This window comes from Geodermatophilus sp. URMC 62 (assembly GCF_052931475.1).
This window is the reverse complement of sequence record NZ_JBRFHY010000001.1, coordinates 57,672-519,044: the sequence shown is the minus strand read 5'-3', so window position 1 is coordinate 519,044 and position 461,373 is coordinate 57,672. Positions and strand designations below refer to the sequence as shown.

At 74.7% G+C, this 461,373-nt stretch carries 426 protein-coding genes, 1 tRNA gene, 3 rRNA genes and 15 pseudogenes (2 of these 445 running past the window's edge); 265 read left to right on the top strand and 180 right to left on the bottom strand.

Features of this window, described 5'->3' with window-relative positions:
• Both ACU616_RS02470 and ACU616_RS02465 read left to right on the top strand, forming a co-directional pair.
• Positions 1-1,042, top strand: the 3' portion of a protein-coding gene (locus ACU616_RS02470) for a sodium:solute symporter family protein (RefSeq protein WP_446756907.1). Its footprint begins 641 nt before the window's first position; only the last 1,042 of its 1,683 coding nucleotides appear in the window; its start codon lies beyond the left edge, outside the window; it ends in the stop codon at positions 1,040-1,042.
• Positions 1,043-1,058: 16 nt separating this feature from the next.
• Positions 1,059-1,373 carry a hypothetical protein gene (locus ACU616_RS02465; RefSeq protein ID WP_446756906.1) on the top strand — a complete coding sequence of 105 codons (315 nt, stop codon included), beginning with the start codon at positions 1,059-1,061 and terminating at the stop codon, positions 1,371-1,373.
• A 24-nt stretch (positions 1,374-1,397) separates the two neighbouring features.
• On the opposite strand, the gene ACU616_RS02460 is transcribed toward ACU616_RS02465, so the two are convergent.
• Together ACU616_RS02460 and ACU616_RS02455 are read right to left on the bottom strand one after the other, a co-directional pair.
• Entirely contained in the window at positions 1,398-2,504 is a 1,107-nt protein-coding gene (locus ACU616_RS02460) for a sulfite oxidase (RefSeq protein ID WP_446756905.1), read from the bottom strand.
• Between the two features lie 157 nt (positions 2,505-2,661).
• Positions 2,662-3,339, bottom strand: coding sequence for an IclR family transcriptional regulator (locus ACU616_RS02455; RefSeq protein WP_446756904.1), 678 nt, complete (start codon positions 3,337-3,339; stop codon positions 2,662-2,664).
• A gap of 83 nt (positions 3,340-3,422) precedes the next feature.
• On the opposite strand from ACU616_RS02455, the gene leuC reads away from it, so the two are divergent.
• A complete protein-coding gene (leuC, locus tag ACU616_RS02450) occupies positions 3,423-4,844 on the top strand; it encodes a 3-isopropylmalate dehydratase large subunit (RefSeq protein WP_446756903.1) in 1,422 nt (473 codons plus the stop codon).
• A gap of 5 nt (positions 4,845-4,849) precedes the next feature.
• The gene (gene leuD, locus ACU616_RS02445) at positions 4,850-5,449 is read left to right on the top strand and encodes a 3-isopropylmalate dehydratase small subunit (RefSeq protein WP_446756902.1); all 600 of its coding nucleotides are present in this window, start codon (positions 4,850-4,852) and stop codon (positions 5,447-5,449) included.
• A 121-nt stretch (positions 5,450-5,570) separates the two neighbouring features.
• Here the strand turns inward: leuD and ACU616_RS02440 are convergent, their stop codons facing one another.
• The 3 genes from ACU616_RS02440 to cofC are packed head-to-tail and all read right to left on the bottom strand — an operon-like array spanning position 5,571 to position 9,302.
• Positions 5,571-6,497: an NUDIX hydrolase gene (locus ACU616_RS02440; protein WP_446756901.1), complete on the bottom strand. Its 927-nt coding sequence runs from the start codon at positions 6,495-6,497 to the stop codon at positions 5,571-5,573.
• Positions 6,487-8,610 carry an RNA degradosome polyphosphate kinase gene (locus ACU616_RS02435; protein WP_446756900.1) on the bottom strand — a complete coding sequence of 708 codons (2,124 nt, stop codon included), beginning with the start codon at positions 8,608-8,610 and terminating at the stop codon, positions 6,487-6,489. Before ACU616_RS02435 ends, ACU616_RS02440 begins: the two co-directional genes overlap by 11 nt.
• A 53-nt stretch (positions 8,611-8,663) precedes the next feature.
• Entirely contained in the window at positions 8,664-9,302 is a 639-nt protein-coding gene (gene cofC / locus ACU616_RS02430) for a 2-phospho-L-lactate guanylyltransferase (RefSeq protein ID WP_446756899.1), read from the bottom strand.
• A gap of 87 nt (positions 9,303-9,389) precedes the next feature.
• On the opposite strand from cofC, the gene ACU616_RS02425 reads away from it, so the two are divergent.
• The 3 genes from ACU616_RS02425 to ACU616_RS02415 are packed head-to-tail and all read left to right on the top strand — an operon-like array spanning position 9,390 to position 12,360.
• Positions 9,390-10,187, top strand: a complete 798-nt coding sequence (locus ACU616_RS02425) for a lysophospholipid acyltransferase family protein (protein ID WP_446756898.1) — start codon at positions 9,390-9,392, stop codon at positions 10,185-10,187.
• Positions 10,184-11,206 (top strand): NAD(P)H-dependent glycerol-3-phosphate dehydrogenase, encoded by a 1,023-nt coding sequence (locus ACU616_RS02420; protein WP_446756897.1) that lies wholly within the window; start codon positions 10,184-10,186, stop codon positions 11,204-11,206. Before ACU616_RS02425 ends, ACU616_RS02420 begins: the two co-directional genes overlap by 4 nt.
• Positions 11,206-12,360, top strand: coding sequence for a cystathionine gamma-lyase (locus ACU616_RS02415; protein ID WP_446756896.1), 1,155 nt, complete (start codon positions 11,206-11,208; stop codon positions 12,358-12,360). Before ACU616_RS02420 ends, ACU616_RS02415 begins: the two co-directional genes overlap by 1 nt.
• A gap of 22 nt (positions 12,361-12,382) precedes the next feature.
• On the opposite strand, the gene ACU616_RS02410 is transcribed toward ACU616_RS02415, so the two are convergent.
• Positions 12,383-13,108 carry a CDP-alcohol phosphatidyltransferase family protein gene (locus ACU616_RS02410; protein ID WP_446756895.1) on the bottom strand — a complete coding sequence of 242 codons (726 nt, stop codon included), beginning with the start codon at positions 13,106-13,108 and terminating at the stop codon, positions 12,383-12,385.
• Positions 13,109-13,302: 194 nt separating this feature from the next.
• Here ACU616_RS02410 and ACU616_RS02405 point away from each other — a divergent pair, with 194 nt between their 5' ends.
• Both ACU616_RS02405 and ACU616_RS02400 read left to right on the top strand, forming a co-directional pair.
• A complete protein-coding gene (locus tag ACU616_RS02405) occupies positions 13,303-14,433 on the top strand; it encodes a D-alanine--D-alanine ligase family protein (protein ID WP_446756894.1) in 1,131 nt (376 codons plus the stop codon).
• The gene (locus tag ACU616_RS02400) at positions 14,430-15,080 is read left to right on the top strand and encodes a DUF7373 family lipoprotein (RefSeq protein WP_446756893.1); all 651 of its coding nucleotides are present in this window, start codon (positions 14,430-14,432) and stop codon (positions 15,078-15,080) included. The genes ACU616_RS02405 and ACU616_RS02400 overlap by 4 nt, the downstream gene beginning before the upstream one ends.
• A 35-nt stretch (positions 15,081-15,115) precedes the next feature.
• On the opposite strand, the gene ACU616_RS02395 is transcribed toward ACU616_RS02400, so the two are convergent.
• Positions 15,116-15,607: a DUF3515 domain-containing protein gene (locus tag ACU616_RS02395; RefSeq protein ID WP_446756892.1), complete on the bottom strand. Its 492-nt coding sequence runs from the start codon at positions 15,605-15,607 to the stop codon at positions 15,116-15,118.
• 103 nt (positions 15,608-15,710) lie between these two features.
• A complete protein-coding gene (locus tag ACU616_RS02390; RefSeq protein WP_446756891.1) occupies positions 15,711-15,944 on the bottom strand; it encodes an Lrp/AsnC ligand binding domain-containing protein in 234 nt (77 codons plus the stop codon).
• Positions 15,945-16,036: 92 nt separating this feature from the next.
• On the opposite strand from ACU616_RS02390, the gene ACU616_RS02385 reads away from it, so the two are divergent.
• The 3 genes from ACU616_RS02385 to ACU616_RS02375 are packed head-to-tail and all read left to right on the top strand — an operon-like array spanning position 16,037 to position 18,226.
• Complete coding sequence (locus ACU616_RS02385) at positions 16,037-17,071, top strand: thiamine-phosphate kinase (RefSeq protein WP_446756890.1); 1,035 nt, start codon at positions 16,037-16,039, stop codon at positions 17,069-17,071.
• Positions 17,055-17,612 carry a GNAT family N-acetyltransferase gene (locus ACU616_RS02380; protein ID WP_446756889.1) on the top strand — a complete coding sequence of 186 codons (558 nt, stop codon included), beginning with the start codon at positions 17,055-17,057 and terminating at the stop codon, positions 17,610-17,612. Before ACU616_RS02385 ends, ACU616_RS02380 begins: the two co-directional genes overlap by 17 nt.
• Positions 17,609-18,226, top strand: a complete 618-nt coding sequence (locus ACU616_RS02375) for a cytidylate kinase-like family protein (protein ID WP_446756888.1) — start codon at positions 17,609-17,611, stop codon at positions 18,224-18,226. Before ACU616_RS02380 ends, ACU616_RS02375 begins: the two co-directional genes overlap by 4 nt.
• An 18-nt stretch (positions 18,227-18,244) precedes the next feature.
• Here the strand turns inward: ACU616_RS02375 and ACU616_RS02370 are convergent, their stop codons facing one another.
• The 3 genes from ACU616_RS02370 to rpmB form a co-directional block, all read right to left on the bottom strand.
• Entirely contained in the window at positions 18,245-19,159 is a 915-nt protein-coding gene (locus ACU616_RS02370; protein WP_446756887.1) for an IS982 family transposase, read from the bottom strand.
• A gap of 99 nt (positions 19,160-19,258) precedes the next feature.
• Positions 19,259-19,732 carry an MOSC domain-containing protein gene (locus tag ACU616_RS02365; protein WP_446756886.1) on the bottom strand — a complete coding sequence of 158 codons (474 nt, stop codon included), beginning with the start codon at positions 19,730-19,732 and terminating at the stop codon, positions 19,259-19,261.
• A 160-nt stretch (positions 19,733-19,892) separates the two neighbouring features.
• On the bottom strand, positions 19,893-20,075 hold the full coding sequence (gene rpmB / locus ACU616_RS02360) for a 50S ribosomal protein L28 (RefSeq protein ID WP_425283681.1): 183 nt from the start codon (positions 20,073-20,075) through the stop codon (positions 19,893-19,895).
• Between the two features lie 182 nt (positions 20,076-20,257).
• Between rpmB and ACU616_RS02355 the strand changes: the two genes are divergently transcribed.
• The 12 genes from ACU616_RS02355 to smc all read left to right on the top strand — a co-directional run bounded on the left by ACU616_RS02355 (position 20,258) and on the right by smc (position 32,894).
• On the top strand, positions 20,258-21,889 hold the full coding sequence (locus tag ACU616_RS02355) for a DAK2 domain-containing protein (RefSeq protein WP_446756885.1): 1,632 nt from the start codon (positions 20,258-20,260) through the stop codon (positions 21,887-21,889).
• A 1-nt stretch (position 21,890) separates the two neighbouring features.
• On the top strand, positions 21,891-24,077 hold the full coding sequence (recG, locus tag ACU616_RS02350) for an ATP-dependent DNA helicase RecG (RefSeq protein WP_446756884.1): 2,187 nt from the start codon (positions 21,891-21,893) through the stop codon (positions 24,075-24,077).
• 9 nt (positions 24,078-24,086) lie between these two features.
• Entirely contained in the window at positions 24,087-24,641 is a 555-nt protein-coding gene (gene rsmD, locus ACU616_RS02345) for a 16S rRNA (guanine(966)-N(2))-methyltransferase RsmD (RefSeq protein WP_446756883.1), read from the top strand.
• The gene (gene coaD / locus ACU616_RS02340) at positions 24,638-25,123 is read left to right on the top strand and encodes a pantetheine-phosphate adenylyltransferase (protein ID WP_446756882.1); all 486 of its coding nucleotides are present in this window, start codon (positions 24,638-24,640) and stop codon (positions 25,121-25,123) included. The genes rsmD and coaD overlap by 4 nt, the downstream gene beginning before the upstream one ends.
• On the top strand, positions 25,120-25,809 hold the full coding sequence (locus tag ACU616_RS02335; protein ID WP_446756881.1) for a hypothetical protein: 690 nt from the start codon (positions 25,120-25,122) through the stop codon (positions 25,807-25,809). Before coaD ends, ACU616_RS02335 begins: the two co-directional genes overlap by 4 nt.
• A gap of 219 nt (positions 25,810-26,028) precedes the next feature.
• On the top strand, positions 26,029-26,649 hold the full coding sequence (locus ACU616_RS02330) for a YceD family protein (protein WP_446756880.1): 621 nt from the start codon (positions 26,029-26,031) through the stop codon (positions 26,647-26,649).
• Between the two features lie 2 nt (positions 26,650-26,651).
• Positions 26,652-26,831 carry a 50S ribosomal protein L32 gene (rpmF, locus tag ACU616_RS02325; RefSeq protein WP_075014296.1) on the top strand — a complete coding sequence of 60 codons (180 nt, stop codon included), beginning with the start codon at positions 26,652-26,654 and terminating at the stop codon, positions 26,829-26,831.
• A gap of 11 nt (positions 26,832-26,842) precedes the next feature.
• Complete coding sequence (gene rnc, locus ACU616_RS02320; RefSeq protein WP_446756879.1) at positions 26,843-27,703, top strand: ribonuclease III; 861 nt, start codon at positions 26,843-26,845, stop codon at positions 27,701-27,703.
• A 2-nt stretch (positions 27,704-27,705) separates the two neighbouring features.
• Complete coding sequence (mutM, locus tag ACU616_RS02315; RefSeq protein WP_446756878.1) at positions 27,706-28,584, top strand: bifunctional DNA-formamidopyrimidine glycosylase/DNA-(apurinic or apyrimidinic site) lyase; 879 nt, start codon at positions 27,706-27,708, stop codon at positions 28,582-28,584.
• On the top strand, positions 28,581-28,853 hold the full coding sequence (locus ACU616_RS02310) for an acylphosphatase (protein ID WP_446756877.1): 273 nt from the start codon (positions 28,581-28,583) through the stop codon (positions 28,851-28,853). The genes mutM and ACU616_RS02310 overlap by 4 nt, the downstream gene beginning before the upstream one ends.
• A 203-nt stretch (positions 28,854-29,056) precedes the next feature.
• A complete protein-coding gene (locus tag ACU616_RS02305; protein WP_446756876.1) occupies positions 29,057-29,248 on the top strand; it encodes a hypothetical protein in 192 nt (63 codons plus the stop codon).
• Positions 29,249-29,321: 73 nt separating this feature from the next.
• Positions 29,322-32,894: a chromosome segregation protein SMC gene (gene smc, locus ACU616_RS02300; RefSeq protein WP_446756875.1), complete on the top strand. Its 3,573-nt coding sequence runs from the start codon at positions 29,322-29,324 to the stop codon at positions 32,892-32,894.
• 57 nt (positions 32,895-32,951) lie between these two features.
• Here the strand turns inward: smc and ACU616_RS02295 are convergent, their stop codons facing one another.
• Positions 32,952-33,767: an endonuclease/exonuclease/phosphatase family protein gene (locus ACU616_RS02295; RefSeq protein WP_446756874.1), complete on the bottom strand. Its 816-nt coding sequence runs from the start codon at positions 33,765-33,767 to the stop codon at positions 32,952-32,954.
• A 13-nt stretch (positions 33,768-33,780) separates the two neighbouring features.
• A complete protein-coding gene (locus tag ACU616_RS02290; RefSeq protein WP_446756873.1) occupies positions 33,781-35,484 on the bottom strand; it encodes an alkaline phosphatase D family protein in 1,704 nt (567 codons plus the stop codon).
• 72 nt (positions 35,485-35,556) lie between these two features.
• Here ACU616_RS02290 and ftsY point away from each other — a divergent pair, with 72 nt between their 5' ends.
• Positions 35,557-36,792, top strand: a complete 1,236-nt coding sequence (ftsY, locus tag ACU616_RS02285) for a signal recognition particle-docking protein FtsY (protein WP_446756872.1) — start codon at positions 35,557-35,559, stop codon at positions 36,790-36,792.
• A gap of 64 nt (positions 36,793-36,856) precedes the next feature.
• Here the strand turns inward: ftsY and ACU616_RS02280 are convergent, their stop codons facing one another.
• Positions 36,857-37,978 (bottom strand): HoxN/HupN/NixA family nickel/cobalt transporter, encoded by a 1,122-nt coding sequence (locus tag ACU616_RS02280; protein WP_446756871.1) that lies wholly within the window; start codon positions 37,976-37,978, stop codon positions 36,857-36,859.
• Positions 37,979-38,327: 349 nt separating this feature from the next.
• Here ACU616_RS02280 and ACU616_RS02275 point away from each other — a divergent pair, with 349 nt between their 5' ends.
• The 7 genes from ACU616_RS02275 to ACU616_RS02245 all read left to right on the top strand — a co-directional run bounded on the left by ACU616_RS02275 (position 38,328) and on the right by ACU616_RS02245 (position 47,542).
• Positions 38,328-39,698: an ammonium transporter gene (locus ACU616_RS02275; RefSeq protein ID WP_446756870.1), complete on the top strand. Its 1,371-nt coding sequence runs from the start codon at positions 38,328-38,330 to the stop codon at positions 39,696-39,698.
• Positions 39,695-40,033 carry a P-II family nitrogen regulator gene (locus tag ACU616_RS02270; protein WP_446756869.1) on the top strand — a complete coding sequence of 113 codons (339 nt, stop codon included), beginning with the start codon at positions 39,695-39,697 and terminating at the stop codon, positions 40,031-40,033. Before ACU616_RS02275 ends, ACU616_RS02270 begins: the two co-directional genes overlap by 4 nt.
• A 143-nt stretch (positions 40,034-40,176) precedes the next feature.
• Positions 40,177-42,570, top strand: a complete 2,394-nt coding sequence (locus ACU616_RS02265) for a [protein-PII] uridylyltransferase (RefSeq protein WP_446756868.1) — start codon at positions 40,177-40,179, stop codon at positions 42,568-42,570.
• Positions 42,571-42,658: 88 nt separating this feature from the next.
• Positions 42,659-42,862 (top strand): hypothetical protein, encoded by a 204-nt coding sequence (locus tag ACU616_RS02260; RefSeq protein WP_446756867.1) that lies wholly within the window; start codon positions 42,659-42,661, stop codon positions 42,860-42,862.
• Positions 42,863-42,966: 104 nt separating this feature from the next.
• Complete coding sequence (gene ffh / locus ACU616_RS02255; protein ID WP_446756866.1) at positions 42,967-44,553, top strand: signal recognition particle protein; 1,587 nt, start codon at positions 42,967-42,969, stop codon at positions 44,551-44,553.
• Positions 44,550-45,641 (top strand): amidohydrolase family protein, encoded by a 1,092-nt coding sequence (locus ACU616_RS02250; RefSeq protein ID WP_446756865.1) that lies wholly within the window; start codon positions 44,550-44,552, stop codon positions 45,639-45,641. The genes ffh and ACU616_RS02250 overlap by 4 nt, the downstream gene beginning before the upstream one ends.
• Positions 45,642-45,787: 146 nt before the next feature.
• Positions 45,788-47,542, top strand: coding sequence for a proline--tRNA ligase (locus tag ACU616_RS02245; protein ID WP_446756864.1), 1,755 nt, complete (start codon positions 45,788-45,790; stop codon positions 47,540-47,542).
• On the opposite strand, the gene ACU616_RS02240 is transcribed toward ACU616_RS02245, so the two are convergent.
• Positions 47,509-47,910: a VOC family protein gene (locus ACU616_RS02240; RefSeq protein ID WP_446756863.1), complete on the bottom strand. Its 402-nt coding sequence runs from the start codon at positions 47,908-47,910 to the stop codon at positions 47,509-47,511. The two genes, ACU616_RS02245 and ACU616_RS02240, sit on opposite strands and share 34 nt — an antisense overlap.
• Positions 47,911-48,068: 158 nt before the next feature.
• Here ACU616_RS02240 and rpsP point away from each other — a divergent pair, with 158 nt between their 5' ends.
• The 24 genes from rpsP to ACU616_RS02120 all read left to right on the top strand — a co-directional run bounded on the left by rpsP (position 48,069) and on the right by ACU616_RS02120 (position 63,584).
• Positions 48,069-48,506: a 30S ribosomal protein S16 gene (gene rpsP / locus ACU616_RS02235; RefSeq protein ID WP_446756862.1), complete on the top strand. Its 438-nt coding sequence runs from the start codon at positions 48,069-48,071 to the stop codon at positions 48,504-48,506.
• 3 nt (positions 48,507-48,509) lie between these two features.
• Positions 48,510-48,746, top strand: coding sequence for an RNA-binding protein (locus tag ACU616_RS02230; RefSeq protein ID WP_446756861.1), 237 nt, complete (start codon positions 48,510-48,512; stop codon positions 48,744-48,746).
• Positions 48,747-48,786: 40 nt separating this feature from the next.
• Positions 48,787-49,287 (top strand): ribosome maturation factor RimM, encoded by a 501-nt coding sequence (rimM, locus tag ACU616_RS02225; RefSeq protein WP_446761445.1) that lies wholly within the window; start codon positions 48,787-48,789, stop codon positions 49,285-49,287.
• Positions 49,284-50,027, top strand: a complete 744-nt coding sequence (gene trmD / locus ACU616_RS02220) for a tRNA (guanosine(37)-N1)-methyltransferase TrmD (RefSeq protein WP_446756860.1) — start codon at positions 49,284-49,286, stop codon at positions 50,025-50,027. The genes rimM and trmD overlap by 4 nt, the downstream gene beginning before the upstream one ends.
• The gene (locus tag ACU616_RS02215; protein WP_446756859.1) at positions 50,020-50,520 is read left to right on the top strand and encodes an NUDIX hydrolase; all 501 of its coding nucleotides are present in this window, start codon (positions 50,020-50,022) and stop codon (positions 50,518-50,520) included. The genes trmD and ACU616_RS02215 overlap by 8 nt, the downstream gene beginning before the upstream one ends.
• A gap of 183 nt (positions 50,521-50,703) precedes the next feature.
• Positions 50,704-51,060, top strand: coding sequence for a 50S ribosomal protein L19 (gene rplS, locus ACU616_RS02210; RefSeq protein WP_446756858.1), 357 nt, complete (start codon positions 50,704-50,706; stop codon positions 51,058-51,060).
• A gap of 67 nt (positions 51,061-51,127) precedes the next feature.
• Complete coding sequence (lepB, locus tag ACU616_RS02205) at positions 51,128-52,039, top strand: signal peptidase I (RefSeq protein ID WP_446756857.1); 912 nt, start codon at positions 51,128-51,130, stop codon at positions 52,037-52,039.
• Between the two features lie 275 nt (positions 52,040-52,314).
• On the top strand, positions 52,315-53,037 hold the full coding sequence (locus ACU616_RS02200) for a LuxR C-terminal-related transcriptional regulator (RefSeq protein ID WP_446756856.1): 723 nt from the start codon (positions 52,315-52,317) through the stop codon (positions 53,035-53,037).
• A gap of 306 nt (positions 53,038-53,343) precedes the next feature.
• Positions 53,344-54,072: a ribonuclease HII gene (locus tag ACU616_RS02195; protein ID WP_446756855.1), complete on the top strand. Its 729-nt coding sequence runs from the start codon at positions 53,344-53,346 to the stop codon at positions 54,070-54,072.
• Positions 54,069-54,389, top strand: coding sequence for a DUF2469 domain-containing protein (locus tag ACU616_RS02190; protein WP_446756854.1), 321 nt, complete (start codon positions 54,069-54,071; stop codon positions 54,387-54,389). The genes ACU616_RS02195 and ACU616_RS02190 overlap by 4 nt, the downstream gene beginning before the upstream one ends.
• Positions 54,390-54,520: 131 nt before the next feature.
• Complete coding sequence (locus tag ACU616_RS02185) at positions 54,521-54,880, top strand: YraN family protein (RefSeq protein WP_446756853.1); 360 nt, start codon at positions 54,521-54,523, stop codon at positions 54,878-54,880.
• Positions 54,877-56,319 (top strand): YifB family Mg chelatase-like AAA ATPase, encoded by a 1,443-nt coding sequence (locus tag ACU616_RS02180; protein WP_446756852.1) that lies wholly within the window; start codon positions 54,877-54,879, stop codon positions 56,317-56,319. Before ACU616_RS02185 ends, ACU616_RS02180 begins: the two co-directional genes overlap by 4 nt.
• Positions 56,320-56,335: 16 nt before the next feature.
• Entirely contained in the window at positions 56,336-57,757 is a 1,422-nt protein-coding gene (locus ACU616_RS02175) for a recombinase family protein (protein WP_446756851.1), read from the top strand.
• Positions 57,754-58,134 (top strand): hypothetical protein, encoded by a 381-nt coding sequence (locus tag ACU616_RS02170; RefSeq protein WP_446756850.1) that lies wholly within the window; start codon positions 57,754-57,756, stop codon positions 58,132-58,134. Before ACU616_RS02175 ends, ACU616_RS02170 begins: the two co-directional genes overlap by 4 nt.
• Positions 58,135-58,236: 102 nt before the next feature.
• Positions 58,237-58,515, top strand: coding sequence for a hypothetical protein (locus tag ACU616_RS02165; RefSeq protein ID WP_446756849.1), 279 nt, complete (start codon positions 58,237-58,239; stop codon positions 58,513-58,515).
• Complete coding sequence (locus tag ACU616_RS02160) at positions 58,512-58,706, top strand: hypothetical protein (RefSeq protein ID WP_446756848.1); 195 nt, start codon at positions 58,512-58,514, stop codon at positions 58,704-58,706. The genes ACU616_RS02165 and ACU616_RS02160 overlap by 4 nt, the downstream gene beginning before the upstream one ends.
• Entirely contained in the window at positions 58,703-59,332 is a 630-nt protein-coding gene (locus ACU616_RS02155) for a hypothetical protein (protein WP_446756847.1), read from the top strand. The genes ACU616_RS02160 and ACU616_RS02155 overlap by 4 nt, the downstream gene beginning before the upstream one ends.
• Before the next feature lie 918 nt (positions 59,333-60,250).
• Positions 60,251-60,598 (top strand): hypothetical protein, encoded by a 348-nt coding sequence (locus ACU616_RS02150; protein WP_446756846.1) that lies wholly within the window; start codon positions 60,251-60,253, stop codon positions 60,596-60,598.
• Positions 60,599-60,912: 314 nt separating this feature from the next.
• Positions 60,913-61,221 (top strand): hypothetical protein, encoded by a 309-nt coding sequence (locus ACU616_RS02145; RefSeq protein WP_446756845.1) that lies wholly within the window; start codon positions 60,913-60,915, stop codon positions 61,219-61,221.
• Positions 61,218-61,490 carry a hypothetical protein gene (locus ACU616_RS02140; protein ID WP_446756844.1) on the top strand — a complete coding sequence of 91 codons (273 nt, stop codon included), beginning with the start codon at positions 61,218-61,220 and terminating at the stop codon, positions 61,488-61,490. Before ACU616_RS02145 ends, ACU616_RS02140 begins: the two co-directional genes overlap by 4 nt.
• 106 nt (positions 61,491-61,596) lie before the next feature.
• Positions 61,597-61,899 (top strand): hypothetical protein, encoded by a 303-nt coding sequence (locus ACU616_RS02135; protein WP_446756843.1) that lies wholly within the window; start codon positions 61,597-61,599, stop codon positions 61,897-61,899.
• 47 nt (positions 61,900-61,946) lie between these two features.
• A complete protein-coding gene (locus ACU616_RS02130) occupies positions 61,947-62,348 on the top strand; it encodes a helix-turn-helix domain-containing protein (RefSeq protein ID WP_446756842.1) in 402 nt (133 codons plus the stop codon).
• Complete coding sequence (locus tag ACU616_RS02125; RefSeq protein ID WP_446756841.1) at positions 62,320-63,000, top strand: HK97 family phage prohead protease; 681 nt, start codon at positions 62,320-62,322, stop codon at positions 62,998-63,000. The genes ACU616_RS02130 and ACU616_RS02125 overlap by 29 nt, the downstream gene beginning before the upstream one ends.
• Positions 62,997-63,584 carry a hypothetical protein gene (locus ACU616_RS02120; protein ID WP_446756840.1) on the top strand — a complete coding sequence of 196 codons (588 nt, stop codon included), beginning with the start codon at positions 62,997-62,999 and terminating at the stop codon, positions 63,582-63,584. Before ACU616_RS02125 ends, ACU616_RS02120 begins: the two co-directional genes overlap by 4 nt.
• A 524-nt stretch (positions 63,585-64,108) precedes the next feature.
• Here ACU616_RS02120 and ACU616_RS02115 read toward each other — a convergent pair.
• The 4 genes from ACU616_RS02115 to ACU616_RS02100 all read right to left on the bottom strand — a co-directional run bounded on the left by ACU616_RS02115 (position 64,109) and on the right by ACU616_RS02100 (position 69,607).
• Positions 64,109-64,297 carry a hypothetical protein gene (locus ACU616_RS02115; protein ID WP_446756839.1) on the bottom strand — a complete coding sequence of 63 codons (189 nt, stop codon included), beginning with the start codon at positions 64,295-64,297 and terminating at the stop codon, positions 64,109-64,111.
• Positions 64,298-64,301: 4 nt separating this feature from the next.
• Positions 64,302-65,000 carry a hypothetical protein gene (locus ACU616_RS02110; RefSeq protein WP_446756838.1) on the bottom strand — a complete coding sequence of 233 codons (699 nt, stop codon included), beginning with the start codon at positions 64,998-65,000 and terminating at the stop codon, positions 64,302-64,304.
• Between the two features lie 1,824 nt (positions 65,001-66,824).
• Positions 66,825-68,444, bottom strand: coding sequence for a pentapeptide repeat-containing protein (locus ACU616_RS02105; RefSeq protein WP_446756837.1), 1,620 nt, complete (start codon positions 68,442-68,444; stop codon positions 66,825-66,827).
• A 995-nt stretch (positions 68,445-69,439) separates the two neighbouring features.
• Positions 69,440-69,607 carry a hypothetical protein gene (locus ACU616_RS02100; RefSeq protein ID WP_446756836.1) on the bottom strand — a complete coding sequence of 56 codons (168 nt, stop codon included), beginning with the start codon at positions 69,605-69,607 and terminating at the stop codon, positions 69,440-69,442.
• A gap of 335 nt (positions 69,608-69,942) precedes the next feature.
• Here ACU616_RS02100 and ACU616_RS02095 point away from each other — a divergent pair, with 335 nt between their 5' ends.
• Positions 69,943-70,191, top strand: coding sequence for a hypothetical protein (locus ACU616_RS02095; protein ID WP_446756835.1), 249 nt, complete (start codon positions 69,943-69,945; stop codon positions 70,189-70,191).
• Between the two features lie 18 nt (positions 70,192-70,209).
• On the opposite strand, the gene ACU616_RS02090 is transcribed toward ACU616_RS02095, so the two are convergent.
• Complete coding sequence (locus ACU616_RS02090; RefSeq protein ID WP_446756834.1) at positions 70,210-70,509, bottom strand: hypothetical protein; 300 nt, start codon at positions 70,507-70,509, stop codon at positions 70,210-70,212.
• Positions 70,510-70,719: 210 nt separating this feature from the next.
• Between ACU616_RS02090 and ACU616_RS02085 the strand changes: the two genes are divergently transcribed.
• The 5 genes from ACU616_RS02085 (at position 70,720) to whiG (ending at position 75,117) form a co-directional block, all read left to right on the top strand.
• The gene (locus ACU616_RS02085) at positions 70,720-71,277 is read left to right on the top strand and encodes a hypothetical protein (protein ID WP_446756833.1); all 558 of its coding nucleotides are present in this window, start codon (positions 70,720-70,722) and stop codon (positions 71,275-71,277) included.
• A 416-nt stretch (positions 71,278-71,693) separates the two neighbouring features.
• Complete coding sequence (locus ACU616_RS02080) at positions 71,694-71,792, top strand: hypothetical protein (RefSeq protein WP_446756832.1); 99 nt, start codon at positions 71,694-71,696, stop codon at positions 71,790-71,792.
• Complete coding sequence (dprA, locus tag ACU616_RS02075) at positions 71,789-73,057, top strand: DNA-processing protein DprA (protein ID WP_446756831.1); 1,269 nt, start codon at positions 71,789-71,791, stop codon at positions 73,055-73,057. Before ACU616_RS02080 ends, dprA begins: the two co-directional genes overlap by 4 nt.
• Positions 73,058-73,240: 183 nt before the next feature.
• Positions 73,241-74,176: a tyrosine-type recombinase/integrase gene (locus ACU616_RS02070; RefSeq protein WP_446756830.1), complete on the top strand. Its 936-nt coding sequence runs from the start codon at positions 73,241-73,243 to the stop codon at positions 74,174-74,176.
• Between the two features lie 140 nt (positions 74,177-74,316).
• Entirely contained in the window at positions 74,317-75,117 is an 801-nt protein-coding gene (gene whiG / locus ACU616_RS02065; RefSeq protein WP_446756829.1) for an RNA polymerase sigma factor WhiG, read from the top strand.
• 277 nt (positions 75,118-75,394) lie between these two features.
• Here the strand turns inward: whiG and ACU616_RS02060 are convergent, their stop codons facing one another.
• A complete protein-coding gene (locus tag ACU616_RS02060; protein WP_446756828.1) occupies positions 75,395-76,015 on the bottom strand; it encodes a TMEM175 family protein in 621 nt (206 codons plus the stop codon).
• A 48-nt stretch (positions 76,016-76,063) separates the two neighbouring features.
• The gene (locus ACU616_RS02055) at positions 76,064-76,567 is read right to left on the bottom strand and encodes a M23 family metallopeptidase (protein WP_446756827.1); all 504 of its coding nucleotides are present in this window, start codon (positions 76,565-76,567) and stop codon (positions 76,064-76,066) included.
• A 298-nt stretch (positions 76,568-76,865) separates the two neighbouring features.
• Between ACU616_RS02055 and rpsB the strand changes: the two genes are divergently transcribed.
• The 5 genes from rpsB to ACU616_RS02030 all read left to right on the top strand — a co-directional run bounded on the left by rpsB (position 76,866) and on the right by ACU616_RS02030 (position 81,520).
• On the top strand, positions 76,866-77,825 hold the full coding sequence (rpsB, locus tag ACU616_RS02050; RefSeq protein ID WP_446756826.1) for a 30S ribosomal protein S2: 960 nt from the start codon (positions 76,866-76,868) through the stop codon (positions 77,823-77,825).
• A gap of 94 nt (positions 77,826-77,919) precedes the next feature.
• Entirely contained in the window at positions 77,920-78,735 is an 816-nt protein-coding gene (gene tsf / locus ACU616_RS02045; RefSeq protein WP_446756825.1) for a translation elongation factor Ts, read from the top strand.
• Between the two features lie 200 nt (positions 78,736-78,935).
• Complete coding sequence (pyrH, locus tag ACU616_RS02040; RefSeq protein ID WP_446756824.1) at positions 78,936-79,721, top strand: UMP kinase; 786 nt, start codon at positions 78,936-78,938, stop codon at positions 79,719-79,721.
• Between the two features lie 69 nt (positions 79,722-79,790).
• Positions 79,791-80,348 carry a ribosome recycling factor gene (gene frr / locus ACU616_RS02035; protein ID WP_446756823.1) on the top strand — a complete coding sequence of 186 codons (558 nt, stop codon included), beginning with the start codon at positions 79,791-79,793 and terminating at the stop codon, positions 80,346-80,348.
• Between the two features lie 17 nt (positions 80,349-80,365).
• Entirely contained in the window at positions 80,366-81,520 is a 1,155-nt protein-coding gene (locus ACU616_RS02030; protein ID WP_446756822.1) for a phosphatidate cytidylyltransferase, read from the top strand.
• Here the strand turns inward: ACU616_RS02030 and ACU616_RS02025 are convergent.
• The 5 genes from ACU616_RS02025 to ACU616_RS02005 form a co-directional block, all read right to left on the bottom strand.
• The gene (locus ACU616_RS02025; protein WP_446756821.1) at positions 81,484-82,596 is read right to left on the bottom strand and encodes a GNAT family N-acetyltransferase; all 1,113 of its coding nucleotides are present in this window, start codon (positions 82,594-82,596) and stop codon (positions 81,484-81,486) included. The two genes, ACU616_RS02030 and ACU616_RS02025, sit on opposite strands and share 37 nt — an antisense overlap.
• Complete coding sequence (locus tag ACU616_RS02020; protein ID WP_446756820.1) at positions 82,593-83,357, bottom strand: polyphosphate kinase 2 family protein; 765 nt, start codon at positions 83,355-83,357, stop codon at positions 82,593-82,595. Before ACU616_RS02020 ends, ACU616_RS02025 begins: the two co-directional genes overlap by 4 nt.
• A 32-nt stretch (positions 83,358-83,389) precedes the next feature.
• Complete coding sequence (locus ACU616_RS02015; protein WP_446756819.1) at positions 83,390-84,019, bottom strand: dihydrofolate reductase family protein; 630 nt, start codon at positions 84,017-84,019, stop codon at positions 83,390-83,392.
• Between the two features lie 241 nt (positions 84,020-84,260).
• Positions 84,261-85,082, bottom strand: coding sequence for an RNA polymerase subunit sigma-70 (locus tag ACU616_RS02010; RefSeq protein WP_446756818.1), 822 nt, complete (start codon positions 85,080-85,082; stop codon positions 84,261-84,263).
• Complete coding sequence (locus tag ACU616_RS02005) at positions 85,079-85,714, bottom strand: TrmH family RNA methyltransferase (RefSeq protein WP_446756817.1); 636 nt, start codon at positions 85,712-85,714, stop codon at positions 85,079-85,081. The genes ACU616_RS02010 and ACU616_RS02005 overlap by 4 nt, the downstream gene beginning before the upstream one ends.
• 197 nt (positions 85,715-85,911) lie before the next feature.
• Here ACU616_RS02005 and ACU616_RS02000 point away from each other — a divergent pair, with 197 nt between their 5' ends.
• From ACU616_RS02000 to ACU616_RS01990, 3 genes are all read left to right on the top strand, one after another.
• Positions 85,912-87,321 (top strand): hypothetical protein, encoded by a 1,410-nt coding sequence (locus ACU616_RS02000; protein ID WP_446756816.1) that lies wholly within the window; start codon positions 85,912-85,914, stop codon positions 87,319-87,321.
• 63 nt (positions 87,322-87,384) lie between these two features.
• Complete coding sequence (rlmN, locus tag ACU616_RS01995; protein ID WP_446756815.1) at positions 87,385-88,575, top strand: 23S rRNA (adenine(2503)-C(2))-methyltransferase RlmN; 1,191 nt, start codon at positions 87,385-87,387, stop codon at positions 88,573-88,575.
• Complete coding sequence (locus ACU616_RS01990) at positions 88,572-89,315, top strand: VIT1/CCC1 transporter family protein (protein ID WP_446756814.1); 744 nt, start codon at positions 88,572-88,574, stop codon at positions 89,313-89,315. The genes rlmN and ACU616_RS01990 overlap by 4 nt, the downstream gene beginning before the upstream one ends.
• 61 nt (positions 89,316-89,376) lie before the next feature.
• On the opposite strand, the gene ACU616_RS01985 is transcribed toward ACU616_RS01990, so the two are convergent.
• Genes ACU616_RS01985 through ACU616_RS01975 form a run of 3 tightly spaced genes read right to left on the bottom strand, consistent with a single transcriptional unit; the run spans position 89,377 to position 91,693 of the window.
• The gene (locus ACU616_RS01985; protein WP_446756813.1) at positions 89,377-89,697 is read right to left on the bottom strand and encodes a DUF2631 domain-containing protein; all 321 of its coding nucleotides are present in this window, start codon (positions 89,695-89,697) and stop codon (positions 89,377-89,379) included.
• Between the two features lie 56 nt (positions 89,698-89,753).
• The gene (locus tag ACU616_RS01980) at positions 89,754-90,722 is read right to left on the bottom strand and encodes an LCP family protein (protein WP_446756812.1); all 969 of its coding nucleotides are present in this window, start codon (positions 90,720-90,722) and stop codon (positions 89,754-89,756) included.
• 2 nt (positions 90,723-90,724) lie between these two features.
• Positions 90,725-91,693 (bottom strand): hypothetical protein, encoded by a 969-nt coding sequence (locus ACU616_RS01975; RefSeq protein WP_446756811.1) that lies wholly within the window; start codon positions 91,691-91,693, stop codon positions 90,725-90,727.
• Between the two features lie 170 nt (positions 91,694-91,863).
• On the opposite strand from ACU616_RS01975, the gene dxr reads away from it, so the two are divergent.
• The 5 genes from dxr (at position 91,864) to ACU616_RS01950 (ending at position 98,524) form a co-directional block, all read left to right on the top strand.
• The gene (gene dxr, locus ACU616_RS01970; protein ID WP_446756810.1) at positions 91,864-93,066 is read left to right on the top strand and encodes a 1-deoxy-D-xylulose-5-phosphate reductoisomerase; all 1,203 of its coding nucleotides are present in this window, start codon (positions 91,864-91,866) and stop codon (positions 93,064-93,066) included.
• Complete coding sequence (locus tag ACU616_RS01965) at positions 93,018-94,451, top strand: M50 family metallopeptidase (RefSeq protein WP_446761444.1); 1,434 nt, start codon at positions 93,018-93,020, stop codon at positions 94,449-94,451. The genes dxr and ACU616_RS01965 overlap by 49 nt, the downstream gene beginning before the upstream one ends.
• A gap of 41 nt (positions 94,452-94,492) precedes the next feature.
• The gene (gene ispG, locus ACU616_RS01960; RefSeq protein ID WP_446756809.1) at positions 94,493-95,653 is read left to right on the top strand and encodes a flavodoxin-dependent (E)-4-hydroxy-3-methylbut-2-enyl-diphosphate synthase; all 1,161 of its coding nucleotides are present in this window, start codon (positions 94,493-94,495) and stop codon (positions 95,651-95,653) included.
• 14 nt (positions 95,654-95,667) lie between these two features.
• Positions 95,668-96,519: a GNAT family N-acetyltransferase gene (locus tag ACU616_RS01955; RefSeq protein ID WP_446756808.1), complete on the top strand. Its 852-nt coding sequence runs from the start codon at positions 95,668-95,670 to the stop codon at positions 96,517-96,519.
• Positions 96,520-96,628: 109 nt separating this feature from the next.
• Positions 96,629-98,524 (top strand): penicillin-binding transpeptidase domain-containing protein, encoded by a 1,896-nt coding sequence (locus tag ACU616_RS01950; protein WP_446756807.1) that lies wholly within the window; start codon positions 96,629-96,631, stop codon positions 98,522-98,524.
• 62 nt (positions 98,525-98,586) lie between these two features.
• Here ACU616_RS01950 and ACU616_RS01945 read toward each other — a convergent pair whose 3' ends face one another.
• Positions 98,587-99,042, bottom strand: coding sequence for a ferritin-like domain-containing protein (locus ACU616_RS01945; protein ID WP_446756806.1), 456 nt, complete (start codon positions 99,040-99,042; stop codon positions 98,587-98,589).
• 12 nt (positions 99,043-99,054) lie between these two features.
• Positions 99,055-99,558 carry a hypothetical protein gene (locus ACU616_RS01940; RefSeq protein WP_446756805.1) on the bottom strand — a complete coding sequence of 168 codons (504 nt, stop codon included), beginning with the start codon at positions 99,556-99,558 and terminating at the stop codon, positions 99,055-99,057.
• 243 nt (positions 99,559-99,801) lie between these two features.
• Between ACU616_RS01940 and rimP the strand changes: the two genes are divergently transcribed.
• From rimP to ACU616_RS01875, 13 genes and pseudogenes are all read left to right on the top strand, one after another.
• Positions 99,802-100,503 carry a ribosome maturation factor RimP gene (gene rimP, locus ACU616_RS01935; RefSeq protein ID WP_446756804.1) on the top strand — a complete coding sequence of 234 codons (702 nt, stop codon included), beginning with the start codon at positions 99,802-99,804 and terminating at the stop codon, positions 100,501-100,503.
• Positions 100,500-101,633, top strand: a complete 1,134-nt coding sequence (nusA, locus tag ACU616_RS01930; RefSeq protein ID WP_446756803.1) for a transcription termination factor NusA — start codon at positions 100,500-100,502, stop codon at positions 101,631-101,633. Before rimP ends, nusA begins: the two co-directional genes overlap by 4 nt.
• Before the next feature lie 8 nt (positions 101,634-101,641).
• Entirely contained in the window at positions 101,642-102,031 is a 390-nt protein-coding gene (locus tag ACU616_RS01925) for a YlxR family protein (RefSeq protein ID WP_446756802.1), read from the top strand.
• Between the two features lie 94 nt (positions 102,032-102,125).
• Positions 102,126-102,269 (top strand): annotated as a pseudogene (locus tag ACU616_RS01920) (translation initiation factor IF-2 N-terminal domain-containing protein); the annotation flags it as partial.
• 1,137 nt (positions 102,270-103,406) lie between these two features.
• Positions 103,407-105,239 (top strand): translation initiation factor IF-2, encoded by a 1,833-nt coding sequence (infB, locus tag ACU616_RS01915; protein WP_446761443.1) that lies wholly within the window; start codon positions 103,407-103,409, stop codon positions 105,237-105,239.
• A gap of 26 nt (positions 105,240-105,265) precedes the next feature.
• The gene (locus ACU616_RS01910) at positions 105,266-105,565 is read left to right on the top strand and encodes a DUF503 domain-containing protein (RefSeq protein WP_446756801.1); all 300 of its coding nucleotides are present in this window, start codon (positions 105,266-105,268) and stop codon (positions 105,563-105,565) included.
• A gap of 109 nt (positions 105,566-105,674) precedes the next feature.
• Positions 105,675-106,184, top strand: a complete 510-nt coding sequence (gene rbfA, locus ACU616_RS01905) for a 30S ribosome-binding factor RbfA (RefSeq protein ID WP_446756800.1) — start codon at positions 105,675-105,677, stop codon at positions 106,182-106,184.
• A 73-nt stretch (positions 106,185-106,257) separates the two neighbouring features.
• Positions 106,258-106,503 (top strand): hypothetical protein, encoded by a 246-nt coding sequence (locus ACU616_RS01900; RefSeq protein WP_446756799.1) that lies wholly within the window; start codon positions 106,258-106,260, stop codon positions 106,501-106,503.
• Between the two features lie 5 nt (positions 106,504-106,508).
• Positions 106,509-107,525, top strand: a complete 1,017-nt coding sequence (locus ACU616_RS01895) for a DHH family phosphoesterase (RefSeq protein WP_446756798.1) — start codon at positions 106,509-106,511, stop codon at positions 107,523-107,525.
• A 119-nt stretch (positions 107,526-107,644) separates the two neighbouring features.
• The gene (locus ACU616_RS01890) at positions 107,645-108,913 is read left to right on the top strand and encodes an MATE family efflux transporter (protein WP_446756797.1); all 1,269 of its coding nucleotides are present in this window, start codon (positions 107,645-107,647) and stop codon (positions 108,911-108,913) included.
• 55 nt (positions 108,914-108,968) lie between these two features.
• Positions 108,969-109,886 carry a tRNA pseudouridine(55) synthase TruB gene (truB, locus tag ACU616_RS01885; RefSeq protein WP_446756796.1) on the top strand — a complete coding sequence of 306 codons (918 nt, stop codon included), beginning with the start codon at positions 108,969-108,971 and terminating at the stop codon, positions 109,884-109,886.
• 176 nt (positions 109,887-110,062) lie between these two features.
• Positions 110,063-110,977, top strand: coding sequence for an IS982 family transposase (locus ACU616_RS01880; protein ID WP_446756795.1), 915 nt, complete (start codon positions 110,063-110,065; stop codon positions 110,975-110,977).
• A 67-nt stretch (positions 110,978-111,044) separates the two neighbouring features.
• Positions 111,045-111,916, top strand: a pseudogene (locus tag ACU616_RS01875) (IS5 family transposase).
• Positions 111,917-111,931: 15 nt separating this feature from the next.
• On the opposite strand, the gene ACU616_RS01870 reads toward ACU616_RS01875, so the two are convergent.
• The gene (locus ACU616_RS01870; protein ID WP_446756794.1) at positions 111,932-112,612 is read right to left on the bottom strand and encodes an HAD family hydrolase; all 681 of its coding nucleotides are present in this window, start codon (positions 112,610-112,612) and stop codon (positions 111,932-111,934) included.
• A 71-nt stretch (positions 112,613-112,683) separates the two neighbouring features.
• Here ACU616_RS01870 and ACU616_RS01865 point away from each other — a divergent pair, with 71 nt between their 5' ends.
• From ACU616_RS01865 to rrf, 11 genes are all read left to right on the top strand, one after another.
• Positions 112,684-113,007: an antibiotic biosynthesis monooxygenase family protein gene (locus ACU616_RS01865; RefSeq protein ID WP_446756793.1), complete on the top strand. Its 324-nt coding sequence runs from the start codon at positions 112,684-112,686 to the stop codon at positions 113,005-113,007.
• Positions 113,008-113,121: 114 nt separating this feature from the next.
• Entirely contained in the window at positions 113,122-114,261 is a 1,140-nt protein-coding gene (locus tag ACU616_RS01860; RefSeq protein ID WP_446756792.1) for a branched-chain amino acid aminotransferase, read from the top strand.
• Positions 114,262-114,293: 32 nt separating this feature from the next.
• Positions 114,294-115,262: a bifunctional riboflavin kinase/FAD synthetase gene (locus tag ACU616_RS01855; protein WP_446756791.1), complete on the top strand. Its 969-nt coding sequence runs from the start codon at positions 114,294-114,296 to the stop codon at positions 115,260-115,262.
• A gap of 128 nt (positions 115,263-115,390) precedes the next feature.
• The gene (rpsO, locus tag ACU616_RS01850; RefSeq protein WP_091382653.1) at positions 115,391-115,660 is read left to right on the top strand and encodes a 30S ribosomal protein S15; all 270 of its coding nucleotides are present in this window, start codon (positions 115,391-115,393) and stop codon (positions 115,658-115,660) included.
• A gap of 270 nt (positions 115,661-115,930) precedes the next feature.
• Positions 115,931-118,210, top strand: a complete 2,280-nt coding sequence (locus tag ACU616_RS01845) for a polyribonucleotide nucleotidyltransferase (protein WP_446756790.1) — start codon at positions 115,931-115,933, stop codon at positions 118,208-118,210.
• An 82-nt stretch (positions 118,211-118,292) separates the two neighbouring features.
• The gene (locus tag ACU616_RS01840) at positions 118,293-119,591 is read left to right on the top strand and encodes a M16 family metallopeptidase (RefSeq protein ID WP_446756789.1); all 1,299 of its coding nucleotides are present in this window, start codon (positions 118,293-118,295) and stop codon (positions 119,589-119,591) included.
• Between the two features lie 28 nt (positions 119,592-119,619).
• Positions 119,620-119,997 carry a VanZ family protein gene (locus tag ACU616_RS01835; protein ID WP_446756788.1) on the top strand — a complete coding sequence of 126 codons (378 nt, stop codon included), beginning with the start codon at positions 119,620-119,622 and terminating at the stop codon, positions 119,995-119,997.
• 56 nt (positions 119,998-120,053) lie between these two features.
• Positions 120,054-120,860, top strand: coding sequence for a 4-hydroxy-tetrahydrodipicolinate reductase (gene dapB, locus ACU616_RS01830; RefSeq protein WP_446756787.1), 807 nt, complete (start codon positions 120,054-120,056; stop codon positions 120,858-120,860).
• Positions 120,861-121,189: 329 nt separating this feature from the next.
• Positions 121,190-122,713: ribosomal RNA gene (locus ACU616_RS01825) — 16S ribosomal RNA — on the top strand.
• A 530-nt stretch (positions 122,714-123,243) separates the two neighbouring features.
• A 23S ribosomal RNA gene (locus ACU616_RS01820) occupies positions 123,244-126,385 on the top strand.
• A 125-nt stretch (positions 126,386-126,510) separates the two neighbouring features.
• A 5S ribosomal RNA gene (gene rrf / locus ACU616_RS01815) occupies positions 126,511-126,627 on the top strand.
• Together the 16S, 23S and 5S rRNA genes form the textbook arrangement of a ribosomal RNA operon.
• A 100-nt stretch (positions 126,628-126,727) precedes the next feature.
• Here the strand turns inward: rrf and ACU616_RS01810 are convergent.
• Both ACU616_RS01810 and ACU616_RS01805 read right to left on the bottom strand, forming a co-directional pair.
• Positions 126,728-127,390, bottom strand: a complete 663-nt coding sequence (locus ACU616_RS01810; protein ID WP_446756786.1) for a DUF2461 domain-containing protein — start codon at positions 127,388-127,390, stop codon at positions 126,728-126,730.
• Entirely contained in the window at positions 127,387-127,968 is a 582-nt protein-coding gene (locus ACU616_RS01805) for an N-acetyltransferase family protein (RefSeq protein WP_446756785.1), read from the bottom strand. The genes ACU616_RS01810 and ACU616_RS01805 overlap by 4 nt, the downstream gene beginning before the upstream one ends.
• 66 nt (positions 127,969-128,034) lie before the next feature.
• On the opposite strand from ACU616_RS01805, the gene ACU616_RS01800 reads away from it, so the two are divergent.
• The 5 genes from ACU616_RS01800 to ACU616_RS01780 are packed head-to-tail and all read left to right on the top strand — an operon-like array spanning position 128,035 to position 133,228.
• Positions 128,035-129,267, top strand: coding sequence for a winged helix-turn-helix domain-containing protein (locus tag ACU616_RS01800; protein ID WP_446756784.1), 1,233 nt, complete (start codon positions 128,035-128,037; stop codon positions 129,265-129,267).
• Between the two features lie 11 nt (positions 129,268-129,278).
• Positions 129,279-130,091, top strand: coding sequence for a thymidylate synthase (locus ACU616_RS01795; protein WP_446756783.1), 813 nt, complete (start codon positions 129,279-129,281; stop codon positions 130,089-130,091).
• The gene (locus ACU616_RS01790; protein WP_446756782.1) at positions 130,088-130,612 is read left to right on the top strand and encodes a dihydrofolate reductase; all 525 of its coding nucleotides are present in this window, start codon (positions 130,088-130,090) and stop codon (positions 130,610-130,612) included. The genes ACU616_RS01795 and ACU616_RS01790 overlap by 4 nt, the downstream gene beginning before the upstream one ends.
• Before the next feature lie 10 nt (positions 130,613-130,622).
• Entirely contained in the window at positions 130,623-131,519 is an 897-nt protein-coding gene (gene dapA / locus ACU616_RS01785) for a 4-hydroxy-tetrahydrodipicolinate synthase (RefSeq protein ID WP_446756781.1), read from the top strand.
• A complete protein-coding gene (locus ACU616_RS01780; RefSeq protein WP_446756780.1) occupies positions 131,516-133,228 on the top strand; it encodes a ribonuclease J in 1,713 nt (570 codons plus the stop codon). The genes dapA and ACU616_RS01780 overlap by 4 nt, the downstream gene beginning before the upstream one ends.
• A gap of 351 nt (positions 133,229-133,579) precedes the next feature.
• On the opposite strand, the pseudogene ACU616_RS01775 reads toward ACU616_RS01780, so the two are convergent.
• A pseudogene (locus ACU616_RS01775) lies at positions 133,580-133,903 on the bottom strand (prolyl oligopeptidase family serine peptidase); the annotation flags it as partial.
• 1,082 nt (positions 133,904-134,985) lie between these two features.
• On the opposite strand from ACU616_RS01775, the gene ACU616_RS01770 reads away from it, so the two are divergent.
• The 10 genes from ACU616_RS01770 (at position 134,986) to ACU616_RS01725 (ending at position 148,133) form a co-directional block, all read left to right on the top strand.
• Positions 134,986-137,541, top strand: a complete 2,556-nt coding sequence (locus ACU616_RS01770) for a DNA translocase FtsK 4TM domain-containing protein (protein ID WP_446756779.1) — start codon at positions 134,986-134,988, stop codon at positions 137,539-137,541.
• Between the two features lie 70 nt (positions 137,542-137,611).
• Positions 137,612-139,039, top strand: a complete 1,428-nt coding sequence (locus ACU616_RS01765) for a MiaB/RimO family radical SAM methylthiotransferase (RefSeq protein ID WP_446756778.1) — start codon at positions 137,612-137,614, stop codon at positions 139,037-139,039.
• 7 nt (positions 139,040-139,046) lie between these two features.
• The gene (gene pgsA / locus ACU616_RS01760) at positions 139,047-139,709 is read left to right on the top strand and encodes a CDP-diacylglycerol--glycerol-3-phosphate 3-phosphatidyltransferase (RefSeq protein ID WP_446756777.1); all 663 of its coding nucleotides are present in this window, start codon (positions 139,047-139,049) and stop codon (positions 139,707-139,709) included.
• A 178-nt stretch (positions 139,710-139,887) separates the two neighbouring features.
• Positions 139,888-140,313, top strand: a complete 426-nt coding sequence (locus ACU616_RS01755) for a helix-turn-helix domain-containing protein (protein WP_446756776.1) — start codon at positions 139,888-139,890, stop codon at positions 140,311-140,313.
• A 136-nt stretch (positions 140,314-140,449) separates the two neighbouring features.
• Entirely contained in the window at positions 140,450-141,679 is a 1,230-nt protein-coding gene (locus ACU616_RS01750) for a DUF4032 domain-containing protein (RefSeq protein WP_446756775.1), read from the top strand.
• 320 nt (positions 141,680-141,999) lie between these two features.
• A complete protein-coding gene (locus tag ACU616_RS01745) occupies positions 142,000-143,250 on the top strand; it encodes an extracellular solute-binding protein (RefSeq protein WP_446756774.1) in 1,251 nt (416 codons plus the stop codon).
• Positions 143,247-144,209: a carbohydrate ABC transporter permease gene (locus tag ACU616_RS01740; protein ID WP_446756773.1), complete on the top strand. Its 963-nt coding sequence runs from the start codon at positions 143,247-143,249 to the stop codon at positions 144,207-144,209. Before ACU616_RS01745 ends, ACU616_RS01740 begins: the two co-directional genes overlap by 4 nt.
• Positions 144,209-145,042, top strand: a complete 834-nt coding sequence (locus ACU616_RS01735; RefSeq protein WP_446756772.1) for a carbohydrate ABC transporter permease — start codon at positions 144,209-144,211, stop codon at positions 145,040-145,042. The genes ACU616_RS01740 and ACU616_RS01735 overlap by 1 nt, the downstream gene beginning before the upstream one ends.
• 48 nt (positions 145,043-145,090) lie before the next feature.
• Positions 145,091-146,380: an ABC transporter ATP-binding protein gene (locus ACU616_RS01730; protein ID WP_446756771.1), complete on the top strand. Its 1,290-nt coding sequence runs from the start codon at positions 145,091-145,093 to the stop codon at positions 146,378-146,380.
• A 67-nt stretch (positions 146,381-146,447) separates the two neighbouring features.
• Positions 146,448-148,133 (top strand): glycoside hydrolase family 13 protein, encoded by a 1,686-nt coding sequence (locus tag ACU616_RS01725; protein WP_446756770.1) that lies wholly within the window; start codon positions 146,448-146,450, stop codon positions 148,131-148,133.
• Here ACU616_RS01725 and ACU616_RS01720 read toward each other — a convergent pair.
• A complete protein-coding gene (locus ACU616_RS01720; RefSeq protein WP_446756769.1) occupies positions 148,130-149,164 on the bottom strand; it encodes a carbohydrate kinase family protein in 1,035 nt (344 codons plus the stop codon). The genes ACU616_RS01725 and ACU616_RS01720 overlap by 4 nt on opposite strands.
• A 191-nt stretch (positions 149,165-149,355) precedes the next feature.
• Here ACU616_RS01720 and ACU616_RS01715 point away from each other — a divergent pair, with 191 nt between their 5' ends.
• On the top strand, positions 149,356-150,216 hold the full coding sequence (locus ACU616_RS01715) for a PspA/IM30 family protein (protein ID WP_446756768.1): 861 nt from the start codon (positions 149,356-149,358) through the stop codon (positions 150,214-150,216).
• Positions 150,217-150,269: 53 nt separating this feature from the next.
• Here ACU616_RS01715 and ACU616_RS01710 read toward each other — a convergent pair whose 3' ends face one another.
• Positions 150,270-151,274 (bottom strand): hypothetical protein, encoded by a 1,005-nt coding sequence (locus ACU616_RS01710; protein ID WP_446756767.1) that lies wholly within the window; start codon positions 151,272-151,274, stop codon positions 150,270-150,272.
• Positions 151,275-151,383: 109 nt separating this feature from the next.
• On the opposite strand from ACU616_RS01710, the gene ACU616_RS01705 reads away from it, so the two are divergent.
• Positions 151,384-151,980, top strand: a complete 597-nt coding sequence (locus ACU616_RS01705) for a TetR/AcrR family transcriptional regulator (protein WP_446756766.1) — start codon at positions 151,384-151,386, stop codon at positions 151,978-151,980.
• A gap of 7 nt (positions 151,981-151,987) precedes the next feature.
• Here the strand turns inward: ACU616_RS01705 and ACU616_RS01700 are convergent, their stop codons facing one another.
• The gene (locus ACU616_RS01700; RefSeq protein ID WP_446756765.1) at positions 151,988-152,842 is read right to left on the bottom strand and encodes a DNA-formamidopyrimidine glycosylase family protein; all 855 of its coding nucleotides are present in this window, start codon (positions 152,840-152,842) and stop codon (positions 151,988-151,990) included.
• A gap of 74 nt (positions 152,843-152,916) precedes the next feature.
• Between ACU616_RS01700 and ACU616_RS01695 the strand changes: the two genes are divergently transcribed.
• Both ACU616_RS01695 and ACU616_RS01690 read left to right on the top strand, forming a co-directional pair.
• Positions 152,917-153,543 (top strand): antibiotic biosynthesis monooxygenase, encoded by a 627-nt coding sequence (locus tag ACU616_RS01695; RefSeq protein WP_446756764.1) that lies wholly within the window; start codon positions 152,917-152,919, stop codon positions 153,541-153,543.
• A 127-nt stretch (positions 153,544-153,670) separates the two neighbouring features.
• The gene (locus tag ACU616_RS01690) at positions 153,671-154,492 is read left to right on the top strand and encodes a DNA-3-methyladenine glycosylase family protein (protein ID WP_446756763.1); all 822 of its coding nucleotides are present in this window, start codon (positions 153,671-153,673) and stop codon (positions 154,490-154,492) included.
• On the opposite strand, the gene ACU616_RS01685 is transcribed toward ACU616_RS01690, so the two are convergent.
• A complete protein-coding gene (locus ACU616_RS01685) occupies positions 154,434-155,303 on the bottom strand; it encodes a cold shock domain-containing protein (RefSeq protein ID WP_446756762.1) in 870 nt (289 codons plus the stop codon). The genes ACU616_RS01690 and ACU616_RS01685 overlap by 59 nt on opposite strands.
• Positions 155,304-155,367: 64 nt before the next feature.
• Complete coding sequence (locus ACU616_RS01680; RefSeq protein ID WP_446756761.1) at positions 155,368-159,984, bottom strand: ATP-dependent helicase; 4,617 nt, start codon at positions 159,982-159,984, stop codon at positions 155,368-155,370.
• A 102-nt stretch (positions 159,985-160,086) separates the two neighbouring features.
• Here ACU616_RS01680 and ACU616_RS01675 point away from each other — a divergent pair, with 102 nt between their 5' ends.
• From ACU616_RS01675 to ACU616_RS01655, 5 genes are all read left to right on the top strand, one after another.
• Positions 160,087-161,232 (top strand): acyl-CoA dehydrogenase family protein, encoded by a 1,146-nt coding sequence (locus ACU616_RS01675; protein WP_446756760.1) that lies wholly within the window; start codon positions 160,087-160,089, stop codon positions 161,230-161,232.
• 7 nt (positions 161,233-161,239) lie between these two features.
• Positions 161,240-162,496 (top strand): MFS transporter, encoded by a 1,257-nt coding sequence (locus ACU616_RS01670; protein ID WP_446756759.1) that lies wholly within the window; start codon positions 161,240-161,242, stop codon positions 162,494-162,496.
• 268 nt (positions 162,497-162,764) lie between these two features.
• The gene (locus ACU616_RS01665; RefSeq protein WP_446756758.1) at positions 162,765-162,959 is read left to right on the top strand and encodes a DUF3046 domain-containing protein; all 195 of its coding nucleotides are present in this window, start codon (positions 162,765-162,767) and stop codon (positions 162,957-162,959) included.
• Between the two features lie 199 nt (positions 162,960-163,158).
• Positions 163,159-164,190: a recombinase RecA gene (gene recA / locus ACU616_RS01660; protein WP_446756757.1), complete on the top strand. Its 1,032-nt coding sequence runs from the start codon at positions 163,159-163,161 to the stop codon at positions 164,188-164,190.
• A gap of 155 nt (positions 164,191-164,345) precedes the next feature.
• Positions 164,346-164,933, top strand: coding sequence for a regulatory protein RecX (locus ACU616_RS01655; protein WP_446756756.1), 588 nt, complete (start codon positions 164,346-164,348; stop codon positions 164,931-164,933).
• A gap of 82 nt (positions 164,934-165,015) precedes the next feature.
• Here the strand turns inward: ACU616_RS01655 and ACU616_RS01650 are convergent, their stop codons facing one another.
• The 5 genes from ACU616_RS01650 to ACU616_RS01630 form a co-directional block, all read right to left on the bottom strand.
• Complete coding sequence (locus tag ACU616_RS01650) at positions 165,016-165,453, bottom strand: hypothetical protein (protein WP_446756755.1); 438 nt, start codon at positions 165,451-165,453, stop codon at positions 165,016-165,018.
• A 108-nt stretch (positions 165,454-165,561) separates the two neighbouring features.
• Positions 165,562-166,452: an amino acid ABC transporter permease gene (locus ACU616_RS01645; RefSeq protein WP_446756754.1), complete on the bottom strand. Its 891-nt coding sequence runs from the start codon at positions 166,450-166,452 to the stop codon at positions 165,562-165,564.
• Entirely contained in the window at positions 166,449-167,099 is a 651-nt protein-coding gene (locus ACU616_RS01640) for an amino acid ABC transporter permease (protein WP_446756753.1), read from the bottom strand. Before ACU616_RS01640 ends, ACU616_RS01645 begins: the two co-directional genes overlap by 4 nt.
• 85 nt (positions 167,100-167,184) lie before the next feature.
• The gene (locus ACU616_RS01635) at positions 167,185-168,078 is read right to left on the bottom strand and encodes a glutamate ABC transporter substrate-binding protein (protein ID WP_446756752.1); all 894 of its coding nucleotides are present in this window, start codon (positions 168,076-168,078) and stop codon (positions 167,185-167,187) included.
• Between the two features lie 36 nt (positions 168,079-168,114).
• Positions 168,115-168,870 (bottom strand): amino acid ABC transporter ATP-binding protein, encoded by a 756-nt coding sequence (locus ACU616_RS01630; protein WP_446756751.1) that lies wholly within the window; start codon positions 168,868-168,870, stop codon positions 168,115-168,117.
• Positions 168,871-168,962: 92 nt separating this feature from the next.
• On the opposite strand from ACU616_RS01630, the gene miaB reads away from it, so the two are divergent.
• Positions 168,963-170,414 (top strand): tRNA (N6-isopentenyl adenosine(37)-C2)-methylthiotransferase MiaB, encoded by a 1,452-nt coding sequence (gene miaB, locus ACU616_RS01625; RefSeq protein WP_446756750.1) that lies wholly within the window; start codon positions 168,963-168,965, stop codon positions 170,412-170,414.
• Between the two features lie 3 nt (positions 170,415-170,417).
• On the opposite strand, the gene ACU616_RS01620 is transcribed toward miaB, so the two are convergent.
• Complete coding sequence (locus ACU616_RS01620; protein ID WP_446756749.1) at positions 170,418-171,923, bottom strand: DUF349 domain-containing protein; 1,506 nt, start codon at positions 171,921-171,923, stop codon at positions 170,418-170,420.
• A 40-nt stretch (positions 171,924-171,963) separates the two neighbouring features.
• Here ACU616_RS01620 and ACU616_RS01615 point away from each other — a divergent pair, with 40 nt between their 5' ends.
• From ACU616_RS01615 to dapF, 3 genes are read left to right on the top strand one after another with little or no spacing between them, the layout of a single operon-like run.
• Complete coding sequence (locus ACU616_RS01615; protein WP_446756748.1) at positions 171,964-172,671, top strand: hypothetical protein; 708 nt, start codon at positions 171,964-171,966, stop codon at positions 172,669-172,671.
• A complete protein-coding gene (gene miaA / locus ACU616_RS01610) occupies positions 172,656-173,591 on the top strand; it encodes a tRNA (adenosine(37)-N6)-dimethylallyltransferase MiaA (protein ID WP_446756747.1) in 936 nt (311 codons plus the stop codon). The genes ACU616_RS01615 and miaA overlap by 16 nt, the downstream gene beginning before the upstream one ends.
• Positions 173,588-174,475 (top strand): diaminopimelate epimerase, encoded by an 888-nt coding sequence (gene dapF / locus ACU616_RS01605; RefSeq protein WP_446756746.1) that lies wholly within the window; start codon positions 173,588-173,590, stop codon positions 174,473-174,475. Before miaA ends, dapF begins: the two co-directional genes overlap by 4 nt.
• Here dapF and ACU616_RS01600 read toward each other — a convergent pair.
• Positions 174,472-174,675: a hypothetical protein gene (locus ACU616_RS01600; RefSeq protein ID WP_446756745.1), complete on the bottom strand. Its 204-nt coding sequence runs from the start codon at positions 174,673-174,675 to the stop codon at positions 174,472-174,474. The two genes, dapF and ACU616_RS01600, sit on opposite strands and share 4 nt — an antisense overlap.
• Positions 174,676-174,827: 152 nt before the next feature.
• Between ACU616_RS01600 and hflX the strand changes: the two genes are divergently transcribed.
• The 3 genes from hflX to ACU616_RS01585 all read left to right on the top strand — a co-directional run bounded on the left by hflX (position 174,828) and on the right by ACU616_RS01585 (position 178,289).
• Entirely contained in the window at positions 174,828-176,303 is a 1,476-nt protein-coding gene (hflX, locus tag ACU616_RS01595) for a GTPase HflX (protein ID WP_446756744.1), read from the top strand.
• Positions 176,304-176,440: 137 nt separating this feature from the next.
• Entirely contained in the window at positions 176,441-177,199 is a 759-nt protein-coding gene (locus ACU616_RS01590) for a phosphatase PAP2 family protein (protein WP_446756743.1), read from the top strand.
• Positions 177,165-178,289: a hypothetical protein gene (locus ACU616_RS01585; protein ID WP_446756742.1), complete on the top strand. Its 1,125-nt coding sequence runs from the start codon at positions 177,165-177,167 to the stop codon at positions 178,287-178,289. The genes ACU616_RS01590 and ACU616_RS01585 overlap by 35 nt, the downstream gene beginning before the upstream one ends.
• A gap of 49 nt (positions 178,290-178,338) precedes the next feature.
• Here ACU616_RS01585 and lexA read toward each other — a convergent pair whose 3' ends face one another.
• On the bottom strand, positions 178,339-179,118 hold the full coding sequence (lexA, locus tag ACU616_RS01580) for a transcriptional repressor LexA (RefSeq protein WP_446756741.1): 780 nt from the start codon (positions 179,116-179,118) through the stop codon (positions 178,339-178,341).
• A gap of 288 nt (positions 179,119-179,406) precedes the next feature.
• On the opposite strand from lexA, the gene ACU616_RS01575 reads away from it, so the two are divergent.
• The 5 genes from ACU616_RS01575 to ACU616_RS01555 all read left to right on the top strand — a co-directional run bounded on the left by ACU616_RS01575 (position 179,407) and on the right by ACU616_RS01555 (position 185,254).
• Complete coding sequence (locus ACU616_RS01575) at positions 179,407-180,072, top strand: LysM peptidoglycan-binding domain-containing protein (protein ID WP_446756740.1); 666 nt, start codon at positions 179,407-179,409, stop codon at positions 180,070-180,072.
• Between the two features lie 134 nt (positions 180,073-180,206).
• Positions 180,207-180,860 (top strand): hypothetical protein, encoded by a 654-nt coding sequence (locus ACU616_RS01570; RefSeq protein WP_446756739.1) that lies wholly within the window; start codon positions 180,207-180,209, stop codon positions 180,858-180,860.
• A gap of 490 nt (positions 180,861-181,350) precedes the next feature.
• A complete protein-coding gene (nrdR, locus tag ACU616_RS01565; RefSeq protein ID WP_446756738.1) occupies positions 181,351-181,899 on the top strand; it encodes a transcriptional regulator NrdR in 549 nt (182 codons plus the stop codon).
• A 125-nt stretch (positions 181,900-182,024) separates the two neighbouring features.
• On the top strand, positions 182,025-184,892 hold the full coding sequence (locus ACU616_RS01560; protein WP_446756737.1) for a vitamin B12-dependent ribonucleotide reductase: 2,868 nt from the start codon (positions 182,025-182,027) through the stop codon (positions 184,890-184,892).
• A gap of 200 nt (positions 184,893-185,092) precedes the next feature.
• Positions 185,093-185,254: a hypothetical protein gene (locus ACU616_RS01555; RefSeq protein ID WP_446756736.1), complete on the top strand. Its 162-nt coding sequence runs from the start codon at positions 185,093-185,095 to the stop codon at positions 185,252-185,254.
• A 143-nt stretch (positions 185,255-185,397) separates the two neighbouring features.
• Here ACU616_RS01555 and ACU616_RS01550 read toward each other — a convergent pair whose 3' ends face one another.
• Entirely contained in the window at positions 185,398-185,787 is a 390-nt protein-coding gene (locus ACU616_RS01550; RefSeq protein ID WP_446756735.1) for an ATP-binding protein, read from the bottom strand.
• Positions 185,788-186,197: 410 nt separating this feature from the next.
• Positions 186,198-186,545, bottom strand: coding sequence for a hypothetical protein (locus tag ACU616_RS01545; protein WP_446756734.1), 348 nt, complete (start codon positions 186,543-186,545; stop codon positions 186,198-186,200).
• Positions 186,546-186,976: 431 nt separating this feature from the next.
• Here ACU616_RS01545 and ACU616_RS01540 point away from each other — a divergent pair, with 431 nt between their 5' ends.
• Together ACU616_RS01540 and ACU616_RS01535 are read left to right on the top strand one after the other, a co-directional pair.
• Entirely contained in the window at positions 186,977-187,708 is a 732-nt protein-coding gene (locus ACU616_RS01540) for a GAF and ANTAR domain-containing protein (protein ID WP_446756733.1), read from the top strand.
• A 641-nt stretch (positions 187,709-188,349) separates the two neighbouring features.
• On the top strand, positions 188,350-188,775 hold the full coding sequence (locus ACU616_RS01535) for a hypothetical protein (RefSeq protein WP_446756732.1): 426 nt from the start codon (positions 188,350-188,352) through the stop codon (positions 188,773-188,775).
• A gap of 47 nt (positions 188,776-188,822) precedes the next feature.
• Here the strand turns inward: ACU616_RS01535 and ACU616_RS01530 are convergent, their stop codons facing one another.
• Together ACU616_RS01530 and ACU616_RS01525 are read right to left on the bottom strand one after the other, a co-directional pair.
• The gene (locus ACU616_RS01530) at positions 188,823-189,485 is read right to left on the bottom strand and encodes a hypothetical protein (protein ID WP_446756731.1); all 663 of its coding nucleotides are present in this window, start codon (positions 189,483-189,485) and stop codon (positions 188,823-188,825) included.
• Between the two features lie 470 nt (positions 189,486-189,955).
• Positions 189,956-190,849 carry a helix-turn-helix transcriptional regulator gene (locus ACU616_RS01525; RefSeq protein ID WP_446756730.1) on the bottom strand — a complete coding sequence of 298 codons (894 nt, stop codon included), beginning with the start codon at positions 190,847-190,849 and terminating at the stop codon, positions 189,956-189,958.
• 138 nt (positions 190,850-190,987) lie between these two features.
• Here ACU616_RS01525 and ACU616_RS01520 point away from each other — a divergent pair, with 138 nt between their 5' ends.
• From ACU616_RS01520 to ACU616_RS01510, 3 genes are read left to right on the top strand one after another with little or no spacing between them, the layout of a single operon-like run.
• The gene (locus ACU616_RS01520; protein WP_446756729.1) at positions 190,988-191,398 is read left to right on the top strand and encodes a (R)-mandelonitrile lyase; all 411 of its coding nucleotides are present in this window, start codon (positions 190,988-190,990) and stop codon (positions 191,396-191,398) included.
• Positions 191,399-191,430: 32 nt separating this feature from the next.
• On the top strand, positions 191,431-192,471 hold the full coding sequence (locus tag ACU616_RS01515) for an NAD(P)-dependent alcohol dehydrogenase (protein ID WP_446756728.1): 1,041 nt from the start codon (positions 191,431-191,433) through the stop codon (positions 192,469-192,471).
• On the top strand, positions 192,468-193,760 hold the full coding sequence (locus ACU616_RS01510; protein WP_446756727.1) for an MFS transporter: 1,293 nt from the start codon (positions 192,468-192,470) through the stop codon (positions 193,758-193,760). Before ACU616_RS01515 ends, ACU616_RS01510 begins: the two co-directional genes overlap by 4 nt.
• 15 nt (positions 193,761-193,775) lie before the next feature.
• Here ACU616_RS01510 and ACU616_RS01505 read toward each other — a convergent pair whose 3' ends face one another.
• Positions 193,776-194,111, bottom strand: a complete 336-nt coding sequence (locus ACU616_RS01505) for a MarR family transcriptional regulator (protein WP_446756726.1) — start codon at positions 194,109-194,111, stop codon at positions 193,776-193,778.
• Between ACU616_RS01505 and ACU616_RS01500 the strand changes: the two are divergent.
• Positions 194,087-194,305 (top strand): annotated as a pseudogene (locus ACU616_RS01500) (helix-turn-helix domain-containing protein); the annotation flags it as partial. The gene ACU616_RS01505 and the pseudogene ACU616_RS01500 sit on opposite strands and share 25 nt — an antisense overlap.
• A 61-nt stretch (positions 194,306-194,366) precedes the next feature.
• On the opposite strand, the gene ACU616_RS01495 reads toward ACU616_RS01500, so the two are convergent.
• Positions 194,367-194,672: a hypothetical protein gene (locus tag ACU616_RS01495; RefSeq protein ID WP_446756725.1), complete on the bottom strand. Its 306-nt coding sequence runs from the start codon at positions 194,670-194,672 to the stop codon at positions 194,367-194,369.
• A gap of 153 nt (positions 194,673-194,825) precedes the next feature.
• Here ACU616_RS01495 and ACU616_RS01490 point away from each other — a divergent pair, with 153 nt between their 5' ends.
• Together ACU616_RS01490 and ACU616_RS01485 are read left to right on the top strand one after the other, a co-directional pair.
• Entirely contained in the window at positions 194,826-196,052 is a 1,227-nt protein-coding gene (locus ACU616_RS01490; RefSeq protein WP_446756724.1) for an acyltransferase family protein, read from the top strand.
• Between the two features lie 56 nt (positions 196,053-196,108).
• Positions 196,109-197,146: a hypothetical protein gene (locus ACU616_RS01485; RefSeq protein ID WP_446756723.1), complete on the top strand. Its 1,038-nt coding sequence runs from the start codon at positions 196,109-196,111 to the stop codon at positions 197,144-197,146.
• A 216-nt stretch (positions 197,147-197,362) separates the two neighbouring features.
• Here the strand turns inward: ACU616_RS01485 and ACU616_RS01480 are convergent, their stop codons facing one another.
• Positions 197,363-198,484 carry a DNA glycosylase AlkZ-like family protein gene (locus ACU616_RS01480; protein ID WP_446756722.1) on the bottom strand — a complete coding sequence of 374 codons (1,122 nt, stop codon included), beginning with the start codon at positions 198,482-198,484 and terminating at the stop codon, positions 197,363-197,365.
• Positions 198,485-198,564: 80 nt separating this feature from the next.
• Positions 198,565-198,942 carry a VOC family protein gene (locus ACU616_RS01475; RefSeq protein WP_446761442.1) on the bottom strand — a complete coding sequence of 126 codons (378 nt, stop codon included), beginning with the start codon at positions 198,940-198,942 and terminating at the stop codon, positions 198,565-198,567.
• 219 nt (positions 198,943-199,161) lie between these two features.
• Between ACU616_RS01475 and ACU616_RS01470 the strand changes: the two genes are divergently transcribed.
• Complete coding sequence (locus ACU616_RS01470; protein WP_446756721.1) at positions 199,162-200,139, top strand: NAD-dependent epimerase/dehydratase family protein; 978 nt, start codon at positions 199,162-199,164, stop codon at positions 200,137-200,139.
• 67 nt (positions 200,140-200,206) lie between these two features.
• Positions 200,207-200,899, top strand: coding sequence for an MBL fold metallo-hydrolase (locus ACU616_RS01465; protein WP_446756720.1), 693 nt, complete (start codon positions 200,207-200,209; stop codon positions 200,897-200,899).
• Positions 200,900-200,948: 49 nt separating this feature from the next.
• On the opposite strand, the gene ACU616_RS01460 is transcribed toward ACU616_RS01465, so the two are convergent.
• Complete coding sequence (locus tag ACU616_RS01460) at positions 200,949-201,260, bottom strand: type II toxin-antitoxin system PemK/MazF family toxin (protein WP_446756719.1); 312 nt, start codon at positions 201,258-201,260, stop codon at positions 200,949-200,951.
• Positions 201,250-201,504 carry a hypothetical protein gene (locus ACU616_RS01455; protein ID WP_446756718.1) on the bottom strand — a complete coding sequence of 85 codons (255 nt, stop codon included), beginning with the start codon at positions 201,502-201,504 and terminating at the stop codon, positions 201,250-201,252. Before ACU616_RS01455 ends, ACU616_RS01460 begins: the two co-directional genes overlap by 11 nt.
• Before the next feature lie 136 nt (positions 201,505-201,640).
• On the opposite strand from ACU616_RS01455, the gene ACU616_RS01450 reads away from it, so the two are divergent.
• Entirely contained in the window at positions 201,641-202,858 is a 1,218-nt protein-coding gene (locus ACU616_RS01450) for an MFS transporter (protein WP_446756717.1), read from the top strand.
• Here the strand turns inward: ACU616_RS01450 and ACU616_RS01445 are convergent.
• Positions 202,825-203,745 carry a ketopantoate reductase family protein gene (locus ACU616_RS01445; RefSeq protein ID WP_446756716.1) on the bottom strand — a complete coding sequence of 307 codons (921 nt, stop codon included), beginning with the start codon at positions 203,743-203,745 and terminating at the stop codon, positions 202,825-202,827. The genes ACU616_RS01450 and ACU616_RS01445 overlap by 34 nt on opposite strands.
• 138 nt (positions 203,746-203,883) lie before the next feature.
• Positions 203,884-205,743, bottom strand: coding sequence for an anthranilate synthase family protein (locus tag ACU616_RS01440; RefSeq protein WP_446756715.1), 1,860 nt, complete (start codon positions 205,741-205,743; stop codon positions 203,884-203,886).
• A gap of 317 nt (positions 205,744-206,060) precedes the next feature.
• Between ACU616_RS01440 and ACU616_RS01435 the strand changes: the two genes are divergently transcribed.
• Complete coding sequence (locus ACU616_RS01435; RefSeq protein WP_446756714.1) at positions 206,061-206,360, top strand: hypothetical protein; 300 nt, start codon at positions 206,061-206,063, stop codon at positions 206,358-206,360.
• Here the strand turns inward: ACU616_RS01435 and ACU616_RS01430 are convergent.
• Complete coding sequence (locus ACU616_RS01430) at positions 206,353-206,550, bottom strand: hypothetical protein (protein WP_446756713.1); 198 nt, start codon at positions 206,548-206,550, stop codon at positions 206,353-206,355. The genes ACU616_RS01435 and ACU616_RS01430 overlap by 8 nt on opposite strands.
• 80 nt (positions 206,551-206,630) lie before the next feature.
• Between ACU616_RS01430 and ACU616_RS01425 the strand changes: the two genes are divergently transcribed.
• Together ACU616_RS01425 and mgrA are read left to right on the top strand one after the other, a co-directional pair.
• On the top strand, positions 206,631-206,891 hold the full coding sequence (locus ACU616_RS01425; protein ID WP_446756712.1) for a hypothetical protein: 261 nt from the start codon (positions 206,631-206,633) through the stop codon (positions 206,889-206,891).
• A gap of 119 nt (positions 206,892-207,010) precedes the next feature.
• Positions 207,011-208,045, top strand: coding sequence for an L-glyceraldehyde 3-phosphate reductase (gene mgrA / locus ACU616_RS01420; protein WP_446756711.1), 1,035 nt, complete (start codon positions 207,011-207,013; stop codon positions 208,043-208,045).
• 40 nt (positions 208,046-208,085) lie between these two features.
• Here mgrA and ACU616_RS01415 read toward each other — a convergent pair whose 3' ends face one another.
• Together ACU616_RS01415 and ACU616_RS01410 are read right to left on the bottom strand one after the other, a co-directional pair.
• The gene (locus ACU616_RS01415) at positions 208,086-208,511 is read right to left on the bottom strand and encodes a hypothetical protein (RefSeq protein ID WP_446756710.1); all 426 of its coding nucleotides are present in this window, start codon (positions 208,509-208,511) and stop codon (positions 208,086-208,088) included.
• Positions 208,508-208,765 carry a hypothetical protein gene (locus ACU616_RS01410; RefSeq protein ID WP_446756709.1) on the bottom strand — a complete coding sequence of 86 codons (258 nt, stop codon included), beginning with the start codon at positions 208,763-208,765 and terminating at the stop codon, positions 208,508-208,510. Before ACU616_RS01410 ends, ACU616_RS01415 begins: the two co-directional genes overlap by 4 nt.
• Positions 208,766-209,016: 251 nt before the next feature.
• Here ACU616_RS01410 and ACU616_RS01405 point away from each other — a divergent pair, with 251 nt between their 5' ends.
• Entirely contained in the window at positions 209,017-209,802 is a 786-nt protein-coding gene (locus ACU616_RS01405; RefSeq protein ID WP_446756708.1) for an SDR family oxidoreductase, read from the top strand.
• Here ACU616_RS01405 and ACU616_RS01400 read toward each other — a convergent pair.
• Complete coding sequence (locus ACU616_RS01400) at positions 209,799-210,302, bottom strand: MarR family winged helix-turn-helix transcriptional regulator (protein ID WP_446756707.1); 504 nt, start codon at positions 210,300-210,302, stop codon at positions 209,799-209,801. The two genes, ACU616_RS01405 and ACU616_RS01400, sit on opposite strands and share 4 nt — an antisense overlap.
• An 88-nt stretch (positions 210,303-210,390) precedes the next feature.
• Between ACU616_RS01400 and ACU616_RS01395 the strand changes: the two genes are divergently transcribed.
• The gene (locus ACU616_RS01395) at positions 210,391-211,068 is read left to right on the top strand and encodes a GTP cyclohydrolase II (RefSeq protein ID WP_446756706.1); all 678 of its coding nucleotides are present in this window, start codon (positions 210,391-210,393) and stop codon (positions 211,066-211,068) included.
• Positions 211,069-211,308: 240 nt separating this feature from the next.
• Positions 211,309-212,121 (top strand): TSUP family transporter, encoded by an 813-nt coding sequence (locus tag ACU616_RS01390; protein ID WP_446756705.1) that lies wholly within the window; start codon positions 211,309-211,311, stop codon positions 212,119-212,121.
• Between the two features lie 13 nt (positions 212,122-212,134).
• On the opposite strand, the gene ACU616_RS01385 is transcribed toward ACU616_RS01390, so the two are convergent.
• The 6 genes from ACU616_RS01385 to ACU616_RS01360 form a co-directional block, all read right to left on the bottom strand.
• Positions 212,135-213,784: an AMP-binding protein gene (locus tag ACU616_RS01385; protein ID WP_446756704.1), complete on the bottom strand. Its 1,650-nt coding sequence runs from the start codon at positions 213,782-213,784 to the stop codon at positions 212,135-212,137.
• A 155-nt stretch (positions 213,785-213,939) separates the two neighbouring features.
• Positions 213,940-214,356, bottom strand: a complete 417-nt coding sequence (locus ACU616_RS01380; RefSeq protein WP_446756703.1) for a PaaI family thioesterase — start codon at positions 214,354-214,356, stop codon at positions 213,940-213,942.
• Positions 214,357-214,462: 106 nt separating this feature from the next.
• Positions 214,463-214,669: a hypothetical protein gene (locus tag ACU616_RS01375; protein WP_446756702.1), complete on the bottom strand. Its 207-nt coding sequence runs from the start codon at positions 214,667-214,669 to the stop codon at positions 214,463-214,465.
• 63 nt (positions 214,670-214,732) lie between these two features.
• On the bottom strand, positions 214,733-215,176 hold the full coding sequence (locus ACU616_RS01370; protein ID WP_446756701.1) for an arsenate reductase/protein-tyrosine-phosphatase family protein: 444 nt from the start codon (positions 215,174-215,176) through the stop codon (positions 214,733-214,735).
• Positions 215,177-215,297: 121 nt separating this feature from the next.
• A complete protein-coding gene (locus tag ACU616_RS01365) occupies positions 215,298-216,869 on the bottom strand; it encodes a Na+/H+ antiporter (RefSeq protein ID WP_446756700.1) in 1,572 nt (523 codons plus the stop codon).
• 13 nt (positions 216,870-216,882) lie between these two features.
• Positions 216,883-217,140, bottom strand: a complete 258-nt coding sequence (locus ACU616_RS01360) for a ubiquitin carboxyl-terminal hydrolase 14 (protein ID WP_446756699.1) — start codon at positions 217,138-217,140, stop codon at positions 216,883-216,885.
• 137 nt (positions 217,141-217,277) lie between these two features.
• Between ACU616_RS01360 and ACU616_RS01355 the strand changes: the two genes are divergently transcribed.
• Positions 217,278-218,225 carry a hypothetical protein gene (locus ACU616_RS01355; RefSeq protein WP_446756698.1) on the top strand — a complete coding sequence of 316 codons (948 nt, stop codon included), beginning with the start codon at positions 217,278-217,280 and terminating at the stop codon, positions 218,223-218,225.
• Positions 218,226-218,232: 7 nt separating this feature from the next.
• Here ACU616_RS01355 and ACU616_RS01350 read toward each other — a convergent pair whose 3' ends face one another.
• Positions 218,233-218,742, bottom strand: a complete 510-nt coding sequence (locus ACU616_RS01350) for a DinB family protein (RefSeq protein WP_446756697.1) — start codon at positions 218,740-218,742, stop codon at positions 218,233-218,235.
• A gap of 90 nt (positions 218,743-218,832) precedes the next feature.
• On the opposite strand from ACU616_RS01350, the gene ACU616_RS01345 reads away from it, so the two are divergent.
• Positions 218,833-219,795, top strand: coding sequence for a helix-turn-helix transcriptional regulator (locus ACU616_RS01345; protein WP_446756696.1), 963 nt, complete (start codon positions 218,833-218,835; stop codon positions 219,793-219,795).
• Between the two features lie 16 nt (positions 219,796-219,811).
• Here ACU616_RS01345 and ACU616_RS01340 read toward each other — a convergent pair whose 3' ends face one another.
• Positions 219,812-222,136: a DUF6777 domain-containing protein gene (locus tag ACU616_RS01340; RefSeq protein ID WP_446756695.1), complete on the bottom strand. Its 2,325-nt coding sequence runs from the start codon at positions 222,134-222,136 to the stop codon at positions 219,812-219,814.
• A gap of 178 nt (positions 222,137-222,314) precedes the next feature.
• On the opposite strand from ACU616_RS01340, the gene ACU616_RS01335 reads away from it, so the two are divergent.
• Entirely contained in the window at positions 222,315-223,121 is an 807-nt protein-coding gene (locus ACU616_RS01335; protein ID WP_446756694.1) for an SDR family oxidoreductase, read from the top strand.
• Positions 223,122-223,124: 3 nt separating this feature from the next.
• Here the strand turns inward: ACU616_RS01335 and ACU616_RS01330 are convergent, their stop codons facing one another.
• Positions 223,125-224,066: a S1C family serine protease gene (locus tag ACU616_RS01330; RefSeq protein WP_446756693.1), complete on the bottom strand. Its 942-nt coding sequence runs from the start codon at positions 224,064-224,066 to the stop codon at positions 223,125-223,127.
• A 300-nt stretch (positions 224,067-224,366) separates the two neighbouring features.
• Between ACU616_RS01330 and ACU616_RS01325 the strand changes: the two genes are divergently transcribed.
• The 3 genes from ACU616_RS01325 to ACU616_RS01315 are packed head-to-tail and all read left to right on the top strand — an operon-like array spanning position 224,367 to position 227,478.
• Positions 224,367-225,515: a carboxylate-amine ligase gene (locus ACU616_RS01325; RefSeq protein WP_446756692.1), complete on the top strand. Its 1,149-nt coding sequence runs from the start codon at positions 224,367-224,369 to the stop codon at positions 225,513-225,515.
• The gene (locus ACU616_RS01320; RefSeq protein ID WP_446756691.1) at positions 225,515-226,813 is read left to right on the top strand and encodes an erythromycin esterase family protein; all 1,299 of its coding nucleotides are present in this window, start codon (positions 225,515-225,517) and stop codon (positions 226,811-226,813) included. Before ACU616_RS01325 ends, ACU616_RS01320 begins: the two co-directional genes overlap by 1 nt.
• On the top strand, positions 226,810-227,478 hold the full coding sequence (locus ACU616_RS01315) for an alpha/beta hydrolase (RefSeq protein WP_446756690.1): 669 nt from the start codon (positions 226,810-226,812) through the stop codon (positions 227,476-227,478). Before ACU616_RS01320 ends, ACU616_RS01315 begins: the two co-directional genes overlap by 4 nt.
• Positions 227,479-227,502: 24 nt before the next feature.
• Here the strand turns inward: ACU616_RS01315 and ACU616_RS01310 are convergent, their stop codons facing one another.
• Entirely contained in the window at positions 227,503-228,954 is a 1,452-nt protein-coding gene (locus ACU616_RS01310) for an NAD(P)/FAD-dependent oxidoreductase (protein WP_446756689.1), read from the bottom strand.
• 127 nt (positions 228,955-229,081) lie between these two features.
• Between ACU616_RS01310 and ACU616_RS01305 the strand changes: the two genes are divergently transcribed.
• The 7 genes from ACU616_RS01305 (at position 229,082) to ACU616_RS01275 (ending at position 237,294) form a co-directional block, all read left to right on the top strand.
• Positions 229,082-229,771, top strand: a complete 690-nt coding sequence (locus ACU616_RS01305; protein ID WP_446756688.1) for an alpha/beta fold hydrolase — start codon at positions 229,082-229,084, stop codon at positions 229,769-229,771.
• A gap of 4 nt (positions 229,772-229,775) precedes the next feature.
• On the top strand, positions 229,776-230,942 hold the full coding sequence (locus ACU616_RS01300) for an ROK family protein (protein WP_446756687.1): 1,167 nt from the start codon (positions 229,776-229,778) through the stop codon (positions 230,940-230,942).
• Between the two features lie 179 nt (positions 230,943-231,121).
• Positions 231,122-232,672: a sugar ABC transporter ATP-binding protein gene (locus tag ACU616_RS01295; protein WP_446756686.1), complete on the top strand. Its 1,551-nt coding sequence runs from the start codon at positions 231,122-231,124 to the stop codon at positions 232,670-232,672.
• Complete coding sequence (locus ACU616_RS01290; RefSeq protein WP_446756685.1) at positions 232,669-233,847, top strand: ABC transporter permease; 1,179 nt, start codon at positions 232,669-232,671, stop codon at positions 233,845-233,847. The genes ACU616_RS01295 and ACU616_RS01290 overlap by 4 nt, the downstream gene beginning before the upstream one ends.
• A 134-nt stretch (positions 233,848-233,981) precedes the next feature.
• The gene (locus tag ACU616_RS01285) at positions 233,982-235,037 is read left to right on the top strand and encodes a substrate-binding domain-containing protein (protein ID WP_446756684.1); all 1,056 of its coding nucleotides are present in this window, start codon (positions 233,982-233,984) and stop codon (positions 235,035-235,037) included.
• Between the two features lie 60 nt (positions 235,038-235,097).
• Positions 235,098-236,273, top strand: coding sequence for a Gfo/Idh/MocA family protein (locus ACU616_RS01280; protein ID WP_446756683.1), 1,176 nt, complete (start codon positions 235,098-235,100; stop codon positions 236,271-236,273).
• Positions 236,274-236,286: 13 nt separating this feature from the next.
• Entirely contained in the window at positions 236,287-237,294 is a 1,008-nt protein-coding gene (locus tag ACU616_RS01275; RefSeq protein ID WP_446756682.1) for a sugar phosphate isomerase/epimerase family protein, read from the top strand.
• A 45-nt stretch (positions 237,295-237,339) separates the two neighbouring features.
• Here ACU616_RS01275 and ACU616_RS01270 read toward each other — a convergent pair whose 3' ends face one another.
• The 4 genes from ACU616_RS01270 to ACU616_RS01255 form a co-directional block, all read right to left on the bottom strand.
• Positions 237,340-237,759, bottom strand: coding sequence for a hypothetical protein (locus ACU616_RS01270; RefSeq protein WP_446756681.1), 420 nt, complete (start codon positions 237,757-237,759; stop codon positions 237,340-237,342).
• A complete protein-coding gene (locus tag ACU616_RS01265) occupies positions 237,756-238,277 on the bottom strand; it encodes a cupredoxin domain-containing protein (protein ID WP_446756680.1) in 522 nt (173 codons plus the stop codon). The genes ACU616_RS01270 and ACU616_RS01265 overlap by 4 nt, the downstream gene beginning before the upstream one ends.
• 102 nt (positions 238,278-238,379) lie before the next feature.
• Positions 238,380-239,306, bottom strand: coding sequence for an alpha/beta hydrolase family protein (locus ACU616_RS01260; RefSeq protein ID WP_446756679.1), 927 nt, complete (start codon positions 239,304-239,306; stop codon positions 238,380-238,382).
• Between the two features lie 17 nt (positions 239,307-239,323).
• Positions 239,324-239,680 (bottom strand): hypothetical protein, encoded by a 357-nt coding sequence (locus ACU616_RS01255; RefSeq protein ID WP_446756678.1) that lies wholly within the window; start codon positions 239,678-239,680, stop codon positions 239,324-239,326.
• 55 nt (positions 239,681-239,735) lie between these two features.
• On the opposite strand from ACU616_RS01255, the gene ACU616_RS01250 reads away from it, so the two are divergent.
• Positions 239,736-240,272, top strand: a complete 537-nt coding sequence (locus ACU616_RS01250) for a helix-turn-helix domain-containing protein (RefSeq protein ID WP_446756677.1) — start codon at positions 239,736-239,738, stop codon at positions 240,270-240,272.
• A 39-nt stretch (positions 240,273-240,311) separates the two neighbouring features.
• Here ACU616_RS01250 and ACU616_RS01245 read toward each other — a convergent pair whose 3' ends face one another.
• The 3 genes from ACU616_RS01245 to ACU616_RS01235 form a co-directional block, all read right to left on the bottom strand.
• Positions 240,312-240,596, bottom strand: coding sequence for a hypothetical protein (locus ACU616_RS01245; RefSeq protein ID WP_446756676.1), 285 nt, complete (start codon positions 240,594-240,596; stop codon positions 240,312-240,314).
• Positions 240,597-240,657: 61 nt separating this feature from the next.
• Positions 240,658-242,298: a DEAD/DEAH box helicase gene (locus ACU616_RS01240; protein ID WP_446756675.1), complete on the bottom strand. Its 1,641-nt coding sequence runs from the start codon at positions 242,296-242,298 to the stop codon at positions 240,658-240,660.
• Positions 242,299-242,539: 241 nt separating this feature from the next.
• Positions 242,540-242,770, bottom strand: a complete 231-nt coding sequence (locus ACU616_RS01235) for a helix-turn-helix domain-containing protein (protein WP_446756674.1) — start codon at positions 242,768-242,770, stop codon at positions 242,540-242,542.
• A 110-nt stretch (positions 242,771-242,880) separates the two neighbouring features.
• Here ACU616_RS01235 and ACU616_RS01230 point away from each other — a divergent pair, with 110 nt between their 5' ends.
• Positions 242,881-244,200, top strand: coding sequence for an MFS transporter (locus ACU616_RS01230; protein ID WP_446756673.1), 1,320 nt, complete (start codon positions 242,881-242,883; stop codon positions 244,198-244,200).
• A 6-nt stretch (positions 244,201-244,206) separates the two neighbouring features.
• On the opposite strand, the gene ACU616_RS01225 is transcribed toward ACU616_RS01230, so the two are convergent.
• The 4 genes from ACU616_RS01225 to ACU616_RS01210 all read right to left on the bottom strand — a co-directional run bounded on the left by ACU616_RS01225 (position 244,207) and on the right by ACU616_RS01210 (position 249,334).
• Positions 244,207-244,851: a response regulator transcription factor gene (locus ACU616_RS01225; RefSeq protein WP_446756672.1), complete on the bottom strand. Its 645-nt coding sequence runs from the start codon at positions 244,849-244,851 to the stop codon at positions 244,207-244,209.
• Positions 244,848-246,893, bottom strand: coding sequence for a sensor histidine kinase (locus ACU616_RS01220; RefSeq protein ID WP_446756671.1), 2,046 nt, complete (start codon positions 246,891-246,893; stop codon positions 244,848-244,850). The genes ACU616_RS01225 and ACU616_RS01220 overlap by 4 nt, the downstream gene beginning before the upstream one ends.
• Before the next feature lie 28 nt (positions 246,894-246,921).
• The gene (locus ACU616_RS01215; protein WP_446756670.1) at positions 246,922-247,518 is read right to left on the bottom strand and encodes a hypothetical protein; all 597 of its coding nucleotides are present in this window, start codon (positions 247,516-247,518) and stop codon (positions 246,922-246,924) included.
• A 277-nt stretch (positions 247,519-247,795) separates the two neighbouring features.
• Positions 247,796-249,334: an aldehyde dehydrogenase family protein gene (locus ACU616_RS01210; protein WP_446756669.1), complete on the bottom strand. Its 1,539-nt coding sequence runs from the start codon at positions 249,332-249,334 to the stop codon at positions 247,796-247,798.
• A 129-nt stretch (positions 249,335-249,463) separates the two neighbouring features.
• On the opposite strand from ACU616_RS01210, the gene ACU616_RS01205 reads away from it, so the two are divergent.
• Positions 249,464-252,535 carry a sacsin N-terminal ATP-binding-like domain-containing protein gene (locus tag ACU616_RS01205; protein ID WP_446756668.1) on the top strand — a complete coding sequence of 1,024 codons (3,072 nt, stop codon included), beginning with the start codon at positions 249,464-249,466 and terminating at the stop codon, positions 252,533-252,535.
• 21 nt (positions 252,536-252,556) lie between these two features.
• On the opposite strand, the gene ACU616_RS01200 is transcribed toward ACU616_RS01205, so the two are convergent.
• Positions 252,557-252,877 carry a hypothetical protein gene (locus ACU616_RS01200; protein ID WP_446756667.1) on the bottom strand — a complete coding sequence of 107 codons (321 nt, stop codon included), beginning with the start codon at positions 252,875-252,877 and terminating at the stop codon, positions 252,557-252,559.
• A 309-nt stretch (positions 252,878-253,186) separates the two neighbouring features.
• Between ACU616_RS01200 and ACU616_RS01195 the strand changes: the two genes are divergently transcribed.
• From ACU616_RS01195 to ACU616_RS01185, 3 genes are all read left to right on the top strand, one after another.
• A complete protein-coding gene (locus ACU616_RS01195) occupies positions 253,187-253,552 on the top strand; it encodes an STAS domain-containing protein (protein ID WP_446756666.1) in 366 nt (121 codons plus the stop codon).
• A 159-nt stretch (positions 253,553-253,711) separates the two neighbouring features.
• Positions 253,712-254,923, top strand: a complete 1,212-nt coding sequence (locus ACU616_RS01190; RefSeq protein WP_446756665.1) for an acetyl-CoA C-acetyltransferase — start codon at positions 253,712-253,714, stop codon at positions 254,921-254,923.
• Positions 254,924-254,997: 74 nt separating this feature from the next.
• Complete coding sequence (locus tag ACU616_RS01185) at positions 254,998-255,759, top strand: SDR family oxidoreductase (RefSeq protein WP_446756664.1); 762 nt, start codon at positions 254,998-255,000, stop codon at positions 255,757-255,759.
• Positions 255,760-255,824: 65 nt separating this feature from the next.
• On the opposite strand, the gene ACU616_RS01180 is transcribed toward ACU616_RS01185, so the two are convergent.
• The 3 genes from ACU616_RS01180 to ACU616_RS01170 form a co-directional block, all read right to left on the bottom strand.
• Complete coding sequence (locus ACU616_RS01180; protein ID WP_446756663.1) at positions 255,825-256,691, bottom strand: DUF1206 domain-containing protein; 867 nt, start codon at positions 256,689-256,691, stop codon at positions 255,825-255,827.
• 23 nt (positions 256,692-256,714) lie between these two features.
• The gene (locus tag ACU616_RS01175) at positions 256,715-257,554 is read right to left on the bottom strand and encodes a DUF1206 domain-containing protein (RefSeq protein ID WP_446756662.1); all 840 of its coding nucleotides are present in this window, start codon (positions 257,552-257,554) and stop codon (positions 256,715-256,717) included.
• An 80-nt stretch (positions 257,555-257,634) separates the two neighbouring features.
• Positions 257,635-258,477, bottom strand: coding sequence for a DUF1206 domain-containing protein (locus tag ACU616_RS01170; RefSeq protein ID WP_446756661.1), 843 nt, complete (start codon positions 258,475-258,477; stop codon positions 257,635-257,637).
• 138 nt (positions 258,478-258,615) lie between these two features.
• Between ACU616_RS01170 and ACU616_RS01165 the strand changes: the two genes are divergently transcribed.
• From ACU616_RS01165 to ACU616_RS01155, 3 genes are read left to right on the top strand one after another with little or no spacing between them, the layout of a single operon-like run.
• Entirely contained in the window at positions 258,616-259,263 is a 648-nt protein-coding gene (locus ACU616_RS01165; RefSeq protein WP_446756660.1) for a hypothetical protein, read from the top strand.
• Between the two features lie 41 nt (positions 259,264-259,304).
• On the top strand, positions 259,305-260,927 hold the full coding sequence (locus ACU616_RS01160; RefSeq protein ID WP_446756659.1) for an SIR2 family NAD-dependent protein deacylase: 1,623 nt from the start codon (positions 259,305-259,307) through the stop codon (positions 260,925-260,927).
• Between the two features lie 36 nt (positions 260,928-260,963).
• On the top strand, positions 260,964-262,196 hold the full coding sequence (locus tag ACU616_RS01155; protein WP_446756658.1) for a cytochrome P450: 1,233 nt from the start codon (positions 260,964-260,966) through the stop codon (positions 262,194-262,196).
• Between the two features lie 139 nt (positions 262,197-262,335).
• Here the strand turns inward: ACU616_RS01155 and ACU616_RS01150 are convergent, their stop codons facing one another.
• From ACU616_RS01150 to larA, 4 genes are all read right to left on the bottom strand, one after another.
• Positions 262,336-264,645 (bottom strand): HelD family protein, encoded by a 2,310-nt coding sequence (locus ACU616_RS01150; RefSeq protein ID WP_446756657.1) that lies wholly within the window; start codon positions 264,643-264,645, stop codon positions 262,336-262,338.
• Positions 264,646-264,752: 107 nt separating this feature from the next.
• Positions 264,753-265,463 carry an alpha/beta fold hydrolase gene (locus ACU616_RS01145; protein WP_446756656.1) on the bottom strand — a complete coding sequence of 237 codons (711 nt, stop codon included), beginning with the start codon at positions 265,461-265,463 and terminating at the stop codon, positions 264,753-264,755.
• A gap of 45 nt (positions 265,464-265,508) precedes the next feature.
• On the bottom strand, positions 265,509-266,201 hold the full coding sequence (locus ACU616_RS01140) for a hypothetical protein (protein WP_446756655.1): 693 nt from the start codon (positions 266,199-266,201) through the stop codon (positions 265,509-265,511).
• A 138-nt stretch (positions 266,202-266,339) separates the two neighbouring features.
• Positions 266,340-267,623: a nickel-dependent lactate racemase gene (larA, locus tag ACU616_RS01135; RefSeq protein ID WP_446756654.1), complete on the bottom strand. Its 1,284-nt coding sequence runs from the start codon at positions 267,621-267,623 to the stop codon at positions 266,340-266,342.
• Between the two features lie 171 nt (positions 267,624-267,794).
• On the opposite strand from larA, the gene ACU616_RS01130 reads away from it, so the two are divergent.
• From ACU616_RS01130 to larC, 3 genes are read left to right on the top strand one after another with little or no spacing between them, the layout of a single operon-like run.
• Positions 267,795-268,604, top strand: coding sequence for an ATPase (locus ACU616_RS01130; RefSeq protein WP_446756653.1), 810 nt, complete (start codon positions 267,795-267,797; stop codon positions 268,602-268,604).
• Entirely contained in the window at positions 268,601-269,299 is a 699-nt protein-coding gene (larB, locus tag ACU616_RS01125; RefSeq protein WP_446756652.1) for a nickel pincer cofactor biosynthesis protein LarB, read from the top strand. Before ACU616_RS01130 ends, larB begins: the two co-directional genes overlap by 4 nt.
• Complete coding sequence (gene larC, locus ACU616_RS01120; protein ID WP_446756651.1) at positions 269,296-270,543, top strand: nickel pincer cofactor biosynthesis protein LarC; 1,248 nt, start codon at positions 269,296-269,298, stop codon at positions 270,541-270,543. Before larB ends, larC begins: the two co-directional genes overlap by 4 nt.
• A gap of 61 nt (positions 270,544-270,604) precedes the next feature.
• On the opposite strand, the gene ACU616_RS01115 is transcribed toward larC, so the two are convergent.
• Together ACU616_RS01115 and ACU616_RS01110 are read right to left on the bottom strand one after the other, a co-directional pair.
• Positions 270,605-270,775, bottom strand: a complete 171-nt coding sequence (locus ACU616_RS01115; RefSeq protein ID WP_446756650.1) for a hypothetical protein — start codon at positions 270,773-270,775, stop codon at positions 270,605-270,607.
• Between the two features lie 50 nt (positions 270,776-270,825).
• Positions 270,826-271,548 carry a hemerythrin domain-containing protein gene (locus ACU616_RS01110; RefSeq protein ID WP_446756649.1) on the bottom strand — a complete coding sequence of 241 codons (723 nt, stop codon included), beginning with the start codon at positions 271,546-271,548 and terminating at the stop codon, positions 270,826-270,828.
• 180 nt (positions 271,549-271,728) lie between these two features.
• Here ACU616_RS01110 and ACU616_RS01105 point away from each other — a divergent pair, with 180 nt between their 5' ends.
• The 4 genes from ACU616_RS01105 (at position 271,729) to ACU616_RS01090 (ending at position 277,560) form a co-directional block, all read left to right on the top strand.
• Positions 271,729-272,502, top strand: coding sequence for an alpha/beta fold hydrolase (locus tag ACU616_RS01105; protein WP_446756648.1), 774 nt, complete (start codon positions 271,729-271,731; stop codon positions 272,500-272,502).
• Positions 272,503-272,515: 13 nt separating this feature from the next.
• The gene (locus ACU616_RS01100) at positions 272,516-275,227 is read left to right on the top strand and encodes a SpoIIE family protein phosphatase (RefSeq protein ID WP_446756647.1); all 2,712 of its coding nucleotides are present in this window, start codon (positions 272,516-272,518) and stop codon (positions 275,225-275,227) included.
• Between the two features lie 87 nt (positions 275,228-275,314).
• The gene (locus ACU616_RS01095; RefSeq protein WP_446756646.1) at positions 275,315-276,484 is read left to right on the top strand and encodes an acyl-CoA dehydrogenase family protein; all 1,170 of its coding nucleotides are present in this window, start codon (positions 275,315-275,317) and stop codon (positions 276,482-276,484) included.
• A complete protein-coding gene (locus tag ACU616_RS01090) occupies positions 276,484-277,560 on the top strand; it encodes an acyl-CoA dehydrogenase family protein (RefSeq protein ID WP_446756645.1) in 1,077 nt (358 codons plus the stop codon). The genes ACU616_RS01095 and ACU616_RS01090 overlap by 1 nt, the downstream gene beginning before the upstream one ends.
• 151 nt (positions 277,561-277,711) lie before the next feature.
• Here ACU616_RS01090 and ACU616_RS01085 read toward each other — a convergent pair whose 3' ends face one another.
• Positions 277,712-278,332 carry a hypothetical protein gene (locus ACU616_RS01085; protein ID WP_446756644.1) on the bottom strand — a complete coding sequence of 207 codons (621 nt, stop codon included), beginning with the start codon at positions 278,330-278,332 and terminating at the stop codon, positions 277,712-277,714.
• A 134-nt stretch (positions 278,333-278,466) separates the two neighbouring features.
• Here ACU616_RS01085 and ACU616_RS01080 point away from each other — a divergent pair, with 134 nt between their 5' ends.
• The 3 genes from ACU616_RS01080 to ACU616_RS01070 all read left to right on the top strand — a co-directional run bounded on the left by ACU616_RS01080 (position 278,467) and on the right by ACU616_RS01070 (position 282,465).
• Complete coding sequence (locus ACU616_RS01080) at positions 278,467-279,168, top strand: type 1 glutamine amidotransferase (protein ID WP_446756643.1); 702 nt, start codon at positions 278,467-278,469, stop codon at positions 279,166-279,168.
• Between the two features lie 89 nt (positions 279,169-279,257).
• Positions 279,258-279,992 (top strand): alanyl-tRNA editing protein, encoded by a 735-nt coding sequence (locus ACU616_RS01075; RefSeq protein ID WP_446756642.1) that lies wholly within the window; start codon positions 279,258-279,260, stop codon positions 279,990-279,992.
• 1,612 nt (positions 279,993-281,604) lie between these two features.
• Positions 281,605-282,465, top strand: coding sequence for a hypothetical protein (locus tag ACU616_RS01070; RefSeq protein WP_446756641.1), 861 nt, complete (start codon positions 281,605-281,607; stop codon positions 282,463-282,465).
• Between the two features lie 550 nt (positions 282,466-283,015).
• Here ACU616_RS01070 and ACU616_RS01065 read toward each other — a convergent pair.
• The 4 genes from ACU616_RS01065 to ACU616_RS01050 form a co-directional block, all read right to left on the bottom strand.
• Positions 283,016-284,077 (bottom strand): glutathione S-transferase family protein, encoded by a 1,062-nt coding sequence (locus ACU616_RS01065; RefSeq protein ID WP_446756640.1) that lies wholly within the window; start codon positions 284,075-284,077, stop codon positions 283,016-283,018.
• 113 nt (positions 284,078-284,190) lie between these two features.
• Positions 284,191-284,604 (bottom strand): DUF1810 domain-containing protein, encoded by a 414-nt coding sequence (locus ACU616_RS01060; protein ID WP_446756639.1) that lies wholly within the window; start codon positions 284,602-284,604, stop codon positions 284,191-284,193.
• Positions 284,605-284,654: 50 nt separating this feature from the next.
• Positions 284,655-285,233, bottom strand: a complete 579-nt coding sequence (locus ACU616_RS01055) for an MBL fold metallo-hydrolase (protein ID WP_446756638.1) — start codon at positions 285,231-285,233, stop codon at positions 284,655-284,657.
• A 42-nt stretch (positions 285,234-285,275) separates the two neighbouring features.
• Positions 285,276-286,124, bottom strand: coding sequence for an SDR family oxidoreductase (locus ACU616_RS01050; protein ID WP_446756637.1), 849 nt, complete (start codon positions 286,122-286,124; stop codon positions 285,276-285,278).
• A gap of 123 nt (positions 286,125-286,247) precedes the next feature.
• Here ACU616_RS01050 and ACU616_RS01045 point away from each other — a divergent pair, with 123 nt between their 5' ends.
• Entirely contained in the window at positions 286,248-286,691 is a 444-nt protein-coding gene (locus ACU616_RS01045) for a MarR family transcriptional regulator (protein WP_446756636.1), read from the top strand.
• 6 nt (positions 286,692-286,697) lie between these two features.
• Here ACU616_RS01045 and ACU616_RS01040 read toward each other — a convergent pair whose 3' ends face one another.
• From ACU616_RS01040 to ACU616_RS01030, 3 genes are read right to left on the bottom strand one after another with little or no spacing between them, the layout of a single operon-like run.
• Positions 286,698-287,591: an alpha/beta fold hydrolase gene (locus ACU616_RS01040; RefSeq protein ID WP_446756635.1), complete on the bottom strand. Its 894-nt coding sequence runs from the start codon at positions 287,589-287,591 to the stop codon at positions 286,698-286,700.
• On the bottom strand, positions 287,588-288,997 hold the full coding sequence (locus ACU616_RS01035) for an FAD-binding oxidoreductase (RefSeq protein ID WP_446756634.1): 1,410 nt from the start codon (positions 288,995-288,997) through the stop codon (positions 287,588-287,590). The genes ACU616_RS01040 and ACU616_RS01035 overlap by 4 nt, the downstream gene beginning before the upstream one ends.
• Positions 288,998-289,038: 41 nt before the next feature.
• A complete protein-coding gene (locus ACU616_RS01030; RefSeq protein WP_446756633.1) occupies positions 289,039-290,373 on the bottom strand; it encodes an MFS transporter in 1,335 nt (444 codons plus the stop codon).
• 167 nt (positions 290,374-290,540) lie between these two features.
• On the opposite strand from ACU616_RS01030, the gene ACU616_RS01025 reads away from it, so the two are divergent.
• Together ACU616_RS01025 and ACU616_RS01020 are read left to right on the top strand one after the other, a co-directional pair.
• The gene (locus ACU616_RS01025; RefSeq protein ID WP_446756632.1) at positions 290,541-291,974 is read left to right on the top strand and encodes an aldehyde dehydrogenase family protein; all 1,434 of its coding nucleotides are present in this window, start codon (positions 290,541-290,543) and stop codon (positions 291,972-291,974) included.
• A gap of 145 nt (positions 291,975-292,119) precedes the next feature.
• Positions 292,120-292,578, top strand: coding sequence for a nuclear transport factor 2 family protein (locus ACU616_RS01020; protein ID WP_446756631.1), 459 nt, complete (start codon positions 292,120-292,122; stop codon positions 292,576-292,578).
• 54 nt (positions 292,579-292,632) lie between these two features.
• Here ACU616_RS01020 and ACU616_RS01015 read toward each other — a convergent pair whose 3' ends face one another.
• Genes ACU616_RS01015 through ACU616_RS01000 form a run of 4 tightly spaced genes read right to left on the bottom strand, consistent with a single transcriptional unit; the run spans position 292,633 to position 297,538 of the window.
• Complete coding sequence (locus ACU616_RS01015; RefSeq protein ID WP_446756630.1) at positions 292,633-294,078, bottom strand: gamma-aminobutyraldehyde dehydrogenase; 1,446 nt, start codon at positions 294,076-294,078, stop codon at positions 292,633-292,635.
• Between the two features lie 40 nt (positions 294,079-294,118).
• On the bottom strand, positions 294,119-294,484 hold the full coding sequence (locus tag ACU616_RS01010; RefSeq protein WP_446756629.1) for a hypothetical protein: 366 nt from the start codon (positions 294,482-294,484) through the stop codon (positions 294,119-294,121).
• On the bottom strand, positions 294,471-296,045 hold the full coding sequence (locus ACU616_RS01005) for an FAD-binding oxidoreductase (RefSeq protein WP_446756628.1): 1,575 nt from the start codon (positions 296,043-296,045) through the stop codon (positions 294,471-294,473). The genes ACU616_RS01010 and ACU616_RS01005 overlap by 14 nt, the downstream gene beginning before the upstream one ends.
• A 2-nt stretch (positions 296,046-296,047) precedes the next feature.
• A complete protein-coding gene (locus tag ACU616_RS01000; RefSeq protein WP_446756627.1) occupies positions 296,048-297,538 on the bottom strand; it encodes a (Fe-S)-binding protein in 1,491 nt (496 codons plus the stop codon).
• Positions 297,539-297,665: 127 nt separating this feature from the next.
• On the opposite strand from ACU616_RS01000, the gene ACU616_RS00995 reads away from it, so the two are divergent.
• The 4 genes from ACU616_RS00995 (at position 297,666) to ACU616_RS00980 (ending at position 301,903) form a co-directional block, all read left to right on the top strand.
• The gene (locus ACU616_RS00995) at positions 297,666-298,445 is read left to right on the top strand and encodes a FadR/GntR family transcriptional regulator (protein ID WP_446756626.1); all 780 of its coding nucleotides are present in this window, start codon (positions 297,666-297,668) and stop codon (positions 298,443-298,445) included.
• Positions 298,442-299,161 (top strand): cache domain-containing protein, encoded by a 720-nt coding sequence (locus ACU616_RS00990; protein WP_446756625.1) that lies wholly within the window; start codon positions 298,442-298,444, stop codon positions 299,159-299,161. Before ACU616_RS00995 ends, ACU616_RS00990 begins: the two co-directional genes overlap by 4 nt.
• Before the next feature lie 157 nt (positions 299,162-299,318).
• Entirely contained in the window at positions 299,319-300,860 is a 1,542-nt protein-coding gene (locus ACU616_RS00985; protein ID WP_446756624.1) for an APC family permease, read from the top strand.
• Positions 300,857-301,903 carry an LLM class flavin-dependent oxidoreductase gene (locus ACU616_RS00980; protein WP_446756623.1) on the top strand — a complete coding sequence of 349 codons (1,047 nt, stop codon included), beginning with the start codon at positions 300,857-300,859 and terminating at the stop codon, positions 301,901-301,903. The genes ACU616_RS00985 and ACU616_RS00980 overlap by 4 nt, the downstream gene beginning before the upstream one ends.
• Positions 301,904-301,933: 30 nt before the next feature.
• Here the strand turns inward: ACU616_RS00980 and ACU616_RS00975 are convergent, their stop codons facing one another.
• The gene (locus tag ACU616_RS00975; RefSeq protein WP_446756622.1) at positions 301,934-303,442 is read right to left on the bottom strand and encodes a PucR family transcriptional regulator ligand-binding domain-containing protein; all 1,509 of its coding nucleotides are present in this window, start codon (positions 303,440-303,442) and stop codon (positions 301,934-301,936) included.
• Positions 303,443-303,588: 146 nt separating this feature from the next.
• On the opposite strand from ACU616_RS00975, the gene gabT reads away from it, so the two are divergent.
• The 3 genes from gabT to ACU616_RS00960 all read left to right on the top strand — a co-directional run bounded on the left by gabT (position 303,589) and on the right by ACU616_RS00960 (position 308,880).
• Positions 303,589-304,944, top strand: a complete 1,356-nt coding sequence (gabT, locus tag ACU616_RS00970) for a 4-aminobutyrate--2-oxoglutarate transaminase (RefSeq protein ID WP_446756621.1) — start codon at positions 303,589-303,591, stop codon at positions 304,942-304,944.
• On the top strand, positions 304,941-308,099 hold the full coding sequence (locus ACU616_RS00965) for an NAD-glutamate dehydrogenase domain-containing protein (protein ID WP_446756620.1): 3,159 nt from the start codon (positions 304,941-304,943) through the stop codon (positions 308,097-308,099). The genes gabT and ACU616_RS00965 overlap by 4 nt, the downstream gene beginning before the upstream one ends.
• Positions 308,100-308,382: 283 nt before the next feature.
• A complete protein-coding gene (locus ACU616_RS00960; protein WP_446756619.1) occupies positions 308,383-308,880 on the top strand; it encodes an Lrp/AsnC family transcriptional regulator in 498 nt (165 codons plus the stop codon).
• A gap of 131 nt (positions 308,881-309,011) precedes the next feature.
• On the opposite strand, the gene speB is transcribed toward ACU616_RS00960, so the two are convergent.
• Positions 309,012-309,968 carry an agmatinase gene (gene speB / locus ACU616_RS00955; RefSeq protein ID WP_446756618.1) on the bottom strand — a complete coding sequence of 319 codons (957 nt, stop codon included), beginning with the start codon at positions 309,966-309,968 and terminating at the stop codon, positions 309,012-309,014.
• Positions 309,969-310,114: 146 nt separating this feature from the next.
• Here speB and ACU616_RS00950 point away from each other — a divergent pair, with 146 nt between their 5' ends.
• From ACU616_RS00950 to ACU616_RS00935, 4 genes are all read left to right on the top strand, one after another.
• Positions 310,115-310,705 (top strand): helix-turn-helix domain-containing protein, encoded by a 591-nt coding sequence (locus ACU616_RS00950; protein WP_446756617.1) that lies wholly within the window; start codon positions 310,115-310,117, stop codon positions 310,703-310,705.
• An 80-nt stretch (positions 310,706-310,785) separates the two neighbouring features.
• Positions 310,786-312,243 carry an amino acid permease gene (locus tag ACU616_RS00945; protein ID WP_446756616.1) on the top strand — a complete coding sequence of 486 codons (1,458 nt, stop codon included), beginning with the start codon at positions 310,786-310,788 and terminating at the stop codon, positions 312,241-312,243.
• A 2-nt stretch (positions 312,244-312,245) separates the two neighbouring features.
• Complete coding sequence (locus ACU616_RS00940) at positions 312,246-313,043, top strand: carbon-nitrogen hydrolase family protein (RefSeq protein ID WP_446756615.1); 798 nt, start codon at positions 312,246-312,248, stop codon at positions 313,041-313,043.
• Positions 313,040-314,740, top strand: coding sequence for a flavin monoamine oxidase family protein (locus ACU616_RS00935; RefSeq protein WP_446756614.1), 1,701 nt, complete (start codon positions 313,040-313,042; stop codon positions 314,738-314,740). Before ACU616_RS00940 ends, ACU616_RS00935 begins: the two co-directional genes overlap by 4 nt.
• A gap of 383 nt (positions 314,741-315,123) precedes the next feature.
• Here the strand turns inward: ACU616_RS00935 and ACU616_RS00930 are convergent, their stop codons facing one another.
• The 5 genes from ACU616_RS00930 to ACU616_RS00910 all read right to left on the bottom strand — a co-directional run bounded on the left by ACU616_RS00930 (position 315,124) and on the right by ACU616_RS00910 (position 320,120).
• Positions 315,124-315,432, bottom strand: coding sequence for a hypothetical protein (locus ACU616_RS00930; protein ID WP_446756613.1), 309 nt, complete (start codon positions 315,430-315,432; stop codon positions 315,124-315,126).
• Positions 315,433-315,606: 174 nt separating this feature from the next.
• Entirely contained in the window at positions 315,607-315,969 is a 363-nt protein-coding gene (locus ACU616_RS00925) for a hypothetical protein (RefSeq protein WP_446756612.1), read from the bottom strand.
• A 149-nt stretch (positions 315,970-316,118) separates the two neighbouring features.
• Positions 316,119-318,059, bottom strand: coding sequence for a primary-amine oxidase (locus tag ACU616_RS00920; protein WP_446756611.1), 1,941 nt, complete (start codon positions 318,057-318,059; stop codon positions 316,119-316,121).
• The gene (locus ACU616_RS00915; RefSeq protein WP_446756610.1) at positions 318,056-319,093 is read right to left on the bottom strand and encodes an agmatinase family protein; all 1,038 of its coding nucleotides are present in this window, start codon (positions 319,091-319,093) and stop codon (positions 318,056-318,058) included. Before ACU616_RS00915 ends, ACU616_RS00920 begins: the two co-directional genes overlap by 4 nt.
• Positions 319,094-319,214: 121 nt before the next feature.
• A complete protein-coding gene (locus ACU616_RS00910) occupies positions 319,215-320,120 on the bottom strand; it encodes an amidohydrolase family protein (RefSeq protein ID WP_446756609.1) in 906 nt (301 codons plus the stop codon).
• Here ACU616_RS00910 and ACU616_RS00905 point away from each other — a divergent pair.
• Entirely contained in the window at positions 320,119-321,651 is a 1,533-nt protein-coding gene (locus tag ACU616_RS00905) for an APC family permease (protein ID WP_446756608.1), read from the top strand. The genes ACU616_RS00910 and ACU616_RS00905 overlap by 2 nt on opposite strands.
• Positions 321,652-321,670: 19 nt before the next feature.
• On the opposite strand, the gene ACU616_RS00900 is transcribed toward ACU616_RS00905, so the two are convergent.
• From ACU616_RS00900 to ACU616_RS00880, 5 genes are all read right to left on the bottom strand, one after another.
• Positions 321,671-321,988: an antibiotic biosynthesis monooxygenase family protein gene (locus ACU616_RS00900; RefSeq protein WP_446756607.1), complete on the bottom strand. Its 318-nt coding sequence runs from the start codon at positions 321,986-321,988 to the stop codon at positions 321,671-321,673.
• A gap of 79 nt (positions 321,989-322,067) precedes the next feature.
• Positions 322,068-323,153, bottom strand: a complete 1,086-nt coding sequence (locus ACU616_RS00895) for an S-(hydroxymethyl)mycothiol dehydrogenase (RefSeq protein ID WP_446756606.1) — start codon at positions 323,151-323,153, stop codon at positions 322,068-322,070.
• Positions 323,154-323,163: 10 nt separating this feature from the next.
• On the bottom strand, positions 323,164-324,849 hold the full coding sequence (betA, locus tag ACU616_RS00890) for a choline dehydrogenase (protein ID WP_446756605.1): 1,686 nt from the start codon (positions 324,847-324,849) through the stop codon (positions 323,164-323,166).
• A 77-nt stretch (positions 324,850-324,926) separates the two neighbouring features.
• Positions 324,927-326,099 (bottom strand): NAD(P)/FAD-dependent oxidoreductase, encoded by a 1,173-nt coding sequence (locus tag ACU616_RS00885; RefSeq protein WP_446756604.1) that lies wholly within the window; start codon positions 326,097-326,099, stop codon positions 324,927-324,929.
• Positions 326,096-326,428: a bifunctional 3-phenylpropionate/cinnamic acid dioxygenase ferredoxin subunit gene (locus ACU616_RS00880; RefSeq protein ID WP_446756603.1), complete on the bottom strand. Its 333-nt coding sequence runs from the start codon at positions 326,426-326,428 to the stop codon at positions 326,096-326,098. Before ACU616_RS00880 ends, ACU616_RS00885 begins: the two co-directional genes overlap by 4 nt.
• A 117-nt stretch (positions 326,429-326,545) precedes the next feature.
• On the opposite strand from ACU616_RS00880, the gene ACU616_RS00875 reads away from it, so the two are divergent.
• The 4 genes from ACU616_RS00875 to ACU616_RS00860 all read left to right on the top strand — a co-directional run bounded on the left by ACU616_RS00875 (position 326,546) and on the right by ACU616_RS00860 (position 330,740).
• A complete protein-coding gene (locus ACU616_RS00875; RefSeq protein ID WP_446756602.1) occupies positions 326,546-327,337 on the top strand; it encodes an IclR family transcriptional regulator in 792 nt (263 codons plus the stop codon).
• Positions 327,338-327,525: 188 nt separating this feature from the next.
• Positions 327,526-328,647 (top strand): aromatic ring-hydroxylating oxygenase subunit alpha, encoded by a 1,122-nt coding sequence (locus tag ACU616_RS00870; RefSeq protein WP_446756601.1) that lies wholly within the window; start codon positions 327,526-327,528, stop codon positions 328,645-328,647.
• Positions 328,648-328,791: 144 nt separating this feature from the next.
• Positions 328,792-329,625 (top strand): HpcH/HpaI aldolase/citrate lyase family protein, encoded by an 834-nt coding sequence (locus tag ACU616_RS00865; RefSeq protein ID WP_446756600.1) that lies wholly within the window; start codon positions 328,792-328,794, stop codon positions 329,623-329,625.
• Positions 329,626-329,699: 74 nt separating this feature from the next.
• A complete protein-coding gene (locus ACU616_RS00860) occupies positions 329,700-330,740 on the top strand; it encodes a GGDEF domain-containing protein (protein WP_446756599.1) in 1,041 nt (346 codons plus the stop codon).
• Positions 330,741-330,763: 23 nt separating this feature from the next.
• Here the strand turns inward: ACU616_RS00860 and ACU616_RS00855 are convergent, their stop codons facing one another.
• Positions 330,764-331,474: a class I SAM-dependent methyltransferase gene (locus ACU616_RS00855; protein WP_446756598.1), complete on the bottom strand. Its 711-nt coding sequence runs from the start codon at positions 331,472-331,474 to the stop codon at positions 330,764-330,766.
• Positions 331,475-331,732: 258 nt separating this feature from the next.
• Between ACU616_RS00855 and ACU616_RS00850 the strand changes: the two genes are divergently transcribed.
• Positions 331,733-331,867, top strand: coding sequence for a hypothetical protein (locus ACU616_RS00850; RefSeq protein WP_446756597.1), 135 nt, complete (start codon positions 331,733-331,735; stop codon positions 331,865-331,867).
• On the opposite strand, the gene ACU616_RS00845 is transcribed toward ACU616_RS00850, so the two are convergent.
• Both ACU616_RS00845 and ACU616_RS00840 read right to left on the bottom strand, forming a co-directional pair.
• A complete protein-coding gene (locus tag ACU616_RS00845; RefSeq protein ID WP_446756596.1) occupies positions 331,857-333,365 on the bottom strand; it encodes a diguanylate cyclase domain-containing protein in 1,509 nt (502 codons plus the stop codon). The two genes, ACU616_RS00850 and ACU616_RS00845, sit on opposite strands and share 11 nt — an antisense overlap.
• 91 nt (positions 333,366-333,456) lie before the next feature.
• Positions 333,457-334,392 carry an alpha/beta hydrolase gene (locus tag ACU616_RS00840; protein ID WP_446761441.1) on the bottom strand — a complete coding sequence of 312 codons (936 nt, stop codon included), beginning with the start codon at positions 334,390-334,392 and terminating at the stop codon, positions 333,457-333,459.
• Positions 334,393-334,473: 81 nt separating this feature from the next.
• On the opposite strand from ACU616_RS00840, the gene ACU616_RS00835 reads away from it, so the two are divergent.
• Positions 334,474-335,271, top strand: coding sequence for an alpha/beta fold hydrolase (locus ACU616_RS00835; RefSeq protein WP_446756595.1), 798 nt, complete (start codon positions 334,474-334,476; stop codon positions 335,269-335,271).
• Positions 335,272-335,297: 26 nt separating this feature from the next.
• On the opposite strand, the gene ACU616_RS00830 is transcribed toward ACU616_RS00835, so the two are convergent.
• Complete coding sequence (locus ACU616_RS00830) at positions 335,298-337,271, bottom strand: alpha-amylase family protein (protein ID WP_446756594.1); 1,974 nt, start codon at positions 337,269-337,271, stop codon at positions 335,298-335,300.
• A gap of 182 nt (positions 337,272-337,453) precedes the next feature.
• On the opposite strand from ACU616_RS00830, the gene ACU616_RS00825 reads away from it, so the two are divergent.
• The gene (locus ACU616_RS00825) at positions 337,454-338,293 is read left to right on the top strand and encodes a patatin-like phospholipase family protein (protein ID WP_446756593.1); all 840 of its coding nucleotides are present in this window, start codon (positions 337,454-337,456) and stop codon (positions 338,291-338,293) included.
• Positions 338,294-338,317: 24 nt separating this feature from the next.
• Here ACU616_RS00825 and ACU616_RS00820 read toward each other — a convergent pair whose 3' ends face one another.
• The 4 genes from ACU616_RS00820 to ACU616_RS00805 form a co-directional block, all read right to left on the bottom strand.
• A complete protein-coding gene (locus ACU616_RS00820; RefSeq protein ID WP_446756592.1) occupies positions 338,318-339,661 on the bottom strand; it encodes a PP2C family protein-serine/threonine phosphatase in 1,344 nt (447 codons plus the stop codon).
• A 134-nt stretch (positions 339,662-339,795) separates the two neighbouring features.
• A complete protein-coding gene (locus ACU616_RS00815) occupies positions 339,796-340,590 on the bottom strand; it encodes a hypothetical protein (RefSeq protein ID WP_446756591.1) in 795 nt (264 codons plus the stop codon).
• A 4-nt stretch (positions 340,591-340,594) separates the two neighbouring features.
• On the bottom strand, positions 340,595-342,463 hold the full coding sequence (locus ACU616_RS00810; RefSeq protein WP_446756590.1) for a TIM barrel protein: 1,869 nt from the start codon (positions 342,461-342,463) through the stop codon (positions 340,595-340,597).
• Between the two features lie 40 nt (positions 342,464-342,503).
• On the bottom strand, positions 342,504-343,382 hold the full coding sequence (locus ACU616_RS00805; protein ID WP_446756589.1) for a shikimate dehydrogenase: 879 nt from the start codon (positions 343,380-343,382) through the stop codon (positions 342,504-342,506).
• Positions 343,383-343,624: 242 nt separating this feature from the next.
• Here ACU616_RS00805 and ACU616_RS00800 point away from each other — a divergent pair, with 242 nt between their 5' ends.
• From ACU616_RS00800 to ACU616_RS00780, 5 genes and pseudogenes are all read left to right on the top strand, one after another.
• Positions 343,625-345,016, top strand: a complete 1,392-nt coding sequence (locus ACU616_RS00800) for an MFS transporter (protein WP_446756588.1) — start codon at positions 343,625-343,627, stop codon at positions 345,014-345,016.
• A pseudogene (locus ACU616_RS00795) lies at positions 345,013-345,426 on the top strand (Gfo/Idh/MocA family oxidoreductase); the annotation flags it as partial. The gene ACU616_RS00800 and the pseudogene ACU616_RS00795, both read left to right, overlap by 4 nt.
• Positions 345,427-345,500: 74 nt before the next feature.
• A complete protein-coding gene (locus ACU616_RS00790) occupies positions 345,501-345,833 on the top strand; it encodes a Gfo/Idh/MocA family protein (protein WP_446756587.1) in 333 nt (110 codons plus the stop codon).
• A gap of 193 nt (positions 345,834-346,026) precedes the next feature.
• Complete coding sequence (locus ACU616_RS00785) at positions 346,027-346,749, top strand: TetR/AcrR family transcriptional regulator (RefSeq protein ID WP_446756586.1); 723 nt, start codon at positions 346,027-346,029, stop codon at positions 346,747-346,749.
• Between the two features lie 62 nt (positions 346,750-346,811).
• Entirely contained in the window at positions 346,812-347,177 is a 366-nt protein-coding gene (locus ACU616_RS00780; RefSeq protein ID WP_446756585.1) for a thioredoxin family protein, read from the top strand.
• Positions 347,178-347,319: 142 nt separating this feature from the next.
• Here ACU616_RS00780 and ACU616_RS00775 read toward each other — a convergent pair whose 3' ends face one another.
• Genes ACU616_RS00775 through ACU616_RS00760 form a run of 4 tightly spaced genes read right to left on the bottom strand, consistent with a single transcriptional unit; the run spans position 347,320 to position 351,312 of the window.
• Positions 347,320-347,949, bottom strand: coding sequence for a LutC/YkgG family protein (locus tag ACU616_RS00775; protein WP_446756584.1), 630 nt, complete (start codon positions 347,947-347,949; stop codon positions 347,320-347,322).
• Positions 347,946-349,490 (bottom strand): LutB/LldF family L-lactate oxidation iron-sulfur protein, encoded by a 1,545-nt coding sequence (locus tag ACU616_RS00770; protein WP_446756583.1) that lies wholly within the window; start codon positions 349,488-349,490, stop codon positions 347,946-347,948. Before ACU616_RS00770 ends, ACU616_RS00775 begins: the two co-directional genes overlap by 4 nt.
• Positions 349,487-350,275 (bottom strand): (Fe-S)-binding protein, encoded by a 789-nt coding sequence (locus ACU616_RS00765; RefSeq protein ID WP_446756582.1) that lies wholly within the window; start codon positions 350,273-350,275, stop codon positions 349,487-349,489. The genes ACU616_RS00770 and ACU616_RS00765 overlap by 4 nt, the downstream gene beginning before the upstream one ends.
• A complete protein-coding gene (locus tag ACU616_RS00760; protein ID WP_446756581.1) occupies positions 350,272-351,312 on the bottom strand; it encodes a LacI family DNA-binding transcriptional regulator in 1,041 nt (346 codons plus the stop codon). Before ACU616_RS00760 ends, ACU616_RS00765 begins: the two co-directional genes overlap by 4 nt.
• 188 nt (positions 351,313-351,500) lie before the next feature.
• Between ACU616_RS00760 and ACU616_RS00755 the strand changes: the two genes are divergently transcribed.
• From ACU616_RS00755 to ACU616_RS00710, 10 genes are all read left to right on the top strand, one after another.
• Positions 351,501-353,051: a sugar ABC transporter ATP-binding protein gene (locus tag ACU616_RS00755; protein ID WP_446756580.1), complete on the top strand. Its 1,551-nt coding sequence runs from the start codon at positions 351,501-351,503 to the stop codon at positions 353,049-353,051.
• A complete protein-coding gene (locus tag ACU616_RS00750) occupies positions 353,048-354,127 on the top strand; it encodes an ABC transporter permease (RefSeq protein ID WP_446756579.1) in 1,080 nt (359 codons plus the stop codon). The genes ACU616_RS00755 and ACU616_RS00750 overlap by 4 nt, the downstream gene beginning before the upstream one ends.
• Positions 354,117-355,136, top strand: a complete 1,020-nt coding sequence (locus ACU616_RS00745; protein ID WP_446756578.1) for an ABC transporter permease — start codon at positions 354,117-354,119, stop codon at positions 355,134-355,136. Before ACU616_RS00750 ends, ACU616_RS00745 begins: the two co-directional genes overlap by 11 nt.
• A 69-nt stretch (positions 355,137-355,205) precedes the next feature.
• Positions 355,206-356,291, top strand: coding sequence for a rhamnose ABC transporter substrate-binding protein (rhaS, locus tag ACU616_RS00740; protein WP_446756577.1), 1,086 nt, complete (start codon positions 355,206-355,208; stop codon positions 356,289-356,291).
• A 60-nt stretch (positions 356,292-356,351) separates the two neighbouring features.
• Positions 356,352-356,714 carry an L-rhamnose mutarotase gene (locus tag ACU616_RS00735; RefSeq protein ID WP_446756576.1) on the top strand — a complete coding sequence of 121 codons (363 nt, stop codon included), beginning with the start codon at positions 356,352-356,354 and terminating at the stop codon, positions 356,712-356,714.
• Complete coding sequence (gene rhaI / locus ACU616_RS00730; protein ID WP_446756575.1) at positions 356,711-357,895, top strand: L-rhamnose isomerase; 1,185 nt, start codon at positions 356,711-356,713, stop codon at positions 357,893-357,895. Before ACU616_RS00735 ends, rhaI begins: the two co-directional genes overlap by 4 nt.
• A gap of 142 nt (positions 357,896-358,037) precedes the next feature.
• Complete coding sequence (locus tag ACU616_RS00725) at positions 358,038-360,074, top strand: bifunctional aldolase/short-chain dehydrogenase (protein ID WP_446756574.1); 2,037 nt, start codon at positions 358,038-358,040, stop codon at positions 360,072-360,074.
• Positions 360,071-361,552 (top strand): rhamnulokinase, encoded by a 1,482-nt coding sequence (locus ACU616_RS00720; RefSeq protein WP_446756573.1) that lies wholly within the window; start codon positions 360,071-360,073, stop codon positions 361,550-361,552. The genes ACU616_RS00725 and ACU616_RS00720 overlap by 4 nt, the downstream gene beginning before the upstream one ends.
• 32 nt (positions 361,553-361,584) lie before the next feature.
• Entirely contained in the window at positions 361,585-363,012 is a 1,428-nt protein-coding gene (locus tag ACU616_RS00715) for a hypothetical protein (RefSeq protein ID WP_446756572.1), read from the top strand.
• Between the two features lie 119 nt (positions 363,013-363,131).
• Positions 363,132-363,893 (top strand): dihydrodipicolinate synthase family protein, encoded by a 762-nt coding sequence (locus ACU616_RS00710; protein WP_446756571.1) that lies wholly within the window; start codon positions 363,132-363,134, stop codon positions 363,891-363,893.
• Between the two features lie 6 nt (positions 363,894-363,899).
• On the opposite strand, the gene ACU616_RS00705 is transcribed toward ACU616_RS00710, so the two are convergent.
• Positions 363,900-365,618, bottom strand: a complete 1,719-nt coding sequence (locus ACU616_RS00705; RefSeq protein ID WP_446756570.1) for a dihydroxy-acid dehydratase — start codon at positions 365,616-365,618, stop codon at positions 363,900-363,902.
• 9 nt (positions 365,619-365,627) lie between these two features.
• Between ACU616_RS00705 and ACU616_RS00700 the strand changes: the two genes are divergently transcribed.
• Together ACU616_RS00700 and ACU616_RS00695 are read left to right on the top strand one after the other, a co-directional pair.
• Positions 365,628-366,659: a zinc-dependent alcohol dehydrogenase gene (locus ACU616_RS00700; protein ID WP_446756569.1), complete on the top strand. Its 1,032-nt coding sequence runs from the start codon at positions 365,628-365,630 to the stop codon at positions 366,657-366,659.
• A gap of 249 nt (positions 366,660-366,908) precedes the next feature.
• Entirely contained in the window at positions 366,909-369,173 is a 2,265-nt protein-coding gene (locus ACU616_RS00695; protein ID WP_446756568.1) for a glycoside hydrolase family 3 C-terminal domain-containing protein, read from the top strand.
• A gap of 32 nt (positions 369,174-369,205) precedes the next feature.
• Here ACU616_RS00695 and ACU616_RS00690 read toward each other — a convergent pair whose 3' ends face one another.
• Genes ACU616_RS00690 through ACU616_RS00665 form a run of 6 tightly spaced genes read right to left on the bottom strand, consistent with a single transcriptional unit; the run spans position 369,206 to position 373,050 of the window.
• On the bottom strand, positions 369,206-369,553 hold the full coding sequence (locus ACU616_RS00690) for a type II toxin-antitoxin system PemK/MazF family toxin (protein WP_446756567.1): 348 nt from the start codon (positions 369,551-369,553) through the stop codon (positions 369,206-369,208).
• Complete coding sequence (locus ACU616_RS00685; protein WP_446756566.1) at positions 369,540-369,770, bottom strand: ribbon-helix-helix domain-containing protein; 231 nt, start codon at positions 369,768-369,770, stop codon at positions 369,540-369,542. Before ACU616_RS00685 ends, ACU616_RS00690 begins: the two co-directional genes overlap by 14 nt.
• Positions 369,771-369,796: 26 nt before the next feature.
• Complete coding sequence (locus ACU616_RS00680) at positions 369,797-370,033, bottom strand: hypothetical protein (RefSeq protein WP_446756565.1); 237 nt, start codon at positions 370,031-370,033, stop codon at positions 369,797-369,799.
• Between the two features lie 49 nt (positions 370,034-370,082).
• The gene (locus ACU616_RS00675; protein ID WP_446756564.1) at positions 370,083-370,682 is read right to left on the bottom strand and encodes a hypothetical protein; all 600 of its coding nucleotides are present in this window, start codon (positions 370,680-370,682) and stop codon (positions 370,083-370,085) included.
• A gap of 31 nt (positions 370,683-370,713) precedes the next feature.
• Positions 370,714-371,547, bottom strand: a complete 834-nt coding sequence (locus ACU616_RS00670; RefSeq protein ID WP_446756563.1) for an IclR family transcriptional regulator domain-containing protein — start codon at positions 371,545-371,547, stop codon at positions 370,714-370,716.
• A gap of 9 nt (positions 371,548-371,556) precedes the next feature.
• Positions 371,557-373,050 (bottom strand): amidohydrolase family protein, encoded by a 1,494-nt coding sequence (locus ACU616_RS00665; protein WP_446756562.1) that lies wholly within the window; start codon positions 373,048-373,050, stop codon positions 371,557-371,559.
• A 198-nt stretch (positions 373,051-373,248) separates the two neighbouring features.
• Between ACU616_RS00665 and ACU616_RS00660 the strand changes: the two genes are divergently transcribed.
• The 5 genes from ACU616_RS00660 (at position 373,249) to ACU616_RS00640 (ending at position 377,028) form a co-directional block, all read left to right on the top strand.
• On the top strand, positions 373,249-374,439 hold the full coding sequence (locus tag ACU616_RS00660) for a CaiB/BaiF CoA transferase family protein (protein WP_446756561.1): 1,191 nt from the start codon (positions 373,249-373,251) through the stop codon (positions 374,437-374,439).
• The gene (locus ACU616_RS00655) at positions 374,436-375,275 is read left to right on the top strand and encodes a citryl-CoA lyase (RefSeq protein WP_446756560.1); all 840 of its coding nucleotides are present in this window, start codon (positions 374,436-374,438) and stop codon (positions 375,273-375,275) included. Before ACU616_RS00660 ends, ACU616_RS00655 begins: the two co-directional genes overlap by 4 nt.
• The gene (locus tag ACU616_RS00650; protein ID WP_446756559.1) at positions 375,268-376,146 is read left to right on the top strand and encodes a DODA-type extradiol aromatic ring-opening family dioxygenase; all 879 of its coding nucleotides are present in this window, start codon (positions 375,268-375,270) and stop codon (positions 376,144-376,146) included. The genes ACU616_RS00655 and ACU616_RS00650 overlap by 8 nt, the downstream gene beginning before the upstream one ends.
• On the top strand, positions 376,143-376,502 hold the full coding sequence (locus tag ACU616_RS00645; RefSeq protein ID WP_446756558.1) for a hypothetical protein: 360 nt from the start codon (positions 376,143-376,145) through the stop codon (positions 376,500-376,502). The genes ACU616_RS00650 and ACU616_RS00645 overlap by 4 nt, the downstream gene beginning before the upstream one ends.
• 163 nt (positions 376,503-376,665) lie before the next feature.
• The gene (locus tag ACU616_RS00640) at positions 376,666-377,028 is read left to right on the top strand and encodes a zinc-binding dehydrogenase (protein WP_446761440.1); all 363 of its coding nucleotides are present in this window, start codon (positions 376,666-376,668) and stop codon (positions 377,026-377,028) included.
• 15 nt (positions 377,029-377,043) lie between these two features.
• Here the strand turns inward: ACU616_RS00640 and ACU616_RS00635 are convergent, their stop codons facing one another.
• A complete protein-coding gene (locus ACU616_RS00635; RefSeq protein ID WP_446756557.1) occupies positions 377,044-377,640 on the bottom strand; it encodes a helix-turn-helix domain-containing protein in 597 nt (198 codons plus the stop codon).
• 68 nt (positions 377,641-377,708) lie between these two features.
• On the opposite strand from ACU616_RS00635, the gene ACU616_RS00630 reads away from it, so the two are divergent.
• Complete coding sequence (locus ACU616_RS00630) at positions 377,709-379,319, top strand: methyltransferase domain-containing protein (RefSeq protein ID WP_446756556.1); 1,611 nt, start codon at positions 377,709-377,711, stop codon at positions 379,317-379,319.
• On the opposite strand, the gene ACU616_RS00625 is transcribed toward ACU616_RS00630, so the two are convergent.
• The 4 genes from ACU616_RS00625 to ACU616_RS00610 form a co-directional block, all read right to left on the bottom strand.
• Entirely contained in the window at positions 379,286-380,074 is a 789-nt protein-coding gene (locus ACU616_RS00625; RefSeq protein WP_446756555.1) for an esterase/lipase family protein, read from the bottom strand. The two genes, ACU616_RS00630 and ACU616_RS00625, sit on opposite strands and share 34 nt — an antisense overlap.
• Before the next feature lie 143 nt (positions 380,075-380,217).
• Positions 380,218-381,240, bottom strand: a complete 1,023-nt coding sequence (locus ACU616_RS00620) for an acetamidase/formamidase family protein (protein WP_446756554.1) — start codon at positions 381,238-381,240, stop codon at positions 380,218-380,220.
• The gene (locus ACU616_RS00615) at positions 381,237-382,709 is read right to left on the bottom strand and encodes an APC family permease (RefSeq protein ID WP_446756553.1); all 1,473 of its coding nucleotides are present in this window, start codon (positions 382,707-382,709) and stop codon (positions 381,237-381,239) included. The genes ACU616_RS00620 and ACU616_RS00615 overlap by 4 nt, the downstream gene beginning before the upstream one ends.
• 80 nt (positions 382,710-382,789) lie before the next feature.
• Positions 382,790-383,818 (bottom strand): ABC transporter substrate-binding protein, encoded by a 1,029-nt coding sequence (locus ACU616_RS00610; protein WP_446756552.1) that lies wholly within the window; start codon positions 383,816-383,818, stop codon positions 382,790-382,792.
• Between the two features lie 21 nt (positions 383,819-383,839).
• Here ACU616_RS00610 and ACU616_RS00605 point away from each other — a divergent pair, with 21 nt between their 5' ends.
• Complete coding sequence (locus ACU616_RS00605; RefSeq protein WP_446756551.1) at positions 383,840-384,295, top strand: MarR family winged helix-turn-helix transcriptional regulator; 456 nt, start codon at positions 383,840-383,842, stop codon at positions 384,293-384,295.
• 95 nt (positions 384,296-384,390) lie between these two features.
• Here ACU616_RS00605 and ACU616_RS00600 read toward each other — a convergent pair whose 3' ends face one another.
• Both ACU616_RS00600 and ACU616_RS00595 read right to left on the bottom strand, forming a co-directional pair.
• Positions 384,391-384,696, bottom strand: a complete 306-nt coding sequence (locus ACU616_RS00600; RefSeq protein ID WP_446756550.1) for a hypothetical protein — start codon at positions 384,694-384,696, stop codon at positions 384,391-384,393.
• A gap of 186 nt (positions 384,697-384,882) precedes the next feature.
• A complete protein-coding gene (locus ACU616_RS00595; protein ID WP_446756549.1) occupies positions 384,883-385,461 on the bottom strand; it encodes a hemerythrin domain-containing protein in 579 nt (192 codons plus the stop codon).
• Between the two features lie 130 nt (positions 385,462-385,591).
• Between ACU616_RS00595 and ACU616_RS00590 the strand changes: the two genes are divergently transcribed.
• Positions 385,592-385,858 (top strand): hypothetical protein, encoded by a 267-nt coding sequence (locus ACU616_RS00590; protein ID WP_446756548.1) that lies wholly within the window; start codon positions 385,592-385,594, stop codon positions 385,856-385,858.
• Between the two features lie 39 nt (positions 385,859-385,897).
• Here the strand turns inward: ACU616_RS00590 and ACU616_RS00585 are convergent, their stop codons facing one another.
• Entirely contained in the window at positions 385,898-387,079 is a 1,182-nt protein-coding gene (locus ACU616_RS00585; protein WP_446756547.1) for an acyl-CoA dehydrogenase family protein, read from the bottom strand.
• 38 nt (positions 387,080-387,117) lie between these two features.
• Here ACU616_RS00585 and ACU616_RS00580 point away from each other — a divergent pair, with 38 nt between their 5' ends.
• Entirely contained in the window at positions 387,118-388,254 is a 1,137-nt protein-coding gene (locus ACU616_RS00580) for a glycerate kinase (protein ID WP_446756546.1), read from the top strand.
• On the opposite strand, the gene ACU616_RS00575 is transcribed toward ACU616_RS00580, so the two are convergent.
• Positions 388,227-388,733: a mycothiol transferase gene (locus tag ACU616_RS00575; RefSeq protein WP_446756545.1), complete on the bottom strand. Its 507-nt coding sequence runs from the start codon at positions 388,731-388,733 to the stop codon at positions 388,227-388,229. The genes ACU616_RS00580 and ACU616_RS00575 overlap by 28 nt on opposite strands.
• A gap of 96 nt (positions 388,734-388,829) precedes the next feature.
• Between ACU616_RS00575 and ACU616_RS00570 the strand changes: the two genes are divergently transcribed.
• A complete protein-coding gene (locus ACU616_RS00570; RefSeq protein ID WP_446756544.1) occupies positions 388,830-389,861 on the top strand; it encodes an ion channel in 1,032 nt (343 codons plus the stop codon).
• A 4-nt stretch (positions 389,862-389,865) separates the two neighbouring features.
• On the opposite strand, the gene ACU616_RS00565 is transcribed toward ACU616_RS00570, so the two are convergent.
• A complete protein-coding gene (locus tag ACU616_RS00565) occupies positions 389,866-391,206 on the bottom strand; it encodes a serine/threonine-protein kinase (RefSeq protein ID WP_446756543.1) in 1,341 nt (446 codons plus the stop codon).
• Between the two features lie 41 nt (positions 391,207-391,247).
• Positions 391,248-391,376, bottom strand: a complete 129-nt coding sequence (locus tag ACU616_RS00560) for a hypothetical protein (protein WP_446756542.1) — start codon at positions 391,374-391,376, stop codon at positions 391,248-391,250.
• Positions 391,377-391,429: 53 nt separating this feature from the next.
• On the opposite strand from ACU616_RS00560, the gene ACU616_RS00555 reads away from it, so the two are divergent.
• A complete protein-coding gene (locus tag ACU616_RS00555) occupies positions 391,430-394,573 on the top strand; it encodes a carboxyl transferase domain-containing protein (protein ID WP_446756541.1) in 3,144 nt (1,047 codons plus the stop codon).
• Between the two features lie 18 nt (positions 394,574-394,591).
• On the top strand, positions 394,592-394,789 hold the full coding sequence (locus ACU616_RS00550) for a hypothetical protein (RefSeq protein ID WP_446756540.1): 198 nt from the start codon (positions 394,592-394,594) through the stop codon (positions 394,787-394,789).
• Between the two features lie 6 nt (positions 394,790-394,795).
• Here the strand turns inward: ACU616_RS00550 and ACU616_RS00545 are convergent, their stop codons facing one another.
• The 3 genes from ACU616_RS00545 to ACU616_RS00535 all read right to left on the bottom strand — a co-directional run bounded on the left by ACU616_RS00545 (position 394,796) and on the right by ACU616_RS00535 (position 397,049).
• Positions 394,796-395,290 (bottom strand): DUF2505 domain-containing protein, encoded by a 495-nt coding sequence (locus ACU616_RS00545; protein ID WP_446756539.1) that lies wholly within the window; start codon positions 395,288-395,290, stop codon positions 394,796-394,798.
• 43 nt (positions 395,291-395,333) lie between these two features.
• On the bottom strand, positions 395,334-396,470 hold the full coding sequence (locus tag ACU616_RS00540; protein ID WP_446756538.1) for a hypothetical protein: 1,137 nt from the start codon (positions 396,468-396,470) through the stop codon (positions 395,334-395,336).
• Positions 396,471-396,584: 114 nt separating this feature from the next.
• The gene (locus ACU616_RS00535; RefSeq protein WP_446756537.1) at positions 396,585-397,049 is read right to left on the bottom strand and encodes a TspO/MBR family protein; all 465 of its coding nucleotides are present in this window, start codon (positions 397,047-397,049) and stop codon (positions 396,585-396,587) included.
• Positions 397,050-397,183: 134 nt separating this feature from the next.
• On the opposite strand from ACU616_RS00535, the gene ACU616_RS00530 reads away from it, so the two are divergent.
• Entirely contained in the window at positions 397,184-397,609 is a 426-nt protein-coding gene (locus ACU616_RS00530) for a DUF1761 family protein (RefSeq protein WP_446756536.1), read from the top strand.
• Positions 397,610-397,632: 23 nt separating this feature from the next.
• Here ACU616_RS00530 and ACU616_RS00525 read toward each other — a convergent pair whose 3' ends face one another.
• The gene (locus ACU616_RS00525) at positions 397,633-399,399 is read right to left on the bottom strand and encodes a SpoIIE family protein phosphatase (protein ID WP_446756535.1); all 1,767 of its coding nucleotides are present in this window, start codon (positions 399,397-399,399) and stop codon (positions 397,633-397,635) included.
• Between the two features lie 217 nt (positions 399,400-399,616).
• Between ACU616_RS00525 and ACU616_RS00520 the strand changes: the two genes are divergently transcribed.
• From ACU616_RS00520 to ACU616_RS00510, 3 genes are all read left to right on the top strand, one after another.
• Positions 399,617-400,189 (top strand): DoxX family protein, encoded by a 573-nt coding sequence (locus ACU616_RS00520; RefSeq protein ID WP_446756534.1) that lies wholly within the window; start codon positions 399,617-399,619, stop codon positions 400,187-400,189.
• A 142-nt stretch (positions 400,190-400,331) separates the two neighbouring features.
• Positions 400,332-401,786: a CHAT domain-containing protein gene (locus ACU616_RS00515; RefSeq protein ID WP_446756533.1), complete on the top strand. Its 1,455-nt coding sequence runs from the start codon at positions 400,332-400,334 to the stop codon at positions 401,784-401,786.
• 99 nt (positions 401,787-401,885) lie between these two features.
• A complete protein-coding gene (locus ACU616_RS00510; RefSeq protein ID WP_446756532.1) occupies positions 401,886-402,050 on the top strand; it encodes a hypothetical protein in 165 nt (54 codons plus the stop codon).
• 29 nt (positions 402,051-402,079) lie between these two features.
• On the opposite strand, the gene ACU616_RS00505 is transcribed toward ACU616_RS00510, so the two are convergent.
• Together ACU616_RS00505 and ACU616_RS00500 are read right to left on the bottom strand one after the other, a co-directional pair.
• Entirely contained in the window at positions 402,080-402,853 is a 774-nt protein-coding gene (locus ACU616_RS00505) for a Crp/Fnr family transcriptional regulator (protein ID WP_446756531.1), read from the bottom strand.
• Between the two features lie 23 nt (positions 402,854-402,876).
• Entirely contained in the window at positions 402,877-403,527 is a 651-nt protein-coding gene (locus ACU616_RS00500; RefSeq protein WP_446756530.1) for a chemotaxis protein CheB, read from the bottom strand.
• A gap of 182 nt (positions 403,528-403,709) precedes the next feature.
• Between ACU616_RS00500 and ACU616_RS00495 the strand changes: the two genes are divergently transcribed.
• Positions 403,710-403,997, top strand: coding sequence for a hypothetical protein (locus ACU616_RS00495; protein ID WP_446756529.1), 288 nt, complete (start codon positions 403,710-403,712; stop codon positions 403,995-403,997).
• Here ACU616_RS00495 and ACU616_RS00490 read toward each other — a convergent pair.
• Positions 403,935-404,354, bottom strand: a complete 420-nt coding sequence (locus ACU616_RS00490) for an STAS domain-containing protein (protein WP_446756528.1) — start codon at positions 404,352-404,354, stop codon at positions 403,935-403,937. The two genes, ACU616_RS00495 and ACU616_RS00490, sit on opposite strands and share 63 nt — an antisense overlap.
• A gap of 228 nt (positions 404,355-404,582) precedes the next feature.
• Here ACU616_RS00490 and ACU616_RS00485 point away from each other — a divergent pair, with 228 nt between their 5' ends.
• Positions 404,583-405,614: a chemotaxis protein CheB gene (locus tag ACU616_RS00485; RefSeq protein ID WP_446756527.1), complete on the top strand. Its 1,032-nt coding sequence runs from the start codon at positions 404,583-404,585 to the stop codon at positions 405,612-405,614.
• A 3-nt stretch (positions 405,615-405,617) separates the two neighbouring features.
• A complete protein-coding gene (locus ACU616_RS00480; RefSeq protein WP_446756526.1) occupies positions 405,618-407,573 on the top strand; it encodes a CheR family methyltransferase in 1,956 nt (651 codons plus the stop codon).
• A 52-nt stretch (positions 407,574-407,625) separates the two neighbouring features.
• Here the strand turns inward: ACU616_RS00480 and ACU616_RS00475 are convergent, their stop codons facing one another.
• From ACU616_RS00475 to ACU616_RS00455, 5 genes are all read right to left on the bottom strand, one after another.
• Positions 407,626-409,011, bottom strand: a complete 1,386-nt coding sequence (locus ACU616_RS00475; RefSeq protein WP_446756525.1) for an ANTAR domain-containing protein — start codon at positions 409,009-409,011, stop codon at positions 407,626-407,628.
• The gene (locus ACU616_RS00470) at positions 409,008-409,415 is read right to left on the bottom strand and encodes a hypothetical protein (RefSeq protein WP_446756524.1); all 408 of its coding nucleotides are present in this window, start codon (positions 409,413-409,415) and stop codon (positions 409,008-409,010) included. Before ACU616_RS00470 ends, ACU616_RS00475 begins: the two co-directional genes overlap by 4 nt.
• Before the next feature lie 1,042 nt (positions 409,416-410,457).
• Complete coding sequence (locus ACU616_RS00465; protein ID WP_446756523.1) at positions 410,458-411,021, bottom strand: dihydrofolate reductase family protein; 564 nt, start codon at positions 411,019-411,021, stop codon at positions 410,458-410,460.
• Positions 411,022-411,667: 646 nt separating this feature from the next.
• Positions 411,668-412,315, bottom strand: a complete 648-nt coding sequence (locus ACU616_RS00460; protein ID WP_446756522.1) for a response regulator — start codon at positions 412,313-412,315, stop codon at positions 411,668-411,670.
• Positions 412,312-413,457 carry a sensor histidine kinase gene (locus tag ACU616_RS00455; RefSeq protein WP_446756521.1) on the bottom strand — a complete coding sequence of 382 codons (1,146 nt, stop codon included), beginning with the start codon at positions 413,455-413,457 and terminating at the stop codon, positions 412,312-412,314. Before ACU616_RS00455 ends, ACU616_RS00460 begins: the two co-directional genes overlap by 4 nt.
• Before the next feature lie 161 nt (positions 413,458-413,618).
• Here ACU616_RS00455 and ACU616_RS00450 point away from each other — a divergent pair, with 161 nt between their 5' ends.
• The 5 genes and pseudogenes from ACU616_RS00450 to ACU616_RS00430 all read left to right on the top strand — a co-directional run bounded on the left by ACU616_RS00450 (position 413,619) and on the right by ACU616_RS00430 (position 418,073).
• Complete coding sequence (locus ACU616_RS00450) at positions 413,619-414,137, top strand: DUF6326 family protein (RefSeq protein ID WP_446756520.1); 519 nt, start codon at positions 413,619-413,621, stop codon at positions 414,135-414,137.
• Between the two features lie 164 nt (positions 414,138-414,301).
• Positions 414,302-414,550: pseudogene (locus ACU616_RS00445) on the top strand (ATP-binding cassette domain-containing protein); the annotation flags it as partial.
• Positions 414,551-414,563: 13 nt separating this feature from the next.
• Positions 414,564-415,523, top strand: coding sequence for an MMPL family transporter (locus ACU616_RS00440; RefSeq protein WP_446756519.1), 960 nt, complete (start codon positions 414,564-414,566; stop codon positions 415,521-415,523).
• Between the two features lie 184 nt (positions 415,524-415,707).
• Positions 415,708-416,259: a TetR/AcrR family transcriptional regulator gene (locus tag ACU616_RS00435; protein WP_446756518.1), complete on the top strand. Its 552-nt coding sequence runs from the start codon at positions 415,708-415,710 to the stop codon at positions 416,257-416,259.
• A gap of 119 nt (positions 416,260-416,378) precedes the next feature.
• Positions 416,379-418,073: a CocE/NonD family hydrolase gene (locus tag ACU616_RS00430; RefSeq protein WP_446756517.1), complete on the top strand. Its 1,695-nt coding sequence runs from the start codon at positions 416,379-416,381 to the stop codon at positions 418,071-418,073.
• A 104-nt stretch (positions 418,074-418,177) separates the two neighbouring features.
• On the opposite strand, the gene ACU616_RS00425 is transcribed toward ACU616_RS00430, so the two are convergent.
• Positions 418,178-419,200, bottom strand: a complete 1,023-nt coding sequence (locus ACU616_RS00425; RefSeq protein WP_446756516.1) for an LLM class flavin-dependent oxidoreductase — start codon at positions 419,198-419,200, stop codon at positions 418,178-418,180.
• A gap of 320 nt (positions 419,201-419,520) precedes the next feature.
• Between ACU616_RS00425 and ACU616_RS00420 the strand changes: the two genes are divergently transcribed.
• Positions 419,521-420,807 (top strand): wax ester/triacylglycerol synthase domain-containing protein, encoded by a 1,287-nt coding sequence (locus tag ACU616_RS00420; protein ID WP_446756515.1) that lies wholly within the window; start codon positions 419,521-419,523, stop codon positions 420,805-420,807.
• 15 nt (positions 420,808-420,822) lie between these two features.
• Positions 420,823-421,908 carry a tyrosine-type recombinase/integrase gene (locus tag ACU616_RS00415; RefSeq protein ID WP_446756514.1) on the top strand — a complete coding sequence of 362 codons (1,086 nt, stop codon included), beginning with the start codon at positions 420,823-420,825 and terminating at the stop codon, positions 421,906-421,908.
• A 267-nt stretch (positions 421,909-422,175) separates the two neighbouring features.
• Here the strand turns inward: ACU616_RS00415 and ACU616_RS00410 are convergent, their stop codons facing one another.
• From ACU616_RS00410 to ACU616_RS00390, 5 genes and pseudogenes are all read right to left on the bottom strand, one after another.
• Positions 422,176-422,571 (bottom strand): type II toxin-antitoxin system VapC family toxin, encoded by a 396-nt coding sequence (locus ACU616_RS00410; protein WP_446756513.1) that lies wholly within the window; start codon positions 422,569-422,571, stop codon positions 422,176-422,178.
• A gap of 635 nt (positions 422,572-423,206) precedes the next feature.
• Positions 423,207-423,456: pseudogene (locus ACU616_RS00405) on the bottom strand (integrase core domain-containing protein); the annotation flags it as partial.
• Between the two features lie 135 nt (positions 423,457-423,591).
• A pseudogene (locus tag ACU616_RS00400) lies at positions 423,592-423,800 on the bottom strand (helix-turn-helix transcriptional regulator).
• Between the two features lie 570 nt (positions 423,801-424,370).
• Positions 424,371-425,933 (bottom strand): IS1182 family transposase, encoded by a 1,563-nt coding sequence (locus tag ACU616_RS00395; protein WP_446761439.1) that lies wholly within the window; start codon positions 425,931-425,933, stop codon positions 424,371-424,373.
• Positions 425,934-426,008: 75 nt separating this feature from the next.
• Positions 426,009-426,880 (bottom strand): annotated as a pseudogene (locus ACU616_RS00390) (IS5 family transposase).
• A gap of 567 nt (positions 426,881-427,447) precedes the next feature.
• On the opposite strand from ACU616_RS00390, the gene ACU616_RS00385 reads away from it, so the two are divergent.
• Positions 427,448-428,227: a neutral zinc metallopeptidase gene (locus ACU616_RS00385; protein WP_446756512.1), complete on the top strand. Its 780-nt coding sequence runs from the start codon at positions 427,448-427,450 to the stop codon at positions 428,225-428,227.
• 211 nt (positions 428,228-428,438) lie between these two features.
• Here ACU616_RS00385 and ACU616_RS00380 read toward each other — a convergent pair.
• Positions 428,439-429,299 (bottom strand): annotated as a pseudogene (locus ACU616_RS00380) (IS3 family transposase); the annotation flags it as partial.
• A gap of 254 nt (positions 429,300-429,553) precedes the next feature.
• Here ACU616_RS00380 and ACU616_RS00375 point away from each other — a divergent pair.
• Positions 429,554-430,606, top strand: a complete 1,053-nt coding sequence (locus ACU616_RS00375) for an IS110 family transposase (RefSeq protein ID WP_446756511.1) — start codon at positions 429,554-429,556, stop codon at positions 430,604-430,606.
• 23 nt (positions 430,607-430,629) lie between these two features.
• Here the strand turns inward: ACU616_RS00375 and ACU616_RS00370 are convergent.
• Positions 430,630-430,932, bottom strand: a pseudogene (locus tag ACU616_RS00370) (transposase); the annotation flags it as partial.
• Positions 430,933-431,461: 529 nt separating this feature from the next.
• Here ACU616_RS00370 and ACU616_RS00365 point away from each other — a divergent pair.
• The 5 genes and pseudogenes from ACU616_RS00365 (at position 431,462) to ACU616_RS00345 (ending at position 441,611) form a co-directional block, all read left to right on the top strand.
• Positions 431,462-435,637, top strand: coding sequence for an nSTAND1 domain-containing NTPase (locus ACU616_RS00365; protein WP_446756510.1), 4,176 nt, complete (start codon positions 431,462-431,464; stop codon positions 435,635-435,637).
• Between the two features lie 752 nt (positions 435,638-436,389).
• Positions 436,390-437,686, top strand: a pseudogene (locus tag ACU616_RS00360) (IS3 family transposase).
• A gap of 1,511 nt (positions 437,687-439,197) precedes the next feature.
• Complete coding sequence (locus ACU616_RS00355) at positions 439,198-439,683, top strand: hypothetical protein (RefSeq protein ID WP_446756509.1); 486 nt, start codon at positions 439,198-439,200, stop codon at positions 439,681-439,683.
• Complete coding sequence (locus ACU616_RS00350; protein ID WP_446756508.1) at positions 439,605-440,171, top strand: hypothetical protein; 567 nt, start codon at positions 439,605-439,607, stop codon at positions 440,169-440,171. Before ACU616_RS00355 ends, ACU616_RS00350 begins: the two co-directional genes overlap by 79 nt.
• Before the next feature lie 558 nt (positions 440,172-440,729).
• A complete protein-coding gene (locus ACU616_RS00345; protein ID WP_446756507.1) occupies positions 440,730-441,611 on the top strand; it encodes a toll/interleukin-1 receptor domain-containing protein in 882 nt (293 codons plus the stop codon).
• A gap of 844 nt (positions 441,612-442,455) precedes the next feature.
• On the opposite strand, the gene ACU616_RS00340 is transcribed toward ACU616_RS00345, so the two are convergent.
• From ACU616_RS00340 to ACU616_RS00320, 5 genes and pseudogenes are all read right to left on the bottom strand, one after another.
• Complete coding sequence (locus ACU616_RS00340) at positions 442,456-442,761, bottom strand: hypothetical protein (RefSeq protein WP_446761535.1); 306 nt, start codon at positions 442,759-442,761, stop codon at positions 442,456-442,458.
• Between the two features lie 23 nt (positions 442,762-442,784).
• Positions 442,785-443,207, bottom strand: a pseudogene (locus tag ACU616_RS00335) (class I SAM-dependent methyltransferase); the annotation flags it as partial.
• Between the two features lie 243 nt (positions 443,208-443,450).
• The gene (locus ACU616_RS00330) at positions 443,451-443,816 is read right to left on the bottom strand and encodes a VOC family protein (RefSeq protein WP_446756506.1); all 366 of its coding nucleotides are present in this window, start codon (positions 443,814-443,816) and stop codon (positions 443,451-443,453) included.
• Positions 443,817-444,095: 279 nt separating this feature from the next.
• A complete protein-coding gene (locus ACU616_RS00325; protein ID WP_446756505.1) occupies positions 444,096-445,337 on the bottom strand; it encodes a M14 family metallopeptidase in 1,242 nt (413 codons plus the stop codon).
• Complete coding sequence (locus ACU616_RS00320; RefSeq protein WP_446756504.1) at positions 445,334-445,744, bottom strand: hypothetical protein; 411 nt, start codon at positions 445,742-445,744, stop codon at positions 445,334-445,336. Before ACU616_RS00320 ends, ACU616_RS00325 begins: the two co-directional genes overlap by 4 nt.
• A 923-nt stretch (positions 445,745-446,667) precedes the next feature.
• Between ACU616_RS00320 and ACU616_RS00315 the strand changes: the two genes are divergently transcribed.
• Entirely contained in the window at positions 446,668-448,662 is a 1,995-nt protein-coding gene (locus ACU616_RS00315) for a tetratricopeptide repeat protein (RefSeq protein ID WP_446756503.1), read from the top strand.
• Positions 448,663-448,803: 141 nt separating this feature from the next.
• On the opposite strand, the gene ACU616_RS00310 is transcribed toward ACU616_RS00315, so the two are convergent.
• The 3 genes and pseudogenes from ACU616_RS00310 to ACU616_RS00300 form a co-directional block, all read right to left on the bottom strand.
• The gene (locus tag ACU616_RS00310; protein ID WP_446761438.1) at positions 448,804-448,983 is read right to left on the bottom strand and encodes a hypothetical protein; all 180 of its coding nucleotides are present in this window, start codon (positions 448,981-448,983) and stop codon (positions 448,804-448,806) included.
• 122 nt (positions 448,984-449,105) lie between these two features.
• Positions 449,106-449,462 (bottom strand): annotated as a pseudogene (locus ACU616_RS00305) (hypothetical protein); the annotation flags it as partial.
• Between the two features lie 891 nt (positions 449,463-450,353).
• A complete protein-coding gene (locus ACU616_RS00300; protein ID WP_446756502.1) occupies positions 450,354-451,157 on the bottom strand; it encodes a transposase family protein in 804 nt (267 codons plus the stop codon).
• Positions 451,158-451,240: 83 nt separating this feature from the next.
• Here ACU616_RS00300 and mobF point away from each other — a divergent pair.
• The 3 genes and pseudogenes from mobF (at position 451,241) to ACU616_RS00285 (ending at position 456,403) form a co-directional block, all read left to right on the top strand.
• Positions 451,241-454,834: pseudogene (gene mobF / locus ACU616_RS00295) on the top strand (MobF family relaxase).
• Between the two features lie 173 nt (positions 454,835-455,007).
• Entirely contained in the window at positions 455,008-455,220 is a 213-nt protein-coding gene (locus tag ACU616_RS00290) for a helix-turn-helix transcriptional regulator (RefSeq protein WP_446756501.1), read from the top strand.
• Between the two features lie 85 nt (positions 455,221-455,305).
• Entirely contained in the window at positions 455,306-456,403 is a 1,098-nt protein-coding gene (locus tag ACU616_RS00285; RefSeq protein ID WP_446756500.1) for a tyrosine-type recombinase/integrase, read from the top strand.
• A gap of 80 nt (positions 456,404-456,483) precedes the next feature.
• Here the strand turns inward: ACU616_RS00285 and ACU616_RS00280 are convergent.
• A tRNA-Ile gene (locus ACU616_RS00280) sits at positions 456,484-456,557 on the bottom strand.
• A 133-nt stretch (positions 456,558-456,690) separates the two neighbouring features.
• On the opposite strand from ACU616_RS00280, the gene ACU616_RS00275 reads away from it, so the two are divergent.
• Genes ACU616_RS00275 through ACU616_RS00260 form a run of 4 tightly spaced genes read left to right on the top strand, consistent with a single transcriptional unit; the run spans position 456,691 to position 459,795 of the window.
• The gene (locus ACU616_RS00275; RefSeq protein ID WP_446756499.1) at positions 456,691-457,179 is read left to right on the top strand and encodes a hypothetical protein; all 489 of its coding nucleotides are present in this window, start codon (positions 456,691-456,693) and stop codon (positions 457,177-457,179) included.
• Entirely contained in the window at positions 457,176-458,585 is a 1,410-nt protein-coding gene (locus ACU616_RS00270; RefSeq protein WP_446756498.1) for a ferredoxin reductase family protein, read from the top strand. The genes ACU616_RS00275 and ACU616_RS00270 overlap by 4 nt, the downstream gene beginning before the upstream one ends.
• On the top strand, positions 458,582-459,040 hold the full coding sequence (locus ACU616_RS00265; RefSeq protein WP_446756497.1) for an FMN-binding protein: 459 nt from the start codon (positions 458,582-458,584) through the stop codon (positions 459,038-459,040). Before ACU616_RS00270 ends, ACU616_RS00265 begins: the two co-directional genes overlap by 4 nt.
• Complete coding sequence (locus tag ACU616_RS00260; protein ID WP_446756496.1) at positions 459,037-459,795, top strand: FAD:protein FMN transferase; 759 nt, start codon at positions 459,037-459,039, stop codon at positions 459,793-459,795. The genes ACU616_RS00265 and ACU616_RS00260 overlap by 4 nt, the downstream gene beginning before the upstream one ends.
• 7 nt (positions 459,796-459,802) lie before the next feature.
• On the opposite strand, the gene ACU616_RS00255 is transcribed toward ACU616_RS00260, so the two are convergent.
• On the bottom strand, positions 459,803-460,246 hold the full coding sequence (locus ACU616_RS00255; protein ID WP_446756495.1) for a DUF1707 SHOCT-like domain-containing protein: 444 nt from the start codon (positions 460,244-460,246) through the stop codon (positions 459,803-459,805).
• A gap of 440 nt (positions 460,247-460,686) precedes the next feature.
• On the opposite strand from ACU616_RS00255, the gene ACU616_RS00250 reads away from it, so the two are divergent.
• Positions 460,687-461,373: the 5' portion of a M23 family metallopeptidase gene (locus ACU616_RS00250; RefSeq protein WP_446756494.1), read on the top strand. Its footprint extends 543 nt past the window's final position; 687 of the gene's 1,230 nt are visible here — the first part of the coding sequence; it begins with the start codon at positions 460,687-460,689; the stop codon falls past the right edge of the window.

Genomic DNA, 461,373 nt, shown 5'->3' with positions numbered 1-461,373 from the left:
CGACCGGGTCACCGACTCCGGCCGGGGCGAGGAGCTCACCTCGTGGCCGGCCACGGAGCTGTCCGGCATCGGCAGCCCGGTCCTGTCGGTGATCGGCATCGTGTTCGGCCTCGGCTTCGTGCTCTCGTTCGGCTACTGGACGACGAACTTCGTCGAGGTCCAGCGGGCGATGGCGACCAAGTCGATGTCCGCCGCCCGGAGCACGCCGATCATCGGCGCCTTCCCCAAGATGTTCGTCCCGTTCATCGTGGTGATCCCGGGCATCATCGCCACGGTCCTGGTCCCGGAGGTCGTCGAGGCCCGGGCCAGCTCCGCCACCGACTTCGACTACAACAACTCGATCCTGCTGCTCATCCGCGACATCCTGCCCAACGGCCTGCTCGGGGTGGCGCTGGCCGGCCTGCTGGCGGCGTTCATGGCCGGCATGGCGGCCAACATCTCCGCCTTCAACACCGTCTTCAGCTACGACCTGTGGCAGCAGTACGTGAAGAAGGACCGGCCCGACGGGTACTACCTCGCCGTCGGGCGGTGGGCGACGGTCGGCGCCACCGTGGCCGCCATCGGGACGGCGATCATCGCGTCGGGCTACACGAACCTGATGGACTACCTGCAGACGCTGTTCGGCTTCTTCAACGCCCCGCTGTTCGCCACGTTCATCCTGGGCATGTTCTGGAAGCGGATGACGCCGACCGCCGGCTGGATGGGGCTGGTGTCCGGGACGCTGGCGGCGGTCCTCGTCGCCTTCCTCAGCGAGGACGCCTTCGGGACGGCGTCGCTGGGCGTGCTCCCGATCGGCGGCCAGGGTGCGAGCTTCGTCGCCGCGAGTGCCGCCTTCGTCGTCGACATCGTGGTCAGCGTGGTCGTCAGCTCGGTGACCGCGCCCAAGCCGGTCGCCCAGCTCGCCGGGCTCGTCTACTCCGAGACCCCGAAGGAGCAGCGCACCGACCCCGACGCGCACCGGCTGCCGTGGTACCAGTCGCCGACCAAGCTGGCCGGGATCGCACTGGTCATGGTCATCGTCCTCAACGTGATCTTCCGCTGACGTCAGGAGCACGGTCATGAGCAGCAGCACCTCCGGCGGCGCCGGGACCAAGCACGCGGCCGGCGCCTTCGACGTCCGCAACGTCATCGCCGCGCTGATCGGCTTCTACGGCGTCGTGCTGGTCCTCGTCGGCCTGTTCGGCAACACCCCCTCCGACCGGGAGCGCACCGGCGACATCAACGCCAACCTGTGGGCCGGGCTGGCGATGATCGTCTTCGCCGCGGCGTTCGCCCTGTGGGTGCGGCTGCGCCCCATCGTCGTCGAGGCCCCGCCGGACCGGCAGGACCCCGAGGACGACGGCAGCGGCCGGACGGCCCCCGGCCACCACTGACGGAGGACCGAGGCGCCGGGCCGGTCACCCGAGGACGGTGACCGGCACCCGCTGCACGAGGTCGTTGGCCATGCCCTGGCGGTTCCACCTCTGCTCGGTGGGCTGGGCGCCCTCGGCGTCGGTGGCGCGGACCACGAGCTCGTGGTCGCCGCGGCGGGCGTCCCAGGTGCACCGCCACGCCCGCCAGGCGTGCGGGTGGGCGGGGTCGGTCGGGGCGAGATCGGCCACGGTCCACGTGGCGCCGCCGTCGGTGCTGACCTCCACGCCGGTCACCGGGGCGCGCCCGGACCAGGCACGCCCGGTCAGCGTCACCGGCCCGGGGCGCAGGAACCGCTCACGGGTCATGGAGTCCGGCCAGCCGGGCGGGGCGAGCAGGGCCCGCGGGGCGATGCGGGTGACCGGCGCGCCGTCGTCCGCGCCGCCGGTCCGCATCCGGTAGGCGACGGTGTTCTGGAAGCCGTCGAAGAGGTGGTCGAGCACCTCGACGCGGGTCAGCCACTTGACGTGCGCCATCCCGTACCAGCCGGGCACGAGCAGTCGCAGCGGGGCGCCGTGCTGGGGTGGCAGCGGCGCGCCGTTCATGGCCCACACCAGCAGGACGTCGGGCCGCAGCGCCTCGGCCAGCGGCAGGCCGCGCGCGTAGTCCTGCTCGACGCCGCGCTCGACGCCGTGGTCGGCGCCGGTGAAGGCGACGTCGACCGCGCCGGGGGAGAGGCCGGCCTCCTCGAGCAGCGGTGCTAGCGGGGTGCCGGTCCACTCCGCGGTGCCCACGGCCTCGAGCAGCCAGGGCTGGCCGGCCGGCCGCGGCTCCAGCCGGGCGCGGCCGTTGCCGGCGCACTCGAGCAGGACCCGCGCCGTCACGGCCGGCCGGCGGCGCAGGTCGTCGAGGTCCAGCCGCAGCGGGCGCCCGACCGCGCCGCCGACCTCCAGCGACCAGTTGTCCGGGTCGACGGCGGGGATGTCGTAGTGCGTGAGCACGTAGTGCAGGCCCGGCGGCGTGACGTCGTAGCGCAGCGCCTCCAGGGGCATCCCGTGGTTGCGGGTGGCCAGGGCCAGCTCGTGGAGGCCGATGCCCTCCCCGGGCCCGGCGATCCGGGCACGGCCACGGTGCGTGCGCTCGGGAGCGGTCATGCGCGCAGTGTCCGCTCCGCGGCCGCCCCGGGTCACCCCTCCGGCCAGGTGGGACGGCCGCCGAGGAGGTGCGTCGTCCTCCGTCGGTCATCGGCATCTGGCCCCCCGACACGCGGACAGGAGCCGCCACCCGCCGATGACCACGGAGGGGGCGGCGTCAGCTCGCGGCGCGGGCGATCGCCGAGGCGGCCTCCAGGACCGCGCCGACCACCTCGGGGCTGGGGCGGCGGCCCAGCCGCTCGACCGGGCCGGAGATGGAGACGGCGCCGAGCACCCCGCCGGCCGGGTCGCGCACCGGCGCCGACAGCGAGGCGACCCCGGGCTCGCGCTCGGCGACGCTGTGCGCCCACCCGCGCCGGCGGACGTCGAGCAGCGTGCGGGCGGTGAAGCTCGCGTTCGGCAGCAGCGGGGTGACCTCCTCGGCGGGCGCGAAGGCCAGCAGCGCGTGCGCCGCCGAGCCGGCCGTCATGGGCAGCCGTGCGCCGACCGGCACGGTGTCGCGCAGGCCGTGTGCCCGCTCGGCGACCGCCACGCACACCCGCGACCCGCCCTCGCGGACGTAGAACTGGGCGCTCTCCCCGCTGGCGTCGCGCAGCAGCGCCAGGTGCCGGCCGGCCACCCGCACCAGGTCGGCGCTGCCGTGGCTGAGCTCGGCGAGTGCCGGTCCCGGCGCCCACGCGCCGCCCGGCGTGCGCCGCAGCAGCCGGTGGCCCTCGAGGGCGACGGCCAGCCGGTGCGCCGTCGCGCGCGGTAGCTCGGTGCGGGTGACCAGGTCGGCGAGCGACGCCGGCTCCTGGGCGACGGCGCGCAGGATGGCCACTGCTTTGTCCAGCACGGCAACGGGGTTAGGCTGTCCCACACAGCAATACTCTCATCTCATACAGTGAGATGACCACCGTGGCCCACCTGGAGGGACCCGTGCCGAAGACCCTGGCGGAGAAGGTCTACGACGCCCACGTCGTGCGCAGTGCCGCGGGCGAGCCGGACCTGCTCTACATCGACCTGCACCTGGTGCACGAGGTGACCAGCCCGCAGGCCTTCGACGGTCTGCGCGCCGCCGGCCGCACGGTGCGCCGCCCCGACCTGACGATGGCCACCGAGGACCACAACGTCCCGACGCTGGAGATCCTCAAGCCGATCGCCGACCCGGTCAGCCGGGCCCAGGTCGAGGCGCTGCGGCGCAACGCCGCCGAGTTCGGCATCCGGCTGGCCCCCATGGGCGACCGCGACCAGGGCATCGTGCACGTGATCGGCCCGCAGCTGGGGCTGACCCAGCCGGGCACGACCATCGTCTGCGGCGACAGCCACACCTCCACCCACGGCGCGTTCGGCGCGCTGGCCTTCGGCATCGGCACCAGCGAGGTCGAGCACGTGCTGGCCACGCAGACCCTGCCGCAGTACCGCCCCAAGCAGATGGCCGTGACCGTGGACGGCCAGCTGCCCGAGGGCGTCTCGGCGAAGGACGTCATCCTGGCCGTCATCGCGAAGATCGGCACGAACGGCGCCGCGGGCCACGTCATCGAGTACCGCGGCAGCGCCATCGAGGCGCTGTCGATGGAGGCCCGGATGACGATCTGCAACATGTCGATCGAGGCCGGGGCCCGGGCCGGGCTCATCGCGCCGGACGAGACCACCTTCGCGTTCCTGCAGGGCCGGCCGCACGCGCCGCAGGGCGCCGACTGGGACGCCGCCGTCGAGCACTGGCGCACGCTGCGCACCGACGAGGACGCGGTCTTCGACACCGAGGTCGTCCTCGACGCCAGTGAGCTGACGCCGTTCGTCACCTGGGGCACCAACCCGGGCCAGGGCCTGCCGATCGCGGAGTCGGTCCCGGACCCCGCTGCCATCGCCGACGAGGGCGAGCGCCGCGCCGCCGAGCAGGCGCTGGCCTACATGGGGCTGACCCCCGGCACGCCGCTGCGCGAGATCGAGGTGGACACCGTCTTCCTGGGCTCGTGCACCAACGGCCGGATCGAGGACCTGCGCGTGGCCGCCGAGCTGCTGCGCGGCAAGCACATCGACGCGCACACCCGGATGCTCGTCGTCCCCGGGTCGGTCGGCGTCAAGCTGCAGGCCGAGGCCGAGGGCCTGGACCAGGTGTTCACCGAGGCCGGTGCCGAGTGGCGGGGCGCCGGGTGCTCGATGTGCCTGGGCATGAACCCCGACCAGCTCCAGCCGGGCGAGCGGTCGGCCTCGACGAGCAACCGCAACTTCCAGGGCCGGCAGGGCAAGGGCGGGCGCACCCACCTGGTGTCGCCGTCCGTGGCCGCGGCGACCGCCCTCACCGGGCGCCTGACCGCCCCCGCCGACCTGGCCGACCTCGAGACCGCTGGAGTCTGAGCCCGATGGACGCCTTCACCACGCACACCGGCACCGCCGCCCCGCTGCGCCGCAGCGCCGTCGACACCGACCAGATCATCCCGGCCGAGTACCTCAAGCGGATCACCCGCACCGGGTTCGAGGACGGCCTGTTCGTCGCCTGGCGGCGCAACGAGCCGGACTTCGTGCTCAACCAGCCGCAGTACGCCGACGCGTCCATCCTGGTCGCGGGCCCGGACTTCGGCACCGGGTCCTCCCGCGAGCACGCCTGCTGGGCGCTGCTCGACGGCGGCTTCCGGGTGGTCATCAGCTCCCGGTTCGCCGACATCTTCAAGAACAACTCGACCAAGGCCGGGTTGCTCACCGTCGTCCTGCCGCAGGCCGAGGTGGAGGCGCTCTGGGCGGCGGTGGAGGCCGACCCCACCACGCAGGTGACCGTCGACCTGCAGGAGCGGCGGGTCTCCTACGGCGACCACAGCGTGCCGTTCGACGTCGACGAGTACACCCGCTGGCGGCTGCTGGAGGGCCTCGACGACGTCGGCCTCACCGAGCGGCACCTGGCCGACATCGAGGCCTACGAGGCGCGGCGCCCGTCCTGGCTGCCGGAGGCGCTCCCCGCGAGGTGACGTGCTGGAACGGCCGGCCTGCAGGCAAGAGGACCCCGTCCTCCTCACCACTCGCAAGCTCGCGGCGAGCCTCTGGACGGGGCCTGGCGCGAGCCTGCGAGTGGCGGGGCAGGGGGTCCTTCTAGGGAGCGTCGGGGTCGGGGCCGAGGTCGCGGTAGTAGTCGGCGACCAGGGCGCCGGGCCGGCCGCCGAGCGCCCAGACGCTGCCCTTGGCCGCCGGCGGGTGCAGCCGGGTGCCCTCCCAGCGGACGCCCAGGGCGAGCAACGCCGAGGGGATCGCCCCGCCCTGGCTGCAGACCACGGTCACCCCCGGTTCCTCGCGCGCCAGGAGGCGCTGGACCACCGCCATCCCGGCGTCCGGGTCGGCGGCGAACTCCTCCTCGCCGAGCTCGGGCAGCGCCCGCAGCGGCAGCCCGGTCCGCTCGGCCAGCGGCTCCAGCGTCTGCCGGCAGCGGACCCGCTCGGCGGTGAGCAGCTCGACCGGGCCGAAGACCGGCAGGACGTCGGCCAGCTGCCGCGCCTGCCGCCGGCCCTGCGCGTCGAGCGGCCGCTCGCCGTCCGGGCCGTCCCAGTCCCCGCGGCTGCCGGCCCGGGCGTGCCGCACGAGCAGCAGCGTGGGCGCCCGCGGGACGTCGGTGCGCGCGAGGTCGGCGAGCACCGTGCGGTCGTGCTCGTGGGTGACCAGGGCCGAGGCGTCGGCGACGGGCAGCCAGCGCAGCTCGTCGACCTCGTCGTCGGGCGCGAAGGGCTGGTCGCCGTCCGCGGCCCGCACCAGCCAGTAGTCGACGTGCTTGGCGCCCTCGGCGACCGCGTAGCGGGTGCGGACGCTACGCCGGCCGGCGACGACGTCGAGGCCGGTCTCCTCCCGCACCTCGCGGACGGCGGCGGCCAGGGCGTTCTCCCCGGCGTCGAGCTTGCCCTTGGGCAGCGACCAGTCGTCGTAGCGCGGGCGGTGGACGAGGACGGTCTCGATGCCGCCGCCGTCCGCCGGGCGCCAGACCGCCCCGCCGGCCGCCGCGACCACGCCGCGCGTCCGCTCAGCCGGCATGCTCGGTCACCGCCGCCATCAGCCCCGCCTGGTAGTCGCGGTCGCCGCTGCGGGTCCAGGTCCCCCCGGGCCGCAGCTCCCAGCAGTCCACGCCCGGCGCCATCGCGGCGTCGAACACCGCCTGCAGCTCCCGCTGGGCGGTCTCGTCGCACACCCGCAGCAGCACCTCGACCCGGCGGTCGAGGTTGCGGTGCATGAGGTCGGCGCTGCCGATCCACCACTCCGGCTCGCCGCCGTTGCAGAAGGCCATGACCCGCGAGTGCTCGAGGAAGCGGCCGACGATCGAGCGCACCCGGATGCCCTCCGACAGCGCCGGGACGCCGGGCCGCAGCGCGCAGATGCCGCGGACGAACAGCTCCACCGGCACCCCGGCCAGCGCCGCCTCGTACAGGGCGTCGATGACCCGCTCGTCGACCAGTGAGTTCACCTTGATGCGGATCCCCGCCGGCCGGCCCTCGGCGGCGTGGCGGGCCTCCCGGCGGATCTTGTCCACCAGCCCGCTGCGGATGCCGTTCGGTGCGACCATCAGCTGCCGGTAGGCGGTCTGCCGCGAGTAGCCGGTGAGGGTGTTGAACAGGTCGGTGAGGTCGGCACCCACCCGCGGGTCGGCCGTGAGGATGCCGAGGTCCTCGTAGAGCCGCGCCGTCTTGGGGTTGTAGTTGCCGGTGCCGATGTGCACGTAGCGGCGGATGACGCCGCTCTCCCGCCGCACCACCAGCGCCGTCTTGCAGTGGGTCTTCAGGCCCACCAGCCCGTAGACGACGTGGCAGCCGGCCCGCTCCAGCGACCGCGCCCAGGTGATGTTGGCCTCCTCGTCGAAGCGCGCCTTGATCTCCACCAGGACGACGACCTGCTTGCCGGCCTCGGCGGCCTCGATGAGCGCGGTGACGATCGGCGAGTCGCCCGACGTCCGGTACAGCGTCTGCTTGATGGCCAGCACGTGCGGGTCGGCCGCGGCCTGCTCGATGAAGCGCTGCACGCTGGTCGCGAACGAGTGGTACGGGTGGTGGACCAGCACGTCGCCCTCGCGCAGCGTGGCGAACACGCTCTTCGGCGTCTCGCCCTCGCTCAGCCGCGGGTGGGTGGCCGGCACGAACGGCTCGTCCTTGAGCTCGGGCCGGTCGAGGTCGTAGAGCGCCCACAGCGAGGCGAGGTCGAGCAGCCCGGGCACCGTCACGACGTCCTGCGGGTCGACCTCGAGCTCGGAGACCAGGACGGCGAGGATCTGCGGGTCCATCGTCTCGGTCACCTCCAGGCGCACCGCCGGGCCGAAGCGGCGACGGGCCAGCTCCCGCTCGAGGGCCTGCAGCAGGTCCTCGTCGCGGTCCTCCTCGACCTCGACGTCGGCGTTGCGGGTGACCCGGAACAGGTGGTGGTCGACGACGTCGAGCCCCGGGAACAGCGCGGTCAGGTGCGCGGCGATGAGGTCCTCGAGCGGCAGGAACGTCGCCTGCGAGGCCGTGTCCTGCGCTCCGCCCGCCCCCACCGGCACGAAGCGCGGCACGTTGTTGGGCACCTTCAGCCGGGCGAAGTGCGGCGCGCCGGTGTCGGGGTCGCGCACCTGCACGGCCAGGTTCAGCGACAGCCCGCTGATGTAGGGGAAGGGGTGCGCCGGGTCGACGGCCAGCGGCGTGAGCACGGGGAAGACCTGGTCGCGGAAGTACTCGCGCAGCCGCCGGGTCTCCGGCTCGGCGAGGTCGGACCAGTGCACGATCCGGATGCCCTGGGTCTCCAGCCGCGGGGTGACGTCCTGCTCGAAGGCCACGGCGTGCCGGTGCACCAGCTCCTGGGCGCGCGCGGTCACCCGCGACAACTGCTCGCGGATGGTGAGCCCGTCGGGGGAGCGGACGGTCAGGCCGGTGCTCTGCCGCCGCTTGAGCCCGGCGATGCGGACCATGTAGAACTCGTCGAGGTTGCCGGCGAAGATCGCCAGGAACTTCACCCGCTCCAGCAGCGGCAGCGTCTCGTCCTCGGCCAGCTCGAGCACCCGCGCGTTGAAGTCCAGCCACGACAGCTCGCGGTTGAGGTAGCGGTCGGCGGGCAGGGCCGGCGGCTCGGCGGGGGCGGCGGGGCCCCCGGTCGCGGTCACGGGGGTCGTCGTCTCGGCTGCCACGTCGCCATCGTGCCGCACGGCGGAGGACGGCGACGGCCGTGCGGCGGGTGCGCTCAGGCCGCGGGCCGCGGCAACCGGGGGAGCAGGGCCGCCGTCGCCGTCCCGACGCCCAGCGCCACCGCCGCGGCCAGGTCGCCGGGGGTGTCGACGTCGCGCCGCAGCCCCGGCCAGCCGCCGGCGAGCGCCACGGCCCCCGTCGCGGCGTGGGCGGCGGCGGAGTCCCGGCCGAACCGCGGGTCCAGCGGCACCCCGGCCGCGGTGAGCAGCGTGGTGCCCGTGCCGGCGGCGTCGGCGACGAAGCAGCGCGGCGCGGCCGTCGCCGCGGCCAGCGCCGCCGCCAGCTCGGCGGGACGCAGCGCCGGGAGGTCCGAGGACAGGGCGGCCACGGCGCCGGTGGCCGCCGCGAGCGCCCCATGGGCCAGCGCGGGGTTCAGGCCGCGGTCGGGCGCGTCGGGCACCGTCCGCGCGCCGCACGCCCGGACGGTGGCGGCGGCGCGCTCGTCGTCGGTGACGACGACGACGTCGGCGACCTCCGGGCAGGCGCGGGCCGCGGCGACGGTGTCGGCCAGCAGCGCGAGCACCAGCTCGGCGTGCACGCAGCCGCCGGAGGGGCCGGTCAGCGGTCGCAGGCGGGTCTTGGCCGCACCGAGCCGCTTCGCCGGGACGACGAGGGACCAGCGCACGGGTCCCATGTGAGCACACCCGGACCGGTTGCCGGACGCCGCCGCGGACCTCGGTGCGATCATGTGCGGGTCGTCGCGATCGAGCGGAGGGTGCCGGTGACCGAGGACCGAACCGCCGGGGCGCAGCACGGGACGCGGGTCCTGCACGAGCGGGGCCGGCTGCCGTGGTCGCTGAAGCTGGCGGTGGTCGTCATCTACCCGGTCGCCTCGCTGCTGTTCCGGCTGCGCTACCGCCACGGGGACCGGCTGCCGCGCACGGGACCGGTGCTGCTGGTGGCCAACCACGTCTCGGTGCTCGACCCGCTGGCCTGCGCCCGGCTGGTGTACGACAACGGCCGGGTCCCGCACTTCATGGCCAAGGAGGCGGTGTTCAAGGGGCTGGCCGGCGCGATCCTGCGCGACGCCGGGCAGATCCCGGTGGCGCGCGGATCGTCGGAGGCTCGGGAGGCGCTCGCCGCCGCCGCGGCCGACCTGCAGGCCGGCAACGTCGTGGTCATCTACCCCGAGGGCTCGGTCACCCGCGACGAGCACTGGTGGCCGATGCAGGCGCGCACCGGCGTGGCCCGCCTGGCGCTCACCACCGACGCCGTCGTGCTGCCCGTGGCCCAGTGGGGGCCGCAGCGGGTGCACGACTACCACACCAAGCAGCTGCACCTGCGCCCGCGCACGCCCGCCGAGTACTCCCTCGGGGAGCCGGTCGACCTCACCGCGCTGCGTGCCGAGGTGCGCGCCGGCCGGCCGCTGACACCCGAGCTGCTGCGGGAGACGACCGACCTGATCATGGGCCGGGTGCGCGACCTCCTGGCCGAGCTGCGCGACGAGCCGGCGCCCGCCGGCTTCGCCCCCCGCGCACGACGACGGCTGCCCGGCGATGCGCCGGGGAGTGCCGCGTGAGCGGCCCCGGGCGCAGTGGCCACGGCACCCGCGCCGCCGTCCTCGGCGCCGGCTCCTGGGGGACGACGTTCGCCAAGGTGCTCGCCGACGCGGGCTGCACCGTCGCCCTGCACGCCCGCCGTCCCGAGCTGTGCCAGGCCATCACCGAGTCGGGGGAGAACCCGGACTACCTGCCCGGCGTGAAGCTGCCCGGCGCGCTGACGGCGACCACCGACGCGGCGCAGGCCCTCGACGGCGCCGACGTCGTCGTCCTCGCCGTCCCCTCCCAGTCGCTGCGCGCCAACCTGCTCGCCTGGACACCACTGCTGCCCTCCGACGCGACCCTGCTGTCGCTGATGAAGGGCGTCGAGCTGGGCAGCACGAAGCGGATGAGCGAGGTCATCCGCGAGGTCACCGGCGCCGGTCCCGACCGGGTGGCCGCGCTGTCGGGGCCGAACCTGGCCCGCGAGATCGCCGAGGAGCAGCCGGCGGCCACGGTGATCGCCTGCCCCGACACCGACCGCGCCGAGGCGCTGCAGGCGGCCTGCCACACGCCGTACTTCCGGCCCTACACCAACCGCGACCTGGTCGGCTGCGAGCTCGGCGGCGCGGTGAAGAACGTCATCGCCCTGGCCTGCGGCATGGCCGAGGGGATGGGGTTCGGCGACAACACCCGCGCCTCGCTGATCACCCGGGGGCTGGCCGAGACCGCCCGGCTCGGCACCGCCCTCGGCGCGGAGCTGACCACCTTCGCCGGGCTGGCCGGCCTCGGCGACCTGGTGGCCACCTGCAGCTCGCCGCTGTCGCGCAACCGGACCTTCGGGGAGAAGCTCGGCCGCGGCATGTCGCTGGAGGAGGTGCAGGCCACCACCCGGCAGACCGCCGAGGGCGTCAAGAGCTGCCGTCCGGTGCTCGACCTGGCCCGCGCCCACGACGTCGACGTGCCGCTCACCGAGGCGGTCGTGCGGGTGTGCCACGAAGGCGTGTCCGCGGCGCAGATGCTCAAGGAGATCATGTCCCGCGAGGCCAAGCAGGAGTGATGGGCAGCACCGGGCCGCTGCCCGCCGGCTGGGGGGACGGCACGCGCGCGGTGCACGCCGGTGACGCGCCCCCGGTGCCCGGCACGCCGCTGCGGCCCTCGCCGGTGTTCGCCGCCCCCTTCCACCTCGGCGACCTCCCGCCGCGCGCGGGCGGCGCCGACGCCTACGCCCGCACCGAGCACCCCACCTACCGGGCGTTCGAGACGGCCGTCGGCGAGCTCGACGGCGGCCGCTGCCTGTCCTACGCCACCGGGATGGCCGCGGTCAGCGCCGCGGTGCTGGCGTTGGTGTCGGCGGGGGACCGGCTCGTGCTGCCCGCCGACGGCTACTACGCCACGCGCCTGCTGGCCCGCGACGAGCTCGAGCGCCTCGGCGTGCAGGTGGAGTACGTGCCCACCCTCGAGATCGCCGGGGTCGCCGCGCGCGGCGACCTCGAGGGCGCGCGCATGGTGGTCCTGGAGACGCCGAGCAACCCGCACCTCGACGTCTGCGACGTCGCCGCCGTCGCCCGCGCCACCCGGGCCGCCGGCGCGCTGCTCGCCGTCGACAACACCACCGCCACCCCGCTCGGCCAGCGGCCGCTGGACCTGGGCGCCGACCTCACCGTCGGCGCCGACACCAAGGCGCTCACCGGGCACAGTGACCTGCTGCTCGGCCACGTCAGCACCGCCTCCGACGAGCTGTACGACCGGCTCAAGGGCTGGCGTGACCATACCGGCGCGACGCCGGGCGCCTTCGACGCGTGGCTGGGCCACCGGTCGATGAGCACGCTGGACCTGCGGCTGGGCCGACAGGGCGCCACGGCCGCGGCGGTGTCGGCAGCGCTCGCCGACCACCCGGCGGTGACCGGCGTGCGCTGGCCGTGGCGGCCCGGTGACCCCTCCCACGCGCTGGCCACGCGGCAGATGCTGCGGCCGAACGGGGTGGTCTCGGCCGAGCTCGCCGACGAGTCCGCCGTGTCCCGCTTCCTCGCCGCCACCCGGCTCTGGACGGCCGCGACCAGCTTCGGCGGCGTGCACAGCACCGTCGACCGGCGGGCGCAGTGGGGCGGCGACGTCGTCCCGGCGGGGTTCCTGCGCTTCTCCTGCGGCATCGAGGACACCGCCGACGTCGTCGCCGACCTCCTCGCGGGGCTCGAGGCCGCCGCGGGCTGAGGGGCTGCGGGCTGCGAGGGGCTCAGGCCGCGCGCGCGGCGCTCCGTGCGGCGGAGCGGCGGCGGGCGGCGGCGCGGGCGGTCAGCCAGCCGCTGACGGCGACGTAGTAGCCGATGTAGCCCAGCGACAGGGCCAGGACGACCGGGTGCGGGTCGGGCAGCTGGAGGAGCAGGACGGCGTAGGTGACCAGCCAGACGGCGGTCAGCGCCAGGCTCAGGCCGCGCAGCGCCTCGGTGCGCGAGGGGTAGAGGTAGCGCACCGGCACGAACACCAGCACCGAGCAGGCGATGAGCAGCGCCGCCACCACCGGCCGCGACAGGTCGAGAACGACGACGTAGAAGGCGACCACGTTCCAGTAGCTCGGGAAGCCGAGGAAGGTGTGGTCGTCGGTCTTCGCGTCGACCCGGCAGAACTGGTAGCTGGAGGCCAGCAGCGGCAGCGCGGCCAGCAGCCAGCCGAGCGGGCCCTCCGGCAGCGCCCCGGTGGTCCACAGCAGGACGACGGGGGCGAAGGCGTAGGTCAGGTAGTCGACGATGTTGTCGAGCAGGGCGCCGTCGAACCAGGGGATCGTCTCCTTGACCCGCGCGCGGCGGGCCAGCATCCCGTCGGTGCCGTCGATCACCAGGGCGGCCAGGCCGACCCACAGCGCGGTCACCGCGTCGCCGTCGAGCGCGGCGAGCACGACGAGCAGCGCCAGCACCGACCCGAGGGCCGTGTAGACGTGCACGGCCCCGCCGGCCAACCGCAAGGGGAGCGGGTACGGGCGCGCCGGTACCTCCCCCTGGTCCGCCGTCGTCGCCGGAGGCCGGGGGTCCACCGGAGGGGCCGCGTTCTCCCGCATCGCGTCGAGGCTCCCACACCGGCGGGGTGTCGGCTCTCCGGAGGCACCGGACGCGCGGAGGACGTCGACTAGGGTCTGCCGCGATGAGCAGGACAGGCAGGGTGCGCGTCGCGGTCGTGTTCGGGGGACGCAGCGCCGAGCACGCGATCTCCTGCGTCTCCGCGGGCAGCGTCATGGCGGCGCTGGACCCCGAGCGCTACGAGGTGGTGCCGGTCGGCATCGCCCGCGACGGCCGCTGGGTGCTGCCCGACCCCGGGCAGCGGCTGGCCATCGCCGACGGGCGGCTGCCGGAGGTCGGCGGGGGGACCGCGGTGACCCTGGTCGGCGACCCGGGCGGGCGCGGGCTGGCGGTGCTGGAGCCCACCGCGGCGATCGGCCCGGCGCTGACCGAGGTCGACGTGGTCTTCCCCGTCCTGCACGGCGCCTACGGCGAGGACGGCACCATCCAGGGCCTGCTGGAGATGAGCGGGCTGCCCTACGTCGGGTCGGGGGTGTTCGCCAGCGCGGCGTCGATGGACAAGGAGCACACCAAGAAGCTCCTGGCCGCCGCGGGCCTGCCGCAGGGCGAGCACGTGGTGCTGCGCGACGCCGGCGGGGCGGTGTCGCCCGACCCCGACCTGCTGACCGCGGCCGACCGCGAGCGGCTGGGGCTGCCGGTCTTCGTCAAGCCCTCGCGGGCGGGGTCGAGCATCGGCATCAGCAAGGTCACCGACTGGGCGCGGTTCCCCGAGGCGGTGTCCACCGCGGCCGCCGTCGACCCGAAGGTGGTGGTGGAGGCCGCCGTCCCCGGGCGGGAGATCGAGTGCGGCGTGCTCGCCGGCCGCGACGGCGGGCCGCCCGAGGCGAGCCTGCCGGCGGAGATCCGGCTGCGCCCGGGCACCGACTGGTACGACTTCGACGCCAAGTACCTCGAGGACGCCGTCGAGTTCGACGTGCCGGCCGACCTCACCCCCGCGCAGACCCGGATGGTGCAGGCGGCCTCCTGCCGCGCCTACCTCGCCATGGACTGCGAGGGGCTCGCGCGGGTGGACTTCTTCCTCGGCACCGGACCGGACGGCGCCGACCGGCTGGTGGTCAACGAGGTCAACACGATGCCGGGCTTCACGCCGATCTCGATGTTCCCCCGCATGTGGGCGGCCAGCGGGGTGGCCTACCCCGAGCTGGTCGACCGGCTGGTCGCCTCGGCGCTGGCGCGGGCGGGCCGGCCGGGGGACCAGCGGACCCCCCGGTGACCCCGGGCCGGCTGGTGGCGCTGACGGCGGGTCTGCTGTCGGTGGTCCCGGCCGCGGCCGGCTGCACCCCCACCGTGGTCGGCAGCGCCACCCCCGCGCCGGCCTCCGTCACGCCGGACACCGTCGAGGACCTCGGGGCCCTGCTGCTGTCCGCCGTGCCCTCCGGCCTGCCGCGGATCCCGGACGCGGACCTGCAGCCCCCGGCGGGCGCCAAGACCGTCGACGACGTGGCCGGCTACGCCGACGACCCGGCCCGCGAGCGCGCGGTGCTGCGCGACTACGGCTACCGGCACGGCTGGGAGCGCTTCTGGGGGTCGACGACGGGGCCGCTGACCACCGTGTTCGTCGACCAGTTCGACGACGCCGGCGGTGCGGCCGCGTACGCCGAGGACCTCGCGGCCAACGACGCCGCGGTCTACGACGGCGTCCTGCGCCGCGACCCGCCCGGCCTGCCCGCCGGCTGCAGCCTGCTCACCGTCGCGCAGGCCGACCCGGCCACCCGGCTGACCGGTCCCGCGGCGTTCGCCTGGTGCGCGCACGGGGTCTTCAGCGTCGCGGTCACCGCGGTGTCGACGAGCGAGCAGTCGGCCACCGACGAGCTGCGGGCGGTCGTCCTCGCCCAGGTCGACCGGCTGCCGCCGGCCTGAGGTCCGCCGTCCGTCCCGGGCGCACCGGTGCGGGCTCAGCGGGCGGGCAGCGTGTCGGCCAGGACGTCGCTGAGCGCGGTGACGGGGGCGCTGTCGACGTCGGGCGGCAGGGTCACCGCGACGTACACCGCGCGGTCGACCGCCGTCCACACGGTGGCGTCGGGGTCGGACTGGTCGACGTACCAGGTGACCCCGTTGATGGTGAACAGCCCCTCGCCGGGGACCAGGCCCGCCGGCTGGGGGACGCCGCAGACGAGCACGACCGGCGGGTCGCCCCAGGCGGCGGCGTAGGGCGTGTCCGAGTCGACGAGCCGGGACGGCTCGCCGAGCAGGTCGAGGGGGAGCGCCTGCATGAGCGCCGGGCAGTTCGCGTCCGCCTCCGGGGTCGCCGGCGGCACCTCGACCGGGAGCACGGGCAGGTCCTCCCGCTGCGGCCCGGTCGTGCCGCCGACGTCGGCGACCGCGCCGTCCCCGGTGTCGTCGTCGTCGCCCAGGACGTTGACCAGCACGAGCAGCGCGACCAGCACGGGGACGACGACGGCGGCGGCGACCAGCGCGTACCGCCGCAGCGGGTCGGGACGCTGGGCGGGCCCGGCGCCGCCGTCGTCGGGGGTGTCCTCGCTCAGCGGCTCAGATGTTGACGACGGGGCAGGTCAGGGTCCGCGTGATGCCGTCGACGGACTGCACGCGGGCGACGACCAGGCGTCCGAGCTCGTCGACGGTGTCGGCCTCGGCACGGACGATGACGTCGTAGGGGCCGGTGACGTCCTCGGCCTTCGTCACGCCGGCGATCTCGCTGATCGTCGAGGCCACCTGGGCGGCCTTGCCGACTTCGGTCTGGATCAGGATGTAGGCGTGGACCACGGGACGACCTTCCTCGGGCAGCGCTGCCGGTGCCTCCGCGGCACCGGCGGGCGGATCGCACCGCAACCTACCGCAGCGCCCAGGGGCGTCCGGTGACACGGCCCCGGCCGCTGGTCGGCCGCGGGGACCTCGCCGACAGCGTGCGGGTCGTCGGCGAGTTCGGCGTCATCGCCCGGGTCGTCGCCCGCGCCGGGTCGGCCGAGGTCGCCGACGTCGGCCCGGGCGACGACGCGGCGGTGCTGCGCGTGCCCGACGGCCGGGTGGTGGCCACCACCGACGTGCTCGTCGAGGGCCGCCACTTCCGCCGCGACTGGTCCTCGGCCGAGGACGTGGGGCACAAGGCCGCCGCGGCCAACCTCGCCGACGTCGCCGCGATGGGCGGCGTGGCCACCGCGCTGCTCGTCGGCCTGGCCTGCCCGGCGGACACGCCCACCTCCTGGCTGGAGGGGGTGGCCGCCGGCATGGCCGCCGAGTGCGCGCCGCTGGGCGCGGCGGTCGTCGGCGGGGACACCGTCGCCTCGGCGCCCGACAGCGGCTCGGTCGTGCTGTCGGTGACCGCGCTGGGCGACCTCGGCGGCCGGGCCCCGGTGCTGCGCTCGGGCGCCCGGCCCGGCGACGTCCTCGCCGTCGCCGGCCGGCTGGGCTGGTCGGCGTGCGGGCTGGCGGTGCTGCGCCGCGGGTTCAGCAGCCCGATCGCCGCGGTGGCCGCGCACCGCCGTCCGGCTCCGCCCTACGCCGCCGGGCCCGCCGCGGCGGACGCCGGCGCGACCGCGATGTGCGACGTCAGCGACGGCCTGCTCGCCGATGTCGGCCACGTCGCCGAGAGCAGCGGCGTCGTGGTCGACGTCGACCGGGCGGCGCTCGTGCGGGCGGCGCTGGAGCCGCCGGGACCGATGCAGCAGGTGGCCGCCGCGCTCGGCGTCGACCCGCTGTCGTGGGTGCTGACCGGCGGGGAGGACCACGCCCTGCTGGCCACCTTCCCGGCCGGCGCCGCGCTGCCGGAGGGCTTCGTGGCCGTCGGCGAGGTCCGCGCGGGGGACCCGGGGGTGCTGGTGAGCGGGGAACCGGCGGCGGCCGTGGTCGCCGCCGTCGGGGCGGGGAGGGCCGGGCATGTCCACTTCGGCTGAGGCCGTGCGGCTGCGCGACGGCTCGACCGCCGCGCTGCGCGCCGTGCCCTACGACGACCCGGTGGCGCGCGGGCTCGTCGCCCGGGTGCAGCAGGAGTACGTCGACCGCTACGGCGGACCCGACGAGGCCGCCGTCGACCCGGCGGAGTTCGTGCCGCCCGCGGGACTGTTCCTCGTCGCCGAGGTGGACGGCGTCCCCGCCGGGTGCGGCGCGTGGCGGCGGCACGCCGAGGGCGGTCCCGGCCAGGCGGAGGTCAAGCGGGTGTACGTGGAGCCCGCGTTCCGGCGCCGCGGGCTGGCGCAGGTCGTGGTGGCCGCGCTCGAGGACTCGGCCCGCCGGGCCGGGTACCGCTCGGTGGTCCTCAACTCCGGCGACCGCCAGCCCGAGGCGATCGCGCTCTACGCGGGCCTGGGGTACACGCCCGTCCCTGGGTACGGCATCTACGCCGGTGGGTCAGGGGCGGTGTTCCTGGGCAAGCAGCTGGGCGGCCCCGCCCAGGAGGGCGCCGAGGAGAGCGAGGAGCGACCGTGGGCATCGTGACGATCTCCGCGTCCTACGGGGCCGGCGGCCCGGAGGTGGGACCGGCCGCGGCCGAGCGGCTGGGCCTGCCCTTCCACGACCGGGCGATCCCGGCGCAGGTGGCCGGGCGCCTGGGCGTCTCGCAGGACGACGCCGAGGCCAACGACGAGCGGGTGGTCCGGGGTCTGTGGCGGCTCGTGGCCTCGCTCGGGGCCATGCCCGACCCTGTGGGCGGCGTGGTGCCGCTGACCCCGCAGCCCGACGAGCGGGCCTACCGGGAGCAGACCGAGCGGGTGCTGCACGAGATCGCCGACGGCGCAGGCGGCGTCGTCCTCGGCCGGGCCGGGGCCCTGGTGCTGCGCGATCGGCCCGACGCCCTGCACGTCCGGCTCGACGGGCCGCCCGGGGCCCGGCTGCGCGCGGCGGTCGAGCGCTACGGGCGCCCGGAGGAGGAACTGCGGGAGGAGATGCAGGCCAACGACCGCACGCGGGAGGCCTACGTCCGCCACTTCTACCGGTGCGACCCCGCGGCGGCCCAGCACTACCACCTCGTCGTCGACGGGACCGCGCTGCCCCTGGGCACGGTCGTCGACCTCGTCGTGGCCGCGGCCCGGGCGCGGGGGATCGGGACCTAGATGACTGATTCCAAGGGGTCAGTGGTCGTAGGCGAGTAGCGATCTGCGGACGGATTGGCCGGTGTGGTCGTTGTGCCAGATGACCGCGGTCAGGGCCAGCAGGCGCTGCAGCACCCGGATCAGGACGCCGGCTGGGGTGTGGCCGCCGTGCAGTTCGAGGTCGAGCTGGCCTTTGAGGGTGTCGAAGACCGACTCGATGGTCTGGCGCAGCGGTTTGAACACCGATGCGCCGGGCCGGTCGGGTTCTCCGCGGCGGGGGCGGCGCAGCAGCCTCAGCCCGGCGTCGGCCAGCTCGGCTTCGAAGCGGCGGCCGTAGTCGTGCTTGTCGGTGATGAGGATCTGTCCGGCATGGCCGGCGAGGAGGGCGGGGTCGGCGCCGAGCAGGTCGAGCAGCACCTGGCGTTCGTCGGCTGTGGCGCCGGAGAGGGCGAAGGCGACCGGCAGTCCGTGCAGGGTGGCGATCAGGTGCAGCCGCAGCCCCCAGAAGTAGCGGGTGTGGCTGGCGCAGTAGCCGTACTCGGCCCAGCCGGCCAGCTCCGAGCGGCGGACCGCTTCCCGGGAGCGGGCGCATTCGATCGGCGTGGAGTCGATGACCCACACGTCATCGGCCCACAGGCTGGTGTCGGTCGCCAGGGCCCGGATCAGCCAGATCACGGTGCCGGCGAGGCGGCGCAGCCGCTTGTTGTAGCCGGGCTGGTGCGGCAGGTAGGGAAACAGCGGGCGCAGCTGCTGGCCGGCGAACCGCAGCCAGCGGGCCTCGCTGGTGAACCCCAGCAGCGCCTGCAACACCGCCAGGGTCACCAGCTCGGCATCGCTGAGCCGGGGAGCGATGCCCACCGCCGGGCGCCACGGGAGCCGCTGCGGCGCGGCCTTCAGCAGGTCATCGGTGCGGGCATACAGTGCCGTGGCGAGGGTGTCCAGGTCGGCGTCCACGAGGGCCTCCCGGCTCGACGTTGGGTTAGCAACGCCAAGCCTGAACACCCTCGCCCGTGATCACACCGGTTTCAGCCCGAACCCCTTGGAATCAGTCATCTAGACGGGCAGCAGCGGGGCGGGCGGCCCCGCGGGGAGCTCCACCCGGACGGCGTCGCCGGCGCGGACCTCCCCGCTGCGCAGCACCACCGCCATCACCCCGGCCCGCCGCACGACCGCCCCGCCGGCGTCTCGGCCGACGACGGCGCGCAGGACGCCGGGGCGGAACCGGTCGATCTGGGCGCAGGGGTTGCGCAGCCCGGTGACCTCGACGGCGGCGTCGTCCCCGAGTCGCAGCACGGTGCCGCGGGGGAGGGCGAGCAGGTCGACACCCGTCGTCAGCACGTTCTCATCGAGGCCACCGGGGCCGACGGCGAGGCCGAGACCGGCCAGCTCGGCGAGCAGCTCGGCGCCGATCAGGTGCACCTGCCGCAGGTTCGGCCGGGTCGGGTCGGCGGCGACCCGGGAGCGGTGCTGGACGGTCGCGCCGGCGTGCGCGTCACCGGCCACGCCCAGGCCCTCGACCAGGTGCACCGCCGGGACCACGGTCTTGCAGAACCGGTGCTCACCGTCGCGGCTGACCGCGACGACGGAGCCCCGCGCACACGGAGGACCCCGGAGGTCGTCGACCTCCGGGGTCGGCCCGGCCGTGGCCGGGACGGGTGCGGGCCCGCGACCGGGCCCTCCCGGCGCGTTATGCGCGGACGACCTTGCCCGCGCGGATGCAGGAGGTGCAGGCGTTGATGCGGCGGCGGTTGCCGGGGGCGACCAGCGCCCGCACCGACTGGATGTTCGGGTTCCACCGGCGCGGCGTGCGGCGGTGCGAGTGCGACACCGACATACCGAAACCGGGCCCCTTGCCACAGACGTCGCACACGGCAGCCACGGTGGATCACTCCCAGGAAGTTCGTTGACAGACGGCGGTGCACAGACGGCGACCGCGAGACCGTCGAGGAGTCTAACCGCTCGGCGGCGCGCGTGTCGCCGAGGGCGGGGAGGGCGCCGCCGCACCGGTGCGCGGCGCCCGGGGCCGTCGGCGGCCGCGGGTACATTCCGGCCGTGCTGCAGGCGCTCGACGACGCCGCGGTCGGCCGGTGGTGCCGGGCCGCGGTCGCGGCGCTGTCCGCCGGCCGCGACCGGCTCGACGAGCTCAACGTCTTCCCCGTGCCCGACGGCGACACCGGCACCAACCTGCTGCTCACCACCGAGGCCGCCGTGGCCGCCCTCGACGAGGCCGCCCTCGACGAGGCGGCCGGCAGCGACGGGTCCGGCAGCGAGGAGTCCGCCTGGACGGCGCTCGCCCGGGGCGCGGTCCTGGGTGCGCGCGGCAACAGCGGCACGATCCTCGCCCAGCTGCTGCGCGGCCTGGCCGACTCCCTGGCCGACGCGCCCCCCGCCGACGGCCCGGTCCTCGCCGCCGCGCTGCAGAAGGCCGCCGACACCGCCTACGCGGCCGTGGCCGACCCCGAGGAGGGCACCTTCCTCACCGTCGCCCGCGCCGGCGCGGAGTCCGCCGGGGCCGCGGTCGCCGCGGGCCGCACCGCGCTCGCCGACGTCGCCGCCGCCGCCGCCGACGGCGCCCGGGCCGCGCTGGAGGCCACCCCCGGCCAGCTCGACGTCCTCCGCGACGCCGGGGTGGTCGACGCCGGTGGCGCCGGCCTGTGCCTGGTCCTCGACGCGCTGGTCGGCACGGTCACCGGGGCGGAGCCCGCGCGCCCGCCGCTGGTGACCCGCCCGGTCCGCCGCGGCGATCCCGGGCACGCACCGCACCAGCCCCCGCCGGGTCCCGGCAGCGAGGTCCAGTACCTGCTCGCCGACTCCGGCGAGACCGCCGTCGCGCGGCTGCGGACCCGGCTGGCCGCCCTCGGCGACAGCCTGGTCGTCGTCGGTGTCGACACCCCGACCGGCCGCGAGTGGAACGTGCACGTCCACACCAGCGAGGTCGGCGCCGCCATCGAGGCCGGCATCGAGGCCGGGCGGCCGTACCGGATCGCGGTCACCCCGCTGGCCCCGGTGCGCGCCGCGGCGCCCGTGCCCGGCCGCCGCGCGGTGGTCGCGGTCGTGCCGGGGGACGGGCTGGCCCGGCTGTTCGCCGGTGAGGGCGTGCGGGTGGTCACCCGCGGGCCCGACGGCGTGACCGAGGACGCGGTGTTCCGCGAGATCGTCGCGGCCGCCGCCACCGATGTCGTCGTCCTGCCCAACGACGCCGCGCTCACCCCCGTCGCCGCCCGTGCGGCCGCCCGCGCCCGCGAGCAGGACCGCGACGTCGCCGTCGTCCCCACCCGCTCGCCGGTGCAGGGGCTGGCCGCCGTGGCCGTCGCCGACCCGGCCCGCCGCTTCGACGACGACGTCATCGCCATGGCCGAGGCCGCCGCCGCCACGCGCTGGGCCGAGGTCAGCACCGCCGAGCAGGAGGCCCTCACCAGCGCCGGTCCCTGCCGGCCCGGTGACGTCCTGGGCGCCGCCGAGGGCGACGTCGTCGTCATCGGGGTCGAGCCGGCCGCCGTCGCCTGCGACCTGCTCGACCGGCTGCTGTCGGCCGGCGGCGAGATGGCCACCCTCGTCGTCGGCCCCGACGCCGCGCTGGGCGACGCCGTCTGCGCCCACCTGGCCACCGCGCACCCGACCGTCGAGGTGGTGCGCTACGACGGCGGGGCGGCCGCCGTCCCGCTGCAGGTCGGGGTGGAGTGAGGTGGCGGTCACCCTCGACACCGACCTGTCCCGGGTCCTCGGCGCCAAGACGGCCAAGGCCATGGCCGAGTCGCTGGAGCTGCGTACCGTCCGCGACCTGCTGCGCCACTACCCGCGCCGCTACGCCCGCCGCGGGGAGATGACGCGGCTGGACGACCTGCAGGTCGGCGACCGGGTCACCGTGCTCGCCCAGGTCACGCGCGTCACCACGCGGAGGATGCGCAACCGCCCCGGCACGCTCACCGAGGTCACCGTCGGCGACGGCGCCGGGGAGATGCAGCTGGTCTTCTTCAACCGCAAGCACGGCAACCTCAGCCAGGGCGCGTGGGGGCTGTTCGCCGGGACGGTCGGGGAGTACCGCCGGGCCAAGCAGTTCGCCCACCCCGACTTCCACCTCATCTCCGGCGACGACGACGAGGACTGGGCCCGCGCGCTCATCCCGATCTACCCGGCGAGCAAGGACGTCTCCAGCTGGGTGATCCAGAAGTCGGTGAAGCTGCTGCTCGACGCGGCCGGCGGGTTCGGCTTCGTCGAGGACCCGCTGCCCGAGGACCTGCGCACCCGGCACGGGCTGCCGAGCCTCCCGGCGGCGCTGCTCGACGTCCACCGGCCCACCTCGTCCGACGACGTCGAGCACGCGCGTGAGCGCCTCAAGTGGGACGAGGCGCTCACCCTGCAGCTCGTCCTGGCCGCCCGCCGCCGCGCCGCCGCGCTCGAGCCCGGCACCGCCCGCCCCCGCCGTCCCGGCGGGCTGCTCGACGCCGTCGACGCCGCGCTGCCGTTCTCGCTCACCGAGGGCCAGCGCGCGGTGGGCGAGGAGCTGGCCGCCGAGCTCGACCGCGACCAGCCCATGCACCGGCTGCTGCAGGGCGAGGTCGGCTCCGGCAAGACCGTCGTCGCGCTGCGCGCCATGGCCCAGGTCGTCGACGCCGGCGGGCAGGCCGCGCTGCTGGCGCCCACCGAGGTCCTGGCCGCCCAGCACGCCCGCAGCATCGCCGCCATGCTCGGCCCGCTCGCCCGCGCCGGTGAGCTCGACGGCGACCCGGCGGGCACGCGGGTGGTGCTGCTCACCGGGTCGCTCAAGGCCGCCGCCCGGCGGGAGGCGCGTGCCGCGGTCGCCGACGGCAGCGCCGGCATCGTCGTCGGCACCCACGCTCTGCTGCAGGAGGGCGTCGACTTCGCCGACCTCGGCCTGGTCGTCGTCGACGAGCAGCACCGCTTCGGCGTCGAGCAGCGCGACGCCCTGCGCGCCAAGGGCAACCGGCCGCCGCACGTGCTGGTCATGACCGCGACGCCGATCCCGCGGACGGTCGCGATGACCGTCTACGGCGACCTGGAGACCTCGGTGCTGCGGCAGCTGCCCAGCGGCCGCGGCGGCGTGGCGAGCTCGGTGGTGCCGGTCAGCGACAAGCCGGCGTGGCTCGACCGCGCCTGGGAGCGGCTCCGCGAGGAGGTCGCCGCCGGCCGGCAGGCCTACGTCGTCTGCCCGCGCATCGGCGACGACGCCGGCGCCAGCGACGACGACCCGGACGAGGCCGACGCCCCCGAGGAGCCCGCCGGCGAGGACGACAAGCGGCCGCCGCTGGCCGTGCTCGACGTGGCGGAGGGGCTCGCGGAGGGGCCGCTCGCGGGGCTGCGGCTGGCGGTGCTGCACGGCCGGATGGCGCCGGAGGCCAAGGAGGCGACGATGCGGGCCTTCGCCGCCCGCGAGGTCGACGTCCTGGTCGCGACCACCGTCGTCGAGGTCGGCGTCGACGTGCCCAACGCCACGGTCATGGTGGTCATGGACGCCGACCGCTTCGGCGTCAGCCAGCTGCACCAGCTGCGCGGCCGGGTCGCCCGCGGCGCGCACCGGGGCCTGTGCCTGCTGGTCACCGAGCTGCCGCTGACCTCGGCCACCGGGCAGCGGCTGACCGCGGTGGCCTCGACCTCCGACGGCTTCGAGCTGGCACGGGTGGACCTCGAGACCCGCCGCGAGGGCGACGTCCTCGGCGCCGCGCAGTCCGGCCGCCGCTCCACGGTCAAGCTGCTGTCGCTGCTGGAGGACGAGGAGCTCATCGCGGTGGCGCGCGCCGAGGCCACCGCGCTGCTGGGGACCGAGCGCGGCCTGGCCGACCACCCCGGCCTGGCCGCCGAGGTCGCCGCCCTGGCCACCGACGAGCGCGCGACCTACCTCGAGAAGGCCTGAGGCCGGCCGGTGACCAGGCTGATCTCCGGCGTCGCCGGGGGACGGCGGCTGCGGGTGCCCCCGAGCGGCGTCCGGCCCACCGGCGACCGCGCCCGCGAGGGCCTGTTCAACAGCCTCGGCACCCTGCTCGACCTCGACGGCGCCACCGTCCTCGACCTCTACGCCGGCTCGGGCGCGCTCGGCCTGGAGGCGCTGTCCCGCGGCGCCGCGACGGTGGTGCTCGTCGAGAACGGGCCCCGGGTGCTCCCGGTGCTGCGCGCGAACGTCGCCGCGGTCGGCCTCCCCGGGGCCCGCGTGGTCGCCGGCCCCGTGCGCGCCGTCGTGTCCGGCCCCCCGCCGGCCCGCTTCGACCTGGTGCTCGCCGACCCGCCCTACGCCACGTCCGCCGCCGAGGTGCGCGACGTCCTGGCGGCGCTGGTCTCGGGGGAGTGGCTGGCGCCCGGAGCCGTGGTCGTCGTGGAGCGGCCGGCCCGCGGGGCCCCGGAGGAGTGGCCGACACCCCTCGAGGGGATCCGCGACCGCCGCTACGGGGAGGCCCTGCTCCGGTACGGTCGGCTCCCGTGAGGCGAGCGGTCTGTCCCGGGTCGTTCGACCCGGTCACCAACGGCCACGTGGACGTCATCAACCGCGCAGCCGCCCTGTACGACGAGCTGGTCGTGGCCGTGCTGGTCAACCCCGGCAAGGCCGGCCTGTTCTCCGTCGACGAGCGCATGGAGCTGCTGCGCGAGTCGGTGGCCGAGCTGCCCAACGTCGTCGTCGACAGCTTCAGCGGCCTGCTGGTCGACTACTGCCGCAGCCACGACGTCCCGGTGGTGGTCAAGGGCCTGCGCGCCGTCGGCGACTTCGAGTACGAGCTGCAGATGGCGCAGATGAACCGGGAGCTGGCCGGCGTCGAGACGCTGTTCGTGCCCACCGCGCCGCAGGTCGGCCACCTGTCCTCGAGCCTGGTCAAGCAGATCGCCACCTTCGGCGGTGACGTCTCGCGGCTGGTGCCGAAGGCGGTCCTCGACCGGCTGCTGGCCAAGTGGGACGGGGCCGGGGCGTGACGGAGGTCGTCTACCGGCTCTACGAGACCGTCGACGAGCTCAGCCGGGTCATCGAGGGCGCCCGCAGCGTGCCGATGTCGGGCTCGTGCATGGTCCCGCGCGACCACCTGCTCGACCTGCTCGACGACCTGCGGGAGAACCTCCCCGAGGAGGTGCACGCCGCCGGCGCCATCGTCGAGCAGCGCACCGAGATCCTGCAGCAGGCCCAGGCCGAGGCCGAGCAGCTCACCGGCCGCACCCGCGAGGACGCCGACCGGCTGGTGGCCGCGGCACGCCGCCAGCGCGACGAGGTCCTCGGCGTGGCCCGCCGGCAGCGCGACGAGCTGCTCGCCCAGGCGCAGGCCGAGGCCGACGAGCTGCTCACCCGGGCCGAGGCGGAGGCCGACGGGCTGCTGGCCGAGGCGCGCGCCCACCACGAGGCGCTGGTCGCCGACGCGCAGGCCCAGCAGGCCGAGATCCTCGCCGCGGCGCAGGCCGAGCACGAGCGGCTGGTCAGCGAGACCGAGGTCTACCGCGGCGCGGTCAGCCGCTCCGACGAGCTCGGCGCCCAGACGGTGGCCGAGGTCGACCGGATGCGCGCCGAGGTCGACGAGTACGTCGACACCCGGCTGGCCGACTTCGGCGCGACCCTGGAGCGGATGCTGCGCTCGGTGGAGAAGGCCCGCTCCACGCTGCGCGACTCCTGAGCGCCACGATCAGGAAACCTGATCGTGGCGCGTCCTCCCTCACGGTGTGCGGTGGGGGAGGACGCGCCGTGGTGAGGGAGGACGCGCCACGGTGGGGGAGGACGGCCCGCACCCTCCGTGCCGGACGGCGTCGTCCCGGGATCGGGTAGTCTCGGGTGCTGGTCCACCGGTGACCTCCCCGGGCCGGATCCCCTCCCACTGACGACCGCGAGTACTGACATGCCTGCCGCCCCGCACCGCCCAGGCGCCGCGTCCACGGACGCCCGGCGTCCCGCCACCAACCCCTGGGCCGTCGAACTGCGCGAGCTCGGCCGCCGCGCCGGCTCGATGCAGGAGCTCGACCGCACCCTGCCCGCGCCCGAGGGCTGGCGGCTCGAGCTCATCGGCGTCCCGGCCGGCGCGCCGGTGCACCTGAGGCTGCGGCTGGAGTCGGTGATGGAGGGCGTGCTGGTCTCCGGGGACGTCGAGGTCCCGGTGCAGGGGCAGTGCGCCCGCTGCCTGGAGCCGGTCGAGGACACCCTCGAGCTCGACATCCAGGAGCTCTACGCCTACCCGGGCAGCACGACGGAGGCCACGAGCGAGGAGGACGAGGTCCGCCTCGTCGAGGGCGAGCGCATCGACCTCGAGCCGATGGTCCGCGACGCCGTCGTCCTGGCCCTCCCGCTCGCCCCCACGTGCACCGAGGACTGTGCCGGCCTGTGCTCGAGCTGCGGCCAGCGCCTCGACGACCTGCCGGCCGACCACTCGCACGAGCTGCTCGACCCCCGCTGGGCCGGGCTCGCCGGTCTCGCCACCACCGGGACGGTCGCCGACCGCCCCGACGACCCTGAGGAGAACTGACCGTGGCCGTCCCGAAGCGGAAGATGTCCCGCGCCAACACCCGCGCCCGCCGGTCGCAGTGGAAGGCGAGCGCCCCCACGCTCACCCCCTGCCCGAACCGCGCCTGCGGTCAGCTCAAGCCGCCGCACCAGGCCTGCCCGAACTGCGGCCAGCACGCCGGCCGTCAGGTCCTCTCGGTCTGACCCGGCCGGTCGTGGCCAGCGCCGCTCCCCGCAGCACGGTGGTCCCGGACGGCGGTCCGCCGGCGGGCCAGGCGCACGCCGACCGCGCGGCCGCCTGGCTGCTCGACGCCCTCGGCGTCGAGCTGCCCGGCGGCCTGCTGGCGTTGGCGCTGACCCACCGCTCCTACGCCTACGAGCACGGCGGTCTGCCGACCAACGAGCGCCTGGAGTTCCTCGGCGACTCCGTGCTCGGCCTGGTCGTCACCGACGAGCTCTACCGCAGCCAGCCCGACCTGCCCGAGGGCCGGCTGGCGAAGCTGCGCGCCTCGGTGGTGAACATGACCTCCCTGGCCGCGGTCGCCCGGCGGCTGGGCGCCGGCGGGCTGGGCCCGCACCTGCTGCTGGGCCGCGGCGAGGAGACCACCGGCGGGCGCGAGAAGGACTCGATCCTCGCCGACGCGCTCGAGGCGCTCATCGGCGCGCTGCACCTGGGCCTGGGGCTCGACGCCACCAGCGTCCTGGTGCACCGCGTCTTCGACCCGCTGCTGGCCGAGGCCGCCACCCGCGGCGCGGGCCTGGACTGGAAGACCAGCCTGCAGGAGCTCGGCGCCGCCCGCGGCCTCGGGGCGCCCGTCTACGACGTCAGCGACGAGGGCCCGCCGCACGCCAAGACCTTCACCGCCGCGGTGTCGCTGGCCGACGTCGTCCGCGGCCGCGGCACCGGCCGCACCAAGAAGGCCGCCGAGCAGGAGGCCGCCGCGGCCGCCTACGCCGCGATCAAGGCGGACACCGCCGCGATCAAGGCGGACACCGCCGCGACGACCACCGCCGCGACGACCACCACCGGGACGACGGCGGCAGTGCGGACGGCGACCGGCGCGGACGGCGGCTGACCGTGCCCGAGCTGCCCGAGGTCGAGGTGGTGCGGCGCGGCCTGGAGCGCTGGGTCGCCGGGCGCACCGTGGCCGCCGTCGAGGTCCACCACCCGCGCGCCGTCCGCCGGCACCTCGAGGGCGTCGACGACTTCACCGCGGCGCTGACCGGCCGCACGCTCACCGCCGCCCACCGCCGCGGCAAGTACCTGTGGCTGCCGCTGGCCGAGGACGACGGCACCTCCGCCGGGCGGGCGCTGGTCGCCCACCTGGGCATGAGCGGCCAGCTGCTGGTGGAGAAGCCCTCGCAGCCGGACGAGACCCACCTGCGGGCCCGGTTCACCTTCACCGACGGCGGCCGCGAGCTGCGCTTCGTCGACCAGCGCACCTTCGGCGGCCTCGTCGTCGAGGACGCCCCGGAGGGGGACGGCATCCCGCCGCGGCTGGCGCACATCGCCATCGACCCGCTCGACCCCTCCTTCGACGAGTCCGGCTTCAGCGCGGCGCTGCGGCGGCGGCACACCGAGGTCAAGCGCGCCCTGCTCGACCAGACGCTGGTCGGCGGCGTCGGCAACATCTACGCCGACGAGTCGCTGTGGCGGGCGCGGCTGCACGGCACCCGGCCCACCGACCGGCTGACCCGGGCGCAGGTCGCCGACCTGCTCGACGGCGTGCGCAGCGTCCTGGGGGAGGCGCTGGCGCAGGGCGGCACCTCGTTCGACTCGCTCTACGTCGACGTCAACGGGCAGAGCGGCTACTTCTCCCGCTTCCTCGCCGTCTACGGCCAGGTCGACCGGCCCTGCCCGCGCTGCGGGACGGCGATCGTGCGCGAGTCGTTCATGAACCGGTCGAGCTACAGCTGCCCGACGTGCCAGCCCCGGCCGCGGGGCCGCCGGACGTGAGCACCGTCCGGGTGCACGCCCTCGTCTCCGGACTGGTGCAGGGCGTCGGGTACCGCTGGTTCGTCCGCGGCCTGGCCGACGCCGCCGGCCTGTCGGGTTCGGCGCGCAACCTGCCCGACGGGCGGGTCGAGGTCCAGCTGGAGGGACCGGAGGACGACGTCCGCGCCGTCCTCGCCGCCCTCGACGGTCCCCGCGCGCCCGGCTCGGTCACCGGCGTGACGCGGGAGGACCGTCCGGTGCAGGGCGGATCGGGCTTCACCACGGCCTGACGCCTGCCCCTCCTCGCGCGTCACCGCCGTGTCACGGCGGCATCACGGCGGCGTGACGAAGACGACACCGCCCCGACACGGGACGGGTCCGGCACTGGCGTTGACCTGCGTGTCCGGGGCTGTCACCCTGAGGACACCGAGCCCGCGCCGACCGACCTCCCGGGGCGGCGGGCACCCCTCTCGCTGTGAAAGGCCGTTCCGCCATGGCCAAGGCCCTCTTCGGTTCCGTCGTATCCGGCGCGGAGCTCCGCGCCCTCGAGGAGAACGCGGTGCTGCGAGCCCGGGTCCGGCGCCTGGAGCGGGAGCTCGAGGAGCTGCGCACCCAGCGCGAGGCCGCCATCGCCCACGAGCTGCTCAGCCTGGCCGGCGACAACGCCGAGCCCGCCCTCGCCTGAACGTGAACTCCCGGCCCCGTCCGGAGGCTCACCCTGAGCTTGCGAAGGGTGAGAGGGACGGGGTCCTTCGACCGTGCACCTCTCGAGCCTGACGCTCAAGGGCTTCAAGTCCTTCGCGTCCCCGACGACGCTCCGGCTCGAGCCCGGCATCACCGCCGTCGTCGGCCCCAACGGCTCGGGCAAGTCCAACGTCGTCGACGCCATCGCCTGGGTCCTGGGGGAACAGGGCGCCAAGAGCCTGCGCGGCGGCAAGATGGAGGACGTCATCTTCGCCGGCACCGCCGGCCGCGCCCCGCTGGGCCGGGCCGAGGTGACGCTGACCATCGACAACGCCGACGGCGCCCTCCCGATCGACTACACCGAGGTCTCGGTCACCCGCCGCATGTACCGCTCCGGTGAGAGCGAGTACGAGATCAACGGCGACAAGGTGCGCCTGCTCGACGTCCAGGAGCTGCTCAGCGACGCCGGCATCGGCCGCGAGATGCACGTCATCGTCGGCCAGGGCCAGCTCGACGCCGTCCTGTCCGGCCGCCCGGAGGACCGCCGCGCCTTCGTCGAGGAGGCCGCCGGCGTCCTCAAGCACCGCAGGCGCAAGGAGAAGGCGCTCCGCAAGCTCGACGCGATGCAGGCCAACCTCGACCGGCTGGCCGACCTCACCGCGGAGCTGCGCCGCCAGCTCAAGCCGCTGGGCCGGCAGGCCGAGGTCGCCCGCCGCGCGGCGGGCGTGCAGGCCGACCTGCGCGACGCCCGGCTGCGGCTGCTCGCCGACGACCTCGTCGGCCTGCGCGACGCCCTGGACAAGGACGTCGCCGACGAGACCGCCGCCCGCGCGCGCCGCGCCGTCGTGGAGGCCGAGCTGGCCGAGGTGTCGCGGCGCGAGAGCGCGCTGGAGGCGGCCCTGGCCGCCGACGCCCCGCGCCTGGGCGCCGCGCAGGACACCTGGTACCGGCTCTCGGCGCTCACCGAGCGGTTCCGCGGCGTCGCCCAGCTGGCCGCCGAGCGGCACCGCCACCTCTCGGCAGCCGGTCCCGCGACGACCGCCGGCCGCGATCCCGACCAGCTCGAGGCCGAGGCCGACCGGGTCGCGGCCACCGAGGCCGAGCTCGCCTCCGGGCTGGAGGCCGAGCGCGGCCGGCTGGCCGCCGCCGTCGCCACCCGGGCCGGGCTGGAGGAGGAGCTGGCCGCCGAGGAGCGCGCCTGGGTGGCCGCCACCCGCGCGCTCGCCGACCGGCGCGAGGGCCTGGCCCGCCTCTCGGGCAAGGTCGCCGCCGGCCGCTCGCGCGCCGCCGCCGGCAGCGCCGAGGCCGAGCGGCTCGCGCAGGCCGCCGCCGAGGCCGCCGAGCGGGCCGAGGCCGCGCAGGCCCGCCTCGGCGAGCGGCGCGCCACGGTCGCCGACGCCGACGACGAGGACGTCGCGCTGGTCACCGCCCACACCGACGCCGTCGCCGCGCACACCGCCGCCGCCCGCGCCGTCACCGAGCTCGCCGACGCCGAGCGGGCCGCCGAGCGCGACCGGGCCTCGTGGTCGGCCCGCCGCGACGCGCTCGCGCTCGGGCTCGCCCCCGCCGACGGCGCCGCCGCCGTCCTCTCCGCCGGTCTGCCCGGCGTGCTGGGGCCGGTGACCGAGCGGATCACCGTCGCGCCCGGCGCGGAGGTGCCGCTGGCCGCGGCGCTGGGCGGGCTGGCCGAGGCCGTCGTCGTCGCCGGGGTGGCCGAGGCCGCGGCCGCGCTGGCGCACCTGCGCGAGACCGACCGCGGCCGGGCGGGGCTGCTGGTCACCGGCGGGCTCCCCGCGCTGCCGCGGGAGGGCTGGCCGGCGCTGCCCGCGGGCCAGCGGTGGGCGCTGGACCTCCTCGAGGTCCCCGAGGAGCTGCGCCCGGCACTGGCCCGGGCGCTCGACCGGGTCGCCGTCGTCCCGACTCTCGACGACGCCGCCACGCTGGTGGCCACCCACCCCCGGGTGCGTGCGGTGACCGCCGACGGTGACCTCGTGGGCGCCGACTGGGCCACCGGTGGCTCGGCGAACACCCCGTCGGGCCTGGAGGTGCGCGCCCGCGTCGACGAGGCCGAGCGGGAGCTGGCCGCCGCCGCCGAGCGCGCCGCCGACCTCGCCGACCGGCTGGCCGCCGCCCGCGAGGCGGCCCGCGCCCGCTCCGCCGACGTCGATGCCGCGCTGGCCGCCCGGCAGGTCGCCGACCGCAGCCGGTCGAAGCTGGCCGCGGAGCTGGCCGAGCTGGGTGCCGCGGCCCGGTCGGCCGCCGCGGAGGCCGAGCGCACCACGGCCGCGCGGCGGCGGGCCGAGCGGGCGCTGGAGGAGTCGGCGGCCGGCCTGGCCGAGCTGGAGGCGCGGCTGGCCGAGGCCGAGGCGGCGCCGGTCGAGGAGGAGCCCTCGTCCGAGCAGCGCGACCGCCTGCGGCTGGAGGCCGCCGCCGCCCGGCAGGCCGAGACCGAGGCCCGGCTGGCGGTCCGCACCGCCGAGGAGCGCGCCCGGGCGCTGTCCGGCCGCGCCGACGCCCTGCGCCGCCAGGCCCGGCAGGAGCGGGCCGTCCGCGAGCGGGCCGCCGCCGCCCGGCTGGCCCGCCGCCGCGGCGCCGAGGTCGCCGCCCGCGTGCGGGCCGGGGCCGAGGAGGCGCTCACCGCACTGGCGACCTCGCTGGGCCGCGCCGCCGCCGAGCGCGACGAGCTGGCCCGCCGGCGCACCGCTCGCGAGGCCGAGCTGCTCGAGGTCCGCACCCGGGTCCGCGCGGCGACCGCCGAGCTCGAGCGGCTCACCGACGAGGTGCACCGCGACGAGGTGGCCCGGGCCGAGCAGCGGCTGCGCATCGAGGCGCTGGAGGAGCGGGCCGCCGAGGAGTTCGGTGTCGACCTGCCCACCCTGGTCGCCGAGTACGGGCCGGCCGCGCCCGTCCCGCCGACGCCGGCGCAGCTGGCCGCCGCGGAGGCCGCAGGGGAGCCCGAGCCGGCGCCGGTGCCCTACGAGCGCGCCGTCCAGGAGCGCCGGGCCGCCCAGGCCGAGCGCGACCTGACCACGCTGGGCAAGGTCAACCCGCTCGCGCTGGAGGAGTTCGCGGCGCTGGAGGAGCGGCACGGCTTCCTGGCCACCCAGCTCGAGGACCTCAAGGCCACCCGGCGCGACCTGCTCACCGTCGTCCGCGAGGTCGACGGGCGCATCCACGACGTCTTCGCCGCCGCGTTCGCCGACGTCGCCCGCGAGTTCGAGGGCGTGTTCGCCACGCTGTTCCCCGGCGGCCAGGGGCGGCTGGTGCTCACCGACCCCGAGGACATGCTCACCACCGGCGTGGAGATCGAGGCGCGCCCGCCGGGCAAGAAGGTCAAGCGGCTGTCGCTGCTGTCCGGTGGCGAGCGCTCGCTGACCGCCGTCGCCCTGCTGGTGGCGATCTTCCGCGCCCGCCCCTCGCCGTTCTACGTGCTCGACGAGGTCGAGGCCGCCCTCGACGACGTCAACCTCGGCCGGCTGCTCACCCTGGTCGAGCAGCTGCGGTCGACGTCGCAGCTGATCGTCATCACCCACCAGAAGCGGACGATGGAGATCGCCGACGCGCTCTACGGCGTGAGCATGCGCGGCGACGGCATCACCGGCGTCATCAGCCAGCGCCTCAGGGAGCCCGACCCCGCGCCCGTCTGAGCAAGGACCCCCTCCTCCCCACCCCTCGCAGGCTCGGGGCGGTGTCCTGGAGGGGGCCTATACGCCGGAGGGGACGAGCAGGTCGACCGCCAGCGGCAGGTGGTCCGACGCGCCCGCGCCGTCGAGCACCCGGGCGCCGGCCACCGCGATGCCGGAGGTCACCCACACCTGGTCGATGCGCACGTGCGGTGACCGCGCCGGGTGGGTCAGACCCGCCTCGCGCTGCCAGAACCGCCAGCGGGCCTGGTCGTCGCGCTCGCCGGCCAGCTCCCACGCGTCGGTGAACCCCTCGCGCAGCGGCGCCAGCTCGGGGGCGTCGGGGCCGGCGTTGAGGTCGCCGGCGACCACGCCGGTCGCCATCGGCTCGGTGTGCAGGTCCCGCAGCAGGGCGGCCTGCGCGGCCCGCTCGACCTCCGACCGCGTGGACAGGTGGGTGGTGGTCACCCACAGCGCGCCGCCGTCGAGCTCGACGAGGGTGCGCAGCGCGCTGCGCGGCTCGCCGCCGCCGGGCAGCGGGTGGACGTCGCTGACCAGGATCGGCAGCCGGGACAGCAGCGCGTTGCCGTACTGACGGCGGGGCGCGTCCCCGGGCCGCGGCTCGTCGATGGCCGGGCCCCAGGCCAGCTGCATGTCCAGCGCCCGCGACAGCAGCACCGCCTGGTCGACGTCCTCGCTGCGGTCGCCGAAGTGGCTGTCGACCTCCTGCAGGCAGATGACGTCGGCGTCGGCGGCGGCGAGCACCTTCGCCAGCCGGGGGAGGTCGTGCCGGCGGTCGCCGCCCACCGCGTGGTGGGTGTTGAAGGTGACCAGCCGGACCGGGATGGGCGGCTGGTCGGGGCCGGGCGCGGGCCGCGGGGCGAGGGCGTCGGTCACGCCCGCGAGCCTGTCACCCGGCCGGGGCCGTCGCAGCGGGCACCGGGTCGGTCAGCGGGTCGGCGAGCGGCAGGTCGAGCACCTCCCGCAGGCCGTCGTCGCCGTCGGGCCGGCGGTCGCTCACGTGCAGCACGAACCGCGCCGACCGGCCCTCCAGCACCAGCTCGCCCACCTGGTTGCCGAAGTACGGCCCGGCCGCCTTGGCCCAGTCGACCGAGGGCGGCCGGACCCGGGCCAGGCGCGCGATCGTCCCGGTGAACCGGCGGGCCCAGCGGCTCCAGCCGATGCGGAAGCCGACCCGGATCGGGTGCGGCGCCTGGTTGTGCAGCGGGGAGACGGTGAGCTGGTGGACCCGGGTGGCCAGGTCGCCGGGGGAGACCACCTCGGCGGCGTAGGCGTGGTGGACGTCGCCGGAGAGGACCACGGCCGTCGCCGGCGCCCGGCCGTGCTCGCCGCGGGCCACGGCCACCAGCGCGGCGGCCAGCCGGTCGAAGGAGTGCCCGAACGCGGCCCAGTGCTCGAGGTCGGCGGCCTGGCGCAGCGCCTCGGCCAGCCGGCCCAGCGGGCGGCCCTCGTGCCGGACGGCCAGCGCCTCGTCCCACCGCTCGATCGAGTCGATGGCGTGGGGGAGCAGCCAGGGCAGCGACGTCCCCACCAGCAGGTGCTCGACGCCGTCCTCGACCGCCTGGCGCATCGCCGCCTCGACCCAGGCGAACTCCTCGTCGTCGACCATCCGGCGGGCCTGCTCGTCGAGCACCCGGCCGGCCCGGCTGTCGACCACGAGCAGCCGCGCCTGCCCCCAGTGGCGGACGTAGCTCCAGCGCACCGAGCGCGGCTCCCGGTCGGCGGTGACGGCCATCCCGCGCAGCACCGGCTCGGCGTCGGCGCCCTCGGGCAGCGCCCGCACCGCCTGCCAGGTCGTGTTCGCGGCCAGCTCCTGGGGGCTCAGGTTGCCCAGGTGCTGGTAGACCCAGTAGCTGACCAGCCCGCCGGCGATCCGCTCGTCCCACCAGTCGGTGGCCGTGATCTTCCGGCGCCAGGCCGCGGAGGTGTTCCAGTCGTCGATCATCTCGTGGTCGTCGAACACCATCGACGACGGGATCGTCGACAGCAGCCACCGCACCTGCGGGTCGGTCCAGGACTCCGTGTAGAGGCGGGTGTACTCCTCGAACCCGCGCACCTGGCCGTCCTCGGGCACCGGCTCGCCCCGGCGCCGGCGCAGCCAGGAGCGGGTCACCGCGGCCAGCTCGTCGGCGTAGACCTGGTCGCCGAGCAGCACGAGCGCGTCGGGCCACTCGTCCTCGGGCAGGGCGGCCACGCGCTCGGCGTAGCCGTCGAGCGCGTCGGGCGGGATGCCCTCGGTGACGTCGACGGTGGTGGGGGCGGCGTAGCGGCAGGAGCCGAAGGCCAGCCGGAAGGGGCCGGGCCGGCCGGGCGTGCGGATCCGGCTCGGCGGGAAGGGAGAGGACTCCTCCGGCCACACCCGGGCGCCGTCGAGGCGGACCTCGTAGGGCGTCGCGCTGCCCGGTTCGAGGTCCTCGACCAGGACGAGGGCGTAGTGGTGGCCGCCGACGCGGAAGGTCCGTGCGGTCCGGCCGAGCACCTCGACCTCGCAGGGGCGGTCGGTCTCCACCCAGACGGTCGCCGACACCGGGTCGACGTGGCGCAGGAGCGGACCGATCAGGAGCGTGGGGGCATCCCCGGCGGGCGGTGGCATGGCGCCCAGCCTGTCCCACCGACCCCGGTTCCGCCCAGACCCGGCGCAGCGGGGACTGGGAGACTGGCCGGCATGGAGTTCGTGCTGATCGCGATCGCGATCGTCCTGGTGGCCCTGGTCGCGGGGGTGAGCCTCCTCGTCGGCCGCGGCCGGCGCACCACCCGGCTCGACGACGACGCCGCCGCGGGCACGACGCTGACCCGGCCGCGCCCACCGGCCGCCCCGCCGACGGCTCCTCCGACCGACCGGCCGGCCGGTGCCACCGCCTCGGGGCAGGGCCTGGCGCCCGCCGAGCCCGACGCGGTCTCGCCGGATGCGCCGCCGGAGGTCGTGCTCCCGCCGGCCGAGCCCGAGCCGGACCTCGTCTTCGAGACGCCGCCGCCCTCGACCGGCCGGCTGGTCCGGCTGCGCTCGCGGCTGGCCCGCTCGCAGTCCTCGCTGGGCCGCGGCCTGCTCACCGTCCTGGCCCGCGAGCGGCTGACCGAGGACGACTGGGAGGAGGTCGAGGAGACCCTGCTGGCCGCCGACGTCGGCGTCGCGGCCACCCAGCAGATCGTCGACCGCCTGCGCACCCAGTCGATGGTGCTGGCCACCGCCTCGCCGGCGGACCTGCGCGCGCTGCTGGTGCGCGAGCTGACCGCCGTCCTGGGCGCCGACCTCGACCGCACCCTGGGCACCGACCGCCGCGAGGGCCGGCCCGGCGTCGTGCTGGTCGTGGGCGTCAACGGCGCCGGCAAGACCACGACGGTCGGCAAGATCGCCCGCGTGCTCGTCGGCGACGGCAGGAGCGTCGTGCTCGGTGCCGCCGACACCTTCCGCGCCGCGGCCGCCGACCAGCTCGAGACGTGGGGTGAGCGGGTCGGCGTGCTCACCGTGCGCGGCCGCGAGGGCGCCGACCCGGCGTCGGTGGCCTTCGAGGCGGCCCGCACCGGCGTGGAGGCCGAGGTCGACACCGTCGTCGTCGACACCGCCGGGCGGCTGCACACCAAGTCGGGCCTGATGGACGAGCTCGGGAAGATCAAGCGCGTCGTGGAGAAGGTCAGCCCGGTCACCGAGGTGCTGCTCGTGCTCGACGCGACCACCGGCCAGAACGGCATCGTGCAGGCGCGGGTGTTCACCTCCGCCGTCGACGTCACCGGCGTCGTGCTCACCAAGCTCGACGGCACCGCCAAGGGCGGCATCGTCGTCTCCGTGCAGCGCGAGCTCGGCATCCCGGTCAAGCTGATCGGCCTCGGTGAGGGGGCCGACGACCTGGCGCCGTTCGAGCCCGAGGTCTTCGCCGAGGGACTGGTCGGCGGCGCGGACTGAAGAAGGGCCTCTCTGCCCCCCGCCACTCGCACGCTCGCGGCGGGCCCCTGCAGGGAGGCCCGCGTCAGGAGGCGTCGGCGGACCAGCGCTGCTCGATGCGGCCGAACCGCCACACCGCGACGGCCACCGCCCAGGTGAGCACGAACAGCCCGACGATCGCGAAGCCGACGTACTCGAGGTCCAGCGAGGCCAGCCACACCAGCGGCGCCGCCTGCAGCTGCAGCCGCTCCACGAGCAGCCCGACGAGCACCAGCGTGCCCACGACCAGCGCGACGGTCACCGACAGCACCGTGATCGTCAGGTTGTAGAAGACCTTGCGCACCGGCTTGAGGAACGCCCAGCCGTAGGCGCGGGTCATCAGGACGCCGTCGGCGGCGTCGAACAGGCTCATCCCGGCGGCGAAGAGCACCGGCAGGACGAGGATCGCGTACCAGGGCAGCACGAACGCCGCCGAGCCGGCCGCGAGCACGAGCAGCGCCACCTGGGTGGCGGTGTCGAAGCCCAGGCCCATGAGCAGGCCGACGGGGTAGAGGTGCCAGGGCCGGCTCACCCGGCGGGTCACCCGGCCGAGCAGCCGGGCGAGGAACCCGCGGTTGTGCAGGTGGTGCTCGAGCTCGGACTCGTCGTACTCACCCGAGCGCATCCGCCGGAAGACGCGGGCGATGCCCACCGCCGAGCTGAGGTTCATCAGCCCGATGAGCAGCAGGAAGGTGCCCGCCACCAGGGTGCCGACGAGGCCCAGGGCCTGGCCGACGGAGCTGTCGTCGGACTGCACGACGCCGGCGACCGAGCGCACCCCGGCCACGAGCAGCAGGCTCGCCGCGAACACGACCGAGGAGTGGCCCAGGGAGAACCAGAAGCCGGTGCTCACCGACGGCGTGCCCTCGGCGACCAGCTTGCGGGTGGTGTTGTCGATCGAGGCGATGTGGTCGGCGTCGAAGGCGTGCCGGACGCCGAGCATGTAGGCGGTCAGGCCGACGCCGACCCCCAGCACGCCGGTGCTGCCCAGCTGGTACTCGGCGGGCGCGACGGCGAACACCAGCACGCCCCACCCGACGACGTGCAGCAGCAGGACGAACGCGGCCATGCCGCCGATCGAGCGCCACTCGCGGGGGCTGAACGAGCCGCCCGCGCGGGCCCGGCGCGCCGGGAGACCGGGCCGGGCGGACACCGCGGGGACGCTCACGCTGCCTCCAGGGACGTCGGGACGGACGCGGCGACCTTATTGCACACGACTTGCAACTGCACTCCAGTCGCACTGGCAGGTCCGCCACCCGTCCGGTGGGGCGGTGGCTGTCGGGGGGGGGCGCGCAACACGGCCGACACACGCCACGCGACACGCGACGGGGAGTTCACCGTCCGGAAACGGGCCGATGCCGGCCCCGGAAACACCGGCCCGGCACGGTGAACGCCGCACAGCCCACCCCCGACCGGTCTGCTGCCGGAGGTGGGCGCACCCGAGACACACCCCGGGCGCGTCCTCGCGACCGGGGCCGTCCTGTGGCCCCGCCACACCACACGGTCAGGAGGTTGCCGTGGACACCGGCGACACCGCCTGGGTCCTGGTCAGCGCCGCGCTGGTGCTGTTCATGACCCCTGGTCTGGCGCTCTTCTACGGCGGCATGGTCCGCGCGAAGAGCGTCCTCAACATGATGATGATGAGCTTCGGGGCACTCGCGCTGATCAGCGTGCTCTGGGTGCTCTACGGCTACTCGACGGCCTTCGGCGACGACGTCGGCGGCGGGCTGCTGGGCAACCCGTTCGAGTTCTTCGGCCTGTCCTCGCTCATCGGAACGGCCGGCCTGGACGGGGCCTTCGCCCCCGACAACCTGGTCTTCACCATCCCCTCGCTGGCCTTCGTCGCCTTCCAGGGCGTCTTCGCCATCCTCACCGTCGCCCTGATCTCCGGCGCCATCGCCGACCGCGCCCGCTTCGGCCCGTGGATGGTCTTCGCCGGCGTCTGGGCCACCCTCGTCTACTTCCCGGTCGCCCACTGGGTGTTCGCGTTCGACGGCGCGGAGTCCGAGACCGGCGGGTGGATCGCCAACGACCTGCTGGCCATCGACTTCGCCGGCGGCACCGCGGTGCACGTCAACGCCGGTGCCGCGGGCCTGGCGCTCGCCCTGGTGCTCGGCAAGCGGCGCGGCTTCGGCCGCGACCCCATGCGGCCGCACAACCTGCCGCTGGTGATGATCGGCGCGGGCATCCTGTGGTTCGGCTGGATCGGCTTCAACGCCGGCTCCGCGCTGGCCGCCAACGGCCAGGCCGCGGAGGTCTTCGTCACCACGCTGGCCGCCACCGGGGCCGCGACCCTCGGCTGGCTGCTCACCGAGAAGCTGCGCGACGGGCACGCCACCTCACTCGGTGCGGCCTCCGGCGTCGTCGCCGGGCTGGTGGCCATCACCCCGGCCTGCTCCTCGGTGACGCCGCTCGGCGCGCTCGCCGTCGGCCTGGTCGCCGGCGTGCTGTGCGCCCTGGCCGTCGGCCTGAAGTACCGGCTGGGCTACGACGACTCCCTCGACGTCGTCGGCGTCCACCTCGTCGGCGGCCTGTGGGGCACCGTCGCCGTCGGCCTGTTCGCCTCTGCCGCCACCACCGCCGGCGTCGACGGGCTGTTCTACGGCGGCGGGGTCGACCAGCTGTGGCGGCAGGCCCTCGGCGCCCTGACCGTCCTGGTCTACTCCTTCGTCCTGACGCTGGTCATCGGCTCCGTCATCGCCAAGGTCATGCGCTTCCGCGTCTCCGAGGAGGACGAGGTCGCCGGGATCGACGGCGTCGTCCACGCCGAGACCGGGTACGACCTGGTCTCCCTCGGCGGTGGCGGCGGCTCGGCCCTGACGGCCGCCGGCCAGGCCCGCGCCGAGGCCCGCAGCACGAACCCCGCCACTGAGAGGAGCCGGGTGTGAAGCTCGTCACCGCGATCGTCAAGCCCTTCAAGCTCGACGACGTCAAGAACGCCCTCGAGCTGATCGGCATCACCGGGCTGACGGTCAGCGAGGTCCAGGGCTTCGGCCGCCAGCGCGGCCACACCGAGGTCTACCGCGGCGCGGAGTACCAGGTGGACTTCGTGCCCAAGGTCCGCATCGAGGTCGTCGTCGGCGAGGTCGACGCCGCCCGCGTGGTGGACGCCGTCGTCGAGTCGGCCTCCACCGGCCAGATCGGCGACGGGAAGGTCTGGGTCACCACGATCGACGAGATCGTGCGGGTGCGGACCGGCGAGCGCGGCGAGGACGCGCTCTAGTCGAAGGACCCCGTCCTCCCCACCGCTCGCAGGCTCGCGGCGAGCCTCTGGACGGGGCCGGTCGGGATGGGGCCGGCGGCCGGGGTGGTGGGCTCCCACCGCCCCGGCCGACGCCGTCGCACACGCCACACCGAGGGGGGACCGTGCCGGACCTGGGGTCGCTGCCCGACCTGCCCCGCGCCGAGCGGGTGCGGGTCCTCGACGCCTGGCTGGGCGGCCTGCTGGCCGACGCCGTCGCCGGGACGCCGCCACCGCGGCAGCGCCGCGGCGGGCCGCCGCCGCGCACCGGCACCGACGGCGTCGCGCTGGTCGCCGTCGGCAGCCTCGGCCGGCGCGAGCCCCCGCCGCACGGCGACCTCGACCTCGTGCTGGTGCACGACGGCCGGCCCGAGGTCGCCGCCCTCGCCGACGCCGTCTGGTACCCGATCTGGGACGCCGGCGTGCGGCTGGACCACTCGGTCCGCACGGTCGCCGAGGCGGTCGCGGTCGCCTCCACCGACGTCAAGGCCGGTCTCGGGCTGCTCGACGCCCGGCTGGTCGCCGGCGACGCCGCCCTCGCCACGGCGCTGCGCACCGCCACCCTGGCCAGCTGGCGTCAGTCGGCGGCCCGGCTGCTGCCACAGCTGCGCGACCTGCGCCGCACCCGCGCCCGGCAGGTCGGCGAGCTGGCCTTCCTCCTCGAGCCCGACCTCAAGGAGGCCTACGGCGGCCTGCGCGAGGGCCAGGTGCTGCGCGCGGTGGCCGCCGCCCAGCTCGTCGACGAGCCCTCCGCCGAGCTGGGGGAGGTCTACGCCTTCCTGCTCGACGTCCGCGACGAGCTGCGCCGCCGCACGGGCAGGGCCGGGGACGTCCTGGTCCGCCAGGAGCAGCGCCCGGTCGCCGCCGCCCTCGGCCTGGCCGACGAGGACCAGCTGCTGCGCGAGGTCAGCCTCGCCGGCCGGCGGCTGGCCTTCGTCGCCGACGACGCCTGGCGCCGGGTCGAGGCGGCGCTGGTCCGCCGCCCGCGCGCCCGCCACCGGCGGGTGCGGCGCGAGCCGCTGGCCGAGGGGGTGGTGCGCCAGGGCGACGAGGTCGTGCTCGCCCGCGACGCCCGCCCGGCCACCGACCCGGGCCTGGTGCTGCGCGGGGCCGCCGCCGCCGCGCGCGCGGACCTGCTGCTGTCGCCCTACACGCTGCGGGTGCTCGCCGTGCACTCGCCGCCGGTGCCCGAGCCGTGGCCCGCGGAGGTCCGCTGGTGGTTCCTGCGGCTGCTGGCCAGCGGCCGCGCGGCGGTGCCGGTCCTCGAGCAGCTCGACCAGGAGGGGCTGCTCGCGCGGTTCCTGCCGGAGTGGGACCGCGTCCGCTCGCTGCCGCAGCGCCACCCGTGGCACCGCTTCACCGTCGACCGGCACCTGGTGGAGGCGGCGGCCGCCGCCGCAGAGCTCACCCACGACGTCGACCGTCCCGACCTGCTCCTCGTCGCGGCGCTGCTGCACGACGTCGGCAAGGGCTGGCCCGGGGACCACAGCGTGGCCGGGGAGCCGGTGGCCGCCGCGGTGGCCGCCCGCATGGGCTTCTCCGACGCCGACGTCGCCACGGTCGGCACCCTGGTGCGCCACCACCTGCTGCTGCCCGACACCGCCACCCGCCGCGACATCGACGACCCCGCGACCATCGACCGCGTCGCCACGACCATCGGGGAGGACCCGCAGGTGCTGCAGCTGCTGCACGCGCTGGCCCAGGCCGACGGCGCCGCGACCAGCGCCTCGGCCTGGTCGCCGTGGAAGGCGCACCTGGTGGCGCACCTGGTGGCCCGCGTGCAGGCCCGGCTGGGCGCGCCGGTCACGGCCGCGGACCCCGAGCCCGACCCGGTGCTGCACCCCACCGAGCCGACCGTCTCGCAGGGCGAGGCGGCGGGGGCGGTCACCGTGGGCGTGGAGGACGTCGCCGACGGCCAGCAGGTCACCATCGGCGCGCCCGACCGGGCCGGGCTGTTCAGCGGGCTGGCCGGGGTGCTCGCGCTCAACCAGCTCGACGTGCGGGCGGCCAAGGTCAACGTGGTGGGCGGCCGGGCGACGGCGGTGTTCGCCGTCCGCCCACGGTTCGGCCGCGCGCCGCAGCCGACGATCCTGGCCGACGCCGTCCGCGCCGCGCTGGAGGGCACGCTCCCGCTGGCCGAGCGGCTGCGGCAGCGCGAGGCCGACTACCGGCAGGGCGACGGGCGCGCGGGGACGCCGCGGGTCTCCTGGCACGACTCGGAGGTCAGCGGGGAGGCGACCAGCATCGTCGAGGTGCGCGCGGCCGACCGGGCGGGGCTGCTGTACCGGCTCACCGCCGCGCTGGCCGCCGAGGGGCTCGACGTCACCAGCGCCCGGATCGAGACCCTGGGCGCCGACGCCGCCGACTACTTCTACGTGTGCAACCCGGCCGGCCGCCCCATCGACGCCGGGCAGCGGGCGCGGGTGGAGGCCGCGCTGGTCGCGGCCACCCGCGGCGCGGTGCCCGACCCGCCCGTGCCCGACCCGGTCGCCGCCGGGGCGGGGGACACTCCGGGCTGAGCTCCGCGGGACTGTCGGTGGTGCGTGCGACGGTCGCAGGCGAGCGGGGACGCGACGGTCCCGGCGCGACCGGCGAGGAGGAGACCTGGTGAGTGCCCAGCAGCACTGGCCCTGCCCGACCTGCGGTGAGGACCGGGCGTTCGAGCAGCCCCCGTGCGTCGACGGCCACACCGACGACGGCGCCGAGTGCCCCGAGTGGGTGTGCACCGACTGCGGCACCGCGTTCTTCCTCGGCGGCCTGGAGGCCGTCGTCGGCGCGGTGGCCGCCGCGCGCGACCACCGCGCGGCCTAGCAGCGCGCACGGCGGGGGCGTGCCGGCCGCGGTCGATACCCTGGGGTCAGGTGGCGCGGCCCGTCCGGGCCCGTGAACGCGCCCGTGACTGCTGAGGACTGCTCGTGTTCGAGACACTCTCCGACCGCCTCGACAAGGTCTTCACCGGCCTGCGCGGCAAGGGCCGGCTGACCGACGCCGACATCGACGCCACGGCCCGCGAGATCCGCATCGCGCTGCTCGAGGCCGACGTCGCGCTGCCGGCGGTGCGGGCCTTCATCAACGCCGTCAAGGAGCGGGCGCGCGGGGCGGAGGTCTCCCAGGCGCTCAACCCCGCGCAGCAGGTCATCAAGATCGTCAACGAGGAGCTCATCGAGATCCTCGGCGGCGAGACGCGCCGGCTGCGCTTCGCCAAGCAGTCGCCGACGGTGGTCATGCTCGCCGGCCTGCAGGGCTCCGGTAAGACCACGCTCGCCGGCAAGCTCGGCCGCTGGCTCAAGTCCCAGGGGCACACCCCGCTGCTGGTGGCCTGCGACCTGCAGCGGCCCAACGCGGTCAACCAGCTGTCGATCGTCGCGCAGCAGGCCGGCGTCGACGTCTACGCGCCCGAGCCGGGCAACGGCGTCGGCGACCCGATCCGCGTCGCCGCCGCCTCGATCGAGCACGCCCGCCGCACGCAGCACGACGTCGTCGTCGTCGACACCGCCGGCCGGCTGGGCATCGACGCCGAGCTGATGGCGCAGGCCGCGGGCATCCGCGACGCCGTCTCGCCCGACGAGACGCTGTTCGTCGTCGACGCGATGATCGGCCAGGACGCCGTCACCACCGCCGAGGCCTTCCGCGACGGCGTGGGCTTCTCCGGCGTCGTGCTCACCAAGCTCGACGGCGACGCCCGCGGTGGTGCCGCGCTCTCGGTCCGGTACGTGACCGGGCAGCCGATCATGTTCGCCTCCACCGGCGAGAAGCTCACCGACTTCGACGTCTTCCACCCCGAGCGGATGGCCTCGCGCATCCTCGGCATGGGCGACGTGCTCACCCTCATCGAGCAGGCCGAGCAGGCATTCGACGCCGACCAGGCCGAGAAGATGGCCGGCAAGCTCGCCAGCCGCGAGGGCTTCACGCTCGAGGACTTCCTCGAGCAGATGACGGCCATCCGCAAGATGGGCCCGATCGCCAACCTGCTCGGCATGCTGCCCGGCGCCGGGGCGATGAAGGAGCAGCTCAAGCAGGTCGACGACCGCGACCTGGACCGCACCGCGGCGATCATCCAGTCGATGACGCCCGGGGAGCGGGTCAACAGCAAGATCATCAACGCCTCCCGCCGCGTGCGCATCGCCAACGGCTCGGGCGTGACCGTCACCGAGGTCAACCAGCTGCTCGAGCGCTTCGCCCAGGCCCAGAAGATGATGGGCCAGATGGCCGGCAGCATGGGCATGCCCGGCATGGGCCCCATGTCGAAGAAGGCCCGCGGCCGCCAGATGCAGGCCCAGTCCAAGAAGGGCAAGGGCAAGAAGGGCGGCGTCAAGGGGAAGGGCGGGCCGGCGCGGCGCCCCGTCGGTGCGCCGGGGATGCCGCCGGGCACCGGCTTCCCCGGGGGCGGCATGCCCGGTGCCGGCATGCCGCAGCTGCCGCCGGGCCTGGCCGGACAGGGGCTGCCCGACCTCACCAAGTTGGACTTCGACAAGTTCAAGGACGAGCGGCCGGGCCGGTGAGCGACCCGCGGCTGCCCGACCTGCACCTGTCCGGCGTCGTCCTCCCCGAGGGGGAGCACCGCGATCTGTGGGTGCGCGACGGGCGGATCACCTCCGAGCCGGTGCCCGGCGCGGAGACGGTGAGCCGCGGCGGCTGGCTGCTGCCCGGTCTGGTCGACGCGCACTGCCACGTCGGCATCGGCCGCGGTGGGGTGCACGTCGAGGACCTCGCGGGCCTGCGCGAGCAGGCGCTGGCCGAGCGCGCCGCCGGGGTGCTGGCCCTGCGCGACTGCGGCTCGCCGGTGGACACCCGCGCGCTCGACGACGAGCCCGACCTGCCGCGGATCGTGCGGGCCGGCCGGCACATCGCCCGCACCCGCCGCTACCTGCCGGGCCTGGGCGTCGAGCTCGAGCCCGAGGACCTCGTCGCGGAGGTGCGCGTGCAGGCCCGCCGCGGCGACGGCTGGGTCAAGCTCGTCGGCGACTGGATCGACCGCGGCGTGGGCGACCTCGCGCCCGAGTGGCCGGCCGACGTCCTGGCCGCGGCGATGGCGGCGGCGCACGAGGAGGGTGCCCGGGTCACGGCGCACACCTTCGGCCCCGACGCGCTGCCCGACCTGATCCGCGCCGGCATCGACTGCATCGAGCACGGCACCGGGCTGACCGAGGACCTCCTCGGCGAGATGGCCGCGCGGGGCACCGCGGTGGTCCCGACGCTGGTCAACGTGGAGAACTTCCCGGACTTCGCCGCCGCGGGGGAGAAGCGGTTCCCCACCTACGCGAGCACCATGCGGCGGCTGTACGCGACCTCCGGCGCCGTCGTCCGCGCCGCGTACGAGGCCGGGGTGCCGGTGTTCGCCGGGACCGACGCGGGCGGTGGCATCGACCACGGGCGCATCGCCGACGAGGTGCGGGCGCTGTGCGAGGCCGGCATCCCGGCCGAGGCGGCGCTGGCCGCGGCGTCGTGGGCGGCGCGCGAGTGGCTGGGCCTGCCCGGCATCGAGGAGGGGGCACCGGCCGACGTCGTCGTCTACGACGCCGACCCGCGTGCCGACCTCGCCACCCTGACCCGCCCGGTGCTCACCGTCCTGCGCGGCCGCGTCGTCTGAGGCCCCGCGCCACGATCAGGTGACCTGATCGTGGCGTGTCCTCCCTCACGGTGGGCGGTGCGGGAGGACGCGCTGCGGCGAGGGAGGACGGCGGCCCGGCGAAACCGGCGGGCGCGGCCTGGGAGACTCCTCCCGTGCTCCTTCGCATGTCCACGTTGTTCCTGCGCACGCTGCGCGACGACCCGGCCGACGCCGAGGTCCCCAGCCACCGCCTGCTGGTGCGGGCCGGCTACATCCGGCGGGCGGCCCCCGGCGGCTTCACCTGGCTGCCGCTGGGCTACCGGGTGTTCCGCAACGTCGAGCGCGTCGTCCGCGAGGAGATGGACGCGATGGGCGCGCAGGAGGTGCACTTCCCGGCGCTGCTGCCGCGCGAGCCCTACGAGGCCACCGGCCGCTGGACCGAGTACGGTCCCAACCTCTTCCGGCTGCAGGACCGCCGCGGCGCCGACTACCTGCTCGGCCCCACCCACGAGGAGATGTTCACCCTCCTGGTGAAGGACCTGTACTCGTCGTACAAGGACCTCCCGCTGGCCCTGTACCAGATCCAGACCAAGTACCGGGACGAGGCGCGGCCCCGCGCCGGGCTGTTCCGGGGCCGCGAGTTCACGATGAAGGACAGCTACTCCTTCGACGTCGACGACGCCGGCCTGGACAAGAGCTACGCCGCCCACCGCGACGCCTACATCCGCATCTTCGACCGGCTGGGCCTGGACTACGTCATCGTCTCGGCCATGTCGGGCGCCATGGGCGGGTCCAGGAGCGAGGAGTTCCTGCACCCGACCGAGGTCGGCGAGGACACCTTCGTCCGCTCGGCCGGGGGCTACGCGGCCAACGTCGAAGCGGTCAGCACCGTCGTCCCCGCGTCGATCCCGCTCGACGGGCTGCCCGCGGCGCACGTCGAGGACACCCCCGACACCCCCACCATCGACACGCTCGTCGCCGTCGCACGGGAGCTGTTCCCCGACGCCGGCTACACCGCGGCGCACACGCTGAAGAACGTCGTCGTTACGCTGGTGCACCCCGACGGCTCCCGCGAGCCGCTGGTGGTCGGCGTCCCCGGCGACCGCGAGGTCGACACCAAGCGGCTGGAGGCCCAGGTCGCGCCGGCCGAGGTCGAGGCGTTCACCGACTTCGAGGGCCACCCCGCGCTGGTCAAGGGCTACATCGGCCCGGAGGTCCTCGGCACCGACAGCGCGTCGGGCATCCGCTTCCTGGTCGACCCGCGCGTGGTGCCCGGCACCCGGTGGATCACCGGAGCCAACCAGCCCGGCAAGCACGTGTTCGACCTGGTCGCGGGCCGCGACTTCGCCTGGGACGGCGTCATCGAGGCCGCCGAGGTGCTGCCCGGCGACCCCGCCCCCGACGGCTCCGGCCCGCTGGAGCTGGCCCGCGGCGTGGAGATGGGCCACATCTTCCAGCTGGGCCGCAAGTACGCCGAGGCGCTCGGTCTCCAGGTGCTCGACGAGAACGGCAAGCTCGTCACGGTGACGATGGGCTCCTACGGCATCGGCGTCTCCCGGGCCGTGGCCGCCATCGCCGAGTCCACGCACGACGAGCTGGGCCTGGTCTGGCCGCGCGAGGTCGCGCCGGCCGACGTGCACGTCGTCGCCACCGGCAAGGACGCCGCCGTCTTCGAGGCCGCCGAGCAGCTGTCCGGGGAGCTCGTCGACGCCGGCCTCACCGTGCTCTACGACGACCGGCCCAAGGTGAGCCCCGGGGTGAAGTTCAAGGACGCCGAGCTGCTCGGCATGCCGACGATCGTCACCGTCGGCCGCGGGCTGGCCCAGGGCGTCGTCGAGCTGCGCGACCGCGCGACGGGGGAGCGCGAGGAGGTGCCGGTGGCCGACGCCGCGGCCGCGGTCCTGGCTCAGGTGCGGTCGGCGACCAGCTCGACCTCGTAGCCGTCGGCGTCCTCGAGGTAGGCCGCCCGGTGCTCCGGACCGCCGGCGAAGGGGTGGCGGTCGGCGAACAGCAGCCGCCAGCCGTGCGCCGGCGCCGCGGCCACCAGCCCGTCGAGGGCGGCGGCGTCCCCGGCGTGGAACGCCAGGTGGTTGAGGCCCGGGCGCGTGCGCTCGTGGGTGCCGGCGCTGAGCGCGGGGGACTGCTCGACGACGACGTAGACCCCGCCGAGCCGCCACGACCGCCCGTGCTCCCACGACCGGTACGGCGCCGCGCCCAGGGCCGTGAGCAGCCAGCCCCACGAGCGCTCGGCGCGGGCGAGGTCGGGCACCCACAGCTCCACGTGGTGCAGCAGTCCCCGGCTGGTCACCGCACGCCTCCCCGCGTCTGGCATCATGGTCGGTCGAACACGGCGGTGCGCGGCCCTCTCACCGACGCCGGCCGTGTCCCTGGCTCCGCCCCGGCGTAACCCCACGCGTCCGTCCGGCGAGCACCGTCAGACAGCGTTCGAGGAGAATCCGAGCCACCGTGGCCACCAAGATCAAGCTCATGCGCCTGGGCAAGATGCGCGCCCCGTACTACCGCATCGTCGTCGCCGACGCCCGCACCAAGCGGGACGGTCGCTCGATCGAGACGATCGGCAAGTACCACCCGAAGGAGGACCCCTCCTTCATCGAGGTCGACAGTGAGCGCGCGCAGTACTGGCTGGGCGTCGGCGCGCAGCCGACCGAGGCCGTCGCCGCCATCCTCCGGGTCACCGGTGACTGGCAGAAGTTCAAGGGCGAGCCGGCGCCGCCGCCCATGAAGGTCGCCGCCCCCAAGCCCGACCGCAAGGCCCTCTACGAGGAGCTCGTGCGCAACAACGGCGACGAGCCCGCCGCCGGCGCCACCACGCCCAAGAAGAAGGCCGCCCCCAAGGCCGACGACGCGGCGGGCACCGACGCCGCCGAGACGCCCGCCGAGTAAGACGTGCTCGAAGAGGCGCTCGAGCACCTGGTCAAGGGCATCGTCGACCACCCCCGCGACGTCACCGTGGACCTGGTCGGTGGTCGCCGCGGCAAGACCCTCGAGGTCCGGGTGCACCCCGACGACCTCGGCAAGGTGATCGGCCGTGGCGGGCGCACCGCCAAGGCCCTGCGCACGGTGATGACCGGTGTGGGCGGCCGTGGCGTGCGGGTCGACGTCGTCGACACCGACGGGCGCTGAGCCCCGCCGTCCCTTGGACGCCTCGACCCCACCGGACACCGTGGTGGTCGGCCGCATCGGCCGGCCCCACGGTGTCCGTGGTGAGGTGACCGTCGAGGTGCGCACCGACGACCCGGACGACCGCTTCGTCCCCGGCGCCGTCCTGCTAACCGAACCCGCCGCCCGCGGTCCGCTGACCGTGGCCGGCGTGCGCTGGCACCGCGAGGTGCTGCTGCTCACCGTCGCCGGCGTGGAGAGCCGCGAGGCGGCCGAGGAGCTGCGCGACACCGAGCTGCACGTGCCGGTCGCCGACCTCCCGCCGCTGGAGGACCCCGACGCCTACTACGACCACCAGCTCGTCGGCCTGGCCGCCCGGCTGACCGACGGCGCCCCGCTGGGCACCGTCACCGCCGTGCGCCACGAGGGCGCCGACCTGCTGGTCGTCGCGCGCACCGGTGGAGGCGAGCTGCTGGTGCCCTTCGTCGCGGCGATCGTGCCCACCGTCGACCTCGCCGGTGGTGTCGTGGTCGTCGACCCGCCGGAGGGGCTGCTCGACCTGTGAGCGGCCCCTACCGCGTCGACGTCGTCACGATCTTCCCCGAGTACCTCGCCCCGCTGCGCCAGTCGCTGCTGGGCAGGGCCGCCGAGCGCGGCCTGGTCGCCACCGGCGTGCACGACCTCCGGCAGTGGACCGACGACGTCCACCGCACCGTCGACGACGCCCCCTACGGCGGCGGCCCCGGCATGGTCATGCGCCCCGAGCCGTGGGCGCGCGCCCTGGAGGCCGTCCGCCCGCCCGGCACCCGCCTGGTGGTGCCGACGCCGGCCGGGCGCCCGTTCACCCAGGCCGTCGCCGCGCAGTGGGCCGCCGAGCCCGGGCTGGTCTTCGCCTGCGGCCGCTACGAGGGCATCGACCAGCGGGTGGCCGAGTGGGCCGCGGCGGCCGGGCCGGTGTCGGAGGTCTCGATCGGCGACTACGTGCTGGCCGGCGGCGAGTCGGCGGTGCTGGTGATGGTCGAGGCGGTCACCCGGCTGCTGCCCGGCGTCGTCGGCAACCGCGAGTCGGTCGAGGACGACTCGCACGCCGACGGGCTGCTCGAGGGCCCCTCCTACACCCGGCCGGCCTCCTGGCGCGGGTTCGACGTCCCGCCGGTGCTGCTCTCGGGCGACCACGCCGCGATCGCCCGGTGGCGGCGGGCGGAGTCGCTGCGGCGGACGGCGGACCGGCGTCCGGACCTGCTGGCCGCTCTGCCCGAGGACGCCCTCTCGCCGGCCGACCGGGCGGTCCTCGACGGTGCCTGAGAAGGCGTGGGTGCGGCCGACGGCGCGGGTCGTCGTCCTCGACCCCGACGGGCGGGTGCTGCTGCTCGGCGCGCGGCTGACCGACCCCGCCATCCCGCCCGGCGACGTACTGTTCTGGTACACGCCCGGCGGGGGAGTGGAGGACGGCGAGACCGTCCGGCAGGCCGCCGTCCGGGAGCTGTCCGAGGAGATCGGCCTGGTCGTCGACCCCGCGGCGCTCGAGGGCCCGGTGTGGTTCCGGCGGCACGTGGGGCCCTTCGCCGGCGTGCAGGTCGACTCGCGCGAGACCTTCTTCGTGCTGCGCGACGTCGTGCACGAGGTGGACCCGGCCGGGCGCACGGAGCTGGAGCTGCTCGGCGAGGAGCCGCACCGCTGGTGGACGCCGGCCGAGGTCGCCGCCTCGGCCGAGGCGTTCGCGCCCCGCGAGCTGGCCGCGGTGCTGCCCGAGCTGCTCGCCGGACCGTGGCGCCGCCCTCCCCGCGTCGTCGACTGAGCCGTGCCCGCCCGGGGTCCGCTCGGCAGCCCGGCGCGGATGTGGCACAGTAGAGAGCTGCTGCAGACCGGAGGCGCCCGCCGACGGGCACTCCCTCCCGGAGTCGCAGCCATCTGGACCGGAGCGCGGGGCACCCGCTGCCGGGCCGACGACGAGCCACCGCTGAGACCGAGGAATGCTGCGATGAACACCCTGGACGTACTCGACGCCGACTCCTTGCGCGACGACATCCCCGTCTTCCGTCCGGGGGACACCGTCAAGGTGCACGTCCGCGTCGTCGAGGGCAACCGGTCACGCATCCAGGTCTTCCAGGGCGTGGTCATCCGCCGCCAGGGCGGCGGGATCCGCGAGACCTTCACCGTCCGCAAGGTGAGCTTCGGCGTGGGCGTCGAGCGCACCTTCCCGGTGCACACCCCGGTCGTCGAGCGGATCGAGCTCGTCACCCGCGGCGACGTCCGTCGCGCCAAGCTGTACTACCTCCGCGAGCTGCGCGGCAAGGCCGCGAAGATCAAGGAGCGTCGCGAGACCGTCGCGCGCTGACGACCTCCCGGCCGGCCCGACCCGGCCTGTCCGCGGCGGGCTCCCCACGGCCGTACGCTGGCTCCCGATGAGCAGCGACCGGTCCGGGGAGCCCGCCGACGTCATTCCAGGGGACGGTCCCCCCTCCGGAGCCGAGGCCGCCGGCCGCCGCTGGCACCGGCAACGGGGCCAGCGGTCGGAGACCTCGCTGCTGCGCGAGCTGCCGGTGCTGCTCCTGGTGGCCTTCGTGCTGGCGCTGGTGGTCAAGACCTTCTTCGCGCAGGCGTTCTTCATCCCGTCCGGGTCGATGGAGCAGACGCTGCACGGCTGCCCCGGGTGCACCGGTGACCGGGTGCTCGTGAACAAGGTCCCGTACTGGTTCGGCGATCCCGAGCCGGGCGACATCGTCGTCTTCCAGGGCCCCGACACCTGGGTGCCCGAGGTCGACGTCCAGGAGCCGGACAACTGGTTCACCGGCGCGCTGCTGTGGCTGGGCCGCACGGTCGGCGTCGCGCCACCGAGCGAGGACGACTACGTCAAGCGGGTCATCGCCACGGGGGGCCAGACCGTGCAGTGCTGCGACGCCGAGGGCCGGGTGACCGTCGACGGTCAGCCCCTCGACGAGCCCTACATCTACGAGAACACGCCCCTGGAGAGCCGCGCGTTCGACGCGGTGACCGTCCCCGAGGGCCGGTTGTGGGTGATGGGCGACCACCGCTCGGCGTCGGCCGACTCGCGCTCCCACGTCGGTGACCGCTACAGCGGGACGATCGCCGTGGACGACGTCATCGGCAAGGCCGCGCTCATCGTCTGGCCGATCAACCGCTTCGGCACCCTCGACGACCCCGACATCCAGCACACCGAGGCCTCGTCCGTGGCCCCGTCCGACACCCTGAGCCCCGCCGGCTCGGCGCTCCCCGTCGGTGCGGGCCTGGTCGGCGCGCTGCCCGTGACGGTGTGGCACCGCCGGCGGCGGCTGCGCCGCACCGCCGACCGCTAGCGCGGCTGCCCGCACCCGCCCCACGACGGCGTCGTCCCCCGCGGGGCGGCGCCGTCGTCGTGTGTCCGGTCCTTCCCGCGCCATTCTCGTAAATGGCGTCACCATGTCGACAATGCGGGACGTGTCACGGCGCGGTGTTTCTCCCGTGACGGGTCGACCCATTCCGGCCCGGTGCAGAAAGTCGCGGAAAAACATCCGAGAAGTGTTCAAGGACCAGCCATTCCACTCCGATGAGGTGTTCGAGAGCAACTCGGTCCACCGAAATGGAGTACGTCGTGTCCGCACCCATGGCGAGCGCCGCCCGAGGCGTCACCCGCGTCCTCGTCCTCGCCGACGCCCCCGTCCTGCGCCGCGGTCTGGCCAGCATGATCAACGAGACCGCCGGCATGCAGTCGGTCGGCACCCCCGGGGAGATGCGCCGGGCGCTGACCCTGGTGGAGACGGCCCATCCCGACGCCGTGGTCGTGGAGATGGGCGCCGGTCGTGCCGCCACCCTCAACGTCGTCCGCGACCTGCGCCGCCGCTTCCCGCGGGTGGCCGTCATCGCCCTGGCGACCTCCGAGGACCCGGCCGTGGTGAACGAGGCGGTCGCCGCCGGAGTCCGCGGCTACCTGCTGCTGAACACCTCGCCGACCCTGCTCGGCTGGGCGGTCCTGGCCGTCCGCGCCGGCCGCACCGTCGTTGACCCGCAGATCCGCCGCGTCGAGCCCTCGGCCGCTCCGGTCGGCAAGCCGCTGACCCCCGAGGTCCCGCTGACCCGCCGCGAGTCCGACGTCCTCGACGAGCTCCTGCAGGGCCAGTCCAACCGGCAGATCGGCCGCAACCTGTTCATCAGCGAGGACACCGTCAAGTCCCACGTGAAGGCGATCCTGCGCAAGCTGGGTGCCCGCGACCGGGCGCACGCCGTCTCGCTGGTCCTGTCCTCGCGGAACCCGGCCGCCTGCACCTGCGGCGCGCACGGGATGACCGCCGCGGCCCCGGCCCCGGCCGAGGTCTGACCCCCGACGCCCGGGCCCGGCGCGCATCCCCGCCGGGCCCGGCGCACCACGCCCGGGCCGCCCGCCTCCTCGGCGGTCCGGGAGGTGCCCCGCCGGCCGCCAGCCGGCCCGGCCCCGGTCCGCGGGCCGGTCCCCCTTGACCCCGGGGACCGGCCCGCGGTCGTCCGGCGTCCGGCCGTCCCCGCCCCGGCCGCACCGTCGTAGTGTCGGACGGCGATGGCCGGCCGTCTTCCCCTCCCGCACCGGGCAGCGTCCCCCCGGACCTCCCGCTCCGCCGCACCCGCGCCCCACGACGCCCTCTGGGACATGGAGCGCTCGCTGCGCCGCCGCGGCTTCACCGCCGTGGCCGGTGCCGACGAGGCCGGGCGCGGCGCCTGCGCCGGCCCGCTCGTCGCCGCCGCGTGCGTCCTGCCCGCCGGCCGCCGCGGCCGCGTCCCCGGCCTGGCCGACTCCAAGCTGCTGACCGCCGCCAGCCGCGACCGGGTCCACGACGAGATCGTCGCGCGCGCCGTCGCCTGGTCGGTCGTGGTCATCCCGGTCGCCGACCTCGACGCGCGCGGCATGCACGTGACCAACCTCGAGGCGCTGCGCCGCGCGGTCTGCGCGCTCGACCCCGCGGCCGACTACGTCCTCACCGACGGGTTCCCCGTGCCGGGGCTCGGGCGGCCGAACCTCGCCGTCTGGAAGGGCGACCGGGTCGCCGCCTGCGTGGCCGCGGCGTCGGTGCTCGCCAAGGTCGCGCGCGACCGCATCATGCTCGACCTGCACGAGCGCTTCCCGCAGTACGACTTCGCGGTGCACAAGGGCTACACGACCGAGGCCCACACCGCCGCCCTCGAGCGTCACGGTCCCTGCCCCGAGCACCGGTCGCGCTTCGTCAACGTGGTGCGCGCCCGCGAGGCCCACATCCGCGGGGCCCACATCCGCGAGGCCCACAGCCGTGCCGCACACGCCGACCGGGAGCTCCAACTCACCGGTCCCGGCGGCATGGTCGATGATGGGGGCATGCGCCCTGTGTCCGGAGAGCCTCGATGAGCACCGAGGACCTGGAGAAGTACGAGACCGAGATGGAGCTGCAGCTCTATCGCGAGTACCGGGACATCGTCCGACAGTTCACCTACGTGGTGGAGACCGAGCGGCGCTTCTACCTCGCCAACTCCGTGGACCTGCAGGTCCGCGAGGCCGGCGGCGAGGTGTTCTTCGAGCTCAAGCTCTCCGACGCCTGGGTCTGGGACATGTACCGGCCGGCGCGCTTCGTGCGCAACGTCCGGGTGCTGACGTTCAAGGACGTCAACGTCGAGGAGCTGGACAAGCCCGACCTCGAGCTGCCCGACGGCCCCCGGCTGACCTGATCCGCTCCGCACGCCCGGCAGGCTGACCGACCGGGACGACGTCGCCGCCCGGACCGTCCACAGCCCGCCGCGCCGTCCACAGGGAGCCGCCACGGCACCCCGGCGGCGGCCGGAGCGGCGACGGTCGGCGGGTGACCACCACCACCGAACTCGGCAGCCGGGGCGAGGCCATCGCGGCGGTCTACCTCACCGACGCCGGGCTGCTCGTCCTCGACCGCAACTGGCGCTGTCGCGACGGCGAGCTCGACATCGTCGCCCGCGACGGGTCGGCGATCGTCTTCTGCGAGGTCAAGACCCGCCGCGCCACCGGCTTCGGCCACCCGGTGGAGGCGGTCACCCCCGCCAAGCAGCGGCGGCTGCGCACGCTGGCCCAGCGCTGGCTGGCGGCGCACGACCAGCACGCGCCCGACCTCCGCTTCGACGTCGTGGGTGTCCTCGTGCGGCCGGAGCGGCCGGCTCTGGTGACGCACCTGCGCGGGGCCTTCTCGTGACGCTGGCCCGCACCTGGTCGGTGGGCCTGGCCGGCGTCAGCGGCGCCATGGTCGAGGTCGAGGTGGACATGTCGGCCGGTGTTCCGGGGGTGGTCCTGGTCGGCCTCCCCGACGCCGTCGTGCGCCAGTCGGTCGACCGCGTCCGCGCCGCGGTGGTCAACACCGGCGCCTCCTGGCCGATGCGCCGGATCACCATCGGGTTGTCCCCGGCGTCGATGCCCAAGCAGGGGAGTGGGTTCGACCTGGCGCTGGCCGCCGCCGTCCTCGCCGCGGCCGGCACCGTCCCCGCCGACGCCGCCGACGGGCTCGTCCTGCTCGGTGAGCTCGGGCTCGACGGCTCCGTGCGGGCGGTCCGCGGCGTCCTGCCGGCGGTGCTGGCCGCGGCGGCGGCCGGGCACGGCGCCGTCGTGGTCCCGGCCGGCAACGCGGAGGAGGCCGCGCTGGTGCACGGCGTCGAGGTCCTGCCGGCGGCGACCCTCGGCGACCTGGTGGCCCACCTGTCGGGCCACGCCCGCCTGTTGCCGCACGTCCGCGGACCCCTGCCCCCGCCGGGGCCGGTCCCCGACCTCGGCGACGTCGTCGGGCAGGCCGCCGGCCGGCGCGCGGTCGAGGTGGCGGCGGCCGGCGGGCACCACCTGTTCCTCACCGGGCCGCCGGGCGCGGGCAAGACGATGCTCGCCGAGCGGCTGCCCGGGCTGCTGCCCGTCCTCGACGAGCGGGCCGCCCTGGAGGTCACCGGCATCCACTCGGTCGCCGGCACGCTGCCGCCGGGTGTGCCCCTGGTGAGCCGGCCGCCGTTCGAGGCGCCGCACCACTCGGCGACGATGGCGGCGCTCGTCGGCGGCGGCTCGGGAGCGATCCGGCCCGGTGCCCTGTGCCGGGCCCACCGGGGTGTCCTCTTCCTCGACGAGGCGCCGGAGTTCTCCCGCGCGACCCTGGACACGCTGCGCCAGCCACTGGAGCGCGGCGCGGTCACCATCGCCCGCGCGTCGGGGTCGGCGACCTTCCCGTGCCGCGCGCAGCTGGTGCTGGCCGCCAACCCGTGTCCCTGCGCCGGCGCGGCCGGGGACGCCGCCTGCACGTGCAGCCCGCTGGAACGCCGCCGCTACCAGGCCCGGCTGTCGGGCCCGCTGCTCGACCGCATCGACCTGCGCGTGGACCTGCCGCCGGTGACGCGAGCGGCCTGGCTGCGCGGGCAGGAGCCACCGGAGTCGACCGCGCAGGTGGCCGCCCGGGTCGCGGCCGCGCGAGCGGCCTCGGCCGCCCGGCTGGGCCGCGCCGGCCTGGCGCTCAACAGCCAGGTGCCCGGCCGGCTGCTGCGCGAGCGCTGGACGGTGCCCCGGCCGGCGCTGGCCCTGGCCGAGCGGGCGCTCGACCGCGGGGTGCTGTCGGTCCGGGGGCTGGACCGCGTGCTGCGGGTGACGAGGACAACGGTGTAGCTGTAGTGTCGATACCATGGCGAACGCGCTTGGGTATCTGCGCATCTCCGAGGACCGGACGGGTCTCGCCGCTGGTGTGACCCGCCAGCGGGAGGCCACCGAGCGGCGCGCCCGCGAGCGCGGCTGGACCTGGCTCGGCGACGAGCGGGACAACGACCGCTCGGCGAAGGCAGGCAGCCGCAAGCGTGACGGGTTCGAGTCAATGCTCCGCCGCATCGACTCCGGAGAGGTCCAGGTCGTCGTCGCCTGGTCGCTGGACCGGCTACAGCGCAGCCGACGCGACGAGGTCCGGCTCTACGAGCTGTGCCAGGCCAAGGGCGTGACCATCTCCCTCGTCAACGGCGCCGACCTCGACCTGTCGACCGCCGGTGGCCGGCTGGTCGCCGACCAGCTGTCCTCGGTCGCCCGCTACGAGATCGAACTCAAGAGCGACCGGCAGAAGGCCGCACAGGCGCAGGCCGCGCAGGCAGGTCGCCGGGTCGGGGGAAGGCGCCCGTTCGGGTACGCGGAGACCGGCATGACCGTCCGCGAGGACGAGGCCGCCGCCGTCTACGCCGGGTACCGGGCGATCCTCTCCGGCGAGCCCGTCGCCGAGGTCGCCCGCATGTGGAACGACAAGGGGTTCCAGACAGGGCAGGGCCGCCCGTTCACCCGCTCATCCGCCCGCGACGTCCTGCTCAACCCCCGCAACGCAGCGCTGCGCTCGCACGTCTCCGAGGACGACCGCCGGGCCGCCAACGGCTCGCGCGTGTACCGCGACGGGCACATCACCGGACCGGCAGCATGGCCGCCGATCGTGGACGAGGGCACCTGGCGGGCCGCCGTGGACCTCCTGCGCGACCCGAGCCGACGGACGGCGGCGGCCAACGCCCGCGGGCTGCTGACCGGTGTCGCTCGCTGCGCCGTATGCGGGTTGTCCTGCCACGGTGGCGGGGCGACCAAGGGTCAGGGCCGCATCATCCGGTGCCCGAGCATGAAGCATGTGCAGCGGAGCGCCGAACCGGTCGAGGACTACGTCTCCGCCGTCGTCATCGAGCGGCTGTCCCGGCCCGACGCGATCGGGCTGCTGGCCGACAACCAGCGGCCGGACGTCGGGAAGCTGCGGGAACAGGCGGTCGCCCTACGGACCCGCCTCGACGCGCTGGCCGTCGAGTTCGCCGACGGCGCCCTGACCGCGTCCCAGCTGCGCGCCGCCACCGAGCGTCTGCGCGAGCGGCTGGCTGCCGCAGAGGCCGAGCTCGCCGACGCCGGCCGCGTCGACGTCCTCGGGCCGCTGGTGCACGCCGAGAACGTCCGAGCCGCGTGGGACGCGCTGTCGGTAGCTCGCCGCCGCGCCGTCATCGACCTGCTGATGACGGTGCGGCTGCACCCGCCCGGCCGGGGCACACGGACGTTCCGACCCGAGACCGTCGTCATCGAGCGGAAGGAGCCGCTGTGAACGCTGAGCAGGTCGTGAAGGTCATCGAGCTTCGCTGCCCTCAGTGCAACGGCCCCGTGGGCGCCGTGCACCGGGTGCGGAACTACCACCACACCGAACCGGTCTTCACGCCCGACGGCCGAGAACTTCGGGTTACCGACCTGGCCGACGGCCTCGTCGTCACGAGCCGATGGCAGCAGTCCGAGGCCCTGCGGCGCAGTCGTGTACCCGCCGGCCCGGTCGTTGAGTGGCCCGTGCCCGGACTCGCTTCCCCGCTTGTCTGGTGCGTCGATGACGGCATGTTCGAGCTGGACCCGGACGACGTCCAGGCGTGGGCCGTGGACGCCGAGCGTTCAGGGCGGCGAGTTGTAACCCGCGTGGTGAAACCGGCGCCCTGAACGCTGTACAGTCCTGGTTAGTGCCAGGCCGGTAGCGGCCGAAAGCGCCTCGGCGCCGATCCAGCTCAGGGCGGCTGGAGTCATCGAGAGGATGACTCCGCCGTGCCCGCGCACAGCCCTGAAGCCCGCGCTCTCGTCGCGTCCATCGCAGCCCACTCGTCGTGGGCGCGCACCGCCGATCCGGCCGCCCGCACCGCCAACGCTCGCCAGGCCCTCGCCGAGCGCTTCGAGCGCGAAGCCGACCCAGACGGCGTCTTGCCAGCCGCCGAGCGGGCCCGCCGCGCCGAACACCTGCGCAGCGCCCACTACAAGCGCATGGCGCTCAAGAGCGCCCAGGCCCGCCGACAGGCCGCGGACGCCCGCAAGGGGGCGGCCCGATGAGCAGCCGCGCCCAGACGTCGCAGCCCATCCCGTACGAGGAGCACGTCAAGCGCGCCGCCGACCGGCTGGCCGAAGTGCCATTCACCCCCGCCGAGCGAGACCTTCTCGCGCTGCTACTGCGCGGGTCCGTCGTCCTCGTCCGCCCGGCCGAGGCAGGTGCGGGCGGACATGACCTCGGGTCCGAGCGGTGACGGACGCCCGGCTGCCCGAGCGGTGGCTGCTCGACCGGCGGCTCAACCGGGCAAGCGACGCAGCACACCGGACGTTCATCAACGTCCTGCTGTACGCCGTCGCGAACCGGACTGACGGCGTCGTCGAGCTGTCCGAGCTCGAACTGATCACCCGTGTCCGGCCGGAGTGTGTGCCGGAGCTGGTGCGCCTCGAGCTGGTCAGGGTGGACGGTGACCAGCTGACTCTCGTCGACTTCGCCGCCACGCAGACCAGCCGTGACGAGCTGGAGGTGCTGGAGAACGCCCGCCGTCGGGACCGCGAAAAGAAAGCCCGACAGCGGGCCGAGGCGGCCGAGAAGGCTGCTGTCCCCGGGACCGTCCCCGGGGATGTGCCGGGAGACCGTCCCCGGGGACGTCCCGGGGGACGTGTCCCCGGGACAGCACAGGAAGGAAGGAAGGCAGGAAGGCAAGCAGTTACGGAGGACCCTGTTACTGACGCGCGCGAGAGGGATGACGACTCGCCGCCCGTCCGTCCCGCACTGATAGTCCCGGACGACGACGAGCTGGTCGCTCGGCAGCAAGCGGTCGAGGCGGCTCGCCGCCGGCAGCAGGAGCGCGAGTGGGCCCGACGTCAGGCGGCCGGGTGAGCGGCCGTCTCGACCGGTACGGGGAGCCGATCGACGACGTCAACGCCGACACCCCCACGCCGGCCCCGAGTCACGATCCGGCGTGCAGCGGCGGCTGGCTGCCGGACGCCCCGGACGGGCGGGCCGTTCCGTGCACGGTCTGCCGACCTCACCTCATGGGTCGGCGGGAGCGGCTGGCCCGTGCCCTCCGAGGTCCCGGACGGTGACCACCACGGCGAGCGCCCCCGGCACCGGCCCGCCCGAAGACACCCCCTCCCCCCCTCCGTGAGCACACCCCCGCCCCTGGGAGTCAGGCATGACCGAGCACGTGACCGACCTCGACGAGACCGTCCCGGTTCCGGGTGACGACGTCCTCGACACCGAGCGCGAGTACCCCGCCTGCGGCGCCATGGCCCCCGGCATCCCCGGCCCCCGGCATCCCCGGCCCCAGGCGGCGCCCGCCCCGCTCCCCCGCCTGCGGCCGGGGGACCACAACCAAGACCCGCACGACCAGCCCACGCACAACCGCATCGCGCACGACCGAGCAGCACACACGAGCACGAGCAGCACGAGCAGCACGAGCCCGAGCAGCGCGACCAGACCGCTCGACGGTGCTGACAACGCCTTCAAGCGTGGTCTACGAGGTGACACCTGGTTGACCACGAGCACGAGCAGCACGACCGAGCACCACGACCGAGCAGGACGAGCACGAGCAGCAGCACCGAACACAGGGAGCGAGGGCAACGACATGCCGAGTCGCAAGGGCGCAGCACGGCGACGACGACAGCAGCGCAACGCACGAGGTCCAGGCGTTCCGCCCACGTACCGATCAGTCGGTCGCATGGCCGATCAGTGGGAGCACCACGAACAGCAGTGGCCGAGCGCGCTCGCCGAGCAGCAGAGCGAGGAGCAGACCGAGCCGCTGACCGAGGACCACGCGTGACCCGCGACGCGGACGCGCACAACGAGCGGTACGGACCAGCACACCGACGCGAACGCGCACGCTGGCGTCCCGTCGTGCAGGCCGGACAGGCACGGTGCGCCGCACTGGTCTGCCTCGAACCCGACCGCGCCATCGCACCTGACGCCGAGTGGGATCTCGACCACCACGACACCGGCGTCGGCTACCGCGGACCAGCGCACGCACGCTGCAACCGCTCAGCCGGCGGCGCGACTACCGCAGCCCGCGCCGATCCCCGCAGCGGCCTGCTCGTGCGCAGGTGGGGCGACCCGGCCGAGGTCTACCGCGTGGAGCGACCGACCTCCCGCCGGGTCCCGCCGTCGTGACCATCCCCGGGGGGTTGGGGTGCCACTAGGTCACGTGCGAATCGCCACCCCGCCGATGCCGTGGCGAATCTCCGGAAAAAAATGACGTCCCGTTCGCGTACGTACGCAACGCCGCGCAGGTCAGCGCCGTGTCATCCGTGACAAGCGGAACCACCCCCGGAGGGTCGGGGTCACGCAAGCCCGCGGCCTCTCAGACCCCGCCGCCGGTCAGAGGAGCTCCCTCCCCGGCCGAACGTGCCGGAGCCCCACGACACCGACAGGAGACACCCGTGAGTGAACGTGCACCGGCTGGGTTGGGCCCGGCCGGGAGGAAGTTGTTCCGCGACCTGACCAGCGGCTATGTCCTCACCCCGGCGCAGCGTGCGCTGGCGGTGGAGGCGGCGCGTACCGCCGACGCGTTGGTCGACGTGGAGGCCCTGATAGCGGCCGCAAACGGCGCTGAACGGCGTCTGTGCCTCGCTGAAGCCCGGTCGCAGCGGCTCGCGTTGACGCGCATCTTGGCGGCGCTGGCGCGGCCGGAGGAGCCGGCCGCCGCCCGGCCGAAGGGCGGCGGCCGGCTGGCGCAGCTGCGCGCGCTCCACGGTGACCGGCTAGGGCGCACCCCGCCGGGGTCCGCGTCGTGACCGCCGACGGTCCGGATTCGGACCCTCGGGCCGTCCTGCCCCTCGCGCTGCGCGAGTTTCGGGTACGCCAGTGGACCGACGACGCCTCGGCGCGGGAGCCCGCGGACGACGCCGACGCCTGGGGCCCCGAGGAGCACGCCTACGTGGCCGCCTGGGCGCGGTGGGCGCGGGTGATCCGTCGGTGGCTCAACGCCCATCCGCAGGTGGACGGGGAGGCCGTGTGGCGGGCGCTGCACCCGCGGCCTGAGGACGCCGGGGGTCGGTCGTGAGCGGCGAGACGCCGCCTGAGCTGCTGCCGTTTAAGCCTCCCGACACCGCGACGTTCCGCTACCCCCGCCAAATGCCCACTCCCCCTTCCCGATGGAGCAGTTCCCTGTGACCGATCACCGCAGCCATCCTGCAAATGCCCTCCGCACCGTTGCCGCTGAGCTCACCGCGCTCGACAACGCAGACCGGCGGCGAATCGAGGCTCGTGCCCACATCCGGCGGGCCTTCTTCGACCACGACGCCAACGCGATCTGGAGCCACCTCGCCTCCGCCTACCGACTGCTGACTGAGGCCGCTGACGACATCGAGATCGCCATCACTGCCGCCCGTGGCGTCCCGCTTCAGCTGCCCCCGCGTCCCGTTCCCCCCGCGGGAGAGCCAGTCGATGACGACGGGGAAGGGTTGGGGTGACGATGCCGTGGCCGCCGCCGGGCGAGCCGACGCCGCGGGTCGCGTCTGTGGCCGGCTACAGCGCCTGGGCTATTAACCAGGTCCTGAAGAGGGTGCTGGCTGATCCGGCGGCTTGGCGGACGATCGTCGATCCACTGTCGCCGCGGCAGCGTCAGGCGTTCGTCCGGGCACTGAGGTCGATCCACGAGGCGGCTGACGACTGGCTCGCGGTGGAGGCGACTGCCGCTGACGGCAGCGCGGCAACGGCCGCCGGGCCGGTCGCGGCAACCTTGCGACATGACGACGAGGTCGACACCGCCGAGGCGGCCCAGCTGCTCGGCCTTGGCGAGCGGCGCGTCCGCGACCTCGCCGCGGCCGGCTGTCTCGGCGCCCGACGTGTCGGACGTGCGTGGCGCTGCTCGCGGGCCGCGGTCCTCGCCCATGCTGCGGAGCGTCGCTGCGCCGGCTGACGCGCGAGGGCTGCGCCGGACGCTGCCCTTCACGCTCACCCGCTCAGCGGCCACCGAGCCCGACGACGGGCTGGACTTCGAGGGGTACGCCGCCGTCTTCGGCTCGGAGACGTTGATCGACTCCTGGGAGGGGCGATTCCTGGAGTCGATCGCTCCTGGCGCTTTCCGCCGATCTATCCGCGAGAAGACGCCGGTGCTCCAGTTCGATCACGGCCGCCACCCGCTAGTCGGCTCGATCCCCATCGGGGTCATCACCGAACTCGCCGAGGACGATCGTGGTTTGGCCGTGACCGCCCGGCTGCACGAGACCTGGCTGACGGAGCCGGTGCGCACGGCGATCGCCTCCGGGGCGATCAACGGCATGAGCTTCCGGTTCACCGTAGTCCGCGAGGAGTGGCGGGACGCGCAGGGCAAGGTCATCAAGGACGACCGCGAGTTGCTGACGCTGCTCTACGAGCCGAGTGAGCGGGGGTCGCTGCGCCGCACGCTCGTCGAGGTGAAGGTCCCCGAGCTCGGCCCGGTGGTGTTCCCCGCCTACAGCAACACCAGCGCCAGCCTGCGCAACGGTCCGTCGCCTGCACGCGGCACCGACGGCGGTGGCGGGCTTCGCACCCAGCTGGCCCGGTCGGGCCAAGGAGGACGTTTCCGATGATCTACCGTCCCGACGGTTTTGGTCCGGAGGCCCGCGCCTGGCGGGCACGCCGCGAGGCGGAGGCCCGCGGTGACCTCGCCCGGCGGCGCGCTGAGCGGGACAAGGACACCGCGCTGCGCCGCCAGCACGACTTAGCGCGGCGCGAGCAGCGGCGGCGGGAGGAGTTTGAGCGCCGCGTCGATGAGGCTGTCGCCGAGCTGGAGCGGGAGGCGGCGATGCCGCTGCGCGAGCGGGTCCGGCGGGCGATGCTGGCCGGCGGACCCAGCGCTCCCGTCGCCGCGGATAGCCGCGCAAGCACGACGCGACCGAGCGACGACACGCGACGCCGCGTCCGCGAGATGCAGGCGACCATGGCCGAGGCGATGGCGAAGGTCCGCAGACCGGCTCCGGCCTCTGGGCCACGGGCACCGGCCCCGGCCCGACCGCCCGATGACACCCGGTCCGACATCTGGTGGCTGCGCGCGAGCACGGTGGATATCCGCGCCGCCGCGGCGCAGGCCGGCTACCGGTCGACCGCGGAATTTGTGGCGGAGCGCTGCCCGTTCCGGCGGGGCGGCTCGATGAATCTGGACTCCGGTGCCTGACTCCGCAGGCACCTGCGCACCGGCTCTGCCGGGAGGAGCACCGGCCCAGGCCTCCTCCCGGCAGCGGCCACCTACCAACCTGATGTGACCGGAGAGCCAGTCAGGGAGTCTCGTCGTCAGCGTACGTCGCTGAGGCTCAGCCAAAGCCGCCACGATGGTCCGGTGTAGTCGGCGCGCTGAACTCCGCCGAGGAGCACCCGCACCTTCACCGCCGCAGGCACCTGAACCGTCGGGCCGACGCGCAGCGACGTGGTGACCGACTCCGGGATGTCGCCTCGATCGACGCGGATTCGCGCACCCTCGTTCGTGATGCAGCGACCAGTGACACTGACTTGACGGCCAGCCTGCTGCGAATGGCCAGAATCGTCGTAGCCCGCCGGGGCACAACACTGCTTGCCGACGGAGTCGATCGAGAACTCGATGAGGATCTTATGTGCCAGCGCTAGCGACTATGTCCCCAAGCGGCCCACTTGGGGACACCTGCACAGCCCAGTCCAGGGCCGTTACGAGGTGGAGCTTCGACGTCAGTCCGAGACGGCCACCTCAGATGTGTAGAGCTGCCCGAAGTAGGTGAGGTCCCAGTCGAGGTCCGCCGCACGGAGCCCAGCGGCGTAGTTGTTGATGACGTCGTGGATGCTGAAACGTCCGCCTCTATGCGGTCCGGGCGAGCGCGTTCGCGTCGGGCGCGGGAACGCCTGGAGCCTCTCAACCATGACCTTAGAAGCTCCACTCCCACCCGGTGGGCTGACCCATCGGCGTGTAGATGAGCGTGCCGGTGGTGGACGGAACGTCCAGGATGACGGTGCCTCGGTACTGCGACGCCGGCACGAACATGTCGGACGGGAAGACGCTGGGATCGTCGTAGCTGATGCACGAGTAGGTCGGCGCGGTCGCGATGTTGGAAATCGTCACGCCGTCGGGACCCACCAGGGAGAAGTCCGCGGGGTTCATCGCGAAGACGAGCTGGTCCGCGGGGTAGGTCTCGGTCGTGGACGCACGGATGTCCAGCGCCAGGAAGTGCCCGTTCTGCGGTGGCTGCGCGTACTCGCTCGGGCAGGGCGCGTCCACCCGGATGTCGTCGATCGTGAACGAGAGGACGAGCTCGTCGAGCGTCGGCGTCGTGTCGTCTGGGTGCGTGAACCCGCCCACCTCGCCGAGTCCCTTCACGATGTGGCCGCGTGGGCTGCGCGGCACCGCCTCGCTGGTGGGCGCGGCGCTCGTGGCTGACGGCGTTGACGGCGTTGACGGCGTTGACGGCGTTGACGGCGTTGACGGCGTTGCGGTCGGCGGCAGCGTGGGCGTCGCGGCGAAGGACGTGTCCGTGTCCTCGCGGCTACCGGCCCAGTTCCCTGCGGCGAACGCTCCCACCGTGAGGGCGATGACTCCGACAACGGCGCCTGGCCTGGACAGCTTCATAGGTCGTATTCTCCCCCGTGCGTGTGGCTGTAGTCGTGGCGTGCCAAGTGAGTAGCCGCGCCTGCTTGCAGGGGGCGCGACTACTCGGTCGTGCTAGATGCGCGAGCGCGGTAGCGCACATCGCCGTCATCGTCTGTGTCGACTTGGACCAGTTTTCGGTGCATGTGACGACGGTAGGGGCAAAGACCGGCCGATTGGGGAACTTGACGGTCGCGTGCCGAGCGGTGCCGCGGTGATGACATCGCTTGCGGATTCGGCGCAGCGTCCCAATGCGGCTCACTATGGGAGGGGCGGGCGTGGCTGGCGGGCCCTCTGCCACGGTGGGGACTGGGTCGCCGACTTGGAAGTTGGGTGCTACTGCCTGCGACACTGGAACAAAAATGGGCGCCCTTCGGTCGCTTGCGCTCGGCGTCCGGACTCCGCCTCTAAATCGCCCGTAGAGCCAGCAGTGCAGCCACCTGAGACGGGTGGCGCTTCTTGAGGCAGCCCGACATCTCGGTGCATTCCTCTATGCGAGGTGCTCAGCCGGCTGATGTCGGCCCGGCACCGCGATGCCACGCCTGACGGCGGGCAGCCACGTCACTCCTGATGGAGCGCTCAAGAGAGCCTAAGCGGGCGCCGAAGCCACTGTCTCTCAAGCCGCCTCTATATCGAGCTAGCCGGGTGTCCCATAGCGGCCCACTCAGGGACACCAATGGATTGCGCGGCTTCTGCGGTCAGTGGATGGGAGCCACGGTACCCACGGCGGCTTATCAGGGTCTGGTCCCTGCGACAATGGTGAGCTGCGATCTACTTCGGGGTGGGTAAGGCTGTCCGAATCCATTGATGAATCTCGGTCGACAAATTCAGATCGTATTCTGCTAGGCGACGGATTCCCTTTGCTAGTCGATAAGTCACGACGACCCATGCGAGAGGTAACACAACGCATGTGAGCATCGGGAGGCTTAGGAGCGACTCAAGCCAAGCCCATGGCAGACCGTGTAGGTGTGCCCAGTTGGGGGGCAAGAGAACTAGAATGAAGACGAGCGAGAGAGTTATGGCGCCCCCAAATACGGCCAGGATCGCAATGTAATAAGACCCGACCCCGTATCGGCGCTTCTGACCTGATAGCGAATTAGCCGCCATGTAGTTTTCGATCATCAGCGTAGGAAGCTTCGCATGTGTGCCGAAGTGGGTGTCGACCTCCCGACCCGCCCACGACTCGATGGCACGGAGCAGCTTTGCTGCTCGACCTTGGCGTCGGACCTCCCCAAGAAAGACTACTGTCGCGGCGATCGCGAGAATCGGCTCGGTTAACCCGAAAATGAGGTACACGATTGCGGGGTCGGCAGCCGGCGTCTTAGGAGTAGTCGGTCGCACGTATATGAGGCCGCCTAAAAAGATCGGAGCGAAGACCGTCGAAAACCATTGGATTGTCTTCTGTTGCACATCGCGCGATTGTGTTATGTCTGCACGTATTGATTCTAAAGAGAATAACAAGAGCTTCTGTGGGTCGGCCTGGGTTAAGGATTGAGGGTCCTTTACAGGCTCTCTCTTCCGAGGCGGCATAAGAAGATTATGCGGTCCAGGCCAGCTGCGCGTCGCGACGCTCAACCAGACTGTCGTCGCGTCTCGGGGCAACGCCTGAGCCCACGGCCTCAGGGGTGACTTTCGATGCCAGGCCTTCACCCCGAGTGCTCGTCGACAAGGACGCCGCTGGCGCCCAAATCGCAGAACTCACCGACTGACCTTGGGTTCGACACCCATGGGGTGTCCCTGAAGCCGCCTTCAGGACCACTCAGCTGTCACGCCTGCTCGAGCCCCGCCGCACTGTGTTGGACGCCATCACAGACCGGAACCTCCCCGAACCAGCGTGCCACGCGTTGGGTCATCGGCATCGGCATCGGCATCGGGGCGGACGGTCCACCCATCCGGCCACTTCCGATCGAGGTCCCGATCGTTAATACGTAAGACCCGCACTGATTCCAACACGACGTTCTCGGAGTGAGTCACCCCGCCGAACAGGGCGTGCCCGGAGAAGGTCGCCCCGGTGAACGCGGCGTGCCCGGAGAAGGTCGCCCCGGTGAACGCGGTGTGCCCGGAGAAGGTCGCCCCGAAGAACCAGGCGCGCCCGGAGAAGGTCGCCCTGGTGAACACGGCGTACCCGGAGAAGGTCGCCCTGGTGAACGCGGCGTGCCCGGAGAAGGTCGCCCTGGTGAACGCGGCGTGCCCGGAGAAGGTCGCCCCGCCAAACTCGGCGTGCCCGGAGAAGGTCGCCCCGGTGAACCCGGCGTCCCCGGAGAAGGTCGCCCTGGTGAACACGACGTCCTTGCAGAAGGTCGCACTGTTGTCGAACACGGCGTGCCCGGAGAAGGTCGCCCCGAAGAACCAGGCGCGCCCGGAGAAGGTCGCCCCGGTGAACCCGGCGTCCCCGGAGAAGGTCGCCCCGCCAAACTCGGCGTGCCCGGAGAAGGTCGCCCCGGTGAACCCCGCGTGCCCGGAGAAGGTCGCCTCGGTGAACTCGGCGTCCCCGGAGAAGGTCGCCCCGCCAAACCCCGCGTGCCCGGAGAAGGTCGCCCCGCCGAACCCCGCGTCCCCGAAAAAGATCGCCCCGCCAAACTCGGCGTCCCCGGAGAAGGTCGCCCCGCCAAACCCCGCGTCCCCGAAAAAGATCGCCCCGCCAAACTCGGCGTGCCCGGAGAAGGTCGCCCGTACGAAACGTGCGTAGGTTACTGACAATCCCCACAGGTCCAGGTCGACCAGGCTGGCTTCGGTGAGGTCGAGGCTGATACCGGGCCAGAAGTCCACCTGAGGAGAGGCTTCGATGGCCTGGGCGTTCAGCCCCGGAGTATTCGGCGGACAGTGCAGGTGGGCGGCGAGGAGGCGCTGGGCGGTCTGGCGGACCAGCAGCTCCTCGGCCGTGTTCCGTTCCAACTCTCGGTCGATGGCATCAGACGAGGATGCATTCTCCCTTCCTTCAGCCGGTAATTCGGTCGTCGGCTCATGCCGCTGGGGAGCCTTGAAGGGCATCCGCAAGTAGGCGCAGAGCACATCGACGACGGCCTGGCGAAGCTCGAGGTTGTCCTGGGCGAGGCGCTCCAGCGAATACATGGCACCCAGCCGGACCGGGGCCTTGTCGTGGCCGAGCTGCTCGATCGCCTTGGCGTACCGGTCGCGTCGATCGGCCTCGCGATTCGCCCGCTGCGTTTCCTCCAACGCTAGCCGGCCCCGATGGTCGGCTTCCCGGTTCGTCCGCTGCGTCTCCAGCAACGCCTGTTGGTTGAGCCTTATTGTGCGCGCGGTGAAGTACAGCCCGGCTCCGGCGGCAGCCGCCGCGATGACTGCTGCGGCGACAGTGAGGATTCCGCCGCGGGTAGTGGCTGTGGCCTGCGCGGCGCCGTCCTTTGCTCGATATAGATCTGGGGCCTTGACCCACAAGATCACCAGACCGGTGATCAGCAGCACCGCGAGCAGTCCGGCCGCGGACCACCGCCATGGGTGCCGCGAGCGAGGCTCGTTGGACGGCCCGCCGACTGACATGGTCCTCGTTCTACCGTGACGTCCGTGATCAGGCACATCAGCTTGCTGTCGCGGACCGCCAAGTCGCTGAGAAGCCGCCTTCAGGGATAGGGGTGGCGGGACTAAAAGATTTACAGCATACGGCCTAGTAGGCCGTCGACGACGCTCCCCACAAGCGCCACCTGAGCCCACGTCCCATGGTGGCTCTCGCCGCTGAGCAAGGTGTCGAGGCGGTCTCTAGAGACCTCACCGGGGAGTTACGGGCTCTGCGGGGAGCCTTTGAAGCATCCGGCCCCGCCCACGCTGCTGGCCAGGCTTCCTGACCACTACCCGGACTCGACTTCGAACCGTCCGGAACTCCCGCACTTAGTTCTCTGTAGACAGCACTGGGCCCCGCCGTCGGGGGATCGGCGGGTCCCAGGCTGGGTGCTCGCTTGCTACATCAGATCACCCCACCAACGGGCCAGGTCACCCAGCCGAAGGGCCCAGAGGGAGAGCTGGCCCAGGGTGCGGGTGTTGTCGGGGTCGCGCAGCAAGTGGCGGCAACAGGCGACCGTGCGGGTAAGGGGCGAGGGCGTTTTGTTCATGTCGCCTACGTCTGCGAGGGGCGGAGCCCTTGCTCGCGGGCGTAGCTGGGAAGGCTTCGATCCGACATCGGCGGTCGCGGAGGGTTAACACTGTTGACTCCGTTGCGGAGGGGCACCCGGAGCGCGTGGGACTTCCTGTGCCCCCAGGGCGCGTCGAAATCGAGCTCACGCTGTGGATAGGGTCTTGACGGCGTGAGGCTTGTCGCTCGATGGGGTCGCCTTAGCTGAGACGACCCCAGAACGACGTGTCTGACGTCCGCAAGGTTCGTCGCATCCGGGATCAACCGTGCGGATCTAGGCCCCACCCCGACCGGCACCCCTCGCCGTCTTCCCGGCGAGGGGCGCCGGTCGTGTTCAGGCGTCGGTGCTGGGGGCGCTCCCGCCGTCCGGCAGCCAGGTGCCGTCCGGCTGCTGCACGAAGCCGGCTTCCCGCAGTAGCCGTTCGGCCTGGATCAGGCGGTAGGCGTGCGCGTCGCGGCTATCCCGGTCGTGGACCTGCCGGTTGGGCTTATTGTGGCTCATTGGGGCTCCTCATGGGATGCGTGAGTGCCCTGCCATGCCTCGCCATGCGCTGGCCGGCTCGTCGGGCGTGGCATGAAGCCCTACCGGCAGTAAAGACGCTACCCGCTTGGGGTCGGACTGTCAGCCTGCCGCAGTCTCCTGGCCGAGTTGACGGCCGCTGTCCCGATTAGGGGCGGTAGCCCAGGACATCGGCGGGCGCCCGGCCGGTCGCCAGGCGGTGGGCGTGCCGCTGCCGGCCGGTGCTCTCGTCGGCCCAGCGGATGAGGCTCGACGTTGTCGGCGCAGGACCCGCGGTGTCAGGCAGCGGGATCGGCGGTGGCATCAGCGTGGTGAGGATGTCGCAGCTGCCCGGCAGCTCACCGGCCACCGCGGTCCCCGTCGCGCAGCCTCTCGACGAGCAGGTCGATGAGAGCCTGGAGGTCAGCGACGTCGACGATCCAGCTCCGGACGCCCGTGTGGTCCAGGCCGGTCAACTCGAACAGGCCGGGCGCCACGGACCGGATGAGGAGTCGGTCCGTGATCGCCCGGACCTCGCCGAAGTTGTCATCGGTCACGAACTTTTTCCACGTGACGTAACGCTGTGAAGGCCGCGAGGGACCACCTCACAGCGCCGGCCCCTCGCTCTCCCACAAGGGTTCGTGCTTGGCGAGGTACCGATCAGTGAGGTTGTTGATCTCCTCATCCTTGCGGGCTACGAACTCCCTCATCGCGGCGGTGATCGCGAGCAAGTCGTCCTTGGTGCACTGTTTGAACGTGGTTACCCTGCCGTCGGGCAGGGTGACTGACGTGTTCAGCGCGTGCTGCCATGCTCGGCGGTGGCGGTCGGGGTCGGACTCGCCTGTGTCGCCGTTCAGCTGCTCGATGATGCGGCCGTAGGCGTAGAACTGCTGCTCGGTGATCATAAAGTCGTCACCGCAGTCCCTCGGCGCGGGTCGCTAGCGTTCGTCATGGGTGGCTCATCCTTTCGAGGAGGGTGAGTGATCAAGGATCCGTTAGGGGTCCATGCCCTGAGCGGGCCCGCCTACGCCTCGGGTCCGGAGGCGACACTTACGCTAAGCCGTTGCCCTGCGGATAGCGAGCGGCCTGGCGGTTTACGCGCCATGGTGGTCCTCGTGACGGACTCTGAAACCTGGAAAGACAAGTATGCCCAGGAGCTGTTCACTTACGAACGGCTGATGGCCCGCAGTATCCAAACCAACTCCATGCAATGGCAAGCGCCCAGCCTCGCCCTAGCAGCGCAAGCCTTCCTACTGACCATTGCCCTACGCGACCAGGCCCGTCCTACGGCAACAACGACCGTCTGTTTCGTCGGGGTCCTCATGACGCTTATGGCCTGGCAACTCATGGCGCGGCATCGCTATTTTTTCCACCTCGACCAGGCAGATATGGAGAATCTCGAGGACGCCCTTGACCTACTCCGTATCTCCGACCGTGACCGTCAGATGGCGCGGCTCAGCCGGGTGCAACCGCCTTGGTTGGGGCGTGCATGGGCCTACGACGTTTGGAAGGCAGGATTCTTCTTGATCGCCCTTGTCGACGTCGGCATTGGGCTCAGCGCCTGGTGGCCGGCTCAGTGGGTGATAGTCGGCCTGGTAGCGGCACTGCTTGCTGTATGGGGCTGGGCGCTACTGGCGTCGGCGGCACACCCGTTGCGGATCCGCTTCCGCTGATCCGCTGTCCTCCGGGCCCTCTGGAGTTAGCTGAACTCCAGCAGAATCCCTACCTTGATCATCGTGGCCTCGTTAGAAGTTCACACCTAGCCACAGGAACAGAATATTCAATAGCACCATGAGGCACAAAACAGCGGTAACGATGATGAAGACGGTGCTAAGGCAGCCCCACTTGCGCCTCCGACATGACGGACAAACGTTGCGGTAGAACGTGTTAGTTTCATTAGCACCCCTCGACAGTTTTGCGTAGGAGTCGACGAAGGATATCGGAGAGCCATCGAAGGCTCGTCGACAGACTCTGCATTCAACGCGCACAGGTCACGGTATCTCCGAAGGGGCAGCCTTCACACCGGTCTGCATCATGGTCCTGACAATCCACGACTGACTAACACTTCAGCTATTTTGTCGTCCTTCGGGTGTCCTGGACGCTGGCCGACCTCGCCGGACGCATGGTCCCCGACGGCGACGACGTGGCCGAGGCGCTGGGCCTGCGGCTGCAGCGGGTGGCGGCATGAGCGCGCCGACCCTCGACGAGGACCTCGAGGAGGCGCTGACCGGGCCGACGACGGTCGACGGTGCCGCCGTCCCGGGCCTGCGGCGCGCGCGGGCGTGGCTGACCCGCGCGACCGAGCCCGGCTCCGTGGAGCTGTGGCGCTGGATCGACGACGTCGGCCCGGTCGCTGCCGTGCGGGCCCTGCGCGCGGGCACGGCACCGGAGACGGCGCGGGCGCTGGTCGGCGTCCGTGCCGGGGACGACGCCAGCCTGGCCGACCTGCGGCGCGCGGAGCGCTGCGGTGCCCGCCTGGTGGTCCCCGAGGACGACGAGTGGCCGGCCCTGCCGCTGCACTCGCTCACCGTGGCCGTCGTCAGCCGTGCCGGGGAGGTCGAGCAGTCCGACCGCACGACGGCGCTGGTGCCCCCGGTCGGACTGTGGGTGCGCGGCGCCGCCCGGCTCGACGAGGTGGCCGACCGGTCGGTGGCGGTGGTCGGTGCCCGGGCGTCCACCGCCTACGGCGAGCACGTGGCCGCCGAGCTCGGCCACCAGCTGGGGGAGCGGGGCTGGACCGTCGTGTCGGGCGGGGCCTACGGCATCGACGCGGCCGCCCACCGGGGCGCCCTGGCCGCCGGGGCGCCGACGGTCGCCGTGCTGGCCTGCGGGGTCGACCGGCCCTACCCGGTCGCCCACTCGGCGGTCTTCAGCCGCATCACCGACGGCGGCGGCCTGCTGGTCAGCGAGTGGCCGCCGGGCGCGGCGCCGCACCGGCACCGCTTCCTCGTCCGCAACCGGATCATCGCCGCGCTCACCCGCGGCACCGTGGTCGTCGAGGCGGCCGCCCGCTCCGGTGCGCTGGCCACCGCGCGCCGCGCGCGGGGGCTGGGCAAGGAGGTGCTCGTCGTGCCGGGCCCGGTGACCAGCGTGATGTCGGTCGGCTGCCACGAGCTGCTCCGCGAGGAGGAGGCGGGCGCGCGCCTGGTCACCGGCGCCGCGCAGGTGGTCGAGGCGGTGGGTGGCATCGGGGCCGACCTCGCCGAGCCGCCGGCGCGGCCCCCGGGACCTCGCGACGGCCTCTCCGACCTGGCCCGGCGGGTGCTCGACGCCTGCCCGGTGCGCGTCGGCGTCAGCGCCGAGCGGCTGGCCGCCGTCGCCGGCTGCGACCCCCTGGAGGCTCTGCGGGTGCTGCCGGCGCTGGAGCTGGCCGAGCTCGTGCAGTGGACCGGCACCGGCTGGCGGCTGGCCCCGGCGCCGAGCCGGAGGGAGGGGCACGGCGAAGGCCGGTGATGCCGGTCGCCGGCGAGCGCGGGGTCTCGGCCGGCCCGCGCGGCGTCTCCGCGGCGGCGGTCGGTGCCGCGCGGGCCGGCCGGGGTGCGCAACGGCTGGGGCGGTGGTGACCGGGCTTCCGTCACGGGCGGGCGAGCGGCGCGGCGGCTTGACCGCCGGGGGACGCCGTCGGACGGTCGGGGGGTGACCGCCCGGACCGCCGATGCCCGCGCCGCGCTGCCGTCGGCGCTCGCGGCCGCGCTCGAGGGCTACGAGCAGGCGCTGCGCGAGGAGCGGGACCTCTCCGAGCACACCGTCCGGGGCTACGTCACCGACACCGTCTGGCTGCTGGACCACCTCGCCCGGCGCGGCGGTGTCCGGGCCGACGAGCTCGACCTCGCCGTCCTGCGCAGCTGGCTGGCCCAGGGCCGCACCCGGGGAGCCAGCCGCGCGACGACCGCCCGCCGGGCCGCGGCCGCCCGCTCCTTCACGGCGTGGTTGCGGCGCTCGGGGGTCACGCCCGAGGACGTCGGCCTGCGGCTGGTCAGCCCCAAGGCGCACCGGACGCTGCCCGACGTGCTCGCGCCCGACCAGGCGCGGGCGGTCGTCGAGTCCGCCGCCGGCGCCGACGACCCCGCCGGCCTGCGCGACGCCGTCGTCCTCGAGCTGCTCTACGCCAGTGGCATCCGGGTCAGCGAGCTGGTCGGTCTCGACGTCGACGACGTCGACCGCGGCCGGCGGCTGCTGCGGGTCCTCGGCAAGGGCCGCAAGGAGCGCAGCGTCCCCTACGGCGCGCCGGCCGAGCTGGCGCTCGACCAGTGGCTCACCCGCGGACGTCCCGCCCTGGCCACCCCGGAGTCCGGGCCCGCGCTGCTGCTGGGTCTGCGCGGCCGGCGGCTCGACCCGCGCGAGGCCCGCCGCACGGTGCACGCCGCCGTCGCCCGGGCGCCGGGCGCTCCCGACATCGGCCCGCACGGGCTGCGCCACTCCGCGGCGACGCACGTGCTCGAGGGCGGCGCCGACCTGCGGTCGGTCCAGGAGCTGCTCGGCCACGCTAGCCTCGCCACGACGCAGATCTACACGCACGTGACGGTCGAGCGCCTCCGTGCGGTGCACGCGCAGGCGCACCCCCGGGCCTGAGCGGAGCGTCGACCGTGCTGCGACACCCAGCGGACCCCCACACGCCGGCCCGCCACCTGTCGGGCCCCACCGAGTCCACCCTGACCGCGTCCCCGCCCGCCGCGGGACGTCGGACCACCCAGAGAGCGGGAGTGCACACCGTGCCCGAGGCGACCACCCACCGGATCGGCTCGTCCGACGAGGACGCCGACGCAGCTCTGGCCGAACTCTGGGCGCAGTACGTCACCGACCGCGCCCCCATGCTGCGGGACCGGCTGATCCTGCACTACGCGCCGCTGGTGAAGTACGTCGCCGGCCGGGTCGGCAGCGGCCTGCCCGCCCACGTCGAGCAGGCCGACCTCGTCTCCTACGGCACCTTCGGGCTGATCGACGCGATCACCCGGTACCAGCCCTCGCGCGAGGTCAAGTTCGAGAGCTACGCGATGTCGCGCATCCGCGGCGCGATCATCGACGAGCTCCGCAGCACCGACTGGATCCCGCGGTCGGTGCGGATGAAGGCCCGCCAGTTCGAGCGCACCGTCGCCGCCCTCGAGAGCCGGTTGCAGCGCAGCCCCACCGAGGAGGAGGTGGCCGCGGAGATGGACATGGACGTCGAGGAGGTCCGCAAGTTCCTCGGCCAGCTCTCCCTGGTCAACGTGGTGGCCCTCGACGAGCTGCTCACCGACGACGACGGCGGCGCGCCCCGGCTGGTCGACACCCTGCAGGACGCCAACGCCCTCGACCCGCAGGCCGCCGCGGAGCACGGCGAAGCCCGCCAGTTGCTCGCGCGCGCCGTCGAGCAGCTGCCCGAGCGGGAGAAGGTCGTCGTCAGCCTCTACTACTTCGAGGGCCTGACCCTCGCCGACATCGGCCGTGTCCTCGGCGTCACCGAGAGCCGGATCTGCCAGTTGCACACCAAGGCCGTCCTGCACCTGCGCACCAAGCTCGCCGACATCGCCTGAGGGAGGCGACATCGCCCGAGGCGCCGGTGGCGCTCGGGCGTGCGCTCCTCCCGGCCCGGCCCGCTGATCCCGGCCCCCCGGGCCTCCGCTCCCCGGCTGTCCACTGCCCCGAGCGGCCAGGGCCCCTGCTGCTCGCCGGGTGGAACCGGCTGGGGACCGCACCGAGGGGTCCGGGGCCCGCCGGCCCGCCAGGAGTGGCGGGCGCTGCTGCGCGGCTCGACGGCCCGGTCCCGGTGGTCGGGCACCTCACCGGCGTCCGACGGCCGGCCTGCACCGCTCAGTCCGTAGCGACCCGTCCGCGAGCGGCGCGGCGGCGCGCCGCGGACTCCAGCGGCCCGGAGAGGAGGAGCAGGAACATCGCCCAGTAGTTCACGCCCGGCACCAGCGTGCCGACCAGCAGCGCGGCGACGAACAGTCCGCTGGCGATCAGCGCGGGCCACGGCGGCGGGACGGGCCCGGCGGCGTCGCGGCGCAGGCCGGGACGCCGCCACAGCAGCACGCTGATCGACGTCAGGCAGAACGAGCTGAGCGTGATCGTGCCGATGTAGAGCGCCACGGCGGGTCGGTCGGTGCCGTAGGAGGCCGTCACCTGGGTCGCGAAGGGCAGCAGCACGATCGTGAGGATCCAGAGCAGGTTGACGGTGAGGAACGCCCGGTCGTAGGACCTCACGGTCTCGACCACCCGGTGGTGGATCAGCCACAACCGAGCGATCACGGCGAAGCTGAGGAAGAAGGCGCCGATCTGCGGCGCCTCGTCGGCCAGGAGGGTGTCGAGGCCGGTCCGCTGCTCGGCGCCGTCGAGCAGTTCGGTGAGCGGCAGCACCAGCAGAGTGATCGCGATGGCGACGACCGCGTCGAGGAACGTGACGAGACGGTCGAGGCCCCGTTCGGTCTGCACCTCGCGCAGGCTAGGGCCGGCGGCCGGCCCCGGACGACCTCCTGCACGTCACCCCACCGGCAGGAGACGGACCTCGGGCGGGCGCAGCAGGGCCAGCGGGTCGAGGTAGGTCTCCCCCCGGCGCAGGCCCCAGTGCAGGCAGGCCTGGGCCGGGCACCCCTCGTGACCGGCCAGCAGCGTGCCCAGCGGCGAACCGCGGGCCACGACCTGGCCGGCGGCCACGGACGGCTGCACCGGCTCGTACGTCGTCCGCAGCCCGTCGGCGTGGTCCACGCTCACCACCGGCCGGCCGGCGACCATCCCCGCGAAGACGACCACGCCGTCACCGGCCGCCCGGACCGCCGTCCCCGGCGACCCGGCCAGGTCGGCGCCGCGGTGCCCGGGCCCGTACGGCGACGGCGGCGGCGCGAAGGGGCGGGTGACCGTCGGCGGGTCGCCCAGCGGGGACACCCAGACGCTCGCAGGAGGAGCGGCCGGCTCGGCGACCGCGGGGGCGGGCAGCAGCACCGCGGCGGACACGACGAGCGCGGCGGTCAGGACACGCAGGGGCACCCCGCGAGCCTCGCCGTCCGCCCCGCCGGAGCGGGACGGACGAGATGACCTGTGGACGGTCCCGACGGCGGGGGAGGGTCACCCGGGGCGCGGCGTATGCTCTCCGGTGCGACCCGTCACGGCGGGTCGACTCCGCGCGTCCTCCTCCCGCCGCTGCGGCGGGGCAGCCCCACCTCGGTCCCGGTCCACCCCGGGTCGGTGGCGCCGCGGGACGCCAGGGCGGTGCACCACCCGGTGCCCGCGTCAACCGAGGAGCGTGGCCGCCCGACGGCCGCGCGCACAGACAGGAAGGCTGCACATGGCAGTCGTCAGCATGAAGCAGCTGCTCGACAGCGGCGTCCACTTCGGGCACCAGACCCGTCGCTGGAACCCCAAGATGAAGCGGTTCATCTTCACCGAGCGCAACGGCATCTACATCATCGACCTGCAGCAGACGCTCGGGTACATCGACAGTGCCTACGAGTTCGTCAAGCAGACCGTCGCCCACGGCGGCTCGATCCTCTTCGTCGGCACGAAGCGCCAGGCGCAGGAGGTCGTCGCCGAGCAGGCGCAGCGGGTCGGCATGCCCTACGTCAACCAGCGCTGGCTGGGCGGCATGCTCACCAACTTCCAGACCGTGCACAAGCGGCTGCAGCGGCTCAAGGAGCTCGAGGACATGGAGCAGACCGGCGTGCTGGTCAGCCTGTCCAAGAAGGAGCAGCTCGGCCTGACCCGCGAGAAGGCCAAGCTCGAGCGCAGCCTCGGCGGCATCCGCGACATGCAGAAGGTGCCCAGCGCCATCTGGATCGTCGACACCAAGAAGGAGCACATCGCCGTCGGTGAGGCCCGCAAGCTGGGCATCCCGGTCGTGGCGATCCTCGACACCAACTGCGACCCCGACGAGGTCGACTTCAAGATCCCGGGCAACGACGACGCGATCCGCAGCATCACCGTGCTGACCCGCGTGGTCGCCGACGCCGTCGCCGACGGCCTCATGGCCCGCTCGGCCTCGCAGGCCAACGCCGGACGCGAGGACGGCGGCGAGCCGGCGATCGGTGGCGGCGAGCCGCTGGCCGACTGGGAGCGCGAGCTGCTCACCGGCCAGGCCGACGGTGCCGCCCCGGCCGCCGAGGTCCCGGCCGCCGACGCCGCGGCCACCCCGCTGCCGGAGACCCCGGACGCCCCGCCGACCGTCACGGCCGAGGACATCGCCCCGGTCGAGGGCGTGCCCGCCACCGGCGACACGGCCACCGGCACCCAGGGCGCCCAGAACGGCTGACCCGCCGGCGCCGCTGCCCGCCCGCGTCCGCGGGCGGGCAGCGGCGCCGCGGCACGTCCGCACCCACCCACTCCACACCCCGTAGGGAAGTGACATGCCTGCCTTCACCGCCGCCGACGTCAAGCGGCTCCGCGACGCCACCGGCGCCGGCATGATGGACGCCAAGAAGGCCCTGACCGAGGCCGACGGCGAGTACGACAAGGCCATCGAGCTGCTCCGCATCAAGGGCGCCAAGGACGTCGGCAAGCGCCTCGAGCGCTCCACGACCAACGGCATCGTCGTCAGCAAGCACGGCGCCCTGCTGGAGCTCGACTGCGAGACCGACTTCGTCGCCAAGAACGCCGACTTCGTCGCGCTGGCCGAGCGCCTGATCGAGATCGTGCTCGAGCAGTCGCCCGCGACCCTCGAGGACCTCATGGCGGTCGAGGTCGACGGTCAGACCGTCGCCCAGCTCATCGAGTCCGAGTCCGCCCGCATCGGGGAGAAGCTGGTCCTCTCCCGCTTCGCCACCTTCGAGGGCCCGACCGCGGTGTACCTGCACAAGCGGGCCACCGACCTGCCCCCGGCCATCGGCGTCGCCGTCCAGTACCAGGGCGGCGACGAGGAGGCCGCGCGCTCGCTGGCGATGCACATCGCCGCCGCCCGCCCGCGCTTCCTGTCCCGCGAGGAGGTCCCGGCCGAGGCGGTCGAGACCGAGCGCCGGGTGGCCGAGCAGACCGCCAAGGAGGAGGGCAAGCCCGAGCAGGCGATCGTCAAGATCGTCGAGGGCCGGGTCAACGCCTACTACAAGGACTTCGTCCTGCTCGAGCAGCCGTCGATCACCGAGCCCAAGCGCACGGTGAAGCAGATCCTCGACGACGCCGGCCTGACCGTGCAGCGGTTCGCCCGCTTCGAGGTCGGCCAGGCCTGAAGGACCCCCTCGCCCCCACCGCTCGCGAGCTCGCGGCGGGACCCTGCGAGGCGGCCGTTCCAGCACGTCCACCGGCTCCGTCCCCCCGGGACGGGGCCGGTGGCGTTTCCGGGCGCCGGTCCGGGGGACCCCGTCCGCGAGCTGCCGCACGGGTCGTGCGGCAGGATCAGGGGAACGACGCCGAGCGAGGGATGGACCCGTTGACCGACACCGCCGCGCCGCGCACCGCCGCGCCCACGTCCGCCCCCACCGCGTTCCAGCCCGCCGACGGCGCGGGGTACCAGCGTGTGCTGCTCAAGCTGTCGGGGGAGGCCTTCGGCGGGGGCACGGTGGGCGTGGACTCCGGCATCGTGCACAGCATCGCCGAGCAGCTCGCCGCGGTCGTCCACGGCGGCACGCAGGTCGCCGTCGTCGTCGGCGGCGGCAACTTCTTCCGCGGCGCCGAGCTGGCCGAGGCCGGGATGGACCGTCGGCACGCCGACTACATGGGCATGCTCGGCACGGTCATGAACGCCCTCGCGCTGCAGGCCTTCTGCGAGCAGGTGGGCCTGGAGACCCGGGTGCAGACCGCGATCACCATGGGCCAGGTCGCCGAGCCCTACATCCCGCGCAAGGCCGTCCGGCACATGGAGAAGGGCCGGCTGGTCATCTTCGGAGCCGGAGCGGGCATGCCGTACTTCTCCACCGACACCGTCGCCGCGCAGCGCGCGCTGGAGATCGGCTGCCAGGTGCTGCTGATGGCGAAGAACGGCGTCGACGGCGTCTACGACGACGACCCGCGCACCAACCCGTCGGCCACCATGTACGACGACCTCGAGTACGCCACGGTCCTGGCCGACCAGCTCAAGGTCGCCGACGCCACCGCCATCAGCCTCTGCATGGACAACCAGATGCCCATCGTGGTGTTCAACCTGCTGCAGGACGGCAACATCGCCCGGGCCGTCGCAGGTGAGAAGATCGGGACCCTGATCAGCCAGCCGGACTGAGCCCGGCGCCCGTAGGCGCAGCCGCACCCAGGAGGACGGCGGGGCAACCCGCCGCAGGAGGAGAGACCCGTGATCGACGACACCCTGCTCGACGCCGAGGAGCGGATGGACAAGGCCCTGTCGGTCGCACGGGAGGACCTCGGCTCGGTGCGCACCGGCCGCGCCGCACCCTCGATGTTCAACAAGATCCTGGTCGACTACTACGGCGCGCCGACGCCGGTGCCGCAGATGTCCTCGATCACCGTGCCCGAGGCGCGGATGGCCGTCATCAAGCCCTACGACAACAGCCAGCTGTCGGCCATCGAGCGGGCCATCCGCGACAGCGACCTGGGCGTGAACCCCACCAACGACGGCCAGATCATCCGCGTGGTGTTCCCGCAGCTCACCGAGGAGCGGCGGCGCGACCTGGTGAAGATGGCCCGGTCCAAGGGCGAGGACGCCAAGGTCGCCATCCGCAACGTCCGCCGCCGCGCCAAGGAGGAGCTCGACCGCATCGCCAAGGACGGCGAGGCCGGTGAGGACGACGTGCGCCGCGCGGAGAAGGAGCTCGACGACCTCACCGCCCAGCACGTGTCGAGCATCGACGAGGCGGTCAAGAACAAGGAGGGCGAGCTGCTCGAGGTCTGAGCGCTCCCGACTCCGTCATGACCCCCCGACCCGAGGCTCCCGGGGCCGGCCCGTCCGGCCCGGGGCGCCCCCGTCCGCAGGTCGCCCGGCTGCTCGGGCCCGCCCGGCCGGTGCCCGGGGACGCCGACACCGGGCCCGTCCCGGTCGTCGGGCGGCCGTCCCCGCCACCTCCCGCCGCGGCACCCCAGCCGCCGCCGACCAGCCCGATCGCCGTCCCGCCCCCGGAGGCGGCGCCGGCGGCCGATCCTCCCCGCACGCAGGAGCTGCCCGTCCCGGCCGCGGTGGTCGCGGACCCGGCCGAGCACCAGCCGGCCGAGCACCAGCCGGCCGGGGCCTCGCGGCCGGCGGCCCGGCGCGGCAGCGGCCGGGCCGGCCGCGACCTCGTCGCCGCCATCGGGGTGGGCCTGGGGCTCGGCGCGGTCATCCTCGCCTCGCTGCTGGTCTACCGGCCCGCGTTCCTGCTCGTCGTCACCGCGGCGATCCTCGTGGGGGTCGTCGAGCTCGTCCGCGCGCTGGAGGCCGGGCGGGCGAGGGCTTCGCTGGCGCCCCTGCTCGCGGGCTCGGTCGCGATGTTCGCGCTGGCCTGGACCCGGGGGCCCGACGGCCTGGTCGTCGCGTTCCTCCTCACCGTCGTCGCCGTCCTGCTGTGGCGGCTCGGCGACGGGCCGGGGGGCTACCTGCGCGACGCCACGGCCGGCGTCCTGGTCGCCCTGTACGTGCCGCTGCTGGCCGGCTTCGCGGTGCTGCTCCTCGTCCCCGACGACGGCGCGGTGCGGGTGCTGCTGTTCATCGCGACCGTGGTCGGCAACGACGTCGGCGGCTACACCGCCGGGGTGCTGTTCGGCCGGCACCCCATGGCGCCGTCGGTGAGCCCCAAGAAGTCGTGGGAGGGCATGGCCGGGTCGGTCGTGACCTGCGTGGCCGTCGCCACCCCGATCGTCACCCTCGCCCTCGACGGCCCGTGGTGGGGCGGGGTCCTGTTCGGTGCCGCGCTCGCCGTCACCGCCACCGCCGGCGACCTCGGGGAGTCGCTGATCAAGCGCGACCTCGGCATCAAGGACATGGGCACCCTGCTGCCCGGGCACGGCGGGATCATGGACCGGCTCGACAGCCTGCTGCCGTCGGCGGTGGCGGCCTACCTGCTGCTGTCGTGGGTGGCGCCCCCGCTCTGAGCGGTCACCTCCCAGGTCGACCCGACGACGGCGAAGCCGCGCCGGGCGTACCAGTGCCGCGGCCAGTCGCCGGCGTCGGCCTCCAGCACGACGAGGTCGCAGCCGGCCGCCGCGGCGCGGTCCAGTGCCGCCGCCAGGACGGCGTCCCCGTGCCCGCGGCCGCGCGCGGCCGGCTCGGTCAGGACCGACTCCACCGCCGCGGTGGCGCCGTCGACGCGCAGCTGCCCCGCGGCGACGGGACGGCCGTCCTCCCGGACGGCGAGGTCGGTGGCCGCGACGACCGCGTCGGTGCGGTGCTCCCGGCCGACGAGCTGGGCGACCACCTCGTCGAGGTCGGGCAGGCCGGCGAGGTCACGCCGCCACGAGCGCTCCCACAGGCCGTGCAGCTCCCGTTGGTCCACCGCCTCGGCGCGGCGCCCCTGCGGCAGCGGCGTCGCGGGGCGGGCCATGACCACCAGCTCCTCGGCCTGCCACCCGCGACCGGCCAGCTCCCCGGCGACGCCGCCGGCACCGGGCCAGGCCAGGGTCGCGGTGGCGTGCGGCAGGCCCGCGTCGGCCGCGCCGGCGACCACGGTGGCGGCGTCGACCGGCTCCGCCAGCACCAGCCGGTTGTCGTCGCGCGAGCGCGGGAAGCGCGGGTCCAGCACGGCGACGCCGCCGGGGACGTCGCGCACCTCGGCGGCCCGCCGGACGCGCACCGACAGCGACAGCGCCAGTGCGCGCCCGAGCGCGTCGTCCGGGCGGGGGAGGACCGGCACGGCGGGCGGCCGGTACGGGACGACGGCGACCACGGCGGCCGTCGGGAGCGGCCCGTACAGGTGCGGGAAGCGCATCCCTGCCGGGTCGCCGGGGACGCCGGGCTCCTCGCGCACCGGGCCGGGGAGGCGTGCCGGGTCGACGACGAGCAGCACCAGGTCGCGCCGGCCGGGGAACAGCCGCCCGGCCGGCAGGTGCACCTGCTCCGGGTGCGACAGGTGCACGAACCCGGCGTCGTCCAGCGACGGCGGCCGCAGCGCCCCCTCGGCCAGCGCCGCCCGCCAGGCGGCCGGCTCGCACAGGTGCAGCAGCGGGCTCACGCAGGCAGGGCGTCCGGGTCGATCCCGCGGGCGGCCAGCGCCGCCTCGATCGCCTCGCACACGGTGCGGACGACGGCGACCCGCGCGTACCGCTTGTCGTCGGCCGGGACGACCGTCCAGCGCCCGCCCGGGTGGTCGGTGCGCGCGAGCATCTCCTCGACGGCGTCCTCGTAGGCCGGCCGCTGGTCCCGGTTGCGCCAATCCTCGTCGGTGAGCTTCCACGCCCGGTAGGGGTCGTCGCGGCGGGACTCGAAGCGGCGCAGCTGCTCCTCCGGCGAGACGTGCATCCAGAACTTGACCAGCACCGTGCCCTCGGCGGCCAGCGTCGTCTCCAGGTCGACGATCTCGCCGTAGGCCCTCTGCCACGCCTCCTCGGACGCGAACCCCTCGACCCGCTCGACGAGCACCCGGCCGTACCAGGTGCGGTCGAGCACGGCCATGCCTCCCCAGCCGGGCAGGACCGGCCAGAAGCGCCACAGGAAGTGGTGCCGCTTCTCGTCGTAGGAGGGGGCGGCGAACTGGGCGACCCGCACGTGCCGGGGATCCAGCTCGTCGACCAGCCGCTTGATCGCCCCGCCCTTGCCCGAGGCGTCCCAGCCCTCGAAGAGCACGCACAGCGGCGGGCCGAGCTCCCCGGACCCGATCTGCCCGCCGAGCAGCAGGCGCAGGTGCACCAGGCGCTGCTGCGCCGCGGCGAGCTGCTCCTTGGCCTCCTTCTTCGGCAGCCGGGCGGACAGGTCGACGTCGTCGAGTCGGCTCACCCGGCCGAGCCTGGCCCACGCGGGCGTGGCTGTCAGTTCGGCCGGACGCGGTCGACGGTGTGGTGCAGCAGGACGCTGTCCGAGCCGGGGAGCCGGGACGTGCCCCGCAGCCGCAGGTCCGCCGGGACGCCGTCCGGGAAGGCGCGCAGTCCGGCGCCCAGCAGCGCGGGGCCCACCAGGAGGAACAGCTCGTCGACCAGCCCCGCGGCCAGCAGGTCGCCCCACAGCGTCCGGCTGCCGAAGACGAGCACGTCCCCGCCGCCGGCCTGCTCCCGGAGCGCGGCCACGGCCGCGTGCGCGTCGGCCCGCCGGACGATCGTCGTGGTGTCGGCCCAGGGGCCGGCGTCGGCCGGGGTCGGGGAGTCGGAGACGACCACCTTGGGCAGCTCGGCGTTGCGCCGCGCCGTCTCGCGGTGCAGCCCGGCGGCGGACGGGTCCAGCTGTACCGCGGGGGACACCGACGGGTCCGCGGCGACGGCCGGCCACCACGCCACCATCTGGCGATAGGTCGTGGCACCCAGCAGCAGCGTGCCGGCGGCCCGCAGCCGCTGCAGGTTGAGGGCGTCGAACGAGCCGTCCACGGGCAGGCGGGAGATGTCGCCGCCGGGGCCGGCGACGTACCCGTCCAGGGACACGAGGGTGCTGACGACGACAGGGGTCACGGGGGGTCTCCTCGGGAGTCGGTGGGTCCGTACCCGTGCAGAGACACGCGGCGGCCCCGACTCATCGGTCGCCGGCGGATCCCGTTCCGAACCGCCCGTGCAGCGCCGGGTCGACGAAGCCCGCGATCCAGTCGACGTGCCCGTCGCGCAGGCCCAGGACGGTCACCGAGCCCGGCCCCCCAGGCGCCGTCGGCGAACTGCTGGCACAGCAGCCCGAGCGAGGCGTTGACGGTCGCCGGCGTCAGCCGCCAGGGGTCGCGAACACCCGCTCGGCGAGGGTCCGGGCGACGTCGGCCCGCCTGGCGAACCAGGCCGGCCGCGGCGGCATCGTGAAGCGCACGTCCTCGGTGAGCAGCTCCACGAGCGCCGGGACGTCGGCGCGCTCCCAGGCGTCGACGAACCGCTCGACGAGCGCCGACCGGCCGGCGTCCCCGAGCGCGGCCAGCTCCGCCTGCTGGCTGCGCGCCGGTACCCGCTCGGCCACCGCGGCCCGCGCCCGCTGCAGCGCGCTGTTCACCGAGGCGGCGGTGGTGGCGAGCAGGTCCGCGGTCTCGGCCGCGCTGTACCCGAGCACCTCCCGCAGCAGCAGGACCGCCCGCTGGGTGGCGGGCAGGTGCTGCAGCGCGACGACGAAGGCGAGCTCCACGCCCTCGCGGCGCAGGTAGGCCGTCGCGGGGTCCGTGTCGTCGGCCAGGTCGTCGACGAGGTCGGCGGGCAGCGGCTCGAGCCACACCGGCCCGGGGACCGGCTCGCCGAGGTCGGTGACGTCGGTCCGGGGCGGTCCGGCGTCGGGCGAGAGCAGCCGCGGTTGGCGCCGGGCCCGGCGGAGGCAGACGGAGGTGGTCACCCGGTACAGCCAGGTGCGCAGCGAGCTGCGGCCCTCGAACCCGGGCAGGCCGCGCCAGGCGGCGAGCAGGCTCTCCTGCAGGGCGTCCTCGGCGTCCAGCGGGGACCCGAGCATCCGGTAGCAGTGCGCCACCAGCTCGCGCCGGTGCCGGGCGACCAGGCGGGCGAAGGCGGCCTCGTCCCCGGAACGGGCGGCGGCGACGTCGTCGTCGGTCACGACAGCTCCGCGTGCTGGCGGACCCAGGCGTGCATGGCGATGCCGGCGGCCACACCGGCGTTGATCGACCGGGTGGACCCGAACTGGGCGATGGACAGGACGTCATCGGCCACCCCGCGCGCCTCCTCCGACAACCCGGTGCCCTCCTGACCGAACAGCAACACGCAGCCGCGGGGCAGCGCCGCGGTCTCCAGCGGGCGGGCGCCGGGGAGGTTGTCGACGGCGAGAACCGGCAGCCCCTCGGCCTCCGCCCAGGCCCCCAGCGCGGCGGCGTCGGGGTGGTGGCGCACCGACAGGTACCGGTCGGTGACCATGGCACCGCGGCGGTTCCAGCGCTTGCGCCCGACGACGTGGACCTCCGCGGCGAGGAAGGCGTTGGCGGTGCGCACGACCGTCCCGATGTTGAGGTCGTGCCGCCAGTTCTCGATGGCCACGTGGAAGCCGTGCCGGCGTGGCTCGAGGTCGGCGACGATCGCCTCGACCGTCCAGTAGCGGTACCGGTCGACGACGTTGCGCCGGTCGCCGTGTGCCAGCAGCTCCGGGTCGTACCGGGGGTCCACGGGCCACGGCCCCTGCCACGGGCCCACCCCGATGCTGTCCAGCGGCGGGAGCGCCCGGTCGGCCTCGGTCACGCGGCCGACGCTAGCTGGCGTCGCCCGCTCGTCGGCCGGGGCCGCGACCGGGGTGTACCGGCGTGGGGCCGCCGGTGCGTGTGGGCGGCCTCGCGGCCGGCTCCGGTCGCGCCTCCGCAGACCGCCCGGGTCCGTCCGGCACGATGAGCCACTCCGACAGGTGAGCGACATGTGGCTCTGGGTGACGGCGAGGTGGGATGACGGCGCAGCAGGACGACGAGGTGCCGGATGTCCCCGGTCCGGCCGCGACCACGCCGGCCATCACCGGGCCGGCCGACGAGGTGCTGGTCGACGAGGTGCTGGTCGACGAGGTGCTGGTCGACGAGGTGCCGGAGGGCGCTCCCGGGCTCCCGGAGGACGACTGGGAGGAGTGGCTCCCCGACTGGGTGAGCACTGCCACGGCCGTCCCGGACGCACCCGGCGCCGAGGCCGTTGTCGACGAGGGCGCCACCGAGGCCGGCGACCCGGAGGACGGCGACCCGGAGGACGGCGACCCGGAGGACGGCGACCCGGAGGACGGCGACCCGGAGGACGGCGACCCGCAGGACGGCGACCCGCAGGACGGCGACCTCGAGGTCCCCGGGCCGACGGCCGATCCAGGAGACGGTGCAGCGGACCACGACGCGACCGAGGACGCCGGCGTCGCGGACCACGACGCGACCGAGGACGCCGCCGCGGAGGACGGGAGCCCGGAGGCCGACGAACAGGAGACGGCCCTGCCGGACCCCTCGCCCGTCGCCGTGGAGACCGAGGTCCCGCGCGTCGTCGTCGCCGCGCGCGTGCGGCCCCGTCGCCGGCTGCTCGTCGCGGTGGTGGCGGGGCTGCTCACCGCCGGCGTCACCGGTGGGGCCATGGTCACCACCTCCTCGTCCGGACCGGTCCCGACCGCGGCCGTGCAGACGTCGCCGGGTCCGGCCACGACACCTCCGCGGACTCCTCCCGCGCCCCGGTCCTCCGACGTCCCGGACCCCGTGCCGACCGCGTCCACGACCGGCGTCCCGGTGCCGGCGCCCGAGCCGACGGCCGGCACGGCTCCGGCTCCGTACCCCGTCCGCGCGACGAGGGCCCGCCCCACCGCCCCCTCGGCCGCCGCCACCGCCGGCACGCCGCTGTCCCTGGTGGTCCCGCCGGCCGCTCCGGGGACGCCGGTCCCGGCGCCGCCGGGCCCGCCCGGTGTGCCCGCCGGATCGACCGGACCGGGCACCGACCCCGTGCCCGCCGACGTGCCGGCGCCCCCGGTGACGGATGCCTCCGCCGGGGACACCGGCGGGGACACCGGCGGGGACACCGACCCGGACCCGGACCCGGGTTCCGCGGGGGGTGCCGGACAGGACACGGGCAGCGACACCGGCAGCGACGCCGGCGACACCGGCAGCGAGGTCAGCGATGACACCGGTCAGGACGGCGAGGACACCGCCGCGGACCCCGCCCCGGACCCCGACGGGGACACCGACGGGGACGCCGGCGGGGACACGGTCCAGGACCCCGGCGGGGGAGGGGACCCGGCGCCGAGCGACGTCCCCGAGCCCGGCGGCGCCGGGACCGGCCCGCAGCCGCCCACGACGACGCAGCTGCCCGTGCCGGACCTCGGGTCGCTGGCGCCCTGAGCGAGCCACCTCACCCGTGACGCGGCCCGCGCGGCGCGCGGGGGTGGGACGATGGCAGACGCCATGACTGCCCTGCCCCTGGTCTTCGACGCCCCCCGCCGGGGCAAGCCGCCGCGCCACCTCGCCGACCTGACCCGCGAGGAGGCGCGCGCCGCCGTCGCCGAGCTCGGTCAGCCGGCCTTCCGCGCCGACCAGCTCGCCCGGCACTTCTACCGCGGGATCACCGACCCAGCGGAGATGACGGACCTGCCCGCCGCGGCCCGCGAGACCCTCACCGGGGCGCTGCTGCCCGGTCTGCTCACCCCGGTGCGCCACCAGTCGGCCGACGGCGGCCGCACCCGCAAGACCTTGTGGCGGCTGCACGACGGGGCGCTGGTCGAGAGCGTGCTCATGCGCTACCCCGACCGGGCCACCGTCTGCATCTCCAGCCAGGCCGGCTGCGGCATGGCCTGCCCGTTCTGCGCCACCGGACAGGGCGGCCTGACGCGCAACCTGTCGGCCGCCGAGATCACCGGCCAGGCCGTCGCCGCCGCGGCCGCGATGGCCTCCGGTGAGATCCCGGGCGGCCCCGGGCGGCTGTCCAACGTCGTCTTCATGGGCATGGGCGAGCCGCTGGCCAACTACCCGCGCGTGCGCCAGACCCTGCACTCGCTGCTCGGGCACGCCCCGTACGGCCTCGGGCTGTCGCAGCGCTCGGTCACCGTCTCCACCGTCGGGCTGGTGCCGGCGATCCGCAGGCTCACCGAGGAGGGCCTGCACTGCACCCTCGCGGTGAGCCTGCACGCTCCCGACGACGAGCTGCGCGACACCCTCGTGCCGATCAACACCCGGTACAAGGTGCGCGAGGTCGTCGACGCCGCCGACGCCTACGCCGCCCGCACCGGCCGCCGGTACTCGGTCGAGTACGCGCTGATCCGCGACGTGAACGACCAGCCCGAGCGCGCCGAGCTGCTGGGCCGGCTGCTGGCCGGGAAGCTGGCGCACGTGAACCTCATCCCGCTCAACCCGACCCCGGGCAGCCCGTGGGACGCCAGCCCGCTGCCGGCGCAGCGGGAGTTCGTGGCCCGGCTGCGCGCCGCCGGTGTGCCGACGACGGTGCGCGACACCCGCGGCCAGGACATCGACGGCGCCTGCGGCCAGCTCGCCGCGGCCGACCGCGCCGACGGTGTCCCCACCGTCGCCACCCCCACCCCCACCGTCGCCACCCCGACGCCGGAGGCGCCGGTGGCGCTCGGCGCCGAGGCCGACGCGTGACGGCCGGCACCGACCAGATCCCCGGGGTCCCCGGCGACGACCCGGCCGCCCAGCACGAGCACCACCACGCCGACGTCTCCGGCGGCTGGCTGCGGGCGGCCGTGTTCGGCGCGATGGACGGGCTGGTCACCAACACCGCGCTGGTCGCCGGGGTCGGCGGCGGGGGAGCGGCGCCGCGGACGATCGTGCTCTCCGGCGTCGCCGGCCTGGTCGCGGGCGCGATCTCGATGGCGCTGGGCGAGTACACCTCGGTGAAGACGCAGAACGAGCAGCTCGACCTGGAGGTGGCCAAGGAGCGGCGCGAGCTCGAGCACCACCCGGAGGAGGAGCTCGCCGAGCTGGTCGGGATGCTGCGCGTGCGCGGCGTCGAGGACGGGCTGGCGCGCGAGGTCGCCGTCCAGCTGTCCCGCGACCCCGAGGTCGCGCTGCGGCTGCACATCGTCGCCGAGCTGGGGCTCAGCCCCGAGGACGAGCCCTCGCCGCGGACGGCGGCGGTCTCGTCGTTCCTGACCTTCTCGCTGGGCGCGGTGCTGCCGCTGCTGCCCTACCTGTTCGGGCTCTCGCTGCTGTGGGTGGCGCTGCTGTGCGGCGGACTGGGCCTCGTGACGGCCGGTGCGCTGTCCTCGCGCTTCACCCCGCGGCCGTGGTGGTACGCCGGCCTGCGCCAGCTGCTCTTCGGTGCGGTCGCCGCCGGCGCGACCTACGCGATCGGTGCGGCGATCGGCGTCACCGCCTCCTGAACGGCGCCCTGCAGGGGCCTGCCGCCGCCCTGCGAGCGGGAAGGGGCAGGGGGTGCTCCCGTCAGGGGCGCCAGGCGGTCCTCTTGCGGTGGAGGTCCCACAGCAGGATCCCGACCATGATCGCGGCGATGCCGACCAGCCAGAGGTCCTCCATCCGGCCCTCGTGGTTGCCCCAGAGGTAGGACAGGATCGCGAGGGTCGTCAGCCAGCCGGCGACCTGCGCCCACTTGCCGGCGCGGCCGTGCCAGCCCCAGTCCTCGGGACGCTCGTGCTCGACGGGGTGCTCGCCGGCGCGGACGACGGCCTCCTCCCGGCCCGGCTGGTTGACCCGCGTGGTGGCGGGGTTGTCCTGCGCGATCCGGGCCCGGTGCTGCTCGCTCACGCCGTCCATCCTGCCAGCCGGGGGCGTGTCCCACCGGACGAGGTCGCGGCGGGTCGTCAGCCGCCGCAGGTGAGCCCGGCCGCGGCCACGGCGGCGGCGGTGCCGGCCGTCGGCGGCCGGGCGAGCGCCGCACCGACCGGGTCGCCGGCGGGCAGCACGGACACCGGTCCGACCCCGGCGCCGGCGAGGCCGAGCAGGTCGGTCGCGGAGGTTCCGGGGTCGACGGCGACGGCGCCGGAGGCCGCCCAGGCGACCGGCTGCAGCCGCCAGGGCCGCGACAGCGATCCCCGGACCCGGTCGAGCAGCGCCGACAGGACGGTGCCCGCCGCCCCCGCGCGGCCGTCGGGGTCGACGGGCGCGGGGGCCCACGCGCCGTCCACGAGGTGCTCGGGGTGCCGGGAGCGGACCAGCGCCAGTGCCGTCGCACCGTCGACGTGCTGCCGTCCGGCCCGGGGCAGCAGCAGCCCGGCCGGCTCGTCGCGCACGGGCTCGGGGACGTCGACCTCCAGGCCGCCGGCGGCGTCGACGACCGCGGCGAAGCCGGCGAGGTCGACGGTGACGAGGTGGTCGGTCGGGATGCCCAGGCTGCACAGCGCCGCGACGGTCGCCTGCGGCCCGTCCAGCCAGGTCGTCGTCAGCCGCTCGGCCGTGGTGCCGTCCAGGACCAGGAGGTCGCGCGGGACCGACAGCGCCGTCGTGCCGGCGTCGGTCTGCTGCACCACCACGACGACGTCGGCCCGGCTCCCCGGGACCGTCTCGGGCGTCCCGAAGTCGGCCACGTCGGCGCCCTGCGGGAGCCGGGCCCGCGAGTCGAGGCCCACGAGCACCCAGGTGCGGCCGTCGCCGTCGTCGGCGTGCAGGTCGACGGCCACCTCGTCGACGCGCGCGGCGACCGCCGCGGCGTCGGCCCCCGCGACGGCCAGCAGCGTCACGAGGAGGGCGAGGACGACGCGCCGCGGCCGCGCGAACGGCCGACGCCGGCCAGGGGGGCCCTGGCCGGCGTCGGTGTCGTGCGGTGCGGTCACGCTCAGGCCTGCGCGGCCTCCGCGGCGGCCGCGGACCGGCGACGGGCCACGAGGACGAGGCCGCCGCCGAGGGCCAGGGCGCCGGCGCCGAGGCCGAGCGGGAGCGCGACGCTGGCGCCGGTGTAGGCCAGGCTCGGCGACGCGGCCGAGGCGGCGGTCACCGCGAACGCCTCCTGGAAGTAGGTGCCCATGCTGCCCTCGTACACGAGCGTGTGGTCACCGGTCGGCGTGCCCGCCGGGACGGTGAACTCGACGGTCACCCGGCCGTTGGCGTCGGCGGTGGCGGTGGCCACGGTCTGCGGCGTCGAGTGCAGGGTCACCGTGACCACCTCGCCCGGCTTGAAGCCGGTGAGGACCTTGACGACCTTGCGGCCCGGCGCGGCGGTGTCGCCCGTCGCGGCGCCGCGGTCGGGGCTGGCCACGCCCGGGGTGTTGGCCGAGGTGCCGCGGATGGCGCCGGTGGGCGCGGTCGTCGTCGTGGCTGCCGGAGTGGTGGCCGTGGCCGTGGCCGTGGCCGTGGCTGTGGCCGTGGACGTGGTGGCGGGCGTCGACGGCGTGCCGGTCGACGGAGCGGTCACCGTCACGGTGACGGCGGGATACGTGAGGGGCTCCTCCGTGTACACGGCGTCGCACTCGGCGTGGACCTGGTGCGCACCGGTCGTCCCTGTCGGGAAGCTCAGGGACGTCTTCCAGTCGCCGTCCTCCTCGGGCGTGATGGCCATGATCTCCTTGTCCGGGTCGGCGAGATCGACGTCGGTGAAGACGAACACGGCCGCCGGGTAGTCGGGGTCCGAGGTCGGGCAGCCGGTGCCGCTGACGGTGAAGGTCTGCCCCGGGGCGACGGTCGCGGGGGCCGTGGGCGCGGCCAGCCCCGCGGCGAGGGCGGCCGGGGCGAGCGCCAGGCCCGCGGCGGCCGTGCCGACGGCGATCCCGGTGGACAGGGCGAGGCGGAGCGGGGACACGCGGGACATGGGGCCCTCCGGGGGCGTCGGTGGCCCGGACGCCCGGGCCGTCGTGATCCACATCGGCACGACGCCGGTCCGCTGTAGCCGGGTGATCACTTCGGGTCGGGAGGAACGCGTGAGGCGCACGGGACCCGGGTGGCGCCCCCGGCCGGGGAGGCGGTTGGCAGGATCACCGCATGAGCGAGCCGCGCGAGGTCACCGTGCTGGGCTCGACCGGGTCGATCGGCCGGCAGGCGATCGCGGTCGCCGAGCAGAACCCCGGCCGCCTGCGGATCACCGCGCTGGCCGCCGGCGGCGGCGACGTCGCCCGGCTGGCCGAGCAGGCGCTCGGCCTCGGCGTCCGCACGGTGGCCGTCGCCCGCGCGACGGCGGCCCAGGACCTGCAGCTGGCCTTCTACGCCGCCGCCTCGCAGCGCGGGTGGGCGACAGGGGAGTACGCGCTGCCGGAGATCCTCGCCGGCCCGCGCGCGGCCGAGGAGCTCGCCGCCCGCCCCGCCGACGTCGTCCTCAACGGCATCACCGGCTCCATCGGGCTGGGGCCGACGCTCTCGGCGCTGCGGGCGGGCAACGTCGTGGCCCTGGCCAACAAGGAGTCCCTGGTCGCCGGTGGTGACCTCGTCACCGCGGCGGCCGCGCCCGGGCAGCTGGTGCCGGTCGACTCCGAGCACTCGGCCCTGGCCCAGTGCCTGCGCGGCGGCGCCCGCGGCGAGGTCGCGCGGCTGGTGCTCACCGCCAGCGGTGGCCCCTTCCGCGGCCGCTCCGCCGCCGACCTCGCCGACGTCACCGTCGAGCAGGCACTCGCCCACCCCACCTGGGACATGGGTCCGGTCGTGACCGTCAACTCCGCGACGCTGGTCAACAAGGGCCTCGAGCTGATCGAGGCGCACCTGCTCTTCGGCGTCCCCTACGCCGACATCGACGTCGTCGTGCACCCGCAGTCGATCGTGCACTCGATGGTGACCTTCGCCGACGGCGCCACCATCGCCCAGGCCAGCCCGCCGGACATGCGCCTGCCCATCGCGCTGGCCCTGGCCTGGCCCGACCGGCTCCCGCACGTGCAGCCGGCGCTGGACTGGTCGGCCGCGAGCGCCTGGGAGTTCGCCCCGCTGGACGAGCAGGCCTTCCCGGCGGTCCGGCTCGCCCGCGCGGCGGGGGAGGCCGGCGGCGTCGTCCCGGCGCTGTACAACGCGGCCAACGAGGAGGCGGTCGCGGCCTTCCTGGCGGGTCGCCTGCGCTTCCCGGACGTCGTGGGCCTCGTCGCGCGTACCCTCGACGACGCGCCGGACCTCGGCGCGCCCACCTGCGTGGACGACGTGCTGGCCGCTGAGCGCTGGGCCCGGCAGCACGCCCGCGCCGCCCTGGCCGGAGGACCGAGCTGAGCACCCTCCTGACGGTCCTCGGGATCGTCGCGTTCTTCGTCGGCCTGCTGTTCTCGATCGGCTTCCACGAGGCCGGCCACTTCTTCTGGGCCCGGAAGTTCGGCATGCGGGTGCCGCAGTTCATGGTCGGCTTCGGGCCGACGGTCTTCTCCCGCCGGCGGGGGGAGACCGAGTACGGCGTCAAGGCCATCCCGCTCGGCGGTTACATCCGCATCGTCGGCATGATCCCGCCGGCCGAGGAGAACGAGAGCACGCGCGCCACCCGCATGCGCTCCTTCATCGCCGAGGTGCGCGGCCAGGCCCTCGACGACGTCCTGCCCACCGACGGCGACCGGGTGTTCTACAAGAAGCCCTGGTGGCAGCGGGTGATCGTCATGTTCGCCGGGCCGTTCCACAACCTCGTGCTCGCGGTGCTGTTCTTCACCATCACGCTCACCGCCATCGGCACCACCGTGATCACCACCCAGGTGCGGACCGTGCCGGCGTGCGTCGTCCCCGCCGACGCCGAGAGCATCTCCGTGGCCGAGGACCAGGGGACCGACGTCTGCGCCGTCCCGATCGTCACCGCCGGTGCCGACGCCGGGCAGGTGTGCGAGGAGGGCAGCCCCGGCTGCGCGCTGCCCCCGGCCAGCCCCGCCGCGGAGGCCGGCCTGCGGCCCGGCGACACCATCGTGGCCGTCGGCGGCCAGGCGCTGGACCCCACCGCCTACGACAGCTGGACGGCGGTGCAGCAGGCCATCCGCGGCTCGGCCGGGCGGCCGCTGGACCTCACCGTCGAGCGCGACGGGGCCCGCCGCGAGCTGACGGTCACCCCCATCGAGAACGTCGTGCCCACCGAGGACGGCGAGGGCACGGTGACCGCCGGCTACCTCGGCGTCGCCCCGCTGCCCGGGTTCGCCCGCCAGTCGGTGAGCGAACTGCCCGGCTACTTCGGCATGGTCGTCTCGCAGTCGGTGCAGCGGCTGGTGCAGATCCCCGAGCGGGTCCCGCAGCTGTTCCGCGCCGCCTTCCTCGGCGAGGAGCGGGACCGCGACGGCCCCATCGGTGTCGTCGGGGTGGGGCGGATCTCCGGCGAGGTCTTCGCCATCGACCAGCTGAGCGGCGTCGAGAAGCTCAGCTTCTTCCTCAGCCTGCTGGCCAGCGTCAACCTGGTCCTGTTCCTGTTCAACCTGCTGCCGATTTACCCCCTCGACGGCGGGCACGTCGCCGGGGCGCTGTACGAGAACGCCCGCTCGGTCGTGGCCCGCTGGCGCGGCCGCCCCGACCCGGGCCCGTTCGACATCGCCCGGCTCATGCCGGTGGCCTACGTCGTCGCCGGCCTGTTCATCGCCCTGTCGGGCCTGCTGCTCGTCGCCGACGTGGTCAACCCGATCACACTGCAGTAGGCGCCCGCGCCGACCCTGCGGGAACGGGGATACTCGAGGTCATGGCGACCCCCGTCAGTCTCGGCATGCCCGCTGCGCCCCCGCCCGTCCTCGCCCCCCGACGCAAGACCCGCCAGCTCGTGGTGGGCGACGTCGGCGTCGGCAGCGACTCCCCGGTGAGCGTGCAGTCGATGACGACGACCAAGACCGCTGACGTCAACGCCACGCTGCAGCAGATCGCCGAGCTCACCGCCGCCGGCTGCCAGATCGTGCGGGTCGCCGTCCCCGACACCGACGACGCCGAGGCGCTGCCGGCCATCGCGCGGAAGTCGCAGATCCCGGTCATCGCCGACATCCACTTCCAGCCGCGCTACGTGTTCGCCGCGATCGACGCCGGCTGCGCGGCCGTCCGCGTGAACCCGGGCAACATCAAGAAGTTCGACGACAGGGTCGGCGAGATCGCCCGGGCGGCCAAGGACGCCGGCACCCCGATCCGCATCGGCGTCAACGCCGGGTCGCTGGACAAGCGGCTGCTGGCCAAGTACGGCCGGGCCACACCCGAGGCGCTGGTCGAGTCGGCGCTGTGGGAGTGCTCGCTGTTCGAGGAGCACGACTTCCGCGACATCAAGATCTCGGTCAAGCACAACGACCCGGTGGTCATGGTGCGTGCCTACGAGCTGCTCGCCGCGCAGTGCGACTACCCGCTGCACCTCGGCGTCACCGAGGCCGGCCCGGCGTTCCAGGGCACGATCAAGTCCGCCGTCGCGTTCGGCGCGCTGCTCTCGCAGGGCATCGGCGACACCATCCGCGTCTCGCTGTCGGCCCCGCCGGTCGAGGAGGTCAAGGTCGGCACGCAGATCCTCGAGTCGCTGAACCTGCGCCAGCGCGGCCTGGAGATCGTCAGCTGCCCCTCGTGCGGGCGCGCGCAGGTCGACGTCTACAAGCTCGCCAACGAGGTCACCGCCGGCCTCGACGGGCTGGAGGTGCCGCTGCGGGTGGCCGTCATGGGCTGCGTCGTCAACGGCCCCGGCGAGGCCCGCGAGGCCGACCTGGGCGTGGCCTCGGGCAACGGCAAGGGCCAGATCTTCGTCAAGGGCGAGGTGGTCAAGACCGTGCCCGAGTCGCAGATCGTCGAGACGCTCATCGAGGAGGCCATGCGCATCGCGGGGGAGCAGACCGGGGACGGCGTCCCGTCCGGCCCGCCGGTCGTCACCGTCGGCTGACCCGCCCCTCTCCCGTGCTCCGTTCGCCCACCGCCCGCGTCCTCGACGAGACCGACGAGCCGGCCGTCCGCCGGCTGCTGGCCGCCGACCCGGTCGCGGCCTGCGTCATCGCCGGCCGCGTGGAGGTCACCGGCACGGCTCCGGCCGCCCTGGGCGCCCCGCTGTGGGGGGTCGGCGCCGGCGGTGACCTCGACGCCGTCTGCCTGGCCGGCGCCAACCTGATCCCGTTCGCCGTCCCCGGGGCCGAGCGCGCCGCGGCTGCCGCCTTCGCCGAGCGCGCCCGCCGGGCCGGCCGGCGCTGCTCGACGATCGTCGGCCCGGCCGCCGCCGTCGACCCGCTGTGGGACCTGCTCGAGCCCTACTGGGGACCGGCCCGCGACCACCGGCCGCGCCAGCCGCTCCTGGCGATCGAGGGCCCGCCCGCGGTCGTGCCGGAGCCGCGGGTGCGGCCGGTGCGCCCGGCCGAGGTCGACGTCCTCCTCCCGGCGGCCGTGGCTATGTTCACCGAGGAGGTCGGCGTCAGCCCGCTGCGGGTCGACGGCGGCGCCGGCTACCGGGCCCGGGTCGAGGACCTCGTCCGCGCCGGGCAGTCCCTGGCGTGGATCGAGGACGGCACGGTGCTGTTCAAGGCCGAGATCGGCGCGGTGTCCCGCGCGGCCTGCCAGGTGCAGGGCGTGTGGGTCGCCCCCGACCGGCGCGGGCGCGGCCTGGGGGCGGCCGGCATGGCTGCCGTCGTCGAGTACGCGCGGACGGCGATCGCGCCCGTCGTCAGCCTCTACGTCAACGACTACAACGCGCCCGCCCGCGCGGCCTACCGCCGGGTCGGCTTCCACGAGGTCGGCTGCTACGCCAGCGTGCTGTTCTGACGAAGGACCCCGTCCTCCCCATCCTTCGCAGGCTCAGGGTGGGCCCCTGGACGGGGCCACCAGCACGTCGCCATCGATCTGGCACCACCGTCTGACAGGGTGGGGATCCGTGGGAGCACGACGCACGGCGGTCCTCGGTTCGGTCCTGACCCTCCTGGCCGCCCCGGCGCTGGCGGCCTGCTCGGGCAGCTCCGAGGACGACGTCCGCGCCGCCGCCCAGGCCTTCCTCGACGACTGGACCGCCGGTGACACCCACGCCGCGGCCGCCGCCACCACCGACCCCGACGCGGCCGGCGCCCTGCTCGGGCAGACCGCCACCGACCTGCCCGACGCCACGCTCGACGCCGAGCTCGGCGACGTCACCGTCGACGACGGCACCGCCACCGCCGGCTGGACGGCCACCTGGGACCTCGCCGCCGCCCCCGACTGGACCTACGACGCGACCCTGCAGCTGCAGGAGGGCGAGGACGGCTGGCAGGTCGTCGCCGAGCCCACCGTCGTCCACCCGGAGCTGGGGGAGGGGCAGCGCCTGCGGCTGACCCGGTCCCTGCCCGAGCGCGCCGCCCTCACCGACGCGGCCGGCGACCCGCTGTTCACGCCCACCGAGGTGGTCGACGTCGGCGTCGACACCGGGCAGGTCACCGACCTGCCCGCGCTGGCCTCGGGCCTGTCGGCGGCGACCGGCGTCCCGGCCGAGGAGATCACCGCCGACGTCCAGGCCGCCCCGCCCGGCCAGTTCGTGCCGGTCATCGCCCTGCGCCGTCCGGACTTCGAGGCCATCCGCGCACAGGTCTTCGACCTGCCCGGGGCGGTCTTCCCCACCGAGACACGGCTGCTCGCGCCCTCGGCCCGGTTCGCCTCCGCGCTGCTGGGCCGGGTCGGCCCGGCCACCGCCGAGGTGATCGAGGAGACCACCGAGGACGGGGTGGCCGCGTACGCCGCCGGCGACCAGCTCGGCCTCTCGGGTCTGCAGCGCGCGCTGCAGGAGCAGCTGACCGGCACGCCGGGGTTCACCGTCGCGGTGGTGAGCACCGACGAGAGCACCGGGGACGCCGGCCGGCAGGTCGCCGCGGTCGACCCGGTCCCGGGGGAGCCGGCGCAGACGCCGCTCGTCCGCCCGCTGCAGGAGGCCGCCGACGCCGCCGTCGCCACCCAGCCGCTGGCCACCCACCTGGTCGTGGTGCGGCCGGGCACCGGGGAGGTCCTGGCCGTGGCCTCCAACGAGGCGGCGAACGCCGGCAACGCGCTCACCGGCCAGTTCCCGCCGGGGTCGAGCATGAAGACGATCACCGCCACCGCGCTGCTGTCGACCGGTGAGCTGACCCCCGACACCCCGGTGGCCTGCCCGGGTACGACGGTCGTCGACGGCCGCGAGTTCGAGAACCAGAACCAGTTCGACCTCGGCACGGTGCCCTTCACCGAGGCCTTCGCCGAGTCGTGCAACACCACGTTCATCGAGGCGGCCCTGCGACTGCCCGACGGGGCGCTGGCCGACGCGGCCGCCTCCTACGGCGTGGGCAGCGACTGGCAGCTGCCGGTCGACGTCTTCTCCGGCAGCGTCCCGGCCGACTCGACCGGCACCACCAAGGCCGCCGACGCCATCGGCCAGGGCGAGGTGCTCATGAGCCCGGTGCAGCTCGCCCTGGTCGCCGCCGGTGTCGCCGGCGGCAGCGCCGTGGCGCCGGTCGAGGTGGTCGGCGCCGACGCGGCGGGCCCGGCGCCGGCGGGCCCGGGACGGGCCGTGCTCGACCAGCTGCGCCCGCTGATGCGCCAGGTGGTCCTCACCGGGACGGCGACCGCGCTCGCCGACCGCGGCGAGGTGTACGGCAAGACCGGCACCGCGGAGTTCGGCAGCAACACCCCGCCGGACTCGCACGGCTGGTTCATGGGCTACCAGCTGGGCGGCCCGCAGGGCGACATCGCCTTCGCCGTGCTCGTCGAGGCGGGGCAGTCCAGCAGCGCCGCCGTCGGCGTCACCGACGCCTTCCTCGGCACCCTCGGCTGACGGCCCCCTCGCAGGGGCCCGTCGCGAGCCTGCCAGTGTCGGGGGCGAGGAGGTCCTTGCTCTCAGGAGTCGGGGAGGCCGGGCAGGGCCGTGGTGACCGGGCTCCGGCCCGCCGCCGCCCGCCAGCCGACCGCCCGGCCCTCCGCGGCCTGCAGCTCGGTCACCGCCAGCTGACGGACCGACGCCTGCTCCGCGGCGTCGAGCAGCGCCACCCAGGAGGCGCTCACGCCCTCTTCGAGCACCACTCCCAGCGCCGCCGCGTCGACCGCCGACAGGACGGGGAACGGCAGCGTGTAGCCCGCCTCGGCCGGCACCGGGTCCGCGCCGCGCTCGTCGAGCAGCGCGGCCAGCCGGTCGCGGACGTCGCGGTGCGCCAGCTCGCCCTCCTCGGCGGCAGCCCGGGCGTCCGGGGGCAGCGCCGCCCCGACGACGCCGTACCCCCAGACGGCGGCGTGCTCGGCGGCCAGGGCGTCGCGGAGCCCGGCGTCCTCCCCGCCGGCGGTCTCGTCGTCAGCCATGCCGGTCCCCCCTCACGCGAGCGCGGCCTCGTGACCGCGCAGCCCGGCCGCCACCGACCCGAGCAGTGCCGCCCGCGCGCCGGAGACGTCGACGCAGGCACCGGCGTGCGCGGTGGCGGCCGCCCCCACCTGCCCGCGCAGCCAGCCCCGCACGTCACCACCCGCCGGCGGGGGCCCGGCTGCCCCCGACGCCCCCGCCCCCGTCGACGACGTCCCGGGTGCCGCGGCGCGCAGCCGCTCCAGCTGCTCGCGTGCCTGACCGGCGAGGACGGTGACCTGGTCGCCGAGCCCCGGGTCGGCCGCGGCCGCGGCGGCGTAGGCGGCCACGGCGGCCTCCTGGACGGCAACCTGCCCGGCCAGCCGGTCGACCTGCTCCGCGGTCTGCGCGGCGGCCTCCCCGGACCCGCCGGAGGTGCACCCGGCCACGGCGAGCACGGCCAGACCGGCCGTGGCGGCGAGCAGGCTCCGCCGCGGGATGCCGGGCGGGGAGGGGGGCGGTGCAGGCGGTGCGGACATCGACGCCATCCTCCCAGGCGCCGTCCTCCCGGGCGGGCACCGACGGGCGGCCGTCGTGCCGTGCCGGGCCCGCGGGTGCCCAGCACACCGTCCGGAGGGGCGGCGGGCAGGAGAGCGGTAGCCTGACCACTCCCCGGGTACGCCGCCGGCCGGTGACGTGCGACGCACGGGCCGCCGGCGCGGTCCCCGGCGGGGCGGTCCGCCGAGCACGAGCTCCGACCGGTGCAGGAGGGGAGGGAGCCCGTGTCCACGCGACGGCAGGACCCGGCCGCTGGGCGACGGCAGGACCCGGCCGCTGGGCGACGGCAGGACCCGGCCGCTGGTCGTCGCCAGGACGACCCGGCCGCGACCCGGCTGGCCGGCTGGATCGAGCCGGTGGTCGGCGCCGCCGGCTACGACCTCGAGGAGCTGGTGGTCACCCCCGCCGGCCGGCGCAGCGTCGTCCGCGTGGTCGTCGACCGCGACGAGGGCGTCAGCCTCGACGACGTCGCCGAGGTCAGCCGGGCGGTGTCGGCGGTGCTCGACGAGAACGACGGCGAGCTCGGCCGGGCGCCCTACGTGCTGGAGGTGACCAGCCCCGGCGTCGACCGGCCGCTCACCGAGCCCCGGCACTGGCGGCGCAACACCGGCCGCCTCGTCGCCGTGACCGTCGGCCCGGCCGGCGCCACCGAGCAGCTCACCGGCCGGATCACCGCCGTCGACGGCGCCGGGGTGACCCTCGCGGTCGAGAAACCGGGCAAGCCGGGCGCGCGGAGGAAGCCGCCCACCCCGCGGCAGGTGCCGTGGGCCGAGCTCGGCGCCGGGCGCGTGCAGGTTGAGTTCGCCCGTCCCGGCAGCGACGAGGACCCCGGCGCCGGGGACGCGCACGACGACCCGGACGACGACCCGGACGACCTGCTGGACGACCTGACGGACGACGAGGGCGACGACGGAGGAGGACAGTGAACATCGACGTGACCGCCCTCAAGGCGGTCGAGCGGGAGAAGGGCATCCCCGCCGACACGGTCATCGAGGCGATCGAGACGGCGCTGGTGACCGCCTACCGGCACGCCGACGGCGCCGCCAAGCACGTGCGGGTGCACGTCGACCGCAAGACCGGCGAGGTCGCCGTGCTCGCCCAGGAGCTCGGGGCCGACGGCGAGGTCGTGCGCGAGTGGGACGACACCCCCTCGGACTTCGGCCGGATCGCGGCCAGCACCGCCAAGCAGGTCATCGTCCAGCGGCTGCGCGACGCCGAGCACGAGCAGACCTTCGGCGAGTACGCCGGCAAGGAGGGCGACATCGTCAGCGGCGTCGTCCAGGCCGACGCCCGCCGCAACGCGCAGGGCTCGGTGCTGGTCGACATCGGCAAGGTGGAGGCGGTGCTGCCCGCGGCCGAGCAGGTGCCCGGCGAGCGGTACCCGCACGGCAGCCGGCTGCGCGCCTACGTCGTGTCGGTGGCGCGCACCTACCGCGGCCCGCAGGTGACCGTCTCGCGCACCCACCCGAACCTGGTGCGCAAGCTGTTCGCCCTGGAGGTCCCCGAGATCGCCGACGGCAGCGTCGAGATCGTGGCGGTCGCCCGGGAGGCCGGGCACCGCTCGAAGATCGCCGTCCGCACCGCGGTGCCGGGCCTGAACGCCAAGGGGGCCTGCATCGGGCCGATGGGCCAGCGGGTGCGCAACGTCATGAGCGAGCTGCACGGCGAGAAGATCGACATCGTCGACTGGTCCGACGACCCCGCGGCCTTCGTCGCCTCCGCGCTCAGCCCCGCTCGGGTGAACAGTGCGCAACTCGTCGACCCCAAGGCCAAGGCGGTGCGGGTCGTCGTCCCCGACTACCAGCTGTCGCTGGCCATCGGCAAGGAGGGGCAGAACGCCCGGCTCGCCGCGCGGCTGACCGGCTGCCGCATCGACATCCGCAGCGACGCCCAGCCCGACGACGCCGCTCCCTCGCCCGGGGTGGGCCGCCCGCCGCTGCGCTCGGGCCCTCCGCCGGTGCGCGCCGGCGCCCCCGGCGGTCGTCCCTCGCCCGGCGGGGGCACCCTCCGCCCCGGTCCGCGGCGCCCGGAACAACGGGGCCCCGCCGCGCGCTAGGATGACGGGTGGCCGAAACGTCGATCCCGGTGCGCACCTGTGTGGGCTGCCGAGAGCGCGCTCCGGTCACCGACCTGTTGCGTGTCGTCCTCCGGGCCGGGGCCCTCGTGCCCGACCCGCGGCGGCGGCACCCCGGCCGGGGTGCCTCGCTGCACCCCACTCCGGAGTGCCTGCGCGCAGCGGAGCGACGCCGGGCCTTCCCCCGGGCGCTGCGCCTCCCTGGTGGGGGCGGCGCCGCGGTGGAGGCCGGTCCGCTCCGGGCCCACGTCCTCGGCGCCGCGGCGTCCGAGGACGGCCGGTCCCGGACGGGCGAACGCACACGAACGACAGACCGCAGTCCCACCGACGGACCGGCACCCGGCCGGTCCGCACGTCGAGAGCAGGACGTCGTCGGATGAGTCAGCCGTGAAGTCCCCACGATGACAAGCCAGACCATGCACCACTGACGACGAGGTCGCGCGGGCGAGCCGCCGGCCTCACCAGAGGAGATCCGTGCCAGGCAAAGCCCGCGTCCACGAACTCGCCAAGGAGTTCGGGGTCGACAGCAAGACCGTGCTCGCCAAGCTCAAGGAGCAGGGCGAGTTCGTGAAGTCCGCCTCCTCGACCGTCGAGGCCCCCGTGGCCCGGCGGCTCCGGGAGGCCCTCGGCGCTGCCACCGGTGGCAGCAGCAACGGCGGCGGCAGCAACGGCGGCGGCAGCAACGGCGGCGGCAGCAACGGCGGCGGCAACGGTGGCGGTGCTCCCGCGGCCCGTCCCACCGCCCCGTCCGCGCCCCGCCCGGCGGCGCCGCAGCCGGTGGCCGACGCTCCGCAGGCCCCGGCCGCGCCCGCTCCGTCGGCGGTCACCCCCGGCCCACGTCCGGGCGCCCCGCGTCCCGGCCCCACCCCTGGCCCGCGTCCGGCCGCGCCCGCTCCGCAGGCGCCGGCCGCCAGCGCGCCGGTCCAGCAGCCCCCGGCTCCGGCTCCGGCCCCCGCTCCGGCGGCGGCGGCGGCCCAGGCTCCTGCCGAGGCTCCTGCCCAGGGTGCGCGGCCGGCCGCTCCCGGCACGCCACGTCCGGGTGCCCCGTCGCCGCGTCCGGCCGGTGGCGGTCCCGTCCCGGGTCCGGCCCGTCCGGCCGCGCCGCGTCCCGCGGCGCCGGGCGCTCCCCGTCCCGGCGGCCCCGGTGCCGGTCCGGCCGCGCCGGGCGCCGGCCCGCGGCCGGGTCCCCGTCCGGCCCCGCGGCCGGGCAACAACCCCTTCAGCAGCGCGCCGCGTCCGGCTCCCGCTGCCGGTGGCCCGCGGCCGGGCCCGGCGGCCGGTGGTCCCCGTCCCGGCCCCGCGGCCGGTGCCGGCCCGCGTCCCGGCCCCGGTGCCGGTGGCCCGCGGCCCGCTCCGGGTGCCGGTGGCCCGCGCCCCGGTGGTCCGCGTCCCGCGGCCGGTCCGGGCGGTCCCCGTCCCAACCCGGGCATGATGCCGCCCCGGCCCTCGCCGGGCATGATGCCGCCGCGGCCGGCCGGTGCCGGCCGTCCCGGTGGCGGTCCCGGTGGTCCCGGCGGCCGTGGCCGTCCGGGTGGTCCCGGCGGCGGCGGTGGCTTCCGGCCCGGTGGCGGCGGCGCCCCCGGTGGCGGCGGTGGCGGTGCCCCCGCCGGCGGTGGCTTCCGTGGCGGCGGTGGCCGCGGCCGTGGCCGCGGTGGCTCCGGTGCGGGCACCGCGGGTGCCTTCGGTCGTCCCGGCGGGCGTGGCCCGGTCCGCGGGCGCAAGAGCAAGAAGCAGCGGCGCCAGGAGTTCGACCAGATGGCGGCGCCCAGCATGGGCGGCGTCAGCCTGCCGCGTGGCCACGGACAGGTCGTCCGGCTGCCCCGCGGTGCCTCGCTGACCGACCTCGCCGAGAAGATCGGCGCCCAGCCGGCGGCGCTGGTGACCGCCCTGTTCCACCTGGGAGAGATGGTCACCGCGACGCAGTCGGTCAGCGACGAGACGCTGCAGCTGCTCGGTGCCGAGATCGAGTGGGACATCCAGGTCGTCAGCCCCGAGGACGAGGACCGCGAGCTCCTCGAGACCTTCGACCTCACCTTCGGTGACGAGGGTGACGAGGAGGACTGGGAGGCCCGTCCGCCGGTCGTCACCGTCATGGGTCACGTCGACCACGGCAAGACGAAGCTGCTCGACGCCGTCCGCAACAGCAACGTGGTGGCGCGGGAGGCCGGCGGCATCACCCAGCACATCGGCGCCTACCAGGTCGTCACCGAGCTGGAGGACAGCGAGCGTCCGATCACCTTCATCGACACCCCGGGTCACGAGTCGTTCACCGCGATGCGTGCCCGTGGCGCCAAGGTGACCGACATCGTCGTCCTGGTGGTGGCGGCCGACGACGGCGTCATGCCGCAGACGGTCGAGGCGCTCAACCACGCCCAGGCCGCCGAGGTGCCGATCGTCGTCGCGGTCAACAAGATCGACAAGGAGGGGGCCAACCCCGCCAAGATCCGTCAGCAGCTCACCGAGTACGGGCTGGTGGCCGAGGAGTACGGCGGCGACACGATGTTCGTCGACGTCTCCGCGACCACCCGTCAGGGTCTCGACGAGCTGCTCACGGCGATCCTGCTGACCGCCGACGCCTCGCTGGACCTGCGCGCCAACACGCAGCAGGACCCGCAGGGTGTGGTCATCGAGGGCAAGCTGGACAAGGGGCGTGGCCCCGTCGCCACCGTCCTCGTCCAGCGCGGCACGCTGCGCCAGGGCGACTCGATCGTGGCCGGCGACGCCTACGGGCGCGTCCGGTCGCTGCTCGACGAGCACGGCAACAAGCTGAAGGAGGCCCTGCCGGCCCGCCCGGTGCAGGTCGTCGGCCTCACCTCGGTGCCGCGTGCGGGTGACACGTTCCTCGTCGTCGAGGAGGACCGCGTCGCCCGGCAGATCGCCGACCGTCGTCAGGCGCGGATCCGCAACGCGCAGAACGCGTCGATGCGCAAGCGGATCAGCCTGGAGGACCTCGACGCCGCGCTCAAGGAGAACCGCCAGCTCAACCTGATCATCAAGGGCGACAACTCGGGCACCGTGGAGGCGCTCGAGGAGGCCCTGATGAAGATCGAGGTGAGCGACGACATCTCGCTGCGGGTCATTCACCGCGGCGTCGGCGGCATCACCAAGAGCGACATCGACCTGGCACTGGCCGACGACGTCATCGTCCTGGGCTTCAACGTCCGGGCCGAGGGTCAGGCCACCGAGCTCGCCAACCGCGAGGGTGTCGACGTCCGGTACTACTCGGTCATCTACCAGGCGATCGAGGAGATCGAGGCGGCCCTCAAGGGCATGCTCAAGCCGGAGTACGAGGAGGTCGCGCTCGGCTCGGCCGAGGTCCGCGAGGTCTTCCGTGTGCCGCGCATCGGCAACGTCGCGGGCTCCATCGTCCGCAGCGGGACGATCACCCGGAACTCGAAGGCCCGGCTGGTCCGGGACGGGGTCGTCGTCGCCGACAACCTCACCGTCGAGTCGCTGCGCCGCTTCAAGGACGACGTGACCGAGGTCCGCGACGGCTACGAGTGCGGTATCGGGCTCGGGTCGTTCAACGACATCAAGATCGAGGACGTCATCGAGACGTTCGAGATGCGCGAGAAGCCGCGCGCGTAAGGGCCCGTTCGAGCAGCAGGGAGGCGGTGAGCGTGTTCACCGGCACGCTCACCGCCGACCTGCTGCTGGGCGACGTCCACTCGCTCAAGGGCAAGCGCGCCGTCGTCCGGCCGATCGTGGCCGAGCTGCGGCGCCGCTTCGCCGTGGCCGCCGCCGAGGTGGGCGACGTCGACCTGCACCGGCGCGCACAGGTCGGGGTCGCCACCGTCGCCGGGGACGCCGGTCAGGTGACCGACGTCCTCGACGCCTGCGAGCGGTTGCTGGCCGAGCGGCCGGAGGTGACGCTGCTGTCGACGCACCGGCAGCTGTTCTCCGACACCGATTGACGACGGACCCCCTCGCCCCCGTCCCCCGCACGCTCGGGCCGGGCTCCTGCCAGGGGGTCGCCCCTGTCCACCGGCGTCCACGTGACGCCCCGACCCCCGGAGGTCCGCCGTGGCTGACCCGGCCCGCGCCCGCAAGCTCGCGGTGCGCATCCGCCAGATCGTCTCCGCCGCGATCGAGTCGCAGATCAAGGACCCGCGGCTGGGCATGGTCACCGTGACCGATGCACGGGTGACCAGCGACCTGCGCGAGGCCACCGTCTTCTACACCGTCTACGGCGACCCGACCCAGGTCGAGGACTCCGCCCGCGCGCTGGCCAGCGCCACCGGTGTCCTGCGCTCCACGGTCGGCCGCCAGACCGGCATCAAGTTCGTGCCGACGCTGGCCTTCGTCGCCGACCACGTGCCCGACACCGCCCGCGAGCTGGACGAGGCGCTCGAGCGGGTGCGGTCGGCCGACGCCGAGCTCGCCCGGCTGCGCGAGCACGCGAGCTACGCCGGGGACGCCGACCCCTACCGCCACCCGGCCGACGACGAGGACGACGCCGACGACGCCTCCCCGGCCGACCTCCACGCCGGCACCGACGCCGACCCGGTCACCGACCGCAGGAACGCCTCGTGAGCCGGCCGGCGAGCGCACACGGGGACACGACAGCGCCGCGACCGCGGCTGACGGACGCCCACGAGGAGGCCCGGTGAGCGAGAACGACCCCGACCCGCACCTCCCGGACGAGGGGCAGGGACGCTCGGAGCTCGGCGGGCGCGCCGAGCCCGGCACCGGCGACCCCACCGACGGCGGCCGGAAGGGCCAGATCGGCGAGGCGCCGAGCATCGCCGAGGACGAGCCCGACGACGGCGGCCCGCCGCTGCCGCCCGGCGGCGGGCTGGTCACCGAGGACCGCAACGCGCCGCCCGTGGCCGACCCCGGCCCCGACGCCTGACCCCGGTGACCACCGCGTCCCCGGGGTCGCCGGCGGCGCCGGTCGCCGGCCCCGCACCCACACCGGCGGCCGTCCTGGCCGCAGCCGCCGACGCCCGCGCCAGCGTCGTGCTCTCCGGGCACGTCCAGCCCGACGCCGACGCCCTCGGCAGCACGCTCGCCCTCGCCGAGGGCCTGCGCCGCCGTGGTGCGCGCGTGCTGGCCACCTTCCCCGGCCGTCCCGGCCTGCCGGCCTCCCTCGGCTGGTTGCCCGGCGCGGAGGGGCTGGTCCCGTCCACCGCCGTCCCCGCCTCCCCGGACGTCTTCGTCAGCCTCGACGCCGCCTCGCCGGCCCGGCTCGGTGAGCTGGCGGCGCTGCTCACCGGTGCCGGCACGTCGGTGGTCCTCGACCACCACGCCAGCAACCCCGGGTTCGGGACCGTGCGCCTGGTGGACCCGGCCGCCCCGGCGACGGTCGTCCTCGTGGCCGGTCTGCTCGACGAGCTGGGGATCGCCCTCGACGCACGGCTGGCCACGCTGCTCTACGCGGGCCTGGCGGCCGACACCGGCTCCTTCCGCTTCAGCAGCACCCGGCCCGACACCCACGCGCTGGCCGCCCGGCTGCTGGCCACCGGCATCGACCACGCCGCGATCAGCCAGCGGCTCTTCGACACCGCGCCCTTCGGTTGGCTGCGGCTGCTCTCGGCGGTCACCGGCCGCGCGGTGCTGGAGCCCGGCGTCGGCGCCGGCCTGGTGTGGACCTGGTCGAGCACCGCCGAGGCGGCCGAGCACGCCCTGCCCGGCGAGCAGCTCGAGGCACTGGTCGACGTCGTCCGCTCCACCGCCGAGGCCGACGTCGCCTGCGTGCTCAAGGGCCAGGACGACGGCACGTGGTCGGTGTCGCTGCGCTCCCGCGGGGCGACCGACGTCGCCCGGGTGGCCACGGCCTTCGGCGGCGGAGGCCACCGCGCGGCGGCCGGCTTCACCTCGCACGAGGACCGCGAGACGACGATCGCGCAGCTGCGCCGGCTCCTCGACACATGACACCGCGGTCCTCCGGACCGCACCGCGGCCAGGAGCCGTCCCCCCGCGTCGCCGAGCCCGCTCGGGCCACCGGGCCGGGAGGGCTCCGCCCCCCGCGTCCCGGCGTCCTCGGGCTGGCGGTGCCGGCCCTGGTGGTGCTGGCCGCCGAGCCGCTGTACCTGCTCGTCGACACCGCCGTCGTCGGCCACCTCGGCACCGTCGCGCTCGGCGGCCTCGCCGTCGGCGGCGGGCTGCTGGCGTGGGCCGCCGCACTGCTGAACTTCCTCGCCTACGGCACCACCGCCCGCGCCGCCCGCCGGGCCGGGGCCGGGGACCGCGCCGGCGCCGTCGCCGAGGGCGTGCAGGCCACCTGGCTGGCGCTGCTGCTCGGCGCGGTGGTCGTGCTGCTGTTCCAGGTGCTCGCCGGGCCGCTGACCCGCGCGCTGGCCGGCGGGCCCGGCGAGGTCGCCGCGGCCGGCGAGCAGTGGCTGCGCATCGCCGGCTGCGGCGCGCCGCTGCTGCTGGTGTCCCTGGCCGGCAACGGCTGGCTGCGCGGCGTGCAGGACCTGCGCCGGCCGGTGCGCTTCGTCCTGGCCGGGAGCCTCACCAGCCTGGTGCTCTGCCCGCTGCTGGTGCACCCGGCCGGCCTCGGGCTGCCCGGCTCGGCGGTGGCCAACCTGACCGGCCAGGCGCTGACGGCGGCGCTGTTCGTGCGGGCACTGCTGCGCGAGGGCGCCGACTGGCGGTTGCGCCCCGCCGCCGTCCGGGCGCAGCTCGTCCTCGGCCGCGACCTCCTGCTGCGCGCCACCGTGCTGCAGCTGGCCTTCCTGGTCGCCGCCGGCGTCGCCGCGCGCACCGGGCAGGCCGCGCTGGGCGCCCACCAGATCGCGCTGCAGCTGTTCCTCTTCCTCGCGCTCGTCCTCGACGCCTACGCCATCGCCGCCCAGACGCTGGTCGGGCACGCCCTCGGCGCCGGGCGCTCCGCCGAGGCCCGCGCCACCGCCCGGAGGGTCACGCTGTGGGGGTTGGGCACCGGCGTCGTGGTCGCGGGGCTGCTGCTGGCCGGGCGTGAGCTCCTGGTCCCGCTGTTCACCGGCGACCCCGCCGTCCGGGCGCAGGCCGAGCTGGTCTGGTGGTTCCTCGCCGGCTTCCAGCCCCTGGCCGGGGTGGTGTTCGCCCTCGACGGCGTGCTCATGGGCGCCGGTGACGTCGGCTACCTGCGCACGGTGACCGTCGGCGCCGCGCTCGTCGGCTTCCTGCCGCTGTCGCTGCTGTCCGGCCCGCTGGGCTGGGGGCTGGCCGGCGTGTGGACCGGGCTGACGCTGTTCATCGCGCTGCGGCTGGTCGCCGTCCTGGCCCGGGTGGCGGGGGAGAGGTGGCTGGCCGCGCCTGCGACCGTGGGGACGTGAGCTCACCCCCCGAAGACGCTCCGCCGGCGCTCCACGTCCCCGTGGGGACGCCGGCATGAGCCGCCGCCGCGCCGCCGACGCCGACGTCACCCCGGGCGTGCTGCTGGTCGACAAGCCCGGCGGGATGACCTCCCACGACGTCGTCGCCCGGGCCCGGCGGGTGCTCTCGGTCCGCCGGGTGGGGCACGCGGGCACCCTCGACCCGATGGCCACCGGCCTGCTGGTGCTCGGCGTCGGCGCGGCCACCCGGCTGCTGGGCCACCTCGGCGGCTCGGACAAGGTCTACGAGGCCACCGTCCGGCTGGGGCAGACGACGGTCACCGACGACCGCGAGGGCGAGATCCTGACGACGACGCCGGCCGGGCACCTCGACGACGACGCCGTCCGCGCGGCGCTGGCCGCCCAGACCGGACCGCTGTCGCAGGTGCCGTCCTCGGTGAGCGCGGTGAAGGTCGGCGGCCGTCGCTCCTACGACCGCGTGCGGGCCGGCGAGGAGGTCGTCCTGGAGCCGCGGGCGGTGACCGTGCACCGCCTCGACGTCCACCGGGTCACCCGGCCCACGCCCGACCTGGTCGACGTCGAGGTCACCGTCGCCTGCACCGCGGGCACCTACGTGCGCGCCATCGCCCGCGACGCCGGCGCCGCCCTCGGCGTCGGCGGGCACCTCACCGCCCTGCGGCGCACCGCCTCGGGCCCGTTCACCACCGCGCAGGCCGCGCCGGTGGAGGAGGCCGCGGCCGCGCTCGCCGCGGGCGGCGGCCCGGGGACGCTCACCCTCCCCGACGCCGCCACCGCGGTCTTCCCCGAGCGGCGGCTCACCGACGACGAGGCCCGCGCCCTCGGGTACGGGCAGCGCATCGCGGCCACCGGGCGGCCCGGGCTGTCGGCCGCCGTCGACCCGGCGGGCCGGCTGGTCGCGCTGGTCGAGGACGCCGGGCCCACCGCCCGGGTCGCCGTCGGCTTCCCGGGGTGAGGTGCTCCTCGGCCCCCGTGCAGGGGCCCTCCGCCTGTGCGAGGGAGACGTGGGGGGCACGGGGGTCCTCCGTCTAGATGACTGATTCCAAGGGGTTCGGGCTGAAACCGGTGTGATCACGGGCGAGGGTGTTCAGGCTTGGCGTTGCTAACCCAACGTCGAGCCGGGAGGCCCTCGTGGACGCCGACCTGGACACCCTCGCCACGGCACTGTATGCCCGCACCGATGACCTGCTGAAGGCCGCGCCGCAGCGGCTCCCGTGGCGCCCGGCGGTGGGCATCGCTCCCCGGCTCAGCGATGCCGAGCTGGTGACCCTGGCGGTGTTGCAGGCGCTGCTGGGGTTCACCAGCGAGGCCCGCTGGCTGCGGTTCGCCGGCCAGCAGCTGCGCCCGCTGTTTCCCTACCTGCCGCACCAGCCCGGCTACAACAAGCGGCTGCGCCGCCTCGCCGGCACCGTGATCTGGCTGATCCGGGCCCTGGCGACCGACACCAGCCTGTGGGCCGATGACCTGTGGGTCATCGACTCCACGCCGATCGAATGCGCCCGCTCCCGGGAAGCGGTCCGCCGCTCGGAGCTGGCCGGCTGGGCCGAGTACGGCTACTGCGCCAGCCACACCCGCTACTTCTGGGGGCTGCGGCTGCACCTGATCGCCACCCTGCACGGACTGCCGGTCGCCTTCGCCCTCTCCGGCGCCAAAGCCGACGAACGCCAGGTGCTGCTCGACCTGCTCGGCGCCGACCCCGCCCTCCTCGCCGGCCATGCCGGACAGATCCTCATCACCGACAAGCACGACTACGGCCGCCGCTTCGACGCCGAGCTGGCCGACGCCGGGCTGAGGCTGCTGCGCCGCCCCCGCCGCGGAGAACCCGACCGGCCCGGCGCATCGGTGTTCAAACCGCTGCGCCAGACCATCGAGTCGGTCTTCGACACCCTCAAAGGCCAGCTCGACCTCGAACTGCACGGCGGCCACACCCCAGCCGGCGTCCTGATCCGGGTGCTGCAGCGCCTGCTGGCCCTGACCGCGGTCATCTGGCACAACGACCACACCGGCCAATCCGTCCGCAGATCGCTACTCGCCTACGACCACTGACCCCTTGGAATCAGTCATCTAGGGACTGTCCTGGCGATCTTGCATCGGTGTGATTCAGGCTTGGTTGATGGTCGGCCGACATGAACTCACCGACGCCGCCTGGGCTCGGATCGAGCCGCTGCTGCCTGCCACCGGCGGTCGGGGCGGGCGGTGGCGCGATCACCGGCAGGTGATCAACGCGATCCTGTGGCAGGCCAACACCGGCGTGCCATGGCGTGACCTGCCCGATCGGTACGGGCCGTGGAAGACCGCGCACGAGCGGCTGCGCCGGTGGACCGCCGACGGCACCTGGGATCGCATCTTCGAGCACGTGGTGGTCAAGGATGACGCGGTCGGCGCGGTGGAGTGGACGATCAGCGTGGACTCCTCCTCGGTCCGGGCCCACCAGCACGCCGCCGGCGCCCGGAAAAAGGGGGCTGCAGTGCACCGGTCGAAGCCCTCGCGGTCGACGGGGAGGCCCTTGGCCGCTCCCGGGGCGGACTGACCAGCAAGATCCATCTGGCCGTCGACGGGCGCGGCCTGCCGATGGCCGTGCTGCTCACGCCCGGGCAGGCCGGGGACAACCCGCAGCTGCTGCCGCTGCTCGACGGCATCCGGGTACCGCGAGTGGGCCCAGGGCGGCCGCGCAAGCGTCCCGATCACCTGATCGCTGACAAGGCCTACTCCCATCCCTCCACCCGCCGGGCGCTGCGCCGCCGCGGGATCACCCACTCGATTCCGGAGAAGCGCGACCAGCGGGCGCACCGGCGCACCCGGGGGTCGGCCGGTGGGCGACCGCCAAAGTTCGACCGTGACCGGTACAAGCAGCGCAACGTCGTCGAACGGTGCTTCAACCGGCTCAAGCAGTTCCGCGCCCTGGCCACCCGCTACGCCAAGCGCGCCGCCTACTACCGAGCCACCCTGCTGCTGGTCAGCGCGATGCTCTGGCTCCGCGCATGATCCGCGGGACAGTCCCTAGTCGCGGACCAGCTTCCCGATGAGCGAGTCGTCGAGGGAGGCGAGCAGGTCGGCCGGGTCGTCGTACACCTCGTCGGCCCCCTCCTCGAGCAGCTCGGCCCGCGAGATGCCCCCGCAGGTGAGCGCGATGCACGGCAGGCCGGCGTCCCGGGCCGCCCGCACGTCCCACACCGTGTCGCCGACGGCGACGGTGCGGGAGGCGTCCAGACCGTGCGCCTCGACGGCGGTCTGCATGAGGTCCGGCGCCGGCTTGGCCGACTCGACGTCGGCCGAGCAGGTGGTCCCGTCGACGACGTCCTCGCCGCCGATCGCCGGCACCATCCACTCGAGGTCGGACTCCTCGCCACTGGTCGCCAGCACCACGGCCAGGCCCCGGTCCCGGCACGCGGCGAGCAGGTCGTCGACACGCGGGAAGGGCGTCACCAGCTCACGCAGCGGCTCGTAGCGCCGGCTCTTGGCCGCCATCACCTCGTCGACGTCGTCCGCGTCGTCCCCCAGCAGGTGGGTGACCAGCTCCTGGCTGCCGATGCCGATCGACCGGTGGCAGTCGGCCATCGCGACCTCGTCGTGCCCGGTGTCGCGGAAGGCCCGCCACCAGGCGAGGACCTGCAGGTAGTTGGTGTCGAGCAGGGTGCCGTCGACGTCGAACAGCACGCCGGGCCGCGGGGCCGGGGTCATCGGGCCATCCTCGCCCGGCCCGGGGACCCCCGCAGTGGTTGACCGGCTCGCCCGCCGGGAAGGGGGCTGCCATGAGCGTCGTGAAGATCAACGCGATCAGCGTCCCGCCCCATGCGCAGGAGCGCTTCGAGGAGCGCTTCCGCGGGCGCGGCGGAGCCGTGGAGAAGACCCCCGGTTTCGAGTGGTTCGAGCTGCTGCGCCCGCTGGAGGGCACCGACCAGTACCTCGTCTACACCCGGTGGGAGAGCGAGGAGGCCTACCGCGACTGGGAGGGCGGTCAGGACTTCGCCCGGGCGCACCAGGGCGGCGGTGACGAGCTGGCCCCCGCGGCGAGCGACTCGTCCCACCTGTGGTCCTACGAGGTGATCGAGAGCTCGGCGCCCGACCGGCCCTGACCCCCGCGGGCGGGCGGCGGCGGTCGGCTCCCGGCCGCCGCCGCGCCCGGCGCTAGTGTGGACGGCGGGCCGGTCGTCCGCCGGTCCCGCCCCGAGCACGCGCAGGTGGGAGACATGACCGACACGCTCGCCGACAGCCGCACCTCCTCCCGGGTCTTCACCGAGGGCGTGCCGGTGACCGTGGAGGACGTGACCCGCCGTCCGGCCGCCGAGCGGGCGGCCGTGCTGGCCGACCCCGGCTTCGGCCGGCACTTCACCGACTCGATGTTCGTGGCCCGCTGGACCGCCGGCCGCGGCTGGCACGACGCCCGGCTGACGCCGTACGCGCCGCTGCAGGTCGACCCCGCCACGGCGGCCCTGCACTACGCCCAGTCGATCTTCGAGGGGCTCAAGGCCTACGCCCAGCCCGACGGGAGCGTGGCCACCTTCCGGCCCGAGGCCAACGCCGCCCGCTTCGCCCGCGGCGCCCGCCGGCTGGCCATGCCGCCGGTGCCCGAGGAGGCGTTCATCAGCGCCGTCGACGCCCTCGTCGACGCCGACCGCGACTGGGTGCCGACCGGACCGGACCAGACGCTCTACATCCGGCCCTACCAGCTGGCCACCGAGCCGTTCCTCGGCGTCCGCCCGGCGCACGAGTACCTGTTCCTGGTCATCGCCAGCCCCGCCGGCGCCTACTTCCCGCGCGGCGTCCACCCGGTCAGCGTCTACCTGTCCGAGGACTACATCCGGGCCGCGCCCGGCGGCACCGGCGACGTGAAGTGCGCCGGCAACTACGCCGCCAGCCTCCTGGCCCAGGAGCAGGCCATCGCCGCCGGCTGCGACCAGGTCGTGTGGCTCGACGCGGTGGAGAAGCGCTACGTCGAGGAGATGGGCGGGATGAACCTGTTCTTCGTCCTCGGTGACGGCGACGACGCCGAGCTGGTCACCCCCGAGCTGACCGGCACCCTGCTGCCCGGCATCACCCGCGACTCGCTGATCACGGTCGCCCGGGAGACGGGCCACCGGGTCACCGAGCGGCGGTTCAGCGTCGACGAGTGGCGCTCCGGCGTCGCCGACGGCACGGTCACCGAGACCTTCGCCTGCGGCACCGCCGCGGTCATCACCCCCGTCGGCGAGGTCAAGGCGCGCACCGGCGACTTCACCGTCGGCAACGGGCAGCCCGGGCCGCTGACCATGCGGCTGCGCGAGCACCTGCTCGACGTCCAGCACGGCCGGGTGCCCGACACCCACGGCTGGCTGCACCGGGTCGCCTGAGCGACCCCGACGGCGGACAGGGGAGCGTGCGCATGCGGCGCTGGCGCGGGCTCGCGGACACCCCGGCCGACCTCGGCCGGACGGTGGTCACCGTGGGCATGTACGACGGCGTCCACCGCGGCCACCAGCAGCTCATCAGCACCGCCGTCGCCCGGGCCGGTGGCCTGGGCCGCCCCTGCGTGCTGGTCACCTTCGACCCGCACCCCACCGAGGTGGTCCGCCCCGGCACGCACCCGGCGATCCTGACCTCGCTCGACCGCAAGGCCGAGCTCGTCGCCGGCCTGGGCGTCGACGCGGTGTGCGTCGTCCCGTTCACCCAGGAGTTCAGCCGGTGGGCCCCCGAGGAGTTCGCCCACGCGGTGCTCGTGGAGAACCTGCACGCGGCCGCGGTCGTCGTCGGGGAGAACTTCACCTACGGGCACAGGGCGGCCGGCACCGTCGAGACGCTCACGCAGGAGGGGCGCCGGTTCGGCTTCGCCGTGGAGGGGGTGCCCCTGGCCGGGGACGCCTCGGCCGACGGCGAGGTGACCATCTCCTCGACCTACATCCGCGCCTGCGTCGCCGCCGGTGACATGGGCAGCGCGGCCCGGGCGCTGGGCCGCCCGCACCGCGTCGACGGCGTCGTCGTCCGGGGTGACCGGCGCGGCCGGGAGCTCGGGTACCCGACCGCCAACGTCGAGACGCCGCCGTTCACCGCCATCCCGGCCGACGGCGTCTACGCCGGCTCCCTGGTCACCCGCGACGTCTCGGGGGCCACCCTCGGCAGCGCCCCGGCCGCGATCTCGGTCGGCACGAACCCGACCTTCCAGGGGTCGCGGCGCACCGTCGAGGCGTACGTGCTCGACTTCTCCGGCGACCTGTACGGCGAGCACGTCGGGGTCGAGTTCGTGCAGCGGCTGCGGCCGATGACCTCCTTCGCCGGCGTCGACGAGCTGGTCGCCGCGATGGCCGACGACGTCGCCCGCACCCGCGCCGTCCTCGGGCTGCCGCCCGCCGGGTGATCATGCCGACGGGGCCCGCGGACCGCGCTGGTAACCTCGTCCGGGTCGGGCCCTGCCCGACGTGTGTGCCACCTGCCCCCGTGACCCAGACCGGGGGCCACACCTGACCGGACCCCGGAGGCCCGCCCATGGCGCTCGACAGCGCGACGAAGCAGCAGATCATGACCGACTACGCGACGGTCGAGCGGGACACCGGCTCGCCCGAGGTCCAGGTCGCGATGCTCACCCGCCGGATCAGTGACCTGACCGAGCACCTCAAGCAGCACAAGCACGACCACCACAGCCGCCGGGGCCTGCTGCTCCTGGTCGGCCGCCGTCGCCGGCTGCTGAACTACCTGGCCAAGACCGACATCAACCGCTACCGCTCGTTGATCGAGCGGCTGGGTCTGCGCCGCTAGCACGTCGAGGGGACCGTCCCGCCGGGACGGTCCCCTCTCTCGTGCGGCACCCGCCGCACGACCCCCGGCCACCACGGCGCGCAGCGCACCGGTCCTCGGTGGTGGCCCCCGGGCATGACCGGTCCTCCCGCGGGGGACACAGGGTCCCGGGGGTTTCGATCGAAGACCGGTCGCCCCGGATGCCGTCGGCGCAGGGGACGCCGAGGAGGACGCCGGCGCGAGATCGCGCCGCAGAGGACGTCGCCGCATGCGACGAAGGAAGAGGACACAGTGTCCGCACCCACCCAGCACAGCATCGCCGCCGAGTTCGACCCCGAGGACGGGGTCACCACCGCCACCGCGGTCATCGACAACGGCAGTCGCGGCAGCCGCAGCATCACCTTCGAGACCGGCCGGCTGGCCAAGCAGGCCGCCGGCTCCGTCGTCGTCACCACGGGCGACACCATGCTGCTGTCGGCCACCACGGCCGGCCGCCAGCCCAAGGAGCAGTTCGACTTCTTCCCGCTGACCGTCGACGTCGAGGAGCGGATGTACGCCGCCGGGCGCATCCCCGGCTCGTTCTTCCGCCGTGAGGGCCGTCCGGGCGAGGACGCGATCCTCACCTGCCGGCTCATCGACCGCCCGCTGCGCCCGACCTTCGCCAAGGGCCTGCGCAACGAGGTCCAGGTCGTCATCACGGTCCTGTCGCTGGACCCCGACCACCTCTACGACGTGCTGGCCATCAACGGCGCGTCCGCCTCCACCCAGCTCTCGGGCCTGCCGTTCTCCGGCCCGGTCGGTGGCACCCGCGTCGCGCTCGTCGACGGCCAGTGGATCGGCTTCCCGACCCACACCGAGCTCGAGGAGGCCGTCTTCGACATGGTCGTGGCCGGCCGCGTCCTCCCGGACGGCGACGTCGCGATCATGATGGTCGAGGCCGAGGCCACCGAGAAGACCATCCAGTTGGTCGCCGGCGGCGCCCCCGCCCCGACCGAGGAGGTCGTGGCGCAGGGCCTCGAGGCGGCCAAGCCGTTCATCAAGGCGCTGTGCGACGCGCAGTCCGCGCTGGCGGAGAAGGCCGCCAAGCCGGTCGCCGACTTCCCCCGCTTCCTCGACTACCAGGACGACGTCTACGCCGCCGTGGAGTCCGCCGCCCTCGACCGGCTCACCCAGGCGCAGTCGATCGCCGGCAAGCAGGAGCGCAACGACGCCACCGACGCGCTCAAGGACGAGGTCGTCTCCTCCCTGGCCGAGCAGTTCGCCGGTCGCGAGAAGGAGGTGTCGGCCGCCTTCCGCGCCGTCACCAAGAAGGTCGTCCGGCAGCGCATCCTGCGCGACAAGGTCCGCATCGACGGCCGCGGCCTGACCGACATCCGGCCGCTGTCGGCCGAGGTCGAGGTCGTCCCGCGGGTGCACGGCTCGGCGCTGTTCGAGCGCGGCGAGACCCAGATCCTCGGGGTCACCACGCTGAACATGCTGCGCATGGAGCAGCAGCTGGACACCCTGTCGCCGGTGACCCGCAAGCGGTACATGCACAACTACAACTTCCCGCCGTACTCCACCGGCGAGACCGGCCGGGTGGGCTCGCCCAAGCGGCGCGAGATCGGCCACGGCGCGCTGGCCGAGCGGGCGCTGGTGCCGGTGCTGCCCGACCGCGAGGAGTTCCCCTACGCCATCCGGCAGGTGTCGGAGGCGCTGGGTTCCAACGGCTCGACGTCGATGGGCTCGGTGTGCGCCTCGACCCTGGCGCTGCTCAACGCCGGTGTGCCGCTCAAGGCCCCGGTCGCCGGCATCGCGATGGGCCTGGTCTCCGACGAGGTCGACGGCAAGACGCAGTACGTCGCGCTGACCGACATCCTCGGTGCCGAGGACGCCTTCGGTGACATGGACTTCAAGGTCGCCGGCACCAAGGACTTCGTCACGGCCCTGCAGCTGGACACCAAGCTCGACGGCATCCCGTCCGACGTGCTGGGCCAGGCGCTGACCCAGGCCCGCGCCGCCCGCCTGCACATCCTCGACGTGATGAACGAGGCCATCGACGGCCCCGACGAGATGAGCCCCTACGCCCCGCGCGTGACCACGGTGCGCATCCCGGTCGACAAGATCGGCGCGGTCATCGGCCCCAAGGGCCAGATGATCAACTCGATCCAGGACGAGACCGGCGCCGACATCACCATCGAGGACGACGGCACGATCTACGTCGGCGCCTCCGACGGCCCCTCGGCGCAGGCCGCGGTGGACCGGATCAACGCGATCGCCAACCCGCAGATGCCGAAGGTCGGCGAGCGCTTCCTCGGCACCGTCGTCAAGACCACGCCGTTCGGCGCCTTCGTCTCGCTGCTGCCGGGCAAGGACGGCCTCGTCCACATCAGCAAGCTCGGCGGCGGCAAGCGCATCGGCAAGGTCGAGGACGTCGTCAACGTCGGGGACAAGCTCCAGGTCGAGATCACCGACATCGACGCCCGCGGCAAGATCAGCCTCGTGCCGGTGGCCGCCGAGGCCGCCGGTGACGGTGCTGCCGCCGGCGACGGCGCCGCGCCGGCCGAGGCACCCGCGCCCGCGGAGGCCTGACACGACCGCCGACCCGATCACGACCGGGGCCGGGGCGGGGGAGGGGTCCACGGACCTCGCCGCCGCCCCGGCCCCGGTCGGTGTGCCCCGCGTCCTCGACGTCGACGAGGTCGGCGGCCGGGTGGAGCGCACCGTGCTGCCCGGCGGCCTGCGGGTCCTGACCGAGACGATGCCCGGGGTGCTCTCGGCCACCCTGGGCATCTGGGTGGGCGTCGGCTCGCGCGACGAGACCGACCGCGTCGCCGGCGCCTCGCACTACCTCGAGCACCTGCTGTTCAAGGGCACCCGCAGCCGCAGCGCGCTGCAGATCGCGACGGAGATGGACGCCGTCGGCGGTGAGATGAACGCCTTCACCGCCAAGGAGCACACCTGCTACTACGCCAACGTGCTCGCCAGTGACCTGCCGCTGGCCGTCACGCTGCTCGGCGACCTGGTGACCGAGGCGCTCAACACCGCCGAGGACCTGGAGTCCGAGCGCACGGTGGTGCTCGAGGAGATCGCCATGCGCGACGACGAGCCCTCCGACCTCGTGCACGACCTCTTCTCCGAGACGCTCTTCGGCGGCACCCCGCTGGGGCGCTCGGTGCTCGGCACCGTCGACTCGATCGAGGGCCTGACCCGCGAGGACGTCGACGGCTGGTACCGCTCCCGTTACGCCGTCCCCTCGATGGTGGTCACCGCCGCCGGCCGGGTGGACCACCAGCAGGTGGTCGACCTGGTGACGGCGGTCTTCGGCGGGCGGCTGTCGGGCTCGGCGTCCCCGGCGCCGCTGCGCCGCGGGGAGGACGTCGCCCTCGACCGGCCGGCGCGGGCGACCGGGCTGGTGTCCCGCCGCACCGAGCAGACGCACCTGCTGCTCGGGAGCCTGGGCCTGAGCCGCTTCGACGAGCGGCGCTACGCCGCCGCCGTCCTCGAGACCGCGGTGGGCGGCGGGATGAGCTCGCGGCTGTTCCAGGAGATCCGGGAGAAGCGGGGGCTGGTCTACAGCGTCGGCTCGGCGCTGACCTCCTACGCCGGGACGGGGTCGTTCTCCGTCTACGCCGGGTGCGCGAAGAAGCGGGTGCCCGAGGTCCTGCGGCTGGTCCGCGAGGAGCTGGCCCGGGTGGCGGCCGAGGGTCTCACCGGCGAGGAGGTCGCCCGCGGGCGCGGCCAGCTGCGCGGCGGGACGGTGCTCGGGCTGGAGGACACCGGCTCGCGGATGAGCCGCCTGGGCAAGAGCGAGCTCTCGCACGGGGAGTACGTGCCGGTGCGCGAGGTGCTCGACCGGATCGCCGCCGTCGACGAGGACCAGGTGCGCGCCGTGGCCACCGACCTGCTGGGCCGCGAGACCTGCCTGGCCGTCGTCGGCCCGTACCGCGAGTCCGACCTCGACCGGCTCTGACCCGCCCGTCCCCGGAGACCCGCCCGCGATGACCGCCCGCCGTCCCCACCCCACGCTGAGGGTGCACGGGGCGCTGTCGCGCGGCGCGTTCGCCGTGACGGTGCTCGTCTCCCTCGCCGTCCTGTTCGCGCCCGGCGCCGACGTGCCGTCGGCACCCCCCGGCGTCGACAAGGTGGTGCACCTGACCCTGTTCCTCGCCCTGACCCTCGCCGGCCGCTGGGCGGGCGTCCGGCCGGGGCCGCTCGCCGTCCTCCTGGTCGCCTACGGGGCGGTGAGCGAGGTGGTGCAGGCCGTCACGGCCCTGCAGCGGTCGGGTTCGGTGCTCGACTGGCTGGCCGACGGCGCCGGCGTCGCCCTCGGCCTGCTCGCCTGGTCCGCGGGCGAACGCCGCTCCGTGGCGCCCTGAACCGGCGGCTCCGGAGCCGCCTTGCGCCACGCGGGGACGCCGGGAAGCCTGGCCCGGTGACCACCAGCCGCCCCTCGTCCGAGCAGCAGGCCCCCGGTACCGCGGAGTCGGAGTCCCCGAGGATCCCGGTCGCCGTGCTGGGCGCTCGGGGCCGGATGGGTACCGAGGTGGTCAGGGCGGTCACCGCCGCCGACGACCTCGAGCTGGTCGCGATGGTCGACGAGGGCGACTGGCTGTTCAACGTGTCCGACGCCGGCGCCCAGGTGGTCGTGGACTTCACCCGTCCGGACGTCGTCATGGACAACATCCGCTTCTGCATCGACCAGGACATCCACTGCGTCGTCGGCACGACCGGCTTCGACGAGGACAGGCTGGCCACGGTCGCGGAGTGGCTCCGGCCCAAGCCCGACCTCGGTGTGGTCATCGCCCCGAACTTCGGGATCGGCGCGCTGCTCCTCATGCGCTTCGCGCAGGAGGCGGCCCGCTTCTTCCCCTCGACCGAGATCGTCGAGCTCCACCACCCGAACAAGGTGGACGCCCCCTCGGGCACCGCGGTGCGGACGGCCCGCCTGGTGGCAGCCGCCCGCCGGTCGGCGGGGATGCCGCCGTCGCCCGACGCGACCACGGACACCCTGCCCGGAGCGCGGGGTGCCGACGTGGAGGGGGTCGCGGTCCACGCCGTCCGGCTCACCGGGCTGGTGGCCCACCAGGAGGTGCTGATGGGTGCGGCGGGGGAGACCCTGACGCTGCGGCACGACTCCTTCGACCGCGCCTCCTTCATGCCGGGCGTCCTGCTCGCCGTCCGGGAGGTCGGCCGGCGCCCGGGCCTGACCGTGGGCATCGAGGGGTTCCTCGGCCTCTGAGATCGGCCCGGCTGGGGGTCCCGGACCCCGCGTGCACACCCCTCCACGGTCGTGTACTGTTCTCTTCGCGCCGGACGGGCCCGGGAGGGCCGCGGGCAGCACCCGAGTGGTGCAGGGCTCCACGAGCCGGCGTACAGTGGGACAAGCCGTCACCGAGGAAGCCCGAGAGGGTGGAGTTGGTGTGCGTCCGCTCCTTGAGAACTCAACAGCGTGCCGAAAGTCAGTGCCAAGTAGTAACCCCGTCCTGGGCCTTGTGTGGTCTGGGTGGGATTCCTTTGGTTGATTGATCGAGATCTGTCAGGTCTCGGTTCTCGGCCTGGTGTCAAGCATCTACGGAGAGTTTGATCCTGGCTCAGGACGAACGCTGGCGGCGTGCTTAACACATGCAAGTCGAACGCTGAACCATCTTCGGGTGGGGATGAGTGGCGAACGGGTGAGTAACACGTGGGCAACCTGCCCCCGGCTCTGGGATAACTCCAAGAAATTGGGGCTAATACCGGATGTCCTCTGCTGGCCGCATGGTCTGGTGGTGGAAAGGGTTTCCGGCTGGGGATGGGCCCGCGGCCTATCAGCTTGTTGGTGGGGTAGTGGCCTACCAAGGCGACGACGGGTAGCCGGCCTGAGAGGGTGACCGGCCACACTGGGACTGAGACACGGCCCAGACTCCTACGGGAGGCAGCAGTGGGGAATATTGCGCAATGGGCGGAAGCCTGACGCAGCGACGCCGCGTGGGGGATGACGGCCTTCGGGTTGTAAACCTCTTTCAGCTCCGACGAAGCGAACAGTGACGGTAGGAGCAGAAGAAGCACCGGCCAACTACGTGCCAGCAGCCGCGGTAATACGTAGGGTGCAAGCGTTGTCCGGAATTATTGGGCGTAAAGAGCTCGTAGGCGGTCTGTTGCGTCGGCTGTGAAAACCCGGAGCTCAACTCCGGGCCTGCAGTCGATACGGGCAGACTCGAGTGTTGCAGGGGAGACTGGAATTCCTGGTGTAGCGGTGAAATGCGCAGATATCAGGAGGAACACCGGTGGCGAAGGCGGGTCTCTGGGCAACAACTGACGCTGAGGAGCGAAAGCGTGGGGAGCGAACAGGATTAGATACCCTGGTAGTCCACGCCGTAAACGTTGGGCGCTAGGTGTGGGGGCCATTCCACGGTCTCCGTGCCGCAGCTAACGCATTAAGCGCCCCGCCTGGGGAGTACGGCCGCAAGGCTAAAACTCAAAGGAATTGACGGGGGCCCGCACAAGCGGCGGAGCATGTTGCTTAATTCGATGCAACGCGAAGAACCTTACCTAGGCTTGACATGCGCGGAAATCTCGCAGAGATGCGGGGTGCCTTTGGCGTCGTGCACAGGTGGTGCATGGTTGTCGTCAGCTCGTGTCGTGAGATGTTGGGTTAAGTCCCGCAACGAGCGCAACCCTCGTTCCATGTTGCCAGCACGTGATGGTGGGGACTCATGGGAGACTGCCGGGGTCAACTCGGAGGAAGGTGGGGATGACGTCAAATCATCATGCCCCTTATGTCTAGGGCTGCAAACATGCTACAATGGCCGGTACAAAGGGCTGCGATACCGTGAGGTGGAGCGAATCCCAAAAAGCCGGTCTCAGTTCGGATTGGGGTCTGCAACTCGACCCCATGAAGTTGGAGTCGCTAGTAATCGCAGATCAGCAACGCTGCGGTGAATACGTTCCCGGGCCTTGTACACACCGCCCGTCACGTCACGAAAGTCGGTAACGCCCGAAGCCGGTGGCCCAACCCCTTGTGGGAGGGAGCCGTCGAAGGCGGGATCGGCGATTGGGACGAAGTCGTAACAAGGTAGCCGTACCGGAAGGTGCGGCTGGATCACCTCCTTTCTAAGGAGCACCTCGCTCGGCGGACACGGTCCGTCGGGTGCAGAGCTGTACGCGGGTCGTGACGGTTGCCCACTACCGGGTGGCCGCGGGTGCTCGTGACAGTGCTCGAGGGTGGAACGCTGACCAGTTCGGCCGGCAGCTGCTGCTGCTCCTAGTACGGCGTCATCCTTCGGGGTGGCGTGGGGAACGGGGTGACAGGGGTGGATCCGGTCGTAGGCACGCTGTTGGGTCCTGAGGGAGCGGGCCCGTCTGTCGTGGGTGTGAGTCCGCGGCGGTGGGGGGTTGTTGTCTCTGTCCGGGCCTTCCTGGTCTCAGACCGGCCGAGTGTTCTCGGTGCTGGTGGGGTCGTGTGGGGGGTGCGCGGGTTGGTCGTTGAGAACTGCACAGTGGACGTGAGCATCTTTTGATCTCTGTGTTGCAGATCTCTGTGTTGCAGAGTGTTTGTTTGCAGGGTGTTTGCTTGTAGGTGTCCCGCCCCCGGCGTGGCTGTCTTCTTCGGGAGGGGTCGTGTGTGGGGGTGGGTTGTGTGTGGTCAAGATGTTGAGGGCACACGGTGGATGCCTGGGCACCAGGAGCCGATGAAGGACGTGGGAGGCTGCGATATGCCTCGGGGAGCTGCCAACCGAGCGTTGATCCGAGGGTGTCCGAATGGGGGAACCCCGCACCAGTCATGTGGTGTGACCCGCGCCTGAACACATAGGGCGTGTGGAGGGAACGTGGGGAAGTGAAACATCTCAGTACCCACAGGAAGAGAAAACAACCGTGATTCCGTGAGTAGTGGCGAGCGAAAGCGGATGAGGCTAAACCGAGGGCATGTGATAGCCGGCAGGCGTTGTGTCGTCGGGGTCGTGGGACAGTCGTGTCGCCTCTGCCGGGGTGGCGGGGAGTGAGAAAGCGGTCGGGTTAGCCGAAGGCCTCTGGAAGGGGTCGCCGTAGAGGGTGAGAGCCCCGTAGGTGAAAGCCTGTCGTCTCCTTGTTTCTGTATCCCAAGTAGCACCGAGCCCGTGGAATTCGGTGTGAATCTGGCGGGACCACCCGCTAAGCCTGAATACTCCCTGGTGACCGATAGCGGACGAGTACCGTGAGGGAAAGGTGAAAAGTACCCCGGGAGGGGAGTGAAATAGTACCTGAAACCGTGTGCCTACAAGCCGTGAGAGCCGTGAATCCGCGCGTCGTGTGTGGGCGGTGATTGCGTGCCTTTTGAAGAATGAGCCTGCGAGTTAGTGGTGCGTGGCGAGGTTAACCCGTGGGGGGTAGCCGTAGCGAAAGCGAGTCCGAACAGGGCGGTTGTAGTCGCGTGTCCTAGACCCGAAGCCGAGTGATCTACCCATGGCCAGGTTGAAGCGCGGGTAAGACCGCGTGGAGGACCGAACCCACCAGGGTTGAAAACCTGGGGGATGAGCTGTGGGTAGGGGTGAAAGGCCAATCAAACTCGGTGATAGCTGGTTCTCCCCGAAATGCATTTAGGTGCAGCGTCGTGTGTTTCTTGCCGGAGGTAGAGCACTGGATGGCTGATGGGCCCCACAAGGTTACTGACGTCAACCAAACTCCGAATGCCGGTAAGTGAGAGCGCGGCAGTGAGACTGCGGGCGATAAGGTTCGTAGTCGAGAGGGAAACAGCCCAGATCATCGGCTAAGGCCCCTAAGCGTGTGCTAAGTGGAAAAGGATGTGGGATCGCAGTGACAACCAGGAGGTTGGCTTAGAAGCAGCCATCCTTGAAAGAGTGCGTAATAGCTCACTGGTCAAGTGGTTCCGCGCCGACAATGTAGCGGGGCTCAAGCACACCGCCGAAGCCGTGGCACTTCCATGTATGCCCGCCGGTTCCCTTCGTGGGGCCGGCCAGGTGTGGGGGTGGGTAGGGGAGCGTCGTGTGGCGGGGGAAGCGGCGGAGGGATCCAGCCGTGGACGCCATGCGAGTGAGAATGCAGGCATGAGTAGCGAGAGGGGAGTGAGAACCTCCCCCGCCGGAAGACCAAGGGTTCCTGGGCCAGGCTAATCCGCCCAGGGTGAGTCGGGACCTAAGGCGAGGCCGACAGGCGTAGTCGATGGACAACGGGTTGATATTCCCGTACCCGCGAAGGAACGCCCATGCTGGACCCAGCGATGCTGACCCACCGAAACCGGTGGCTCGTCTTCGGACGGGTCGCTGGGAGTAGCTGGGGACCCGGACTGGTAGTAGGCAAGCGATGGGGTGACGCAGGAAGGTAGTCGGGCCGGTGAGTGGTAGTACCGGTGCAAGGGTGTGGCCCGTGTCATAGGCAAATCCGTGGCACATGCAGGGTGAGGCCTGACGCATAGCCGAGTGAGGCGAATCCGATGATCCTATGCTGTCGAGAAAAGCCTCTAGCGAGTTCCGAGCGGCCCGTACCCCAAACCAACTCAGGTGGTCAGGTAGAGAATACCGAGGCGATCGAGCGAACTGTGGTTAAGGAACTCGGCAAAATGCCCCCGTAACTTCGGGAGAAGGGGGACCGGTGTCCGTGAACCGCCGTGCGCGGGGCAGCGGCTGCCGGTCGCAGAGACCAGTGAGAAGCGACTGTTTACTAAAAACACAGGTCCGTGCGAAGTCGTAAGACGATGTATACGGACTGACGCCTGCCCGGTGCTGGAACGTTAAGGGGACGGGTTAGTGCGCTTCGGTGTGCGAAGCTCAGAACTCAAGCGCCAGTAAACGGCGGTGGTAACTATAACCATCCTAAGGTAGCGAAATTCCTTGTCGGGTAAGTTCCGACCTGCACGAATGGCGTAACGACTTCTCAGCTGTCTCAACCACAGGCTCGGCGAAATTGCACTACGAGTAAAGATGCTCGTTACGCGCGGCAGGACGGAAAGACCCCGGGACCTTCACTACAGCTTGATATTGGTGTTCGGTTCGGCTTGTGTAGGATAGGTGGGAGACTGTGAAGCGGGCACGCCAGTGTTCGTGGAGTCGCCGTTGAAATACCACTCTGGTCGAATTGGATGTCTAACCTGGGTCCGTGATCCGGATCAGGAACAGTGTCAGGTGGGTAGTTTAACTGGGGCGGTTGCCTCCCAAAGGGTAACGGAGGCGCCCAAAGGTTCCCTCAGCCTGGTTGGCAATCAGGTGTCGAGTGCAAGTGCACAAGGGAGCTTGACTGTGAGACCGACGGGTCGAGCAGGAGCGAAAGCTGGGACTAGTGACCCGGCACCGGCAGGTGGAAGCGGTGTCGCTCAACGGATAAAAGGTACCCCGGGGATAACAGGCTGATCTTCCCCAAGAGTCCATATCGACGGGATGGTTTGGCACCTCGATGTCGGCTCGTCGCATCCTGGGGCTGGAGTAGGTCCCAAGGGTTGGGCTGTTCGCCCATTAAAGCGGTACGCGAGCTGGGTTTAGAACGTCGTGAGACAGTTCGGTCCCTATCCGCCGTGCGCGTAAGAGACTTGAGAAGAGCTGTCCCTAGTACGAGAGGACCGGGACGGACGAACCTCTGGTGTGCCAGTTGTACCGCCAGGTGCACTGCTGGTTGGCTACGTTCGGCAGGGATAACCGCTGAAAGCATCTAAGCGGGAAGCTCGCTTCGAGATGAGGTCTCTCACCCAGTGAATGGGGTAAGGCCCCCGCCCAGACCAGCGGGTTGATAGGCCGGAAGTGGAAGCACCGCAAGGTGTGGAGCTGACCGGTACTAACAGGCCGAGGGCTTGACCACAACACCCCTCCTGTCAAGTAACAAAAGTGTGTTTCGCGTCCACTGTGCGGTTCTGAACGCACCCAACCCGCCCCACCCCCGCCGCATGGGGGTGTGGTCGGAGGGTTGGTGTATGTTCACAGTGTTACGGCGGTCATGGCGAGAGGGAAACGCCCGGTCCCATTCCGAACCCGGAAGCTAAGCCTCTCAGCGCCGATGGTACTGCCCTGGAGACGGGGTGGGAGAGTAGGACACCGCCGGACAACCATTCCCAGGAAGGGCCTCCACCAGCAGGTGGGGGCCCTTCCTGCATTCCGCGGCATCGGTGGCGTCCTCCGTGGTCGAGGAACGGCCACTCGCGCGTCAACGGCGGCGGATCTCCTTGGTGGTCGCAGCGACGTTGTCGGCGAGCCAGGTGTTGAGGTCGGTGAGCTCCCGCCAGGCGGAGCGCACGTGGTCGAGGGCCGCTGCCGAGTGCAGCCACTCGGCGAAGGGGAACAGCCGCCCCGCGTGCAGGGACCGGTGGCGCAGCAGGTCCGCCCGGGCGTCGTCGACGTCGTACCCCCTGGGGACCCGGGTGAGCCGGTCACCGGCGACGTCCCACCCGCTGCGCGACAGTCGGTGCACCTCGTCCTGCAGCCGCGGACCCTGCACGTCGTCGGCCACGGCGCGTCGATAGCGCTCGACCTGGTCGGACTCGAGTCGCCAGGCACCCCCGGCCACCTGCAGGCCCGCGGCCGAGATCTGCACGTACCAGGCCCCGGCTCCGCGGCCCTCTGGGGTGACCACCGCGCCCTGGTGCGTCTTGTACGGCGTCTTGTCGTTGCTGAAGCGGACGTCGCGGTAGGGGCGGAACAGCTTCGCCGGCCCGAACTCCGCCGCGAGGTCCTCGACGAGTGCCTGCATCGGCTCGCGGACGCAGGTGTCGTACACCGTGCGGTGCCGCGTCCAGTAGGTCTTCGAGTTGTCGGCCTCCAGGCCCTCGTAGAAGACCAGCCCCTCGTCGGGGAAACCGTGGAACGTCATGCGTCCTCTCCCAGGAGCGTGTGCCACCGGACCTCGCGCAGCGGCGTCCCGGCGGCGTCGAGCGTGCGGGCCCAGCCGTCCCGCCCCCATCCCGCCGACTCCAGGAACCCCGCGGTCACCGCGTCGCGCTCGGCGACCCAGGCCTGCAGCCGCACCGCCCCCGTGGCCCGCGCCAGATCGGCCACCGCTGCCAGGAGCCGGCTCCCGTGCCCCCGGCGACCCCAGCGCGGCTCCACGAGCAGCACCGCGAGCTCCGTCGTCGGACCCGCCGGGTGGGGCGCCTCGTCCGGGTCGAGCTCCGGCGGGCCGTACGCGGCCAGGCCCACGACCCGCTCGCCGTCCACGGCCACCAGGACGCCGTGCGCAGGCGTCGGGGGTTCCGTCACCGCCGCGGTCCAGGCGGCCTCCGCGGCAGCCGGCTCCCAGCCGTCGAGCACCGCGGCCGGCAGCACCCCGCGGAACGCCGTCCGCCAGGTCTCGCCCTGCACCCGCGCCACCGCCGCGGCGTCCGCGGGCCGGGCCGGTCGTACCGACACCTCCGCGGTGCCGGTCAGCCGGGGGAAGGGGTGCGGGTCCACGCCGGGCAGCCTAGGTGGGCCGGGCGCCGAGGGGAGAGCGTCGGCGGGGGAGGGCAGGATCCCCCCGTGGCCCTCTCCGTCGTCGACCGGCTCCCCGCGGCGCTGGCCCGGCGCATCGCGCTGGCCGCGCAGGGCTTCGCCGACCCGCGCCCGGCGGGCGTCGTCGACAGCCGGCAGCTGCGCCGGGTGACCGACCGGCTGGCCGTCGTCCAGATCGACTCGGTGAACGTGCTGTCCCGCTCGCACTACCTGCCCTTCCTCAGCCGGCTCGGTGCCTACCGGCGTACGGCGCTCGACGACTTCACCGCGCGCCGGCACGAGGTCTTCGAGTTCTGGGCGCACGAGGCGTCCTACCTGCCGGTGCGGCTGCACCCCCACCTGCGCTGGCGCATGGCCGCCGCCGAGGAGCACGCGTGGGGCTCGATGGTCCGCATCCAGCGCGAGCGGCCCGGCTACATCGCCGAGGTCCTCGACCGGGTGCGGGAGGCGGGCCCGACGAAGGCCAGCGACCTCGCCGAGCCCCGGCCCGACCGGCCCGGGTCGATGTGGAACTGGCACGCGGGCAAGGTCGCGCTCGAGTGGCTCTTCTACACCGGCGTCCTCACCACGCGAGCGCGGACGACGTCCTTCGAGCGGGTCTACGACCTCACCGAGCGGGTGCTGCCCGCCGCCGTCCTGCAGACCCCCACACCCGAGCCGGCCGCCGCCGTCCGCGAGCTGGTGCGCACCGCCGCCCGCGCCCTCGGCGTGGCCACCGAGCGCGACCTGCGCGACTACTTCCGCCTCCGCCCCGAGCCCGCCCGCCGGGCGGTCGCCGAGCTGGCCGAGGCCGGTGAGCTGCTGCCGGTGGAGGTGGCCGGCTGGGGGGCGCCGGCCTGGCTGGACCCGGCCGCGCGGCGCCCGCGGTGGGTCCGCGCCCGCGCACTGCTCTCGCCGTTCGACTCCCTGGTGTGGGAGCGCCCGCGGGTCGAGCGCCTCTTCGGCTTCCGCTACCGGCTGGAGATCTACACCCCCGCCGCGCAGCGGGTGCACGGCTACTACGTGCTGCCCTTCCTGCTCGGCGACCGGCTGGTGGCCCGCGTCGACCTCAAGGCCGACCGGCAGGCCGGCGTGCTGCGCGTGCAGGCCGCCCACGCCGAGGACGGCGTCGACCGCGCCGAGGTCGCCGACGCGCTCGCCGCGGAGCTGCGGCTCGTGGCCGGCTGGTTGGAGCTCGACGGCGTGACCGTCGCCGAGCGCGGCGACCTCGCGGCCGACCTCGCCCGCGCGCTGGCCTCCCCGGCGACCGGCGTCGCCTAGGCTCGGGGCCCGTGACGAGCAGCGGACCGGTCGACACCCAGTACGAGGACCTCCTGCGGCGCATCCTCGAGCAGGGGACGCCGAAGTCCGACCGCACCGGCACCGGCACGGTGAGCCTGTTCGGGGAGCGGCTGCGCTACGACCTCTCCGAGCGGTTCCCGCTGGTCACCACCAAGAAGGTGCACGTCAAGTCGGTCGCCGTCGAGCTGCTGTGGTTCCTGCGCGGCGAGGGCAACACCGCCTGGCTCAAGGAGAACGGCGTCACCATCTGGGACGAGTGGGCCGACGCGGACGGCGACCTCGGCCCGGTCTACGGCGTCCAGTGGCGCTCGTGGCCGACCCCGGACGGCGGCACGGTCGACCAGATCCAGGGCGTGCTCGACACGCTGCGCACCGATCCCGACTCCCGGCGCATGGTCGTCTCGGCCTGGAACGTCGCGGCGCTGCCGGACATGGCGCTGGCGCCCTGCCACGCGCTGTTCCAGTTCGCGGTGCACGACGGGCGGCTGTCCTGCCAGCTCTACCAGCGCAGCGCCGACATGTTCCTCGGCGTCCCGTTCAACATCGCCAGCTACGCGCTGCTCACCCGCATGGTCGCCGACCAGGTCGGCCTGGCTCCCGGCGAGTTCATCTGGGTCGGCGGCGACTGCCACGTGTACAGCAACCACGTCGAGCAGGTCCGCGAACAGCTCTCCCGCGAGGTGCGGCCCTTCCCGTTCCTCGACCTGGCGCCGGCGCCCTCGCTGTTCGACTACACCCTCGAGCACCTCACGCTGCGGGAGTACGACCCGCACCCGGCCATCCGCGCCGCGGTCGCGGTGTGACGGTCCGGCTCGTCTGGGCGCAGGCGCGCGACCGCGTCATCGGCGCCGGCGGCCGGCTGCCCTGGCACCTGCCCGAGGACCTGCGGCTGTTCCGTGAGCTGACCACCGGCTGCACCGTCGTCATGGGCCGGCGCACCTGGGAGTCGCTGCCCGAGCGGTTCCGCCCCCTGCCCGGGCGGCGCAACGTCGTCCTCACCACCGACCCGTCCTGGTCGGCCGACGGCGCGGAGCGGGCCGGGTCGGTCGGGGAGGTGCTCGCCGCGCACCCCGACTGCTGGGGGATCGGCGGCGCGGCGGTGTACGCGGCGCTGCTGCCGCACGCCGGCCGGCTGGTGGTCACCGACGTCGACCTGGACGTCGACGGCGACACCCGCGCCCCGGTGCTCGACGCCGGCTGGCGCCGTGTCGCCCGCACCCCGGAGGCCGGGTGGGCGACCTCGGGCACCGGCCTGGCCTACGCCGTCTCGGAGTACGTGCGCGCGCCCGCTGCCGGACCGGGCGTCGGCACGGCCGGTCGGTAGATTCGACCGCATGACCACCGACCCCGCCCGGCCCTTCGGGCGAGTGCTGACGGCGATGGTGACCCCCTTCGCCGACGACGGCTCGATCGACCTGGCGGGGGCCCAGGAGCTGGCCGCGCACCTGGTCGACCGGCAGGCGCACGACGGCCTGGTCGTGCTCGGTACCACCGGCGAGGCCCCGACGCTCAGCGACGGCGAGCAGCACGCCGTCCTCGAGGCGGTCATCGACGCCGTCGGCGACCGGGCCACCGTGGTGGCCGGCGTCGGCACCAACGACACGGCGCACACCATCGAGAACGCCCGCCGCGCCGAGCAACTGGGGGCCGACGGCCTGCTGGTCGTCACCCCGTACTACAACAAGCCGCCGCAGGCCGGGTTGCTGCGCCACTTCACCGCGGTCGCCGACGCCACCGATCTGCCGGTGATGCTCTACGACATCCCGCCGCGCTCGGTCGTGCCGATCGAGGTGGAGACGCTGGTCCGCGCCGCGGAGCACCCGCGCATCGTCGCGGTCAAGGACGCGAAGTCCGACTTCGGCGCGCTGGCCTGGACGCTGGCGCGCACCGACCTCGCCTACTACTGCGGCGAGGACATGGTCAACCTGCCGATGCTGGCCCTCGGTGCGGTCGGCGTGGTGAGCGTGGTCGGCCACCTGGTCGGCCCGCGGCTGGCCGAGCTCATCGCCGCGGTCGAGTCCGGCGACCTGGCCAAGGCGCGCGAGGTCAACGACAGCCTGCTGCCGGTGTACACCGGCGTGTTCCGCACCCAGGGCGTCATCACCGTGAAGGCGGCGCTGCGCGAGCTGGGGCTGCCCGCCGGCCCCGTGCGCCCCCCGCTGGTCGACGCCACGCCCGAACAGATCGCGCAGCTGCGCACCGACCTCGCCGACGGAGGCCTGACCCTGTGACCGCCACGTCCGCCGGACCGGCCGGCCAGCCGCACCTGGACCTCAAGACGCCCCCGAGGCTGCCGGCCGGCGGCCTGCGGGTCATCGCGCTGGGCGGGCTCGGGGAGATCGGCCGCAACATGGCCGTCCTCGAGTTCGACGGCACGCTGCTGGTCATCGACTGCGGCGTGCTCTTCCCCGAGGCCGAGCAGCCCGGCGTCGACCTGATCCTCCCGGACTTCGGGGTCATCGAGCACCGCCTCGACGACATCGCCGCCGTCGTCCTCACCCACGGGCACGAGGACCACATCGGCGCGATCCCCTACCTGCTGCGGATGCGCGGCGACATCCCGCTGGTCGGGTCGCGGTTCACCCTGGCGCTGGTCAAGGCCAAGCTGCGCGAGCACCGGCTGGACCCGGTCCTGGTCGAGGTCGCCGCCGGGGACGACCACGTCGCCGGCCCGTTCCACTGCGAGTTCATCTCGGTCAACCACTCGATCCCCGACGCGCTGGCCGTCGCCGTCCACACCCCCGCCGGGGTCCTGGTGCACACCGGCGACTTCAAGATGGACCAGCTGCCCCTCGACGGCGTGCTCACCGACCTCGGCGCCTTCGCCCGGCTGGGCCTGGAGGGCATCGACCTGCTGCTCGCCGACTCCACCAACGCCGAGATCCCCGGCTTCGTGACGCCCGAGCGGTCGATCGGCCCGGTCCTGGAGGACGTGTTCCGGCGGGCCACCCAGCGGCTGATCGTCTCCAGCTTCGCCAGCCACGTGCACCGCATCCAGCAGGTGCTCGACGCCGCCGAGGTGCACGGCCGCAAGGTCGCCCTCGTCGGGCGCTCGATGGTCCGCAACATGGGCGTGGCCCGCGACCTCGGGCTGCTGCGGGTGGCCTCCGGCCTCATGGTCAGCCTCGACGAGGCGACGTCGATGCCGCCCGAGCAGGTCGTGCTGGTGAGCACCGGGTCGCAGGGCGAGCCGCTGTCGGCCCTGGGCCGCATGGCCCGCGGCGAGCACCACCAGGTCACCATCGAGGCCGGCGACACGATCGTGCTGGCCTCCTCGCTGGTGCCGGGCAACGAGACCGCCGTCTACAAGGTCATCAACGGCCTCGCCCGGCTGGGCGCCACCGTCGTGCACAAGGAGACGGCACGGGTGCACGTCTCCGGGCACGCCCCGGCCGGGGAGCTGCGCACGCTGCTCAACGTGGCCAAGCCCCGCTACCTCATGCCGGTGCACGGCGAGTGGCGGCACCTGCGGGCGCACGCCGCGCTGGCCGAGCAGACCGGCATGGCCGCCGACCGGGTCCTGCTCGCCGAGGACGGCGTCGTGGTCGACCTCGTCGACGGCAAGGCCGCCATCACCGGGTCGGTGCCGGTGGGCAACGTCTACGTCGACGGCCTCAACGTCGGCGACGTCGGCGAGGAGTCGCTGCAGGAGCGGCGCATCCTCGGCGACGAGGGCTTCGTCGCGCTCACCGTGGTCGTCGAGCCCTCGACCGGCACCATCGTGCGGCCGGTGCACCTGTCCGCCCGCGGGTTCTCCGACGACCCGAGCGCCTTCGACGAGGTGCTGCGGCTGGTCGAGGACAACCTCAAGCGGGAGCTCTCCGACGGGCAGACCGACGCCCACCGGCTCTCCCAGGTGATCCGGCGGACGGTCGGCAAGTGGGTGTCGGACACCCACCGCCGCCGGCCGATGATCATCCCGACGGTCCTCGAGGTGTGAGGCGGAGGCCGAGCGCGCAGGTCCCCTGCGCGCTCGGCCTCCGGTGACCTCGATCGGGGCGATCCCCTCCTGCTCGGGCAGGTCGAAACCCCACACCTGCGCGGAGGAGGAGAGCTCGCCGTCCAGGGCGGCGCGGATGTTCTCCGCCCGCCGGAAGCCGTGCTGCTCGCCCTCGCAGAGCAGGTACGCGTGCGGCACGCCCTTGGCGCGCAGCGCCGCCACCAGCGCGTGCGCCTGTTCCGGCGGGACGACGCGGTCCTCGGCGCCCTCGGGCCACGGCGCGACCAGCCCGTCGAGGTAGCGGCACTCGAACTCGTGCGTGTCCGCGGCCAGCGCGCCGGGGTCGGCGACGCCGAAGTGGCTCACGCCGGCGGTGAACATCCCCGGCCGACGGGTGAGCGCGGCCAGCGTGGTGAAGCCGCCGGCCGAGCCGCCACAGATCGCCATCCGCGCCGGGTCCACCCGGCCGGCGTCCGTGAGCCACCGGGCGCAGGCGGCGACGTCGTCGAGGTCGACCGCGCCCCACCGCCCCTGCAGCGCGTCGCGGTAGCGGCGGCCGTGGCCGGTGGAGCCGCGGTGGTCGACGCGGGCGACGAGGAAGCCGCGGGAGGTGGGGTACTGGATCTCCGGGTCCAGCACGCGCGGGTGGGCCGACGTCGGGCCGCCGTGCACCATCAGGACCAGCGGCGGCCGCTCGTCGGCGGGCGGGGTCACGTCCGGGTTGGCGGGTGGGTGGACGGCGACGTGCGCGTACGGGATGCCGGTGCCGTGGTCCTCGGTCGGGAAGGTCACCGACTCCGGCACCGAGATCCGCCCCGGGGCCAGGCCGAGGTCGCACGCCTGCCGGAGCACCTCGGCGTCCCCGCTGCCGAGGTCGACGCGCAGCACGACCGGCTCGCTGGCCGGCCCGGCGGCCGCGCACACCACCGCGCCGTCCTCCGCCCGCAGCTGCCCGAGGGAGCTGGCGGGCAGGTCGAGCTCGCGCAGGTCGCCGCCGGGGGAGAGGACGGCGAGGCGGTCGGCGCCGCCGCGGGGGACGGCCAGCGCCACCCGCCCGTCGTCCAGCACCGCCAAGCGGCTGGCGCCGAGGCGCCACTGCGGCCCGGCGACGTCGAGCACCAGCTCCGCGGCACCGCCCGGCCGACACCGGCACAGGGCCCACACGTCGGTGCGGTCGCAGCAGAACAGCAGCGACCCGTCGACGTCCCAGGTCGGCTGCACCACCGACTCACCAGCCCCGCTGGCGACGACGGTCTCGCCGCTGTCGGCGGCGCGCACCACCAGCTGCGCGGCGTCCCAGGGCATCGACGGGTGGTCCCACTGCAGCCAGGCCGGCTGCCCGTCGGGTCCCGGGCGCGGGTCGGAGACGGAGTCCGGGCCGAGCCGGTGCAGCCGCTGGTCGTCGAGGTGCGCGAACCACAGGACGCCGTCCGCGGCCGTCCACGCGCCGCCGCCGTACTCGTGCACCCGTGTCCGGGCGTTCCACGGGGCCGGGAGGACGTCGGCGACCGTGCCGTCGGCGCGGCGGCGCACCAGCGCCGTGCGGCCACCCTTTGGCCGGGCGTGACTCCGCCCACCAGACGTCGGGGCCGTCGACGGCGACCTCGCCCGGCCGCGCGGCGGCGCGGATGACGAGTGCCGAGGTCACCGGGGTGGGCCAGCTCCCGTACGGGGAGGTCGCCACGGGCCGACCGGAGGCCGGGGACACGACGTCCCGCCTGCCTGGGGGAGGGCGCGACGGCGGCTACCGTCGACCCATGCCTGCCCGTACCACGCCCTCGCGCCGGCCGGCCGGCTCGGCCCCGAAGGGCCGGTCCGGGTCGACCGCCGCGGGCAAGCGGCCGGCGCCGCGCACCCCCGCCCGCAACGGCAACCGCAAGCCGCCCGCCCGCAGGCCCGCCGCCAAGCAGGGTCCGGGCGCGGCCGCCGGCGCGTTCCGGGCCGCCGCCGGCGCCTGGTCGCTGCTCGCCCGCGGCGCCGGGGGACTGGCCCGCTCGATCGCCCGCCCGGAGGAGGCCGAGCCGCTGGCACCCGAGCACCGCCGCGACGGCGCGGGCCTGGCCGTGCTGGGCCTGGCCGTCGTCCTCGGCGCCGCCGCCTGGTTCGACGGGATCGGCCCGGTCGGTGCCGGGCTGGCCACCGCCGTCCGCTGGGTGGTCGGGTCCCTGCTGGTCGTGCTGCCGGCCTTCCTCTTCCTCGTCGCGCTCCGGCTGCTGCGCCGCGCGCCGCACCCCGAGGCGCGCGGGCGGCTGGCCATCGGCTGGCTGTGCGCCGTCGTCGCGGTGCTCGGGATCGCCTCGGTCGTGGGCACGCACGGCGACCCCCTCGCCGGCCGGCCGGGCTCGGGCGGCCTGGTCGGCTGGGCGGTCGGCACGCCGCTCACCGCGGGCCTGGGCGCCGTCGTCGCCGTCGTCCTGCTCGCCCTGCTCGCCGTCTTCGCCGTCCTGGTGCTCACCGCGACGCCGCTGCACCAGGTGCCCGACCGGCTGCGCGAGCTCGTCGGCGGGGGCGCCGGCGAGGACGGGGAGTGGGACGGCGAGGAGTACGACGACGCGTACGAGGAGGAGCCCGAGGAGGCCCGCCGCCCGCGCCGCTCCAAGCGCGCCGCGCTCGCCGAGGTGCTGGCCGAGGACCCCTCGCCCGACCTCACCACCACCGGCCCGATCGACTCCCTCCCGCCCGCCGACGTCCGCGAGGCCGTGCACCAGGAGCCGGCGCCCGCACCGGTCCCGGCCCCGCGGCCGCCGGTCGTCGACCGCACCGCGCCGCCGGAGGACCTCGAGCCGGTCACCGAGCCCGAGCAGCTGCGCATCGAGCCGGTCGAGGGCGAGTACACGCTGCCGTCGGTGTCGCTGCTGCGTCCGGGGACCCCGCCGCGCAAGGAGTCACAGGCGAACAACGTGGTCGTCGAGGCCATCCGCGGGGTGCTCGAGCAGTTCACCATCGACGCCGACGTCACCGGCTACACCCGCGGCCCGACGGTCACCCGCTACGAGGTCGAGCTCGGCCCCGCGGTCAAGGTCGAGAAGATCACCGCGCTGACCCGCAACCTCGCCTACGCCGTCGCCAACGACAACATCCGGATCCTCGCGCCGATCCCCGGCAAGTCGGCGGTGGGCATCGAGGTGCCCAACGCCGACCGGGAGACGGTCAGCCTCGGCGACGTCATGCGCTCGCAGGTGGCCAAGCAGGACCCGCACCCGATGGTGGTCGGCCTCGGCAAGGACATCGAAGGCGGGTTCGTCACGGCCAACCTGGCCAAGATGCCGCACCTGCTCGTCGCCGGTGCCACCGGCGCCGGCAAGTCCAGCTGCATCAACTCGCTGCTGACCTCGCTGCTGCTGCGGGCGGCGCCGGAGCAGCTGCGGATGATCCTGGTCGACCCGAAGATGGTCGAGCTCACGCCCTATGACGGCATCCCGCACCTGATCACGCCGATCATCACCGACCCCAAGAAGGCCGCGACCGCGCTGGCCTGGCTGGTCGAGGAGATGGAGCAGCGTTACCAGGACATGCGGGCCACCGGCGTCCGGCACATCGACGACTTCAACCGCAAGGTCGAGCGCGGCGAGATCACCGCCCCGCCCGGCAGCGAGCGGGTCTACCGGCCCTACCCCTACATCCTCGCGATCGTCGACGAGCTCGCCGACCTGATGATGGTGGCTCCGCGCGACGTCGAGGAGTCGATCGTGCGCATCACCCAGAAGGCGCGCGCCGCCGGCATCCACCTGGTGCTGGCCACCCAGCGCCCCTCGGTCGACGTCGTCACCGGCCTGATCAAGGCCAACGTGCCCTCGCGGCTGGCGTTCTCCACCTCCAGCCTCACCGACAGCCGGGTCATCCTCGACCAGCCCGGCGCGGAGAAGCTGATCGGCATGGGCGACGCCCTGTTCATGCCGATCGGCGCCGGCAAGCCGCAGCGGCTGCAGGGGGCCTACGTCTCCGACGGCGAGATCGAGGCGGTCGTCGAGTTCACCAAGCGGCAGGCCGAGCCGGAGTACCGCGAGGAGGTCTTCAGCGCCGCTGCGGGCGAGAAGAAGGAGATCGACGAGGACATCGGCGGGGACCTGGAGCTGCTGGTCCAGGCCGTCGAGCTCGTCGTCACCAGCCAGTTCGGGTCGACGTCGATGCTGCAGCGCAAGCTGCGGGTGGGCTTCGCGAAGGCCGGCCGGCTCATGGACCTCATGGAGACCCGCGGGGTGGTGGGCCCCTCGGAGGGCTCCAAGGCCCGCGACGTGCTGGTCAAGCCCGACGAGCTCGAGTCGGTGCTGTTCACGGTCCGTGGCGGCACGCTGCCCGGCGGGGACGACTGACGCCGCCGCTCACGGCGCCTACGATGGGCGGGTGACAGCTCCGCCCTCCCCTGCACGCAGAGTGGCGGTGGTGACCCTCGGTTGCGCCCGCAACGAGGTCGACTCCGAGGAGTTGGCCGGCCGCCTGGCCGCCGACGGCTACGAACTGGTCGAGGACGCCGAGGGCGCCGACGCCGTCCTGGTGAACACCTGCGGGTTCATCGAGTCGGCGAAGAAGGACTCCGTCGACGCGATCCTCGCCGCCACCGACTCCGGTGCCGAGGTCGTCGCCGTCGGCTGCATGGCCGAGCGCTACGGCTCCGAGCTGGCCGGCGCGCTGCCCGAGGCGACCGTCCTCGGCTTCGACGACTACGCCGTCATCGGCGACCGGCTCGACGACGTCCTGACCGGCCGGCCGCTGGTGCCGCACTCGCCCCGCGACCGCCGCACGCTGCTGCCCATCAGCCCCGCCGCACGCACGGCCGCGACCGCGGCCCCGGAGGCGCCGGCCATCCCCGGCCACGGCTGGGTGCAGCGCCGCCGGCTGGCCGCGGGTCCCTCGGCCGCGCTCAAGCTCGCATCGGGCTGCGACCGCCGCTGCGCCTTCTGCGCCATCCCCACCTTCCGCGGCTCGTTCGTCTCCCGGCCCCCGGCCGAGGTGCTCGGCGAGGCGCGCTGGCTGGCCGGTCAGGGCGTCACCGAGCTGGTGCTGGTCAGCGAGAACTCGACGTCCTACGGCAAGGACCTCGGCGACCTGCGCTCGCTGGAGCGGCTGCTGCCGCAGCTGGCCGCAGTCGAGGGGATCGTCCGCGTGCGGGTGGCCTACCTGCAGCCGGCCGAGCTGCGCCCGGGTCTGCTGGAGGTCATCGCCGCGACCGACGGCGTGGCGCCCTACTTCGACCTGTCCTTCCAGCACTCCTCGCCGGGCCTGCTGCGCCGCATGCGCCGTTTCGGCGGCACCGAGGACTTCCTCGCGCTGATCGAGCGGGCCCGGTCACTGGCGCCCGACGCCGGTTTCCGCACCAACGTCATCCTCGGCTTCCCCGGGGAGACCGAGGACGACGTCGCCGAGCTCGAGCGCTTCCTCACCGAGGGCCGCCTCGACGCCGTCGGGGTGTTCGGCTACTCCGACGAGGAGGGCACCGAGGCGCTCGGACTGCCCGGCAAGCTCGACCGGCACGAGATCGACGCCCGAGTCCGCCGGGTCACCGACCTGGTCGAGGAGCTGACCGCCCAGCGCGCCGAGGAGCGGGTCGGCTCCCGGGTGGAGGTGCTGCTCACCGAGGACCTCACCGCCATCCCGGACAGCGAGGAGGGGCCCGGGACGTGGGCCGGCCACGCCGCCCACCAGGACCCCGAGGCCGACGGCACGACGACGGTCACCGGGGTGCCCGCGGACGCGCGGCCCGGCCAGCTGCTGGTCGCCGAGGTCGTCGCGACCGAGGGCGTCGACCTCGTCGCCGCCGCGCTGGAGCCGGTGGCGACCGGGGCCGCCCTGTACGGGACGGCCGGGAGGTGAGCGTCCGGTGAGCGCCGTCGCCCCCGACCCCGCGGCCACCCCGTCGCAGTCGGCGCGGTTGGTCAACGTGCCCAACGCGCTCACCGTGCTGCGGCTGGCCGTCGTGCCGCTGTTCGCCGTCCTGCTGCTCTCCGACGGCGGGATGGACGACGGCCGGCGGATCTGGGCGACGGTGTTCTTCGGCCTGGCGATCATCACCGACCGCTACGACGGCCTCATCGCGCGGCGCACCGGCCAGGTCACCGAGTTCGGCAAGCTGGCCGACCCCATCGCCGACAAGGCGCTCACCGGCACCGCGCTCGTCGGGCTGTCGGTGCTCGGGCTGCTGCCCTGGTGGGTGACGCTGGCGATCATCGTCCGGGAGCTCGGCGTCACCCTGCTGCGCTTCTGGGTGATCCGGCACGGCGTCATCGCCGCCAGCCGCGGCGGCAAGGCCAAGACCGTCGCCCAGGCGCTGGCGATCGGCCTGTACATCCTGCCGCTGACCGGCCTGCTCGCCAGCGTCCGCTGGTGGGTCATGGCCGCGGCACTGCTGCTGACCCTGGCCACCGGCCTCGACTACGTCTACCGGGCGCTGACGCTGCGCCGCACCAGTGCCCGGGCGATGCGCGCGGCCGCCGCGCGGCGCGCCGCCGGGCCGGCGGGCTCGCGCACCGACACCGCCGCCTAGGAGCGCCCAGCTGGGGCCGCCGGCGGCCCGTCGCCCGTGGAACGTCCGGGCCCACCAGGTTGTTACGCCATGAGCGGACGCGGCCGCGCCGGCCCGGTGCCGGGGAGGGGTGCCGCGTACCGTGGGCGCACGGCACCAGGGGTGCCGCCGCTTCTTCCCCGCCAGACAGGAGACGGCCATGACGCTGCTGCGCACACAGCTCGGGCGGACCCTGCGCGGTCACCGGCTGCGGCAGCGGCGCACGCTCCGCGACGTCTCCGGTGCCGCCCGGGTGAGCCTGGGCTACCTCTCGGAGGTCGAGCGGGGCCAGAAGGAGGCCTCCTCGGAGCTGCTCGCCTCCATCTGTGACGCCCTCGACGTCGAGCTGGCCGACCTGCTCGCCGAGGTCAGCACCGAGCTGCGCGGCCCCGACGGCCGTGTCCGCCCGCTGGTCCCCGCCGCCGGTGCCGCCCCCGCCGCGGTCCCCGCCGACGACGCACCGGCCGAGGGGACCGCCGTCCCGGCCGACACCGGCGTCCCCGCCGCCGAGCCCGCGCTCGCGCTGGTCGGCGCCACCACGCGCGCCGCGCACCGCGCCGGGAAGGCCGTGTCGCTGGCCGCCTGACGCCACCCGGTCGGCGGCGCGCCGTCGCACGCTCCGCGCACCTGCGTGCGCCTCGTGGCATCGTGGTCCCGCAAGGGAACGCGGACGCCACCCCGCGAGGGTGGCCGGCTGCTGCGCGCCACCACCGGAGGTCGCCGTGCGGTACCTGTTCCGCCCGCCGGGCACCGACGGCGCCGAGCTGCTGACGCTGCCCTGGCACCTGCCGCTGGAGGAGTGGGACCCCGACCTGCTGCTGGAGGTGCCGCAGCGCGGCATCTCCCGGCACGTCGTGCGCTTCGTCGCGACGCAGGGCCAGGTCTTCGCGCTCAAGGAGATCGCCGAGACGCTGGCCCGGCACGAGTACGCCCTGCTCGCCGAGTTCGAGGAGGAGGGCCTGCCGGCCGTCTCGGTCCTGGGCATCTGCGTCGACCGGCCCGACGGACAGGACGCCATCCTCGTCACGCGCTACCTCGAGTACTCGATGTCCTACCGCTACCTGTTCTCCCGGCCCAGCGCGCGGCAGTCGGTGGACCAGCTCATGGACACGCTGGTCGTGCTGCTGGTGCGCCTGCACCTGGCCGGGATCTTCTGGGGCGACTGCTCGCTGTCGAACACGCTCTTCCGGCTCGACGCCGGCGCGCTGTCCGCCCACCTGGTCGACGCCGAGACCGCCGAGCGGCACCCGACGCTCAGCCGCGGTCAGCGCCACTACGACCTCGACCTGGCCCGCGAGCGGGTGGGCGCCGAGCTGCTCGACCTGCAGGCGGGGGAACTGCTGCCCGAGGGCGTCGACCCGATCGACGTCGCCGACAGCCTGCCGGTGCGCTACGAGTCGCTGTGGGAGGAGGTCACCCGCGAGGAGGTGTTCCGTGCCGACGAGCAGCGCTACCGGGTGGCCGAGCGGCTGCGCCGGCTCAACGACCTCGGGTTCGACGTCGGCGAGGTCGAGCTGGTGACCTCCGAGGAGGGCGCCCGCCTGCGGGTGGAGACCCGGGTGTCCGCGCCGGGGCAGCACCGCCGTGAGCTGTTCCGGCTGACCGGCCTGGAGGTGCAGGAGAACCAGGCGCGGCGGCTGCTCAACGACCTGCGCACCTTCCGCGCCTGGCTGGAGCAGAAGAGCGGCCAGCCGGTGTCGGAGACGGTGGCCGGCACGCGCTGGCTGGCCGAGGTGTACCGGCCGGTGGTCGACGCGATCCCCCCCGAGCTCGCCGGCCGGCTCGCGCCGGCCGAGGTCTTCCACGAGGTGCTCGAGCACCGGTGGTTCCTCTCGGAGCAGGCCGGGCGCGACGTCGGCACGACGGCGGCCGCGCAGTCCTACCTCGCCACCGTCCTCCCGGCGACGCCGGCGGAGCTCACGACCCCTTCGGTCATCGCCACCCGGCCCTGACCCGTCCGGCCCTGACCCTCCCGGCCCTGACCCTCCCGGCCCTGACCCTCCCGGCCCTGACCCTCCCGGCCCTGCCCCTCCCGGCCCTGCCCCTCCCGGCATCGAACGGCTGGTCACGCGGGGGACACGACCGGGTTGCGGCGGGCTGTGGGCTGCGCCACGGTACGGGAGCGCGGTGATCGTCGGAGCTCGCCGAAACGGGAGGCGAAGAGTTGTCCATCGCAGAAGGACCCCGTACCGACGCCGGTGGGCATCGGTCGACCCGGACGTCACGCAGACGACGCCGGCGCGTCCTGGGGGGCGCGGCGACCGCGTTCGTCGTGGCGTCCACCCTCGCCGCCTGTGGCGGGGACTCCAGCGCGGGCGCGACCCCGGTCCTCAACTGGTACATCAACCCCGACTCCGGCGGTCAGGCGACCATCGCCGAGCGGTGCTCCCAGGAGTCGGACGGGGCCTACACGATCAACGTGTCCCAGCTCCCCCGCGACTCGCCCGCTCAGCGGGAGCAGCTGATCCGCCGGCTGGCGGCGAACGACACCTCGATCGACCTCATGAGCATCGACGTGGTGTTCCCGCCCGAGTTCGCCCAGGCGGGCTTCCTCGCCCCCGTCCCGGAGGACGTCGCCCAGGAGGTCACCGAGGGCGTGTTCCAGGGTGCCGTGGACTCCGCCACGTGGAACGACGAGCTGGTCGCGGTCCCCTTCTGGTCGAACACCCAGCTCCTCTGGTACCGCAAGTCGGTGGCCGAGGCGGCCGGGCTCGACATGAGCCAGCCGGTCACCTGGGAGCAGCTGATCGAGGCCGCGGAGGGCCAGGACAAGCTGCTGAGCGCCCAGGGTCGGCGGTCGGAGTCCCTGATGGTGTGGTTCAACGCCCTGCTGGAGTCCGCCGGCGGCCAGTACATCGAGGAGAGCGGGGAGGGCCCCGACGACATCGAGTTCGGCCTCGCCACCCCCGAGGCGGACCGCGCTGCCGAGGTGATGGCCGCCGTCGCCAACTCCTCCGCGGTCGGCGCCGGCTTCACCACGTCCAACGAGGACACCAACGCGAGCGAGTTCGAGAGCGACGACGCCGGCTTCATGGTCAACTGGCCGTTCGTCTACGCCCAGGCCCTCAGCAAGGTCGAGGCCGGGACGCTGGACCAGTCGGTGCCCGACGACTACGGCTGGGCGCTGTACCCGGCCGTCGACGAGGGCACGCCGAGCGCGCCGCCCCTCGGCGGGATCGACATCGCCGTGTCGGCGTTCAGCCCGAACCCCGACCTCGCCTACCAGGCGGTCACCTGCATCGTCCAGGACGAGAACCAGGCCGAGTACATGGTGACCAACGGCAACCCGGCGTCGTCGATCGCGGTCTACGACGACCCCGAGGTGCAGGAGGCCTACCCGATGGCCGGCACCATCCGGGAGTCCCTGGAGCTGGCGGCCTCCCGTCCGCTGACGGCCTACTACAGCGAGGTCCTGGGGTCCTTCCTGCGCGAGTTCCACCCGCCGGGCTCGGTGAACGACGAGACCGGTGAGCGGACGGAGACACTCACCCGAGCCGTCCTGAACGGAGAGCAGCTGCTATGACGCAGACAACCCTCCCGCCGGTCGAGAAGACCCAGCCGGTCTCCTCACCCCGCGGGTCGATCAGCGACCGGTCCCGGGCCGAGCGCAAGCTCGGGTGGCTGCTCGCCGGCCCGGCCTTCCTGGTCATGCTGCTGGTGACCGCCTACCCCATCGTCCAGGCGGTCTACTACTCGCTGTTCAGCTACCGGCTGACCGACCCCGAGAACCGGTCCTTCGAGGGTCTCAGCAACTACTGGGTGATCCTCACCGACGCCGTGTGGTGGCAGTCGATCCTCGTCACCGTGATCATCACGGTGATCACGGTGGCCGTGGAGCTGGTGCTCGGCTTCGCGCTGGCCATGGTCATGGCCAAGGCGCTGAGCTCGATCCGGCCGGTGGTCCGGGCCGCCATCCTGATCCCCTACGCGGTGATCACGGTCGTGTCGGCCTTCGCCTGGGCGTTCGCCTTCCGGATCAGCACCGGCTTCGTCAACAGCTGGTTCGCCTGGCTGCCGGGCGTCAGCGAGACCACCGACTGGTTCGGGGGCCAGGCGTCCTCGCTCTTCGTGATCTGCATAGCCGAGATCTGGAAGACCACCCCGTTCATCTCGCTGCTGCTCCTGGCCGGTCTCGCCCAGGTGCCCGACGTGCTCCAGGAGGCGGCGAAGGTCGACGGCGCGACGGCCTGGCAGCGGCTGTGGAAGGTCACCATCCCGAACATGAAGGCCGCGATCATGGTCGCGCTGCTGTTCCGGACCCTGGACGCGTTCCGGATCTTCGACAGCATCTTCATCATGACCGCGGGGGCGAACAACACCGAGTCGGTCTCGTTCCTCGCCTACCGGCAGACGATCTCCCGCGTGGAGATCGGCCTCGGCTCCGCGGTCTCCGTGCTGCTCTTCCTGTCGGTGGTGCTCATCGCCTTCAGCTTCATCAAGGGGTTCAAGGTCGATCTGGCCCAGGCACGAGGAGACCGCTGATGTCGACCAAGGAGAAGACCTGGTGGTGGATCGGCGGGGTGCTGATCGTCGTCTACTGCCTGTTCCCGATCGCCTGGATCCTCTCGCTGTCCTTCAAGACGACGGCGGACCTCGCGAACAAGCAGTTCCTGCCGTCGGCCTGGACGTGGGAGAACTACTCGACGATCCTCACCGGCACGGCGAGTGACCTGTTCCTGCCGGCGCTGCGGAACAGCTTCGGGATCTGCCTGATCGCGACGTTCATCTCGTGCGTCCTGTCGATGTTCGCCGCGTACGCGATCGCCCGGCTGGACTTCCCCGGCAAGAAGCTGATCCTCGGCACCGCGCTGGCCGTGGCGATCTTCCCGGTGATCTCGATCGTCACGCCGCTGTTCAACCTGTGGCGGCAGATCGGGCTGTACGACACCTGGCCCGGGCTGATCATCCCGTACCTGTCGCTCACGCTGCCGATCTCCATCTGGACCATGTCCGCCTTCTTCCGGGAGATCCCGTGGGAGATGGAGCAGGCGGCCCAGGTCGACGGCGCGACGACCTGGCAGGCCTTCCGCAAGGTGATCGTCCCGCTCGCCGCACCCGGCGTGTTCACCACGGCGATCATCGCGTTCTTCATCGCCTGGAACGACTTCGCGTACGGCATCTCGCTGACCTCGACCAGCGCCGCACGCCCCGTCCCCGCAGCCCTCGGCCTGTTCTCCGGGGCCTCCCAGTTCCAGGACCCGACCGGGGCCATCGCCGCGGCGGCGGTGATCGTCACCATCCCCGTCGTCGTCCTGGTGCTCATCTTCCAGCGGCGCATCGTCGCCGGTCTCACCAACGGCGCGGTCAAGGGCTGACCCGGCCGTGCTCCCCACACCACTGACGTCCGAAGGGGACGAGATCTGATGGCCTCCATCGAGATGCGCAACATCGTCAAGCAGTACGGCGACGGCTACCCGGCCGTGAACGACGTCAGCCTCGACATCGCCGACGGTGAGTTCATGATCCTGGTCGGCCCGTCCGGCTGCGGTAAGTCCACGCTGCTCCGGATGATCGTCGGGCTCGAGGACATCACCAGTGGCGACATGATCATCGGCGGCAAGCGGGTCAACGACCTCGCCCCGCGTGAGCGCAACCTGTCGATGGTCTTCCAGAACTACGCGCTCTACCCGCACATGACGGTGTACGAGAACATCGCCTTCCCGCTGCGCCTGTCCAAGACGCCCGACGACGAGGTCCGCCGCCGGGTGAACGAGGCCTCCGACGTCCTCGAGCTCAAGGAGCACCTCGAGCGCAAGCCGGCCAACCTCTCCGGTGGCCAGCGCCAGCGGGTGGCGATGGGCCGGGCCATCGTGCGCCAGGCCGAGGCGTTCCTCTTCGACGAGCCGCTGTCCAACCTCGACGCCAAACTGCGTGGGCAGATGCGCACCGAGATCAGCCGGCTGCAACGCCGGCTGGGCATCACCACGGTCTACGTCACCCACGACCAGACCGAGGCGATGACGCTCGGCGATCGCGTCTGCGTCCTGCGCAAGGGCAAGATCCAGCAGGTGGCCTCCCCGCGGGAGCTCTACGAGCAGCCGGTCAACCTCTTCGTCGCCGGGTTCATCGGCTCACCGCCGATGAACTTCCTGCCCGCCACCCTCGACGGCGACCGGCTGCAGACGCCGTTCGGGCCGGTCGTCCTCGACGAGCGCCGCGCCGCCGCGGTGCGCGGCCGGGGGGACCTGCTGCTGGTCGGCATCCGGCCGGAGTACTTCGAGGACGCGTCGCTGGTCGACGAGGCCAAGCGGCCGCTGGGGTCGGTGTTCCGCGCTCGGGTCGACGTGACCGAGTGGCTCGGCGACTCGCAGTACGCCTACATCCCCTACGAGGCGCCCGAGGCGGTCACCGCACAGCTGCGCGACCTCTCCCGGGAGCTGGACTCCGAGGAGCTGCGCACGCAGGCGATCGTGTCCATCGACTCCACCAGCCGGATCCGGGAGGGCCGGGAGGCGGAGTTCTGGCTCGACAGCCGCAAGGTGCACGTCTTCGACCCGCAGACCGGTGAGAACCTGACCCGCGACGCGGAGGCCGGGGCCCGGCTGACGCAGATGGCCACCGAGGACCGGGTGGAGCAGGTGCAGGACGCGCAGTCCTCGGGGCAGACCGTCTCGGGTCCCGGTTCCGGGGCGCACCGGGCCGGGGCCGCCTGAGCCGTCGCCCGAGCCGCTGACGGCGGTGCCCGCGGCCACCCCGACCGGGGCACCGCCGGCCGCGGCCGTGGGCACTGCCGCGAATGCCCTGCCCGCCGACCTGGAGCTCGATGCCCGTGCCGACCGGGGGAGTGCCCGCCCGTGGTGGCGGACGGCCGTCGTCTACGAGGTCTACCTGCGCAGCTTCGCCGACGCGGACGGTGACGGGCTCGGTGACGTCGAGGGTCTCCGCAGTCGGCTGACCCACCTCGCCGACCTCGGCGTCGACGCGCTGTGGGTCACCCCCTGGTACCCCTCGCCGATGGCCGACGGCGGGTACGACGTCGCCGACTACCGCGACGTCGACCCGCGCTTCGGCACGCTGGCCGACGTCGACGCCCTCCTCGCCGACGCCCACGACCTCGGGCTGCGCGTCGTCGTCGACCTGGTCGCCAACCACACCTCCGCCGAGCACCCGTGGTTCCGGGCCGCCCTCGCCGCCGGCCCGGGGTCCCCCGAGCGGGCGCGCTACTTCTTCCGGGACGGGCGCGGCGGAGGAGCCGAGCCGCCCAACGACTGGATCAGCGCCTTCGGCGGCTCGGCCTGGACCAGGGTCCGCGAGCCCGACGGCGCCCCCGGGCAGTGGTACCTCCACCTGTTCGCCCCCGAGCAGCCCGACCTCGACTGGGGCCACCCCGACGTCCAGGAGGAGTTCGACGGGATCGTGCGCTTCTGGCTCGACCGGGGCGTCGACGGCATCCGCGTCGACGCGGCCCCCGCCATGGCCAAGGCGCCCGACCTGCCCGACGCCGGGCACCCGCCGGGGGCGTCCTTCGACGCCGGCAGCTGGGTCGGCAACCCGCACTGGGACGTCGACGAGGTGCACGAGGTCCTCCGGCGGTGGCGGCGCATCGGCGACGAGTACGCGGGCGACCGGCTGTTCGTCTCCGAGGCGGTCGTCAACGGGCCGGAGCGGCTCAGCCGCTACGTGCGCCCCGACGAGCTGCACACCACGTTCAACTTCGACTGGCTCAAGGCCCCCTGGGACGCCCGGGCGCTGCGCGCGGTGGTCGACGGCACGCTCGCGGCCCTGGCCCCGGTCGGTGCGCCGGCGACGTGGGTGCTCTCCAGCCACGACGAGACGCGGCACGTCACCCGGTTCGGCCGGGCGCACAGCGGTGCCGCCGTCATGGGGTTCGACGCCGCCGCGCCCACCGACCTGGCGCTGGGCCTGCGCCGGGCCCGCGCCGCGGCGCTGCTGACGCTGGCCCTGCCGGGCGGGGCCTACCTGTACCAGGGCGAGGAGCTCGGGCTGCCCGAGGTCGAGGACCTGCCGGAGGAGGTGCTGCAGGACCCCACCTGGGAGCGGTCCGGGCACACCGCCCGCGGCCGGGACGGCTGCCGGGTGCCGCTGCCGTGGTCCGGGGACCGCCCGCCGTTCGGGTTCAGCCCGGACGGTGTCGTGCCCTGGCTGCCGCAGCCGCCGGGGTGGCGCGACCTCACCGTCGCCGTCCAGCGCGAGGACCCGTCGTCCACGCTGTCGCTGTACCGGGCCGCGCTGCGGCTGCGCCGTGACCTCCCCGACGACGACGCGCTGCGGTGGCTCGACCTCGGCGCGGACGTGCTCGCCTTCGACCGCGGGCCCTGGCGGTGCGTCGTCAACCTGTCCCGCCACCCGCTCCCGCTGACCGGGCTGGGCCGGCCGGTGCTGACCAGCGAGCAGGTCGGCGGGGAGCTGCCGCCGGACACCGCCGCCTGGCTGGTGACGGGCTAGCGGCCCGGTGCCGGCGCCCGCTCGGCGCGGGCGGCGGCCAGCTCGGCGGCGGTCGGCGGGTCGGCGCCGACCCGGGTGCAGTTGAGCGCGGCGACCAGCGCGGCGTCGTCGACGAGGCGGACGAGGTCGTCGTCGGGGACCGCCTCCACCGCCGCGCGGGAGGTCACCCCGGCGGCCAGCAGCCCGGCGAACAGCCCGGCGGCCAGCGAGTCGCCGGCGCCGACGGTGTCGGCCACGGTCACCCGCGGCGGCTCGCGGTGCAGCAGTGCACGCCCCGGCCGGGCCACCCGCAGCGGGGCCCCGCCGTCGGTGAGCAGGACGAGGGCCGGCCCGCGCCCGGCCCAGCGCTGGGCGACGCCGTCGAGGTCGCCTCCGGCGTCGGGCTCGAGCCACGCGAGGTCCTCGGCGCTGACCTTGACGACGTCGGCGACGGCGAGTAGCCGGTCGAGACGGGCACGGACGGCGTCGGGGTCGTTGCCCAGCGAGGCGCCCACCGGGCCGCCGGCCAGCATCGGCCGGAGGTTGGGGTCGACGCTGACCAGCGCCGACCCGGCGACCCGCTCGGCCAGGCGCGCGATCGCGTCGCAGCCCGGGGGTGTCCAGGAGGAGATCGAGCCGACGTGCAGGATCGCGGTCGCCGCGGGCAGGACCGCGGCGAGCTCGTCGTCGGTCCACTGCCAGTCGGCCGCGCCCTGCACGTGGAAGCCGTAGTCGGGGGAGCCGTCGTCGTCCAGGCCGACGACGGCGAGGCTGACCGGCTCGACGGCGTCGACGACCCCGGTGAGGTCGACCCCCGACAGCTCGGCGTGCCGGCGCAGCGGCGCGGCCAGCGGGCCGGTGCCCAGCCGGGCCAGCAGCGCGACCGGGGCGTCGAGCCGGCCGGCCGCGACGGCGACGTTGAGCGCGTTGCCGCCGGGGCGGGCGACGTAGTGGGGCGTCGTCCCCTCGGGGCCGGTGCCGGCGGTCGGGTCGGGCAGCAGGTCGACGACGAACTCGCCGAGGACGGTCAGCTGAGGGGCTGCGGTGACCACGTCGGGAACCCTAGGCCCCCGACGCCGCCGGCACCGGGTCTCCCCGGACGGGGGAGACAGGGCGGATCCGGGACGTCCCTGTTGGCCGGGGTGCCCGTCCTGCTGGGACGATGACGGTGAGGACCGCCGTGGACCACGGCGGTACGTCGAGCCGGGAAGCGGCGCCGTCGGCGCCGGAGCAGGAGGAAGACGTGCCCAACCCGATCGTCAAGCTCTGGCGGTACCTGACGGCGTCGGCCAACGCCCAGATCGACCAGCGTGCCGACCCGAAGATCCAGATCGCGCAGGCGATCGAGGCCGAGCAGCAGCGGCACCAGTCGCTGGCCAACCAGGCCGCCGCGGTCCTCGGCAACCAGCGGCAGCTGGAGATGCGGCTCAACCGGCAGCTCGGCGAGGTGGAGAAGCTGCAGGCCTCCGCGCGCCAGGCGCTGGTGCTGGCCGACCAGACCCGCGCCAAGGGCGACGGCGCCAAGGCCGCCGAGTACGAGAACGCCGCGCAGGCCTTCGCCACCCAGCTGGTGGCCGCCGAGCAGGCGATGGAGGACCTCAAGCGCAGCCACGACGAGGCGTTGCAGGCCGCCGAGCAGGCGCGCGGGGCGGTCGAGCAGAGCCGCATGCGGCTGCAGACGACGCTGGCCGAGCGCACCAAGCTGATGAGCCAGCTCGAGCAGGCCAAGATGCAGGAGCACGTGGCCGCCTCGATGCGGCAGGTCAACGAGCTCTCCGCGCCGGGCAACACCCCGAGCCTGGCCGAGGTCCGCGACAAGATCGAGGCCCGCTACGCCAACGCGCTCGGCCAGGCGGAGCTGGCGCAGAGCTCCGTCGAGGGCCGCATGCTCGAGGTGCAGAAGGCGACCCTCGATGTCGCCGGCGCCTCCCGGCTGGAGCAGATCCGCGCCGCCATGGGCGGTCAGGGCGCCGGCCAGCAGGCCGTCGAGGGTGGCACCGGGGCCGCGGGTGCCCTCGGCCCCGGCGTCCCGTCGTTCGACAAGCAGCCCTTCGAGCAGTCCACCGCCCAGCCGGCGGAGCGGCCCGGGCAGCAGGGCGCCTGACGACCGCGCCGGGGCCGGCCGCGCGAGGTGCGCGGCCGGCCCCGGTGCCGTGGTCAGGCCGTGCGCCGGCGTCCCCGCGCGGCGCCGGCCGCGAGCAGCAGCAGGCCGCCGGCCGCCCACAGCGCGAGCACCGTCAGCGGGCCCGCGGCGCCGGTGCCGCCGAAGCCGGACACCGCGCGCAGTGCCGCGACGGTGGCCCCCGGCGGGAGCGCCTGGCCGAGCTCGGCCCAGCCGGCCGGCAGCAGCACCGGCGCGCTGGACGCCGCCGACAGCGGGTTGCCCAGGGCGATGACGACGGCCATCCCCAGGCCCAGGCCGGCCCGCCCGAGGACAGCGGCCAGCCCCAGGACACCGAGGCTCGTCGCGGCCAACCCGAGGGACAGCACCCCGGCCTCGGCCACCCGGTCGCCGGTCAGCGCGCCGAGCCAGCCGTGCAGCACGCCGGCCGCTGCCGGACCGCCGAGCAGCGCCAGCACGAGCGCGCCGGCCGCCCGCCGTCCGTTCCCGCGCACCTGCAGCACCAGCACGACGGCGCCCGCCCCGCCGGCCAGGGCCAGCGGCAGCGCGCCGGCCGCGAGCCCGGCGCCGCGCGGGTCGTCGTCGGCAGGCGGGGCGACGTCGTCCACGGTCACCGGGCTGCCCCCGGTGGCCGCGGCGGCCGCGGAGGTGAGGAGCTGCGCGACGGCGGGCCCGGCCTGGGTGGCGACGACCACCCGGGGCGCCGCCGGGTCGAGCACCAGCGCGCCGTAGACCTCCCGGTCCTCGACCAGCCGCCGGGCGTCGGCGGCGTCGGCGGCGGGCCGCAGGTCGAGGGCTCCCGGCTGGGTCCGCTCGACGGTGGCGCGGACCTGCTCGACCGCCGGCGGCGGGCCGGCGACGGCGACCGGGACGTCCCGGGGCGCGGTGTGCGTGGCGGGCCAGGCGAAGGCCGCGAGCAGCACGGTGAGCAGGACCGCGACGGCGGCGACCAGGCCGATCACCCGTGCCCACGGTGTCGGTCCGGGGACGTCGTCGGGGACGGGCCGGGACGGGGACGGACGGAGCTCTGCGGTGGCCACGTCGACCTCCAGGAATGTAAATCGGACGCTCGTTCACCTATCACTGTCGAGTATGGACCTGTCCGAGCGCCCAAACAAGACGGACGCCCGTTCTCCTAGGATGGCGGCCGTGCCCCGTGTCTCCGACGACCACCTCGCCGCCCGCCGCCGCCAGGTCCTCCACGCCGCGCTCCGCTGCTTCGAGCGCGACGGCTTCCACGCGACGTCCGTGCGCGACGTCGTCCGGGAGTCGGGGTTGTCGGCCGGGGCCGTGTACAGCTACTTCCCGAGCAAGGACGACCTCGTCGTCGCCGTCATCGAGCCCGTCCTGGAGACGGTGACCGGCGTGCTCGACCGCGTCCTGGCCGAGGGACTGCGCTCACCGGCCGAGGTGGTGCAGGGCGTCCTGCTCGGGGTGTGGCCGATCGTCACCGGCGGCGGCGCGGACTACACGCGGATCGCGGTCACCGCCTGGGGCGAGGCGCTGCGCGACGAGACGGTGCACGGGATCGCCGTGCGCACCTACGGGCTGGTCCGGCGGCGGCTGACCGAGCGGGTGGCCGAGTGGCGCGACGCCGGGCACCTGCCGCCGGACACCGACGCCGGCGCGCTGGGTCAGGTCCTGTTCTCGGTGCTCGTCGGCGCGGTCCTCCAGCACGCGCTGCTCGGGGACGTCGACCCGGACGGCTACGCCGCGGCGGCGGGGTCCCTGCTGCCGCCGGGGTGAGCGGGCCTCAGGTGGCGCTGGGCAGCGGTGGCGGGTGGTCGGGCTCGCCGGTGCGGGCCGCCGGGTCGACGGGGGCGTCGGTGGCCTGGCAGGTCGGGCACCAGTAGGTGATCCGCTCCTGCAGGTCGGGGCCCTGGTCGCCGCGCAGGATCGGGGTGCCGCACCGGTAGCAGGGCTTGTCCTTGCGGCCGTAGACCCAGTGGTCGCGGCCGCGGCGCAGGTCGCCGGTGGTGCTCTGCTCCGGGCGGTCGCGGTTGGCCAGCATCAGCCCGCGCGTCCGCTCGACCAGGCCCGGCAGGTCCGCGACGTCGGCCACCCGCATCCACGGGTGCACACGGCAGACGAACAGGCCCTCGACCTTGTAGAGGTTGCCGGGGCCGCAGAGGTTGCGCTGGTCGAGGACGGCCACGCCGATCTGCTCGTCGGGGTGGCTGCGCAGCCGGCGCAGCGCCTCGTCGAGGTCCCAGTCCGGCCCCAGCACGTCGGGGCCGAGGTGGCCCACCACCTGGTCCTCGTGCTCGGTGCGCACCATCGTGACGTCGTGCAGCCGGTAGCCCACGCACTCCCACCGGTCGGTGGCGAGGATCGCGCGGATGGAGAAGGTCGGGCCGCCCCGCCACCGCGCGCCGTGCCGGTAGATGTGCCAGCTGCCGTCCATGCGGTAGTGGGTGCGCAGGGTCCAGCCGTCGGTGAAGCGGGTGAGCATGTGCTTGCCGCGCGGCACCACCTCGGCGACGGTGCGGCCCGTGAGGTCGGTGGCCGCCAGCTGCGGCACGCGCAGCTCGCCGCGGCGCAGCGTCTGGCCGGCCAGCGCGGTGTTCATCCGCTTGGCGGCCAGCCAGACGGTGTCTCCCTCGGGCACGCCGTCCAGTGTCCCCGCCCCGCGCCCGCGCCGCTGAGCTGCTGTGACACCGCCGACAGGGGGAGGGCGACGGGATGACGACGGCGACCGGCGGCGCTGAGCCTCCCGTGCTGCGACGCGACCCCTCGACGAGCTCCCCGGCCACCGCGCCCGAGGAGGTGGTCGCGGCCGCGGAGCCGGTGACGGTCACCGTCGCCCGCGACGTGCGCGCCGACCAGCGGCAGGACTTCGAGCGGTGGGCCGCCGAGATCCTGGGCCTGGCCGCCGAGTTCCCGGGCAACCTGGGCACCAGCCTGCTGCGCCCCGGCCCGGGGTCGACCCGCTACCACCTGGTCTACCGCTTCGCCGACGGCGAGTCGCTGGCCCGCTGGGAGCGCTCGCCCGTGCGGCAGGCGGCCCTCGACCGGGTCGAGCACCTCTCCGACGGCGCCGACTACGCGCGGGTGGCCGGTCTGGACAGCTTCTTCACCGCGCTGACCCCACCGCGCCCCGGCCCGCGGTGGCGGCTGACCGTGCTGACCATCGCCGTGGTCTTCGCCATCACGCTGGCCTTCTCGCTGCTGGTCGCGCCGCACGTGGCGTCCTGGCCGCTGCCGGCGCGGCTGCTGCTGTCGGCGACGATCGTCGTCGTCCTGCTCGGCCAGGTGGTCATGCCGCCGTTGACGCGCTGGCTCGCGCCCTGGCTCCGCGGCCGCCGCTGAGGACCGTCGCACCCCCGGCGTAGACCGGCGGCGTGCAGGAGATCCCGGTCCGCGGCCCGTTCGACCTCGTGCAGAGCGCGCGCTTCCCCGAGGGCTTCGCGCCCGCCATCCCGGCGCGCCCGACGGCGTGCTGCGGCTGGCCTGCTGGGTCGAGGGGGCGGACGCCGCGGCCGGCATCGCCGTGACCCAGGGCGAGGGCGGCGCGGTGACGGTGCGCGCCGACGCCGAGCCGCCGCGGCTGACCGACCAGGTGGCGCGCATCCTCGGGCTGGACGTCGACGGCGCGGGGTTCGCCGACGTCACCGCGGGCGACCCGGTGCTCGCGCCGCTCGCTGCCGCGCGTCCGGGCTTCCGGCCGGTCTCCTTCGAGTCCCCCTACGAGGCCGCGTGCTGGGCGGTGCTGTCGCAGCGCACGGGCACCGCGGCAGCGGCGGGGGTCGAGGCGCGCACCGCGGAGCGGTTCGGCACCGTGCACGACGTCGACGGCGTCCCGGTGGCCGCGTTCCCCACGCCGTCGCGGCTGGCGGTCGTCGCCGCCGACCTGCCGGTGCCGCCCGTCGAGCAGGAGCGGCTGCGCGGGCTCGCCGAGGCCGCCCTGGACGGACGGCTCGACGGCGGCCGGCTGCGGGCGCTGCCGGCCGAGCAGGCGCTGGCGTCGGTGCGGGAGCTGCCCGGGATCGGCCGTTCTCCGCCGAGCTGGTCGTGCTGCGGGGCGCCGGCGCGCCCGACGTCTTCCCGGCCGCGGAGCCCCGGCTGCACGCCCGAGATGGCACACCGCTACGGCCTGGCCGATCCCGCGCCGGCGGAGCTGGCGGAGGTCGCCGAGCGCTGGCGGCCGTACCGCAGCTGGGCGGCGGTGCTGCTGCGCGCCGCGGCCGAGGGCCGGGCGCTCAGCTCAGCGGACGGACGCCGGTCGCGCTCGTCCCGCGCGCACCCGAGGTCCGGGTGAAGGCCACCCGCTGCCCCTCCTCGAGCTCGCGGTAGCCGCCGTCGTCGGCGATCTCGGAGAAGTGCACGAAGACGTCGTCGCCGCCGTCGTCGGGGGTGATGAAGCCGAAGCCCTTCTCCCCGTTGAACCACTGGACGGTGCCCTCGGCGGCACCACCGCCACCGCTGTCGCCACCGCGGCCGCCGCGGGGCGCCGGGCGCTGGTCGCGGCCACCCCGGTCCCCGCCGCGATCCCCACCGCGGTCGCGGGCCGGCCGGTCATACCCGCCGCCACCGCGCCGCGCCGGCGGCAGCAGCCGCACGGCCTCGGCCTGCAGCCCGCGGTTGCCCTCGACGAGCTCGAACTCGACCCGGTCGCCCTCCTCGAGCTCGCCGCCGCGGGCCACCGCGGAGACGTGCACGAAGACGTCCTCGGGGACGATGAACCCGAAGCCCCGGTCGGGGTCGAAGCGGGCGACGGTGCCCTGGACGACGATGCCGCGCGGGGCACGCGAGCCGCCGCGTCCCCGGTCGTCGCGGCCACCCCGGTCGTCGCGTCCCCGGTCGCGGTCGTCCCGTCCCCGGTCGCGGTCGCCCCGGTCGTCGCGGCGGCCGCGTGGGGCGCCACCCACCGCCCGCACCCGCTCGGCCTGGGGGCCGCGGGGGCCGGCGGTGGCGTCGAAGTCGACCGGCTGGCCCTCCTCGAGGGTGCGGAAGCCACCGGTGTCCTCGATGGCCGAGAAGTGGACGAAGACGTCGTCCCCGCCCTCCTGCGGCTCGATGAACCCGAAGCCCTTCTCCGCGTCGAACCAGCGGACCGTGCCGGCAGCCATGTCTGTTCCCTCATCCCTCACGTAGTGCGTCGGTCAACGGTACGCGGCGCCGGCGGGGGGCCGGTCAGCCGCGCACCCGCAGCCCGCGGGGGGTGGCGGCGAAGCCGGCGGCCTGCAGCGCGGCCGACAGCGGGGTGTCCTGGTGCACGGAGGCGCCGTCGGCCTTCTGCACGACCATCCGGCCCAGCGCCCCGGCGGCGACGGCGCCCGAGAGCGCGGTGGCGGCCTCCTTGAGCGTCTGTTCGTCCTCGGTCCAGGACAGCAGCGACTTCCCGCCGCGCTCGACGTAGAGCACGAGCGCCCCGTCGACCAGGACGACCAGCGCCCCGGCCTTGCGCCCCGCGCGGTGCCCGCCGGTCCTCCGGCCGCCGCCGGTGCCCTCGCCGACGTCGACGGCCACCTGCTCGGCGGCCTCGCCGTCGGACGGGCCGGTGCGGTCGGGCCAGGGCAGAGCCGCCCCGTAGACGTTGGCCGGGTCGGTGGCCGCCAGGACCACCGGACCGTCGGGTGCCCGGTCGGGCGTGGCGAAGGCCCGCAGCCGGTCGACCGATCCCGGGGTGCCGAACTGCGCGGCGCCGAGGGTCTCGACGAAGTAGCCGCGGCGCGCCCGGTTGTTCTCCTCGAACGCCCGCAGCACCGGGTAGACCGCGGAGAAGCCGCCGGGCACCTGCTCGGCCATCACCGCGCCGCGGGTGAGCACGCCGTGCCGCTCGAGCAGCGCCTCGGCCCGGGCGGTGGTGCGCCGCGTCGGGTTCGGCTCGCGCTCGGGCAGCCGCGACCACCGGCCGGCGACCGTCGGCGGGCCGGTGCGCGTGGGCAGGGCCGGCCGGCCCAGCCGCGGGCGGCCGTAGCGGGTGCGGTCGACCCGGGCGCGCGGCGGCGCGGGCGCCCGCTTGTGCGTGCCGCCGCCGGCCAGCCGGGTGCGCAGCGGGGCGAGCGTGTCGTTGGTGAGCAGCCCCGCCCACACCAGGTCCCACACGACGTCGGCGAGCGCGGTGTCGTCGGTGGCGCCGACAGCCCGACCGACGCTGTCGGACAGTCCGCGGAAGAACACCGCCTGCCCGGCCGACAGCTGCTCGAGCACCGCGAACGCGACGCCGCCCTCCTCCGGCAGCTCCACCGGGTCAGGCAGCAGCAGCGGCGCCAGGTCCGCCGGGACCAGGCTCACCCACCCGTCGCCGCCGGGCAGCCCCCCGGCGCCGGCCCACAGCACCTCGCCTGCGCTGGTCAGCTCGTCGAGCATCGCGGGGGAGTAGTCGCGCACCCGGCTCGGGAGCACCAGCGTCTCCAGCGCGCTGGCCGGCACCAGCGCACCGGCGAGCTGCTCGACCACGGCCAGCACGCCGTCGACCCCGCGCATCCGGCTGCCCACGGACTGCCAGGACGGGGTGAAGCGGGCCAGCGTCCCGATCGGCACCGGCTCGACCTCCTGGCGCAGCTTGGCCAGGCTGCGGCGGCGCACCGAGCGCAGCACGTCGGCGTCGCACCACTCCTGTCCGCTGCCGCCGGGTCGGAACTCGCCGGTGACCAGCCGGCCGGTGCCCACCAGTCGCTGCAGCGTGGCGGTGACGACGGCGACGCCGAGCCCGAGCCGCGCGGCGACCTCGGCCGGCTGGAAGGGGCCGTGGGTGCGGGCGTAGCGGCCGACCAGGTCGCCGAGCGGGTCGGCGACCGGCTCGGTGAACGCCTCGGGCACCCCGACCGGCAGCGCGGTGCCGAGCGCGTCGCGCAGCCGGCCGGCGTCCTCGATGGCGACGTGCCGCTCCTCGCCGGCGATGCGCACGACGATCGCCCGGCGGGAGGCCACCAGCTCCTCCAGCCACTCCGCCGGGACGCCGCGGGCCGCAGCCTCGGCCGGCGTGAGGTCGCCGAGGCCGCGCAGCAGGTCCGACGCCCCGTCGACGTCGCGCGGGTGCCGCTCGGCGGGCAGCCGCTGCAGCTCGCGCTCCACCTCGGCCAGCGCCTCCGCGTCGAGCAGCTCGCGCAGCTCCGAGCGGCCGAGCAGCTCGGCGAGCAGGCCGGTGTCCAGCGCCAGCGCCTGCGCCCGCCGCTCGGCCAGGGGGGCGTCGCCCTCGTAGAGGAACTGCCCGACGTAGCCGAACAGCAGCGACTGGGCGAAGGGGCTCGCCGCCTGGGTCTGCACGTCGACCACCCGCACCCGCCGCGAGCGGACGTCGCGCATCAGCTCGACCAGTCCCGGCACGTCGTAGACGTCCTGCAGCACCTCGCGGGCGGCCTCGAGCGTGATGGGGAAGGAGGAGAACTCGCTGGCCACGCTGAGCAGCTGCGCGGCGCGCTGGCGCTGCTGCCACAGCGGGGTGCGGCGGCGCGGGTCGCGGCGGGGCAGCAGCAGCGCGCGGGCGGCGCACTCGCGGAACCGGCTGGCGAACAGCGCCGAGCTGCCGACCTCGGCGGTGACCTCGCGCTCGACGTCGTCGGGGTCGAGGACGGCCAGGTCGGCCTCGGGCGGCTCGCCGGTGGTGTCGGGCAGCCGCAGCACGATGCCGTCGTCGGAGTGCATGGAGGCCACGTCGACGCCGTAGCGCTCGCGCAGCCGGGCGGCGAGCACGAGCGCCCAGGGCGCGTTGACCTGCGCGCCGAAGGGGGAGTGCACGACCAGCCGCCAGTCGCCGAGCTCGTCGCGGAACCGCTCGACCAGCAGCGTGCGGTCGTCGGGGAGGTGGCCGGTGGCCGCCTTCTGCTCGGCGAGGTAGGCGAGCAGGTTGGCCGCGCCCCAGTCGTCGAGCCCGGCCGCCTGTGCCCGCTCGCGGCCCCGCTCGGGCGTCGCCGACCCGACCTCGCGCAGGAAGGCGCCGAGCGCCCGGCCGAGCTCCAGCGGCCGGCCGGGGGCGTCGCCGTGCCAGAACGGCATCTTCCCGGGCTGACCCGGGGCGGGGGAGACCAGCACCCGGTCGTGGGTGATCTCCTCGATCCGCCACGACGACGAGCCGAGCAGGAAGACGTCGCCCACCCGCGACTCGTAGACCATCTCCTCGTCGAGCTCGCCCACGCGGCGCCCGCCGGACCCCTCGCCGCCGACGAGGAAGACGCCGAACAGGCCGCGGTCGGGGATGGTGCCGCCGCTGGTGACCGCCAGCCGCTGCGCACCGCTGCGGGCGGTGAGGGTGTCGGCGACCCGGTCCCAGGTCAGCCGCGGCCGCAGCTCGGCGAAGGCGTCGGAGGGGTAGCGGCCGGCGAGCATGTCGAGGACGGCGTGCAGCGCGGAGTCGGGCAGGCCGGAGAACGGCGCCGACCGGCGCAGCAGCGCACCGACCTCCTCCACCGTGCGCGGGCCCTCGGAGACGATCGCCACGACCTGCTGGGCGAGCACGTCCAGCGGGTTGCGCAGGTAGCGGATCGACTCGATGGCGCCGGCCTTCATCCGCTCGGCCACCAGCGCGCACTGCACGAGGTCGCCGCGGTACTTGGGGAACAGCACGCCACGGCTGACCGCGCCGACCTGGTGCCCGGCGCGGCCGACCCGCTGCAGCCCGGCGGCGACGGTGGGCGGCGCCTCGACCTGGACGACGAGGTCGACCGAGCCCATGTCGATGCCGAGCTCCAGGCTCGACGTCGCCACCACCGCCGGCAGCCGCCCGGACTTCAGCGCCTCCTCGACGACGGCGCGCTGCTCCCGGGAGACCGAGCCGTGGTGGGCCGCGGCGACCGGCTGCCAGCCCTCGGGCGTGCCGCCGCCGGACCCGGCCTGCGCCATGAGCGCGGCGGCGTTGGTGCCGGGCGGGACCGTCTCGCCGGTGGTCCGCTCGTAGGACATCTCGTTGAGCCGGCTGGTCAGCCGCTCGGCCAGCCGCCGGGAGTTGGCGAACACGATGGTGCTGCGGTGCGCCTCGACCAGGTCGAGCACGCGCTCCTCGACCGCCGGCCAGATCGACGTCCGCGGCTGGTCGCCGGCCGCCGACCCCTCCAGCTCGCCGGTCGGCTGGCCCAGGGTGCTCATGTCCTCGACCGGGACGACGACCGAGAGGTCCCACTGCTTGACCGACGTCGGCTGCACGACCTGCACCGGCCGGCCGCCGGCGAGGAACGTGGCGACCTCCTCGATGGGCCGCACCGTGGCCGACAGGCCGATGCGCTGCGCCGGGCGGTCGAGCAGCTCGTCGAGCCGGTCGAGCGTGACCGCGAGGTGCGCGCCGCGCTTGCTGTCGGCGACGGCGTGCACCTCGTCGAGGATCACCGTCTCGACGCCGCGCAGCGCCTCGCGGGCGGCGCTGGTCAGCAGCAGGAACAGCGACTCGGGGGTGGTGATGAGGATGTCGGTGGGCCGGCGGGTGAAGGCGCGCCGCTCGTCGGCCGGGGTGTCGCCGGAGCGGATGCCGACGGAGATCTCCGGGCGGGGCAGGCCCAGGCGCAGGGCGGCCTGGCCGATGCCGGTCAGCGGGGCGCGCAGGTTGCGCTCGACGTCGACGGCGAGCGCCTTGAGCGGGGACACGTAGAGGACCCGGCAGCGCCGGCTCTCGTCCTCCGGCGCGGTGCTGGTGAGCCGGTCGAGGGACCACAGGAAGGCGGCCAGCGTCTTGCCCGACCCGGTCGGGGCGACGACGAGGGCGTGCCCGCCGCTGCTGATGGCCTCCCAGGCGCCCTCCTGCGCGGCCGTGGGCTCGGCGAAGGCGCCGGTGAACCACGCCCGGGTGCGCTCGGAGAACCGGTCGAGGGCAGGCACGTGTCCAGTGTCCCCGGGGGTACGACACTCCGCTGGCCTGCGCCGACGCACCCCGCGGCGCCGTCGCCCGTGCGGGTGGTGGGGTGCGGCACACTGCCGGGCATGCGCCACTCGCTCTACGAGGCCGAGCACGAGGACTTCCGGCAGACGGTCCGCGTCTTCCTGGAGAAGAACGTCGCGCCGTTCCACGGCCAGTGGGAGCGCGACGGGATCGTCCCGCGCGACGTGTGGCTCGCCGGCGGCGAGCAGGGCCTGCTCGGCTTCGACGTCGACGAGCGGTACGGCGGGGGCGGCGTCCGCGACTTCCGCTACAACGCCGTCCTCGACGAGGAGGTAACCCGGGTCGGCGCCAGCGGCCTGGGCTTCGGCCTGCACAACGACGTCGTCGCCCCCTACCTGCGCGACCTGTGCACCGAGGAGCAGGCGGCGCGCTGGCTGCCCGGCTTCTGCCGCGGCGAGCTGATCACCGCCATCGCGATGACCGAGCCGGGCACCGGCAGCGACCTGCAGGCGATCCGCACCACCGCCCGCCGCGACGGCGACACCTGGGTGCTGGGCGGCGCGAAGACCTTCATCACCAACGGGATCAACGCCGACCTGGTGATCGTGGTCGCGCGCACCGACCCCGACGCCCCGGGCGCGAAGGGCACCAGCCTGCTCGTCGTCGAGCGCGGGATGCCCGGCTTCACCCGCGGCCGCAACCTCGACAAGGTGGGCCTCAAGGCGCAGGACACCGCCGAGCTGTTCTTCGACGACGTCCGCGTGCCCGCGGAGAACCTGCTCGGCACGGAGAACCGCGGCTTCGCCCACCTGATGGCCAACCTGCCGCAGGAGCGGCTCTCGATCGCCGTCGGCGCGGTCGCCGCCTGCGAGACCGTGCTGGCGCAGACCCGCGAGTACGTGACCGGCCGGACGGCGTTCGGCCGGCCGGTCGGCAGCTTCCAGCACAGCCGGTTCGTCCTCGCCGAGCTGCACACCGAGACGACGATCGCGCGCACGTTCGTCGACGAGTGCGTGCGCCAGCTCGACAGCGGGGAGCTGACCGCCATCGACGCCGCGATGGCCAAGTACTGGACCAGCGAGCTGCAGAACAAGGTCGCCGACCGCTGCCTGCAGCTGCACGGCGGCTACGGCTACATGGACGAGTACCCGGTGTCCAAGGCCTGGCGCGACGCCCGTGTGCAGTCCATCTACGGCGGCACCAACGAGATCATGCGCGAGATCATCGGCCGCTCGCTGGGTCTGTGAGCCCGCGGTGACGGCCCCTGCCGCCGTCGACGTCGACCGGGTCCAGCGGCGCACGGTCGGCGTCCTCTCCGGCGCGGTGGCGCTCGGCGGGCTGGGCGTGACCGTCGGCATCACCGTCGGCGGGCTGCTCGCCCGCCAGGTCGCCGGCACCGACTCCGCCGCCGGGCTCGGGCAGACGGCGGGGGTGCTGGGCGCGGCGGTCCTCGCCGTCCCGCTGGCGCGGCTGTCGGACCGGGCCGGCCGGCGGGCGGGCCTGGCCGCCGGGTACGCCGTCGCCGTCGCCGGCGCCGCGCTGACCGTGCTCGCCGCGGCGCTGTCGTCCCTGCCGCTGCTGCTGACCGGGCTGTTTGCGTTCGGCGCCTCCACCGCCTGCGGCCTGCAGGCCCGCTACGCCGCCGCCGACCTCGCCGCCCCCGAGCGGCGCGGCCGGGCCCTGTCCCTCGTCGTGTGGGCCACGACCGTCGGGTCGGTCCTCGGCCCGAACCTCGCCGCTCCGGGCGCCGGGCTCGGCCGGGCGCTCGGGCTGCCGGCGCTCGGCGGTGGCTTCGTCGTCTCCGCGGTGGTGTTCACCGTCGTCGCGGCCGGTCTGTGGCTGGCGCTGCGCCCGGACCCGCTGCTGCTGGCGCGCCGGCTGCGCGGGGGAGCGGCGACCGCGGCCCGCCCGCGGCGGGCGACCCGGGCCGCGCTGGCCGCGGTGTGGGCGCACCCGGGCGGGCGGCTCGGGCTGGCCGCCGTCGTCGTCTCCCACGCGGTGATGGTCGGCGTCATGGTGATGACGCCGGTGCACATGGGGCACGCCGGCGGCCCCGAGGGGACGACGCTGCGGCTGGTCGGCCTGGTGATCAGCGTGCACGTGGCCGGGATGTACCTGTTCTCCCCGCTGGTGGGTCTGCTGGCCGACCGCGCCGGGCGGCGGGCGACGGTCGCCGTCGGCGGGGGACTGCTGCTGGCCGCCGCCGCGCTGGCGGGGACGGCGCCGCCCGACGCGGCCGGCCGGCTCGGCGTCGGCCTGTTCCTGCTCGGGCTGGGCTGGTCGTGCGGGCTGGTGGCCGGCTCGACGCTGGTGACCGAGTCGGTGTCGGGGGAGGTCCGGCCGACAGCGCAGGGCGGCACCGACCTGCTCATGGGCCTGGGCGCGGCGGTGGCCGGCGCGGCGGGCGGACCGCTGCTGGCGGTCGGCGGCTTCGGCCTGGTGGCCGTGGTCTCGGCGGTGCTGGTGGTGCCGCTGGCCGCGGTGTGGCTGCGCGCGGGTGCGGCGGCCTGACGCTCAGCGGCCCCGCATGCCCCGCCACACGAGCACGAGCGTGATCAGCATGCACAGCGCGATGCCGATCTCCAGGACGGTGTCCCAGGTCGCCGAGCCGGTCGTGGGGAACACGCCTCGAGTTTAGGTCCGCCGAGGATCTCCACCGCCCGTCCGCGGCCGGGCCCGCTCCTCGGCCCAGCCGTCGTCCCGGCCGTCGTCCCGACCGTCGTCCCGGCCGTCGGAGGAGCACGCCGCTCGCCACCGGCGGCGCGCTAGCGTCGAGGACGTGCGCCTGCAGGAGTTCTGGTCCCGGCTCGAGGGCCAGTTCGGGTCGATGCGGGCGCACAGCGTGGCGCGGGACCACGTCTTCGCCGCGCTGGGTGGCCGCACCGCGGTCGACGCCATCGAGGCGGGGCTGCCGGTGCGCCGGGTGTGGCTGGCCATCTGCGAGGAGTACGACGTGCCCGCGAAGGACCGCTGAGGAGCGCTCCCCGCCCGGCCCGCGCGGACGGGCCGCGTGTCGCTCGACTCGAACGTGTGTTCGCCCTACAGTGGCGTCCACAGGGAGGTCGTCCCTCCACAGGTCGAGTCGGTCACCGGAAAGTGTCAGACCCCCGACCTACCGTCGCCTCCGACACCACATCGACTCCACGACACGCGATCTCCCAAAGGTGAGCACCATGGCAACGCTCGACCGCGACAAGGCCCTCGACATGGCCCTCGCCCAGATCGACAAGCAGTTCGGCAAGGGCTCGGTCATGCGGCTGGGCGACACCCCCGCCCAGGCCATGAAGGTCATCCCGACCGGCTCGATCGCGCTCGACATCGCACTCGGCATCGGCGGCCTGCCCCGCGGCCGCGTCGTCGAGGTCTACGGCCCCGAGGCCTCCGGCAAGACCACGGTCGCCCTGCACGCGGTGGCCAACGCGCAGGCCGCCGGCGGCATCGCGGCCTTCATCGACGCCGAGCACGCGCTCGACCCCGAGTACGCTCGAGCCATCGGCGTCGACACCGACGCACTGCTGGTCAGCCAGCCCGACACCGGTGAGCAGGCGCTCGAGATCGCCGACATGCTGATCCGCTCCGGCGCCCTCGACGTCATCGTCATCGACTCCGTGGCGGCCCTCGTGCCGCGCGCCGAGATCGAGGGCGAGATGGGTGACAGCCACGTCGGTCTGCAGGCCCGCCTCATGAGCCAGGCGCTGCGCAAGATCACCGGTGCCCTGAACAACTCGGGCACCACCGCGATCTTCATCAACCAGCTGCGCGAGAAGGTCGGCATCGTCTACGGCTCGCCCGAGGTCACCACTGGTGGCCGGGCGCTGAAGTTCTACTCGTCGGTCCGTCTCGACGTCCGCCGGATCGAGACCCTCAAGCAGGGCACCGACGCCGTCGGCAGCCGGGTGCGGGTCAAGGTGGTCAAGAACAAGGTCGCCGCGCCGTTCAAGCAGGCCGAGCTCGACCTGCTGTGGGGCCAGGGCTTCAGCCGGGAGGGCGGCCTCATCGACGCCGGGGTCGAGCAGGGCTTCATCCGCAAGTCCGGCGCCTGGTACACGTACGAGGGCGACCAGCTCGGTCAGGGCAAGGAGAACGTCCGCACCTTCCTGCGCGACAACCCCGACCTCGCCGACGAGATCGAGAAGAAGGTCAAGGAGAAGCTCGGCATCGGCCCGCAGGTCGACGCCCCGGCCGCCGAGCCGGCCGACTTCTGACGCCTCCGGTGAGCGGCTGGTCCGGCTCGGCTCGCGGGTCGGCCGACCCCGAGCAGTCCGACCGGCCCGGCGGCCGGCGGAGTCGCACCCCACGCGACCGCGCCGCCCGCCAGCGGCGGTCCGGACCGTCCCCTGACCCGGACGGCCCGGCCGCCGTGCTCCCCGCGGAGGGCCCGCCTCCCGGGGACCCCGTCGACGACTCCGCCGACGACGCCGGCGACCCGGAGTCCGTGGCCCGTGCCCTCTGCCTGCGGGCGCTGACCGGCTCGCCGAAGACCCGGTCACAGCTGGCCGACCTGCTCCGGCGCCGCGGCGTGCCCGAGGAGGCAGCCGAGGCCGTCCTCGACCGCTTCGGCGAGGTCGGCCTCATCGACGACGCCGCCTTCGCCCGCGCCTGGGTCAGCTCCCGCCAGGCCGGCCGCGGCCTGGCCCGCCGGGCGCTCAAGGCCGAGCTGCGGGCCAAGGGCGTCGACGGCGAGGACGCCGAGCAGGCCCTCGCCCTGGTCGACGACGAGGACGAGCGCACGTCCGCCCGGCGGCTGGTCGAGCGCCGGCTGCCGAGCCTGCGACGCGTCGACCGGGTCACTGCCACCCGCCGGCTGGTCGGCATGCTCGCCCGCAAGGGCTACGGCGGGGGTCTGGCCGGCGCCGTGGTCCGCGAGGTCCTCGACGAGACCGGGTTCGGTCGAGGATCCGGCGGCGGGGACACCGGCGGGGACGGCTGGGAGGACGACCTGCCCTGAGGGTGGCACCAGACGACGAAGGGCCCCGTTCCGCGCGCCGCTGAGCGGCCTGCGGAACGGGGCCCCTTCGTCGTACGGGGAGTCAACCTGCGATCGGGCCGGCGGCCGTGCTCCACGTGACGAGGTCGACGGCCCGGCCGTCGGGAGCCTCGTCGTCGGCCACCAGCCAGGCTCCCCGGCCGGTGCGTGCTGTGCGGTGCTCGGCACGCAGCCACTCCTGGACGAGCGCCTCGAAGGAGCGCTCGGGGCGCGTCGCCGGGCGGCTCACCGGGCCGAGGAAGGTCAGGTCGAGCTCGTCGCGGTCGCCGGTCCGCAGGACGACCCGGCAGCGCGCGCGGCGGTGCCGCGCCGGGGGGACGACCTCGCGCACTTCCGCGGACTCCGCGCCGGCGGCGGCGGCGAAGGAACCAGCGGCGGCGCGCAGCCGGTCGACGAACTCCTGGGCGACGTCGACCTGCCCCGGGGGCAGACGCACCACGGCGGGCAACGGCGGCACGACGGGCCGGAGAGCGGTGTCCACGTCCCCTCTCTCGGCAGGGCGGTGCCTCGGGCTGACCGTGGGCGGACCCGCGGTGCGCCGCGGGACGGGCGGGACACCGCGTGACCGTTTCGTGTCCCGCCCCGCCGGTCAGACGCCGCCGCCCCCGCCCATCTGCACGTCGGCGGGGAGCTCGACCTCCTCGGCCGCGGCGGTCTTGCGGTTGGCGCGGGTGCGCCGCTCGATGTAGCGCGCCAGCTGGGAGAGGAGCACGTTGACCACGATGTAGATCAGCCCGGCGGCCACGTAGAGCTGGAAGGTGTACTGGCTGCCGAAGGAGAAGTTGAAGAACTCGACCAGGCTGCGCGCGGTCCGCAGCAGCTCGACGTAGCCGACGATGAACCCCAGCGACGAGTCCTTGAGCAGCACGACGAGCTGGGCGACCAGCACCGGCAGCATCCGGCGCACCGCCTGCGGCAGCAGCACGAGGGTCATCACCTGCGTCTTGCGCATGCCCAGGGCGAAGGCCGCCTCCCGCTGACCCCGGTCGACCGACAGGATCCCCGCCCGGAAGATCTCGGCGAGGACGGCCATGTTGTAGAGCGTCAAGCCCAGCGCCAGGGCCCGGAAGGCCGTCATCGGGATGCCGACGGTGGGCAGGAACAGCAGGCAGAACAGGATCAGGATCAGCAGCGGCACGGCGCGGAAGAACTCGATGACCACGCCGACGGGGATCCGCACCCAGCTGTGGTCGGAGAGCCGGCCGACGGCCAGGAGCGCGCCCAGCACGGTGGCCGCGACCATGCCGACGGCGGCCACGGCCAGGGTGTTGACCAGCCCCTGCCAGAGCGCCTGGGGCACCCCGGAGGCCGGGTCGAACAGGACCGCCCACCGGTCGGGCTGGAGCTGGCCGTTGGCGGCCAGGCGCCACACCGCCAGGCCGACCAGGGCCAGGACGACCAGCCCGCCGACGAGGGTGCCGATGCGCTGACGTCGGCGGGCGCTGGGCCCGGGGAGGTCGAACAGGACGCTGGTGCTCATCGGACGATCGCCACCCGGTTCTCGATGGCCCGGATCAGCCAGGCGGAGGGGAGCGTGATGACCAGGTAGCCGAGCACGACGGCGCCGAAGACGGCCAGCAGCTGGTCGGCGTTGGCGTTGGCCAGCCGCTGCAGGGCCGCGGTGAGGTCGGTGACGGCGAAGCCGGCCGCGATGGACGTGTTCTTCGCCAGCGCGATCCACACGTTGCCCAGCGGCGGGACCACGGTCCGGAACGCCTGCGGCAGCACGATCTCGCGCAGTGACTGCCCGAACGTCAGCCCGAGGGCGCGGGCGGCCTCGGCCTGACCCGGGGGGACGGCGTTGATCCCGGAGCGCAGCGCCTCGCAGACGAAGGCGGAGGTGTACAGCGACAGCGCGGCGACGGCCGTGAGGAAGCGGCTCGGGAGCTGCAGGTCGATCTGCACGATGCCGAAGGCCAGGAAGAAGAAGACCACGGTCAGCGGGGTGTTGCGGAACACCTCGACGTAGAAGGTGGCCAGCCCCCGCAGCGGAGGCACGGGGCTGACCCGCATCGCGGCGAGCACGGTGCCGAGCACCAGGGCGCACACACCGCTGGCGACCGCGAGGGAGAGCGTCGTCAGGAACGCGCTCCACAGCAGGTCTGAGTTGTCGCTGATGAACTGCACCGCGCCCTCGGTAGGTCAGGTGACGGGGGACGCCGCCGGGCGGGGGGCCGCCCGGCGGCGTCGGGGACTCGTGGGTCGCGAGGACTCAGTAGCGGTCGACCGTCGGCGGCTCGGGGGCCTCCTCGCCGGTGATCTGGCCGGCGGTGCGGTCCCAGGCGTCGGCCCAGCGGCCGTCCTCGAAGGACTGCTCGAGGACGTCGTTGATGAAGTTGCGGAACTCGGTGTCGCCCAGCTGCAGGCCGATGCCGTAGGGCTCCTCGGTGAACGGGTTGCCGACCAGCTCGAAGCCGTCGGGGTTGCCGGCCACCAGACCGGTGAGGATGACGTTGTCCGTCGTCACCGCCTGGACGTTGCCGTTGGCCAGGTCGTCGGCGCACTTGGAGTAGACGTCGTAGGTGACCAGCTGGGCCTCGGGGTAGTTGTCCCGGATGTTCTGCGCCGGCGTGGAGCCCTCGACCGAGCAGACGGTCTTGCCGGCGAGGTCGTCGGGGCCCTCGATGCCCTCGGGGTTGCCCGCCGCCACCATGATGTCCTGGCCGGCGATGTAGTACGGGCCGGCGAAGTCGACGACCTGCTTGCGGGCGTCGTTGATGGTGTAGGTCGCCACCACCATGTCGACCTGCCCGTTCTGGATGAACGGCTCGCGGTTGGCCGAGACCGTCTCGGTCCACGTGATGCCGTCCTCGGGGATGCCGAGCTCCGCGGCGACGATCTTGGCGATCTCGACGTCGAAGCCCTCCGGGTCCCCGCTCTGCGGATTGAGCAGGCCGAACCCGGGCTGGTCGAACTTCGTGCCGATGGTGATGGCGCCGGCCTCGTTGAGCTCGGCCATCGTCGTGCCCTCCGGGAGCTCGACGTCCTCGGCGACGGTCGGGGAGGCCGAGGACTCCTCCGCGGCCTGGTTGCCGGCCTCGCTCGAACAGGCGGCCAGGGTCAGGCCGAGTGCGGCGAACGCCGCGATCCGTCGGGTGCTGCGCATGGGTGTCCTCTCGTCGGGAGCCGGTGTCATCGGGGGTCAGTGGTTGAGGATCTTGGACAGGAAGTCGCGCGCCCGGTCCGAGCGCGGGGCGGTGAAGAAGGTCTCGGGATCGGCCGACTCGACGATCCGGCCGCCGTCCATGAACACGACGCGGTTGGCCGCGCGGCGGGCGAAGCCCATCTCGTGGGTGACCACGACCATCGTCATGCCCTCCCGGGCCAGGGAGATCATGACGTCGAGGACCTCGTTGATCATCTCGGGGTCGAGGGCCGACGTCGGCTCGTCGAAGAGCATGACCTTGGGGTCCATGGCCAGCGCGCGGGCGATGGCGACCCGCTGCTGCTGGCCGCCGGAGAGCTGGGCCGGGTACTTGTCGGCCTGGTGCCCGACGCCGACCCGGTCGAGCAGCTCGCGGGCGCGCTTCTCGGCGTCGGCCTTCGACTGCCGGCGCACCCGGGTCGGCGCGAGCGTGACGTTCTCGAGGATCGTCTTGTGGGCGAAGAGGTTGAAGCTCTGGAAGACCATGCCGACGTCGCTGCGCAGCTTCGCGAGGGCCTTGCCCTCCTCGGGCAGCCGCTGTCCGTCGATGCTGATCTCGCCCTGCTCGATCGACTCGAGGCGGTTGATGGTGCGGCAGAGCGTGGACTTGCCCGAGCCTGACGGACCGATGACCACCACGACCTCGCCGCGGTCGATCGACAGGTCGATGTCCTGCAGGACGTGCAGGTCGCCGAACCACTTGTTGACGCCGGTCAGCTGGACGAGAGGTCCTCCGGCGAGCTGGCTGGTCACCCGTTGGACCCTAGGGCCGGGCGGGGACGGCGAGGTCCCGAGGTCATCACGAAGCAGTAACGAAGGCCGCGCCCCGTACCCTCGCAGGCGCCATGGGAACCGAGGTCGCCAGCCCGCCGCGCACCTACCGCGTGCGCACGTACGGGTGCCAGATGAACGTGCACGACTCCGAGCGCCTGTCGGGGCTGCTCGAGGAGGCCGGCTACGCCGCCGCGCCCGAGGGGGCCGACGCCGACGTCGTCGTCCTCAACACCTGCGCGGTGCGGGAGAACGCCGACAACCGGCTCTACGGCAACCTCGGCCACCTGCGCCCGGTCAAGGACGCCCACCCCGGCATGCAGATCGCCGTCGGCGGCTGCCTGGCGCAGAAGGACCGCGGTGAGATCGTGCGGCGGGCCCCGTGGGTCGACGTCGTCTTCGGCACCCACAACGTCGGGTCGCTGCCGGCGCTGCTCGAGCGGGCGCGGCACAACGCCGAGGCGCAGGTCGAGATCGCCGAGGCCCTCGAGGTCTTCCCCTCGACGCTGCCGGCCAAGCGGGACTCCGCCTACGCCGGGTGGGTGTCGATCAGCGTCGGGTGCAACAACACCTGCACGTTCTGCATCGTCCCGGCGCTGCGCGGCAGGGAGAAGGACCGCCGTCCCGGCGAGATCCTGGCCGAGGTGCAGGCGCTGGTCGATCAAGGCGTGCTCGAGGTGACCCTGCTGGGCCAGAACGTCAACGCCTACGGCGTGGCGTTCCGCGACCGCGGCGCCTTCGCCGACCTGCTGCGCGCCACCGGCGCGATCGAGGGCCTGGAGCGGGTCCGGTTCACCAGCCCGCACCCGCGCGAGTTCACCGACGACGTCATCGAGGCCATGGCGCAGACGCCGGCGGTGTGCCACCAGCTGCACATGCCGCTGCAGAGCGGGTCGGACGACGTCCTGCGCCGGATGCGCCGCGGCTACCGGCAGGACCGCTACCTGGGGATCATCGACCGCGTCCGCGCCGCCATGCCCGACGCCGCGATCACCACCGACGTCATCGTGGGCTTCCCCGGCGAGACCGAGGCCGACTTCGAGCAGACCCTCGAGGTGGTCCGCCGGGCCCGCTTCGCCGGCGCCTTCACCTTCCAGTACTCCAAGCGCCCCGGCACGCCGGCCGCCGAGATGGACGGCCAGCTCCCCAAGGAGGTCGTCCAGGAGCGCTACCTGCGGCTGACCGCGCTGCAGGACGAGATCTCGCTCGCGGAGAACCGCGCCCAGGTCGGGCGGACCGTCGAGCTGCTGGCCGCCGCGGGTGAGGGCAGCAAGGACGCCCGCACCGGCCGGATGAGCGGCCGGGCCCGCGACGGCCGGCTAGTGCACTTCGCCGGTGGTGAGGGCGTGCGGCCCGGCGACGTCGTCGAGACCGTCGTCACCGCGGCCGCGCCGCACCACCTGGTCGCCGACGGGCCGCTGCTGTCGCACCGGCGCACCCGCGCCGGCGACGCGCACGAGGCCGGCACCCGGCCGACGACGCCGGGCGTGCTGCTCGGCATGCCCCGCGTCGGCGCCCCCGCCTGAGCCTCAGCGGCGCGAAGCGGTCTTCTCGGCCTCGGCCAGCCACTCCCGGCGCGTGGTGAGGTTGGCGCGGGCCTCGTCGATCCGGCGGGCGTCGCCCGCGGCCTCGGCCTTGGCCAGCTGCTCCTCGGCCTTGGTGACCGCGGCGCGCATCGAGGTGACCATCGGGTTCTCCGGCGCGGTCCGCACGCGGCCGGCGTCGGAGGCGCCGCGGACGCGCTGCTCGACGGCCTGCATGCGGTCCTCGAGCGAGCGCATGGCCCCGCGCGGCACGTGCCCGATGGCGTCGTAGCGCTCCTGCAGCCGGCGCAGCGCGTTCTGGGCCTGCCGCAGGTCGCCGGACGGGTCGAGCTTCTCCGCCTCGGCGAGGATCTCCTCCTTGGCCTGCTGGTTGGCCAGCTGCTCGCTGTTGCGGGCCTTGTCCGACTCCGAGCGGGCGCTGAAGAAGACGTCCTGCGCGGCGCGGAACTGCTTCCACAGGTCGTCGTCGCCGTCGCGGCTGGTGCGCGGCACGGCCTTCCAGCGGTCCATCAGCGAGCGCATGGCCGCGCTGGTGGCACCCCAGTCGGTGGACGTCGACAGCCGCTGCGCCTCGGCGATGAGCTCCTGCTTGGCCGCGCGGGCCTCACCGCGCTGGGCGTCGAGGGCGGCGAAGTGCGCCCCGCGCCGGCGGCCGAAGGCGTCACGGGCGGCGGCGAAGCGGGTCCACAGCGCCTCGTCGGTCTTGCGGTCGATGCCGCGGATGGTCTTCCACTCCTCGACGATCGCCTTGAGCCGGTCGCCGGCGGCCTTCCAGGACGTCGACTCCGCGGCGATCTGCTCGGCCTCGGCGGCCAGCGCCTCCTTGCGCGCGACCTGCGCGGCGCGGGCGGCGGCCTTCTCGGCGCGGGACTCGGCGGCGGCGGAGTCGGCCGTCCCGACCATCGCCCGGGCGCGGGCGGCCAGCCCGTCGAGGTCGCCGACGGCGGTGGCGGTGGGGATGGTCTCGGCCAGCGTCTGCGCCTTGGCCTTGAGCTCGGACGGGTTGCCGGTGTGCGCCTTGAGCCGCGCCTCGAGGAGGGACACCTCGGTGGCCAGGTCGTCGTAGCGGCGGGCGAAGTGCGCCAGGCCGGCGGCGGGGTCGCCGGCCTGCCACGAGCCGACCGCCCGCTCCCCGTCGGCGGTGCGGACGTAGACGGTGCCGTCCTCGTCGACCCGGCCCCACTGCGCGGGGTCCGAGACCGCCTCGGCCGCGGGCGCCGTCGGCGCCGGGGCCGGCGCGGACGCCTCCGGGACGACCGCCTCGGCCGCGGCCACCCCGGCGGCGGCGTCCTCGGGGGCGGCGTCGTCCGTCGGGTCGGCCAGTGCCGCCGCCGCGGGGGTCGGCGCGGCCGGTGTCCCGGCGTCGGGGGTCACCGCGTCGGGGATGGTCTCGTGGGGGGTGGTCACGTCGGGCGTGGTCACGTCGGGACCGGCCGTCTCGGGCGAGGGGACCTGCTGCGACCCGTCTCCGGGGTTCTCCGTGCTCGACACGCACCGCAGTGTCCCACGCCGCATCGGCGAGACTGCTGCGGTGAGCAGCACCCCCGTCGTCCGCCCGGCTGCGTCCCTGTCGGTGGCCTTCTGCCCGTGCCCGCCGCTGCTGCTCCCCGCGGTCGCCGGGCGCGCGGCCGAGGAGACCGCCGGCCTGCGGGCGGCCTGCGCCGAGGCGGTCGACGCGGTGCTCGCCGCCCGGCCCGAGCTGGTCGTGGTCGTGGGGCCAGGTGCGGAGGGCCGGTACGGGCGGGGCGATGCCGGGGACCTGCGCGGGTTCGGCGTCGACGTCGAGGTGCCGCTGTCCGGCGGGGTGCGCCCGGACGGCCGCCGCATGCCGCCGGCCCTCACCGTGGGGGCGGCGCTGCTGTCCGCCGCCGGCTGCACGGGGGAGCGCGTCGGCGCCGGGCCGGAGGAGCTGGCCGCGGTCGTGGCGGGGGTGCCCGGGCCGGTCGGGGTGCTGGCCATGGGCGACGGCTCGGCCCGCCGCAGCGTCAAGGCCCCCGGGCACCTGGACGCCGCGGCCGCACCCTTCGACGCCGCCGTCGCCGCCGCACTGGCCGCGGGGGACGCCGCCGCGCTGGCCGCGCTCGACCCCGCGGAGGGACGGCGGCTGCTGGCCGCCGGCGTGCCCGTCTGGCGCGCCGTGGGGGCGCTGCTGGCGGGGCGGCCCGTGACCGCGCGGCTGCTGGCCGACGAGGCCCCCTACGGGGTCGGCTACCTGGTGGCCGTGTGGCAGGCGCGGTGACCGGCCTGCCGCCCGTGGTCGCCGTCGTCGGGCCCACCGCCACCGGGAAGACGGCGCTGGCGGTCGCGCTGGCCCGGCGCCTCGGCGGCGAGGTGGTCAACGCCGACTCCATGCAGCTCTACCGCGGCATGGACATCGGCACCGCCAAGCCCGACGCCACCGAGCGTCAGGGCGTGCCCCACCACCTGCTTGACGTGTGGCACGTCCGCGAGGCCGCCTCGGTGGCCGAGTACGCCCGGATGGCGCGCGCCGAGGTCGACCGGCTGCGCGCCGCCGGGGTGGTGCCGCTGCTGGTCGGCGGCTCGGGCCTGTACGTGCGCGCCGTCCTCGACGACCTGGAGTTCCCGGGCACCGACCCGGCGGTCCGCGCCCGGCTGGAGGCCGAGCTGGCCGACGCCGGCGCGGCCGAGATGCACGCCCGCCTCGCCGCCGTCGACCCGGCCGCCGCGGCCGCGGTGCTGCCCAGCAACGGACGGCGGATCGTGCGGGCGCTGGAGGTCGTCGAGCTCACCGGCCGGCCGTTCCGCGCCACGCTGCCCGAGCCCCGACCGCACTACCCGGCCGTCGTCGTCGGGCTGGACCGGGAGCCGGCCGAGCTCGACGCCCGGGTGGCCGAGCGGGTGGACCGGATGTGGGCGGCGGGCTTCGTCGCCGAGGTCGCCGCGCTCGCCGCCGACGGCCTGCGCGAGGGGCCGACGGCGTCCCGCGCGCTCGGCTACGCCCAGGTGCTCGCCCAGCTCGACGGCGCGCTCACCGCCGCCGAGGCCCGCGAGCGGACGGTCACCACCACCCGGCGCTTCGTCCGGCGGCAGCGCTCGTGGTTCCGCCGCGACGCGACCACCACCTGGTTCGACGCCGCCCGCCCCGACCTCCCCGACGCCGTCGAGGAGCTGCTCAGCCGCCGTAGGATCGGGCGGTGAGCGACCGGTTCCTCCTCGGGCACGGCACCGAGAACGACTTCGTCGTCCTGCCCGACCCCGACGGGGACCGCTGGCCGGAGGACCGCCTCGACGCCGCCCTGGTGCAGCGGCTGTGCGAGCGCCGCGCCGGCCTCGGCGGCGACGGCGTCCTGCGGGTGGTGCGCAGCCGCCACGTGCCCGACGCCGCCGCCGTCCTCGGTGCCGACCTCGACCGCTGCGAGTGGTTCATGGACCACCGCAACGCCGACGGCTCCCACGCGGAGATGTGCGGCAACGGCGTCCGGCTGTTCCTGCACGTGCTGATCGCCGAGGGGCTGCTCGACCGCGCGGCCTGCGCCGACGGCATCCTGGTGGGCACCCGCGGCGGGCCGCGCCGGGTGGGCGCCGGGGCCGACGGCACGTACTGGGTGGACATGGGCCCGGCCCGGCCCTTCGGGCGCGGTGCGGCGACCGTGGCAGGGCGGGCGTTCCCCGGCCAGGCCGTCTCGATGGGCAACCCGCACCTGGTCTGCGCCACCGACGCCGACCTCGACGCCCTCGACCTCACCGCGCAGCCCGGGTTCGACGCGGGCCTGTTCCCGGAGGGCGTCAACGTCGAGTTCGTCCAGGTGCTCGCCCGGCCGGCCGAGGGCGCCGACGCCCACGTCCGGCTGCGGGTGCACGAGCGCGGCGTGGGGGAGACCCGCTCCTGCGGCACCGGCGCCTGCGCCACCGCCTACGCCGCCCTGGCAGCCGGGTCCGACGGGCCGCAGCGCGGCACGGTCGTCGTCGACGTCCCCGGCGGGCGGCTGACGGTCGACGTCTCCCCGGGGACGACGGTGCTGCACGGCCCCGCCGTCGTCGTCGCGACGGGGCAGCTGACCCCGAAGTGGCTCGGCTCCTAGGGAGTGTCCGGGGTGTCGGCGCGGGTCTCGGGCTCGTCGGTCGGCGCCTCGGGCTTGTCGCCGGGGCCCACGTTCCCGGTGCCGCGCGGCGTGCCGGCCCCGGTGTCCTGGTCGGCGCCGCCGAAGAGGTTGCGCGGCACCTCCAGCCCGACCGGGTCGCGGCCGGGGTCGTCGGTGCCCTCGCTGCTGCTGGTGCTCACGGGTGCCTCCCTGGGTCGTGGTCGTCGTCTCGCCCGTACCCGGCTCCCCGCGGGATGCACCTGACCCGTTCCGGTGTTGTACCGGCCGTATGACGACTGCAGAGACGACAACCCAGGTGACCGTGGACGGCGTGCGTGTCACGCTGGACCCGATGACGACCGCACAGAACCGCGCCGTGCTCGCGGACGCACAGGACCGGGCCGAGCGCGCTGAGGCAGCCCGTCCCGCCCCGGCCGGCCAGTGGGACGACGACGACACGACCGGCTCCTACGACCTCGAGGCCCGTGGCGCGCTGCGCCGGGTGGCGGGGCTGTCCACCGAGCTCGCCGACATCAGCGAGGTCGAGTACCGGCAGCTGCGCCTCGAGCGGGTCGTCCTCGTCGGCGTCTGGACCGAGGGCACCCAGGCCGACGCCGACCGGTCGCTGGCCGAGCTCGCCGCGCTGGCCGAGACCGCCGGCTCGGAGGTCCTGGAGGCCGTGAGCCAGCGGCGCGACAAGCCCGACGCCGGCACCTACGTCGGCTCGGGCAAGGCCGCTGAGATCCGCGACATCGTCGCCGCCAGCGGCGCCGACACGGTGATCTGCGACGGGGAGCTCACCCCGGGCCAGCTGGGCGCACTGGAGAAGATCCTCAAGGTCAAGGTGGTCGACCGGACCGCGCTGATCCTCGACATCTTCGCCCAGCACGCCACCAGCCGGGAGGGCAAGGCCCAGGTCGAGCTGGCGCAGATGCAGTACATGCTGCCGCGCCTGCGCGGCTGGGGTGAGTCGCTGTCCCGGCAGGCCGGCGGCCGCGTCGCCGGCGGTGGCGGCATCGGTACCCGCGGTCCCGGTGAGACCAAGATCGAGACCGACCGCCGGCGGATCCGGTCGCGGGTGAGCAGGCTGCGTCGCGAGATCGCCGGCATGGCGACTGCGCGCGCGACCCAGCGCTCGGGCCGCGACCGCCACGCCGTGCCGAGCGTGGCCATCGCCGGGTACACCAACGCGGGCAAGTCCAGCCTGCTCAACCGGCTGACCGGCGCCGGCGTGCTGGTGGAGAACGCGCTGTTCGCCACCCTCGACCCGACGGTGCGGCGTGCACAGTCGCCCGAGGGCCGCGAGTACACGCTCACCGACACCGTCGGCTTCGTGCGGCACCTGCCGCACCAGCTCGTCGACGCCTTCCGGTCGACGCTCGAGGAGGTGGCCGGTGCCGACCTGCTGCTGCACGTCGTCGACGGCTCCGACCCCGACCCGCTCGGCCAGATCGACGCGGTGCACGTGGTGCTGCAGGAGATCGACGCCGCGGCGGTGCCCGAGCTGATCGTCGTCAACAAGGTCGACGCCATGACCGAGGACGACGTGCTGACCCTGCGCCGCGCCCTGCCGGGCGCGGTCTGGGTCTCGGCGCGCACCGGCGAGGGCATCGAGCGGCTGCGCGAGATCGTCGCGACCCGGCTGCCGCACCCGGACGTCGAGGTCGAGGTGCTCGTGCCCTACGACCGCGGTGACCTGGTCGCCCGCGTCCACCGCGACGGCGAGGTGCTCAGCGAGCAGCACGAGGCGTCGGGCACCCGGCTCTCCGCGCGGGTGGACGGCGGCCTCGCCGCCGCCCTCGAGCGGTTCGCCGTGCCCGTCGGCTGACCGGTCCTCCCCGCACCCCGCCGCCCGGGTGCCCGGCTCCGCGCCAGGCCCCGGGCGGCTCGCCGTCTGCCCCACCGTCCGCCTCGCCCTCGGGCGGCCGAGGTCACGGACGGGTCACGGGCCGGTACCGTGACCGGATGACCAGCGGCGTGGTGCGGCGCCGGGACGGCGCACCGGCCGGGGACGGGCCCGGCGAGCCCGCCGCCCTGCCCGGTCGCGTGGTGACCCCCGGCCGCCCGCCGTGGTGGCTGCTGCTCGGTGCCTTCCTCGTCGCGTCCGCCGTCACCGTGGACCTGCTCAGCCGCGGCTACCTCGAGTGGGTCGACCTGCGGGTCTCCGAGGCGGTCAGCGGCTGGGACCTGCGCGACTCCCCGGCCTACTGGCCGGTCTGGGCGGTCACCCAGATCGGCGGGCGCGGCACCATCCTCGCGGTGCTGGCCGTCCTGGTCGGCTGGCTGTGCGTGCGGCAGCGGACGCTGCTCCCGCTGGTGCGGGTCCTCACCGCGCTGGCGCTGCTCACCGTCGTCGTCTACGCGTTCAAGTTCGGCACCGGGCGCACCGCCCCGGCCTACCCGGGGTCGTTCTTCCACCGCGACGGGGCCTCCTATCCCTCCGGGCACGTGGCCAACGCCGTGCTCATGTGGGGGGTGGCCCGCTGGCAGGCGGTCGAGTACCGGCTGGGTCCGCGGGTGCAGCGCACGCTGTGGTGGCTCAGCGTGCTCGGGCCGGTGGCCACCGGTGTGGCCATGGTGTCGCTGGACTTCCACTGGGTGACCGACGCGGTGGTCGGCGCGGCCGTCGGCCTCCTGCTGCTGGGCGTGGTTCACGCACTGGACGCAGCCGTGCTGTCACGCTGGCCTCGTGCGCGAGCCGGCCGTCCGTCCGCGCGGTCCTGACAGGCGTCGCGGGCCCGTTTCCGGCCGTCGCAGGGCCCGCCGCGGGGCGGCCGCCCCCGTCTGCCTGGCCCTGACACTGGCGCTGACGCTGGCCGGCGCGCCGTCCGCAGGCGCCCAGGAGCCGGCCGCGGCGTCCGTCCGCTGCCAGGTCACCGATCCGCGGCTGGCCGAGCTGTCGGGCCTCGTCGACGTCGGTGACCGGGTGGTGGTGATGGCCGACGGCGGCGACCAGGTGGCGGTGTACGCGCTGGACGGCACCTGCCAGGTCGTCGACGTCGTGACCGCCCCGCTGGACCCCTACGACCCCGAGGACCTCGCGGTCGGCCCGGACGGCACGGTGTGGCTGGCCGACACCGGGGACAACAACGGCACCCGGGCCACCGTCGCGCTCATCGCTCTGCGTCCCGACGGCGCCACCGCGCTGTACCGGCTGACCTATCCCGACGGCGCGCACGACGCCGAGGCACTGCTGCTGGCCCCGGACGGCACCCCGTACGTGGTGACCAAGGAGGTCCTGGGCGCCAGCCACGTCTACCGGCCGGCCGCTCCGCTGGTGGACGGCGGCACCGTCGGGCTGGCCGACGTCGGCACGGTGTCCTTCACGCTGACCGGCACGCCCGGCGGCCCGGTCGGGCGTGCGGGCCAGCTGCTGGTCACCGGTGGCGCGGTCGCGCGTGACGGCAGCCGGATCGCGCTGCGGACCTACACCGACGCCTACGTCTGGCCGCTGGCCGGCTCCGACGTGCCGGGCGCGCTGGCCGGCGAGCCCGTGCGCGTCGCGCTGCCCGCGGAGCCACAGGGGGAAGCGGTCACCTTCACCGCCGACGGCGGCGCGCTGCTCGTCGCCGGGGAGGGCGTGCCCGGCGACGTCACGCTGGTCCCGGTGCCGGCTGCCACCGCGGCGTCGACGCCGGCTGCGCCGTCGGCCCCGGCCGATCCGTCGCTGGCGGGACTGCTCTCCGGCGACGGTGGCGGCCCCTCGCCGGTCACGGCCGGGCTGGTGGCCGCTGCCGTCGCAGCCGTCCTCGTCTGGATCGGCGGGCGGCTGCGCCGGCGGCGCGACCCGGCCGGCCCACCCGTCGGTCGGTGACCGGCCGACCCGCCCCCACGGGGCGGGTCGCTCAGCGAGCGGTGCGGCGTCAGACCCGGCGCAGCACCGTGACGACACGGCCGAGGATGGTCGCCTCGTCGCCCGGGATCGGCTCGTACGCCGGGTTGTGCGGCAGCAGCCAGACGTGCCCGTCGCGGCGCTTGTAGGTCTTCACCGTGGCCTCGCCCTCGAGCATCGCGGCCACGATCTCACCGTTCTCCGCGGTGGGCTGCTGGCGCACGACGACCCAGTCGCCGTCGCAGATGGCCGCGTCGACCATCGAGTCACCGGCGACGCGCAGCATGAACAGCGTGCCCTCGCCGACCAGCTCGCGGGGGAGGGGGAAGACGTCCTCGACCGCCTGCTCGGCGAGCACCGGGCCACCGGCGGCGATCCGGCCGACCAGGGGCACGTAGGTGGGCGCGCCGGTGTCGGCCGCGGGTGCGCCGGTGGGGGCAGTGGCGGGAGCGGCGGTCTCGCCCGGCGTCTCACCGGGCAGCCGGACGTCGAGCGCGCGGGGGCGGTTGGGGTCGCGCCGCAGCCAGCCCTTCTTCTGCAGCACCGAGAGCTGGTGGGCGACCGACGACGCGGAGGACAGGCCGACGGCCTCGCCGATCTCGCGCACCGAGGGCGGGTAGCCGCGGCGCTCGATCGAGTCGCGGATGACCTCGAGGACCCGGCGCTGCCGCTGCGTCAGGCCGTCGCCGGCCTCCGTGCGGTCGGGGAAGGTGCGGACCGCGCCGGTCCCCTCCCCACCCGCGCCGCTACCCGCGCGGCGGGACGTCCCGCCGGTGCGTGTGCGCTGGCCGGTCCCGCTCGTGCCCGCCACGTCTCCTCCTCGCCGGCCGTGCTGCCACGGCCCTCGTGTCCTGCTCCCGCCCGGCCGCGGTTCGTCGTTCAGGACCGCCGGCTGGACGGGACCGCCTCGGCGCCCGGAGGCGACGGCGGACGGGTGCTGGTCGGACGGTAGCGCCTCGGCGCCGGTACTTCAAACGTGTGTTCGAAACCCGCCAGGAGGTATCGGGGTCGACCCCGTCGGCGGGTTGCGCTAGGAATCGCACAGGCGTTCGATCGAACACGCGTTCGACCAGGTGGCACCGACGAGGAGGAGTGGGTCATGGGCACCGTGCGGCAGGACGTGCTGGAGTTCGACGCGACGGTCCGGGTCCCGTGGCGGCCGTCGCTCCGGCCGGGGGCCGGTGTCGGTGGCGGTGGCGGTGTCGGTGGCGGTGTCGGTGTCGGTGTCGGTGTCGGAGGTGTGGCGGCTGCCGGCCGCCCGGCCCGGCCGGCGGCGCCCGGAGCCCTGCCGGGCTCCGGCCCGCGGGTCGGCGGGCACCTGCGCCCCGTCCCCGACCACCAGGCCGCCGCGGCCGTGCGCACCGCCGGGCCGGCCACCGAGCGGCCCGGCGCCCGGCGCGACCCGGCCCGTCCGAGCGGGCGGCCGCTGCGCTCCGGTGCCACCGGTGGCCCCGTCCGCGGTGGCTGCGCGCCGGCCGCCGTGCGGCTGACCCGGCGGGGGCGGCGCCTCGTCACCGTGCTCGCCCTCGGCGGAGCGGTCGGTCTGGGCGCCTGGCTCGCGCCGCTGGTGGGCGGTGCCGACGGCGGACTGCGGCTCGCGGGGGAGAGCAGCGTCGTCGTCGAGCCGGGCGACACGGTGTGGTCGATCGCGGGGGAGGTCGCCGCGGACGGGGAGGACGTGCGCGTCGTGGTCGACGCCATCGAGGAGCTCAACGACCTCCGGGGCTCGTCCGTCGTGCCCGGCCAGGTCCTCCAGCTGCCGTGAGCGCGCGGTGCGGGGCGTCCGGGTCCGCCCTCGAGCTCCGGCAGACATGGACGAGAGGGCGGCGGCGAGTTCGTCAACCCTCCGCGCGAGGTCGCTCACCGGCCGGAGCAGTACCGGCACCTACGGTCGAGGACGTGTCAGCAGCCGTGAACAGCCGGGCCGCAGTCGTCTTCCGCTCGCCGCAGGACGTCGAGGTGTGCGTGGACGGCGCCTGGGCTCCCGGCGCCATGCTGGGCTGGCGGCACGACGAGCGCGGCGGCTGCCAGGCACAGGTGCGGTGGCGCGACGGGGGCGAGCCGACCTGGGTCGACCTCGCCGGTGTGCGCCTGCCCGAGCGGCACCTGTCCCTCGCGCACACCGCGTCGCCGTCCGAGCCACCGAGCGCCGAGGTCGGCGACCGCGACCGGCAGGACGGTGCGCCCCGTCCCGACGCGACCGTCGTGATGGCCGCGGTGCAGCCGGCACGCCGCACGTTCCGTGCCGGCCGCCGGCACGGCGCCGACGGCACCGCCGAGCAGCCCGCCGACGGGTCCGCCGCAGCGGGCCGGCACCGGGCGCCCGCCGACGGGTCCGCCGGTGCGGGCCGGCACCGGGCGCTCACGGCCGAGATGCCGGCGGTCGCCGTCGGCGCCCCCGCCGTTCCGGACGGCCCCGGCGCCTCCGCGGCGTCCTCCGGGGCGTCCTCCGCGGAGGTCGGGGAGCCGGACCTGCTGACCCGCCCGATCCGCCTCGACGACCTGGCGTCACACCCGCGCGGCGGGCGTCCCGCCGTCCGCCGCCCGGTCTGAGCGCTCCGTCCCGGCGTCCCCGCCGGACGCGGTGGGTCCGGGCCCCGGTGCTGGGCCGGGGCCTCCGCGGGCAGCTCCACCGTCGACGAACCCGCCGTCCGGCAGTGCCCGTGCGCGCGTCCCCCACGCCTGTTCCACCCTCTCCCGCACGCCGACACGCGCGGGCCCTCGGCGTGTCGTGTGGCGGGTGGGGAGCGTGCTCGCGCCTGGTCACCGGTGGGTTGCGAGCACATCGCGGCGGAAGAGACATGCTCGCGTTCGGCTTGCAGATGTAGTGGAGCCCGGCCTAGGGTCCCCCTACATCTAGTAGTTGCTTCGACGGTGGTCCTCCACAGGTCATCCTCAGGACTTCCCCGGGGCATCCACCGGATGTCCCCAGAGGGGTCCACAGACGCGACCCCGAGGGGCGATCAGCGGCCGCCGGCGCGGCCGCCCGGGACCGGTCACCGGTTGCGGGTGACGGGCCGGTCGCGGAGGGAGGTGAACCGCAGTGCGCTGCCCGTTCTGCCACAACCCCGACAGCCGGGTGATCGACTCGCGCGAGGCCGACGAGGGGGCCACCACCCGCCGTCGCCGGTCGTGCCCGGCCTGCGGTCGCCGCTTCACCACGGTGGAGGAGGCGGTCCTCGCCGTCGTCAAGCGCAGCGGCGTCAGCGAGCCGTTCAACCGGGCCAAGGTCGTCGCCGGCGTCCGCCGGGCCTGCCAGGGCCGGCCGGTCGACGAGGACCAGTTGCAGCAGCTGGCCCAGCAGGTGGAGGACGCCATCCGCGCCAGCGGGGCGGCCGAGGTCCCCAGCCACGAGGTCGGGCTGGCCATCCTGCGGCCGCTGCGGGAGCTCGACGAGGTGGCCTACCTCCGCTTCGCCAGCGTCTACCGCGCCTTCACCTCGCTCGAGGACTTCGAGAAGGCCATCACCGAGCTGCGGGCCCGCCACCTCGCCGGCGGCACCCCGCCGCTGCCGGGCATGCAGCTGGACCCACCGCCGCGCCGCCGCGGCGGCGGGCGCAGCCAGCCCGCGGCCGACCGGACCGCCACCTGACCGCACCCCGTCCCGACCGCCGGCAGCACCGCCGGACACCCGAGCACGCCAGGAACGTCAGCACCACCCGCTAGAACGAGTGCGGCTCTTCCCCAGCCGCCGACCACTCCACGAGGGAGAGCTCTGTGACCGAGACCGAGGACCGCTTGTCAGGCCGCACGCGTCGCGCCCCCGCCAAGGCGCCGACCCGGGGGAAGGGCCTGAAGGTCAAGCGGGTCTACACCACCGCCGGGGTGCACCCCTACGACGAGGTCACCTGGGAGCGGCGCGACGTCGTCATGACCAACTGGCGGGACGGCTCGGTCAACTTCGAGCAGCGCGGCGTGGAGTTCCCCGCCGAGTGGAGCATCAACGCCACCAACATCGTCACCACGAAGTACTTCCGCGGCGCCGTGGGCACCCCGCAGCGGGAGAGCAGCCTGCGCCAGCTCATCGACCGGGTGGTGCTCACCTACGGCGCGGCCGGCCGCGAGCACGGCTACTTCGCCAGCGAGGGCGACGCGGAGGTCTTCGAGCACGAGCTGACCTGGATGCTGCTGCACCAGGTGTTCAGCTTCAACAGCCCCGTGTGGTTCAACGTCGGCACCAGCGCCCCGCAGCAGGTCAGCGCCTGCTTCATCCTCGCCGTCGACGACACGATGGACTCGATCCTCAACTGGTACCGCGAGGAGGGGCTGATCTTCAAGGGCGGCTCCGGCGCCGGTCTGAACCTCTCCCGCATCCGCTCGTCGAAGGAGCTGCTGTCCTCCGGCGGCACCGCCTCGGGCCCGGTCAGCTTCATGCGCGGGGCCGACGCCTCCGCCGGGACGATCAAGTCCGGTGGCGCCACCCGCCGCGCGGCCAAGATGGTGGTCCTCGACATCGACCACCCCGACGTCGAGGAGTTCATCGAGACCAAGGCGCGCGAGGAGGACAAGATCCGCGCGCTGCGCGACGCCGGGTACGACATGGACCTCGGCGGCAAGGACATCACCAGCGTCCAGTACCAGAACGCCAACAACTCCGTCCGCGTCTCCGACGAGTTCATGCGCGCGGTGGAGGACGGCACCGGCTTCGGCCTGCGCTCGCGCCTCGACGGCTCGGTCATCGAGACCGTCGACGCCAAGGGCCTCTTCCGCAAGGTCACGAAGGCCGCGTGGGAGTGCGCCGACCCCGGCATCCAGTACGACGACACGATCAACGACTGGCACACCAACCCCGAGACGGGGCGGATCAACGCGTCCAACCCCTGCTCGGAGTACATGAGCCTGGACAACAGCTCGTGCAACCTGGCGTCGCTGAACCTGATGAAGTTCCTCAACGACGACGGGACCTTCGACGCCAAGACCTTCGTCAAGGCCGTCGAGCTGGTCATCACGGCGATGGACATCTCGATCTGCTTCGCCGACTTCCCGACCGAGCCGATCGGGGAGACCACCCGCGCCTACCGGCAGTTGGGCATCGGCTACGCCAACCTCGGCGCGCTGCTGATGGCCACCGGGCACGCCTACGACTCGCGGGGCGGCCAGACGCTGGCCGCGGCGATCACCTCGCTGATGACCGGCACCGCCTACCGCCGCTCGGCCGAGCTCGCCGGCATCGTCGGCGCCTACGACGGCTACGCCCGCAACGCCGACGCCCACGCCCGGGTGATGCGCAAGCACGCCGCGGCCAACGACGCCATCCGCCCGGTCGGCGCCGACGACGCCGACGTGCTGCGGGTCGCCACCGCCCAGTGGCAGGACTGCCTGGAGCTCGGCGCCGACAACGGCTGGCGCAACGCGCAGGCCTCGGTGCTGGCGCCCACCGGCACCATCGGCTTCATGATGGACTGCGACACGACCGGCATCGAGCCGGACTTCTCGCTGGTCAAGTACAAGAAGCTGGTCGGCGGCGGGTCCATGCAGATCGTCAACCAGACGGTCCCGCGGGCGCTGAAGAGCCTGGGCTACCAGGACGAGCAGGTCGAGGCGATCGTCGAGTACATCTCCGAGCACGGCCACGTCGTCGACGCGCCGAGCCTGCGCCCGGAGCACTACGAGGTCTTCGACTGCGCCATGGGCGAGCGGGCCATCTCCCCGATGGGCCACGTCCGCATGATGGCCGCGGTGCAGCCGTTCATCTCCGGCGCCATCAGCAAGACGGTCAACATGCCGGAGACGGCGACCGTCGAGGACGTCGAGAACATCTACTTCCAGGGCTGGAAGCTCGGCCTCAAGGCACTGGCGATCTACCGCGACAACTGCAAGGTCGGCCAGCCGCTGTCCGACGCCAAGGCGAAGAAGAAGACCGACGAGGTCCAGGTGGAGGCCGCTCCGGTCGCCACGACGTCGCACCCGGTCCGCCGCCGGCTGCCCAAGAAGCGGCAGAGCATGACGACGTCCTTCAGCGTCGCCGGCGCCGAGGGCTACATGACCGCCGGGATGTACGAGGACGGCAGCCTCGGTGAGGTGTTCCTCAAGCTCGGCAAGCAGGGCTCGACCCTGGCCGGTGTCATGGACGCCTTCTCGATCGGCATCTCGATCGCACTGCAGCACGGTGTGCCGCTGGAGACCTACATCCAGAAGTTCACCAACATGCGCTTCGAGCCGGCCGGCATGACCGACGACCCGGACATCCGGATCGCCCAGTCGGTGATGGACTACATCTTCCGTCGCCTGGCGCTGGACCACCTGCCGGTCGACACCCGCGCCACCCTCGGCATCTTCAGCGCCGAGGAGCGCGCCGCTCAGGTGGCGGGGAGCTACGGCTCGGCCTCCACCGCGGACGTCGTCGAGGAGGAGGAGGTCGACGTCGAGGCGCTGCGCGGCTCGGTGCCCACCGAGGCGCCCCCCAAGCCGGAGCCGGCGGCCGACAAGCCGGTCACGGAGGCGCACTCCTCGGCCGAGCTGTTCGAGCTGGTGACCGGCACCGCCACCGACGCGCCGCTGTGCATGACCTGCGGCACGAAGATGCGCCCGGCCGGCAGCTGCTACGTCTGCGAGGGCTGCGGCTCCACCAGCGGCTGCAGCTGATGGCGAGGCTCGCCGGGATGTCAGCGCGATCCTCGCCTGATGTCCCGGCGGGATCGCCGAAATGTCACAGCGGCTCGCGGTGACATTGTGTATCAAGGTCGCGAAACCAGCGATCTTGGAATACCAGACCCCGGCCGCCCCGGCCCTCCTCGGAGGGCCGGGGCGGCTGCGCGTGGAGCCCCACGAGAGAGGACAGGCGCGTGACCCAGCCCCCGTCACCGCCGCGGCGACCCCGCCCGGTCGCCGGCACCGCCTACGCGCGGCATGCCCGCACCGGCGGCCGGGTCGCCGGCACCGCCTACGCCCCGCCGCCCCCGGCCGAGGCCGGTGACGGCAACTCCGTGGAATGGCTACGGCGGTAGCGAGCTCCACCCGGATCCATTCGCACCGGCGCCGCGGTCGAGCTGACGGAGCTCCGGCGCCGGGCTGCGTCGACCGAGTGATCGCCGAGCCCTCGAACGCCGCCGAGGCGCTGGGGCGCTTGGGCCCGCGGTGCGAATCGGGATCACGGGGACGTGTGGTCGATGCGAGCCCAGACGGTCTTGCGGTGCCCGTCGGTGGTCCAGCCGTGTGCGTCGCACAGCCGGGAGACCAGGTGCAGTCCGAGGCCGCCGTTCGCCGGATCGCGGCCGATGGCGGGACTGGGCGGCCGGTCCGCCGCGGCGTCGCTGACCTCGAGCAGCCACGAGGTGTCGTTGCTGGTCACGGTGACTTCGACCGGGCCGCGGCCGTGCCGCACCGCGTTGGAGGCCAGCTCCTCGTAGGCCAGCAGCAGGCGCTCGACCGCGCCCTCGTCGGCGCCGGGCGGGCGGGCGCCGTCGTGCAGGGCGGCGGCCAGCCCGCGCCGGCAGGCGGTCAGCTCGGCTGGGCCGGCCGGTACCCAGCGCGCGATCACGTGAGCGCTCCCCGGTTCCGGCCGCGGCCGTTGCCCCCACGCCGACGGGCTCACGCCGGTGGCTTCGGTACTCACCGGCGGAGGTCGCATCGGGCGCGTGACCGGGCGGCGTGCTGCTCAGCGGACGGTGCCATGACCTGCCTCGATCCCTCGGGGATCGTCATGGACCGCTGGATGTGCCTCGCGACAGCCCACAGGGATGACGTCACCGGCAGGGTGCGAGCGCGGGCCGGGACGGGAACCGGCGGACGACTGCCTCGCCCACCGTGGCCGGCCACAACGGTCAACGCCAACCCGCTGATGGAACAGGACCGGCCCTGGGTCGGCCAGGTACCCCGGTCGGAAGCTGCGCACACTCGACCGCACGGTCAGGGGTGATCGGGCTGACAGCCGCTCCGCCGGGCGCCCGCTCAGGCGTGTGCTGTTGCCGGCACGTGATGGCGGCGGCGCTGGACGAGCTGCGGGGTCTCAGCCGATCCCTCGGTCCGCGAGGCCGCGGGCCGAGCGTTCGGTAGTTCCCGGTAGGGGGCCAGGCTCGGGTGCCCGAGCTCCCACAGGCATTCGTTGAGGGCCTGGGTCAGGGGGTTGTGCTCGGAGGTCGGCCAGGCGGCGGTGCCGGCGAGGTACTCGACGAGCGCGGCACGAGGCCGGCTCCCGCCCAGCTCGGTGTAGCGCCACCACAGGTCGGCGACGCTCAGGGCACCCAGCCGCCAGGCAAGGACGGTCAGTGCGCTGGCGGGCGCGGTGAAGGGGGGCACCGGGAACCTCGAGGTCGTCGGGGCGTCGGTGCGCCCCGAGGGGCGCTGTGCCGGCGGGCTGGATCCGATCCGAGGCCCGCTGCTCGACCAAGATCGACACCGGCCGCCACCCCGATCCGGGCTCGCGGCTGGTGACGCCAGTGTGCGCGCTGCAGCGGCGGAGGGCCAGCGGCTCACCTTCGATGCCGCGGCATCTGAGTGGCCGGCGCCGGTGTGGACATTTCGAGTGCGGCGTGCGCGTAGGGTGAGGGACCAGGCGGTCACACGCTCACGGCGAGTCGGCGCCGTTCCGATGACCGGACCCCGGACGTTGCAGCACTCGGCCCCGGTTCTTCGTCCCCGTCGTCCTCTCGTGGACGACCGGGACGCCAATCTCGGACTGTCGCGAGGTGTCACCCGCAGTCCGTCGTAGAGCAGAGACCGCCGTGTCCATGCCTGATCCCGCCGACGTCGAACCGCCGCGCGATCCCCGCGCCGCCTTCGCCGAGCTGAGCAAGATCATGCTCGGTGAGCAGCCGCTGTCGGCGACCCTCGAGCGGGTGGCCGAGCTGGCCAAGCAGACCATCCCCGGCGCCGCCGACGTGTCGGTCACCCTCCTGCAGGACGGCGAGGTGGCCAGCGCGGCCTTCACCGGACCGCTGTCCGCCCAGCTCGACGAGCGCCAGTACGAGTCCGGGTTCGGCCCCTGCATGGACGCCGCGACCTCCGGCACGACCATCACCATCGACGACACCGCCCACAGCCCCACCTATCCCGACTTCGCCCGCGCGGCCGCCCGCAAGGGCGTCCTGCACACGATGTCGATCGGGCTGCCCGTGCAGCGCCAGACCATCGGGGCGCTCAACGTGTACGGCACCGACGACACCCCGTTCGACGAGGCGAAGCAGGAGCTGGCCACCGCGTTCGCCTCCTACGCGGCGGTGGCCGTGGCCAACGCCGGCGTCTACGCCAGCACCGCGACCCTGGCGGCCAACCTGCAGCGCGCCCTGGACTCGCGGGCGGTCATCGACCAGGCGAAGGGCATCCTCATGGCCCGCCACCGCGGCATGTCCGCCGACGCGGCCTTTGATCTGCTGTCGAAGGAGTCCCAGCTGAACAACCGCAAGCTGCGCGACATCGCCCAGGACCTGGTCGACGAGGTCCAGCGCGGCGGCCGGGACTGACGTCGGAGCGGCCTCGTCAGGCACGCAGCCGGTCAGGAGGGACGCGGGACGCGGGTGAGCGAGGTTCTCGCCGAGGGACGGCGCACTGCCGAACGCCTCGCCGACGGCAGCCTCCGCTACGGCGGCGAGGTCCATTGCTCCCTGTGTCGAGCGCCGGCCGGGCGGTCAAGGTCGCCGTCTCTGGGCTGGGCAACCCGGAGTCGACCTTGTCGACGGACGGTTGGGACTTCTGGCGTGCTGGCGCTCCCCGTACCGGCCAGTCGGTGAAGCTGAAGAACCTCCGACGCCAGGGGGCTTCGTCCGCGTAGCGGTCGGTCCGGCCCGGGTGGCTGCCCCGCGGCGCGCCAGCCTCGCAGCGGGCCGCAGACGTCCCCAGTTGGCTCACGCGTTGTGTGGTGCGTCTTCTGGAGGTTCTCTGCACGCACCGAGGCGCACCGGGGCGCGGCCGGTGCGGCTGTGCCCTGTCCGCCGGTACTCCCGGGGGCGGGCACGCCGGCGTCCACACTGGCCGCATGTCACGCGACCAGTTGCTGCAGGTTGCCCGGCGCCTCGCTGAGCGCAGTGCCATTGACGCAGAGATCGCCGGGCTGATCTCGCGGCCGGTGACACTGGGCCACGTCGGGGAGTGACTCGCGAGTCAGGTGTTCGGGATCGACCTGTTGCCCTCCGCGAACACCCCTGGGTTCGACGGCCGATTCCAGTCAGGGCCGCTGCAGGGCCGGACGGTGAATGTGAAGTGGCACCTGCAGCGGGACGGGATGCTCGACATCAACGTCTCCGATGCGCTGGACGACTACCTGGTGATGACCGGCCCCGCGGGTGCGGCGGTGAGCTCCTACGGTCAGACCCGGCCGTGGCGCGTCGACCACGTCTACCTGTTCGACGCCGATGCGGTCCGCGCCGACCTCCTCGAGCGGGGGATCCAGATCGGCGCGGCGGCCAGCGTCCGCGCGCAGCTATGGGGGGCGGCGGGGATCTACCCGAACGGGGCCAACGAGCGACTGCCGCTCACCGCACACCGGATCGAGGTCCTCCAGTGGTTCCATCCCGACGGAGCGCCGTGCTGACGGAGCCTCGGGCCCGACAGCCCGGCGCGGGGATTCCGTTGGAGCCGTCAGGCCCAGGAGTCCACTGCGGCCTGCAGCGATCCCTCCGCGGTGTCGACCGTGCCGATCAGGATGGCCGGGTTGTGCGGCAACGGGATCAGGCCGAGGTTCTGCTGCCAGTGGGCGGCGATCTCCTGCTGTGCTCCCCGCCACGCGCGTTCCTCCGCCGGCGTGAACTCGCGGTGGGGATCGGTGTCGTCGCGCATGAACGGCTCGCGGTGCAGTGGGGCCGCCTTCGTCAGGATCGAGGTCCCGGAGTCCGGGGCGAGCTGCTTGACCGATCGCGCCGACGCCCACGCCCCCACCCCATGCCCACGTAGCTGCGGCACGAGCTCGATGGCGCGCAGCACTAGGAGACGGTCGAACCAGTCCTGACTGGTGAGCTCGTAGCAGTCGTCGATCAGCAGCGGGTGGTCGCCGACGATGGGCGCCACGACGTCGCAGAGATCCTGGGCGACTGCGTCCGCCGCCTCGGACAGCGCGAACGGCTCGTCGAAGTCCAGCGGCAGCATCCATCGGGTCAGCTCGCCGACCGGTAGCCGGAAGGTGTCGTCGTCGACCTCGGGGTCGGCGCCGTCCCAGCCGTCACCGGAGCCCGGCAGGTCCTCGGACGCGCCGTCGTCGCCGTCCTCGTCGAGGTCCCACACTGCTCGGATGAGCCCGTCCCACACCTGCCAGCCGAACTCGCCGGCTTCACTGTCGACGCGGCTGCTGACGTTGATGGACAGCGTCAGCGCGAGCGCGTCCGGACGTCACCACCGGGACGCGGGTGCGGATCCGTCCGGGCCTCCGTCCATGTCGTGGGTCATCGCCAGCTCGCCTGCGGGATCACGGTCATCCACGCTGTGCCGCGACCGTGAGCTTCCGACTGCTCGCCGGCGAGGTGTCGGCGACAGCGAGCGCGTCGAGGGCGGCATCGGCGTCGGGCGGGGGAGCACCCGTGGGGCGAGGGCGAGGTGTGCGCGCTCGGTGAGGGCGGCCGCAGAGTGGACGTGTGCGGGTCTGCGGCCACGAGGATGAGATTGCGCGCGCACGAGGCTGAGATTGGGGGAGGCGAGGTCGCGCGGGTCAGCTCTGCGGTTGTGAGGGTGGCTCTGCGGTCGCGTCCCGGCCGACGAAGACGCGCGCCACGGCTGGCCGGTCAGGCGTTGTCGGTCGCGGAGGTGGCCGGGTGGGCCGCCGAGGCCACGTTGGTGGCCGCCCAGCTGGCCAGGAGCTTGAGGGCGTCCTCGGACGGTGTGCCGGGTTCGGCGGTGTAGATGGTCAGGGCCAGCCTGCCGTGGTCGGGAGCGGGCAGGTCGAGGGTGTGGTAGGTCAGCTCGAGCAGGCCGACCGCGGGGTGGCGGAACTGCTTGACCCCGGAGTGGTGGATGCGCACGTTGTGCGCGGCCCAGCGGGTGCGGAACTCCTCGCTGACCGTCGACAGCTCCCCGACCAGCTCGCGCAGATCCTTGTCGTAGGGGTCGCGGCCGGCCTCGGTGCGCAGCAGCGCGACGGTGGTGCTCGCCGCCCTCTCCCAGTCCTGGTAATAGTCGGCCGCCCGCGGGTCGAGGAACTGGAAGCGGGCGAAGTTCGCGGGGCGCCCGGGGTCGTCGAACATCGGTGAGTGCAGCGCCCATCCCAGGGTGTTGGTCGCGAGGACGTCCAGCCGCCCGTTCGCGACGAACGCGGCCGAGCCGGTCATCGAGTCCAGCATCCACTGCACCCGCGCGGGCACCTTCGCCTTGCCGCGGCGCTGCGGTGCGCGGCTGGGCCGGGCGGCGCGGGCGAGGTTGAACAGGTGGAGCCGCTCGGCCTCGTCCAGCTGCAGCGCCCGGGCGACGGCCTCCAGGACGTCCTCGGAGACGCCGGCGATGTGGCCCTTCTCCAGCCGCTCGTACCAGCCGGTGCTCACCCCGGCCAGGACGGCGACCTCCTCGCGGCGCAGCCCGGGCACGCGCCGCCGACCCCCGCCGGGCAGGAGCCCGGCCTGCTCGGGGCTGATCCGGGCGCGCCGGCTGGCGAGGAAGTCGCGGATGTCGGAGCGGTTGTCCACCCGACCGACGCTACGTCGGACCGGGTCGGGAGGGGGGGTACAGCCGCTACCCCCACAAACGCGACTCCCCGCGCCTGCGCGCGGCGCGGTGTCGTGGGGTGGACCGCTCGAGGACGTCCGAAGGAGAGGAGAACGACCGTGCAGATCACCCGCAGCTCGGTCGACACCGTCAAGGGTCCGGCTGACTGGTTCACCGGCGACGTCTACATCGACGCCGTCGCCGCCGCACCGGCGCCGTCGCGGCTCAGCGCGAACCTGGTGCACTTCATGCCCGGCGCGCGCACCCACTGGCACCGCCACCCGCTGAGCCAGACCGTCTTCGTCACCGAGGGCGTCGGCCTGTGCCAGCGCCGGGGCGGCCCGATCGAGGTCATCCGCCCCGGCGACCGCGTCCTGTTCGAGGCCGACGAGGAGCACTGGCACGGCGCCGCGCCGAACCGGCTCATGGTCCACCTGGCCGTCAACGAGGCCGACGCCGACCACGCCGTCGTGCACTGGCTGACCCCCGTCACCGACGAGGAGTACACCGCCGCCCCGGCGATCGACTGAACCCCATCCCCCTGAACGAGGAGCACTTCCGCATGCGCGTGAACGCCTACGCCGCCCCCGCGGCCGGCCGGCCGCTGGCCCCCACCACCATCGAGCGCCGGGCCGTCGGCCCGAACGACGTGCTGATCGAGATCGAGTACGCCGGCATCTGCCACTCCGACATCCACACCGTGAACGGCGACTGGGGACCTCAGCCGTTCCCCGTCGTCCCCGGGCGCGAGATCGTCGGCGTCATCGCCGAGGTCGGCTCCGACGTCACCGGTCATCGGGTCGGTGACCGGGTCGGCGTCGGCTGCATGGTCAACTCCTGCGGCGAGTGCGCCAACTGCCGCAGCGGCAACGAGCAGTTCTGCCTCAACGGCATGGTGCCCACCTACGCCGGCACCGACCGGGACGGCAGCACGACCCAGGGCGGCTACTCCACCCACGTCGTCGTCGACGCCGGGTTCGTCCTGCGCGTGCCCGACGGCATCGACCCGGCGGCCGCGGCGCCGCTGCTGTGCGCCGGCATCACCACCTACTCGCCGCTGCGCCGCTGGGGCGCCGGGCCCGGCAAGCAGGTCGCCGTCGTCGGCCTCGGCGGATTGGGGCACATGGCCGTCAAGCTCGCCGCCGCGATGGGCGCCGAGGTCACGGTGCTGTCGCAGTCGCTGAAGAAGCAGGAGGACGGCCTGCGGCTGGGTGCCACCGACTACCGCGCGACCAGCGACCCGGACACCTTCGCCCAGCTGGCCGCCCGCTTCGACCTGATCATCAACACCGTCAGCGCCCCGATCGACGTCGACGCCTACCTGTCGCTGCTGGCCGTGGACGGCACCCTGGTCAACGTCGGCGCTCCCGCCGAGCCGCTGAGCCTGCACGTCATGTCCCTGGTCGGGGGCCGTCGCAACTACGCCGGCTCGATGATCGGCGGCATCGCCGAGACCCAGGAGATGCTCGACTTCTGCGCCGCACACCGCATCGGCGCCGAGGTCGAGATCATCGCCGCCGACCGGGTCAACGAGGCCTACGAGCGGGTGCTCGCCTCCGACGTCCGCTACCGGTTCGTCATCGACGCCGCTACCCTGCAGTGACCTCGGACCAACTGTCCCGCCCGGCCGGGTCGGCGGCGTCGGCCGCCGACCCGGCTGGCGACGGTGGCCCGCCGGTGCGACTTCCGTTCGTCGTCTACGTGCTGGCGGCCGGCACGTTTCTCATGCTCACCACCGAGTTCGTGGTGGCCGGCCTGTTGCCGGAGATCGCCGGTGACCTCCATGTCAGCGTGGCGCGGGCCGGTCTGCTGATCACGGTGTTCGCGGTCGGGATGATCGTCGGCTCACCGTCGATGGCACTGCTGACCCGGCGGCTGCCGCGGCGGGTGACGCTGATGCTCGCCCTCGGCATCTTCGCGGCCGGTCACGTCGTCATCGCGCTCGGCTCGAGCTTCCCGCTGCTGCTGGCCGCCCGGTTCGTCACCGCGTGGGCGACGGGGGCGTTCTGGTCGGTCGCGTCCGTCGTCGCCACCCGCGCCGCCGGCCCAGCGGCCGGCGCCCGAGCCCTGGGCCTGGTCGGCGCCGGCGGCATGCTGGCCAACGTCGTCGGCGTGCCGCTCGGCGCGTTCGCCGGGCAGCTCACCGGCTGGCGAGGACCGTTCTGGGCCCTCGCCGCCCTCGCACTCGCCGCGGCTGTGCTCATCGCGCGCCACGTGCCGCACGACCGTGCCCACGAGGAGATCGGGTCCCTGCGCTCAGAGCTGGCCGCGCTGCGCTCCGGTCGGCTGTGGCTCGTGTTGGCGGCCTGCGCGACCACGACCGGCGGCGTTCTGTCGGCCTACTCCTACATCTCACCGCTGCTGACCGGACGCGCCGGCATCGCGACCGGCCTGGTGCCGCTGGTGCTCGTCGGGTTCGGCGTCGGTTCCCTGATCGGCACGGTGCTCGGCGGTCGCCTGGGCGACGTCCGCCCGCACGCGACCACGATCGTGGTGCCCGCGGTGACCGCCGTCGTGCTGCTGGGCATCTGCCGGCTGTCCACGCACACCGTGCCCACAGTGGTGCTGGTGGTCCTGCTCGGGCTCTTCGGGCTCAGTGTCAACCCGGTGCTGTCCTCTCTGGCTGTGCGCTTCGGCGGCCCGGCGCCCACGCTCGCAGTGGCGATGTCAGTCTCCGCGTACAACGCCGGAACGGCAGTCGGCTCAGGAATCGCCGGGGCGACCTTGAGCTCCAGCCTGGGGGCCGTCGGCCCCGCCGTGGTCGGCACCGGCATCGCGACGCTGACCCTCATCCCCACGGTCGTGATCGCGCTCCTCCAGCGCCGCCACGACGTAGTGCACGTGCGCGCCTGCGCCGAGGACGTCGTCCTGTCGTGCGGCCAGGCCGCCTGACGGCATGGACAGCAGTCACCCGGCTGAGGGCTGAACGCGGTGCCAGCGAGCTGGCCGCTCGTCCGGCAACTGCTCGAGGTGTCCGAGTTCGGTGAGCCGCTGCAGCAGCTTGTGCACGTTCGGCCGCTGCAGGCTGGTGGCGGTCTCCACATCGGCGACCGACAGGCCCGCCGGGGTGTCGAACCCGCCGAGCGCCAGCACCGCCAGCTGCCGCGGGCCCGGGCCGCCCCGTGGAAGCTCGGCGCGGAGCGTGACCACCTCCACGGCGGCGGCGTCCTCGTCGTGGACCGCGGCGAGCCGGGTGCCGAGCAGCGTCAGCGCCCGGCCTGTGGATACCAGCGCGTCGGCCACGGCGAGCTCCTTCGCGCGCTCCCGCCCCGGCGCCGTCGCTGGCCGGGCTGACCGTCCGCGAGCAGGACGTGCTGCGGCTGGTGGCGCGCGGGCTGTCGAACGCCGAGATCGCCCGGGAGCTGTCCATCAGCGAGGCGACGGTGAAGACGCACGTCACCCACCTGCTGACCGAGCTCGACCTGCGTGACCGGGTGCAGGCCGTGGTGCCCGCCCACCGGTCGGGCTTGGTGGGCAACCCACGGGTGCCGGGCCCGGTCAGGGCAGCCGCGCGAGCAGGGCCCGGGCGAACGCCTCGGCGGCCGGGTCGACCGGTCCGTGCGCCGCCGCGGCGCGCAGCCAGGCCGCCAGGGGCGCGGCCAGCGCGGGGGAGAGGGTCGCGATCCACGCACCGGTCCCGGCCCGCGCCTCGGCCACGTGCTCGCTGCTCCCGTCGGGGAGGTGCGCGACCACCTCGGGACGGGTCGCCAGCAGTCCGCCGGTCCGCCAGTCGCCGGGGGTCGTCCGGGCGGCCAGCGCGTCCAGCCGGTCGGCCGCCGTCCGCAGCAGCTGCTCGGGGTCCACGGCCGGATGGTGCCCGACGCGGCGGCCGGGCGGCGGAGGAGTCCCGGGTCGGGCTCGTGACCACCGGGCACCGGCTGCCGTGCAGGTCCGGCCACCACCTGACGCCGTCGGCCGGGCGGCGCCTGAGGCCGGCGACCCTCGACAGGTCCGGCGGTGCCTGCGACCGTGCTACCCACCGAGGGATGGGGGCTCCGGATGGCGGGGCTGGCGGCGCAGACGTCCTGGCAGGTCGGCCGCTGGCCGGGGCTCGACCTGGCCCGGGCGGTCGTCGTCGGTGGCCTGATCCCGTTCCACGCCCTGCTGGTGTTCGACACCGACGACGACTTCTACGTCAAGAGCGACCGCACCGCCGAGCTCGTGCCGCTCGTCGCGCCGGTCGTGGTGGCGGCGATGCCGCTGCTGTACCTGGTCGCCGGCATCGGCGCCTGGCACTCCTGGCAGGCCCGTGGCACCCGCGGGTACCTGCGCCGGCGGGTGCGACGGCTGCTCGTCCCCCTGGTGGCCGGCACCGTGCTGCTCGTCCCGCTGCCGGTCTGGCTCCGGCTGCGCGCGGACCCCGGGTACACCGAGTCCTACTGGGCCTTCTGGCCCCGCTTCTTCCGGGTCCGCTGGGACTGGTCGGAGTTCCCCTTCGTGCTCCGGCCCGCCGCCGACGGCCGCGGCTTCGAGACCGGGCACCTGTGGTTCGTCTACCTCCTGCTCCTGTACTCCCTGGCCGTGCTGCCGCTCCTCGGGTGGCTGGACTCCGGCCGCGGCCGGCGAACCCTGGGCGCGCTGTCGGGCGCCGCACGACGGCGGGGAGGGGTCCTGCTGCCTGCCGTCCTCCTCGGGGGAGTGGCCGCCGGGCTCGGCCTCGACGAGGGACTCGCCGCGGGCAGCCCCCTCGGCTACCTGCTCTTCTTCGCCGCCGGGGTGGTCCTGGCCGCCGACGTCCGCTTCCGCGAGGTCGTGCGCCGTGACGCCGGCCTCGCCGCGGTGGTCGCGGTCGGCCTGATGGCCGTGGCCGGGGTGCGCATGCTCGGCGGAGAGGGCGACCCCCTGCTCGACCGCGATCCGTCCACCCTCGCCGGGAGAGCGGCGCTCGGCGCGGCTGTCTGGTGCACGGTCGTGGCGATCGTCGGCGGGCTGGCCCGGCTGCGCCCCTCCGCGGGTGGCGACGGCTCGCGGGTCGTCGGCTACGTCGCGCCGGCGGTGCTGCCCTGGTACGTGCTGCACCAGCCGGTCGTCGTCGTGGTGGCGTACCTCGTCGTCGGCAGCTCGCTGCACCCCACGCTGCAGTACCTGCTCATCTGCGTCCTGTCCGCGGTCGTCACGCTGCTCGCCTACGACCTGCTGATCCGTCGCATCGCGCTGAACCGGGCCCTGCTCGCGGGAACCTGAGCCCCCGCGGCGCGTCCCGGCTCCTCCGTCCCGGCCGACGGGTGTGTGCTGACGACGTGGAGCGCAGGGGCGTCAACCACGACGTCGGGACCGCCACCCGCGGGGCGGGGTGGACGACCCGGCTCGACTTCGACCCGGCTGTGGTGCGCCGGGAGCTCGAGGTCATCGCCGAGGACCTGCACTGCACCGCGGTGCGCATCTCGGGGCAGGACGTCGGCCGGCTCACCACGGCGGCGCGGCTCGCCCGCGAGGTCGGGCTGGAGGTGTGGCTGTCCCCGGTGCTGGTGGACGCCGACCAGGCCGCGACGCTGGCCCACCTGCGCACCTGTGCCGCCGCGGCCGAGGAGGTGCGGGCCGAGCACGGTGGCGTCGTGCTCGTCACCGGCTGCGAGCTGACACTGTTCACGAGTGGCCTGGTGGACGGCGCCACGTCGTCCGAGCGGATGCGGACGTTCGCCCGACCCTGGCGGCTGGTCCGCAGCACCCTCCGCAGGGGGTCGTTCACCCGCCGACTGGACGACCTCCTGCGCGACGCCGTCGCCACGGTGCGCGCGGATTTCGCCGGCCCGGTCAGCTACGCCTCCGGCGCGTGGGAGCAGGTGGACTGGACGCCGTTCGACCTCGCCGGCATCGACCACTACCACGACGCCCGGAGCCGGGGGTCCTACCGGCGCACGCTCCGGCGACTGGCGGCGTCCGGCAAGCCGGTCGTGGTGCTGGAGTTCGGCTGCTGCACCTACGCCGGCGCCGAGGACCGCGGCAGCCACGGATGGACGATCGTCGACCGCTCCACCTCCCCGCCACGACTCCGGGACGGCCACCGCCGCGACGAGGCCGCGCAGGCCGCCCACCTCGAGCAGGTGCTCGGGATCCTGGAGGAGGAGGGCGTCGACGGCGCGTTCGGGTTCACCCTCGCCATGCCGTCCTACCCGGGCGACCCGGATCCCGCCCTGGACCTGGACACCGCCAGCTACGCGCTCGTCCGGACCCTCCCGGCGGGGTCCGGCGCAGGCCACTGCGGTCTGCCGTGGGAGCCGAAGGCGTCCTTCGCCGCCCTGGCCCGCCGGTACGGGAGCGCCCGGCCGACGCCGTGACCGGTCGACGGTGTCTCACAGCGGTGTGCTGATCAGTTGGCGGACATGGCTTCCGCACCGGCGATGACGTGCGCTGAGGGCTCATTCCACACACGGGAACGGGGCGTGAGCACACATCGTCGCTTGCCACGCGCCCTGATGACGCCATGTGACGGCACCGACGTCACCAGCGGGTGGACCCCGGCCCACACCGGACAACCACCAGGGATTCCGCTGTCAGGAGCTGCGCACGGTCAGCCGGAGCGACGGCTGCTGCAGCAGGTGGCCGAGCCGGGCCGCCTCCGCCTCGAGCAGGTCGCGGTCGACCGGCGCGCACTCGGCGAACAGGTCGACGTCGACCGAGCCGTCCTCGATCCGCCAGGTGCCGACGACGCCGTCGCGCGTGACCACGGTGGGGGAGATCCAGCCGGCGGCACGACTGATCTCGGCCCGCCGGGCGGGCGGCACGGTGTGCGGGTCGCCGGTCCCGGGGCCGAGGACGAACTGGTCGAAGGCCGGCAGCAGCCGCACCACCTCGCCCGGCTCGGGAGCGGCCAGGGACTCGACGTCGGCGACGCGGGCGTGCAGCGGCGTCCCCTCCACGTCGACCACCGCCAGCTCCTCGCCGAGGTCGGCGAACCAGCCGCGCAACGTGCGTCTCGGGGTGGCGCCGCGGCTGAGCCAGGTGTCGAAGGCGGTGGGGGTGGCCGGCCCGTGGGTGGCGAGGTAGGCGGGGACGGCGACCCGGGCCGCCTCGGCGGTCTCCGGCACCCGCCACCCGTCCAGCCAGGTGTCCGGGCGGGTGAACGTGACCCGGTTGCCCTCGACGGGGCCGTGGCAGAGCAGCCCCTGCCAGGCCAGCGGCTTGAGGACCGCACCCCAGCCCGAGCCCAGCGCCTCGGCCAGCCCGGGATCGCCGGTGCGCCGCACGACCTCCGCGGTCAGCTGCTCGCGGGTGAGCACTCGGCCCTCCAGCGCGGCCGCGGCCGCCTCGGTCAGCGCGGCCAGCCGGTCGGCCGGCAGGAAGGTGCGCTGCCAGGCCGGCTTCTCCCAGCTCCGGGTCGCGGCGAGCAGGGCCAGGTACGCCGGGGCGAGTGCCGGTGGCAGCAGGTGCAGGGTGCCGCGCATCGCCCAGACGCGCAGCAGCCGCCGCTCGTCCAGGGCCCGTCCCACCGCACCGCGCTCCGGACGCCGCTGCCGGACGGCGACCGCCAGCTCGGCGGCCGAGGGCACCTGCGCCTGCACCCCGCACAGCCGGGCGACGACCGACACCACGTCGTCCGGCTCGTCCTCGGCCAGCGGGGTGAGCAGGTGGCGGCGCAGCCGCCAGGCCCGGACCTGCCGCCACGTCAGCGTCATCGCCGCTCCCTCCCCACCGGTGGGGAGCAGGGTGTCACCGCGGTCGGACGGGACCGGGGCGCTAGTCCCCGGCGCTCCGCTCAGAGCACCCGGTGGCCGTACACCTCGCCGAGCGGGTCGGCGATGAGCTCGATGCGGGCGCCGTCGGGGTCGCGGTAGCACACCGAGACGCCGCTGTGCACCTCGTGCGGGACACCGGCGTCGTCGAGCCGCCGCACCAGCTCGGTACAGCGGTCGGGCTCGACGCTGATCGCCAGGTGGTGCAGGCCGCCGAGCACCTCGGCGCAGGGGCCGACGTCGAGGCCGGGGAAGTCGAAGAAGGCGACCAGGTCGCCGTTGCCGATGCCGAAGAAGGAGTGCGAGGAGCCCGGGTGGTCGCGGTTCTCGACCAGCTCGGTCAGGGGGAAGCCGAGCACGTCCGGGTAGAAGCGGACGGTCCGCTCGACGTCGCTGCTGATCAGCGCGGTGTGGTGCAGGCCCCGAGCGGTGGAGGGCGGCCGCCCGCAGGTGCGCCGCGCGGACGCGGGCGCGCTCGGCCTCCAACGCGGGGAGGTCGGGAGCGGGCGTGGTGGTCATCGCGGACCGTTCTCTCACGTGGGGTGGAGCCGGTCCCCGCAGCCTGCCCGCCGGGGAGCGTGCCAGGCTGGCGCCGTGCCGACCACCGTGTGGGGAACGCCGTGAGGGTCCTGGTCACCGGCAGCTCGGGACACCTCGGCGAGGCGCTCGTGCGGGTGCTGCGCGACGCGGGTGACGACGTCGTCGGCCTCGACGTCCTGCCCTCGGCGTGGACGGACGTCGTCGCGTCGGTCACCGACCGGTCCGCCGTCCGCGCGGCGCTCGCCGGGGCCGGCGCGGTGCTGCACACCGCGACGCTGCACAAGCCGCACGTCGGCACGCACCCCCGGCAGGCGTTCGTCGACACCAACGTCACCGGCACGCTGACCGTGCTCGAGGAGGCCGCGACCGCCGGCGTCGGCCGGGTCGTGGTCACCAGCACCACCAGCGCGTTCGGCCGCGCGCTGGTCCCGGCGCCGGGCGAGCCGGCCGCGTGGGTCACCGAGGCGGTCCCGCCGCGGGTGCGCAACGTCTACGGGCCACCAAGGTCGCCGCCGAGGACCTGTGCGAGCTCGTCGCCCGCGACACCGGCCTGCCGGTGGTGGTCCTGCGCACCTCCCGCTTCTTTCCCCGAGGGTGACGACGCCGACGACGTCCGCGCCGGCTACGACGACGACAACGTCAAGGTCAACGAGCTGCTGAACCGGCGCGTGGACCTCGCCGACGTCGTCTCCGCCCACCGCGCGGCGGTCGACCGCGCACCCGGGCTCGGCTTCGGCCGCTACGTCGTCAGCGCCACCACGCCGTTCCGGCCCGAGCACCTCGCCGAGCTGCGCACCGACGCCCCGGCCGTCGTCGCCCGGCTGTTCCCCGACGCGGCCGACCTCTACGACCGGCTCGGCTGGCGCCTCTTCCCGGGCATCGACCGGGTGTACGTCAACGACGCCGCACGCGCCGACCTCGGCTGGACCCCCGCGTACGACTTCCGGGCGGCCCTCGACCTGCTCGCCCGGGGGCGGCCGCCGCGCAGCGACCTGGCGCTGACCGTCGGCGCCAAGGGCTACCACGCCGAGTCGACCGGCCCCTACACCCGGCGCTGACCCCACCGGTCGTCCGCCCTCGGCGGAACGCCGCCCCGGCGCGGACCCCCTCGCCTAGCGTCGGGGCATGGACGTGACCGAGGTCGTCCCCGGCCTGCACCTGCTGTCGCTGGACTTCGTCAACGCCTACGTGTGGCACGGGCCCGACGGCGTCACACTGATCGACACGGGCCTGTCCGGCACCGGACCGGCCATCGAGACCGCGTTGGAGCAGCTGGGGCTGCACCGCTCCGACCTGCGCCGGATCGTGCTGACCCACTTCCACGACGACCACGCCGGCTCGGCCGCCGAACTGGCGTCCCGGTCCGGTATCCCGGTCCTCGTCGGACGCGGGGACGCTCCGTTCGTGCGCGGTGAGGTCCCCGGCCCACCCCCGGTCGTCACCCCGGCCGAGCAGGCGTTGTACGCCGTCGCCACCGCCGACGTCCGGCCCGCGCCCGCCGTGCCGGTGGTGGAGCCGCTCGACGACGGGCACGTGCTGGACGTCGCCGGCGACGCGGTGGTGCTGGCCGTGCCCGGGCACACCCCGGGCAGCATCGCCCTGCACCTGCCGCGGCACGGGGTGGTGATCACCGGTGACACCGTCGCCGAACACCAGGGCCGGGCGATCCTCGGTCCCTTCAACACCGACCGCGCCGGCGCCTGGGCGTCCCTGCAGCGGCTCGCCTCGCTGGACGTCGACGTCGCCTGCCCCGGTCACGGCCGGCCCATCACGGGCGCAGCCGCCGCCCTGCGTCGCGCCACCGATCCCTTCGGCTGAGTGGCCCGGCTGCTGCGCAGCGGTGGCCGCCGGCGCGCGGTGTGGCCGATCAGAGGCCGAGGACCAGGCGCAGGGCCGCGTCGACGCGGCGCAGCTCCTCGGACGTCAGGGAACCGGCGGACTCACCCAGGCGCTGCGGATCGACCGCGGTGGTCTGCTCGGCCAGCACGAGGGTGGGGCGGCCCTGGACGGACACCTCGGGGCGGAAGGTCGCCGCACGGGCCGAGGTGGAGGTCGGCGCGACCAGCCAGGTCGACAGGCGCAGCAGGTCGGACTGGACGACGACGGCGTACCGGACCCCGGCCTGCTCGTGCCCCTGCGTGCCGCGGGGTGAGCGGAGGCGGTACACCTCACCACGCACGCAGGGTCTCCATGTCCCGCAGCACCTGGGCAGCCTCGGCCCGGTCGACCTCGTCGGCGGCGAGCGCGGCGGCCTCCTCGCGCAGCCGGTCGCGCGCGGCGGTCTTTGCCGCCGCGATGAGCGCCGCACGCACGGCAGCCGAGACCGGGGTGCCGTCCTGGGTCAGCACGGCCAGGGCCCGCCGGGTGTCGTCGTCGGGACGGAAGGTGATGGTCTCGGCCACGGCCTCGAGTGTGTCACACATCGTAAGACACGGTGCCGGGGTCCATGCCGTGGACCGGGCCTGTCGGCACCGCTCCGCGGGAGGACGGACCGGGTCCGGGTGCGGCGACCGGGCGGCCGTAGCGTCGGGGCGTCGCCCGGGAGCGCAGAGGAGAGCCGTGACCCCCACCTCGTCCGAGACCGACGTCCGGGTCCGGCGGGCCCGCACCGCCGTGGCCGTCGCCTTCATCGTCAACGGGTTCGCCTTCGCGTCGTGGATCTCCCGCGTCCCGGCCACCCGCGACACGCTGGCGCTGTCCGCGGCCGGGCTCGGCCTGCTCCTGCTCTGCGTCGCGGCGGGGTCGACGCTGGCGCTGCCGGCCACCGGCCCGGTCGTGCACCGCATCGGCCCGGCGCGCGGCGTGCTGGCCGGAGCCGCCGTCGCCACCACCGGCCTGCTGCTGCTCGCCGCCGGGCTGGGGACCGCCTCGGTCCCCCTGTGCGGAGCCGGGCTGGTCCTGGTCGGCGTCGGCGTGGGCGGCTGGGACGTCGCTATGAACATCGAGGGGGCCGCCGTCGAGCAGCGGCTCGGGCGCCCGCTGATGCCCCGCCTGCACGCCGGCTTCAGCCTCGGCACGGTCGCCGGCGCGCTGATCGGCGCGGCCGCCGCGGCGCTGGCCTTCCCGCTGGCGGCGCACCTGGTGCTCATCGCGGTGCTCTCCTTCTCCGCGGTGGCCCTCGCCGTCCGCTCCTTCCTGCCCGCCGACCCCGCCGAGGAGACGACCCGGGAGGAGGGCTCCGGGGTGGGCCGGGCCTGGCGGGAGCCGCGCACCCTGCTCATCGGCGTCCTCACCCTCGCCTTCGCGTTCACCGAGGGCAGCGCCAACGACTGGCTCGCCGTCGCGCTCGTCGACGGGCAGGACGTCTCGGAGGCCGTCGCGGCCGTCGGGTTCGCCTGCTTCGTCGCCGCCATGACCGCCGTCCGGCTGCTCGGCGGCACCCTGCTGCAGCGCTGGGGGAGGGTCGTCACCCTGCGGGCGGGGGGCGCGACCGCCGTCGTCGGGCTCCTGCTCTTCGTCACCGCGCCGTCGCTGCCCCTGGCCATCGCCGGTGCCGTGCTGTGGGGCGCCGGCGCGGCCCTGGGGTTCCCGGTCGGCATGAGCGCCGCCGCGGACGAGCCGGCGCGCGCGGCGGCGCGGGTCTCGGTGGTCAGCTCGATCGCCTACACCGCGTTCCTCGCCGGGCCACCGCTGATCGGCCTCGTCGCCGAGGCGACCGGCGTCGTCGACGCCCTGCTCGTGGTGCTCGTCGTCCTCGCCGCGGGCCTGCTCGCCGCCGGGGCCACCCGGCCGCCGGCGGGCGCTCAGTCCGTGGCGGCGCGCAGCTCGGCGACGTAGCGGGCGGTCACCGGCACCTCGATCCCGTGCCGCTCGGCGGCGCGGACGACGGCTCCGCCGATGGCGTCCAGCTCGGTCGGCCGGCCCGCGGCGGCGTCGCGCTGCATCGACGAGCGCATGCCCGCCGGGACGCCGTCGAAGAAGCCCAGGACGAGGTCGGCATCGCCGGGGGCGCCCTCGGCGCGGGCCACCGACGCCACCTCGCGGACGAGGGCGAGCAGGTCGTCGCGCCGCTGCTCGCGCACCTCGCCGGCGGTCGCCCGCGCCGACGTGGTGAGCAGGGCGAACGGCGCGAGGAAGGTGAGCTTGCCCCAGAGGACGGCCGCCTCGTCGTCGGTGGTCCGCACGGTCACGCCGGCCCGCTCCAGGACCCCGGCCAGCCGGTCCACCCGCTCCGCGGCGCGCTCGGGAGCCGTGAGGTCGACGGTCACGAACGGGCTGTCGTGGCACACGACGCCGGGCTCGGTGCGGGTGCTCTCGACCCGGATCGCGGCGGGGACGACGGTGGCGTCCGGATAGCGCCGCCGCAGCTCGGCGACGTGCTCCACGCCGTTGAGCAGCGGGACGAGCAGCGCGTCGCCCAGGACGTCGGCCGGCACCCGCGCGAGGGCCGCGTTCAGCTGCGTCGCCTTGACGCAGACCAGGCAGACGTCGACCGGCGCAGTCAGCCGCTCGGCAGCGTCGACGTGCACGGTGACGGCGCCGAGCAGCCGGCTGTCCACCCGCAGCCCGGAAGCGCGCAGGACCTCGACGGTGTCGGCCCCGGCCAGGCAGGTCACGCTCGCCCCGGCCTGCGCCAGCAGCGCCGCCAGCAGGCCGCCGACACCGCCGGGGCCGAGCACCGCCACGCGCAGTCCGGAGGGGTCCCGGGCCGGTTCGCCGCTCATGGCCGGTCATGCAAGCAGAGCCGCGGACCGGCGTCATCGCTCCTCCGCGCGGCGTCCCGAGCACCTCCCGAACCGGGCCGGCGGGGTCTCGCAGCGGATCCGGACGACGCCGTCCCCGTCGGCCCGCGGTCCCCGAGCTCAGCGGCCCGCAGCCGGACGCCCGGCCAGCAGTGCTCCGGTGAGGTCGGCGAGCAGGTCCAGGCCATCGGGGGAGAGCAGCGACTCCAGGTGGAACTGCACCGAGGCGAAGGCGGGTCCGCGCAGCGCGTGCACCTCACCGGTGTCGTGGTCGACCGCCGCCTCCACCCCCTCGGGCAGGTCGCCCGGGGCGGCGGTGAAGGTGTTGTACGACCCGACGCGGGCGGTGGTGCCGAAGAGCTCCACCCGCCGCTGCGCGCCCTGGTGCGGGCGGGGGAGCGCCACCAGCGGCAGGCCCAGCAGGCCGGCGAGGACCTGGTGGCTCAGGCAGACGGCGAGCAGCGGCCGCCCGGTGGTGAGCCGGCGCCCCACCAGGTCGCGCAACGCGGTGATCCGCGCGTCCGGCTGCCGCGGGTCACCCGGACCCGGGCCGGCGACGAGCAGGTCGTGGCCGTCGGGGTCGGGGTCGGCGTCCCACGCGACGACGTCGGTGCGCAGGCCCAATCGGCGCAACTGGGTGGCCAGCATCGCCGTCCACGCGTCCTCGGCGTCGACCACCAGGGCGCTGCGGCCGCTCAGCGCGGGCAGCGCCCGGTCGGCCTGCGGCTCGAGCCAGAACGGGGCCAGCGACCGGTTGCGCTCGGCGAGGGCGGCGCGGACGGCGGGGCGGTCAGCCAGCCGGGCCGCCGGGGGCGGCGCGGGGTGCCCGTCGAGGGCCCGCAGGACGGCGGCCACCTTCGCGTGCGTCTCGGCGACCTCGTGCTCGGGCACCGAGTCGCGCACCAGCGTGGCGCCGACCGGGACGCGGATGCCGCCGTCGGGATCGAGGTGGGCGGTGCGGATGAGGATCGGCGCGTCGAGGGTCTGCCGGCCGTCGTCGTCGTGCCCGAGCAGCGCCAGGACGCCGGAGTAGTAGCCGCGCGGCGTCGTCTCGTGCCGCCGGATGACCCGGGCGGCGTTGCGCACCGGTGAGCCGGTGACCGTCGGCGCGAACACCGTCTCCCGCAGCACGTCGCGCACGTCGAGGTCGCTGCGCCCCTGCAGCAGGTACTCGGTGTGGGTGAGGGCGCTCATCTGCTTCAGGTGCGGGCCGAGCACCCGGCCGCCGTCGGGGCAGACGGCGCTCATCATCTTGAGCTCCTCGTCGACCACCATGAACAGCTCCTCGGTCTCCTTGAGGTCGCGGAGGAAGGTCAGCAGGCCCTGCTCGTCGGGCCCGGTCGCCGGGTGCCGGTAGGTGCCGCTGATCGGGTTCATCAGCACCTCGCCGCCCCGGCTGCTGACGTGCCGCTCGGGGGTGGCGCCGACCAGGGTGGTGTCGCCGGCGTGCACGGCGAAGGTCCAGTACGCGCCCGGCTCGCTCTGCAGGAGACGGCGCAGCAGCCGCAGTGCGGCCTGCGGCGCCGGCGTGGTGGTGCGGGCGCGGTGGTCGCGGCGGACGACGAAGTCGGCGCCCTCGCCCCGGCCGATCTCGTCGCGGACGACGGCGGCCACGGTGGCGGCGTAGGCGGCGTCGTCGACGTCGAAGCCGAGGTGCTCGACGTCGACCGGCTCGTCGGGGAGGAGGTCGAGCGCCTGCTGCCGGGTGAGCACCTCGCGGTCGCGGACGACCAGGCAGCGCAGCGGGGCGCCGTCGTCGTGGCAGACGAAGCCGCGCTCGACCACCTGGCGGTAGGGGACGAGGGCGAGCACCTGGTCGTCGTCGGGGACGTCCGCGAGCGTGGGGACGTCGACCAGGTCGCCGACCAGGACCTCGACACCGGGGCCGTCGTCGGTGGCCGGGCCCTCCTCCCTGCGGAGGACGGCGAACGGCGGTGGGGTGGGGTCGGCGACGAGGCGGGCGAGCAGGGGGTCGGGCATCGGGTCCTCCGGGTGGGGAGGCCGTCGACCGGGCCGGTCCTGCACGCAGCAGCGGCCGCCTCGATCGAGGCGGCCGCGGATGGGTGGGGCAGGTGCAGGGGCGGGCGCCTAGGAGGCGCGCCACCACGACTGCAGAGCTGCGGACACGCACGACACGGTAGGCGACCGCCGCCGTCGGGCGCCAGTGACATCCCCGCGACGGCGGCGTCCACCAGGGCCGGACGTCGTCGGTCGAGGGCGCCCGTCCGCCCGGGGCCGAACCGTCGTACACGCCTCTGACCTGCGGTTCCGTCGTACCTCGGCCGTAGGTTCGCCTCGTGACAGCGGTCGAGGAGTGCGAGCCGGCGGCAGCCGGTGAGCTGCTCGACCTGCTGCTGGCCCAGGGTCCCGAGCTGCAGCGGTTGCCGGTGGGGTTGCTGTCGCGGGAGCAGAAGGCCGCCGAGCTGGCGCGAGTGGCGGCGGTCAAGGCGATGACGGCTGCCTACGAGGCCGAGCTGGTGCTCGGTCTGGCCGATGACAGCCCTGACGGGTTCGATCCCGCTCCTGGGACGCCGGGGGCGCGGCGGGGGTCGTGGGCGCCGGACCCGGAGCTGCCCGGGGTGAGCAAATTCACATGAGCGCCGACGGCGTGCTGACCGTGACCACCTCGTCGGGGATCACCCGCACCACCCGACCACCCGGGATGCAGCCACCGCCACCGCCACCGGCTCCCGACCCGCCGCCCACCGACGCCGACCCGCGCGACGACCCGGTGCCACGGCCGGCCGACCCGGACGACGACCCGCCGCCCTTCCGACCCCGGAGCACGGGCGCCGGCTCCCGGCAGATCGGGCGACGGCGTGAGCGGGTGCCTGTGCACCGCACCCGCCGAGGAGCACCCTGGGCCGATGACCGCTCCCCACTACGCCGGGCTGCGCGAGCGAGCTGCGAAGGGTGACCGCGACGCCGTCGACGAGCTCGTCGAGCTGGCCGGTGAGCGAGGCGACCTCGCCGAGCTGCGGCGGCTGGCCGACCTCGGCTGGACGACGGCGACCGACCAGCTCGTCGAGCTGGCCGGCGAGCTCGGTGACGTCGCCGAGCTGCGCCGGCTCGCCGAGGAGGGCAACCGCGACGCCGCCGACCTGCTGCGCGAGTACACCGCGGACTGACCAGCACGCCTGTCCCGGTCCGCCACGCGACGGCGGAGCGGGGGTGGGGTCCGCCACGGGCACCGGTGAGGTGTCCCCGCCGCGTTCCGGCGGGCCGCCCGGCGGGCAGGAGGAGGGTCATGACCTACTCCGCCGCCGACACGCGCTACGAGACGATGACCTACCGCCGCACCGGCCGCAGCGGCCTGGACCTGCCGGTCATCAGCCTCGGGCTGTGGCACAACTTCGGTGACGACGTCCCGCTCGAGCGTCAGCGCGCCGTCCTGCGGCGCGCCTTCGACCTGGGCATCACCCACTTCGACCTGGCCAACAACTACGGCCCGCCCTACGGCAGCGCCGAGACCAACTTCGGCCGCCACCTGCGCGACGACTTCGCGCCCTACCGCGACGAGCTGGTCCTCTCCACCAAGGCCGGCTGGGACATGTGGCCCGGCCCCTACGGTCAGGGCGGCGGTTCGCGGAAGTACGTGCTGGCCAGTCTCGACCAGTCGCTGCGCCGCATGGGCCTGGACTACGTCGACGTCTTCTACTCCCACCGGCCCGACCCCACGACGCCGCTCGAGGAGACGATGAGTGCGCTGGACACCGCCGTCCGCTCCGGGCGCGCGCTCTACGCCGGCATCTCCTCCTACTCGCCGGCGGCCACGGCGGAGGCGGCGCGGATCCTCGCCGACCTGGGCACACCGCTGCTCATCCACCAGCCGAGCTACTCGATGCTCAACCGCTGGATCGAGACCGACGGCCTGCTCGACACCCTCGCCGACGTCGGCGCCGGCTGCATCGCCTTCTCCCCGCTCGCCCAGGGGATGCTGACCGACAAGTACCTGGGCGGCATCCCCGAGGGCTCGCGCGCCAGCCAGGGCAAGTCGCTGTCGACCGACCTGCTCTCTGGCGAGGCGCTCGAGCACGTCCGGGCGCTCAACGACCTCGCCCGGGAGCGCGGGCAGTCCCTCGCCCAGATGGCGCTGGCCTGGGCGCTGCGCGACGAGCGGGTGACCAGCGTGCTCATCGGCGCGAGCAGCGTGACCCAGCTCGAGCAGAACGTCGCCGCCCTCGACCGGCTCGACTTCTCCGCCGACGAGCTCGCCCGCATCGACCAGCACGCCGTCGACGCCGGCGTCGACCTGTGGCGGGGCGCCCGCACGGCCGCCTGAGCCGACCCCGGACCGGGCGCACGCGGGCCCGGTCCGGGACTCAGCGGCGGAGCCGGCGGACCAGGACGAGCAGGACCAGCGCCGCTGCCGCTAGCGCCGGGACCGGCCCGCTGCTGCGCAGCGCTCCCGCCGGGTGCACGCGGGCGTGGCGTGAACCGAGCAGGCCCGATCCGGCCGCGGAGTCGACCGCCGCCCCGAGGGACAGCACCCGCCCGGCGGGCCCGTCGAGCCGCGCGGTCAGACCGTGCCCGGCGAGCGTGTCGGCCACCCGGGCCAGGTCGGCGCGACCCGGTGAGCCCTGGGTCGCCGCTCCGCCGGCCACGCGGACCGCGGCGAACAGCCGCCGGACGTCCGCGGAGGTCACCGCGATCTCCGACCCCGACGCCCGGACCCGTACGGGGACACCGTCGACCTCGACGCGCAGGTCGGCGGTGACGTCGAGGGTGCGGTCGTCCCCCGGCGTCATCCCCGGCTGGCGTTCTCGGCGGTGGTGATGCGCAGGACCCCGTTGAGCTTCCACGTCGCCCGCGGTGCCTCGGGACCGGTCTCGCGCGGCACCTCGACGGTCATGTCCACGAACTCGTAGTTGATCGCCGCACCCTTGCCGGTCAGGTAGGACCACATCTCCTTGCCGAGGTCGGCGAAGCTGGTCGTCTCGTGCGACTTGATGTCGCGCTGACCGGTGGCGGCGTCGCGGGTCGTCATCTGGGGCGTGGTCATGGGTTCTCCCTGGGCTGGAAGGTGCTGGTCGACGGCCCCTACCCGTGCCCCGACGACGGCACACGACGCACGAGGACCGTCGTCGTGCCGGGACGGTCGGGTCGGAGTGGTCGACGACGCGCGTGTCCCGGGTAGTGGTCGGGCGCGGCCGCACCAGCCGGGTGCAGGCCGCCGTCCCCGTCCCGCTCGTCCGCCCGCTCCCGTACCCGAGCCACGGCCCGGTCCCGGGCCCGCCCGAGGAGGTCCCCGACATGCAGTTGACCGACGCCGTCACCGTCATCACCGGAGCGGGCAGCGGCATCGGTGCCGCGCTCGCCCGCCGCTTCGCCGCGGAGGGCGCCGCGACCGTCGTGGTCAGCGACCGCGACGGTGCCGCCGCCGAGCGGGTGGCCGAGGAGGTCGGCGGGACGGCGGACACCACCGACGTCACCGACGAGGCCGCCGTCGCCGCGCTGGTCGAGCGGACGCTGGCCGCGCACGGGCGCATCGACCTGTTCTGCTCCAACGCGGGCGTGTTCACCGGCGGGGGTCTGGAGGTCGACAGCGCCGTCTGGCAGCAGGTCTTCGCCGTCAACGTGCTCTCCCACGTGTACGCGGCGCGGGCGGTGCTCCCGTCGATGCTCGAGCGCGGCAGCGGCCACCTGCTCAACGTCGCCTCCGCGGCCGGGCTGCTCACCACGCCCGGCGACGCCCCGTACACGGTGACCAAGCACGGCGCCGTCGCGCTGGCCGAGTGGCTGGCGGTGACCTACGGCGACCGCGGCATCGGCGTCAGCGTCGTCTGCCCGCTCGGGGTGGCCACGCCGCTGCTGCTCGACCCGCTGGAGCAGGGCCGCTCGGCGGCCTCGATCGTCGCCGCATCGGGGTCGGTCATCACGCCGGAGGACGTCGCGCAGGCGGTGGTCGAGGGACTGGCCGAGGACCGCTTCCTCGTGCTGCCGCACCCCGAGGTCGGCACCTACTGGGCGCAGAAGGCCGCCGACCCGCAGCGGTGGCTGGCCGGCGTCCGCCGGCTGGTGCAGAAGAGCTCCGGCTAGCGGCCGGCCGCCTGCCCGCGGCTGCCCGGCGCGCCGGTCACCCGCCCGTCGGGGTCGAGGCGGTGCAGCAGCGCCTCGGCGATGCCGGCGAGCTGGGCGACCTGCTCGGGGGTGAGCGCGTCGATCACGTGCTCCCGCACCGTGGCCACGTGGCCCGGTGCCGTCTCCCGGACCTTCGCCCACCCGGCCGGGGTGAGGTGCGCGTTGGTGGCCCGGCCGTCCTCCGGGCACGGCGCCCGCTCGACCAGCCCGCGGTCCTCCAGCCGGCGGACGACGTGCGACAGCCGGGGGAGCGTGGCGTGGGTGCGGGCGGCGAGGTCGGTCATCCGGAGCACCTGCCCCGGCGCCTCCGAGAGCATCGCCAGCACGTGGTAGTCGAAGTGGGTCAGCTGCGCGTCCCGCCGCAGCTGGCCGTCCAGGACGCCGGGGAGCAGCTCGACGACGGCGACCAGCCGCACCCACGCCGCTCGCTCGGCCTCGTCCAGCCACCGGGGTTCCACACCGGCATCGTCCCACCCAGGTACTTGTAGCTTCAACCTCCTCGCGCTAGGATCATCGCTTGTAGGTACAACTGATTCGGAGGTTCCGATGACCCTCACCCTCGGCGCCGACCTGGTGTCGCCGGTCCCGTCGGCGGAGGTGCGCACCCGGGTGACGGTCCCGCTGCGCTTCCCCGACGGCTACGCCACGACCGCGGAGGTGTTCACCTTCACCGGCCTGGCCGACGGCGGGGAGCACCTGGCGCTGGGTCTGGGGAACTGGCGGGCCGCCGTCGACCGTGCCGCCGCCGGTGGCCCGGCGCCGCTGGTCCGCCCGCACAGCGAGTGCCTCACCGGCGACGTGTTCGGCTCCGAGCGCTGCGACTGCGGGCCCCAGCTGCGCGAGGCGGCCGAGCGGATCACCGAGGCCGGCGGGGTCCTGCTCTACCTGCGGCAGGAGGGCCGCGGCATCGGCCTGTACGCCAAGCTCGATGCCTACGCCCTGCAGGACGCCGGCCTGGACACCTACCAGGCCAACCTGGCCCTGGGCCGGGGCGAGGACGAGCGGGACTACACCGCCGCCGCGCAGATGCTGCACGCCCTCGGCGCCGACCGGGTCCGGCTGCTGTCGAACAACCCCGACAAGGCGGTCCAGCTCGAGCTGCAGGGCGTCGCCGTGACCGAGCGCGTGGCCACCGGCGTCCACCTGTCCGCGGCCAACGCCCGCTACCTGACCGTCAAGCGCGACCACACCGCGCACACCCTCGACCTGCCGCTCGCCGGCTGAACTCACGCCGCTGTTCGTCACCCTCGGCGCGGTGACCGACCCCGGAGCCGTCGTCACCACCGCGATCGACGGCTTCATCGGCCTGGCCGAGCGCTCGGTCCAGGTCGCCTGAGGGGCGCGGCTCCCGCGGCCCGACCCCGCCCGCCCGTCGCCGGACCCGCTGGGGGAGGCTCGGTCCCCGGGCGAGCGGAGGAGGACGGGGAGCGTGCGGGGACGGCGGCGTGCGGGGACGCGGACCGGGTGAGCGACCTGGTCCTCCCCGACGGGCTGACGCCGTCGGTGCTCGTCCTCGTGCTCCTCGCGGCCCTGACCGCCGGCTGGGTCGACGCCGTCGTCGGCGGCGGCGGGCTCGTCCAGCTGCCCGCGCTGCTGCTGGTCCCGGGGCTGGCCCCGGTGCAGGCGCTGGCCACCAACAAGCTGGCGTCGGTCTTCGGCACCACGACCAGCGCGGTCACCTACCAGCGGCGGGTGCACCCCGACCTGCGCACGGCGCTGCCCATGGCCGCGGTCGCGCTGGTGGCGTCCTCCGGCGGCGCGTCGGTGGCGGCGCTGCTGCCGGCCGCGGTCTTCACGCCGGTCATCGTCGTCGCGCTGGTCGGCATCGCGCTGTTCACCGCGCTCCGGCCGGCGCTCGGCCAGGTCACCGTGCTGCGCCACAGCGGGCGCCGGCACCACGGCACCGCGCTCGCCGTCGGCGCGGCCGTCGGCTTCTACGACGGCGTCCTGGGCCCCGGCACCGGGTCCTTCCTCGTCTTTGCCCTCGTCGCGCTGCTCGGCTACGACTTCCTGTCCGCCAGCGCCAAGGCCAAGATCGTCAACGTCGCCACCAACCTGGGGGCCCTGCTGGTCTTCGTGCCGCACGGGTCGGTCGTCTGGGGCCTGGGCCTGGCGATGGCCGCGGCGAACACCCTCGGCGGCTACCTCGGCTCGCGCACGGCGACCACCCGCGGCACCGGCTTCGTCCGCGCGGTCTTCCTCGTGGTGGTCACCGCGCTGATCGCCCGGGTCGGCTGGGACGTCTGGACGGAGAACCTGCGGCCGCTGCTGGGCTGACCGCCCGGACCGGTCAGGTCCCCCGGAGCTCCCGCCGGAGGATCTTGCCGGTGACCGTCTTGGGCAGCTCGTCGACCAGCTCCACGCTGCGCGGGTACTTGTAGGCGGCCATCCGGTCCCGGCAGTGCGCGATCAGCTCCTCGGGCGTCGCGCTCGCGCCCGGCTTGAGGCTGACGAACGCCTTGACCGTCTCCCCGCGCTTCTCGTCGGGGACGCCGACCACGGCCGACTCCCGGACGGCGGGGTGCTCGGCGAGCACGTCCTCGACCTCGCGCGGCCACACCTTGTAGCCCGAGGCGTTGATCATGTCCTTCTTGCGGTCGACGATGAACACCCAGCCCTGCGGGTCCATGAACCCGACGTCGCCGCTCTTCAGCGCCCCGCCGGGCAGGTTGGCCGCCGTCTCCTCGGGCTTGCCCCAGTAGCCGGCCACCACCTGCGGGCCCTCGGCCACGATCTCGCCCACCTCGCCCAGCGGCAGGTCCTCCCCGTCGTCGCCCTGGATGCGGACGATCGTGTTCGGGGCGGGCACGCCCACCGACAGCGCGCCCGAGGTGGGGTCCACCGGCGACGGCGAGCCGAACGGGGTGACCGTCATCGGTGAGGTGGTCTCGGTGAGGCCGTAGGCGTTGTGCACCTGCTTGCCGGTGGCCTCGCGGAAGGCGCGCTCGGCGGTCGGGGAGATCGCCGCCCCGCCGGAGTAGACGGAGGTGAACGAGTCGAAGTGCTCCTTGCTGAACCCCGGGGCGTTGAGCAGCGCGCTGAACGCGGTGATCGCGCCGATGGTGAACGCCGGCCGGTGCTCGAGGAAGGCGTCGAGCACCACCTGCGGCTCGAAGCGGTAGGCGAGGACCAGGGGCGCCGGCACGAGCATGCTCACCGCGACGTGCCCGATCAGGCCGGTGATGTGGAACAGCGGGGCGATCCCGAAGACGGCGCCGTCGCGCCCGGCGTGCACCCAGTCCCGGTAGACCTGCGCGGTGAAGACGACGTTGCGGTGGGTGTTCATCGCGCCCTTGGGCACGCCGGTCGTCCCCGAGGTGTAGGTGAGGAACGCGACGTCGTCGGGCCCGAACGCCACCGGGGGCGGGGTCTGCCCGCGGTGCCGCCCGATGAACTCCAGCAGGTCGGTGGTGCCCTCGTGCCGCTGCCGGGTGACGCCGGCGAACAGGCGCTCGTCGTCGCGGGTCTGCAGGTCCAGGCCGCTGGTGGTGAGCACCAGGCGCACGTCGGTGTCCGGCACGACGTCGCGGGCGACCTCGCCGTAGAGCGCGTCCAGGCACAGCAGCACGGTCGCGCCGGAGTCGGCGAGCAGGTAGGAGAGCTCCCGCGTGCGGCTCATCGGGTTGATCGACACCATGACCCCGCCGGCCTTCCAGGTCGCCACCATCGCGATGACGAACTGCGGCACGTTCTGCAGGTAGACCGCCAGCCGGTCGCCGGGGGAGAACCCCTCGGCCAGCAGGCCGGCCGCCAGCCCGTCGGTGAGCTCGTCGAGCTCGCGCCGGGTGAGCGTGCCGTCGAAGTACTGCAGGGCCACGCCGTCGGGGTCGGCGGCGACGCCGGCCCGGTACATGGCCAGCGCGTCGTCGAACTCGATCGCGTAGTCGGCCGGCTGGTCGCCGTAGCGGGCCAGCCAGGGGCGCTCGTCGTAGACGCTCACGGCCGCCCTCCCCGCGGGCGGGCGGTCACGGTCGAGGAGGAAGGGCTCACCGGGCACCTCCGGGACGACGGCGGCGGGCGTCACCGACCCTGCCGCGCCGCGGTCCCGCACACAAGCGGGCCGCACCCGCCTCGGCGTCCCCGTGGCGGGGGTGCTCAGCCGGCGGGGACGACGCTCTTGGTGACCTGCCCGGAGGCGACGACGACGCCGTCGACCGTGGCCTCCGACCGCAGGAAGGCCACCGCCCGGCCGCGGCGCAGGACCGAGCCGGTGACGTCGACCCGTGCGCCGGCGCGGACCGGGCGCAGCAGCGACACCGACAGGTCGTGGGTGACCGCGTGCTCGGCGTCCCCGAGCGCGGGCAGCAGCGCGAGGAAGCCCGCGACGTCGAGCAGCGTGTAGACGACGCCGCCGTGCAGGAGCGCGGCCTGGTTCTGCGCCGCCTCGTCGACGGGGAACCAGATGCCCGCCGACGGGTCGGCCGCGTCACGCAGCCGGACGCCGAGGAAGCGGTGCAGGGGGATGTCGAGCACGGCCTGCACGCGGGCGGCGACGACGTCGGGGGACGGCACGGGCAGGACCTCTCGTCGGGGGCGACCGGCAGCCTCGCACGCCGGTCGCCCCGGGCCGCCGGCCGGCTCGTGCGCCTGCTGGTCGTCCTCGCGCCCGGGGGCCGGGTCAGGGTCGGATGCGCTTGCGCATGCCCAGGGCCGCGGTGAGCAGGAACAGCCCGAGGCCCACGACGGTGAGCCAGAACAGGCCCTTCACGACCCAGCCGACGACGGTCACGACCAGCCAGACGACCAGCAGCAGGCCGAGCAGGCGCAGCAGCACGGGGACCTCCGGGACGCCGGCGGGACGGGTGCGGCCAGCGTAGGGCCGCACGGGCCGGGACGGGGTGCGCCGGCGCGGCACCCCGGCGGACCGGGCGGCGGGCCCGGCAGCCGGTCAGGCGGTGAGCTCGGCGAGCAGCCCGTGCACCCGGCGGTCGAGCTCGTCGCGCACCGGGCGGACGCCGGCCACGTCCCGGCCGGCGGGGTCCTCGACCGGCCAGTCGAGGTAGCGCGTGCCGGGCAGCACCGGGCACGGCTGGGCCGCGCCGAGGACGACCACGACGTCGGAGACGTGCACGGCGTCGGCGGTCAGCGGCTTGGGGAACCGGGCGGTCAGGTCGACCCCGACCTCGGCCATCGCCGCGACCGCGGCCGGGTCGACCCGGACGGCCGGCGCCGACCCGGCCGACAGGGCGCGCACCCGGCCGCCGGCGCGGGTGGCCAGCAGCGCGGCGGCCATCTGCGAGGTCGCCGCGTCGCGGGCGCCGACGAACAGGACCGTCGGGGGTCCGACCGGCCTGGGGACCGCGCTGGGCTGGGCGGCGCGGAAGGGGACCACGGCTGCCTCCGGGAGAGGTCGGCGGTGCCGGCGCGGCGGGACGTCGTCCGGCCGGGGGACCACGCCGTCTCCCGCGTCCACCGTGCCACCCCCGGCGCGCGGGCGCGAGTTCCTCCCGCAGTCACTCCCGCAGCAGCGTGACCTCCTCCAGGTCCAGCTCGTGCTGCACCCGGCGGAACACCTCGTCGTCGATGCGCCGCTGGTCGCGGTGGCGGACGAACACCTCCCGCTCGGCCTCGAGCATCGCCCGGCGCAGCCGCCGGTAGCGGGCACTGGGCGTCTCACCGCCGCCCGGCACCGGCCCGCCGAGCCGCTCCCACGCCGCGTTGGTGCGGGCCTCGACGCGCTGCCGCAGCTCGGTGACCGCGCGCGCGTGCAGCGGGTCGCCGTCGTCGAGCTCGTCGAGGCGGACGGCGGCGGCCCGGGCGGCGTCGGACTGCGCCTGCGCCTCGGCCAGCGCGTCGGCGGAGTCCTCCGAGGCCTGCACGCCCAGCCGGCGGATCACCGTCGGCAACGTCAGCCCGTGCAGCAGCAGCGTGCCGACCGTGACGACGAACGCCAGGTAGAGCACCTCGGCGCGGCCCGGGAACGGGTCGCCGGACATCGTCGCGAGCGGGATGCCGGCCGCGGCGGCGAGGGAGACCACCCCGCGCATCCCGGCCCACGAGACGACGGCGGCGTGCCGCCACGACGGCGGCGACCAGCCTGGCCGGCGGCGGGCGACGGGACGCAGGTAGGCGGTCGGGAAGACGAAGGCGACCCGGGCGAGGAACGCGACGACGATCAGCGCCAGCCCGACGGCGGTCAGCGGGACCACGGCCGACCCGACGCCCTCCAGGACGGCGGGCAGCTGCAGGCCGATCAGCGCGAAGACCATCGCCTCGAGCACCGTGTCGGCGGCCTTCCAGACCGCGCGGTCCTGCAGCCGGGCGACCGGGTCGGCCTGCGGCGAGCGGTGACCCAGGTAGAGCCCGGCCAGCACCACGGCGAGCACCCCCGAGGCGTGCACCTCCTCGGCGACGACGAACCCGACGAAGGGCACCAGCAGCCCGAGCGCGCTCTCCAGCACGCCGTCGCCGAGCGCCAGCCGCACCCGGTGCACCAGCCAGCCGAGCCCCCAGCCGATGGCCGCGCCGCCGACCGCGGCCAGCACGAAGACGCCGAGCCCCTCCACGATGCCGTAGCCGGCGCCGGCGGCCAGCGCGACGGCGACCCGGTAGAGCGTCAGCGCCGTGGCGTCGTTCACCAGGCTCTCGCCGCCGAGGATCGTCATCACCCGGCGCGGCAGGCCGAGCTGCCGGCCGACGGCGGTGGCCGCGACCGCGTCCGGCGGGGCGACGACGGCGCCGAGCACGAGCGCCGGCGCGAGTGGCAGCCCCGGTACCAGCCACCACGCCGCCAGCCCGACGGCCAGCGTGGTGAACAGCACCGCGCCCACCGCGAGCATGCCGATCGTGCGCAGGTTGGCCCGCAGCCGCAGGTAGGAGCTGTCCAGTGCCGCCGAGTACAGCAGCGGGGGCAGGACGAGCGTCAGGATCAGCTCCGGGTCCAGCGCGTAGTCCGGCACGCCGGGCACGTAGGCCAGGGCCAGGCCGACCACCACGAGGGCCAGCGGGGGCGAGACCCCGGCCCGCCGGGCCAGCACGGTCACCGCGAAGGAGCCGGCCAGCAGACCGACGACCGACAGCTCCATCAGCCGAGCGTCCTCACACGAGGGCCTGGTCGGGGTAGCACCAGCGCCAGTCCTCGCCCGGCTCGAAGGACCGGATGATCGGGTGGCCGCTGCCCTCGGCGTGGGCGGTGGCGTGCCGGTTGGGTGAGGAGTCGCAGCACGCGACGTGGCCGCACGTCAGGCACTCCCGCAGGTGCACCCAGCCCGAGCCGATCGCCAGGCAGTCGCTGCAGCCCTCCGTCGAGTCCGGGGTCACGTCCCGGATCTGGTCCAGGTGTCCGCACGTCGTCATCCCGCCACCCCTCTCGTGTCGTCGCGGCGAGTCGACCACCCGCACGACGACGGCGGCAACGCCGTCGCGTGCCCGGTGTCTTCCCCGCCGTCGTGGCAGGGTCGGCGGGCGACGTCCGGACCGCCCGGGGAGGTGCCGTGGACCTCGACGAGGTCGCCGACGAGCTCTACGGGCTGCCGCCCGGCGAGTTCGTGGCCGCCCGTACCGAGGCCGTCCGCCGGGCCCGGGCCGCCGGCGACCGCGCGCTCGCCGGGGAGATCGGCGCCCTGGGCCGGCCCTCGACCGCCGCGTGGGCGTGCAACGCGCTGGTGCGCGAGCTGCCCGCGGAGATCACCGGGCTGGTCGAGCTCGGCGACCTGCTCCGCGAGGCGCAGGAGAGCCTGGCCGGCGACCAGCTGCGGGCGCTGGGCACCCAGCGCTCCCGGCTGCTCGCGGCGCTCACCCGCCAGGCGCGGGTGCTCGCGGCGCGGCTGGGCCACCCGCTCAGCGACGCCGTCGCCGGCCAGGTGGAGGAGACGCTGCGGGCCGCGCTGGCCGACCCCGGCGCCGGCGAGGCGCTGCTGGCCGGCCGGCTCACCGGCCCGCTCTCCTACCAGGGGATGGGCCTGGGGGCCCGGCCGGACCTGCGGGTGGTGCCCTCGCCGCGGCCGGCCCGCGCGGCACCCGCGACCGGGTCGCCCGCCGGCCGCCGGCGGCCCGAGGCGGAGCGGCGGGCCGAGGAGGAGCGGCGGGCCGAGGCCGAGCGGCGGGCCGAGGCCGAGCGGCGCCGGCGCGAGCTCGAGGCCGCCCGGGAGGAGGCGCGCGCGGCCGCGGCGGCCGCCGAGGAGGCGGCCGGCGCCGCGCGCGCGGCACGCGACCGGGCCGCCCGCGCCGCCGCGCGGAAGGAGCAGCTGCTCGCCCGCGCGGAGGAGCTGGCCGCGGAGCTGACCCGCGTCCGTGAGGAGGGAACCGCCGCGGAGGGTGACGCCGGCCGGGCCCGGCGGCGGGCCGCTGCGGCCGACCGCGTCGCGCAGCGGGCCGCCGGGGAGGGCGAGCGTGCCGCGGCCCGGGTCGAGGAGCTCGAGCGGGCGCTGCGGGAGGGGTAGGCGGTGGTCAGCCCATCGTCTTCTGGCCGTCGAGCGACTCGCGCAGGATGTCGGCGTGACCGGCGTGCTGGGCGGTCTCGGCCACGACGTGCAGGAACACCCGGCGCGCCGAGCGGGTGGCGCCAGGGGCGAACCACGGAGCCTCGGGCAGCGGGTGGCTGGAGTCGAGGTCGACGGTGCGGACCAGCTCGTCGGTGCGCGCGGCGACCTCGTCGTAGGAGGCGAGCACCGATTCCAGCGTCTCGCCCGGCGCCAGGACCCACTCCTGCGCCCACTCCTCCGGCGACTGCTGCATCGCGGCGGCGCCGCGCACGACGAAGCCGGCCCAGCTCGCCTCGGTGGCGGCCACGTGCTTGACGATGCCGGCCAGCGTCAGCTGGCTGGCGGTGGTCCGCCGGGTGGCCTGCTCGGTGGTCAGTCCCCGCACGGTGAAGCGCAGGAAGGCGCGGTGGGCGGCGAGCGTCTCGAGCAGGTCGGCGCGCTCGGCGGTCAGGGCGGGGGCGGTCGGAGCGGTCACGGGGTCCTCCGGGTCTCGTCGTGCTGATGAGGACCATGCTGCCGGGTATTGCGGCCAGATCCTGTCCGCTGCCTTGGCCACGATGGCGGCGTGACCGATCCCGGGGCCCGCACGCTGCGCCTGCTGTCCCTCCTGCAGGCGCGCCGGTACTGGCCCGGCGCCGACCTCGCCGACCGGCTCGGCGTCTCGGCGCGCACCCTGCGCCGCGACGTCGACCGGCTGCGCGGGCTCGGCTACCCCGTGGCGGCCTCGCGCGGGGTGGACGGCGGCTACGCGCTGGCGCCCGGGGCCGCGCTGCCGCCGCTGGTGCTCGACGACGACGAGGCCGTGGCACTGGCCGTGGGACTGCAGGCGGCCGCGGCCGGCCCGGTCGCCGGCATGGCGGAGACGTCGGTGCGGGCGCTGGCCAAGCTGGTGCAGGTCATGCCGGCCCGGCTGCGGCGGCAGGTCGAGGCACTGCGCACGATGACCGTCCCCGGCGGCTGGGGCCCGACGTCGGAGGGCGACGCCGTCGACCCCGCCGTCCTCACCGCCGTCGCCCTGGCCTGCCGCGACACCGAGCGGACCGTGTTCGGCTACACCCCGCCCGGCCGGGAGCGCGCCGAGCGCTCGGTCGAGCCGCACCGGCTGGTCGCGCTGGGCCGCCGCTGGTACCTGGTCGGCTGGGACCTCGACCGCGGCGACTGGCGGGTGTTTCGGCTCGACCGGCTCGACGGCCCGCGCGGCACCGGCGCCGTCTTCGGCCCGCGCCGGTTCCCCGCCGAGGACGCCGCGGCCTACGTCCGCGAGCGGATCGGCAGCGCGTGGAGCCGGTACGTCGTCGAGGCGGTCGTGGCCGCACCGGCCGGGCCCGTGCGCGCGCGGATCGGCCGCTGGGCCACGGTGACCGACGACGAGGGCGGCTGCCGCGTGCGGATCGAGGCCGAGGACCTCGACTGGGCGGCGCTGGCGCTGGGGGTCACCGGCGCGCCGTTCCGGGTGCTCGGCCCGCCGGAGGTGAAGGACCACCTGCGCGGCCTCGCCGCCCGGTGCGCCGCCGCGGCAGCGGACTGAGCGGCCGGCCCGCCGGTCACGGGGTGCTCGGCGCCTCCTCCGTGGTGGGCGCCTCGTCGGCCGGCGTCGCATCCGTGTCCTCGGTGGGCGTGTCCGCGGTGGGCGTGTCCGCGGTGGGCGTGTCCTGGGTGGACGTCTCCTGGGTGGGCGTCTGCTGGGTGGGCGCGTCCTCGCCGGCCGTGTCCTGGGCGGGCGTCTGCTGGGTGGGCGCGTCCTCGCCGGCCGTGTCCTGGGCGGGCGTGTCCTGGGCGGGCGTGTCCTGGGCGGGCGTCTCGTCGACCGGCCCGTCCCCGGCCGGACCGTCGTCCGCCGGGGGATCGGCCGGCTGCTCCCCGCTGTCCCGTCGCGGCGGGTCGCCACCCGAGGTGCCACCCGTCCCGGGCCCGGGGTCGGGCGCCGATGACCCGCCGGACCCGCCGGACCCGCCGGACCTGCCGGCCGGCGCCGGGCCGTCACCGGTCGGGCTGCCGCCGGTCGGGTCGTCGCCGGGCGGCCCGGCGTCGGGCGGATCCGCGACCGACGGCCCGGCCGACGTGGTGCCGGTGCCCGGCGGGGGTGGTGCCGGCTGCATGCCGAGGACCCGGGCCCGCTCCGCCAGGGCCGGGTCGGCCACCCGGTCGACGTCACCGGCCGTGCCCACGGGCCGCGTGGCCACCGCGCCGGTCGCGTCGTCGACGAGGACGAAGGCGGGCACGGGCGCCGGGCTGCTCTCGACGACCACGACGGTGTCCGGCGCGAAGCCGGGCCACGGGTCGCCCTGGTACTCGGGGGAGGAGCGCGGAGCGGGTGGCCCGAGCGGGTTGCCGCACACGCAGCGGACCTGCGGGACACCCGCGTCGTCGACCAGCACGGCGGTCCCGGCCTGCAGCACCGACTGGAACGGGGTCGCCCGTCCGTCGGCGACGCCGTGGTTGGTGACGGCGGTGTCGAAGCGCAGCACGACCGGCGTCAGCGTGGCGAGGTAGTCGTCGATCCCCTCCGTCGGGACGTCCTCCACGCCGGCCCACGCGGCACCGCGGTCGGGGTGCTCGGCGAGGAACGCGGCCATGCCCGCGGCGTCGCAGACCTCCTCCCCGCCGCCGCCGTACAGACCGGGCAGGTCCCCCGTCACCGCGCCGCCGGGCGCCGCGGCCGGCGTGCCCGCGCCGGGTCCGGGGTCGTCGGTCCCGGCGGACGGGGCCTGCGCGCCGGACGGGGGAGCCGTGCCGCCGGAGGACGGGTCGTCCGTGCCGGCCGTGGTCCCCGCGCTGCCCTGCGCCGGGTCGTCCGTGCCCGACGCGGCGGCGGGCGTCCCCGGCGGCGACTGCCCGGGCGTCGGGACGAAGGGGTCCCGGCCGGGGTCGTCGACCGACTCCACGGCGACCGGGGTGGGCGCCCGCGTATCGGAGGCGTCGGAGGTCAGCTGGGTCGCGGCCACCCCACCCGCCCCGGCCAGCGCGAGCGCCCCGGCCAGCAGGGCCGCCGCCAGGCCGCGGCGGCGTCCCGGCCGCGGCCCCGGCCGGGCCGCCGCCGCGGAGCGGTGCCGCCCGCGGTCGGCTCCCGGGGCGGACCTGCCGCGGACGGTCCCCGCCGGGACGGGGGTCGCGGCCGGCTTGCGGAGGGGAACGGTGGCCGGCGCCGGCGCGATCGCCGTCCGGGCGGCCCGCGCCAGGTCCCCGGCGCTCGGGGGGCGCCGGTCGGGGTCCTCGGCCGTGCCCCGGGCGACGACCGCCGCCAGCGCCGGCGGCACCGGCCCGGCACTCCCGGGCGGGGCGCCGGTGAGCAGCTCGCGCAGGAGGCAGGCCAGCGAGTACACGTCGGCCCGGGAGTCCGCGGGCCGCCCGGACAGCCGCTCGGGCGCGACGTACCCCGGGGACCCGTCGCCGCCGGTGCCGAAGCCGACCAGGTGGCAGTGCGGGCGGGCGCTGTGCCCGGACAGCAGCACGGTCCCCGGCCGGACGTCGCCGTGTACCAGCCGGTGCGCGTGCGCGGCGTCGAGGGCGGCCGCCACCTGGCCGACGACGTCGACGGCCCGGTCGGCCGGCAGGGGACCCTCGGCGGCGAGCACCGCCGCCAGGTCCCGCCCGTCGACGAGCTCGGTGTCCACGAACAGCCGGCCGTCGAACTCGCCGACCTCGTGCACGGGGACGACGTGCGGCTCGTCGAGCCGCGCGGCCAGGCGCCAGTCGCGGAGGAAGCGGGCGCGGAACCGCGGGTCGGCGCTGGGCCCGGGCGCCACGATCCGGAGCGCGACGGTCCGGTGGCGGTGGGTGTCCCAGGCACGGTGGACCTCGCCCGTGCGGCCGCGGCCCAGGAGCTCGTCGAGCTCGTAGGGGCCGAAGGTCTGGAGGGACAGGAGCATCTCCCGACGGAGCCGGAGCTGACGGGTGTCTGCGTCAGCTCCTCCCGAGTGTTCGTGCCGATCGGCAGGTCCGCCCGGGCGGCGGGGCGACGCGCGGGCCCGCACTCCGATCGGTCGCGACCGGATCGCGCACGGTGGTCGCGCGGCGGGCACCGGCGGTCGCCCGCAGCATGGGGCCATGACGGATGCAGCCGGCCGCGTCGCGGTCGTCACCGGGTCGGAGTCGGGCATCGGGAGGGCCGTCGCGGTCGCGCTCGCCGAGCAGGGGTGCGACGTCGGCATCACCTGGTACCGGGACGAGGCGGCCGCGCAGGGGACGGCCGAGGAGGTGCGCTCGCGCGGCCGGCGCGCGGAGGTCCGCCCGGTCGACCTCACCGCGCTGCCGAGGGCCGCGGCGGTGGTCGACGAGCTGGCCGACGCGCTCGGCGGCATCGACGTCCTGGTCAACGACGCCGGCACCGGTCACGCGACGTCGGTCCTCGACACCGACTACGAGACCTGGCGCGAGGTCCTGGCCACCGACCTCGACGCGGCGTTCCTGTGCCTGCAGCGGGCGGCGAGGCGGATGGTGGCGGCCGGCCGCGGCGGGCGGATCGTGAACATCACCAGCGTCCACGAGCACCAGCCGCGCGTCGGCGCGGCGGCGTACTGCGCGGCCAAGGGCGGCCTGGGCCTGCTCACCCGGGTCGCGGCCATCGAGCTGGCCGAGCACGGCATCACGGTCAACGCCGTCGCACCGGGGGAGATCGCCACGCCGATGACCGGCCAGGAGGACGAGGACCCGACCGCGCCCGGCCACGAGCGGCCCGGCGTCCCGGTCGGCCGCCCGGGGGACGCGCACGAGGTCGCGGCCGTCGTCGCCTTCCTCGCCTCGCCGCAGGCGTCCTACGTGACCGGGTCCTCCTACGCCGTCGACGGGGGCATGCTGCAGATGGGCCCGATGGCCGGCTCGCACCTCACCTCCGGCGACTGGCGCCGGCCGTGACGCTCAGCCGGTGAGCTCGGTGGGGACGGCGATGACGTCGACCATCGCGCCACGCCGGTACACCGTCACCGGCAGCGGCCGCCCCACGGCCTCCCCGAACAGCAGCCGCTGCAGGCTCTGCGCCTCCGCGACGGGCGCACGGCCGGCCTCGAGCACGAGGTCGCCGGCGCGCAGCCCGGCCCGGTCGGCCGGTGAGCCGGCCACCACGTCGACCACGCGCAGCCCGCGGCGCCGCCCGGTGCGCTCGGCCAGCGCCGCCGGGAGCGGTGCCGGGCTGCTGACCAGGCCCAGGTAGGCCCGGCGCACCCGGCCGTCGCGCACCAGCGTCGCCATGATCCGCCGCGTGGTGTCGTTGACCGGCACGGCGAGCCCGAGGCCCCACCCGGCCACGGCGGTGTTGATGCCGACCACCCGGCTCGCGGAGTCGGCGAGCGCGCCCCCCGAGTTGCCCGGGTTGAGCGCGGCGTCGGTCTGGATGACGTCCTCGACGACGCGCGCCGTCCGCCCGTCCCGGGTCGGCAGCGACCGGCCCAGGCCGCTGACCACGCCGGCGGTGACCGACCCGGCCAGCCCCAGCGGGTTGCCGACGGCGACGACGAGCTGCCCGACCCGCAGGTCGGCGGCGTCGCCGAGCACGGCCGGCTCCGGGGCGCCGCCGGCCGCCCGGACGACGGCGAGGTCGGACAGCGGATCGGTGCCCACGACCTCGACCGGCGTCTCGGTGCCGTCACTGAAGACCGCGCGCCCGGAGCGCGCCCGGCCGACGACGTGGGCGTTGGTGAGCAGCAGCCCGTCGCCGGGGACGACCACCGCCGATCCCGCGCCGGGTCGGCCGTCGGGCGCGGTGACCTGCAGGGCCGCGACGTGCGGGGTGAGGTCGGCGGCCACCGCGGTGACCACCCGGGAGTAGGCGTCCAGCGCCGCGTCGGTGTCCGGTCGGGTCACGACGCACCTCCTCGATTACATCGTTGCACCGACCAGTGGACCCCTCGCCCGCCGGAGCCGCCACCCCCTGCGCTACGCCCACAGCGATCGCAGCGGCCGAGGTGTGCCACGCGCACCGTCGTGCTCTGCCCACACCCGTGGGCAGAGCACGAGGACGCGCGGGACCCCTCCGGCGCGCCTTCTTCGAGCTCTGCCCACTCCTGTGGGCAGAGCCGACGGTGCCGGTGAGCAGGTGCGGGAGGGCGCCGGCGGCCGTAGCGTCGGGCTCCCCGGCGACCGGGACGGGCACCGAGGAGGGGCGTGCGCACCGACGGCGAGGACCCCGAGAGCGGCAGGGACGGCGGCTCCGTCGGCCGCACCGTGGGCGTCGAGGAGGAGTTCCACCTCGTCGACCCCGGCACCTTCGAGCTGACGCCAGGGCCGCGGGCGTCGGCCGCGGCGCTGGCCGGCGAGGCCGGTCCGCACGTGCACCCGGAGATCGCGACCACGCAGCTGGAGACCGCCACCGGCGTCTGCACCTCGCTCGGGCAGCTGCGGGCCGAGCTCGTCGCCGCCCGCGCCGAGGCGGCCGTCTCCGCGGCGCGCGACGGGCTGGTGCTGCTGCCCGCCTCCACCCACCCGTGGGGCTCCTGGCGCACGATGCCCGTCACGCCGGGGGACCGCTACGAGGCGATGGTGAAGCGCTGGGCCGGTCTCGCGCGGCAGCAGGACATCACCGGCTGCCACGTGCACGTCGGCGTCCCCGACCTCGACACCGCCGTCGCCGTCCTCGACCGCACCCGCCCCTACATCCCGGTGCTGCTGGCGATGACCGTCAGCTCCCCGTTCCACGACGGCGTCGACACCGGCTACGAGTCGTGGCGGACGCTGTGGTGGACCCGGTTCCCGCACGCCGGCGCGCCCGAGCCGCTCGGCGACGCCGGCGGCTACCGCCGGGTGCTGGCCGCGCTGGTCGCCTCGGGCGTGGTCGAGGACGGCTCGCACCTCTACTGGGACGTGCGCCCCTCGGCCCGCCTGCCCACGCTGGAGTTCCGGCTCGCCGACGTCTGCACCACCCTCGACGACGCCGTCCTGCACGCCGCACTCGTGCGCTCGCTGGTGCGGGTGCTCGCCGGCCGGGCGCAGCGGGGCGAACCGGTGCCCGAGCTGCGCCCCGAGGTGCTGCGGGCGGCGCGCTGGCGGGCCGCCCGCTCGGGTCTGTCCGGGCCGTTGTTCGACCCGCTGCGCTGCGAGCTGGTCGACCCGCGCGAGGCCGTCGGCGGGCTGCTCGCCGAGCTGGAGCCGGACCTGGCCGACGCCGGCGAGTGGGACGAGGTCACCGCGCGGGTGCAGGACCTCCTCGGCCGGGGTACCTCGGCGGCGCGGCAGCGGAGCACCTGGCTGCGCACGGGCGACCGCCGGGCGGTCGCCGAGCAGGTCGTCCGCGAGGGAGCGGCCGGGAGGGCCTGATGGACGGCGAGGGGATCACAGGGCTCGCGCTCCCGCTGCGCGACGAGGCCGACCTCGACCCGCTGCTCGAGCGGATCGGGGACGCGCGGGTGGTGGCGGTCGGCGAGGCCAGCCACGGCACGCACGAGTACTACGCCTGGCGGGCGGCACTGACCCGCCGGCTGGTCACCGAACACGGCTTCGGGCTGGTCGCCGTCGAGGGGGATTGGCCCGACTGCGCCCGGGTCGACCGCAGCGTGCGGCTGCGCCCCGGCGGCGACGAGGACCCCCGGACGACGCTGGACGCGATCGCCCGCTGGCCGACGTGGATGTGGGCCAACGACGACGTCGTCGACTTCTGCCGCTGGCTGCGCGACCACAACGCCGGCCGCCCTGCGGGTGACCGCGTCCGCTTCGCCGGCCTCGACGTGTACAGCCTCTGGGACTCGATGCACGAGCTGCTGGCCTGGGTCCAGGCGCACGAGCCCGGCCACGTCGAGGCCGCGCGGCGGGCGCTGCAATGCTTCGAGCCCTTCGGGGAGGACGGCGCCGAGTACGCCTTCGCCAGCCGGTTCGCGCCCTCCACCTGCGAGGAGACCGTCGTCGACCTGCTGCGCCGGCTGTGCGAGGAGCGCGGCTCGGCGAGCGGCGGGGACGGCGCCGACGACGCCGACGACGCCCGGTTCGCCGCGGAACAGAACGCCGCCGTCGTCGCCGGGGCCGAGCGCTACTACCGCGCGATGGTGCGGGGCTCGGCGGAGTCGTGGAACGTCCGCGACGTGCACATGGCCGACACCCTCGACCGGCTGCTGGCGCACACCGGCGTGCGGGCCGTCGTCTGGGAGCACAACACGCACGTCGGGGACGCGCGGGCCACCGACATGGCCGACGCCGGGATGACCACCGTCGGACAGCTGCTGCGCGAGCGGCTCGGAGCCGACGACGTCGTCCTGGTCGGCTTCGGCGGGCACCGCGGCGGCGTGGTCGCCGGCCGCGAGTGGGGTGCCCAGATGGAGCGGATGACCGTGCCGCCGGCGCGGGAGGGGAGCCTGGAGGACCTGCTGCACCGGGAGCTCGGCCGCGACGCGCTGGTGGTCGTCCCGCGGGGCGAGCGCCCGGCCTGGCTGGGCCGCCGGCTCGGGCACCGCGCGATCGGCGTCGTCTACCGGCCCGAGCGCGAGCGCTGGGGCAACTACGTGCCCACCGTCCTCGGCGAGCGCTACGACGCCTTCCTGTACCTGGAGGAGACCCGCCCGCTGCGGCCGCTGCACCTCGAGCGGGCCGACGAGCACGTGCCGCCGATGGCCCACGTCGAATGACCCGAGCCGCCCGCGAGGGCCGCCTCGACGCCCGCCCCGGCCCGGACCCTGCGGGACCCCCGCTGCCGCCCGGCACCTCCGCGCTCGACCTCGGTGGCCGGGGTGAGGCGCTGGTCGCGGTGCCCGACGGGCCGCCCGGGCCCCGGCCGCTGCTGGTCTTCTGCCACGGCGCGGGCGGCACCGCCGAGCAGGGCCTGGCCGCGGTGGGGGCCGTCGCCGCCGCGCGCGGGGTCGCCGTGCTCGCCACCACCTCGGCCGCGACCACCTGGGACCTGCTCGCCGGCGGGCTCGGCCGCGACGTCGCCGTCCTGGACGCCGCGCTGGAGCGGGCCGCCGCCGGGATGGCCGTGTCGCGACTGGCGCTGGGCGGGTTCTCCGACGGCGGGTCCTACGCGCTCTCGCTCGGCCTGGCCAACGGCGGCCTGTTCGAGGCGCTGCTGGCCTTCTCACCCGGCTTCGTCGCCCCGCCCGGACGCGACGGGCGCCCGCGGGTCTGGATCTCCCACGGCATCCACGACCGCGTCCTGCCGGTGGAGCGCTGCGGCCGGCGGGTCGCCCGTGACCTGGCCGCGGCCGGCTACGACGTCGTCTACGACGAGTTCGACGGCGGCCACGTGGTGACCCCCGACCTGGTCACCGCCGCCCTCGACGCCTGGCTGTCGTGAGGTGCGGGGGGCCGGGGTCCTCCCTCAGGCCGTGCGGCGGCCGACCAGGTCCTGCTGCTGGTCGGCGTTGACCGTGTCGGGCCGGTGCGGGTGGTCCTTGGGGCCGCCGGTCTTCGACGTCGCGAAGCCGTCGCCGAGCTTCTCCAGCGCCAGCCGGCCGTAGACCTGCTGCTGGGTGGCCACCCGCTGGGAGCGGCCGCGGCCGAGGAAGCTGACCATCCAGTGCAGCACCGTCGTGATCCGGCTCTTGAAGCCGATGATGTAGAAGAGGTGCACGACCAGCCACAGCACCCAGGCGATGAAGCCCTCGAACTTCAGCTTCTTGATGTCGGCGACGGCGGAGAACCGCGAGATGGTCGCCATGTTGCCCTTGTCGCGGTAGCGGAACGGGCCCCGGGGCTGCTTGCCGGCGAGCCGCCGCTGGATCTGGTCGGCCGCGTAGCGCCCGCCCTGGATGGCCACCTGGGCGACGCCGGGGTACTTGTCCGGGTGGTTGGCCATGTCACCGACGACGTGGATCTCCGGGTGGCCGGGCAGCGTCAGGTCCGACTGCACCGCGACGCGCCCGGCCCGGTCGACCTCCGCGGCGGTCCGCTCGCCCAGCAGCCGGCCCAGCGGCGAGGCCTGCACGCCGGCGGCCCACACCTTGGTGGCCGCGGAGATGCGGCGGGCCTGCCCGTCGGCGTCCTTGACGGTGAGGCCGTCGGCGTCCAGGTCGGTGACCAGCGCGCTCAGCTGCACCTCCACGCCGATCTCGTTGAGGTGGCGGCGGGCCTTCTCGCCCAGCTTCGGCCCGAACGGCGGCAGCACCTGCGGCGCGCCGTCGAGCAGGATGATGCGGGCGCGCTCCGGGTCGATGTTCCGGAAGTCGCGGCGCAGCGTGCGGTGCGCCAGCTCGGCGATCTGCCCGGCCATCTCCACCCCGGTGGGGCCGGCGCCGACGACGACGAAGGTCATCAGCCGGTCGACCTCGGCCGGGTCGGTGGCCAGCTCGGCCAGCTCGAAGGCGCCGAAGATGCGGCCGCGCAGCTCGAGGGCGTCGTCGATGCTCTTCATGCCGGGGGCGAACTCGGCGAACCGGTCGTTGCCGAAGTAGGACTGCCCGGCACCGGCGGCGACGATCAGCTCGTCGTAGGGGTGCACGGTGGTGCGGCCGAGCACCGTGGAGGTGACGGTGCGCGCGTCGACGTCGACGTCGACGACCTCGCCCAGCACGACCCGGGCGTTGGCCTGGTGGCGCAGCACCTCGCGGGTGGCCGGGGCGATCTCGCCCTCGGAGAGGATGCCGGTGGCCACCTGGTAGAGCAGCGGCTGGAACAGGTGGTGGCTGGTCTTGCCGATCACGGTGACGTCGACGTCGGCGCGGCGGAGCGCCTTGGCGGCGAACAGGCCGCCGAACCCGGAGCCGACGACCACCACCCGCGGCCGGCCGGTCGCGGAGCTGGCGGCGGCGGTGGGCGCAGGTGATGTCGTCATGACGACTGATCCTTCCCTGTCGGTGGGTCCGGTGTCCGGCGGCCGGCCCGGGCGGGCGGTGATCCCCGTCACGACCGGTACCCGGCCCTGGTCGCGGCTCACGCCGTCGACCGGTACAACGAGGCCGGTGTCCGCCGTCATCCCGCGGCTGGTGCTCGTCCCGGGCCTGGGGCTCGACGGACGCTCGTCGGAGCGACTGCGCCGGCGGGTGCCCGCCGACGTCGTCCTCCTACCCGGGATGGGCCGCGCTGCACCCGTTCCGTCGCTGGACGTCCTGGCCGCCCGGCTGCGCGAGCGCCTGGGCGCCGGGCCGGTCGTGCTGGCCGGTCACTCGCAGAGCTGCCAGGTCGTCGCCGCGGCCGCCGTCGACCCGCGGGTGACCGCTGTGGTCCTGCTCGGTCCGACGACCGACCCGCGGCTGCGCGCGCTGCCCCGGCTGGCCGCCTGGTGGCTGCGGACGGCGCTCCGCGAGCCGTGGTGGCAGCTGCCGCTGGTCCTGGCGCAGTGGCTGTCGACCGGTCCGCGGGCGATGCGGGCGCTGTGGCGGGTCGCCGCGCCCGACCGCACCGACGCCCGGCTGCGCGCCGTCGGCGTGCCGGTGACCGTCGTCCGCGGCACCCGCGACCGGCTGTGCCGCGCCGACTGGGCCCGTCAGGTGGCCGCTGCCGCGCCGCGGGGTCGGGTCGTCGAGCTGCCCGGCGCGGCCCACATGACGGTGCAGACCCACCCGGACGACGTCGCCGCCGTCCTGCGGGCCGCCCTCGCCGCGGCGACGGTCGCGGGGGAGGAGGGAGGTGCCTCCGGCGTGTCACCATGACCGCATGGCCTCCACCTCCGCCTCGGCCGGCGCGCTGCTGCACCACGTGCGCACCGGCCGCGCCCGGAGCCGGGCCGAGCTGGTCGCCCTGACCGGGGCCGCCCGCAACACCGTCAGCGCGCGGGTCGACCAGCTCATCGCCGCCGGGCTGCTCGAGGAGGGCGGCCGGGGCTGGAGCACCGGGGGGCGCCCGCCGACGCTGCTGCGCTTCAACAGCCGGGCCGGCTGTGTGCTCGCCGTCGACCTGGGGGTCACCAGCGTCGACGTCGCGGTCACCGACCTGTCCGCCCAGATCCTGGCCACGGTCGGGCACCCGATCGACATCGCCGAGGGCCCGGGCCCCGTCCTCGCCGAGGTCGACCGGCTGGCGCAGCGGGTGCTCGCCGAGGCCGGCCTCACCCCCGCCGACGTCTGCGCCGTCGGGGTGGGGGTGCCGGGCCCGGTGGAGTTCTCGACCGGACGGCCCTCGCACCCGCCGATCATGCCGGGCTGGCACGACCACCCGATCCCCAGCGCCTTCGGCCGCTACGGCTGCCCCGTCTTCGTCGACAACGACGTGAACGTCATGGCCCTGGGCGAGATGGGGGTCGCCGGCTCAGCACAGGACGTCCTCGTGGTCAAGGTGGGCACCGGCATCGGCTGCGGGATCATCGTCGACGGCGAGGTGTACCGGGGCGCGCAGGGCAGTGCCGGGGACATCGGGCACATCCACGTGCCGACGCCGGACGGCCGCACCGTGCTGTGCCGCTGCGGCAACGAGAACTGCCTGGAGGCGCTGGCCGGCGGCGGGGCGCTGCTGCGCGACGCCGTCGCGGCGGGGCTGCCGGTTACCACCGCCCGCGAGGTCGTCGAGCTGGCCGCGCAGGGCGACGGCCCGGCCCTCGAGCTGGTCCGCCGGGCCGGGCGCACCATCGGGACGGTCCTCGCCGCGCTGGTCAACTTCTTCAACCCGCACCGGATCGTGATGACCGGCGGCGTCGCCCAGGCCGGTGCGCCGCTGCTGGCCGGCATCCGCGAGGCGGTCTACGGCCGGTCGATGCCGCTGGCCGCCCGTGCGCTGGAGATCACCGTCAGCGACGCCCCGGACCTCTCCGGCCGGGTGGGCGCCGCGCTCATGGCCATCGAGGGCTACCTCGACGAGGACTCGGTCCACCAGGCGCTCGCCCGCTAGGCCCCCGCACCCCGCACCCCGCACCCCGGCGCCTGGGCGCCACCCGCCGCCCGGCGGGGCGCGCCGGATCTCGGTTCGGTGACGTCGGGCGCACTCCCTTGACCGCGTGTGACTCCGTTCATATGGTCACCGCTGCACAGACTAATGGTCAGCGTTGAGCAGAAGTCGGAGGTGAGGCCATGCGCCCGGCGGACCCGCCGCTCCTGGAGATGCACGGCATCGTCAAGACCTTCCCGGGCGTGCGCGCGCTGGGCGGCGTGGACCTCGACGTCCGCGCGGGAGAGGTGCACTGCCTCCTCGGCCAGAACGGCGCCGGCAAGTCGACGCTGATCAAGGTCCTCGCCGGCGCACACCAACCCGACGAGGGCACCATCCACTGGCGCGGCGAGCAGGTGCGGCTGTCGACCCCGCAGGCGTCCCTGGCCCTGGGGATCGCGACGATCTACCAGGAGCTCGACCTGGTCGCCGGACTCACCGTCGCCGACAACGTCCTCCTCGGCCGCGAGCAGGCCTCGTTCGGGTTCGTGCGGCCCCGGGAGACCAACCGGCGCGCCGCGGAGCTGCTCACCCGGCTCGGCCACCCCGAGATCCGGCCCGGCGCCGAGGTCGGCTCGCTGCCGGCCGCGTCGCAGCAGATGGTCAGCATCGCGCGGGCGCTCTCGCAGGACGCGCGCCTGATCATCATGGACGAGCCCTCCGCCGTCCTCGACAACGAGGAGGTCGAGCGGCTCTTCGCGGTCATCCGCGAGCTCACCGCCGACGGCGTCGCCGTCGTCTACATCTCCCACCGGCTCGAGGAGATCCGCCGGATCGGCGACCGGATCACCGTCCTCAAGGACGGCCGCACCGTCGCCACCGGCCTGCCGGCCCGCGAGACGCCGACCCGCGAGGTCATCACCCTGATGACCGGCCGGGACATCGAGTACGTCTTCCCCGAGCGCGGGCAGCGCCCCGCGGCCGGTGCCGAGCCGGTGCTCGAGGTCGAGGACCTCGCCCTGCGCGGCTCCTTCTCCGGCGTCTCGTTCGCCGTGCGCCCGGGGGAGATCGTCGGCCTCGCCGGGCTGGTCGGCTCGGGCCGCTCGGAGATCCTCGAGACCGTCTACGGCGCCCGCCGCGCCACCGGCGGCACCGTCCGCGTCCACGGCCGCCGGCTGCGGGCCGGCGACGTCGGCGCCGCGGTGGCGGCCGGCGTCGGGCTGGCGCCCGAGGAGCGCAAGAGCCAGGCCCTGCTGCTGGGCGAGTCCGTCGCCCGCAACATCAGCATCTCCAGCCTGGCCCGCTTCGCCCGGGCGGGGCTGCTGTCCGGCGCCGCGGAACGACAGGCCGCGCGCGAGCAGGTCACCGCGCTGGAGGTCCGCCCGGCGGACGTCACCCGCGAGGTGCGCACGCTGTCGGGCGGCAACCAGCAGAAGGTCGTACTGGCCCGCTGGCTGCTGCGCGAGTGCCGGGTGCTGCTGCTGGACGAGCCGACCCGCGGCGTCGACGTGGGGGCGCGCTCGGAGATCTACGCGCTGGTGCGCGACCTCGCCGACCGTGGCGTCGCGGTGGTCGTGGTCTCCAGCGAGATCCCGGAGGTGCTCGGTCTGGCCGACCGGGTCCTCGTCGTCGCGGAGGGCCGCGTGCTGGCCGAGGAGCCGGCCACGGCCCTCGACGAGCACCGCGTGCTCGACCTGGTCATGGAGGGGACGTCGACGCACGGCGTCCCGGTGCACGAAGGGGACGTCGCATGAGTGGGCAGGGCACGAGTGAGGGCAGCACCGCGGTGGCCGCGGGGGCGCCGGAGACCGACGCCGGGCGGCGTGGGTCGTCCGGCGGGGGCTTCCTCGGCGGGCCGGTCGGCCGCAACCTCGGCCTCGTCGTCGCACTGGTCATCCTGTGCGTCGTCGGCGTCGCCACGGCCGGGGACCGGTTCGCCAGCGTCGACAACGTCCTGACCATCCTGCGGCTGGCCTCGGTGATCGGCGTGGTCAGCGTCGGGATGACCTTCGTGATCATCGGCGGAGGCATCGACCTGTCGGTCGGCGCGCTGGTGGCGCTGGCCTCGGTGTGGGCCACCACGCTGGCCACCCAGCAGATGGCCGAGGACGTCCACTGGATCGTCATGGTCTTCACCGCGGTCGTCGTCGGCGCGGTCGCGGGGCTGGTCAACGGCGTGGTCATCGCCTACGGGAGACTCGCCGCGTTCATCGCGACCCTGGCGATGCTCGCCGCGGCGCGCGGCCTGGCCGAGATCATCGCCAACCGGCGCACGCAGATCGTCAAGGACCAGGACTTCCTGTCCTTCTTCTCCGGCGACGTGCTCGGCATCCCCACCCTGGTGATCATCTTCGCGCTGGTCGCGATCGCCGGGTGGGTGGTCCTCAACCGGACCACGTTCGGCCGGCGCACCTTCGCCGTCGGCGGCAACGCCGAGGCCGCCCGGCTGGCCGGCATCCGCGTGCAGCGGCACACCGTCTGGCTGTACGTGCTGTCCGGCGTCTGCTGCGGCATCGCGGCCGTGATGCTCATGGCCCGCACGACGACCGGCAGCTCGACGCACGGCACCCTCTACGAGCTCGACGCCATCGCCGCGGTGGTCATCGGCGGAACGCTGCTCATCGGCGGCCGCGGCACGATCGTCGGCACCGTCCTCGGCGTCGTCATCTTCACGACGCTCGGCAACGTCTTCACGCTCAACAACCTGTCCAGCTCGGCGCAGGCCGTGGCCCGCGGCGTGATCATCGTGCTCGCCGTCCTGCTCCAGCAGCGCCTGGCCACCGGCGGCTTCGCCTTCCGCCGCCCGACCGCCGGACCGCCGTCCGGTGGCCTCCCCGCGACCGGGTCACCGGCCGGGACCGTCTCCGGTGGCGCCGCCGACGGCGGCCCGGGCGGCGCCCGCCCCGCCGTCACCGGCACGACCCGCTGACCCTCCCGGCGCGCGTCCCCGCGCGCGCCGGGGTGCACCCGCACACCGCACCGCACACCGCACCACCCGCCGGACCGCCGTCCGGTGGCGCCCGTCCCTGCTCCCGGACAGGGGGCGACACCCGAGGAGAGAGCATGTCTGCAACGAGGCAGCGTCCGTTCCGCCGCCTGCCCCACGCCACGGTTGCGCTGCTCAGCGCGGGCGTGCTCGTGGCCGGCTGCACCAGCAACACCCCCGAGGACAGCGGCAGCAGCGGGAGCGGCAACCAGGCCGCCAGCGACAACGACGAGACCGGCGACACCGTCACCATCGGCTTCTCCGCGCCGGCCGCCGACCACGGCTGGATCGCCGGCATCACCGAGAACGCCCGCGCCCAGGCCGACCAGTACGAGGACGTCGACCTCGTCGTCGCCGAGGGCACCAACGACGTCAGCACCCAGATCAGCCAGGTGGAGACGTTCATCAACGACGGCGTCGACGCGATCGTGCTGCTGCCCTTCGACGGCGCCGCGCTGACCCCGGTGGCGCTGCAGGCCATGGAGGCCGGCATCCCGGTCATCAACGTCGACCGCGAGTTCGACAGCCCGTTCGCCGCCCGCGCCACGGTCCTCGGTGACAACTACGGCATGGGCGTCTCGGCCGGCACGTACATCTGCGAGCAGCTCGGCGACAAGCCCGACGCGGTCGTCGCCGAGATCGCCGGCATCGACTCCCTGCCGCTGACCCAGGACCGCAGCCAGGGCTTCGCCGACGCGCTGGCCGGGTGCGGGCTCGACGTCGACAACCGGGTCGCGGCCGACTTCACCGTCGAGGGCGGCGAGGAGGCGGCCTCCAACCTGCTGCAGGCCGCGCCGCGGATCGACGCCATCTGGAACCACGACGACGACCAGGGCGTCGGCGTGCTGGCCGCCATCGAGAGCGCCGGCCGCGACGAGTTCTTCATGGTCGGCGGCGCCGGCTCGGCCAACGCCATGCGGGAGATCCAGTCCGGCGACTCGGTGCTGCAGGCGACGGTCATCTACCCGTCCACCCAGGCCGCCGACGGCGTCCGGCTGGCCCGGCTGCTCGCGCAGGACAAGGCCCTGTCCGACCTGGTCGAGACGGAGATCCCGCGGCAGATCGTGCTGAACGCGCCGGTCGTCACCGCGGACAACGTCGACCAGTACATCGACAGCGCCTTCGAGTCCTGATCCGCCCGGGCGGGGCCGCCGGTGCACGCCGGCGGCCCCGTCCCTCCCTGGGGAGTCCCCTTGACCTCACCTGACCGGCCGACCCTCGGGGTGGGCCTCATCGGACACGCGTTCATGGGCGCGGCGCACTCGCAGGCCTGGCGCACCGCCCCGCACTTCTTCGACCTGCCACTGCGCCCGGAGCTCACCGTCCTCGCCGGCCGCGACCGGGAGCGGGCCACCGACGCGGCGGCCCGGCTGGGCTGGGCGTCGGTGGAGACCGACTGGCGGCGCGTCCTCGAGCGCGACGACGTCGCCCTCGTCGACGTCTGCACCCCCGGCGACACCCACGCCGAGATCGCGATCGCGGCGCTGGAGGCGGGCAAGCACGTCCTGTGCGAGAAGCCGCTGGCCAACTCCGTGGCCGAGGCCGAGGCGATGACCGCCGCGGCCGAGAGCGCCGCCGCCCGCGGCGTCCGCTCGATGGTCGGCTTCACCTACCGCCGCGTGCCGGCGATCGCGCTGGCCCGACAGCTGGTCGCCGAGGGCCGGATCGGGCAGGTGCGGCACGTGCGCGCCCAGTACCTGCAGGACTGGATCGCCGACCCCACGGCCCCGATGTCGTGGCGGCTGGAGAAGGACAAGGCCGGGTCGGGCGCGCTCGGCGACATCGGCGCGCACATCGTCGACCTCACCCAGCACGTCACCGGCGAGACGCTGACCGGCGTCAGCGCGCTGCTGGAGACGTTCGTCGAGGAGCGGCCGCTGCCCGCCGCGGCCGGGTCGCTGTCCGGCGTCGCCGGGGAGGGCACGGGCCGGGTCACCGTCGACGACGCCGCGGTGTTCCTCGGCCGGTTCAGCGGCGGCGCGCTGGCCACCTTCGAGGCGACCCGCTTCGCCCTCGGCCGCAAGAACGCCATCCGCATCGAGGTCAACGGCTCCGAGGGCAGCCTGGCCTTCGACTTCGAGGACATGAACGTCCTGCAGTTCTTCGACGGCTCCGAGCCCGCCGAGCGGGCCGGCTTCCGCCGTGTCCTCGTCACCGAGCCCGAACACCCCTACGTGTCGGCCTGGTGGCCGGCCGGGCACGGCCTCGGCTACGAGCACGGCTTCACCCACCAGGTCGTCGACCTGCTCACCGCCATCGCCAAGGACGAGGACCCCGCGCCGTCCTTCGCCGACGGCTTGCAGGTGCAGCGGGTGCTCGACGCGGTCGAGCGCAGCGCGGCGGCCGACTCCGTGTGGACCCGGATCTGAGAGAGGAACCCCCATGCCCCGTCCCGTCACCCTGTTCACCGGCCAGTGGGCCGACCTGCCCTTCGAGGAGGTGGCCCGGCTGGCCTCCGAGTGGGGCTACGACGGCCTGGAGATCGCCTGCTGGGGCGACCACCTCGACGTCGAGCGCGCCGCCAACGACGACTCCTACGTGCAGCAGCGGCTCGACCTGCTCGAGAAGCACGGCCTGTCCGTCTTCGCCATCTCCAACCACCTCAACGGCCAGGCCGTCTGCGACGACCCGATCGACGAGCGCCACCGCGGCATGGTCCACCCGCGCGTGTGGGGCGACGGCGACCCCGAGGGCGTCCGGCAGCGGGCGGCCGAGGAGATGGAGCTGACCGCCCGCGCCGCGGCGAGGCTCGGCGTGCAGACCGTCGTCGGGTTCACCGGGTCGGCGATCTGGAAGACCGTGGCGATGTTCCCGCCGGTGCCCGAGTCGATGGTCGAGGCCGGCTACCGCGACTTCGCCGACCGGTGGAACCCGATCCTCGACGTCTTCGACGAGGTCGGCGTCCGCTTCGCGCACGAGGTGCACCCCTCGGAGATCGCCTACGACTACTGGACGACGGTCCGCACCATGGAGGCGATCGGGCACCGCGAGGCCTTCGGGCTGAACTGGGACCCGAGCCACTTCGTGTGGCAGGACCTCGACCCGGTGTCGTTCATCTGGGACTTCAAGGACCGGATCTACCACGTCGACTGCAAGGACGCGAAGAAGCAGGTCGGCAACGGCCGCAACGGCCGGATGGGTTCGCACCTGCCCTGGGCCGACCCGCGGCGCGGCTGGGACTTCGTGTCCACCGGCCACGGTGACGTCCCGTGGGAGGCGTGCTTCCGGATGCTCAACACCATCGGCTACGACGGGCCGATCTCGGTGGAGTGGGAGGACGCCGGCATGGACCGCCTGGTCGGCGCCCCCGAGGCCCTGGCGTTCGTGCGCCGGCTGGCCTTCGACCCGCCGGCCGCCGCCTTCGACGCCGCGTTCTCCAGCGGCAACTGAGGAACCGGGCGGTGGACGTCCCCCCTCACCGTCCACCGCCCGGGGTCAGCGGCCGGCCCGCCGGCGGGTGAGGACCGCGAGCGCGGTCAGGACGACGACCGCGGCGGCCTCCACCCAGAACGACTCCCACCACAGGCTCGCCACGGTGCTCTCCACGAAGCCGAACAGCCCGACCGTCGTCGACAGGACCAGGGCGGCCAGCGACCCGGCGGCGAACACGGCGCCGAGCAGCGCCGCCCAGACCACCAGGCGCGGCGGGGCGACGAGCAGCAGGAGCGCGCCGCCGGCGGCGAGCACCGTCTGCACCAGGAACGCCGGGCCGATCACCTCGATGGTGTCGTAGCCGGTCTGCCACAGGTAGCCGTGGATGACGGCGATCGCCGCCAGCAGCGCGGCGCCGACCAGCCGCAGCACCCCGATCGCGATGCCGGTCCGCGGCGTCCTGGTCGCGGTGCCCCCGGTCATGCGCCGACCGTCACGTCGGTCTCCATGCCCATGGCCCGGTGGTTGGCGACGGAGCAGTAGAAGACGTAGTCGCCCTCCTCGAGGGTGACCTCGAGCGTGGCCGACGCGCCCGGCGCGATGTTCTCGGTGGCGGCGACGTCCGAGCCGTCCCGCTCGACCACCAGGTCGTGGGTGGCGTTGCCCTCGTTGACCACCTCGATGGTGTAGTTGCCCGGGGTGAGGGTGTCCTCGGAGAGCTCGATGTACATCTCGCCCTCGGTGGCGGTGAGGGTCTGCGCCTGGGCCTCGGTGGGTGCCGTGGTCGCCGGCGGCGCCGGCGCGGCGGTGGTGGTCCCGGCGGCCGCACTGCTCTCGGGCGCCGCGCTGCTCGTGGTGGCGCTCGCCGACGTCGCGCTGGTCGAGGCGGCGTCCGCCGCCTCGGCGCCGTCGTCGCCGCCCGAGCACGCGCTCAGCAGGCCGACGCCGAGGGCCAGGACGAGCGCCGCGCTGCGGCGGGTGGAGCGGGTGGGGTGGGACACACGAGCCTCCTCGGAGCCGACGGTGGTCCCGCTCCGTCGGCGACACCCCGTCCCGCGGATACTGCAACCTTCAGGCAGTTTGCGGAACCCCGGTCCGGCGCGTCACGACGGGAACGGCACGGCACACACCCGTCGGCACCAGCCCACCACGGCCGCCAGCACGTCCGGGTCGACCGGACGGCGCAGCTCGCTGCGGTAGCCGCGCACCGAGGCGGGGCCGGTCCGGCGGCGCAACGTGTGCGTGAGGTCGGGCACCAGCAGGGTCTCCACCGGTCCCCGGACGGTGGCGGCCACCACCTCGAGGTCGTCCGGTGGCACCTGGAGGTCCTTGCTCCCGGTCACCGCCAGGACGGGGACCTCCAGCGCGGCGAGGTCGCGCCGCGGATTGTGGACCAGGAACTCCCGGTGCCACCGCGCGTTGAGGCGCACGCCCCCGATGCGCGCGACGTCGGTGGTCGTGGCCAGGATCCGCTGGTGGTTCGCGGCCACCTTCCGCTCCAGGTCGGTGCGCAGCAGCCGCAGCAGGCCGCGGACGGGCGCCGGCAGGGTGGGCCCGAGCTGCCGCGCCTGCCAGCGCAGCAGGTCCCCTCCCGGCCGCGCCGACGCGGCTAGGAGGACGACGCCGGCCACCGGGACCCCGCGCGCGGCCACGGCCGCCGCCAGCAGGGCGCCCTCGCTGTGTCCGGCCAGCACGACCCGGTCGCCGTCGACCTCGGGCCGGGCGGCGAGCACGTCCCGGGCGCGGGCGAGGTCGTCGGCGAGGTCGCGCAGCCCGGCCCGCCGCCAGTCGCCCGGGGTGCCGCCGACGCCGCGCTTGTCGTAGCGGAGCGAGGCCAGCCCGGCGTCGGCGAGGGCGTGCGCCAGCGCGCGGGTGACGCCGAAGCGGGCCCGCCGGTGGTCGGAGTCGCGGTCCAGCGGTCCGGAACCGGGCGCGAGCAGCACCGCCGGCGCCGGGCCCGGGAGGCGCGGGAGGGCCAGGGTGCCGGCCAGCGGCGGAGAGCCGGGCACCGTCACGGGCACCTCGCGCACGGGCACCTCGCGCACGGTCACCGGAGGGCGAGGCGTGCGGCCACGTCGGCGGCGACGGCGGCCGCGTCGTCGCTCGACACGAGGACGGTGTCGTAGCGCTGCCCCGCGAGCTCCACGCGCACGGCCGGGCTGCCGCGGCGCACGCTCACCAGGGTCCGGTGGCCGCGCCGTCGCCACGTCCCGATCAGCCGCAGACCCGGGAGGCCGAGTCCGGGCGCGCGCAGCCCGCGGGCTGCGGCGATGCCGTCGGGCACGACGGTCGCGGAGCGCACCGCGGTCAGGGGCACCTCGAGGTCGCGCAGCAGTCCGAAGACCCGCTCGGCCCGGGTGAGGGAGACGCGCAGCGTCCCGGATGTCGTCTCGATCGTCGCCATGGCACCATGCTTCTCACAAGTGAGACCGTTGTCAATAGTGAGAGAGGTAGAGGGCGTGGCGACTGCCGACCTGCTGCTGCACCCGGTGCGTCTCCGGGTCGTGCAGGCCCTCCTGGGGGACCGGGCGCTGACCACCGGAGAGCTGCACGCGGAGCTCTCCGACGTCCCGGCCGCGACGCTGTACCGGCACGTCGGGGTGCTCGCCGGTGCCGGCGTCCTGCAGGTGGTCGCCGAGCGACGGGTCCGCGGCAGCACCGAGCGCACGTACCGGCTCGTGACCGACGCCGCCTCGGTCGGGCCCGGGGAGGCGGCGTCGATGACCGCCGAGGAGCACCGGCGGGCGTTCGGGACGTTCGTCGCCGCCCTGCTGGCCGACTTCGACCGCTGGGTCGACCGGGCCGCGGACGTCCCGGGCGGGCTGGATCCCGCCCGGGACGGTGTCGGCTACCGGATGGCCGGCCTCTGGCTCGACGACGAGGAGTTCACCGGCCTGCTCGAGGACGTGCGGCAGGTGCTCCGCGCACGGATGGCCAACGAGCCGGGCGGGAACCGGGTCCGGCGACTGGTCGGGACGGTGTTCCTCCCCGGCTGACCAAAGTCCCGCGCGGGTCCGCGCCGGCGCCCGGCTGGCTCACGCGGCGGTGCGGGCGGTCCTCCGCTCGGCCCGGCGCTCGGCGCGGGCGACGGGCGCGTCGGCCTTCGCGAGCGTCTCGGCGGCCTCGGTGACCCGCCGGCCGCCCCGGTCGACGGTGCCGCGGGTGAGCAGGCCCACGCCGATGCCGAGCAGCCACACGTCCTTGGCGACCGGCAGGCCCTGCTCGGTGGGCGCCAGGCTGCCCTCCTTCCGCAGGCCCGGCGTCGTGAGGTACAGGCCGAGCAGGCCGCCGGCGAACCCGGTGAGGGGCGGGTACCTCACGGGGTCGACGGGACGGTCGGGAGCACTCCTCCCGGCCGTCCCGTCGATGACACGCGGGAGGTCAGCGACCGCCGCGCCGCCCCCGGCCGCTGAACGAGGCGGCGGAGTGGGTGCCGGCCCGGGCGGCCAGCTCGGCGCGGGTGCGCGCCGGGCCGGTGGCGCGGCCCGAGCTCCCGCCGGCCGCCGAGCCGGTGCCGCCCGAGCCGCCACGGCCGCCGGCCGAGCCGCCGCGCCCGCCGGCCGCCGGGGTGGCCGCCGACCCGCCGGAGCGGCGCCGCCGGCTGCCACCGCCGCCCTGGCCCTGCGGCTGCGGGGCGGGCGCCGGGGCCGGCTCGACGTGCGGGGCGGCCGGGCCGGTGAGCTCGGTGATCTGCGCGGCGCCGGGCCGCACCTGGCTCACCGTCGGGGTGATGCCCGCCTGGCGGGCCAGCGTGCGCACCTCGCCGGCCTGGTCGGGCGTGGAGACGGTGACCACCGTGCCGCCGGCACCGGCGCGGGCGGTGCGCCCGGAGCGGTGCAGGTAGGCCTTGTGCTCGGCGGGCGGGTCCACGTGCACGACGAGCGCCACGTCGTCGACGTGGATCCCGCGCGCGGCGATGTCGGTCGCGCACAGCACCCGGGTCTCCCCGGAGCTGAACGCCTCGAGGTTGCGCTCGCGCGCGTTCTGGCTGAGGTTGCCGTGCAGGTCGACGGCCGGGACGCCCGCGGCGGTGAGCTGCTTGGCCAGCTTCTTGGCCTGGTGCTTGGTGCGGGTGAACAGCACGCTGCGGCCCAGCCCGGAGGCCAGCTGGCGGACCACCTCCGGCTTGTCGGCCGCGGTCACCTGCAACACGTGGTGCGTCATGGTCGCGACCGGGGCGACGGCCGGGTCCACCGAGTGGGTGGTCGGGTCGGTCAGGTAGCGCTTGACCAGGACGTCGACGCCGTTGTCCAGCGTGGCCGAGAACAGCAGCCGCTGACCGGTCTTCGGTGTCCGGTCCATGATCCGCTTCACGCCGGGGAGGAAGCCGAGGTCGGCCATGTGGTCGGCCTCGTCCAGGACGGTGATCTCGACCGCGCCGAGGTCGCAGTGACCCTGGCCGATGAGGTCCTCGAGCCGGCCCGGGCAGGCGATGACGACGTCGACCCCGCGGGCCAGCGCCTGCACCTGCGGGTTCTGGCCGACGCCGCCGAAGATCGTCGTCGCGTTCATGCCGAGCGCCCGCGCCAGCGGGTCGACGACGGCGAGGACCTGGTTGGCCAGCTCGCGGGTCGGGACCAGCACCAGCGCACGCGGTCGCCGGGCCTGCCGGCGGCTGTCGGAGGTCGCCAGGCGGGCGACCAGCGGCAGGCTGAACGCCAGCGTCTTGCCCGAGCCGGTGCGTCCGCGGCCGAGCACGTCCCGGCCGCCCAGCGAGTCGGGCAGCGTCGCGACCTGGATGGGGAAGGGCGCGGTGATGCCGCTGGCACCGAGCACCTCGACCAGCGGCGCGGGCACGCCGAGCGCCTCGAACGTGGTGTCGGTGGGCAGCACGGTGGCGACGTCGCCGGCGGGGACGATGGCCGGGACGATGGCCGGGACGACGGCAGGGGCCGGTGCGGCGGTGGCCGCGGTGAGGCGCTGCTCGGGGGTCGGGGTGGCCCCGGCGCCGCGGCCGCGGCCGCCGCGACGTCGGCGCGGCCGGGAGCCGGCGGTGGGGGAGGGGGACTGCGGGGAGGTCATCGGTTCCTCGGGCGGTTCGGGTCGCCGTCCCCGGTCACCGCACGCGGGCGCACGCCGGCCCCGGGCTCGGGGCGGGTCGCGCCGTCGGCGACGTCGGACGGCCGGGCGCGCCTCGGTGGCGCTGCACCAGCCCGACGTCGAGTCCTGTGCTCCGGATGAGCGAGGGCGGCGCCGGTACGTCCTACTCAACCAGACGCGGCCGCCGCACCTGCCCTCCGGCGCGGGAGTCGCGCGTCACACCTCACCCGTCCGGGGTCGGCCCCGCGGCGGTGGTGGCTGCCCACGCGCCGCGGAAGGTGCGGCGGTAGGTACCCGGCGGCACCCCGATCGCGGCGCGCAGGTGGGCGCGCAGCGAGGCCGGCGTGCCGAACCCGGCGTCGGCGGCGACCCGGTCGACGGGGGCGTCGGTGGACTCCAGCAGCCGGCGGGCCAGCGCGATCCGCTGCCCGGCGAGCCAGCGCTGCGGCGACACCCCGTCTCCCCGCGGAAGCGGCGGTGCCGGGACTGATGGCCCGATCCCTGCACGTGTCGACCGTCGGGCCACTGGTCCGGCAGTCGGACCGTCGGTCATGCTCTGTGTTCGTGAGCACCGCCGCGCCGTCCCGCGTCCGCCGCGTCCACCCCGCTTGGTGGGTGGCCGCGGTGACCTTCCTGGCGCTGGTCGGTGCCGCGGCGTTCCGGGCGGTGCCGGGCGTGCTCATCGATCCGCTGCGCGCGGAGTTCGGCTGGTCGGTGTCGACCATCTCGGCCGCCGTCGCGGTCAACATGGCGCTCTACGGGCTGACCGCGCCGTTCGCCGCGGCGCTCATGGAGCGCTTCGGCATCCGGCGGGTCGTCGTCTGCGCCTTGCTGCTGACGGCGCTGGGCAGCGGCCTGACCGTGTTCATGACGGCGAGCTGGCAGTTGGTGCTGCTGTGGGGGTTCGCGGTCGGGCTCGGCACCGGGTCGATGGCGCTGTCGCTGGTGGCCACGGTGACCGGCCGCTGGTTCGTCGCCCGGCGCGGCCTGGTCTCGGGGATCCTCACCGCCGGCGGGGCCACCGGCCAGCTGGTGTTCCTCCCGGTCGTGGCCGCGGTCGCCGAGACCAGCGGTGGCTGGCGGGCCGCGTCGCTGGGCACCACGGCCGCGGCGCTCGCCGTCGTCCCGCTGGTGGCCTGGCTGCTGCGCGACCGGCCCCGCGACGTCGGCGTCGTCCCCTACGGCGGGACGGCGGCCGACGACGTCGACCCGGTGCGCACCGGCGCGGCGCGGGCCGCCGTCCGCGGGCTGGTCGAGGGCGCCCGCCACCGGCCGTTCTGGCTGCTGGCCGGCGGGTTCTTCATCTGCGGGCTGTCGACCAACGGCCTGGTGCAGCCGCACTTCATCCCGGCCGCGCACGACCACGGCATGCCGGTGACGACCGCGGCGTCCCTGCTCGCCGTCGTCGGCCTGTTCGACATCGCCGGGACCGTGTTCTCGGGCTGGCTCACCGACCGCGCCGACCCGCGCGTGCTGCTGCTGGCCTACTACGGCCTGCGCGGCGCCTCGCTGTTCCTGCTGCCGACCCTGTTCGGGCCGCACCTGCACGTCAGCATGGTCGCGTTCATCGTCTTCTACGGCCTCGACTGGGTGGCCACCGTGCCGCCGACCCTGGCGCTGTGCCGCGAGCACTTCGGCGCCCGGGCGCCGGTGGTCTTCGGCTGGGTCTTCGCCTCGCACCAGGTCGGCTCGGCGTTCGCGGCGTTCGGCGGCGGCGTGATCCGCGACGTCACCGGCTCCTACGACCTGGCCTGGTTCCTCGCCGGGGGCCTGTGCCTGCTCGCCGCGGCGCTGTCGATCTCGATCCGCCGTCGCCCCGTCCCGGTCGCGCCCGCCGTCCCGACCGAGCCCACCACCGCCTCGGCCGCCACCACGCACGGCTGAGGCGGGTCACAGGCCGGCGCGGCGGGCGGCCGCGACGGCCTCGGCCCGGGTGGCCACCCGCAGCTTGGCGAGGACGTTGGACAGGTGGTTGCGCACCGTCTTCTCCGACAGCCCGAGCCGGGCGGCGATCTCCCCGTTGGTCAGGTGCTCGGTGAGCAGCACCAGGACCTCCCGCTCCCGCGCCGACAGGTCGGGGAAGACCGACTCCGGGCGCGGCCGGCCGGCGACCAGGGCGGCGAGCCGGGTGGCCACCGGTGCGCCGAGGACCGCCCCGCCGTCGGTGACCGCCTGCACCGCGCGCAGGATCTCCGCCTTGCGCGCCCCCTTGAGCAGGTAGCCGCGCGCCCCGGCCTGCAGCGCGGCGAAGACCGAGGCGTCGTCCTCGGCCATCGTCAGGACGAGGACGGCGATGTGCGGGCTGTGGGCGAGCAGCCGGCGGGTCGCCTCCACCCCGCCGGTCCCCGGCATGGTCAGGTCCATGAGGACGACGTCGGGCTGGAGGGCCAGCGCCGCCTCGACGGCCGACGCCCCGTCGGCCGCCTCGCCGACGACGTCGACCTCGGCGCTGGTCGACAGCAGCGCGCGCAGCCCCTCGCGGAAGGTGTCGCTGTCGTCGCAGACCAGCACCCGCAGCGCGTCCACGGTGCTCACCTCCCGCCCGGTGCCCCGGCCGCGCAGGGCAGCGTCGCGCGCAGCACGGTGCCGCCGGCCGGCCCCCGGGTGAGCGTGCAGCTCCCCCCGAGCTCGGCGGCCCGCTCGGCCATCGACGACAGCCCGACCCCGGCAGGCGGCGCCTCGGGGAGGCCGTGGCCGTCGTCGGCCACCGTGAGGTGCAGCGCGCCGCCGGCACAGCCGACCTCGACGCGGCAGGTGGCCGCACCGGCGTGCACGGCCGCGTTGTGCACCGCCTCCAGGGCGATGCGGTAGGCCGCCACCTCGACCGCCGCCGGGAGCGGGGGCAGGTCGGGGACGTCGACCTCGACGTCGAGGCCCCGCACCGTGGCGGCGTGGCTGCGCAGGGCCTCCACCAGGCCCAGGGCGTCGAGCGCCGGCGGGCGGAGCTGGTGGGCGATGCGGCGGACCTCGCCGACCGCTGCGTCCGAGCGCCGCAGCAGGCCGTCGAGCAGCTCCGCGGCGCGGGTGTCGTCGACCCCCACCAGGTCACGAGCGGCCTCGGCGGTCATCGTGAGCCCGGCCAGCTGGGGCCCGAGGCCGTCGTGCAGGTCGCGGCCGATGCGGCGCCGCTCCTCCTCCCGCGCCAGCACCAGCCGCTCGCGGGACTGCTGCAGGTCGGCCGCCAGCCGGCGGGCCTCCTCGGCCACCTGCACCGCGTGCAGGGCGACGCCGACCTGCCGGGCGAGGTCCTCGAGCAGGCGGCGGTCGCCGGGCGCCAGCTCCAGCCGTCGTCCGCGCCCGCCGAGCACCAGCCGGCCCACCTCCTCGCCGGCGTGCACCAGGGGGACGGCGACCGGCTCGGCGTCGGCCCGCGGAGGTGCGCCGTGCGCGGCCGCCGTCTCGTACCCCCGGGGCGTGCGGGACTCGATCGCCACGAACGGCAGCCGCAGGGCCTCGGCGACCGCCGTCACCACCGACGCCAGCGCCGCCGCGGGGGTGAGCGCCGACTCCAGGCGCCGGCCGAGCAGGGTCAGCGCCCGGTAGGGGTCGGCCCGGCCGCCGTAGACGAGCCGGTCCACCCGGCGCTGCAGCCACGCCCGCAGCGGTGCGACCGCCACGGCCACGACGGCGACCGCCAGGAACCCGGCCCCCGGCCCGTCGACCGACACGACCGCCAGCGCCCCGACGGCGGCGACGTAGACGAGCAGGACGCAGCCGGTGAGCAGCGACCACAGCAGGGTCCGGTCGAGCACCCGCTCCACGTCGAACAGCCGGTGGCGCAGCACCGAGACGGCGGCCGCGGCCACGACCGTCACGGGGACGACCTGGACGACGGTGAACACGTCGTCGTAGGCGCCGGGCCACCCGAGGGCGACGGCGGCGTCGGTGAGGAACGCGAGCGCCGTGAGGACGACCGCGTACACCAGCAGGGCGACGCGGGCCCGCTCCGGACCGCGGGCACGGCGCAGCCGGACGACCACGCTCGCCGCGGCGAGCAGCACCAGGACCGGGACGAGGACCCCGAGGGCGTCGCCCGGCCAGGCCGGCACCGGGAGCACGAACGGGTTCGGGTGCTCGACGTCCCCGATCGGCACGGCGCGTGTCGAGAAGGCCAGCACCAGTCCCAGCAGCGGCGTCAGGACCACCGCCGCCCACGCGACCGGCCGCCACCGGGGGGAGGGCAGCCGGCCGTCGGGGAAGTACAGCGGCACCAGCACGAACAGCGGGACGAGCCCGGCCTGGTAGGTCCAGGTCTGCGACCACACCGCGAGGTCGCGGCCGGGCAGCCCGAGCAGCACCCACTCCTCACCGGCGCACCCGAGCAGGACGAGCACGGCTCCGGCGAGCAGCGACCGGCCCACCGGGTCCGCGGGGCGCGCGGCGACCACGAGGCTCCCGAGGAGTCCCGCCGGCACCACGGTGGCCAGCAGCGGCAGCGAGTCCCCGGTGCCGGTGCGGGCGCCCCCCACGACGGTGAACACCCCGAGGGCGAGCGTGACGGCGGCTCCGGCCGCCCCGACGAGGCGGCCGGAGCCGGAGTCGCTGTGCGCCCGGGGGGTCACCGGGACGGCGGGCACCGTCCGGCCTCCCGTGCCCCGGCGGCGGTCACGGGACCAGGGCCGCCGGTGCGCTGACCGCCGGCCGCGGGACCGGCCGGGTCGCGGCCGCGACGCCCAGCCACACCAGACCCGCGGCGTAGAGGACGAGGACCCCCGGCACGAACCCGTTCAGCCCGAGCCCGACCAGCAGCCCGACGACGAGCAGCGCCCCGGCCCGCCGCGGCAGCACGCCGGCCCGCCAGGTGGCGACCCCGAACAGCAGCAGGCCGGCGATCCAGGTGACGAACGCCGCCAGGAAGACGGCGACGGCCACGGGACCCGGGTCGTCGACGAGCGGGGAGCCCTCGGCGGTCAGCTCGGGCAGCAGGGTCACCTCGGTGAGCGCCGCGCCGAACATGGCCGTGCTGCCGAGCAGCGCGACCAGGGTCGCGACCTGGCCGAAGCGTCCCATGGCGTGCTGCTGGACCAGGTAGAGCCCCACGAAGCCGGGGACCAGCAGCAGCATCTGAGTCGTGTGCACCGCCGACTCGGCGCGCCCCTCGGCCAGCCCCCCGACGGCCAGCGACCACACCTCCTGGACGACGACCAGCACACCGGACAGCGCGGCGGCGGCACCGCCGACCTTGACCAGCACCGTGGACATGTCCCCTCCCTCGGTTCCTCGGGCGCCGGTCGCCCGCGTGGAGGAAGCGTCGATCCGGCGGCCGTCCCCGCACACGGGGCGGCCGCCGGGCAGGACCGGGAGGGATGTCCCGGCCGGCCGGGACCGAGGATGCGCCGGCCGACCTGCCGGGGACAGGCCCTGGCGCGCGTGGTGCGGGCCTCCCTCGCGCGTCGCCGGTCCTGCAGGAGCCGCGGCGCGCGGGGAACAGCCGCGGCCAGGGGCCGGGCCGGCCCGACGACGTCGGGTGCGGCGGCGCTCAGGGGTGCCGGCCGTGCACCACGCCCATCAGCCGGGCCAGCGCGTCGGCGGCGGCCGGTGGACGGCGGAAGCTCATCAGGTCCACCGGCAGGGCGAAGCGCCGACGGGTGATCGCCCTGGCGCGGGTGAACTCCTTGAGCCCGTCCTCGCCGTGGATCCGGCCGAAGCCGCTCTCGCCCACGCCGCCGAAGGGCAGCGCCGGCACCGAGGCGAAGGTCAGCACCGAGTTGACGCTGGTCATGCCGCTGCGCATCCGGCGGGCGAGGTCCATCGCGCGCGCCCTCGACCGGGAGAACACCGCGCCGGCCAGGCCGTAGGACGTCGCGTTCGTGCGCTCGAGCGCCTCCTCGGCGTCGCGCACCCGGGTGATGGTGAGCGTCGGGCCGAAGGTCTCCTCCTGCACGGCGGCCGAGGTCTCGGGGACCTCGAGCAGCACGGTCGGGGCGACGAAGCCGCCCTCGACCGTGCCGCCGGTCACCGCGCGGCCGCCGGAGGACGTCGCGTCGGCCACGTGCCGGCGGACGACGTCGGTCTGCGACGCCATCGTCATCGGGCCGTAGGCGGCCTCGTCGTCGGACCCGGGCCGCAGGCCGCGCACCCGCTCGGTGACCTCGGCGACGAACCGGTCGTAGACGGCGGAGGTCGCGTAGACGCGCTCGATGCCGATGCAGGTCTGCCCGGCGTTGCTCATCGCGCCCCAGACGGCGGCGTCGGCGGCGGCGGCCACGTCGGCGTCGTCGTCGACGATCATCGCGTCCTTGCCGCCGAGCTCCATGAGCACCGGGGTGAGCGTCTCGGCGCAGGCGGCCATGACCTTCCGGCCGGTGGGCGCCGAGCCGGTGAAGGCCAGCTTGCCCACGCCGGCGCGGCACAGCGCGGCGCCGGTCGAGCCGTTGCCCGTGACCACCTGGAGGGCGTCGGCGACGTCGGGGACGGCGGCCCGCCACGCGGCGGCCAGCCAGGCGCCCACCGCCGGGGTGTGCTCCGAGGGCTTGAAGACGACGGCGTTGCCGGCGGCCAGGGCGTAGGCGATCGAGCCCATCGGCGTGAACACCGGGTAGTTCCACGGGCCGATGACGCCGACGACGCCGAGCGGCTGGTACTCGAGGTACGCGGCGTGGTCGGCCGCCAGCAGCCCGGCGCGCACGCGGCGCGGGCCGAGGGTCCTCCGCGCGTGCGCCGCGGCCCAGGCCAGGTGCTCGATGGTCAGGCTGATCTCGAGGACCGCGTCGGCGCGCGGCTTGCCGTTCTCCCGGTGCACCAGGTCGGCCAGCTCGTGCAGGTGCCGGGCGAGGTGGCCGCGGTAGGCGGCCAGCCGCTGCCGGCGGCCGTCGAACCCGAGCTCGGCCCAGCGCCGCGCCGCGGGGCGGGCGCGGTCCACGGTCTGCTGCACCGCCCGCGCGTCGTGCACCGGGAAGACGCCGACGACGGCGCCGCCGGCCGGGTCGGTGGACGCGAAGGTCGCGGGGGTGCCGTGCCGGTCGACCGTGCCGGCGGCGGCGCCGGTGACCGTGTCCATCTGCTCGGCGCGCGACATGTGGCGCAGGTTACCGTCGGGTTCTCCGTGCGCAGGGAGGAGAACCGGTCCCCCTGCTCGCCTCGCGAGCCCCTGGAGGAGGCCGGTCGGGACACGTCCGGAGGGCCCGCGCGCTGCCATGCTGACCTCGTGGCCGACCCCTTCGACACCGCGCGCCTGCGCCGGCGGGTGCTCGCCGCGTGGAGCGACTCCCCGGCGCGCTTCCGCGAGGACGCCAACGCCGAGGAGGACCTCGTCCGCGGTGGCTACCGCGACCGGCTGCTGGTCGAGCTGGCGCAGAACGCCGCCGACGCCGCGGTGCGCGCCGGCGTCGTGGGCCGGCTGCGGCTGGAGCTGGCCGACGTCGGGGGTGGCGGCGAGGTGCTGCACGCGGCCAACACCGGGGCGCCGCTGGACGCCGCCGGTGTCGCCGGCCTGGCGAGCCTGCGGGCCTCGGCCAAGCGGGAGCAGCTCCCGGCGGACGGCGGTCCCGCGGGAGCGGGCGGGTCGCCGGTGCAGACCGTCGGCCGGTTCGGGGTGGGCTTCGCCGCGGTGCTCGCCGTCAGCGACGAGCCGGCCGTGCACTCGACGCACGGCGGTGTGCGCTTCAGCGCCGCCCGCACCCGCGCCGAGATCGCCGACCTGCCGGCGCTCGCCGACGAGGTCGCCCGCCGGGAGGGCGTCGTCCCCGTGCTGCGGCTGCCCTGGCCGGCCGAGGGGGCGCCACGGGAGGGCTTCGCCACCGAGGTCGTGCTGCCCCTGCGCCCGGGCGCGCGGGCCGCCGTCCGCGCGGCGCTGGAGGAGCTGGACGCCGAGCTGCTGCTCGCGCTGCCCGGTCTGGCGGAGGTCGAGGTGGTGGTCGACGGGGCGGCCCGGACGCTGTCGTGCTCGCGCACCCGACCCCTGGCGCGCCTGCGCGACGGCGACCGGACGACGACCTGGCGGGTGGAGGAGCGCACCGGCGAGCTGCCCGAGGACCTCTTCGCCGAGCGCCCGGTGGAGGAGCGCGCCCGCCGCGGGTACACGGTCACCTGGGCGGTGCCGCTCGACGACGACGGCCGCCCCCTGCCCCTGCCGGGGCGGCAGGTGGTGCACGCGCCGACGCCCAGCGACGAGCCGCTGTCGCTGCCGGTGCGCCTGGTCGCGCCGTTCCCGCTCGGTCCCGACCGCCGGCACGTGGCGCCGGGGCCGGTCACCGACGCGCTGGTGGCCGTGGCGGCGCAGACCTACGCCGACCTGCTGCTCGCGCTCCCGCCGGACCCCGCGGTCCTCGCGCTCGTCCCGCGGATCGGCCTGGCCGGCGCCGCGCTCGACGCCGCTCTCGGCAGCGCCGCGCTCGACCGGCTGCGGACGGTGGCCTGGTTGCCGGCCGCCGACGACGAGGACGGGGAGGTGCGGCAGACCCCTGACCGCGCCGCCGTCCTCGACGACGCCGCGGAGGAGCGGGTCGCCGTCCTCGACGACGCCGCGGAGGAGCGGGTCGCCGTCCTGGCCGGCGTGCTGCCGGGGCTGCTGCCCGCGGCGTGGTCGCGGCGCGACGGCGGCCCCGCGCTGGCCGCGCTCGGCGTGCGGCGGGTGGGGCTCGCGCAGGTGGTCGAGGCCGTGGGCGGGGTGGCGCGGCCGCCGGCGTGGTGGGCGCGGCTGTACGCGGCCCTCGACGGCGCCGACCGCGAGGAGCTCGGCGCGCTGCCGGTGCCGCTGGCCGACGGCCGCACGGCTCCCGGGCCGGCCGGCGTGCTGCTGCCGGCCGACGACCTCCCCGTCGAGCGGCTCGGCCCGCTGTCGCTGCGGGTGGCCCACCCGGAGGCGGTCGCGCCGCCGGCGGCCCGGCGGCTGCTCGAGCGCCTCGGCGCCTCCCCGGCCACCGCGGCGGCGGTGCTCGCCGACCCCGCGGTGCGCTCGGCGGTGGAGGAGTCGGTGGACGCCGTGGAGGAGGGCTGGGGTGACGCCGACCCGGCCGACCTCGCGCACGCGGTGCTCGCCCTGGTCGCCGCCGCCGGCACCGCACCCGGTGAGCTGCCGTGGCTGGCCGAGCTGGCGCTGCCCGACGACGCGGGGGCGTGGGCGCCGGCGGGGGAGCTGCTCGTGCCCGGGGCGCCGCTGGCCGCGGTGCTCGCCGACGGCGCCCTCGGCACGCTCGACGCGGCCTTCGCCGCCACCGCCGACCCCGCGGCCCTGCAGGCGGCCGGCGTCCTGTCCGGCTTCGCGCTGGTCCGCGGCGAGGACCCCGACGACCTCGACGTCGACGCGGCCGACGAGTGGGCCGAGGCGGTCCTCGACCGGCTGCCGCCCGGGGCGCCGCCGCCGGCGTGGCCGCCGCTCACCGCCGTCCGCGACCTCGAGCTGGTGGCCGACTGGGCCGGTGCGCTGCCGCTGCTGGCCGCGGTCGGCGAGGAGGCGTGGGCCGACGTCGTCCTCGACGGCGTCCCGGTGCCCGGCTACCTGCGCTGGTGGCTGACCACGCACCCGGTGCTGGACGGCCGCCGGCCCGACCGGCTCCGCGCGCCCGGCAGCGGGGAGCTGCAGGGGCTGTACGACGAGGCGCACGGGCCGCCGGAGGTGCTCGGTCGGCTGCACGTCCCGGCCGCGGTGGACGACGTGCTGGCCGACGTCGACGGCGCCCTGGACCTGCTCGACCGGCTCGGCGACCCCGCCCGCACGGTGCCGGCGGCGGTGCTGCGCACGGTGTACGCCCGGCTGGCGGCGGCCCTCGACGGCCTCGACGTCGACCCGCCGGCGCGCGTGCGGGTGGCTCCGGACCGGGTGGCCGACCCCGGGCGGGAGCCGGTGGTGGTGCTCGACGCCCCGTGGCTGCGGCCGCTGGTCGACGCGCAGCTGGTGCCCGCGGGCGGCGCGCCGGGGCGGGTGGCCGACCTGCTCGACCTGCCGCTGGCCGCGGAGCGCGTGCACGGCACGGTGACCAGCGCCCCGGCGCGGCGGCAGCCGTGGTCGGCGGTCCCCGGGTCTGAGCTGGCCGCAGCGCGGCTCGGGGTCGTGCAGCTGGCCGGCGAGGTCGCCGTCCACGAGCCGCTGCTCGTCGAGGGCCGGCCGGTGGCCTGGTGGCCGGACGACGCGGTCGACCACGTGGACGGCACCCCCGGCGCGCTCGGCCGGGCGCTGGCCTGGCGGGCCGGCGCCTGGTCGGTGCGGCAGGCGCTGGCCGAGGCGTTCGCCGAGCCGGGCCGGGCCGCCGACCTCGCCGCGGAGGACGCCGTCGGCTGAGGGAGGCCCGTCCCGCCGGGGTCAGACCCGGCCGTCGTCCCCCGGCGTCCGGGCGCGGGCCTTCTCCGCCTTGCGCGCCTGGTGGGCCTCCCAGCGCTCCCGGTCCCTGGCGCGGGCACCGGCGGTGCGCTGCCGCCTGGCGGCGCGCCGGCGGGCGCGGGCGAGCTCGCGCTCCTCGAAGTCGGGGTGCTGCTCCCAGTCGCCGGCCATCGCCAGGACCACCAGCAGCACGAACCCGAAGACGGCCAGGCCGGTGGCGACGATGGCGTTGCCCAGGGCGAGGAACGCCACGCCGGACACCGCCGCCCAGATCAGGCCCGCCAGCCACAGCCGCTTGGTCACGCCGACCAGTATCCCCGTGTCGGCGAGGAGCCGGTCGCGCCCGCGTCGGCGCAGGCAGGACGCCCGGTCGACGGCGGCGGACGACACGGCGGACGACACGGCGGACGGCACGGCGGACGGCACGGTGGACGCCACGCCGCCCGGACATCCGAGACCGGCCCCGGCCCTTGCGTCGCACCCAGGCCCACGCCTACGGTCGGGGAGCGGTTCAAACGTGCAGCCGTGCATCCCGATGCCGGACTCCGCGCCGTGGTGTGGCCCACGGGCCGCCCGCTCCGTACGGGCCGTTCCCCGATCGAGAGGCGCGCCGTGACCACCGTGTCCCCGAGCCCCACCGACGACCTGCTGACCGTCGAGGCCCTCGCCGTCGACGGCAGCGCCCGCCTCGTCCTCACCGGCGAGGTCGACTGCTCGACCGCGCCGCGGCTGCGCCGCGCGCTCGAGGAGGCGTTCGCCGGGCAGCCGCGCGAGGTGGTCGTCGACCTCGAGGCGGTGACCTTCCTCGACTCGGCCGGTCTCTCGACGCTGGCCATCGCCCACCGCACCGCCGCCGGCCAGGGCGCCCGCCTGCGCGTGCTCGTCGGCACCCGCGCCGTGGCCCGCGCGCTGCAGGTCACCGGCCTGTGGGACCTCCTCGCCGTCGAGCAGGTCGAGTCCGGCGCCGGCGCCGCCTGAGGGAGAACCTCCCTGCAGGGAGGCCGCCTGCCCTACCCCTCGCGAGCTCGGGGCGGGCCCGTGCTCGTGACCTGACTGCGCGGACCGGCGTCCGGGGGAGCAGACTCGGCGGCGGCGCTGGACCCGAGCCGGCGCGGCCGAGTCGAGGAGGAGGACGCCGTGCGTGACGCGGTCATCTGTGAGCCGCTGCGGACCCCGGTCGGGGGCTTCGGGGGGTCACTGCGGGACGTGCCCGTGCAGGACCTGGCCAGCATCGTCGTCCGCGCGCTGGTGGAGCGCACCGGCCTGCCGCCGGAGTCGGTCGACGACGTCGTCCTCGGCCACTGCTACCCGACGATGGAGGCCCCGGCCCTCGGCCGCGTCGCCGCCCTGGACGCCGGCCTGCCGGTGACCGCCGGCGGCATCCAGGTCGACCGCCGCTGCGGGTCGGGCCTGCAGGCGGTCCTGTACGCAGCGATGCAGGTGCAGACCGGTGCCGCCGAGGTCGTCCTCGCCGGTGGCGCGGAGTCGATGAGCAACGCGCCCTTCTACTCGCAGGCCATGCGCTGGGGCGTCAAGGCCGGCCCCGGCGTCCTGCTGCAGGACGGCCTGGCCCGCGGCCGCGTCACCGCCGGCGGGGTCAACCACCCGGTGCCCGGCGGCATGCTCGAGACCGCCGAGAACCTCCGCCGCGAGTACTCCGTCTCCCGCCAGGAGCAGGACGAGTACGCCGTCCGCAGCCACCAGCGGGCCGCCGCCGCCACCGAGGAGGGCCGCTTCGCCGACGAGATCGTCCCGGTCACCGTGAAGGGCCGCAAGGGCGACACCGTGGTCGAGCGCGACGAGCACATCCGCCCCGACTCGAACGTCGAGACCCTCGCCAGGCTGCGGCCGATCATGGGGAAGGACGACCCGGACGCCACCGTGACGGCCGGCAACGCCAGCGGCCAGAACGACGGCGCCGCCGTCTGCGTCGTGACCTCGCCGGAGAAGGCCGCCGAGCTGGGCCTGCGCCCGCTGGCCCGGCTGGTGTCCTGGGCGGTCGCAGGCGTGCCGCCGAAGACCATGGGCATCGGTCCGGTCCCGGCGACGGCGAAGGCGCTCGACCTGGCCGGCCTGAAGCTGTCCGACATCGACCTGATCGAGCTCAACGAGGCCTTCGCCAGCCAGGTCCTCGCCGTGACCCGCGAGTGGGGCTTCACCGAGGCCGACTTCGAGCGGACCAACGTCAACGGCTCGGGCATCTCCCTCGGCCACCCGGTCGGCGCCACCGGGGGCCGCATCCTGGCCACGCTGACCCGGGAGATGGCCCGGCGCGAGGCCCGCTACGGCCTGGAGACGATGTGCATCGGCGGCGGGCAGGGGCTGGCCGCCGTCCTCGAGCGGGTGTAGCACCCCGCTCGGCGCGTCCGGGGGCTGCCCGGCATGATCGGCCGGCAGCCCCCGACCCCGAGGAGAACGGCCCCATGAGCGAGACCCCCGCCCGCGTCGCGATCGTCACCGGCGCCGCCCGCGGCATCGGCGCGGCCACCGCGCTGCGCCTGGCCGCCGACGGCTTCGCCGTGGCCGTGCTCGACCTCGACGAGGGCTCGACCGCCGGGACGGTGCGGGCGATCGAGGCCGCCGGCGGGCGCGCGCTCGGGGTGGGGGCCGACGTGGGCGACGCCGAGCAGGTGCAGGCCGCCGTCGACCGGATCGCCGCGGAGCTCGGCCCGCCCGTGGTGCTGGTCAACAACGCCGGCGTCACCCGCGACAACATGCTGTTCAAGATGACCGACGCCGACTGGGACCTGGTCATGCACGTGCACCTGCGCGGCTCGTTCCTCATGAGCCGGGCCTGCCAGGAGCACATGGTCGCCGCCGGCTGGGGTCGCGTGGTCAACCTGTCCAGCACCTCGGCGCTGGGCAACCGCGGCCAGGCCAACTACTCGACGGCCAAGGCCGGGCTGCAGGGCTTCACCAAGACGCTGGCCATCGAGCTGGGCAAGTTCGGCGTCACCGCCAACGCCATCGCCCCCGGCTTCATCCAGACCGAGATGACCAGGGCCACCGCCGAGCGGATCGGCCGGAACTGGGAGGAGTACGTGGCCGAGCGCGCCGCGGCCATCCCGGTGGCCCGCGCCGGCGTCCCCGAGGACATCGCGCACACGGTGTCCTTCTTCGTCAGCGAGGGCGCCGGTTTCGTCTCCGGCCAGGTCGTCTACGTCGCCGGCGGCCCGAGGACCTGAAGGACCCCCGTGCCCCCCACGCCTCGCAGGCTCAGGCGGAGGGACCCTGCAGGGAGGTCCGCGCCCTAGGAGGACGGGTCGCGGTCGGGGTAGCGGGCACGGGCCAGCGCGTAGACGCCGAACGCGGCGAAGCCCACGGCGACGACGGTGAGCAGCGCCGGGCCGGCACCGGTGTGGCTGATCGCCGTCATCGCGCCGTCGAGGCCGGTGGCGGTGGAGACGTCGGCCGTCGTCGCCGCGCGGAACAGCAGGACACCGACGACGCCGAACGCCACGCCCTTGGCCGCGTAGCCGACCCGGCCGATGACCTCGATCGCCGGCTCCCAGCGGTCGGGCGCGGCGGGCAGGTCGATGTCGCGCATGAAGCCGCCGGTGATCCCGCGCAGCACCGAGTAGGCGCCCAGCGCCACGACCCCGACCGCGGCGGCGCCCACCGCGAACGCGCCGCCGGGCACCTCGAGCGTCTCGCCGGTCAGCTCGCGCAGCCGCTCGTCGGCCTCGTACTCGGCGCCCACCGCGAACAGCAGCGCGGTGACCCCGAGGACGGCGTAGACGGCCGCCTTGGCCAGGCACTTGGCGCACACCACCGCGGTCCGGGTGCGGTGCGCGCGGTCGACCAGCCCCCGCCACCACAGCAGCACCTCACCGCCCTGCCACAGCGCCAGCGCCAGCAGGCCCAGGCCGATGGCCCAGAGCAGCACCGACCCGCCGGGGGTGGCCGCAACCGTCTGCAGCGCGCCGGTCTGGTCGGCGTCGGTGTCGTCGGCCCCGGCGGCCAGCCGCCCGATCAGCCAGCCGATGAGCAGGTGGACGACGCCGTAGGCCACCAGCCCCACCCGGGCCGCGGCCGCCAGCACCGGGTGGTCGGTGACCTCCCGCGCCGCCTCCACCGCCCGGTGCACGCGGCCGAGGAGGGCACGGGCGCGCGGCACCGGCCGATCGTCGCCGGTGGCGTTCAGGTGCGCTCCGGGTAGCGGGCCCGGACGAAGCAGAACGCGCCGAACGCGGCGATGCCGAGCGCGACGAGCGTGAGCAGCAGCTGCCCGAACGGCGCGTCGAGGATCGTGCGCAGGGCGCCGTCGAGACCCGAGGCCTTCGCGGGGTCGAAGGTGAGGGCCGCGTACACCAGCAGCGCGCCGACCAGCGCCAGCGCCACGCCCTTGGCCGGGTAGCCGGCCTGGCCGAGGCGGGTCACCGTCCGCTCCGCCGCCGGCGGCGCCGACGCGAGGTCGATCTCCTTGAGGAAGCTCTTCTTCAGGCCCTTGACGACGTGGTGGACGCCGACGCCCACCAGCACCAGACCGGCCGCGGCGACCAGCCATCGCCCGCCGGGCCAGCCCAGGACGCCGGCCGTCGTCTGCTGCTGCTGCCCGGAGCTGGACTGCCCGCCCCCGGTGGCGAAGCGGAAGGCCGTCCAGGCCAGCGCCAGGTACACGACGGCCTTGACCAGCGCCTTGCCCGACTTCTTCAGCGCCCGGCTCCGCTGGTCGCCGGACGCCGACCAGCCCGACCGCCAGCGCAGCACCTCGGCGGCCTGCCAGAGCGCCAGGGCGACCAGCCCGACGGCCAGCACCCACAGCAGCGGCTTGCCGACCGGTGTGGCGGCCAGCGTGGCCAGCGCACCGGACTGGTCGGCCGACTGCCCGCCGCCGCCCCAGGCCAGCTGCAGCGCCAGCCAGGCGACCAGCACGTGGACCATCCCGTAGGCGATCAGCCCGATCCGGGCCAGGTGCTCCAGGGCCTCGCTGTCCCCGGCCCGGCCGGCGGCACCCGTCGTCGTGCGCTGCCCGCCCATGGTCGGTCTCCTCTCGGCACCCCCGTGTGACGGATCAGCGTGGCACAGCGGGGACCCACCCGCCGCGTCGTCGCACGCGGTCAGCCGACCGGGTGCCGGGCCCGCGCCAGCAGGTACACGGAGAAGGTGGCCAGCCCGGTGGCGACCACGGTGAGCACCCACGGGCCGAACGGCCCGGTGGCCACCGCCCGCAGGGCACCGTCGAGGCCGGTGGCGCTCGCGGGGTCGAAGGTGGCCGCCGCCCAGCCGACGACGCTGCCCACCAGCACCAGCGCGACGCCCTTGAGGACGAAGCCGACCTGCCCGAGCCGCGCGGTCAGGGCGCACAGCGCCGGGGAGACCGAGGACAGGTCGATCTCGCCGAGGAAGTCCGACCGCCAGCCCTTGCGCACGTGGTAGACGCCGATGCCCACCACGACCAGGGCGACGGCGACCACGAGCAGCTGCCCGCCGGGCCAGGACAGGACGCCGCGCACGGTCTGCTGCTCCTGCGCGCGCCCGGCGCGCAGTCCCAGCGCCGCCCGGCCCGCGGACACGGCGAGGAAGCCGTACAGCACCGCGGTGCCGACCGTCTTGACCACCTGCACCAGCGCCCGCCGCCGCCGCGGACCGGGAGCGGGCACCTCGCGGTGGTGGCGCAGGACCTCGACCGCCTGCCAGGCGCACAGGCCGGCCAGGGCCACCGCGAGCACCCACAGCAGGGCGTCGCCGAACGGGGACTCGGCCAGCACGTCCAGCGCCCCGGCGGAGTCGGTGGACCGGCCCCCGGTCCGCGAGCGCCCCGGCCCCCACGCCAGCTGCAGCGCCAGCCAGGCGACCAGCAGGTGGATGAGCGCGTAGCCGAGCAGGCCCGCCCGGGCGGTGTGCCGCAGGACCGGGCTGTGCGCCGCCCGCTGGGTCACCGGTGCGCCGCCGTCCGTCACGCCGTCCGCCCGCCGTCCGTCACGCCGTCCGTCCTCCCGCGCCGCCTCCGCTGCGCGGCTCCGGGAGCGTCGCACGGGCACGGGTGTGCCGCCGGGTGTGCCGCCGGCGAGTGGCGGGCGTGCGGGACACTGGCCGACGTGGCGACACCGACGGCAGGACGGACGACGGCAGGACGGACGACGGCGGGGCTGGCGGGGGCTCCCGGCTCCCGGGAGGCGGCCCGCCGGGCATGGCCGGTCCGGGCGCTGCTCGGCGTGCTGCTGCTCGTGCTCGCGGTGGTCGCCGTCCTGACCGGTGACCTGGGCGCCCGCCTGCTGCTGGGCGCCCTCGGCCTGCTCGCCGCCGTCCGCGGCGCGGGCCTGCGGCGGGCCGGTGCGCTGCGCCTCGGCGGCGGAGCCGTCGCCGGTGGCCTCGCGGCGCTCGCCGTCGCCGCCGTCTCCGCGGTGGGCACCGGGTGGGTGCTGCTCGCCGGCGTGCCGCTGGGGCTGCTGGCGGCCGCGGCGGTGGCCTCCGCGCGCGGGGGTGCCGCCCGCCGCGCCGGCTCGGCCCTGCTGGTGTGGGCCGTGCTGGTCGGCGGGCTGCTGGCCGTCACGGCGGCCGTCCAGGGCACCGGCCGCGCGGCCGCCGTCGCGACGGTCGTCGCCGCGCTGGCCGCCGGTCTGGCCGCGGTGCCGGTGCTGGTCGGCGCGGCCGGGCTGCGGGCGGTCGCCGCGCAGCCGGTGCCGGCCCGGCCGGCCGGGTGCGCCGGCTGCGCCTGCGCGGCCGGCGGCTGCGGCAACGCCTGAGCTGGTTCCGGACGGGGCCGTCCCGGGGTAGTGCCCCGGTCGTGAGCGGACACGTCTTCGTCGTCGGAGCCGACCTGACCCGCCTGGTGTGCGACGACGTCCTCGTGCCCACCGGTCGCACGCTGCGGGTGGCCGGCAGCTGGCGGGAGCTGCTGCCCGACGACCTGGTCGCCGACGAGGACGACCAGGGCGTCTGCGTCGACCTGGAGTGGTCCGGCGCCGAGCGGGTGCTCGAGGTGCCGGGAAGCGGGTCCCGGCGGGTGTGGCTGCTCGACACCGTCGACGACCGCGGCCGCGGCCTGGACTGGCTGCTCGACGGCGCGCGCGAGGCGCTGGCCGCCGTCGCCCGCCGCGAGGTGGGCGAGCCGGTGCACGGCCGCGCGCGCCGGCTGGTCGGCCTGCCGGCCCTGGGCACCGGCTGGGGCGGCGCGGCCGGCCGCCGCGGTGACCTCCTCCAGCAGCTGCTGCCGGTGCTGCGCGAGGCCGCCGCCGAGCACGGCTTCGACGTCGCCCTCGTCCTGCGCGGCCCCAGCGACCTCGCCGCCGCGCAGCGGATCCGGCGGGGCGACACCGCCGGCTGGGACCTGCCCGACCCGCTGCGGACGCTGGCCCAGCAGCTGGGGGAACGTGCCCGGCGCGGGCAGCTGGCCCTGTTCATCGGCGCCGGGGTCAGCGCCGCGGCGGGGCTGCCCACCTGGGAGCAGCTGCTCGACGAGCTGGCCGGCCGCTCCGGGCTGGACGGGGAGCTGCGGGCCGGGCTGTCCCAGCTGCCGCCGCAGGACTCCGCGGCGCTGCTGGCCCGCGAGCTGGGGCGCGAGCGGCTCCAGGAGTTCGTGCAGGAGCGCTTCGGCCCGGGCCCCTACGCGCTGGCCCACGCCCTGATCGCCGACCTGCCGGTGCAGGAGTTCGTGACGACCAACTACGACCCGCTGGTGGAGCTGGCCGCCGCCGACATCGGCCGCGAGCTGTCGGTGCTGCCCTACGACGAGGCCCAGCCGGGCCGGCCGTGGCTGCTCAAGCTGCACGGCGACGCCGCGCACCCGGCGAGCGTCGTCCTGACCCGCGAGGAGTACCTGCAGCTGGGTGACTCGCGGGCCGCGCTGGCCGGCGTCCTGCACTCCCTGCTGCTCACCCGGCACGTGCTCTTCGTCGGCACCTCCATGCTCGACGACGACCTGATCCGCATCGCCCACCAGGTGCGCAGCGCCGTCAGCGGTCCCGGCCGCGAGCCGCGCCACCGGTCGGGCACCGTGCTGGCGCTGCGCGAGGACCCCGCCCGCAGCCGGCTGTGGGAGCAGGACGTCGAGACGGTGGCGATGTCGCGCGCCGACACCCCGGCCGCCGAGGCGGCGCGGCGGCTGGAGGTGCTGCTGGACCTCATCGGCTGCCTGTCCACCCCACCCACCGGTTACCTGCTCGACCCCGCCTACCGCGGGATGCTCGACGAGGAGGAGCGCGGGCTGGCCGAGGCGCTGCAGACCGTCGCCGACCGGGTGCCCGAGGGGCCGGCGACGACGTCGGCGGCCGGGGAGGTCGCCGCCCTGCTGCGCCGGCTCGGGTACGGCCGGTCGGCCGGCCGCCGGGACGACGAGCCGCCGGAGGGCCCGTCCGACGCCGCCACCGAGCCGCGCGACGACCGGCTGCAGCAGCAGCGACCGGGCTGAGCGGTTGTCCCGCCGCTGGGCGGGCAAGGCCTCCCCATGCGCCTGGAGAACGGCCTCGCCCTGCTGACCAAGGGGTACGCCTGGATGCCCGACCTGCGCCGCGCCCGTGGGCTGCGCGCCGCCGGCACCCGGCTCGGCGGCCTGCCCGCGGTCGGCATCGAGGGTCCCGAGGCCGCCCGGTTCCTCTACGACGAGGACCACGTGCGCCGCTCGCACGCCATCCCCGAGCCGGTGCAGGGCACGCTGTTCGGCAAGGGCGCGGTGCACACCCTCGACGGCGAGGCGCATCGGGTGCGCAAGGCGATGTTCGTGTCCGTGCTCATGGACGACGCCGGTGTCGCGGCACTGTGCGAACGGGCGTGCGCCGACTGGGACGCCGCCGCCCGGGAGTGGGCGACCCGCCCGCAGGTCGTGCTCCTCGAGGAGTCGGCCCGGGTGATCGCCGGTGCGGTGACCCGCTGGGCCGGGGTCGCGGTCGCCCCGGAGGAGGTGCCCGCCCTGGCCCGCGACCTGCTCGCGATGGTCGACGGCTTCGCCACCGGCGGACCCCGGCACTGGCGCGCCCGGCGCGCCCGCGGCCGGCGCCAGCGGTGGCTGGCGCGGGTGGTCGAGCAGGTGCGGGCGGGGCAGGTGCCGGCCCCGGCGGGGTCGGCGCTGCGCGTCGTCGCCGAGCACCGCGACGTCGACGGCGGGCTGCTCGACCCCCGGCTGGCCGCCGTCGAGCTGCTCAACGTCATCCGGCCCACCACCGCCGTCGCGTGGTTCATGGCCTTCTCGGGCCACGCGCTGGCCCGGTGGCCGCACCACCGGCCGCGGCTGGCCGGTGCCGACGGGGCGTTCGCCGAGGCGTGGGCGCACGAGGTGCGCCGCTTCTACCCGTTCGCCCCGTTCATCGGCGGCCGGGCGCCGCGGCGGCTGGAGTTCGGCGGGCAGGCGATCCCGCGCAACGCCATGGTGCTCCTCGACCTCTACGGGCAGAACCACGACCCGGCGCTGTGGGAGGACCCGTACGCCTTCCGGCCCGAGCGCTTCCTCGACCGGGAGATCGGCGCCTTCGACCTGGTGCCGCAGGGCGGTGGCGACCCGCGCACCACCCACCGCTGCCCCGGCGAGCAGATCACCGTCGCGCTGCTCGCCGCGCTGGCGCCCCGGCTGGCCCGGCTGCCGGCCGACATCCCCGCCGGCCAGGACCTCACCATCTCGCTGCGCCGGATCCCGGCCCGCCCGGCCAGCGGGCTGGTGCTCCGCCCGGTGGCACCGGCGCGCTGAGCCGGTGCGGGGCCGCCGGCGCACGGCCGGCGTGAGGGGAGGGCGGCAGGGGTGCGCCGCCGGTCCTCGTGCTCTGCCCACGCGTGTGGGCAGAGCACGAGGACGCGCGGCCCCTGTGGCGGCGCGGAGCGGGCGTCCCTCAGGCGGCGACGGCGGTCAGCCGGGACAGCACCGCCGGCAGCGGGCCGGGCGACAGGACGACCAGCCGCTGGGTGGCCCGGGTCAGCGCCACGTAGAGGTCGTTCCCGCCGCGCACGCCCTCGTCGAGCACCCCCTGCGGGTCGACGACGACGACGGAGTCGAACTCCAGCCCCTTGGCCTCGCCCGGGGTCAGCACCACCGGCCCGAGCGAGGAGTCCGCACCGGGGCCGGACTGCACGTCGGGCCGCACCTCGCCCAGCGCCGCGACGACGTCGGCCAGGCGGCTGGGCGGGACGAGCACCGCCGTCGTCCCCTCGCCGCCGGCCAGCTCCGCGGCCACCGAGGCCGTCCGCCCGGCGAGGCCGGAGGCCCCGGTCACCTCGGCCACCGGCGGCGTCCCGCCGGTGCGCACCGACCGCGGCGGCCGCAGCCCCGTGCCCGAGGCGGCCAGCACGTCGGCGGCGACGTCCATGATCTCGGCCGGCGTGCGGTAGTTGACCGTCAGCTCCTCCAGCCGCCACGCGTCGCCGACGTGCGGGCGCAGCACCGCGTCCCAGCGGTCGGCGCCGGCCAGGCTGCCGGTCTGCGCGACGTCACCGATGACGGTCATCGACCGGGTGGGGCAGCGCCGCACCAGCAGCCGCCAGGCCATCGGCGAGAGCTCCTGGGCCTCGTCGACGACCACGTGCCCGAAGGTCCAGGTGCGGTCGGCGGCGGCCCGCTCGGCGGTGGTGCGGATGTCGAGCTCGCGGTGCCGGTCGGCGAGGTCCTCGGCCGAGAGCAGGTCGCCGGCGCTGAGCACCTCGGCGGCCAGGTGCTCGTCCTCGAGGTCGACCGACCGGGAGCCGTGGAGCACGTCGAGGGTCTCCTGCGCGCGGTCCAGCGCCCGCCGGCGGTCGCGCTCTTCGCGGGCCCGCTGCGCGCTGTCGTCGAAGCCGAGCAGCTCCTCGGCCTCCTCGAGCAGCGGCACGTCCGCCGGCGTCCACCGCGCGCCGCGGGGGCGGTGCAGCAGCGCCCGGTCGGCGTCGGACCAGCCGGGCGTGGCCGTGGCGATGCGCGCCGGGTCGGCGTAGAGGTCGGTGAGCAGCCGCTCGGGGGTGAGCACCGGCCACAGCTGCGCGAGCAGCGACCGGACGCCGGGGTCGCCGGCCACCTCGCGGCGCAGCGCGGCCACGTCCTCGGAGTCGAAGAGGTCCCGGCCGACGTCGATGCCCGCGCCGATCCGGTCGGCGTAGCGGCGGGTGAGGGTGTCGACCAGCCGCCGGACGAACACCGGGCGGGCCAGGTTGTGCTGCGGGTCGGCCTTGCGCGCGGCGGCCTGGGCGCGGGCGACGTCGACGGGCCGCAGCCGCAGGGGGAACCCGTCGAGGACCACCTCGCGCGGCCGGTCGGGCACCACCTGCCGGTCGGCGACCGCGGCGCGCAGGACCTCCACCATCCCCAGCCGGCCCTTGACCGCCGCTGCCTCCGGGGACTCCTCGCCGCGGGCGTCGAGGCCCGGGCGCAGCTGGCCGAGCCCCGCGAGCAGCACGCCGGTCTCGCCCAGGGAGGGCAGCACGTCGGCGATGTAGCGCAGGAAGGTCGGCGTCGGGCCGACGACGAGCAGCCCGCGCCGGGCCAGCCGCTCGCGGTGCGTGTAGAGCAGGTAGGCCGCGCGGTGCAGGGCCACCGCCGTCTTGCCGGTGCCCGGCCCGCCCTGGACGACGAGCACGCCGCGGTCGTCGGCGCGGATCACCCGGTCCTGCTCGGCCTGGATCGTGCGGACGATGTCGGTCATCCGCCCGGTCCGGGAGGCGTCGAGGGCGGCCAGCAGCGCCGCCTCACCGGTCAGGCCCGATCCGGCGACCCCGCCGGTGAGGACCTCGTCGTCGAGCCGGGTGACGGTGCGCCCGCGGGTCCGGATGTGCCGGCGCCGCTCGATGCCCAGCGGGTGCACCGGGGTGGCGGTGTAGAAGGGCCGGGCCGCGGGCGCGCGCCAGTCGACCAGCGCGGGGTCGGTGGCGGCGTCGTCGGCGGGCAGCCCGATCCGGCCGATGTAGAGCGAGCCGTCGTCGGTGCGGTCGATGCGGCCGACGCACAGGCCGGCCTCGGCGGCGTCGAGCGCGGTGACCCGCTCGGTCTGGAACCGCACGGTCGCGTCGCGTTCCTGCAGCGCCTGCGGGTCGACCGCGGGCCAGGAGATGGCCTGGCGCAGCCGCCGGGTGGCCAACTCCCGCGCGGCGTCGAGCCGGGCGTAGAGGTCGGTGACGTACTCCTGCTCGGAGGCGAGCTCGGGGTCGGGGACGACGTCGGACGGGGTCGCCGGCAATGCACTTCCCTCTGCTAGAATGGTCGTCGTTCTCTCTCCGCCGCCATTTCGCGCCCATTCCGGCGCGTGCGGCAATCGACCATCCTGCGCCTTTCGGGGACCGGTTGTCACCCCTGCGGCGGCGTGTGCCGGGTCTCGCGCAGACAGGCCGTCAGGTGGGCAGCGAGCTCGACCGGCCGGGACAGCGCGACGAGGTGGCCACCGGGCACCTCGTCGACGTCGAGTCCCAGCCGTTCCCGCGCCACCCGCCGCTGCAGCGGGAGAGGGAAGAAGCGGTCGTCGCGGCCGGCCAGTACCCGGGTCGGCACGTCCGGCCACGCGGCCAGCGGCCACGGCTCGGTGAACGGCGTGCCCGACTGGGCCGACGCGTGCGCGGCACCGGCGGCCCAGACCTCCGGCGCGACGTCGTGGGAGAAGTCGGCCTCGACGTCGTCGCCGACCGGGCGACCCTGCTCCCGCGCGCAGTCCGCGCGGGCGGCGGCCTGGCCGACGGCGTCCCACCACTCGCCTCCGGTCTCGCCCGGCCGCGGCACCATCGCGTTGAGCAGCACCAGCAGTCGTACCGGTCGCCGGGCGGCGACCAGGGGCGCGGTCAGCCCGCCCATCGACTGGCCGACCACCACCACGTCGCCGTCGGCGCCGGCGTCGTCCAGCGCGGCGAGCGCGACGTCGGTGTAGGCGCGCAGCCCGGCGGAGTCGTCGTCGGCCGGGAGGTCGACGGCCACCGGGTGGTGCCCGGCCCGTTCGAGCTCGGGCACCACCCGGTGCCAGTACCAGGCGCGCCCGCCGGCGCCGGGGACGAGGAGGACGGTGCTCACACGTCCCCGACCGCCGCGGCGCCCGGGACTCATCGGTCCCGCGGGTCAGAACAGCTGGTCGATCGCCGCCGCGACCAGCCCGGCCGCCTCGGCGTCGTCCATCTGCGCGGACACCGCCGGCTCCTCGCCGGTCAGCGAGGAGATGCCGCTGTCGGCGGTCGCCTCGTCCGAGGCGAGGCCGTAGCCGTACTCGACCGTGGTCTCCCAGTAGACCCAGCCGTCGGCCTCGGCGAAGACGTAGCTCACCGACGCGTAGGCGTAGGACGTGGTGGCCGCCGGCTCCGACCAGTCGGCGTAGCCGTCGTCGTCCTCGTCGTAGGCGACCGCGTCGATGACGCCGTCGAGGTCGGTGTCGGCGCCCCACACGTCGGGCAGCGCGTTGCCCGTCGTGTCCACGCCGACCTCCTCGACGTAGCCGTCCTCGTCGCTGTCGAAGGCCCAGGTGTCGGCCCAGCCGTCGAGGTCGGTGTCGACGGCGACCTGCTCGACCAGGCCGTTCTCGTCCCAGTCGATCGCCCAGGTGTCCTCGTAGCCGTCGCCGCTGTCGTCGAAGGCGTACTGGTCGACGTAGCCGTTGTCGTCGGTGTCGTAGGCGTTGTAGGCGTACGTGTCCGCCGACGCGGTGCCGGCGGTGGCGAGCACCGCGGCGACGGCGGCCGCCGGGACGGTGGCGCGCAGCAGGGTGTGGGTCAGGCGGGTGCGGGCCGGGCGGGTGGTGGTCGGGCGGGTGCTGGTCATGGCGGGTGCCTCCTCGGTCGGAGCCGTGTCCGGCTCGCTGCGAGGACGCTCCCGCCCCCCACCTGCGGCTGACTGGGAGCCGTCTTGGACGCCCGCTTGCAGACCGCCTGCGGGAGCGGCCGGGGGCGACCCGGCGGGTCAGCCCGCGAGGTAGGGGATGGTCTGCGGGCCCTCGGGCAGGTAGCAGACCCGGGCTCCCGGGCCGTGCCGCTCCACCGCCTCGGCGATGGAGCCGGCCAGGTCCGCCGTCGGGGTGAGGTGGGCGGCGCGCACCGCGTCCGGGCCCAGGCCGTCGCAGTACAGCTGGACGTCGGCCTTGCCGAGGATGCGGGCCAGGATCTGCACCTGCCACTGGTCGGGCACGCTGAACCCCTCGGAGGAGATCAGCTCGAGCAGCCCCGCCGGGTCGTCGGCGGCACCGAGCACCTCGGCGAAGGAGCCGTGCGCGGGCAGGCCGTCGGCGCACTCGGCGGCCACCAGGACGCTGCCGCCCGGGCGCACCACGCGCTCGGCGGCGGCCATCCCCTTCACCGCCTGGTAGAGGTTCTGGTCCAGCGGGAACCCGGAGTTGGTGGTGACGACGACGTCCATCGGCTCCGGCACCGCCCGCATGGCGGCGGCGCGGGCCAGCTCGCAGGCCCGGGCGTGCATCGCGAACAGCTCGCCGCAGACGACGTGGGTGATCCGCTTGGCCCGGTCCAGCAGCACGTCGAGGGCCAGGTGCGGGGGAGCGAGCGCGGCGCACGCCCGGATGTCGCGGTGCACCGGGTTGTCCTCGACCACGCCCCAGGTGGCCAGCGGGCTCCCGATGCGGGTGGCGTCGTGCAGCACCATCACGGTGTCGATCCCGGCCAGGCCGGGGGCCACCATCTTCGGCCCGCCGCTGAAGCCGGCGAAGAAGTGCGGCTCGACGAAGCCGGTGGTGATCCGCAGGTCGGCCTCGACCCACAGGGTGTTCAGCTCCAGCGGGACGCCGTCCCCGGCGGTACCGAGGGACGTCAGCGAGCTCCGGTCCCGGGCGTCGTGGTTGACCACCGAGCAGCGGGCCAGCACGTCGTCGCCGAGCATCTCCCGCAGCTCCTCGGCGGTGTTGCCGCGGTGCGTGCCGGTGGCCACGAGGACGACGACCTCGCACCCGGGGGCGGCGGCGTCGATCTCCTCGAGCAGGGCGTGCAGCACCGCCGGGCGCGGCTGCGCGCGCGTCCCGTCGCAGACGGAGACCGCCACGGTCATCCCGGGCCGCACCTGCTCGCGCAGCGGGGGCACGCCCAGGGGGTCGCGCAGGGCGTCGCGCAGGGCGGTCGCCGGGTCGGCGAGCGCCGGGTCGTCCTGCGGGGTGATGACCAGGGCGCCGTCCTGCAGCGGGACGTCGATCGCGCCGCGGCCGTAGGCGAGGGACACGGTCGGGGGTGCTGCCGTCATCGGACCGTCCTCCAGCTGCCGGGGGGACGTCGGCCGGCCGGGCGGCGACCGACGTCGGCAGCCTAGCCACGGCGCCGTCCGGAGGCGGGCCGCGGACGGGTCCGCTCCCCGCCGATGCCGCAGGATGGGGCGGCGGCCGCACCGGCCGGCCGCACGAGGAGGGGACCTGGCATGAGGGCGCGGCTGCTCGACCTGCTCGCCGGCCTGCCGTACCGGGCGGTGGCCTGCAGCGGCGGCGTGGACAGCCTGACCCTGGCCACGGCCGCGCACCGGGCCGCGCCGGACACCACGCTGGTCGTGCACAGCGTCACGCCGGCCGTCCCCGCGGCGGCCACCGCCCGGGTGCTGGCGACCGCGGCCGCCGAGGGCTGGGACCTGCGCACGGTGCGGTCGCGGGAGTTCGAGGACGAGGCCTACCTGGCCAACCCGCGCAACCGCTGCTACGTCTGCAAGTCCCACCTCTACGACGCGATGGGCGAGCTGGTGACGGTGGCCGGTGGGCGGCACGTGCTGCTCAGCGGCGCCAACGCCGACGACCTCGGCGAGTACCGCCCCGGCCTGCGGGCCGCGGCCGAGGCCGGCGTCCGGCACCCCTTCGTCGAGGTGGGTGCGGTCAAGGCCGACGTCCGGGCGCTGGCCCGGGAGCTCGGGCTGGCGCACGCGGACCTGCCGGCGTCGCCGTGCCTGGCCAGCCGGCTCTACACCGGGACGGCGGTGACGCCCGCGCGGCTGCACGCCGTCGAGGTGGGCGAGGCGCTGCTGACCGCCCGCACCGGCGTGGCCGTGGTGCGCTGCCGGCTGCGGGAGGACGAGGTGCGGATCGAGGTCGGGGCCGCCGACCGCGACCGGGTCGGCCCGGACGTGGTGGCCGCGGTGCTGGCGGCCGTGCGCGCCGTCGAGCCCGGCATCCGCACCGCCGTCCTCGACGAGGAGCCCTACCGCCCGGGGCGGGCCTTCACCCTCACCCCCGTCGCCCGATGACCGACCGCGGTCACGCCGACCGGGGGTACGTGGACCTCGGGTTCGCCCGGGTCGACACCGACCGCGCGGCCCGCACCGGTGACCCCGAGGTGGTGTACGCCGCCGGCAAGACCGCCGAGGAGGTGGTCGCCATCGTCGCGGCGCTGCGCGCGGACGCTCCCGACCGGCCGGCGCTGGTGACCCGGGCGGCGCCCGGGACCGTCGCGGCGCTGACCGCCCGCTGGCCCGACGCGCTGGTCGAGCGGTCCACGGTCGCGGTCGGGCCGCTGCTGCCGCCGGCCGGGCTGGTCGCCGTCGTGAGCGCCGGCACCTCCGACGAGCCGGTGGCGACCGAGGCGGCCACCACGCTGCGGGTGCACGGCGCCGGCGTGGTCCGGGTGACCGACGTCGGGGTGGCCGGGCTGCACCGGGTCCTCGACGTCCGCCCGGTGCTCCGCGACGCCGACGTGGTGGTCGTGGTCGCCGGGATGGAGGGCGCCCTGCCCAGCGTCGTCGGCGGGCTGGTCGGCACGCCGGTCGTCGCGGTGCCGACCAGCGTCGGCTACGGCGCCAGCTTCGGCGGGCTGTCCGCGCTGCTGGGGATGCTCAACTCCTGCGCTCCCGGGGTGGTCGTCTGCAACATCGACAACGGCTTCGGCGCCGGGGTCTTCGCCGCCCGGGTCGCCCGCAGCATCGCCGCCGGGCGGGCGGAGTGAGCCGGGTCGGCTGGCTGGACCTGGGCAGCGGCGTGTCCGGCGACATGCTGCTCGGGGCGCTGGTCGGCGCGGGGGTGCCGCCGGCCACGCTGTCCGCGGCCCTGCAGCCGCTCGGGCTGCCGATCACCCTGCGCCGCGAGGACGTCCGCCGCGGCGGGCTGGCCGCCGTCCGGGTGCACGTCGAGGTCCCGGACGCCGGCCAGCCGCACCGGACGTGGGCCGACGTGCGGGTCCTGCTCGACCGGCTGCCCGAGCCGCTGCGCTCCTCGGCGTCCGGGGTCTTCGCCGCGCTGGCCCGCGCGGAGGCCGCCGTGCACGGCGTCCCCGCCGACGACGTCCACTTCCACGAGGTCGGCGCCCTCGACGCGGTCGCCGACGTGGTCGGCGTGTGCGCCGGCGTGGCCGCCCTCGGCCTGGACCGGCTGGTCGCCTCGCCCATCGCCCTGGGCGGCGGGTCGGTGCGGACGGCGCACGGGCTGCTGCCCGTCCCCGGGCCCGCGGTGCTGGCCCTGCTCGCCGACGCGTCGGCGCCGGCGCACGGCGGCCCGGACGGCGAGGAGCTGGCGACCCCCACGGGCGTGGCGCTGGTGACCTCCCTGGCGTCGGGCTACGGCCCGCTGCCGCCGGTGCGGCCCACGGCGACCGGCACCGGTGCCGGCGGCCGGGATCCCGCCGACCGGCCGAACGTGGTGCGGCTGGTGGTGGGGGAGGCCCTCGCGGCCGGATCCCCGCAGCCGGGGTCCGCGCAGCCGGGGTCCCTGCAGCAGGTGGTGGTGCTCGAGACCAACGTCGACGACCTCGACCCGCGGGCCTGGCCGGCGGTCCTCACCGGCCTGCTGGCCGCCGGGGCGCTCGACGCCTGGCTCACGCCGGTGCTGGTGAAGAAGGGCCGCCCGGCGCACGTGGTCAGCGCGCTGGCCGAGCCGGCCGCCGTCCCGGCGGTGCGGGCCGTGCTGTTCCGGGAGACCACCACGCTGGGGGTCCGCGAGTCCGTCGTGGCCCGGCAGGTGCTGGCCCGCCGGTTCGCCACCGTCGCCGTCGACGGGCAGCCGGTGGCCGTCAAGCTCGGGCTCGGGCCCGACGGCGGGGTGCTCAACGCCGTGCCGGAGTGGGAGGACGTCGTCCGCGCGGCGGCGGCGCTGGACCGGCCGGTGAAGGCGGTCCTGGCGCAGGCGAGCGGGCTCGCCCAGGTGCTGGCCGCCGGGTCGCCGTCCCCCGGCACGGGCGGGGTGGGGCTCCCGTGACGGGTGGGACGACACGGTGCTCCCGGCAACCTCGATGTCATCGAGACGTCATGACGGGTGCCTACCGTGGGGTGCTCACCCGGACGACAGGGGAGCGCACCGTGAGCACCACCACGCTGGACACCACGACCACCACGAGGACCACGACGAGGACGGGCCGGGCCACCTGGACGTGCCCGAACTGCCGCGGCGAGACCACCACGGCCAAGAAGCGCTGCACCGACTGCGGCACGTCGCGCTGGTGAGCCCGGGACCGGGTCCGTCGTCGCACCCGGTCCTCCCTCACACCGGCGGCGGGGCTCCGCGCAGCCGCACCACCGCGGCGCGGTGACGACGGCGGCCGACCAGCCGCCACACCAGCCGCCACCCCCCGCCCACGCCCGCGAGCAGCCGCGCCCGCTCCGCGGGTGCGGCGTCCTCCAGCGCCAGGCCCAGCAGGAGCAGCCGCTCGCGCCCGGACAGCGCCGGCCGTGCCGCGCGTCGGATCGCCGTCCAGCCGGTGGCCGGCAGCCGGTCGGCCACCAGGGGCAGCAGCTTGCGCTCCTCGGCGGCGGTGAGCGCCTCGACGGCCGCGGCGAGGTCGAGGCAGGCCAGCGCGAAGGCGTCGCGGGCCCTCGGCGACCGTGTGACTCCCCACTGCCGCCCCGCGGTGGACAAGGCACGCAGTGCCCGGTCGACGACGGCGCAGCGCGCCGTCCAGCCCGCCACCGCCTCCCGCGCGGCCGGGGCGGCGTCCACGGGCAGGGCGCGCAGCAGCGCCGGCCACAGCAGCTCCCGCTCGGTGGTGGTGTGCCCCCGCAGCACCCGCCCGAGCAGGTCGGCGTGCCGGGTCAGGGTGGTGGTGCGGGCCGGCTCGCCGGCCGGTGCCCAGGTGGCGAGGTCGGCCAGCAGCCGCAGTTCCCGGCGGACCAGCCGGTGCAGGACGAGCTCGTAGGCGACGGCCCGCGGACCGGTGGTCCGGGCAGCGGGGCCGGCTGTAGGGGGACGGACCGAGGGAGTGGTCACGGGACACCTCGGGTGGTGCTGGGCCGGTCCGGTACGAGCAGAGCGTAGGGAGGCCGGCGGCGGCCCGACAGGGGGCACGGCGCCGTTCCGGCTCCGGCGGGTGCGCCGGGGGGCGGCGACAGGGACGGCGCCGTCCGTTACGTTCGGTCCGTGAGCGTGATCACGCGGAACGCTGTGCGCGTGAGGGGTCCGGAGACGGGCCGGCCGATGCTGTTCGCCCACGGGTTCGGCTGTGACCAGACCATGTGGCGGGCCGTGGCCCCCGGCTTCGCCGCCGACCACCGGGTCGTCACCTTCGACCACGTGGGGTCCGGCGACTCGGAGCTGGCGGCCTACGACCCGCAGCGCTACGGGTCGCTGCGCGGGTACGCCGGCGACGTCGTCGAGATCTGCCGCGAGCTCGACCTCGGCGGCGTCGTCTACGTGGGCCACTCGGTGGCCGCGATGATGGGCGTCCTCGCCGCCGCCCAGGCGCCGGAGCTGTTCGCGGCGCTGGTGATGGTCGGCCCGAGCCCGCGCTACGTCGACGAGGACGGCTACACCGGCGGCTTCTCCCGGGCCGACGTCGCCGCGCTGCTGGACTCCCTCGACAGCAACCCGCTGCAGTGGTCGGCGGCGCTGGCCCCGGTGGTGGCCGGTCCCGGCAACCCGCTGGTGGCCACCGAGCTGGCCGGCAGCTTCTGCCGCACCGACCCCGTGGTGGCCCGCCAGTTCGCGCGGGTCACGTTCCTGTCCGACAACCGCGCCGACCTGCCCGGGGTGCGCGTCCCCACGCTGGTCCTGCAGTGCAGCCAGGACGCGATCGCGCCCGAGCCGGTGGGCCGCTACGTGCACGAGCACGTCCCCGGCAGCGTCTTCACCCAGCTGTCGGCCACCGGGCACTGCCCCCACCTGTCGGCGCCGGAGGAGACGACGGCGGCCATCCGCGCCTTCCTCCGCGACACCGGGTTCTGACCGGGCGGCCGCGATGGACCGCACGGGGCACGATCCCCGGCCGGAGGGGCTGGCCCGGCTGCTCGAGGAGGACCCGGCCGACCTCTACGAGCACGCCCCCTGCGGCTACCTCTCGATGGTCCCCGACGGCCGCGTCGTCAAGGTCAACGGCACCTTCTGCGCCTGGACCGGGCGCGACCCCGACGACGTGCGCGGCCGGCGGCTGCCCGACCTGCTCAGCGCCGGCGGCCGCGTGTTCTACGAGACCCACCTCGCGCCGCTGCTGCGGCTGCAGGGCGCCGTGCGGGAGGTGGCGCTCGACGTCGTCCGCGCCGACGGGTCGGTGCTGCCCTGCCTGGTCAACGCCGTCGAGGTGCGCGACGCCGAGGGCCGGCCGGTGCTCGTGCGCGCCACGGTCTTCGAGGCCACGTCGCGGCGGCGCTACGAGCGGGCGCTGCTCGCCGCGCAACGGGCCGCGGCCGACTCCGAGGCACGCGCGCGGACGCTGCAGCAGGTGGTCTCCGAGCTGGCCGCCGCGGGCTCGGCCGAGCGCGTCGCCGACGTGGTGGTGCGCCGCGCGCGGTCGGCGGTCGAGGCCGCCGGCGCGGGGCTGTGGCTGGCCGACCCCGTCCCCGGCGGGCGGGTCGAGGGGCAGCCGGTGCCGGTGACCCTCACCGCCTCCGACGGGCTCTCGCCCGAGCTGCTCACCGAGCTGGCCACGGCGGCGCCCGCCGGGGCGGAGCTGGTGCGCACCGGCGGGGTGCGGGCGGCGCCGGTCGGGCCGGAGCTGCGCGAGCGCTGGCCGGGGCTGGCCGCGGCCATGGCCGAGGCGGGGCAGGAGGCGCTCGTCGTCGTCCCGGTCTCGGCGGCCGACGACCGGCACCTGGGCGCGCTGGTCCTCGTCCTCGGCGTCACCGACGACAGCGAGCTGATCAGCCTCACCGAGCCGGGCACCCGCGGCGCGCTGTCGCCGGCCGACGCCGAGCTGCTGGCCACCCTGGGCCGGCAGGCCGGGCAGGCGCTCGAGCGCGTCCGGCTGCACGAGGAGACCCTGCGGCAGGCCGCCCGCTCGGCGTTCCTGCTCGAGGCCGCCCGGCTGCTGGCCGCCCCGCGGGAGGTGGGCGAGACCGTCGAGCGCCTGGCCGAGCTGGCGGTGGGCCGGCTCGCCGACGTCTGCGTCATCGACCTCGTGACCGAGCACGGGCTGGTCGAGCCGGTGGTGGCGCACGCCGACCCGGCCCGCCGGCACCTGGTCGAGCAGCTGCGCGACCAGCACCTGCCGCACCGCGACGGCACCCACCCGAGCGTGCGGGCGATGGTCGAGCGCCGCACGGTCTGGGCGCACGGGGTCGACGAGTGGCTGCTGCTGCGGATGTCGACCTCGCCGGAGCACCTGTCGGTCAGCCGCGCGCTCGAGCTCACCGACCTCATCTGCGTGCCGCTGCTGGTCGACGGCCGCCCGCTCGGGGTCATCACGCTCGGCGCCGACTCCCGCCGTGGCCGGTTCACCGAGGCCGACGTCGAGACCGCCGAGCAGCTGGCGCTGCAGATGTCGCAGGGCATGGACGTCGCCCAGCGCTTCGAGCTGGAGTCGCGGACCTCCCACGCCCTGCAGGGCAGCCTGCTGCCACCGCACCCCCCGGCGGTGGCGGGGCTGGCGCTGGCGGTGCGGTACCTGCCGGGCAGCCGCGGCGCCGACGTCGGCGGGGACTTCTACGACGTCGTCCCCCTGCCCGGCGGCACCGACGTGGCGTTGGCCGTGGGGGACGTCGTCGGCCATGACGTCACCGCCGCCGCGACGATGGGCCAGCTGCGCAGCGTGCACCGGGCGCTGCTGGTCGACCGGCCGGCCCCCGGGGCGCTGGTCGAGCGGCTGCACGACAGCTGGCCGCTGCTCGGCCTGCCGCGGATGGCCACCGCCCTGTTCGCCACCCTGCGCCCGGGCACCGGAGAGCTGCGGATCGCCTCGGCCGGCCACCTGCCGCCGCTGCTGGTGGCCGGCGGGCGCGCGCAGCTGCTGCCGGTCGTGCCCGGCCGGGCGCTCGGCGCACCGCCCGGGCCGGCGCCGGAGTGGTCGGGCCGGCTGCCGGCCGGTGCCTCGCTGGTGCTGTTCACCGACGGGCTGGTGGAGAGCCGCACCGCCGACCTCGACGCCGGGCTCGACCGGCTGCGCGCCACCGCCGAGGAGGTGGCGGCGGGGGAGGGGCCGGTCGACCCGGACGAGCTGTGCGACCGGCTGCTCGCCGCGCTGACCGGCCCGCGCCGGGCCGACGACGTCGCGCTGCTCGTGCTCACCCGGCTCCCGGACGCGCACGAGGAGCCGGCCGCGTCCGAGGAGCCGGAGGCCGACCCCACCGTGCTCACTGCCGTGCCCACTGCCGTGCCCACTGCCGTGCCCGCCGCCGTCCCCGGTCCTGTCCGCGCCTGCGGTCCCACCGCCGACCTGGCCGACGTGCTCGACGGGGCCGGCGGTGACGTCACCGTGTCCGGCGACGCGATGCGCTGGTCCCCCGAGCGGGCCGAGCCGGAGGCGCCGCCGGCCGGCTTCCCGGGCCTCGACGTCGCCGCGGGCCTGGGGCTGGTGCTCGGCCTGGACCCGGCGTCGGTGCGCCGCCTGGTGTCGGGGGCGCTGACCCGGCTCTCGGGGGCGGTCGGCGACGCGGTCGGGGAGCTGCGGCAGCTGGCCCGCGACGTGCGGCCGGGCGGCGACCCCGAGGATGGCCCCGACGGTGAGGGGGACCGCTGACGTCGTTCCCCTGCGGGCGTCGGCCCCCGGGCGACCTGTACAACCGAGGCAGGAGAACTGCCACGCCGACGTGGGGACGGACCCGGTATGACCAGCAACCAGTTGACCCTGGCGCCCGCGCCACCCTCCGAGGCCGCCGAGCAGGTCCGGCTCGAGGTACGGCAGTTCCTGGCCGACGAGCTGGCCGCCGGGAGCTTCACCACCCACGTGGACACCTGGCTGTCCGGCGTGGACCCCGAGTTCTCGAGGAAGCTGGGTGCCCGCGGCTGGCTGGGCATGACCTGGCCGAAGCAGTACGGCGGCCACGAGCGCACCGCGATGGAGCGCTACGCCGTCACCGAGGAGCTGCTGGCCGCCGGTGCCCCGGTGGCCGCGCACTGGATCGCCGACCGGCAGTCCGGGCCGAACCTGCTGCGCTACGGCACCGAGGAGCAGCGCAAGGACATCCTCCCGCGCATCGCCGCCGGTGAGTGCTACTTCGTCATCGGGATGAGCGAGCCCGACAGCGGTTCGGACCTGGCCTCCATCCGCACCCGGGCGGCCCGCAACGCCGACGGCGACTGGGTCGTCAACGGCGCCAAGGTCTGGACGAGCAACGCCCACCACTCGCACTACGCCATCGTGCTGGTGCGCACCGGCCCGCCCGGCGAGGGCCCGCGCGGCAAGCACCAGGGGCTCACCCAGCTGCTGGTCGACCTGTCCCTTCCGGGCATCGCGATCAACCCGATCCGCATCCTCGACGGCGGCCACCACTTCAACGAGGTCGTGTTCGACGACGTCGTCGTCCCCGGCGACATGCTGCTGGGCACCGAGGGCGCCGGCTGGCACCAGGTGACCGCGGAGCTGGCCTTCGAGCGGTCCGGCCCGGAGCGGTTCCTCTCGACCTGGCCGCTGCTGGCCGAGTTCGGCCGCCGCGCCGCGGAGTCCGGCGACCCGGCGCAGCTGGCCACGCTGGGCCGGCTGTCGTCGCGGGCGCTGGCGCTGCGGCAGCTGTCGCTGCGCATCGCCGCGGCCCTGGACCGCGGCGAGCTGCCCGACATCCCGGCGGCGCTGGTCAAGGACGTGGGGACGACGTTCGAGCAGGACGTCGTCGACGAGGTGCGCCGGGTGGCCGACGTCCCCGCGTCGCTGGACAGCCCCGACCCGCTGGGCCGGGCGCTGGCCGAGGCGCAGCTGCACGCACCGGGCTACACGCTGCGGGGCGGGACCAACGAGATCCTGCGCGGGATCGTGGCGCGAGGGCTGGGGCTGCGCTGATGGCATCCGACCAGGACCTGGTGGTCGAGACCGTCCGGGAGATCCTCGCCGGGCACGAGCCGTTCGTGCTCACCGCCGAGCAGCCGTGGGACGAGGGCCTGTGGGCCGACCTGGCCGAGGCCGGGCTGACCGGGGTGGGGCTGCCCGAGGAGGCCGGCGGCTCCGGCGGTGAGCTCGCCGACGCCGTCGCCGTCGTCCGCACCCTCGCGGCGGGCGCCGGGGCGGTGCCCGTGGCCGAGCAGCTGCTCGTGGCCGCGCCCGCGCTGCTGGTCGGCGACCTCGACCTGCCCTCGTCCGAGGAGCCGCTGACCGTCGCGGTCGACGGCGCGGTCACCGCCGAGCCGTCCGACGACGGCGACGGCCCGGGCCGGTTCACCCTCACCGGCACGGCCGTCGACGTCCCGTGGGCCGGTGTGGCCCGGCACGTCGCCGTGCTGGCCCGGCCGCCGGCGGGCATCGAGGGCGAGGTGCTCGCCGTCCTCGACACCGCCAGCCTGGCGGCCTCGCGCGCGGTCAACCTGGCCGGCGAGCCGCGGGGGTCGCTGGTGCTCGACGGCGCCGGCGTGCCCGGGGCGCTGCTGAGCCCGGCACAGGCCGGGCTGGTGCGCGCCCGCTACGCGCTGGCGCGGGCGCTGCAGATCTCCGCCGCGCTCGAGCAGGTGCTGGCCTGGACGGTGCAGTACGCCGGCGAGCGCGTGCAGTTCGGCCGGCCGCTGGGCAGGTTCCAGGCCATCCAGGTGGAGCTGGCGCAGATGGCCGGCGAGGTCACCGCGACCGCGGCGCTGGTCGACGCCGCTGTCCAGGCGCTCGACCGGGGGGAGGACACCGCGGTCCTGGCCACCGCCGCGGCCAAGGTGCGCGCCGGTGCCGCCGTCGAGGTGGTGGCCAAGCTCGCCCACCAGGTGCACGGCGCGATCGGCTTCACCCAGGAGCACCGGCTGCACCACCTCACCCGCCGCTGCTGGTCCTGGCGGGACGAGGGCGGCAGCGAGCTGGTGTGGTCGCGGGTGCTGGGTGCCGGCCTGCTCGCCGGCGGGGGCGACGACCTCTGGCCGGCGCTGACCCGCGTCGTCTGAGGGAGGACCCCGTCCTCCGCATCCCTCGCAGGCTCGGGACGAGCCTCGGGACGGGGCCGCCTGCCCCCACCGCCCACAGGCTCGCGGCGGACCCCCGCAGGGAGGCCGCCTCCTCCGCCTCCCGCGTCCGGGAGGTGGAAGAGGGCCGCCCTTAGACCGTCTCGGGCACCCGCAGGTGCGCGAGCACCAGCTCGAACTCCTCGGTGTCGGTGATCGCGATCCGCATGAGCCGGGCGAAGTCGTCGCGGCTGGCGCGGGCGTGCACCCGGCTGGCCTCCATGCACTCGCGGTCCTCGAACGTGACCGCCGAGGCGGCCATGCCCTGCGCGCCGTCGACCATCAGGCTCACGCTGCAGAAACCCGAGTAGTTCTCCATCCGCGGCACCATGACGGCGCGGTAGGCGTCGAGGACCCGGTCCACGTCGGCGGGGTCGCACCGGAACCAGGTCACCCGCGTGCTCGCGCCCGACGGCGACTCCGAGCGCCGGTGCATGACCGCGACCTCCCACTCCTGCACCTGGAGCTGACCGTCGAAGACCTCCGCGGCCCGGTCGCGGATGCCGCGCACACCCTCGGCGCTGGACCGCATGGCGTCGGCGTCGTGCCACGACGAGGTGATGATGCTCCGGCCGGTGTCCCGGTCGGCCAACATCGACAGCCCCACGCAGCCGGGCATCTCGGTGACGACGGGCATGACCTCGTCGCAGACGTAGGCGATGCCGTCGTCGATCCTCGCGGGCGTGCCGTTGATGGTGGTCGAACGTGCGTACATCCCGTTCCTCCCTCGGGACGGCGGCGCCCACGCGGCACCGTCGCGCCAGACAGCGTCCTCGTGACGGGTCGCCGGGGGAAGGGCGTACGCACGACCTGCCGCTACCGGAGGACAGGGGAACCGCCCTCGTCCTCGTGCACGACGCCGACGCCTCCCGCGGACACCGGCTGGTCGGCAGCCTGCGCCCGGCGCTGGAGGCGCAGGGGCTGACCGTCGTCGTCGGGACGGCGGTCGGGCCCTCGTCCCTGATGACCTCCCTGCCCGACCCCGGCACGCTGCGGACGCTCGTCGTGATGGGGTCCGGCGCGGCCGCCTACGACGACACGGTGCCGTGGCTGGGCGCGGAGCTGGCCTACCTGCGGCGGGCGGTGGACGCCGGGACGCCGGTGCTCGGCGTCTGCTTCGGTGGGCAGGCGCTGTCCCGGGTGCTCGGCGGGGTGGTGTCCGAGGCGCCCGTCGGCGAGCACGGCTTCCTCGACGTCGAGACCGCCGACCCCTCGCTCGTGCCGGCCGGGCCGTGGTTCGAGTACCACGGCGACCGGTTCACCGTGCCGCCGGGCGGGGTGGAGGTGGCCCGCACCGACCGGGCGGTGCAGGCGTTCACCTACGGGGCGCACGTGGGCGTGCAGTTCCACCCGGAGATCGACCCGGGCGCCTTCGCGGCGTGGGAGGAGACCTGGGGGCTGACCGGCCCGCCGCCGCCGGAGGCCGCCGCGCTGGTGCCGGGGCTGCGCCGGGAGATCGCGTCGCGGGCGCCCGAGGCCGTGGCCGCGTGCGCGCGGCTGGTCGAGGCGTTCCTGGCGCGGGCGTCGTCGCAGGACGAGGCCGTCGCCTGACGCCCGTCCGCCGTCCCTCCTGTCGATCACCCGACCGGCGGCCCGACCCGAGGTCCCGCCACGACTGCCGACGGGGCAGCATGCCGGTCGTGAGCAGTGACGTGCACGGCCACACCCACCGCCTCGACCTCGCCGACGCCACCGTCCGCGAGTGGGACGCGACCGTGGTGGCCGCCGACCCCGAGCAGGGCATCGTGCTGGACCGCTCGGCCTTCTACCCGGGAGGCGGAGGTCAGCCGCCGGACGAGGGCGTGCTGCTGTGGGGCGGGGTGCGCACCCGCATCGCCGGGACGCGCAGGGGCGACGAGCTGTATCTCGTCCCGGTCGAGGGCGACCCGCTGCCGCCGCCGGGCACCGCCGTCCGCGGGGCCCTCGACGACGAGCGGCGCACCGCACTGATGCGCACGCACTCGGGGCTGCACGTCCTCACCGGCGTCGTCCTCCGGGACTTCGGCGCGAAGGTCACCGGCGGCAACATGGAGCCCCTGGTCGCCCGCATGGACTTCGACCTCGCCGAGGTGCCGGCCGACTTCAAGGACCGGGTGGCCGAGGCCGTCAACGCCGAGATCGCCGCCGATCGGCCGATCGAGGTGCGGACGCTCCCGCGCGAGGAGGCCTACGCCATCCCGGACCTCATCCGGACGGCGACGGACCTGCTGCCACCCGACATCGAGCAGGTGCGGATCGTCGACATCGTCGGCCTCGACCTGCAGGCCGACGGCGGGACGCACGTGGCCTCGACGGCGATGGTCGGCCGCGTCGAGGTGGTCAAGATGGAGAGCAAGGGCCGTGGCTTCCGCCGACTGCGGGTGCGCGTCGTCTGACCGGGTCCAGACGTTTCAGTTTCGCTGGGCGCGGCGGCCGTCTCCGTCCTAGCCTGGGTCCGTGCACGGGAGGAACTCGGCACGGCCCGCTGCGCGCTGCGCGGCTGATTCCTCCTGGGTGCGCCGCGTCCTCCTGCTCACCGGCCTGGTGGGCTGCCTGTACGCGGTCCTCCTGATCGTCTCCGGGACCGCTCGTGCCGCCGACGACGTCCCGGTGGACGCGGCCAGCGGAGTGGTCGACGACGGCGCCGCGGCTGTTCCGGACGTCGACCCCGCCGAAGCGGCCGAATCGGTGACAGCGACGGCCGCCGAGACCCCCGCGGAGGAGACCAAGCCCCCGGTCGAGCCGGTGGCCGAGGTGAAGCCGCCGACTGGTCCTCCGGTCGAGCCGCCCGCTGAGCCACCGGCCGGTCCGCCGGTCGATCCGCCCGCGGGTCCGCCGGTGGAGCCGCAGGCTGGGCCGCCTGTCGATCCGCCGACTGGGCCTCCGGTCGAGCCGCCGGCTGATCCTCCGGCCGGCCCTCCGGGTGAGCCGTCGGCTGGGGCTCCGGTCGAGCTGCCGGCTGATCCTCCGGCCGGCCCTCCGGTCGATCCGTCGGCTGAGGCTCCGGTCGATCCACCCGCTGGTCCGTCGGCCGGTGCGCCGGTCGATCCTCCGGCCGGCCCTCCGGTCGACCCGCCCGCTGGTGCGCCGGTCGAGCTGCCGGCTGATCCTCCGGCCGGCCCTCCGGTCGATCCGTCGGCTGGGGCTCCGGTCGATCCACCCGCTGGTCCGTCGGCCGGTGCGCCGGTCGATCCTCCGGCCGGCCCTCCGGTCGACCCGCCGGCTGGGCCTCCGGTCGATCCGCCCACTGATCCTCCGGCGGGTCCGCCGGTCAACCCACCTGCGGGTCCGCCGGTCGAGACACCCGCTGATCCTCCGGTCGACCCTCCTGCGGGTCCGCCGGTCGACCCGCCAGCAGGGCCTCCGGTCGACCCTCCTGCGGGTCCGCCGGTCGACCCGCCAGCAGGGCCTCCGGTCGACCCTCCTGCGGGTCCTCCGGTCGACCCGCCTGCGGGTCCTCCGGTCGAGCCGCCCGCTGAGCCACCGGCCGGTCCTCCGGTCGACCCTCCTGCGGGTCCGCCGGTCGACCCGCCGACTGGGCCTCCGGTCGACCCGCCTGCCGGTCCGCCGGTGGTGCAGTCGGCTGATCCTCCGGCGGGTCCGCAGGTGGAGCCGCCGGCCGGTCCGCCGGCCGATCCGCCTGTCGATCCGCCGACTGGGCCTCCGGTCGAGCCGCCGGCTGATCCTCCGGCCGGCCCTCCGGGTGAGCCGCCGGCTGGGGCTCCGGTCGAGCTGCCGGCTGATCCTCCGGCCGGCCCTCCGGTCGATCCGTCGGCTGAGGCTCCGGTCGATCCACCTGCTGGTCCGTCGGCCGGTGCGCCGGTCGATCCTCCGGCCGGCCCTCCGGTCGACCCGCCCGCTGGTGCGCCGGTCGATCCGCCTGTCGATCCTCCGGCCGGTCCGTCGGTCGACCCGCCTGCCGGTCCGCCGGTGGTGCAGCCGGCCGACCCACCTGCTGGGCCACCGGTGATCGAGGCCGTCGAGCCGGTGACCGAGCCGGTGTCTCCGGTGACCGAGCCGGTCGGTGACACGGTGCCCGCGGTGGCTGGTCCGGTGGTCGGCCCGGCCGTCGAGGTCGTACCGCCCGTGACCGAGCCGGTGGCCGGGAGCGTCGACCCGGTGCTCGACGCCTCGGAGCCGGTCGGCGAACCGGCATCCGAGGCCCCGGTCGCGGCAGTCGAGCCGGTCGTCACTGCGACACCCGTGGCTACCGACGTCGCGGACGCCGTTCCCGTGGCGACCGAGGTCGTGTCCGAGCCGGCGACCCACACCGCGGCTCCGGTGGACGAGCCGACGCCGGAGCTCACACCTCCCGTGCTGGAGGCCGTGCAGCCGGTCGACGAGCCGCCGGCCGACGAGGTGTCCTCGGGCAGCGAGCCGACCACGGGGACCGCTGCTCCAGCGGTCCTCGCGACCAGCGCGCCGACGGACGTCTCCGCCAGCACCTCGAGCGCGGTGACGAGCCCCGCCGTCGCGATCGAGCCAGCGACGGTGGCGGCCGCTGTCCCGTGTGCCGCCGCGACCGTGGGCGTGCTGCCCGCCGTCCAGACGGCCGAGGCCGCGCTGCTGCGGCCGGGGACGGCCGGAGCCGACGGGCACGCCTCCGGTTCGGCCGCTGCGCTGCCCCCGGCCGCTGCGGAGCCGGTGTCGGCCCCGCTGGCGCCCGTCCCGGCCGCCCCGGTCGCCCCGGCCGCGCCGGCACCGGCCAGCCCGTCCACGCTCAGCTCGTCGTCGACACCGCTGGCGGCCCTCGCCGCGGTCCTCGATCCCGGCCCGCCGCGCTCCGCTGCGGGTGCGGTCCTCGTCGGGGCGCCGGTCCACGACCCGGTGGGCCCCACGCTGTCCGACCCCGGCTTCTCCCCCGACTGACCTCCCCGCAGCGTGCACGCGGCCGTCGCGAGGGAGCGCACCGTCCACTCCCCGCACCCCGGTCGGTGGTGCACGCCTCCCTGGCGTGACCTCGACCTGGCCTCGGCTGGGCCGGGGCCACCGGGCGGGGAGGTATCGGGGATGGGGGTACCAGGCGCTGTGGCCACTGCCGCGCGGGGACCCCTGACCTCCCGGCCCATCCGAGAGGACGACGGAGGCGGCGCTCCTGACGCGGCGCCGCCTCCGTCGTCCGGCTCGCCACTGGACACCCGGACGGCGGACACCGGTCCGGCTCGCGCGTACGGCCTCCTGTCGCGTGGACGCCTCGGTCGGGCGCCGCGCGCCACATGACGGCGGTCGCGGTCTGGTCCTGCGGGGCGTGCACCCCACGCTCGGCCACGGCCGGCGCGTGACCGTCTCCGGCGTCGAGGCGGTGACTGACCCCTGCCGCGCGGCGAGCGCCACCATGGCCGCGGACACACCGGCAGGTCGAGCGCCAGCAGCGCGAAGGCGAGGGCGATGGCGACGACGACGGCGTCGGAGGAGGACGTCAGCCGCGGGGCCGCTCCTCGTCGGGTCGGTGGCCGATGCCGCCGGGGCCGTGCGAGGCGGGCACCTCCTCACCCGGTGCGACCGGGCCGGGTGGGGTGCCGTCGCCGAACGGGGATCCGCCGAGCTCCTCGCGGCCGTGCGGGGTCAGCCAGACCGAGGTGTCCGGGCCCATCGGGATGACCTGCGTCGGGTTGATGTCGGCGTGGACGACGTAGTAGTGCTCCTTGATCTGCGGGAAGTCGGTCGTGTCGCCGAACCCCGGCGTCTGGAACAGGTCGCGCGCGTAGCCCCACAGCGCCGGCGTCTCGGTCAGCTTCTGCCGGTTGCACTTGAAGTGGCCGTGGTAGACGGCGTCGAAGCGGGCCAGCGTGGTGAACAGCCGGACGTCGGCCTCGGTGATCGTGTCGCCCATGAGGAACCGCCGCGTCGACAAGCGCTCCTCCAGCCAGTCCAGCGCCGTCCACAGCCGCGCGTAGGCCTGGTCGTAGGCGCGCTGGGAGCCGGCGAAGCCGCACCGGTACACCCCGTTGTTGACCTCGGTGTAGACGCGCTGCATGACCTCGTCCATCTCGTCCCGCAGGTGCTCGGGGTAGAGGTCGGGGGCGCCGTCGCGGTGGTGCGCCGTCCACTGGGTGGAGAAGTCGAGCGTCATCTGCATGAAGTCGTTGGTGACGACGGCCTTCGTCGGGACGTCGACCATCGCCGGCACGGTGATGCCCCGCGGGTACTGCGGGTCGCGGGCGAGGAAGGCCTCCTGCAGCCGCTCGTAGCCGAGCACCGGGTCGCGTCCGCCGGGGTCGAGGTCGAAGGTCCAGCTGCGCTCGTCGTGGGTGGGCCCGCAGATGCCCATCGAGAGCACCGGCTCGAGGCCGAGCAGACGCCGCACGATCGCCGCGCGGTTGGCCCACGGGCAGGCGCGGGCGATGACCAGCCGGTACCGGCCGGCCTCGACCGGCCAGGGGCTCGACCCGTCGGCGGTGATCCGGTCGGTGATGTAGTTGGTGTCGCGGCTGTACTCCTGGCCGCCGGTGACGTACCCGGATCCCTTGTCGTCGCTCACGCTGGTCAGCCTCGCCGACGCCGACCGCCGCCGCGCGCCGGGCGGGATGTCCCTGCGCGCACCGTCGTGCTCTGCCCACGGGTGTGGGCAGAGCACGACGGTGCGCGGGCGGCCTACAGCCGGGACGTCGTCGCGTCGTCCTCCGCGCCGCCGAAGTACTGCTCGAGGACGGCGCGGAACACCGGCTCGTCCGGGTCGGCGTGCGCGAACAGCGTCATCGACGAGCGGAGCTTCAGCGCGTCCACCGGGCCGAGGACCGGCAGCGGGTCGGACCCGGGCAGCCCGGTCAGCGCCCGGGCGCACTCGAGCAGGCGTGGGCCGAGCACCGGGTGCGCGAGGTAGGCGCGGGCCTCGTCCAGGTCGCGGATCGCGTAGTGCTGGGCGGTGGCGCTGCGGCCGAGCCCGGCGACCTGCGGGAAGACGAACCACATCCAGTGGCTGCTCTTGTGCCCGGCGCGCAGCTCCGCGAGCGCGCGGTCGTAGGTGCCGGACTGGGCGTCGAGGAAGCGCTGCAGGTCGGGGGTCACCCGGTCAGCATGCGTGCCGGCGGCCACCGCGGCGTCCCCGACCGGCCGGGTCAGCGGGGCGTGCCGGCTCCCGGGCGGAACGCCGGGCCGTGGCCGGGGACGACGAGGGTGGCGGTCTCCAGCACCCGCTCCCGCTGGCGGCGCAGCTCGTCACGGTCAGGGGCGTAGGGGTCGTCGGCGGGACCCTCGCCGGTCCACCACAGGTGGGTGAGCGCGACGACGTCGTCGGCCGTGCCCACCAGCGTCGTGACGTCCTGCGGGGTGTGCCCCGGGGTGGCCAGCAGCCGCACCGACGGGGTGATCTCGACCCCGTCGGCGGCCCGTCGGGTGAACAGGTCCCCCTCGATGACCGACTGGAAGTCGTGCACCGGGACCACCGGGAACAGCGCCACGTTGAGCGTGTGGTCGAGGTGGTGGTGGCTGAGGACGACGTCGGTGACGTCCTCGGGAGCGACGCCGAGCTCGCGCAGCGGCCGCAGGATCAGCTCCCGGTCGGCCACCATGCCGGGGTCGACCACGACCACCCGGCCGGCGTCGCGGACCAGGCTCACGGTGCCGGCGACGTGGGGCAGCCGGGCGTAGCCCTCGACGAGGACGTCGAGGCGGGCGGTGCGGGAGAGGTCGGCCACGCACGGGACCGTAACCGGCAGGACGGCCCGCCGGCGCGCCGATCAGGACCAGGCGTGGGCGTGGGCCTCGGCGAACTGGCGCAGGGTCGTGGGGGAGCGGCCGAGCAGCCGCCCCAGGTCGCCGCTGGTGCGGTCGGCCAGCCGCAGCCGCGTGGCCGTGTGGAGGACGGTCATGACGGCGGCCGGCCCGGCGGGGGTGCCCGTGCGCCGCGCGTGCCGCAGGAAGGCGAGGGCGCCGGGGTGCCGGTAGACCACCGGCCGGCCGAGCACGGCCGACAGCGTGGCGGCGACCTCGGACCAGGTGGGCGCCTCCGAGCCGGTCAGCTCGTAGGCGAGGCCCTCGTGGCCGGGGCCGGTCAGCGTCAGCACCGCGACCTCGGCGAGGTCCCCGACGTCGACGACGGCGGTGCGCCCCTCACCGGCCGGCACCGTGATCTCCGAGCGGTCGCGGATCTCGGCCCGGTGCACGGTGAGCAGGTTGGACAGGAGGTACGCCGGCCGCAGGTGCGTCCAGCTCAGGCCGGTCGCCTCCACCCGCCGCTCGAGCGCCCGGTGCGGCAGCAGCGGGTTGCGGCCGGCGCCCTGCACCGACAGCAGCACCACGTGCTCCACGCCCGCGGCGACGACGGCGTCGAGGAACGGCTGCAGCCGCGCGGCCCGCGCCACGTCGGGCGGGCGCAGCAGGAACAGCCGCCGGACGCCGGCGAGGGCCGCCGGCCAGGTCCCGGGGTCCTCCAGGTCCAGCCGGGCCACGGGCACGCCGGGCGGCAGGACGGCGGCCGCCCGCAGCGGATGGCGTGCGCCGGCCCGGACGGCGAAGCGCCGCCTGGCCAGGCGGCGCACCACCTCGCTGCCGACGGTGCCGGTGGCGCCGACCACGAGGACGGTCACCGCTCGCCCGGGACGACCACCGGTGTGTCCGGCCGCCCGCGGCCTCTCACCCCGTCCATCACGCCGTCCCTCCCTCGCCGTCAGGCCCCCTGACAGGACGAGGGTGTCAGCTAGCCTGGCGGCGTGCAGAGGGGAGAGCCACCCCTGGCCGCCCTGCTGCTGATGGCCAGCCGTCAGCTCGACGCCGTGGTGCGCGAGGAGCTGGTGGCGCACGGCTGGCCGCGGCTGTCGGGCGCGCAGTCGCTGGTCTTCGCCTTCCTCGACGCCGACGGCACGCCGCCCGCCGAGCTGGCCCGCCGGCTGGGCAGCACGCGGCAGGCCGCGCAGGACCTCGTGGCCGGGCTGGTGCGGCTCGGGCTGCTCGAGGTGGCCGCCGACCCGGCGCGCCGGCGCGGCCGGCTGGTGCGCCGCACCGCCACCGGGCGCGAGCTCACCGCCGACGCCGGGACCGTGCTGGCCGGGCTCGAGACGGCGATGGGGGAGCGGGGAGCCGCGCTGCGCCGCCTGCTCGCCGCGCCCCTGGACCTCCCGTCCCCCCGGCCGGCCGCGGGTGCGGCCACCGGCTGAGCCGGCTCAGCCGGTGGCCGCCAGCGACCGGCGCAGGGCCCGGGCCGAGGCCGCCGCCCCCGAGGGGCTCATCACCACGCCCGCGTGGTCGTGCCCGGGCAGCAGCTCCGCTCTCAGCGGGCCTTCCGACGCCGCCACCACCGCGGCCACCTCGTCGTCGGTGTAGGCCGGCGTCGACCCGGCGCCGACGCTCCACTCGGCGTACAGCAGCTGCGCGGGCACCGCGAGGCGGCGCAGCGCGTCGGCGGCGGCGTCGGTGAGGAAGACGTCGGCGGCGTCGTCGACCAGCGCCCGGCCGTCCAGCCGCACCCGGCCGCCGTCCCGGCCGCGCTCCAGGTCGTGCGCCAGGCAGGTGGCCAGGTGCGGGTCGGCGGGGTCGAGCAGCGGTGCGGTGTGCGCGACGACGAAGTCGACGTAGCCGGCCAGGTCGGGCCAGTCGGTGCCCAGCCGGGCGGTGCGGTCGGCGAACGCCGCCTCCAGCTGCTCGCGGCTGGTGGGGCGGCGCACCATCGGTGGCCCGCCGTCGAGCAGCGTCAGGCTGCGCACCCGCTCCGGCGCGGTGGCCGCGAGCTGCACGGCGACGAAGCCGCCCAGCGACATGCCGAGGACGTCGACGGCCTCCAGCTCCAGCGCGTCGAGCACGGCGAGCTGGTCGGCGACGTGCCCGGCGAGGGTGGAGGCGTCCGACCGCGGCGTGCTGGCCCCGCGGCCGCTGAGGTCGGCGGCGATGAGGTCGACGTCGGGGTCCTCGGCGAGCAGCCACGTCCACAGCCGCGAGGTGCTGCTGAGGCCGTGGACCGCCAGCACCGGCCGGGTGCCGCCGGGCCGGCGCCAGGCGTGCACGACCCGGCTCCCGGGGCGGGTGACCTCGACGTGCTCGGAGAAGTCGTCGGCGCTCACGCCGGCACCCCGTCGGGGAACACCTTCCCGGGGTTGAGGATGCCGTGCGGGTCGAGCGCGGCCTTGACCGCGCGCTGCATCGCCACGACCTCGGGCGACAACTCGATCGCCAGCCCGTCCCGCTTGAGCAGACCGACGCCGTGCTCGCCGGTCACCGTCCCGCCCAGGTCGACGGCGTCGCGCATGATCTCGCCGAACGCGACCTGCGCCCGGGCCCGCGCCTCGGCGTCCCCGGGCGGGGTGATGAGCAGCGGGTGCAGGTTGCCGTCGCCGGCGTGCGCGATGTTGGCGATGAGCACGTCGTTGCGGACGGCGGCCGCCTCGATGCGGGCGAGCATCTCCGGGACGGCGGCCTTGGGCACGCACACGTCCTCGGTCAGCAGCGGGCCCAGCCGCTCCAGCGCCGGGTAGGCCAGCCGGCGCGCGGCGAACAGCGCCTCGGCCTCGGCCGGGTCGGTGGACGCCGCGGCCCACGTGGCCCCGCCGAGCTCGAAGCTGCGCAGCATCGCGTCCGCTTCGGCGTCGCCGGCCGGGCCGGGCGCGTCGGTGCGGCCGAGCAGCACCACGGCGGCGTCGACCGACAGGCCCATGTTCTTCCACTCGTCGACGGCGGCCAGGCAGTGCCGGTCGACCAGCTCCAGCGCCGAGGGCGTCACCCCCGCCGCGCCGAGCGCCTCGACCGCGCGGCCGGCGTCGACCACGGAGTCGAAGTAGCCGACGACGGTGCGCTCGGGCGCGCGCGCCGGGCGCAGCCGCACCGTCACCTCGGTGACCACGCCCAGCGTGCCCTCCGAGCCGACCACCAGCCCGACCATGTCGTAGCCGACGACGCCCTTGGCGGTCCGGCGGCCGAGCCGCACGACCTCGCCGCGGCCGTTGACCACCTCGAGCTCGAGCACGTAGTCGCGGGTGACGCCGTACTTCACGCAGCACACGCCGCCGGCGTTGGTGGCGACGTTGCCGCCGATGGTCGACCACGGGGAGCTGGCCGGGTCGGGCGGGTACCAGAGACCCTGCTCGGCGCAGGCGGCGCGCAGGTCGTCGTTGACCACGCCGGGCTGCACGACGGCGTAGCGCTCGACGGGGTCGATCGCGACGATCGCCCGCATGTGCTCGGTGGAGAGCACGACGCAGCCGTCGACGGCGTTGGCGCCGCCGGACAGCCCGGTGCCGGCGCCGCGGGGGACCAGCGGCGTCCGGTGCGCCAGGCAGGCCCGGACGACGGCCTGCACCTCAGCGGTGGACCGGGGCCGGACCACGGCCGCCGGGGTCCCGTGCGGTGCCCACTCCGCCTCGTCGTGCACGTAGGAGCCGACGACATCGCCGTCGGCCAGGACGCGGTCGGCGGGGAGCGCGGCCAGCAGCGCCGCGACGACGCCGGACCGCAGTGCGGGAGCCTGTGTCACGAGCCCCAGTGAAGCACCGCGGCCGGGTCGGGCACCGGCGCTCAGCCGAGCACCGTGTCGCGCTCACCCGCAGCCGCCGGTGCCCGGCGCCGCGACAGCAGGAGCGCCCCGGCCGCGGCGAGCAGCATGGCCACGCCCACCAGCCACAGCGCCGGGCGGATGCTGCCGGTGGCGTCGGAGACCCACCCGGTGATGTACGGGGCGGCGAAGCCCGCGGTGTTGCCCAGCGAGTTGATCAGCGCGATGCCGGTGGCCGCCCCGGCGCCGGCGAGGAACAGCGGCGGGAAGTGCCAGAACACCGGCAGCGCGCAGCAGATCCCGACGGCGGTCAGCGTGATGACGGCCATCACCGTGAACGGGGAGTCCAGGTAGAGCGCCACCGGGATGGTCACCCCGCCCAGCGCCGCCGGCAGCGCCAGGTGCCAGCGGCGCTCACCGGTGCGGTCGGAGTGCCGGCTCCACAGCACCATCGCCACGGCTCCTGCCAGGAAGGGCACCGCGACGATCGCCCCGGTCTCGAAGATCGTGTACTCGGCGTCGAAGCGCTCGGCGAAGCCGGCCACCACGGTGGGCAGGAAGAAGGAGACGGCGTAGAGGCCGTAGACGACGCCGAAGTAGACCAGGCCCAGCCCGACCACCCGCGCGTTGGCCATGGCGCGCCAGGGCGAGGCCTCCCGCGGCCCGGACGTCTCGCCCTCGGCGGCGATGGTCCGGGCCAGCCAGCCGCGCTCGTCGGCGGTGAGCCAGCGGGCGTCCTCGGGGCGGTCGGTCAGGTAGAACCAGCAGGCGACGCCGAGCAGCAGCGCGGGCAGCCCCTCGACGAGGAACATCACCCGCCAGCCGGCCAGGCCGAACAGCCCGTCGCCGTACTGGATGACCGCGCCCGACAGCGGGGAGCCGAGCGCCGAGGAGAGCGGGACGGCGACCAGGAAGGCGCCGATCAGCTGCACCCGCTGGGCGCGCGGCAGCCACCAGGTCAGGTAGAGCAGCACGCCGGGGAAGAAGCCGGCCTCGGCGACGCCGAGCAGCACCCGGAGGGCGTAGAGCCAGCCCGCCGAGTCGACGAAGGCCATGGCGCCGGCGACGACGCCCCAGCTGACCATGATCCGGGCGATCCAGCGGCGGGCGCCGAAGCGGTGCAGCGCCAGGTTGCTGGGCACCTCGAAGAACAGGTAGCCGATGAAGAACAGCCCCGAGGCCAGCCCGAACATCGTCTCGGTCAGGCCGAGGTCCTCGCTCATCGTCAGCTTGGCGAAGCCGATGTTGGTGCGGTCGAGGTAGTTCACGAAGTACAGCAGCCCGAGGAAGGGGACCAGCCGCCACGCGACCTTGCGCAGCGCGCTCCTCCCGACCGGGTCGGTCTCGGCGTGGGCCACGGCTCCTCCAGGCGACGTCCGTGCAGGGGTCCGGGCTCACGGTAGAGAGCAGGGCCCGCGTGCCAGGACGGCGTCCTCACGGGCCCGCGGTGGACGGACCGGCGCCTCGTCCCCGGTCCCGCCGTCCACGACGCTCGGGACGGTTCCCATCTCCTGAGGAGGCGCGCATGTCCACCCCCTACTGGGTCGCCGGCCGGCCGGCCACCGGCACCGAGGTGCTCGAGGTCCGCTCGCCGCACGACGGCGCCCTCGCCGGGACGACCACGACCGCCACCGCCGAGGACGTCGAGGCCGCGGTCGCCGCCGCCGACGCCGTCCGCGCCGAGTACGCCGCCACCCCCGCGCACGTGCGCGCCGCCGCCCTGGACCACGTGTCCCGCCGGCTGGCCGAGCGCAGCGAGGAGGTGGCCGCGCTGATCACCGCCGAGTCGGGCAAGCCGCTGAAGTGGGCCCGCCTGGAGGTCACCCGCGCCGTCTCGACGTTCCGCTGGGGCGCGGAGGAGGCGCGGCGCTGGTCGGGCAGCCTGCAGCGGCTGGACACCGACCCGGCCGCCACCGGCCGCCTGGCGCTGGTGCGGCGGGTCCCGCGCGGCCCGGTGCTGGGCATCGCGCCGTTCAACTTCCCGCTGAACCTGGTGGCCCACAAGGTCGCCCCGGCGATCGCCGTCGGCGCCCCGATCGTGCTCAAGCCCGCCCCGGCCACCCCGCTGTCGGCGCTGCTGCTCGGCGAGGTGCTGGCCGAGACCGACCTGCCGGCCGGCGCCTGGTCGGTGCTGCCGGTGCCCAACGAGGTGGCCGCACAGCTGGTGCAGGACCCCCGCCTGCCGGTCGTCTCCTTCACCGGGTCGGTGCCGGTCGGCTGGTCGATCCGGGAGTCGGCGCCGCGCAAGCACGTCACCCTCGAGCTCGGCGGCAACGCCGCGGCCGTCGTCGCCCCCGACCAGGACGACGCCGCGCTGGACTGGGCGGCCTCCCGCATCGCCACCTTCGCGATGTACCAGGCCGGGCAGTCCTGCATCTCGGTGCAGCGGGTGCTCGCCCACCGCGCGGTGGCCCAGCAGCTCACCGACCGGGTCGTCGAGGCCGTGGGCAAGCTGGTCACCGGCGACCCCACCGACGACGCCACCGACGTCGGCCCGCTGATCGACGAGGCCGCCGCCCGCCGGGTGGAGGGCTGGGTCGCCGACGCCGTGGCCGCCGGCGCGCGGGTCCTCACCGGCGGCACCCGCGACGGCGCCTCCTACGCGCCCACCGTCCTCACCGACGTCCCGGCCGACGCGAAGGTCTCCTGCGAGGAGGTCTTCGGGCCGGTCGTCGTCCTCGACACCGTCGACTCGGTCGACGAGGCCTTCGCCCGCGTGAACGACAGCCGGTTCGGGCTGCAGGCCGGCGTCTTCACCCGCGACCTGCAGGTGGCCTTCCGCGCCGCGCAGGTGCTCGAGGTCGGGGGAGTGGTGGTCGGCGACGTCCCGAGTTTCCGCGCCGACCAGATGCCCTACGGCGGGGTGAAGGACTCCGGGACCGGCCGCGAGGGCGTGCACGCGGCGATGGAGGACCTCACCGAGGAGCGCGTGCTCGTCCTCACCGGCATCGCCGTCTAGGACCCGGCCGCCCCTGACGACCTCGGGGCGGCCGGGACGCAGCGAGGCCCCCGGTCCGGATCGGACCGGGGGCCTCGTTCGGTCGTGCCGGCCGAGCGCGCCGGGGACCCTGGTGTCCGGGCCGGAGGAGGGTCACCCTGGGGCGATGACCCCGGCGCCCACCCGGTCGACGGCCTTCGACGTCGAGCGCCTGCTGCGGCTGTGGTCCGACCCGCTGCCCGACGGGCCCGCGGCCGAGGACGCCTTCCGCGCCGTCTACACCGACCCGGTCACCGTCAACGGCCGGGAGCTCGCCGCCGCGGACCTCGTCGCCCGCGCCCGCGCCGTCCAGGGCACCTTCGCGCAGGTCCGGCGGGAGGTGGTCGCCGTCGTGGAGGACGGCGACCGGGTGGCCGTCGCCTTCCGCATGGGCGGCCGGCAGGTCGGCACCTACGAGTCCTCCGCGGGGCCGCTGCCGCCGACCGGCCGGGAGCTGGAGCTGCGGGTGATCGACGTGCTCACCCTCACCGGGGGCCGGATCAGCGAGATCGTCATGGTCGCCGACGAGCTGGGTGCGCTCGCCGCGCTCGACGCCGTCCGGCTGGTCGCCCCCACGACGCCCTGAGCGCCCCCTCCCGCGCGGGGAGGGGGCGCTCAGCGTGCTCTCGAGCGGCGGGGCTCAGCTCTCGATGTTGGCCATCACGTGCTTGATGCGGGTGTAGTCCTCCAGGCCGTAGGCGGAGAGGTCCTTGCCGTAGCCGGAGTGCTTGAACCCGCCGTGCGGCATCTCGGCGACCAGCGGGATGTGGGTGTTGATCCACACGCAGCCGAAGTCCAGCCGCTTGCTCATCCGCATGGCGCGGCCGAAGTCCCTCGTCCACACGCTGGAGGCCAGCCCCAGCTCCACGCCGTTGGCCCAGCGCACCGCCTCGTCCTCGTCGGTGAAGCGCTGCACGGTGATGACCGGACCGAAGATCTCCCGCTGCACCATCTCGTCGTCCTGCCGCAGACCCGCGACCACCGTCGGCTCGACGAAGAAGCCGCGGTCGCCCTGGCGGTGCCCGCCGGTGGTGACCTGGGCGTGGTCGGGGGCGCGGTCGAGGAAGCCGGTGACGTGGGCGAGCTGGTTGGCGTTGTTCACCGGCGGCACCAGGGCGTCCTCGTCCTCGGCGCCCTTCTCGTAGGTGGTGGCGGTGTTGCGCGCCTGCTCGGTCAGCGCCGCGACGAAGTCGTCGTGGATGCCCGGAGCGGCCAGCACGCGGGAGGCGGCGGTGCAGTCCTGCCCGGCGTTGAAGTAGCCGGCGACGGCGATCGCCTCGGCCGCGGCCTCCAGGTCGGCGTCGTCGAAGACGACGACCGGCGCCTTGCCGCCGAGCTCCAGGTGCACCCGCTTGACGTCCTTGGCCGCGGAGCCCGCGACCTCCATGCCGGCGCGCACCGACCCGGTGATCGCCACCAGCTGCGGCACCTTGTGCTCCACCAGGGCGCGGCCGGTGTCGCGGTCGCCGCAGACGACGTTGAGCACGCCCGCCGGCAGGATCTCGGCGGCCAGCTCGGCCAGCCGCAGCGTGCTCACCGGGGTGGTGTCGCTCGGCTTGAGGACGACGGTGTTGCCCGCCGCCAGCGCCGGGGCGATCTTCCAGACGGCCATCATCATCGGGTAGTTCCAGGGCGTGACCTGCCCGACGACACCGATCGGCTCGCGCCGGATGAAGCTGGTGTGCCCCTTGAGGTACTCGGCGGCGGCCTTGCCCTCGAGGGTGCGGGCCGCACCGGCGAAGAACCGGATCTGGTCGACCATCGGGGGGATCTCCTCCGAGGCGGTCAGCCCGACCGGCTTGCCGGTGTTGCGGCTCTCCAGCGCCACCAGCTCCTCGGCGTGCTCCTCCACCGCGTCGGCCAGCTTGAGCAGCGCCTGCTGCCGTTCCGACGGGGTGGTGTCCCGCCAGGTCTCGAAGGCGTCGGCGGCCACCCGGTAGGCGCGGTCGACGTCCTCCGGGCCCGACACCGGCGCCGAGGCGAACACCTCGCCGGTGGACGGGTCGACCAGGTCCACCCGGCGGCCGTCGGTGGCGTCGACGTGCTCCCCGCCGACGAAGTTGCGCAACTCGAGCTTCTCGCTCACCGCAGGTCCCTCTCGTTCGTCTGTGCTGCTGATCCCGTCGTCATAGTGCCGTCTGACCGCTGATCGATCCAGCATCGGCACCCGATCGCTGCGAATCCGCTGTCGCGGCCGCCTCGACCTCGACCTCGGCGAGGATCTCCGACCCGGTCACCACCTTGTCCGCGAAGTGGCGGTGCATCCACGCGAGGTGGTCGTGCCGGCTGCGCATGATCCGCAGCGTGTCCCAGTTGGGGAAGACCTGCTGCAGCACGTGCTCCTGCATCAGGCGCGGGTCGACCTCGTAGACGTGCTCGAAGGTCGTCTGCGCCACCTCGCTGGCCCGCAGCGGCGCCGGCGGGGTGTGCTGCTCGGCGAAGCGGTACGGCGCGGTGGCCCCCGGGCCGGTGGGCTGGTCATCGGTCCTCATCGGTCGTGTCCCTCCCGTAGGCCCGGTCCAGCAGGTACTTGCCCGGGTTCATGACGTTGTTGGGGTCCAGCGCCCGCTTGACGTCGAGCATCACGTCGAAGCCCCGGCCGAGCTCGTCGGGCACCAGGTCGACCTCGCCCTCCCGGCACGACCCGTGGCAGGCGCTCATCGACCCGCCGTGGGCGAGGGCCACGGCGCCGATGTCCCGCTTGGCCTGCACCCACGCCGCCCAGGCGGCGTCGTCGAGGCGCTGCTCCCAGATGCCGACGTCGATCTCGGTCAGGTAGTCGACCCCGGTGCTGGCCGAGGTGTAGGCGAACATCCCCCAGTCGTCGAAGACGTCGGTCCTGCGGCGCAGGTCGGCCAGGATCTCGTGCCAGGCCCGGCTGACCGCCGGGACGTTGGAGAAGTTGACCGCGGCGTCCTCGCAGTGCCAGGACATCGGGATGACCTGGCCGTCCTTGGTGCGGCCGTGCAGGGGGGTGGCGTAGCGGTCGTGCCGCGCGGCCCAGTCGCCCTCGGAGATCTCGTCGCCCAGGTAGCGGGCGCCGTGCTCCTTGGCGATCCGGAACAGCCGCTTCCCGCCGGCGCGGACCTCGTCCTCGTAGCCGTACATGACCGAGCAGACCAGGGCCCGGACGTCGGTGGGCTGCGGGATGTAGGCCTCGTCGTCGCGCCGCAGGTAGGCGACCTTGTGCTCGTCGAAGAGGACCGCGCCGGCGAAGGTGGCCACCCCGGCCCGGGCCAGCGCGCCGGTGCAGGCGTGGGCGTCGTCGTAGTCGTCGAACGCCCAGAACGGCGAGAGCTCGGCCTCCGGCTTGGGGAAGAGCTTCAGCGTCGCCTTCGTCGCGATGCCGAGGGTGCCCTGGTGCCCCATGAACAGGTGCTTGAGCTGGTAGCCGCTCGAGCTCTTGCTGATCTTGTGGCCGATGCCGTCGCCGACGTGCAGCACGTCGCCGGTGGGCAGCACGTGGTCGAAGCTGAGCACCAGGTCGCGGGTGTGGCCGTAGCGGGAGCCGATCAGCGACCAGCCGCTGGTGCCGATCCGCCCGCCCACCAGCGAGCACGGGTAGGACGCCGGGTCGTCGGGGTAGAACAGCCCGTGCTGGGCCAGCCGCTCGTTGAGCTTGAGCATGCTGATGCCGGTGCCGACCGTGACGGTGCGGTTGACCAGGTCCAGCTCGTGGATCTGGTTCATCCGCTTGACGTCGACGACGATGCCGCGGCGCATGGGCACCGCGCCGTCGGTCAGGCCGGTGCCGCCGTCGCGCGGCACGACCGGGATGCGCAGCTCGTTGGCGATCCTCACCACGGCCGCCACCTGCTCGGTCGACGTCGGCAGCACCACGACGTCCGGCACGCGCTCCGACCAGCGGTGCACCGGGAACGGCGCGGGCACGCGGGCGCGGTTGTAGCGGTCGGTCTTGGCCAGCAGGATCTGGTCGTCGGCCAGCACGGGGCGCAGCGCCGAGACCAGGGTCGCCAGCTCGGCGTCGCCCAGCGGCTCGCGCGTGAACGGCGCGGTCCCGATCGTCCCCGCCCGGGGTTGGGTCGTCGTCATGGTCAGTGCCCCCCGCACCCGCAGCCGCCGGAACCGTTGCCGCACCCGCCGCCACAGCCACCACCGCCGCAGCCGCCGCGCGAGCTCCCGGAGGTCCGCCGGGCCCGGCCCGGGACGCCGGTGCGCTCCTGGGCCAGCCGGCGGTCGCCGACGTCGCCGCGGGAGCCGCCGACGGTGATGCCGAGCGACTGGGCGAACAGCTCGTGCAGGTCGACGACGTCGATGTCCTCGGCGTCGCCGGCCTCCGACAGCGGCCGCTCCGACCACGGGCAGGCGCTGACCAGGGTGTCGACGTCGAGCTCCGCGGCCCGCTCCAGCCGCATCGCGCTGATCTTGGCGGTGAGCTCGGGCTTCTCGACGGGCAGCCCGCCACCGCCGCCGGAGCAGTAGGACCACTGGGTGACCCGGTCGACGTCCTCGAAGCGCAGGCCCGGGATGGCGCGCAGCAGCTCGCGCGGCTCGGCCCAGACGCCCTTGCGCTTGTTGAGCCGGCACGGGTCGTGGTAGGTGATCGCCCGGTCGACCGGCACCGACGGGGTGAGCCGGCCCTCGCGCAGCAGCTGGGCGAGCACCTCGATGACGAGGACGACCTCGATGTCGAACTCCTCGCCGAAGTACTTCGGGTAGTCCTCGGTGAAGCTGATGTAGTCGTGCGGGTCGAGCACCAGCAGGCGCTTGGTGCCCGTGGCCCGCCAGTTGTCCAGGTTGTGCCGGGCGAAGCGCTGGGCCTGCTCGGCGTAGCCCATCTCGGCGGCCGGGCCGCCGCAGCACCACTGCTCGCCCATGAGACCGAACTCGTAGCCGGCCATCTGCAGCACCTGCGCCACCGCGCGCGGCACCGACGTCCGGTAGAAGGCGGCCTCGCAGTCGACGAACAGCACCGTCTCCCCGCCGATCGGGATGTCCAGGCCCTCGGCCCAGTCGCGCACCTTCTCCTGGCTGACCGGCGTCTCGCCGAGCACCGGCTCGTGGGTGCGCAGGTCGGTGCGCTCGTTCCAGCTCTGCCAGTTGGGCTGGTGCACCCCGCTCTCGACGGCGAGCGACCGGACCGCCTTGACGACGTCGACGGTGCGGGTGCGGAACCGGTAGAAGTCACCGGTGAACAGGGTGTTCGGGCACCGGAGCTCGCACGCGCCGCACTGGGTGCAGTTGACGTAGTCGGCGGCGACGTCCTCGATGGTCAGCTCGCCGCGCTCCATGGCCACGACGTTGGCGTGGAAGGCGGTGGGGGTCCACGACTCGTTGCGCTCGACCTGGGTGACCGGGCAGACCTCGCGGCAGAACTTGTGGCCCGAGGAGAAGCAGTTGTACGAGGTGTTGCGCCACTGCTCGACGAACGCGGCCGTCTTCGGGTCGCTGACCGGCGGGGGCACCGGCCCGGCGAGGGTCTCCGGGTAGTCCGCGAGCTCCGGCGGGTTGGACGGAGCGCCCGGGGTGAACGGCTCCGAGAGGGCGTCCGCTCCCGGCGCCCGCTCGGGCTGGACCTGTGTCACGTCGTGCTCCTCGTCACAGGGGGGCTGGGGTCTGCGTCACGCTAGCCGCCAAAACCTATGAAATCAACGGTTAAGACATCGGGTCGCGGGTGCCACACTCGGGGTGGTCCGGTCACGGGAGGCGACGGTGCAACTGCTCAGCGGTGACGCCCGGCGCGCCGTCTTCGCCCCGCTCGACGACGGCGCGCTGCGCAGCGAGGCCGTCGTCCGCCGGGTGGGCAGCGCCATCGCGCTGGGCCTGCTGGCCGACGGCGAGCAGCTGCCCACCGAGACCGACCTGGCCACCATGCTCAAGGTCTCCACGATGACCCTGCGCGAGGCGCTGGCCGAGCTGCGCAAGCTCGGGCTGGTTGAGACCCGCCGGGGCCGTGGGGGCGGCAGCTTCGCGCGGTCGCGGGAGGACGTCCTCACCGAGCTCGCCGACGCCCGCCTGGCCGAGCTGGGGACCACCGACCTGCGCGAGCTCGGCGACGTGCACAGCGCGGTGGCGGCGGCGACGGCGCGTCTGGCGGCGTCGCGGGCCTCCCGCACCGAGATCGCCCGGCTGCGCGACATCGTCGACCGGCTGGCCTCGGCCGGGTCGGTGACCGGCCAGCGGCGCACCGACGGCCGGTACTACATCGAGCTGGCCGCCTGCGCACAGTCGGTCCGGCTGACCATGCAGGAGATGGACCTGCACCTCGAGCTCGGCCAGCTGCCGTGGCCGCCGGCGCACGCCCCCGGGCTGCTCGACGTCATCGTCGCCGGGCACCGCGCCGTCGTCGACGCGATCGAGGACCGCGACGCCGCCCGCGCCCGGGCCCTCACCGAGGCGCACATCGAGACGCGCACGCTCTGGGCCATCGAGCTGCGCCTGCAGCGCCTCAGCAGCGCGGTCCCTGCCGTCCCCCGCCGGGAGGTCTCGTGACCGGGGAGGGAGCCGAGGAGCTCGCGCGGGTCGCCGCGGCGGTGTCCGGCCTGGTCGAGCGGGTGTTCGCCACCGTCGCCCGGGTGCACCGGGCGGTGCTGCGCTCGGTCGAGCGGCAGGGGCCGGGGACCGGGAGCGGGCTGCTGGCCGACGGCGTGCAGGAGCTGCTGCGCGAGCCCGGGCAGCTCGCCGTCGGGCTGGGACTGGTCGTGGCCCCCCGGCCCGAGGAGGGCCTGCCGCTGCGGCTGGAGTGGTGGCAGGTCGACCCCGACGGCGGGGAGGTGCACACCCTCGAGCCGGACCTGCGGCCGAGCAGCCTGGGTTACTACGACTACACGACCGCCGAGTGGTACGCGGTGCCCCGGCGGACCGGCCGGCGGCACGCCTTCGGCCCGCACGTCGACGTCCACGGCACCGGCCGCTACGTGCTCACGCTGACCGAGCCGGTGGGAGCCGGCCGCGAGTTCGTCGGCGTGGCCGGCGCCGACGTCCCGGTGCGGCGGTTCGAGACCCACCTGCTCCAGGCCCTCGGTGCGCTGCCGGCGCCGTTCGTCCTGCTCAACGACGAGGGGCGGGTGGTGCTCTCCACCGCTCCGCGGTTCCTCGTCGGCAGCCTGTTGCCGGCCGACCCCCGGGCGCCGGAGGAGGGGACACCGATCCCGGGCGTCCCCTGGCGGCTGCTGCTCGTCGACGACGGGCGCCGCCTCGCCGGCTGACCCCGCTCCACCCACGCCGGTCATCCGATCGGGGCCGGAGGCACCTCCCCGGGGGGCTTGTCCTCTGAACTCTGGCTCTATAGGTTTCCCGCCGACCTTGTGGCCTGGGGCACAGCGACGTCCGTCGATGGCCCGGCCCCCGAGCCGAGGAGACCCGGTGACACCACCCGGACCACACGCCGGCAGCACCGCCGACGACGCCCAGCTCGCCGCGCTGGGGTACACCGGCCAGTTCGAGCGCAGCATGGGCCTGTGGGCCAACATGGCCCTGGGCTTCACGTACCTGTCGCCGCTGGTGGGCGTGTACTCGCTGTTCGCCTACAGCCTGTCCATCGGCGGGCCGCCGTCGATCTGGTGGATCGTCATCGTCGGCGTGGGACAGTTCCTCGTCTCGCTCGTGTTCGGCGAGGTCGTGTCGCAGTACCCGCTGGCCGGCGGCATCTACCCGTGGACGCGGCGGCTGTGGAACCGGCGCTACGCGTGGATCGTCTCGTGGGTCTACATCTGGGCGATCATCGTGACCGTCACCGCGGTCGCGGAGTTCGGCGGCGGGTTCGTCGCGGCGCTGTTCGGGATCACGGCCACACCGGGCGTGGCGCTGGCGACCGCGGTGGGGCTGCTGGTCCTCGCCTTCGTCATCAACTACAGCGGCACCCGCGCCCTGGCCCGCATCGCCAAGGTGGGGCTGGCCGCCGAGCTGGTCGGCGTCATCGCCCTCGGCCTGTTCCTCCTGCTCTTCCGCCGGGAGCAGTCGTTCTCCGTCTTCTTCGACACCCTCGGCGCCGGCGGCGGGGACGGGTACCTCGGCACGTTCCTGGCCGCGTCGCTGTCCGGGCTGTTCCTCTTCTACGGCTTCGAGGCCTGCGGCGACGTCGCCGAGGAGGTCGCCGACCCGACCCGCCGGATCCCGCGGGCGATGATGCTGACCATCCTCGTCGGCGGGGTCTCCGGCCTCATGTCCTACGCCGGCTACGTCATGGCCGCCCCCGACGCCCAGCTCCAGGCGATCATGGCCGGTGAGGACGTCGACCCCATCCCGGCGATCCTGGTGAGCGCGCTGGGCACCGCGGGCTCCAAGGTGTTCCTGGTCGTCGCCGTCACCGCGTTCGTCTCCTGCGTGCTGTCGCTGCAGGCCGCCGGCAGCCGGCTGCTCTACGCCTTCGCCCGCGACCGGATGCTGCCGGCCAGCGGCTGGCTCTCCCACGTGTCGGCCCGGCACGCCGTCCCCACCAACGCGCTGCTGGTCGTCTGCGTCGTCCCGGTGCTCATCTGCCTGTTCGTCTTCTGGCAGCCGGACTCCCTGGCCCGGGTCACCGCCTTCGCGGTGCTCGGCATCTACATCGCCTTCCAGGCGGTCGTGCTCGCCGCGCTGCGGCAGCGGCTGCGCGGCTGGCGACCGGCGGGCCTGTGGAACCTGGGCTCGGCCGGGCTGGTGGTCAACGTCCTGGCCCTCGCCTACGGGCTGTTCGCCATCGTCCTGCTGGTCAAGCCGGCGCCGGGCACCGAGACCTTCCTCGACCGCTGGATCGTCGCGATCGGCCTGGCCGTCGTCGCCGGCAGCGGGCTGCTCTACCTGTTCCTCGCCCGGCCCGACCGGCACTCCGCGCACATCCCCGAGGGCGACGCCCGCGAGGTGGCCGCACAGCTCCGGCAGATCCGGCGGGACGCCGGTGTCCCGGTGCGTGAGGAGATCCGATGAGGTTCAGCTACGCGATGCTGCCCGACTACCCCCTCGAGGAGTCGCTGCGGGCGATCGAGCTCGCCGACCGGCTCGGCTTCCACGCGGTGTACGCCGCCGACGAGACCTGGCACAAGGACCTCTGGCTGCTGTTCGCCGCGGCGGCCGCCCGGACCTCGCGGGTCCGGATGGGCCCCAGCGTCTCGGCGGTCACCCTGCGCGAGCCCACCCTCATCGCGCAGGCCGCGGCCACCCTCGACGAGCTCACCGGCGGCCGGGCCGAGGTCGTGCTCTCCAGCGGCAACTTCGGGCTGCTCGCCCAGTACCGGACCGACTGGACGACCACGAAGCCGCTGTCGCGGGTGGTCGAGGGCGTGCGCGTCCTGCGCACGTTCCTCGACGAGGGTGCCATCACCTTCGACGGCGAGTTCTTCTCCTACGACGGGCTGTTCACCTTCGCCCGGCCGGTGCAGGAGCGGCTGCCGGTGAAGATGGGCGCGATGCGCGGCCCGCGGTCGTTCCAGGCCGCGGCCGAGCACTCCGACGGCTGCCACCACGCGCTCAGCTACACGCGGGAGGCCTACGAGTACGCCGCGGAGAACCTGCGGGTGGGTGCGGAGCGGGCCGGCAAGGACTGGACGACGCTGGACTTCGGCGCGTGGGTCGTCGTCTCGGTGGGCCGCGACTCGGCCGCCGCCAAGGACGCCGCCCGCAGCATGGTCGGCATCTACGCCTCGTCGATGCCCGCCGAGCAGCTCGAGCGCAACGGCGTGGACCCCGACGACCTCAGGCCGATCGTCGACGCCATCGCCGGCGGCGACCTCGCCCGGGGCATCGAGCTGACCACCCCGGAGATCGCCGACAAGCTGTCGTTCTCCGGGACGCCGGAGGAGGTGACGGCGAAGATCAGGGAGATCGAGCCGGCCGGGGTCAACCACCTGATCGCGGCCATCACCGACGCCTCGCTGGTCAAGGCCTTCACCGGCCGCGAGCTGGCCGGCGTCGCTCCGGTCGAGGAGCAGCTGCAGCCGCTGCACGACGAGGTCATGCCGGCCTTCGCCTAGGACCCGCCCGGCCTCCGGGCGGGTCCTGCCTCAGCCGGTGGGCGGGTGCAGGGCCAGCCAGAGCTCGGCCCGGACGCCGGGGGCGTCGAGGTCGCGGCCGAGCAGCTCCCCGGCCCGCCGGATCCGCTTGCGCAGCGTGTGCCGGTGCACACCGAGGCGGGCGGCGGCCGGCTCCCACTGGCCGTGCGCGGCCAGCCACACGCGCAGCGACTCGACCAGGTCGCCGGGGCCCGCCCGGTCGGCGGCGACGAGTGGCGCGAGCGCGGCCTCGGCGAACGCGCCGGTGGCCGCCGGGTCCAGCAGCGCGGCCAGCCCGCGGCCGGCCAGGTCGGCGAAGGCGGTGACCGGCGCTCCCGCGGCGCGGCCGTGCCCGGCCGCCTGGCGGGCCTGCCGCACGGCCTCGCCGAGGCGGTCCCAGGGCACCGGCGACGCGGTCCCGAGGACGGCGCCGGGCACCCGCCCGGGCAGGTCGGCCAGCCGCCCGGCGAGCACCCCGTCGGCCGGCACCAGGACGACGAGGGCGTCGTCGAGCTCGGCCGACAGCACCGGCTCGCGGGCGTGCGCCGCGGCGTCGGCGGCCACGTCGACCGCGGCGGCGCGCTGCTCGGGGCTGCCCAGCACGACCAGCGCCCGCACGGGCTCGTCCGGCAGCCGCTCGCCGAGCGCGGCCACCACGGGCCCGGCCGCGGCGGTCTGCCCGGCCAGCAGCAGCTGCAGGATCGCCGCGCGCAGCGCCGCGGTGCCGCTGTCGAGCGCGCGGGACTGCTCCAGCCGCAGCGTGAGCAGCAGCGCGGCCGCGTTGACCACGTGCCGGTCCCCGGGCGGGAAGGGCCCCGGCCGGCCGACGGCGAGGAACCCCCGGACCCGCGCACCGGTGCCCAGCGACTGCAGCAGCACCGTCTCGCCGGGCTGGGTGAGCGCGGCCCCGGCAGGGGGCCGTGCCGTGCGGAGCCGGTCGACCGCCGCCGCCAGGTCACCGGCGCGGCCCCGGGCGGACGGCGGCGCGGCCTCCAGCGGCGTCCCGGCGGCGTCGACCAGCAGGGCCCAGCCGCCGAGGTGCCGGGCCAGCCGGTCGACGACGGTGCCCGGGGCGCCGGGCGCGACGGCGGCGCGGGTCAGCTCCCGCTGCACGGTCGACGTCCGGGTGACCGCCGCGTACTCCTCGGCGGCCAGCGCGGTGGACACCGCCCGCGACAGCGCGATGAACGGCGTCTGCCGCGGCACCTCCAGCACCGCCAGGCCGTGCGCGTCGGCCGCGGTCACCAGCTCCGCGGGCACCTGGGCGTGGGTGAGGCCGGTGCCCAGGCCCAGTCCCACCACCCCGGCCTCGGCCAGCCGCCGCACGTACCCGCCGGCGTCCTCGGGCGCCAGCGCCAGGCCGGTGGTCAGCAGCAGCTCGCCGCCGGCGAGGAACGGTGTCGGGTCGGCCAGCTCGCTGACGTGCACCCAGGAGACGGCGCGATCCACCGGCGCGCCGCGGGTGTGCAGCGTCAGCTCGAGCGACGCGGTGCCCAGCAGCGTCGCGACGGTGACCGGCACGGAGGACCTCTCGACGGACTGGACGATGTGGACACCCGGAGGATCCGGGGGTGCCGTTTCGGACGGTACCGGGAGAGACGTGCGCCACCCACCCTGGAGGCCGGTACCTCCTCCGTCGGGGGAGGCCGGCTCACGAGGAGACAGCGATGACCGACGTGCTCACCGGACCCGACACCGTCGCCCAGGAGCGGCGGCTGGTCACCGAGATCCCCGGCCCGCGCTCGCGCGAGCTGGGCGCCCGCCGCGCCGGGGCGGTCACCGCCGCGGTCGGCAGCGTCCTGCCCGTCTACGTCGAGCGCGCCTCGGGCGGGGTCGTCGTCGACGTCGACGGCAACTCCTTCATCGACCTGGGCTCGGGCATCGCCGTCACCAACGTGGGCCACGCCGCGCCCGAGGTCGTCGCGGCCGTGCAGGAGCAGGTCGCCCGCTTCAGCCACACCTGCTTCATGGTCGGGCCCTACGAGGGCTACGTCGCCGTCGCCGAGGAGCTCAACGGGCTCACCCCCGGCGACCACGAGAAGCGCTCGGCGCTGTTCAACTCCGGCGCCGAGGCCGTGGAGAACGCCGTCAAGGTGGCCCGGGTGGCCACCGGCCGCTCGGCCGTCGTCGTCTTCGACCACGCCTACCACGGCCGCACCAACCTCACGATGGCGCTGACGGCGAAGAACATGCCGTACAAGAACGGGTTCGGGCCGTTCGCCGGCGAGGTGTACCGGATGCCGATGTCCTACCCGTACCGCGACGAGCCGGGGATGACCGGCGCGCAGGCCGCCGCGCGGGCGATCGACCTGATCGAGACCCAGATCGGCGCCGCCAACGTGGCCGCGGTCCTCATCGAGCCGATCCAGGGCGAGGGCGGCTTCATCGTCCCGGCGCCGGGCTTCCTGCCGGCCCTGACCGACTGGTGCCACCGCTCGGGCGCGGTGTTCATCGCCGACGAGGTGCAGACCGGGTTCTGCCGCACCGGCGCGTGGTTCGCCTCCGAGCACGAGGGGCTCGTCCCCGACCTGGTGGTCACCGCCAAGGGCATCGCCGCCGGCATGCCGCTGGCCGGGGTCACCGGCCGCGCCGAGCTGATGGACGCCGTGCACACCGGCGGCCTGGGCGGCACCTACGGCGGCAACCCGGTCGCCTGCGCCGCGGCGCTGGCCACGATCCGCACGATGCGCGAGCAGGACCTCGCCGCCGCCGCGCGCGCGATCGAGGCCACCATGCTGCCGCGGCTGCGCGCGCTGCAGGAGCGCACCGGCGTGGTCGGCGACGTCCGCGGCCGCGGCGCGATGCTCGCCGTCGAGCTGGTGAAGCCGGGCACGAACGAGCCCGACTCCGCGCTGACCAACGCGATCTCCAAGGCCTGCCACGCCGAGGGAGTCATCACCCTGACCGCCGGCACGCACAGCAACGTGCTGCGCTTCCTGCCCCCGCTGGTCATCGGGCAGGACCTGCTCACCGAGGGCCTCAACGTCCTCGACGCCGCCTTCGACGCGCACGCGGGGAAGTGAGCGCCCCGGCGGCCGGCGCCCGCCGGCTGACCCTGCGCCCCGAGGGCACCGGCGGGAGCGGCCGGGTGGCCGGCCTGGTCACCTGGCCGGCCGGCCGGCCGCTGCTCGCCGACGTCGTGCCGGTCTTCGACCGGCTGGGCGTGCGGGTGGCCGACGCCGTCGCCGTCCCCGGGGACGACGACGCGCCGGCCACCCGGCTCGAGCTGCTCCTCCCGTCCGGGGCGGCGCCGGCCACCGCGCTGTCCCGGCTGGAGCAGGCGCTGGCCGCGGCGTGGGCGGGGGAGACCGAGCTCGACGGCCTCTCCCGGCTGACCGTCGGCGCCGGCCTGCCGGTGCCCGACGTCGCGGTGCTGCGTGCCGCCTGCCGCTACCTCGCGCAGGTGGGGCTGGGCCTGTCCCGCGGCTACGTCGAGGAGACGGTGCTCGCCGCGCCGGAGTTCGCCCGCGCGCTGCTGGCGCACTTCGCCGCCCGGCACGACCCCGACGCCGCCGACCCCGCGGCCGCGGCGTCGGCGGCCGAGCACCTCGCCGAGCTGCTCACCCGGACGACGAGCCTGGACTCCGACCGCATCCTGCGCGGCCTGCGCGACGTGCTCGCCGCCGTGGTGCGCACCAACCGCTACCAGGTCGGCGCCGACGGGGCACCGCGGCCGGCCCTGGCCCTGAAGATCGCCTCGGCGCAGCTGGACCTGCTGCCCCGGCCGCGGCCGGCGGTGGAGACGTTCGTCTGCTCACCCTCCATGGAGGGGCTGCACCTGCGCGGCGCCCGCGTGGCCCGCGGCGGGCTGCGCTGGTCGGAGCGCCCGGAGGACTTCCGCACCGAGGTGCTCGGCCTGGTCAAGGCGCAGATGGTCAAGAACGCGGTCATCGTGCCGGCCGGCGCCAAGGGCGCGTTCGTCGTCCGCGAGGACCTGCGCGGCCTGGACCGCGCGGCGGTGCAGCAGCGGGTGGCCGAGGCCTACCGCACCTTCGTCGGCGCGCTGCTCGACGTCACCGACGACCGCAGGGGCGACGGCAGGGGTGGCGACGTCGTCGTGCACCCGGCCCGCACGGTGGTGCACGACGGCGAGGACCCCTACCTGGTGGTCGCCGCCGACAAGGGGACGGCGACCTTCTCCGACCTGGCCAACGAGGTGTCCGAGCGCCGCGGCTTCTGGCTGGGCGACGCGTTCGCCTCCGGCGGCTCCAGCGGCTACGACCACAAGGCCATGGGCATCACCGCCCGCGGTGCGTGGGTGTCGGTGCGCCGGCACCTGCGCGAGCTGGGCGTGGACCCGGACGGGCCGCTGAGCGCGGTCGGGATCGGCGACATGTCCGGCGACGTGTTCGGCAACGGGATGCTGCTGTCGGACGAGCTGCGGCTCGTGGCGGCCTTCGACCACCGGCACGTCTTCCTCGACCCGGACCCCGACCCGGTGCGGTCGGCGGCCGAGCGGCGCCGGCTGTTCGCGCTGCCGGGCTCGTCGTGGGACGACTACGACCGCTCGGCGCTGTCCCCGGGCGGCGGGGTGTTCCGGCGCGACGCCAAGTGCGTGCCGCTGTCGGCGCAGGTGCGCGCCCGGCTGGGTGTGGACGCCGAGTCGCTGTCGCCGGCCGAGCTGGTGCGGGCGGTGCTGCGCGCGCCGGTCGACCTGCTGTGGAACGGCGGCATCGGCACCTACGTCCGCGCCGCCGACGAGACCGACGCGCAGGTCGGCGACCGCGCCAACGACGCCGTCCGCGTGACCGCCGGGGAGCTGCGCTGCCGGGTGGTGGGGGAGGGCGGCAACCTCGGGCTCACCCAGCGGGCGCGGATCGCCGCGGCGCGGGCCGGGGTCGCGCTCAACACCGACTTTATCGACAACTCGGCCGGCGTGGACACCTCCGACCGCGAGGTCAACCTCAAGGTCGCGCTGTCCGGGGTGCCCCGCGCCGAGCGCGACGCGGTGCTCCGCGAGGTCGAGGACGAGGTGGCCGCCGCGGTGCTGGCCGACAACGTGCTGCAGGCGCGGGCACTGTCGGTGTGCGCGGCCCAGGCGCCGTTCCTGCTCGACCGGCACGCCCAGCTGATCGGCGACCTGGAGCGGCACGGCCTCGACCGCGAGCTGGAGGGCCTGCCGTCGGAGGCCGACGTCGAGCGGCTGCGCCAGGCCGGTGCCGGGCTCACCCGGCCCGAGGCCGCGGTGCTGCTGGCGCACTCGAAGAACCTGGTGCGCGAGGAGCTGCTGGCCAGCGACCTGCCCGACGACCCGTCGGTGGCCGGGGTGCTGGCGGCCTACTTCCCGCGGGCGGTGCGCGGGCGCTGGCCCGACCGGGTGGCCGCACACCCCCTGGCGCGGGAGATCACCGCCACCCAGCTGGCCAACGACCTGGTCAACCGGGTGGGGCCGGGCTTCCTGCTGCGCCTGGAGGAGCGCCACGGCGTCCCGACGCCGGTCGCCGTGCGGGCCTACACCGTGGCGACGCGGGTGCTGGGTCTCGACGCGGTGTGGGCGCTGGTCGACGGCCTGGTCGGGGACGAGGTGCCGCTGGCCGTCGAGCGGCTGGCGCTGCCCGAGCTGCAGGCGGCCACCGAGCGGACGGCCGACCGGCTGCTGCGGGCCCACCCCGACCCCGCGGCGCTGACCGCCGCGGCGCCCGCGCTGGCCGCGGTCGCCGCCGAGCTCGACCCGGCGTCGTGGCTGGCCCGGCCGGGCGCCGCCGGCGACCGGGCCCGCGCGCTGCGGGACGAGCTGGCCGCCGCCGGTGCCGGTCCGGAGCTCGCCGCGCGGGTGGCCGTCCTGGGGTGCCAGGCCGACCTGGTCGACCTGGCCGGCGTGGCCCGGGCCGCCGGGGTCGGCACGGCCCGGGTGGTGGAGGCCGACGCCGCCGTCGAGCGCCTGCTCGCGCTGCCGGGCGTGCACGCCTGGACCGCGGAGCAGGCCGGCATCTCGCACTGGGTCGTCGCGGCCCGCGCGGCGCTGCGCGACGAGGTCGACGGGCTGCGGTGGGCCCTGGTGGCGGCGCTGCTGCGCGACGCCGACGGCGACGCGGACGCCTTCGCCGGGCGGCACGCGGCTGCGCTGGCCCGCTTCGCCGCCGTCCGCGAGCAGGCCGCGTCCGCCCGCGACGACGTCCTGGGCCGGGCGTGCGTGGTGGTCGCCGAGCTGCGCCGACTGGTGGAGGCCGTGGGCTGACCCGGGGCGGCCGGCCGGGGCCGAGGAGGTCCTCCCTCCTCAGCCCCGGCCGGCCCGCCGCCCGATGTGCAGCAGCGTGTTGACCAGCGACCCGCCGGCGGTGCCGGCCCGCTCGTCCAGGTCCATGGCCACCAGCACGCCGTGCCGGCGGGCCGCCTCGCGCGGCAGGCCGCAGGGGCTCTCCCCCGGCCCGGTGACGTGCGCGCCGCGCCGGCGCGGCCTCGTTAGGATCCACGGGCCCGGAGCCGCCGGGTCTGACGTGACCGAGGCGGGAGGACCACCGGTGACCATCCGTCGGCAGTTCGTGCTGGACGACGTCTCGCGGGCGATCATCGAGCAGCTGCAGGAGGACGGCCGCCGTCCCTACGCCCGCATCGCCACGGCCGTCGGGCTGTCGGAGGCGGCCGTCCGGCAGCGCGTGCAACGGCTGCTCGACGCCGGCGTCATGCAGATCGTCGGGGTCACCGACCCGCTGCAGGTCGGCTTCTCCCGGCAGGCGATGGTCGGTGTGCGCACGAGCGGCGACGCCCGCGCCGCGGCCGAGCGGATCGCGGCGTTCACCGAGGTCGACTACGTCGTCATCACCGCCGGGTCGGTCGACCTGCTCGTCGAGGTGGTCTGCGAGGACGACGACCAGCTGCTCGACGTGGTCGCGCGCATCCGCGCGGTCGAGGGCGTGGAGACCACCGAGACCCACCTCTACCTGGGCCTGGCCAAGCAGACCTACGCCTGGGGCACCCGCGGCCCGCAGGGCGCGGCGTCGGCCGCTCCCGACCTCTGACGCACCCGGCCGCTGCCGACACCGGCCGCGGCGCGGGGCGGGGCGGGGCGGCAGGGGTGTCCCGGCCGACCTCGTGCTCTGCCCACACCCGTGGGCAGAGCACGAGGTCGCGCGCGGAGGGGTCCTGCCGCTCAGGCCCCGGCGCGGTTGAGCGCGAGGACCGAGAGCAGGTCGTAGGCCACGTGGGCGGCGGCGATGCCGGTCATCTCGGCGTGGTCGTAGGGCGGGGACACCTCGACGATGTCGGCGCCGACCACGTCCAGGCCGACCAGCCCGCGCACCGTGTGGAGCAGCTCCCGGCTGGTGAGCCCCCCGGCCTCCGGCGTCCCGGTGCCGGGCGCGTGGGCGGGGTCCAGGACGTCGATGTCGACCGACACGTACACCGGGCCGCCGGCCAGCCGCGCGCGCATCCGCTCCACGATGCTGCGCACGCCGTCGACCTCGTAGTCGTCGGAGCGGATCACCTGGAAGCCGAGGACGGCGTCGTCCTCGAGGTCCTGCTTGCCGTACAGCGGGCCGCGGATGCCCATGTGCAGCGAGCGCTCCATGTCGATGAGCCCCTCCTCGCTCGCGCGGCGGAACGGCGTGCCGTGCGTGTAGGGGGCGCCGAAGTAGGTGTCCCACGTGTCGAGGTGGGCGTCGAAGTGCAGGACGGCGACCGGCCCGTGGTCGCGGGCCAGCGACCGCAGGATCGGCAGCGCGATCGTGTGGTCGCCACCGATGGTGAGCAGCTGGGCGCCGTCGGCCCGCACGTCGGTCACCGCGCGGTCGATGGTCTCGATCGCCTCGCCGAGGTCGAACGGGTTGACGCCGATGTCGCCGGCATCGGCCACCTGCTGGGTGCCGAAGGGCGTGGCGTCGAGCGCCGGGTTGTAGGGGCGCAGCAGCTTGGAGGCTGCGCGCACGTGCCCCGGGCCGAACCGGGCGCCGGGCCGGTAGCTGACCCCGGAGTCGAACGGCACCCCGAGGATCGCGACGTCGGCGCGGGAGACCTCGTCGATCCGCGGCAGCCGGGCGAAGGTGGCCGGCCCGCCGTAGCGGGGGACCCGCGTGGCGTCGACGGGACCGATGGGGGTCTGCTCCTGCACGGGGCGCTCCTGAGGGGGCGAGGGGGTGCGGCGGCGGACGGGCTCCTCCGTCCGGGTCGGCCGTCAGGGTCAACTCGTGTTTCCCACTTGTCAACTCCCCGGTGCGAACTAGTGTCCCCAGGAGACCCGGGAGGTGGGTGGAGGCAGTGTCCGAGGCAGTGTCCGGAGCGGTGGTGCCGCGCATCGGCGACCGGCTCAAGGCGGTCCGGCACGCGCGCCGGCTCACCCTCACCGACGTGGCGGAGGCCAGCGGGCTGACCAAGGGCTTCCTCAGCAAGCTCGAGCGCGACCAGGCCAGCGCCTCGGTGGCCGCACTCGTGCGGGTGTGCGCCGCCCTCGACATCTCCCCGGGCAGCCTGTTCGAGGCCGCGCCGGGCGGGGAGGCCGTCCGCGCCGGCAGCTACCCGCCGATCGCCTTCGGCGGCCGCGGGCTGACCGAGTACCTGCTCACGCCCGAGGGGGAGCGGCGGGTGCAGGCGATCCTGTCCGAGATCGCCCCCGGCGGCGGCAGCGGCGAGGAGGCCTACGCGCTGCCGGCCGAGGTGGAGTTCGTCTTCGTCCTCGAGGGCGACCTCGAGGTCACCGTGGCCGGCGAGGTGACCACGCTCGGTCCCGGCGACGCGTTCACCTTCTCACCTGGCGCCGAACACGGTTTCCGCTCCCTGCGCACCGACGGCGTGACCCGGGTGCTGTGGGTCTTCGCGCCGGCGCTCTCCGCCGGGCGGCCCCCCAGCTAGGAAACAGTGGTTGACAACAAGGCAACCGGTGGTGATGCTCACTGCGACCCAGACCACAGGACGGCCGCAGAGGAGCCCCCGTGAGCACAGTCAGCGCCGGACCGGGCGGCCCGGTTCCCCAGGGCGCCCCGGCCCGCCGCAGCCGGCTCTTCCGGCTCAAGCCGGTCGACGTCATCGTCGCCCAGCACGAGGAGCAGGGCGGCTCGGGCCTGCGCCGGTCGATGGGGCTGCTGCAGCTCACCGCGCTGAGCATCGGCGCGACCCTGGGCACCGGGATCTTCGTCATCCTCGGCGAGGCGGTGCCCCTGGCCGGGCCGGCCGTGGTCCTGGGCTTCGTGCTCGCCGCCGTCACCGCGCTGTTCTCCGCGCTGTCCTACGCCGAGCTCGCCGGCAGCATCCCGGTGTCGGGCTCCTCGTACTCCTACACCTACGCCACGATGGGCGAGCTGGTCGCCTGGGTCTGCGGCTGGTGCCTGATGCTCGAGTACGGGGTCTCGGTGGCCGCCGTCGCGGTCGGGTGGGGCGCCTACATCGACGACCTCGCCTCCGGCACGGTCGGCGCGGTGCTGCCCGAGGCGCTGTCCGCGCCGCCCGGCGACGGCGGGATCGTCAACGTGCCCGCGGTGGTCGTCGTCCTGCTCGCCATGGCGCTGCTGCTGCGCGGCACCAGCGAGAGCGCGAAGGTCAACACCGCGATGGTCGTGCTCAAGGTCGGCGTCCTGCTGTTCTTCTGCGCGGTCGCCTTCACCGCCTTCCGCGCCGGCAACCTGGCGCCGTTCCTGCCCATGGGCGCCGCCGGGGTGACCGCCGCCGCCTCGCAGGCCTTCTTCTCCTACATCGGGTTCGACGCCGCCTCGACCGCCGGCGACGAGGCCCGCGACGCCCGCCGCGACCTCCCGCGCGCCATCGTGCTGTCGCTGGCCGTGGTCACCGTCGTCTACGTCCTGGTCGCGCTGGCCGCCGTCGGCGCGGTGCCGTGGCCGCAGATCAGCGGCTCGGAGGCCGCGCTCGCCGACGTGCTCAACCTGGCCACCGGGCAGACCTGGACGGCGGTGCTGCTCTCGATCGGCGCCGTCATCGCCATCGCCAGCGTGGTGCTCACCGTCCTCTACGGGCAGACCCGCATCCTGTACGCCATGTCCCGCGACGGGCTGGTGCCCCCGATGTTCTCGAAGGTCAGCGCCCGCCGGCGGATCCCGGTGGCCAACACCGTCATCGTGAGCGTCCTCATCGCGCTGCTCGCCGGCCTGGTCCCGCTCGGCGAGCTGGCCAACGCCACGAGCATCGGCACGCTGTTCGCCTTCGCCCTGGTCAACGTCGGCGTCGTGATCCTCCGGCGCACCCGGCCGGACCTGCCGCGTACCTTCCGCACCCCGCTCTACCCGCTCACCCCGGTGCTGGGCGTGCTGTTCTGCGTCCTGCTCATGTTCGGCCTGGGCACCTCGACGTGGGTGGTGTTCCTCGGCTGGATGCTGCTGGGCCTGGCCGTCTACGCCGGCTACGGGTACCGCCGCTCGGCCCTGCGCACGGGCGTCTGACCGTGCGGATCGCGCTGCTGCAGGGCCCGGCCCGCACCCCCGACCCCGAGGCCGGCCTGGCCGCGGTCGCCGACGCCGCCCGCCGGGCCGCCGCGGCCGGGGCCCGGCTGCTGGTGACCCCGGAGATGTCGCTGACCGGCTACGCCATCGGCGCCGACCGGGTCGCCGAGCTGGCCGAGCCGGTTCCCGGCCCGCTGACCGACCGGGTGGCCGCGCTCGCCGCCGAGCATGGGCTGGCGATCGCGGTCGGGCTGCCGGCGCGCACCCCGGCCGGCGTCGCCAACACCGTCGCCGTCCTCGACCGCGACGGCAGCCTGCTGGCCACCTACGCCAAGGCCCACCTCTACGGCGACGTCGACCGCGACGCCTTCGTGCCCGGCGACGTCGGCGTCGTGCAGTTCCGCCTCGAGGACCTCACCGTCGGCCTGCTGGTCTGCTACGACGTCGAGTTCCCCGAGGCGGTGCGCGCGCACGCGCTGGCCGGCACCGAGCTGCTCGTCGTCCCCACCGGGCTGATGGACCCCTACGGCCACGTCGGCACGGTGCTGGTGCCGGCCCGCGCCTACGAGAGCCAGGTCTTCGTCGCCTACACCAACCGCACCGGCACCGAGGGCGAGTTCGTCTACTGCGGCGCCAGCTGTGTGATCTCGCCGGAGGGCACCGAGCTCGCCCGCGCCGGCCGCGGCGAGGAGCTGCTCCTGGCCGACGTCGACCCCGCCGTCCTCACCGCCTCCCGCCGGGTGAACACCCACCTGGCCGACCGCCGCCCCGAGCTCTACCCCCCGGAGAACCGCGCATGACCTCCGCCATCCCCGTCGCCGCCCACGAGCCGGGCGAGGAGCGCCCGGTCCGGCCGCTGACGATGTTCGGCCCGGACTTCCCCTTCGCCTACGACGACTGGCTGGCGCACCCCGCCGGCCTGGGTGAGGTGCCCGAGGTCGAGCACGGCACCGAGGTCGCCGTCATCGGCGGGGGCCTGTCGGGCATCGTCACCGCCTACGAGCTGATGCGGCTGGGCCTCAGGCCGGTCGTCTACGAGGCCCACGAGATCGGCGGTCGGCTGCGCTCGGTCGGCTTCGAGGGCCACCCCGGCGTGGTGGCCGAGATGGGCGCGATGCGCTTCCCGCCGTCGTCGACCGCGCTGTTCTCCTACGTGCGCGACCTCGGCCTGCGGACGACGCGCTTCCCCAACCCGCTCGACGTCGCCACGCCCAGCACCGTGGTCGACCTCAAGGGCGAGACCCACTACGCGCGGACCCTCGACGACCTGCCGTCGCTCTACCGCGAGGTGGCCGACGCCTGGCACGAGACGCTGGTCGACCGGGTGCAGCTCGAGGACATGCAGGCGGCGATCCGCGACCGCGACGTCAAGACGATCAAGGCGATCTGGGACGATCTGGTCGAGCGGCTCGACGACACCACCTTCTACGGGTTCCTCGCCGCCTCGCCGGCGTTCCGCTCCTTCCGGCACCGGGAGGTGTTCGGCCAGGTCGGGTTCGGGACCGGCGGGTGGGACACCGACTACCCGAACTCGATGCTGGAGATCCTGCGGGTGGTCTACACCGCCGCCGACGACGACCACCTGTCGATCCTGGGCGGCAGCCAGCAGATCCCGGTGGGGCTGTGGCGGCGCGCGGTCGAGGCGCCGGTGCACTGGCCGGCCGGCACCAGCCTGGCGTCGCTGCACGCGGGTGGGCGGCCGCTGCCCGGGGTGACGCGGCTGCACCGGACCGCGCCCAACTGCCTGACCGTCACCGACGAGGCCGGTGGCATCCGCACGTACAAGGCGGCGGTGTTCACCGCGCAGAGCTGGAACCTGCTGTCGCGGATCGTGTGCGACGAGGCGCTGTTCCCGATCGACCACTGGACGGCGATCGAGCGCACCCACTACATGGGCTCCACCAAGCTGTTCTGCCTGGTCGACCGGCCGTTCTGGCAGGACGTCGACCCGCAGACCGGCCGGCACCGGATGAGCATGACGCTGTCGGACCGGATGACGCGCGGCACGTACCTGCTCGACCAGGGCGAGGGGAAGCCGGGGCTGATCTGCCTGAGCTACACCTGGGCCGACGACTCGCTGAAGTGGCTGCCGCTGTCGGCGACCGAGCGGATGGAGGTCATGCTCGCCTCGCTGCGCGAGATCTACCCCGACGTCGACCTGCGCCGGCACGTCATCGCCTCGCCGGTGACGGTGTCGTGGGAGTCCGAGCGTGACTTCATGGGCGCGTTCAAGGCCAACCTGCCCGGCCACTACCGCTACCAGCGGCGGCTGTTCACCCACTTCAAGCAGGACGAGCTGCCCGAGCAGTACCGGGGCCTGTTCCTCGCCGGCGACGACATCTCCTGGACCGCCGGCTGGGCCGAGGGGGCGGTGCAGACGGCGCTCAACGCGGTGTGGGGTGTCGTCCACCACCTCGGCGGGCGCAGCCACCCGGACAACCCGGGCCCGGGCGACCTGTTCGACGAGCTCGCCCCGGTGCGCCTGCCCGAGGACTGACCTCCTCCTCCGCGCACCTTGCCGGCTCGTTCCGCGCTCTGCCGGTGCGATCGACCCGGCGGAGCGCGGAACCAACCGGCAAGGCGCAGTGGGGACAGCCGCCCGAGGCCGGACCCGTGCCGGGGGCGGCCGATCGGGCGGAGGTGACCGGCGAGCTGGTCGAGGTCGGCACCGACACCCGACGTCTGCACCAGCTCCTGTCGGCCGCAGGTGTGCACGTCGAACCGGTCACCGGGGCCGATGCCGAGCTGGCCGGTGCCCTGCGCGCACTGCCAGGTGGGCGTTCCCCGTCCCTGGGCGACCGCTCCGATGAGCCGGCGGCGGGCCTCGTGCCCCGAGACCTTCGCCCCTTCCGGCCGGTGGTGCCCGACCGGAGTCCTCCCTCAGACGGCGATCGCCGCGCTGGGGATGATCAGGCCACGTGGCTCGAATTCCACCAGCACCGGTTCACCCCGCCGAGCTCGTTCGCCCGACACGGTGTCCATCGCCGGCCAGACGACCTCGGCGAAGAAGCGGTCGCACTCGTCCTTGGACTCCCAGATCTCGAACACCTCGAAGCCGTCGTCCGTCGCTCGGCCCACGTGCAGCAGCAGACCGTCGGCCCTGCCGGTGCTGCGCCGCCCCACTTCGGTGTGCAAGGCGTCGTAGAACTCGGTCGATGCCGGGACCTTCATGACGAGCCCGTGGGTCATGGCGAACTCCGCTCCCGTCTGCGGCTCGTCCGGTGGTCCCACCGGACGAGGAGATGTCGAACCCATGGGAACGATGTGGCGTCACCGTGTCGTCACGGCGTCGTCACGTGGTGACCTCGCCCAGCGCGACTGCGGTCGGCTCGTAAGGGGCGCCGCGGTCCTCGACCGAGTCGGTCACGGCAGGGATGCCCCCTGCGGCGGCAGCAGGCTCGACGCGCCCGGCCGTTCGCTCCACCGACACCGCGGTCGTGGTACGGACAGCGCGCGTGCTCCCCGCACCGCGGCCAGCAGCAGTGCGACGACCGCGAGCAGGCCCGCGACCGGACCGGCCCACGCGGCGAGGTCGGTCGCGGTGGAGTGCACGTGCGCGGTGAGCACCGGTGGGTGGGCGAGCAGCATCGCCGTCGTCAGGACGACGTGCGCCGCCCACGCCGCCCGGCCCGGCCGCCGCCACAGGTGCGCTGCGCACAGCAGGCAGGCTGCCGACAGCAGGGCCATCCCGGCGTGCGGCGCGGCGAGCAGCGCCAGGCCGTGCACGGCGGCGCAGCCCGCCGCGGCCCCCGCCGCGCTGTGCGCGAGGAACCGCGGCAGGGCCGCCGCGCCGAGCGGCTGGTGGGCCGCCTGTCTCGGCCCCGCTGCAGGTGCCCACCGCGAGCCTGCGAGTGGCGGGGGGCAGGGGGGTCCTTCTAGTGGCACGAGCCCGGGGCCGGCGGCACGTCGAGGGCCGGGTTGCGGTCGAAGAAGCCCACCGGCTTGAGCTCGAAGGAGAACACGTCGACCGGCATGACCGGCCAGTCCTCCGGCCGCGGCACGTGGTGGATGCCGAACACGTGCCACAGCACCACGTCGGTGTCGACGAGCGGGCGGTCGGCCTGCTGCCACTGCGGCAGCCCCTCGTCGCGGCGGCTCTGGTTGCAGAACTCGCCCGAGGGCCAGCGCTCCTCCTCGTCGAACCGGCTCACCCACACCGGGTGGTCGATGACCTGCGCCCGCTGCCGGAACGGCGCGCTCGGGTCGGCCAGGGACGGGATCGCCGAGTTCGGGTACAGCTTGTAGCCGGGTGCGGTCCCCAGCCGGTTTGGCCTGGTCCGGTTGACCACCTTGAACGACCGCTGGGTCGCGAAGTCGACGTCCAGCCGCGCCTGCGACTCGCGCTCCACCGGCCGGCTCCTCGTCACCACGGCGAGGCCGTAGGGGTTGTCGTCGGACACCGGCAGCGCCTCGCTCTCGGTGACGACGACGGTGTTGTCCGGGCCGTCGACCTCCATGTCCAGCCGCGCGACGACGAAGTGCTGGTGGATCGGGGCGTAGGTGCGCTCGTCGACGACCGTGCCGTAGGCCGGCGGGGTGTCCTCGTAGGCGCTCGTCACCATGATCCCGGTGGCCCGCACCTCGCACTGGATCGTGCCGTCCTGGTAGAAGCGCCAGTAGGTCAGGTACTCGTAGTTGGCCACCGTCGCGTGGAACGAGACGACCATCCGCCGCGAGCGCCGCACCTCGGCCCCGGCCTGCTCGTCGACGTGCTTCCACAGCACGCCGTCGTCCTCCTCGTGCAGGCAGATCGCGTTCTCGATCGTGTACGGCTCGCCGCGGGTGTCGTGCAGGACGGCGTCGACGTAGGTGATGTCGCCGAGGCAGTCGCACCCGAGCTTGAGCGAGGTGGTCATGAAGCCCAGGCCCCACTCGCCGATGTCGAAGGCGGTGCGCCGGTGGTGGTCGGGACTGGGGTCGCGGTAGGGCACGACCATCTCGGCGAACGACATCCGGTGCGCCACCGGCCGGCCGTCGTAGGAGACCCGGTGGATCACCAGGCCCTCGCGGTGGTTGAAGCCCAGCCGCATCGACCACTTCTGCCAGCGCAGCTCGTGCCCGTCGAGCTCGAACGAGACGCCGTCGGGCTGGGTGATCTCCAGCGGGCGGACGTCTGTGCGCTGCTGCAGCCCCGGCACCAGCGCCGGCAGGTACTCGCCCATGCCGTCGGGCTGCTGCGGCGGCGCGGTGTCCTCGACCTGCAGCAGCTCCATGGTGTTGAGGTCGACGACGAAGTGCAGGCCCATCACGGGGTTGGCGTACGGGTTGCCGTTCGGCGTCGAGCGGCGCCACACGTCGGTCCAGCCGACCCGGCGGTCCTGCAGGCCCTGGGGGATGAGCGAGTGGCCGTAGGCCCAGGTGTCGATGAGCACCAGGTCGAGGTCGGTGATGCCGCGCTTCGCCAGCGCCGCGACCACGTCCGGGTGCTGGATGAGCACCTCGTGGGCCTCGTGCCACTCGTCGAGGGTCATGTTCGCCTGCTGGCCGGGCACCGCCTCCCAGGAGACGACGGCGTCGTCGGTGAGCGAGACGACCGCCTTGTACGGCGTGCCCTCGTCGCGGCTCCACACCGTGACCCGGGCCTCGCGGCGGATCGGGTCGCCGGGGGCGAAGGCGCGGACGACGTCCTTGGCCGGCTCGCGCAGCTCGATGGAGGCGAACCGCCAGCGCTCGTCGACCCCCCTGTCCCGCCGCAGGACGGCCGCGGCGGCGCGGAACTCCTCGGGGGTCAGCGGGTCGAGCGGGTGCGGGGTGCCGGCGGCCGCGCGCGTGCCGGCCGAGCCGGAGGCGGAGCAGGACGTCGCGAGCTCGGTCATGACGGGTCCTCCTGGGTGTCGGGGCGGTTCGCGAGCAGGGGGAGGGCGGGGTCCCAGCGGGTGCCGTCGCGGGCGTCGCGCCGGCGGCGGGCCAGCGCCGAGAGCGCCTCGAGGACGACGCGGTTGGCCAGCGCCGCGGTGATGTCGGCGTGGTCGTAGGGCGGGCTGACCTCGACGACGTCGATGCCGACCACGGGCAGCTCCAGGCACAGCCGGCGGACGGCGTCGAGCAGCTGGCGGGCCGTCAGCCCGCCCGGCTCCGGCGTCCCGGTGCCCGGCGCGTGCCCGGGATCGCAGACGTCGATGTCGACGGAGAGGAACACGCCGTCGCACTCGTCGGTGGCGATCCCCGCGGCCTCGGTGAGGCAGGCGTCCAGCCCGCGGTGGCCGATCTCGGTCATCTCGTAGGACCGCATCCGCTGCGCGGCCATCCAGTCCAGCGTCTCCGGCGGCGGCCAGTAGCCGCGCAGGCCCACCTGCAGGAACCGGTCGCCGCGCAGCGCCTCGGACTCGATGAGCCGCCGCATCGGCTGGCCGTGGCCCCACAGCGAGCCGAACTCGATGTCGCCGGTGTCGGCGTGCGCGTCGAAGTGGATCATCGACACCCGGCCGTGGCCGAGCACGTTGGCCACGCCCTTGGCGTCGGCGAAGGCGATCGAGTGGTCCCCGCCGAGCACGACCGGGATCGCGCCGGAGCGGGCCACCGTCTCGACGGCGGCCTCCAGCGCGGGCAGCGCCGTCACGATGTCGCCGGAGTACATCTCGACGTCGCCGGCGTCGAGCACGCGCAGGTCGCGCAGCCCGTCGGTGCGCAGCGCCAGGCTCGGCCGCGACCCGTCGTGCGGCAGGTAGTCGGTCATGCGGATCGCCTGCGGGCCGAAGCGGGTGCCCGGGCGGTGCGAGGTGCCGCCGTCGAAGGGCGCGCCGAGCACGACGACGTCGGCGCCGGCGAAGGAGGCCGGGTCCTCGAGGTCGCAGCGGTCGACACCGAGGAAGGTGATGTCGGGCCCGAACTGGGCGCCGTAGCGGGTCATGGCGGGGTCCGATCGGAACGGGTCGGGGCGGTGAGCCCTGGAGACGACGGAATCCGTGGTTGGAGACAGGCTATACGACGATTACCGTGCCGCCAAGGCCCGACAGCGGTGCAGCGCGCGGTCAGCCGCCGACCGTGGCGGCCCGGTGGACGACGCTGCCACCCACCGTGGTGAGCACGACGGGGGCGTCGGCCAGCTCGTCGGGCGGCGCCTGCAGGGGGTCGACGGCGAAGGCCGTGAGGTCCGCCCGCATCCCCGGGGCGATGCGCCCCGAGCACGCTGCCTCGCCGGCCGCCCACGCGGCCTGCGTGGTGTACCCCTCCAGGGCCGTCAGCGGCGTCAGTCCCTGGTGCGGCTGCACGGGGGCGACGTCGGGCTCGCCCGCGGGACGGCGCAGCTGCGCGTCGGCGAGGACCCGCCGGGGGTCGAAGGGCGCCACCGGCCAGTCCGAGCCCAGCACCAGGGGCACGCCGGCGTCGCGCAGGTCCCGGCAGCGCCAGGCGCGGCCGGCCCGTTCCGGGCCGAGCCGGGTGGACCAGTTGTCGGTGTGGTCGGCGCGGGTGAAGTGGGTGCAGTGGGTCGGCTGCATGCCGGCGACGACGCCTTGGCGCACGACGGCCCCGATGAGCGCGCTCGGCCGCGTCTCGATGTGCTCGATGCGGTGCGCCCCGGCGGTCGGCCGGTCCAGCCTTCGACCTGGGTCTGGACGCCTTGCTGGCCGGGATGCACGCCCGGCTCCCGGTGTCCGGCGGCTGAACCGGTGGGGTCTCCCCGACCTCGGGATCGCCGACGGAAAAGTCCCTCCGGCGCAGGAAACACCCGCGAAACAGTCGTCGTGCACGCTGCTGGCGCTCGGATCCGTGCAGGGCGGCCACGCCGGACTGTCGACGGGTCCGGTGCCGGGTGTACAGGTCGGCGACTTCCCCGCGGGGCGGGGGAGTGGCCTGCTGTTCCCCTGTGAGGCCCGGCACACCTGCCGAGCCGACGACGGGCCGCTGACGGCGGTGCGACGAGAGGAGGGCCGCATGGCGGTGGGACAGGACCGGGGAACCGGGCAGCAGACCGATCTGCGGACCAAGGGGCTGGCGGGCAACTCCGTCGGCCTGCTGGCCAGCGTGGTGCTCGGGGTCTCGAGCATCGCGCCGGTGTACGCGCTGACGGCCACGCTGGGCCCGACGGTGACCGAGGTCGGCCTGCAGATGCCGGCGGTCTTCCTCGCCGGGTTCCTGCCGATGCTGCTGGTGGCCTACGCCTACCGGGAGCTCAACCGGGTGGCGCCGGACTGCGGGACGTCGTTCACCTGGACGACCAAGGCGTTCAACCCCTACGTCGGCTGGCTGTGCGGCTGGGGTGCGCTGCTCGCCACGATCATCGTGCTGTCCAACCTCGCCGGCGTCGCCGTCTCCTTCTTCTACCTGCTGCTCGGTGAGATCACCGGCTCGGAGTCGGTGGCCACGCTCGGCGACGACAAGCTGGTCAACGTCGCGACCTGCGTCGCCTTCGTCGCGCTCGCCACGTGGATCACCTACCGCGGCGTCGAGGTCACCAAGCGGCTGCAGTACGTCCTCGTCGGCTTCCAGATGGTCGTGCTCGCGCTCTTCGCCGTCCTGGCGTTCGTCAAGGCCGGGTCCGCGCCCGGCAGCATCCCCTTCGAGCTGTCGTGGCTCGACCCGACGGCGATCACCTCGTTCAGCGCCTTCACCGCCGGCCTGTCGCTGTCGATCTTCATCTACTGGGGCTGGGACACCTGCCTGACGGTCAACGAGGAGACCGCGGGCAGCGCCCGCACGCCGGGCCGGGCGGCGCTGCTCACCATGGTCGTCATCATCGTCACCTACCTCGTCACCGCGATCGCCGTGCAGATGTACGCCGGCGTCGGCACCGAGGGCACCGGCCTGGGCAACCCCGAGACCGAGGACAACGTGTTCGCCGCGCTGGCCGGCCCCGTCATGGGCCCGGGCCTGGCGTTCCTGCTGTTCCTCGCCGTCGTCGCCAGCTCCGCGTCGTCCCTGCAGACGACGTTCCTGCCGCCCACCCGCACGCTGCTGGCGATGGGCACCTACGGCGCGATGCCGCGCCGCCTGGCCGAGGTGCACCCGCGGTTCCTCACCCCGTCGACCGCCACGCTGGTGGCCGGGGTCGGCACCGCGGTGTTCTACGTCGGCATGACGCTGATCAGCGAGAACGTCCTCATCGACACGATCTACGCGCTCGGCCTGATGATCTGCTTCTATTACGGACTGACCGCCTACGCCTGCGTCTGGTACTTCCGGCACGAGCTCTTCCGCAGTGCGCGGGACCTGGTGTTCAAGGGCCTGTTCCCCCTCGTGGGGGCGCTCATGCTCACCGCGGTGTTCGTACAGACGGCGGTCGACACCCTCGACCCCGCCTACGGCAGCGGCTCGTCGGTGTTCGGGATCGGCAGCGTCTTCGTCATCGGGATCGGGCTGCTGCTGCTCGGCGCCGTGCTCATGCTGGCCTGGCGGGTGCGGCACCCGGAGTTCTTCCGCGGCCAGACCCTGCGGGTCGACACGCCCTCGCTGGTCTTCGACGAGTGAGCCGGTGCGCCGTCCCCGGTCACCCGTCGGTGGCCGGGGACGGCGTGCCGCGCACGTGCCGGAAGTGCTCGACCGTCGGGAACGGGTCGTAGAAGGGGTGCAGCAGCCGGCTCCACTCGCGGTAGCCGGCCGAGCCGCGGAAGCCGACGGTGTGGTCCTCCAGCGTCGCCCAGGTGACCAGCAGCAGGTAGGTGCCGGGGCGCTCCAGGCGCCGGGACAGCGTCAGCCCGCCGAAGCCGGGCGTGCTCGCGATGATCGGCTCGGCCTCGGCGAAGGCCGCCTCGAAGGCGGCCTCCCGGCCGGGCCGGACCGACAGCAGGGCGTGCTCCAGGACCATCCCGGCATGGTCCCGGACTCGTCCGGGGACGGCGGTGCGGCCCGGGGACGGCGGCTCCGCGAGCCGGCCCGGCGCCGCGTCAGAGGACGACGACGGAGCGCAGGACCTCGCCGGCGTGCATCTTGTCGAAGGCCTTCTCCACGTCGTCCAGGCCGATGGTCTCGGAGACGAAGTCGGCCAGCGGGAAGCGGCCCTGCCGGGACAGGTCGGCCAGCAGCGGGAAGTCCCGGGAGGGCAGACAGTCGCCGTACCAGGAGGACTTGAGCGCCCCACCCCGGCCGAACAGCTCGATCATCGGCAGCGTCAGCTGCATCTCCGGCGTCGGCACCCCGACCAGCACCACCCGGCCGGCCAGGTCACGGGCGTAGAAGGCCTGGGTGAACACCTCCGGACGGCCCACCGCGTCGATCGCCACGTCCACTCCGAACCCGCCCGTGAAGCCCCTGATCGCCTCCACCGCGTCGGTGTCCCGGGAGTTGACGGTGTGCGTGGCGCCGAACTGCCGCGCCCACGCCAGCTTGCGGTCGTCGACGTCGACGGCCACGATCGTCGTCGCCCCGGCCAGCGCCGCCCCGGCGATCGCGGCATCCCCCACCCCGCCGCAGCCGAACACCGCCACCGACTCCCCGCGCTGCACCCCGCCGGTGTGGATCGCCGCCCCCACCCCGGCCATCACCCCACAGCCCAGCAGTCCCGCGGCGGTGGCCGGGGTGGCCGGGTCGACCTTGGTGCACTGGCCGGAGTGCACCAGCGTCTTCTCCGCGAACGCCCCGATGCCCAGCGCCGGGCTCAGCGCGGTGCCGTCGGCCAGCGTCATCTGCTGGGCGGCGTTGTGGGTGTCGAAGCAGTACTGCAGCTGCCCCTTGGCACACGCCCGGCACTGCCCGCACACCGCCCGCCAGTTGAGCACCACGAAGTCCCCCACGGCGACGTCGGTGACGCCCTCGCCCACGGCGGCGACGGTGCCGGCGGCCTCGTGGCCGAGCAGGAACGGGAACTCGTCGTTGATGCCGCCCTGCCGGTAGTGCAGGTCGGTGTGGCACACCCCGCACGCGGCCACGTCCACCACCGCCTCACCCGGACCCGGGTCGGGCACCACGATCGTCTCCACGGTGACCGGTGCACCCTTGCCGCGGGCGACGACGCCCCTCACCTCGTAGGGCACTGCTCCTCCTTCAGGCCTGGCCGGCGGCCTGCGGGGCCGCGGCCGGCCGGTGCCGGTAGAACTCGACGTGCTCGGGGGCCAGCGGGGTGTTGCCCAGGATCAGGTCGGCGGCCTTCTCGGCCAGCATCATCACCGGGGCGTAGATGTTGCCGTTGGTGACGTAGGGCATCGCCGAGGCGTCGGCGACCCGCAGCCCCTCCAGCCCGTGCACCCCCATGGTGGTCGGGTCCACCACCGACAGCGGGTCGGTGCCCATCTTCGCCGTGCACGACGGGTGCAGTGCGGTCTCGGCGTCCCGGGCGACCCAGCTGAGGATCTGCTCGGGGGTCTCGATCTCCGGCCCGGGGGAGATCTCCCCGGCGCTGTAGGGCGCGAACGCGGGCTGGGCGAAGATCTTCCGGGCCACCTGCACGGCCTCGACCCACTCGCGCCGGTCCTGCTCGGTGGACAGGTAGTTGAACCGCATCGCCGGCTGGACCCGCGGGTCGGTGCTCCTGATCTTCAGGGTGCCGCGGGCGTCGGAGTACATCGGCCCGATGTGCACCTGGTAGCCGTGCTCGCCGGCCGGCATCGACCCGTCGTAGCGCACCGCGATCGGCAGGAAGTGGAACATCAGGTTGGGGTAGGCGACGTCGTCGTTGCTGCGTGCGAAGCCGCCGGCCTCGAAGTGGTTGGTGGCCCCCAGGCCCTTGCGCAGGAACAGCCACTGGGCGCCGATCCCCGGCTTGCGCCACCACTTCATCCCCGGCGCGATGGACACCGGCTGCTTGGCTGCGTGCTGGATGTAGACCTCGAGGTGGTCCTGCAGGTTCTCGCCCACACCCGGCAGGTCGGCCACGACGTCGATGCCGAGGGCACGCAGCTCCGAGCCGTTGCCCACCCCGGAGAGCTGCAGCAGCTGCGGGGTGTTGATCGCGCCGCCGGAGAGCACGACCTCACCGGCGTGCACCGTCCTCAGCGGGCCGCGGCCGTGCCGGTACTGGACGCCGACGGCGCGCTCGCCCTCGAACAGGATCTTCGTGACGAAGGCACGGGTCTCGACCGTGAGGTTGGGCCGGTCCATCACCGGGTGCAGGTAGGCGCGGGCGGCGCTGAGCCGGCGGCCGCGGTGCACGTTGCGGTCGAAGGGCCCGAAGCCCTCCTGCCGGTAGCCGTTCACGTCGTCGGTGAGCGCGTACCCGGCCTCCTGCGCGGCGGCGAGGAAGGCGCCGAACAGCGGGTTGGTGGCGGGGCCGCGCTCGAGCACCAGCGGGCCGTCGTGCCCGTGGAACGGGTCGTCGGGAGCGGCGGCCAGACAGTTCTCCAGGCGCTTGAAGTAGGGCAGGCAGTGGGCGAAGTCCCAGCTGCCCATGCCCTCGTCGGCGCCCCAGCGCTCGTAGTCCATGGGGTTGCCCCGCTGCCAGATCATCCCGTTGATGCTGCTGGAGCCGCCGAGGATCTTCCCGCGGGCGTGGTAGACCCTCCGGCCGCCCATCCACGGCTCGGGCTCGGTCTCGTACTTCCAGTCGTAGAACCGGCTTCCGATCGGGTAGGTCAGCGCCGCGGGCATGTGCACGAAGACGTCCCACCGGGAGTCCTTGCGCCCGGCCTCGAGGACCAGCACGCGGTTGCCCGGGTCGGCGCTGAGCCGGTTGCCCAGCGCGCTGCCCGCGGACCCCCCGCCGACGATGACGAAGTCGTACTGCTGGTCGGACATGTCCTGCTCCTCGGCGCGGTCGCTCGGGTCGGGTGGCCTGGGTGGGGAGCGGTCCGGCGGACGGCGTCCCCGGCGGGTCAGGGGACGGCGGGCTCGGCGGCGCGCAGCTGCCGCCGCCACCGGGTGAATAGCCGGGGCTGGTCCACCCCGAGGACGGCGACCGGGCGGCCCTCGCGCTCGTAGACGGCCAGGAAGCTGCGCTCGGCGGGGTCCCCCTCGAGCACGCGGACGGCGTCACCGTCGCGGCGGCTGCCGGCGAACTGGATGCGCGAGCCGTACTGCTCCGACCAGAAGTAGGGCACCGGCGCCGGCCCCGACGGCTCGTCGCCCAGCAGGGCGGCCACGGCGGTCGCCGGCTGCTCCAGGGCGTGCGTCCAGTGCTCGCTGCGCACCGCGCGGCCGGCCTCGGCCGACCAGGTCGCCGCGCAGTCGCCGACGGCGACGACCCCCGGGAGCCCGGTCGCGCCGCGGGCGTCGGTGAGCACGCCGTCGGCCAGGGGGACGCCGGAGCCGGCCAGCCACTCGACGTTCGGGACGGCCCCGATGCCGACGACGACGACGTCGGCGGGCAGCCGGCGCCCGTCGGCGAGCTCGACGGCCCCGACCCGCGGCGCGCCGACGAGGCGCGCCACGCCGGTCCCGGTCAGCAGGCGGGTGCCGTGGTCGGCGTGCAGCCCCGCGCACACCGCGCCCATCTCGGCGCCCAGGGGCCCGGCGAGCGGGACCGGCAGCGCCTCGACGACGGTGACGTCCAGGCCCAGGCCCCGGGCGGTGGAGGCCACCTCGGCGCCGATGAAGCCGGCGCCGATCACGACCAGGGAGCGGCCGGCGCGCAGGTCCGCGCGCAGCGCCAGCGCGTCGTCCAGGGTGCGCAGCACGTGCACGCCGGCCAGCCTCTCGGTGCCGGGCAGCCGCCGGGCGCGGGCGCCGGTGGCGAGGACGACGCCGTCGGCCCGGACCTCGCTGCCGTCGGACAGCCGGACCGAGCGGGTGGAGGGGTCCAGGCCGACCGCGGCGGTGCCCAGCCGCCACTCGAGGTCGAGCGCCTCGTCGGCGGCGGTGCCCAGGGCGACGTCCTCGAGCGTGCTGGTGCCCGCCAGCAGGTCCTTGGACAGCGGCGGGCGGTCGTAGGGGGCGTGCGGCTCGTCGCCGATGACGACCAGGCGCCCGTCGAAGGACCGGGCACGCAGCGCCCGGGCGGCCGACAGGCCCGCCAGCGACGCCCCGACGACGGCGATCGTCGCGGTCACGCCGCGCCCTCCTCGGCGGGACTGAGGGTCACGTGCACCACCCCGTCGACGACCGACACCGCGTGCGTGCGCACGGGGGTCTTGGCCGGGGGACCCGACGGCTGCCCGGTCCGCAGGTCGAAGCACGAGGCGTGCAGCGGGCACTCGACGGTGCAGCCCTCCAGCCAGCCGTCGGCGAGGGAGGCGTCCTGGTGCGTGCAGGTGTCGTCGATCGCGAAGAACTCGCCGTCGGCGTTGAAGACGGCGATCGCCACGTCGTCCGTCACGTCGGCGCTCACGCGGACGGCCTCTCCCGGCGGGAGGGCACTCGTGGGGCAGACCGGGATCATCGGACCTCCGTGGTTGCGGAAGGCGCAACGTCGCTCTTCTGACGGAACAGCCTGACAAGGAAGCGGAACAACGTCAAGAAACGGATCCGTTGTGACCGCTGTCTCTACGCTGGGGGAGTGAGTGTCGAGCAGGTCCCCAGTGGGGAGCGCGGGCCGGCGGCCCTGGTCCAGTCCGTCGACCGGGCGCTCGAGGTCCTGGAGATCCTCGCGCGGCGCGGCGAGGCGGGGGTCACCGAGATCGCCGCCGAGCTCGGTGTGCACAAGTCCACCGCGTCGCGGCTGGTCGCCGTCCTGGAGGGGCGGGGCCTCGTGGAGCAGCTGGCCGACCGCGGCAAGTACCGCCTGGGCTTCGGCATCGTCCGACTGGCCGGTGCCACCGTCGCCCAGCTCGACCTCGCCCAGGAGGGGCGCCGGGCCTGTGAGGAGCTGGCCGCCGACGCCGGTGAGACGGTCAACGTGGCCATCCTCGACGGCGGCCGGGCGGTCGACGTCACCCAGGTGCGCGGCGGGGCGACGATCAGCACGCACAACTGGGTGGGGCGCGGGACGCCGCTGCACGCCACCTCCAGCGGCAAGGTGCTGCTCGCGTACGCGCCCGTGCCGGTGCGCAAGGAGGTGCTGGCCGGCCCGCTGGAGCGCTACACGGAGGGAACGGTCACCGACCCCGACGTCCTCGAGCGGGAGCTGTCGGAGATCGAGCTCCGCGGGTGGGCCGTCAGCGTGGAGGAGCTGGAGATCGGCCTCAACGCGGTCGCCGCCCCGGTGCGCGACCCCGACGGCCAGGTGATCGCGGCGGTCAGCGTGTCGGGGCCCTCCTACCGGCTCTCCCCGGAGCACCTCGAGGAGCTGGGGCCGCGGGTCGTCGCGGCGGCCGACGAGCTGAGCCGGCGGCTCGGCTTCTTCGGCTGACCGGCGGACACGCCCGGCGGGCCGTTGTGCACAGCGCAACGCTCGTCGTAATCTGCAACACACCTGCTCGCCGGCCTGCCGGGGGGCGGTGAGGTCCACCCCGCACGCCAACGCACCGCACCGCACCGCACTGTCCGACCGCCGGCGTCCTGCCGCAGGGGCGCCCGATGCCACGCCCGAGGTGCCGCATGACCGCGACCGACCTGCCCGCCAGCCTCATCCGCACGCTGCCCGGGCAGTACTACACCGATCCGGCCGTCTTCTCCCTCGAGCAGACGCGGGTCTTCGAGACCATGTGGGCCTGCGCGGTGCGCTCGGCCGACCTCCCGGCGCCCGGGGCGTTCCGCAAGGTCCAGGTCGGCCGGGAGAGCGTCCTGGTCGTCCGCGGCCGCGACGGGCAGCTGCGGGCGTTCCTCAACATCTGCCGGCACCGCGGCGCGCAGATCTGCACCGAGGACTCCGGCCAGGTCAGGCGGGCCCTGCAGTGCCCGTACCACGCCTGGACCTACGACCTGTCGGGCAAGCTCGTCGCCGCACCCAACCTGACCAAGATGCCCGACGTCGACCGCGACCGGTACGGCCTGGTCCCGGTGCACCTGCGGGAGTGGCTGGGCTACGCCTGGGTGTGCCTGGCCGACGAGCCGCCGTCGTTCGAGGACGACGTGCAGGGCGCGATCGCCGAGCGGCTCGGTGACCTGGAGTCCATCGAGCGCTACGAGCTCGACCGGCTGTCGGTCGGGCGGCGGATCACCTACGACGTGAAGGCCAACTGGAAGCTGATCGTCGAGAACTTCATGGAGTGCTACCACTGCGCGACGATCCACCCGGAGCTCACCGAGGTGCTCCCGGAGTTCGCCGACGGCTACGCCGCGCAGTACTTCGTGGGCCACGGCGCGGAGTTCGGCGAGGACGTGCGCGGCTTCACCGTCGACGGCAGCGAGGGCTTCGACAGGCTCCCGGGCGTCGAGGAGGACCAGGACCGGCGCTACTACGCCATCACGGTCAAGCCGACGGTGTTCGTCAACCTGGTGCCCGACCACGTGATCTTCCACCGCATGTACCCGCTGTCGGCCGACCGGACCGTGGTCGAGTGCGACTGGCTCTACACCCGCGAGGTGGTCGAGTCCGGCCGGGACGTGTCGCGGTCGGTCGAGCTGTTCCACCGGGTCAACGAGCAGGACTTCGCCGCCTGCGAGCGCACCCAGCCGGCCATGTCCTCGCGGGCCTACGCCGACGGCGGGGTCCTCGTCCCCTCCGAGCACCACATCGGCGCCTTCCACGACTGGCTGACCCAGCGCCTGGCCGACTGAGGGCCGACTGAGGGCCGACCCGCGGCGCCGCGGTCGTCGGCGCGGCCTGCCCTCCGGGCCGGCGCCGCGGGGCGGGGAGCTGTGACGGCCACGACGTGACCCCCTCCCGGCCGCGGCGCCGTCGGCCGGGAGGATGGACGCGTGATGGCACGCAGCAGAGTCGGTCCCGACGACGCCCGTTCGTGGTTGCTGGTCAACGGCGCACGCCCCGAGCTGTTCGACCCGGCGCACGGGTCGCGCGCCGACCAGGTGGTGCTCGACATCGAGGACGCCGTCGACCCCGCGCGCAAGGACGAGGCCCGCGCCGGGGTGGTGCAGTGGCTCTCCGACGGCGACCGGTCGGCGTGGGTGCGCATCAACGACCACGCGACGCCGTTCTGGGAGGACGACGTCGCGGCCCTGGCCGGCGTGCCCGGGCTGCTCGGCGTGATGCTGGCCAAGGCCGAGGCCGCCGAGCACGTCACCGAGACCTTCGACCGCCTCGGTGGGGCGACGCCGGTCCTCGCGCTGGTCGAGTCGGCGCTGGGCATCGAGGAGTCCGTCGACATCGCCCGCGCCCGCGGCACGTTCCGGCTCGCCTTCGGCAGCGGCGACTACCGCCGCGACACCGGCACCGGCGCCGACGACCTGGCGATGGCCTACCCGCGCTCCCGGCTGGTCGTGGCCAGCCGCATCGGCGGGCTGCCCGGCCCGATCGACGGCCCGACGGTGAGCGCCAGCCTCCCGGTGCTCCGCGAGCAGAGCGCGGTCACGGTGTCCCTCGGCCTCACCGGCAAGCTCTGCCTCGACCCCGACCAGGCGCCGGTGATCAACGAGATCATCAGCCCGGCGCCGTCCGACGTCGCCTGGGCCCAGGACTTCCTCGCCGACTTCGAGGCCCGCGGGCAGGTCATCCGCGACGGCAGCGACAAGCCCCGGCTGGCCCGCGCCCGCAAGATCGAGCGGCTGGCCCGCACCTTCGGCGTCCAGCCGGCCTGAGCCGCACCGCCCCGCCTCACCCGACCGGGTGGGGCGGGGGTGGTCCGCGCAGGTCAGCGCGCCGATGGGAGGGCATGGACCTGCACCGGCTGTGCGAACCCCGCGACGAGGCGTTCGCCGCGCGCGCCTCGAGCGCGCTGTTCCTGGTCGGTGCCCTCCTGCTCGCCGTCTACCTGCTGGTGGAGCCGGTGCCGATGCCCGACTCCGCCCGCTCCCTGTCGTGGGTGGGACTCGTCGTGCTGCTCGTCTGCTCGACCCTGCCGTCCCTGGTCCCGCTCGCGACGACGACCCGCGCGGGGGTGTGGCTGCTGCTGCCGGTGGCCGCCGTGGTCACGATCGGGGTGCTCGCGCACGTCTTCCCCGACCAGCTCGACGTCGCCCACCTGCTGCTCGGGCTGCCGGTCCTCTTCGCCGCCTCGCAGATGCGGGCGGTGGCCGCCGGGCTGGTCACCGCCCTCGCGGTCGGCTTCGACGTCTCCGCCCTGCTGGCCGCCGAGCCGGTCGCCGAGGCCCTGGTCGACGCGCTGTTCGTGGCCGCGGTCCTGGGGCTCACCACCGTGCTGCTCGTCCTGGTGATGGGGCGGATCGAGCGGCTGGTGGCCGAGCTGCGGCACCTGGCCGCGGTCGACGGCCTGACCGGGCTGGTCACCCGCCGGGTCCTCGACGAGGCGCTGGTCGGCGCGCTGTCGGCGGCGGCGGCCCGCGAGGGCTCGGCGCTCGTGATCCTCGACGTGGACTCGTTCAAGTCGATCAACGACGCCCACGGCCACCCGGTCGGCGACGACGCGCTGGTCCACCTCGCCGGGGTGCTGCGGCGCCACGTCCGCGCAGCCGACGCCGTCATCAGCCGGCTCGGGGGCGACGAGCTGGCCGTCCTGCTGCCGGGGTGCTCCGCCGCGGTGGCCGCCGAGCGGGCGCAGGAGCTGGTGGACGCCGTCCGCGCCACCCCGCTGCCGCTGGCCGACGGCACGCTGCTGGCCCTGTCGGTCAGCGTCGGTGTCGCGCACGCCCCGAGCCACGCCACGGAGCTGCGGGCCCTCTACGCCGCCGCGGACGCCGCGCTCTACGCCGCCAAGCGGGGCGGCCGCGGTCGCGCCGGCGTGGCGACCGGCTGAACCCGCCGGCCGAGGCCGCCGGCTCAGACGGCGGTGGCGGTGAGGAAGGTGCAGATGCCGTCGCCGGAGCGCGGACGCCGGGCGCGGATGCCCAGCAGCCACAGCGCCGCCATCTCCACCCGGTAGGCCACGCGCAGCGGCCCCCGGTAGAAGGCGTCGCCGCCGCCGGTGAGCCGGACGTCGTCGAACCCCGCCAGCCGCACGTGCTCGGTGAGCATCCAGTCGGGCAGCAGCGTGATGTGCCCCGGCGCGTGGTAGTGCCGCGGGCCGAAGACGTAGGGCGCGCCCCGCAGCAGCGTGAGCAGCCGGGAGTGCGGGTGGGTGACGTCCGGCGTGCTCACCAGCAGCCGGTCACCGGGCCGCAGCAGGGCGCGGATCGAGCGCAGCACCTGCCGGGGGTTCTCCACGTGCTCGAGCGTCTCGACGCAGACGACGAGGTCGAAGGGCCCGCGGGTCTCGTCGGTCCACTCGGGCGCGTCGAGGTCGAGCCGGGCGATCCACTCGTGCGGCGGGTCGAGGTCGGTGGGGACGACGTCGAAGCCCGCGTCGCGCAGGCGCAGGGCCAGGGCGCCGCAGCCGGAGCCGACCTCCAGCACCCGCCCGCCGTCGGGCAGCGCCGCCCGCACCAGCTCCAGCGCGTACTCGTGCACGCCCGGGGCGGCGTGGATGCCGTGGCCCCGGTAGTCGTTGACGGCCGGGGTCCGGCGCCCGGAGGCCTGCTCGACGTCTGTCACCTCCCCACCCTGTCAGCCGGGCCAACGGCGGGCGACCGACCCCGGGGACCCGGCCGTGCGGTTGCAGAACCACGTGCAGGGTCACGAGCGTCCCGGGCGGACGGGGAGCCCGGCCTGCACCGTGCGACCGGGGAGCCGACCCGGCTGTCGAGCTCGGTCACCGACCGGCTGGTCCGGCTGGCCGTCGGCTACCAGGACGCCACGGCCGAGCGCGGCATCGTCGGGCGGCGCACCGCCGCGCGGCTGCCGCGCCTCGACGTGCTGCTCGACGTCTCGGGGGAGGAGGACGTCGAGCTCGGCCGCGACCTGGCCCGGTTCGGCCGCGGTCAGGTCCGGCTGGTCCGCGGCCACTCCGACGTCGCTGCCGCCCTCGCCGCGGTCCTCACCGAGTGACGGCGCCGTCCTGCACGACCCGGTTCCCGCCGCCTCGCTTGGCGGCGTACATGGCCGCGTCGGCCCTCGCCATGAGCTCGTCGGCGCCGACCGGGGGGTCCTCGGGCGCGAGCCCCACGACGCCGGTGCTCGCCCCGACCGCCCGCAGCCGGCCCGCGACCGGGAACGGCTCCCGCACCGCGCCGGCCAGCCGTCCGGCCGCCTCCTGCGGGTCGCCGCCGTCCTCGAGCAGGACGGCGAACTCGTCGCCGCCGAGTCGGGCGACGGTGTCCCCGCCGCGCACCGCCCCGGTCAGCCGCCCGGCCACCTGCACCAGCAGGTCGTCCCCGGCGGCGTGGCCGTGCGTGTCGTTGACCTCCTTGAAGTCGTCGAGGTCGAGGAAGACGACGGCGACCGGGCGGAGGTCGCGGGCGTGCAGCGCCAGCGCGTGGTCGAGCCGGTCGAGGAACAGCGCCCGGTTGGCCAGGCCGGTCAGGGAGTCGTGGAAGGCCAGGTGGCGCAGCTGGGCCTCGCGGGCGGCCAGGTCGTCGGCGAGGCGGACGTTCTCGCGCACCGTCATGTACTGGCGGCCCATGAGCGCGGCCATCACGACGGCGACGACGACCGTCTCGCCCGGCGTCGGGGCACCCCCGGTGAACGTGAGCCCGAGGTCGGTGGTCAGGGCCACCGTCACCGGCACGTAGGGGAGCAGGGAGGCCGCCGTCCCGGAGCGCCCGGCAGGGCGCGGGGTGGCGTCGTCCTGCACGGTCGGCCGGGGTGGACGGCAGAGCCCCGCGACCGCCAGCAGGGCGAACCCGGCGGTCCAGCCGGCGTCGGCGGTGCCCCCGTCGTAGGCGCTGGTGGCGGCCAGGTAGGCGAAGGCGCTGTCGGCGACGGCGAGGGCCGTGACCCCCAGCGCCACCAGGTTCAGCGCGGACCGGTTCCCGGGCGTCCTGGTGATCAGCAGGACCGCCATCACCACGAGCAGGACGTCGGAGACGGGGTAGGCGGCCAGCAGCAGCCGGGCCGCGACGTCGTGGCCGGTGTCGTCGCGCAGGACGGCGCCCAGGGCGGTCTGCCAGCTCACCAGGCCGACCGCGCCGGAGGTCATGACCGCGTCGAGGACCCGCTGCCAGCGGCCGGTGCGCCCGCCGCCGGCCGGGTGGAGGGCCAGGGCCGGCACCGAGAGGAGACAGAAGCCGAGGAAGCCGACGTCGGCCAGCGAGGGGAACGGCGCCTCGCCCCGGGCGGCCAGGAGCAGCCACCAGGACTGGCCGGCGAACCAGGACAGGCACGCGCCGGACAGCAGCCCCCATGCGACCCGCAGCCGGCGGCCCCGGGCCCGCAGGGCGTACCGGGCCGTGGCCGCGGCGGCCGCCGCGGCCGCGCCGGCCTGCGTGAGGTCCGACACGAGCGCCGCCGCGGACGGCGGCAGGACCGTCGTGGCCAGCACCCCGGCCGCGCAGACGGTGAGGACGAGCGCCGCCGCGCGCGGGAGCGCGAGGGCCGACCGGGGCATCGGGTCTCCTCCTGTGGAGTGGGTTCACCTCCTGCATCGGCACGGGAGGCGGTGCGGAGCATGCCCCGTGCGGGTGGATCGCCGCTGCGCCTCAGGCCAGCGCGGCCGCCTGCTCCGCGCACAGCTCGGCCAGCGCCTGCGGCGCCGACCGGCACAGCCGCGGGAAGGCGAGGAACCCGTGCGGCATGCCGACGTACTCGGTCAGCCGCACCGGCACGCCGACTGCGCGCAGCACCTCGGCGTAGCGCCGGCCGTCGTCGCGGATCGGGTCGTGCTCGGCGGTCTGCACCAGGGCCGGCGGCAGGCCGGAGTGGTCGGGGGCGAACAGCGGCGAGGCGTACGGCTGCGTCGGGTCCTGGCCGTCCAGGTAGTGGTCGCGGAACACCAGGCAGTCGGCCCTGGTCAGGATCGGCGCCGAGGCGTTCTCGTCGAGCGACGGGCTGCTCATCGTGAGGTCGACCGACGGGTACACCAGCCCCTGGTGGGCGATGCGCGGCCCCGACCGGTCGCGGGCCATGAGGCTGACGGCGGCGGCCAGGTTGCCGCCTGCGCTGTCGCCCATCACCGCCACCCGCGCGGGGTCGGCGCCGAGCTCGCCGGCCCGTCCGACGACGTCGGCCAGCGCCGCGTAGCAGTCCTCGGCCGCGGCCGGCCAGCGGTGCCCGGGGGCGAGGCGGTAGTCCACCGAGACGACGACGGCGCCGACGGTCGCCGCGACGTTGCTGCACAGCCAGTCCGCGGAGTCCAGGTTGCCCAGCGTCCAGCCGCCGCCGTGGAAGTTCACGACCAGCGGCAGCGGGCCGCCCGCGGCCACCGGCCGGTAGGTGCGGATCGGCACCGGGCCGACCTCGCCGCGCGCCGTCCCGTCGGTCAGGCGCACGCCTCGGGCGACGTCGCCCAGCAGCAGGTCGGTGACCGGGTTGTGGCCGATGCGCTGCTCCTGGGCGCGGCGCAGCTGCTCGTCGTCCATCGTCGCGACCGACAGCCGGCGCAGCGCCCGGCCGAGCAGCCGCACCCTCAGGTCCATCCGTGCCACGTGTCCTCCTGCGTGTGTCGCCGGTCGCGTGTGTCGCCGATGAGTGGAGCGCCGCCCGCCGGTCCACCCCGCATGACGTACCAGACGGTCACCTCCGCGGACGGCACGACCATCGCCTACGAGGTCTTCGGCTCCGGGCCGCCGCTGGTCACGGTCTGCGGCGCGACCTGCGACCGCGCCCTGATGCGGCCGACGGCACGGGCCCTCGGCGACCACTTCACGACCGTGGACCACGACCGGCGGGGCCGCGGCGACAGCGGGGACACGCTCCCGTACGCGGTCGACCGGGAGATCGAGGACCTCGCCGCGCTGGTCGACGCGGTCGGCGGCCACGCCTCCCTCTACGGGCACTCCTCCGGCGCCGCCCTCGTCCTCCGCGCCGTCGCCGAGGGCCTGGCGGTGGACGGGTTCGTCCTCCACGACCCGCCCTTCGCCCCCGACGACCCGGCGTTCCGCGAGGAGGCGCGCACCTTCGCGGTCAGCGTCCGCGACCTGCTGGCCGCCGGGCAGCCGGACGAGGCGGTGGACCGGTGGTGCCGCGGCACCGGGATGCCCGGCGAGGTGGTCGACGCGATGCGGTCGACGCCGCGGTGGGCGGACCTGGTCGCGATCGCACCGACGCTGGCCTACGACATGGCCGTGCTCGGGTCCGCCGAGACCGGCGGCGCGGTGCCCGAGGACGTCGCGGCCCGGGCGGCGCGGCCCGGCCTCGTGGTGGTCGGCGGCCAGAGCCCTCCCTTCATGCGGGAGGTGGCCGGGCGGCTGGCGGACCTCCTCCCCGCGGGCCGTCTCCGCGTCCTCGAGGGGCACGGTCACGTCGTCCCCCCGGAGGTCCTGGCGCCGCTGGTCGCGGAGTTCCTCCTCGGGTGACGCGTCGGCACCGCTCACGGCTCTGCTCACGGCTCCGCGAACCAGGCGAAGCCCAGCCCCGGGACGGTGAGCCGGCCGTCGCGGACGCCGAGCGGCCCGTCGCTGCCGTGCACCCACGCGAAGGTGCCGAACCCGGTGACGGTGTCCGCGTCGACCTCCTGCGGCTGCGGGGAGACGTTGGCCAGCCCGACGAAGGCGCCGCTGCGCGGGTGCTTGCGCCGCCACACCAGGACCGCGTCGCTGCCGGTGTCGACCACGGCCGACTCCACCCCGCCGCGCAGCGCCAGCAGCGACCGGCGCACCTCGCCGAGCCGGCGGATCCCGGTGCACACCCGGCCCTCGAGCGTCGCGGGGTCGGTGGCGCGGGCCGCGGCGGCCCAGTCCATCGGTGGGCGGTGCATCCAGCGGTTGTCCGGGGCCAGCGCGGGGTCCTCGAGGTAGGACGCGTCGTTGCGCAGCGCGAGCTCGTCGCCCGAGTAGAGCAGCGGGATGCCGCCGAAGGCGTAGACGATCGAGTAGAGCAGCAGCAGCCGGCGCACCCCGGCGTCCAGCGCGACCGGGTCGTCGCGGTCGAGGGCGTCCTCGATGCCGCACAGCGAGGCCGTCGACCCGGAGACCCGCGCGTCGCCGGTGGCCTCGTTCTCCTGGAACAGCGCGCCGCGGGCGAAGGAGCCCGCGAAGCGGCCGGCGTAGAAGTCGTTGAGGAAGCGGCGGTGGCCGAAGCCGTCGAGCCCGACGGCGGCGGCGTCCTCGTCGGTGACCGCCCAGCCGATGTCGTCGTGGCCGCGGACGTAGGTGCACCAGCTGGCGGCCGGCGGGATGGGCCGCATCCGGCGCAGCGCCTGGCGGGCCAGCCGCACGTCCTGGGTGGCCAGGCTGCTCCACAGCAGCACCATCAGCGAGTTGTGGTAGGCCAGCTCGCACTCGGGCCGGTACCGGTCGTGGCCGCCGAGGTAGGCCACCAGGTCGTCGGGGGAGACGATCGCCTCGGCCTTGAAGACGACGCCGGGCGCGGCCAGCCGGGTGAGTGCGTGCAGCAGCTGCAGCAGGCTGTGCCCCTCGGGCTGGTTCTGGCAGCTGGTGCCCAGCCGCTTCCACATGAACGGCACGGCGTCCATCCGGAAGACGTCGACGCCGCGGTTGGCCAGCCAGGTGATCTCGCCGAGCACCGCCAGGGTGACCTCGGGGTTGGTGTAGTCGAGGTCCCACTGGTAGGGCCAGAACGTCGTCCACACCCAGCCACCGGCCCCGCCCCGCGCCTCGGGCACCCAACTGAACGAGCCCGGCGCCCGGTCGGGGAACACCTCGGGGATGGTCGCGTCGTAGGCGTCGGGCATCGTGCGGTCGGGGAAGGCGGTGTAGAAGCCGGCGTAGGAGGGATCGCCGGCCAGCCAGCCCCGCGCCCACGGGTGCTCGCGGGCGGTGTGGTTGAGCACGAGGTCGATGCACAGGACCATCTCGCGTTCGTGCAGCGCGGCGGCCACCGCCTCGAGGTCGGCCATGGTGCCCAGCCGCGGGTCGACGGCCCGGTAGTCGGCCACCGCGTACCCACCGTCGTTCTCGCCCTCCCGGGGCCGGAGCAGCGGCATGAGGTGCAGGTAGGTGGTGCCGAGCCCGGCGAGGTGGTCGAGCCGGCCGGGCAGCCGGTCGAGGGTGCCGCAGAACCGGTCGACGTAGCAGACGTAGCCCTGCGTGCGGGACCGCTGGAACCAGGCGGGGTCGATCTCGCGGCGCCGGTCGATCCGCCGCAGCGGTGCCGGCCGCTCCGCCGCCGCGGCCAGCGCGGCGCGCAGCCCGCGCGCGAACAGCGCGTCGGCCGCGTCGCCGTAGAGGATGGCCAGCGGCTCGTGGACGTCGTAGAGCGCCAGGTCGGCGCGGGCGAGGAACGCGTCGCTCTCCGCCTCGCCCAGCGCCGCCACCGCCTCGGCCGCGAGCACCGGCCGCAGCTCCGCCCACGCCCGGCGGGCTCCTGCGCGCAGCCGCTCCGCCCCCGTGCTCATCGCGCTCCCCCCGCTCGGGCGCCGTCCCCCACTGCGCCGACCCTAGGGCCCACCTCGCGTGCACGCCCCCGCCCGCCCGGGACGCGGCCGTGACCGGCGCCCCGGCGGCCGAGGACCCAGACTGGTCCCGTGCGCAGCGACCTGGCCGAGTCGGCCCGAGGACGGCGTCCCGGAGTCCGGCGGTGAGCCGAGCGCTCGTCCTCGGCGGCGGCGGGATCGCCGGCATCGGCTGGGAGCTCGGGCTGCTGTCCGGGTTGGCCGCGGCCGGGGTCGACGTCCGCGACGCCGACCTGGTGGTCGGCACCTCGGCCGGCTCGATCGTCGGCACGCTGCTGCGCACCGGCGCCGACCTCGAGCAGGCCCACACCGCCCAGCTCGGCCCGGTGCCGGCGACCGAGCGGGCCGTGGACTTCGACGGCGCGGCCTTCTCCGCCACGCTCGCCGAGGTGCTCGCCGGCGCGACCGGCGAGCAGGACGCCAGGGCGCGGATCGGCGCGCTCGCGCTGCGGGCCCGGACCATGCCCGAGTCGGAGCGGCGGGCGGTCATCGGCGGGCGGATCGGCGCGCCGGAGTGGCCCGCGGCGCGCCTGGTGGTCACCGCGATCGACACCGCCGACGGGGAGTTCCTGGCCATCGACCGCGACACCGGCGTCCCGTTGCTCGACGCCGTCGCCGCCTCGTGCGCGGTGCCCGGCGTGTACCCGCCGATCACCATCGGCGACCGGCGGTTCATGGACGGCGGCCTGCGCACCCCCACCAACGCCGACCTGGCCGCGGGGTGCGACCGGGTGCTGGTGGTGGCGCCGGTGGGCGGCGTCGGCGGCCTCCTGGGCCCCTCGCTGGACGAGGAGCTGGCCACGCTGCGCCGCGAGGGCCAGGCGCACCTGGTGCTCGCCGACGACGCCGCGCTGGCCGCGTTCGGCACCAACCCGCTCGACCCGGCCACGCGCGGGCCCGCCGCCCGGGCCGGCCGCGCGCAGGCCGAGCGGGTCGCCGAGGAGGTCCGCGCCTTCTGGACCTGACCCGCCCGCCGTGCAGGAGTCGGGTCAGGTCGGCAGGACGCGGACGGCGAGCACGGCGAGGTCGTCGTCGGTGCGCTCGGGCACCACGCGGGTCAGCAGGCGGTCGCACAGGGCGTCGGCCGGGAGCCGGGCCAGGCCGCGCAGCGCGTCGGTGAGCCGGTCGAGCCCGGAGTCGATGTCCCGCCGCCCGACCTCGACCAGCCCGTCGGTGACGAGCAGCACCGTCTCCCCGGGGCGCACGGTGACCTCGTGGTCGGTGCGGGGCGCGGGCTCCTGGACGCCGAGCAGCCGCTCCGCGCGGGAGGTGAGCACCCGCACCTCGCGCTCGGGAGAGACCAGCAGGGGCGGCAGGTGCCCGGCCGACGACCAGCGCAGGGTGCGGGCGCCGTCGCCGTCGGGGAGCTCCAGGCGGGCGACCAGCGCGGTGGCGAGGGTCCCCCGGTGCAGGCCGGTCAGCACCCGGTCGACCCGGTCCAGCGTCCGCGCCGGGCTGTCGGGGGAGTCGTAGGCCAGCGTGCGGACGGCGCTGCGCAGCTGGGCCATGGCCGCGGCGGCCTCGACGCCGTGCCCGGTGACGTCGCCGATGACCAGCAGCGTCGCGCCGTCGGGCTGGGCGACGGCGTCGTACCAGTCGCCCCCGACCAGCGCCTGCGACCCGGCCGGCCGGTAGCGGACGGCGATCTCGAGCCCCTCGGGCTGCGGCGGCGGGGTGAGCAGGCTGTGCTGCAGCGTCTCGGCCACCCGCAGCTGCCGGCCGTAGCGCCGGGTGTTGTCCAGGGCGAGGGCGCCGCGGCGGGCCGTCTCCATCGCGAGGGCGACCTCGGCCTCGGTGTGCCGCGGCCGGTCCCCGCAGCGGACCAGGGACAGCACCCCGAAGGCCGAGCCGCGGGCCTGCAGCGGCACGAGCAGGCTCGAGGCGGGCGCCAGTCGCTCCCACGCCGCGCGCACCGGTCCCTCGGGCAGCGACTCCGGGCCCACGCCGGGGTCGACGCCGCTGAGGTGCACCGGCTCCCCGGACCGCAGGGCGGTGGCGAGCGCGGCCTGGTCGCGCGGGGCGGTCACCCGGCCGGCGAGGTAGGTGTCGACGTCGTCGAGGCGTGCGGGGTCGCGGTGGGCGCGGGCCGACCGGCCCGGGGCGCCGTCGCCGGCGAGCACCGTGACCGTCGCCCAGTCGGCCAGCCGCGGCACCACCAGCCGGGCCAGCCGGTCGGCCGCCTCGCCGGTGTCGAGCAACTCGGCCAGGGACTCGGTGACCTCGGCGAGGAAGCGCACCCGGTCGTGCTCGCTGCCGGCCACCGGGGCCGTGGCCGGCAGCTGCGGCGCCGGGGACCACGGCCGGACGGGGGCCGGCAGGGTGGGCTCGTACACGGGGAGTCCAGTCACCTCGGCTCCAGGTCGGTGCGCCGGTCGTCGGGTCGCTGCTGGGGACGGAGCGTACGGGAGCAGGTACCGGGGACCTCGGGAACGGATTCGTCCGTGTCCGCGGGGCGTGCGCGGAGGCGTCAGGCGCCGGCCTGCCGGTGGGCCCGGGCGCGGGGGTGCTCGAGCAGGCCGTCGACCAGCCCGTGCAGCTCGGTCAGGCGGGTGCCGACGTCCTCGTGCAGGAAGCCCGGCGAGTCCTCGCCCCCGAGCGCGACCGGGACGTGCGGCGGCAGGGTGGCGAGCAGGCCCGCGGCCCGGGCCCCGGCGGCCGCGACCTGCCGGGCGCTGAGCCGCACGTAGCCGAGCGTCTCGCCGAGGGTGTCGACGACCGCCTCGACCTCCTCGGGGGTGCACGAGCCCACGGGCACGTCGAGGACGACGCCGCCGGAGCCGGGCGGGACGACCGCGACCGCGTCGGCGACCACGTCGGGCCGGTCGGCGGGGACCGGCGCGAGCAGCGGCAGCACCCGGTAGGGGCGGGCCTGCTCGACGAGCTGGGCGAAGACGTCGGCGCGCTCGGTGCGGCCGAGGCCGGGGGTGGCGAAGCGCGCCGTGACGTACCGGGCGCCGAAGCGGGCGCCCAGGTCGAGCACCCGGCCGTGGCCGGCGTGGACGTCGTCGCGCGGCAGGCCGGTGCCCAGCTGCACGCGCCCCACGTCGAGGACGGTCACCCGGGTCTCGAGCAGCAGGGCCACCAGCCGGGCGAGGTTGCGCTCACCGGCACCGCCGCGCCACCACGGCTCGACCTCGGCCGTGCCGCCCACGTGCAGGCCGACCGAGTGCCACCCGGTGCCGGGCAGTGCCTCGGTCAGCTCGAGGGCGTCTCGCGGGTGGACCAGGGACTGGTGGACCGCCAGGCGGTTCGCGGCGTGCACCCGGTCAGCGTGCCCCAGGACGTGGCGCCTGACGACGGCGGCGGTGGGCCGCCATGCGGACCGGGGCGTCGGCCGTGCCGTAGCCGTCGTACCCGCCGAGCCGCTGCACGACCTCGAAGAAGACCCGGTCGCCGAGGACCTCGGTGGCCAGGTGCAGGTAGCCGCCGTGCGCGTCCTCCTCGTACATGAGGCCGTGCTCGCGGACCGCGGCCAGCAGCCCGGCCGGCAGGTCCAGGCGGGCCTCGAGGTCGTCGGCGTAGTTGGCCGGCAGCGGCAGCAGCGGCGCGCCGGCCGCCCGCAGCGCCCGCGCGGTCGCGACGACGTCGTCGGTGGCCAGGGCCACGGACTGCGGCTCGGGGACGCCGGGCGCCCACCCGCCGCGGCGCAGCGCCGACACCGACAGCGCCAGCCGCACGGCCCGGTCGGGCCCGGCGACCGCACGGGTGCGCACCAGGCCGAAGGGCGCGGCCAGCTCGGTGACCTCCTGCGGATCCAGGCCGAGCACCGCCCGGTAGAACAGCCCGGCCTCGTCGAAGGCGTCGAAGGGCTGGGTGAGCCAGACGTGGTCGATGCCGGTGATCCCGGCGCCCGGTCCCGGCCGCGCGCCGGTGGGCAGGAAGTCGGCCGGCCAGCCGTCGGGCCCGGTGCGGGTGAAGAAGACCAGGGTGCCGTCGGGGGCGGCGACGGCGGACAGCTCGGCCTCCGCGGCGCCCCGGGTGCGGGGGAGGACCGGGGCGCTCATCGCCTCGGCACGCGCGGCCGACCGCGGCGGGTCGGCGCTCTCCAGGCCCAGCGCGGCCACCGCGGCCACCCCGGCCGCCGGGGAGCGCACCGCCTCGGCCCGCGTGTCCTGGGCGTTGAGCAGCACCCGCGCCCGGTGCGCGGCGTCGGGACCCTGCTCCCACAGCTGGACCGGCTTGGAGCGGTGCTGCCCGGTGTGCGTGAAGCCCAGCGCGGCGAGGACGCCGGACAACCGCGGGCCGGAGGCGTCGTCGACGGCCAGCTCGGTGAACGACCACCCCGACAGCGCGGGCGCGGCCGGGGGGAGCGGCAGCCCGGCCTGGGGGTGGCGCAGCGCCAGCGCCTCCTCCAGCCACTGCAGGGAGCGCATGGCGTCGACCGCCGTCCGGGCCGGGTCGGCCTGGCGGTAGACGTCGTTGAACACCTCGAGGGACAGCGGGCCGGTGTAGCCGGCGGCGAGCACGTGCCCGACGAAGCGCGGCAGGTCGAAGGCGCCCTGCCCGGGGAAGAGCCGGTGGTGGCGGCTCCACTGCAGCACGTCCATGCCCAGCTGCGGGGCGTCGGCCAGCTGCAGGAAGAACAGCTTCTCCCCGGGGACCCGGCCGGCGAAGCCGGCCGGGTCCCCGGCGCGGGAGAGCACGTGGAAGCTGTCCAGGCACAGCCCGAGGGCGGGGGAGTCCGCGCGGCGGACGGCGTCCCACGACCGCTCCCAGGTGGACACGTGCCGGCCCCAGGCCAGCGCCTCGTAGGCGATCCGCAGACCCCGCTCGTGCGCCCGGCCGGCGGCGGTCGCGAGCTGCTCGGCGAGCAGGTCGGCGTCGTCGACGGCGTCGGGCGCGACCGACGAGCAGACCAGCACGGTGCCGACGCCGAGCGCGGCCATGACCTCGAACTTGGCCTCGGCGCGGCGCAGGTTGCGGGCGAAGCGGCCGGGGTCGGTGGAGTCCAGGTCGCGGAAGGGCTGGTAGAGGTCGATCGACAGGCCCAGGTCGGCGCAGCGGGCGGCCAGCTCGGCCGGTGACCACGGCGCGGCCACGAGGTCGGGCTCGAAGACCTCGACGCCGTCGAACCCGGCGGCGGCCGCCGCGGCCAGCTTGTCCTCGAGCGTCCCGGACAGGCAGACGGTGGCCACGGCCCGGCGGAGCCTCCCCGCCGGGGCGCGGAGGGGGCCGTCAGGGGACACGGACGTCGGAGACGAGCGTGGTGAAGTGGGCCAGCATGCGTCCGGCGTCGGGCTCGACGCCGGTGAACAGCCGGAACGCGTCGACGGCCTGGAACACGGCCATGCCGCCGCCGTCGAGCACCTGGCAGCCGCGCTCGCGGGCGGTGCGGACCAGCGCGGTCTCCAGCGGCCGGTAGACGACGTCGGCCACCCAGAGGTCGGGCCGCAGCAGGCCGGCGTCCAGCGGCAGGCCGGGGTGGGCGGCCATGCCGGTGGGGGTGGCGTGCACCAGGCCGTCGGCGTCCGCCAGTGCCACGGGCAGCCCGCCGAGGTCGCCGCCGTCGGCGCGGCCGGCGCCGAAGCGCCCGGCCAGGGCCGCGGCCAGCTCCCCGGCCCGCGTTCCGTCGACGTCGAGGACGGTCAGCCGGCCGACCCCGAGGGTGAGCAGCGCGTGCGCGACCGCCGCGCCGGCGCCCCCGGCGCCCAGCAGCACGACCCGGTGCACCGGGGCCTCGGGCAGGCCCCGGTCGAAGGCCCGGGCGAAGCCCGACCAGTCGGTGTTGTGCCCGACCGCTCGCCCGTCGCGCAGCACGACGGTGTTCACCGCGCCGAGGGCCGCGGCGTCGGGCGAGAGCTCGTCGAGGTGCTCGAGCACCAGCTGCTTGCAGGGGTGGGTGACGTTGAGCCCGTCGTAACCGGCCAGCCGGGCGGCGGCGAGGACCTCGCCGACCGCCGACGCCGGCCGCTGCAGCCGGTCGAGGTCCAGGCGCCGGTAGAGGTAGCGCAGGCCCAGCTCGTCGGCCTCGCGCTCGTGCAGGAGTGGGGTCAGCGACGGGCCGATGCCGCTGCCGACCAGACCGACCAGGAAACCCTGCAAGCCGTCCGTCATCAGACCGCCTCCCCCTCAATGTACCAATTGGTGAGTTGCTGTGCAGCAGAGCACATCCCGAGGCCCCCGCGCCAGTGCCGACCCGCCCGGGACCGGTTTCCGGGCGGGGGCTTGTGCGCTGCGCCACGCTAATGTACCAACTAGTTCATTGCGGTCGTGGTGCCGGTCACCACGAGCGCTCGACACCGAGCACCGCCGTCCCGCGCCCGCCGGCGCACCCCCCTTCCCTCCCAGGAGGACCGATGCGCGACGCAGTGGCCGAGCCCGGCTCGTCCGAGCCCCGCGAGTACCGCAAGACGCCCCGGAAGGCCGCGGCCAGCGGCTGGATGGGGAGCGCGCTGGAGTACTACGACTTCTTCATCTACGCCCAGGCGGCCGCCCTGGTGTTCCCGACGATCTTCTTCCCGGAGTCCGACCCGCAGGTCGGCATCATCGTGTCGCTGGCCACCTTCGGGGTCGGCTACGTGGCCCGGCCGATCGGCGCATTCGTCCTCGGCCACTGGGGTGACACCCACGGGCGCAAGAACGTGCTGGTCCTGTGCATGGTGATGATGGGCCTGTCGACGTTCCTGGTGGCGCTGCTGCCCACCTACCAGCAGGTGGGCCTGCTGGCCCCGGCGCTGCTGGTGGTCCTGCGGCTGGTGCAGGGCTTCGCCGTCGGCGGCGAGATCTCCGGTGCCAGCGCGATGATCGTCGAGCACGCGCCCTTCGGCCGGCGCGGCTACTACGCCAGCTACACCCTGCAGGGCGTGCAGGCCGGGCAGATCCTCGCCGCCGCCATCTTCCTGCCGCTGGCGGCCGTGCTCCCCGACGCGGCGTTCGAGTCGTGGGGCTGGCGCATCCCGTTCCTGCTGTCGGCCCTCGTGGTCGTCGCCGGCTACGTCATCCGGCGCCGCGTCGACGAGACCCCGGCCTTCCAGGAGGAGGCCGCGTCCGGCGAGGTGCCCAAGGCCCCGATCGTCCAAGCGGTCCGCGAGAGCGGCAGCGACATGCTGCGCGTCGTCTGCATGGCGCTGATGAACGCCGTCCCGGTGGCGACCACCGTCTTCGGTGCCACCTACGCCACCAACGAGGAGGCCTACGGCATCGGCTTCGACACCGCCACCTACCTGTGGATCTCCGTGGTGGGCAACGCGGTGGCCGTGGTGCTGATCCCGTTCGTCGGCGACCTGTCCGACCGCATCGGCCGGCGCCCCTGCATCATCGTGGGGGCGCTCGGCTCGACGGCGCTGTCGTTCGCCTACCTCTACGCGATCAGCCAGGAGAACGTGACGCTGGCGTTCGTCTTCGCCATCCTGATGTGGGGCGTGGTCTACCAGGGCTACAACGCGGTGTTCCCGGCCTTCTACCAGGAGCTGTTCCCGACCCGGACCCGTGTCACCGCCTTCGCGGTCTCGCAGAACCTGGGCACCCTGATCACCGCCTTCCTGCCCACGCTGTACGCGGTCGTGGCGCCGGGCGGGTCGAACGTGCCGCTCATCGTCGGCAGCATCACCTTCGGCATCGGGATCATCGCGGCGGCGGCCGCCTGGTCGGCCCGGGAGACCCACCGCGTGCAGATGGACGACCTGGGCCGCGACGACGCCCCCGTGGTGCCGCGCGAGGAGTACCAGCGGATCCGCGCCTCGGTGTGATCCCCGACCCGCACCCGGTGGCCGGGCCGACCGCGGTCGGCCCGGCCAGCGGGCGCTCCGACGCCGGAGGTGACGTGATCGGAGGACCCCGGGACGGCGGTGTGTGGATCGCCGTGGTCGGCCCCGGCGCCATCGGCCGGCGCCCACGCGCAGGAGGTCGCCGCCGGCCCCTCCGCCCGGCTCGCGGCCGTCGTCGGTCCCGCCCCGGCCGCCGACGCGCTGGCCGACGAGAACGGGGTCCCGCGGTACGGTCGCTGGCCGAGCTCCTCGACCGGGACCGGCCCGACGGCGTCGTGCTGGCCACACCGAACCGGCTGCACGTCGAGGGCGGCCTGGCGTGCGTCGCGGCCGGCGTCCCGGTGCTGGTGGAGAAGCCCCTGGCCGACACGGTGGCGGCCGCCACCCGGCTGGAGGAGGCGGCCGGCGTCCCCCTGCTCGTGGGGCACCACGCCGGCACAGCCCGATCCCGGCCAGGGCCCGGGAGGTGGTCGCCGGCGGCGTCCTCGGCCGGGTCGTCGCCGTCGTGGGGACGGCGCTGTTCGCCGAGCCCGACGCCCACGTCGACGTCAGCGGGGGCTGGCGCCGGCAGCCCGGCGGCGGGCCGGTGCTGCTCGACCTGGTGCACGAGGTGGACTGCCTGCGGTGGCTGGTCGGCGAGGTCGTCCGGGTGCAGGCCACGACGTCGAACGTCGTCCACGGCTTCCCGGTGGAGGACACGGCCGCGGAGGTCCTCAACCGTCGCCGGCGGGGCACTGGGCGCCTTCTTGCTCTCCGACGCGGCCGCCTCCCCCCGCTCGTGGGAGCGGACCTCGGGTGAGGACGCGAGCTGCCCGACCCACCCGGACGAGGACTGCTCCCACCTCGCCGGCACCGCCGGGTCGCTGTCGGTGCCCACCATGCGGCTGCGGACCCACGCCGGCCCGCACGGGCCGGCCGGTGGACCTGCCCGGAACCGGACGGTCCCGTCCTAGGCTCGAGGTCAGTCCGCCGACGTGAAGAGGTCCGCCGCCGTGTCGTCCGCCGTCCAGCCGCTGCCCGACGAGCCCGACGGCCCGCTGGGGTCCGTTCCCCCGGTCGCGCCCGTCCCCCCGGCCGCGCCGGTGCCCGGGCCGCCCCGGCAGCGGGACGCCGAGCGGACCCGGGCCGAGATCCTCGACGTGGCCACCAAGGAGTTCGCCGACCGCGGCTACGCCGGGGCGCGGGTCAACGAGATCGCCGCCAAGACGAGCACGACCAAGCGGATGATCTACTACTACTTCGGCGGCAAGGAGCAGCTCTACGTCGCCGTCCTGGAGCGCTCCTACGGCCGGATCCGCGGTCTCGAGCAGCAGCTCGACGTCGAGCACCTCGACCCGGTCGAGGCCATCCGCGCGCTGGCCGGGCTGACCTTCGACCACCACGAGGCGCACCCGGACTTCATCCGGCTGGTGAGCATCGAGAACATCCACCGCGCCGAGCACGTCGCCCGCTCCGAGCGGCTGTCCAACCTCAACACCCGGGCGCTGGAGGTCCTCGGCCGCATCCTCGCCCGCGGCCGGGAGGCCGGCGTCTTCCGGGACGACGTGGAGGCGCTGGACGTGCACCAGGTCATCAGCGGCTTCTGCATCTACCGGACGGCGAACCGCTACACCTGGCGCGCCCTGTTCGGCCGGGACATGCTCGACCCGCAGCGGCGCGACCAGCAGCGGCGGATGCTCGGCGACCTCGTCGTCGCCTACCTCACCGCCCGCTGACCTGCTCGCCGCCCGTCGACCTGCTCGTCGCCGACCGGCCGCACGGCGAGCACACTGGGCGGGTGACCGTCGCCCTCTCCGCGGCCGACTTCGCGGCCGCGGTGCACGCGCCGGGCATCGTGCTGGTCGACTTCCGCACGGCCCGGTCGGGTTCGAGCCGCGCGTTCAGCGCGGTGTTCGACGCCGTGGCGGGGCGACACCCCGACCTGACGTTCGCGTCCGTCGACACGGGGGCCTCGCCGGGGCTGGCCGCCGAGGTGGGGGTCCGCTCGGCGCCCACGCTCATGGTCTTCCGCGACGGCGTGCTGGTCTTCGCCGAGCCCGGCTGGCTGCCCGCCGACTCGGTGGACCTCCTGATCGCCACGATCCGCGACCTGGATATGGCCGCGGTGCGCGCGGTCTTCCCCGAGCCGATCACGCCGCGCTGAGCCGATCGCCCGCGCTGAGCCGATCGCCCCGCGCTGAGCCGACCCCGGCGCGCGTCCTCCCTCACCGCAGCGCGTCCTCCCTCACCGCCCACCATGGGGGAGGACGCGCCACGATCAGGTTCCCTGATCGTGGCGCCGCCCCTCAGGAGACGAGGACGACGACCAGCATGCGGGGGCCGTGCACGCCCTCCACCCGCTCCAGCTCGATGTCACTGGTGGCCGACGGCCCGCTGATCATCGTCAGCGGGCGCAGCGGGTCCAGCCGGGCCAGCCCCTCGGGCACCCCGCCCACCACCTGGTCGGCGGTCACCACGCAGACCAGGCAGTCGGGCAGCAGCGACAGCGCCCGCCGCCCGCACGCCGGCGTCCCGTCGAGGACCAGCGTGCCGGTCTCGGCGATCGCCACGGCGACGGCGGTGACCGCGGCGGCGCGCTCGGCGAGCTGCACCGGCGGCCGGTCGTCGTCGGTGTCGAGCCCGCCGGGGCGCCAGGCCTCGGCCAGCCCCGGCGCGGCGACCACCGACGCGGGCGTCCACCCGGTCCCCAGGCCGGCGTCGAGGGCCGCGGTCACCGTGGCGGCGACGTCGTCGGGGCCGCAGCGCAGCACCGAGGCCTTGTAGTCCTCCAGCCGGTCGACGAGCACGTCGAGCAGCACGCCGGCGGGGCGGTCGTCGGTGGCGCGGTAGTCGCGGGCCACCTGCGGCGCGGGTGCGCGGGTCTCGCCCAGCGCGGTGCGGACGCGGCGGAGCACCTCCTCGCGGGCGCTGGTCACGACCGGCCCCCGTGCTCCCGGGCCCACGCCTGGGTGAAGGTCTCCGCCGGCGGGGTGGGCAGGTCTCGGCTGCGGGTCCAGCCCGACAGCGGCGGCGGCAGCGCCGCGGGCAGCGTGGGCCGCCCGCGGGCGAGCAGCCGGCCCAGGCCCGCGGCCCGCTGGGTCAGCCGCCACAGCCGCGGGTGCGACATCGCCCGCGCCAGCGCCGTGAACGCCACGGCCTCCGCGGTGGGCCTCTCCTGCGCCTCGACGTGCTCGGCGCGCAGGTGCACCAGGATCGAGGGGATGTCGATGGCCACCGGGCAGACGTCGTAGCAGGCGCCGCACAGGCTCGAGGCGTAGGGCAGCGAGGCGTTGTCCTCGACGCCGGTCAGCTGCGGGGAGAGCACCGCGCCGATCGGGCCGGGGTACACCGAGCCGTAGGCGTGCCCGCCGGTGCGCTCGTACACCGGGCAGACGTTGAGGCAGGCCGAGCAGCGGATGCAGTGCAGCGCCTGGCGGCCCACCTCGTCGGCGAGGACCGCCGTCCGGCCGTTGTCGAGCAGCACCAGGTGGAACTCCTGCGGCCCGTCGCCCGGGGTCACCCCGGCCCACGTGGAGGTGTAGGGGTTCATCCGCTCGCCGGTGGAGGAGCGGGGGAGCAGCTGGAGGAACACCTCGAGGTCGCGCCAGGTGGGCACCAGCTTCTCGATGCCCATGACGGTGATCAGCGTCTCCGGCAGGGTCAGGCACATCCGCCCGTTGCCCTCGCTCTCGACGACCGCCAGCGTGCCGGTCTCGGCGACGGCGAAGTTGGCGCCGCTGATCGCGACCCGGGCGCGCAGGAACCGCTCGCGCAGGTGCGCGCGGGCGGCCATCGCCAGCCGGCGCGGCTCGTCGGGCAGGTCGCGGTCGGCGCCCTCGCCCTGGAACTGGGGCATCGTGCGCAGGAAGATCTCGCGGATCTCGGCGCGGTTCTTGTGGATGGCCGGCACCAGGATGTGGCTGGGCATGTCGTCGCCGAGCTGCACGATCAGCTCGGCGAGGTCGGTCTCGTGGGCGGTGATGCCCGCGGCCTCGAGCGCCTCGTTGAGGCCGATCTCCTGGGTGGCCATCGACTTGACCTTGACCACCTCGTCGGTGCCGGTGGCCCGCACCAGGTCGGTGACGATGCGGTTGGCCTCGGTGGCGTCGCGCGCCCAGTGCACCGTGCCGCCGCGGGCGGTCACCTGCCGCTCGAGCTCCTCGAGGTGCTCGTCGAGGCGGGCCATGGTGGCGGTCTTGAGCGCGCTGCCGGCCGCGCGCAGCTGCGCCCAGTCGGGCAGCTCGGCGACCACCCGGGCGCGCTTGCCGCGGATGGTCGTCGTGGCGTGGCCGAGGTTGGCGCGCAGCTGGCCGTCGCGCAGGGCGTCGCGGGCGGCGTCGGGGAAGGGCCGGTCGCCGCGCAGGTGGCCCACGCCGCGGGGGGCGGTGGGCAGGCCGAGGAACGTCGTCCCCGACCGCGGGGCGCCCGGGGCCAGCGGGGTCTGGTCGGTGCGCAGGTCCTGCGGGGTCGTGGTCACGCGGTCACCGCCGGTCGGGTGGTCTGGTGCGGGGTCACGGCGTCCTCCGTCGAGGCGAGGATCTCGGCCAGGTGCACCGTCCGGGTGCCCGAGCGCAGCCGGGACAGCCCGCCGCCGATGTGCATGAGGCAGGAGGCGTCGCCGGCGGTGCACACCTCGGCGTGCGTGGACAGCACGTCGGCCATCTTGTCGGTGAGCATCGCGGTCGAGGTGTCGGCGTTCTTCACCGCGAACGTGCCGCCGAAGCCGCAGCAGGACTCCGCGCCGGGCAGCTCCACCAGTTCCAGCCCGCGCACGGCGCGCAGCAGCCGCAGCGGCCGGTCGCCCACCTGCAGCAGCCGCAGCGAGTGGCAGGTCGGGTGGTAGGTCACCCGGTGCGGGTAGTAGGCGCCGACGTCGGTGACGCCGAGGACGTCGACGAGGAACTGCGACAGCTCGTAGGTGCGCGCGGCCAGCGCCTCGGCCTCCTCGGCCAGCGCCTCGTCCCCCGCCCGGCGGGCCACCATCGCCTGCTGGTGGTGGATCGAGGCGACGCACGACCCCGAGGGGGCGACGACGGCCTCGACACCCGACGACACGGCGCCGGCGAAGGCGCGCACGTGGTTGGCCACGATCGGCACCGCCTCGCGCCGGTAGCCGGTGTTGACGTGCATCTGCCCGCAGCACGCCTGCCCGGCCGGCACGACCACCTCGTGACCGAGCCGCTCCAGCAGCGCCGCGGTCGCCCGGGCGACCTGCGGCGCCATCGTGTCGACCAGACACGTCGCGAACAGCGCGACCTTCATGCCGTTCCCTCCCGGCCGGCCGCGGCGTCGCGGCGGACCATGCTCGACTCCCGGACCACCAGCTCCGGGTCGAAGACCAGCTGCTCGTGCCGGTGCCCCTCCTGCGACTCTGCCAGCAGCAGCTCCGCGGCGCGCCGGCCCAGCTCCTGGCGCGGCTTGCGCACCGAGGTCAGCGGCACCGCGGCGGCCGCGGCGAAGTCGATGTCGTCGTAGCCGACGATCGCGAAGTCCTCGGGCACCCGCACGCCCTGGCGGACCATCTCCTGCAGCACCCCGAGGGCCAGCAGGTCGTTGGCGCACACCGCGGCGGTGGGCCGGCGGGCGGCCGGCAGGCCGACGATGCGGGCGGCGGCCTCGCGGCCGCCGTCGACGGTGAGGTGCTCGGGGGAGAGGACCAGCAGCGCGTCGTCGTCCCCGCTGGCCTCGCGGACGGCGGCGACGACGCCGGCGTGCCGCTCCTGCACCTGCGGCAGGCCCGACGCGCCGCCGATGAAGGCGATCCGCCGGTGCCCGCGCTCGAGCAGGTGCTCGGCGGCGAGGCGGCCCCCGAGGACGTCGTCGACGGCGACGGCGCACTGGTCGGCCGTGGGCGCGCGCCGGTCGACCAGCACCACCGGCACCCCGCGACGGCGCAGCGAGTCCAGGTGCGGGGACAGCTCCGCGGTCGGGGTGATGAGCACGCCCTGCACCCGCTGCTCGGCGAGCACGTCGAGGTGGGCGGCCTCCTTCTCCGGGCGGTCGTCGGAGTTGCAGAGGATCACCGCCAGGCCCGCGGGGTCGACGACGTCGTCCACGCCGCGGGCGACGTCGGTGAAGAACGGGTTGGCGATGTCGAGGACGACCAGCCCGATGGTGCGGCTGTGCCCGGCGCGCAACTGGCGGGCCGACTCGTTGCGCACGAAGCCGAGGGCGGTGATCGCGGAGAGCACCCGCTCGCGGGTGGGCCCGCTGACCACCTCGGGACGGTTGAGGACGTTGCTGACCGTGCCGACCGAGACGCCGGCGTGCTCGGCGACGTCGCGGATGCTCGCGGGCACGGGGATCTCCTCGGGCAGATCGGGAGAGGGTGACGGGGGGCACCGTCCGGTCCTGATCGTCACCCATGGACTGAAACGTGTCAAACAACGACCCCGCCGTGAGGACGGGACGTTGACACGTCTCGGAATCCAGACCTATGGTCTGCGCCACAACCCGTCTGAATCGTTTCACAACGGAGGTGGTCGCCGTGGACCACGCCTCGGCGCCGTCCGCGCCGCCGGCGTCCGGGCAGGTCGTCCTCGCCCTGGAGGACGTCGGCAAGAGCTTCGGTGCGGTCGTGGCCCTCCGCGGGGCGCAGCTCGAGCTGCGCGCGGGGGAGGCCCACGCGCTCGTCGGCGAGAACGGGGCGGGCAAGTCGACCCTGGTGAAGATCCTCGCCGGGGTGCACGGCCCGGACACCGGCCGCGTCCTGCTCGACGGGCAGCCGGTCACCCTCGCCGACCCCGCCGCCGCGCGGGCCGCCGGCATCGCGGTCATCTACCAGGAGCCCACGCTGTTCCCCGACCTGTCGGTCGCGGAGAACATCTTCATGGGCCGCCAGCCGCTGCTGTCGGGCCGGCGCATCGACCGCCGCGAGCTCGGCCGCCGCTGCCGGGCGCTGTTCGACCGCCTCGGCGTCGCCCTCGACCCCGACCGCCCGGCGCGCGGGCTGTCCATCGCCGACCAGCAGATGGTCGAGATCGCCAAGGCGCTGTCCTTCGACGCGCGGGTGCTCGTCATGGACGAGCCCACCGCGGCGCTGTCCGGCGTCGAGGTGGAGCGGCTGTTCGCCGTCGCGCGGTCGCTGCGCGAGTCCGGTGCCGCGGTGCTGTTCATCTCCCACCGGTTCGACGAGGTCTTCGACCTGTGCGACCGGATCACCGTCATGCGCGACGGGCAGTGGGTCTCCACCGACCTCGCCCGCGACCTGACCGTCGACCAGGTCGTGCGCCGGATGGTCGGCCGCGAGGTCTCCTCGCTGTTCCCCAAGCTCGACGTCGCGCCGGGTGAGGTCGTCCTCGAGGTGCGCGGCCTGACCCGTCGCGGCGTGTTCTCCGACGTCTCCTTCGACGTGCGCGCCGGCGAGATCGTCGCGCTGGCCGGGCTGGTCGGCGCCGGGCGCAGCGAGATCGTGCGCGCCGTCTTCGGCGTCGACCCCTACGACGCCGGCACCGTGCGGGTCGCCGGCACGGAGCTCAGGGGCGGCAACCCCGCCGTCGCCATGGCCGCCGGTCTGGCGCTGGTGCCCGAGGACCGCCGCCAGCAGGGGCTGGTCATGGAGCTGTCGGTGGAGAGGAACGCCACCCTGACCCGGCGCTGGAAGCTCGCGAGGGGCGGGCTGCTCAGCGCCCGCGCCGAGCGCGCCTCGGCCGCCGAGTGGTCGAAGCGCCTGCAGGTGAAGGCCGGGAAGCTCTCCGACCCGGTGTCCACGCTGTCGGGCGGCAACCAGCAGAAGGTCGTCCTGGCCAAGTGGCTGTCGACCGAGCCGCGGGTGCTGATCGTCGACGAGCCCACCCGCGGCATCGACGTCGGCACGAAGTCCGAGGTGCACCGGCTGCTGTCGCAGCTGGCCGCCGAGGGCCTGGCCGTGATCATGGTGTCCAGCGAACTGCCGGAGGTGCTCGGCATGGCCGACCGCGTCCTCGTCGTCTCCGAGGGCCGCCTCGTCGACGACATCCCCCGCGCCCGCGCCGACGAGGACAGCGTGATGCTGGCCGCGACCGGTCAGGGCGCCGTCGTGACGGGGGGCACCCGGTGAGCGCGCCCCTGACGACGACGCCGGCGCCGCTGCCCGACGAGCTGGCCGCGCCCGAGCGCACCGGCCGCCGCGGGTCGGCGCTCGTCCAGCGCCTCGTGGTCATGCGCGAGATCGGCATCCTCGCCGCGCTGGTCCTCCTCGTGGTGGTCACCGTGATCGCCAACCCGCGGTTCCTGTCGGGCCAGAACGTGCGCGACCTGCTGCTGTCCGCGGCGATCCTCACGGTGCTGGCCGCGGGCCAGACGATGGTGATCATCACCCGGAACATCGACCTGTCGGTCGGCTCGGTGCTGGGCCTGTCGGCCTACGCCTCGGGCACGCTCATGGTCGCCGTACCGGGCATGCCCGTCGTCCTGGTCGTCCTCGCGGGGATGGCCGTCGGCGCGGTCTGCGGCCTGCTCAACGGCGCCATCGTGGCCGTCGCCGGGGTGCCCTCGCTGGTGGTCACCCTCGGCACCCTCTACGCCTTCCGCGGGCTGGACTCGCTGTGGGCCTCCAGCGCCGACCGGCTGCAGATCAACGCCGCCGACCTGCCCGGCGGCTTCAAGTCCCTGGGCGGTGCGCGGCTGCTCGGCATCCCGGTGCTGTTCCTCGTCGCCGTCGTCGTGGTCCTGCTGGTCGGCTACTACCTGCGCACCTTCCGCAGCGGACGCGAGCTCTACGGCATCGGCTCGGCCCCCGAGGCCGCCCGGTTGTCGGGCATCCCGGTCGGCAAGCGGGTGCTCACCGCGTTCGTCGTCAACGGTGCCCTCGCGGGGCTGGCCGGCGTCCTCTACGCCGCCCGCTTCCAGACCCTCGACACCACTGCCGGCACCGGCCAGGAGCTGTTCGTCGTGGCCGCCGCGGTGGTCGGCGGGGTCGCCATCTTCGGCGGCAGCGGCTCGGTCTACGGCGCGGCGCTCGGCGCGCTGCTGCTGACCACGATCGGCACCGCGCTGCCGCAGCTGGGTCTCGACCCGTTCTGGCGGGACGCCGCCGTCGGCGCGCTGATCCTCGCCGCCATCGCACTGGACCGGGCGCTGCAGCTGCGCCTGGCCGCCCGTCTCCGGGGGAGGAACGCCCGCCGTGACCGTTGAGACCGCCGCCCCGCCGGCCGCGCCGGCAGCTCCGCCGCCCGACCGCCGGGTGAGGAGCCTGCCCTCGGGCAGCGTCATCACCACGTTCCTCGTGCTGTTCCTGGTCATCGCCGCGTTCTCCGTCGAGGGCTTCGCCTCGACCCGCAACGCCGGCTTCCTGCTCCTCGACGTGGTCGTCATCGCGCTCATCGCGCTGCCGCTCACGCTCATCGTGGTGACCGGCGAGATCGACCTGTCGGTGGCCAGCACGGTGGGCCTGTCCAGCGCCGTGATGGGCCAGCTCTGGGTGGCCGGCCTCCCGCTCGAGGCGGTCATCCCGCTGGTGCTCGTGCTGGGCGCGGTGCTCGGCGCGGTCAACGGCCTGCTGGTCACCCGGCTGGGGCTGCCCTCGCTGGCGGTGACCATCGGCACCCTGGCGCTCTACCGCGGGCTGGCCTTCGTCGTCCTGGGCGACCAGGCGGTGGCCGACTTCCCGCGGGCCTGGACCACCTGGGCGATCAGCTCGATCGGCTCCACCGGCATCCCCACCGTCGTCGTCCCGCTGCTGGTGCTGGTCGCGATCACCGCCGTCGTCCTGCACGCCACGCCGATCGGCCGCTCGCTCTACGCGATGGGCAACAGCGAGGACGCCGCCCGCTTCAGCGGCATCGACGTCGCCCGCACGAAGCTCTGGCTGTTCGTCGTCACCGGCGTCGTCAGCGCACTCGGCGGCGTCTACTGGACGCTGCGCTACGGCAGCGCCCGGGCCGACAACGCCACGGGCCTGGAGATGCAGGTCATCGCGGCCATCCTGCTCGGCGGCGTGTCGATCTTCGGCGGCAGCGGCGGTCTGCTCGGCGTGATCGCCGGCGCGCTCCTGCTGGCCTCGGTGCGCAACGCGCTGCAGCTGGTCAACGTCCCCTCCGACGTCCTGAACATCGTCACCGGCGTCCTGCTGATCACCGCCGTCGTCGCGCCCCAGGTCGCCGCCCGCGTCAAGGGACGCCGCCGGCGCCGGCCGGCTCCCTGAGCCGGACCCCCGTACTTCCCCGCACCACCCACACGTGCCCACCCCCGGCACACCCAGAGAGGAACCCCGATGTCGCGATCCCTGACCGGCCGCCGCCTGCGTGGTGGCCTGACCGGCGTGGCGGTGGCTGCCCTGGTCCTCACCACCGCCGCCTGCGGCGGTACCACCCGCGGCGAGGACGAGGGCAGCAGCTCCGGCGGCGGCGCGTCCGCCTCGGCCGACCCCGACGCCGAGATCCCCGCCGACCTCGCCGTCGCCTTCCTGCCCAAGGCGCTCAACAACCCCTACTTCGACGTCGCCGCCACCGGCTCCGAGCGGGCCGTCGGCGAGTTCGACGGCGAGTTCAGCCAGGTCGGCCCGTCGGAGGCCAGCGCCTCCTCGCAGGTCAGCTACATCAACACGCTGACCCAGCAGGGCGCCGACGTCATCCTGACCTCGGCCAACGACCCCAACGCCATCTGCAGCGCGCTCGACCAGGCCCGCAGCGGCGGCGCCAGCGTCGTCACCTTCGACTCCGACACCGCCCCGGAGTGCCGCGACGTCTTCATCAACCAGGCCACGGCCGACGGCATCGCGCAGACCCAGGTCGACCTCATGGCCGACCAGATCGGCGGCGCCGGCCAGGTCGCCATCCTGTCGGCCACGGCGAACGCGACGAACCAGAACACCTGGATCGAGCTCATGCAGAGCTACGCCGCCGAGAAGTACCCCGACATGGAGATCGTCACGACGGTCTACGGCGACGACGAGGACGAGAAGTCCTTCCAGGAGACCCAGGGTCTGCTGCAGACCTACCCGGACCTCAAGGGCATCATCTCCCCGACCACCGTGGGCATCTCCGCCGCGGCGCGCTACCTGTCGGGCTCGGAGTACAAGGGCCGGGTCGCGCTGACCGGCCTGGGCACGCCGAACCAGATGCGCGAGTTCGTCCAGGACGGCACCGTCACCGCGTTCGCGCTGTGGAACCCCGAGGACCTCGGTTACCTCGCGGCCCACACCGGTGCCGCGCTGGCCGCCGGGCAGATCACTGGTGCCGAGGGGGAGACCTTCACCGCCGGTGACCTCGGCGAGTACGAGATCGGCGCCGACGGCGTCGTCGTCCTCGGCGAGCCCACCGTGTTCGACGCAGACAACATCGACGACTTCGACTTCTGAGTCGCCCGCCCCGGTCCCGCCGCCGTGCGGGACCGGGGCACCCCTCCCGAGGAGTCCCGCGTGCCCCGCTCCTGCTTCACCCTCCAGGTCCGCCCCGACCGGCTGGCCGAGTACCGCGAGCGGCACGCGGCCGTCTGGCCGGACATGCTCCGCGCGCTGCGCGACGCCGGCTGGCGCGACTACCAGCTCTACCTCCGCGACGACGGCCTGCTCGTCGGGATCGTGGAGACCGACGACCTCTCCGCCGCCCAGGCCGCCGTGGACGCCACCGACGTGAGCGCCCGCTGGGAGGCCTCGATGGCGCCCTTCTTCGAGACCGGGGACGGCCGCGGCAAGGCCGGGCTCGACCTCGTCTTCGACCTCTCCGCCCAGCTGCGGGCGGCGGGGGAGACAGCACCCGCACCGATGGGAGACCCCTCGTGACCGACCCCGGTACCCCCGATCGCAGGGCCCGTGCCCTCGCCGCGCTGGCCGACCAGACCATCGAGCTGCCCTCCTGGGCGTTCGGCAACTCCGGCACCCGGTTCAAGGTCTTCGGCCAGCCCGGGGTCGCCCGTGACCCGTTCGAGAAGATCGAGGACGCAGCGGTGGTGCACCGGTTCACCGGCGCCGCGCCGCGGGTGTCGCTGCACGTCCCGTGGGACCTCGTCGACGACTTCGGCAAGCTCGCCGCGCACGCCGCCGACCTCGGGGTCTCGATCGGCGCGATCAACTCCAACCTGTTCCAGGACGACGACTACCGGCTCGGGTCGCTGACCCACCCGGACGAGGCGGTGCGGCGCAAGGCGATCGCCCACCACACCCAGTGCATCGACGTCATGCGCGCCACCGGGTCGACCGACCTGAAGCTGTGGCTGCCCGACGGCACCAACTACGCCGGCCAGGACGACCTGCGCGGCCGCCAGGACCGGCTCGCCGACTCCCTGCAGCAGGTCTATGCCCAGCTCGACCCGGGCATGCGGCTGCTGCTCGAGTACAAGTTCTACGAGCCCTACTTCTACGCGATGGACATCCCCGACTGGGGCACCTCGCTGCTGCACTGCCTGGCCCTCGGCGAGCAGGCCACCGTCGTCCTCGACACCGGCCACCACGCGCCGGGCACCAACATCGAGTTCATCGTCATGCAGCTGCTGCGGGTGGGCCGCCTGGGCGCGTTCGACTTCAACTCGCGCTACTACGGCGACGACGACCTCATCGTCGGCTCGGCCGACCCGTTCCAGTTGTTCCGGATCATGAACGAGATCGTGGCCGCCGACGCGCTCCGGCCGGACTCGGGCGTCAACTTCATGCTCGACCAGTGCCACAACATCGAGCCGAAGATCCCCGGCCAGATCCGCTCGGTGATGAACGTGCAGGAGGCCACGGCCAAGGCGCTGCTGGTCGACCGCGAGGCACTGGCCGCCGCGCAGGCCTCCGGTGACGTGCTCGGGGCGCACGGCGCGCTGACCGACGCGTTCGGCACCGACGTCCGCCCGCTGCTCGCCGAGCTGCGCGAGTCCCAGGGGCTCGACCTCGACCCCTACGCCGCCTACGCCCGGTCCGGCCACCAGGAGCGCATCGCCCGCGAGCGCGTCGGCGGCACCCAGGCCTCCTGGGGCGCGTGAGGAAGGACCCTCCTGCCCCCACCCCTCGCTCGCGCTCGGTCGGGTCCCTGCAGGAGGGGGCCGTTCCGGTCCGTCACCAGCGCGCCGCGGGTCCCCGCGCCCAGGCCGTTCCAGCACGTCACCTCCCGGAAGGAACCACCTCGTGACCAACCCCGTGGTCAGTGACCTCATCGCGCGCTCGAACCGGCTCGGCGCCGACCCGCGCAACACCAACTACGCCGGCGGCAACACCTCGGCCAAGGGCACCGAGACCGACCCCGTGACCGGCTCGCCGGTCGAGCTCGTCTGGGTCAAGGGCTCCGGCGGTGACCTCGGCACGCTGCAGGAGTCCGGCCTGGCCGTCCTGCGGCTGGACCGGCTGCGCTCGCTGGTCGACGTCTACCCGGGCGTCGAGCGCGAGGACGAGATGGTCGCCGCGTTCGACTTCTGCCTGCACGGCCGCGGCGGCGCCGCACCCTCGATCGACACCGCGATGCACGGCCTGGTCGAGGCCGCGCACGTCGACCACCTGCACCCCGACTCCGGCATCGCCCTGGCGACGGCGGCCGACGGCGAGGCGCTGACCCGCGAGTGCTTCGGCGACCGGGTCGTGTGGGTGCCGTGGCGCCGTCCCGGCTTCCAGCTGGGCCTGGACATCGCCGAGATCGCCGCGAAGAACCCGCAGGCGATAGGCTGCATCCTGGGCGGCCACGGCGTCACCGCGTGGGGCGCCACCAGCGAGGAGTGCGAGGCCAACTCGCTGGAGATCATCCGCACCGCGGAGCGCTTCCTCGCCGAGCGCGGGAAGCCCGAGCCGTTCGGCGCCGTCGTCCCCGGCTTCGAGCCGCTGCCCGACGCCGAGCGCCGCACCAGGGCCGCCGCCCTCGCGCCGGTGGTCCGCGGGCTGGCCTCCACCGACAGGCCGCAGGTCGGGCACTTCACCGACTCCGACGTCGTCCTGGAGTTCCTGTCCCGGGAGAAGCTGGCGCCCCTCGCCGCGCTGGGCACCTCCTGCCCCGACCACTTCCTGCGCACCAAGGTGCGGCCGCTGGTGGTCGACCTGCCGGCGCACGCGCCGCTGGAGGACGTCGTCGCGCGGCTGCGGGAGCTGCACGCGGAGTACCGCACCGAGTACGCCGCCTACTACTCCCGGCACGCGACGTCCGACTCGCCCGCGATGCGCGGCGCCGACCCGGCGATCGTGCTGGTGCCCGGCGTCGGCATGTTCAGCTTCGGTGCCGGCAAGCAGACCGCGCGCGTGGCCGGCGAGTTCTACGTCAACGCCATCAACGTGATGCGCGGCGCCGAGGCGGTCAGCACCTACGCGCCGATCGACGAGAGCGAGAAGTTCCGCATCGAGTACTGGGCGCTCGAGGAGGCCAAGCTCCAGCGGATGCCGAAGCCCAAGCCGCTGGCCACGCGGGTCGCGCTGGTCACCGGTGCGGCGTCGGGCATCGGCAAGGCCATCGCCCAGCGGCTGGCCCGCGAGGGCGCCTGCGTCGTCGTCGCCGACCTGGACCCGGCCAAGGCGCAGGCCGCCGCCGAGGAGATCGGGAGCAGCGACGTCGCCGTCGGCGTCGCCGCGGACGTCTCCGACGCCGAGGCCGTGGCCGCGGCGTTCCGGTCGGCGGTGCTGGCCTTCGGCGGGGTCGACCTGGTGGTGAACAACGCCGGCCTGTCGATCTCCAAGCCGCTGCTGGAGACCACCGAGGCCGACTGGGACCTGCAGCACGACGTCATGGCCAAGGGCAGCTTCCTCGTCTCCCGCGAGGCCGCCCGGATCATGATCGAGCAGGGCATGGGCGGCGACGTCGTCTACATCTCCTCGAAGAACGCGGTCTTCGCCGGCCCGAGCAACATCGCCTACTCCTCGACCAAGGCCGACCAGGCCCACCAGGTGCGGCTGCTGGCCGCCGAGCTCGGCGAGCACCAGATCCGGGTGAACGGCATCAACCCCGACGGCGTCGTCCGCGGGTCGGGCATCTTCGCCGGCGGCTGGGGCGCCAAGCGCGCCGCGGTCTACGGGGTGCCGGAGGAGGAGCTGGGCCAGTTCTACGCCCAGCGGACCCTGCTCAAGCGCGAGGTGCTGCCCGACCACGTCGCCGACGCCGTCTTCGCCCTCACCGGCGGCGACCTCACCCGGACGACGGGGCTGCACGTGCCCGTCGACTCCGGCGTCGCCGCGGCCTTCCTGCGATGACCCGCCCGCTGACCCTCGCGGCCGTCGACCTGGGGGCCTCCAGCGGCCGGGTGATGGCCGCGCGGGTCGGCCCGGAGCGGCTGGACCTCACCGAGGTGCACCGGTTCCCCAACCGGCCGGTGCGGACGGCGGGGACCCTGCACTGGGACGTCCTCGGCCTGCACGCCGGGGTCCTCGACGGCCTGCGCGCCGCCGGGCGGGTCGACGGCGGGCGGCTCGACGGGATCGGCATCGACAGCTGGGCCGTGGACGTCGGCCTGCTCGACGCCGACGGCGAGCTGCTGGGCAACCCGGTGCACTACCGCGACGCCCGGCACGCCACCGCGGTGCCGGCGGTGCACGCCGTCGTCCCGCCCGAGGAGCTCTACGCCGTCACCGGCCTGCAGCACCTGCCGTTCAACACCGTCTTCCAGTTCGCCGCGATGCGGGGCACGGCGCGGTTCGCCGCGGCGCGCCGGGCGCTGCTGGTCCCGGACCTGCTGGCCTACTGGCTCACCGGCGCGGTCGGGGCGGAGGTCACCAATGCCTCGACCACCGGGCTGCTCGACGCGACCACCCGCGAGTGGGCCGGGCACCTGGTCGACCGGCTGGGGCTGGACCGGGGCCTGCTGCCGCCGCTGCGCCGGCCCGGCGACCGCCTCGGCGAGCTCACCGGCGCGGTGCTGGAGGAGACCGGGCTGGCGGGGCCGGTGCCGGTGCTCGCGGTCGGCTCGCACGACACGGCCTCGGCGGTGGTCGGCGTCCCGGCGGCCACCGACCGGTTCGCCTACGTCTCGTGCGGTACCTGGTCGCTGGTCGGCGTCGAGCTGGAGAAGCCGGTGCTCACCGAGGCCAGCCGCGCGGCCGGGTTCACCAACGAGCTCGGCGTCGACGGCACGGTGCGCTATCTGCGCAACGTGATGGGGCTGTGGCTGCTGCAGGAGTCGCAGCGGACGTGGGCCGCGCACGGCCTGCCGGCCGACCTGCCCGACCTGCTCGCCGCGGCGGCGCAGGTGCCGGCCTTCACCGCGCTCGTCGACCCCGACGACCCGGTGTTCCTGCCGCCCGGCGACGTGCCGGCGCGCATCGCCGCCGCCTGTGCCGAGACGGGGCAGACGCCGCCGCAGAGCCAGGCCGAGACGGTGCGCTGCATCCTCGACAGCCTGGCGCTGGCCTACCGGCGCACCGTGCGGCGGGCGGTGGAGCTCTCCGGACGCGACGTCGAGATCGTGCACCTGGTCGGTGGGGGAGCGCGCAACACCCTGCTGTGCCAGCTGACCGCCGACGCGTGCGGCCTGCCGGTGCTGGCCGGCCCGGTGGAGGCGGCCGCGCTGGGAAACGTCCTCGTCCAGGCCCGCGGCCTCGGTGTGCTGTCGGGCGGGCTGCCCGAGCTGCGGGCGCTGCTGCGCACCACCCAGGACGCCCAGCTGTACCTGCCGCGGTCGGGGTCGGAGGCAGCCTGGGACGCCGCCGAGGACCGGGTGTCCTGGGACCGGTGAGTCGCGGGCGGGTACGCGGGTAGCCAGGGTCCGTGCGCCTGCCCGGTCCCTCGGACCTCCTCGACCTGCCCTGGACGCTCGCGGAGTCCGTCCGCACGCTGGGCGCGGCGCTGCCGCGCGCCGAGGGGCTCCTGCCGCTCGCCGACGACGTCCTGCGCCGGACCCGGGCCCTGCTCGACGGCGCGGCGCCCGCGGTGACCCGCGCCGCGGCGGCGGCCCCCGAGGTCGTGGACGCCGCCACGGCGGTGGTGCGGCGGGTCGCCGACGCGGTGACCCCCGAGCGCGTGGCGACCCTGGGCGCGGTCGTGGACCGGCTGGGGTCGGCGCTGGCACCTGAGCGCGTGGAGGCGGTGACCCGCACGGTGGACACCCTGCGTTCGCGGGCCGACGTCGTGCCGCGGGCGCTCGAGGCGCTCGACGGGCTGCTGTCCTCCGATCGGCTGCCCCGGCTGGGCGAGGCGCTGGACCGGCTGCTGTCGACCGACCTGCTGACCCGGCTGGACCGCGCGCTGGACCTGGTGGCCGACGAGCGGCTGCAGCGGGCGCTGGACCTGCTCGCGGACCCTCGCGCGGAGCGGGCCCTGGAGCTGGCCGCGGACGACCGGGTGGGGGTCGCCCTCCACCTGGCCGCCGACGAGCGGGTCGGCCGGTTGCTCGACCTGGTCGCGGACGAGCGGATCGGCCGAGCGCTGGCCCTGGCCACCGACGAGCGGCTCGGGCTGGCCCTCGACGTCGTGACCGACGACCGGGTCGACCGGACCCTGGGCATCCTGACCGGTGACCGGGTGCAGCAGGCCCTCGACCTGGCCGCCGACCAGCGGGTGCGCCGACTGCTGGATCTCGCGGCCGACGAGCGGACCGGCCTGCTGCTCGGCCGGCTCGACGCCCTGCTCGCCGACGGCCGTGTGCCGCGCCTGGTGGAGCGCGCCGACGGGGTGCTGGGCGACGAGCGCCTCGCCCGGATCGGCGGGCGGCTCGGCCGGCTGCTGTCTGACGGGCACCTCGACCGCGTGGAGGAGGCGCTGGCCGGGGGGCGGGCGGAGGCCGCGCTGGACCTGCTCGCCCGGCTCGACCGCGAGCTGACCGACGGCCCGGCGCGCGCGCTGGTCACGCTGCTCGACCGCCTGCCCACGCTGCTCACCGAGGACCGGACCGCGAACCTGGCCGTCCTCGCCGACCAGGTGCCGCGGCTGCTGCGGGGGCTGGAGTCGGGCCACCTGCCGAGCACCGCCGACCTGGGGCGGGTGCCGACCGACCTGCACGCGCTGCTCGAGCTGATCGACGACCTGCACCAGGTGGTGTCGGGACTGCCCGGCGCCGGCCGCGCCCGCGACCGCGGGGACGACCCGCACCCGCAGGTCGAGGACCCCCGGCCGCCCGACGACGAGCCGCAGCGGGAGGGCGCGGACGCGTTGCCGCAGGCGGCCGAGCCGCAGCCGGAGGTCTCCCCGGGGAGCTGACGCCTGAACCGCGTCCTCCCTCACCGCAGCGCGTCCTCCCTCACGGTGGGCGGTGAGGGAGGACGCGCCATGATCAGGTCACCTGATCGTGGCGGCGTCCGCAGGAGGAGGATGCGGGCATGCCCCTGTTCACCGGCGTCGGCGTCGCCCTGGTCACCCTCTTCCGCGAGGACGGCGCGCTGGACGCGCAGGCCACCGCCGACCTGGCGGCGCAGCTGGTCGGCCTCGGCGTCCGGTGCGTGCTCGTGGCCGGGACGACGGGGGAGGCGGCCGCCCTCACCGCCGAGGAGCGGGACGCGCTCGTCGGCACGGTGCGGGCGGCGCTGCCGGCGGAGGTGCCCGTGCTCGCCGGTACCGGCGCACCCACCGGCCGGCAGGCGGCGGAGCTGACCGAGCGCGCCTCCGCCGCGGGCGCGGACGCCGCCCTGGCGCTCTCCCCGCCCGGGGTCGCCGACCCGCGGCCGTACTACGAGGCGGTCGCGAAGGCGGCTCCCGGGCCGCTGCTGGCGTACCACTTCCCGGGGGCCTCCGCGCCCGGGATCCCCGTCGACCTGCTGCCCGACCTGCCGGTGTCCGGGCTCAAGGACTCCTCGGGCGACGCCGGCCGGCTGCTGCACGAGCGCGACGTCTTCCCCGGCGACCTCTACACGGGGGCGGCGACCCTGGTCGGGCTGAGCGGCGCGATCGGGGCCGCCGGCGCGCTGGTGGCGGCCGCCAACGTCGCTCCCGAGCTGTGCGTCGCGGCCGCCGGCGGCGACGCGGACGCCCAGGTGCGGCTCGCCGCGGTCGACCGCGGCGCGTCCGCCGACTTCCCCGCGGGCTACAAGCGGGCGGCCGCGGCGCGCTTCGGCACGTCGACGGTCACCCGGGTGGGCACCTGACCGCGGTCAGTGGGACTCGCGGCTGACCGCCGATCCGCTGGAGCCGACGAGGAAGTCGAGGTCCGCGCCGGTGTCGGCCTGCAGCACGTGGTCGACGTAGAGCCGCTCCCAGCCGCGCCGCGGGGCGGCGAAGCCGGCGACGGTGGCCTCGCTCGGCGGGCGGGCGGCCAGCTCGCCGTCCGGGACCTCGACGTCGATCCGCCGGGCGGCGACGTCGAGCGCGACGACGTCGCCGGTGCGCACCCGGGCCAGCGGGCCGCCGGCGGCCGCCTCCGGTGCCACGTGCAGGACGACGGTGCCGTACGCGGTGCCGCTCATCCGGCCGTCGCAGACCCGCACCATGTCGCGCACGCCCTGCTCGAGCAGCTTCCTCGGCAGCGGCATGTTGGAGACCTCGGGCATGCCGGGGTAGCCCTTCGGGCCGCAGCCGCGCAGGACCAGCACGGAGTCGGCGTCGACGTCGAGGTCGGGGTCGTCGATGCGGGCGGAGAAGTCCTCGATGGAGTCGAAGACGACGGCCGGCCCGCGGTGGCGCATCAGGTGCGGCGATGCCGCGGCCGGCTTGACCACCGCACCGGACGGCGCCAGGTTCCCGCGCAGGACGGCGATGCCGCCGTGCTCGACCAGGGGCTCCCCGCGCGGCCGGATGACCTGCGGGTCCCAGATCGGGGCGTCGTCGAGGGCGTCGACCAGCGGCGCGCCGGTGACGGTGAGCGCGGTCGGGTCGAGCAGGTCGCGGACCTGGCCCAGCACGGCGAGCAGGCCACCGGCGCGGTGGAGGTCCTCCATGAGGAACCGCCCCGCCGGGAGCAGGTCGACGAGCACCGGCACACCCGAGCCGATCCGGTCGAAGTCGTCCAGCGTCAGGTCGATCCCCAGCCGGCCGGCGACGGCCAGCAGGTGGACGACGGCGTTCGTCGACCCGCCGACGGCGGCCAGCGCCACGATCGCGTTGGCGAAGGACGCCCGGGTGAGGATCGTCGAGGGCCGGCGGTCGGCGGCCACCATCTCCACCACCAGCCGGCCGGTCCCGTGCGCGGCCTCCAGCAGGCGGCTGTCCGCGGCGGGGGTGCCGGCGACCCCGGGGACGACGGTGCCCAGCGCCTCGGCGACGATCGCCATGGTCGAGGCGGTGCCCATCGTGTTGCAGTGCCCGCGGCTGCGGATCATCGCCGACTCCGAGCGGGCGAACTCCTCGGCCGACAGGGTGCCGGCGCGGACCTCCTCCGACAGCCGGAAGACGTCGGTGCCGCAGCCCAGGGGCACCCCGCGGAAGGTGCCGGTCAGCATCGGGCCGCCGGGGACGACGACGGCGGGCAGGTCGACCGAGGCGGCGGCCATGAGCAGCGACGGGATGGTCTTGTCGCACCCGCCGAGCAGCACCAGCCCGTCGACCGGGTTGGCCCGGAAGGCCTCCTCCATCTGCATCGCGGCCAGGTTGCGCCAGAGCATCGCCGTCGGCCGGACCTGCGTCTCGCCCAGGCCGAACACCGGCAGCTCCAGCGGGGTGCCGCCGGCGGCGTGGACGCCGTCGCGGACCGCGGCCGCGACCTCGGAGAGGTGGCGGTTGCACGGCACGAGGTCGGAGGCGGTGTTCGCGATGGTGATCTGCGGGCGGCCGAACGCGTCGTCCGGGAGGCCGCGGCGCATCCAGGCGCGGTGGATGTAGGCGTTGCGGACGTCCCCGGAGTACCAGGCCGCGCTGCGCAGGGTCACGCCCGCCATCCTGGCGCTGTGTCGAGGACGATGCGCGCGGTCGTGCTCTCCGGGCCGGGGCGGTGCGCGGTGGAGGAGGTGCCCGTCCCGGTCGCCGCCGCCGGGGAGGTCGTCGTCTCCGTCGAGCGGGTCGGCGTCTGCGGCACCGACGTCGAGCTGTTCACCGGGCAGCTCGCCTACCTGCAGACCGGGCACTCCTCCTACCCGCTGCGGCCGGGACACGAGTGGTGCGGCCGGGTCACCGCGGTGGGCGACGGCGTCGACCGCGGCTGGCTCGGCCGGCGCGTCACGGGCGACACGATGCTCGGCGACGGGGTCTGCCGGCGGTGCCGGCGCGGGCAGCAGCACGTGTGCGAGGACCGGCAGGAGGTCGGCATCCGGGGCGGGCGGCACGGCGCCCTGGCCGAGCAGCTCGCCGTCCCGGTGGGGTCGCTGCACGCGCTGCCCGACTCCGTCGACGCGGTGCTCGGCGCGCTCGTCGAGCCCAGCGGCAACGCCTGGCGGGCGGCGCGGGCGGCCGGGGCCGGCGCCGGTGACCGCGCACTCGTGATCGGGCCCGGCACGATCGGCCTGCTGACGGCGGTGTTCCTCCGGGCGGCCGGCGCCGAGGTGCACCTGCTCGGCGTGACCACCCCCTCGCTGGCCTTCGCCCGCGGTCTCGGCTTCGCCGACGCCTGGACCCGCGAGACCCTGCCGGACCTGCCGTTCGACGCCGTCGTCGACGCCTCGACCGCCCCCGGGTCCCCGGCGCTGGCCGTGGACCTGGTGGAGCCCGCCGGCAACGTGGTCTGCATCGGCATCGCCGGCACGCCGAGCACGGTCGACACCCGGACGCTGCTGCTCAAGGACGTCACGGTGGTGGGCATCCTGTCGGCGTCCCCGGGGCTGGCCCCCACGATGGCCTCCTACGGGGCCGGGACGGTCGACCCGCGGCCGCTCGTCGCCGCCACCGTCGGTCTCGGGCAGGTCGGCGCGGTGCTCGCCGGCGGGCGCCCGGAGGGCAGCGGCGCCGGGCCCAAGGTCCACGTCGACCCGCGGCTGCCCGGCTGAGGGGAGCAGCCCCGGTGCAGCTCCCCTCGGGTGGACCGCCACCCGGCGCAGCCCGGCCGGTCCGGCGAGCCCTGGTGCGCTCGTCGGCGTGCGCCGGCGCCGACGCGGCCGGGGCGGCCGCCCTGTCCGCCCGGCCTCACCGCAGCGCGTCCTCCCTCACCGCAGCACGTCCTCCCTCACCGTGCGCGGTCGGGGAGGACGCGCTGGGATCAGGTGACCTGATCGTCGCCCGCGGCCCCAGGAGCTCCCGTGACCGACCACCCCGACCTCCAGGGCCTTCCTCTCGAGACCAGGGCCGTGCTGCTGTCCGGCCAGGACTTCTGGTCCACCCCGCCGGTCGAGGAGGCCGGCCTGCCGTCGGTGGTGCTCACCGACGGGCCGCACGGGGTCCGCCGTCAGGAGGGCGACTTCGGCGGCCTGGGCATCACCCGCAACGTCCCGGCGACCTGCTTCCCCCCGGCGGTCGCCGTGGGCAACAGCTGGGACCCCGCGGTGGCCGAGCGGATCGGGGCGGCGATCGGCCGCGAGGCCCGCGCCCTGGGCGTGCACGTCGTCCTCGGGCCGGGCGTGAACATCAAGCGCTCGCCGCTGGGCGGGCGGAACTTCGAGTACTACTCCGAGGACCCGCTGCTGTCGGGGGTCCTCGGGGCGGCGCACGTGCGCGGCCAGCAGGCGCAGGGCGCCGGCGCCTCGGTCAAGCACTTCGCGGCGAACAACCAGGAGACCGAGCGCATGCGCGTCAGCGCCGAGGTCGACGAGCGGACGCTGCGCGAGGTCTACCTGCCGGCCTTCGAGCGGGTGGTCACCGAGGCGGCGCCGGCCACGGTCATGTGCGCCTACAACAAGGTCAACGGCGTCTACGCCAGCCAGAACCGCTGGCTGCTCACCGAGGTGCTGCGGGAGCAGTGGGGGTTCGCGGGCGTCGTCGTCTCCGACTGGGGCGCCGTCGACGACCGGGTCGCGGCCCTGGCCGCCGGGCTGGACCTGCAGATGCCCGGCGACTCCGGCGCCGGCAACCGCCGGGTGGTGGAGGCGGTGCGCGCCGGGGAGCTCGACGAGGCGTTCGTCGACGCGAGCGCCGCCCGGGTGGCCGCCCTGGCCCGCTACGTCCGGCCGGCCACGGACGGGTCCGGCGCCGGGTCCGACGCCGGGTTCGACGCCGAGGGCCACCACGCCCTGGCCCGGGAGCTGGCCGCCGAGTGCGCGGTGCTGCTGCGCAACGAGCGCGGCACGCTGCCGCTGGCGCCGGGCACCCGGGTCGCCGTCGTCGGCGAGTTCGCCCGCACGCCACGCTTCCAGGGCGGCGGCAGCTCCAACGTCCACGCCACCCGGGTCGAGGCGGCCCTGGACGCGGTTCGCGCGCTGGCCGGCGGCGACGTCCCCTTCGCCGCCGGTTTCACCCTGGACGGCTCCGGCGACGCCGCGGCGCTGCGGGACGAGGCGGTCGCCCTGGCCCGCGACGCGGAGGTCGCGGTCGTCTTCGTCGGCCTGGGGGACGCCGAGGAGTCCGAGGGCTTCGACCGCACCACCATCGACCTCCCCACCGCGCAGGTCGACCTGGTCCGCGCCGTGGCCGCCGCGGTGCCGCGGACGGTCGTCGTCCTCTCCCACGGCGGGGTCGTCTCGCTGGAGGGCTGGCACGACGACGTCGACGCGGTCCTGGACGGCGCACTGCTCGGCCAGGCCGGCGGCGGCGCGCTGGCCGACCTGCTCTACGGCGTCGCCAACCCCTCCGGTCGCCTGGCCGAGACGGTGCCGCTGCGCCTGGAGGACTCCCCGAGCTCCCTGTCCTTCCCCGGCGAGCAGGGCCGGGTCGTCTACGGCGAGGGGGTGCTGGTCGGCTACCGCGGGCTGGTCACGCAGGGCCGGCCGGTGCGCTACCCGTTCGGGCACGGGCTCTCCTACACCACCTTCGCCACGGCGGACCTGCGCGTCGAGGTCACCGGCCGCGACACGGCCACCGTCTCGGTCACGGTGGGCAACACCGGCGACCGGGCCGGGCGGCACGTCGTCCAGGTGTACGTGTCGACGACGGCCGGCCCGGTGCGCCGCCCGCTGCGAGAGCTGCGCGCGTTCACCAAGGTCGCACTGGCGCCGGGGGAGAGCCGCGAGGTGACCCTCGCCCTGCACCGGCGGGCGTTCGCTTACTGGGACGTCGTCGAGGCCGGCTGGGTGGTCGCGGCCGGTGAGTACGCGGTGCAGGTCTGCGCCGACGCCGGGACCGTCCTCGCCGAACGGCGGGTGACCCTCGCCGGCGACGACCTGGTGCGGGTGCTGACGCTCGAGTCGTCGGTCGCCGAGTGGTTCGCCCACCCGGCCGCCGGGCCGGCACTGGTCGAGGCGCTGACCGCCGCCCTGCCCGCCGACGCCGCCTCACCCGACGAGCAGGCGGTGATGCTGCAGATGGTCGGCTCGATGCCGATGCGCCGCTTCGCCGCCGACTTCGGCGCCGCGCTGCCGGCCGACCTGCTCGACCGCCTGGTCGCCGAGACGGCCGCCGCCCGCGCCGGGTGACGTGCACGGCAGCGGAGGTGCGCCGCCGGCCCTCAGAGCTGCAGGTGCAGGCGCAGCGCGTCGTCGAGCGCGGTCATCGTGCCGGCGGGGACACGACCGAGCACGGGGCCGACCCGCTCGACCGCGACGGCACGGACCTGCTCGGCCTGGGCCTTGCTGTCGACCCTCAGCCCGGTCTCGCCGGCCGGCAGCAGCACCTGGAAGGGGAACACCCGGGTCGTGGTGCTGGTGACCGGCACCACGGTCACCACTCCTCGCCCGACGCGCGCGGCCGTGGCGTTGGCCCGGTCGTTGCTCACCACGACGGCGGGACGGCGCTTGCCCGCCTCGCTGCCGCGGATGGGGTCCAGGTCGACCAGGCGGATCTCACCGCGGAGCATCGTCGAGGCCGTCGGCCGTCGTGCCCTCCCACTCGGCCTCCTGGCCCGCGGTGCGCCACTCGTCCCAGGCCGCGGCGTAGTCGTCCTCCAGGTCCGGGTGACGGAGCAGACGGACGGCTCGCTGCACCGCCGCCGACCGTGAGGGCAGCCCCGCCTCCCGCGCGTAGGCATCGAGGAGTGCGACGTCCTCCTCGGGCAGGCTGATGCTCAGCTTCACACCACGATGCTACCGCGGTGGGAAGCTCAGGTGCGCCGATCAGCCTGACCGAGGACGCCGGTGGCCCAGGAGCCGAGGTCGACGATGGTCGGCAGCGCCGTCGACACGATCGTCTGGTCCAGGCTCGACATGAGCATGCCGGCGAGCAGGGCGCCGAAGATGACGTTGACCCGCCGCCGGGTGAGGACTCCTGCAGCCTCTGCGAGCGTGCACGACGTGCACGGCGCGTCGCGGTCGCCTCGCAGCGGTACGTCCTCCCGCACCGCAGCGCGTCCTCCCTCACGGTGGGCGGTGAGGGAGGACGCGCCATGATCAGGTCACCTGATCATCGCCGCTCACCCCTCGGTCGCGGGTGCGTTGCTCCTCGATGGCCCGGAGCACCGTCGTGCGGCCCTTCCCGAGCTCGCGCTCGGCCTGCTCGGCGCGGTCGAGCTGCGAGTCGCCGTGCATCCTCCCGACCCGCGCGCGGGCCTCGGTGGCCTTCACGTCGACCAGTTCGGCGGCCTTGCGGGCCTCCTTGGCCGCGTCGGTGTTGGCCACGTGCTGCTCGTCGGAGCCGCGCTTGCGGGTGTCGGTGGCCCGCTTCTCCTCGTCGGAGAGCAGCTCCCACGCCGCGTCGGGCAGGTACCGCTTGGTCCCGTCGGCGCCGCGGGCGCGGTCGCCGCCCTCGGCGGTGCGCCAGTCCTGGTCGGTCCACTCCTGCAGGTGCTGCTGGCTCTCGGTGCGCTCGCCCTCGTGCCGGTAGCCGCCGCCCTGCGCCTCGTACTCGTGGGTGAGCAGCTGGCTCTTGCGCGCGCTCCACTGGCCGGGCCGGCCACCCCGGTCCCCGGCCTTGATCTCCTCCTTGAGCCGCTCGCGCAGCTCGGGGTCCGTGTAGTCCCTGGCGTAGTCCTCCGCCGACTTCCCGCTCATGGCGGCCGTGGGTACCCGGTCCGGCCGCGCCTCACCCGGCCGTGCGCGAGACGGCGGGGTGCGACCGGCCGACCTCGACGTGCGGCCGCGACTGCCACCGCGTCCAGTCGGCGCTGATCTCCCCGGCGGTGCGCAGCAGGAGGGGGAGGTGCTCCTCGAGCAGTCGCTCCCGGGAGGTCTCCGCGGCGTGCACGGTGACGTTGGCGGCCGCCCGGACCGCGCCCGTCCCGTCCCGCACCGGGACGGCGACCGACCGGACGCCCGGCGCCAGCTCCTCGTCGGCCAGCGCCCAGCCCCGGGCGCGGACCTCGGTGAGCTCGTCGCGCAGCTGCTCGGGCGTGCGCCCGGTGAAGGGCGGCAGTCCTGAGCGGCTGGGCTCGGCGAGGGTGGCGGCGAGCTCGTCGGCCGGCAGCGCGGCGAGCAGCACCTTGCCCTGGGACGTCTGCGCCGCGGGGAAGCGGGTGCCGATCTCGACGCGCAGCGCGATGAGCTTGGGCACCGACACGCGGGCGACGTAGACGATGTCGGAGCCGTCGAGCTGGGCCATCGACGAGGACTCCCCGGTGCGGGCGACCAGCGCCTCCAGGTGCGGCCGGGCGACGTCCCACAGGCCCAGCGCCCCGACGTGGGCCATGCCCAGGGAGAGCACCCGCGGGGTCAGCGAGAACACCCCTCCGGCCGAGCGGACGTAGCCCAGCTCCTCGAGGGTGAGCAGCAGTCGCCGCGCGGTCGGCCGGGCCAGGCCGGCCGCCGCGGCGACCTCGCTCAGGGTCATGCCCGGGCGGTCGGCGCCGAAGCAGGTCAGGACGTCGAGGCCGCGGGCCAGCGCCTCGACGAAGTCCGGTCCCTTCCCGCGTCCGGCCACGACCGCTCCTCAGCGTTCCCCGGCCAGGTGGCGCTCGAAGGCCTCCTCACGGGCGGCGTGCGTGGACTGCGAGCGGTAGTCGGTGTACTGGTACGGGTTGTCCAGGACCTCCGTGGACGGCAGCTCCGGGTCCATCCCCGACTCCCAGACCTCCTCGCCCATGTCGGCGCGCAGGTGCTCGACCGTGGCCTCCACCTCGCGCCGGACCGCGGCGAGGTCGACGCCGACCAACCGGTGGTCGGACTTCACGACCCGGCCGTCGACGAGCACGGTGTGCACGTCGCCGCGCTGGGCCTGGAAGGCGATGTGGCCGTAGGGGTTGAGCAGTGGGAAGGACACCGGCGAGGCGTCGTTCTTGACGAGCACGACGTCGGCCTTGGCGCCCGGCACGAGGCGGCCGAGGTCGTCGCGGCCCAGCGCCGTCGCCCCGCCGCGGGTGGCCCACGCGACGACGTGCTGGGCGCGCAGCGCCAGCTGGGTGACCGTCTCGCCCTTGAGGTGGGCCTCGAAGTGCTCGCGCGAGCGGTCGGCGCCCAGCGTCGTGCGCATCGCGGAGAACAGGTCGCCGCTCCACCACACGCTGGTGTCCATCGACAGCGACACCGGGATCCCGTGGGCGCGCACCTGCCAGGTGGGCGGGTAGCCCTGCCCGGCGCTCTGCTCGGACTCCGTCGACACCGAGATCGACCCGCCGGTGGCGGCGATGCGGTGGTAGCTGTCCGGCGAGAGGGACGCGGCGTGCACGTAGACGGTCTCCGGCGTGGCGAAGCCGTGCTCGTGCATGAGCCGGATGCCGTCGTCGTTGGTCGCGCCCCACACGCCGGCGTGCGTGGTCACCGGCAGGCCGAGCTCACGGGCCACCTCGAAGGCCGCCTTCTCGGGGAAGGCCGGGTCGCCGGTGACGTCGAAGGCGAGCTGGAGGTCGAGCAGGTCGCCGGCGCCGGTGCGGCGGCGCTCGAGGAAGGCCCGCACGTCCCGGTCGGCGGTCCACTCCCACGGCGCGGCCTGGATGTTGCCGTAGGCGAGCACGTACCGGCCGGGCACCGACTGCAGCGCGTCGACGGCGGCCTCGGCGTGGTCGACCGTCTGCAGCCCGTGCGACCAGTCGACGACGGTGGTGACGCCGGAGTCCAGCGCCTCGACGGCGGCCAGCCGGTTGCCCGCGGCGACGTCCTCGGGGCGGAAGCGGCGGCCGTGCTCGAGGTAGTACCAGACGAAGTACTGGGTCAGCGTCCAGTCGGCGCCGTAGCCGCGCATGGCCGTCTGCCACATGTGCCGGTGGGTGTCGATCATCCCCGGCATCACGATCCCGTCGGTGGCGTCGACCTCCTGCGTGCCCCCGGGCACCTCGAGCGACGTCCCCACGGCCGCGACCCGGTCGCCGACGACGAGCACGTCGGCCGCGGGCAGGACGGTGCCGGCGTCGTCCATGGTCAGCACCGTCCCGCCGCGCAGGACGACGGGGCGCCCGGCCTGCGGGGCCGGGGACGCGGGCTCGGTCATGGGCTCTCCTCGGACGTCGGCAGCGAGTCCGGACGACTGTCCGTAGGACGGACAACCGGGCGGACGGCGTCACCCTGCTCGTGACCTGCGACACCTGTCAAGCCGCCCGCGGTGCAGTTGACAGCGCAGGAGGACCGTGCCGAGGATCGGCGCCGGCGCGGACGGGTGTCCGCGTCGACCCGACGGTGAGGAGCGGCGATGACGTCAGGACCGGTCGGAGCCGGTGCCCCGCCGCCCCGGGGACCGCTCGCGGGCCTGCTCGTCGCCGACTTCTCGCGGATCCTGGCCGGCCCCTACGCCACGATGCTGCTGGCCGACCTCGGCGCCGAGGTGGTCAAGGTCGAGGGCCCCGGCGGGGACGACACCCGCACCTGGCAACCCCCGGTCCGGGACGGCGTCTCCACCTACTACCTGGGCGTCAACCGCAACAAGCGGTCGGTCGCCCTGGACCTCGAGGACGACGCCGACCTGGCCGCCGCACGGGAGCTGGCCCGCCGCGCCGACGTGCTGGTGGAGAACTTCAAGCCCGGCGGGCTGGCCCGCTTCGGCCTGGACCACGCGAGCGTGGCGGCCACCAACCCGGGCATCGTCTACGCCTCGATCAGCGGGTTCGGCAGCGGCCCCGGTGGGCGGTCGCTGCCCGGCTACGACCTCATCGTGCAGGCCATCTCCGGGCTGATGAGCCTCACCGGCGACCCGGGCGGCGACCCGTACCGCGCCGGCGTGGCCGTCTTCGACGTGATGGCCGGCCTGCACGCCACCATCGGCGTCCTGTCGGCGCTCAACCTGCGGCACCGGACCGGCCGTGGGCAGCACGTCGAGGTCAACCTGCTCTCCAGCGCCCTGTCGGGCATGGTGAACCAGACGTCGGCGTACGTGGCCGGCGACGTCGTCCCGTTCCGGATGGGCAACAGCCACCCCAGCCTGTTCCCCTACGAGCCGCTGCCCTGCGCCGACGGCGACCTGATCGTCACGGCGGGCAACGACGGCCAGTTCGGCAGGCTGTGCGAGGTGCTCGGTGTCCCGGAGCTGGCGCAGGACCCGCGGTTCCTGCGCAACGAGGACCGCACGGCCAACCGCGCGGAGCTGCGCCCGCTGCTGGTCGAGCGGCTGGGCACCCGCTCCAAGATGGACTGGTTCCGGGAGATCATCGCCGCCGGCGTCCCCTGCGGGCCGATCAACACCGTCGACCAGGGCGTGGCCTTCGCCGAGGAGGTCGGCCTCGACCCCGTCGTCACCGCGGGGGAGGACGGCGCGGGGATCCCCTCGATCCGCAACCCGATCCGCTTCTCCGACACCGCGGTCGACTACCGGCTCCCGCCGCCGGCGCTCGACGAGCACGGCGAGGAGATCCGCCGCTGGCTGACCGACGGGGAGGGGACCCCATGACGTCCGGGAACGGCTACCCCACGGCGCTCGGCGCCTCCAGCCGGGAGTCGATCACCCTGCTCGGCACCGACCTCGCCCGCGACGTCATGGGCAGCGTCGGCTTCGGCGAGCTGGCGTTCTGGCTGGCCACCCAGCGCCGGCCGACACCGGGGGAGACCCGCGTGTTCGAGGCGGTGCTGGCCGCGCTGGCCGACCACGGCTTCACCCCGACCGCGATCGTCACCCGGCTGACGTACCTGTCCGCGCCGGACTCGGTGCAGGGTGCGCTGGCCGCCGGCCTGCTCGGCGGCGGCTCGCGGTTCCTCGGCGTCACCGAGGACTGCGGCCGGTTCCTGCACGACGTCCTCGCCTCCGCCGACGCCCTCCCCACCGACGACGCCGGCTGGGACGCCCTCGCCCTGGAGACGGTCACCGCGCAGCGCGCCGCCGGCCGGTTCGTGCCGGGGCTGGGCCACCACGTGCACAAGGACGGCGACCCGCGCACCCCGCGGCTGTTCCAGATCGCCGCCGAGGAGGGGCTCACCGGCCCGCACCTGGCGCTGTTCGCCGCGATCGGCCGCGTGCACCCGCAGGTGCTCGGGAGGGCGCTGCCGCTCAACGGCGCCGGCGTGTGCGGGGCGGCGCTGGCCGACCTCGGCCTGCCGCTGCAGCTACTGCGCGGGTTCGCGCTGCTCGCCCGCACCGCCGGGCTGATCGGCCAGCTCGCCGAGGAGATCCGCCATCCCGTGGCCAACGACGTCTTCCTGTCGGTGGACCTGGACAACCGGTCCGTCGCCCCCGACCCGTACGTGCCCGACCCCCTGCCCGACGAGACCACCGGAGGTCGTCATGGCTGAGCTGGCCGCGGTCATCGCGTCCACCCACCACCCGTTCTACTACCGGGCGAGCACGTCGACGGGCGCGGACCGCCCGCCGTTCGCCGACGAGTGGGTGGCCAAGATCGAGCGGTTCCGGGAGACGCTGACCCGCGCCGAGCCCGACGTGCTGGTGATGGTCGGCAGCGACCACTTCCACCAGCTGTGGCTGGACAACATGCCGCAGTTCCTGGTGGGCAAGGCGCCGTTCTTCGACGCCAACTTCTACAACGAGGAGCGCGAGTTCGGCCTGCCGCGGATGACCCTGCGCGGCGAGGAGGACCTGGCCGCGCACCTGCTGCGCGACGGCCTGGACCGCGACTTCGACCTGGCCTTCAGCAACGAGCTGCGGATCGACCACAGCATCACGTGCCCGATCATCACGCTGCGCCCGCAGGCCGACCTGCCGATCGTGCCCGTCTACACCAACATCTTCGCCCCGCCGCTGCCCCAGCCCCGGCGCTTCGTGGCCCTCGGCAGGGCCATCCGGGAGATGGTCGAGTCCTGGCAGTCCGACAAGCGGGTGGCCGTCATCGGCACCGGCCACCTGTCGCTGGAGCTGGGCGGCCCGCGGCAGTTCGGCGAGCACGGCCCCGACCCCGAGTTCGACCGCAGGGCCGTGGAGTGGATCGCCTCCGGTGACGTCGAGGGCTGCCTGGCCGAGGTGTCGCTGGACTCCCTGCACGCCCCGGGCAACGCCACCCACGGGTTCATGGACTTCATGCTGATGATGGGCGTCGCCGGGGAGGGCGCGAAGGCCGACCACGTGGACACCCTCGACCTGTTCCACACGATGGAGGCCTACTTCACCTGGTACCCGAACGGCGTCCCCGGAGAGGTGGTCCCGGCGTGAGCAAGTACCTGCTGGACAAGTTCCTCTACACCGTCGACCGCGACCCCGAGCTCGTCGAGCGCTACCGCGAGGACCCCGCCGGCACCGTGGCGTGGTGGGAGGCCGAGATGGCCAACCGCGTCCTCAACTGCACCCCGGCCGAGCGGAGCACCTGGCTGGAGTTCACCGAGGACGAGCGCCGCGCCCTGCGCGAGCACGACCACGTGACGCTGTTCCGGATGGGCGCCCACCCGTTCCTCACGCTCACGCTGTTCATCGCCATGTTCGAGCGCGACCACGGCCCGCTGGAGTACCAGAAGGCCTACGGGAAGGCGATGGAGCACATCTCGCTGCCGTACCCCGACATCAGCACCTGACGTGCGTGCCGCGGTCGTCCGCCGCGCCGGCACGGTCCCCGAGCACACCGAGCACCCCGACCCGGAGGGGGACCCGGCCGCAGCCTGGTCCGGGTGACCGCCGCGCCGGTCGTGCCGCTGGGCCTGCTCTGCCGACGGCGACGCCGACACGCTCACCGCCCGGCTGCGCGAGGCGACCGGCGGCTCGGTGGACGTCGTCGTCGACCCGGTCTTCGGGACGGCGTCGACCGCGGCCGTGCGGGTGCTCGCCGACGGCGGCCGGCTGGTCGACCTCGGGAGCGCCTCCGGCGACGAGGCGACGTTCTCCTCCGCCGTCCTGCGCAGCCGCTCGGCGGAGGTGCTCGGCTACACCGACGACGCGCCCTCGCCCGACCGGCGCCGCGCGGCCCTCGACGCCGTCCTCGGGTCGGCCGCCGCCGGGTGGATCGGCGTCGCCCACCGGACGCTGCCCCCGGCCGAGGTGGCCGGCGCGTGGCGGCAGCAGGCGTCGGGGGAGGCCGGCGTCCGGCTGGTCCTCGTCCCCTAGCGCGCGCCGGTCGGGCTAGGTGCTGCGGGGGGCGGCGCGGACGTGCATCCGCTCGCCCTGCGGGCCGTAGAGGGCCAGCAACTCGGCCGGCCGGTCGTCGGGGTTGCCCATCCAGTGCGGCACGTGGGTGTCGAACTCGGCCACCTCGCCCGCGGTGAGGACGACGTCGGTGTCCCCGAGCAGCAGCCGCAGCCGCCCGGAGAGGACGTAGAGCCACTCGTAGCCCTCGTGCGACTTCAGCTCCCTCGGCTCCCTGCCCCAGTGCGGCGGCAGCACCTGCTTGTAGGCCTGCAGCCCGCCGGGGCGCCGGGTGAGCGGGATGAACGTCGCGCCGTGCCGGGTGATCGGCCGCAGCCGGACCCGGGGGTCGCCGGTCTCGGGGGCGTCGACCAGCTCGTCGAGCGGCACCTGGTGGGCGCGGGCCAGCGGCAGCAGGAGCTCGAGGGTCGGCCGGCGCTGCCCCGACTCCAGCCGCGAGAGCGTCGAGACCGAGATGCCGGTGTCCTCGGCGAGCTGGGTCAGCGTCGCCCCGCGGCGGCGGCGCAGCTCCCGCAGCCGGGGACCGACCGCGGTCAGGACGTCGTCGAGGTCGGGGGCGTCGTCGCGGGCCATGCCGACCATTTTGCCGTTCCGGCAATGGAGATTGTCAAGACGGCACGGGCGGGTGCACCGTGTCCGGCATGGACGAGACGATGCACGAGACGTACGACGTGGTGGTCGTCGGCGGGGGAGCGGCCGGCCTGTCCGGGGCGCTGACGCTGGCCCGGGCGCGGCGGTCGGTGGCGGTGGTGGACGACGGGACGCCGCGCAACGCACCGGCGCACGCCATGCACAACTACCTGGGCCGCGACGGCACCCCGCCGGCCGAGCTGCTCGCCGCCGGGCGCGCCGAGGTCGCCGGCTACGGCGGCGTGCTGGTCGAGGACCGGGTGACCGGTGTCGGCGGCGAGGCGGGCGCCTTCACCGTGGCGCTCGCCGGCGGCCGGGTGCTCGGCGCGCGCCGGCTGCTCGTGGCCACCGGGCTCACCGACGAGCTGCCCGACGTGCCGGGCGTGCGGGAGCTGTGGGGCACCGACGTCCTGCACTGCCCGTACTGCCACGGCTGGGAGGTGCGCGACCGGCCGATCGGGGTGCTGGCCACCGGGCCGGCGGCCGTGCACGCCGCGCTGCTGTGGCGGCAGTGGACCGCCGACGTCGTGCTCTTCCTGCACGGCACGACGCTGCCCGGCGAGGAGGCCGAGCAGCTGGCCGCCCGGGGGATCCGGACGGTCCCCGGCGAGGTGGCCGCGCTCGACACCGACGGCGGGCGGCTCTCCGGCGTCCGGCTGGCGAGCGGCGAGGTCGTGCCCCGGGCGGCGGTCGTCGTCCCGCCGCGGATGGCGGCCCGCTCGACCGTGCTGAGCGGGCTGGGCCTGGCCGCGACCGAGTTCGCCATGGGCGAGCGCGTGCTCGGCACCCGTGTCGAGGCCGGGCCGATGGGCGTCACCGAGGTGCCCGGCGTCTGGGTGGCGGGGAACGTCACCGACCTGGCCGCCCAGGTGGTGGCCGCCGCGGCCGACGGCGTGCGGGCCGGTGCGGCGATCAACGCCGACCTGGTCGCCGAGGAGACGCGGCAGGCGGTCGAGGTGGTCCGCGCGCTGACCGACCCGGAGTTCGGTGAGGCGTGGTGGGAGGAGCGCTACCGCGCGCACGGGCACGGCGTCTGGAGCGGCCGGGTCAACGACGTGCTGGCCACCGAGGTCGCGGACCTGCCGCCGGGCCGGGCCCTGGACGCCGGCGCCGGCGAGGGCGGCGACGCCGTCTGGCTGGCCCGGCGCGGCTGGGACGTCACCGCGCTCGACGTCTCCCGCACGGCGCTCGAGCGGGCCGCCGCGGCGGCCGCGGCCGCCGGCGTGCGGCTGGAGACCCGGCAGGCGGACGTCACCGCGTGGGAGCCGGGCGAGGAGCGCTTCGACCTGGTGACGGCGTCGTTCCTGCACTTCCTGCCCGACCGCCGCGACGACGTGCTGCGGACGCTGGCCGCGGCGGTCGCGCCCGGTGGCACGCTGCTCGTCACCGCGCACGACGGCAGCGACCTGCAGGGCCCCGTGCAGCGGCCGGGCCTGCCCGAGTGGTACGCCACCGGCGAGCAGATGGCCGCCGTCCTCGACCCCGCCGACTGGGCCATCGAGGTGGCGGGGTCCCGTCCCCGGCCGGTCCGCGGTCACGAGCACGGGTCGGTGCACGTGGCCGACGCCGTGCTGCGGGCGCGGCGCCGTCAGCCGGTCGCGTCGTCGTCCTCCCGCGGGTAGAGGAACCGCAGCCGGGCCGGCGGCTGGAACGGCCGCCAGCCCTCGCGGGTCTGGGCCAGCCGGTCGGCCGCCAGCCAGAGCACCGCCGGGTCGTGGCCCATGCCGAGGTGGCTGGCGTGCACGCCGACGTTCTCCGCGCGCGGGCCGGGCGCCTGCCGGCAGGCCCGCCAGTCGACGACGCCGTCCCAGCGCGACCAGACGGCGGTGCTCGGCACCGGGAGGGGCCCGGCGAGGTCGCCGCGCCCGCGCGGCACGGCGTGCAGGTGCCGGTAGCGGTCGTACGCGCGGGCCCCGGGCGTGCCGTCGGCGGGGCGACCGGCGAGGGCGAACGGGGAGCCCAGGCTGATCACCTGGCGGACCAGCCGGGGCACCCGCAGCGCCAGCCGGCGGGCGTAGATGCCGCCGAGGCTCTGCCCGATGACGCTCACCGGACCGGAGTGCTGCTCGGCCAGCCGCTCGAGCAGCCGCGGCAGCTCGTCGGTGATCTCCTTCGTCGGGCCGCGGTTGCGCCCGAGCTCCCAGCCGACGACCGGGTAGCCCAGGCCGCGCAGCCAGCGGCGGAGGGTGAGGGTGGAGACGTCGGAGGCGAACAGCCCCGGCAGCACCAGCACCCCGTGCGGCTCACCGCGCGGGGCGCCGCGCAGCAGCGGCCAGCCCAGGGCCAAGGCGCCGGCGCTGGCCGCGGCCCGCACCGGCTCGGTGGCGGCGAGCAGGGCGGCCCGGCGGCCGGGCGGGAGTCCGGGGGACGGGGTCACGAGGTCTCCTCCGAGGCGGGGCGGTGCACCGGACATCCCTACCCGCCCGGACGCCCGCGGACGCCGTCCACGACGCGGCACACGCCCCCGGATCCGGCGCCCGTCCCGGCGTCCCCTCCGGACGCCGGGACGGGCGCCGGGCCTCAGCGCTGGGCCAGGTAGGCGGCGGCCGTCCCGCGCAGCCGCTCGTGCACGCCGTCGTGCGCGGCGGCGCCCGGGACGAACCGCTTGGCCAGCTTGGCGACCATCGTGTAGTTCGTGTCGACGACGTTGCCCGTCGGCGCGAGCCCGGCCTGGCTGACCAGCTGGTAGGCGTCGAGCCGGTCCCAGCCGGCCAGCTCCGCGACCCAGGTGACCAGGTCGTGCTGGCTGACCCGGTAGGCGTCCTCCAGCGGCCGGGTCGAGCCGGTCGACATGAGGTGCCCGTCGGTCTCCAGCCGCGGCCAGGCCGGCGCCCCGCCCTTGACCAGGTCCACGACGACGACGGTGCGCATGGCCGCCTCGACCGCCGTCCCGCACACCTCGCCCTCGCCCTGCCGGCAGTGCCCGTCACCGATCGACAGCTGCCCGCCGGGCACGTGGACGCCGAAGTACGCGGTCGTGCCCGCGCGCACCTCCGGGGTGTCCATGTTCCCGCCGTGCGCGCCCGGCGTGATGCTGGCGAACACCTCCCCGGCCGCCGGGGCGACGCCGATCGTGCCGTGCATCGGGTCGAGCGGGAGCTCCACCTCCGGGCCGCCGCGGCGCGGGCGGAACAGGCACGTGCCGCGGTCGCGGTCGACCTCGTAGAGCCAGACGAGCTCCTCGAGCGGGTCGTGCAGCATCGCCGTCGCGTGCGTGGTGGTCAGCGCGCGGAAGTGCGGGAACGTGCTCGACACCGCCCAGTCGCGCACCGGCGCGATGTCGACCAGGTGCACTGCGAGGGTGTCACCGGGCTCGGCGCCCTCGACGGCGATCGGTCCGGTGACCGGGTTGAGGAACGGGAAGTCGCACACCTGGCTGGGCAGGTCGTCGACGCCGTGCACCTTGCCGTCGTAGCAGTCCTCGGTGGTCAGCTCGACCACGGTGCCCGGCGCGACGGTCAGCAGCGGCTCGCCGCCGCCGAACGAGTACCGCCACTGCTCGGCGGTCGGCTCCAGGGAGACGACCTCGAGCGAGGCGGTCACAGCGACTCCTCCGCCCGGATCTCGGGCCTGCGGCCGGTGGCCACCAGGACGGCCATGAGCACCAGGCCGACCACCGCCCAGACGAGCCCCACCGTCTGGGCGGCGAGCTGGGCGTTGACGATGACGTAGAACAGGATCACGAAGCCGACGACCGGCACGACCAGGTGCAGCCACCAGTTGCGGCTCCGCAGGCGGACGACGAAGTGCACGACCACCGACACGTGCAGCAGCAGGAAGGCCGTCAGCGCGCCGAAGTTGACCAGCGTCGAGAGCGTCGGGACGCCGTAGTCGTCGCGGCTGGTCATGTAGAGGCCCAGCACGAGGGAGACGGCCGCGACCAGCAGCGTGGCGTTGACCGGCACCCGCCGGGTCGGGTGGACCTTGCGCAGGAAGCCGGGCAGCTGGCGGTCGCGGGCCATGGCGAACAGCAGGCGCGAGGTGGCCGCCTGGGCCACCAGCGAGTTGGCGAAGCCCCACGCCACCGCCGTCGCCACCGCGGTGAGCGTCGACAGCCACGCCCCGCCGGCGACCGCGGCGGCGTCGTAGAACGCCGTCCCGGCGGCGTCGCCCTCGGCGATCAGCGTGTCGGGGTCGGGCACCAGCAGCGCCGCGACCCAGGTCTGCACGATGAACAGCGTCCCGGCCAGCGCCAGGGCGGCGATCATCGCCTTGCCGATCGAGCGCGCGGACTCGCGGTTCTCCTCGGCGAGGGTGGAGATGCCGTCGAAGCCGAGGAAGCTCAGCACCGCGATCGACACCGCGCCGAACACCAGCCCCAGCGAGAACGTGTCGCTGTCGTAGATCGGCGAGAAGTCGAAGCCGCGGCCCTCCCCGGAGGCCAGCGCCACGATGCCGACGACGAGGAAGACGGCCAGCACGACCAGCTCGGCGATGAGCATGATCTTGTTGACCCGGGCGGTGAACTCGATGCCGAGGTAGTTGACGACGGTGTTGAGGACGACGAAGCCGACCAGCCACACCCACACGGGGACCGCCGGGACGATCGAGTTCATCGCGATGGCGGCGATGAGGTAGAGCAGCGCCGGGATGAGCACGTAGTCGAGCAGGATCATCCAGCCGGCGATGAAGCCGAACGGCTGGGCGATGCCGCGCCCGGCGTAGGTGTAGACCGAGCCGGCCATCGGGAAGGCGCGCGACATCTGCGAGTACGAGGCCGCGGTGAACGCCATGGCCAGCCCGCCGGTCGCGTAGGCGAGGGCGACCATGCCGCCGGAGCCCTGGAAGACGCTGCCGAAGATGCCGAACGGCGCGATCGGCACCATGAAGACCAGGCCGTAGACGAGCAGGTCGGTGAAGCTCAGCGACCGCTTGAGCTCCTGGCGGTAGCCGAACTCCTCCACGCCCGACTCGTGCGTGCCGGCGGCACCGGCCGCCGGGACCGCGCCGGCTGCGCCGCCCGGTGTCTGGTTCGTCGTCCGCGCGGACGAGGTGGTGCGGGGGTCGCTCACGACTCCTCCTCTCGGCCGGCTCGGGGGCCGGACGCGGGGAAGGGTAGGCCGCGGTCGTTTCCAGGTGGAAGGACCCCCGGTCAGCCGACCTGCCGCAGCACCAGCCCGTCGGCGCGGGCAAGCCGCGCCCCTGCCCGCGGGACGCGCCCGACGTCCCCCGCCAGCAGGCCGGCGGCCACCCGGACGCCGTCGTGGACGCCGCGCGCGTAGGCGCAGACCACCGGCGCGGTCGGGCCGGCGGAGGAGGCCAGCCGCTCCTGCAGCGCGAGCTGGCCGTCGTCGGTGGTGGTGCCGTCGGAGGCGGCGGCGGCGAAGGAGGGCATGCACGCGTACAGCTCGCCGGTGTCGTCGCCGCCGACGGCGTACAGGCCGTTCTCCTCCAGCGCCCCGGAGAGCCGGACGACGCGGCGGTCGAGGCCGGCGCGGGTGAAGGCGCGGTTGAACGCGACCAGGTCGCGGCCGACCAGGCTGAGCAGGACGGCGTCGGCGCGGGTCCTCCGGACGAGGTCGAGGGCCGGACCGAGGTCGGTCGGGCCAAAGGGCACCAGCAGCTCGCCGACGACGTCGGCACCGAGGTCGCGCAGGACGGTCCGGGCGGACCGGTGCACCGCCTGCGGCCAGACGTAGTCCGTGCCGAGCAGCAGCCAGCGGCGGGCGCGGCGGTGCCGGACCAACCAGGCCAGCGCGGCGGCGTGCTGGCCGAGCGGGGAGGAGCCGATCCGCAGGGCACCGCGGGTGGCGCGGCCGCCCTCGTGCGGCGGGGTGTACACGTACCGGGTGCCGCCGGCCAGCGTGGTGGCCACGGCGCGGGACACGTCGCTGGTGGAGAAGCCGACGACCACGTCGACGGCGCCGGTCGACCGCAGCGCGGCCACCTCGGCGGCCACCTCGGCGGGACGGCGCCCGGCGTCCACGGTGACCAGCTCGACGCCGCGGCCGCGGACGCCCCCGGCCTCGTCGACCTCCTCCGCGGCGAGCGTCAGCGCGGAGGGCGCGGTCAGGGCGAGGGGACCCGACAGCGGGAGCGCCAGCCCGATGCGGACGACGTCGCGGGCGCGGCCGGTGAGGGTGGCCTCCCAGGCGTCCATCGGGACGGTCGATCGGGGCACGCGCCTGAGTATGGTGCGGCCATGCCGGTCGAGCAGGAGGCCGCAGGGGCCGCGGACGCGACGGTCGCGCCCGCGCTCGTCGAACTGCTCGCCCTCGTGTCGCGCCGGGTGTCCCGCGGGGTCGCCACCGTGCTGGCCGAGGACGGCGCGACGCTCGACACCTTCCGGGTGATGCGCGCGCTGACCGCCGGACCCGGGTGCTCGATGGGCGAGCTGTCATCCGCGCTGTGCCTGCCCGCGCCGACCGCGACCCGGCTGGTCGACGGCCTGGTCGACGCCGCCCTGGCCTACCGCCTGCCCGACCCCGGAGACGGGCGGCGGGTGCGCGTGCACCTCTCCGACCGCGGCCGCGTCCGGCTGGCGCGGCTCGAGGCGCTGGTGCGGGCGCACGAGTCGGCGCTGGCCGGCGAGCTGGGCACCGAGCGGGTCACCGCGCTGGTCGGCGCGCTCACCGACCTCACCGACCGACCTCGCTGACCCTCACCGCTCCCAGGCTCCGGCGGGACCCCGCAGGCAGGCCGCAGGAGACGCCGTCCCACGCTGTCGGCACCCGGGCGGCCGGCGGGCGCCCGTCAGTCGGTGGGCGGCAGGACCCGGGGGAGGAAGACCTCGTCGATCGGGCGCGGGCCGACGTACTGCCGGCAGGTGCAGGGCACCCACGAGTGCCCGGACCAGCGGCCGCGCTTGTCGTAGGTGTCGCGGCGCAGCTCGGCGTAGCAGGTGTTGGTGCCGGTGTCGTGCTGGCTCAGGGTGTGCCCGCAACCGCACAGCGGGGTGGGGTTCGGCGGCGGTCCCGCGGGACGGCGCCGCCCGAGCCGGCCGGCCACGAACCCGACCGCCAGCAGTGCCGCGCCGATCACCAGGCTGACAGGTTCCACCGTCCGAGCTCCTCCCGCTCCGCTGCCCTGTCGACGGTAACGCCGGCAGGGCAGCGGAGGTGCCGAGGCAGCGCCGGCGGCCTCCCGGACGACGGCGGTCCGCCCCGCCCGAGCCCTCCCGGGGTGTTCCCCGACCCGTCGGGGCGCTGCAGGAATCCAGGAGGGCGAGGAACACCCCGGGAGCGGTCAGGTGTCCTGCTTGCCCCGCCCGCTGACGGCGTCGCGCAGGTGGTCGACCAGTGCCGCGACCGGGCCGAGCGCCGTCCGGATGCCGCCCTCGTTGGGCACCATCGGGTGCGGCCGGGTCGGCGCGATCGCCTTGATCCGCTCGACCTGCCGGGCCATCTCCACGAGCTGGTCGTGGGTGAACTGCGCCTTGAGCTCGGTGAACATCCGCCCCTCCTCGTGCTCGACGTGGGAGCGGATCTCGTGCACCAGCGTCCGGATCTCCGCGTCGTACTGCTCGTCGGAGGGGTCCAGGCGCTCGAGGCGCTTCATCGTCTCCTCGGCCTGCGCGTGGTCGTGCTTGGCGTGCTCGGCCTCCTCGGCGTCGACCTCGGCCTGCACCCGCGGGTAGACCTGCGTCTCCTCGGCGACGGAGTGCTTGACCAGGCCGATGCTGACCTCGTCGACGAGCGCCCGCTTGCGGGCCAGCTCGTCCTCACCGGTCCGGCCGAGCAGCCCCTCCAGCTCGGTGAAGATGCGGTCGAACTCGCGGTGGTCGGCGCTGAGCAGTTCCACCACGTCGCGTTCGGTCTGGGTCACGGGGTGCCTCCTGGCGGGGGATCGGGCCCGGTGACCTACCCCGTCGGGGGTCGGCAGCACCGCCGCGGACGGTTCCGTTTCCCCTGATCAGGGGTGGTTCGCCGACTGTGGCGGAGGGCACACTGGACGCGTGGAGTCCTACGCGGTCGGGTTCGCCCGGCCTGACCGGTGGTCGCGGGGGCGTCCGGCCGCAGACGGCCACCCGTGGCACGCCGTCGAGTCCCACCGTCCCTCCGCCGAGCTCGACGGGGAGGTGGAACTGGCCCTGTGCGGCGCCATCGTCCAGGTCCGGGGGTCCCAGCAGTGGGAGCGCGTCGGTGCCGGAGGCACCGGCTGCCCCGAGTGCCGCCGCCTCTCCGGGCTGGCGCTCACCGCGCCGCTGCGGCAGGCCGGCTGAGCGGCAGGGGCCGGCGGGCCGGCGGCGCGGCCGGGAGCCTCAGCGGCGGCGGCCGCTGATGGCCGACAGGCCGGTGATCTCCCGGCCGACGATCAGCGCCTGCACGTGGTCGGTGCCCTCGAAGGTGTAGATCGCCTCGATGTCGGCGTGGTGCCGGGCGATGTGGTGCTCGAGCAGGATCCCGTCACCGCCGAACAGGTCGCGGGCGTCGGCCGCGATCTGCCGCGCGGTCGCGCAGCAGTGCCGTTTGGCCAGCGACGCCATCGCCGCGGTCATCCGGCCGGAGTCGGCCAGGCTCGACAGCCGCCAGCACATCAGCTGCATGCCGGTGATCTCGGCGAGCATCCGCGCGAGCTTCTCCTGCACCAGCTGGTAGCCGGCGATCGGCTGGCCGAACTGCTCCCGCCGCAGGCAGTGCGCCAGCGCGAGCTCGTAGGCGCCGGTGGCCAGGCCCAGGGCGCGCCAGGCGACCGTGTAGCGGGTGCGGTCGAGGATGGTGGAGACGTCCTTGAACGACCGGCAGTTCGCCAGCTTGTTCTCCGCCGGCACGCGGGCGCCCTCGAGGGTGATCTCGGCCTGCCACACCGCCCGCAGCGCCGTCTTGCCGGTCATCCTGCGCGCGGTGAACCCGGGCGTGCCCTTCTCGACGACGTAGCCGCCGACCTGCCCGTCCTCGCCCCGGGCCCAGACGATGACGTGGTCGGCGATGGTGCCGTTGCCGATCCACTTCTTCGCGCCGTCGAGGACGTAGGAGTCACCGTCGCGGCGGGCGCTGGTCTCCAGGGCGACGGCGTCGGAGCCGTGCGAGGGCTCGGTGAGCCCGAACGCGCCGATCTCCTCCATCCGGGCCATCGGCGGGAGGAACCGCTCGCGCTGCTCCTCCGAGCCCAGCAGCGCGATCGACTGCATGGCCAGGAAGCTGTGCACGCCGTTGAAGGTGCCGATGCTGCCGTCGGCGCGGGCCAGCTCGGCAGCCACCAGCCCGGCGGAGACCGCGCTCATCCCCGGCGACCCGTAGCCCTCGATGGTGCCGCCGGCGATGCCCAGCTCGGCGAAGCCGGGCACCAGCTCGAACGGGAACTCGGCGCGCTCCCAGTAGTCGTTGATCCTCGGCAGGACCTCCGTGTCGCACCACGAGCGCACCCGGTCGCGGATCGTGACCTCCTCGGGCGTGAGCAGCTCCTCGAGGGCGTAGAAGTCGGTCAGCGACGGCTCGGCCACGGCGCGACGCTACGCGCGGGTGCGGCATGCTGCCGGGCGTGCGGATCGTGATCGCCCCCGACTCCTTCAAGGGCTCCCTGGCCGCCGCGGACGCCGCCGAGGCGGTCGCCCGCGGTCTGCTGCGCGAGCGTCCCGGCGCCGAGGTGCTGCTGCGGCCGATGGCCGACGGCGGCGAGGGCACGGTGGCCGCCGCCCTGCGCGCCGGTTACGGCGAGCGGACGGCGACGGTCACCGGTCCCGACGGCCGCCCGGTGGAGGCCGTCTTCGCCGTCGACGGGACGACGGCGGTGCTGGAGATGGCCGCCGCCGCCGGGCTGGGCCTGCTCGAGGAGCTCGCGCCGACCACCGCCACCACCCGCGGCGTCGGTGAGCTGCTGCTGGCCGCGCTCGACGCCGGCGCCACCCGCGTGGTCATCGGGCTCGGCGGCAGCGCCACCACCGACGGCGGCGCCGGCCTGCTGCAGGCCCTCGGGGTCCGCCTGCTCGACGCCGACGGCCGCGACGTGCCGCCCGGCGGGGCCGGCCTGGCCCGCCTCGACCGCATCGACGCCGGCGCCCGCGACCCCCGGCTCGACGGTCTCGAGGTGCAGGTGGCCACCGACGTCGACAACCCGCTGACCGGGCCGGTCGGCGCCGCTGCCGTGTACGGCCCGCAGAAGGGCGCCACCCCCGGGCAGGTCGCCGAGCTCGACGCCGCGCTGGCCCGCTTCGCCGCCGTCGTGCGGCGCGACCTCGGGGTCGAGCTGGAGGGGATCCCGGCGATGGGCGCGGCCGGGGGCACCACCGCCGGGATCGCCGCCGTCCTCACCTCGTCGGTGTCGAGCGGGGCCGAGCTGGTGGCCGACCTCGTCGGGCTCGACGACGCGCTGGCCGGTGCCGACCTCGCGGTGACCGGGGAGGGGAGCCTCGACTCCCAGACCCTGCGCGGCAAGGCGCCCGCGGTGGTGCTGGCCCGGGCCCGCGCGGCCGGCGTCCCCTGCGTCGGGCTGGCCGGGCGCGTGCAGCTGGGCGCCGCCGAGCTGCGGGAGGCCGGGTTCGCCGGCGCCGGCGCGCTCACCGACGTCGAGCCCGACGTCACCCGCTGCATGGCCGAGCCCGGGCCGGTGCTCACCGAGCTCGCCGCCCGGGTGCTGCCCGCGCACCTGCCTCAGGCGCCGAGCAGCCCCCGCACGTAGGCCGCCTGGCCGGCGTGCTGCAGGTCGTCGGAGAGCACGCTGACCAGCCGGACGCCGAGGGTCACCGGCGGGTCCCACCGCTCGTCGACGACGCGGTCGAGGTCGTCGTCGGACAGCCCGCCGAGGAACTCGCGGCTGCGGGCGAGCACCGCGTCGGCGTACTCCAGCAGCAGGTCGGCCGAGGGCACCCGCACCGCGGCGACCTCCTCCGACGACATCCCGTAGCCGGTGGCGGCGTCGCCGACGGGGAGGGCGAAGCGGCCGGCGAAGCCCTGCGCCGTCCACACCTGCCCGGTGCCGGCGACCTCGGCGAGGTGGTCGTCCTGCACCCGCAGCGCGTGCCAGGCCAGCCAGCCGATCGGGTTGGCGTCCGGGCCGGGCCGCTGCGCCAGCTTGTCGGGGGACAGACCCTCCACGGCGGCGCGCAGGGTCTCGCCGATCTGCGAGTAGGCGTAGGTGAGGAGGTCGCGGCTGCGCATGCCCGAGCCGCTACCCGTCGCGCTCTCGGGGGACTCCCCGCGGCGGCGGGCGACGGTAGGTTGCGGTGTCCGCCGCGCCGTCGAGGGAGTCCCGCGTTGCCGTTCTCCCTGTTCTGGCTGCTGCGCACCGTGCGGCTCCGGCTGCGCGGCTGGCGGCTGCCGCTGGCGGTGGCCGTGCTGGTGTTCCTCACCAGCTGGGCGGCGATGGCGCTGGTCGAGCCGGCCGGCAGCGAGATCGTCGCCCCGGCCACCTACTGGTGGTACTTCGTCGTCACCGCCGCCACGGTGGGCTACGGCGACGTCTTCCCCGTGAGCCTCGGCGGCCACGTCGTCGGCGCCTACGTGATCGTCGGCGGCATCGTCACGCTGACGCTGCTGTTCACCGAGCTGGCCACCGCCCTGCAGACCGTGCGGGGCAGGCGGCTGAGAGGAGTGGTGGCCCTGGACCTCCGCGACCACGTCGTCGTCCTGGGCTACACGCCCGGGCGGACCGAGCGGATCGTCGCCGAGCTGTGCGTCGAGCCGGGCACCCGGATCGCGCTGTGCGCCTGGGACGACGTGGCGGTCGACCCGATGCCCGAGCGGGCGCAGGTGTCCTTCGTGCGGGGCGACCTCACCCACGCCGACGTCATGGTCCGCGCCCGGGTGGACCGCGCCCGGACGGCGGTGATCGACGGCCGCGACGACAACGAGACGCTGGCGATCGCGGTCGCCGTCGACCACGCCAACCCGCGCGTGCACATGGTCGCCGCCGTCCGCGACCTCGGCCGGCGCGACAGCCTGCGCTACGTCAACGCCGGCGTGCAGGTGGTGCAGTGGCACGTGCCGTTCCTGCTGTCGGAGGAGGCGGCCGACCCGGGCCTGACCCAGGTCTACAACGAGCTCATGACCGCCGGCGGGCACGGCAACACCTACTCGGTGCGGGTGCCGCACGGCCTGCCCCACCGCACGTTCGGCGAGTGCCAGACCGCCTTCGGCCGCGACCACGGCGCCACGGTGCTGGCGCTGCGCACCGGGGAGGGCCTGCAGGTCAGCCCGCGGTGGGACACGCCCGTCCCCGAGGGCGCGACGCTGTACTACGTCGCGGGGGAGCGCCTCGACCCCGCGCTGCTGACCGGCCGGCGCTGACCGCTCAGAGGGCGCCGAAGGCCCGCGCGAGCAGCACGACCATGCCGCTGACGGCGGCCAGCACGACCAGGACGGTGACCAGGACCGGGACGACGACCCACCGGCGCTTGAACCGCCACCGGCGCCGGGCCAGGCCGGCCGACCGCGGCGGGGAGGTGACCACGCGCGACGGTGCGGCGGGCGGTGCCTGCGGGGACGGTGCCTGTGAGCGCGGTGCCTGCGGGGGCGGTGCCTGCGGGGGCGGAGCCGCGCCCCCGGCCCGCCGGCGTCCCGGTCGCCCCTCGCGCTCCCGGAGCTCCCGGAGCTCCTTGTGCTCCTTGCGCTCGCGGCGCTTGTCGGCCAGGTAGCGCGCCTGCTCGCGCGCGTCCCGGGCGACCGTGCCGATCACCGAGGCCAGCGCGCGCAGGTCGTCGGCGTCGAAGCGCTCCACCCGCCCGCCGAGCGCGGCCCCGTCCTGGGAGACGGCGGTGTCGTCGGTGTCGCCGGTGTCCGGCGGCGCCCACGCGGTGCCGGGCTCGCTGCCGGAGAGGGCGCGCCGGAGTTCCCGGCGGGCCGCCGCGACGTCCATCCGCGCGGCGGGGTCCTTGGTGAGCAGGCCGCGCAGCACCGGCTCCAGCGGCCCGGCGTGCTCGACCGGCGCGGGGTCGTCGGAGACGACGGCGAAGAGGGTGGCCATCGGCTCGGTGCGCTCGAAGGCCAGCCGGCCCTCGACGGCGGTGTAGAGCGTCGCCCCCAGCGACCACAGGTCGGCCGCGGGGCCGGCCTCCTCGCCGCGGGCGCGCTCAGGGGCCATGAACGGCGGCGAGCCGATGATGGCCCCGGCCGTGGTGATCGACGGGTCGCCGGTGGCGACCGCGATGCCGAAGTCGGTCAGGTGGGCGGCGCAGTCGCGGCCGACCAGGACGTTGCCCGGCTTCACGTCGCGGTGCACGATGCCGACCTCGTGGGCGGCCTCCAGCGCGCCGAGCACGTCGAGCCCGATGCGGGCGACGGTCGTCCAGGGCAGGGGCCCGTGCTGCTGCACCACCTCCTGCAGGCTGCGCGCGTCGACGTGCTCCATGACCAGCCAGGGCCGGCCGTCCTCCTCGACGACGTCGTAGAGCGTCGTGACGTTGGGGTGCACCAGGCGCGCCGCGGTCCGGGCCTCGCGCAGCGTCCGGCGGCGCAGCGCGTCGCGCTCCTCGTCGCTCAGGTGAGCCGGGAACACGACCTCCTTGAGCGCGACCGGGCGGTTCAGCACCTGGTCGGTGGCCCGCCACACGACACCCATGCCACCGCGGCCGAGGACCCCGCTGACGACGTAGCGCCCGGCGACCAGCCGCCCGAGACCCGCTTCTGCGGACATGGGCGGCACAGTACGCCCGGAGCCTGGCCGGTGCGCCTGTCTCACGCCGGGTTGGTCGGGGCCTCCGGGTCGCTCTGCTCCTCGAGGTCGGCGGCGGTGCGCTCGTCGGCCATCTCCAGGGCGATGTCGCGCGGCTGCGGGGTCTCCGGCTCGGGCTGCGGCGTCGTCATGTCCGACAGCCTGCTCCGGATCGGCCTGCGTCGCTCCCTAGACTCCGGCGCCGATGACGATCACCCGGCTGCTGGTCGCCAACCGCGGCGACGTCGCCGTCCGCGTCCTGCGCACCGCAGCCGCCCTGGGCCTGTCCACCGTCGCGGTCGCCCCCGAGGACGACGCCGCCGCCCTGCACGTGCGCCGGGCCGACGACTCCGCCCGGCTCCCCGGCGCCGGGCCGGCCGCCTACCTCGACGTCGCCGCGGTGGTGGACGCCGCGGAGCGCGCCGGCGTCGACGGGCTGCACCCCGGCTGGGGCTTCCTCGCCGAGAGCCCCGAGCTCGCCCGGGCCTGCGCCGGCGCCGGGATCACCTTCGTCGGACCGGACCCGGGCGCCCTGGACCTGTTCGGGGACAAGACCCGCGCCCGCGCGCGGGCCGTCGAGCTGGGGATCCCGGTGCTCGCGGCCACCCCGGGGGACACCGACCCCGCGGAGGCCGCCCGCTTCCTCGCCGGTCTCGGGGAGGGCGCCGCGGTCATGGTCAAGGCCCGCGCCGGTGGCGGCGGCCGGGGCATGCGCCCGGTGCGCGACCCCGCGGCGCTGGCCGCGGCGCTGGAGCGCTGCCGCTCGGAGGCGGCCGCGGCCTTCGGCGACGGCGCGGTGTACGTCGAGCGGCTGCTGACCGGCGCCCGGCACGTCGAGGTGCAGGTGGCCGGCGACGGCGCGGCCGTCGTCGCCCTCGGCGACCGCGACTGCTCGCTGCAGCGGCGCCGGCAGAAGCTGGTCGAGGTCGCGCCCGCCCCGGCGCTGGACGACGCCGTCCGCGCCCGGCTGGCCGCGGCGGCCACCGCGCTGTGCGGGTCGGCGTCCTACCGCGGACTGGCCACCGTGGAGTTCCTCGTCCGCGGCGACGAGGTCGTGTTCCTCGAGGTCAACCCGCGGCTGCAGGTGGAGCACACGGTCACCGAGGAGGTCACCGGCCTGGACCTGGTCGAGGTGGCGCTCCGGCTGGCCGAGGGGGCGACGCTCGCCGAGCTGGACCTCGCCGCGCCGCCGCCTCCGCACGGGGTCGCCGTCCAGGTCCGGGTCAACGCCGAGACCCTGCTGCCCGACGGCACCGTGCAGCCGGCGGCCGGGGTGCTCGAGCGCTTCGTCCCGCCCACCGGCCGCGGCGTGCGCGTGGACACCGCCGCGGTGCCCGGCGGCGAGGTCAGCCCGCGCTACGACTCGCTGCTGGCCAAGGTCGTCGTGCACGACCGGGACCTGCCGCGGGCCCTGACCGGGGCCGGCCGGGCGCTGGCCGAGCTGGACGTCGCCGGCGTGGCCACCAACCGCGACCTGCTCGGCGCGCTGCTCGCGCTGCCGGAGGTGGCCGCCGGGCGGGCCACCACCGACCTCGTCGACGCCCGACTGGCCGAGCTCGTGCCCGACCGGCCGGTGGACGCGCTCGTCGCCGTCGACGGCGTCCTGCCGGTGACCGCGCCGCTGTCGGGGGCGGTGGTCGAGGTCGCCGCCGCCGAGGGGGACGCCGTGGCCGCCGGGGCTCCGGTGGTGGTGCTCGAGGCGATGAAGATGGAGCACGTCGTGGCCGCGCCGGCCGGCGGCGTGCTCACCGGCCTGGCGGTGCGGGTGGGGGACGTCGTCACCGCGGGAGCGGCGCTCGCCGGCGTCGTCCCCGGGGAGGGCGGCGACGCCGCCGGGGGGCCGGACGGGACCGACCTCGACGCCGTGCGCCCCGAGCTGGCCGAGCTGCGGGCGCGGCGGGCCGCGACGCTCGACGACGCCCGGCCCGAGGTGGTGGCCCGCCGGCACGCGGCCGGGCGGGCGACCGCCCGCGAGGTGGTGGCCGCGCTGGTCGACGAGGGCACCTTCGTCGAGTACGGCCAGCTCGGCCTCGCCGCCCAGCGGGCCCGCCGGTCGGTCGAGGAGCTCGTCGAGCGGACGCCGGCCGACGGGATGGTCACCGGCATCGGCGAGGTCGACGGCGTGGCCTGCGCGGTCCTCGTCTACGACTACACCGTGCTCGCCGGCACGCAGGGCCGCACCAACCACCGCAAGACCGACCGGCTGCTCGAGGTCGCCGCGCAGCGCCGGCTGCCGGTCGTGCTGGTGGCCGAGGGCGGCGGCGGGCGGCCCGGCGACACCGACGGCGGCGGCTTCTCCCGCCTCGACGTCCCGACGTTCACCACGATGGCGCGGCTGGCCGGGACGGTGCCCACGGTCGCCGTCGTCTCGGGGTACTGCTTCGCCGGCAACGCCGCGCTGGTCGGCTGCTGCGACGTCGTCGTCGCCACCGAGGACAGCAGCATCGGCATGGGCGGCCCGGCGATGATCGAGGCCGGCGGCCTGGGCGTGGTGGCACCGGAGGACGTCGGCCCGACCGCGGTGCACGCGGCCACCGGCGTCGTCGACGTCGTGGTGCCCGACGACGCGGCCGCCGTCGCCGCCGCCCGTCAGGCGCTCGGGCTGCTGGCCGGGCGGGTCGAGCCGGGGGAGTGCACCGACCAGCGGCTGCTCCGGACGGCGCTGCCGGCCAACCGGGTGCGCAGCTACGACGTGCGGCCGGTGGTGACCACGCTCGCCGACGCCGGCAGCGTGCTGGAGCTGCGCCCGGGGTTCGGCCGCGGCGTCGTCACCGCGCTGGCCCGCCTGGACGGGCGGCCGGTGGGGATCGTCGCCAACGACCCGCGGCACCTCGGCGGGGCCATCGACGGCGAGTCGGCGGACAAGGCCGCGGCGTTCCTGCGGCTGTGCTCCTCGGCCGGGTTGCCGGTGGTCTCGCTGGTCGACACACCGGGGTTCATGGTGGGACCGGAGTCGGAGCGCACCGGCACCGTGCGCCGCTTCGGCGGGCTCTACGTCGCCGGCGCGCAGCTGGGCGTGCCGCTGCTGGCGGTCGTGCTGCGCAAGGCCTACGGGCTCGGTGCCATGGCGATGCTCGGCGGCGACCTGCGTGCACCGCTGCTCACGCTGGCCTGGCCCACCGGCGAGTTCGGCCCGATGAGCCTGGAGGGCGCCATCCGGCTGGGGCACCGGCGGGAGCTCGAGGCGCTCGACCCGGAGGCCCGCGAGGCCCGGTTCGGCGAGCTGGTCGCCGCCTCCTACGCGCAGGGCAGGGCGCTCAACGTCGCCTCCGCCTTCGAGGTCGACGACGTCGTCGACCCCGCGGACACCCGGGCGGTGCTGGTGCGTGCGCTGGCCGGGTTGGCGTGATCGGCCTACGGTCCGGCCGTGCCCCGATACCGACTGACCACCGGCGACGGATCCGTGCTGCAGGAGTGGGACGCCGCTGACGCGTCCGCGGCCGAGGCCGAGGCGGTGGACGTCGTCAGCCGCCACCGCGCCGACGACCCGCAGGGGAGCGCCGAGTACCTGCTCGTCGACGAGGCCGGCACCGACGTCGCGCACTGGGGCTCGACCGCCCCCTGACGGCACTCAGCCGAGGCGGCGCAGCAGCGTCTCGTGCTCGCGGCGCAGGACCACGGCCGTCACCAGCTCCTGCACGGCCGACTCGGCCTGCCGCCCGATGATCGGTGCGTCGACCCGGACGTCGCCGGTCACCGTGGCGCGGGTGCCGCCGTCCGCCGGCAGCAGCCGGCGCTCGCCGGTGACCACCGCCGTGCGGCCCATGATCTCGGCGCGGACGTCGAGCGTGGCCCGGTGCCCGCCGGAGCCGTCGGCGGTCCAGGTGTGCACGTCGAACACCGGCACCGTGCGGCCGACGAAGCGCGCGAACACCGGGGGGATGCCGGTGGTGGGTGCCGCCATCCGCAGCGAGGTCCGCGTGCTCGCGCCGTCCTGCCGGCTGGAGACCTCCTCGACCTGCGCCTCCAGGGCCTGCGCGAACTCGCGGAGGAACCGCTCGTCGGTGAGGACGGCGAGCACGCGGTCGGGGTCGGCGGCATAGGTCTGCGTGACGTCGATGGGCACGCCCCATCCTCGGTCGCGGCTGCTCCCGCTGCTCGGCGGGCGGTCAGGCGGTGGGTGCGGCGACCGGCTCCGTCGGCGGCGCCGGCTCCGGGGCGGCGCAGGGCTCGGACGTCGCGGGGCCGACGTCCGTCGCGGGGTCGGCGTCCACGGCCTCCGCCGGTGCGGCGGGGTCGGCCGGGACGGTCGGGTCGGCCGGCGCCGGGTCGGTGACCGGGGCGGCGGCCGGGTCGTCAGCCGGGTCGTCGGTCGTGGTCGGCGGGCACGTGGCTTCGGCAGGTGCCGGCTCGGCGGACGTCGTGGGTCCGGTGGGCGTCGCCGGTTCGGTGGGCGTCATGGACTCAGCAGCCGTCGGCTCAGGCGTCGGTTCGGTCGGCGTCGGTTCGGTCGGCGTCGGCTCGGCGGTCGGTTCGGGAGCCGCCGTCGGCTCTGGCGTGGGCTCCGGGGACGGCTCGGCGGGCGTGGGCTCGGCGGGCGTGGGCTCGGCGGGCGTGGGCTCGGCGGGCGTGGGCTCGGCGGGCGTGGGCTCGGCGGGCGTGGGCTCGGCCGCGGTGGCCGGCGTCGGCGCGGGCTCGGCCGAGACGGTCGGCTCCGCGGCCGGTTGCTCCGCCACCGGTTCCTGCGCCACCGGTGCCTCCACGACCGGTGCCTCCGCCGGCGGGGCCTCGAGCGTCGGCTGCTCGACCGGCGGTTGCTCCGTCGGCGACGGATCGGCCGGCGACGGCTCGGCGGGGGAGGGCTCGGCCGGTGGTGTCCCCGCCGGGGTCTCCGGCGGCGGGACGTCGGCCGGGGAGGCCGGTGCCGGTGGCTCCTCGGTCGTCGCGGGCGCCGGGGCGGGCGCGGCGGTCCGGGGCGGGACGGCCGACGGCCGGATCGTCGGCGCAGGAGGCGGGGTCGTCGGTGGGGCGGGCGCCCAACCGTCCTCGAAACCGGGCGCCAGGACGCCGATGCTGGGCACCTCCAGCGGGCCGGCCGGTGGGGGGACCTCGGGAACCTGCGCGGTGCTGCTCCCCGCCGGCGCCGTGCCGGCCACCTCCGCCACGCCCGCCCCGGCCGAGCCGGCACCGACCGCGGGCGGCGGCGACGTCGCGGCCAGTGCGGCCGTGACGCCCAGCGCGCACGCGCCCGCGCCGAGGGCCGGGATGAGACGCGCGGAGCGTCCGCGGCCGGCAGTCCTGTGCACGCTCTTCCCCCTGGGCTCCCGGACGGCGACGACCCGGCCATCGTCGCCCGCCCGCCGGGAGACGGCCAGGGGCAACGGGCACGGTCAGCCGGAGGAGTGGCCCGCGGTGCCGGATCAGGTGCGGCGTCCGGACCAGTTGCGGCGGGCGATCTCCGCGCTCAGGGCGACGGCGAAGGCGGTCCAGGCGGCGTAGGGGAGCAGCAGCCGGCCCGCGACCGGGTCGAGGCGGGCGCTGCGCCGGGCCAGGTCGGCGGTGGACGCCGCGAGCACCAGCGCCTCGGCCGTGGCGAGCGCGGGTCGCCGCAGCCGGAAGAACGACCAGGTCCAGCCGGCGTCGAGCAGCAGGTTGGCGGCGTAGGCGCGGGCGTAGCCGCGGCCGCCGTGCGGCATCGCCCGGGCCCCCGCCGTCGCCAGCAGTGCGTACAGCGTCGTCCAGGCGAGGCCGAACACCGGACCGGGCGGCTGCCAGGCGGGCTTGTCCAGGCGCCGGTACCAGGACGAGGTGACGTCGGTGCCGGCCGTGCCGACGGCCGCGGTGGCCGCGACGGCGGCGGAGGTGGCCAGGGTGGTGCGCCTCATCCGCCGAGCATGCCCCGCCCGCTGAGGGAGGACGAGTCCGCGCCGATGGGTCCCGCGCCGATGGGTCCCGCGCCGATGAGTCCGGGGGGCGCGGGGAGTCCGTCCTGCACGTCCCCCGAGTCGAGGAGCCCACCGTGCCCGCAGCCACCCCGTCCTCCGGCCTGCCCGCCGTCGGCCTCGCCGCCGCGGCCGCCGTCGCCTCCAGCACCGCCTGGTACACGGCGTTCGGCGACCGCCTGGCGCGGCTGGACGAGGTGTACGCGACCGACGCGCCCCCGCCGCCGTGGCTCCCGCCGGTCGAGTTCGCCCGCAGCGCCGTCGTCGCCGCGGCCGTGCGCGGCCTCGCCGTCCGCACCGGGGCCACCTCGCCCGCGGAGGCCGCCCGGCTGGCGGCCGCGCTGTGGGTGGCCTTCCCCGGCGTGCTGCTCACCGGCTCGGTGGTGCACGAGAAGGTGCCCTGGCAGCAGGCGGCCATCCACGCCGGTGACTGGCTGGTCAAGCTGCTGCTCGTCGCCGCGGTCACGACCGGCGTCCCGCGGCGACGCGGACGGCGCCGCTGAGCGGGAGCGCGGCGTGACCCGGGTCAGCCGGAGCGGGGGACGTCGGCGGGGCCGGCCTCCGGCGGGCGCGGCCCGTCCTGCGGGTGCAGCCGGACGGCGACGAGGGCGACGTCGTCCTCGGGGTTGTCGGGGAGCATCCGCTCGAGGAGGCGGTCGCAGACCTCGTCGAGGTCCCGGCCGGCGAGCGCCGCCAGCTCCCGCTGCAGCCGGTCGAGTCCGGCGTCGAGGTCCTGGTCGCGGCGCTCGACCAGCCCGTCGGTGTAGAGGAGGACCACCGCACCGCCGTCGAGGACGACCTCCGACTCCCGGCGGGGCGCGTCGGGGGTGACGCCGAGCAGCCGGTCGGCCGTGGCCGTGGCCAGGAGGACGACGCCGCCGTCGGCGTCGAGGGCCATCGGCGGGGGGTGCCCGGCGTTGGACCACCGCAGGCGGGTGACGCCGCGGGCCCGCTCGTCGGCGGACTGTTCGAGGCGGGCGACGACGGCGGTGGCGGCGGTGCCCGTCCGCAGGGTCTCCATGACCTGGTCGGTCCGGCGCAGCACCTCGGCGGGCGCGGCCCCGTCCTCGGCGCCGATGGTGCGCACCATGGAGCGGATCTGCCCCATGGCCGCGGCGGCCTGGGTGTCGTGGCCGATCACGTCGCCGATGACGAGCACGGTGGCGCCCGCGGGCTGCAGGAAGGCGTCGTACCAGTCCCCGCCGACCTCGGCGGCCCGCGTGGCCGGGACGTAGCGCACGACGATCTGCTGGTGGTCGGGCTGGGGTGGGGGAGTCAGCAGCGAGCGCTGCAGTCCCTCGGCCATGTCCCGCTGCTGCCGGACGAGCCGCGCGTTGTCGAGGACGAGCCCGGCGCGGGCGGCCACGTGACCGGCCGTCGACAGGTCCTCGGCCCGGAGGGGGCCGCGGGCGGCGCCGTTGGCCAGCGTGAGCAGACCGACGGGGCCGAAGCGGCCGGGCAGCGGCACGACGGCCACGGACTCCGGCGCCAGCCGCGTGAACAGGTCGCGCACCGGACCGGGCTCGATCACGCCCTGGGCCGTCGCGGTGGCCCCGGTGCGCAGCAGCTGCGGCTGTCCGGTGTGCAGGGCCCGGACGATCATCGCGCCGTCGGTGAGCGCCGCCAGCCGGCCGCGCGCGTACGCCTCGGCGACCGGGCGCGCGGCCGGGTCGGCGTGCCAGGACGTGACGTCGCGCAGGCCCCGCTGGGAGCCGGCCTCCCGGTCGTCGGCGACGAGGGTCACGATGCACCAGTCGGCGATCGCGGGGACGACGAAGCGGCTCAGCCGGGTCACGGCCTCGTCGGCGTCGAGGGTGGCGGCCAGGTCGTCGGTGATGCTGCTCAGCAGCCGTTCCCGGGCCGTCGCCCGCTCGGCCTCCTCCTGCACGCGGCGCCGGGCGGAGACGTCCCAGGCGGCACCGAGCAGGCGCGCGGCCGTGCCGTCCTCGTCGGTCAGCACCCGCCCGCGGGCGGCGAGCCAGCGGACCGGGGCGCCGGGGACGACGACGCGGTACTCGGCCTCGTAGTCGCCCCGCGTCTCGACGGCCTGCTGGAGCAGCCGGATCACCCGCGGTGCGTCCTCGGGGTGCAGGTGGGCGGTGAAGCCCGCCATGGTCCGGTCGACGGCGCCGGGCTCGTGGCCGAGCAGTTCGTCGAGGCGCTCGTCCCACGACAGGGCCCCGGTCGTGAGGTCCCAGTCAAAGGTGCCGATGCCCGCGGCGGAGGTGGCCAGCTCGAGCAGGGCGGCCCGGGCGCCGTCCTGGTCGCGCTGGGCCTGTGCGGCGTCGTCCACGGGGTGCGTCTCGTCTCCAGGCTCGGGTCTCGTCCGCGCTCGGGTCCGTCGGTGCCCGGCTCTCGACGGCACGGGACCCGCGCGCCAGGATTCTCACCGACCCGGGTCGCCGGTGACCACTCGCGCCCTCGGCCGCCGGTGGCCGCCACCGGGGTCCGGGATGCCGACACGGCCGGGGCGTGGTCACCTGACGACCCGGACCCACGGAGGAGGGCACATGAGCGTCGGACGTCTGGGAGCACGGCTCCTCATCGGCGGGCTGTTCATCGGCCACGGCACGCAGAAGCTGTTCGGCTGGTTCGGTGGCCCGGGGCGGGCCGGCACCGAGGGCATGATGGAGGCGCTGCAGATGCGGCCGGCGAAGGTGCACGCCACGCTGGCCGGGGTCACCGAGACCGCCGGCGGCGCGTTGCTGGCCGCCGGGCTGGCCACGCCACTGGCCGCGTCTGCGCTCACCGGGGTGATGACGACCGCCATCCGCAAGGTGCACCTGCCCAACGGTCCGTGGGCGGCCAATGGCGGGTGGGAGTACAACGCCGTCCTCATCGGTGCGGTGACGGCGCTGGCCGAGACCGGACCGGGCGAGCTTTCCCTGGACAGCGTGCTGGGCATCGAGCGAAGGGGGCCGGCCGTGGCACTCGGCGCGCTGGCCACCGGCGTGGCCACGTCCTTCCTCACCATGGCGGTCGCGCGCCGCGGTCGCCCGGGCGTCACCTCGGCGGCCGGCGGGACCGCCCTGCCGTCCGCGCCGGAGGACACCGCCGGGGACCCGACCACCGCGGGGGCCTGACCGGCCGGCACCCGCCCGCCCCTGACCCCCAGCGGGCCGGCGCACCCCGCCCGGTGGCTCCTCCGCTGCTCGTCGACGTGTGTGGGGGCACCTCGCGGGCACCCCGGGGGACATCCACGTCACGGGCCACTACCTCGGCGTCATGCCCACGGCCGCGGAGCGCGCCCTCGACGAGGCCATCTCGGTCCCCGGTGGGCGGCAGTTCATCGCCGAGCACACGCGCCGGCGCTGGCTGGTCGGTGCTCTCGGGGAGGTCTCGTACTTCCCGGGGTACGCCCCCGCGGGGGACGGCGACTCGACCGTGGTCCGGGCCGCGGTGGCCGGCACGGGCCGCGTCGGCACCTCCAGCGAGAGCAACGCCGTGCGGCTGTACGCGTCGCTGGTGCGCGAGCTCGCCGGCCTGGCGTGCGTCGAGCACGCCGTCACCGCCCCGATCGGGTCGGGGGCGGGCAACCTCTCCATCGACCAGGTCGCCCGCGCCCTGGTCGTGGGCTGCGGTGAGGGACTCGCCGGCCTGCCGCCGGAGGACCGGCGCCTGCGGCGGGTGTCGGTCGTGGAGATGAACCGGCTCAGGGCGGAGAAGCTGCACGCCGCCCTGACCGAGGCCGCGCGCATCGAGGCCGCCCGCGCGGAGGCGGTGCACGGGCAGGAACGCGTCCAGGTCCTCCCCGAGATGACCACGGCACCCGGCGGTGAGGTCGGGCCGGACGCCGTCGTCCTCCACCTGGCCAGGTCGCTGCTGACCCGGCTGACCCGGCACCACGGGGACGAGGCGACCGAGCGGCTCCTCGGCGACGTCCGCACGGACCTGCCCGAGGAGATCAGGGACCAGATGGCGGCCAAGGAGGAGCTGGCCGCCGAGCCCGCGAAGCTCGTCGACGTGCGGCTGCGGGCGACCGGGGACGGCGACCCGGTGCTCGACGACCCCCTCGCCGACGGCTCCGTTCCCACCCGGATCACGGCGCTGCAGCCCAGGGACGCCGGTGGGGTGAGCTGGTCGGCCGTGACCGCCCGGGCGACGGTGCCCGAGCGCGAGGTGCGCCTCGACCGCAACCTGCTGGCCGAGCTGATCCGGCGCCGAGATGCGGGCCTGGTCATCGGCGACCCCGGCGGCGGGACGCTGAGCCTGAGCGGGGCCCGTGAGGAGGCCGTCGCGGTGGCCACCGTGCTGAAGCGGCACGGCATCCGGGTGGAGGCCTACATCGGCAGCGCCGGCTCCGCGCCCACGCAGGACGCGCGTCCGGCCACCCGGCTCGACGTCCTGGCGAAGGTGCTCACGGGTCGGTACGACCTGATCCACTACGCCGGGCACGGGGCGTTCGACCCGGAGAGCCCGGAGATGTCGGGGTGGCTGTTCGCCGATGGCCTGCTCACCGCGCGGGAGCTGACCCAGATGTCCCGGGCACCGTGGCTGGTGATGGCCAACGCCTGCTGGTCGGTCGCCCTGCCCGACACCGGCGGTGCCGACGGGGGCTCCTCGGCTCCCTCGACGTCCCGAACGCCGCCGACCTGCGCGCCGCCACGACCCGGTTCGGCCTGGTCCTGGAGGACGTCGTCCTGCCGGGCGAGCCCGTGCGCATCAGCGTCAGGCCGGTGAGCGACCTGCCCGCGCACCTGCTGCGGCCCGAGGTCGAGGTGGAGGTCACCCTCCGCCTCGAGGGGAGGCGGCACCGTCACGCGGCGCCGGGGGTCCCTCGTGCGGGACGTCGTCAACGACGTCGAGCTGGGCGAGGTGGCGCCCGGCACCCACGTCGTGCAGGTCACCGCGACCGACGCCGCTCCGGTCTTCGACGTGTTCGCCGTGGCCTCGGCCGAGGACGTCGAGGGGGAGCTCGGCACGGACACCGCCGGCACCGGCTGAACCTCGTCGGCCCCGTCCGCGGCCCGGAGTCAGGCGTCCGGCGCTCCGGTGAGGCGCTGGAAGTGCTCCTGGACGAGGTCGTAACAGGCACAGGCGACCCGGTGGAGGGCGTCGGCATCGAGCACCGTGATGGTGCCGCGGCTGTACCGGATGGTGCCGGCCTCCTGCAGGACGCCCGCGGTCAGGGAGACGGTGCCGCGGCGGACGCCGAGCATCTGGGCGAGGAACTCCTGGGTCAGCGGGAACTGGTCGGCGCCGACGCGGTCGCGGGTCTGCAGCAGCCACCGGGCGCAGCGCTGCTCGGTCGTGTGCATGCGGTTGCAGGCCACGTTCTGCGCCAGCAGGACCATCGTCGCCTGCGTGTAGCGGTGCAGCGACTGGTGCAGGGCGCCGTCGGAGGCCAGGAACCGCCGGAAGCCGGCAGCCGGCAGCCGCAGCGCGCGCCCCGGGACCTGGCAGAAGGAGTCGTTCGGTCCGGACGCCGTGCCGAGGAAGACCGGCAGGCCCGACATGCCCTCGTAGCCGATGGTGGCGACCTCGACCAGCGCCCCTCCACCGGCGGGGGCCATCAGGGACAGGACGCAGTCCAGGGGGAAGTGCAGGTGCGCGATGGGCTCCTCGCGGGTCAGGACCCGGTCGTGCAGCGCCAGGTCCACCAGCTTGAGTTCGGGCAGCAGCCGCCGGAGCTCGGCGTCGGGCAGGCCCGCGAGGAGGAGGTTGCGCCGGGGATCCGGGGCAGGCGGGACGGTGGGTGCCGTCGCCCGTCGCCCGTCCCCGTCCGGCCCTCCGGTCCTCCGGTCCACCCGCCACTCCTCGGATCCGGACGTCACGCGAAGACGTCGGTGGCCGTGCCGAACCGCGCCCACGGTGCGACGGGGACGGCGAGCAGGTCGGCGGCACCCGGCGCCATCGTGTAGGCGACGAGCGCCGCGGCGACGTGCCGCAGCGGCAGGGCGTGCTCCACGCAGCCGGTCGCCAGCGCTGCGCTGGGCATGCCGGGGAACTCCGCGTCGTCGGGGTCCTGGACCAGGACCCGCCCGCCGGCGCGCCGCACCGCCCGGACCCCGGCGGCGCCGTCGTCCAGACGTCCGGTCAGGACCACCGCGAGCACCCGTGGTCCGCAGGCCGCGGCGGCCGAGACGAGCAGTCCGTCGGCGGTGCGGTTCGGCGGTGCCGGTGTCAGCGTGAGGGCGCCGGAGCCGTCCACCCGTGCCGACGTCCGCGGCGGCAGCACGGTGACGCCGGGCCGCAGGGCACCGTCCGCGGCCTCGTGCACGGGCAGCGCAGCCCGTGCCCGCAGGAGTCCGGTCAGCAGGTCCGCGGTGTCCGGGCGGCGGTGCTGCACCACGAGGACCGGCGTGGGGAAGGCGGCCGGCAGGGCCGGCACGATCGTCCGCAGGGCCTTGACGCCGCCGGCGGACGCTGCCACGACGACGACGTCGAAGCCCCCGGGGAAGGCCGGTGACTGCGACTCCACCCACCGCAGGGTACGCCTGTGTCAGGTACCTGACACAGTCATCGTGGGTCGCCCGCCGACCCGACCGCCTGCCGTCCCTCTGTCCTCCTCGACGAGCACTACCGTCGGCGGCGCGCACGTTCTCCGGTTCGTTCCGAGACCAGTCAGCCGACCCTCCCGTGGGTCCGCAGAATCGGGTGGCCATGACCCAGAGCCCGGGCGGAGCGCCGCCCCTCCTGGTCGCCTTCCGTCTCGTCGGCCTGCAGACCCGTGAGGTGTGGGTGCGCTACGTGGCGCTCGGGGGGACGGCGGACGAGGTGTCGGTCGCGGCCCAGATCCACGGGTTCCTGGACCTCCCGCCCGGTGAGTACAACGTCCTGGCGCACGCCCTCGACGAGGAGCTGGAGGACATCGTCGCGGCGTGCGGGTCAGCCGTGGTGCCCCTCAAGCAGACCGCTGCGCGGGAGGAGCCGGGACGGCGCGACCGGTGACGTCCCGACCGCGGTGTCGGCGTCGGGTGCGTCGACCCCGGTCAGGTGCATCAGCCGACGCAGCCACGGACTCGGCCGGGTCACCGACAGCCGGCGACCGCTGCGGGCCGCGAGTCGCCGCGCAGCGAGCAGGCCCCGGAGGCCCGCGACGTCGCAGAAGGTGACGTCCGCGAGGTCGATCGACCAGTGGGGCGACGGCGAGTGGAGCAGCGCCGCGACCGCGTCGGTCAACCGGTGGACCTCCTGGCGATCGAGTTCTCCGTGCACCGTCACGGTGCCGGAGGAGAGGTCGACCGACAGGAGGAGCGGTGCCGACGGCTCGGGCGCAGGGCCGAGGAGGTCGAGCGTGGTGTTCACGGGCGGATCCCCGAGGACCGATCCGGACGCAGCTGCCGGATGTCGCCCGCTGGGCGAGCGGGCTGCCCGGGCCGGCTCTTCGACCCGGAACGAGGCTAGCACCACCTCCCCTGCGCACGGCGGTCGAGGACCGGGTGGCCGCTCCACCGGACGTCGTGCGGGGCTACGGTTCCTGCACGCCTTGCCGGTGCCCCGGCTGGAGCTCGTCCGGGCGGGGGAGGGAACGCCGTGACCATCGCGCGCAGGGACCTGGTGGTGGTGGGCGCGTCGGCCGGCGGGGTCGAGGCGCTGCAGCAGGTGCTCGGCGGCTTCCCGCCCGACCTGCCGGCCGCCGTCCTGGTGGTGCTGCACATGCCCACCAACGCCCGTAGCGCGCTCCCGGCGATCCTGGACCGGGTCTGCCCGCTGCCGGTGCGGCACGCGGTCGACGGGGAACGGCTCGAGCCGGGGACGGTGCTCGTGGCCAGCCCCGACCGGCACCTGATGATCAGCGACGGGCACGTCCTGCTCTCCCGCGGACCGCGGGAGAACGGTCACCGTCCGGCCGTCGACGTCCTCTTCCGCTCGGCGGCCCGCGCGGCCGGTCGCCGGGTGGTCGCGGTGGTGCTCTCCGGCGCCCTGGACGACGGCACCGCCGGGATGATCGCCGTCCGGGCGCGGGGCGGCGTGGGGGTGGCGCAGGACCCGGACGAGGCGTTGTACCCCGGCATGCCCCAGCACGCCGTCGAGATCGGGGGTGCCGACCACGTCGTTGCGGCGGAGAAGATGGGATCCCTGCTGGCCGAGCTGCTGGCCGAGGACGTCGACCGGGTGGACGAGCCCCCGCCCAGCGACCTGATGGACACGGAGACGGCGATGGCCCACCTGGACACCGAGGCCTTCGACGCCGACGACCGCCCCGGTGCCCCGTCCGGGTTCGGCTGCCCCACCTGTCACGGTGCGCTGTTCTCCATCACCGAGGGCGGGATGGAGCGGTTCCGCTGCCGGGTCGGGCACGCGTGGTCGGCGGAGGCGCTCGCGGTCGAGCAGTCGCAGGCGCTGGAGGGCGCGCTGTGGATGGCGCTGCGCGGGCTCGAGGAGCGCGCCACGCTCAGCCTGCGGATGGGCGAGGGGGCGGAGCAGCGCGGTCACGCCATCAGCGCCCGGGCGTTCCGCCAGCGCCACGACGAGGCCCTGCACGCAGCCGGGCTGCTGCGCCGGCTGCTGCAGCAGGGAGAGCTCAACGGGGAGGGGCTCCCCGGCGACGCGGGAGGAGCCTGATCGGTGGGCGCGCAGGACGACGTCCCCGCGGAGGTCCGCTCCGCCCTGGACGGCGAGGACGCCGCCTCGGACGCCGACGAGGACGTCGGCGAGGACGTCCCGGACGAGCCGCTCAGCGCTGCCGAGGGGGCTGATCCGGCCTTCGAGTCGCTCCTGGTGTTCCTCCGCGAGCGACGCGGTTTCGACTTCACCGGGTACAAGCGACCGAGCCTGGTGCGTCGGGTGCGACGCCGCATGGCGGAGGTGGGCATCACCTCCACGGCCGACTACCAGGACTTCCTCGAGGTGCACCCCGAGGAGTTCACGCCGCTGTTCAACACCGTGCTCATCAACGTGACGAGCTTCTTCCGGGACCGGCCGGCGTGGGAGCACCTGCGGGAGCGGCTGCTGCCGCCGCTCGTCGCGGCCGCCGGGCCGACGATCCGGGTGTGGAGCGCGGGTTCGGCCTCGGGCCAGGAGGCCTACAGCCTCGCCATCCTGCTCGCCGAGGCGCTGGGGACCGAGCAGTTCCGGCAGCGGGTGAAGATCTACGCGACCGACGTCGACGAGGAGGCGCTCGCCCAGGCCCGGACGGCGGTGTTCACCGAGCGGGAGCTGACCGGCCTCACCGCGGCGCAGGTGGAGGAGTACTTCCAGCCCGAGGGTTCCCGGTTCGCCTTCCGCAAGGACCTCCGACGGTCGGTGATCTTCGGTCGCAACGACCTCGTGCAGGACGCGCCGATCTCGCACGTCGACCTGCTCCTGTGCCGCAACACGCTCATGTACTTCAACGCCGAGACGCAGAGCCGCATCCTGGGCCGGTTGCACTTCGCCCTCAACCCCGGGGGGCTGCTGTTCCTCGGCAAGGCGGAGATGCTGCTCTCGCACGGGCAGCTGTTCGCCCCGGTCGACCTCAGCCGACGCTTCTTCCGCAAGCGGGACGCCCAGCCGGCGATCGAGCGGCGCACCGTCCCCACCCTCCCGCGCGTGGGTCTCGGTGTGGGTGAGGGCGAGCTCTCCCGGCTCCGGCGGGAGGCCATGCTCGCGGCGCCGACGGCGCAGCTCGCGCTCGACGCGGACGGGCGCCTGGCCATGGTGAACCGGCAGGCCGAGCGGGTGCTGGGCGTCGACGGCCGCGACGTCGGTCGGCCGATCCAGGACCTGGAGGTCTCCTATCGGCCGGTGGAGCTGCGGACCGCACTCACGGAGGCGCGGGCCAACCGGTCGCCGGTGCAGATCCGGGCGGTCGAGCGCCGCAGGCCCGGGCAGGAGCCCGACGTCTTCGACGTCCAGGTGATCCCACTGCACCGCGAGGACGGCACCTTCCTGGGGACGACCGTCACGTTCGAGGACGTCACCCAGTACAGCCGGCTGCGCCAGGAGCTGGAGTACGCGAACCGTCAGCTGGAGACCGCGTACGAGGAGCTGCAGTCCACGAACGAGGAGCTGGAGACCACCAACGAGGAGCTGCAGTCGACGGTCGAGGAGCTGGAGACCACCAACGAGGAGCTCCAGTCGACCAACGAGGAACTGGAGACGATGAACGAGGAGCTCCAGTCGATGAACGACGAGCTCCACTCCACGAACGAGGAGCTGCGCAGCACCACCGACGAGGTCGCTGCACTCAACCGGTTCATGTCCGGGGTGCTGGGCAGCTTCCGCGTCGGTGTCGTCGTCGTCGACCCCGAGCTGCGGGTCCTCGCCTGGAACGAGGCGGCCGAGGACCTCTGGGGCATCCGGTCGGAGGAGGCCTGCGGGCAGTTGCTCCTGGGCCTCGACATCGGTCTCCCCGTCGTCGAGCTGCAGCCGCTGCTGCGACGCCAGGTCGTCGGCGACGGGGAGCCGCACGAGACGGTCGAGCTGGACGCGGTGAACCGCCGCGGCCGCCAGGTGCGGGTCCGGGTGATCGTCAGCGCCTTCCGGCACGTGCCCGGTGAGCGGGGCGGCGCGGTGGTGCTGATGGACCCGATCGACGCCTGAGGGCCGGCCGGGGCCGACCAGGTCCGATCGGGGCCGATCAGGCGGAGGCGGGTCAGTCGGCCGTGAGCAGGTCGTCGACGTGGCCCTCGACGACGAGCGCGGCCAGGTCACGGACCTTCACGTTGTGCCGGTTGCTGAGGGTCACCAGTCTGGCGAAGGCGTCGTCGGCGTTCACGCCGAGCCGGACCATGAGGATCCCCTTGGCCTGGTCGATGACCGCCCGGGAGCCGAGGGCCCGTTCGAGGTTGCCCGCCAGCTGCTGCATGGCCTCGCGCTCCGCGACGTTCTGCAGGACCCCGGCCACGGCGGCGGCCGCGAGCTCGGCGATGCGCCGGCCGGCGAGCCCGAAGGCGCCCGTCCGCCCGGAGTAGACGTTGATGGCGCCCGAGGCGGTGCCGTCCTCGTGCAGCGGCACGGCGAGGACGCTGCGGACCGGGCCGGCGGCGACGAGCCGGGCCAGGACCGGCCAGCGCGGATCGGCGACCACGTCGTCGGTGACCACCACCGAACCGACCCGGTGGGCGTCCCAGCAGGGACCCTCGCCGGCCTGCACCTGCCGGCCGTCGAAGGTCTGCGCCTCCGCCGAGTCGCTGCCCAGCCGCTGGGGTTCCCGGGGGTCGCCCACCGTGATGCTGACCCAGTCGGCGGCGGGGACCGCACCACGGATCAGCGCCGCCATCCGGCCGAGCAGCCGCTGCCCGTCGGCCTGCCCGGCCGAGAGCCCGGACAGCTCGGCCAGTGCCGTGGCCAGCCCGATGACCTGTGAGGCGGGGATCCGCTCCTCGTCCTCCGTGTCGACGTCGGCCGGCGCGCGCGCCGGGACGGCGGGCTCGTCGTCGGCGCGCCCGCCGGCGAGCCCGTCGACGACGGCCTCCTCCGGGATCAGGACCCACTGCACGCGTGCTGCCGACGCGCGGTGGTCGGCGGCGTCGGTGAACCCGAACAGGTGGGCCCGCAGCGGTGGCCGCCGGCGTGGGCGCACGGTCACGGTGAGGGTCTGGTCGACCGCCGCTCCGGAGCCCAGCTCGCGCAGCGCGGACCGGAACGGCCGGACGTCCTCGGGGGCCAGGTAGACGCTGAGCGGCTTGCCGCGCAGCCGCTGGAGCGCGGTCCCGAGGTGGGCCGCGAGTGCCGGGTTGGCCTCGGTCAGGGCGCCGTTGCCGTCGGTGAGGAAGAGCCCGAGCGGGAGCAGGGCCGACATCTGCCCGCGCCAGCGGCGCTCCGCGTCGTGCTGGAGCAGCAGGTGCGTGATCTGTTCCTGCTGGACCCGCATCTCCTCGGCGACGCGCAGCTCCTCGTGCGCGACCTGGACGTCGGCGAGCTGGGCCAGCAGGTGTCCGGCTCCACGTCCACCGGGGGGGAGGGAGCGCAGCGGCTCGGGCAGCGACCCGGCGTCCGGCTGGGGGCCCTCGCCCGGGTGGGCGGCGCCGGCGCTCACGGCGCCGCGGCGGTGGGGGCGGACCCGTCGCCGTCCGTCCACCCCGCCCGCTCCCGGTCGAGGACCGCCTCGTCGTGGTCGGCCCGGGCGTCACGCCGGTGCTGCTCGGCCCGCCGTTCGTGCTCGGCGACGTCACCGAGGCCACGGCGGGCGGCCTGCTCGTGGACCTCGGCCGCCCGCTCGTGGCTGTGCGCGGCCCGCTCGTGTCCGGCTATCGCCTTCCGCAGGGACTCCTCGGCGCGTTGCCGCGCCTCCTCCGCGTGCTGCTGGGCGATCCCGACGTCACCCGTCCCCGACCGCCGCTCCGTGGCCAACCGCGTCAGCCGCTCGGCGATCTCCTGCGTCCGGCGACCCGCGGACTCGGCACGCTCGGCGGCGTCCGCACCGGCGTCGCGTGGATCCACAGCCGCCACCCCCTCCAGCACGATCTCGGTGCTGAGCACACCACGTCGCATTGCCCGACGCCACGGCCGCGGGCGCGGGTCAGCGGGTGCGGCGCACCGCCACGGGACGGCGACGGTGGCGCTCGTGGCCGTCGGGCTGTGGGCGGCGGTCCTCCGACTCGTTCGGCCGACGACCTGAGCGCTCATCGAGCACACGGACCCCGCCCGTGACCAGGCCGGTCACGGAGCAGGTCGTGGGCACCGGGTGGGCACCGGGTGGGCACAGCACGTTCGCACACGGGCAGGGGTAGCCGTCTCGGCGCCTCGTGCGGGAAGCGCTGTCAGCGCAGGACGCGGAGGGCGCACCGCGGGTCGGGAGCGGCGGGCAGTCGACCGTGATCAACCTGCACTCCGACCGCTCGGCCGGCGCCACGGGACAGGCGTCGTGGGCGTTGACGTCGGCACGCAGCTCGACGGCGCGCCGCACCAGTCGCAGCGTCGGGACGCGCTCGAACCGCAGCTGCTGCAGATGCCCGACGGCGGCCTCGACGCGCTGGTCGGTCAGCGTGCGCCCCAGCCAGCGCCTGCGGAGCACGACACGGTCTCGACGTCGACCGGATCGGGCGCGGTGACCTGGTCGGCGGCGCGCCACTCACCGCGGGCGGCCTGCCAGCCACCTGGTCGTCGGCGAGGGCGTCGGGCAGGGCGGAGGCGTCGACGACGATCACTGTGCGCTCGCCGGGACGTTCAGCGCCGTGAGCGTTCGTCGGCCAGGTCGGCCACGGCCGCCTGCAGGCCGACGCGACCGGGGTGCTGGGCCTCGACCTCGTCGAGGACCTCGCTGACCGAGCGGCGCCGGGATGGGCCTCGTCCACCCTTCCCCCGACCTGCTGCAGCCGGCGGTGCAGCGGTCGAGAGCGGCCGGGACCGTGTGGAGCGGCTTCGGAGACCGTCGGGCCGTGGAAGGCGCCGGGGCCGGCCCGTCGTGATCACCACGGGGATCCCCTCACGGCCACGAGGTCCTCGGGTGGCGCGGGCCCGCGCCGATCCGGGGCCGGGGTGCTCAGCGCCTGGTCTCGTACCTGGTCAGCAGCACGCCGCCGGGGAACGTCCGGGTCTCCACCAGGTCCAGGTCCACCCAGTTGTCCAGGGCGGTGAAGAACGGCGTGCCGCCGCCGACCAGGACCGGGTGGGTGACGATCGCGTACTCGTCGATCAGCCCGGCCCGCATGGCCGCCGCGGCGAGGGTGGCGCCGCCGATGTCCATGGGGCCGCCGTCCTCGGTCTTGAGCCGGGTGATCTCGGGAACCGCGTCGCCGGTGACCAGGCGGGCGTTCCCGTCGACCGCGCTGATCGTGGAGGAGAACACCGCCTTCGGCATGTCCCGCCAGCGGTGGGCGTACTCGATCTGCGCCGGTGTGGCGCCCGGCTGCTGGTCGGCGGTGGGCCAGTGGGAGCTCATCGTCTGCCACAGTCTGCGCCCGTACAGCGCCAGGCCCGTGGCCCCCACCCGGTCGGACCACCACTGGAACAGCTCGTCGCTCGGTGAGCTCCAGCCGAGGTCGTCGCCGGGCGCGGCGATGTAGCCGTCCAGGCTCAGGTTCATGCCGAAGGTCAGTGTCCGCATGGCGGAGCCTCCCGTGAGTCGGTGTTCGGCGTGCAGACCGACACGGCGCGGAGGACTGATCGGTCAGACCACACCGAGGCCCGGTCGGCCACCGCCCAAGCGGATGCTGCGTACGGAGGGTGAGGAGGGCCCCGTCGGCCGGACACCTCGGGGTGCCCCCGGTTCGGTGGAGCGGGCCGCCCGAACGAGGTCATGCGCTGCCTGAGACGGCGGTTGTCGGACATCGTCCACCGCACCGTGCTCGACGACGTCGTCACCACCTCAGGGACGGGCCCGGGAGGACACCGGGGCGCGTCACTCATGTCCAGCGCGGCCGGCTCACCGCCCCACACCGACACTCCGGATCAGTCACTTCCCGGGCCCGTCACCCACCACGAGGGAACCCCCATCACGACCCCTGCTCGACACAGAGGGGTGCCACTTCCGGTAGGTCTCGATTCGTCTGCCAGCGGTGGGGGAGTCGTTCGCGCCGAGGGGCGGTGCCGCAACCGCGGCCGGGCAACCCGAGGTCTCCGGCGCCAGCCTCGGACCCGAGCGCTGCATGGCCCGTCATCCGGTGAGAGGACGCAGCGTCCCTCCGAGGGGTACACGCCGCATCGTGACGCTGTGGGGGCTGCGGCGGACGGCGGCGGGAGCCGTTGCGGCGTCAGGTGCGGCCGGTCTCGTGGGCCCACATGGCGACCTCGACGCGGTTTCGGGCGCCGAGCTTTCGCATGAGGCTGGCGAGGTGGGCTTTGACGGTGCTCGGGGTGATGTAGAGCTCGCTGGCGATCTCGTTGTTGGTGCGACCTTGCGCGACCGGCACGAGGACTTCCTCCTCGCGGGCGGTGAGCGGTTCCATCGGCTGCCTCGGTGGTGAGGTCTGTGCGTGGGCGAACGCTGCAAGCAGTCGGACAGTGACGCTGGGTGCGATCAGTGCGTCTCCGTCGGCGGCGGCGTGGATGGCCTGGGTCAGCAGGGCGGGTCCGGCGTCCTTGAGCAGGAATCCGCGTGCGCCGGCTCTGAGCGCCCCGTGGACGTACTCGTCGAGGTCGAAGGTGGTGATGACCACGATCGGCAGGGGGTCGGGAACGTCGGGGCCGGCGAGGCGTCGGGTGGCTTCGATGCCGTCCATCAGCGGCATCCGGATGTCGAACAGGCCGACGTCGGGGCGCAGCTGGAGCGCCAGGCGGACCGCCTCGCGCCCGTCGGCGGCCGCGCCGACCACGTCGATGTCGGGTTGGGCGTCGAGCAGCATCGTCAGCCCGGTGCGCACGATGGGCTGGTCGTCGGCGACGAGGACCCTGATGCTCATCGTGGCGTCCCGGTCCGGGGCAGGACCGCCTCCACCCGCCAGCCCCGCTCGGCGGCGGGGCCTGCGGAGAAGGTGCCGCCGAGCAGTGAGGCGCGTTCCCGCATGCCCACCAGGCCGTAGCCTGCTGGGGCGCGGCCGCCGGCGGCGGAGCCGTCGTCGTCGATGGTCAGTCGTACCCGGTCGGCGTCGCCTGTGACGGCCACGGTGACCTGGGTCGCGTGGCGGGCGTGCCGCCGAGCGTTGGTGACGGACTCCTGGGCCAGGCGGTAGATCGCGGCCCCGACCGCCGGGCTGAGGTCGGCGAACTCGCCGGAGAGCGTCACCTCGACGCAGGGACGCGCGTGGCCACCGGTGGCGAGCTGCTCGACTTCGGCCACGCCGGGCTGCGGCGCGAACTCGGTGTCCTGCGAGGCGCGGAGCACGCCGACGATGGCGCGCAGCTCGGTGAGGGTGCGGGTCGCTGCGTCCTCGATGACGGCCAGGGCCTCGACGGCACGCTCGGGGTGGGAGGCCGCGATGGCACGTCCTGCCTGGGCCTGGATGGCGATGCCCGAGACGTGGTGGGCGACGGTGTCGTGGAGTTCACGAGCGAGCTGTTCGCGTTCGCGGGCCTTGGCCTGGTCGACGTAGCGGATGCGCAACTTCGTTCGGTAGCGGATGGCGGCGCCGAGCGCGGCGGCGAACAGGAAGAACGCGTAACCCGCGACCGTCTTCCACGGGCTCATGGGGTCGGCGACGGAGGTGATGGGCAGCCAGAGCAGGATGACGCCGAGGCCGCTCACGGCTTCCCGACCGGAGCCCCACCGGAACAGTGCGTAGGCCAGGATCAGCGCCGCGGACTCGCTGTCGAGCGGGGTGCCTTGCGACCCGGTGAGGATCCTGACGCTGTCGAGGATCGTCAAAGCGCCGAAGGAGACCACGACCGCGACGAACGGGTGCGTGCGTCGCCACGGCAGCGGGCCGAGGACCGCGAGGGCCATGAGCAACAGCAGCGGGCGCGGCGCCAAGCCGTGGCCGAGCACCGCTTGCACCAGGGACCAGCAGACCAGTGCTGCGACCAGGGCCCAGTCCCGCGGCCCCGGGTCCGGGGCATTCGTGGGTCGAGGTTCGGCCCACAGCGAGCGGAGTGCGCTGGTGGCCATCTGATCAGCCTAGGCAGCCCGCGTGCTCGGGGTATCGGCCGAAAGTACAAGAGCTCGGCTGTGCCAACGGCCAGGTCGGATCAGGCTCCGGGGCCGATGTGCCCGCCGCCGGCACCAGTGAAGGTGGAAGCGCCCACCCGATCCACGCAAGGAGCACTGCGATGAGAGCGCCTCGATCCCACACCGCGCTGGAGAACTCGCCGTCCCGGAGCACGCTGGAGGAACTGCGCATGCCCGTGCGAGCGAAGCTCGCAGCAGCATGGGCCAGCCTCATGTTCCTCTACATCTACGTCGACTACTTCCAGCTGTTCAAGCCTGGCTACGTCGGCGAGATCCTGGCCGGCAGGGTCGCCGAGTTCGACCTCAGCCAGACCTTTGCCGTCATCGGGGTCACGATCGTGGCCATTCCGAGCCTCATGATCCTGCTCTCCACGACGCTGCCGGCTCGTGTCGACCGCGCCACCAACCTCGTCGTGGCAACGCTCTACGTTCCCGTCTCGTTGTACAACGCGGACGGGGAGTCCTGGACCTGGTTCTTCGGCCTCACCATCGGACTCGAGGTGCTGCTCCTGGCCTTCATCCTGCGCTCCGCCTGGACCTGGCCCCGCCGCACCGCATCACCGGCGACCCTGGCAGCCAGCCTCGACGACGAACCGCTCCGCGCGCCGCAGCAGGCCTGACTGCCCGCCCCGCGCCCGACCATCCCCCGCTCGCGCCACCCGCGGGCACGGTCACCTGCCTCAGCGTCCGCTGCTGAGAACTCCGTCCCATCCCATCCCCCAGAACGGTCCCGGTCGCGATTGAGGCGGACGAGCTCCCCGAGCGCTACGGCGACACCGCCGCCGTGCACTTCCTCAGCTCCACGATCGCGCCCGGGACCGGCACCGGGTTACTCGGCCCGAACGGCGCCGGCAGGTCCACGACCATGCGCATGATCATGGAACCGGACCGGCCGACGTCGGGCACCGGCACCGTCAACGGCAAGCTCCACCGGCAGCACCGTGCCCCGCTACGCGAGGTCGGCGCCCTGCTGGAGGCAAGCGCCGTGCACCCCGGCCGCAGCGCCCGTAGTCCCTGCCCTCGCCGCGATCGTCGTGTGGTTCGTCATGGCTCCCGAGGACCGGAGCAGCGACATCACTCAGGCGTTGACCGAGTACTCGCTCAACGAGCCCCGTACACAGGGCGCTCCGCAGCAGCAGGTCGTCGACGAATGGGTCGCCGAGGACCTCCTCACCATCATCGCTGAGCAGCAGAACGAAGCAGCCAGCGACGAGCGCCTTCCCGCCCTGGCCGGCTTGCTGGTCCTGGGATTGGCGCTCCGTGCCTCCACATCGCCGCGCCGCAGCAGTCTCCTGGTCGCCTTCCGGTCGGTGCTCATCCCGCTCAAGGCAGCCCTGCTCGACCTCGGCTCCGTCGGAGCCGCCTACGGGGTCGTCGTCGCCGTCTTCCAGTGGGGATGGGGCTCCAGCCTCATCGGCATCGACGGGAAGCTGCCGATCCCCGCGTTCGTGCCGATGCTGGTGTTCGCCATCGTCTTCGGCCCGTCGATGGACTACGAGGTCTTCCTCATCTCCCGTGCGCACGAGGCCTGGACGGCGACCGGGGACGCCCACCGCAGCGTCGCCATCGGCATCGGCGGCACGGGACGGGTGATCACCACCGCCGCCGCCATCATGATCACCGTCTTCAGCAGCTCCGTCCTCGACACCGACCCCACGGTCACGATGCTCGCCATCGGGATGGCCGCCGCCGTCCTCATCGATGCCAGCGTCATCCGCATGGTCCTCGTGCCGGCGGTCATGTCCCTGTTCGACCGCCGCGCCTGGTGGCTGCCGCGCTGGCTGGACGGGGTCCTGCCCCACCTCGACAGCGAGGGCACCCGCCACCGGGCCCGTGCGGCCTCCTCGTCCGGGCCGAGTGCTCCGGCAGAGGATCGCGAGACGTCGCTGGCGGGTCGGCGACAGGCCGACCACGTGAGGTGGGGCGACCTCGGGGAGTGGTCGACGGTTCCCGCGATGTCCGCGCGCCGTCGGCGGTCGGCACCCGAGGACGCAGGCCGTGCCTGATCGCTGACGGCGGGCGGGACGGCGGCGGAAACGGCTCTTGGTGCCTGTCGTGGTGACGCGGTCGCCCGAGCGTCCTCCGGGTCATCCGTGCCAGGTGGAGCGCGGATGCCGCCCCGTGCCTCCGGCTCTTGTCGGCACGGCAGCGTTCCGTCATCTTGGTTTGGTAACCAACCAGGAGGCCCACGTGTCAGCCAGGCGGGAGGCGATCGTGGCGGCAGCGCTCGACGTCATCCAGGAGGAGGGGCTCAGCGGCTTCACCCAGCCGCGGGTCGCCCGGCGTGCCGGGCTGCGACAGAGCCATCTCACCTACTACTTCCCCACGCGGGCCGACCTGCTGCTCGCCGTTGCCGACGGGGCCGTGCGCCGGCGCGTGGAGGCCCTGCGCGCGGCGGTGTCGGTCGAGGACCGGGCGGCGAAGGTCGCCGGCCTCGTCGACGTGCTCCTCGACCCCCGTCAGACGCGGATCCTGACGGCACTGACACAGAGCGCCGACGCCAACCCGGGAGTCCGCCGTGCGTTCGCCGCACTGGGTGCCGGGATCGCTCCACTCGGCGCCGAGCTGATCACCTCCTTCGGCGCCGAGCCGACCGAGGCCTCACTCGCCCTGTTGCAGGCGACCTCCACCGGCATCGCCGTCCTCGCCCTGGCCACCGGCGCGGAGGCGTTCCGCGGCCCCGCCGAGCAGGCCCTCACCCAGTTGCTCACCGGCCTGCGCACCGAACAGGACTGCACCTGAACCCACCGCACCCACCGCAGCACCGACCCAGGAGAGGCACCGGCATGAGCACGCACATCCCCCTCAGGGGCTCGACCGCCGGCCGGCAGTACGCCGGGTGGGAACCACGCGCTGTTGCGATGGAAGGGCTCGGGAACCGAGTGCTGGCCGACCAGCGCGTCCCGGTCGCCGGCGGCGCCGAGCTGCACGCCGACGTCTACGTCCCCCGAGCACCAGGCCGTTATCCGGCTGTCGTCTCCTTCGGCGGCTACGCCACCGAGAGGGCCACGGCGGGCATCCCGGCCGGCTCGAACGAGATCGGCTCACCGCCGGTGTTCACCGACCGCGGCTACTGCCCCGTCGTCGTCGAGCGCCGGGGGATGGGCCGCTCGACCGGTGAGCAGGTGATGTTCTTCGATCCGCAGGACGTCGACGATCACGAGGCGGTCATCGCCTGGGCGGCCGAGCAGCCGTGGTGCAACGGGGAGGTCGTCCTCTTCGGCACCTCCTACTACGCCGTGTCCCAGCTCAGCGTCGCCGCGCGCAAGCCGCCGGCGCTCAGGGCGCTGTTCTGCAACGAGGTGTCGACCGACCTGTGGCGCCACCTGGTCCACTTCGCCGGCGTGCCCGCTTGGTTCTTCGTCGCCATCTGGATGGGCGCGAACTACACACAGGAGAACTACGACGAGCGCCTGTCACCGGACCGTCGTGCGCTCCTCAGCCAGGTCACCAACGGCCCGCTGCACCCGCTGCTCGAACGGCTGGTCCACCACCGGGTGTCGGGGATGTTCACGTCCTTCGAGACCGCCACGCCCGTGGAGTTCATGCGCCGCGTCTACGCGGCCTGGATGTTCGACGAGAAGACGCGCGCGCAGGCGACAATCCCCGAGGGCCCCACTGCCACGCTCGGCGACGTCGAGGTGCCCTTCACGGTCGTGCAGAACCTCGGATACTTCAACCTGCACCAGTTCGGCTGCTACGACCTGGTCGCCAACGCGGGGACGCCCGCCGACTCCCGATGGCTCATCCTCGCCCCGCCCGCCTACGACCTGCCGGTCTACTCGTGGCAGGGTGAGGCGCTGGCCTTCTTCGACCACGTCCTGCGCGGCACCGACAACGGCTACGCCGAGCAGCCGCACGTGCGCTACTGGGTCGAGGGCGCCGAGCGCTTCGACAGCGACACCGCCTTCCCGCCCGCCGGCGGGGAGGTCCGGCGTCTGCACCTCGGGCCCCCGGACGAGGACGCCACGACCTGCCGGCTGAGCCGGGAGGCGACGGCTGAGGGCTCCGGGTCCTGGGTCGCCGTCCCCCTGGGACTGCCGCAGCTCGGCGGCCTGGACGAGGTGGCCGACCAGGTCCTCGCCTTCGATCTGCCGGTCGAGGGGGACACCCGGCTCGCCGGTCCGGTCACTGCCCGGCTCACGTACAGCTGCAACGAGATCGACTCCTACGTCGTGGCCCGACTGTCCCGGCTCGACGCCGCCGGCGAGTGCCACCGGCTCTCCCTCGGCGCCATCCGTCCCGCGTCCCGCACCGAAGAGGAGGGACGCAGCACGCCACTGGAGATCGCCATCGACGCCGGGCTCCGTGAACCCCTCGTCCCGGACGAGCCGGTCGTCCTGCGCTTCAGCCTCACGCCCGGGCCGACGCTGCTGCGCCCCGGGGACACCCTGCGGCTCGAGCTCGCCAGCCGGGTCGACCTGCTGCGTGCAGACCCCAGTGAGGGCTACGCGCAGTTCGACATGCCCGTGCCGCCCTACCCCTGCCGCAACACCGTGCACTTCGGTGGTGACAGCTGGATCGAGGTCACCGAGGTGCCGCTCCCGGCGCCCTGATCCGACGGCCGGTGGAGGGCACGTGGGGCCATGCCCAGGCGGCTTCGTCGACGTGCCCCAGCAGCACGAGCGAGGCCGGCTGCCCTGCGTGGGCATCCGGTCCGTCATCCCGCGCCGGTCGCGGTCCGGAGCCTCGGTAGCACCTCGGCGGCGAAGAGCTCGTTCGAGGCGGCCAGGACGTCGGGGTCGGCGTCCCGGGAGCCGGGGACCACGATGATCCGGTCGAGTCCCAGGTCGATCAGCTCACGGAGCCGGGTGGTGCAGTGCTCAGGGGAGCCGACGACGGCGAAGCGATCGAGGAAGGCGTCGGGGAGCAGTGTCGCCTGCCCTGCCGTGGTGAGTCCGTGGGCCGCCTCGTCGTAGGCCGCGCGCACCCGCTCCACCACGGCACGGTCGTCGTCCGGCACGACGTCGTGCGGACCCTCGCTGACGAAGTGGGCGAAGATCGCCGCGCTCCCGCGGACCAGGTCGCGCGCCACCGCGGTGTCCGGGTGGACGGCGACGTTGACGAAGGCCCCCAGCGAGAGTGCAGCCCGCTGGCCCTGGACGGCGCGCCGTGCCTCCGCGACCGCCCAGGCCACCCGCCGTGGATCGGCCCCCACGGTGAAGTCCACCCGCCCACAGTGGCGGGCTCCGACCGCGATGGTCGTCGGACCCGTCGCGGCCACCGACACCGGGACCTCGTCCGCGTGGAAGGGCTCGATCCACCCCATGCGGGCGGCGACCCCACCGCCGGAGGGAACGGCCCGCCCGCCGAGGAAGCCCTGCAACTGGTCGAGCCCCTGCTCCAGCTCCTCGGTGGTGGCCGGGTGCAGGCCCAGCTGCCGGACCGCCGAGTCGCCTCGACCGAGGACGACCACGGCCCGCCCGCCGGACTCGATCTGCAGCGTCGCGAGGGCCGACGCGGTGACCGCCGGATGGCGGGTCACCGGGTTGGTGACGGCGGGACCGAGCCGCAACCGCTGCGTCGACCGGGCGGCGAGGGCCAGCTCCACGTACGGATCACCCACGAGGTTCTCGCTGTCGGCGAGCAGCAGGCCGTCGAACCCCCAGGCCTCCGCCTGCACCGCCAGGGCGGTCGCCCGGCGCGGCACGGGGAACCCGTGCAGCCAGAACTCAGTGCTCATCGGGCGCCCTCGGCCCGGCCATCGGCTCCAGCGGCGGACGGGCGCTCCGGTCTCGGGCGCGGCCGCCTCGGCGGATGGACACGACACCTCCACCTGGCACGGTCGATGCCGACGAGCGGCAACGTAGCGGTCGCCGGATCGCCTGTCGACGACCCTGGCTCGTGACGGGACCGGCGGACGGTCGTGCAGCCGCCGGGGCGCTCCGGATCCACGGCCCCTGCAGTCCGGACACCACCGGCCGGATGCACCGCGACGGGACGACGGGTAGGGACCGGGGATCCTGCTTGTCCGGACCCACGCCCCACCGGAAGGCTGCTGCCGTGCAGGTTCCGCTGACCGCCGAGGACCGGACGATCCTCGCCCTGGAGGATGCCCGGCTGGTCGGTCACACCGCCACGGTGGTCCACCTGCCGGGAGGTGCTCCGGATCTGCGTCAGCTCCGTGACGCGGTCGCCCAGCGGCTGCCGGCCGCGCCCCGGCTGACCTGGCGGCTGAGCGGGACGTCCGACGAGCCGACGTGGCGCTCTGACGAGGTGGACGTCGCGGCGCACGTCCGGGTCGTCGACGGTGCCGGCCCGGTCGACGAGGCGGGCGTGCGCACCGAGCTGGCCCGGCTCTTCGGGGAGCACCTCGACCGCAGCCGGCCGCTGTGGCGGATGGACGTGCTCGGCCCGCTCACGGGTGGGGGCGCGCTCCTGGTGTGGCGGGTGCACCACGCGCTGGCCGACGGCGGAACGGTCATGCGCCTCGCCGAGGACGTGCTGTGGGACCCGGCGCCGGCCGCGGCAGGCGCCGGTGGGCGCCGCTCCGCGACCGCCGACCCCGGGACGTCCGGAGCCGAGCAGGGACGCTCCTCGCTGTCCGGCGTGCTGACCGGCGAGCTCCTCCCCGGACTCCGGCGCTCCCCGTTCGACGCGCGGGTCGGCCGCGAGCGGGACGTGGCCCTCGCCGTGGCACCGGTGGCGGGTCTGCGCGAGGCCGCTCGCCGGCTGGCCGGGGCGACGCTCAACGACGCCGTGCTCGCGGTGGTGGCCGGTGCACTGCGCCGGTGGCTGGAGCACCGGCACGGGCCGCTCCACGGGCTGACGGTGAAGGTACCGGTGACCCTGCACCACGACGGCGACGACGTCGGCAACCGCGACTCCTACTTCCGGGTGGACCTGCCGGTGGACGAGCCGGACCCCGTGGCGCGGCTGCTCGCCGTCCGCCGGGAGACCGCGGAACGCAAGGCCCGCCACGACGCCCAGGAGCTCGACGAGCTCGTGGACCGGTTGGCGCAGCTCTCGCCCCGCCTGGCCGGCTGGTCGCAGCGGCTGCAGCGGAGCGGGCGCTCGTTCGCGCTCAACGTGTCGAACGTCCGGGGACCCGACCGGGCGGTCACCGTGCTCGGCGCGCCCGTCGGCGCCGTCTCCCCACTCGTGGAGGTCGCGCAGCACCACGCGTTGCGGGTGGGGGTGCTGTCGGTGGCCGACCGGCTGGGGTTCGGGCTGGTCGCCGACCCCTCGGTGGTCGGGGACCTCGACGTGCTCGCCGCCGCGGTGGAGCAGGCGGCGGTCGAGCTCCTGCACGCCCGCCGGAACGGGACCGTCGGCGGCTCTGCCAGGTGAGCCAGGACGGATCGGGTGACGTCTGTGCACGGGCGCGGGGAAGTGCCTCGGTGCGGATCGACCCGACACAGCGGCGGAGCGTGCCGCCAGACCGATGGAGCCGCTGACGCGGGAGGGACCGCAGGGCTCCCCCCAGCCGCCGGATGGCGTACGCGCTCGGTGGAGGAGCTTCCGGCGGAAGGTCGACGCCCGACGCTGGCTCGACGCGTAGACCGGCCTCGAGCCGAGCCCGCGCTACCGCTACCGGTCGTGGCGACGGTCACAGGTCCTTCCGCGCTGGGCTTGGTACCGGCTGGCCGACGTCACACGTGCCGACGTCGCCGCCTGGGTGGCGGAGATGAGTGCCGGGGGTCTCACGCCGGCCACCGTCCGCCAGACCCACCGGGTGCTGTCGCTGCTGCTGGACCTCGCCGTCCGCGACGGGCGCATCCCACGCAACCCGGCCGTCGGGATCCCACTCCCTCAGGTGCGGCGAGGCGAGCGCGGTTCCTCACCTGTGAGCAGGTCGAGCGGCTCGCCGAGGCGGCGGGGGAGTACGGCGACGCAGTCCGGCTGCTCGCCTACACCGGACTGCGCTTCGGCGAGCTGGCCGGCCTCCGCGTCCGTCGCGTCGACCTCCTCCGCCGCCGGCTGACCATCGCCGAAAGTGCCACTGAGGTCGGCGGTACCGTGGAGTTCGGCGCACCGAAGACGCGCCAGCAGCGGACCGTCCCGTTCCCCGTCGCGCTCGCCGAGCCGCTGGGGCGTCGGTGCGAGGGCAAGGGTCCCGACGACCTCGTCATCACCTCGCCGCAGGGCGCGGTCCTCCGGTCGGGCAACTCCCGCCGCCGCTTCTTCGACCCGGGGGCTACCGCAGCAGGACTGGAGAACCTCAGCCCGCACGACCTCCGGCACACCGCGGCCAGCCTCCTGGGCGCCTCCGGCGCCCACGTGAAGGCCGTCCAGCGGATGCTCGGACACGCCTCCGCCGCCATGACGCTCGACGTCTACTCGGGCCCCTTCGACGACGACCTGAGCGCCCTCGCCGAGCGCATGGACGCCGCCCACCAGGAGGCGCTCACGGAGCGTGTTGTGGGCGCCGGCCGAGATCCGGGATCTTGACGGGACAACGGCCGCCGCGCCGACCTGCGGCTCCACGGGTGGGGCGGGTGGGGCTCGAACCCACGACCCAGGGATTATGAGATCTTTCAGAACACTTCTCTGACCTGTGCGACTACCAGCAATAAGCCTTCTGAGCTGCGGTTTTGCCGTTGGCGGTCGATTACTGTCGACGGCCTGAAACGGCCCTTTTATGGGCATCGTGTGGGCATGGCTGATACGTACACGGGGCAGGGGTACCGGTCCCGGCGTTTCACGCGAGAGGCGCTGTCAGCGCAGGACGCGGATGGCATACCGCGGGCCGGGAGCGGCGGTCAGCCGGCCGTCCGCCGTGATCAACTCGCACTCCAACCGCTCGGCCAGGGCCACGTAACAGGCGTCGTAGGCGCTGACGTTGGCGCGCAGCTCGAAGGCGCGCCGCATCAGGCGCAGCGTGGGGACGCGCTCGAACCGCAGCTGCTGCAGATGCCCGACGGCGACCTCGAAACGCTGGTCGGTCAGCATGTGAGCCAGCCAGCGCTTGCGGAGCACCGAGACGGTCTCGACGTCGACCAGGTCGGGCGCGGTGACCTGATCGGCGGCGCGCAGCTCACCGCGGGCAGCCTCCCCAGCCGCCTCGTCGTCAGCGAGGGCGTTGGCCAGGATTGAGGCGTCGATGACGATCACTGCGCGCTCGCCTGGACGATCAGCGCTGTGAGCGTTCTTCGTCCAGGTCGGCCACGGCCGCCTGCAAGCCGACGCGACCGCCGTGCTGCGCTTCGACCTCGTCGAGGACCTCGCTGATCGAGCGTTGCTCGGCGAGGTGACGAAGCTCGACAGCTCTGCTTGCGGTGATTGCCGTAGCCGGCACGCGAGTCGTGGCCGTTGTCGGTGGAGCCTGCGACCGTGGCGTGAGGTGGGGCGCTGGGGGAGGCGCTCAGCCATCGGGCAGGGCGCTGCATGGCTCAACTGTCGTTGTGCATCGCGAACTCCGCCCGCGTGATTGTTGACCCGCGGCTGTTCACGGGTAGCGCCGTTGACCTGCGCTTTTACGTTTGTCAGCGTCGGCCGAGGATGATCTGAGCTGAACGTCTTGGGGACTGGATGGGGACTGGCAACAGGTCTTCGGTGATGGCGAGGCGGCGATGGGCTGTCTTGCGGACGGGCGTTGGACCGGCATCCACCGCTTGTCCGTCGGCCCACTCGCGGTGTCGGTAGCCCGCTTCCCAACTTGATCAGCGTGCTGGCTGCGCCACCATGTCACCACCGGCACGTGCGGCTTCTCAATCCCGACGCTGGCGCCCCGCGCCGGATGGGGCGGCTCAGCCGTCGGTGACCGTGCGGTCGAAGACGAGCCCGCTGGGTAGTCGTCCCAGGCGGCGTTGCCGGCGGCGGTGATAGGTGCGCTCGATCCAGGTGACGATCGCCAGCCGGAGTTCCTCGCGGGTGGTCCCAGCGCTGCCGGTCGAGCACGTTCTTCTGCAGCAGGGCGAAGAAGGACTCCATCGCGGCGTTGTCCCCGCAGGCGCCGACCCGGCCCATCGAGCCAACCAGGTCGTTGGGGGCCAGGCTGCCCGGAACCTGTCCCGTTCGGCTTCTGTGGATGCCCGTCGTTGTCCACAGCCGGGGGTGGCCACCAGGCCTGACCGTGTGCCCGGGGCCGGAAGCGGCCCGTGCTGGTCCAGCCGCTCTCCGCCAGATGCGGGGCTATCGGCGCGAGGCCTGGTTCGCTTGTGCGTCGATCCAGGTGTGCAGGTCGGCGCGGCGGTAGAGGACGCGCCGGCCGAGTCGGAAGCTGTTCGGGCCGGTGCCGAGGTGTCGCCAGTACCGGAGGGTGGCGACGGGGCCCGGAGCACGTCCGCAGCCTCGGCGATGGTGAGCAACTCGGGCTCGTGGTCGGCGGTGGGATTGGGCATGGCTGGGCTCCCGGGTCGTCAGTGTGGGCGGTGGTTTCACCACAGAAGGCGCCATTTCGGGCCCGGTGGTGACACTTCACGACCAGCCTTGTCTGACTGTCTCCGGTTGTTCTCGTGTAGCGGCCATCGGTGGCGCGTCACCTGCCAGCGACGGAGACCCTGCATCTGCCGACGCCGGGGTGCGGCGCCGAGACGCCGGAGCACCCCCCGGTCCTGCGACTGGGTTCGGCCCCGTCCCGGTAAGCGGTCCCCCGGACCGCCTCGTTCGTCCTGGGTCGATGCCCGGGTGTCACTCCGCGATGCTGTCCCTGGCCGACCTGCGCGGCCCGGGCTTCTGCAGCACGTTCTTCGGTAAGCCGACGACAGTCGGGGGACCCGTGCCCCACGGACTGGAGAACCACTGCGGGTCCGCGGCCGACCTGAGGATCCTCCTGGTCCCCTCTAGGAGCCTGCTGAATAAGGGGCAGGGCGCCTCGCGGCAGTCATAGCTGCTCAGTGAGGTCAGCACCCGGAGGTGCGACGAAGAGGTCGCCCTGCCCGCGCCCACGGTGGCCCGGTGGGGTGTGCTGGTCAAGGGGCCAGCGCCCAACCTCGATCGGTGCCGGTGAGTCCGAGGGTCAGCAGGCGGCGGAGGTTGATCGCGGCGACTCGCAGGTGCAGCCAGGTGTCGTTCTTGGTCACTCCCCGGTAGGGCACTCGGCGGGCGCCCCGGGTGACCCCGGCGATGCTGCGTTCGACCATCGGCCGGTGCCGGCGGTAGGCGGCCTGGAAGTCCGCGGTCGAAGCGCGGGCGCGGTGCTCCCGCTGCAGCGCGTCATGCTCGCCGATCAGCACGGTGCGCCCGTGCGGGCTGGTGGTGCAGCGGGCCCGCAGGGCGCAGCCGGTGCAGTGATGGCCGAATCGGGCGACCTGTGTGATTCGGGTCAAGGCGACGGTGTGCCCGGCGGGGCAGGTCAGCGTCCCGGTGGCCTCATCGACGACGAAGTCGGCGGTGCTGAATCCCGCCGGGATCAGCGCCCGGGTCGGCCAGGGCTTGATCAGCGCGGTGTGGCCGGCGGTGGCCAGGGCGGCGAGCATCACCCCGGTGCCGTAGGCGGAGTCGGCCAGCACCTGCACCGGTCCGCCGATGCTGGCATCGGCGGTCAGCAGCGTGAGGCCGACGGCGGCATCGCCGGTGTCGGGGCCACTGGCCTTCGTCAGCGTGCAGCCGGTGATCAGCCCGGTGTCCGGTTCGGCGATCAGGTGGGCCTTGAACCCGTCGGTGCGCCGGTGCACGGTCTTGTGCGCGTGCCGGGCGTCGGGATCGACGGTGGAGATGACCCGGTCTGCGGTGACCTTCCGGGCGATCTGCCAGCGACCATCGGTGCCATCGCCGCCCTCGACCGGTTCGACGTCCTGGCCGGCGATCAAGGCCAGCAGCGCGACCGCCTCGGCCGCCCGCGGCCCCAACTCCTGCTCGGGCAGATGGCCCAGCAGCCGGTGCGCGTCACCGACGAGTGCGTCCACGAGCTCGCCGCGGGCCTGAGCATCGTTCCAGGTGATCGCGGGCTTGCCCGGGTCGTCGTAGTCGTGCCCGGTGCACTGCGCGGCAACGACCTCGGCGGCACCGGGCACCTCCCGGCGCACCCGGCGGATCGCCGCGATCAGCTGCGTCACGGTGTCCTGGGTGGCCACCGCGTCCTCCAGGATCGTCGAGTCCAGCGCCCGGCGAGTCTTGCCCGTCAGGACGCCGGTGGCCGCGACCACCTCGCGGACGGCGTCGAAGATCCGATCCGGCCGCGCCGAACGCGCCAGCCGGCGCCGCCAGTAGGTCAGCACCGTGGGATGGAACCCGGCCGCGGCGAGCGGCCAACCGGCCGCTGCCTTCCACCGCAGGTCGAACGTCAGCGCCTCGACCGCCTCCCGATCCGAGAGGCCCTGCAGCGCCTGCAACACCAGCACCGCCGCGACCACATCGGCCGGCACGCTCGGGCGGCCCAGCGGCGAGGGAAACAGGTCGGCGAACATCGCATCCGGGAAGAGCTCCCGACGGTGCTCGGCCAAGAACGCGTACACGCTGCCCGAGGGCAACAGATCACCCAGCGGCGACTCGGCGTCCATCACCCCATGCTGGGCCGGGGAAGTGCCCTGCACGACCCCCATCGTCACGCCGAATCCGGCGCCCGACGAGCCCCTTTTTCAGCAGGCTCCTAGGGACTGTCCCGCGGATCATGCGCGGAGCCAGAGCATCGCGCTGACCAGCAGCAGGGTGGCTCGGTAGTAGGCGGCGCGCTTGGCGTAGCGGGTGGCCAGGGCGCGGAACTGCTTGAGCCGGTTGAAGCACCGTTCGACGACGTTGCGCTGCTTGTACCGGTCACGGTCGAACTTTGGCGGTCGCCCACCGGCCGACCCCCGGGTGCGCCGGTGCGCCCGCTGGTCACGCTTCTCCGGAATCGAGTGGGTGATCCCGCGGCGGCGCAGCGCCCGGCGGGTGGAGGGATGGGAGTAGGCCTTGTCAGCGATCAGGTGATCGGGACGCTTGCGCGGCCGCCCTGGGCCCACTCGCGGTACCCGGATGCCGTCGAGCAGCGGCAGCAGCTGCGGGTTGTCCCCGGCCTGCCCGGGCGTGAGCAGCACGGCCATCGGCAGGCCGCGCCCGTCGACGGCCAGATGGATCTTGCTGGTCAGTCCGCCCCGGGAGCGGCCAAGGGCCTCCCCGTCGACCGCGAGGGCTTCGACCGGTGCACTGCAGCCCCCTTTTTCCGGGCGCCGGCGGCGTGCTGGTGGGCCCGGACCGAGGAGGAGTCCACGCTGATCGTCCACTCCACCGCGCCGACCGCGTCATCCTTGACCACCACGTGCTCGAAGATGCGATCCCAGGTGCCGTCGGCGGTCCACCGGCGCAGCCGCTCGTGCGCGGTCTTCCACGGCCCGTACCGATCGGGCAGGTCACGCCATGGCACGCCGGTGTTGGCCTGCCACAGGATCGCGTTGATCACCTGCCGGTGATCGCGCCACCGCCCGCCCCGACCGCCGGTGGCAGGCAGCAGCGGCTCGATCCGAGCCCAGGCGGCGTCGGTGAGTTCATGTCGGCCGACCATCAACCAAGCCTGAATCACACCGATGCAAGATCGCCAGGACAGTCCCTAGTTGTCCTCCAGTCAGCCGGTGCAGGCGCGAGCATCGGGGCGCTCCCGCGCAATCGCTCCCTGTGGACAACGGCTCCTGTCCAGAACATTCGGACGGACGCCCTCGGGCGAGCGGACCCGGCCCGCCAACGCACGCCCAGCTCAACGTCCTGATCTCAAGAGCGAAAGCTGGGCGACATCGTCCGCTAGTGCATCGCATATGCGCCGTAGTGATGGCACAGTGAGGTTTTCTCACCAGGAATCCGCACCAGCTTGAAGGGGACGGTCGGCGCCGCTGGTCAGGGCTGCGGCGAGTCGTTGGCGACGTCGATCACGGCTGCTCGGCGCAGGTCCCGCCACGTGGCACTTGGCACCTCCGCTGGCACATGCGCCTGACCTGCAGTGATGCCTTCCCTGGCCGTCCGCGGACGGCGAATCCTGGTGAGAAAACCTCAGTGACGCACCCGTGACGCCGGGCAGCTAGAAATGTCCGGATAGGTCTGGTGGAACCTACACGCTTCAACCGGGGCAGGGATCGAGATGCTGGCCTCCAAGCCGTCCGCAGCGTCGCCGTCGCACCCTAGAGGTGCGGCTCGGCTCATCTTGATCCTCCTTTCGGTTTTCCCTCTAACCGGGTGTGGTGACGACAACCCGATGGGCGGCAGCACGAGCCGTGAGGATTCAGGAGGAGAAAATACCACTAGCGGCGAGACGCTGGGAAGCGACGCCGAAGAGCAGGTCATGCGTGATGCCGACCAGTTGCTTCCCATCCTGAACCGATTCTGGGTCGACGAACTGAACCGCTTGTATGGACTCAGCTTCGACACTCCAGACCGCTACGAGTACTATCACACCACCGGCAATTCCTCGTGCGGCTCCGACGCCAGACAGCTGCCGCAAAACGCCTACTACTGCCCGGTCGATCAGGACGAGTATATCGCCTTCGACATGGATTGGTTCGCCTCCTACTTACCCGCCCACCCCGGTGGCGCGACGACATTCTTGATTCTCGCCCATGAGTGGGGGCATGCGGTTCAGGACACTTGGATGGAACAGCAACCGCATTATGACACGTGGAATCCGCCGTACCGTCGGGAACTCAACGCCGATTGCCTCGCCGGATCCTTTCTCCAGCGCCAAATCGCCGACGGGACTATCATTGAAGAAGAAGGCGATGCCAACGCCATTTTCTCTTGGCTGTGGGAGGAAGGGTCTGGCGTGTGGTTCGATCCCAGCACTCACGGCACGCGAGTGCAACGTCAGCAGGCCTTCTCCGAAGGCTATCTTAACGGCACCGACTACTGTCGCATCAACTACTGAACTGCCGCATCAACCGACGCTGATTGCAAAGGTGCACGCGGACAACTTCGGCGTCTACGGCGCCCGGAAGGTGCACGTGAGCTGCGTCGGCGGGGGCATCCGGTTGCCCGTTGCACCGTGCAGCGGTTGATGCGCGGCGCCAGGGCTGCGCGGAAATAGCCCGGCGAAGGGGACTGCCCAGACTTCGGTTGACTCGGTTCGGTAGGCGGGGTCAGGCCGCGTGAGCGGTCTGGGTCAGTGTCTCGAACTCGATGGGGGTCAGGCGGCCGAGGGCGTCTTGGCGCCGGCGGCGGTGGTAGGTCTTCTCGATCCAGACGACGATCGCCAGGCGTAGTTGCTCGCGAGTGGTCCAGCGCTGGCGGTTCAGGACGTTCTTCTGCAGCAGGCTGAAGAACGACTCCATGGCGGCATTGTCGGCGCAGGCACCGACCCGGCCCATCGAGCCGCGCAGCTGCGCGTCCCGCAAGGCCCGGACGTAGGCATGGGAACGAAATTGGCTGCCTCTGTCCGAGTGCACGATCGCCTCCACCGCCCCGCGCAGCGCCAAGGCGTTGTTCAGCGCATTCACCGCGAGCTCGGAGGTCATCCGGGCGCCGATGGAGTAGCCGACGATGCGCTTGGAGCAGGCGTCCTTGACCGCGCAGAGGTAGAGCTTGCCCTCGGCGGTGGGGTGCTCGGTGATGTCGGTCAGCCACAGCTGGTTGGGCGCCTCGGCGGTGAAGTCGCGCAACACCAGATCCTCGTGCACCGGCGGGCCTGGCTTGCGGTTCAGGCCGCGTTTGCGCGAGTGCACCGACCACAGCCGCTGGGAGGTGCAGAGCCGGTTGACCCGGTTGCGGGAGGCCAGCACCCCCTGCTCGGCGAGCTCGTCGGTGATGAAGCGGTAGCCGAACTCCGGGTCGTCGTGGTGGATGTCGATCGCAGCGTTGATCAGGTGCGCGTCGTCCCAGTCGCGCTGGCTGACCGGGTTGGCCTGCCACTTGTAGAACGCCTGCTTGGAGAAGCCGAGCACCCGGCAGGTCACCGCGACGGGAATCTTGTCAGCGGCGAGTTCTTGGACCAGCGGGTAGATCTGTAAGTCTTGGTGGCGGCGGCCCGGTGAGGACTGCCAGGGTCGGTGCCGGTGATCGCGAGTGGCTCACGGTATATCTGGCCGCCGGTTCGGCGTGCCTTCAAAATGGCGTGTCCTCGGTTCACCGGCGCCGGCCCGAGCATCGTGTGGCTTGATTAGGAGCCTGGCCGCCGCTGGCGTGCCTCATTACAGATTTGCCCCTTCGGTGCTGCCTTCCGGGTCGAGCTGTTCATTCCATCGACGAGAGAGGCAGCATGTCCGGAGAAGACCTCGACGCGGTCATCGGCGTCGACACCCACCGCGACACCCACACGGCCGCGCTCGTGGACATGGTCGGCCGTCAGCTGGCCGTGCTGGTCATCAGCGCGGACGCGGCCGGCTACGCCCGCCTGCTCGCCTGGGCGGCCGAGCAGGCGCCCGGCGGTCGGGTGCTCTGGGCGATCGAGGGAACCCGCAGCCACGGAGCCGGGCTCTGCCGCGCGCTGGCGGCCGTGGACGCGCAGCTCACCGAGGTCGATCGGCCGACGCGGCGCGCCCGGCGCGCCGGCAAGAGCGATCCCATCGACGCGCTGCTGGCGGCCCGTGCGGCGTTGGCAGCCGGCTTCGTCCGGCAGCCCCGGATCGATGGGGATCGGGAGGCCGCCCGACTTCTGCTGGTCGAGCGCGACCGGTTGGTGCGGCACCGCACCGCGGTGCTCAATCAGATGCGGGATCTGGTGCTGACCGCGCCCGAGGAGCTGCGTCAGCGCCTGCGCGATCGCAGCATCGCCGGCCTGATCGCCGCCTGCTCCGCGCTCCGCCCGCGCGGCTCCGATGAGGTCGAGACGCGGGTGCGCCTGCAGTCACTTCGGCGGCTGGCCCGCCGCGCTCGAGCCCTCACCGAGGACGCGAAGACCGTGGAGGCCGACCTGAAGACCCTCACGGCCACAAACGTTCCACAGCTTCTGGCTGAGCCTGGTATCGGCCCGATCGTGGCGGCGCAGCTGTGGGTGAGTTGGTCTCACTCCGGGCGGATTCGCTCCAAGGCCGCATTCGCTGCTCTGGCCGGTACCAGCCCGTTGCCGGCCAGCAGCGGGCAGGTCACGCGCTTTCGACTCAACCGTGGCGGCGACAGGCACCTCAACCGCGCCCTTCACCAGGTGATGATCACTCGACTCTCCTGCCATTCACCAACCCGCGAATACGTCCTTCGCCGCGCCACCGACGGAAAGACGCAGCGCGAGGCCCAGCGCTGCATCAAGCGCTATCTGGCCCGACGGATCTGGCGACTGCTCGACCATGGATCAGCAGTCGTCGCCGCTACTTGACAGGCATAGGAGCGTCATTTTCCCGGCAGGTTCCCCTGCGACAGATAGGCCGCCGCCCGGCGCAGAACCTCGTTCTCCTGCTCCAGCAGCCGGATCCGCTTGCGCAGCTCGCGGTTCTCGGCCTCTAGGTCAACGCCGGTGCTCGAGGCGACCGCCGAGGAAGACCCACCGGTGAGGCCGTCCTCGCGGTCGGCGATCTTCAGCCACCGCTGCAGACAGGACTCCGAGATCCCGAAGTCCCGGGCAATCTGGGCAACCGACGCCTCGCTCATGCGGGCCACGGCGATCACGTCACGACGGAACTCCGCCGGGAACGGCTTGGGCACAGTGCTGATCCTTCCAGCGAGGCCGCAGCCTCACAGGCAAGGAGTCAACCGAACCAGGGGCAGTCCCTCTGGGCTACCAGTGCCTGACGACCTGACGCGGGCCGTTCGGCGCAACGTCATGCCGTGACAAATCATTGACGGTGCCGTCACGATCCTCGTGCTGGCATTCCTGTCACCTACCCGCGCACCGGGGGACTGATGCGACTGAGGGCGATCCTCCCTGAGCCCGGCGGCGTGAGCGCCTCGATGAAGCGTCGCACCCCACTGTTGGACGCTTGCGTGCCGGAGGGTGTTGCACCCGTCCGCGGACCGTTGCGGCAGCCGACGGACGACCATCGGTCGTCTCGGTCGTCATGAGCCGGGAGGTCGTGGGACATCACCCACAATATGGCTCTGACGACGTAGCCCTCCATGGCGTCGAGCTGGCTACCGGGATCACGGCTGAGGCTCGTCTCGTGGACGGTGGCGCGCACGGGATGCGCGGTGTAGGTCGCCTTCTCCTGAGCGGAGATGGACCTGCACTCGTCCGGTGCCAGAGGTCTCGATGAAGCCGGACAGCGTCGACGGCACCGATCGTCCGCAGGAGGAGGTCACGCCGAGCGCGCAGGAGACATCGGGCCGCTTCGATGTCTTCCTGTCGTACAACTCGCGCGACAGACGTGCGGTGGAACGCGTCGCCCGCCATCTCAAGCGGATGGGGTTCGAGCCCTGGTTCGACAGGTGGTCCCTGACTCCGGGAGGCGAGTGGCAGGACGAGATGGCTGAAGGGATGGGGCAGTCGTCGGCGTGTGCGGTGTTCATCGGACCGCACGACGTGGGCGAATGGGAGCGACTAGAATTCGCCTTGGCGCTCAGCCGTGCTGCGCACGAGAGAGGGTTCCGGGTCTTCCCCGTCCTGCTTCCTGGTCTGGACCCGTTCGACCCCGCCACCCTCCCGCCGTTCCTCGCCGTTCGGACCTGGGTCGACCTGCGTGGCGGCCCGGACTCCGACCGTGGGCTACAGGACCTCGCCAAGGCGCTGCGCGGTCTCCCGTTTGGCGCGGTCGACGTCGTAGAGTCGGACACCGCTCCTTGCCCGTATAGAGGCCTTAACGTCTTCGAGGAAGAACACGCACGGTTCTACTTCGGGCGCGAGGCCCAGGTGCAACGGCTGCTGGAGCGGCTGAAGCAACACCGGTTTGTCGCCGTGGTCGGGCCGTCGGGCAGTGGCAAGTCGTCGTTGGTGCGAGCTGGTCTCCTGCCGCGGCTGCGCGCCGGCAAGGTTCCCGGCAGCGAGACGTGGCCGATCCACGTGATGCGACCGGGCGGGCACCCCGTTGCCGCGCTTGCGGGTAAAGTTGTCGAACTCGCTCCGTCTCTCGGTCTGCAGGCCACCGCGGATGCCCTAGCGACCGACGAGCGTGCGCTCCACCTAGCCGTGACCGCAGCGTTCGCCGACGCGCCGCACGACCGCCACGCCCTCATCGTCGTGGACCAGTGCGAGGAGCTCTTCACTTTGTGCCGGGACGATCGGCAGAGGTCCGCGTTCCTGCAGGTCCTGCACTACGCCTCAGCCATACCCGGGGGCCGCACCGCGGTAGTCCTGACCCTGCGCGCCGACTTCTACTCGCGGCTGGCGGCGCACCCGGGGATCGCCCAGCTCGCCGGGTCGAGTCAGATGCTCATCGGCGGGATGAGCGAGGAGGAGCTCCGACAGGTCGTCGAGGAGCCGGCGCGCGAGGCGGGCCTCGACATCGAGCCTGGACTGGTGGAGACGATCCTGACAGACGTCGTCCGTGTACCCGGGTCCTTGCCCCTCCTGGAGCACGCGCTGCTGGAGACGTGGCGGCGGCGACGCGGGGGGATGCTCACCCTTCAGGGCTACCGGGACACCGGCGGTGTGCAGCGCGGGCTGGCCGATCGAGCGGAGGCCTTGTACGCGGAACTGCCCCTGCAGTGTCAGGAGGTCGCTCGGCACCTGCTCCTGCGCCTCACGCAGCCGGGGGAGGGGACGGAGGACACGCGTCGCCGCGTCAGCATGCGCGAGGTGTCGACGGGACCGGGGGCCGACCTGGTGGAGGACGTGGTTGGCCGTCTCGTCGACGCCCGGCTTCTGTCGTCCGACGCCGACGCCGACGCCGACGCCGACGGTCCGGACAACGAGAGGTGGATCGAGGTCTCGCACGAGGCCCTCATCCGGGGCTGGCCACGGCTGCAGGGGTGGATTGATGAGGACCGGGCAGGGTTGCGCATCCACCGGAATCTCACGGCGTCCGCACAGGAGTGGGAACGGCTCGGCCGGGACGACGGCGTTCTGTACCGGGGTGGTCGTCTGGTGGAGGCCGTCGAGTGGGAAGAGCGTGCGCCTCGGCGGCTGAACGAACTGGAGCGTGAGTTCCTGGAGGGCAGCCGGCGAGCGGAGCAGGCCAGCAGGCGGGCCAGGCGACGGCGATTGCAGGCGATGTTCGCCGCCTTACTCGTCGCCCTGACAGCCATCAGCGTGGTCGCCGTGGTGGCCGTCAACCAGGAGCAGGAGGCCAGCCGTCAGAAGAATCGCGCCGAGGAGGAACGGCAAGTGGCGACCTCCCGATTCCTGTCGGCCGCGGCGATCAACAGCCTGGATCGACACCTCGATCGCGCCGCACTCCTCAGCGTCGAGGCCTCGGCAATCCAGGACACGGCAGAGTCAAGGCACGCACTGCTCACGACGGTGCAGCGGACGCCGGACGCGCAGCGCTACCTCCGATCCGAGGGCGCGGAGGTGGCCGACGTCGCCATCAGTCCGGACGGCACGGTTGTTGCGGCCGTCGACCACGACGGATTCGTCGCCGTGTGGGACATGCGATCGGGCCGCGCGCTGGCCCCGCCCACCGTCGCGCACGACGGACACGCCATCGCCGTCGCCTTCAGCCCGGATGGCCGGCTCGTGGCAACCGGAGGGGGAGACGGCACGCTTGCGATCTGGGACGCCGCCTCCCTTACCCTGGTGCGGCGGCTCGATGTGGTCGACCCGGCGGTGAGAAGCCTGGCGTTTAGCCCCGATGGCAGGTGGCTCGCGGCCGGTGGAGGCGCCCCGACGTCCCTCGACTCGCTCTTCGACTGGAACGAGGGCATACCACGCCAGATCGAAATGTTCGATGCTTCCACGTGGACCCACACACGTTCGCTCACCGGTCATGTCGGTGCTATCGAGAATCTCCGATTCAGCGCCAACAGCGGCCGTATCTACTCGGCGGGCATCGATTTCGACTCCGGTATGGCGTGGTGGGACACCGCCACGTGGGAGGCCCAGTGGATCTCGTTCCCTGAGCAGCCCGGCACCAACGAGGGCGTGGGCTTCAGCCCCGACGGAAGCCAGGTCGCCGTAGCGAAGAGCCGTCTGTCCGACGAGGTGCTCGTGTGGGATGTGCAGAAGAACCAGGCGGCCGCCACCCTTACGGGCCTCACGGGCGGGCTCAGCGGAGTGGCCTACAGCCCGACGGGAGATTTCATCGCCGCATCGACGTACGACGGGGAGGTCGGCATCTGGGCCACCGCCGATCTAACACAACCGGTGCGGCGACTGGCCAGCCATGATCGAAACATAGAGGGGGGCGGGACGGTCGTGACCTTCGGGCCGAGCGGACTGCTCGTCTCTGGCTCCAGCGATGGGGCCGTCATCCTGCACGACCTGAACGTCACGACGCGGCTCGTCACCGACGTCCTCAGCGGCACGGATGACATTGCCGGTGGCGATGTCGTCGGGAACGAGCGCGGTCTCTTCGCCTTCACCTCGTCGGACTCTCCCGTGGTGCAGCTCTGGGACGCGCGTACGGATGAGCTGCGTTCGATACCGCGGCCGGCCGATGCGAGTCTGTGGACGGGCTCGGCGCTCAGCCGCGACGGCACCCGGATGACGGTCGACATCATGAAGGATGACGAGCACGCCCTCGCGCTGATCGACACGCAGACCGGTCGCGAGCTGTGGCGCGATGATGGCGCTGCGATCGGCGCCGCGTTCTCCCCGGACGGGTCCGTCATCGCGATCGCCGACGACACGGGAGAAGTCGGGCTAGTGGATGCCGAGACGGGATCCCGGCGTGCGACGTTCCCGGATCAACCACCAGTCCCCGAGGAACTGGAGCGCTACGCCGAGCTCGACCTCACCTACTGGGATGAGGCGGTGATGGCCTTCGACGGCGACGGCAGCACCCTGGCCGTCGCAGGACCCGACGGGCCCGTGTGGTTGTGGGACGTCGAGCGGCAGGAGCTGGCATCCGACGAGCCGCTCCTCGGCCACGGTCGGGTCGCCAGCATGGCTTTCAGTCCGGATGGCGACATTCTCGCGACGGGAGGCGTCGACGAACAGGTTCGTCTCTGGAATGTCGAGAGTGGTAACTTGATCGGTTTGACATCCGAGCGTCCGCAGGGACGGGTGTACACACTCTTGTTCAGTCCTGACGGCCGCATACTCGCGAGCTCGTCGCCGGAGCACGAGTTTTGGGACGTCGAAAGCCGCCAGCGCATTGGCGAGCCGATCGATGTCAGCGACCCGTGGAGCCAGATGGCCTTCAGCGTCGACGGCGGTGAACTCGTCATTGTTGGCCCGCGTGGCGAAGTGAAACGCGTGGACACGAGCATCCAATCCTGGATCGATATCGCCTGCATAATCGCCAATAGAGATCTCTCAGCCGATGAAGCACAGCAATTTTTGGACGGCCAGGACACGCAGTCCTGTGGTCGCTAGTGCTCCGTCGCGGTGCTCCTTAATGTGATCTCACGGCCAGGGGTGACCATTCTCATGGCTGCGCACGTGCGGGTGGTGCAGGTTCCCGACGCCGATCGGCGTGAGCTGCAGCGACGTGCTCGGGACAAGGGCGCGCCGGCTCGGGTGGTGGAACGGGCCCGGATCGTGCTGCTGGCCGCAAATGAGGTACCCGGCAAGAAGATCGCCACGCTGGTTGGCCGGCCTGGAGGACCTGCCCCGGCCGGGCAAGCCGTCACCGCTGCCCGAGGCGCTGCGGGATCGGGTGCTGGGGTGACCCTGACCGAGCCGCCCGACCAGTTCGGCGCCACGCACTGGTCCTCCCGGCTGCTGGCCACCGCGCTGGCCGGAGAGGGGGCGCCGATCTCGCACGCCACCATCGCGCGGATCTAGTTGTACTGACCGGAGACGTTGGTTGTGTGATCCCGCTTGTGATCAGCGGTGAGCGACTGAGTGGGTGAGGAGGACCTCCTGGCCGAGGGTGGAGCTACCACGGCACCCGCCCACCGGACCAGGAGGTCCTCGTGTTGCTCCTATGTCAAGCCGCGGCCGGCTGGCAAGCCCGGGCGGCGGTGTCGGTGGGATGAAGCAGGTTGAACACGATGCGGGCCAGGCGGCGTTTGAGTGCCCGGAGTGTCCCGCCCCGGGTTCAGTGGAGGGTCGAAACTGACGCGGCGACGGTATAAACCGCCCCGGCGAGTCCAGAGACTCAAGTCCTTGAGGAGGATGGAGTCGTGGCAGATCGAAGCGTCCGGTATCCGCAGGAGCTGCGGGAGCGGGCGGTGCGCCTGGTCGCCGAGTCCCGGCCGGATCACGCCACCGAGTGGGAGGCGATGCGCTCGGTGGCGCACAAGCTGGGCATCGGCTCGACCGAGACGGTGCGCAAGTGGGTCCGCAAGGCCGAGGTCGATGACAGCGTCCGGGCCGGGGTGAGCAGCGAGCTGTCCGCCGAAGTGCGTCGGCTGCGGGCGGAGAACCGTGAGTTGCGCCGGGCGAACGAGATCCTCAAGGCGGCGGCGGGTTTCTTCGCGGCCGAGCTCGACCGGCCACAGCGGACCTCGTGAGCTTCATCGAAGCCCACGCCGATCGGCGCACCGACGATGGGCTGCGCTGGGGTGTCGAGCCGATCTGCCGCGTGCTCACCGAGCACGGAACGCCGATCGCCCCCAGCACCTACTACGACGCCCGTGGCCGCACCTCGTCCAGGGCCATCCGGGACGAGGAGCTCAAGGCTGAGATCACCCGCGTGCACCAGGCGAACTACGGCGTCTACGGCGCCCGCAAGGTCTGGCTGGCGCTCAACCGCGAGGGCATCGGCGTCGCCCGCTGCACGGTGGAGCGGCTGATGCGCGAACTCGGCCTGGAAGGCGCCCACCGCGGTCGCCGGCGACGCACCACGATCGTTGATCCGGCCGCGGCCCGGCCGGCCGACCTGGTCCAACGACGGTTCTCCCAGGCCCGTCCCGATGCCGTCTGGGTCGCCGACTTCACCTACGTGGCGACTTGGTCGGGCACCGTCTACGTCGCCTTCGTCCTCGACGCTCACTCCCGCCGCATCCTGGGCTGGCGGGCGGCCCGGTCGATGAAGACCGAGTTGGTGCTCGACGCCCTCGAACAGGCCATCTGGACCCGCAGCCGAGAAGGAGTGACCGACCTGTCCGGGCTTGTGTGCCACAACGATGCCGGGTCGCAATACACCTCCATTGCCTTCACCGAGCGGCTCGCGGCCGCCGGTGCGGCATCCAGCGGCTCGCGGCCGCCGGTGCGGCACCCAGCGTCGGCACGGTCGGCGACGCGTTGGACAACGCGCTGGCCGAGACCCACATCGGGCTGTTCAAGACCGAGCTGATCCACCGCCGCGGACCGTGGAAGGGCCTCGATGACGTCGAGCTCGCGACGCTGGAATGGGTCGACTGGCACAACAACCGCCGGCTGCACACCGCCTGCCACGACCTGACCCCGGTCGAGTACGAGCAGGTCTTCTACGGTCAACACCCCGCCCAGCAGGCGGTCGGGGTCTCACAACCCTGAGTCTCCGGACTCGCCGGGGGCGGTTCAGTTCACAGTGCGGGTCGGTGAGTGCGTGCTGCAAGTGAGCGGCGCCGGCAGGAGAGAGCATGGGGCCGCTCTCGCGCAGTTGCCGGAGCGCGAGGGCGGCCTGGTAGGCGACGATCAAGCGGTGCTTGACGGCGGCAGCTCGGCAGGACGCACAACAGTCCGTGCGCGACATCCGGTTGGCCGCCGTCACCGTCTTTTGGATCGTTAGCATGGCGACGGCCAGTGGTGGGTCGAAGTCGCCGCAGAAGACCGCCCCGACCACCTGCGCCGTGTGCGCGTCCCTCCACGCGAACCGCTCGGCGTCGAGCTGCAAGGGCCCTCGGTGGTCCTGAGGCGCACCAATCCAGGCGGTCGTCTGGCCGACGCCGGCTGCTAGATCGCGGAGGCGGGGACCGAGTTCGTCCTGCTTCCGCAGCTGGCCGGGTTGCAGGCCTGCGATGAAGAACCCGCCCACGTTGGTCATCACCGGCACGCCTTCCAGGAGCAGGACCGCCATGTCGCGACGGAGGCGGTCCAGCCATCGCGCCCGCCGCGACTCCGGTCGGAAGAACGATCGGTTGGCTAAGATTAGGCCGGCGAAGTGGTCCACCACCCCGGGCAGGTACCGGCGGTTGTCATCGAAGAACTTTCCGCTTGTCCTCGCCGCCGCCGCCATCTCCTCCGGCCACATCGCCTTCGGCGCCTCGATCCCGACCTGCAATCGGACGTAGCGCCTCGCCTCGTAGGACGTCATGACGGCGTACTGGAGGAACACCCAGCCCCGCGTCGGATCGTTAGGACGCATCAGCGCAGCGCAGAGGTAGGCGAGGTCGGCGCGGGCCAGCGCGACGGCCAGGTCACTCTGCAACTCGCCCGGAGACGTCGTCACATCTGACACTCTGCTGCACGCATCTCGCTATCAGCATTATGAAGCCCAGATGAGCTAGGACCGCTCAACGCCCGCGTCGTCGCCGACGTGCTCATCGAGCTGGTGGTGGATGACGTCACTCGGCCTGCTGCAGGGCGACACCACGCGGACGCCGGTCCCGCCTTCGGGGAAAGCAGGTCGGGTCACCATCGCCGACCTGCTGCGGTTCACCGGAGGCGACGCCGCCTAAAAGGTGTGCGGACAGGCGGCAGCTTGGCCGAGTCCTTGGAGAAGGCCTCCGGAGGGCGACCCGAGGCCGCTTGATTGACGTTGGTCAATGATGAATGCGCTGGTCAACCGTCCACTCAACCGATGGCTGGCAACGGCTGGTACGACGCCTTTATGAAGCTGTTGTGTACCCGGTGTGTACCCGTGGGGCACGAGTTCGTCCGGGTGAGACCCCGCAGGGCCGGCCGGGACCTCGGCGGAGTTGTCCATCACTCGGGGCTTGGGCGTGCATACGTCGCTGCCCCGCCGGAGCCCTCCTGGGCGGTGATCGGACCGCTCCACAGCCGGTCAAGGGTGCCGGCTGCAGCGGGTCGCCGGAAGAGCGCTTCGCGTAGTAACGACCTGAGCGGTGGAGGTCTGGGACATCCCCCTGATGGGGTCGACGGGCTTGGTGTCCCAACCGCATCAGGAGGATGTCGTGTCCAACGGTAGGGCTCGTCGGCTGTCGCGCGGTGATCGTCGGCGCAATGAGAGGCTGACTCGGCTGCGGGCGGTGGTCACCCGTGAGTCGGCGGTGCTGGCCTTCGATCTGGCCGGAGACAAGCAGGTCTGCGCGTTGTGTGACCCCGACTCGGCGGTGATCGCTCGGCGCACGATCCGCGCGAAGGCCTGGCAGCTGTCCCAGGCCATGGCCTGGGGACTGGCCCGGGCGGCCGCGGCGGGTTTCTCCTCGGTCGTGGTGGCGTGTGAGCCGACCGGTCACCGCTGGCGGGTGCTGGACCAGATCGCCGATCAGGCCGGCGTGCGGCTGTGTGCGTGCAGCCGCTGCTGGTCGGCCGGGCCCGGGAGGCTGAGGACTTCACCCGGAACAAGAACGACGACTCCGACGCGGTGATCATCGCCCGGCTGGTCACCGAGCTGCGCTGTTACCTGCCCGAGCGGGCAGAGCCGGCCTGGGGCCGCCTGCGACACCTGGGCGCCCGCCGCGCCGGCCTGGTGCTGGCCGCCGGCGCGGCCGGCGCGCAGATCCGTGACCTGCTCGAGTGCGCCTGGCCGGCGGTGCTGAGCGCGGCGGTCGAGCCGCTGGAGTCGGCCAGCTGGCGGGCCGCGGTGACCGTCGTGCTCGACCGGGTGGCCGACACCGGCGATCTGGGTGTGATCCGTCGGTCCGGGTGGTCCCGGTTTGCTGCCACGGTCCGCCGCGAACTCCCGCGGCATGGCACCGCGCGCTGGCACTCACCGATCGTGCGGGCGGTGGTCACGGGCGGGGCGAGCCCGCATGCGCGTCGGGATTACATCCCGCAAGGGACCCTGGGCAGCCCCGCCCGTCTCCGCCAAGCCCGGATGAAGGCTGTCGGGAACAACCCGCTTGACGCTACGTAGGGCCGGAGATGGGCACCCGGGCACCGCCCGCACCAGCGCACAACCCCACCAAGATCAGCTCGACCGGAACACCGGCCGAGCCACCCCACCCTGCCCGAACCACCTTGACCCCGGACTTGACCTCAACCTCATAGGTTGGTCCCTGCGGGATGGGCCTGCGGCCCACCCTTTCCCCGGCCCGCCGCAGCCGGATCGAAGCCGGTTGTGAGGAGCGGCGAGGAGTATGTGGATGGGTGTGTCGAGGCATCGGTAGTCGATCAGCTCCCCGGCACCTACAGCCAGCGCTGCACGCGCAAGAGGCTCGCGCTCGCCGGTGCTCCCCCGTCGACGACTCGCCCGTCCTCCTGACGCTACCGGCCGCGCGGCCAGCTAAGGCATCGTGGATCAAGCAGTCAGCCACAATGATCTCCGGTGTGTCTCTAAAGGCGGCTTAAGGGATACCTCTCGTTGAACTATCCCGATGGATGGCGCGCCGTTAAATCTCTCGCGCTAAGCCCTTTTGGTTGGAGGCTGCACTTGGAGAGGCTGTCGCATAGGCTGAGCGGGTAACCTTATACTATGAAGGTCTTCATCAGTTGGAGCGGAGCGGAGAGCCGGCAGATTGCCGAAGCTATCCACGAGTGGCTGCCTGCGATGTTTGAAACAGTGCAGCCGTATATGTCTGCTCGCGACAATGAGGCCGGGGTTCGTTGGGCTAACGTAGTTTCAGGCCATCTCAACGACTCAGATTTCGGAATCCTATGTCTCACTCCTGAAAACCTCCAGGCTCCGTGGTTGTTGTTTGAGGCCGGTGCGCTTAGCAAGGCTGTGGACGTAGGACGAGTCGTGCCGCTACTGCATCGACTGGGGCCGTCGGACGTCACCACGCCCCTCACGCAATTTCAGATGAAGGACCTAAGCGAGGAGGGGATTCGCGACCTTGTCTGGGCAATCAACTCCGTACTTACCTTTCCGCGCTCCGAGTTGGCACTCACTAGGGCATTTAGGAATATGTGGCCAGACCTTAAAGAGCAGGTAGGAGCCATCAAGCGCGACTCGACCAAGTCCACGCCGCACCGCTCCGACCGAGAGCTGCTGGAGGAAGTTCTTGGTATAATCCGGGCGATCGAGGCTCCAACGAAGACTTCGCGCGGCCGCGGATTGACAGCAGATCACCAAGATGTTTTTGAGCTTTTCGACTCAATTCTTAGCAAGATGGGGAGCGATCACATGATAACGATCCTTAGGGATTACCCAACTAAGATCGAGTTGATCCCCCAGACTACGGGGCAAATGGCTACGGCCTACAGGATGGCAGATACGTTGAGGCCTATAGCTGACGCACTGGACCTTAAGGTCGGCGTCTACCCCGTTGACAGGAGAGCGGTGGGTCTCAGGGAGGACCTCGCTGCGGATGTCGAAAGCAAGTGGCGCGCTCGGCTCGCCCGGTCCGGTGACTAAGCATAGAGCAACGACGACTAGCAGTCGACATACTAATCAGGAGGTGCGTAGTTGCTCCGCGCACTAGGTGCGGGTGCGATTGTGGACGGGCCGCCAATACCCGACATTCTTCATCAGTTGGCCACGCAGTTAGGTGCAACTCCATGCGCGTAGTCGCCATCAGCTCAATCGATATCCGGTGTGGTGTCCCAAAGTGGGCCTCTCAAGGACACAGGTCTTGCGACCCGGCCAGGAGGAGGCGGAACCGGTAACAGTCGTGGTGCACACGATCCGCAGGACTGCCCTAGCTCGCCTTTAACTTGAGGCGGCGGTCTTCTTGATCGCTGGCTGGCGGGGCGCTGGTCCTCGTCGGCTGCCGGGCGGTCGTCCCGGGGAGCGGCCGCAGGCTTTTGGTGGACTGGCCGGCGTGCCCAGCAGCGGCAGGAGTCGGGGAAATCGCGGCGGATTCGGGTCGGGGTCAGCCGATGTGCCGGCAGGGGCCGTTCCAGGGCAACTGACTGCGATCGGGTCGTAGCCGGCGTCTGGGCCTGCGGCCCACCCTTCCCCCGTCCTGCGACAGCCGGAGGAGCGCCGGTTGTGGGGAAGCGGCCAGGACTGCGGACGCGGCGAGTCGTCCAGACCCAGGACGGAACCACTGACGCGCTCCTGCGCGCAGTGGGTCTTGGTATCCGGCGGCCCTCAACGGGGCTGTCACCTCGGCGACGCCACTGTCCCCAAAGGCGGCCTCAGGGACATTCCGGCCAACCCGGCCAACGCCCCCAAAGGATCCCTCTCGTCACCGACGACGGTGGGTGGATGTCTGTGCCCGGACGGACAAAGGGGTCGCGCGGACTGCCAGGGGCGGTCAGCCGCGGAGCCGTGCCAGCCAGACCTCTTCGGGCGGCCAGCGGCGCGGCCAGTCGGGCGTGGCGGCCCACAGCTCGTGCACGTCGACGTCCGGGTCGGCGAGCAGGTGCTCCAGCCGCTCGACCTCGAAGCCGTATCCGCGCAGCAGCGCGATCCACTCCCCGGGCGGCCGCTGGAACTCGATGCTGCCGTCGTCGGCCCACTCGATGCGCCGGGGCGTCCGCCAGTCGCGGCGCAGCCGGTCGGACATGCCCCCGACCTCGTCCTGGCACAGGACGGCCAGCCAGGCGTTGACCAGAAACACCAGCCGACCGCCGGGCACAGCACGCGCGCGGCCTCGGCGAGCCAGCGGTGCGGGTCGCACCAGATGCTCGCGCCGTACTCGGACACCACCAGGTCGACACAGCCGGCGCGCAGCGGTACTGCCTCGCCGTCGGCCTCCAGCAGCGGGAAGCGCTGCCCGTGCACGGCCTGCATCCGGCCGGCGGTGGCCAGCTGCGCACGGGTCAGGTCCAGCCCGATCGGGCGGGCGCCCCACCGCTGCAGCCACGCCGACCAGTACGCCGTCCCGCAGCCGAGCTCGAGGACGTCGAGCCCGCGCACATCGCCGAGCAGACCGAGTTCCCGTTCCGGCCGGCCCGCCGTGCCCCAGGTCGGCTCGGTCACGGCCCAGTGCCGCTCGGCCGCCACGGCACAGGCGGGTGCCAAGCCGGTCCACGCGGTCCGGTTGGCCGCCTGGTGCGTCCCCATGCTGCGCAGCATGTCTGGCGCCGTCCTCCGCTGCGAATCGCTAGGACGCCGGTGTGCTGGTCCGCGCCGGGTGGCGGACACGGGTGTTCGGGCGTGGGCCGGGCAGGACGGCTCCTGGCACCGGGCAGCTGGGTCGACCGCGGCGAGGTTGACCCAGCCGGGCGCCGCTGCCGCAGTCGCCTGGCAGCTCCGCCGACCCTCGCGGCGCAAGCGGCGCCGCCTGGTGCGCGATGAGGATCGGGGTCAGGCGTTGCCTGGGCGCTGCATGATCTCGTACACGTTGCCGTCGGGGCCGATGTAGTGGTTCCAGATCGCGCCGCCGTCGGTCTGTGGCTCGCCGAGGAAGCGGATGCCGGCGGCGATCATGGCGGCGCGCGTCGCGGCGAAGTCGTCCACCTGCAGGCCCACGACCGGTCCCTGCAGGAAGAAGTCGTGGTCGGCGTCGCCGGGGCCGTACACGTGCAGCTCATCGCCGGCCGGCGTGACGAACCACGCCGCGTGCGGCTCGTCTTTGATCATCGGCATGGCCAGCACGTCGCGGTAGAACGCGCGCACGTCGGCGAAGCGCTCGGTGCGCACGCCGAGGAAGGTGAAGCCGAGGATCGACACGTGATCATCTTCGCCGACCGCAAGGGATCGCGGTGGGCCCGCCGACGCAGCCGGTCGGTTCGGACCGACTGTCCCTCACTCGGTCGCTCCGAGGGCGGCGCCAGATGCCAGCGGCCGGGTGCGACAACGCCACCGACAACATAATCCCCATTTATGTTGCTCCCGGCGACGTCGCTGCGGCAGGCCATGGGTCTGGGGCGATGAGTCAGTCCTCACGTTGGTCGCCGGGGTCGGTGAGTATCGGCGTGGCGAGGGCGGACGGGTCGGGGCCGGCGCCGGTCAACGCTGGGCTTGTCCGGTTGAGGCCTCCGCCGGTGTGCTGGCCGGCGACTCCTGCGCAGGGATAGCGGTGGTCTGGTCGGCATGTGGTGGTGCGGCGGTGTGGGAGGCGACGGCCGTGCAAAAGGCCAGCAGCGCCGCGGTGATCTCCTCGATGATCGGGACCATGTCCGGGTAGTTCGGGTGGAAGCTCTTGGAGATCGACGCCCGCTGCGGTCCCCACTCGATCGTGTAGCCGAGCACTCTGCCTCGGGCGGGATCGAGGAAGCTGCGTGAGTAGGCCCAGTCGTCGGAGGTGCCCGAGGTGGGATAGAGCCCGACGGCGCTCTTCACGCTGTACCGCCGGCCGTGGGCGGCCTGGATGGCGTCGCGCATGGTGGTGCCTAGGGTGATCGCCTCGGTCAGGTCGGCGGCCGGGATGAATTCCCGGTATTTGGCCGCGTCCGGCTTGGCCGGGTCGTTGGCCGGGGTGCTGTCCGGAACGCCGCGTTTGTCGTCGTAGGCGGGGTTGTGGAAGTTCATCGACGGGGTGGTGGTCTGGTCGTCGTCGTCGCCCCAGTTGTAGAGGATGTCCTCGCCGAAGGAGTGGACGTCGATGAAGTGGGTCACCGACCGGTACTGGTCGAGTAGCCAGGTGACGTTGGCGGTCTCCGGTTCGGATGCGGCGCCGGGTCCGAGGTAGATCTCCTCGCACGGGTCGGTGGAGGTCCGGACGGGCGCGTTCGGGCTGAACTTGGTGGTGTAGTCCCAGAGGAAGTCGTAGTTGCGGTTGATGTCGACGCCGGGGCCCTGTCCGTCTCCGGTGGGGCAGGGCGGCTGGCCGGGGTCGGCGGGCCGGCGGTTCTTGCGCCACATCGGGTCGACGGTCATGGAGTGGTGCCGGCCGTCCGGGTTGGCCTGCGGGAAGACGACCACGTCGAGGGTGTCCACGATCTGCCGCACCTGGGCTGCGCTGATGCTGGCGCCGCCCTGGGTGATGCCGGTGCCGCTGCGATAGGCGTCGGTGACCAGCTGTACGAAGTTGATCAGGATGTCGGGGCTGCCCCATTCGCGGGCGTGTACCCCGCCGAGCAGGTAGACGCCGGCGCGCGCCGGCGGACCGGCGTGAATGCGCAGGGCCGAGCAGGTCCGTCCCTCCCACGTCCGGTGGGGAAGGGTGATTAGCTGGGTGAAGCCGGCGTTCGCCGGTCGGGCGGCCAGTGCCAGCGCGGTCTCGACCTCGGCGACGTTGAGGTAGCTCACGACCGCTCCTCCTTCGCCTCCGTCGCCGCGGCCAGCTCGGCGGCGAACCGGTTGCCCTGGCCGACCTGCTGGAGGTCCTCCCGGGCGGCCTCGGTGACGTCTTCGTGCTGCTCCACCCGGTAGCCGGCGTCGGTCAGGCGTCGGATGGTGGTCTCGTCGGCCAGGGCATCGACCCGAGGCTCTGGGCTCTCCTCGTCGAGGGTCTGTGGCAGGACCCGGACCCGATGGGTGCGCACGAGGTCGGCCATGGCGTCGCGATCGGCGCCGCGAACGGTGATGTGGAACGTGGGCATGAGGGCCTCCACGTGGGGTGTGGTGATCGGACCCGCGAAGATTGTCGCCTTCCGCCGCGCCCCAGCGGCGGTGGCTGTCTCGGTGGATCCGGCATCTGTGCCGAGCGTCGTCACCGTCGACCTGATACATCCCTCGGAACGGACCCGTTGGGGTCGGCATCGGCACTGCTGCCCGACGGGCCGACCACGGCCACGAACCGGTCCGACTCACACTGCGGCGGCGGGTCAACAGCTCCAGCAGCCGACCTCCGGCCGTGTGCTGGAGATGCTCGACCCGAGCAGCTCGATGAGATCCACCGCCGCATCAGCGCCAGGCGGGCACAGCAGAACTGAGCTCCCCGAACGATGCCCCCTCGACTCCCGATACTGAGGTTTTCTCACCAGGATTCGCCGTCCGCGGACGGCCAGGGAAGGCATCACTGCAGGTCAGGCGCATGTGCCAGCGGAGGTGCCAAGTGCCACGTGGCGGGACCCGCGCCGAGCAGCCGTGATCGACGTCGCCAACGACTCGCCGCAGCCCTGACCAGCGGCGCCGACCGTCCCCTTCAAGCTGGTGCGGATTCCTGGTGAGAAAACCTCACTAATAGGATTGCTGGTAGGTTGACCCAAGTTCAATCCGGACGCGGCGCTTGTGCCGCCTGACCTGGGCTTCTGCGGCACTCCTGGTCCGCCCGGACACACCGGTACCATTCGGCGTCAACTTACGAGCACTCCTTTCAGTAACTTCTCCCCTATCAGGCCACGGGTGATCGGTTGCATGAGGTAGCGGAGCTCTCTTCCCTCAGGCCAAGCCATATGTGATGTTGTTTAGGCGTAGTGGTGGTGGTCAGGGTGACCGGCGGCCTGCTGAGTGCTCTGAAGACGTCGGGAGTGAGAACAGCGTGCGTGGCTCGGGGTGGCTGGCGTGGCTACGAGCGCTGCCGCGGTCTCTCGTGTGGGGGGTTTGTGTTGTCCTGTCGGCTGCGGTCGTAGGAATTTTGGCGGCTTTCAATGCGCCCGGCTGGGCGCGGTCCATCGCCATAGTCCTAGGTGCGGCGGTGGGGGTGGCGTCTGAGCTTGACAAGTGGCAAACCAAGCGGCGGGAGCAGCGGGAGGCGGAGCAGCAGGAGCGCGAGGCCGAGGCGGCTGCGGAGGCGGAGTGGCAGCGCCGGGCGCAGAACTGCCTGCGGCTGTGGCCCGCGCCGCCGCTGGCCGATGCCGATCCCTACATCCTGGGGGTGGCGCAGTCAGACCTTGCCCAGCGGCACACCCCGGCCGGCGAGGCCCTCGCGCCGTACGTGCCGCGCGGCCTCAAGTCGGGCGACATCGACTCGCTGGCGTTGAAGCGGCTCAAGGCGCAGGGGCTGCTGCTGATCATCGGCGCTCCGGCCAGCGGAGCCACCCGAACCGCCTATGAGGTGGCCCGAGCCGACTCCACGAGGCGTCTGGTGCTGGCTCCCGAGCCGCCGCAGGGACTGACGACCGCCCTCGACGAGCTGGATGTGGTGTCCCGGCTCGCCCCTCCGATACGGCTGCTGTTGTGGCTGGACCGGGTCGATAGGTTCACCGGACCGGGGGCGACGGTGGTGGCGATGCTGCGCCGCTGTCGAAGAGAATCGCCGGCGTTGCGGGTGGTGGCGACCATCTCATCCACCCGCTACGCCGTCTGGGCCAGCGAAAATCCGGAGGTGGCGGCCGAGTTCGGTGCGCCCGTCACCTTGGAGCGGCTGCCGACGCTGGATGAGCTGGAGCGAGCCGAGGCGGTGTATCCGGGTGTGGACGTCAGCGAGGGCATCGCCGCGGCGTTCACGGCCGCAGCGGCCCTGAGAATACGCAAGAATGCCGGTGTTGCCACCTGTCCCTTTGAGCCGGGCGGCGGGGATTGCACGCTGGCGCGTCCGGTGGTCGAGGTCACGATCGACTGGGGTCGTACCGGCACACCCCGTCCCCTGCCGATAGACTACCTACCCGAGCTGGTTGGACAACGCCTGGGAAGGCCCCAGCAGATCGACCGGGCGCATTTGACCCATGTCATTGAGTGGGCCGCCACCCCGATCCCGCAGGGCGCCTCACTGCTGCGTCGAGGAGGCGATGACCGGGGCGATCAAGTGGTCACCGCGCACACCGAAATCATAGAAATTCAGCGCAGTGAGACGAACGGACCCGCAGAACCGATGTGGATGGCCGCTCTACAGGACGCTGAAGGCGCCGGTGACTCCGAGGCGGTGGGGTGCATCGGCTTCCGCGCCCACACCGAGGGCCCCCCCGACATCGCCGCCCAAGCCTGGGCCAGAGTCACCAGCCTCGATGAGCCGGCCGCTCAGTGGCTGGAGCGGGCGGCCGCATTCAGCCGCCAACGGCATGAGCCCTCCGCCGAGAGGCCGCCGCGGGAGCGGCTGCTCGCGTTGACCGAGCTCACCTACGGGCCAGAGTCCGCAGAGACGGCCGTCGCCCTCATCAACCTGGGAAACGCCTGGCGCGGGCTGGGGCGGGCGGCCAAGGCCCGGGAGTTGTTCGAGCGGGCGCTGGACATCGAGGAGCGGGCGTTTGGCCCGGATCATCCCGAGGTCGCCAGCACCCTCACCAACCTGGGAAACGCCTGGAATGAGTTGGGGCGGGCGGCCAAGGCCCGGGAGTTGTTCGAGCGGGCGCTGGGCATCCAGGAGCGGGCGTTTGGCCCGGATCATCCCGAGGTCGCCAGCACCCTCGGCAACCTGGGAAACGCCTGGCGAGAGTTGGGGCAGGCGGCCAAGGCCCGGGAGTTTTTTGAGCGGGCGCTGGACATCGAGGAGCGGGCGTTTGGCCCGGATCATCCCGAGGTCGCCCGCACCTTCGTCAACCTGGGAATTGCCTGGAGTGAGCTGGGGGAGGCGGCCCAGGCCCGGGAACTGTATGAGCAGGCGCTGCATATCTTGCACGCTTACTTTCCCACCGGACATCCGAACATCGATATCGTCACCCGTAACCTGCGGGTTGTTGCTCCCGACGTGATCGCTCTGGACGGCGGGCAGGTCATCCATCGACCGCAAAGCGGCCAGGAGACCAATCCGTGACGGCCGGCTGCGACAGCCTCGCCACCAACGCCCAAAAGTTCGCCGAGGACACGGAGGTCCTTCGGGGACTATCCACGTAGCAGGTCGTTACGGGAGTCATGGGGTCATCCAGGGCTGCAGGCTAGGTGGTCAGGAGAAGCGCTATCGAGCATTCTCGCTGGTCAAGGCTGTGGCGAGCAGGTAGTTGGGGGAGCGGTCGAGGTTGTGGCGGCTGCGGTCGTATCGCCGTGTCGTGCGTGGGTCGGCGTGGCCGAGGGCGTCTTGCACGTCTTGGAGCGCAGCGCCCAGGCGCAGTGATTCGGTCGCGTAGCTGTGGCACAGGCTGTGGGGGCTGACGCCGGCTGGTAGACCCGCCGTCTTGCACAGCCAAAGCAGCTGCTCGTAGCCGTAGCCGTAGCGGCCGTTGGACGCCAGAAAATTGGCCCGTCGCTGCGCCCGTCGAGGTACTCGTCGAGGGCGCGCACGACTGGAGGGGCCAGTGCGACGCGGGCGGTCTTGCCGCCCTTGCGCGTCACCTTGAGCACCCGGTGGCCGTAGTCGCGCACGTCGGCCTCGAGCGCCTCGGGGATCCGCAGCCCGCAGAAGGTCAGCACCGCCACCAGCGCGGCCGAGCGCCGCGAGTGATCGGTCGCTGCGGTGAGCAGACGGCGCAGCTGGTCGACCCAGTCCAACGGGGTTTCGACTTCGGCGGCCCGGGCCAGAGCCTCCTCTCGCCACGCGCGCGTGGGCAGGGTTGATAGAAGAGAATTCTGTCCGACCAGCGCATCGGGCTGAGATCCGGCCGAGCCCCTGGTGCTCATCGGTGTGGCCTCCCGGTGCTGCGCGGGCCTGGCCTCGATGGGCGGCCCCCGAGCAGTGACAGGTCGGCTCGCAAGTTATCGTGCTTTCGTCACCGCGTCGTCACCGCGTCGTCACCGCCTCTGCTCCGCCGCGGCGACGATCTACTCATCCGTCTGCCCGATATGGGCTGCTTGCAGTTGACGCACTGCGCCCAGCGCAGCCGCGGCAGGCGCGGTCATCGATCCCTCAAGTACGGCTGCCGCGCGCTCCTCGGAGCGGCTGGCTCGTCCTCACCGCGGTCCTCGTGCTCTGGCTGGCGACCAAGTGCCGGCGGTCAGGGATAAGGAGGACGTCCCGCACGACGAACCCCGGTCGGGAACACCGCAGGACGGAGCGGGTGCCCCTCGGCCGCCGTCCCGAACGACCCGCCCGGTGAACCTTCCCGCACGGAGAGGACAACCGGGACGCCCTGCGAGCCGGTCGCAGCCTCGTCGTCCGGCTGCCGCTCGACATCCACGCCACCGGTTCGCAGGAGGCCGGAGACGCGAGCCGGGGCACCCTGGAGCCGATCGTCATCCGGACCTGCAATTCGAAAGAAAGCGACCTGTTCTCAGTCGACAGTCGCCGTAAACAACCAACGACATGACGTCCGCGGCGTCTTCGCGCCCGCCACTCCAGCACTTCCCGGGGAAGCTCATGTCTTCACCAGAGAACGGTACGCATGCTACCAATAGCGGTAGTCCGGGCCCCGCTTCGCGGGGCCCACTGCCGTTTCTGGGGGTGGCGTGTTGGTCATTGTTGGGCGGCGTTGATAATGCACGGCGGAATGAAGGTCTACGCCGGTGTTCCGTCGGCGGCCCGCCACTACGTGGAGGCCGACCGGAGCCGGACCGATGACTACTGAGGTTTTCTCACCTGGTTCCGCGGTCGAGTGAGGTGAGCACTAATGCGGCAGCTGCGATTGCGCCGATGCGGTGCGGGCTGACGGTGACCCGGTCGAGGGCGCGCCAGCGGCCGAGCAGGGCGTGACCGCGTTCGGTGGGCGCGCGCAGCGCGATGATCAGGGAGTTGTAGCAGCGGTTGTCGGTGTGCAGCGGCCCGTCAGGCTGGTGCTTGACCGGCACGTGCACGCCGATGCCGGCGCCGGTGTAGCCCTTGTCGGCCAGCACGGGCAGCCCCCGGGCGGCGTGCGGATACAGCGCCGGCAGCACCAGCTCGCGGGCCGCGGTCAGATCGTGGGTCGAGCCGGGGCGGACGTCAGAGACCCACAGCGGAAAGCCGCTGGGGTCGCACAGGACCTGCACGCTGCCGCCGAAGGCATGGTGCTTGCCGGAGTACCACAGGTGATGGCCGCGCTCGGCGCGGACGGCAACCCGGTCGGTGGGGACCAGGGTGCCGTCCAGACACACGAAGGACAGCCCGGCGGCGTGGGCGCGGTTCAGGACGTCGTCGAGCTCAGGAGCGCGCGTGGCGATCACATCCAGCGCCTCGTGCAGATAGCGGTAGGCGGTGGCGATGCTCAGCCCGGCCTGGCGAGCGAGCGTGCGTAGGTCCAGTCGGTGGCGCAGCCAACGCAGCGCGAGGACGACCTGGACGTGCACCGTGCCCGCCCGCTGCGCCGGGCGGGATCCGGGCCGCCGACGGTGCTGGGCGATCCAGCCGGTCACCGCCTTCAACACCGCGGTGGACACATCCAGGCTGGCACGATGAGACACAGCGGGCTCCCGGGGAAGTGGAGATCGGCCTTTGGCGAGACGATCTTCATCCCGGGAGCCCGCGCCCTCCTCCACAACCTCGACTGCGACCAGCGACGACGCCAATCAGGCCGTCAAGCCTGGTGAGAAAACCTCACTACCTCACCGAGGGCGCCGGTATCGCCCGCCGCTATACCGCCGCCGACGGCAGGGTGACCGAGGTCGCTGCGCTGGCCGGGGATGGCTACGAGGCGTGGGTGGCCGGCACCGACCCCGACACCGGCGAGCCGCGCGGTCGGCTACGCACCGACGACCGCGCGCTGCGGTTCGTCGAGGTGGTGGTCAACGGGCCGAAGTCCTGGTCGCTGGCCGCCGCCCTGCACCCGGACATCGCCGCCGCCTACGACGCCGCCCAGGACCGCGCCGCCACCCAGATCATCGGCTGGCTCTCCCAGCACGCCACCACCCGCGTCGGCCCGCGCGGCGGGCAGGTGCAGGTACCCGTGGAGCGCCTGGAGGCGGTGACCGTGCGGCACTACACCTCCCGCGCCGGGGATCCGCACCGGCACCTGCACCTGCAAATAAGCGCCCGGGTGTTCGCCGCCGGGCGGTGGCGGGGGCTGCACACCGTCGGGGTCCGTGACTCACTGGCCGCGATCAACGGGATCGGACACGCCGCCGTGGCCTGCGACCCGCCCTTCCGCGCCGCGCTGGCCGCACACGGCTACACCCTCGACGGCACCGGAGAAATACGGGAGATCGCCGAGTACGTGGGGGCGTTCAGCGCCCGGGCGGCCCAGGGCCGCAACCTAGACCGCTACGAACGCCACTGGACCATCGAGCACCCCGGCCAGACGCCCGGGCCGGGCCTGCGGCGGGCCTGGGACAGGCGAGCGTGGGCCGAAGGCCGCCCGGACAAGGTCACCCCTCAGCCCGGTGCCGACCTCACCACCCGGTGGGTCGGCGAGCTGATCGCCCTCGGTTATCGCGACCGCGATTTACCGGTGGATCTCACGCCGACACTGGTGGGCACCCTCGACCGGGAAGCCGCGGTGGGCGCCGTGCTCACCCGGCTGGCCGGGAGTCGCTCCGCGTGGAACGCCGCCGATGTCCGCGGCGAGGTCGAGCAGCTGATCGCCGCCACCGGCATCGTCGCCGACGGCGCAGTCCGCATCGAGCTGGCCGAGGACCTCACCGCCCGCACCATGGCCCGGTGCGTGCCGCTGCTGGACCGCGACGGCGGTGCCGGTGCGGTGCCCGAGCACATCCGCGCGTGGACCTCCCAGCCCGTGCTCGACGTCGAGGCCGAGCTGACCGACCGCCTGGCCGTCCGCGGTGGGACCGCCGGCGTCGATGAGCCGGTGCTGCCCGCTGCGGTGCGCGGGCGGCTGGACGCCGGGCAGGCCGCGGCGGTCGCCACGCTGGCCGGTGACCGGCCCCTGATCGTCGTCGAAGGGGCGGCCGGGGCGGGCAAGACCACCACCTGGGCGATGCTGCATGCGCGCGGGCACGGGTTGATGGTGGTGACCCCGACACTGAAGGCAGCCAGGGTCGCCGCCGCGGAGGTCGGCACCGCGGCGGGGTCGGCGGCGTGGCTGGCCTTCTAGCACGGCTGGCGCTGGACTGACGACGGCGTCTGGGCCCGGTTGCCCGCCGGTGACGCCGACCCCCTCACCGGTGGCACATACACCGGGCCGGAGGTCCGGGCCAGGCTCAGCTCCGGGGACCTGCTGGTCGTCGATGAGGCCGGGATGATCGACCAGGACACCGCCCGCGCGCTGCTGACCATCGCCGACGAGGCCGGCGCCCGGCTGGCGCTCCTCGGTGACCGCCACCAGCTGGCCGCGGTTGGCCGCGGCGGCGTCCTGGACCTCGCCGCCGAGCGGGTCGACCCGGCCGGCCACCTGATGCTGGACACGGTGCACCGCTTCATCCGCACCGACGATGCCGGCCGGATGATGCCTGATGCTGAGTACGCCGAGCTGACTCTGGCCATGCGCACCGGCGAAGACCCGCGCGCGGTGTTCGACGCGCTGGCCATCCGCGGCCGGATCAGCCTGCACTCCGACGCCGCGGCGCTGCAGGAGGCCCTCGCCGCCACCTCCGCCACCTTCTACAGGGTCGGTGAACCGGTGGCGGTGGTCGTCGACACCCGCGAGCAGGCCGCCGAGCTGGCCGCCGCCATCCGCGACCGGCTGGTCACCGACGGACAGGTCGACGACACCCGGACCGTCACCACCCGCAGCGGGCAGCGAATCGGAGTTGGAGACCGGGTCGCCACCCGCCGCAACGACCGCGACCTGGCCGTCGCCAATCGCGACACCTGGATCGTCACCGCGGTCGACCGCGATGGCCGGCTGACCGTCACCCCACCCGTGGAAGACGGCGCCCCGGTGCCATCCCATGTCACCCCAGCGCAGACGAAGCAACGGGTGCTGCCCGCCGGCTACGTCAGCTCACACGTGGAGCTGGCCTATGCCTCCACTGCGCACGGCGCGCAGGGCGACACCGTGTTGACCGGACACCTAGTGGTCGGTGAGCACACCGGGGCGGCGTCGGCCTATGTCGGGATGACCCGCGGCCGCGCCGCCAACACCGCCCACCTGGTCGCCACCGATCTCGAGCATGCGCGGGAGCAGTGGATCGCCGTCTTCGACCGCGACCGCGCCGACCTCGGCCCCGGCCACGCCGCGCAGCTCGCCGCCGCCGAGGCCGCTCACTACGCCGCACCTCCTCACACGCTCGAGCAGGTCCTCGCGCAGCTGCATCAGGCGTGGACGGCAGAGCAGCGCTGCCTGGACCGGCTTGCCCTGTTGCAGCCGATGCGCGACCGGCTGCGCGAGGTCGTCGCGCTCGACGCCGGCCACGCCGACGAGTTCCTAGCCCTCGAGGCCCAATGCCGGAGGTCGTCCCTCGTCGCCGAACGGGCCACGCAGCAGGTCGATGTCAGCGGCTCAGCCGTCGCGGCGCAGGCGGAGCAGACCCGCGAGGACCTGCTCGGCGGCTGGGACGGCGAACGCGACGAAGCCCGTGCTGCGGCCCGGGTCGTGCTCGACGGCCCGGGCCGGCTCCGGCTGCGGCGGGCGGCCGTCGCCCACGCAGGAGCGCAGCTCGCCGGTTGGGCCGACCGCTGGCGCCCCTACCTGCCGCAGATGCCCGCCGACCCCGGCCGGCTCGCACAGGTCGCCGACGGGTCCGACGACCGGCCGGCGCTGGCCGCCGCGTTCGACGCTGTCGCACGGCGCGCCGCCGAGCACGCCCACCCCGAGCACGCCGCGCTGTGCGCGGCCGCCGACGCTGCTCGACGCGAGCACGACCGAGCGCGACGCGCGCTGGCCGAGGCCGTCCGCCGGTGCGAGGACGAGCTGAGCCGGTTCGGCGCGCTCGGTCGGACCCCGGACCTCGCGGGCAGGCTGGCCGACCTCGACCGCGACATCGCCGCGGACCAGCGTGGGCTGGCCGCAGCACGGGTGCGCATCATCCAGCTGGAGGCAGATCCGGCCCTGGCCGCCCAGTCGGCCGACCGGCTCGCCGCAGAGCGCGACGCCTGGCGCGTAGCCCGAGACGCCGACCGCCGGCAGTTCCAGTCGAGCCCCCTGCGGCCGGCCGCTCCCGCGGCAGGATTCGGTAGCCCGCAGCCGCGGCGCCACGAGGTCGCCGCCGGTCGTCGGGATGCCGGCCCGTCCCTCGGACGGTGACCGCGAGTCTCCAGTAGCGGGACGTGAGCTCCACACGAGAGGTACTGGAGGACTACCGGAGGAGGACTGGAGACGGTCGGAAGAACTTGGCCGTGAGCTGTCACCAATCGCCTCAACAAGGCGCCTTCTCCAGGCGTACGGCCCACACCAGCCGATCGGATCCGGAGTCCGCCATGACCCAGCCCGCCACCGGCCGCGAGCCCGAGCTGCTTACCATCACCGAGGCTGCTGAGCTCGTCCGCGCGCCCGTCGCCACCCTGCGCTACTGGCGACACCTCGGCACCGGCCCGCACAGCTTCCGGCTGGGCCGCCGGGTCCTCTACTGCCGCGATGACCTCCACGACTGGATCGCGCAGCAGCGCGCCGAGACCCTCGACCGTCGGTGACCGACCCGTCCACCGGTGCGCCGCTTTCTCCCCAGGACGGCAGGACGGCGTTGACCCGGGGACCAGTCGTGGGCACGGTCGCCTGATGGCAGGGACCATCACCGTGGACGTGCTCAGCGACGGCAGCAGGCGCTACCGGTCGCGGTACCGCGACGCCGGCGGCCGGCAGCACGAGAAGCGGTTCAAGCGCAGGGTCGACGCCCAGCGCTGGCTCGACGAGCAGACCTCGGCGATCGTCACGCAGACCTGGACGGCGCCGGAGCGGGGCCGGGTCACGGTCGAGGCCTGGGCGGAGCAGTGGCTGGTCGCGCAGACGGGCCTCAAGCCCAGCACGCTCTACCGCTACCGGTCGCTGCTGCGGGCCCAGCTCCTGCCGCGTTGGGGCCGGCACCGGCTTGCCGACATCACCCATGCCGAGGTCGCCGCCTGGGTGGCCCAGCTCGTCCGCAGCGGCCTCGCGCCCGCGACGGTGCGGCAGGCGCACCGCGTGCTCGCGCTCATCCTGACTCTCGCCGTCCGCGACGGGCGCATCCCGCGCAACCCGGCTGCCGGCGTCCCGCTGCCGAGGGCCCGGCGCGCCGACCCCCGCTTCCTCACCCGCGAGGAGGTGGAGCGGCTGGCCGACGCGGCGGGGGAGTACGGCGACGTCGTCCGGCTGCTCGCCTACACCGGGCTCCGGTTCGGCGAGATGGCCGCCCTGCGGGTCCGCCGGGTCGACTTCCTCCGCAAGCGGCTCACCGTCGCCGAGAGCGCCACCGAGGTCGGCGGCACCGTCGAGTACGGCACACCCAAGACGCACCAGCAGCGCACCGTGCCGATCCCGGGCGTGCTCGTCGAGCCGCTGTCCCGACGCTGCCAGCGCAAGGGCCGCGACGACCTCGTCCTGACCTCGCCGGGCGGCGCGGTGCTGCGCTCGGGCAACTTCCGGCGGCGGTTCTTCGACCCGGCGGCCAGGGCGGCCGGGCTTGAGGACCTCAGCCCGCACGACCTCCGGCACACCGCCGCGAGCCTGCTGGTGGCCAGCGGCGCGAACGTCAAGGCGGTCCAGCGGATGCTCGGTCACGCCTCCGCGGCGATGACCCTCGACGTCTACTCCGGGCTCTTCGACGACGACCTCGGCGCGCTCGCGGAGCGTATGGATGCGGCCCCCGAGGCCTCTGTCACGAGACGTCACGGTATGTAGTGTGGGCACCGTGTGGGCACGGGGCCCCACCGTCAAGATCGACGATCTTGCTATAGGCCGCTGACCTGCACTTATAACGGTGGGGCGGGTGGGGCTCGAACCCACGACCCAGGGATTATGAGTCCCATGCTCTGACCGGCTGAGCTACCGCCCCTGACGAGCGCCGCCCAGCCTGCCAGACGCGGACCGGCGGATGCCCGTGGCGTCCAGGCGACTCACAGCAACCGCGCGGCCGCACCCCAGCTCCGGCCGCCACCGTGAGAGCTCCCCAGACCACGAGGAGCACCGTGAACGAGCAGCACGACCTGAGCGGCAACCGCTGGGAGCCCTCGGGCGCCCCCGCCTGGCACCCCGAGCACAGCCCGGCCACGCCGTCGCCCGTCCCCGGCTCGTCCACGACGGTCCAGGCGCCGGCTGCCGCCACCGCGCCGACGGAGGAACTCCCCACGGGTGCCGCAGCCGCCGGCGGGACGCCTCGCCGGCGGCTGCCCGCCAGGCTGCGGCAGCGGGCCGCGGTCGGCGCCGCGGCCGCCGCGCTGCTCGCCGTCGGCGGCGTCGGCGGCTTCGCCCTGGCCGAGACCACCACGGGGGACGACGGCTCCACCTCGGTCGTCCGGCAGGACGGCACCACCGACCCGGACGGCGACGGCTTCTCCGGCGGACGCCCCGACTTCGGTCAGGGTGTCCCGCCCGGTTTCGGCGACACCCCGCCCGGCCTCGACGACGGCACGACCGACGGCGGCACGACGGACGGGACCGCCGGGGACAGCGCGTGACGACCACCGTGGCGGCACCCCTCCCGGCGACCGTGCCCGCCGTCCCCGGGAGGGATCCCCGGGCGCGCACCGACGCCGCCGTCCGCACCGGTGCCACCGTCCTGCTCTGGGCCGGCCTGGCCCTGGTCACCTGGTGGTGGGCCACCGGCGGCGGCCTCGCGGACCTTACCGCCTGGGGGTCGGGCCTGGAGTCGGCCGGCCGCCTCACCGGCCTGCTGGCCTCCGACCTGCTCCTGGTGCAGGTCCTGCTGATGGCCCGCATCCCCGTGCTCGAGCGCGCCTTCGGCCAGGACCGGCTCGCCCGGTTGCACCGGCTGACCGGCTTCACGTCGTTCGACCTCATGGTCGGTCACGTCGTCCTGATCACCTGGGGCTACGCCGCCGGTGAGCTGACGCGGGCGCCGGCCACCTTCTGGGAGCTCACCACCGACTACCCCGGCATGCTGCTGGCCGTCGCCGGCACCGCCTGCCTGGTGATAGTCGTCGTCACCAGCGTGCGCGCCGCCCGCCGCCGGCTGCGCTACGAGTCCTGGCACCTGATCCACCTCTACGCCTACCTCGGCGTGGGCCTCGCCCTGCCCCACCAGCTGTGGACCGGCCAGGACTTCCTGGCCTCGACCGCCCGCACCGTCTACTGGTGGGGCCTGTGGGCGGCCGCCGCCGTCGCCGTCCTCGTGTGGCGGATCGCGCTGCCGCTGACGCGCAGCGCCCGGCACCGCCTGCGGGTCACCTCCGTGGTGCCCGAGGGCGACGGCGTCGTGTCGGTGTACCTCACCGGCCGCGACCTCGGCCACCTCCCGGTCGAGGCCGGGCAGTTCCTCACCTGGCGCTTCCTCACCGGCCCCGGCTGGACGCGCGCGCACCCGTACTCGCTGTCGGCGGCCCCCGACGGGCGCAGCCTGCGGATCACGGTCAAGGACTCCGGCGACGGCAGCGCCGCGCTCGCCTCCCTGCGCCCGGGCACGCGCGCCCTGGTCGAGGGCCCGCACGGCCGGCTCAGTGCCCGCGCCCGCACCCGCCCCAAGGTGCTCCTCGTCGGCGCCGGGGTGGGCGTCGCCCCGCTGCGCGCCCTCGCCGAGGCCCTGCCCTACGCCCCGGGCGAGGCCACGCTGCTCTACCGCTTCACCGGGCGTCCGCTGTTCGAGTCGGAGTTCGCCGTCCTCGCCGCCGAGCGGGGCCTGCGGGTGCTCCTCCTGCCCGGTCACCGGCGCGCGCCGGGCTCCTGGCTGGGCGCCGGCACGCCCCCGGGCGACGACGCCGCCGTCCTCCGTGCCTGGGTGCCCGACGTCGCCGACCGCGACGTCTACGTCTGCGGTCCGGAGGGCTGGGCCCACGACGTCCGCCGCAGCGCCGAGGCCGCGGGCCTGCCCGCCGCGCGCTGCCACGTCGAGAGCTTCGGGTGGTGAGCGGGGTGCGCCGCATCGTCCTGTGGTTCGCCGGCACCGTGACCGGGGTGGTCCTGCTGTTCGGCTACCCGACGTCGACGTCGTCCACGCCGGCCGCGAGCACGGTGGTGCAGGCCGCGCCGGTCGGCGGCACGACCGACGGCGGCACGACGGGCGGCACCACGACCGACACCAGCGGCGCGGTCACCGTGACCGGGCCGTCGGTGGACACCCGCTGGGGGCCGGTGCAGGTGCAGGTCACCGTGGCCGACGGCGTCATCACCGACGTCGAGGTGGTCGAGTACCCGACCGAGAACGGCCGCGACCGGCAGATCAACGCCCAGGCCGTCCCGCAGCTGGTGCAGGAGACGCTCGACGCCCAGAGCGCCGACGTCGACATGGTCAGCGGCGCCACCTACACCAGCGAGGGCTACCTCGAGTCGCTGCAGGGCGCCCTCGACGAGGCGGGGCTGTGACCGCCGCCCTCACCCGGCACGTCGAGCAGGTGATGGGGCTGCCGATCAGCCTGGCCCTGCGCGGACGGCACGCCGACGACGCCGCCGGCCGGGCCGCGTGGGCCGAGGCGGTGGCGGTCCTGCGGGAGGCCGACCGCGTCTTCAGCACCTGGCGCGCCGACTCGGTGGTCTCCCGCCTGGCCCGCGGCGAGCTGGCCCTCGACGACTGCCCGCCCGAGGTCGCCGAGGTGCTCGCCATCGGTGACGCCGCCGAGCGCGACAGCGGTGGCGCCTTCCGCGTCCGGCGGCGCGGCCCGGACGGCGCGGAGGTGCTCGACCCCAGCGGCGTCGTCAAGGGCTGGGCCACCGAGCGGGCGGCCGGGCCGCTGCGCGCGCTGCCCGACACCGACTTCGCGCTCAACGCCGGCGGCGACCTGCTCTGCCGCACGCTCGACCCCGACGCCGCCCCCTGGCGGATCGGCATCGAGGACCCGCGCGACCCGCGCCGGCTCATTGCCCGGGTCCCCGTGCGCACCGGCGCGGTGGCCACCTCCGGCACCGCCCACCGCGGGCAGCACCTGGTCGACGCGCGCACCGGCCGGCCGCCGTCGGGCGTCGCGTCGGTGACGGTCGTGGCCGGGTCGCTCACCGACGCCGACGTCGACGCGACGGCGGCCTACGTGCAGGGCCGCGACGCCGCCCGCTGGCTGGCCCGCCGCCCGGGCCGCACCGGCCTGGTCGTGTGGGCCGACGGCTCGGCCACGCCGGTGGGCTGACCTGCGCTCAGCGGGGGCCGTGGCCCCGGCCGGGGCCGGGGCCTGGGCCGGGACCGCCGTCGAACAGGCCGTGCAGCACCAGCGAGCCGAGCAGGACCAGCAGCAGCAGCGCGGCCGCCGCGGCCAGCGCGAGCCGGAGCGCCGCCGGGCCGCCGGTCCGGGCGCCGGTCACGGTCGCGCGCACCTGCTCCCACGCCATGAGCCCCAGCGGGCCCCAGCCCGGCGCCGTCGCCGGGGTGGCGGCGGCTGCCGTCACGGGCGGCAGGTCGGCGGTCAGCCGGGGCAGGTCGTGCAGGTGCACCGCGGCGAAGGCGGCGGCCATGCGCTCGCTGCCCTCGTCCGGCGTGAGCCGCCCCTGGGCGACGGCGTCCTGCAGCCGGTGCACCGTGGCCGCCCGGTCGCTGTCGCCGGCCCGCATCGGCGGGACCTGCCCTGCGGTGACGTCGTCCATGTGGTTCCTCCTGCGCCGAGCCGTTCCGGTCGGCCAGGGTGCCCGCCGTTCCTGTGACCGACCTGTGAGGCGCGGCACGCCGGGGGGACGACGGGCCGTGAGCCGCGGTCGTCGCGGATGGTGCGGCCATCGGAACGCCTCGTGAGACCCGCAGGTCAGGAAGGCGAGGACGCACACAGGCGCGCCGTCATCGTCACCCGTTCGTGATGTGGCTGGTGGGGGCCGTAGTACGTTCGCCTGCGGCCCAGCCGGCTCCAGCGCCTCGCACCGAGGGCACCGGCCGGGCCCCGCCTGACCGCCCCGGCCCGCGTGCCGGGGGACCGGGGACCCGTGGGAGTCCCCGGATCGGTCGCGCCCGCGGACGCCGGACGTGGGCAGCGGCGTGCCCTGCGGGGCGCCCGCCGACCCGGAGGCGGCCGCGACGAACGGAGACGCGCCCCTTGGCGACCCTGCGCCACCGGACCGCCCCGGGCACCCGCCCCGCCCCGTCCCGTCGGCTCCGCCGCGCCGTGCTCGCCGCCGGCGCCGTGGGGGGACTCCTCCTCTCGTCCCCGGCCTCCGCGCTGGCCGACCCGCGGGACGACGTCGCCGCCGCGGAGGCCGCCGAGCGCGACCTCGTCGCCGAGGTCGGCCGGATCCAGGGCGAGGTCACCGCCGCGGAGGAGCAGCTGCAGCGGATGACGGTGGAGGCCGAGGCCGCCGCCGACGCGGCGCTCGTCGCCCGGGCCGAGCTGGCCTCCGCCCAGCAGGCGGCCGCCGTCGCCGCCGCCGAGCTGCAGGCCGCCCGCGACGCCGTGGCCGCCGCCGAGGACGAGGTCGTCGAGCTCGGCCGCGAGGCGTACATGGGCGGCCAGGGGGACCTGAGCGGGGGAGTCTCCGTGCTGCTCGACAGCGAGGGCCCCCGCGAGGTGCTCGAGCGGGCCGCCACCCTGGACGTCCTCGGCGCCCAGCGGGCGCAGACCCTCGAGGAGTTCGAGCTCCTCGAGTCCCAGGAGGCCGAGGCCGAAGCCGTGGCCCGCGCCGCCGTGGCCGAGCGCGACGCCGCCTCCCGCGCCGCCGCCGAGGCGCAGGCCGCCGCCGACGCCCGGCTGGCCGGTGCCCAGGCCGACTACGACGCCCTCGCCGCC

Coding starts and splice junctions, on each gene's coding strand:
- ACU616_RS02465 (WP_446756906.1), top strand. CDS start 1,059: ATGAGCAGCAGCACCTCCGGCGGCGCCGGGACCAAGCACGCGGCCGGC.
- ACU616_RS02460 (WP_446756905.1), bottom strand. CDS start 2,504: ATGACCGCTCCCGAGCGCACGCACCGTGGCCGTGCCCGGATCGCCGGG.
- leuD (WP_446756902.1), top strand. CDS start 4,850: ATGGACGCCTTCACCACGCACACCGGCACCGCCGCCCCGCTGCGCCGC.
- ACU616_RS02440 (WP_446756901.1), bottom strand. CDS start 6,497: ATGCCGGCTGAGCGGACGCGCGGCGTGGTCGCGGCGGCCGGCGGGGCG.
- cofC (WP_446756899.1), bottom strand. CDS start 9,302: ATGGGACCCGTGCGCTGGTCCCTCGTCGTCCCGGCGAAGCGGCTCGGT.
- ACU616_RS02415 (WP_446756896.1), top strand. CDS start 11,206: ATGGGCAGCACCGGGCCGCTGCCCGCCGGCTGGGGGGACGGCACGCGC.
- ACU616_RS02380 (WP_446756889.1), top strand. CDS start 17,055: ATGTCCACTTCGGCTGAGGCCGTGCGGCTGCGCGACGGCTCGACCGCC.
- ACU616_RS02330 (WP_446756880.1), top strand. CDS start 26,029: ATGCCTGCCGCCCCGCACCGCCCAGGCGCCGCGTCCACGGACGCCCGG.
- ACU616_RS02305 (WP_446756876.1), top strand. CDS start 29,057: ATGGCCAAGGCCCTCTTCGGTTCCGTCGTATCCGGCGCGGAGCTCCGC.
- ACU616_RS02290 (WP_446756873.1), bottom strand. CDS start 35,484: ATGCCACCGCCCGCCGGGGATGCCCCCACGCTCCTGATCGGTCCGCTC.
- ftsY (WP_446756872.1), top strand. CDS start 35,557: ATGGAGTTCGTGCTGATCGCGATCGCGATCGTCCTGGTGGCCCTGGTC.
- ACU616_RS02245 (WP_446756864.1), top strand. CDS start 45,788: ATGTCCACGTTGTTCCTGCGCACGCTGCGCGACGACCCGGCCGACGCC.
- rplS (WP_446756858.1), top strand. CDS start 50,704: ATGAACACCCTGGACGTACTCGACGCCGACTCCTTGCGCGACGACATC.
- lepB (WP_446756857.1), top strand. CDS start 51,128: ATGAGCAGCGACCGGTCCGGGGAGCCCGCCGACGTCATTCCAGGGGAC.
- ACU616_RS02195 (WP_446756855.1), top strand. CDS start 53,344: ATGGAGCGCTCGCTGCGCCGCCGCGGCTTCACCGCCGTGGCCGGTGCC.
- ACU616_RS02190 (WP_446756854.1), top strand. CDS start 54,069: ATGAGCACCGAGGACCTGGAGAAGTACGAGACCGAGATGGAGCTGCAG.
- ACU616_RS02175 (WP_446756851.1), top strand. CDS start 56,336: ATGGCGAACGCGCTTGGGTATCTGCGCATCTCCGAGGACCGGACGGGT.
- ACU616_RS02160 (WP_446756848.1), top strand. CDS start 58,512: ATGAGCAGCCGCGCCCAGACGTCGCAGCCCATCCCGTACGAGGAGCAC.
- ACU616_RS02125 (WP_446756841.1), top strand. CDS start 62,320: ATGCTGCGGAGCGTCGCTGCGCCGGCTGACGCGCGAGGGCTGCGCCGG.
- ACU616_RS02120 (WP_446756840.1), top strand. CDS start 62,997: ATGATCTACCGTCCCGACGGTTTTGGTCCGGAGGCCCGCGCCTGGCGG.
- ACU616_RS02115 (WP_446756839.1), bottom strand. CDS start 64,297: ATGGTTGAGAGGCTCCAGGCGTTCCCGCGCCCGACGCGAACGCGCTCG.
- ACU616_RS02110 (WP_446756838.1), bottom strand. CDS start 65,000: ATGAAGCTGTCCAGGCCAGGCGCCGTTGTCGGAGTCATCGCCCTCACG.
- ACU616_RS02100 (WP_446756836.1), bottom strand. CDS start 69,607: ATGAGCCACAATAAGCCCAACCGGCAGGTCCACGACCGGGATAGCCGC.
- ACU616_RS02095 (WP_446756835.1), top strand. CDS start 69,943: ATGTCGCAGCTGCCCGGCAGCTCACCGGCCACCGCGGTCCCCGTCGCG.
- ACU616_RS02090 (WP_446756834.1), bottom strand. CDS start 70,509: ATGATCACCGAGCAGCAGTTCTACGCCTACGGCCGCATCATCGAGCAG.
- dprA (WP_446756831.1), top strand. CDS start 71,789: ATGAGCGCGCCGACCCTCGACGAGGACCTCGAGGAGGCGCTGACCGGG.
- rpsB (WP_446756826.1), top strand. CDS start 76,866: ATGGCAGTCGTCAGCATGAAGCAGCTGCTCGACAGCGGCGTCCACTTC.
- tsf (WP_446756825.1), top strand. CDS start 77,920: ATGCCTGCCTTCACCGCCGCCGACGTCAAGCGGCTCCGCGACGCCACC.
- ACU616_RS02030 (WP_446756822.1), top strand. CDS start 80,366: ATGACCCCCCGACCCGAGGCTCCCGGGGCCGGCCCGTCCGGCCCGGGG.
- ACU616_RS02000 (WP_446756816.1), top strand. CDS start 85,912: ATGACGGCGCAGCAGGACGACGAGGTGCCGGATGTCCCCGGTCCGGCC.
- rlmN (WP_446756815.1), top strand. CDS start 87,385: ATGACTGCCCTGCCCCTGGTCTTCGACGCCCCCCGCCGGGGCAAGCCG.
- ACU616_RS01975 (WP_446756811.1), bottom strand. CDS start 91,693: ATGTCCCGCGTGTCCCCGCTCCGCCTCGCCCTGTCCACCGGGATCGCC.
- dxr (WP_446756810.1), top strand. CDS start 91,864: ATGAGCGAGCCGCGCGAGGTCACCGTGCTGGGCTCGACCGGGTCGATC.
- ispG (WP_446756809.1), top strand. CDS start 94,493: ATGGCGACCCCCGTCAGTCTCGGCATGCCCGCTGCGCCCCCGCCCGTC.
- ACU616_RS01945 (WP_446756806.1), bottom strand. CDS start 99,042: ATGGCTGACGACGAGACCGCCGGCGGGGAGGACGCCGGGCTCCGCGAC.
- ACU616_RS01940 (WP_446756805.1), bottom strand. CDS start 99,558: ATGTCCGCACCGCCTGCACCGCCCCCCTCCCCGCCCGGCATCCCGCGG.
- infB (WP_446761443.1), top strand. CDS start 103,407: ATGGCGGCGCCCAGCATGGGCGGCGTCAGCCTGCCGCGTGGCCACGGA.
- truB (WP_446756796.1), top strand. CDS start 108,969: ATGAGCCGCCGCCGCGCCGCCGACGCCGACGTCACCCCGGGCGTGCTG.
- ACU616_RS01870 (WP_446756794.1), bottom strand. CDS start 112,612: ATGACCCCGGCCCCGCGGCCCGGCGTGCTGTTCGACGTCGACGGCACC.
- ACU616_RS01865 (WP_446756793.1), top strand. CDS start 112,684: ATGAGCGTCGTGAAGATCAACGCGATCAGCGTCCCGCCCCATGCGCAG.
- ACU616_RS01860 (WP_446756792.1), top strand. CDS start 113,122: ATGACCGACACGCTCGCCGACAGCCGCACCTCCTCCCGGGTCTTCACC.
- ACU616_RS01855 (WP_446756791.1), top strand. CDS start 114,294: ATGCGGCGCTGGCGCGGGCTCGCGGACACCCCGGCCGACCTCGGCCGG.
- rpsO (WP_091382653.1), top strand. CDS start 115,391: ATGGCGCTCGACAGCGCGACGAAGCAGCAGATCATGACCGACTACGCG.
- ACU616_RS01835 (WP_446756788.1), top strand. CDS start 119,620: ATGACCGCCCGCCGTCCCCACCCCACGCTGAGGGTGCACGGGGCGCTG.
- ACU616_RS01810 (WP_446756786.1), bottom strand. CDS start 127,390: ATGACGTTCCACGGTTTCCCCGACGAGGGGCTGGTCTTCTACGAGGGC.
- dapA (WP_446756781.1), top strand. CDS start 130,623: ATGACCACCGACCCCGCCCGGCCCTTCGGGCGAGTGCTGACGGCGATG.
- ACU616_RS01770 (WP_446756779.1), top strand. CDS start 134,986: ATGCCTGCCCGTACCACGCCCTCGCGCCGGCCGGCCGGCTCGGCCCCG.
- ACU616_RS01755 (WP_446756776.1), top strand. CDS start 139,888: ATGACGCTGCTGCGCACACAGCTCGGGCGGACCCTGCGCGGTCACCGG.
- ACU616_RS01740 (WP_446756773.1), top strand. CDS start 143,247: ATGACGCAGACAACCCTCCCGCCGGTCGAGAAGACCCAGCCGGTCTCC.
- ACU616_RS01735 (WP_446756772.1), top strand. CDS start 144,209: ATGTCGACCAAGGAGAAGACCTGGTGGTGGATCGGCGGGGTGCTGATC.
- ACU616_RS01730 (WP_446756771.1), top strand. CDS start 145,091: ATGGCCTCCATCGAGATGCGCAACATCGTCAAGCAGTACGGCGACGGC.
- ACU616_RS01695 (WP_446756764.1), top strand. CDS start 152,917: ATGACGACGGCGACCGGCGGCGCTGAGCCTCCCGTGCTGCGACGCGAC.
- ACU616_RS01685 (WP_446756762.1), bottom strand. CDS start 155,303: ATGGCTGCCGGCACGGTCCGCTGGTTCGACGCGGAGAAGGGCTTCGGG.
- ACU616_RS01675 (WP_446756760.1), top strand. CDS start 160,087: ATGCGCCACTCGCTCTACGAGGCCGAGCACGAGGACTTCCGGCAGACG.
- recA (WP_446756757.1), top strand. CDS start 163,159: ATGGCAACGCTCGACCGCGACAAGGCCCTCGACATGGCCCTCGCCCAG.
- ACU616_RS01645 (WP_446756754.1), bottom strand. CDS start 166,452: ATGAGCACCAGCGTCCTGTTCGACCTCCCCGGGCCCAGCGCCCGCCGA.
- ACU616_RS01635 (WP_446756752.1), bottom strand. CDS start 168,078: ATGCGCAGCACCCGACGGATCGCGGCGTTCGCCGCACTCGGCCTGACC.
- miaB (WP_446756750.1), top strand. CDS start 168,963: ATGGGAACCGAGGTCGCCAGCCCGCCGCGCACCTACCGCGTGCGCACG.
- hflX (WP_446756744.1), top strand. CDS start 174,828: ATGACGACCGCACAGAACCGCGCCGTGCTCGCGGACGCACAGGACCGG.
- ACU616_RS01590 (WP_446756743.1), top strand. CDS start 176,441: ATGACCAGCGGCGTGGTGCGGCGCCGGGACGGCGCACCGGCCGGGGAC.
- ACU616_RS01575 (WP_446756740.1), top strand. CDS start 179,407: ATGGGCACCGTGCGGCAGGACGTGCTGGAGTTCGACGCGACGGTCCGG.
- ACU616_RS01540 (WP_446756733.1), top strand. CDS start 186,977: ATGCCTGATCCCGCCGACGTCGAACCGCCGCGCGATCCCCGCGCCGCC.
- ACU616_RS01515 (WP_446756728.1), top strand. CDS start 191,431: ATGCGCGTGAACGCCTACGCCGCCCCCGCGGCCGGCCGGCCGCTGGCC.
- ACU616_RS01480 (WP_446756722.1), bottom strand. CDS start 198,484: ATGACGCTGACGTGGCGGCAGGTCCGGGCCTGGCGGCTGCGCCGCCAC.
- ACU616_RS01465 (WP_446756720.1), top strand. CDS start 200,207: ATGGACGTGACCGAGGTCGTCCCCGGCCTGCACCTGCTGTCGCTGGAC.
- ACU616_RS01455 (WP_446756718.1), bottom strand. CDS start 201,504: ATGTGTGACACACTCGAGGCCGTGGCCGAGACCATCACCTTCCGTCCC.
- ACU616_RS01445 (WP_446756716.1), bottom strand. CDS start 203,745: ATGAGCGGCGAACCGGCCCGGGACCCCTCCGGACTGCGCGTGGCGGTG.
- ACU616_RS01440 (WP_446756715.1), bottom strand. CDS start 205,743: ATGCCCGACCCCCTGCTCGCCCGCCTCGTCGCCGACCCCACCCCACCG.
- ACU616_RS01425 (WP_446756712.1), top strand. CDS start 206,631: ATGACCGCTCCCCACTACGCCGGGCTGCGCGAGCGAGCTGCGAAGGGT.
- mgrA (WP_446756711.1), top strand. CDS start 207,011: ATGACCTACTCCGCCGCCGACACGCGCTACGAGACGATGACCTACCGC.
- ACU616_RS01415 (WP_446756710.1), bottom strand. CDS start 208,511: ATGACGCCGGGGGACGACCGCACCCTCGACGTCACCGCCGACCTGCGC.
- ACU616_RS01410 (WP_446756709.1), bottom strand. CDS start 208,765: ATGACCACGCCCCAGATGACGACCCGCGACGCCGCCACCGGTCAGCGC.
- ACU616_RS01405 (WP_446756708.1), top strand. CDS start 209,017: ATGCAGTTGACCGACGCCGTCACCGTCATCACCGGAGCGGGCAGCGGC.
- ACU616_RS01395 (WP_446756706.1), top strand. CDS start 210,391: ATGACCCTCACCCTCGGCGCCGACCTGGTGTCGCCGGTCCCGTCGGCG.
- ACU616_RS01365 (WP_446756700.1), bottom strand. CDS start 216,869: ATGGAGCTGTCGGTCGTCGGTCTGCTGGCCGGCTCCTTCGCGGTGACC.
- ACU616_RS01360 (WP_446756699.1), bottom strand. CDS start 217,140: ATGACGACGTGCGGACACCTGGACCAGATCCGGGACGTGACCCCGGAC.
- ACU616_RS01340 (WP_446756695.1), bottom strand. CDS start 222,136: ATGCTCCTGTCCCTCCAGACCTTCGGCCCCTACGAGCTCGACGAGCTC.
- ACU616_RS01335 (WP_446756694.1), top strand. CDS start 222,315: ATGACGGATGCAGCCGGCCGCGTCGCGGTCGTCACCGGGTCGGAGTCG.
- ACU616_RS01320 (WP_446756691.1), top strand. CDS start 225,515: ATGGACGGCGAGGGGATCACAGGGCTCGCGCTCCCGCTGCGCGACGAG.
- ACU616_RS01315 (WP_446756690.1), top strand. CDS start 226,810: ATGACCCGAGCCGCCCGCGAGGGCCGCCTCGACGCCCGCCCCGGCCCG.
- ACU616_RS01310 (WP_446756689.1), bottom strand. CDS start 228,954: ATGACGACATCACCTGCGCCCACCGCCGCCGCCAGCTCCGCGACCGGC.
- ACU616_RS01300 (WP_446756687.1), top strand. CDS start 229,776: ATGGCCTCCACCTCCGCCTCGGCCGGCGCGCTGCTGCACCACGTGCGC.
- ACU616_RS01295 (WP_446756686.1), top strand. CDS start 231,122: ATGCGCCCGGCGGACCCGCCGCTCCTGGAGATGCACGGCATCGTCAAG.
- ACU616_RS01290 (WP_446756685.1), top strand. CDS start 232,669: ATGAGTGGGCAGGGCACGAGTGAGGGCAGCACCGCGGTGGCCGCGGGG.
- ACU616_RS01285 (WP_446756684.1), top strand. CDS start 233,982: ATGTCTGCAACGAGGCAGCGTCCGTTCCGCCGCCTGCCCCACGCCACG.
- ACU616_RS01275 (WP_446756682.1), top strand. CDS start 236,287: ATGCCCCGTCCCGTCACCCTGTTCACCGGCCAGTGGGCCGACCTGCCC.
- ACU616_RS01270 (WP_446756681.1), bottom strand. CDS start 237,759: ATGACCGGGGGCACCGCGACCAGGACGCCGCGGACCGGCATCGCGATC.
- ACU616_RS01255 (WP_446756678.1), bottom strand. CDS start 239,680: ATGGCGACGATCGAGACGACATCCGGGACGCTGCGCGTCTCCCTCACC.
- ACU616_RS01240 (WP_446756675.1), bottom strand. CDS start 242,298: ATGACCTCCCCGCAGTCCCCCTCCCCCACCGCCGGCTCCCGGCCGCGC.
- ACU616_RS01215 (WP_446756670.1), bottom strand. CDS start 247,518: ATGTCCACGGTGCTGGTCAAGGTCGGCGGTGCCGCCGCCGCGCTGTCC.
- ACU616_RS01210 (WP_446756669.1), bottom strand. CDS start 249,334: ATGTCGCGCGCCGAGCAGATGGACACGGTCACCGGCGCCGCCGCCGGC.
- ACU616_RS01185 (WP_446756664.1), top strand. CDS start 254,998: ATGAGCGAGACCCCCGCCCGCGTCGCGATCGTCACCGGCGCCGCCCGC.
- ACU616_RS01175 (WP_446756662.1), bottom strand. CDS start 257,554: ATGGGCGGGCAGCGCACGACGACGGGTGCCGCCGGCCGGGCCGGGGAC.
- ACU616_RS01155 (WP_446756658.1), top strand. CDS start 260,964: ATGCGCCTGGAGAACGGCCTCGCCCTGCTGACCAAGGGGTACGCCTGG.
- ACU616_RS01140 (WP_446756655.1), bottom strand. CDS start 266,201: ATGACCAGCACCCGCCCGACCACCACCCGCCCGGCCCGCACCCGCCTG.
- larA (WP_446756654.1), bottom strand. CDS start 267,623: ATGACGGCAGCACCCCCGACCGTGTCCCTCGCCTACGGCCGCGGCGCG.
- ACU616_RS01130 (WP_446756653.1), top strand. CDS start 267,795: ATGAGGGCGCGGCTGCTCGACCTGCTCGCCGGCCTGCCGTACCGGGCG.
- larB (WP_446756652.1), top strand. CDS start 268,601: ATGACCGACCGCGGTCACGCCGACCGGGGGTACGTGGACCTCGGGTTC.
- ACU616_RS01100 (WP_446756647.1), top strand. CDS start 272,516: ATGGACCGCACGGGGCACGATCCCCGGCCGGAGGGGCTGGCCCGGCTG.
- ACU616_RS01095 (WP_446756646.1), top strand. CDS start 275,315: ATGACCAGCAACCAGTTGACCCTGGCGCCCGCGCCACCCTCCGAGGCC.
- ACU616_RS01090 (WP_446756645.1), top strand. CDS start 276,484: ATGGCATCCGACCAGGACCTGGTGGTCGAGACCGTCCGGGAGATCCTC.
- ACU616_RS01085 (WP_446756644.1), bottom strand. CDS start 278,332: ATGTACGCACGTTCGACCACCATCAACGGCACGCCCGCGAGGATCGAC.
- ACU616_RS01025 (WP_446756632.1), top strand. CDS start 290,541: ATGTCCACCCCCTACTGGGTCGCCGGCCGGCCGGCCACCGGCACCGAG.
- ACU616_RS01020 (WP_446756631.1), top strand. CDS start 292,120: ATGACCCCGGCGCCCACCCGGTCGACGGCCTTCGACGTCGAGCGCCTG.
- ACU616_RS01010 (WP_446756629.1), bottom strand. CDS start 294,484: ATGAGGACCGATGACCAGCCCACCGGCCCGGGGGCCACCGCGCCGTAC.
- ACU616_RS01005 (WP_446756628.1), bottom strand. CDS start 296,045: ATGACGACGACCCAACCCCGGGCGGGGACGATCGGGACCGCGCCGTTC.
- ACU616_RS00980 (WP_446756623.1), top strand. CDS start 300,857: ATGAGGTTCAGCTACGCGATGCTGCCCGACTACCCCCTCGAGGAGTCG.
- gabT (WP_446756621.1), top strand. CDS start 303,589: ATGACCGACGTGCTCACCGGACCCGACACCGTCGCCCAGGAGCGGCGG.
- ACU616_RS00935 (WP_446756614.1), top strand. CDS start 313,040: ATGACCTCCGCCATCCCCGTCGCCGCCCACGAGCCGGGCGAGGAGCGC.
- ACU616_RS00930 (WP_446756613.1), bottom strand. CDS start 315,432: ATGACCCACGGGCTCGTCATGAAGGTCCCGGCATCGACCGAGTTCTAC.
- ACU616_RS00920 (WP_446756611.1), bottom strand. CDS start 318,059: ATGACCGAGCTCGCGACGTCCTGCTCCGCCTCCGGCTCGGCCGGCACG.
- ACU616_RS00915 (WP_446756610.1), bottom strand. CDS start 319,093: ATGACCCGCTACGGCGCCCAGTTCGGGCCCGACATCACCTTCCTCGGT.
- ACU616_RS00905 (WP_446756608.1), top strand. CDS start 320,119: ATGGCGGTGGGACAGGACCGGGGAACCGGGCAGCAGACCGATCTGCGG.
- ACU616_RS00910 (WP_446756609.1), bottom strand. CDS start 320,120: ATGCGGCCCTCCTCTCGTCGCACCGCCGTCAGCGGCCCGTCGTCGGCT.
- ACU616_RS00900 (WP_446756607.1), bottom strand. CDS start 321,988: ATGGTCCTGGAGCACGCCCTGCTGTCGGTCCGGCCCGGCCGGGAGGCC.
- betA (WP_446756605.1), bottom strand. CDS start 324,849: ATGTCCGACCAGCAGTACGACTTCGTCATCGTCGGCGGGGGGTCCGCG.
- ACU616_RS00880 (WP_446756603.1), bottom strand. CDS start 326,428: ATGATCCCGGTCTGCCCCACGAGTGCCCTCCCGCCGGGAGAGGCCGTC.
- ACU616_RS00870 (WP_446756601.1), top strand. CDS start 327,526: ATGACCGCGACCGACCTGCCCGCCAGCCTCATCCGCACGCTGCCCGGG.
- ACU616_RS00865 (WP_446756600.1), top strand. CDS start 328,792: ATGGCACGCAGCAGAGTCGGTCCCGACGACGCCCGTTCGTGGTTGCTG.
- ACU616_RS00860 (WP_446756599.1), top strand. CDS start 329,700: ATGGACCTGCACCGGCTGTGCGAACCCCGCGACGAGGCGTTCGCCGCG.
- ACU616_RS00845 (WP_446756596.1), bottom strand. CDS start 333,365: ATGCCCCGGTCGGCCCTCGCGCTCCCGCGCGCGGCGGCGCTCGTCCTC.
- ACU616_RS00840 (WP_446761441.1), bottom strand. CDS start 334,392: ATGGACCTGAGGGTGCGGCTGCTCGGCCGGGCGCTGCGCCGGCTGTCG.
- ACU616_RS00835 (WP_446756595.1), top strand. CDS start 334,474: ATGACGTACCAGACGGTCACCTCCGCGGACGGCACGACCATCGCCTAC.
- ACU616_RS00830 (WP_446756594.1), bottom strand. CDS start 337,271: ATGAGCACGGGGGCGGAGCGGCTGCGCGCAGGAGCCCGCCGGGCGTGG.
- ACU616_RS00805 (WP_446756589.1), bottom strand. CDS start 343,382: ATGACGGACGGCTTGCAGGGTTTCCTGGTCGGTCTGGTCGGCAGCGGC.
- ACU616_RS00800 (WP_446756588.1), top strand. CDS start 343,625: ATGCGCGACGCAGTGGCCGAGCCCGGCTCGTCCGAGCCCCGCGAGTAC.
- ACU616_RS00765 (WP_446756582.1), bottom strand. CDS start 350,275: ATGAAGGTCGCGCTGTTCGCGACGTGTCTGGTCGACACGATGGCGCCG.
- rhaS (WP_446756577.1), top strand. CDS start 355,206: ATGTCGCGATCCCTGACCGGCCGCCGCCTGCGTGGTGGCCTGACCGGC.
- ACU616_RS00720 (WP_446756573.1), top strand. CDS start 360,071: ATGACCCGCCCGCTGACCCTCGCGGCCGTCGACCTGGGGGCCTCCAGC.
- ACU616_RS00710 (WP_446756571.1), top strand. CDS start 363,132: ATGCCCCTGTTCACCGGCGTCGGCGTCGCCCTGGTCACCCTCTTCCGC.
- ACU616_RS00705 (WP_446756570.1), bottom strand. CDS start 365,618: ATGGCGGGCGTGACCCTGCGCAGCGCGGCCTGGTACTCCGGGGACGTC.
- ACU616_RS00690 (WP_446756567.1), bottom strand. CDS start 369,553: ATGCTCCGCGGTGAGATCCGCCTGGTCGACCTGGACCCCATCCGCGGC.
- ACU616_RS00675 (WP_446756564.1), bottom strand. CDS start 370,682: ATGAGCGGGAAGTCGGCGGAGGACTACGCCAGGGACTACACGGACCCC.
- ACU616_RS00665 (WP_446756562.1), bottom strand. CDS start 373,050: ATGACCGAGCCCGCGTCCCCGGCCCCGCAGGCCGGGCGCCCCGTCGTC.
- ACU616_RS00660 (WP_446756561.1), top strand. CDS start 373,249: ATGACGTCAGGACCGGTCGGAGCCGGTGCCCCGCCGCCCCGGGGACCG.
- ACU616_RS00655 (WP_446756560.1), top strand. CDS start 374,436: ATGACGTCCGGGAACGGCTACCCCACGGCGCTCGGCGCCTCCAGCCGG.
- ACU616_RS00650 (WP_446756559.1), top strand. CDS start 375,268: ATGGCTGAGCTGGCCGCGGTCATCGCGTCCACCCACCACCCGTTCTAC.
- ACU616_RS00635 (WP_446756557.1), bottom strand. CDS start 377,640: ATGGCCCGCGACGACGCCCCCGACCTCGACGACGTCCTGACCGCGGTC.
- ACU616_RS00630 (WP_446756556.1), top strand. CDS start 377,709: ATGGACGAGACGATGCACGAGACGTACGACGTGGTGGTCGTCGGCGGG.
- ACU616_RS00605 (WP_446756551.1), top strand. CDS start 383,840: ATGCCGGTCGAGCAGGAGGCCGCAGGGGCCGCGGACGCGACGGTCGCG.
- ACU616_RS00575 (WP_446756545.1), bottom strand. CDS start 388,733: ATGCGCAGCCGCGACCTCCTCACCTACGCCTACTCGCAGATCGGCGAG.
- ACU616_RS00565 (WP_446756543.1), bottom strand. CDS start 391,206: ATGTCCGCAGAAGCGGGTCTCGGGCGGCTGGTCGCCGGGCGCTACGTC.
- ACU616_RS00560 (WP_446756542.1), bottom strand. CDS start 391,376: ATGACGACGCCGCAGCCCGAGCCGGAGACCCCGCAGCCGCGCGACATC.
- ACU616_RS00555 (WP_446756541.1), top strand. CDS start 391,430: ATGACGATCACCCGGCTGCTGGTCGCCAACCGCGGCGACGTCGCCGTC.
- ACU616_RS00535 (WP_446756537.1), bottom strand. CDS start 397,049: ATGAGGCGCACCACCCTGGCCACCTCCGCCGCCGTCGCGGCCACCGCG.
- ACU616_RS00520 (WP_446756534.1), top strand. CDS start 399,617: ATGAGCGTCGGACGTCTGGGAGCACGGCTCCTCATCGGCGGGCTGTTC.
- ACU616_RS00515 (WP_446756533.1), top strand. CDS start 400,332: ATGCCCACGGCCGCGGAGCGCGCCCTCGACGAGGCCATCTCGGTCCCC.
- ACU616_RS00495 (WP_446756529.1), top strand. CDS start 403,710: ATGACCCAGAGCCCGGGCGGAGCGCCGCCCCTCCTGGTCGCCTTCCGT.
- ACU616_RS00465 (WP_446756523.1), bottom strand. CDS start 411,021: ATGCGGACACTGACCTTCGGCATGAACCTGAGCCTGGACGGCTACATC.
- ACU616_RS00460 (WP_446756522.1), bottom strand. CDS start 412,315: ATGAGCATCAGGGTCCTCGTCGCCGACGACCAGCCCATCGTGCGCACC.
- ACU616_RS00455 (WP_446756521.1), bottom strand. CDS start 413,457: ATGGCCACCAGCGCACTCCGCTCGCTGTGGGCCGAACCTCGACCCACG.
- ACU616_RS00450 (WP_446756520.1), top strand. CDS start 413,619: ATGAGAGCGCCTCGATCCCACACCGCGCTGGAGAACTCGCCGTCCCGG.
- ACU616_RS00440 (WP_446756519.1), top strand. CDS start 414,564: ATGGCTCCCGAGGACCGGAGCAGCGACATCACTCAGGCGTTGACCGAG.
- ACU616_RS00430 (WP_446756517.1), top strand. CDS start 416,379: ATGGAAGGGCTCGGGAACCGAGTGCTGGCCGACCAGCGCGTCCCGGTC.
- ACU616_RS00425 (WP_446756516.1), bottom strand. CDS start 419,200: ATGAGCACTGAGTTCTGGCTGCACGGGTTCCCCGTGCCGCGCCGGGCG.
- ACU616_RS00385 (WP_446756512.1), top strand. CDS start 427,448: ATGCTGGCCTCCAAGCCGTCCGCAGCGTCGCCGTCGCACCCTAGAGGT.
- ACU616_RS00375 (WP_446756511.1), top strand. CDS start 429,554: ATGTCCGGAGAAGACCTCGACGCGGTCATCGGCGTCGACACCCACCGC.
- ACU616_RS00345 (WP_446756507.1), top strand. CDS start 440,730: ATGAAGGTCTTCATCAGTTGGAGCGGAGCGGAGAGCCGGCAGATTGCC.
- ACU616_RS00290 (WP_446756501.1), top strand. CDS start 455,008: ATGACCCAGCCCGCCACCGGCCGCGAGCCCGAGCTGCTTACCATCACC.
- ACU616_RS00285 (WP_446756500.1), top strand. CDS start 455,306: ATGGCAGGGACCATCACCGTGGACGTGCTCAGCGACGGCAGCAGGCGC.
- ACU616_RS00255 (WP_446756495.1), bottom strand. CDS start 460,246: ATGGACGACGTCACCGCAGGGCAGGTCCCGCCGATGCGGGCCGGCGAC.